The organism is Mycolicibacterium neoaurum (assembly GCF_036946495.1).
In the GTDB taxonomy this organism is placed as follows: domain Bacteria; phylum Actinomycetota; class Actinomycetes; order Mycobacteriales; family Mycobacteriaceae; genus Mycobacterium; species Mycobacterium neoaurum_B.
Genome location: NZ_JAQIIX010000001.1, coordinates 743,301 through 1,177,799, shown reverse-complemented (window position 1 = coordinate 1,177,799; position 434,499 = coordinate 743,301). Strand labels below are relative to the sequence as shown.

Annotated in this window: 402 protein-coding genes, 5 tRNA genes, 3 rRNA genes and 1 other RNA gene (1 of these 411 cut by a window edge); 257 read left to right on the top strand and 154 right to left on the bottom strand. The window is 66.9% G+C overall.

The window, feature by feature from the left end; genetic code table 11:
- Nucleotides 1-684: 684 nt before the first annotated feature.
- The 10 genes from PGN27_RS05485 to PGN27_RS05440 all read left to right on the top strand — a co-directional run bounded on the left by PGN27_RS05485 (nt 685) and on the right by PGN27_RS05440 (nt 9,456).
- Nucleotides 685-1,959, top strand: a complete 1,275-nt coding sequence (locus tag PGN27_RS05485; RefSeq protein ID WP_335325175.1) for a hypothetical protein — start codon at nt 685-687, stop codon at nt 1,957-1,959.
- An 84-nt stretch (nt 1,960-2,043) separates the two neighbouring features.
- The gene (locus PGN27_RS05480; RefSeq protein WP_141866930.1) at nt 2,044-2,325 is read left to right on the top strand and encodes a phage fiber-tail adaptor protein; all 282 of its coding nucleotides are present in this window, start codon (nt 2,044-2,046) and stop codon (nt 2,323-2,325) included.
- Nucleotides 2,326-2,340: 15 nt separating this feature from the next.
- A complete protein-coding gene (locus tag PGN27_RS05475; protein WP_335325174.1) occupies nt 2,341-2,712 on the top strand; it encodes a phage tail fiber protein in 372 nt (123 codons plus the stop codon).
- Nucleotides 2,712-3,503, top strand: a complete 792-nt coding sequence (locus PGN27_RS05470; RefSeq protein WP_335325173.1) for a hypothetical protein — start codon at nt 2,712-2,714, stop codon at nt 3,501-3,503. Before PGN27_RS05475 ends, PGN27_RS05470 begins: the two co-directional genes overlap by 1 nt.
- A gap of 304 nt (nt 3,504-3,807) precedes the next feature.
- Entirely contained in the window at nt 3,808-6,204 is a 2,397-nt protein-coding gene (locus PGN27_RS05465) for a hypothetical protein (RefSeq protein WP_335325172.1), read from the top strand.
- Nucleotides 6,204-6,383, top strand: a complete 180-nt coding sequence (locus PGN27_RS05460) for a hypothetical protein (RefSeq protein WP_335325171.1) — start codon at nt 6,204-6,206, stop codon at nt 6,381-6,383. Before PGN27_RS05465 ends, PGN27_RS05460 begins: the two co-directional genes overlap by 1 nt.
- Before the next feature lie 33 nt (nt 6,384-6,416).
- Nucleotides 6,417-8,072 (top strand): peptidoglycan-binding protein, encoded by a 1,656-nt coding sequence (locus PGN27_RS05455; protein WP_335325170.1) that lies wholly within the window; start codon nt 6,417-6,419, stop codon nt 8,070-8,072.
- A 3-nt stretch (nt 8,073-8,075) separates the two neighbouring features.
- Nucleotides 8,076-8,582 (top strand): hypothetical protein, encoded by a 507-nt coding sequence (locus PGN27_RS05450; RefSeq protein WP_335325169.1) that lies wholly within the window; start codon nt 8,076-8,078, stop codon nt 8,580-8,582.
- 65 nt (nt 8,583-8,647) lie between these two features.
- Nucleotides 8,648-9,001 carry a hypothetical protein gene (locus PGN27_RS05445; protein WP_335325168.1) on the top strand — a complete coding sequence of 118 codons (354 nt, stop codon included), beginning with the start codon at nt 8,648-8,650 and terminating at the stop codon, nt 8,999-9,001.
- Nucleotides 8,998-9,456: a hypothetical protein gene (locus PGN27_RS05440; RefSeq protein ID WP_335325167.1), complete on the top strand. Its 459-nt coding sequence runs from the start codon at nt 8,998-9,000 to the stop codon at nt 9,454-9,456. Before PGN27_RS05445 ends, PGN27_RS05440 begins: the two co-directional genes overlap by 4 nt.
- Nucleotides 9,457-9,485: 29 nt before the next feature.
- Here the strand turns inward: PGN27_RS05440 and PGN27_RS05435 are convergent, their stop codons facing one another.
- The 3 genes from PGN27_RS05435 to PGN27_RS25700 all read right to left on the bottom strand — a co-directional run bounded on the left by PGN27_RS05435 (nt 9,486) and on the right by PGN27_RS25700 (nt 11,181).
- Complete coding sequence (locus PGN27_RS05435; RefSeq protein ID WP_335325166.1) at nt 9,486-9,890, bottom strand: Rv1352/Rv1906c domain-containing protein; 405 nt, start codon at nt 9,888-9,890, stop codon at nt 9,486-9,488.
- Between the two features lie 127 nt (nt 9,891-10,017).
- Nucleotides 10,018-10,326 (bottom strand): hypothetical protein, encoded by a 309-nt coding sequence (locus PGN27_RS05430; RefSeq protein WP_335325165.1) that lies wholly within the window; start codon nt 10,324-10,326, stop codon nt 10,018-10,020.
- Nucleotides 10,327-10,386: 60 nt separating this feature from the next.
- Nucleotides 10,387-11,181, bottom strand: a complete 795-nt coding sequence (locus PGN27_RS25700) for a tyrosine-type recombinase/integrase (protein ID WP_418888554.1) — start codon at nt 11,179-11,181, stop codon at nt 10,387-10,389.
- 347 nt (nt 11,182-11,528) lie between these two features.
- Between PGN27_RS25700 and PGN27_RS05425 the strand changes: the two genes are divergently transcribed.
- Nucleotides 11,529-12,077, top strand: coding sequence for an LppP/LprE family lipoprotein (locus tag PGN27_RS05425; protein ID WP_335325164.1), 549 nt, complete (start codon nt 11,529-11,531; stop codon nt 12,075-12,077).
- Nucleotides 12,078-12,110: 33 nt separating this feature from the next.
- Here PGN27_RS05425 and PGN27_RS05420 read toward each other — a convergent pair whose 3' ends face one another.
- Nucleotides 12,111-14,081, bottom strand: a complete 1,971-nt coding sequence (locus PGN27_RS05420; RefSeq protein ID WP_335325163.1) for an acyl-CoA dehydrogenase family protein — start codon at nt 14,079-14,081, stop codon at nt 12,111-12,113.
- 80 nt (nt 14,082-14,161) lie between these two features.
- Between PGN27_RS05420 and PGN27_RS05415 the strand changes: the two genes are divergently transcribed.
- On the top strand, nt 14,162-14,884 hold the full coding sequence (locus PGN27_RS05415; RefSeq protein WP_335325162.1) for a VIT1/CCC1 transporter family protein: 723 nt from the start codon (nt 14,162-14,164) through the stop codon (nt 14,882-14,884).
- A 25-nt stretch (nt 14,885-14,909) separates the two neighbouring features.
- On the opposite strand, the gene PGN27_RS05410 is transcribed toward PGN27_RS05415, so the two are convergent.
- Both PGN27_RS05410 and PGN27_RS05405 read right to left on the bottom strand, forming a co-directional pair.
- Nucleotides 14,910-16,115 (bottom strand): MFS transporter, encoded by a 1,206-nt coding sequence (locus tag PGN27_RS05410; protein WP_335325161.1) that lies wholly within the window; start codon nt 16,113-16,115, stop codon nt 14,910-14,912.
- A gap of 13 nt (nt 16,116-16,128) precedes the next feature.
- Complete coding sequence (locus PGN27_RS05405) at nt 16,129-16,578, bottom strand: MarR family winged helix-turn-helix transcriptional regulator (protein WP_335325160.1); 450 nt, start codon at nt 16,576-16,578, stop codon at nt 16,129-16,131.
- Between the two features lie 106 nt (nt 16,579-16,684).
- Here PGN27_RS05405 and PGN27_RS05400 point away from each other — a divergent pair, with 106 nt between their 5' ends.
- From PGN27_RS05400 to PGN27_RS05365, 8 genes are all read left to right on the top strand, one after another.
- Nucleotides 16,685-18,703: an ABC transporter ATP-binding protein gene (locus PGN27_RS05400; protein ID WP_036460963.1), complete on the top strand. Its 2,019-nt coding sequence runs from the start codon at nt 16,685-16,687 to the stop codon at nt 18,701-18,703.
- A 22-nt stretch (nt 18,704-18,725) separates the two neighbouring features.
- On the top strand, nt 18,726-19,547 hold the full coding sequence (locus PGN27_RS05395) for a CbiQ family ECF transporter T component (RefSeq protein ID WP_213449442.1): 822 nt from the start codon (nt 18,726-18,728) through the stop codon (nt 19,545-19,547).
- A gap of 9 nt (nt 19,548-19,556) precedes the next feature.
- Complete coding sequence (locus tag PGN27_RS05390) at nt 19,557-21,080, top strand: PucR family transcriptional regulator (RefSeq protein ID WP_335325159.1); 1,524 nt, start codon at nt 19,557-19,559, stop codon at nt 21,078-21,080.
- A 149-nt stretch (nt 21,081-21,229) separates the two neighbouring features.
- Nucleotides 21,230-22,483 carry an NAD(P)/FAD-dependent oxidoreductase gene (locus tag PGN27_RS05385; RefSeq protein WP_335325246.1) on the top strand — a complete coding sequence of 418 codons (1,254 nt, stop codon included), beginning with the start codon at nt 21,230-21,232 and terminating at the stop codon, nt 22,481-22,483.
- Between the two features lie 77 nt (nt 22,484-22,560).
- Nucleotides 22,561-23,037 (top strand): GreA/GreB family elongation factor, encoded by a 477-nt coding sequence (locus PGN27_RS05380; protein WP_335325158.1) that lies wholly within the window; start codon nt 22,561-22,563, stop codon nt 23,035-23,037.
- 25 nt (nt 23,038-23,062) lie between these two features.
- Nucleotides 23,063-24,580, top strand: coding sequence for a TldD/PmbA family protein (locus tag PGN27_RS05375; RefSeq protein WP_335325157.1), 1,518 nt, complete (start codon nt 23,063-23,065; stop codon nt 24,578-24,580).
- Nucleotides 24,577-25,959 carry a metallopeptidase TldD-related protein gene (locus PGN27_RS05370; protein ID WP_335325156.1) on the top strand — a complete coding sequence of 461 codons (1,383 nt, stop codon included), beginning with the start codon at nt 24,577-24,579 and terminating at the stop codon, nt 25,957-25,959. Before PGN27_RS05375 ends, PGN27_RS05370 begins: the two co-directional genes overlap by 4 nt.
- Nucleotides 25,960-26,648: 689 nt before the next feature.
- Nucleotides 26,649-27,029, top strand: coding sequence for an STAS domain-containing protein (locus PGN27_RS05365; RefSeq protein WP_335325155.1), 381 nt, complete (start codon nt 26,649-26,651; stop codon nt 27,027-27,029).
- A gap of 87 nt (nt 27,030-27,116) precedes the next feature.
- On the opposite strand, the gene PGN27_RS05360 is transcribed toward PGN27_RS05365, so the two are convergent.
- From PGN27_RS05360 to PGN27_RS05325, 8 genes are read right to left on the bottom strand one after another with little or no spacing between them, the layout of a single operon-like run.
- Nucleotides 27,117-28,085: a sugar kinase gene (locus PGN27_RS05360; protein ID WP_335325154.1), complete on the bottom strand. Its 969-nt coding sequence runs from the start codon at nt 28,083-28,085 to the stop codon at nt 27,117-27,119.
- Nucleotides 28,082-28,729: a bifunctional 4-hydroxy-2-oxoglutarate aldolase/2-dehydro-3-deoxy-phosphogluconate aldolase gene (gene eda, locus PGN27_RS05355; protein ID WP_335325153.1), complete on the bottom strand. Its 648-nt coding sequence runs from the start codon at nt 28,727-28,729 to the stop codon at nt 28,082-28,084. The genes PGN27_RS05360 and eda overlap by 4 nt, the downstream gene beginning before the upstream one ends.
- Nucleotides 28,726-29,862, bottom strand: coding sequence for a mandelate racemase/muconate lactonizing enzyme family protein (locus PGN27_RS05350; RefSeq protein ID WP_335325152.1), 1,137 nt, complete (start codon nt 29,860-29,862; stop codon nt 28,726-28,728). Before PGN27_RS05350 ends, eda begins: the two co-directional genes overlap by 4 nt.
- A gap of 60 nt (nt 29,863-29,922) precedes the next feature.
- Nucleotides 29,923-31,521: an N-acyl-D-amino-acid deacylase family protein gene (locus tag PGN27_RS05345; RefSeq protein WP_335325151.1), complete on the bottom strand. Its 1,599-nt coding sequence runs from the start codon at nt 31,519-31,521 to the stop codon at nt 29,923-29,925.
- 5 nt (nt 31,522-31,526) lie between these two features.
- Nucleotides 31,527-32,267, bottom strand: a complete 741-nt coding sequence (locus PGN27_RS05340; protein ID WP_335325150.1) for an amino acid ABC transporter ATP-binding protein — start codon at nt 32,265-32,267, stop codon at nt 31,527-31,529.
- Nucleotides 32,264-32,968 carry an amino acid ABC transporter permease gene (locus PGN27_RS05335; protein WP_335325149.1) on the bottom strand — a complete coding sequence of 235 codons (705 nt, stop codon included), beginning with the start codon at nt 32,966-32,968 and terminating at the stop codon, nt 32,264-32,266. The genes PGN27_RS05340 and PGN27_RS05335 overlap by 4 nt, the downstream gene beginning before the upstream one ends.
- A complete protein-coding gene (locus tag PGN27_RS05330; protein WP_335325148.1) occupies nt 32,968-33,630 on the bottom strand; it encodes an amino acid ABC transporter permease in 663 nt (220 codons plus the stop codon). The genes PGN27_RS05335 and PGN27_RS05330 overlap by 1 nt, the downstream gene beginning before the upstream one ends.
- Before the next feature lie 9 nt (nt 33,631-33,639).
- Nucleotides 33,640-34,461 (bottom strand): transporter substrate-binding domain-containing protein, encoded by an 822-nt coding sequence (locus tag PGN27_RS05325; RefSeq protein ID WP_335325147.1) that lies wholly within the window; start codon nt 34,459-34,461, stop codon nt 33,640-33,642.
- A 167-nt stretch (nt 34,462-34,628) separates the two neighbouring features.
- Here PGN27_RS05325 and PGN27_RS05320 point away from each other — a divergent pair, with 167 nt between their 5' ends.
- Complete coding sequence (locus tag PGN27_RS05320; RefSeq protein WP_335325146.1) at nt 34,629-35,333, top strand: GntR family transcriptional regulator; 705 nt, start codon at nt 34,629-34,631, stop codon at nt 35,331-35,333.
- On the opposite strand, the gene PGN27_RS05315 is transcribed toward PGN27_RS05320, so the two are convergent.
- A complete protein-coding gene (locus tag PGN27_RS05315; protein ID WP_335325145.1) occupies nt 35,308-35,688 on the bottom strand; it encodes a phage holin family protein in 381 nt (126 codons plus the stop codon). The genes PGN27_RS05320 and PGN27_RS05315 overlap by 26 nt on opposite strands.
- Before the next feature lie 69 nt (nt 35,689-35,757).
- Here PGN27_RS05315 and PGN27_RS05310 point away from each other — a divergent pair.
- Nucleotides 35,758-35,831: transfer RNA gene (locus PGN27_RS05310), tRNA-Ile, on the top strand.
- 65 nt (nt 35,832-35,896) lie between these two features.
- On the opposite strand, the gene PGN27_RS05305 is transcribed toward PGN27_RS05310, so the two are convergent.
- Nucleotides 35,897-36,652 (bottom strand): nucleotidyl transferase AbiEii/AbiGii toxin family protein, encoded by a 756-nt coding sequence (locus PGN27_RS05305; RefSeq protein ID WP_335325144.1) that lies wholly within the window; start codon nt 36,650-36,652, stop codon nt 35,897-35,899.
- The gene (locus tag PGN27_RS05300) at nt 36,642-37,295 is read right to left on the bottom strand and encodes a type IV toxin-antitoxin system AbiEi family antitoxin domain-containing protein (RefSeq protein ID WP_335325143.1); all 654 of its coding nucleotides are present in this window, start codon (nt 37,293-37,295) and stop codon (nt 36,642-36,644) included. Before PGN27_RS05300 ends, PGN27_RS05305 begins: the two co-directional genes overlap by 11 nt.
- A gap of 417 nt (nt 37,296-37,712) precedes the next feature.
- Here PGN27_RS05300 and PGN27_RS05295 point away from each other — a divergent pair, with 417 nt between their 5' ends.
- The 3 genes from PGN27_RS05295 to PGN27_RS05285 all read left to right on the top strand — a co-directional run bounded on the left by PGN27_RS05295 (nt 37,713) and on the right by PGN27_RS05285 (nt 41,997).
- Nucleotides 37,713-38,459 (top strand): SAM-dependent methyltransferase, encoded by a 747-nt coding sequence (locus tag PGN27_RS05295; protein WP_335325142.1) that lies wholly within the window; start codon nt 37,713-37,715, stop codon nt 38,457-38,459.
- 227 nt (nt 38,460-38,686) lie between these two features.
- Nucleotides 38,687-39,133 (top strand): MmpS family transport accessory protein, encoded by a 447-nt coding sequence (locus PGN27_RS05290; RefSeq protein ID WP_335325141.1) that lies wholly within the window; start codon nt 38,687-38,689, stop codon nt 39,131-39,133.
- Nucleotides 39,130-41,997, top strand: coding sequence for an MMPL/RND family transporter (locus PGN27_RS05285; protein ID WP_335325140.1), 2,868 nt, complete (start codon nt 39,130-39,132; stop codon nt 41,995-41,997). Before PGN27_RS05290 ends, PGN27_RS05285 begins: the two co-directional genes overlap by 4 nt.
- Here the strand turns inward: PGN27_RS05285 and PGN27_RS05280 are convergent.
- The 3 genes from PGN27_RS05280 to PGN27_RS05270 all read right to left on the bottom strand — a co-directional run bounded on the left by PGN27_RS05280 (nt 41,987) and on the right by PGN27_RS05270 (nt 46,534).
- Entirely contained in the window at nt 41,987-42,418 is a 432-nt protein-coding gene (locus tag PGN27_RS05280) for a hypothetical protein (protein ID WP_335325139.1), read from the bottom strand. The genes PGN27_RS05285 and PGN27_RS05280 overlap by 11 nt on opposite strands.
- Before the next feature lie 70 nt (nt 42,419-42,488).
- Nucleotides 42,489-45,632: a bifunctional cytochrome P450/NADPH--P450 reductase gene (locus PGN27_RS05275; protein ID WP_335325138.1), complete on the bottom strand. Its 3,144-nt coding sequence runs from the start codon at nt 45,630-45,632 to the stop codon at nt 42,489-42,491.
- Nucleotides 45,633-45,685: 53 nt separating this feature from the next.
- Nucleotides 45,686-46,534, bottom strand: coding sequence for an SDR family NAD(P)-dependent oxidoreductase (locus tag PGN27_RS05270; protein WP_335325137.1), 849 nt, complete (start codon nt 46,532-46,534; stop codon nt 45,686-45,688).
- Between the two features lie 113 nt (nt 46,535-46,647).
- Between PGN27_RS05270 and PGN27_RS05265 the strand changes: the two genes are divergently transcribed.
- Nucleotides 46,648-47,913 carry an HNH endonuclease signature motif containing protein gene (locus tag PGN27_RS05265; protein ID WP_335325136.1) on the top strand — a complete coding sequence of 422 codons (1,266 nt, stop codon included), beginning with the start codon at nt 46,648-46,650 and terminating at the stop codon, nt 47,911-47,913.
- A 25-nt stretch (nt 47,914-47,938) separates the two neighbouring features.
- Here the strand turns inward: PGN27_RS05265 and PGN27_RS05260 are convergent, their stop codons facing one another.
- The 3 genes from PGN27_RS05260 to PGN27_RS05250 form a co-directional block, all read right to left on the bottom strand.
- Nucleotides 47,939-48,316 (bottom strand): DUF6319 family protein, encoded by a 378-nt coding sequence (locus tag PGN27_RS05260; protein WP_335325135.1) that lies wholly within the window; start codon nt 48,314-48,316, stop codon nt 47,939-47,941.
- A 121-nt stretch (nt 48,317-48,437) separates the two neighbouring features.
- A complete protein-coding gene (locus PGN27_RS05255) occupies nt 48,438-49,484 on the bottom strand; it encodes a GGDEF domain-containing protein (protein ID WP_335325134.1) in 1,047 nt (348 codons plus the stop codon).
- Between the two features lie 228 nt (nt 49,485-49,712).
- Nucleotides 49,713-52,583, bottom strand: coding sequence for an MMPL/RND family transporter (locus PGN27_RS05250; RefSeq protein ID WP_335325133.1), 2,871 nt, complete (start codon nt 52,581-52,583; stop codon nt 49,713-49,715).
- A gap of 221 nt (nt 52,584-52,804) precedes the next feature.
- On the opposite strand from PGN27_RS05250, the gene PGN27_RS05245 reads away from it, so the two are divergent.
- The gene (locus PGN27_RS05245; RefSeq protein WP_335325132.1) at nt 52,805-53,779 is read left to right on the top strand and encodes a beta-propeller fold lactonase family protein; all 975 of its coding nucleotides are present in this window, start codon (nt 52,805-52,807) and stop codon (nt 53,777-53,779) included.
- On the opposite strand, the gene PGN27_RS05240 is transcribed toward PGN27_RS05245, so the two are convergent.
- Genes PGN27_RS05240 through PGN27_RS05225 form a run of 4 tightly spaced genes read right to left on the bottom strand, consistent with a single transcriptional unit; the run spans nt 53,758 to nt 59,052 of the window.
- Nucleotides 53,758-54,561: a transglutaminase-like domain-containing protein gene (locus PGN27_RS05240; protein ID WP_335325131.1), complete on the bottom strand. Its 804-nt coding sequence runs from the start codon at nt 54,559-54,561 to the stop codon at nt 53,758-53,760. The genes PGN27_RS05245 and PGN27_RS05240 overlap by 22 nt on opposite strands.
- Nucleotides 54,562-54,609: 48 nt before the next feature.
- Nucleotides 54,610-55,314, bottom strand: coding sequence for a TVP38/TMEM64 family protein (locus tag PGN27_RS05235; protein WP_335325130.1), 705 nt, complete (start codon nt 55,312-55,314; stop codon nt 54,610-54,612).
- Nucleotides 55,311-56,723: an NCS2 family permease gene (locus tag PGN27_RS05230; RefSeq protein ID WP_335325129.1), complete on the bottom strand. Its 1,413-nt coding sequence runs from the start codon at nt 56,721-56,723 to the stop codon at nt 55,311-55,313. The genes PGN27_RS05235 and PGN27_RS05230 overlap by 4 nt, the downstream gene beginning before the upstream one ends.
- A gap of 10 nt (nt 56,724-56,733) precedes the next feature.
- Nucleotides 56,734-59,052 carry an AAA family ATPase gene (locus PGN27_RS05225; RefSeq protein ID WP_335325245.1) on the bottom strand — a complete coding sequence of 773 codons (2,319 nt, stop codon included), beginning with the start codon at nt 59,050-59,052 and terminating at the stop codon, nt 56,734-56,736.
- A gap of 369 nt (nt 59,053-59,421) precedes the next feature.
- Between PGN27_RS05225 and PGN27_RS05220 the strand changes: the two genes are divergently transcribed.
- Nucleotides 59,422-61,155 carry a hypothetical protein gene (locus tag PGN27_RS05220; RefSeq protein WP_335325128.1) on the top strand — a complete coding sequence of 578 codons (1,734 nt, stop codon included), beginning with the start codon at nt 59,422-59,424 and terminating at the stop codon, nt 61,153-61,155.
- Nucleotides 61,156-61,203: 48 nt separating this feature from the next.
- Here PGN27_RS05220 and PGN27_RS05215 read toward each other — a convergent pair whose 3' ends face one another.
- From PGN27_RS05215 to PGN27_RS05205, 3 genes are all read right to left on the bottom strand, one after another.
- A complete protein-coding gene (locus PGN27_RS05215) occupies nt 61,204-62,463 on the bottom strand; it encodes an IS30 family transposase (protein WP_418888537.1) in 1,260 nt (419 codons plus the stop codon).
- Between the two features lie 82 nt (nt 62,464-62,545).
- Nucleotides 62,546-62,953 (bottom strand): hypothetical protein, encoded by a 408-nt coding sequence (locus PGN27_RS05210; protein ID WP_335325126.1) that lies wholly within the window; start codon nt 62,951-62,953, stop codon nt 62,546-62,548.
- The gene (locus tag PGN27_RS05205) at nt 62,953-63,693 is read right to left on the bottom strand and encodes an SDR family NAD(P)-dependent oxidoreductase (protein WP_335325125.1); all 741 of its coding nucleotides are present in this window, start codon (nt 63,691-63,693) and stop codon (nt 62,953-62,955) included. Before PGN27_RS05205 ends, PGN27_RS05210 begins: the two co-directional genes overlap by 1 nt.
- Nucleotides 63,694-63,757: 64 nt before the next feature.
- On the opposite strand from PGN27_RS05205, the gene PGN27_RS05200 reads away from it, so the two are divergent.
- The 3 genes from PGN27_RS05200 to PGN27_RS05190 are packed head-to-tail and all read left to right on the top strand — an operon-like array spanning nt 63,758 to nt 66,946.
- Entirely contained in the window at nt 63,758-64,300 is a 543-nt protein-coding gene (locus tag PGN27_RS05200; RefSeq protein ID WP_335325124.1) for a hypothetical protein, read from the top strand.
- Between the two features lie 10 nt (nt 64,301-64,310).
- Complete coding sequence (locus PGN27_RS05195; RefSeq protein ID WP_335325123.1) at nt 64,311-65,393, top strand: NAD(P)H-dependent amine dehydrogenase family protein; 1,083 nt, start codon at nt 64,311-64,313, stop codon at nt 65,391-65,393.
- Nucleotides 65,393-66,946, top strand: coding sequence for an acetolactate synthase large subunit (locus tag PGN27_RS05190; protein WP_335325122.1), 1,554 nt, complete (start codon nt 65,393-65,395; stop codon nt 66,944-66,946). The genes PGN27_RS05195 and PGN27_RS05190 overlap by 1 nt, the downstream gene beginning before the upstream one ends.
- Nucleotides 66,947-66,956: 10 nt before the next feature.
- Here PGN27_RS05190 and PGN27_RS05185 read toward each other — a convergent pair whose 3' ends face one another.
- Nucleotides 66,957-68,030 (bottom strand): class I SAM-dependent methyltransferase, encoded by a 1,074-nt coding sequence (locus tag PGN27_RS05185; protein WP_335325121.1) that lies wholly within the window; start codon nt 68,028-68,030, stop codon nt 66,957-66,959.
- Nucleotides 68,031-68,111: 81 nt separating this feature from the next.
- Here PGN27_RS05185 and PGN27_RS05180 point away from each other — a divergent pair, with 81 nt between their 5' ends.
- Nucleotides 68,112-68,840 carry an SHOCT domain-containing protein gene (locus PGN27_RS05180; RefSeq protein ID WP_335325120.1) on the top strand — a complete coding sequence of 243 codons (729 nt, stop codon included), beginning with the start codon at nt 68,112-68,114 and terminating at the stop codon, nt 68,838-68,840.
- Here the strand turns inward: PGN27_RS05180 and PGN27_RS05175 are convergent.
- The 6 genes from PGN27_RS05175 to PGN27_RS05150 all read right to left on the bottom strand — a co-directional run bounded on the left by PGN27_RS05175 (nt 68,829) and on the right by PGN27_RS05150 (nt 75,644).
- Complete coding sequence (locus tag PGN27_RS05175) at nt 68,829-70,190, bottom strand: styrene monooxygenase/indole monooxygenase family protein (RefSeq protein WP_335325119.1); 1,362 nt, start codon at nt 70,188-70,190, stop codon at nt 68,829-68,831. The genes PGN27_RS05180 and PGN27_RS05175 overlap by 12 nt on opposite strands.
- Before the next feature lie 84 nt (nt 70,191-70,274).
- Nucleotides 70,275-71,414, bottom strand: a complete 1,140-nt coding sequence (locus tag PGN27_RS05170; protein ID WP_335325118.1) for a beta-mannosidase — start codon at nt 71,412-71,414, stop codon at nt 70,275-70,277.
- Between the two features lie 177 nt (nt 71,415-71,591).
- A complete protein-coding gene (locus PGN27_RS05165; RefSeq protein ID WP_335325117.1) occupies nt 71,592-72,215 on the bottom strand; it encodes an MBL fold metallo-hydrolase in 624 nt (207 codons plus the stop codon).
- On the bottom strand, nt 72,215-73,300 hold the full coding sequence (locus PGN27_RS05160) for an S-(hydroxymethyl)mycothiol dehydrogenase (protein WP_335325116.1): 1,086 nt from the start codon (nt 73,298-73,300) through the stop codon (nt 72,215-72,217). Before PGN27_RS05160 ends, PGN27_RS05165 begins: the two co-directional genes overlap by 1 nt.
- A 9-nt stretch (nt 73,301-73,309) precedes the next feature.
- On the bottom strand, nt 73,310-74,800 hold the full coding sequence (locus tag PGN27_RS05155; protein WP_418888536.1) for a flavin-containing monooxygenase: 1,491 nt from the start codon (nt 74,798-74,800) through the stop codon (nt 73,310-73,312).
- Nucleotides 74,801-74,828: 28 nt separating this feature from the next.
- A complete protein-coding gene (locus tag PGN27_RS05150; RefSeq protein WP_335325114.1) occupies nt 74,829-75,644 on the bottom strand; it encodes an SDR family oxidoreductase in 816 nt (271 codons plus the stop codon).
- Between the two features lie 76 nt (nt 75,645-75,720).
- Between PGN27_RS05150 and PGN27_RS05145 the strand changes: the two genes are divergently transcribed.
- The 4 genes from PGN27_RS05145 (at nt 75,721) to PGN27_RS05130 (ending at nt 78,270) form a co-directional block, all read left to right on the top strand.
- Nucleotides 75,721-76,323, top strand: a complete 603-nt coding sequence (locus PGN27_RS05145; RefSeq protein WP_335325113.1) for a TetR/AcrR family transcriptional regulator — start codon at nt 75,721-75,723, stop codon at nt 76,321-76,323.
- 57 nt (nt 76,324-76,380) lie between these two features.
- Nucleotides 76,381-77,205 carry a serine hydrolase domain-containing protein gene (locus PGN27_RS05140; RefSeq protein WP_335325112.1) on the top strand — a complete coding sequence of 275 codons (825 nt, stop codon included), beginning with the start codon at nt 76,381-76,383 and terminating at the stop codon, nt 77,203-77,205.
- Between the two features lie 110 nt (nt 77,206-77,315).
- Complete coding sequence (locus tag PGN27_RS05135; RefSeq protein WP_023986000.1) at nt 77,316-77,828, top strand: DUF3145 domain-containing protein; 513 nt, start codon at nt 77,316-77,318, stop codon at nt 77,826-77,828.
- Nucleotides 77,829-77,949: 121 nt separating this feature from the next.
- On the top strand, nt 77,950-78,270 hold the full coding sequence (locus PGN27_RS05130) for a PASTA domain-containing protein (RefSeq protein WP_335325111.1): 321 nt from the start codon (nt 77,950-77,952) through the stop codon (nt 78,268-78,270).
- Between the two features lie 26 nt (nt 78,271-78,296).
- Here PGN27_RS05130 and PGN27_RS05125 read toward each other — a convergent pair whose 3' ends face one another.
- Complete coding sequence (locus PGN27_RS05125) at nt 78,297-79,184, bottom strand: diacylglycerol kinase (protein ID WP_335325244.1); 888 nt, start codon at nt 79,182-79,184, stop codon at nt 78,297-78,299.
- On the bottom strand, nt 79,184-80,752 hold the full coding sequence (locus PGN27_RS05120; protein WP_335325243.1) for an FAD-binding oxidoreductase: 1,569 nt from the start codon (nt 80,750-80,752) through the stop codon (nt 79,184-79,186). Before PGN27_RS05120 ends, PGN27_RS05125 begins: the two co-directional genes overlap by 1 nt.
- A gap of 50 nt (nt 80,753-80,802) precedes the next feature.
- Here PGN27_RS05120 and PGN27_RS05115 point away from each other — a divergent pair, with 50 nt between their 5' ends.
- Nucleotides 80,803-81,378: a TetR/AcrR family transcriptional regulator gene (locus tag PGN27_RS05115; protein ID WP_335325110.1), complete on the top strand. Its 576-nt coding sequence runs from the start codon at nt 80,803-80,805 to the stop codon at nt 81,376-81,378.
- Nucleotides 81,375-82,904, top strand: a complete 1,530-nt coding sequence (locus tag PGN27_RS05110; protein ID WP_335325109.1) for a glycerol-3-phosphate dehydrogenase/oxidase — start codon at nt 81,375-81,377, stop codon at nt 82,902-82,904. The genes PGN27_RS05115 and PGN27_RS05110 overlap by 4 nt, the downstream gene beginning before the upstream one ends.
- Before the next feature lies 1 nt (nt 82,905).
- On the opposite strand, the gene PGN27_RS05105 is transcribed toward PGN27_RS05110, so the two are convergent.
- Nucleotides 82,906-83,775: a LysR family transcriptional regulator gene (locus PGN27_RS05105; RefSeq protein ID WP_335325108.1), complete on the bottom strand. Its 870-nt coding sequence runs from the start codon at nt 83,773-83,775 to the stop codon at nt 82,906-82,908.
- 83 nt (nt 83,776-83,858) lie between these two features.
- On the opposite strand from PGN27_RS05105, the gene PGN27_RS05100 reads away from it, so the two are divergent.
- The gene (locus tag PGN27_RS05100; RefSeq protein ID WP_335325107.1) at nt 83,859-84,608 is read left to right on the top strand and encodes an SDR family oxidoreductase; all 750 of its coding nucleotides are present in this window, start codon (nt 83,859-83,861) and stop codon (nt 84,606-84,608) included.
- A gap of 81 nt (nt 84,609-84,689) precedes the next feature.
- Nucleotides 84,690-85,949, top strand: a complete 1,260-nt coding sequence (locus tag PGN27_RS05095; protein WP_418888535.1) for an IS30 family transposase — start codon at nt 84,690-84,692, stop codon at nt 85,947-85,949.
- Nucleotides 85,950-86,002: 53 nt separating this feature from the next.
- Here the strand turns inward: PGN27_RS05095 and PGN27_RS05090 are convergent, their stop codons facing one another.
- The 7 genes from PGN27_RS05090 to aceE all read right to left on the bottom strand — a co-directional run bounded on the left by PGN27_RS05090 (nt 86,003) and on the right by aceE (nt 95,615).
- Nucleotides 86,003-87,424 (bottom strand): acyl-CoA carboxylase subunit beta, encoded by a 1,422-nt coding sequence (locus PGN27_RS05090; RefSeq protein ID WP_335325105.1) that lies wholly within the window; start codon nt 87,422-87,424, stop codon nt 86,003-86,005.
- Nucleotides 87,425-87,479: 55 nt separating this feature from the next.
- Entirely contained in the window at nt 87,480-88,733 is a 1,254-nt protein-coding gene (kasB, locus tag PGN27_RS05085; RefSeq protein WP_335325104.1) for a 3-oxoacyl-ACP synthase KasB, read from the bottom strand.
- A 69-nt stretch (nt 88,734-88,802) separates the two neighbouring features.
- Nucleotides 88,803-90,053 carry a 3-oxoacyl-ACP synthase KasA gene (gene kasA, locus PGN27_RS05080; protein ID WP_335325103.1) on the bottom strand — a complete coding sequence of 417 codons (1,251 nt, stop codon included), beginning with the start codon at nt 90,051-90,053 and terminating at the stop codon, nt 88,803-88,805.
- Nucleotides 90,050-90,346, bottom strand: a complete 297-nt coding sequence (acpM, locus tag PGN27_RS05075) for a meromycolate extension acyl carrier protein AcpM (protein WP_030136494.1) — start codon at nt 90,344-90,346, stop codon at nt 90,050-90,052. The genes kasA and acpM overlap by 4 nt, the downstream gene beginning before the upstream one ends.
- A gap of 72 nt (nt 90,347-90,418) precedes the next feature.
- Nucleotides 90,419-91,339: an ACP S-malonyltransferase gene (locus PGN27_RS05070; protein WP_335325102.1), complete on the bottom strand. Its 921-nt coding sequence runs from the start codon at nt 91,337-91,339 to the stop codon at nt 90,419-90,421.
- Nucleotides 91,340-91,470: 131 nt separating this feature from the next.
- Nucleotides 91,471-92,754 (bottom strand): PucR family transcriptional regulator, encoded by a 1,284-nt coding sequence (locus tag PGN27_RS05065; protein ID WP_335325101.1) that lies wholly within the window; start codon nt 92,752-92,754, stop codon nt 91,471-91,473.
- Between the two features lie 71 nt (nt 92,755-92,825).
- On the bottom strand, nt 92,826-95,615 hold the full coding sequence (aceE, locus tag PGN27_RS05060) for a pyruvate dehydrogenase (acetyl-transferring), homodimeric type (protein WP_030136491.1): 2,790 nt from the start codon (nt 95,613-95,615) through the stop codon (nt 92,826-92,828).
- Nucleotides 95,616-95,767: 152 nt separating this feature from the next.
- Here aceE and PGN27_RS05055 point away from each other — a divergent pair, with 152 nt between their 5' ends.
- From PGN27_RS05055 to PGN27_RS05015, 9 genes are all read left to right on the top strand, one after another.
- Nucleotides 95,768-96,319 (top strand): Rv2240c family protein, encoded by a 552-nt coding sequence (locus PGN27_RS05055; RefSeq protein WP_335325242.1) that lies wholly within the window; start codon nt 95,768-95,770, stop codon nt 96,317-96,319.
- 131 nt (nt 96,320-96,450) lie between these two features.
- Nucleotides 96,451-96,882 (top strand): DUF3052 domain-containing protein, encoded by a 432-nt coding sequence (locus PGN27_RS05050; protein WP_335325100.1) that lies wholly within the window; start codon nt 96,451-96,453, stop codon nt 96,880-96,882.
- Nucleotides 96,883-96,951: 69 nt separating this feature from the next.
- Nucleotides 96,952-97,341: a redoxin domain-containing protein gene (locus PGN27_RS05045; protein ID WP_418888534.1), complete on the top strand. Its 390-nt coding sequence runs from the start codon at nt 96,952-96,954 to the stop codon at nt 97,339-97,341.
- A 59-nt stretch (nt 97,342-97,400) separates the two neighbouring features.
- Nucleotides 97,401-97,475: transfer RNA gene (locus PGN27_RS05040), tRNA-Val, on the top strand.
- Nucleotides 97,476-97,499: 24 nt separating this feature from the next.
- Nucleotides 97,500-98,762, top strand: coding sequence for a PucR family transcriptional regulator (locus PGN27_RS05035; protein ID WP_418888533.1), 1,263 nt, complete (start codon nt 97,500-97,502; stop codon nt 98,760-98,762).
- A 126-nt stretch (nt 98,763-98,888) separates the two neighbouring features.
- Nucleotides 98,889-100,358 (top strand): class I adenylate-forming enzyme family protein, encoded by a 1,470-nt coding sequence (locus PGN27_RS05030; RefSeq protein WP_335325099.1) that lies wholly within the window; start codon nt 98,889-98,891, stop codon nt 100,356-100,358.
- Nucleotides 100,359-100,365: 7 nt separating this feature from the next.
- Complete coding sequence (locus PGN27_RS05025; protein ID WP_335325098.1) at nt 100,366-102,126, top strand: DUF3556 domain-containing protein; 1,761 nt, start codon at nt 100,366-100,368, stop codon at nt 102,124-102,126.
- A complete protein-coding gene (locus PGN27_RS05020; RefSeq protein WP_335325097.1) occupies nt 102,123-103,544 on the top strand; it encodes a phytoene desaturase family protein in 1,422 nt (473 codons plus the stop codon). The genes PGN27_RS05025 and PGN27_RS05020 overlap by 4 nt, the downstream gene beginning before the upstream one ends.
- The gene (locus tag PGN27_RS05015) at nt 103,541-104,053 is read left to right on the top strand and encodes a hypothetical protein (protein ID WP_335325096.1); all 513 of its coding nucleotides are present in this window, start codon (nt 103,541-103,543) and stop codon (nt 104,051-104,053) included. Before PGN27_RS05020 ends, PGN27_RS05015 begins: the two co-directional genes overlap by 4 nt.
- On the opposite strand, the gene PGN27_RS05010 is transcribed toward PGN27_RS05015, so the two are convergent.
- Both PGN27_RS05010 and PGN27_RS05005 read right to left on the bottom strand, forming a co-directional pair.
- On the bottom strand, nt 103,987-104,556 hold the full coding sequence (locus tag PGN27_RS05010) for an SOUL family heme-binding protein (protein ID WP_335325095.1): 570 nt from the start codon (nt 104,554-104,556) through the stop codon (nt 103,987-103,989). The genes PGN27_RS05015 and PGN27_RS05010 overlap by 67 nt on opposite strands.
- A gap of 17 nt (nt 104,557-104,573) precedes the next feature.
- Nucleotides 104,574-104,855 (bottom strand): hypothetical protein, encoded by a 282-nt coding sequence (locus PGN27_RS05005; RefSeq protein WP_335325093.1) that lies wholly within the window; start codon nt 104,853-104,855, stop codon nt 104,574-104,576.
- A 247-nt stretch (nt 104,856-105,102) separates the two neighbouring features.
- On the opposite strand from PGN27_RS05005, the gene PGN27_RS05000 reads away from it, so the two are divergent.
- Nucleotides 105,103-106,080, top strand: a complete 978-nt coding sequence (locus PGN27_RS05000; protein WP_335325092.1) for a cobalamin biosynthesis protein — start codon at nt 105,103-105,105, stop codon at nt 106,078-106,080.
- Here the strand turns inward: PGN27_RS05000 and PGN27_RS04995 are convergent.
- Genes PGN27_RS04995 through PGN27_RS04985 form a run of 3 tightly spaced genes read right to left on the bottom strand, consistent with a single transcriptional unit; the run spans nt 106,013 to nt 108,064 of the window.
- Nucleotides 106,013-106,900: an SURF1 family cytochrome oxidase biogenesis protein gene (locus tag PGN27_RS04995; protein ID WP_335325091.1), complete on the bottom strand. Its 888-nt coding sequence runs from the start codon at nt 106,898-106,900 to the stop codon at nt 106,013-106,015. The two genes, PGN27_RS05000 and PGN27_RS04995, sit on opposite strands and share 68 nt — an antisense overlap.
- Nucleotides 106,897-107,385 carry a low molecular weight protein-tyrosine-phosphatase gene (locus tag PGN27_RS04990; RefSeq protein WP_335325090.1) on the bottom strand — a complete coding sequence of 163 codons (489 nt, stop codon included), beginning with the start codon at nt 107,383-107,385 and terminating at the stop codon, nt 106,897-106,899. The genes PGN27_RS04995 and PGN27_RS04990 overlap by 4 nt, the downstream gene beginning before the upstream one ends.
- On the bottom strand, nt 107,378-108,064 hold the full coding sequence (locus PGN27_RS04985) for an HAD-IA family hydrolase (RefSeq protein ID WP_335325089.1): 687 nt from the start codon (nt 108,062-108,064) through the stop codon (nt 107,378-107,380). Before PGN27_RS04985 ends, PGN27_RS04990 begins: the two co-directional genes overlap by 8 nt.
- A gap of 47 nt (nt 108,065-108,111) precedes the next feature.
- Between PGN27_RS04985 and cobC the strand changes: the two genes are divergently transcribed.
- The 4 genes from cobC to PGN27_RS04965 are packed head-to-tail and all read left to right on the top strand — an operon-like array spanning nt 108,112 to nt 112,035.
- Entirely contained in the window at nt 108,112-109,128 is a 1,017-nt protein-coding gene (gene cobC / locus PGN27_RS04980; RefSeq protein WP_335325088.1) for an Rv2231c family histidinol phosphate aminotransferase CobC, read from the top strand.
- A complete protein-coding gene (locus PGN27_RS04975) occupies nt 109,125-110,255 on the top strand; it encodes a Nif3-like dinuclear metal center hexameric protein (RefSeq protein ID WP_335325087.1) in 1,131 nt (376 codons plus the stop codon). Before cobC ends, PGN27_RS04975 begins: the two co-directional genes overlap by 4 nt.
- A complete protein-coding gene (locus PGN27_RS04970; RefSeq protein WP_335325086.1) occupies nt 110,252-110,980 on the top strand; it encodes a zinc ribbon domain-containing protein in 729 nt (242 codons plus the stop codon). The genes PGN27_RS04975 and PGN27_RS04970 overlap by 4 nt, the downstream gene beginning before the upstream one ends.
- Nucleotides 110,977-112,035, top strand: a complete 1,059-nt coding sequence (locus tag PGN27_RS04965) for a bifunctional RNase H/acid phosphatase (RefSeq protein WP_335325085.1) — start codon at nt 110,977-110,979, stop codon at nt 112,033-112,035. Before PGN27_RS04970 ends, PGN27_RS04965 begins: the two co-directional genes overlap by 4 nt.
- 4 nt (nt 112,036-112,039) lie before the next feature.
- Here PGN27_RS04965 and PGN27_RS04960 read toward each other — a convergent pair whose 3' ends face one another.
- A complete protein-coding gene (locus PGN27_RS04960; protein WP_019513363.1) occupies nt 112,040-112,609 on the bottom strand; it encodes a helix-turn-helix domain-containing protein in 570 nt (189 codons plus the stop codon).
- An 11-nt stretch (nt 112,610-112,620) separates the two neighbouring features.
- Between PGN27_RS04960 and PGN27_RS04955 the strand changes: the two genes are divergently transcribed.
- The 3 genes from PGN27_RS04955 (at nt 112,621) to rnpB (ending at nt 116,401) form a co-directional block, all read left to right on the top strand.
- Complete coding sequence (locus tag PGN27_RS04955; RefSeq protein ID WP_335325084.1) at nt 112,621-114,174, top strand: FAD-dependent oxidoreductase; 1,554 nt, start codon at nt 112,621-112,623, stop codon at nt 114,172-114,174.
- 155 nt (nt 114,175-114,329) lie between these two features.
- Nucleotides 114,330-115,931: an HNH endonuclease signature motif containing protein gene (locus PGN27_RS04950; protein WP_335325083.1), complete on the top strand. Its 1,602-nt coding sequence runs from the start codon at nt 114,330-114,332 to the stop codon at nt 115,929-115,931.
- A 71-nt stretch (nt 115,932-116,002) separates the two neighbouring features.
- Nucleotides 116,003-116,401, top strand: an RNA gene (gene rnpB / locus PGN27_RS04945) — RNase P RNA component class A.
- A gap of 16 nt (nt 116,402-116,417) precedes the next feature.
- Here the strand turns inward: rnpB and PGN27_RS04940 are convergent.
- The gene (locus PGN27_RS04940) at nt 116,418-117,884 is read right to left on the bottom strand and encodes a CYTH and CHAD domain-containing protein (RefSeq protein ID WP_335325082.1); all 1,467 of its coding nucleotides are present in this window, start codon (nt 117,882-117,884) and stop codon (nt 116,418-116,420) included.
- 143 nt (nt 117,885-118,027) lie between these two features.
- Here PGN27_RS04940 and PGN27_RS04935 point away from each other — a divergent pair, with 143 nt between their 5' ends.
- Nucleotides 118,028-118,807, top strand: a complete 780-nt coding sequence (locus tag PGN27_RS04935; protein ID WP_335325081.1) for an enoyl-CoA hydratase/isomerase family protein — start codon at nt 118,028-118,030, stop codon at nt 118,805-118,807.
- A 20-nt stretch (nt 118,808-118,827) separates the two neighbouring features.
- Here the strand turns inward: PGN27_RS04935 and panB are convergent, their stop codons facing one another.
- Nucleotides 118,828-119,658: a 3-methyl-2-oxobutanoate hydroxymethyltransferase gene (panB, locus tag PGN27_RS04930; protein WP_335325080.1), complete on the bottom strand. Its 831-nt coding sequence runs from the start codon at nt 119,656-119,658 to the stop codon at nt 118,828-118,830.
- A 160-nt stretch (nt 119,659-119,818) separates the two neighbouring features.
- On the opposite strand from panB, the gene PGN27_RS04925 reads away from it, so the two are divergent.
- The 6 genes from PGN27_RS04925 to PGN27_RS04900 all read left to right on the top strand — a co-directional run bounded on the left by PGN27_RS04925 (nt 119,819) and on the right by PGN27_RS04900 (nt 129,331).
- Nucleotides 119,819-121,213 carry a WS/DGAT/MGAT family O-acyltransferase gene (locus PGN27_RS04925; RefSeq protein ID WP_335325079.1) on the top strand — a complete coding sequence of 465 codons (1,395 nt, stop codon included), beginning with the start codon at nt 119,819-119,821 and terminating at the stop codon, nt 121,211-121,213.
- 48 nt (nt 121,214-121,261) lie between these two features.
- Entirely contained in the window at nt 121,262-122,773 is a 1,512-nt protein-coding gene (locus PGN27_RS04920) for an alpha/beta hydrolase (protein WP_335325078.1), read from the top strand.
- Between the two features lie 84 nt (nt 122,774-122,857).
- The gene (locus PGN27_RS04915) at nt 122,858-124,324 is read left to right on the top strand and encodes an alpha/beta hydrolase (protein WP_418888553.1); all 1,467 of its coding nucleotides are present in this window, start codon (nt 122,858-122,860) and stop codon (nt 124,322-124,324) included.
- Nucleotides 124,325-124,395: 71 nt separating this feature from the next.
- A complete protein-coding gene (locus PGN27_RS04910; RefSeq protein WP_036462379.1) occupies nt 124,396-125,733 on the top strand; it encodes a glutamine synthetase family protein in 1,338 nt (445 codons plus the stop codon).
- A 9-nt stretch (nt 125,734-125,742) separates the two neighbouring features.
- A complete protein-coding gene (locus PGN27_RS04905) occupies nt 125,743-128,703 on the top strand; it encodes a bifunctional [glutamine synthetase] adenylyltransferase/[glutamine synthetase]-adenylyl-L-tyrosine phosphorylase (RefSeq protein ID WP_335325077.1) in 2,961 nt (986 codons plus the stop codon).
- 1 nt (nt 128,704) lies between these two features.
- Nucleotides 128,705-129,331, top strand: a complete 627-nt coding sequence (locus tag PGN27_RS04900; RefSeq protein ID WP_335325076.1) for a PaaI family thioesterase — start codon at nt 128,705-128,707, stop codon at nt 129,329-129,331.
- Here PGN27_RS04900 and PGN27_RS04895 read toward each other — a convergent pair.
- From PGN27_RS04895 to glnA, 4 genes are all read right to left on the bottom strand, one after another.
- Nucleotides 129,328-129,750 (bottom strand): DoxX family protein, encoded by a 423-nt coding sequence (locus PGN27_RS04895; protein ID WP_335325075.1) that lies wholly within the window; start codon nt 129,748-129,750, stop codon nt 129,328-129,330. The genes PGN27_RS04900 and PGN27_RS04895 overlap by 4 nt on opposite strands.
- A 34-nt stretch (nt 129,751-129,784) precedes the next feature.
- On the bottom strand, nt 129,785-130,210 hold the full coding sequence (locus PGN27_RS04890; RefSeq protein WP_335325074.1) for a DoxX family protein: 426 nt from the start codon (nt 130,208-130,210) through the stop codon (nt 129,785-129,787).
- Nucleotides 130,211-130,221: 11 nt separating this feature from the next.
- Nucleotides 130,222-130,920 carry a HEAT repeat domain-containing protein gene (locus PGN27_RS04885; RefSeq protein WP_335325073.1) on the bottom strand — a complete coding sequence of 233 codons (699 nt, stop codon included), beginning with the start codon at nt 130,918-130,920 and terminating at the stop codon, nt 130,222-130,224.
- Between the two features lie 123 nt (nt 130,921-131,043).
- Nucleotides 131,044-132,480, bottom strand: a complete 1,437-nt coding sequence (gene glnA / locus PGN27_RS04880; protein WP_030136459.1) for a type I glutamate--ammonia ligase — start codon at nt 132,478-132,480, stop codon at nt 131,044-131,046.
- Between the two features lie 126 nt (nt 132,481-132,606).
- Between glnA and PGN27_RS04875 the strand changes: the two genes are divergently transcribed.
- Nucleotides 132,607-133,089 carry an RDD family protein gene (locus PGN27_RS04875; protein ID WP_335325072.1) on the top strand — a complete coding sequence of 161 codons (483 nt, stop codon included), beginning with the start codon at nt 132,607-132,609 and terminating at the stop codon, nt 133,087-133,089.
- A gap of 75 nt (nt 133,090-133,164) precedes the next feature.
- Here the strand turns inward: PGN27_RS04875 and PGN27_RS04870 are convergent, their stop codons facing one another.
- The 6 genes from PGN27_RS04870 to sucB form a co-directional block, all read right to left on the bottom strand.
- Nucleotides 133,165-134,988, bottom strand: coding sequence for an amidohydrolase (locus tag PGN27_RS04870; protein ID WP_335325071.1), 1,824 nt, complete (start codon nt 134,986-134,988; stop codon nt 133,165-133,167).
- Between the two features lie 92 nt (nt 134,989-135,080).
- Nucleotides 135,081-135,833, bottom strand: a complete 753-nt coding sequence (locus PGN27_RS04865; protein WP_335325070.1) for a DUF4191 domain-containing protein — start codon at nt 135,831-135,833, stop codon at nt 135,081-135,083.
- Between the two features lie 9 nt (nt 135,834-135,842).
- Nucleotides 135,843-136,781 carry a lipoyl synthase gene (lipA, locus tag PGN27_RS04860; RefSeq protein WP_335325069.1) on the bottom strand — a complete coding sequence of 313 codons (939 nt, stop codon included), beginning with the start codon at nt 136,779-136,781 and terminating at the stop codon, nt 135,843-135,845.
- On the bottom strand, nt 136,778-137,449 hold the full coding sequence (lipB, locus tag PGN27_RS04855) for a lipoyl(octanoyl) transferase LipB (RefSeq protein ID WP_335325068.1): 672 nt from the start codon (nt 137,447-137,449) through the stop codon (nt 136,778-136,780). Before lipB ends, lipA begins: the two co-directional genes overlap by 4 nt.
- A gap of 47 nt (nt 137,450-137,496) precedes the next feature.
- Nucleotides 137,497-138,408, bottom strand: coding sequence for a TIGR01777 family oxidoreductase (locus PGN27_RS04850; protein ID WP_335325067.1), 912 nt, complete (start codon nt 138,406-138,408; stop codon nt 137,497-137,499).
- Between the two features lie 3 nt (nt 138,409-138,411).
- The gene (gene sucB / locus PGN27_RS04845; RefSeq protein WP_335325066.1) at nt 138,412-140,163 is read right to left on the bottom strand and encodes a 2-oxoglutarate dehydrogenase, E2 component, dihydrolipoamide succinyltransferase; all 1,752 of its coding nucleotides are present in this window, start codon (nt 140,161-140,163) and stop codon (nt 138,412-138,414) included.
- Nucleotides 140,164-140,307: 144 nt separating this feature from the next.
- Here sucB and PGN27_RS04840 point away from each other — a divergent pair, with 144 nt between their 5' ends.
- The 3 genes from PGN27_RS04840 to PGN27_RS04830 all read left to right on the top strand — a co-directional run bounded on the left by PGN27_RS04840 (nt 140,308) and on the right by PGN27_RS04830 (nt 143,798).
- On the top strand, nt 140,308-140,664 hold the full coding sequence (locus tag PGN27_RS04840; RefSeq protein ID WP_335325239.1) for an oxidoreductase: 357 nt from the start codon (nt 140,308-140,310) through the stop codon (nt 140,662-140,664).
- A gap of 2 nt (nt 140,665-140,666) precedes the next feature.
- Nucleotides 140,667-142,442, top strand: coding sequence for an SDR family oxidoreductase (locus PGN27_RS04835; protein ID WP_335325065.1), 1,776 nt, complete (start codon nt 140,667-140,669; stop codon nt 142,440-142,442).
- Nucleotides 142,443-142,538: 96 nt separating this feature from the next.
- The gene (locus tag PGN27_RS04830) at nt 142,539-143,798 is read left to right on the top strand and encodes an IS30 family transposase (RefSeq protein WP_418888532.1); all 1,260 of its coding nucleotides are present in this window, start codon (nt 142,539-142,541) and stop codon (nt 143,796-143,798) included.
- 46 nt (nt 143,799-143,844) lie between these two features.
- Here PGN27_RS04830 and PGN27_RS04825 read toward each other — a convergent pair whose 3' ends face one another.
- Together PGN27_RS04825 and PGN27_RS04820 are read right to left on the bottom strand one after the other, a co-directional pair.
- A complete protein-coding gene (locus PGN27_RS04825; RefSeq protein WP_335325063.1) occupies nt 143,845-145,359 on the bottom strand; it encodes a leucyl aminopeptidase in 1,515 nt (504 codons plus the stop codon).
- Between the two features lie 10 nt (nt 145,360-145,369).
- Nucleotides 145,370-146,452 (bottom strand): adenylate/guanylate cyclase domain-containing protein, encoded by a 1,083-nt coding sequence (locus PGN27_RS04820; RefSeq protein WP_335325062.1) that lies wholly within the window; start codon nt 146,450-146,452, stop codon nt 145,370-145,372.
- Nucleotides 146,453-146,495: 43 nt separating this feature from the next.
- Here PGN27_RS04820 and gcvT point away from each other — a divergent pair, with 43 nt between their 5' ends.
- Together gcvT and PGN27_RS04810 are read left to right on the top strand one after the other, a co-directional pair.
- Nucleotides 146,496-147,593: a glycine cleavage system aminomethyltransferase GcvT gene (gene gcvT / locus PGN27_RS04815; protein ID WP_335325061.1), complete on the top strand. Its 1,098-nt coding sequence runs from the start codon at nt 146,496-146,498 to the stop codon at nt 147,591-147,593.
- 51 nt (nt 147,594-147,644) lie between these two features.
- Complete coding sequence (locus PGN27_RS04810; RefSeq protein ID WP_335325060.1) at nt 147,645-148,751, top strand: branched-chain amino acid aminotransferase; 1,107 nt, start codon at nt 147,645-147,647, stop codon at nt 148,749-148,751.
- Between the two features lie 72 nt (nt 148,752-148,823).
- Here the strand turns inward: PGN27_RS04810 and PGN27_RS04805 are convergent, their stop codons facing one another.
- The 6 genes from PGN27_RS04805 to PGN27_RS04780 all read right to left on the bottom strand — a co-directional run bounded on the left by PGN27_RS04805 (nt 148,824) and on the right by PGN27_RS04780 (nt 155,462).
- On the bottom strand, nt 148,824-150,632 hold the full coding sequence (locus PGN27_RS04805; RefSeq protein ID WP_335325059.1) for a regulatory protein RecX: 1,809 nt from the start codon (nt 150,630-150,632) through the stop codon (nt 148,824-148,826).
- A 364-nt stretch (nt 150,633-150,996) separates the two neighbouring features.
- Nucleotides 150,997-152,406 carry a protein adenylyltransferase SelO gene (locus PGN27_RS04800; RefSeq protein WP_335325057.1) on the bottom strand — a complete coding sequence of 470 codons (1,410 nt, stop codon included), beginning with the start codon at nt 152,404-152,406 and terminating at the stop codon, nt 150,997-150,999.
- 10 nt (nt 152,407-152,416) lie between these two features.
- Nucleotides 152,417-153,139 (bottom strand): adenosylcobinamide-GDP ribazoletransferase, encoded by a 723-nt coding sequence (locus tag PGN27_RS04795; RefSeq protein ID WP_335325056.1) that lies wholly within the window; start codon nt 153,137-153,139, stop codon nt 152,417-152,419.
- Entirely contained in the window at nt 153,136-154,218 is a 1,083-nt protein-coding gene (gene cobT / locus PGN27_RS04790; RefSeq protein ID WP_335325055.1) for a nicotinate-nucleotide--dimethylbenzimidazole phosphoribosyltransferase, read from the bottom strand. The genes PGN27_RS04795 and cobT overlap by 4 nt, the downstream gene beginning before the upstream one ends.
- Nucleotides 154,219-154,220: 2 nt before the next feature.
- Entirely contained in the window at nt 154,221-154,736 is a 516-nt protein-coding gene (locus tag PGN27_RS04785; RefSeq protein ID WP_030136442.1) for a bifunctional adenosylcobinamide kinase/adenosylcobinamide-phosphate guanylyltransferase, read from the bottom strand.
- A 36-nt stretch (nt 154,737-154,772) separates the two neighbouring features.
- Nucleotides 154,773-155,462: a DUF3043 domain-containing protein gene (locus tag PGN27_RS04780; protein WP_335325054.1), complete on the bottom strand. Its 690-nt coding sequence runs from the start codon at nt 155,460-155,462 to the stop codon at nt 154,773-154,775.
- A 72-nt stretch (nt 155,463-155,534) separates the two neighbouring features.
- On the opposite strand from PGN27_RS04780, the gene PGN27_RS04775 reads away from it, so the two are divergent.
- Both PGN27_RS04775 and PGN27_RS04770 read left to right on the top strand, forming a co-directional pair.
- Nucleotides 155,535-156,614: a glycerate kinase family protein gene (locus PGN27_RS04775; protein ID WP_335325053.1), complete on the top strand. Its 1,080-nt coding sequence runs from the start codon at nt 155,535-155,537 to the stop codon at nt 156,612-156,614.
- Between the two features lie 39 nt (nt 156,615-156,653).
- Nucleotides 156,654-157,010 carry a HesB/IscA family protein gene (locus tag PGN27_RS04770; protein WP_335325052.1) on the top strand — a complete coding sequence of 119 codons (357 nt, stop codon included), beginning with the start codon at nt 156,654-156,656 and terminating at the stop codon, nt 157,008-157,010.
- Between the two features lie 70 nt (nt 157,011-157,080).
- Here PGN27_RS04770 and PGN27_RS04765 read toward each other — a convergent pair whose 3' ends face one another.
- Complete coding sequence (locus PGN27_RS04765; RefSeq protein WP_335325051.1) at nt 157,081-157,689, bottom strand: Rv0361 family membrane protein; 609 nt, start codon at nt 157,687-157,689, stop codon at nt 157,081-157,083.
- A 148-nt stretch (nt 157,690-157,837) separates the two neighbouring features.
- On the opposite strand from PGN27_RS04765, the gene PGN27_RS04760 reads away from it, so the two are divergent.
- On the top strand, nt 157,838-158,818 hold the full coding sequence (locus tag PGN27_RS04760) for a carbohydrate kinase family protein (RefSeq protein ID WP_335325050.1): 981 nt from the start codon (nt 157,838-157,840) through the stop codon (nt 158,816-158,818).
- Here PGN27_RS04760 and asnB read toward each other — a convergent pair.
- Complete coding sequence (gene asnB, locus PGN27_RS04755) at nt 158,815-160,746, bottom strand: asparagine synthase (glutamine-hydrolyzing) (protein ID WP_335325049.1); 1,932 nt, start codon at nt 160,744-160,746, stop codon at nt 158,815-158,817. The two genes, PGN27_RS04760 and asnB, sit on opposite strands and share 4 nt — an antisense overlap.
- A gap of 126 nt (nt 160,747-160,872) precedes the next feature.
- Here asnB and ctaC point away from each other — a divergent pair, with 126 nt between their 5' ends.
- From ctaC to PGN27_RS04735, 4 genes are all read left to right on the top strand, one after another.
- Nucleotides 160,873-161,913, top strand: coding sequence for an aa3-type cytochrome oxidase subunit II (gene ctaC / locus PGN27_RS04750; protein ID WP_335325048.1), 1,041 nt, complete (start codon nt 160,873-160,875; stop codon nt 161,911-161,913).
- Between the two features lie 12 nt (nt 161,914-161,925).
- Nucleotides 161,926-162,345 carry a cytochrome c oxidase subunit 4 gene (locus PGN27_RS04745; RefSeq protein ID WP_030136435.1) on the top strand — a complete coding sequence of 140 codons (420 nt, stop codon included), beginning with the start codon at nt 161,926-161,928 and terminating at the stop codon, nt 162,343-162,345.
- Nucleotides 162,346-162,477: 132 nt separating this feature from the next.
- On the top strand, nt 162,478-163,299 hold the full coding sequence (locus tag PGN27_RS04740; RefSeq protein ID WP_335325047.1) for an MmpS family transport accessory protein: 822 nt from the start codon (nt 162,478-162,480) through the stop codon (nt 163,297-163,299).
- Nucleotides 163,299-163,964, top strand: coding sequence for a DUF2561 family protein (locus tag PGN27_RS04735; RefSeq protein ID WP_335325046.1), 666 nt, complete (start codon nt 163,299-163,301; stop codon nt 163,962-163,964). Before PGN27_RS04740 ends, PGN27_RS04735 begins: the two co-directional genes overlap by 1 nt.
- Nucleotides 163,965-164,114: 150 nt before the next feature.
- Here the strand turns inward: PGN27_RS04735 and PGN27_RS04730 are convergent, their stop codons facing one another.
- The 5 genes from PGN27_RS04730 to ctaE all read right to left on the bottom strand — a co-directional run bounded on the left by PGN27_RS04730 (nt 164,115) and on the right by ctaE (nt 169,076).
- Complete coding sequence (locus tag PGN27_RS04730; RefSeq protein ID WP_335325045.1) at nt 164,115-164,678, bottom strand: mycothiol transferase; 564 nt, start codon at nt 164,676-164,678, stop codon at nt 164,115-164,117.
- Nucleotides 164,679-164,765: 87 nt separating this feature from the next.
- Nucleotides 164,766-166,412, bottom strand: a complete 1,647-nt coding sequence (gene qcrB, locus PGN27_RS04725) for a cytochrome bc1 complex cytochrome b subunit (protein WP_335325044.1) — start codon at nt 166,410-166,412, stop codon at nt 164,766-164,768.
- The gene (gene qcrA / locus PGN27_RS04720; RefSeq protein WP_335325043.1) at nt 166,409-167,605 is read right to left on the bottom strand and encodes a cytochrome bc1 complex Rieske iron-sulfur subunit; all 1,197 of its coding nucleotides are present in this window, start codon (nt 167,603-167,605) and stop codon (nt 166,409-166,411) included. Before qcrA ends, qcrB begins: the two co-directional genes overlap by 4 nt.
- Entirely contained in the window at nt 167,602-168,432 is an 831-nt protein-coding gene (gene qcrC, locus PGN27_RS04715; RefSeq protein WP_031601586.1) for a cytochrome bc1 complex diheme cytochrome c subunit, read from the bottom strand. The genes qcrA and qcrC overlap by 4 nt, the downstream gene beginning before the upstream one ends.
- A gap of 32 nt (nt 168,433-168,464) precedes the next feature.
- Complete coding sequence (ctaE, locus tag PGN27_RS04710; RefSeq protein WP_081843494.1) at nt 168,465-169,076, bottom strand: aa3-type cytochrome oxidase subunit III; 612 nt, start codon at nt 169,074-169,076, stop codon at nt 168,465-168,467.
- A 126-nt stretch (nt 169,077-169,202) separates the two neighbouring features.
- On the opposite strand from ctaE, the gene trpD reads away from it, so the two are divergent.
- The gene (gene trpD, locus PGN27_RS04705; RefSeq protein ID WP_335325042.1) at nt 169,203-170,288 is read left to right on the top strand and encodes an anthranilate phosphoribosyltransferase; all 1,086 of its coding nucleotides are present in this window, start codon (nt 169,203-169,205) and stop codon (nt 170,286-170,288) included.
- Here the strand turns inward: trpD and PGN27_RS04700 are convergent.
- Nucleotides 170,266-172,077: a DEDD exonuclease domain-containing protein gene (locus PGN27_RS04700; RefSeq protein ID WP_418888531.1), complete on the bottom strand. Its 1,812-nt coding sequence runs from the start codon at nt 172,075-172,077 to the stop codon at nt 170,266-170,268. The genes trpD and PGN27_RS04700 overlap by 23 nt on opposite strands.
- 132 nt (nt 172,078-172,209) lie before the next feature.
- Here PGN27_RS04700 and PGN27_RS04695 point away from each other — a divergent pair, with 132 nt between their 5' ends.
- The 4 genes from PGN27_RS04695 to PGN27_RS04680 all read left to right on the top strand — a co-directional run bounded on the left by PGN27_RS04695 (nt 172,210) and on the right by PGN27_RS04680 (nt 175,755).
- Nucleotides 172,210-172,485, top strand: a complete 276-nt coding sequence (locus tag PGN27_RS04695) for a hypothetical protein (RefSeq protein WP_418888530.1) — start codon at nt 172,210-172,212, stop codon at nt 172,483-172,485.
- Between the two features lie 154 nt (nt 172,486-172,639).
- On the top strand, nt 172,640-173,773 hold the full coding sequence (gene ripC, locus PGN27_RS04690; RefSeq protein WP_335325040.1) for a peptidoglycan hydrolase RipC: 1,134 nt from the start codon (nt 172,640-172,642) through the stop codon (nt 173,771-173,773).
- Nucleotides 173,697-174,605 carry a peptidase gene (locus PGN27_RS04685; RefSeq protein WP_418888529.1) on the top strand — a complete coding sequence of 303 codons (909 nt, stop codon included), beginning with the start codon at nt 173,697-173,699 and terminating at the stop codon, nt 174,603-174,605. The genes ripC and PGN27_RS04685 overlap by 77 nt, the downstream gene beginning before the upstream one ends.
- Before the next feature lie 10 nt (nt 174,606-174,615).
- Nucleotides 174,616-175,755 carry a glycosyltransferase family 4 protein gene (locus PGN27_RS04680; RefSeq protein ID WP_335325039.1) on the top strand — a complete coding sequence of 380 codons (1,140 nt, stop codon included), beginning with the start codon at nt 174,616-174,618 and terminating at the stop codon, nt 175,753-175,755.
- Nucleotides 175,756-175,768: 13 nt separating this feature from the next.
- Here PGN27_RS04680 and PGN27_RS04675 read toward each other — a convergent pair whose 3' ends face one another.
- Entirely contained in the window at nt 175,769-177,568 is a 1,800-nt protein-coding gene (locus tag PGN27_RS04675) for an AMP-dependent synthetase/ligase (RefSeq protein ID WP_335325236.1), read from the bottom strand.
- A 100-nt stretch (nt 177,569-177,668) separates the two neighbouring features.
- Here PGN27_RS04675 and PGN27_RS04670 point away from each other — a divergent pair, with 100 nt between their 5' ends.
- The 5 genes from PGN27_RS04670 to PGN27_RS04650 all read left to right on the top strand — a co-directional run bounded on the left by PGN27_RS04670 (nt 177,669) and on the right by PGN27_RS04650 (nt 180,983).
- The gene (locus tag PGN27_RS04670) at nt 177,669-178,058 is read left to right on the top strand and encodes a polyketide cyclase / dehydrase and lipid transport (RefSeq protein ID WP_335325235.1); all 390 of its coding nucleotides are present in this window, start codon (nt 177,669-177,671) and stop codon (nt 178,056-178,058) included.
- 41 nt (nt 178,059-178,099) lie between these two features.
- Nucleotides 178,100-178,543: an SRPBCC family protein gene (locus PGN27_RS04665; RefSeq protein ID WP_335325038.1), complete on the top strand. Its 444-nt coding sequence runs from the start codon at nt 178,100-178,102 to the stop codon at nt 178,541-178,543.
- Entirely contained in the window at nt 178,540-179,811 is a 1,272-nt protein-coding gene (locus PGN27_RS04660) for an ArsA family ATPase (protein ID WP_335325234.1), read from the top strand. The genes PGN27_RS04665 and PGN27_RS04660 overlap by 4 nt, the downstream gene beginning before the upstream one ends.
- The gene (locus tag PGN27_RS04655) at nt 179,808-180,161 is read left to right on the top strand and encodes a hypothetical protein (RefSeq protein ID WP_335325037.1); all 354 of its coding nucleotides are present in this window, start codon (nt 179,808-179,810) and stop codon (nt 180,159-180,161) included. Before PGN27_RS04660 ends, PGN27_RS04655 begins: the two co-directional genes overlap by 4 nt.
- A gap of 99 nt (nt 180,162-180,260) precedes the next feature.
- Complete coding sequence (locus PGN27_RS04650) at nt 180,261-180,983, top strand: lysophospholipid acyltransferase family protein (RefSeq protein WP_335325036.1); 723 nt, start codon at nt 180,261-180,263, stop codon at nt 180,981-180,983.
- 8 nt (nt 180,984-180,991) lie between these two features.
- Here PGN27_RS04650 and PGN27_RS04645 read toward each other — a convergent pair whose 3' ends face one another.
- Nucleotides 180,992-182,293 (bottom strand): glycosyltransferase 87 family protein, encoded by a 1,302-nt coding sequence (locus PGN27_RS04645; RefSeq protein WP_335325035.1) that lies wholly within the window; start codon nt 182,291-182,293, stop codon nt 180,992-180,994.
- Between the two features lie 96 nt (nt 182,294-182,389).
- Between PGN27_RS04645 and PGN27_RS04640 the strand changes: the two genes are divergently transcribed.
- The 3 genes from PGN27_RS04640 (at nt 182,390) to PGN27_RS04630 (ending at nt 185,244) form a co-directional block, all read left to right on the top strand.
- The gene (locus tag PGN27_RS04640; RefSeq protein WP_335325034.1) at nt 182,390-183,247 is read left to right on the top strand and encodes a hypothetical protein; all 858 of its coding nucleotides are present in this window, start codon (nt 182,390-182,392) and stop codon (nt 183,245-183,247) included.
- 1 nt (nt 183,248) lies between these two features.
- The gene (locus PGN27_RS04635) at nt 183,249-183,755 is read left to right on the top strand and encodes a polyadenylate-specific 3'-exoribonuclease AS (protein ID WP_019510966.1); all 507 of its coding nucleotides are present in this window, start codon (nt 183,249-183,251) and stop codon (nt 183,753-183,755) included.
- Between the two features lie 79 nt (nt 183,756-183,834).
- A complete protein-coding gene (locus PGN27_RS04630; RefSeq protein ID WP_335325033.1) occupies nt 183,835-185,244 on the top strand; it encodes a class II 3-deoxy-7-phosphoheptulonate synthase in 1,410 nt (469 codons plus the stop codon).
- A gap of 4 nt (nt 185,245-185,248) precedes the next feature.
- On the opposite strand, the gene PGN27_RS04625 is transcribed toward PGN27_RS04630, so the two are convergent.
- Entirely contained in the window at nt 185,249-186,499 is a 1,251-nt protein-coding gene (locus tag PGN27_RS04625; protein WP_335325032.1) for a protein kinase domain-containing protein, read from the bottom strand.
- Nucleotides 186,500-186,566: 67 nt separating this feature from the next.
- On the opposite strand from PGN27_RS04625, the gene PGN27_RS04620 reads away from it, so the two are divergent.
- Nucleotides 186,567-186,968 carry an Rv2175c family DNA-binding protein gene (locus PGN27_RS04620; protein ID WP_335325031.1) on the top strand — a complete coding sequence of 134 codons (402 nt, stop codon included), beginning with the start codon at nt 186,567-186,569 and terminating at the stop codon, nt 186,966-186,968.
- A gap of 34 nt (nt 186,969-187,002) precedes the next feature.
- On the opposite strand, the gene PGN27_RS04615 is transcribed toward PGN27_RS04620, so the two are convergent.
- The 4 genes from PGN27_RS04615 to PGN27_RS04600 all read right to left on the bottom strand — a co-directional run bounded on the left by PGN27_RS04615 (nt 187,003) and on the right by PGN27_RS04600 (nt 191,071).
- Entirely contained in the window at nt 187,003-188,502 is a 1,500-nt protein-coding gene (locus PGN27_RS04615) for an alpha-(1->6)-mannopyranosyltransferase A (RefSeq protein ID WP_335325030.1), read from the bottom strand.
- 4 nt (nt 188,503-188,506) lie between these two features.
- Nucleotides 188,507-189,598, bottom strand: a complete 1,092-nt coding sequence (gene idsA2 / locus PGN27_RS04610; protein ID WP_335325233.1) for a bifunctional (2E,6E)-farnesyl/geranyl diphosphate synthase — start codon at nt 189,596-189,598, stop codon at nt 188,507-188,509.
- Nucleotides 189,599-189,746: 148 nt separating this feature from the next.
- Nucleotides 189,747-190,430 (bottom strand): LppM family (lipo)protein, encoded by a 684-nt coding sequence (locus PGN27_RS04605; protein WP_335325029.1) that lies wholly within the window; start codon nt 190,428-190,430, stop codon nt 189,747-189,749.
- 26 nt (nt 190,431-190,456) lie between these two features.
- Entirely contained in the window at nt 190,457-191,071 is a 615-nt protein-coding gene (locus tag PGN27_RS04600) for a GNAT family N-acetyltransferase (protein ID WP_335325028.1), read from the bottom strand.
- A gap of 250 nt (nt 191,072-191,321) precedes the next feature.
- Between PGN27_RS04600 and PGN27_RS04595 the strand changes: the two genes are divergently transcribed.
- The 20 genes from PGN27_RS04595 (at nt 191,322) to PGN27_RS04500 (ending at nt 213,082) form a co-directional block, all read left to right on the top strand.
- Nucleotides 191,322-191,732: an SCO2097 family morphological protein gene (locus PGN27_RS04595; RefSeq protein ID WP_335325027.1), complete on the top strand. Its 411-nt coding sequence runs from the start codon at nt 191,322-191,324 to the stop codon at nt 191,730-191,732.
- Between the two features lie 417 nt (nt 191,733-192,149).
- Nucleotides 192,150-192,581: a division/cell wall cluster transcriptional repressor MraZ gene (gene mraZ / locus PGN27_RS04590; protein ID WP_019512748.1), complete on the top strand. Its 432-nt coding sequence runs from the start codon at nt 192,150-192,152 to the stop codon at nt 192,579-192,581.
- Nucleotides 192,556-193,713 carry a 16S rRNA (cytosine(1402)-N(4))-methyltransferase RsmH gene (gene rsmH, locus PGN27_RS04585; protein WP_335325026.1) on the top strand — a complete coding sequence of 386 codons (1,158 nt, stop codon included), beginning with the start codon at nt 192,556-192,558 and terminating at the stop codon, nt 193,711-193,713. The genes mraZ and rsmH overlap by 26 nt, the downstream gene beginning before the upstream one ends.
- Complete coding sequence (ftsL, locus tag PGN27_RS04580) at nt 193,710-194,831, top strand: cell division protein FtsL (protein ID WP_335325025.1); 1,122 nt, start codon at nt 193,710-193,712, stop codon at nt 194,829-194,831. Before rsmH ends, ftsL begins: the two co-directional genes overlap by 4 nt.
- Entirely contained in the window at nt 194,828-196,717 is a 1,890-nt protein-coding gene (locus PGN27_RS04575; RefSeq protein WP_335325024.1) for a peptidoglycan D,D-transpeptidase FtsI family protein, read from the top strand. Before ftsL ends, PGN27_RS04575 begins: the two co-directional genes overlap by 4 nt.
- Nucleotides 196,718-196,748: 31 nt before the next feature.
- A complete protein-coding gene (locus PGN27_RS04570) occupies nt 196,749-198,263 on the top strand; it encodes a UDP-N-acetylmuramoyl-L-alanyl-D-glutamate--2,6-diaminopimelate ligase (protein ID WP_335325023.1) in 1,515 nt (504 codons plus the stop codon).
- Nucleotides 198,260-199,759 carry a UDP-N-acetylmuramoyl-tripeptide--D-alanyl-D-alanine ligase gene (locus tag PGN27_RS04565; protein ID WP_335325022.1) on the top strand — a complete coding sequence of 500 codons (1,500 nt, stop codon included), beginning with the start codon at nt 198,260-198,262 and terminating at the stop codon, nt 199,757-199,759. The genes PGN27_RS04570 and PGN27_RS04565 overlap by 4 nt, the downstream gene beginning before the upstream one ends.
- A complete protein-coding gene (gene mraY, locus PGN27_RS04560) occupies nt 199,756-200,835 on the top strand; it encodes a phospho-N-acetylmuramoyl-pentapeptide-transferase (protein ID WP_335325021.1) in 1,080 nt (359 codons plus the stop codon). Before PGN27_RS04565 ends, mraY begins: the two co-directional genes overlap by 4 nt.
- A gap of 366 nt (nt 200,836-201,201) precedes the next feature.
- Nucleotides 201,202-202,716: a putative lipid II flippase FtsW gene (gene ftsW, locus PGN27_RS04555; RefSeq protein WP_418888552.1), complete on the top strand. Its 1,515-nt coding sequence runs from the start codon at nt 201,202-201,204 to the stop codon at nt 202,714-202,716.
- A gap of 56 nt (nt 202,717-202,772) precedes the next feature.
- Nucleotides 202,773-203,837: an undecaprenyldiphospho-muramoylpentapeptide beta-N-acetylglucosaminyltransferase gene (murG, locus tag PGN27_RS04550; RefSeq protein ID WP_418888551.1), complete on the top strand. Its 1,065-nt coding sequence runs from the start codon at nt 202,773-202,775 to the stop codon at nt 203,835-203,837.
- A gap of 32 nt (nt 203,838-203,869) precedes the next feature.
- Entirely contained in the window at nt 203,870-205,264 is a 1,395-nt protein-coding gene (gene murC, locus PGN27_RS04545) for a UDP-N-acetylmuramate--L-alanine ligase (protein WP_335325230.1), read from the top strand.
- Nucleotides 205,261-206,223 (top strand): cell division protein FtsQ/DivIB, encoded by a 963-nt coding sequence (locus tag PGN27_RS04540; protein ID WP_335325020.1) that lies wholly within the window; start codon nt 205,261-205,263, stop codon nt 206,221-206,223. The genes murC and PGN27_RS04540 overlap by 4 nt, the downstream gene beginning before the upstream one ends.
- 194 nt (nt 206,224-206,417) lie before the next feature.
- Complete coding sequence (gene ftsZ / locus PGN27_RS04535; protein WP_023985968.1) at nt 206,418-207,569, top strand: cell division protein FtsZ; 1,152 nt, start codon at nt 206,418-206,420, stop codon at nt 207,567-207,569.
- Complete coding sequence (gene pgeF / locus PGN27_RS04530; protein ID WP_418888528.1) at nt 207,532-208,284, top strand: peptidoglycan editing factor PgeF; 753 nt, start codon at nt 207,532-207,534, stop codon at nt 208,282-208,284. Before ftsZ ends, pgeF begins: the two co-directional genes overlap by 38 nt.
- Nucleotides 208,281-209,021, top strand: coding sequence for a YggS family pyridoxal phosphate-dependent enzyme (locus PGN27_RS04525; protein ID WP_335325018.1), 741 nt, complete (start codon nt 208,281-208,283; stop codon nt 209,019-209,021). The genes pgeF and PGN27_RS04525 overlap by 4 nt, the downstream gene beginning before the upstream one ends.
- A gap of 64 nt (nt 209,022-209,085) precedes the next feature.
- Complete coding sequence (locus tag PGN27_RS04520) at nt 209,086-209,757, top strand: cell division protein SepF (RefSeq protein WP_335325017.1); 672 nt, start codon at nt 209,086-209,088, stop codon at nt 209,755-209,757.
- A gap of 142 nt (nt 209,758-209,899) precedes the next feature.
- Nucleotides 209,900-210,199, top strand: coding sequence for a YggT family protein (locus PGN27_RS04515; RefSeq protein ID WP_023985967.1), 300 nt, complete (start codon nt 209,900-209,902; stop codon nt 210,197-210,199).
- A 167-nt stretch (nt 210,200-210,366) separates the two neighbouring features.
- Complete coding sequence (gene wag31 / locus PGN27_RS04510; RefSeq protein ID WP_030136393.1) at nt 210,367-211,188, top strand: DivIVA-like cell division protein Wag31; 822 nt, start codon at nt 210,367-210,369, stop codon at nt 211,186-211,188.
- 28 nt (nt 211,189-211,216) lie between these two features.
- A complete protein-coding gene (locus PGN27_RS04505) occupies nt 211,217-211,654 on the top strand; it encodes a hypothetical protein (RefSeq protein ID WP_335325016.1) in 438 nt (145 codons plus the stop codon).
- Nucleotides 211,655-211,732: 78 nt separating this feature from the next.
- Nucleotides 211,733-213,082: a TIGR01777 family oxidoreductase gene (locus PGN27_RS04500; protein WP_335325015.1), complete on the top strand. Its 1,350-nt coding sequence runs from the start codon at nt 211,733-211,735 to the stop codon at nt 213,080-213,082.
- Here PGN27_RS04500 and PGN27_RS04495 read toward each other — a convergent pair.
- From PGN27_RS04495 to PGN27_RS04485, 3 genes are read right to left on the bottom strand one after another with little or no spacing between them, the layout of a single operon-like run.
- Nucleotides 213,061-213,789 carry a type 1 glutamine amidotransferase gene (locus PGN27_RS04495; RefSeq protein WP_335325014.1) on the bottom strand — a complete coding sequence of 243 codons (729 nt, stop codon included), beginning with the start codon at nt 213,787-213,789 and terminating at the stop codon, nt 213,061-213,063. The two genes, PGN27_RS04500 and PGN27_RS04495, sit on opposite strands and share 22 nt — an antisense overlap.
- A gap of 16 nt (nt 213,790-213,805) precedes the next feature.
- Nucleotides 213,806-214,474: a response regulator gene (locus PGN27_RS04490; protein WP_335325013.1), complete on the bottom strand. Its 669-nt coding sequence runs from the start codon at nt 214,472-214,474 to the stop codon at nt 213,806-213,808.
- Complete coding sequence (locus PGN27_RS04485; protein ID WP_335325012.1) at nt 214,467-216,149, bottom strand: sensor histidine kinase; 1,683 nt, start codon at nt 216,147-216,149, stop codon at nt 214,467-214,469. Before PGN27_RS04485 ends, PGN27_RS04490 begins: the two co-directional genes overlap by 8 nt.
- A 64-nt stretch (nt 216,150-216,213) precedes the next feature.
- Between PGN27_RS04485 and PGN27_RS04480 the strand changes: the two genes are divergently transcribed.
- From PGN27_RS04480 to PGN27_RS04465, 4 genes are read left to right on the top strand one after another with little or no spacing between them, the layout of a single operon-like run.
- Nucleotides 216,214-217,209 carry a Bug family tripartite tricarboxylate transporter substrate binding protein gene (locus PGN27_RS04480; RefSeq protein ID WP_335325011.1) on the top strand — a complete coding sequence of 332 codons (996 nt, stop codon included), beginning with the start codon at nt 216,214-216,216 and terminating at the stop codon, nt 217,207-217,209.
- Nucleotides 217,206-217,718, top strand: a complete 513-nt coding sequence (locus tag PGN27_RS04475) for a tripartite tricarboxylate transporter TctB family protein (protein WP_335325010.1) — start codon at nt 217,206-217,208, stop codon at nt 217,716-217,718. The genes PGN27_RS04480 and PGN27_RS04475 overlap by 4 nt, the downstream gene beginning before the upstream one ends.
- Entirely contained in the window at nt 217,719-219,260 is a 1,542-nt protein-coding gene (locus tag PGN27_RS04470; protein ID WP_335325009.1) for a tripartite tricarboxylate transporter permease, read from the top strand.
- Complete coding sequence (locus PGN27_RS04465; protein WP_335325008.1) at nt 219,257-219,646, top strand: universal stress protein; 390 nt, start codon at nt 219,257-219,259, stop codon at nt 219,644-219,646. The genes PGN27_RS04470 and PGN27_RS04465 overlap by 4 nt, the downstream gene beginning before the upstream one ends.
- A gap of 8 nt (nt 219,647-219,654) precedes the next feature.
- Here PGN27_RS04465 and PGN27_RS04460 read toward each other — a convergent pair whose 3' ends face one another.
- Entirely contained in the window at nt 219,655-221,268 is a 1,614-nt protein-coding gene (locus PGN27_RS04460; protein WP_335325007.1) for an HNH endonuclease signature motif containing protein, read from the bottom strand.
- A gap of 206 nt (nt 221,269-221,474) precedes the next feature.
- Here PGN27_RS04460 and PGN27_RS04455 point away from each other — a divergent pair, with 206 nt between their 5' ends.
- From PGN27_RS04455 to PGN27_RS04425, 7 genes are all read left to right on the top strand, one after another.
- Nucleotides 221,475-222,233, top strand: coding sequence for an SCO6745 family protein (locus PGN27_RS04455; protein ID WP_335325006.1), 759 nt, complete (start codon nt 221,475-221,477; stop codon nt 222,231-222,233).
- Nucleotides 222,234-222,259: 26 nt separating this feature from the next.
- Complete coding sequence (locus PGN27_RS04450) at nt 222,260-223,510, top strand: cation:proton antiporter domain-containing protein (RefSeq protein ID WP_335325005.1); 1,251 nt, start codon at nt 222,260-222,262, stop codon at nt 223,508-223,510.
- A 37-nt stretch (nt 223,511-223,547) separates the two neighbouring features.
- Nucleotides 223,548-225,311, top strand: a complete 1,764-nt coding sequence (locus PGN27_RS04445; RefSeq protein WP_335325004.1) for an NAD(P)/FAD-dependent oxidoreductase — start codon at nt 223,548-223,550, stop codon at nt 225,309-225,311.
- A gap of 100 nt (nt 225,312-225,411) precedes the next feature.
- Nucleotides 225,412-226,524, top strand: a complete 1,113-nt coding sequence (locus PGN27_RS04440; protein WP_335325003.1) for a beta-ketoacyl [acyl carrier protein] synthase domain-containing protein — start codon at nt 225,412-225,414, stop codon at nt 226,522-226,524.
- Nucleotides 226,407-230,894 carry an acyltransferase domain-containing protein gene (locus PGN27_RS04435; RefSeq protein ID WP_335325002.1) on the top strand — a complete coding sequence of 1,496 codons (4,488 nt, stop codon included), beginning with the start codon at nt 226,407-226,409 and terminating at the stop codon, nt 230,892-230,894. Before PGN27_RS04440 ends, PGN27_RS04435 begins: the two co-directional genes overlap by 118 nt.
- 17 nt (nt 230,895-230,911) lie before the next feature.
- Entirely contained in the window at nt 230,912-231,742 is an 831-nt protein-coding gene (locus tag PGN27_RS04430) for an ABC transporter ATP-binding protein (RefSeq protein WP_335325229.1), read from the top strand.
- Nucleotides 231,739-232,557: an ABC transporter permease gene (locus PGN27_RS04425; RefSeq protein WP_335325001.1), complete on the top strand. Its 819-nt coding sequence runs from the start codon at nt 231,739-231,741 to the stop codon at nt 232,555-232,557. The genes PGN27_RS04430 and PGN27_RS04425 overlap by 4 nt, the downstream gene beginning before the upstream one ends.
- 6 nt (nt 232,558-232,563) lie before the next feature.
- Here the strand turns inward: PGN27_RS04425 and PGN27_RS04420 are convergent, their stop codons facing one another.
- Nucleotides 232,564-233,445: a LysR family transcriptional regulator gene (locus PGN27_RS04420; protein ID WP_335325000.1), complete on the bottom strand. Its 882-nt coding sequence runs from the start codon at nt 233,443-233,445 to the stop codon at nt 232,564-232,566.
- A gap of 65 nt (nt 233,446-233,510) precedes the next feature.
- Between PGN27_RS04420 and PGN27_RS04415 the strand changes: the two genes are divergently transcribed.
- The 7 genes from PGN27_RS04415 (at nt 233,511) to PGN27_RS04385 (ending at nt 244,173) form a co-directional block, all read left to right on the top strand.
- Nucleotides 233,511-234,875 (top strand): malate:quinone oxidoreductase, encoded by a 1,365-nt coding sequence (locus PGN27_RS04415; protein WP_335324999.1) that lies wholly within the window; start codon nt 233,511-233,513, stop codon nt 234,873-234,875.
- Nucleotides 234,876-234,879: 4 nt separating this feature from the next.
- Nucleotides 234,880-235,305: an NINE protein gene (locus tag PGN27_RS04410; protein ID WP_335324998.1), complete on the top strand. Its 426-nt coding sequence runs from the start codon at nt 234,880-234,882 to the stop codon at nt 235,303-235,305.
- On the top strand, nt 235,295-235,699 hold the full coding sequence (locus tag PGN27_RS04405; protein WP_335324997.1) for a DUF2752 domain-containing protein: 405 nt from the start codon (nt 235,295-235,297) through the stop codon (nt 235,697-235,699). Before PGN27_RS04410 ends, PGN27_RS04405 begins: the two co-directional genes overlap by 11 nt.
- A 78-nt stretch (nt 235,700-235,777) precedes the next feature.
- Entirely contained in the window at nt 235,778-240,319 is a 4,542-nt protein-coding gene (gene gltB, locus PGN27_RS04400; protein WP_335324996.1) for a glutamate synthase large subunit, read from the top strand.
- A complete protein-coding gene (locus PGN27_RS04395) occupies nt 240,312-241,814 on the top strand; it encodes a glutamate synthase subunit beta (protein ID WP_335324995.1) in 1,503 nt (500 codons plus the stop codon). Before gltB ends, PGN27_RS04395 begins: the two co-directional genes overlap by 8 nt.
- Nucleotides 241,815-241,878: 64 nt before the next feature.
- Nucleotides 241,879-243,297, top strand: coding sequence for a pyruvate kinase (gene pyk / locus PGN27_RS04390; protein ID WP_030136370.1), 1,419 nt, complete (start codon nt 241,879-241,881; stop codon nt 243,295-243,297).
- A 9-nt stretch (nt 243,298-243,306) separates the two neighbouring features.
- Nucleotides 243,307-244,173: an acyl-CoA thioesterase II gene (locus PGN27_RS04385; protein ID WP_335324994.1), complete on the top strand. Its 867-nt coding sequence runs from the start codon at nt 243,307-243,309 to the stop codon at nt 244,171-244,173.
- Here the strand turns inward: PGN27_RS04385 and PGN27_RS04380 are convergent.
- The 6 genes from PGN27_RS04380 to PGN27_RS04355 all read right to left on the bottom strand — a co-directional run bounded on the left by PGN27_RS04380 (nt 244,170) and on the right by PGN27_RS04355 (nt 251,037).
- The gene (locus PGN27_RS04380) at nt 244,170-244,616 is read right to left on the bottom strand and encodes a DUF4190 domain-containing protein (protein WP_335324993.1); all 447 of its coding nucleotides are present in this window, start codon (nt 244,614-244,616) and stop codon (nt 244,170-244,172) included. The genes PGN27_RS04385 and PGN27_RS04380 overlap by 4 nt on opposite strands.
- Before the next feature lie 11 nt (nt 244,617-244,627).
- Entirely contained in the window at nt 244,628-246,142 is a 1,515-nt protein-coding gene (locus PGN27_RS04375) for an ATP-binding cassette domain-containing protein (protein ID WP_335324992.1), read from the bottom strand.
- Complete coding sequence (gene cydD, locus PGN27_RS04370; protein WP_335325228.1) at nt 246,120-247,724, bottom strand: thiol reductant ABC exporter subunit CydD; 1,605 nt, start codon at nt 247,722-247,724, stop codon at nt 246,120-246,122. Before cydD ends, PGN27_RS04375 begins: the two co-directional genes overlap by 23 nt.
- Nucleotides 247,725-247,774: 50 nt before the next feature.
- The gene (cydB, locus tag PGN27_RS04365; RefSeq protein WP_335324991.1) at nt 247,775-248,824 is read right to left on the bottom strand and encodes a cytochrome d ubiquinol oxidase subunit II; all 1,050 of its coding nucleotides are present in this window, start codon (nt 248,822-248,824) and stop codon (nt 247,775-247,777) included.
- A gap of 10 nt (nt 248,825-248,834) precedes the next feature.
- Nucleotides 248,835-250,283, bottom strand: a complete 1,449-nt coding sequence (locus PGN27_RS04360) for a cytochrome ubiquinol oxidase subunit I (RefSeq protein ID WP_335324990.1) — start codon at nt 250,281-250,283, stop codon at nt 248,835-248,837.
- A 100-nt stretch (nt 250,284-250,383) separates the two neighbouring features.
- Entirely contained in the window at nt 250,384-251,037 is a 654-nt protein-coding gene (locus PGN27_RS04355) for an HdeD family acid-resistance protein (protein ID WP_335324989.1), read from the bottom strand.
- Between the two features lie 246 nt (nt 251,038-251,283).
- On the opposite strand from PGN27_RS04355, the gene PGN27_RS04350 reads away from it, so the two are divergent.
- The 7 genes from PGN27_RS04350 to PGN27_RS04320 are packed head-to-tail and all read left to right on the top strand — an operon-like array spanning nt 251,284 to nt 258,150.
- Entirely contained in the window at nt 251,284-252,201 is a 918-nt protein-coding gene (locus PGN27_RS04350) for an ABC transporter substrate-binding protein (RefSeq protein ID WP_335324988.1), read from the top strand.
- 30 nt (nt 252,202-252,231) lie between these two features.
- Complete coding sequence (locus PGN27_RS04345) at nt 252,232-253,158, top strand: amino acid ABC transporter permease (RefSeq protein WP_335324987.1); 927 nt, start codon at nt 252,232-252,234, stop codon at nt 253,156-253,158.
- Nucleotides 253,159-253,202: 44 nt separating this feature from the next.
- Entirely contained in the window at nt 253,203-253,955 is a 753-nt protein-coding gene (locus PGN27_RS04340) for an amino acid ABC transporter ATP-binding protein (RefSeq protein ID WP_335325227.1), read from the top strand.
- Nucleotides 253,956-253,960: 5 nt separating this feature from the next.
- Nucleotides 253,961-255,109 carry a MacS family sensor histidine kinase gene (gene macS / locus PGN27_RS04335; protein ID WP_335324986.1) on the top strand — a complete coding sequence of 383 codons (1,149 nt, stop codon included), beginning with the start codon at nt 253,961-253,963 and terminating at the stop codon, nt 255,107-255,109.
- The gene (locus tag PGN27_RS04330) at nt 255,109-255,759 is read left to right on the top strand and encodes a LuxR C-terminal-related transcriptional regulator (RefSeq protein WP_335324985.1); all 651 of its coding nucleotides are present in this window, start codon (nt 255,109-255,111) and stop codon (nt 255,757-255,759) included. The genes macS and PGN27_RS04330 overlap by 1 nt, the downstream gene beginning before the upstream one ends.
- A 53-nt stretch (nt 255,760-255,812) precedes the next feature.
- Nucleotides 255,813-257,633 carry a DUF2339 domain-containing protein gene (locus PGN27_RS04325; protein ID WP_335324984.1) on the top strand — a complete coding sequence of 607 codons (1,821 nt, stop codon included), beginning with the start codon at nt 255,813-255,815 and terminating at the stop codon, nt 257,631-257,633.
- Nucleotides 257,634-257,661: 28 nt separating this feature from the next.
- Complete coding sequence (locus PGN27_RS04320) at nt 257,662-258,150, top strand: Dps family protein (RefSeq protein ID WP_335324983.1); 489 nt, start codon at nt 257,662-257,664, stop codon at nt 258,148-258,150.
- Here the strand turns inward: PGN27_RS04320 and PGN27_RS04315 are convergent.
- Nucleotides 258,122-259,423: an adenylate/guanylate cyclase domain-containing protein gene (locus PGN27_RS04315; protein WP_335324982.1), complete on the bottom strand. Its 1,302-nt coding sequence runs from the start codon at nt 259,421-259,423 to the stop codon at nt 258,122-258,124. The two genes, PGN27_RS04320 and PGN27_RS04315, sit on opposite strands and share 29 nt — an antisense overlap.
- A 623-nt stretch (nt 259,424-260,046) precedes the next feature.
- On the opposite strand from PGN27_RS04315, the gene PGN27_RS04310 reads away from it, so the two are divergent.
- On the top strand, nt 260,047-261,906 hold the full coding sequence (locus tag PGN27_RS04310; RefSeq protein ID WP_335324981.1) for a cellulase family glycosylhydrolase: 1,860 nt from the start codon (nt 260,047-260,049) through the stop codon (nt 261,904-261,906).
- 91 nt (nt 261,907-261,997) lie between these two features.
- Here PGN27_RS04310 and PGN27_RS04305 read toward each other — a convergent pair whose 3' ends face one another.
- Nucleotides 261,998-262,663 (bottom strand): trimeric intracellular cation channel family protein, encoded by a 666-nt coding sequence (locus PGN27_RS04305; RefSeq protein ID WP_335324980.1) that lies wholly within the window; start codon nt 262,661-262,663, stop codon nt 261,998-262,000.
- A gap of 204 nt (nt 262,664-262,867) precedes the next feature.
- On the opposite strand from PGN27_RS04305, the gene PGN27_RS04300 reads away from it, so the two are divergent.
- The 4 genes from PGN27_RS04300 (at nt 262,868) to PGN27_RS04285 (ending at nt 264,462) form a co-directional block, all read left to right on the top strand.
- Complete coding sequence (locus PGN27_RS04300; RefSeq protein ID WP_335324979.1) at nt 262,868-263,158, top strand: hypothetical protein; 291 nt, start codon at nt 262,868-262,870, stop codon at nt 263,156-263,158.
- A 97-nt stretch (nt 263,159-263,255) separates the two neighbouring features.
- Complete coding sequence (locus tag PGN27_RS04295; protein ID WP_335324978.1) at nt 263,256-263,702, top strand: hypothetical protein; 447 nt, start codon at nt 263,256-263,258, stop codon at nt 263,700-263,702.
- Between the two features lie 12 nt (nt 263,703-263,714).
- Entirely contained in the window at nt 263,715-264,248 is a 534-nt protein-coding gene (locus tag PGN27_RS04290; protein WP_335324977.1) for a hypothetical protein, read from the top strand.
- Nucleotides 264,249-264,273: 25 nt separating this feature from the next.
- The gene (locus PGN27_RS04285) at nt 264,274-264,462 is read left to right on the top strand and encodes a hypothetical protein (protein ID WP_335324976.1); all 189 of its coding nucleotides are present in this window, start codon (nt 264,274-264,276) and stop codon (nt 264,460-264,462) included.
- 5 nt (nt 264,463-264,467) lie between these two features.
- Here PGN27_RS04285 and PGN27_RS04280 read toward each other — a convergent pair whose 3' ends face one another.
- The 14 genes from PGN27_RS04280 to PGN27_RS04220 all read right to left on the bottom strand — a co-directional run bounded on the left by PGN27_RS04280 (nt 264,468) and on the right by PGN27_RS04220 (nt 275,929).
- A complete protein-coding gene (locus PGN27_RS04280; RefSeq protein WP_335324975.1) occupies nt 264,468-264,734 on the bottom strand; it encodes a hypothetical protein in 267 nt (88 codons plus the stop codon).
- Nucleotides 264,718-265,218, bottom strand: a complete 501-nt coding sequence (locus tag PGN27_RS04275; RefSeq protein WP_335324974.1) for a hypothetical protein — start codon at nt 265,216-265,218, stop codon at nt 264,718-264,720. The genes PGN27_RS04280 and PGN27_RS04275 overlap by 17 nt, the downstream gene beginning before the upstream one ends.
- 251 nt (nt 265,219-265,469) lie before the next feature.
- Nucleotides 265,470-265,946, bottom strand: a complete 477-nt coding sequence (locus PGN27_RS04270; protein ID WP_335324973.1) for a hypothetical protein — start codon at nt 265,944-265,946, stop codon at nt 265,470-265,472.
- A gap of 13 nt (nt 265,947-265,959) precedes the next feature.
- A complete protein-coding gene (locus tag PGN27_RS04265) occupies nt 265,960-269,403 on the bottom strand; it encodes a hypothetical protein (protein ID WP_335324972.1) in 3,444 nt (1,147 codons plus the stop codon).
- A 100-nt stretch (nt 269,404-269,503) separates the two neighbouring features.
- Nucleotides 269,504-270,985, bottom strand: coding sequence for a phage major capsid protein (locus PGN27_RS04260; RefSeq protein WP_335324971.1), 1,482 nt, complete (start codon nt 270,983-270,985; stop codon nt 269,504-269,506).
- 7 nt (nt 270,986-270,992) lie between these two features.
- A complete protein-coding gene (locus PGN27_RS04255; RefSeq protein ID WP_335324970.1) occupies nt 270,993-271,658 on the bottom strand; it encodes an HK97 family phage prohead protease in 666 nt (221 codons plus the stop codon).
- Nucleotides 271,655-272,059, bottom strand: coding sequence for an HK97 family phage prohead protease (locus PGN27_RS04250; RefSeq protein ID WP_335324969.1), 405 nt, complete (start codon nt 272,057-272,059; stop codon nt 271,655-271,657). Before PGN27_RS04250 ends, PGN27_RS04255 begins: the two co-directional genes overlap by 4 nt.
- A gap of 200 nt (nt 272,060-272,259) precedes the next feature.
- The gene (locus tag PGN27_RS04245; protein WP_335324968.1) at nt 272,260-272,751 is read right to left on the bottom strand and encodes a hypothetical protein; all 492 of its coding nucleotides are present in this window, start codon (nt 272,749-272,751) and stop codon (nt 272,260-272,262) included.
- A gap of 34 nt (nt 272,752-272,785) precedes the next feature.
- Nucleotides 272,786-273,091: a hypothetical protein gene (locus PGN27_RS04240; RefSeq protein WP_335324967.1), complete on the bottom strand. Its 306-nt coding sequence runs from the start codon at nt 273,089-273,091 to the stop codon at nt 272,786-272,788.
- A gap of 230 nt (nt 273,092-273,321) precedes the next feature.
- Entirely contained in the window at nt 273,322-273,630 is a 309-nt protein-coding gene (locus tag PGN27_RS04235; RefSeq protein WP_335324966.1) for a hypothetical protein, read from the bottom strand.
- Between the two features lie 14 nt (nt 273,631-273,644).
- Nucleotides 273,645-274,100 (bottom strand): hypothetical protein, encoded by a 456-nt coding sequence (locus PGN27_RS04230; protein WP_335324965.1) that lies wholly within the window; start codon nt 274,098-274,100, stop codon nt 273,645-273,647.
- A gap of 283 nt (nt 274,101-274,383) precedes the next feature.
- Nucleotides 274,384-274,587: a hypothetical protein gene (locus tag PGN27_RS04225; RefSeq protein ID WP_335324964.1), complete on the bottom strand. Its 204-nt coding sequence runs from the start codon at nt 274,585-274,587 to the stop codon at nt 274,384-274,386.
- The gene (locus PGN27_RS25695) at nt 274,584-275,375 is read right to left on the bottom strand and encodes a helix-turn-helix domain-containing protein (protein WP_418888527.1); all 792 of its coding nucleotides are present in this window, start codon (nt 275,373-275,375) and stop codon (nt 274,584-274,586) included. Before PGN27_RS25695 ends, PGN27_RS04225 begins: the two co-directional genes overlap by 4 nt.
- A gap of 8 nt (nt 275,376-275,383) precedes the next feature.
- Nucleotides 275,384-275,929 carry a hypothetical protein gene (locus tag PGN27_RS04220; protein WP_335324963.1) on the bottom strand — a complete coding sequence of 182 codons (546 nt, stop codon included), beginning with the start codon at nt 275,927-275,929 and terminating at the stop codon, nt 275,384-275,386.
- 472 nt (nt 275,930-276,401) lie between these two features.
- On the opposite strand from PGN27_RS04220, the gene PGN27_RS04210 reads away from it, so the two are divergent.
- Together PGN27_RS04210 and PGN27_RS04205 are read left to right on the top strand one after the other, a co-directional pair.
- A complete protein-coding gene (locus PGN27_RS04210; RefSeq protein WP_335324962.1) occupies nt 276,402-277,079 on the top strand; it encodes a helix-turn-helix domain-containing protein in 678 nt (225 codons plus the stop codon).
- The gene (locus PGN27_RS04205) at nt 277,066-278,181 is read left to right on the top strand and encodes a site-specific integrase (RefSeq protein WP_335324961.1); all 1,116 of its coding nucleotides are present in this window, start codon (nt 277,066-277,068) and stop codon (nt 278,179-278,181) included. Before PGN27_RS04210 ends, PGN27_RS04205 begins: the two co-directional genes overlap by 14 nt.
- A 45-nt stretch (nt 278,182-278,226) precedes the next feature.
- On the opposite strand, the gene PGN27_RS04200 is transcribed toward PGN27_RS04205, so the two are convergent.
- Nucleotides 278,227-278,303 (bottom strand) — tRNA-Leu (locus PGN27_RS04200).
- 120 nt (nt 278,304-278,423) lie between these two features.
- Here PGN27_RS04200 and PGN27_RS04195 point away from each other — a divergent pair.
- The 6 genes from PGN27_RS04195 (at nt 278,424) to PGN27_RS04170 (ending at nt 284,313) form a co-directional block, all read left to right on the top strand.
- On the top strand, nt 278,424-279,053 hold the full coding sequence (locus PGN27_RS04195) for a two-component system response regulator PdtaR (protein WP_418888525.1): 630 nt from the start codon (nt 278,424-278,426) through the stop codon (nt 279,051-279,053).
- Between the two features lie 205 nt (nt 279,054-279,258).
- Nucleotides 279,259-280,470 (top strand): branched-chain amino acid ABC transporter substrate-binding protein, encoded by a 1,212-nt coding sequence (locus tag PGN27_RS04190; RefSeq protein ID WP_335324959.1) that lies wholly within the window; start codon nt 279,259-279,261, stop codon nt 280,468-280,470.
- 100 nt (nt 280,471-280,570) lie between these two features.
- A complete protein-coding gene (locus tag PGN27_RS04185) occupies nt 280,571-281,581 on the top strand; it encodes a branched-chain amino acid ABC transporter permease (RefSeq protein WP_335324958.1) in 1,011 nt (336 codons plus the stop codon).
- The gene (locus tag PGN27_RS04180) at nt 281,578-282,732 is read left to right on the top strand and encodes a branched-chain amino acid ABC transporter permease (protein WP_335324957.1); all 1,155 of its coding nucleotides are present in this window, start codon (nt 281,578-281,580) and stop codon (nt 282,730-282,732) included. Before PGN27_RS04185 ends, PGN27_RS04180 begins: the two co-directional genes overlap by 4 nt.
- Complete coding sequence (locus tag PGN27_RS04175; protein ID WP_335324956.1) at nt 282,729-283,580, top strand: ABC transporter ATP-binding protein; 852 nt, start codon at nt 282,729-282,731, stop codon at nt 283,578-283,580. Before PGN27_RS04180 ends, PGN27_RS04175 begins: the two co-directional genes overlap by 4 nt.
- The gene (locus PGN27_RS04170; RefSeq protein ID WP_335324955.1) at nt 283,564-284,313 is read left to right on the top strand and encodes an ABC transporter ATP-binding protein; all 750 of its coding nucleotides are present in this window, start codon (nt 283,564-283,566) and stop codon (nt 284,311-284,313) included. Before PGN27_RS04175 ends, PGN27_RS04170 begins: the two co-directional genes overlap by 17 nt.
- Before the next feature lie 11 nt (nt 284,314-284,324).
- Here the strand turns inward: PGN27_RS04170 and PGN27_RS04165 are convergent, their stop codons facing one another.
- The 5 genes from PGN27_RS04165 to PGN27_RS04145 are packed head-to-tail and all read right to left on the bottom strand — an operon-like array spanning nt 284,325 to nt 288,129.
- Nucleotides 284,325-284,552 (bottom strand): DUF167 domain-containing protein, encoded by a 228-nt coding sequence (locus PGN27_RS04165; RefSeq protein WP_335324954.1) that lies wholly within the window; start codon nt 284,550-284,552, stop codon nt 284,325-284,327.
- A 55-nt stretch (nt 284,553-284,607) separates the two neighbouring features.
- A complete protein-coding gene (locus PGN27_RS04160; protein ID WP_335324953.1) occupies nt 284,608-285,807 on the bottom strand; it encodes a lipid-transfer protein in 1,200 nt (399 codons plus the stop codon).
- Nucleotides 285,807-286,247, bottom strand: coding sequence for a Zn-ribbon domain-containing OB-fold protein (locus PGN27_RS04155; protein WP_335324952.1), 441 nt, complete (start codon nt 286,245-286,247; stop codon nt 285,807-285,809). Before PGN27_RS04155 ends, PGN27_RS04160 begins: the two co-directional genes overlap by 1 nt.
- A 50-nt stretch (nt 286,248-286,297) precedes the next feature.
- The gene (locus PGN27_RS04150) at nt 286,298-286,969 is read right to left on the bottom strand and encodes an alpha/beta fold hydrolase (protein WP_335324951.1); all 672 of its coding nucleotides are present in this window, start codon (nt 286,967-286,969) and stop codon (nt 286,298-286,300) included.
- A complete protein-coding gene (locus PGN27_RS04145) occupies nt 286,969-288,129 on the bottom strand; it encodes an FAD-dependent monooxygenase (RefSeq protein ID WP_335324950.1) in 1,161 nt (386 codons plus the stop codon). The genes PGN27_RS04150 and PGN27_RS04145 overlap by 1 nt, the downstream gene beginning before the upstream one ends.
- 46 nt (nt 288,130-288,175) lie before the next feature.
- Between PGN27_RS04145 and PGN27_RS04140 the strand changes: the two genes are divergently transcribed.
- Genes PGN27_RS04140 through PGN27_RS04130 form a run of 3 tightly spaced genes read left to right on the top strand, consistent with a single transcriptional unit; the run spans nt 288,176 to nt 293,108 of the window.
- Nucleotides 288,176-289,057: a LysR family transcriptional regulator gene (locus tag PGN27_RS04140; RefSeq protein WP_335324949.1), complete on the top strand. Its 882-nt coding sequence runs from the start codon at nt 288,176-288,178 to the stop codon at nt 289,055-289,057.
- A 40-nt stretch (nt 289,058-289,097) separates the two neighbouring features.
- The gene (polA, locus tag PGN27_RS04135) at nt 289,098-291,836 is read left to right on the top strand and encodes a DNA polymerase I (protein ID WP_418888524.1); all 2,739 of its coding nucleotides are present in this window, start codon (nt 289,098-289,100) and stop codon (nt 291,834-291,836) included.
- 27 nt (nt 291,837-291,863) lie between these two features.
- The gene (locus PGN27_RS04130; protein ID WP_335325224.1) at nt 291,864-293,108 is read left to right on the top strand and encodes a threonine/serine exporter family protein; all 1,245 of its coding nucleotides are present in this window, start codon (nt 291,864-291,866) and stop codon (nt 293,106-293,108) included.
- Here PGN27_RS04130 and PGN27_RS04125 read toward each other — a convergent pair.
- A complete protein-coding gene (locus PGN27_RS04125) occupies nt 293,087-294,241 on the bottom strand; it encodes a PrsW family intramembrane metalloprotease (RefSeq protein ID WP_335324948.1) in 1,155 nt (384 codons plus the stop codon). The two genes, PGN27_RS04130 and PGN27_RS04125, sit on opposite strands and share 22 nt — an antisense overlap.
- A 235-nt stretch (nt 294,242-294,476) precedes the next feature.
- Between PGN27_RS04125 and rpsA the strand changes: the two genes are divergently transcribed.
- Together rpsA and coaE are read left to right on the top strand one after the other, a co-directional pair.
- Nucleotides 294,477-295,922, top strand: a complete 1,446-nt coding sequence (rpsA, locus tag PGN27_RS04120) for a 30S ribosomal protein S1 (protein ID WP_019511500.1) — start codon at nt 294,477-294,479, stop codon at nt 295,920-295,922.
- A 145-nt stretch (nt 295,923-296,067) separates the two neighbouring features.
- A complete protein-coding gene (gene coaE, locus PGN27_RS04115; protein ID WP_335324947.1) occupies nt 296,068-297,243 on the top strand; it encodes a dephospho-CoA kinase in 1,176 nt (391 codons plus the stop codon).
- 4 nt (nt 297,244-297,247) lie between these two features.
- Here coaE and PGN27_RS04110 read toward each other — a convergent pair whose 3' ends face one another.
- Genes PGN27_RS04110 through PGN27_RS04100 form a run of 3 tightly spaced genes read right to left on the bottom strand, consistent with a single transcriptional unit; the run spans nt 297,248 to nt 298,623 of the window.
- Nucleotides 297,248-297,805, bottom strand: coding sequence for a hypothetical protein (locus tag PGN27_RS04110; protein ID WP_335324946.1), 558 nt, complete (start codon nt 297,803-297,805; stop codon nt 297,248-297,250).
- A gap of 10 nt (nt 297,806-297,815) precedes the next feature.
- The gene (locus PGN27_RS04105) at nt 297,816-298,319 is read right to left on the bottom strand and encodes a ribonuclease FAU-1 family protein (RefSeq protein ID WP_335324945.1); all 504 of its coding nucleotides are present in this window, start codon (nt 298,317-298,319) and stop codon (nt 297,816-297,818) included.
- Nucleotide 298,320: 1 nt separating this feature from the next.
- A complete protein-coding gene (locus PGN27_RS04100) occupies nt 298,321-298,623 on the bottom strand; it encodes a hypothetical protein (protein WP_335324944.1) in 303 nt (100 codons plus the stop codon).
- Between the two features lie 71 nt (nt 298,624-298,694).
- On the opposite strand from PGN27_RS04100, the gene uvrB reads away from it, so the two are divergent.
- From uvrB to PGN27_RS04070, 6 genes are all read left to right on the top strand, one after another.
- Nucleotides 298,695-300,866, top strand: a complete 2,172-nt coding sequence (uvrB, locus tag PGN27_RS04095) for an excinuclease ABC subunit UvrB (protein WP_335324943.1) — start codon at nt 298,695-298,697, stop codon at nt 300,864-300,866.
- 62 nt (nt 300,867-300,928) lie between these two features.
- Nucleotides 300,929-302,401: an MFS transporter gene (locus PGN27_RS04090; protein WP_335324942.1), complete on the top strand. Its 1,473-nt coding sequence runs from the start codon at nt 300,929-300,931 to the stop codon at nt 302,399-302,401.
- Nucleotides 302,402-302,937: 536 nt separating this feature from the next.
- Nucleotides 302,938-304,953, top strand: a complete 2,016-nt coding sequence (locus PGN27_RS04085; RefSeq protein ID WP_335324941.1) for a cellulase family glycosylhydrolase — start codon at nt 302,938-302,940, stop codon at nt 304,951-304,953.
- 8 nt (nt 304,954-304,961) lie between these two features.
- Nucleotides 304,962-305,032 (top strand) — tRNA-Cys (locus PGN27_RS04080).
- Nucleotides 305,033-305,168: 136 nt separating this feature from the next.
- The gene (locus PGN27_RS04075) at nt 305,169-306,077 is read left to right on the top strand and encodes a hypothetical protein (protein ID WP_335324940.1); all 909 of its coding nucleotides are present in this window, start codon (nt 305,169-305,171) and stop codon (nt 306,075-306,077) included.
- A complete protein-coding gene (locus PGN27_RS04070) occupies nt 306,074-306,226 on the top strand; it encodes a hypothetical protein (RefSeq protein WP_335324939.1) in 153 nt (50 codons plus the stop codon). Before PGN27_RS04075 ends, PGN27_RS04070 begins: the two co-directional genes overlap by 4 nt.
- 322 nt (nt 306,227-306,548) lie before the next feature.
- Here PGN27_RS04070 and PGN27_RS04065 read toward each other — a convergent pair whose 3' ends face one another.
- The 7 genes from PGN27_RS04065 to PGN27_RS04035 form a co-directional block, all read right to left on the bottom strand.
- Nucleotides 306,549-307,112, bottom strand: coding sequence for a hypothetical protein (locus PGN27_RS04065; protein WP_335324938.1), 564 nt, complete (start codon nt 307,110-307,112; stop codon nt 306,549-306,551).
- A 119-nt stretch (nt 307,113-307,231) separates the two neighbouring features.
- Entirely contained in the window at nt 307,232-307,735 is a 504-nt protein-coding gene (locus tag PGN27_RS04060) for a hypothetical protein (protein ID WP_335324937.1), read from the bottom strand.
- Between the two features lie 2 nt (nt 307,736-307,737).
- Entirely contained in the window at nt 307,738-308,214 is a 477-nt protein-coding gene (locus PGN27_RS04055; protein WP_335324936.1) for a hypothetical protein, read from the bottom strand.
- Nucleotides 308,215-308,267: 53 nt separating this feature from the next.
- Nucleotides 308,268-308,507, bottom strand: coding sequence for a hypothetical protein (locus PGN27_RS04050; RefSeq protein ID WP_335324935.1), 240 nt, complete (start codon nt 308,505-308,507; stop codon nt 308,268-308,270).
- A gap of 293 nt (nt 308,508-308,800) precedes the next feature.
- Nucleotides 308,801-309,217, bottom strand: a complete 417-nt coding sequence (locus PGN27_RS04045; RefSeq protein WP_335324934.1) for an arsenate reductase ArsC — start codon at nt 309,215-309,217, stop codon at nt 308,801-308,803.
- On the bottom strand, nt 309,214-310,302 hold the full coding sequence (gene arsB / locus PGN27_RS04040; RefSeq protein ID WP_335324933.1) for an ACR3 family arsenite efflux transporter: 1,089 nt from the start codon (nt 310,300-310,302) through the stop codon (nt 309,214-309,216). The genes PGN27_RS04045 and arsB overlap by 4 nt, the downstream gene beginning before the upstream one ends.
- Nucleotides 310,299-310,754 (bottom strand): ArsI/CadI family heavy metal resistance metalloenzyme, encoded by a 456-nt coding sequence (locus PGN27_RS04035; RefSeq protein WP_335324932.1) that lies wholly within the window; start codon nt 310,752-310,754, stop codon nt 310,299-310,301. The genes arsB and PGN27_RS04035 overlap by 4 nt, the downstream gene beginning before the upstream one ends.
- 97 nt (nt 310,755-310,851) lie before the next feature.
- Here PGN27_RS04035 and PGN27_RS04030 point away from each other — a divergent pair, with 97 nt between their 5' ends.
- A complete protein-coding gene (locus PGN27_RS04030) occupies nt 310,852-311,211 on the top strand; it encodes an Rv2640c family ArsR-like transcriptional regulator (protein WP_335324931.1) in 360 nt (119 codons plus the stop codon).
- Nucleotides 311,212-311,256: 45 nt separating this feature from the next.
- Here the strand turns inward: PGN27_RS04030 and PGN27_RS04025 are convergent, their stop codons facing one another.
- Together PGN27_RS04025 and PGN27_RS04020 are read right to left on the bottom strand one after the other, a co-directional pair.
- Nucleotides 311,257-311,769, bottom strand: coding sequence for a hypothetical protein (locus PGN27_RS04025; protein WP_335324930.1), 513 nt, complete (start codon nt 311,767-311,769; stop codon nt 311,257-311,259).
- Between the two features lie 53 nt (nt 311,770-311,822).
- Nucleotides 311,823-312,386: an RNA polymerase sigma factor gene (locus PGN27_RS04020; protein WP_335324929.1), complete on the bottom strand. Its 564-nt coding sequence runs from the start codon at nt 312,384-312,386 to the stop codon at nt 311,823-311,825.
- Between the two features lie 127 nt (nt 312,387-312,513).
- Between PGN27_RS04020 and PGN27_RS04015 the strand changes: the two genes are divergently transcribed.
- From PGN27_RS04015 to PGN27_RS03985, 7 genes are all read left to right on the top strand, one after another.
- Nucleotides 312,514-312,990 (top strand): Asp23/Gls24 family envelope stress response protein, encoded by a 477-nt coding sequence (locus PGN27_RS04015; RefSeq protein ID WP_335324928.1) that lies wholly within the window; start codon nt 312,514-312,516, stop codon nt 312,988-312,990.
- A complete protein-coding gene (locus PGN27_RS04010) occupies nt 312,987-313,262 on the top strand; it encodes a hypothetical protein (RefSeq protein WP_335324927.1) in 276 nt (91 codons plus the stop codon). Before PGN27_RS04015 ends, PGN27_RS04010 begins: the two co-directional genes overlap by 4 nt.
- 37 nt (nt 313,263-313,299) lie before the next feature.
- On the top strand, nt 313,300-313,482 hold the full coding sequence (locus tag PGN27_RS04005) for a DUF2273 domain-containing protein (protein ID WP_023985938.1): 183 nt from the start codon (nt 313,300-313,302) through the stop codon (nt 313,480-313,482).
- Between the two features lie 2 nt (nt 313,483-313,484).
- Nucleotides 313,485-314,237 carry an Asp23/Gls24 family envelope stress response protein gene (locus PGN27_RS04000; protein WP_335324926.1) on the top strand — a complete coding sequence of 251 codons (753 nt, stop codon included), beginning with the start codon at nt 313,485-313,487 and terminating at the stop codon, nt 314,235-314,237.
- The gene (locus tag PGN27_RS03995; protein WP_335324925.1) at nt 314,234-314,767 is read left to right on the top strand and encodes a hypothetical protein; all 534 of its coding nucleotides are present in this window, start codon (nt 314,234-314,236) and stop codon (nt 314,765-314,767) included. The genes PGN27_RS04000 and PGN27_RS03995 overlap by 4 nt, the downstream gene beginning before the upstream one ends.
- 48 nt (nt 314,768-314,815) lie before the next feature.
- A complete protein-coding gene (locus PGN27_RS03990; protein ID WP_019511519.1) occupies nt 314,816-315,025 on the top strand; it encodes a CsbD family protein in 210 nt (69 codons plus the stop codon).
- A 378-nt stretch (nt 315,026-315,403) separates the two neighbouring features.
- A complete protein-coding gene (locus PGN27_RS03985) occupies nt 315,404-315,847 on the top strand; it encodes a universal stress protein (protein WP_335324924.1) in 444 nt (147 codons plus the stop codon).
- Between the two features lie 87 nt (nt 315,848-315,934).
- Here PGN27_RS03985 and PGN27_RS03980 read toward each other — a convergent pair whose 3' ends face one another.
- Together PGN27_RS03980 and PGN27_RS03975 are read right to left on the bottom strand one after the other, a co-directional pair.
- Nucleotides 315,935-316,429, bottom strand: a complete 495-nt coding sequence (locus tag PGN27_RS03980; RefSeq protein ID WP_335324923.1) for a DUF427 domain-containing protein — start codon at nt 316,427-316,429, stop codon at nt 315,935-315,937.
- Entirely contained in the window at nt 316,426-317,112 is a 687-nt protein-coding gene (locus PGN27_RS03975; RefSeq protein ID WP_335324922.1) for an MBL fold metallo-hydrolase, read from the bottom strand. Before PGN27_RS03975 ends, PGN27_RS03980 begins: the two co-directional genes overlap by 4 nt.
- 85 nt (nt 317,113-317,197) lie before the next feature.
- Here PGN27_RS03975 and uvrA point away from each other — a divergent pair, with 85 nt between their 5' ends.
- Nucleotides 317,198-320,116, top strand: coding sequence for an excinuclease ABC subunit UvrA (gene uvrA, locus PGN27_RS03970; RefSeq protein ID WP_335324921.1), 2,919 nt, complete (start codon nt 317,198-317,200; stop codon nt 320,114-320,116).
- Between the two features lie 128 nt (nt 320,117-320,244).
- On the opposite strand, the gene PGN27_RS03965 is transcribed toward uvrA, so the two are convergent.
- A complete protein-coding gene (locus tag PGN27_RS03965) occupies nt 320,245-321,402 on the bottom strand; it encodes a winged helix DNA-binding domain-containing protein (protein WP_335325223.1) in 1,158 nt (385 codons plus the stop codon).
- Nucleotides 321,403-321,414: 12 nt separating this feature from the next.
- Nucleotides 321,415-321,714 carry a hypothetical protein gene (locus tag PGN27_RS03960; protein WP_335324920.1) on the bottom strand — a complete coding sequence of 100 codons (300 nt, stop codon included), beginning with the start codon at nt 321,712-321,714 and terminating at the stop codon, nt 321,415-321,417.
- A gap of 107 nt (nt 321,715-321,821) precedes the next feature.
- Between PGN27_RS03960 and PGN27_RS03955 the strand changes: the two genes are divergently transcribed.
- The 3 genes from PGN27_RS03955 (at nt 321,822) to PGN27_RS03945 (ending at nt 325,482) form a co-directional block, all read left to right on the top strand.
- Complete coding sequence (locus PGN27_RS03955) at nt 321,822-322,319, top strand: lipoprotein LpqH (protein WP_335324919.1); 498 nt, start codon at nt 321,822-321,824, stop codon at nt 322,317-322,319.
- Between the two features lie 65 nt (nt 322,320-322,384).
- Nucleotides 322,385-324,082, top strand: coding sequence for a hypothetical protein (locus PGN27_RS03950; RefSeq protein WP_335324918.1), 1,698 nt, complete (start codon nt 322,385-322,387; stop codon nt 324,080-324,082).
- Nucleotides 324,073-325,482, top strand: coding sequence for a CHAT domain-containing protein (locus tag PGN27_RS03945; RefSeq protein WP_335324917.1), 1,410 nt, complete (start codon nt 324,073-324,075; stop codon nt 325,480-325,482). Before PGN27_RS03950 ends, PGN27_RS03945 begins: the two co-directional genes overlap by 10 nt.
- Here the strand turns inward: PGN27_RS03945 and PGN27_RS03940 are convergent.
- Entirely contained in the window at nt 325,431-326,069 is a 639-nt protein-coding gene (locus PGN27_RS03940) for a hypothetical protein (RefSeq protein ID WP_335324916.1), read from the bottom strand. The genes PGN27_RS03945 and PGN27_RS03940 overlap by 52 nt on opposite strands.
- A gap of 67 nt (nt 326,070-326,136) precedes the next feature.
- On the opposite strand from PGN27_RS03940, the gene PGN27_RS03935 reads away from it, so the two are divergent.
- Together PGN27_RS03935 and PGN27_RS03930 are read left to right on the top strand one after the other, a co-directional pair.
- Nucleotides 326,137-327,465 carry a hypothetical protein gene (locus PGN27_RS03935; protein WP_335324915.1) on the top strand — a complete coding sequence of 443 codons (1,329 nt, stop codon included), beginning with the start codon at nt 326,137-326,139 and terminating at the stop codon, nt 327,463-327,465.
- The gene (locus PGN27_RS03930; RefSeq protein ID WP_335324914.1) at nt 327,462-328,520 is read left to right on the top strand and encodes a carbohydrate-binding protein; all 1,059 of its coding nucleotides are present in this window, start codon (nt 327,462-327,464) and stop codon (nt 328,518-328,520) included. The genes PGN27_RS03935 and PGN27_RS03930 overlap by 4 nt, the downstream gene beginning before the upstream one ends.
- On the opposite strand, the gene PGN27_RS03925 is transcribed toward PGN27_RS03930, so the two are convergent.
- From PGN27_RS03925 to PGN27_RS03915, 3 genes are all read right to left on the bottom strand, one after another.
- On the bottom strand, nt 328,514-329,968 hold the full coding sequence (locus PGN27_RS03925; RefSeq protein WP_418888550.1) for an alpha/beta hydrolase: 1,455 nt from the start codon (nt 329,966-329,968) through the stop codon (nt 328,514-328,516). The two genes, PGN27_RS03930 and PGN27_RS03925, sit on opposite strands and share 7 nt — an antisense overlap.
- Nucleotides 329,969-330,030: 62 nt before the next feature.
- The gene (lysX, locus tag PGN27_RS03920) at nt 330,031-333,375 is read right to left on the bottom strand and encodes a bifunctional lysylphosphatidylglycerol synthetase/lysine--tRNA ligase LysX (protein WP_335324911.1); all 3,345 of its coding nucleotides are present in this window, start codon (nt 333,373-333,375) and stop codon (nt 330,031-330,033) included.
- Between the two features lie 73 nt (nt 333,376-333,448).
- Nucleotides 333,449-333,808, bottom strand: coding sequence for a DUF1844 domain-containing protein (locus PGN27_RS03915; protein WP_335324910.1), 360 nt, complete (start codon nt 333,806-333,808; stop codon nt 333,449-333,451).
- Nucleotides 333,809-334,004: 196 nt separating this feature from the next.
- Between PGN27_RS03915 and infC the strand changes: the two genes are divergently transcribed.
- The 4 genes from infC to PGN27_RS03895 are packed head-to-tail and all read left to right on the top strand — an operon-like array spanning nt 334,005 to nt 336,143.
- Complete coding sequence (gene infC, locus PGN27_RS03910; RefSeq protein ID WP_335324909.1) at nt 334,005-334,691, top strand: translation initiation factor IF-3; 687 nt, start codon at nt 334,005-334,007, stop codon at nt 334,689-334,691.
- Nucleotides 334,692-334,715: 24 nt separating this feature from the next.
- Nucleotides 334,716-334,910, top strand: coding sequence for a 50S ribosomal protein L35 (gene rpmI, locus PGN27_RS03905; protein ID WP_019511535.1), 195 nt, complete (start codon nt 334,716-334,718; stop codon nt 334,908-334,910).
- 49 nt (nt 334,911-334,959) lie between these two features.
- Nucleotides 334,960-335,349, top strand: a complete 390-nt coding sequence (gene rplT, locus PGN27_RS03900; protein ID WP_011560372.1) for a 50S ribosomal protein L20 — start codon at nt 334,960-334,962, stop codon at nt 335,347-335,349.
- An 11-nt stretch (nt 335,350-335,360) separates the two neighbouring features.
- Complete coding sequence (locus PGN27_RS03895) at nt 335,361-336,143, top strand: TrmH family RNA methyltransferase (protein WP_335324908.1); 783 nt, start codon at nt 335,361-335,363, stop codon at nt 336,141-336,143.
- 151 nt (nt 336,144-336,294) lie between these two features.
- Here the strand turns inward: PGN27_RS03895 and PGN27_RS03890 are convergent, their stop codons facing one another.
- Together PGN27_RS03890 and PGN27_RS03885 are read right to left on the bottom strand one after the other, a co-directional pair.
- Entirely contained in the window at nt 336,295-337,533 is a 1,239-nt protein-coding gene (locus PGN27_RS03890; protein ID WP_335324907.1) for an acyl-CoA dehydrogenase family protein, read from the bottom strand.
- Between the two features lie 4 nt (nt 337,534-337,537).
- Nucleotides 337,538-338,575 carry an oxygenase MpaB family protein gene (locus PGN27_RS03885; protein ID WP_335324906.1) on the bottom strand — a complete coding sequence of 346 codons (1,038 nt, stop codon included), beginning with the start codon at nt 338,573-338,575 and terminating at the stop codon, nt 337,538-337,540.
- 222 nt (nt 338,576-338,797) lie between these two features.
- Here PGN27_RS03885 and PGN27_RS03880 point away from each other — a divergent pair, with 222 nt between their 5' ends.
- The 14 genes from PGN27_RS03880 to PGN27_RS03815 all read left to right on the top strand — a co-directional run bounded on the left by PGN27_RS03880 (nt 338,798) and on the right by PGN27_RS03815 (nt 353,361).
- Nucleotides 338,798-339,700, top strand: a complete 903-nt coding sequence (locus tag PGN27_RS03880; protein WP_418888523.1) for an adenylate/guanylate cyclase domain-containing protein — start codon at nt 338,798-338,800, stop codon at nt 339,698-339,700.
- A gap of 36 nt (nt 339,701-339,736) precedes the next feature.
- Entirely contained in the window at nt 339,737-340,768 is a 1,032-nt protein-coding gene (gene pheS, locus PGN27_RS03875; RefSeq protein ID WP_335324905.1) for a phenylalanine--tRNA ligase subunit alpha, read from the top strand.
- Complete coding sequence (gene pheT / locus PGN27_RS03870) at nt 340,768-343,254, top strand: phenylalanine--tRNA ligase subunit beta (protein ID WP_335324904.1); 2,487 nt, start codon at nt 340,768-340,770, stop codon at nt 343,252-343,254. The genes pheS and pheT overlap by 1 nt, the downstream gene beginning before the upstream one ends.
- A gap of 56 nt (nt 343,255-343,310) precedes the next feature.
- Nucleotides 343,311-344,342, top strand: coding sequence for an N-acetyl-gamma-glutamyl-phosphate reductase (gene argC, locus PGN27_RS03865; RefSeq protein ID WP_335324903.1), 1,032 nt, complete (start codon nt 343,311-343,313; stop codon nt 344,340-344,342).
- 8 nt (nt 344,343-344,350) lie between these two features.
- Nucleotides 344,351-345,544, top strand: a complete 1,194-nt coding sequence (gene argJ / locus PGN27_RS03860) for a bifunctional glutamate N-acetyltransferase/amino-acid acetyltransferase ArgJ (protein ID WP_418888549.1) — start codon at nt 344,351-344,353, stop codon at nt 345,542-345,544.
- The gene (argB, locus tag PGN27_RS03855; protein WP_335324901.1) at nt 345,541-346,410 is read left to right on the top strand and encodes an acetylglutamate kinase; all 870 of its coding nucleotides are present in this window, start codon (nt 345,541-345,543) and stop codon (nt 346,408-346,410) included. Before argJ ends, argB begins: the two co-directional genes overlap by 4 nt.
- Nucleotides 346,407-347,606, top strand: a complete 1,200-nt coding sequence (locus tag PGN27_RS03850) for an acetylornithine transaminase (RefSeq protein ID WP_335324900.1) — start codon at nt 346,407-346,409, stop codon at nt 347,604-347,606. The genes argB and PGN27_RS03850 overlap by 4 nt, the downstream gene beginning before the upstream one ends.
- Nucleotides 347,607-347,609: 3 nt before the next feature.
- On the top strand, nt 347,610-348,536 hold the full coding sequence (argF, locus tag PGN27_RS03845) for an ornithine carbamoyltransferase (protein ID WP_335324899.1): 927 nt from the start codon (nt 347,610-347,612) through the stop codon (nt 348,534-348,536).
- Nucleotides 348,512-349,009, top strand: a complete 498-nt coding sequence (locus PGN27_RS03840) for an arginine repressor (RefSeq protein WP_335325221.1) — start codon at nt 348,512-348,514, stop codon at nt 349,007-349,009. Before argF ends, PGN27_RS03840 begins: the two co-directional genes overlap by 25 nt.
- Nucleotides 349,010-349,036: 27 nt before the next feature.
- Nucleotides 349,037-350,236, top strand: coding sequence for an argininosuccinate synthase (locus PGN27_RS03835; protein ID WP_335324898.1), 1,200 nt, complete (start codon nt 349,037-349,039; stop codon nt 350,234-350,236).
- Between the two features lie 85 nt (nt 350,237-350,321).
- Nucleotides 350,322-351,731: an argininosuccinate lyase gene (gene argH, locus PGN27_RS03830; protein ID WP_335324896.1), complete on the top strand. Its 1,410-nt coding sequence runs from the start codon at nt 350,322-350,324 to the stop codon at nt 351,729-351,731.
- A gap of 15 nt (nt 351,732-351,746) precedes the next feature.
- Complete coding sequence (locus tag PGN27_RS03825) at nt 351,747-352,352, top strand: hypothetical protein (protein WP_335324895.1); 606 nt, start codon at nt 351,747-351,749, stop codon at nt 352,350-352,352.
- Nucleotides 352,349-352,915, top strand: coding sequence for a hypothetical protein (locus PGN27_RS03820; protein ID WP_335324894.1), 567 nt, complete (start codon nt 352,349-352,351; stop codon nt 352,913-352,915). Before PGN27_RS03825 ends, PGN27_RS03820 begins: the two co-directional genes overlap by 4 nt.
- Nucleotides 352,912-353,361 carry a hypothetical protein gene (locus PGN27_RS03815; RefSeq protein ID WP_335324893.1) on the top strand — a complete coding sequence of 150 codons (450 nt, stop codon included), beginning with the start codon at nt 352,912-352,914 and terminating at the stop codon, nt 353,359-353,361. The genes PGN27_RS03820 and PGN27_RS03815 overlap by 4 nt, the downstream gene beginning before the upstream one ends.
- Here PGN27_RS03815 and PGN27_RS03810 read toward each other — a convergent pair.
- Both PGN27_RS03810 and PGN27_RS03805 read right to left on the bottom strand, forming a co-directional pair.
- Nucleotides 353,318-354,631: a hypothetical protein gene (locus PGN27_RS03810; RefSeq protein WP_418888522.1), complete on the bottom strand. Its 1,314-nt coding sequence runs from the start codon at nt 354,629-354,631 to the stop codon at nt 353,318-353,320. The genes PGN27_RS03815 and PGN27_RS03810 overlap by 44 nt on opposite strands.
- A 30-nt stretch (nt 354,632-354,661) precedes the next feature.
- The gene (locus tag PGN27_RS03805; protein WP_335324891.1) at nt 354,662-356,449 is read right to left on the bottom strand and encodes an ABC-F family ATP-binding cassette domain-containing protein; all 1,788 of its coding nucleotides are present in this window, start codon (nt 356,447-356,449) and stop codon (nt 354,662-354,664) included.
- Nucleotides 356,450-356,573: 124 nt separating this feature from the next.
- On the opposite strand from PGN27_RS03805, the gene PGN27_RS03800 reads away from it, so the two are divergent.
- From PGN27_RS03800 to recN, 14 genes are all read left to right on the top strand, one after another.
- Complete coding sequence (locus PGN27_RS03800) at nt 356,574-359,546, top strand: acyl-CoA synthetase (RefSeq protein WP_335324890.1); 2,973 nt, start codon at nt 356,574-356,576, stop codon at nt 359,544-359,546.
- A gap of 52 nt (nt 359,547-359,598) precedes the next feature.
- Entirely contained in the window at nt 359,599-360,033 is a 435-nt protein-coding gene (locus PGN27_RS03795) for a hypothetical protein (RefSeq protein ID WP_335324889.1), read from the top strand.
- Nucleotides 360,033-360,254, top strand: a complete 222-nt coding sequence (locus tag PGN27_RS03790; protein WP_335325220.1) for a Trm112 family protein — start codon at nt 360,033-360,035, stop codon at nt 360,252-360,254. The genes PGN27_RS03795 and PGN27_RS03790 overlap by 1 nt, the downstream gene beginning before the upstream one ends.
- 47 nt (nt 360,255-360,301) lie before the next feature.
- On the top strand, nt 360,302-360,913 hold the full coding sequence (locus PGN27_RS03785; protein WP_335324888.1) for a DNA-3-methyladenine glycosylase: 612 nt from the start codon (nt 360,302-360,304) through the stop codon (nt 360,911-360,913).
- 17 nt (nt 360,914-360,930) lie between these two features.
- Nucleotides 360,931-362,223 carry a tyrosine--tRNA ligase gene (tyrS, locus tag PGN27_RS03780; RefSeq protein WP_335324887.1) on the top strand — a complete coding sequence of 431 codons (1,293 nt, stop codon included), beginning with the start codon at nt 360,931-360,933 and terminating at the stop codon, nt 362,221-362,223.
- A gap of 409 nt (nt 362,224-362,632) precedes the next feature.
- Nucleotides 362,633-364,150, top strand: a 16S ribosomal RNA gene (locus PGN27_RS03775).
- 430 nt (nt 364,151-364,580) lie between these two features.
- Nucleotides 364,581-367,696: ribosomal RNA gene (locus PGN27_RS03770) — 23S ribosomal RNA — on the top strand.
- A 194-nt stretch (nt 367,697-367,890) separates the two neighbouring features.
- Nucleotides 367,891-368,003, top strand: a 5S ribosomal RNA gene (rrf, locus tag PGN27_RS03765).
- The 16S, 23S and 5S rRNA genes sit together here, the layout of an rRNA operon.
- 187 nt (nt 368,004-368,190) lie before the next feature.
- The gene (locus PGN27_RS03760) at nt 368,191-369,072 is read left to right on the top strand and encodes a tetratricopeptide repeat protein (protein WP_335324886.1); all 882 of its coding nucleotides are present in this window, start codon (nt 368,191-368,193) and stop codon (nt 369,070-369,072) included.
- Nucleotides 369,073-370,068, top strand: coding sequence for an HAD-IIA family hydrolase (locus PGN27_RS03755; protein ID WP_335324885.1), 996 nt, complete (start codon nt 369,073-369,075; stop codon nt 370,066-370,068).
- Nucleotides 370,069-370,094: 26 nt separating this feature from the next.
- Entirely contained in the window at nt 370,095-370,286 is a 192-nt protein-coding gene (locus tag PGN27_RS03750) for a hypothetical protein (RefSeq protein WP_335324884.1), read from the top strand.
- A gap of 19 nt (nt 370,287-370,305) precedes the next feature.
- On the top strand, nt 370,306-371,112 hold the full coding sequence (locus tag PGN27_RS03745; protein WP_335324883.1) for a TlyA family RNA methyltransferase: 807 nt from the start codon (nt 370,306-370,308) through the stop codon (nt 371,110-371,112).
- The gene (locus PGN27_RS03740) at nt 371,109-372,047 is read left to right on the top strand and encodes an NAD kinase (protein WP_030137488.1); all 939 of its coding nucleotides are present in this window, start codon (nt 371,109-371,111) and stop codon (nt 372,045-372,047) included. Before PGN27_RS03745 ends, PGN27_RS03740 begins: the two co-directional genes overlap by 4 nt.
- Nucleotides 372,047-373,801, top strand: a complete 1,755-nt coding sequence (gene recN, locus PGN27_RS03735; protein ID WP_335325219.1) for a DNA repair protein RecN — start codon at nt 372,047-372,049, stop codon at nt 373,799-373,801. The genes PGN27_RS03740 and recN overlap by 1 nt, the downstream gene beginning before the upstream one ends.
- 1 nt (nt 373,802) lies before the next feature.
- Here recN and PGN27_RS03730 read toward each other — a convergent pair whose 3' ends face one another.
- Both PGN27_RS03730 and PGN27_RS03725 read right to left on the bottom strand, forming a co-directional pair.
- Nucleotides 373,803-374,684, bottom strand: coding sequence for a pyridoxamine 5'-phosphate oxidase family protein (locus tag PGN27_RS03730; protein ID WP_335324882.1), 882 nt, complete (start codon nt 374,682-374,684; stop codon nt 373,803-373,805).
- A 7-nt stretch (nt 374,685-374,691) separates the two neighbouring features.
- Entirely contained in the window at nt 374,692-375,144 is a 453-nt protein-coding gene (locus PGN27_RS03725; RefSeq protein ID WP_335324881.1) for a VOC family protein, read from the bottom strand.
- 106 nt (nt 375,145-375,250) lie between these two features.
- On the opposite strand from PGN27_RS03725, the gene PGN27_RS03720 reads away from it, so the two are divergent.
- The 14 genes from PGN27_RS03720 to PGN27_RS03655 all read left to right on the top strand — a co-directional run bounded on the left by PGN27_RS03720 (nt 375,251) and on the right by PGN27_RS03655 (nt 388,930).
- Nucleotides 375,251-375,772, top strand: a complete 522-nt coding sequence (locus tag PGN27_RS03720; protein WP_335324880.1) for a CGNR zinc finger domain-containing protein — start codon at nt 375,251-375,253, stop codon at nt 375,770-375,772.
- A gap of 101 nt (nt 375,773-375,873) precedes the next feature.
- Nucleotides 375,874-377,058 carry a putative cytokinetic ring protein SteA gene (gene steA / locus PGN27_RS03715; RefSeq protein WP_335324879.1) on the top strand — a complete coding sequence of 395 codons (1,185 nt, stop codon included), beginning with the start codon at nt 375,874-375,876 and terminating at the stop codon, nt 377,056-377,058.
- A 26-nt stretch (nt 377,059-377,084) separates the two neighbouring features.
- Nucleotides 377,085-378,014: a copper transporter gene (locus PGN27_RS03710; RefSeq protein WP_335324878.1), complete on the top strand. Its 930-nt coding sequence runs from the start codon at nt 377,085-377,087 to the stop codon at nt 378,012-378,014.
- A 140-nt stretch (nt 378,015-378,154) separates the two neighbouring features.
- Nucleotides 378,155-379,927 carry a CTP synthase gene (locus tag PGN27_RS03705; RefSeq protein WP_335324877.1) on the top strand — a complete coding sequence of 591 codons (1,773 nt, stop codon included), beginning with the start codon at nt 378,155-378,157 and terminating at the stop codon, nt 379,925-379,927.
- Complete coding sequence (locus tag PGN27_RS03700) at nt 379,920-380,540, top strand: NUDIX domain-containing protein (protein ID WP_335324876.1); 621 nt, start codon at nt 379,920-379,922, stop codon at nt 380,538-380,540. The genes PGN27_RS03705 and PGN27_RS03700 overlap by 8 nt, the downstream gene beginning before the upstream one ends.
- Nucleotides 380,537-381,484, top strand: a complete 948-nt coding sequence (gene xerD / locus PGN27_RS03695) for a site-specific tyrosine recombinase XerD (protein ID WP_335324875.1) — start codon at nt 380,537-380,539, stop codon at nt 381,482-381,484. Before PGN27_RS03700 ends, xerD begins: the two co-directional genes overlap by 4 nt.
- A 110-nt stretch (nt 381,485-381,594) precedes the next feature.
- Nucleotides 381,595-382,488: a ParA family protein gene (locus PGN27_RS03690; RefSeq protein WP_418888521.1), complete on the top strand. Its 894-nt coding sequence runs from the start codon at nt 381,595-381,597 to the stop codon at nt 382,486-382,488.
- Complete coding sequence (locus PGN27_RS03685) at nt 382,485-383,321, top strand: segregation/condensation protein A (protein WP_335324874.1); 837 nt, start codon at nt 382,485-382,487, stop codon at nt 383,319-383,321. Before PGN27_RS03690 ends, PGN27_RS03685 begins: the two co-directional genes overlap by 4 nt.
- Nucleotides 383,321-384,049, top strand: coding sequence for an SMC-Scp complex subunit ScpB (gene scpB / locus PGN27_RS03680; RefSeq protein WP_335324873.1), 729 nt, complete (start codon nt 383,321-383,323; stop codon nt 384,047-384,049). The genes PGN27_RS03685 and scpB overlap by 1 nt, the downstream gene beginning before the upstream one ends.
- A 1-nt stretch (nt 384,050) precedes the next feature.
- The gene (locus PGN27_RS03675) at nt 384,051-384,794 is read left to right on the top strand and encodes a pseudouridine synthase (protein WP_335324872.1); all 744 of its coding nucleotides are present in this window, start codon (nt 384,051-384,053) and stop codon (nt 384,792-384,794) included.
- A complete protein-coding gene (cmk, locus tag PGN27_RS03670; RefSeq protein WP_335324871.1) occupies nt 384,791-385,477 on the top strand; it encodes a (d)CMP kinase in 687 nt (228 codons plus the stop codon). Before PGN27_RS03675 ends, cmk begins: the two co-directional genes overlap by 4 nt.
- Nucleotides 385,474-386,892 carry a ribosome biogenesis GTPase Der gene (gene der, locus PGN27_RS03665; protein WP_335324870.1) on the top strand — a complete coding sequence of 473 codons (1,419 nt, stop codon included), beginning with the start codon at nt 385,474-385,476 and terminating at the stop codon, nt 386,890-386,892. The genes cmk and der overlap by 4 nt, the downstream gene beginning before the upstream one ends.
- A gap of 135 nt (nt 386,893-387,027) precedes the next feature.
- A complete protein-coding gene (locus PGN27_RS03660; RefSeq protein ID WP_335325217.1) occupies nt 387,028-387,795 on the top strand; it encodes a sulfite exporter TauE/SafE family protein in 768 nt (255 codons plus the stop codon).
- 208 nt (nt 387,796-388,003) lie between these two features.
- Nucleotides 388,004-388,930, top strand: coding sequence for a sulfite exporter TauE/SafE family protein (locus PGN27_RS03655; RefSeq protein WP_335324869.1), 927 nt, complete (start codon nt 388,004-388,006; stop codon nt 388,928-388,930).
- Here the strand turns inward: PGN27_RS03655 and PGN27_RS03650 are convergent.
- Nucleotides 388,910-390,403 (bottom strand): cryptochrome/photolyase family protein, encoded by a 1,494-nt coding sequence (locus PGN27_RS03650; protein ID WP_335324868.1) that lies wholly within the window; start codon nt 390,401-390,403, stop codon nt 388,910-388,912. The two genes, PGN27_RS03655 and PGN27_RS03650, sit on opposite strands and share 21 nt — an antisense overlap.
- Nucleotides 390,404-390,501: 98 nt before the next feature.
- On the opposite strand from PGN27_RS03650, the gene PGN27_RS03645 reads away from it, so the two are divergent.
- Nucleotides 390,502-390,578, top strand: a tRNA-Pro gene (locus PGN27_RS03645).
- Between the two features lie 447 nt (nt 390,579-391,025).
- Here PGN27_RS03645 and PGN27_RS03640 read toward each other — a convergent pair.
- Nucleotides 391,026-393,710, bottom strand: coding sequence for a DUF4236 domain-containing protein (locus PGN27_RS03640; protein WP_335324867.1), 2,685 nt, complete (start codon nt 393,708-393,710; stop codon nt 391,026-391,028).
- 229 nt (nt 393,711-393,939) lie between these two features.
- Here PGN27_RS03640 and PGN27_RS03635 point away from each other — a divergent pair, with 229 nt between their 5' ends.
- The 9 genes from PGN27_RS03635 (at nt 393,940) to PGN27_RS03595 (ending at nt 401,642) form a co-directional block, all read left to right on the top strand.
- Nucleotides 393,940-394,221: a type II toxin-antitoxin system RelE/ParE family toxin gene (locus tag PGN27_RS03635; protein ID WP_335324866.1), complete on the top strand. Its 282-nt coding sequence runs from the start codon at nt 393,940-393,942 to the stop codon at nt 394,219-394,221.
- 12 nt (nt 394,222-394,233) lie between these two features.
- Complete coding sequence (locus PGN27_RS03630; protein WP_213446916.1) at nt 394,234-394,530, top strand: HigA family addiction module antitoxin; 297 nt, start codon at nt 394,234-394,236, stop codon at nt 394,528-394,530.
- A gap of 197 nt (nt 394,531-394,727) precedes the next feature.
- On the top strand, nt 394,728-395,498 hold the full coding sequence (locus tag PGN27_RS03625; protein ID WP_335324865.1) for an SDR family NAD(P)-dependent oxidoreductase: 771 nt from the start codon (nt 394,728-394,730) through the stop codon (nt 395,496-395,498).
- 231 nt (nt 395,499-395,729) lie between these two features.
- The gene (locus PGN27_RS03620) at nt 395,730-396,161 is read left to right on the top strand and encodes an MmpS family transport accessory protein (RefSeq protein WP_335324864.1); all 432 of its coding nucleotides are present in this window, start codon (nt 395,730-395,732) and stop codon (nt 396,159-396,161) included.
- A complete protein-coding gene (locus tag PGN27_RS03615) occupies nt 396,158-399,037 on the top strand; it encodes an MMPL/RND family transporter (RefSeq protein ID WP_335324863.1) in 2,880 nt (959 codons plus the stop codon). Before PGN27_RS03620 ends, PGN27_RS03615 begins: the two co-directional genes overlap by 4 nt.
- Nucleotides 399,038-399,087: 50 nt before the next feature.
- Entirely contained in the window at nt 399,088-399,411 is a 324-nt protein-coding gene (locus tag PGN27_RS03610; protein ID WP_335324862.1) for a DUF732 domain-containing protein, read from the top strand.
- A gap of 38 nt (nt 399,412-399,449) precedes the next feature.
- The gene (locus PGN27_RS03605) at nt 399,450-399,884 is read left to right on the top strand and encodes a DUF5078 domain-containing protein (RefSeq protein ID WP_472850849.1); all 435 of its coding nucleotides are present in this window, start codon (nt 399,450-399,452) and stop codon (nt 399,882-399,884) included.
- A gap of 33 nt (nt 399,885-399,917) precedes the next feature.
- Nucleotides 399,918-400,559, top strand: coding sequence for a TetR/AcrR family transcriptional regulator (locus PGN27_RS03600; RefSeq protein WP_335325215.1), 642 nt, complete (start codon nt 399,918-399,920; stop codon nt 400,557-400,559).
- Between the two features lie 87 nt (nt 400,560-400,646).
- Nucleotides 400,647-401,642 carry a MaoC family dehydratase gene (locus tag PGN27_RS03595; protein ID WP_335324861.1) on the top strand — a complete coding sequence of 332 codons (996 nt, stop codon included), beginning with the start codon at nt 400,647-400,649 and terminating at the stop codon, nt 401,640-401,642.
- 7 nt (nt 401,643-401,649) lie between these two features.
- Here the strand turns inward: PGN27_RS03595 and PGN27_RS03590 are convergent, their stop codons facing one another.
- On the bottom strand, nt 401,650-402,108 hold the full coding sequence (locus PGN27_RS03590) for a nuclear transport factor 2 family protein (RefSeq protein WP_335324860.1): 459 nt from the start codon (nt 402,106-402,108) through the stop codon (nt 401,650-401,652).
- An 888-nt stretch (nt 402,109-402,996) separates the two neighbouring features.
- Between PGN27_RS03590 and PGN27_RS03585 the strand changes: the two genes are divergently transcribed.
- From PGN27_RS03585 to PGN27_RS03550, 8 genes are read left to right on the top strand one after another with little or no spacing between them, the layout of a single operon-like run.
- On the top strand, nt 402,997-403,701 hold the full coding sequence (locus PGN27_RS03585) for an MlaE family ABC transporter permease (RefSeq protein WP_019509829.1): 705 nt from the start codon (nt 402,997-402,999) through the stop codon (nt 403,699-403,701).
- Nucleotides 403,698-404,555: an ABC transporter permease gene (locus PGN27_RS03580; protein WP_335324859.1), complete on the top strand. Its 858-nt coding sequence runs from the start codon at nt 403,698-403,700 to the stop codon at nt 404,553-404,555. The genes PGN27_RS03585 and PGN27_RS03580 overlap by 4 nt, the downstream gene beginning before the upstream one ends.
- A 3-nt stretch (nt 404,556-404,558) precedes the next feature.
- Nucleotides 404,559-405,923, top strand: coding sequence for an MCE family protein (locus PGN27_RS03575; RefSeq protein WP_335324858.1), 1,365 nt, complete (start codon nt 404,559-404,561; stop codon nt 405,921-405,923).
- Between the two features lie 44 nt (nt 405,924-405,967).
- Complete coding sequence (locus tag PGN27_RS03570; RefSeq protein ID WP_335324857.1) at nt 405,968-406,996, top strand: MCE family protein; 1,029 nt, start codon at nt 405,968-405,970, stop codon at nt 406,994-406,996.
- Nucleotides 406,993-408,360, top strand: a complete 1,368-nt coding sequence (locus tag PGN27_RS03565) for an MCE family protein (RefSeq protein ID WP_036462042.1) — start codon at nt 406,993-406,995, stop codon at nt 408,358-408,360. Before PGN27_RS03570 ends, PGN27_RS03565 begins: the two co-directional genes overlap by 4 nt.
- Nucleotides 408,357-409,676: an MCE family protein gene (locus PGN27_RS03560; protein ID WP_036462043.1), complete on the top strand. Its 1,320-nt coding sequence runs from the start codon at nt 408,357-408,359 to the stop codon at nt 409,674-409,676. The genes PGN27_RS03565 and PGN27_RS03560 overlap by 4 nt, the downstream gene beginning before the upstream one ends.
- Nucleotides 409,673-410,812 (top strand): MCE family protein, encoded by a 1,140-nt coding sequence (locus tag PGN27_RS03555; protein WP_335324856.1) that lies wholly within the window; start codon nt 409,673-409,675, stop codon nt 410,810-410,812. Before PGN27_RS03560 ends, PGN27_RS03555 begins: the two co-directional genes overlap by 4 nt.
- Nucleotides 410,813-412,273, top strand: coding sequence for an MCE family protein (locus PGN27_RS03550; RefSeq protein WP_335324855.1), 1,461 nt, complete (start codon nt 410,813-410,815; stop codon nt 412,271-412,273).
- A gap of 69 nt (nt 412,274-412,342) precedes the next feature.
- Here the strand turns inward: PGN27_RS03550 and PGN27_RS03545 are convergent, their stop codons facing one another.
- Nucleotides 412,343-413,140, bottom strand: a complete 798-nt coding sequence (locus PGN27_RS03545; protein ID WP_335324854.1) for an SDR family NAD(P)-dependent oxidoreductase — start codon at nt 413,138-413,140, stop codon at nt 412,343-412,345.
- Nucleotides 413,141-413,251: 111 nt separating this feature from the next.
- Between PGN27_RS03545 and fabG the strand changes: the two genes are divergently transcribed.
- The 13 genes from fabG (at nt 413,252) to PGN27_RS03480 (ending at nt 426,569) form a co-directional block, all read left to right on the top strand.
- Nucleotides 413,252-413,998: a 3-oxoacyl-ACP reductase FabG gene (gene fabG, locus PGN27_RS03540; protein WP_335324853.1), complete on the top strand. Its 747-nt coding sequence runs from the start codon at nt 413,252-413,254 to the stop codon at nt 413,996-413,998.
- Nucleotides 413,999-414,048: 50 nt separating this feature from the next.
- Nucleotides 414,049-414,807, top strand: coding sequence for an enoyl-CoA hydratase/isomerase family protein (locus PGN27_RS03535; RefSeq protein WP_335325214.1), 759 nt, complete (start codon nt 414,049-414,051; stop codon nt 414,805-414,807).
- Complete coding sequence (locus tag PGN27_RS03530; RefSeq protein ID WP_236436495.1) at nt 414,804-415,607, top strand: enoyl-CoA hydratase/isomerase family protein; 804 nt, start codon at nt 414,804-414,806, stop codon at nt 415,605-415,607. The genes PGN27_RS03535 and PGN27_RS03530 overlap by 4 nt, the downstream gene beginning before the upstream one ends.
- On the top strand, nt 415,604-416,389 hold the full coding sequence (locus tag PGN27_RS03525; protein WP_335324852.1) for an enoyl-CoA hydratase/isomerase family protein: 786 nt from the start codon (nt 415,604-415,606) through the stop codon (nt 416,387-416,389). The genes PGN27_RS03530 and PGN27_RS03525 overlap by 4 nt, the downstream gene beginning before the upstream one ends.
- Entirely contained in the window at nt 416,386-417,666 is a 1,281-nt protein-coding gene (locus PGN27_RS03520) for an aromatic ring-hydroxylating oxygenase subunit alpha (RefSeq protein ID WP_302777228.1), read from the top strand. The genes PGN27_RS03525 and PGN27_RS03520 overlap by 4 nt, the downstream gene beginning before the upstream one ends.
- Nucleotides 417,667-417,680: 14 nt before the next feature.
- Complete coding sequence (locus tag PGN27_RS03515) at nt 417,681-418,202, top strand: aromatic-ring-hydroxylating dioxygenase subunit beta (protein WP_335325213.1); 522 nt, start codon at nt 417,681-417,683, stop codon at nt 418,200-418,202.
- Nucleotides 418,203-418,210: 8 nt separating this feature from the next.
- Nucleotides 418,211-418,465 (top strand): hypothetical protein, encoded by a 255-nt coding sequence (locus tag PGN27_RS03510; RefSeq protein WP_019509844.1) that lies wholly within the window; start codon nt 418,211-418,213, stop codon nt 418,463-418,465.
- A complete protein-coding gene (locus PGN27_RS03505) occupies nt 418,462-419,670 on the top strand; it encodes an acetyl-CoA C-acetyltransferase (RefSeq protein ID WP_335324851.1) in 1,209 nt (402 codons plus the stop codon). The genes PGN27_RS03510 and PGN27_RS03505 overlap by 4 nt, the downstream gene beginning before the upstream one ends.
- Nucleotides 419,667-421,022: an OB-fold domain-containing protein gene (locus tag PGN27_RS03500; RefSeq protein WP_335324850.1), complete on the top strand. Its 1,356-nt coding sequence runs from the start codon at nt 419,667-419,669 to the stop codon at nt 421,020-421,022. Before PGN27_RS03505 ends, PGN27_RS03500 begins: the two co-directional genes overlap by 4 nt.
- Complete coding sequence (locus tag PGN27_RS03495; protein WP_335324849.1) at nt 421,012-422,217, top strand: acetyl-CoA acetyltransferase; 1,206 nt, start codon at nt 421,012-421,014, stop codon at nt 422,215-422,217. Before PGN27_RS03500 ends, PGN27_RS03495 begins: the two co-directional genes overlap by 11 nt.
- Nucleotides 422,218-422,306: 89 nt before the next feature.
- Nucleotides 422,307-423,167: an SDR family NAD(P)-dependent oxidoreductase gene (locus PGN27_RS03490; protein WP_335324848.1), complete on the top strand. Its 861-nt coding sequence runs from the start codon at nt 422,307-422,309 to the stop codon at nt 423,165-423,167.
- A 7-nt stretch (nt 423,168-423,174) separates the two neighbouring features.
- Nucleotides 423,175-424,818, top strand: coding sequence for a class I adenylate-forming enzyme family protein (locus PGN27_RS03485; protein ID WP_335324847.1), 1,644 nt, complete (start codon nt 423,175-423,177; stop codon nt 424,816-424,818).
- Complete coding sequence (locus PGN27_RS03480; protein ID WP_335324846.1) at nt 424,815-426,569, top strand: class I adenylate-forming enzyme family protein; 1,755 nt, start codon at nt 424,815-424,817, stop codon at nt 426,567-426,569. The genes PGN27_RS03485 and PGN27_RS03480 overlap by 4 nt, the downstream gene beginning before the upstream one ends.
- On the opposite strand, the gene PGN27_RS03475 is transcribed toward PGN27_RS03480, so the two are convergent.
- On the bottom strand, nt 426,536-427,576 hold the full coding sequence (locus tag PGN27_RS03475) for an MBL fold metallo-hydrolase (RefSeq protein ID WP_335324845.1): 1,041 nt from the start codon (nt 427,574-427,576) through the stop codon (nt 426,536-426,538). The two genes, PGN27_RS03480 and PGN27_RS03475, sit on opposite strands and share 34 nt — an antisense overlap.
- Before the next feature lie 141 nt (nt 427,577-427,717).
- Between PGN27_RS03475 and PGN27_RS03470 the strand changes: the two genes are divergently transcribed.
- Genes PGN27_RS03470 through PGN27_RS03445 form a run of 6 tightly spaced genes read left to right on the top strand, consistent with a single transcriptional unit; the run spans nt 427,718 to nt 433,755 of the window.
- Nucleotides 427,718-428,740 (top strand): DUF7064 domain-containing protein, encoded by a 1,023-nt coding sequence (locus tag PGN27_RS03470; protein ID WP_335324844.1) that lies wholly within the window; start codon nt 427,718-427,720, stop codon nt 428,738-428,740.
- Nucleotides 428,741-428,758: 18 nt separating this feature from the next.
- The gene (locus PGN27_RS03465; RefSeq protein WP_335324843.1) at nt 428,759-429,211 is read left to right on the top strand and encodes a MaoC family dehydratase; all 453 of its coding nucleotides are present in this window, start codon (nt 428,759-428,761) and stop codon (nt 429,209-429,211) included.
- A complete protein-coding gene (locus PGN27_RS03460) occupies nt 429,201-430,412 on the top strand; it encodes an enoyl-CoA hydratase-related protein (RefSeq protein ID WP_335324842.1) in 1,212 nt (403 codons plus the stop codon). The genes PGN27_RS03465 and PGN27_RS03460 overlap by 11 nt, the downstream gene beginning before the upstream one ends.
- 1 nt (nt 430,413) lies before the next feature.
- The gene (locus tag PGN27_RS03455; RefSeq protein WP_335324841.1) at nt 430,414-431,574 is read left to right on the top strand and encodes an acyl-CoA dehydrogenase family protein; all 1,161 of its coding nucleotides are present in this window, start codon (nt 430,414-430,416) and stop codon (nt 431,572-431,574) included.
- A 46-nt stretch (nt 431,575-431,620) separates the two neighbouring features.
- On the top strand, nt 431,621-432,943 hold the full coding sequence (locus tag PGN27_RS03450) for a phytoene desaturase family protein (RefSeq protein ID WP_335324840.1): 1,323 nt from the start codon (nt 431,621-431,623) through the stop codon (nt 432,941-432,943).
- Nucleotides 432,940-433,755, top strand: a complete 816-nt coding sequence (locus PGN27_RS03445) for an HpcH/HpaI aldolase/citrate lyase family protein (protein ID WP_418888548.1) — start codon at nt 432,940-432,942, stop codon at nt 433,753-433,755. The genes PGN27_RS03450 and PGN27_RS03445 overlap by 4 nt, the downstream gene beginning before the upstream one ends.
- Nucleotides 433,756-433,774: 19 nt before the next feature.
- Here the strand turns inward: PGN27_RS03445 and PGN27_RS03440 are convergent, their stop codons facing one another.
- Nucleotides 433,775-434,499, bottom strand: partial view of a protoporphyrinogen/coproporphyrinogen oxidase gene (locus PGN27_RS03440; protein ID WP_335324838.1) — the 3' portion only. Its footprint extends 595 nt past the window's final position; the window shows 725 of its 1,320 coding nt (coding positions 596-1,320); the start codon falls outside the window, past its right edge — the gene reads right to left on this strand; its stop codon occupies nt 433,775-433,777.

Below are 434,499 nucleotides of genomic sequence, written 5' to 3'. Positions count from 1 at the left end.
AACCCAACATCGTCGAGATCCTCAAATCCTCGAAATTCCCGGACACCTCACCATGGAAGAACCCCAACGGCATACTCGCCGCCGGCTGGGGCACGGTGCTATCCGCCATCAGCGGAGCAGCCACCAATGCCGTCAACGCGATCACCCAAATCGCCAACTTCATCGTCCACGTCGGAGCCACCACCATCGAGGGCGTCGGCGACTTCCTCAACCACGCCGCCGCCCAAGCCCAAACCGCCATCACCAACGCCGCCCTCACCCTGGCCAACCTCCAAGCCACATGGAACGCCGCCATCCGCGGATGGTCCGGCGTCCCAGACGCGGTCGGCTCGGCCGACGACATGGAAGTCATCTTCGGGGCCACCCGCCAACTGCAGTTCGGACAAATCACCCTGGCCGACCTGCAAAACGCACCGGACAACGCACCGTTCTGGGAGTCCCCCAACCCTTTCGAAGACGTGTCGTTCATCCGTCGAGACCTCAAACCGGTGGTGACCTACACCGCGAGCACAGCCTCGATGTCCGCGTCCGGCACAACGCTGGGCACCCACCACCGAAAGCGGAATCAACGCCGTCTGGCGGCCGGCACTGAACAACCACGGGCACCTGATCACCCTCACTCCTGTCCTCAACAAGCCGGTCTTCACCATCCCCGCCGGCACCCTGGCCCTGTCGGTCATCCGCGTGAAAAAAGACCGCATCGCCAACATGGTCCGCTTCATGGCCGGCGGCGACACACCCACCGGACCCGTCCTGGTCGGCCTCTACCTGATCGATCCGCTCACCGGAAACCAAACGCTGGTCTACGACTTCGGCGACGTCTCCGCCGAAGTGGACACCGGGCCACTGGTCTACGAATGCGCGCTGGAGATGGCCGAAGACATGCTCGTCGAGGCCGGCGCCCTCTACGCGGTCGGCATCCTGCCACTGGGGGGATCGTTCACCGTCGCAGCTATCCTGCGACAACGGTCAGTGCCCGACCCGATCATCTACCCCCAAGGCGCCACCGAGCTGCTCGCCGGACAAACCGAACTCCCCGCCACGATCGCCGAGACAAGTCTCAATCACGATGCCACCCATTGCATCTGGGTCTCGGTCGGCCAAACCGTTCCCACCACCATCACACCCGTCACGCTCATCGCCGACTTCGACGCCTACTCCAACAACGGCAACTGGGTCTCCCCGGCTTTCAAAAACTTCGGCACCGGTGTGTGGGAGATCGTCGACGGCGCACTGACCGCCGGCGGGCCACCAGCGCTGTTCGCCACCGAGTACAAAAAGGCGTTCGTCCCACTCACCCGATGCGCCACCGACAACATGTTCGCCGAGGTCGTCATCGGATCCGGCTGGAGCGCGGAGTGGAACGGCGCCGTCGTGCGCGCCGGCGTCCGGTGCAACGCCGAAGGCACCGCCGCGGTCGTGATGGCCATCCACCAACAGGGCACTGGCCCCGCCACCGTCACCATCGAATCGGCCACCAACATCACCGAGGCTGGCACTCCCCGCGCCACCAGCACCGCCACATTCCAGGCGCTACCCAGCGACCGCTTCCGGATCGAAGCAGTGCACGACCCCGAACTCGACTACACGACCTACACGTGCCTGCGCAACGGCGAACCCATCGCCGGTGCGCAGTGGCCCGACATCGACAACCTCTCGCCGCGAGGCGTCGCCTGGCGGCGGGCCATGGCGGAGCGAACGCGGCGACCTGGAACTTCGCGCTCCAGCGGGCCGCCGCGATCGACCTCTTCCGTGCCGGCGACCTGTCCACCTGAGACGACCACCCCACCACTACGACACTTGGGAGGACCTGCCCGATATGTACCCCGTGAAATCCCTGAAATGGGATCCGGTCAGCGGAGCGTTCGCCATCCGGACCCAGCTCCCCGACACCCCGCAGTTCGCCAACATGGCGTGGTTGATCGGGACATCAAATGTGGGCGCTCGCAGCGCCTCTGAAGCCGAAGTCTCCGACTGGATCGACATACCCATCGACGTGCTGACCGCGCTGGCCGAGTCCGCGCAAGACGAAGGGGGGCAGTAGTGGCCACGATTACCGACCGGGCCGAAAAGGACCCCGACGATGTGTGCCCGTTCACCGTCGACTGGTCGGACTGGCTCGCCGTAACCGAGGACCTCATCCTCGACTGCGACGTGTTCGCTGACGGCCTCGACATACACGACTGCTGGTTCACCGGCCAAGACACCACCGCCAAGCTCGGCGGCGGATCCGACAACGCCGAGTACGAAGTGACATTCCGGATCTACACCGAAGCCGAGGACGTCTACGACTACTCGATCATCGTTCGCTGCGAAAGCCATTAAGGGAGGCCAATACTCATGGGATCAAACGGATTCACCCTGTACGGCGAGACGAAGATGCTGACTCATCTTCTCAAGTCCGGTGCGGTGTACGGGAAACTGCACACCGCCGACGCCGGAGACGGCACGATGAATGCCTCGGTGCACACCGCACGCCAGCCCGTCACCTTCGGAGACCCGGACTCCAACGGCGTGTTTGAACTCGCCGCACCGGTCACCTGGGGCGTGCTCAGTGCAACGGAGCAGCTGTGGGGCGTCAGCCTGTGGGACGCCAGCACCGCGGGCCACTGCGTGATCATCCACGAGTTCGCCAAGCCGAAAAACGTCTTCAACGGCGACAACCTCAAACTGTCCACGCTGAAAGTCGCCCTGCCGGTGGTCGGTCTGTAATGGCGGTCTTCTTCGACGCGATCGGGCAAGGCGGAAACGACGGGCACCCGTTCTACGACTCGCAGCGCACCGAGCACAAGCACGTCGCCAACGGCGGCGACATCGCCGTCCTGGCCGGAATCTCCTACTCCGTAACCGATCTCGCACTCGGACCATGGATCATCTGGGACAGCACCCTGGGCGACCTCACCCGCAAAGTCAGCTACGGCGGGGTCGATATGCAGCCCATCGGCGTGATCCAGTGGGGCGGGACCGCCCCCGGTGCCGTCGACGCCTGGACCGAGGTCTTCGCGCTCGCCGGCGTGCCCGCCGGCGAAGCGCAAGTCGTTGCCGCGGTATGGGGCGGAATGAACTCCCAACGCGCTCTGCGCTGCCAAACCGTCTCCTACACCGGTGTCCACTCCATCGGCACACCGATCATCGCCTCCGGCGTCGGCAACAGCGCCGTGACCGCCACCGCCACCGCCACGGCCGCCGGCCGCATCGTCGGGGTATTCGGCACCCGCAGCGGCATGTCCGGATACAACGGCTCGCAACGATTCCTGAGCAACGACGGCGTCGGCCTGCTCATGGGCGACGCCCCCGGCACCGGCTCCCCGCAAGGTCAGACCGTGACCCGGCAGAACGACGGCCCCTGGGCTGGACTGGTCGTCCCGTTGCAGGCCGCCGACACCGTGGCCACCTGCGAACCGCTGATCGTCGAACCGACCATCAGCTCCCGAGTGCACCGCGCACCGCGCACCGGCGGTCTGCGGCGAAAAGTCTTCAAAGTCCCAGCGGATTTCCAGTAGGAAAGGCGGGAAACAGCCGTGGCGCTTCCCAATTTCACGATCGACACCACCACCAAGCTCTACGCCATCCTCGGCAGCGCCAGCGCGGGTGTCCTCGCCCCGGCCGTCCTGGCCAAGACCAGGGTCGTGTTCAGCAGCAACATCCCCGTCGACGGACTATTCACCTTCGAGGGCAACATGTACCGCGCCGCGACGAAGGTTTACGCCGACGTCGGCGAAGACGGCTCCATTCTGCAAGACGGTTTCGCCGTCCGGTTGCTGGCCAACGACGACGCCCCTGAGCATCAGCAACATCCAATGGACTGTGACGATCCTCGCGCCCACCCCGGCCGGCGCGCAAGAGATCCTGCCGTGGACCTTCGACGCCCCCGGCAACGGCGCGGTCGTCGACCTGTCCGAGACCGTCGCGGTGACCGCCGTCGAGGCCGTGGGGGTGATGCGCGGCCCAAAAGGTGATCCCGTCGACGACTTCACAGTCATCGACGGGTGGCTGCAGTTCTACGTCAAAGGCACACCGGTAGGCGCCCCGAAGAAACTCGAATTCGGATCCGCCGAATGGTCCACCATCCTCGGCAAGCCCGATGTGATCGCCACCGGTGACACCGAAGCCGAGGCCCGGGCCGCCATCGACGCCGTCAGTGGCCAAGAGATGGCCGATGCACTGGCCACCACTGCCGCTGCTTTGCAGCCGCGGGACGCCGATCTCACCGCGCTCGCGGCGCTGCCCACGGTGGCCAACCGGCTGCCGTATGCCACCGGCCCGTCGGCGTGGTCGCTGACCGAGTTCAGCCCGTTCGGGCGCTCCGTCGCCGCCCTGGCCGACGCTCCCGCGATGCGCGTGCTCGCGGGTCTGCGCATCGGAACTGACGTCCAGGCGTACAACGCGCAGCTCGCCGAGATCGCCGCACTCAGCATCCCGGCCGGATCGATGTTCTTCCGGCACGGAAATGGGACGCTGCAGTCCGTCGGCACCGCCGCGTTCGGCCGTTCACTGCTCGGGGGTACCGACGCTGCGGCCACCAGGACGCTGATCGGTGCGCTCGCGGCGTCCCTGGTGGGTGCGGCCAACGGTGTCGCACCGCTCGACGCTAACTCGTTGATCCCGGCGACTTACCTGCCGTCTTACGTCGACGACGTCCTCGAGTTCGCCACCCTGTCTGCGTTTCCCGCGGTCGGTGAAACCGGCAAGATCTACACCGCCCTCAACGCCGGCACCGCGGCCGACCCGTCGAAGATCTACCGGTGGTCCGGCTCGACCTACTGGGAGATCAGCCCGTCACCCGGATCTACCGACGCGGTCCCCGAGGGCGCGGCCAACCTGTACTTCACCAACGCCCGCGCCGATGCCCGCATCGCAGCCGCGGCCGCCACCGGCACCGGCAACATCGTGCGCGCCAACGCCCCCACGTTCACCGGCACCGTCTCGGGCATCACGAAGGCCATGGTGGGACTCGGCAACGCCGACAACACCAAAGACGTCGACAAGCCGGTCAGCACCGCCCAGCAGACCGCCCTGGATGCCAAGCAGCGCAAGGTCATCGACGGCACCACCGCCAACGGTGCATCGGCGACCACCAAGGCCGTCACATCCACCATCACCCCGGCCGCCGGCGACATCGTCTCGGTCACCTTCACCAACGGCAACACCGCCGGCGGGGTCGCCCTGAACTTCAACACCACCACCGCCTACCCCGTCGCGTTAGCGGGCAGCACCTCCGTCAACGCCGCTTCGCTGCGCATCGGCACCGGCGGCATCGTGCTCTTCCAGTTCACCGGATCGCAGTTCCAAATGCTCGGGGCCAACGCCCACCTGTCAGTGATGACGCAAACCGAGCTCGATGCCGGATCGGGGACGACCGGGCAGCTGGTCACCCCGGCACTGATCAAAGCCAACCTGGACACCAAGCAGCCCAAGGCCACCGGCACCACGGACGGATCGAAGTTCCTGCGCGACGACAACACCTGGGCGGCGCCGCCCAGCGGTGGCGGCGGCGGTGGCGGCTATGACACCTACGCCAACATGCCCGCGGCCAACACCGTCCCCAGCGGCTACCTCTACAGGTGCTCCGACATCGACTCGACCTACCGATCCAACGGCACCGCATGGGTCCAAACCGATTGCGGTGGAGGCCCGGTCATCGGCGAACCACCCGCGTCGGGCTGGACATCGGTCAACCTCGGCACCGCGACCGTCACCAACGACAAAGGCACCCTGCTCTTGACGGCCCCAGCCGTCAACGGCACCACCGACACCCTGCGCGCGGTCAGCCGGCCCATCTCCGGCAACCCGACCATCACCGCCAAACTCGACTTCCACCTCACCCAATCCAACGGACCCGGGGTGTACTTCGGGTTCACCGACGGCACCAAGTTCAAGCTATGGGCATTCCAGATGCAGAACTACAAAAACCTGGTGGTACTGCGGCAGAACTGGAACCACGCCACCTCCATCAACGGAACGAACAACCTCTGCGACGGACAAGCCGCCGTGTTCCTCGCACAGTGCAAATGGTGGAGGCTCACCGACAACGGCACCAGCCACGTTTTCTCGTTGTCCACCAACGGAATTGACTGGCAGGTCATAGACACCATCTCGCGCACGGACTTCATCGCCTCCCCAACCGCGTTCTGCCTCGGCATCAACACCTACGGCAGCGGCTACACCGCCTCGACGCGGCTGCGCCAACTGGCGATCGCCTGATGGCCGGCCGCCGGTTTCTGCACCGCCTCGACGCCTACGGCACCGACGACCCCGATTTCAACGAGGGCCACCCCGAGGACCGCTGCCCAAAGTGCGAGGACGCGGTCATCGACCACCCCACCTGGCGACACCGCCTCTATGCGCTGTGGCCAGTGCTGCGCCACGCGCTGCACCGCTAGACATCCCACGATCTCAGGAAAGCGAGCTTGCCCATGCCCGTATACCGAGCACACGTCGAGCAGACCAAACAGTTCATGCGTGCCCGCGATGACACCAACGCCCCCTACGTATTCGGTGGTGCGCTGTCGACCAGCGTGCGGCAAGGCACCGACTGCTCGGAGATCTGGCAGACCGCCCTGGAGATGGCCCTCGGCCGTTGGGTGCCCGGCCGGCAAGCCGAAGGCGCGACGACCGAGTCCTACCGCGGCATGAAGATCGGCGGCCCACCGGGACCGTTCGGCACCATCCGCGTCGGACACTGGCGCGACATCCCCGCCGACGCGGTGGCCAAGCTGGCCTTCCACCACGGCCCCAACGGCGGGGCGAACAGTCACATGTGGGGCGAGCTCGACGGACTGCGCATCGAATCCCGCGGCGGCGACGGTGTCGTCACCGGCAGCAAGGCCCGCCCCCTGGAGGACGGCTACGGCCACTTCTGGGTGTACCTGCCCGGACCCATCGTCAACGACGGCACACCGATCCCGCCGGCACCACCCGAGGTCATCATGCTCGGCCGCCGGTACGAGGCCGGCGGCGATCGCGTCAAGGCCCTGCAGCTGGCCCTCAACCGGACGATCGGCGCCGGCCTGGACCCCGACGGCGAGTTCGGCCCCATGACCGAGAACGCCGTCATCGCCTTCCAACGAAGCCGGAACCTGGAGGCAGACGGCATCGCCGGCCCCGTCACGCTGCGGGCCCTGGGCCTGTCCTTCGCGACCACCACCCCCGACACCGCCCCGTCATCGGCGATCGCGCTACTGCGCCGCGTCATGACCCCCACCGACATCACCAACGCCATGCTCGGCGACTACATGCCGCACCTGGCCGAGGCCACCCGCGCCGCCGAAATCACCACCGTCAAGCGTGCCGCCGCCTGGTATGCCACCCTCGGCCACGAATCGGCCGGCCTGCGCTACATGGCCGAGATCCAGACCAACGGCGCCGGCTGGTCAGACGACCGACGCATCTACCGCGGCCGCGGACCCATCCAACTGACATGGTCCTCGAACTACCGAAAGTTCGGGCAGTGGTGCAAGACAAAGGGATACATCACCGACTCGGAGATGTTCGTCAAACAACCCACGCTCGTCGAGCAGCCGCGATGGGGCTTCCTGGCCGCATCGTGGTACTGGCTGCACGCCGGACCACGTCCCGGCCAGATCAACGCATTCGCCGACGCCGGCGACATCGTCGCCGTATCCCGCTGCGTCAACGGCTGGATTGACGGCGTCGACCCGGTCGGCATGCCTGACCGGCGCACCCGATACCTCAACTGCCTGGCGCTCGGCGACCAACTGCTCACCCTCACAACACCATCCACACCCACCGACCCGATCGAGGAGCTCCTGATGTCCAACGAACCGCGACCGTCCCAATCGCACTACCGCGCCGACAACAAGCCCGTCCTGACACCCATGGACGCGCTGTACCAGGCCAACGCGATGAAACACGAGGAAATGGTCGAGGCCGCCGCGCTGCGCGGCGAGATCTGGGCCATCCAGGACCTCGCCAAGCTCGCCGCCGGCGCCATCCCCGGCGCCCACGACCCCGACGGCCCATTCTGGCGGACCCGAGCCGCAGGCCTGCTCAACACCATCCAGGCAACCCGCCCGGAACTCATCACCGCTGCAAACCCCGGAAAGGCATAACCCATGAGCGACCAAACCAAAATCCAGACCGCCGGCCCCGCAGACCCCGACGCCAAACGGCGCGAGCTCGTCAACTACATCGGCTTCCTGCTCACCGGCATCCTGGGCCTCGCTCTCATCTTCGGCGCGATCAACCAGGGCACCGCCGACCACCTCGAACTACTCATCGGAGGTGTCCTGGGCCTCGCCGGCGGCGGCAACCAGCTCCGCACCGCACTCAAGATCCGCCAACAGGTCAACAACGGGACCTTCGACCCGGCACCCGCGGTGTCCGTGCAGGACGCATTCCACAGCATCAACGCCATCAAGACTCACGTCGACGACGTCGTCGAGCAAGTCCAGGCCAAGGTCAGCGAAGGCGTGTCCGCAATCCAAGGTGCGGCCTCGCTCATCCCCGGCGGGACGGTGGCCACCACCGCGGTGCTCTCCGGTCCCGTCGGCGACCTGGTCCAGGCATACGCTGACCGTGCCGCGGCCGCACATGAGGGCTCCACCCCGACGATTCTGTGAGGTGGTGGCTAAGGCGCGACAGCGCATGGATCCCGACCGTTCCACCCCGGCAACGGTTTTGGATCGTGCAGCTGTTGTTCGCCACGCCGTTCGTGGCCGGCGTCGACTTCCTGATGGGCGAGAACACCGAAAGCCTGTCTCTCGTCGAGAGGTCGATGCCGGCCCCGGCATGGGGAGCGCTACTGCTCTGCGCGGGTATCGCTATGGTCGTCGGATACGCGGACCGCCGGCCCAAGCTGTGCATCGGCGGCCTACACCTGGCCGGCGCGCTGTTCCTGACCATCGCGGTCGGCATCGGCCTGAACACCATCGACGCGCACGGCAGCTTCCGAGGCCCGTGGATCTACGCGATGGTCGGCGGCTGCCTGTGGATCAAGGCGGTCGGCTACGCCCAGCAGATCCGCCAGGTGCCCAGATGACCGGGCCCCTGATGGCCACCGATTGGATGAACCCGCACGACCCGCCCGCCGGCATTCATCCGCTGATCTGGCTGGCCATCGTGCTGATCTTCGGGCCGCCGGCCGTCATCTCCCAAACCGCGGCCAAACTCCCCAGCATCCTCGGGGCCACCGCCCGATGGTGGCAACGCCGCCAGCAAGCCGCCGCCGACAAGTCGGCCCGGCAGGACTGCTCACCGTCCTACCAGGTGTCCCAGCAAGAGATCGTCCGCATGCGCGAGGACTACGGACGGCTGCGCGAAGACTACGACCAACTGATCGAGCGAATGGACCGGCTGGAAGTCGAGCTGACCGACGAGAAACGACGGTCGTGGGCCGCGATCGCCTACATCCGACGCCTCATCGACTCGCATTCACGCCACGCCCCGGGCATCGAGATACCGCCACCGCCAGAAGTGTTACGCGACATCGTCTAGCCGTCGACTTGTGGTCCCGGGCAGTCTGGTCAGTCGATTCGTTCCCACGGTTGGCAGCTCTGCGTTTCGAAAGCTGTGTCGCTGGGTTCGATGGTGACGATTGTTTGACCGGGCTGGTTGTCGATGGCGATGGTGGATTCCATTGACCCCGTGAAATCACTCAAGCGTTTCCAGGTGCAGAACGGATATCCATTGCGCATCGTCGGTGCTGATCGGTACGTGCCGGGTTGTATGTCCTTGCCGACGACGTACAAGCCGTCAGTGTTCATGACGGTTGCGTCGGCCGCGGGCGGCGGCGTAGCGGCGGAAATGGCGTCCGATTGTCGTTCGGTCACGGTGACGGTCGTTGTCTTCGTCGCGATAGTTGTCGGCTGCTGTGCTGAACAACCGACCAGGCTGATGCTGGCAGCTGCGAGGACCGTGACTGTGCGCATGGTCCGCGATAGTACGGCGCACATCGCGCTGGCCCCGGCTAAAGCGGGACTTTGGGGTGAATCAGAAAGTTGAGATCGCCCCAAAGTCCCAGCTCAAAGTGCCCCAGTTTGGATCGGTGGCAGGCGGTCAGGCGTCGTCGCCCAGCCGCACCACGCGCAGGTGCGACGGCCTGACGGGTGGTGCCAGTGCCTCACGTGTCCGAGCCTGATTTACGGCACGGGCGATGTGGTCGGCCAGTCCTGCAAGGTAGTCGTCGGTGACATAGACCTTGGCCGCTTGGCGGCCTATGCGCATACGCTCAGCGACCAGGTCGACGTGACTGGAGACATCCTCTCGTGCCACGTCCTCGCTGATCTGCAATCCGTGATGCTCGTCGAGCAAGCGGACGAGCAGCTGGGCGCGGTCATCCATCCATGGGGATCGGCGGGCAGCCATTCGGCGACGGTAGCCGAAGTGCAACGCCCTATGGGGTAAAAGTCGGGTCCGTACGACGCCCTACCCGATAGCCGCGACCGGTCGCCGAGCAGCTACGGCCTCGGTTACTGCTCGCATTTCCGACGTTGCTGATGCTGTGTAGCGGATTGTCGTAGCAGGCGATGCGTGGCCCAGCGATTTTTGGACAGCCAGCAGGTCTTTTGTGCCAGCGAAGCCTAGTGAGGCGAATCGATGTCGCAACTTGTGGCCAGACCACCCCGGACCAAGCAGTCGGCTGAGCAGGACCCCAACATGCCCCTCGGACAGGTGACCGTCTTCTTTGTCGGGGAACAGGTATCCACGGTCGTGGCCGGACCAACGGCCAGGTCCGCGTTGGACCTCCTCGGCCAGGTCGTCGAGCATAGGCAACTCACGTTGCCGTAGGCCCTTGCCGTGGACCATGAGCGCGTAGCCGTCACCGTTCCAGAAGACATCGTCGGTGTGCACCTGGGCGACCTCCGCGCGTCGGAGTCCGAGCTCGCACGCGAGACGCGCCATTAGCAGTTCGCGAGGCCCAGCCTTGCGAACGACCTCGTCCCATAGCCAATCAGGTACAGGCCTCGGTCGCGGTTTCGATTCGGGGACCTGCGGTAACTCGTGCGCCGGATTGGCCCTGGCGTGCCCATGAGCGACCGCCCAGTCGTAGAAGAGAATGAGTGAGGTCCGCAGGCCGCGGCGGTGGTCGTTCGACCACTTCTGTTTGGCGGCGAGTGTCACCAGGTCAGTGGTGGTCACTTCGGCCGGTGTACCTGCGCCCAGCGTGCGGGCCACGGCGCGTACGTGCCCTCGGCGTGTCTTGATGCTGGTCCGGGCCATGCCCGCGGCTACCAACCACGCGCACCACTGTGAGATCGCGTTTTCCCAGCTAGAGGGCAGTAGATACATCTGGGCATGCATATCCTGTGAGCTTCCTTTTGACGTGCTGATAAATTTCGACGACGCGCGTGGGGGGAATATTGGCACAACAAGTCAGGCGACTTGGCCGGATTGCGAAACCTTCTGGCAAATTCACCTGTGAGCCGCCTCACTTTTAAAAGGTATGTGGCGGAACAACTTTCATCGATGTAACTCGATTACGCGGCCTCCGCAGCAACCATCAATCGGGCGGTTATTGGTTCGAGTCCAATCGGGGGAGCTTTTCATCTCGGTCGTAAGCTCGTCTCATGTCACTGACGAGCCCGCACCCGCCGACAGCGACGCAATGGTCGCGATCGCGCCGAATCCACCGCCTTAGCGTCGCTTTCGCGGCGGTGTCATTGGCGGCGCTGGCAGTGCCGGCACTGGCCTCGTGTGGCTGGAGTCCGAAGAACTCCGCCCCGCAGACGTCCGCGGATTGCCCCGCCCAGGACACCCCGACCACCGAGACCGTGCGCACCGCCATCCAAGGTGTGGGCGAGCGCTGGACGGAGACCTCGCGCGGCCACACCGGTGACTGCCGACTGCACTGGGTGGTGATCGGTACGGGCGACAAGGCCCCCGATGCGGCCGTGCAGGTGCTCTTCTTCGACAAGAACACGCCACTCGGTCCGCCCACCCCGCGGCCACGGCCGTACACCACGGTGGTGGCGATGGGTGACACCACCGCGGCGGTGCAGTATCAGTGGCTGCAGGGCGAAGACAAGCCGTGCTGCCCGACCGGAATCGGTCAGGTGCGCTTCCAGATCGGCGAGGATGGATCGCTCAAGGCGCTGGATCCGATCCCCGGCCCGTGAGGCGCTCGCCGCGCCGGGGATCGGGCACCCGTGCTACTTCGGTTCGATCGTCCCGGAGCTGACGGCGTCCTTCTCCTCGTGCTCGTCGGCGTCCGGGATGTGTTCGGGATGCAGCATTTCGGCGTAGCGCAGTTGCTCGGGGATACCGAACCCGTCTACCAGGAGCTCGGCGTGCGGGCGCAACCGGCGGCAGCGGTCGTTGATACCGCGGGTGACGGCCTTGGCCCGCTCGGTCGACAGGAAGCGGTGTTCGACGAACCAGGCCTTGTCCTCTTCGATCACCGACAGTGCGTACAGGTCGCAGACCATGCCGAGGATCTCGCGGGCCTGCTCGTCCTCGCAGGCGTCGATACCGGCGACGAACGCCTCGAGGATGATGCGGTCGATATGCGCCTGCGCAGTGTGCAGCACATGGTCCTGCACCGAGTTGAACGCCTCGAACGGTGACATTTCCTTGGCCTTGCTCTGCAGCCGGCGCGCCACCGAGGCCAGCATGTACTCCTCGCGGTCCTCGAACATCTTGACCTGGGTGCCGCGATTGAACAACGAGCCCTCTTCCTCGTTGTCCTCGCGGCTGTCGACGATGGTCTGCATGATCGTCTGGGCCGCGGTGCGCTTGAGCACCCGCTCGCCGGCGAAGTTGGCCGCGAACCGCACCCACTCCACCGGGCTCATGCCCTTGATGTCGTCGGCGTAGGAGGTCAGCAGCTCCTTGGCCACCAGCTGGGTCAGGACGTGGTTGTCACCCTCGAAGGTGGTGAACACGTCGGTGTCGGCCTTCAGGGCGATCAACCGGTTCTCGGCGAGATAGCCTGCGCCGCCGCATGCTTCACGCGCCTCCTGGATGGCCCGGGTGGCATGCCAGGTGTTGGCAGCCTTCAACCCGGCGGCGCGGGACTCCAGCTCGCGCTGCTCCTCGGCGTCGGGATTCTCGGCGGTCTGCAGTTCGTGGCACTTGGCGACCAACTCGTTCTGCGCGAACTGCAGGGCGTAGGACTTGGCGATCAGCGGGAACAACCGGCGCTGATGCACCAGGTAGTCCATGATCAGCACCTCGTTCTCCGAACCGGGTGCCTCGAACTGCCTGCGCTGCAGTGCGTATCGGGTGGCGATGTCGAGTGCCACCCGTGCCGCCGCGCCGGCGCTGCCGCCGACGGTCACCCGACCGCGGATCAGCGTGCCCAGCATGGTGAAGAAGCGGCGGCCCTTGTTCTCGATGGGCGAGCTGTAGGTGCCGTCCTCGGACACATCGGCGTATTTGTTGAGCAGATTCTCGCGGGGAATGCGGACCTGGTCGAACTGGATGCGCCCGTTGTCGACACCGGGCAGCCCGCCCTTGTAGTGACAGTCCGAGGTGGTCACGCCCGGCAGATCGTTACCGGCGTCATCGCGGATGGGCACCACGAAGCAGTGCACGCCATGGCCCTCGCCCTTGGTGATCAGCTGCGCGAACACCGCTGCCACCCGTGCTGTCTCCGCCGCACCGCCGATGTAGTCCTTGCGGGAGGACGGCGTGGGGGAGTCGATGACGAACTCCTGGGTCTGCGGATCGTAGGTGGCCGTCGTCTCCAGGGACTGCACGTCACTGCCGTGGCCGGTCTCGGTCATCGCGAAGCACCCGAGCAGCTCGAGATCGATCAGCTTGCGGACGTAGGCGTCGTGGTGGCGTTCGGTGCCCAGATTCTCGATCGCGCCGCCGAACAGTCCCCACTGCACACCGGCTTTCACCATCAGCGACAGATCGCTCATGGCGAGCATCTCGATCTGGGTGACGGCGGCGCCGACGTCACCGTTGCCGCCGTGCTCCTTCTTGAAACCGTCCTCGGCGGCCCCGCGCGCGGCCATGATCTTGAGCTGTTCGGCGACCTTGGTCCGGGCGATGACGGTGTTCGGCGTGTAGTGCGGGCGGAACACCTCGCTCGAGAGCTCGGCGCGGACCTGGTTTTTCACGTCGCGCCAGCGGCCGTCGAGGGCGTTGCGGAGGTGATCAGCGGTAGTGGTCATAGCAGACGGTAACGTGCCCGTTCTCTCGGCAAGGCAAACCTGAGTAAGACCTCAGGAAATGCCAAGCGTTGAATGACGCCATGTCCGATCCTCAGTCGCCGACGGGTCTCCCGCATGTGCCCGACCACAAGCATGCCGATGTCACCGGCGGGTGGCTGCGCGCGGCCACCTTCGGTGCGATGGACGGTCTGGTCAGCAACACCGCACTGATCGCCGGCGTCGCGGCCGGCGCGAACCCGCAGACGGTGGTGCTGGCGGGTATCGCCGGCCTGCTGGCCGGCGCGTTCTCCATGGCGCTGGGGGAGTTCACCTCGGTGACGACGGCCAATGAGCAGATCGACTCGGAGGTGAGGGTCGAACGCCGCTCGTTCCTCAACCAGCCGGAGGCCGAGCGCGATGAGCTCACCGCGATGCTCGTCGAGATGGGCATGACACCGCAGACCGCGGCGGCCGCGACCGAGGAGATCCACCGTGACGAGAATCGTGCGCTGAACTTCCACCTCGTCCAGGAACTCGGCGTGGACCCGCGTGAGAAGCCCTCACCGTGGGTGGCGGCCATCTCGTCGTTCGTGATGTTCACCATCGGCGCCATCGTGCCGCTGATCCCGTACCTGCTCGGATTTGCTTCGCTGTGGGCCGGGTTGGCTTGCGGCGGGCTGGGTTTGGCGATCACCGGTGTGTTGGCCTCGAAGTTCACCCGCACCCCACCGCTGTTCTCGTCGCTGCGGCTGCTGCTGTTGGGCGGGGCTGCGATCGCGGCCACCTATCTGGTGGGTTCCGTGGTGGGGGTCGCCGTCAGCTAGTGCGCGGTCGGTTGGTGCAGCTGACTCAGTTGCCGACGGTGACCGCGGTGGCCTCGTCGGTCAATTCCTCGAGCTCTTCCTCGTGGGCGTCGACGCCGGTCAGGTGCCCGCGTGCGGCGAACAGCAGCGCGGCACCGACGGCCACCGCGCCGGCACCCACCCAGTACGGCAGGTGGATGCTGACATGCTCGCCGAGCGTGCCCGCCAGCCACGGCGCCACCGCCGCCCCGCCGAAGCGCAAGAAGCTGTAGGCCGCCGATGCCACGCCTCGCTCGACCGGGGCGGCCTTCATCACGGTCTCGGTGATCAGCGTGTTGTTGATGCCGATGAACAGGCCGGCCACCACCACGCAGGTCGCCAGCACCGCCTTGTCGGCGGTTCCGATGGCCATCACGGCCAGCGTGACCGTCAGCGCGAGCAGGTTGACCACCAGCGTCGGGATGGTGCCGAAGCGATGCTGTAGCCGCGGTGCCGCCACCACCGAGGTGAACGCCAGCGCGACACCCCAGCCGAAGAAGATCAGCCCGATCTGCTGGGCGTTCATGTCCAGCGGGAACGGGGTGAACGCCAGCAGCGTGAAGAAGCCGAAGTTGTAGAACAGGGCGGTCAGCGAGACGGCCAGCAGGCCGCGGTGCCGCAATGCCCGGAACGGGTCGACAATGCTGGTGGCGCGCGCCGGACGCGGGGTGGACGGCAGCAGGAACACGGTCACCACCAGCGCCACGGCCATCAGCGCCGACACCCCGAAGAACGGTCCGCGCCAGGAGATGGAGCCGAGCACGCCGCCGACCAGCGGACCGATCGCGATACCGAGGCCGAGGGCGGCCTCGTAGAGGATGATCGCCTGTGCCACCGATCCGCAGGCGGCGTTGACGATGGTGGCCAGTGCGGTCGCGATGAACAAGGCGTTGCCGAGCCCCCACAGCGCCCGCCAGCCGACGATCTCCATAACCGTCTCGCTCATCCCCGCCAGCCCGGCCCCGGCGATGATGATCACCAGGCCGATCAGCAGGGTGTTTTTCGGGCCGATCCGGCTGGACACCACGCCGGTGATCAGCATGGCGACACCCATCACCGCCATGTAGCTGGTGAACAGCAGGGAGACCTGCGAAGGGGTGGCGTTCAGGTTGTCTGCGATGGGTTTGAGGATGGGGTCGACCAGGCCGATGCCCATGAAGGCGACGACGGAGGCGAAGGCAACAGCCCAGACGGCTTTCGGTTGACGCCACATGGCGTGAAACTCCTTACTTCGGTCGGCGGTCCTGCTGGGCGTCGTCGAGCAGCCCACGCAGCACCTGTATCGCGTCGACGAGCGCACCACGCTGCGCGTCGTCGAGATGTTCCAGATAGGGATTGATCGCGGCACTGCGATCGGCGCGCACCCGGTTCAACATGGCCCGGCCGGCGTCGGTGATCTCGATCAGCACGACCCGTGCGTCGGCGGAGTCCTCCGCCCGCGAGACCAACCCGGCGTCTTCGAGCCTGCGCACCTGGGTGGTCATCGTCGGTTGTGAGCAGTGGTCGATGGCGGCCAGGTCGGAGATCCGGGCTCGGCCCTGGTCCTCGATGGTGGCCAGCAGCCTTGCCTGAGCGAACGGCAGCGGCAGCTCGATCCGCTGGTTTGCCAGTCGGTTGATGCGCGCGACGACGGCCAGCAGGTCGGCGCCGAGGGCGGCGGGGTCTTGGCGATCCACTCGACCAAGGTTACATAGATTTACTATGCATCGGCAAATCTGTCGGCGTGGTCACCGTCACAGTCCGTGGCACCGGGGCGCCGCTGTCAACTGGCAGAATCGGGTGATGCCCCCAGGTCCGCCGCGCCCCCGTCGGGCCGGTTCATTGCTTCCGGGGGAGTTGGCACAAGCCTCCGTCATGGCCGCGCTGTCCGCGGCCATCGCGATCATTGCCGTCGTGGTCCCGTTCGCCGCCGGGTTGTCCCTGCTGGCCACCGTGCCCATGGGGCTGCTCGCATACCGCTACCGGTTGCGGGTGCTGGTGGCCGCGACCGTCGCAGGCGCGTTGGTGGCCTTCATCATCGCGGGTATCGGCGGCCTGATGACGGTGCTCAACTGCGCGTATGTCGGCGGGCTCGTCGGCTTCGTCAAACGCCGCGGTCGCGGTCTACCCACCGTGCTCGTGGTCTCCGCGGCCGCCGGCGCGCTGTTCGGCGCGGCCGTTGTGCTGGTGCTGCTGGTGGCCACCCGCATGCGCGAGCTGGTCTTTGCCGCGATGACCGCCAACGTGGACGGCACCGTCGCGATCCTGAGCTACGTCCCCGACCTGCAACCGCTCGCCGACAAGGTGCGCGAGATCTTCGGCTTCCTGCTCGATCACTGGCCGATTCTCATCTTCTCCTACGGTCTGATCGCCATCGTTTTCGTCGGGCTGGTGGGGTGGTGGGCATTGTCCCGGGTGCTCAGCCGGTTGGCGGGTGTTCCCGATGTGCACAAGCTGGAATCCCTGGACGAGTCCGATCCGGTCGCACCGACACCGCTGCACCTGCGCGATGTCGTGTTCCGGTACCCGGGTACCGACCGCGATGCGCTCGGACCGGTGTCGATGAGTGTGCAGTCCGGCGAGCACATCGCGGTCACCGGCGCCAACGGCTCCGGGAAGACCACCCTGATGCTGGTGCTCTGCGGCCGCCCACCGACCGAGGGTGTTGTCGAGCGCCCCGGCGCCGTCGGGCTCGGGGCACCCGGCGGAACCGCGGTGATCATGCAGCACCCCGAAAGTCAGATCCTCGGCACCCGGGTGGCCGACGATGTCGTCTGGGGACTGCCCGCCGGGACGACCGTCGACGTGCCGGCCCTACTGGCCGAGGTCGGCCTGGACGGACTCGACGAGCGCGACACCGGCAGCCTGTCCGGCGGCGAACTGCAGCGCCTCGCGGTGGCCGCGGCGCTGGCGCGTAAACCCGCGCTGTTGATCGCCGACGAGGTGACCAGCATGGTCGACCAGGAGGGCCGCGACGGGCTGATGTCGATGCTGGCCGAGCTGACCCGCCGCCGGAACATGGCCCTGGTGCACATCACCCACTACAACGGCGAGGCCGAGGCCGCCGAACGGGTGGTCAACCTCACCGGCGGATCGGCGATGGTGGAGTCCGCGGATCCGCCGGAGCCGACCGGCGAGCGTCCCAGCGACGTCCCGGTCCTCGAACTCTCCGGGGTGGGTCACAGCTACGGCGACGGGACCCCGTGGGCCACCACGGCGCTGCGCGATATCGACCTGACCGTCTACGAGGGCGACGGTGTGCTGATCCACGGGCTCAACGGCTCGGGCAAGTCGACGCTCGCCTGGATCCTGGCGGGACTGACCGAGCCCACCACCGGCACCTGCCTGCTCGACGGGCGGCCGGTGGCCGAGCAGGTGGGCGCGGTGGCGTTGTCGTTCCAGGCCGCCCGACTGCAGCTGATGCGCAGTCACGTGTTCCGCGAGATCGCCTCGGCCGCCGGCTTTTCCGCGCGGGACCGCGGCAAGGTCAACGCCGCGCTGGCCACCGTCGGCCTGGAACCCGAACTGGCCGACCGGCGCATCGATCAGCTCTCGGGCGGGCAGATGCGCCGAGTGGTGCTGGCCGGTCTGCTGGCCCGTGCGCCGCGGGCCATCGTGCTCGACGAACCGCTGGCCGGACTGGATGCGACCAGTGCCCGCGGGTTGTTGCGGCTGCTGGAGGAGCTGCGCCGTGGCGGGCTGACGATCATCGTGATCTCCCACGATTTCGCGGGTCTGGAAGAGCTGTGCCCGCGCACCCTGCACCTGCGCGACGGCGTGTTGGTGCCGGTACCCGCGAGCACATCGGGGACGCCGTCATGAGCGAAGCTTGCGAGCGAACAACATGAGCGAACAGAAGCGGCCGCTGGTCCTGCTCCGTCCGGTGCCTGGCGACACGGTCATCCACCGGCTCTGGGCCGGCACGAAACTCATCGGCGTCGTCGCGCTGGCGGTGTTGATGGTGCTCTACCCGGGCTGGATCCCCATCGCGATGATCACGGCTCTGCTGGCCGTCGCGATCCTGCTGGCGCGAGTGCCGCGCGGTGCGCTGCCGAGCATCCCTGGGTGGATCTGGCTGCTCATCCTGCTCGGCGGGGTGACCGCAGCGTTCGCCGGTGGCACCCCGATCGTCACGCTGGGCGGGTTGGAGCTCGAGCTGGGCGGGCTGCTGAAGTTCCTGCGCGTGACAGCGGTGTCGATCGTCCTGCTGGGCATGGGCCTGCTGGTCTCGTGGACCACCAACGTCGCCGAGATCGCCCCCGCGGTGTCGACGCTCGGCCGACCGTTGCGCTGGCTGCGGCTACCGATCGACGACTGGGCCGCCACCGTGGCGCTGTCGCTGCGTGCCTTCCCGATGCTCATCGACGAATTCCGCATCCTCTACGCCGCGCGGCGGCTGCGTCCGCGGGAACTGCCCGACGGCCGCCGCGAGCGCATGAAGGCGCAGGTGTCCGATCTGATCGACCTGCTGGCCGCCACGGTGACGGTGTCGCTGCGGCGCGCCGATGAGATGGGTGATGCCATCACCGCGCGCGGGGGTGCCGGCCAGCTCTCTGCGCACCCGTCACGGCTGCACACCGCCGATGTGGTCGCCCTGATCGTCTTGGCGCTGGTGTGCGGGGTCGCGGGTTATATCGAGGGGTTCACCTTTCTGGCCACCACCTAGGCTGCGATCGTGATCACCTTGGATCGCCTGGTCAATGTGCTGGGCGGGTATGGCGTGGTGACGCGGTTGTGCGCGGTGCCGCGCAGCACCGAACTGCGCAGCGTGGTGCTGCCCGAGACCGCTGGTGGCGAGCCGGTGCTCGGTGACGTGCTGCTGGCCATCGGCGCTGACTCGGTGGATCAGGCGTTGGCCTGGGCGGTCTCGGCGCATGCGGCCGTGGTCCTGGTCCGGGGCGCCGATGACGAGGTTCCCGCGTCGCTTCCCGATGGCGTCGCGGTGCTGTTGGTGGACGCCGCGCTGCCGTGGAGCGAGCTGGCGGCCGTGGCATACGGGCTGGTGCTGGAGGGCCGGGAGACCGAATCGGGCCGCGGTCCCACCGATCTGTTCGCGCTTGCGGACAGCCTGGCGGCGGCGATCGGCGGCGCGGTCATCATCGAGGATCGGCACGCGCAGATGCTGGCCTATTCGCGATTGCAGCAGACGGCCGATGCGGCGCGCGTGGAGACCATCCTGCGGCGCGAGCAACCCGCGCGGGTTCGTGATGAGCTGACCCGCCGCGGTGTCTTCGCGCATCTGGGCTCCTCCGATGAGCCGATCTTCGTCGATCCGGACCCGCAGCTCGGACTGACCGGACGGATGGTGGTCGCCGCCCGGGTCGGCCGCGAGCTGTTGGGCTCGGTGTGGGTGGCCTGTTCCGAGCCGTTGCAGGGGACGGGGCTGACCGCGCTGCGCACCGGGGTGCGCACCGTCGCGCTGCATCTGCTGCGCTCGCGGGCCAGTGCCGACCTGGAGCGCCAGGTGGAATCGGAATCTGTGCAGCGTCTGCTCGAGGGTGCCGCCGATGCGGTCGCGGTGGCCAGCCGGGTGGGGTTGCCGCTGGGGCCGCTGCGGGTCATCGCATTGCGCGCCCGGCTGGAACCCGACCGGCACACCGCGCTGCTGGTGACCTTCGAGAAGGCCACGGCCGGCTTCGGGTGGTCGCGTCCCGGGCGCAGCGCGTTGGCGGAGAACACCGTGTACACGGTGTTGCCGGGGGAGAGCGCCGACACCGCCCGGGCGTGGCTGGACGAACTGCGCGCGGTCCTGCCGGGGCAGGCGACGCTGATGGCCGGTATCAGCGGGGCCGCCGAGGCGGGCGAGCTGGCCGCCGCTCGCTGGGAGGCCGACGAATGTCTGGCCCTGCACGAGGCCGGAGCGCCGGATCTACCCCCGCCGGCCTATGACGAATCCTGGGACGACCTGGTCCTGCAGCGGCTGCGCACCGCCGTGGACAACGGCCGCGGCCCGAGCCGTGGACCGGTGATCGATCTGCACCGGCACGACCGCGAACACGGCACTCCGTATGTGCGGACCCTGCGGGTGTGGCTGGAATGCCAGGGTGATCCCGTGCGCACCGGGGCGGTTCTCGGCGTGCACGAGAACACCGTGCGCTACCGGTTGCGCAAGATGGCCGAGGTCGCCGCGGTGCAGGTCGACGATCCGCGCAAGCGGCTGGCCATGATGATCGAACTGGCAATCCTCGACCGCACCTGATTGTCGAATCCTCACAAACCGCGCAGGTTCAACTGTCGGATACCGCAACGCGATGCCCTCCCGTCCGCCGCATGATGGCCCAGTACGGCGTCGGACGACGACGCCGTACCGAAGCATCGGAGTCAGGAGGGCACGCCATGGGCGAGGGGATGGCCGGGGTCGATCGTATCGACGGCGGACCACGGCAGGTCGTGGTGGTGGGTGCCGGCATCGTCGGACTGTCCACCGCGTGGTTCCTGCAGGAACGTGGTGTGCAGGTCACCGTCATCGACCGGACCGGGGTGGCGGCCGGCGCGTCGTGGGGTAATGCCGGCTGGCTCTCGCCTGCGCTGACCATTCCCCTCAACCAGCCCGCGGTGCTGCGATACGGACTGAAATCGTTGTTCAATCCGTCTGCGCCACTGCATATTCCGTTGCGCGCCGATCTCGGCCTCGCGCGTTTCCTCGCCACCTTCGCCCGCCACTGCACCACGGCCTCGGCCGAGCGCGCGGTGCGGGCCAATCAGCCTTTCAACGCCGAATGCCTGGAGGCCTTCGATGTGCTGTCGGGTAACGGGGTGGACGTGCCGGTCACCGAATCGGCGATCACCGCGCTGTTCGAGACCGACGCCCAAGCCGGTGAATTACGGCACGAGATCGCGATGCTGGAGCGGGCGGGCCTGACCGTGGAGGTGAACGAGCTTCGCGGTGCCGGCCTGCGCGAGGCCGTGCCGCTGACCTCGGGCGTGGCCACCGTCGCCGTCGCCGTCGATCGGCAGCGCTATATCGACCCCGGCCGGTTCGTGACCGCCCTCGGACAGGCGGTGGCCGAACGCGGCGCGGACATGCCTGTCGACCAGGTCATCGGCGTGAGCCCGCAGGGCAGCCGCGTCCTCGTGCGCGGCGCAGGGGGCACCGACTACACCGCCGACGCCGTCGTCGTCGCCACCGGGGCATGGCTGAACGAACTCACCCAGCCGTGGGTGCGGGTCCCGGTCCGGGCGGGTCGCGGGTACTCGTTCACCGTGCCGATCGACCGTCCGATGCCGGGCCCGATCTACCTGCCCACCGAACGGGTGGCCTGCACGCCCTACCAGGGCGCGATGCGCGTGGCGGGCACCATGGAATTCCGGGAACCGCAGGCGCCGATCGCGCCGGCCCGGGTCCGCTCGATCGTCAGGTCGGCCGCCCGCCTGCTCGACGGTGTCCGATGGGACGAGGCCAAGGATGTGTGGGTCGGGCCGCGGCCCGTCAGCGCCGACGGTCTGCCGGTGATCGGTCAGGTCGGTCCCAGCGTCTACGTGGCGGGCGGGCACGGCATGTGGGGACTGGCCCACGGCCCGGTGACCGGCCGGTTGCTGACCGAACAGATCACCACCGGCAAGCAACCTGAGGCGCTGCGTGCGTTCGACCCGCTGCGCTGACCCGACTTTCACCCTGTCGTCAGGGGCGGAGGGATATCCCCGCCCCTGACGACCTTCCATCGATACGAGGAGTTTCCATGACCACCGCGACGCCTGTCTGGCTCACCCCGGACGCCCATGCCCGATTGCTCGAGGAGTTGGAGGTGCTGCGGACCTGGTCGATCACCGGCGTCGACGGTGACGACAGCGACGCCGCCGACAGCAACGCCGTGGCCGTGCGGCGCGCGCAGCAGGGCCGCATCCAGCAGATCCACGACATGCTGGCCGCCGCGGTCGTCGGCGAGGACCCGCCCAACGACGGTGTCGCCGAACTCGGCATGGTGTTGACCGTGCGCTTCGAGGACGGTTCGCCCACCCCGGAAACCGAGACCTTCCTGCTCGGGGTGCGTGGCGCGGACTACGGCGATATCGAGGTCTTTTCGGTGAATTCGCCTCTCGGCGAGGCGATCTGCGGCGCGCGCGCCGGTGAGAGGCGCGAGTATCGACTGCCGACGGGTCGGCTCCAGGCGGTGACGCTGGTCTCGGCCGTGCCCTACGGGATGCACACACGCTGACCGACGGCCCGCTACGGTGGGGGCCGTGACTGCCCACTCGGTCGATGCCGATTTTCTCGCGTTACCCCGCCGGGCACTGGCCGACGCCGCCCTCTCGGCGGCGTTGGCGGCCGGCGCCAGCTATGCCGACCTGCGGATCCACCGACTGACCACCGAGATCATCCAGCTGCGTGACGGCAGCCTGGAAACCGCCGATATCAACCATGAGATCGGGTTGGCGGTACGGGTCATCGTCGACGACACCTGGGGTTTCGCCGCGCACGCCGAGTTGGCCCCGGACGTGGCCGCCGAGACCGCTCGCCGTGCCGTCCGGGTGGCCACCACGCTGGCACCGCTGAACGCCGAGCGCATCGAATTGGCCGAAGAACCGGTCTATGACGATCTGCGCTGGGTGTCGAGCTACCGGATCGACCCGTTCACGATCGCGACGGCCGACAAGATCGCGGTGCTCGGCGACTATTCGGAGCGACTGCTCGCTGCCGACGGGGTGGATCACGTGTCGGCCAGTCTGCAGGCGGTCAAGGAACAGACCTACTACGCCGACAGTTTCGGCACCTCCACCACCCAGCAGCGGGTGCGGGTGCAACCACTGCTGGATGCGGTCAGCGTCGACGCGTCGGCGGGGTCGTTCGAGACGATGCGGACGCTGGCACCTCCGATGGGACGTGGCTGGGAAGCCGTCGTCGACGACGATGTGTGGAACTGGAGCGCCGAACTGGCCGAGTTGCCCGCGCTGCTCGCCGAGAAGGTGAAGGCACCCAGCGTCACCGCCGGGCCGTGCGACCTGGTGATCGACCCGACCAATCTGTGGCTGACCATCCACGAATCCATCGGGCACGCCACCGAATACGACCGGGCGATCGGTTACGAGGCGGCCTATGCCGGTACGTCGTTCGCGACACCGGACAAGCTGAACAGCATGCGGTACGGATCGCCGGTGATGAACGTGACCGCCGACCGGACCGTCGAACACGGCCTGGCCACCGTCGGCTTCGACGACGAAGGGGTACGCGCCCAGAGCTGGGACCTGGTGCGCGACGGCGTTTTCGTCGGCTATCAGCTGGATCGGGTGTTTGCGCCGCGGCTCGGGGTGAGCAGGTCCAACGGATGCTCCTACGCCGATTCGGCGCAGCACGTGCCGATCCAGCGGATGGCCAATGTGTCGCTGCAGCCCGGAACCGAGGACCTCACCACCGCCGACCTGATCTCCCGGGTGTCCGACGGCATCTACATCGTCGGCGACAAATCCTGGTCGATCGATATGCAGCGCTACAACTTTCAGTTCACCGGGCAGCGGTTCTTCCGGATCCGCGACGGTCGGCTGGACGGTCAGCTGCGTGATGTCGCCTACCAGGCCACCACCACCGACTTCTGGGGTTCCATGGAGGCCGTCGGCGGACCGTCGACATGGCGCCTCGGTGGCGCGTTCAACTGCGGCAAGGCCCAGCCCGGTCAGGTCGCCCCGGTCAGCCACGGCTGCCCGTCGGCGCTGTTCCGCGGTATCAATGTCCTGAACACCCAAGCAGAATCGGGTCGCGCATGATCGCGCCACAGCAAGTCGTCGACCAGGCCCTCGCCGAGGCCGCCCGGCTCGGCCGTGCCGAGGAGACCATCGTCATCGTGACCGACCGCGCGGACGCGTCGCTGCGCTGGGCCGGTAACTCGATGACCACCAACGGTGAAACCGTCGGACGCAGTACGACGGTCATCTCGGTGATCCGGCGCGGTGAGCAGGCGCATGTCGGATCGGTGAGCAGCACCGAGGTCGATCCCGGCGCGATCACCGCGCTGGTCGCTGCCTCCCAGGATGCGGCTGCCGCGGCCCCTGCGGCCGGTGATGCCGCGCCGGCCCTGCCCGCCGACGCCGGTCCCGCCGATTGGTATGCCGCGGTGCCCAGTACCGGTGTCGATGTGTTCAGCGATGTGGCAACGGGTTTGGTGCGCGGTTTCCGTACGGCCCGGGGCGCCGGGGATCAGCTCTACGGGTACGCCCGTCATGTCCTGGAGACCACGTTCGTGGCCACTTCGACCGGTCTGCGGCGGCGTTACACGCAGCCGACCGGTTCGGTGGAGATCAATGCCAAACGCGGCGGCGCCAGCGCGTGGGCGGGTGTCGGTACACCCGATTTCGCCGATGTGTCCACTGATGCATTGCTGGCCGATCTGTCCTTGCGTCTGGGGTGGGCGGAACGCATTGTCGAGCTGCCCGCCGGCCGCTACGAGACCCTGATGCCACCCTCGACCGTCGCCGACATGCTCATCTATCTGGCGTGGAGCATGGACGGTCGCGGGGCGCAGGAAGGCCGGTCGGCGCTGTCGGCGCCTGGTGGGACCAGGGTGGGGGAGAAGCTCACCGACCTCGGGTTGACCATGTACTCCGATCCTGTTGCGCCGGGCCAGGAATGCCGGCCATTCGTCGCGGTGCCGACGTCCTCGGACCAGGCGTCGGTGTTCGACAACGGGATGGATATCGGCCGGGTGGACTGGATTCGCGACGGTGTCATCAACGCGCTGGCCTATCCCCGTGCGGCGGCCGCGGAATTCGCTGCGCCGGTGGCGGTTCCGGCTGACAACCTGTTGGTCACCGGTGGCAGCGCGGAGCTGGCGGACATGATCGCCTCGACCGAGCGCGGGCTGCTGCTGACCACGCTGTGGTATATCCGCACCGTCGATCCGACGGTGTTGTTGTTGACAGGGCTGACCCGCGACGGGGTCTATCTGATCGAAGACGGCGAAGTGACCGCCGCGGTGAACAACTTCCGGTTCAACGAGAGCCCGCTGGATCTGTTGCGCCGGGCCACCGAGGCCGGGGTCAGTGAACCGACACTGCCGCGGGAATGGGGTGATTGGGCCACCCGGGCGACCATGCCGTCGCTGCGGATCCCCGACTTCCACATGTCCTCGGTCAGTCAGGCGCAATAGCTACGGACCCCTTCCCCGCGAGCGGGCGTGTCCGAGGCCGGATGCACCGTCTTTCGGGCCGTAGGAAGAGTTGATCGAATGATCTTTTCGGCCCCCATGTCTCCCGGCGCCAGAAAGAGTACTCGGCCACATTGAGTTGACACGGCAGTCAGTTATATGCGATTGTGGCCTTATTCGCGGCTGAACTGTGGTAATGGGGTACCTGGCCGTGTGTAGCAAACGGGGGTTTGTTGCGTGGTCGTCATTTTGGGTTTTGTGGGGCGACGCCGCCGGGTGGTGCGGGTATGTGCGGTTGTCACGGGTGCGGCCACGCGGGGTGCGCGGGTAACTGGTGTGACGCCGGATCGGCGGACGCTGTCCGGCGCCGATGACGGGTTGGATTTCAGAATCGGCGCCCGCGAACCCATTTCACTGTCGGTCGGGCAGTCCTACCGTGTTGTGGGCACGGCGTTCCGGGTGCCGAAGGAAATGTCCAAGCCGGGATCGGTGTTATGTGACATCGGCGACCGGATGGCCGGCGCAGAGATGATCGCCGAAACACCCTGTGGGACAGTGCTGATCGTCCGTGGTGCAGGGTTCGTGGCGCCCCGCGGCGTCAGGAAGGCTCAGCTGCGTCTGCGGTGCGGAGCGGGACGGCTCTGAATCCTGCTTGCGCTGATCGGGGTGTCGGCGAAGAACTGGAGATCACAATGTCGGATGACGTTGAACAACAGCAACATAACGGGATCGCGGTGAGCACCGTGGCTGCCGGAAACGGCATGGTGGTCCGGGTGGCGGGCATCGTGGACATGCTGACCGCACGCACCCTGGTCGAGCACCTCGATCAGGCGCTGGCGAGGGGTCCGTCCACGTTGATCATCGACCTCACCGAAGTCGAATTCCTGGCATCGGCAGGTATCACGGCTCTGATAAATGCGCACCGGATCGCAGGACGCGCCTGCACCGTAGCGGTGGTGGCCGCCAATTATGCGACCAGCCGACCCATCACGTTGACGAAAGCCGACCGAGAAGTCACCCTGTGCGCATCGATGCGCGACGCACTTACGCTGCTTGACAGGGCTGCGGGTTGAGTGGTCAGGCTCGCCGGCCCAGGCCATCGGCCGCCCTCCACTCGCCCCCATTTGACCGGACTCGACGGGTGGGGAGTGTTCGACACCTCATCGACTGACCGGATCAGCGGGTTGGCGCTCCAGCTGTGCCAGATCCGCGCGGGTGGGGTTGGCCTCCCAGTCACCGCGGGCGGTACAAGCCAGCGCGCCGCAGGCGACTGCGGTGGCCAGCCGCGCCCGCAGGCCGGCACCGCTGGCCTGTTCGGCCAGCCACCCGGCGACAAATGCGTCGCCGGCGCCGACGGTGTCGACGATCGGTACCTCGACGGCCGGCATCGACTCGTAGTCGCCGTCACGGGTTGCCGCAACTGCGCCCCGGTGACCGCGTTTGACGATGGCCTGGTGCGCGCCCCATTCCAGCAGGGTGTCCAGTTGCGCTCGTAGATCGTGGCTTTCGGTGACCAACGCCGCTTCGTCGTCACCGGAGAACACGATATCGGCACGCTGGGCAAGGCTCCGGTATGTCTTCACCGCGAGATCCTCGTCCGCCCAGAGGGAGCCACGATGGTTGACATCGAATGACACCAGCGTGCCAGACGCCCTGGCCTCTTCGATCGCGCGGTGAATCGCCCCCAGCGGGCCGGGCCCCAGCGCCGCCGAGATGCCGGTGACATGAAGGATCTTCGCCGTGGCCACCACACCGTGGGGCACGTCATCTGCCGTCAGCCGGCTGCCCGCCTGCACCTGCCGGTAGTAGCGCACTCGGCTGGACCCGGGCACCGGTAGCTCTTTGAGCATGATCGCGGTCGCCGCCACCGGATCGATGGTGGCATGCGGCTGAACGGATTCGGCGCGCAACTCCCGCAGGATCACCTCGCCGACGGCGTCGGCGCCGAGGCGGCCGATCCAGCCCGCCGTACCCCCGAGCCTCGCGACACCGATGGCGACATTGCTCTCGGCACCGCCGAAGGTCAGTCGCATCCGGCTTCCGTGCCGCAGTGCCCCCGCTTCCTCGCTGCTGAGCAGGCCGAGACTTTCGCCGATGGTGACGACGTCGAGTATGCGGGGCTCGGTCACCTGGGTAGACCCGCAGTCGGACACGCAGCGAGGGCAGTGCGGGCGGCCTCGGTCACGGCCGCCGCCCCCGCCGCCCCCGCCGCGGCCGCCGCCGTGATCCAACTGCCGCTGACGGCGAATACCGATGGCAGGCGTGCGAACTCACCGATATTGTGCTGGTTCACGCCCGAGGACGGCATGAATCGGATGTCGGGGAAGACATCGGCATAGGCGCCGAGCATCACACGGGCGTCGACGGCCGATGCGGGAAACAGTTTGAGGTGCGTGAGGCCGAGCCGCGCGGCGGCCGCCACTTCGGTGGGGCTGAGCACCCCGGGTATCACCGGGCAGCCCGCGGCGGTCACCCGCTGCACGACCTCGATGTCCAGACCCGGTGCCACGATGAATCCGGCACCTGCGTCCAGCGCCTCGGCGGCCTGCTCGCTGGTCAGCACCGTTCCGGCGCCGACCAGCAGATCGCCGCGCGCCGCGAGGCGTCGAATGGCAGTCATGCCGTGCGGTCCGCGCAACGCCACCTCGACCACCGGCAGGTCCGCGGCGACGAGACCGTCACCGATGGCATCGATATGTTCTTCGGCGCGCACCGTCGCCAGGGGGATGACGGGATGATCGAGCAGCGGATGTCCGGCCAGCGTTGGCATCATGCCGCCGCCGCGAATGTGGGGTTGGTCCCGTAGCGGTTCAGCGCTTCGGGGCACAAAGCGATACCGAGGCCCGGCCCGTCCGGCACCGCGAGCATGCCGTCGGTGTCCAGTTCCCAGCCACCGATGACGAGTTCGTCGATGTAGGCCGCTCCGGTCTTGTATTCCACCAGATCGGTGCCCGACAGCGCCGAGGCCAGGTGCAGGTCGGCGGCCAGTCCGACGGCGGTGTTCCAGCCGTGCGGCACCAGGCGGATCCCGCGATCCTGTGCGGCCCAACCGATTCGTCGTGATTCGCTGAGCCCACCGCCCTTGGTCGTGTCTGGTTGGACGATATCGAAGGCGCCGGCGGCGAGATAGGGCGCGAATGCCTGTCGACGGGTGAGCACCTCGCCGCCGCTGATGGGTACGCGGGAGTGTGCCCGCAGCGCCACGAATCCGTCGATGTCATCAGGATCGAGAGCTTCCTCGAACCAGGCGATCTCGTAGTCGGCGAGCATATCGGCGGTGCGTTTCGCCCAGGACAGTGTCCCGGGGAAGAAAGCCTCCGAACCGCCGGCATCCACGGCCAGTAACCGGTCGCCCACCGCGGCCCTGGCGGCCGCGACCGTGCGTTCGTCGGTCGAGAAATCCACCCGGCCGAACTTCCACCAGCCGATCTTGAATGCCGAGAAGCCGTGTTCTACAAGCTCGGTGAGGTTCTCCGACATCACCGGTGCCTCATCCATCAGCACCGACGCGTACGGGCGTACCCGGTCGCGGTAACGCCCGCCGAGCAGGCGGCCGACAGGTTGTCCGAGTGCCTGTCCGGCGAGATCCCACAGGGCGATGTCGATGGCGCTCGTCGCGTGGGTCAGGGTGCCGCCGCGGCCCATCCAGAATGCGCTCTGGTGCAGGGTTTCGGTGAGCCGTTCGACCTCCAGCGCGCTCTGCCCGATCACTTGGGGGGCCAACAGGTCCAACGCGGCACGGATCAAGCCCTCCGAGGTGAAGGCGCTGCCGATCCCGACGTGGCCGGTGTCGGTGTGGACGGCGACCAGCGTGTGGACCACGTCGTCGGGTTGCAGTTCGTTCGACCATCCCCCCTCCGGGGTGGCGCCGCGCAGGCCGCAGGTGTCGATTCGGGTGATCTTCATGGGTAAACGTGCTCCTCTTCATCGTCCGCGTCGGCGGACGTCGTGTGATGGTGCGGGGAATCAGGTATGCCGTGCCAACAGCTGTCCGGGACGGCTGCGGGTGTGTACGGCGTCGGTGACCACCGCGACTCCGTTGACCCAGACATGGCGGGCCGCATCGGCGTAACCGTCGGGCAGAGACCAGGTGTCGGTGCGGGCGAGAATGCCGGGATCGATCAGCACCAGGTCGGCGTAGTGCCCCGCGGTGATGCGACCGCGTCCGGTGATCCCGAAGTGGTCGGCGACCTTTCCGGTCATCCGGTGAACGGCATCCTCCAACGTCAGCGTTCCGGCCGGGACGTGGTGGGCCAGATAGTGGGTGTGGCCGTAATAGAACAGCGGATGTCGGGTGCGGGCGGCCAGCGGTCCGGTGCATCGGGCGCTGAAGGCGTCGACGCCGAGGAGGAAATGGTCGTGTCCGATCGCCTCGGCAAGGTGATCCTCGGTGAAGAGCTCACCGAGGAGCTGGACGGATCCGAGATCCGGTCCGGCGGCGGACAGGATGTCGAAAAGGCAATCCCATTCGTCTTTTCCGTGCAGCTCGGCGATGCGCGGGAAGCTCAGGCCCTCCCACTCGGGGTGCGTCGCGCTCACTCCGAGCCGGACCCGATCCCACTGCCCGCGGTGGATGAAACGCCAGTAACGATCGGAGTCCGCGCGCACCCGTCGACGGATGTCGGAGTCGCCCAGCAATTCGGCGATGTCGGTGGCCGGTCTGTCCGCCAGCCATGGCGGCAACAGGCCTGCCGCCATGCCGATACCGTCGGGGTACGGGGTCATGTCCGCCAGCACTGCGCATCCGCGTTCACGTTCTGTGATCACGCGCTCGACGGCCTCCTGCCAGGCGCCCTCGGAGGCACCGGTTCCGTGCCGCACGTTCAGGTGTGAGATCTGCGCTCGCACGCCGCCGCGGTGCACGACGTCGAAGAACTCGTCCACCGCCGCGCCCAGTCCGGTATCGCGGTTGCGGATATGGCTGGTGTACATGCCGTTCCGCTTACCGCAGACCGATGCCAACTCAGCCAACTCGTCGGTATCGGCGAAGCGCCCGGATCCGTACTCCAAACCGCTGGAGAATCCGATGGCACCGGCCTCCAAGGCCTCCTCCAGCAGGCGGATCAGCTCGCTGCGTCGGTCGACACCGTCGTGGGCGGCGCGGGATGCCGCCGCGGTGCGCAACGCGGTGTGGCCGACGAACCAGAGCAGGTTCTGGGTGGTACCCGCGCCGTGCACGGTGTCGAGCAGTTCGCCGAAGGTACGCCAGCCGATCTTCTCGGCGTACCCGAGGGAAGCAAGTGCACTCTGTGCCGCGGGCACGTCGGCATCATGCAGTGGTGCGTAGGTGACGCCGCAGTTTCCGACCACCTCGGTGGTGACGCCCTGCCGGATGGTGCTGTGCGCCTCCGGATTACCGAGCACCGACCAGTCGGTGTGGCTGTGCGGATCGATGAAACCCGGTGTCAGGAGCATGCCATCGGCATTGACGGTGACGGTCGCCTCGTAGTGCGGGGACGTCCCGACATGGACGATACGGTCATCGACGATGCCGACATCGCACAACCGACCGGGCGCACCGGTACCGTCGATGACCCGTGCTCCTGTGATGAGGGTGTCGAGCATCGATATCAGAGCACCTTGCTCAGGAATTCGCGCGTGCGGTTCATCTGCGGCGCACCGAACAGATCCTGGGGAGCGCCGGTTTCGACGACTCTGCCGTCGTCCATGTAGATGACGCGATCGGCCACCTCGCGGGCGAAGCCCATCTCGTGGGTCACGACGACCATGGTCATGCCGTCCTGGGCGAGGCCCTTCATGACCGCGAGCACCTCACCCACGATCTCCGGATCGAGTGCTGAGGTGGGTTCGTCGAACAGCATGACTTTCGGTTGCATTGCCAGGGCTCGGGCGATGGCCACGCGCTGTGCCTGCCCGCCGGACAGCGAATCGGGGTACGAATCGGCCTTGCCTGCCAATCCGACCCGCTCCAGCAGCGTGTGCGCGCGCTGGGTTGCCTCTTTCCGATCACAGCCCAGGACACGCTGGGGTGCCAACGCGATGTTCTGCGCGGCCGTCATGTGCGGAAAGAGATTGAAATGCTGGAAGACCATCCCGACATCGCGACGGACGACCGCGAGATCAGTCCGCTTGTCCTGCGGGCCCAGTGCGTGCCCGTTGACGACCACACTGCCGTGCGTCGGGCGTTCCAGCCCGTTCATGCAGCGCAGCAGGGTGCTCTTGCCGGAACCGGAGGCACCGATGATGCAGATGACCTCACGAGGCGCGACGCTGCACGATACGCCGTGGAGAACCTCGTGATCACCGTAACTCAGTCTCAGGTCGCTGATCTCGATCATGTCGGCGGTCATGAGTGTGCTCCTGTCGGGGTGAGGGCATCGGTGACTCCAGGGGGCTGCACCCGTATGCCGAGGCGTCGTTCGTAGCGGCGGCCGGCGGCCGAGAGGGCGTAGCAGATGACGAAATAGCAGGCGCCGACGATGAGATAGGTCGCGATGGGTTCTGCCGTCAGTGAGCTGACGATATTGCCGGCGCGAGTGAGTTCGACAAGGCCGATCACCGCCACCAGCGAGCTGTCCTTGACCAGGATGACCAGGAATCCCACGCCCGGTGGCACCATGATGCGGGCCGCCTGGGGAAGAATGACCCAGCGCATCCGGGCCGGGTAGGACAGTCCGAGTGCGTGTGCCGCCTCGAACTGCCCGCGCGGGATCGCCTGGATGCTGCCGCGGACCAGTTCGGCGATATAGGCCGAGGCGAAGACCGACAGGGCGATGACGCCGGCCCAGTAGTCGGGCAGGCTGGCCCCCGGAACCAGCAGGGGGACGCCGAAATAGACGAAGAAGATGATCAGCAGAACGGGTATGCCACGGATCAGCGCGACGTAGACGGTACTGACAATCCGCAACACCTTGATGCTGCCCGTCGACATCAGGCCGAGTAGTAGTCCCAGGATAGATCCGAAAAGCAATGATAATAGGCAGATTTGGATGGTTACGACAGCGCCGTTGAGGATCAACGACAGATGCTGTAGGCCGAGTCCTTCGAACATCACGCCACCTTCCACTTGATGAATCGGGTCTCGATGAGCCGAGAAGAGCTCGCGATCAGCAGGGCGACGGCGAAGTACATCAGGCCACCCACGGTGAACGTCTCGATGGTGCGGAAGGTCGTCGACGTGATGCCCAGCATGGCGTGCATGAGGTCGGGAAGGGCCACCACCGACGTGATCGACGAGGCGAGGAACAACAGGATTGTCTGGTTGGTGATGGCGGGCAGCACGTTTCGCATGGCCGGTGCCAGCTGCACCTTCCAGAAGGTGTCCCGTCGGCTCAGGCCCAGGGCGGCGCCGGCCTCGGCAAGGCCCGCGGGCACCGATTCGAATCCGGCCCGGTAGATCTCGGCCATATAGGCGGCATTGTTGAGGGAGAGCGCCAAGACTCCGGCCGCCACCGGGTCGAGGTTGACGCCCGCCTGGGGGAGGGCGAAGTAGATGAGGTAGAGCTGCAACAGCAATGGGGTGTTGCGGATGATCTCGATATAGGTGGCCGCCGCGGCGCGCAGGGCCCGGACCGTGGATGACCGACCCGCGTAGAGCACCAACGCGAGGCCGCCGCCGCCGACCACCGCGGCCGCACTGACCGCGATGCTGATCAGCAGGCCGAGCAACAGGGGATGCAGATAGGGGATGAGGTCGCCGTAGTAGAGCTGCATGGCGGTCGGCTACTTGATCAGGTCCGGCACATCGACCCCGAGCCAACGTTTGTAGGAGTCGTTGGCGGACTTGCTGATGTTGTAGTTCATGATGAAGTTGTTGAGGTAGTTCAGCCACAGCTGATCACCCATCTTCGCTCCGAATGACACCAGCGACGGCGAGAGCGCCGGCGCGTCGAGTACTCGGACGGCGTCGCCCTGGCTGCGGCGGATATCGGCGACGACGGCCGTGCTCTCCATGAGGGCGTCGACCTTGTTGCTCCGCAGCGCCTGGATGGAGTCGGCCACGGCTTCGAAGAGACTTGCGCGCGCTTGCGGGAACTGGGTCTCCAGAATGGTGGCCGGGACGCTACCGCGGGTGGCGGCGACGGCACGACCGTCGAGATCGTCGTACGAGCGGATATCGCTGTCGGCCGGCACGACCACCAGCTGACCCTCCGACGCGTAGGGGCGGGTGAGCGCGACGACCTGCGCACGCTCGTCGAGATTGGTCAGGGCGGCGATGATGACGTCGACCTTTTGGGTCTCCAGCATGGGGATGCGACTGGCGTTGGTGGTGCTCACGTATTCGATTTCGGCGCCCAGTGATTCGGCCAGTGCGGTGGCCTTGTCGATGTCGAACCCCTCGTACTGACCCGAGCTGTTGAGCACCGAGTACGGGGGAGCGTCGGCGAAGACACCGATCGAGATCTTCTTGGAGGTAAGGACTTTCGTCAGTGTGCTCTCGCCGGCCTGGGCGGGTCCGTGCTGGCCGGACGAGGTGCATCCCGCAGCGGTCAGCGTGAGGGTGGTGGCGAGAACGGTGATCGCGACCCGAATGCGACGACGCATGACTCTCCTCTGATGGGTGTCGGATGGGAAGGCGACGGCCTGTGATCGGCAGCACGTCTTGGAACAGATTGGAGATTATCTATAATCTGTGATCGCCGCAACCCTGCGGTGAGCGGATTAGGATCTGAGTGCGCGGGACGACGGCCCGCGGAGCGGAGTGACGTCTAGTGATCGAGGCTGTGCAATCGTTGGCCGTAGCGGCGCCGGTGGTGTCATCGCGTCGTCACCAGGTGGCCGACTGGCTGCGTGAACAGATCGTCAAGGGCGCGCTGGCGCCGGGGGCCCAGCTCAAGCAGGATGTGTTGGCTGCCCATCTGGGGGCCAGTCCCGGACCGGTGCGAGAAGCGTTGCGGCAGTTGGAGAGCGAAGGGCTGGTCCATCACATCCCGAATCGGGGCGCCTTTGTTGCCTCGGTGAGCCCGGCGGAGTTGCTCGGCGTGCTGCTGCCGGTGCGGCTGGCGATCGAATCGTTCGCGGTCGAGGCAGCCAGCGCTGATCCCGATGTCGTGGCCGAGCTGGAGCGTGTGGTCGCCGCCATGGCAGAGGCGGCCGCAGCAGGCGATCTCGATGCGCTCAACGAATTGGATGTGGCCTTCCATGAGGCGATCGTGCGCAGCGCTCGGTCAGAGCATGCGATGCAACTCTGGGCCAGCGTGCAACCGCGGATCAGGATGCAGATTCACCGATTGGCCAAACGGCACACGACGCCCTTTGCGATCTTGGAGGAGCATCGGGTGCTACTGGACGCCATCACGAGCGCGGACGCGGCGGGACGTGTCGCGGCGTTGGACACCCATATCGTGGCCAGCGCCCGTGACCTGTTGGCGCGCGAGGAGGCCGACGGTGTCAGCTCGGTGTCGTCGTCTTCTTGAGAAGTAACGCCGGCAGGACGACCGTCGCCACCGCGGTGACCAGCCAGACGACCACGGTGGCCGCGATCCACGAGCCGATGCCGCTGATACTGATGCCGCTGGAGAACAGCGAGGCCAGGAACAGTGCGGCGAAGGTGGAGACCAGCCCGATTCCGCCGAGGAAGGCCGACGCGTAGCGGTTGGCCATCTTGAGGAAGAACGGGGACAGGATCGCCTGGGCGACGGTGAAGATCACCACCGCGGTCAGGAACCCGAGCGGTCGCAGTGTCACGCCGGAGACCAGCCAGGATGCCACCAACAACCCGATGGCCGACGAGCCCAGGAAGATGGCGATGCGCAGCAGGAATCTGACCACGTGCTGAGCCTAACCGCGGTGGGAGCGTTCCGCGGGCGCTGTGCGAACATAGGTGCCGCGCAGTGCGCCGGGGCGGTAGCTCAGTTGGTTAGAGCCGGGGACTCATAATCCCTTGGTCGCGGGTTCGAGCCCCGCCCGCCCCACTTCAATGGGTGCTGTTCAAGATCGAATCTCGGAACTCAGCGCTTACTCATCCTTCTATGACGGTCTACTCAGGTCGTACGGCCTGCCGCCATGCCTTACGCACCGCGATGAGCGCTTCGGTTACTGAGACAGTTAGGCGGGTCTGCCCGGCCAGTTGCGCCTGCCACTCGGCGTCCGTCGGGGCTCGGTCGAACATGTGCTGAGTCGGTGTCTTATTGGTCGGTCCGTACCGCCGAAACAGGGCGGCGGCGTCTGCGTCGATGGCGCCGAGTCGGCTCAGCGCCCACAGGTCCCAGAGGTCGCGGGCCGCGTGTCGGTCCGTCCATGTTGCCGTCTTCGACGCCGCGAACGCGGTGAGCGTGGGCACAAGTAGTTCAGCCGCGGGTGCATCGGCATAGCGCTGAAACAGATCGCGGCGTTCCGTCGGCCAGACCACCCGGTCGCGCGCCGATAGCAGTTGAAGGCGAACCGCGCGCCCGTCCGAGGGGCGCAACAGCACTGGCAGGGTGTCTGCGGTAGCACTGAGTGCGGGTTCCACGGTCAGCCTGCCGTGGGTGCGCGCGACGGCGCGCGGGAGTGCGGAGTCGAGCTCGTTGGCCAGCTCCTTGCGCCTGCCGACGGCGATGAGGTCGATGTCCTCACTCAGCCGTCCGTCGGGGAGGAAGGTGCGGGCCAGGGCGGTGCCGCCGATGAAATGGACTCGGTCACCGAACTCACGGCTGAGGAACGCGAGGATATGGGAGATGAGGTGGTCTCGCTCGACCTGCTCGGCGGATACGCCGAACTGCGTTGCTATCAAGTCGCGTTCGTCAGGATCCATGATCAACTCGCGCCCAATCCTCCGCCCGGCGCAGGGAGGCAAGGCGGCGTTGTTCGGTGGCGAGCTGACGCAAACGGTGTGGATCCGCTCGTGCGTAGAGAACTTCGACGGCGGCCGGTACCTCGGCTGCGCTGTCGCCGAGGGTGGGACGGTGCGCGAGATCCAGGATTGTCTGTTCGGGGGTCGTCGTCAGTGTGGGGCCCAGGTCAGTGCGGATGCGTTCGACGTCCAGCGCTGCGGTGTTGCGTTGGACGAACCGAACGACCGCCGGCCGGTCGGTGAGCCTGATCGGGCGGTGTTGGCGGGGTACCGCCACGATGGCGGTTGCCAAAGCGCGGGGGATAGCGCCGTGTAGACGTGCGGCGCTGAGTCCCATGACGGCGATGTCGTCATGGCCGTAGATCGTGGTGGCGATCCCGGCAGCGGCGGCTTCCAGATCAGGAATCCATCTGCGGCCCAGCATTTCTTGGGGGATGACGACGTAGTAGCCGTTGGCGAGGCGATGGAGCAGGCCGTGTTCGTGGAGCCGCGCGATCTCGGGACCTGGGTACGCGTAGGTGTCCTCGGCCTGCCCGGTGCGGAAGGTGCGCAGTGGGCGCGCGGCGAGCACGGTGGGAACCGCCGTGCTGTGTTGCCTTGCCATATTTCACCTCCTCCAGTATGCGAATCATAGGCTGATAGCCTACAAAATGCATATTCAGAAGCTTGACCGCACGCAGGCTGCGCGCTCAGCGACAATCACGCGCGGCATTTCAAATCCGCGCAGGGCATCGTTGCCGACTTCATCGCGGTGAGCCGCGCCATTTCCTGCCTCGGGGGCGCAGGGAACAGAAATCGCGTCGGCCTGCCGGCGGGCATACCCGCGACGACCCCTGCCCGCCAGATCGATGACCCCGGTCAAATTCGGTGGACACGTCCTACCCGGGTGGTTACCTTCGTCGCTCGAAGACACGTATGTCCGAGCGAGGTGAATCGATGACGGTCCGAGGAACGGCAGCCGACGCAGGTCGGCCGTCCCGCGCACGCACCCAGACCGAATCAATCGCAAGGAGTACCCCTCGTGGACCTTCCACGTATCTTCACCATTCGCGAAAGCAGCCACCGCATCCACAACCCGTTCACCGCTGACAAGCTCGCCGCCTTGGGGCAGGCGCTGCGTCTGACGCCAGAGACGCGCGTGCTCGACCTCGCCAGCGGGTCGGGTGAAATGCTTTGCACATGGGCGCGCGATCACCGCGTCACGGGGACCGGCGTCGACATCAGCACGGTGTTCACCGAGCAGGCCCGGGCCCGTGCCGCTGAACTCGACGTCACCGACCGGGTCACGTTCGTGCGCTCCGACGCCTCCGGCTTCGTGTCGCCGAAGTCGGTTGATCTTGCCGCCTGCGTCGGCGCCACTTGGATCGGAGGTGGCGTGGACGGCACCGTCGAGCTGCTGAACCGCAGTCTTCGTCCCGGCGGTGTGATGCTGATCGGTGAGCCGTACTGGCGTCATGAGGTGCCCAGCACGCACATCGCCACGGCATGCGGTGCGGGTGGCCCGGGCGACTTCCTGGTCTTGCCGGAGCTGATCGAGCGGTTCGGCGGTCTCGGATTCGACGTCGTGGAAATGGTGTTGGCCGATCAGGACAGCTGGGACAGGTACCAGGCGGCGCAGTGGCTCAACCTCCGCCGTTGGCTCGATGACAATCCACGCGACGAACTGGCCGCCGAGGTACGCGCTGAGCTGTCCACCGACCCGGCCCGCTACACGCGGTATCAGCGTGAACATCTCGGGTGGGGAGTCTTCGCACTGATGGCGCGCTGACGCCGCCACAGGCGCGGGTCCGAGCCGCCTACGGCCGGACCCGCGCTCTTCCCGCCCCGCACCAATCCTGTGGATCAGCTGCTAAATCCCTGTGAGCGAGGCTCTTTCGGGCGCGGCGATATCTGTTGTGGACTCCGACCCCATACCGTAGTGTCAACTAAGTTTATTAGCGTTCCTAACGGGATTGCCGCTGCCGGCATCGGTCGACGCTGATGAAAGGGTAACGGATGCAAAGGGTTTCCCTCGGAAGCCACTTGATGCGGCGATGGCCGTACGTCACGGCGGTCGTCGTCATCGCGATCGCAGGATTCGCCGTCTACCGCCTACATGGCGTCTTCGCATCGCAGGATGTCGTCTCCACACCCAACGGTGCTGCGGACCAGATCGTCCCGTTCAACCCCAAGCACGTGGTGTTGGAGGTATACGGCCCGCCCGGAGCCGCGGCCACCATCACCTATCTCGATGTCGACGCCCAGCCGCAGCGCGCCGACGACGTCGGCCTGCCGTGGGCCTACGACGCGACGACAACCCAACCCGCCGTCTTCGTCAACATCACTGCCCAGGGCACCGGCGACTGGATCGGCTGCCGCATCACCATCGACGACGAAGTCAAAGACCAGCGAACCGCCGACAACGTCAACGCCTTCACCTATTGCTTGGACAAGTCCGGATGAGCAGCAATCGCATTCCCGATTTCCTCCGCCGGTACTCCGTGCTCATCGCGCTGTTCTGGCTCGCCCTGGCCGTCGTCACCAACGTTTTCGTCCCACAGCTGGAGACCGTCGCCGAACAACACAACGTCTCGCTGAGCCCCAAGGACGCACCCTCGCTGCAAGCCAGCAAGCAGATCGGCAAGGTCTTCCAGGAGTTCGACTCCGACAGTTCGGCGATGATCGTCCTGGAGGGCGACCAACCGCTGGGCGCCGAGGCGCACCACTACTACGACGACCTGGTCGCCAAGCTCTCGGCCGACACCACACACGTCCAGCACATCGACAACTTCTGGGGTGACCCGCTGACCGCGGCCGGCTCCCAGAGCTCCGACGGTAAGGCCGCGCTGGTCCAGCTCTACCTGGCCGGCAACCAGGGGGAGTCGCTGGCCAACGAATCCGTCGACGCGGTGCGCGATATCGTCGCCGACAGCCCGCCGCCGGAGGGCCTGCGGGTGTACGTCACCGGCGCGGCACCACTGGTCACCGATCAATTCGAGGTCGGCCGGCATGGCACGCTGAAGACCACCATCATCACGCTCTTGGTCATCGCGGTCATGCTGTTCTGGCTCTACCGCCGCCTCACGACGGTGTTCCTGGTGATCTTCACGGTGATGATCGAGCTCACTGCCTCACGCGGCGTGGTCGCGGTGCTCGCCAACGCCGGGATCATCGAGTTGTCGACGTACTCCACCAACCTGCTCACCCTGCTGGTCATCGCCGCGGGCACCGACTACGCGATCTTTCTGCTCGGCCGATTCCACGAGGCGCGCTACGCCGGTCAGGATCGTGTACAGGCGTTCAACACCATGTACCACGGCACCGCACACATCATCTTGGGCTCGGGCCTGACGATCGCCGGGGCCGTGCTGTGTCTGACCTTCACCCGGCTGCCGTACTTCCAAAGCCTGGGTGTCCCGGCCGGAACCGGTGTGCTGGTCGCCGTCGTGGCCGCATTGACCCTGGCGCCCGCACTGCTGTCCATCGGCAGGCATTTCGGGCTTTTCGAACCGGCCCGCCCGATGCAGACCCGCGGGTGGCGGCGGATCGGCACGGCGATCGTCCGGTGGCCCGGGCCGATCCTGGCCGCCACCGTCGCCATCGCGCTCATCGGTCTGCTTGCACTCCCGCAGTACAAGACAAGCTACGACGCCAAGCCTTACCTGCCGGCGAGCGCTCCCGCCAATGTCGGCTACACGGCCGCGGCGCAACACTTTTCGCAAGCCAGACTCAATCCCGAACTGCTGATGATCGACACCGACCACGATCTGCGCAATTCCACCGACATGATCCTGCTGGAACGGGTGGCCAAGGCGGTCTTCCACACCGACGGCATCGCCCAGGTCCAGTCGATCACCCGACCGCTGGGCACGCCGCTGGATCACACCTCGATCCCGTTCCAGATCAGCGCGAGCAGCGCATCACAGATCAACAATCTGCCGTTCCAACAGGCCCGTGGCCAAGATCTGCTCAAACAAGTCGATGTGATCAATAATTCGATCGACATCCTGCGCCAGCAGTACGCGCTGCAACAACAGTCCAGCGCCGTCACCGACGCCCAGTCCAAGGCCTTCGAGCAGACCGTCCAGACCGCCGAGGATCTGCGTGACAAGATCGCCAACTTCGACGACCAGTTCCGGCCGCTGCGCAACTACTTCTATTGGGAACCGCACTGTTTCGACATCCCGATGTGCGCGGCGATCCGCTCACTGTTCGACGCCCTGGACGGTGTCGACGCCCTCACCGACCAGCTGAACAACGTCTCGGGCAGTATCGCCCAGCTCGACGCGCTCCAACCCAAGCTGTTGGCCCTCATCCCGCCGCAGATTCAGAGTCAGGAAACCAACCGCGATCTGACGATGACCAATTACGCCACCACCTCGGGGCTCAACGATCAGGCCGCGGCCGCACTCGAGAACGCCACGGCACTGGGCAAGGCGTATGACGCATCCAAGACCGACGACTCGTTCTACCTGCCGCCAGAAGCCTTCACCAATCCCGAATTCGTCCGCGGCATGAAGCTGTTCATGTCACCGGACGGCAAAGCGGCCCGCATGATCATCACCCACGATGGCGATCCCGCCACGCCCGAAGGCATTTCGCATATCGACGCGATCCGGCACGCTGCGCAAGAGGCCGTGAAGGGCACCCCGCTGGCCGGTTCGAAGATCTATCTGGCCGGTACCGCCGCCACCTACAAGGATATTCAGGACGGCGCCAAGTACGACCTGATGATCGCGGCAATCGCGGCACTGTCGTTGATTCTGCTGGTGATGGTGTTCATCACCAGGAGCATCGTCGCCGCACTGGTCATCGTCGGCACGGTGGCGCTGTCACTGGGCGCATCGTTCGGTCTGTCGGTGTTGATCTGGCAGGACATCCTGGGCACCGAATTGTTCTGGATCGTGTTGGCGCTGGCCATCATTCTGTTGCTCGCGGTCGGCTCGGACTACAACCTGCTGCTGATATCGCGGTTCAAGGAGGAGATCGACGCCGGCTTGAACACCGGCATCATCCGCGCGATGGGCGGATCGGGAGCGGTGGTGACGGCCGCCGGTCTGGTGTTCGCGGCCACCATGGCGTCCTTCGTGTTCGCCGATCTGAAAATCCTGGGACAGATCGGTACGACGATCGCGCTGGGATTGTTGTTCGACACGCTGATCGTGCGGTCGTTCATGACGCCGGCCATCGCCGCGCTGCTGGGCCGGTGGTTCTGGTGGCCGCTGCGGGTGCGGCAGCGCCCGGCCAGCGCGACGGTCCGGCCGCGTTCATCGGTGCAGCAGCTGCCGCTCTGGGAGGACGGCGATCCGGTGGTGTCTAGGACGTGACGGTGATGCCGTCGAGCGTGCGCTTCAACCGCGCGACGCGGCGCAACTGAGCCGCCATGTTCATCGATGTGAGCATGGGGATACCGCCGATGAAGGTACGGAACGACGGATTGCCGCCATGCACGTGAAGCTCATACAGGCAGCCGACCACATAGAAGAAGCCCATGCAGAACAGCGTCGCGGGGATCGCCAGCGCCAGGGGAGAGCGTGCGTCGGCGACCAATTCGCGCGCGTAGTCGTATTCGTCCCGGGTGATCGGCTCGCGCTTGCGCACCTTGGCCAGGACCGCCTTATGGGCACCGACCTGTTCACCCATCGGGTGCGGTGTCCGGTTCTCCAGGCGGGTGATGTAGACGAAGACGCAGGCGGCGAACACCGCCGCCATGATGCCGTCGAGGATTGTCAGCTCGCCCCAGATCATCGGTAGCCCCTCCTACAGTCCGAGATGTAGAAGGTTACCTTAGCTAACTGTGTAATCCCTGCGAGTGCGATCACCCAGCCCATACGTCCTCGACGTAATGGTCGGAGGCCACCATCGCCTCCAGCCAGTCGCGTGCCCCGTCGTCATCGGCACCGGTGCGGGCCCGGTAGATACCCCGAAACGCCTCGCGCACAGCCGGAGCCATCTTCGCGCCGTCACCACACACGAAGACGTGGGTGTCTTTGGCGGGATCACCGATGAGGTCCCAGACATCGTCGGCATCGGCGGCAATCCGATCCTGCACATAACGCACACCGGCCTGGGGAGCCCGTGAGAACGCCGGCCGCATCGCGACGATGCCCTGCCGTTCGGCATCCTCGAACAAATCGCGGAAGATGTAGTCGACGTCGGGATCGCGGACGCCGAAGAAGCACAGCGCCGGCGAGAAGGGGGCGCCACTCTGCTTGGCCGCCAGCCGATCCCCGAGAAAACCGCAGAACGGTGCCACCCCGGTGCCCGCACTCACCAGAATCACGTTCTTCTGCGGGTCCGCCCCGGCGCGAAACGCCTGTCGGGCAGGGTCGACACGGGCACGGATGCACGAGCCAGGGGGGATATCAGCCAGATGGTTGGACGCAACCCCCTTGAAGAGTCCGCGACCGGATCGTGCCGGGGCATCCAGCACGCTGACGATCAGCGCCACCTCCTTCGGAGACAGCCGTGACGATGACGCGATGGAGTAATGGCGCGGGGTCATGGGTTCCAGCATCTCGAGCAGCTCGGCTCCGGTCAGCGCGCACGCGGGGAACTCCTGCAGACACTCGATCGGGCTGAGCGGGCAGGGCTCGTCGGACTCGGCCAGTTCCTGGAGGCGTTCCTGCTCGGGGCGACATGGGTTGGCGGCAGCGAGTTTTCGCAACTGGCTGCGAGTGGCCGGCTTACGTAACTCGACGAAGTGGGTGAGCAGTTCACGGACGCTGACTTCACGGTCGAGTGCGATCAATCGCCGCGACGTGCGACGCGGGTTGATCGACAGCCGGAGCTGCGGGTCGATGCCGAGCAGGTTGATCGCCGCTTCTACCGCCTCGGGGGGATTATCGGCCAGTACGGTCAGATGATCGCCGGTGGAGTAGTCGATGTCGTCGGGAAGTGTCACACGGACATATCGTTTGCCCTGGCCCAGCGAGTTGTCATCGCTGACAAGTTCGTCGTTGAGTACGACGGTCATCGGGGTCACCGCAAAGCGGGCGTCGATCGCGGAGGTGATCGGTCCGGTGATGAGGGTCAGGTCGTACAGCGGTTCGTTGCCGTCGGTCAGCGGTGCGGCATCCGGATCACCGAATAGTTCGGACATTGCCGACCACAGTGACGACGTGAACTCCTCCAGCACACCGGTCAGGTCACCCGAGGTGTCTGCCGCGCCGCGGGGAACCAACGCCTGGCCGCCGAGCTCGGTCAGCCTTTCGTCGATGGCGATCGGCACCGCCTGGTAGGTCTCGGTCCAGTTGTGGTCTCCGACGCCGAGGACGGCGAAGCGGGTGCTGTCAGACACGGTCGCCTGGTCACCGAACAGCCAGGTGGTGAATTCCTTGGCATCGTCGGTGGGTTGCCCGTTGTATGACGACGCGACGATGAGGATGACATCGGCGTCGGGCAGTCCGTGTGCCGCATCGTCCAGCGGTCCCACCGTTGTGGTGCAACCGATATCGGCCGCTTCCTCGGCGAGCTGGGCGGCCAGGGCCCGACACGTGCCGAGGTTGGACCCGTGCAGCACGGCCAGTGTCGTGCCGGCCCGAACCGGCGAGGACGCGCCGTCGGATGGCGTCGGTATCGTCACCGCAGCCACACTCGGGGTGCGCTCGGCGGCGGTCCGCCGGACCAGATCGACCTCGAAGCCGACCGGTCGTCGACTCAGCGAGCTTTCCCATTGCAGGACATAGTGTTGCGAGTCCACCAGGCGATACCGGTGCACCAACCGCGCGATCAGCATGGTCGCCTCGTGGAGGGCGAACTGCCGCCCGATACAGGAGCGTGCTCCGGTGCCGAATGGTTTGAACAACGCCGCCGACCGGCCGGCTGCCCGATCCGGATCGAACCGGTCGGGATCGAACAGCTCGACGTTGTCTCCCCACTGCGGCTGGCGGTGCAGTGCGCCGACCAGTACGGTGGCGGCTTCGCCGGCCTTGATCGGGTACTTTCCGCCGATGACGGTGTCCGCCAGAGCCATCCGGTCGAAGGTCAGAACCGGTGGAGACAACCGCAACGTCTCGCTGATGGCCTGCCGCAGGTAGCCGAGCTTGCCGATATCGTCGTAACTGGGTAGATGGTCATCAGCGGCTCCGAACACCGCGTCGACTTCGCGGCGCACGCGGTCCAGCACCGCCGGGTGGTGGATCAGGTTGTAGACGGTGTTGGGCATGAGCTCGGACGTGGTGAGTTGCCCAGCGATCAGGAACGTCATGATCTGATTGCGAATGTTCGCGGTGTCGAGCGTCGGTCCGCCATCGTGTTCCAGCATGACGTAGAGCAGGTCCGCACCGGTTCCGGTGGCGCGGTGCCCGGCGATCAGCTCGTCGAAGTAGTTGTGCAACCGTGTTCGGCCGGTGATGAATTCTGCTGTCTCACCGTGGTTTACCGCCTCGGTCAGCGAAGACATGAAGCACTGGGGGATCGGCGCCAGCCCGTCGTGGTCGAATGAGTCGAACCGGGCGCCGAAACCGGCCAGTGCCACGGTATCCATCGCCAGCTTCTGCAAGTCGTCGGAGACGTTCACCCGGCTCTGACCCACTCGGGCGTCCCACCGGCTGATCAGCTCGGCGTTGATGTCCAGCATCGCCTCGTGGTAGTTACGCAATCCGGCGTAGCTGAACCCCGGAAGGAGGACATCGTGCGCCTTCTGCCAGTTCGGTTCCCCGTGATACGCGGTGAACAGTCCGTCGCCGGCCAAGGGGCGCACGCGGTCCAGGGTCTGGGTGATGTTCTTGGCGAATCTCGCCTCGTCGCAGACCTCGTCGACGAGATCCATCGAGCAGACATAGAGCTTGCGGAAACCGTTGAAGTCGGCATAGAAGATGGGCCCGTAGCGCTCGCCCAGCAGGTCGATCGGCAGCGCGTACGGCCGCCCGGCCAGCTCGGCCCCGGCGGGCAACGGGTGTCCCTCGGCGGAGGCGATGCCGGCCAAAGTCGGCGGCAGCGACGGCACGAATTCGGTCATTCACGCAGCGTAAATCCTCATCCTGACCTTGCCGTCAATAATCGGCAATCAGCTCAGTCGTGCTTGCCGAGACCCTTCGCCATGAAGTCCCCGATCGAGAGCACCGCCCGCCGACGCGACATCAGCCGGGTCTGGACCAGCAGGAACAACCGGTTCGGCAGGCTCGGCACGATCATGTGCTTGCGGCCGACCGCAGCGAACACCCGACGGACCACATCCCGCGGCTCGGAGATGAGCCACTGCGGATACCGGTCGAACATGTCGCCCTGGGTGTTCATCAGCCCACCGATCATCACCAGGACATCGACACCGGTGCCGCGCAGCTCGTACCACAATGCCTCACCGAGGCCGATCTGGAAGGCCTTATTGGCGCCGTAGGCGCCGGTGAACGGGCTTGACGTGAGGCCCACCCCGGAGGCCACCAGGATGATCGATCCGCCTCCGCGGCGGCGCATCTGGTTGCCGAACACATGCACCAGGTCGGTGTAACCCCGGGAGTTGATATCGATCATCCGGCGGTGGGTGTCCAACGGCATGTCCAGGATCCTTGGCGTCTCCGGAGGGGTGAACATGTGATTGCACACAAGCACATCGACATCGATGCCGTCGGCCGCGCGCTCGATGCGGGAGATGGCAGCCGGGTCGGCTATATCGCACGCCACCACCACAACGTCGACGCCGAACTCGCCGCGTAACTCGGCAGCGCGTGCGGACAGCTCATCGGCGAGGATGTCCACCAGGATCAGATTGAGACCCTCGGCGGCCAACTGTCGCGAAAAGGCATATCCCAGGCCCACATCGCGGGCCGCACCGGTCACCAGCGCCCAGCCGCCGCGGTAGGCGCTGATACGTGATCGGCGCAGCGGTTTCAGACGTCTCCGGTGTGCCGGTGCGCGTACCATCTGACTCTCCTCGGGTGGCCTGTGCCGTCGAAGACACAGTGTCCGTGACACGCGAGCCGTGGGGTGCGGTTTCGCCGATGCTACTTGTCGGACCCTGTCTTTAGGATCGTGGTATGCCTCCTCCGACAACGCCTTACGCCGCTGAGGTGGTGAATTCGGTGTCTGATCGGTTGTCGGCGCTCTATGACGAGGCTGCTGAGTTGGTGGGTCAGCGTAATGCTCTTGATGGTCGGTTGGTGGAGATTGTCGCCGAGATCGATGGTGGTGATGGGCCGTCGTTGTGGGGTCATACGGGGTGTCGGTCGCTGGTGGAGTTGGTGGCGTGGCGGTTGGGGATGTCACCGCGCAACGCTCAGGTGATGGTGGCGATTGCCCAACGCCTGGAGGTGTTTCCGCGGTTGGCGGCCACTTTGCGCCAGGGGCAGATGTCGCTGGATCAGTTCGGGGTGATCGCCGAGCATGCCGCGGATGGTTCTGATGATCATTACGCCGAGTTGGCCGAGACCGCGACGGTGACGCAGTTGCGCACGGCGGTCAAGCAGGAGCCGCGCCCGAAGCCGCAGCCGCGGGATGGTGCGGTGCGGTCGTTCAGTAGGCATGAACACGATGGGTGTACGACGTATCGGATTCGGTTGCCGAAGTTGGAGGCGGCGAGGTTCGATGCGGCGTTGGGTGCGCACAAGGAGGGGTTGGTCGCCGACTGGCGACGCGACCACGATGATCCTGACAGTCGGGATGGTGTGGAGGTGCCGCCGTTCCCGGACATGGTGGATGCGTTGATGAGTGTGGTCGAGTCCGGCTGGGATGTCGAAGCGGCGGCGCGTCCGCATGGGGCGAGTACCACGGTGGTGGTGCATTACGACGTGGAGAAGGGGTCGGCGGCGCTGCATCTGGGGCCGGTACTCGCGGAGTGGGAGCGCCAGTTCCTGTTGTGTGATGCCAGTTGTGAGGTGTGGTTGGAGCGTCATGGCACGCCGATGGGTGCGGGGCGTAGTACGCGGACGATCAGTCGTCGGTTGCGGCGGGCGTTGGAGCATCGCGATGGGATGTGTGCGGTGCCTGGGTGTGGGGCGACGCGGGGTTTGCATGCTCATCATTTGGTGCATTGGGAGCATGGCGGTGCCACCGAACTGGACAATCTGGTGTTGTTGTGTCCGTTTCATCATCGGTTGCATCACAAGGGGGAGATCACGATTGTCGGTCCGGCGGATCGGCTGGTGGTCACCGATTGTGATGGTCGCCGGTTGACCGGGGCGTCGCTGGCCCGCCCACCGACCGGGCCGCCGCCGGATGTGCCCCCGTGCCGCGGCCCGTCGGGGGAGCGGGCCCAATGGATGTGGTACACCCCCTTCGAACCCCCTCCGGCGCAGGACAATTAGCCGGGCGCGAGGTCGATAGGCGCGGTCAGTCCAGGCCGGCCAACGCGGCCCGGGCGGCCTCCAGCTCGGCTTCCAGTGCCGCGACGCGGGCAGCCTGCTGCGTGCGCGCCTCTTCGATGACGGCGTCGATGGGCGTCGATAGATCCTCGTGCAATTCGCGCGCTGCGCGCGACACCGCCGCCGCGGCAACGGCCAGGCCGCGTGTCAGGTAGGTACTGCCCTGTTTGAGTTCGGCGTGCCACTCACCATCGGCGGTGCCGGTGACCGTCAGCGTCAACTCCAGCGTCTTGGCCTTCCTGCCGGCCCGCTTGACCGGCGCCTTCTTGGGCGCCTCGGTGCCGACCTCGTCGGCGGGGGAGGCCAGATCGGACGGCATATCGGTGGTGACGGTGTCGAAAGTCATTGCTAAGGTGAATCCCTCCCGGTTGTCGCCCGCGGGACGGCGGGCCGGTTGCACCACCGATTAGAACACACGTTCGACCTCTCTGGTGGCAAGGGGCGCCCGCCACGCCGAGGAGGGTGATTCAGGCGGGTCGCGCCCGCTTCTCGGCATACATGAGCTCGTCGGCGGAGGCCAGCCACTCGTCGAGGGATCGGTCGACGCCGAAGGGAACCCGGATCGGGCCGATGCTCGCCGAGACCAGATACGACCGCTTCCCGGAATCGTTGAATCTGGCTATCGCCGCAGCCATCCTTGCCCTCAGGGCCGCCGGGTCACTCTCGGAACCGGTTGTCAGCACACAGAACTCGTCGCCGCCCATCCGTGCGAGGATGTCGGATTCGCCCAGCGTCGTACGTAGCACCGTGGCGAGATCGGCGAGCAGGGCGTCGCCTGCGATGTGGCCCAGGGTGTCGTTTACGAGCTTGAGTCCATCGGCATCGATGAATCCCAGGGTGCAATCCAGCCCGTCGCGCCGCGCGGCGCGCAGTGTCGGTTCCGCCAGCAGGTAGAACCCGCGCCTGTTGGTCACGCCCGTCAGGTCGTCGGTGTGCGACAGGTGCAGAATCGCGTCATTGGCGCGCTCCAGGTCCGCCGTTCGGTCCCGGACGCGTTGTTCCAACTGTTCATACATCTGCACGTTCTCCATCGCCACCGAGGTTGCATCGGCCAACGACTGCAGCAGCCATACCTCGTGCTCGGTCGGGAGTCGTTCCGCCGCCCAGTAGTTCCCGATCGCGCCGACCGGGTTCAGTCGGCGTATCGGCACCATCGCCAGACTCGTGACGAAGGTAGGCAGGTACGCGGCGTGCGGGATGCGGTCATCGGAGTAGATGTTCTGGATGACCGCCGGCTGCCGGTGGGTCATCACCCACCCACTGATGCAGTTCTCCAGCGGGAACCGGCCGCCCTTCCGCAGCGGCGTGATGGCATCCTCATCCGCGTAGTGACACATGTCCCCGTCCCTGAGGACGAAGGTGGCGCCGTCGCAACCCGTCAACTCCCGGGCGGCGGCCTGAACGATCCGCTGGATATCGGTCAGACTTCGCGCCAGCGATAGTTCCTGCACCGCCTGCAGCAGTCGCTCCACCGCATGCGTGTCACCGAGGCGACGGTCGTCGGGTGCGCTCATCCTGCCTCCATCCGGACCCCCATCCGTGAAGTGGCGCACACCTGCGGGTCGTTTCAAGATCGTACTCCGCGCGGCCGGGTTTCCGTCATTTGCTGGACACTTCGCTGAACCGGCACGGAAGGGCCGACTCCGAGGTAAGTGTGCATTTAATGGCGGTATTCGGGCTCCACCACTCTGGTAAAAATCCTTTGCTGACCGGGTTTTCGGCGCGCCGGGTGCACGCTCGGCTCAGACGGAGACGGTTTCCTGTGGTGCCGCCGGGGGAGAAGTCCGCGCGGGACGCCGGATCAGCTGGGGCCACCAGAACCACTTGCCGAGTAGCGCGGCGATCGCCGGTGTCATGAACGAGCGGATCACCAGGGTGTCGAACAACAAACCCAGGCCGATCGTCGTGCCGACCTGTGCCGCCACCACCATCTCGCTGACGAACATCGACATCATCGTGAACGCGAAGACCAGCCCGGCCGCGGTCACCACCGATCCGGTGCCGCCCATCGCCCGGATGATCCCGGTGTTCAGTCCGGCGTGCACCTCTTCCTTCATGCGTGCGACCAACAGCAGGTTGTAATCCGCGCCGACGGCCAGCAGCACGATCACCGCCATCGCCATCACCATGAAGTACAGCTCGATGCCCAGGATGTGCTGCCAGATCAGGATCGACAGGCCGAACGACGCCCCCAGCGAGATCACCACGGTGCCGACGATCACCGCCGAGGCCACCAGACTGCGCGTGATCAGCAGCATGATGATGAAGATCAGGCTCAGCGCCGCGACCCCGGCGATGATGAGGTCGTAGTTATTGCCCTCCTGCATGTCCTTGAAGGCCGAGGCGGTGCCGGCCATGTAGATCTTGGACCCCTCCAGCGGCGTGCCCTTGATCGACTCCTTGGCCGCGGTTTTGATCTGGTCGATCAGCTTGATGCCGTCCGGGGTCAGCGGGTCATCGGCGTGAGAGATGATGAACCGCACCGATTTTCCGTCGGGGGAGATGAAGCTCTTCATACCGCGCTTGAAATCCTCGTTGTTGAAGATGTCCGGCGGCAGGTAGAAGGTGTCGTCGTTCTTGGCGTCGTTGAACGCCTCACCCATGGCGCTCTGGTTCTCCGACATCTCCATGCCCTGATCCTGGATGCCCTTCTGGGTCTGGTACATCCGCAGCATCATGTCCCGCGAGGACTCCATCGACTGGATCTGTGCGGGCATGACCTCCAGCATCTGCGGCATCAGTGCGGCCATCTGATTCAGGTCGGGCAGGACCTCCTCGAACTGCGTCGTCAACCGGTCGGTGCCGTCCAGGGCGTCGAACACCGATCGCATAGACCAGCAGATCGGGATGTTGTAGCAGTGCGGTTCCCAGTAGAAGTAGTTACGGATCGGCCGGAAGAAATCGTCGAAATTGGAGATGTTGTCCCGCAACTCGGCGATGTCGACGGCCATTTCGTTGGACTTGGTCACCATGCTCTGCGTGGTGGCGCTCATCTCCGTCATCAGCGCCATCATGCTTTTCATCGTGTCGACGCTGGACTGCATATCGTCGGCCTGGGCCAGCATGTTGGCGAACATGTTCTCCATGTACGCCTTGTTCATCTGCTGGCTGGCGCCGCTCATGCTCATCTGCGCCGGGATGGTGCTGAACTCCAGCGGCTCACCCTGCGGTCGGGTGATGGCCTGCACGTTGCCCACGCCCGGCACCGCGAAGATGCCCTTGGCGATCTTGTCGATCACCAGGAAGTCCGCCGGATTGCGAAGGTCGCGATCGGTCTCGACGAGCAGCACCTCGGGGTTCATCCTGGCCACCGAGAAGTGTCGTTCGGCCGCGGCGAAACCCTCCTGGGCGGGCAAGTTGTCGGGCAGGTAATTGCGGTCGTTGTAGTTGGTGCGGTAGCCCGGCAGCGCCACCAGGCCGATGAGGCACAGTGCGATGGTCGCGAACAGGACCGCGCCCGGCCACCGCACGACACCGGCGGCGATGCGTCGCCAGGTGCGGATGCGCATGGCGCGCTTGGGCTCGAGCACATTGCGGAAGCGGCTGGCGACGCTGATGATCGCGGGCCCCAGCGTCAGCGCCGTGAGCACGACGGTCGCCATGCCGAACGCCATCGGTATACCCAAGGTCTGGAAGTACGGCAGTCGGGTGAAATGCAGGCACAGCATGGCGCCGGCGATCGTCATACCCGATCCGAGCACCACATGCGCGGTGCCGTGGAACATCGTGTAGTAGGCCGATTCTCGGTCCTCGCCGACCGACCGGGCTTCCTGATATCGGCCTATCAGGAAGATGGCATAGTCGGTGGCCGATGCGACCGCCAGCGTCACCAGCATCTGGGTGGCGAACGTCGAGAGTCCGATCAGTTCGTGGTAACCGAGGACAGCGACCACGCCGCGGGCCGAGGACAGGCTCAGCACCACCATCACCAGCACCAGCAGTGTGGTCACGATGGAGCGATAGACCAGCAGCAGCATTGTGATGATGACGACGAAGATGACGCTCTCGATCACCTTGACGCTGCGGTCGCCGGCGATCTGCTGATCGGCCACCAGCGCCGACCCGCCGGTGACGTAGACCTTGATCCCGGCCGGCGGCGGCACCGCGTCGACGATCTGTTTTGCCGCCTCGACCGATTCGTTCGACAGCGCCTCACCCATGTTGCCGGCCAGGAACACCTGGACGTAGGCGGCCTTACCGTCGGCGCTCTGGGCGCCGGCCTCGGTGAGCGGATCACCCCAGAAGTCCTGGACATGCTCGATGTGGCGGGTGTCGGCCTCCAGGCGGTCGACCAGATCGTTGTAGAAGTAGTGCGCGTCGGCGCCGAGCTTCTCCTCGCCCTCCAACACGATCATGATCTGGCTGTCCGAGCGGTACTCGTCGAAGACCTGACCGATGCGCTTGCTAGCGATCACCGACGGCGCGTACTCGGGGCTCATCGACACCGAGCGCATCTGTCCGACGGTCTCCAACGGCGGCACGGTGGCGCTGATGACGCCGACCACGGCGATCCAGCCGATGATGACCAGCACGGCGTACTTGCGGATGAACTTGGCGATGCCGCCGCGGTTTTGCTGGGGAGTGACGACCGTCGCCGCCGAAGAGTCGGGCACGTCCGGTCTCTCCTCCTGACATGTTAGAGGTGCTTCGTTCTTACCAGATTTGGCCGCGATTCGGCAGGACAGGCTGCCCTAACCGGTGGTGCTGTGACGGCAATCTCGTCTTCGCGCGGCGGCGGAAACAAGTACCCCGCTACTCACCACCGGGAACCGCGACGGCGGCAGAGTCGATGCCGTGGCGCCCTGCAGCGCCACGGTAGGCCGGAAGGGGTTCCATGTACAGCCGCTCCATGTACAGCGTGGTGACCACCATCCCGGTCGGCAGTCATCCCCGAGATCTGGTGATCGCGCCCGACGGGAACACCATCTACGTGGCGAACGTCAACAGCTCCGATGTATCGGTGGTGTCCAGGGCCGAGGACACCATGCTGCGCACGGTCACCCTGAACTCGGATCCGGTGTCGATCGTCGTACACCCCGATGGCGACCGGGTCTACCTGGCGCGCCCCGGTGACGGGTTCATCTCGGTGATCGACACCGTCTCCGGCACCGTCGTCGCCGATATCGCCCAGGACCCGCAACCGGTGTCGCTGGCGATCGCCCCCGGCGGAGAGTGGCTCTACGCGGTCTGTGACTCCGTCGGCGCGATCAAGGTGTACCGGACCGATTCGATGACCGTGTCGGCGACGATCGCCGTCGGGGCCGCGCCGCGCAAGGCGGTCGTGAGCCCGGCCGGTGACAGCCTGTGGGTGGCCAACAGCGGCTACTCCCACCGCTGCAACGGCACGGTGTCGGTGATCGACGTGCGCGCGGGCGCGGTGACCGCGACCATCCCGGTCGGCAACGAGCCCGCAGCGGTGGCCATCAGCCCCGACGGAGCGACCGTCTACGCCGGAGCGGGGTCGCCGGGCCGGGCAACCGTGGCCGTCATCGATGCGCGATCGCGCACCGTCACCGATATGGTTGCGGTCGGTTCGGGGCCCACCGAGATCGCCGTCGGCCCGGACGGTGCGACGGTGTTCGTCGCCAACCGTGGCGATGGCACGGTATCGCTGCTCGACGCGGCCACCAGGACCGTCATCCGCACCATGAAGGTTGGTGGAAACCCGTCGGCCATCTCCGTGCACCCCGACGGCGATGTGGTCTACGTGGCGACGGGAAGCAGCAACAGCATCGCGGTGCTGGCCGAACTGAGCGCCGAAACCTATGGCGTCGAGCACTTCTGGCGTCAGCGCAGGGTGGCCAGCTGATCGATCTGATCGGTCGGCAGCACGCCGTCGGTGATGGCGCGCACCGAGAGCAAACTCAGGTTGATCGCTCCGCTGTGGTTGTCCAGGAACGCGGTGTCGGCGGCATCGCGGCCGGTGGCGATCCGGACCAGACTCTCCCTGGGCGCCAACAGGGTGGCGTCGACCACCCGCCACTGACCGTCCACGAATGCCTCGGCGACGGCGTGGAAGTCCATGGGATACAGACCCGGTGCGTACACCGAGACCAGCCTCGCGGGCACCTTGACCGCACGCAGCAACGCCACCACCAGATGCGCATAGTCGCGGCACACGCCGGCGCCGGCCAGCATGGTGTCCACCGCACCGTCGATCGGGTCGCTGGAACCCGGGACGTACTGCAGGCGGCGGCCGACCCAGCCGGCAATGCGCTCCAAAAGCTCGGCGGGCTCGGCCTGATCGCCGAATTCGGTACCGGCGAAACCGAACAGCTTGTCCGCCTCGGCATATCGGCTGGGGCGCAGATACACCGAGAGGTCGTGATCGGTGACCGGCGGCGGATCGGCGTAGCCGATGACGGTGGCCGAATAGTCGACCCGTAGATGACCGGTGCCCACGTCGAATTTGTGGATGCGGTTGCCGTGGGTTCCGGTGATCTCCTGGGCCTGGATCGGTTGTCCGTCCAGAGCGAAGCTCAGCGACTCGTAGACCTCGGCGCCCGGGTGCGGCGCCACCGCGATCTGGAATTCCAGCGTGGTGGGGGCGGTGATGTCGACCTCGAGCTCGGCACCGACATCGCGCTTCATGGACCGATCATGCGGCAGAAGCGGCCATTGTGCGAATCGAGGACCGAATCATTCGTTTTCGGAGTTGTCGCCGCGCGTTCGCGACGCCCGCCAGCCGCGCAGACCGCGATGAGCGGCAAAAGCGCCGATGACCGCGGTGACACACCAGACCCCGATGGCGGCGTAGACCAGCGGCGAGGACAGATCGCCGACGGAGGCCCCGAGCGCGGTGTAGACGAAGGCACGCGGCGCCGAGCCGATGAACGAGCCGATCACCATCTGCCACAACGGAACCCCGAAGGCGCCGAAGGTGTAGGAGGCGGCGGCATCGGAGATGCCGGGGACGAAGCGTTGGCCCACCACGGCCCACAGTCCGCCGCGGGAGATCAGCGCGTCCATCCGGTCGGCCCGTTCGGAGCCAAGTAGCGCCCGGGTGCTGTCCCGGCCTGCCCGCCGACCGGCGATGCTGGCGATGGTCGCGGTGCCGACGGTGGCGCCGAGGGTCACAAAGACACCGACCAGGGGTCCGAACAGCACCCCGCTGCCCGCCGCCAGCAGTGGACCGGGCACGAACAGGCTGCCCAGCACCGCCGAGACGATGACATAGACCAGCGGGGCGGCGGGCCCGGTGGCCGCGACACCGGCGCGGATCTCCTCCAAGTCGACGACACCCTTGATGCCGATCAGGTACCACAGGCCGAGCAAAAACGCGGCCAGCAGCGCCAGCCGGATGAGATGCGTTCGACGGGTTGACTTTTCGACGTCGACGGTCATACCCCGATCAGCGAATCGATCCACCCGCGCGCGAAGTACAGCAGGAACCCGGCGGCGACGACCCACAGCAGTGGGCTGATCTCGCGACCCTTGCCTGCCGCGGTCCGCACGATCACCCAGGAGATGAAGCCCACGCCGATACCGTTGGCGATCGAGTAGCTCAGCGGCATCACCGCCACCGTCAGCACGACCGGCAGCGCGATCGAGAAATCGGCGAGGTCGATATCGCGCAGGTGCGAGGCCATCATCGCGCCGACGATCACCAGCGCCGCCGCGGCCACCTCGGTGGGCACGATCGCGGCCAGCGGCGTCAGGAACATCGCGGCCAGGAACAGCGTGCCGGTGACCAGGCTGGCCAATCCCGTGCGGGCACCCTCGCCGATACCGGCCCCGGACTCGATGAACACCGTGTTCGACGACGCCGATGCCGCGCCACCGACCACCGCGCCGGCACCCTCGACGACGAGCGCGGACTGCAGGCGGGGGAAGTTGCCCTTGTCATCGGCGACGCCGGCCTGTTTGGACAATCCGGTGAAGGTGCCCATGGCGTCGAAGAAGTTGGTGAAGACCAGCGTGAACACCAGCATGACGGCGGCCAGGATGCCGATCCGGCCGACGCTGTCGAGGCTGAACTCGCCGACCAGCGACAGATCCGGCACCGCGAACGGTGAACCGCTCAGCGTCGGCACCGAAAGGCCCCAGCCCCCGGGTTTCTCGGTGGCCGACCCCAGATGCCAGATGGCCTCGATGGCGACGGCGACGACGGTGCCGGTGATGAGACCGATGAGGATGCCACCGCGGATCTTGCGGGCCACCAGGATGCCGGTCAGTAGCAGGGTGAACACGAAGACCACGGTGGGGATGCTGCTGATCGATCCCGCGCCTCCGCTGCCGAGGCCGACCGGCGGTGACGGGCCGCCGGTGGAGGCGACGAAACCGGCGTCGACGAGCCCGATGAACAGGATGAACAGCCCGATGCCCGCGGTGATGGCCAGCTTCAGCTGGATGGGCACCGCATCGAAGATCAGCCTGCGCAACCCGGTGACCGCCAGCAGCACGATGATGATGCCGTTGATGACCACCAGGCCCATCGCCTCGGCCCAGGTGAGCTCGCCGACCACCGAGGAGGCCAGGAACGAGTTGATGCCCAGGCCGGCGGCGAATGCGAACGGCAACCGCGCGATGAGACCGAACAGGATGGTCATCACCCCGGCGGCCAGCGAGGTGACCGCGGATACCTGGGTGAAGCCCAGCTGGTTGCCGGTGACGTCGGGCGCCCCGGACAGGATGATCGGGTTCAGCACGATGATGTAGGCCATCGCGATGAACGTGACGACGCCGCCGCGCAGCTCCGAGGAGATCGTCGAGCCGCGAGCGGTGATTTCGAAGAAGCGGTCCAGCCGGTTCACGGGTTCGACCTTAAGGTGTGCGCGGCGATGACGGGCGGTGGCGGGCCCATCGCAGGAAGTCCTGCGCGGTGAACACGGGTTTGCCGAGTTCGTGAGCCTTGCGGGCCTTACCGGACTGGCTGCCGGGTTCGGCGGTCACCACCACCTCGCAGCGGGTCTTGGTGACGGTCTTCACCGGGGCCAGGCCGGCCTGCTCGGCGATGCGCATCATCTCCTCCCGCGATAGCTCCCGGCCGGCATCGTCGAGTGCGGTCCCGGTGAAACACACCCGGGCGCCCGGTTGCAGGACCGCCTCGATATCGGGGCCGGCTGCGTGTGATCGCAGCGCCGGGTCGAGGATCTCGACGCCGAGCAGTTCCTCGGCGTCGTGCAGGCGCTGCCACACCTGTTCGGTGGGCTGGATCCGGCCGGCGGCGGCGCGCAACTGCGCGGCTACCGAGTGGCGGGCCGCGTGGGTCCACGGCGTGTCCGGGGGAGGCGTCGCGGACGACGGCAGGCCGAGCAGCGCCGGCCCGACATACCTGCTGACATCGAGCAGCGCCGAGAGCGCGGGCAGCCGGGCCGAGACCGGCGTCGCGGCCGGATCGCGGGTCAACAGATGGCCGGTCAGTGATTCCGGTGGATCGCCGAACGGCGTCGAACCGGTTGGCGTGACACCGGTTTCGCTGAACGATGTCAGCGCATCGGTGGCACGCCGCAGGGCGGTGCCACCGGTGGGGCTGGCCCGGGGCGCCTCGGCCCCGAGCGGCATCACCACCGTCTGCCCGAGACGTTTGAGCTCGAAGTCGATCAATCCGAGCGTCTCGTCGATACCCGGCCCGACGGGGGTGCAACCGCTGAGCATCGGGGCGATGACACCCCATGCCTCGGCCAGCGTCGGGGCAAGCAGGATGTCGGCGACGCTGATCCCGTATGCCGACCGCGCGTCGGCCAGATCGCGTTGCGGATTGATCAGCGTGCTCACCGCGGTGCCGTCGTCGAAGGCCACGGCCAGCTCGACCGGCCTCGGCCGCGACATCCTGCCCTCCTCGCCGACGGTGACGATCCCGATACCGCAGTAGCGTCGGGCGCTGCCGTCGTCGGGCTCGGCGCTGCGCAGGAACCGGGCGATCCGGCGGTCGGTCTTCAGATCCTTGGGAAGCACCGGCCGTTTGAGCACCAGGCCGCTCATCGAGGTGCAGCGGCTCAGTGCGACATAGAGCTGGCCGTAGGAGAACATCCCGCCGGTGAGGTCGACGACCAACCGGTCCAGGGTCTGGCCCTGGCTCTTGTGGATGGTGATCGCCCAGGCCAGTGCGAACGGCAGCTGGGTGAAGGTGCCGCACACCTCGTGCTGCAGCGAGCCGCTGTCGACGACGGGCCGGGTCGCCTCCCAGGTGAAGGGGGTGACCTCGGCGCGGCTGCCGTCGGTGAACTCGACGACCACGCCGGTTCCGTCGCTCACCTGCGCGATGATCCTGCCGAGGGTGCCGTTGACCCAGCGGTCGGCGGGATCGTTGGCCAGCATCATGATCTGGGCGCCGACCTTGAAGCGCAGGGTCTCATCGGCAGGCGGGTCGAACAGGCTCAGATCGCCGGTGTGGCGGGCGTGGTGGGTGATCTCGTCGCCGGGCAGCAGCTCCAGCTGCCGCCGGTTGCGGGCCGATACCAGCCGGTTCGTCGGCGCCAGGGTCAACCAGAACTCGTCGGCGGGCGGAACGAACTCCGGGTCGGTGCGGGTGTTCAGCTCGGCCAGCGCGTGCCCGAGCAGCACCCCTTCGCGGATCTCGTTGAGGATGGCGGTCATTCGGTCGTCGCCGAGCTGCCGGAACACGGTGGTGAGTGAGACCATCGGGAACGCGTCGCGGTCGAAGGCGTCCGCGGAGAAGAAGTACGGGGTGGCGTAGCGATCGGTGAAGAAGTCGGTTTCGGCCTCGGTGACCACCGGCGGCAGCTGGTACAGATCACCGACCAGGACCAGCTGGACACCGCCGAACGGGGCGCCGGGATCGGGTCCGTACCGTTGCAGTGCGGCGGCCATCTTGTCGAAGAGGTCGGCACGGACCATCGAGGCCTCGTCGATGATGAGGGTGTCCAGGCCCTTGACCGTGCGGGCGAACCGGCCGGGGTAGTAGCTGCCGGTTTTGATATCGGCCAGGCTGGTGGTGGGGGTGAAGCCGAACAGCCGATGGATGGTGTAGCCGCCGACGTTCAGCGCGGCGATCCCGGTCGGGGCGGCCACCACGACGGTGCGGTCGGTCTGTGACATGAACCGCCGGATCAGCGTCGACTTGCCGGTGCCCGCCTTGCCGGTCAGGAACAGATGCCTGCCGCCGGCGAGCAGTTCCATGGCGTCGCGGAATTCGTCGGTCAGGACGAACTCGCGGGGCGTCACCCGACGATGGTGTCAGATGCCGCGGTGCGTCGGCTCCGACCACCGCGTGATCTACCTGGCTTCCGTCTCACCGGTGTCTTGGTGCCGACGGCTGAACTCCGGTAGCTCTCCGGCGGGCGGGACGTACCTGGCTTCAGTTCTGTGTGACGCATCGCGTCAGGGGCTGAAATCAGGTAGACGCCGGATGTAACGCTGGGGCGTCCACAGCGATGAACCATGCGAGACAGCTGCTGGGCCGTACGGCCGGTGTCGGGGGAGATGACTGCGAACCGCAGTAGTGGCTGAGAATTGCCCTGCTCCTGATCTTCGAGGAGTCGATGCACCATGAGTGCCGCACGTGACGAGTTCCTGCGACGCGGCCTGGTGGCCGGCGTGGCATCCACCGTGGTGATGTCCTTGACCGCGCTGACCGTCGGGGTGACGCCCGCGCTGGCCGAGCCGGGTTCCGGTGAGACCGCGGTCGTGGAGACGACGGTCGTCGAGGAACCCTCGCCTGCCGGTGGTGGCGCCGAGGCCGGCTCAGGCGGTCGCTCCGAGGCCGAGCCCGCTGTCACCGCCGAGGCTCCCGCCCCGGCCGCCACGACCGTTGTCGCACCCGTGCCGACCCAGGCTCCGGTCCCGACCCAGGCTCCGGCCACTACCCAGGCTCCGGTGCCGACGCGCGCGGTCGAGCCGACCCGGGCACCCGCAACGGCGCCTGTGCCGGAAACGGTTGCCCCGCAGCCCACCCGGGCACCCGAGACGACCACCACCCGTTCGAGCGCCCAGGTGACGACCACGTCGGTCACGCCGCCGTCCACCAGCGCTGTGCCGTCCACAAGCGCTGTGCCCGGCACCCGGGAGCCCGCGACCCAGGAGCCCGCCACCCGCGGGGCGCGCACCGAGACCCCGCCGCCGTCGAGCACCGACGCCTCGGCAACTCCCACCACCGAGAAGCCGGCCGAGTCGACCACCGACGCCCCGGCAACTCCCAGCACCGAGAAGCCCACCGAATCGACCGGGTCGACCGAGCCGACCGCGGAAACCGAGCAGCCCACCGACACCGAACGAGTCGAGCCGATGGCCCGCGTCATCGAGACCGTGAAGCCCGCCGTGCTGGAGGCCCCCGCCGATGATGTCGTGCTGGCCAGCAAGGCCGCGCCGGTCGAGGTCAAGCCGGAGCCGGCCAAGGTCGAGGACCTGGCTGCGCTGTCATCGCTGGTCGGTCTGGCTGAGGAGCGCGATCGGCTGGCACAGGAGCGCCGTGAGCTGCGCGAGGACCAGCTCCAACTCCGCGAGGATCAGCGCCAGCTGCGTGCGGACCAGCGTGAGCTGCGCGCCGACCAGCGCGACTGGGACAACCGGGTGCGGCAGTGGAGCCCGGACTGGGTCCAGTACGACGAGTTCTACCGGCCGATGATCGTCAACCCCTATCGCGACCCGGTGCGCATCGTCTACGAGTACGAGAATCAGCCGCGCGTGGTGACGATCCCGCCGCTGCAGCGGATGGTCATGTATGTGGCCGACCTCGCGGCGTACAGCTTCACCGCGGTGGTGCTCAACACCGTCAACACCGTGGTCAGCACCGCGGTCGGGGTGGCCGTGGGCAGCTTCTTCGGCGGCGGGTTCATCCCGACGATCGCCAATATCGGGGCCATCGCGCCGCCGCCCCCGCCGCCGCTGTTCCGCTACGACAATGTGCCGGTGCAGGTCCGCTACTCCGACGCGGTGTACGAACCCTTCCGCGTGCAGCGCGTCGTCGATATCGGCGATGACGCCCGCTACGGGGAACGCCGGGTGTTGCTCGACGGTGCGACGCCGGCCTGGGGTGTGTGGAAGCAGAGCGCGGGCGGCGAGCGGATGTTCGAGGTGCACCGGACTCAGCAGTACCCGGGTCTCGACGCACCGCGGGAAGGTCCGCTGCCCGGTGACTATCGGCTGCGGCTGGCCGCCGAGGAGGCTCCGGCCACCGGGGGGAGCAACCAGACGCTGTTGATCACCGCGGCGGTGGCGTGCGCGGTGCTGAGCCTCGGTGCCGTCGGCGGTGCCGCCCTGCTGGGTCGGCGGCGGAGGATCTAGTAGCAACCTGTCGAGCGGCCAGTTATGACACGCCAAGGAGCGGCGGTTTCAAGGGGTGGTTGCAACAGTGGGTGAATCGGTCGGGTTGCAGAGTAGTTCGTGGAGTGCTTCGGCTGGTGTTTTCCAGCCCAGTGTCTGGCGGGGTCGGTTGTTGAGTTTGGTGGCGACGTAGTCGAGGTAGTCGGGGGGAAACACCGATAGGTCAGTGCCTTTGGCAAACCATTGGCGCAGCAGACCGTTGGTGTTTTCGTTGGTTCCGCGCTGCCATGGTGAGTGCGGGTCGCAGAAATAGATGTCGAGATCTGTCGCCTCAGCGATGGCCAGATGGTTGGCCAATTCGCTGCCCTGATCCCAGGTCAATGATTTACCCAGCAGCGCCGGCAACTGGCCCATCTTGGCCACGATCGCCTCTTGCACGGTCGCCGCGGTGTGATCACCGGGCAGGTGCAACAAGAGGGTGAACCGGGTGCTGCGTTCCACCAGAGTGCCGATCGCCGACCCGGAGGCGGTGCTTCCGATGATCAGATCCCCCTCCCAGTGCCCGGGGATGGCGCGGTCCTCGACCTCGGCAGGCCGTTCACTGATGCTGACCATGCCAGGGATACGTGCGCGGCGCTGCCCGGGTCGTCTGCGCGGGTGGCGTATCGCACGCCCGGTCCGCAGGTAGGTGTGCAGATCGCGCCGCAGATTGCCTTTGCCTTGGACGTATATTGCCTGGTAGATCGCTTCGTGTGACACCCACATCTCCGCAATATCAGGGAAGTCCAGCCGCAACCGGGCAGCGATCTGGGCCGGACTGTGAAACTCGTCGGTGAGTCGAGTCTGCACCACCTCACGCAGGGTCGTGCACAGATCCAGCTTGCGCGGCTTCGGTCGTGCGGCGCGGGTGACGCTGCGGTCGTGCGCGACAGTGGCCTTGTAGCGGGGACGCGGATCGTGCCCACCGCGCCATGACGCACCGAAGCGATATCGGGACCGATAGCCCGTACGACCTCGGCATCCGCCGTTGACAGCGATCTCCCGCGAGATCGTCGACGGCGCCCGGCCAAGGCGTTGAGCGATACACCGAATTGATTCTTTGGCCGCCACTCCTAACGCGATTTCCTCGCGCTCTTCAAAGGACAGTCGCGGCCGCCGGCGAGGTTGACCATCGGGTAACTGAGGTCTCACCCCGCCAGCATCGGCAAACCACCGCGAACCCGAGTTCAGCGACACGCCGACTGCCACAGCGGCTTCACTCACGATCAACCCGCTACGGATTTCCTCCCAGAACCGACGACGAAGACGAGACGATTTGGACGGGCGCACAACAGCTCCTCACAGGGACCTGTTGCAACCACCCCTTGAAACCGCCAGCCAATGGTGTGCCATAACTGGCCACTCGGCATCCTCAGGCGTGCACGTCGCGCAGACCGACCGCGCCGCGCAGGCCCGAGCAGTTCACGCAGCCGATACAACCGACGCAGTCGACGCAGCCGGCACAGGCCACACACGCCGCACATTTGCGGCAGGCCACGCATGCGATGCAGGCGACGCAGCCGACCAGCGCCGCGCACAACACCGAGAAGGCGGTGCCGACGACGGCGAATCCGCCGGCCACCCCGGCACTTCCACCGGTCGCGATCGAACCCGCGACACCCGCACTGTTGACCGTGGCGATGGACCCGGCGATCCCGGCGCTGCCGACGGTGCCGATCGAGCCGACGACAGCGGTGCTGCCGACTGTGCCGATGGAACCCTGCACCTCGGTGCTGCCGACGGTGCCGACCGATTGTGTGCCGGTATCGATCTCACTCATCAGTCGGCGCCCTTTCCGTTGTCGACCCGGTAGACCGCGCCATGGATGGCGGCGGCGTCGTCACTGGCCAGGAAGGCGATGGTCTTGGCGACGTCGACGGGATCCATCATTCCGCGCGGTGCGGCGATCCGCATGATCAGCTCCCAGTCGGCATCCTCGGGTGCGGAGAAGTCGGTGACCTGCGCGGTGAGCATCCCGCCGGGACAGACCGCGTTGACGCGCAGCGTCTCTCTGGTGAACTCCACGGCCATCGCCCTGGTCAACCCGATGAGCCCGTGCTTGGCCGCGCAGTACCCCGCCGAGTACACCTCGCCCTCCACACCGGCCACCGATGCGACGTTGACGATATTGCCGCCGGCGGCGAGCAGGTGGGGCAGTGCCGCGCGGCTGAGATAGAACGGCCCATTGAGATTGACCGCGAGATCGGTTGCCCAGTCGGCATCGGTCACGTCAGCGGTGCGCCGCATCTGGTGGAAACCGGCCACATTGGCCAGCACGTCGATGCGCCCGAACGCCTCGACGCAGTCGGCCACCGCCTGCGCACAGGCCTCGGCGGAGGAGATGTCATAGGAGCCGAACCGGCCGACCGGCACGTTGCCGAACACCTCGGCCATCCGGTCGGTGTCCCTTGCCACGCCGTATACCGTGGCCCCGCGCTCGGCGAAAAGGGTGGCCGTTGCGGCGCCGAGTCCGGCCGACGCCCCGGTGATCAATGCGACTTTTCCGTCCAATGAGGTCATACCCGGCACCCTCTCACGGGGCAAACGCCGGACGGGCCAGAAGCGCCCTGCAATACTGCGACGTGTGAACATACTTCGCGGATTGTTCAGTGCCGTGTTGCTGGCCGCTGGTGTGGCGATGATCGGTTCGGCCGCACCGGCCGGGGCGAACCCCCAACAGCAGGTGCTGGAGGGGGTCTACACCTTCAAACAGGAGGGCCTGCCCGACGCGGCGTGGTCGATCTACCCGGTCTGCGTGCCCGTCGTCGGCGACCTGCGCGTCGAGATCCGCGACCCGGTCGCCTGCCAGCTGACCATCAGTTCGACACCCAACAGCGTCGCCAAGGGTGGCATCGCGAAACTGGTGGGTGGGCAGTGGAGCTACAACATCAACTCGGTGGACGGGCTGACCTGTCCGGACGGCAGCACCCAGGCGCTGTTCGAGACGTTCGCGTTCAACACCATCACGATGACCGGCATGCGCACCGTGTCCCACAACCAGGTGTGTGGGCTGAACGCCACCATGCAGAAGTTCCCGTTCACCCTGACCTATGCGCATCCGCTGCCGATCCCGATCACCCAGTACCCGCTGATCTGCGAGCCGGGCGGCCTGCGCCGGTGCTTCTAGGGCTGCCGCGATGAGCGCGTCGCCCAAGCGGGTGGTGGTGTGGGGTACCGGTTTCGTCGGGTCGATGGTGATCGGCGAGATCGTCACCCACCCGAACTTCGAACTCGTCGGGGTAGGGGTGAGCAATCCGGCGAAGGCCGGCCGCGATGTCGGTGACCTCTGCGCGCTGGGCCGCCAACTCGGGATCATCGCCACCGATGACGTCGATGCCCTCATCGCGTTGCGGCCCGATGCGCTGGTGCACTACGGGCCGACCGCCGCGCAGGCCGATGCGAACATCGACCTGATCGGTCACTTCCTGCGCGCGGGAATCGATGTCGTCTCCACGGCCATGACCCCGTGGGTCTGGCCCGCGATGCATCTGAACCCGCCCAACTGGATCCAACCGATCACCGACGCCTGCGCGGCCGGGGGAGCATCCTGTTTCACCACCGGGATCGATCCCGGATTCGCCAACGATCTGTTCCCGCTGACGTTGATGGGGCTGTGCTCGGAAGTCAGGACCGTACGGGCCTCCGAACTGCTCGACTACACCAACTACACCGGTGATTACGAGTTCGAGATGGGTATCGGGCGCCCGCCGCAGTACCGTCCGCTGCTGGAGAGCCCGGAGATCCTGATCATGGCCTGGGGCGCAACGGTTCCGATGATTGCTCATGCCGCAGGGATCACCCTCGACGAGATCACCACGACCTGGGACAAATGGGTGACCCCGACCGACCGTCCGTCGGCCAAGGGGGTCATCGAGGCGGGCAACGTCGCCGCGGTCCGGTTCACCATCAACGGACGCTATCGGGGTGCCACCCGCATCCAGCTCGAGCATGTCAACCGGATCGGCCTGGACGCGGCCCCGGACTGGCCGACCGGCAACGACAATGATGTGTACCGCGTCGATATCGAGGGCACACCGAGCATCTCGCAGGAGACCGCGTTCCGGTTCACCGACGGTTCCGGCCGGGACGCCGCCGCGGCGGGGTGCCTGGCGACAGGACTGCGGGCGCTCAACGCCGTGCCGGCCGTCAACGATCTCCCGCCCGGCTGGGTGACCGCACTGGATCTTCCCCTCATCCCGGGCGCCGGTACCATTCGCTGATGGCTTCCGGCGCGGATACCGTCCTGCAACGACTGCTGGGCGGCGGGGTGGACGTGTGCTTCGCGAACCCGGGCACCTCGGAGATGCATTTCGTTGCCGCACTGGACAATACACCGCAGATGCGGGCCGTGCTCTGCCTGTTCGAAGGGGTGGCCACCGGCGCAGCGGACGGTTATGCGCGCATCGCCGGGCACCCGGCCGCCACCCTGTTGCACCTCGGACCGGGGTTGGCCAACGGGCTGGCCAACCTGCACAACGCGCGGCGCGCCCACACCCCGGTGGTCAACATCGTCGGCGACCACGCCACCCATCACGTCGAATTCGACGCCCCGCTGCAGTCCGATATCGAGGCGCTGGCCGGCTGGCCGGACGGAGTGGTGTTCCGCCCGGAATCGGCCGCGCAACTGGCCCCGGCCGTCGACGCCGCCATCGCCGCCGCGGCCGGACCACCAGGACGCATCGCGACGGTCGTTCTGCCCGCCGACTACTCGTGGGGCACCGCCCAGAGCCCCGGCGAACTCGTCACGCCCACCGCGGCGGCGGGCAACGACGCGCGCTCCGGTGCCGAGGCGGCCCTGGAGGCGTTGCGCGCGCACGGCCCCGAGACGGTCCTGCTACTCGGTGGTGCCGCGACAACGGAGGCCGGGCTGGCCACCGCGGCCCGCATCGCCGCCGCCACCGGCGCTCGCATGTTGGTGGAAACCTTCCCGGCCCGCCTCCGCCGCGGCCAGGGGATACCTGCGGTCGAACGGCTCGGTTATCTGGCCGAGCAGGCCGAACAGCAACTGTCCGGCGCCTCGCACCTGGTGCTGGTCGGGGCGCGGGCGCCGGTGGCGTTCTTCGCCTATCCCGGCAAGCCGAGCGGCCTGGTTCCGATCGGCGTGCAGACCCATGTGATGGCGCCTGACGAACTGGCCGAGCTGGCCGATCAACTCGGTGCCGGACCACTGTCGCTGCCCGATGCGCCCCGGCCGGAGCTGCCGAAAGGACCGCTGACGGTGGCGAATTGGGCGCAGGTCATCGGTGCGCTGCTGCCGCCGGACGCCATCATCTCCGATGAGGCCAACACCAGCGGGATGCTGGTGCCGGCGTCCACCGCCGGTGCGCCGGCCCACGATGTGCTGACGCTGACCGGCGGCGCGATAGGGCAGGGACTGCCGGTGGCCGTCGGCGCCGCGGTGGCCGCCCCGGACCGGCCGGTGATCGCGCTGCAGGCCGACGGCAGTGCGCTGTACACGATTTCGGCGTTGTGGACGATGGCGCGCGAGAACCTCGATATCACCGTGGTCATCCTGAACAACCACGCCTACGCGATCCTGCAGATGGAGCTGGCCAGGGTGGGGGCAGGCAGCGGCGACCAGGGCGCCGGTGCGAAGGCCCGATCCCTGCTGAACATCGGCAACCCCGATATCGACTTCGTCGCCATCGCAGCAGGTTTCGGGGTGCCGGCCACGCGTGCCACCACCGCCGAGGAGCTGGCGGCACAGTTCAGCGCGGCGCTGGCCGAGCCGGGACCGCATCTGATCGACGCGGCCGTCCCCGCCTTCATGTGATCTGGCGGGGCTAGCCGCGCGGCTTCTTGTGCAGGACGATCTGGGCCATCGGGATCTGGGTCTCCTGAGGTTCGGCCGCCATCCTGGCCGCCACCCCCGACTGCAGCGCCGCGCCGAACGCCGATCGGCGTTCGGCGGCGACGAAACCGGTCAACACCGGGATCACCGCGGCCTGGAGGAAATCACCCCACTGCGCCCCGAAAGCCACTGCATCCCCGTCCTTCTGGTACTGGCGCCAGAACCGGTCCTCGGCATCGAACACCTCGAGGTGCTCGATCGTGAGCTGTTCCAGCCGTCCTGACGGGGCGAACGGGGTGGTGAAATCGGCCGTGCGACGACCGGCGATCGGCAGCGACATCTGCCTGAGTTCGTCGGCGGTGATCACCGCGCGGGCCACCAGTTCGCTGAGTTCGGCCATCAGCGCCTCGAACAGCGCTCGGTATCCGAACTCGCCGTCGGCGGAGATGGCCATCGTCATCACCACCACGCGCCCGCCAGGACACAATTCCCGGCCGCGATAGGCGACGAACTCGTGCCAGTCCCTGGCCGCCAACCGCTCATGCGCCAGTCGTGCGGTGTCATCGGTGCTGAGCGAGGCATGGATGTGGTCGGTCACCACGGCGGGAATGCTGCTCAGCCACAGGATCGACCAGGCCGACCAGCCGAGGTTGACGGTGTTGGCCGGCAGGATCTGGCTGTAGAACGACCGTCCGACCGCGGACGAGAAGGTCGCGGGATCACGACGCAGATAGCTGTCCGGGTCCGCGCGCAGCACCCGGAACAGCGCGCTGAAATCGTTCTCCGGCACATCGGTGTGCGTCACCAGAATCGAGTGCTCGGGCCGGGTCCGCCCGCGCAGCGTGGTGATCGCCGCATTGAGCGGCAACAGCGAGTTGTGGCCGTTGGCCGCGCCGTAGTCGGCGATGACGATGGGCAGCGGCGGCTGCGGAATCGGTACCGCCGCGGCGGCGTCCTCGAACAGCCGCATCGCCTGCTTGAGCCCGGCCGCCTGCAACCGAGAGCTGGCACTGTAGTCACCGCTGCCGACCGGGATCGGCCGCACCACGACACTGGACTCGGGCATTCTCGTGAGGTTAGTACCGTCGGCCGCGGTGCGCCGCCGATGTCCGGCAGCGGTGCTGGCAGGCGTGCCACACTTTCCGCCATGCGTCCCGCCACCGCGCCACGGCTGCTCACCTTCGTCGCCGTGCTGATCATGGTGGCCGCCGGGATCGGCTTCGTCACCACCCTGATCCTCAACGCCTTCGTGCTGGACAGGTACGACGCCTACGGTGAGGTGCCGATCCCCGGCCGGGCCGAGCTGCACCTGCCGTCGGGTGAGGTGAACATCAGCTTCCACACACAGATTATCGGCAGTGCCGGCGGCGCGGGTCTGCCGATCCCGGACATGCGGATGGCCATCGATCCGCCGGCCGGGGTGCCGGAGCCGGAGGTGGTCGAAAACATCGGTGGCACAACGACGGTCAACAACGATGCCAGGGTCCGGGTCTGGGTGGCGAGGGTTGCCGAGGCGGGCACCTACACCGTGCGCACCGATGGTGACGTCAGCGCCTTTGTCAGGCCGCGGTTGGCCTTCGGGCATGGCAGTCCGCTGGGCCACGCGCCGTGGTGGTGTGCCGCGGTGTTCGGGATCGGACTGGTCGACCTGGTCATCGCGAGGGTGTGGGCCGCGCGGTGGCGCGCGAGATCGCGGCCGATTGCGCCGACCTTCACCCTCGGCGAGGCGGCTGCCTCCTATGTCCCCGAAGCCTATGTCCCCACCGATGACGGGATCCGCCTCGAAAGCCTCAAGACGCTGGCGGCGCTGCGCGACTCCGGCGCCCTCACCGAGGCCGAATTCGAATCCGAGAAACGTCGGCTGCTAGGCGGCTGATGACAGCAGCTGCGATCGCTCGAACCGACCCGCGGGCCGGAACCGGGCCACCACCTCGTCGGCGGGTTCGCCGGCGAGCTCCGTGATGAGCGCCTTGGCCGCGTCCGCGGAGGTCACCGACTCGAAGGGGGTCGGGTCGTCGAGCAGGCTGACCAACTTCCCGGCGAAGCGCGGGCTGGCGCTCGCGGCGGCGAAGAACAGGCTGCCGTAGTCGGCGAAGGCGGGGTCGGACAGGAACAGCCGGGTGACGCGCTGGGCGGCGCGGCCGCGGTGGCGGTAGAAATCCTCGAATGATGCCGTCAGCCATTCGGTGTCGAACGGACCGTCATGGGATGCGACCCTGTGCACCAGACCGGCGGTCTGGATGAGGCCGCCCTGGGCGCCCTGTCCGGCGATCGGGTCATAGGAGATCGCGGTGTCACCGAGGGCCAACACGGGATGGCCGGAGGCCGTGCTGCCCACCGCCTTACGGACCACCTGGGTGACCGCCCCGGTCAGCCACGAGTGCGGATCCTCGTCGATGACCCGAAACTGGTTGACCTCCGGCAGGTCCCAGTCGATGTAATCGTGATGCAGTCCGGTGGCGACCTGCAGTGCCGAGACCGCGTCGGTCACGGTGGCAAAACGCCGATCCCAGTCGCTGCCGGGATGTGCCCAACCGAGAAAGGCCCAGCTCGGGCCCGCGTCCTTGTGCAGATACGGCCCCCAGAACGATTCGCCCTGCCCGGCCACGACGGTGAACGCGTGGTGGCTCCCGCCGCCGACACCCCGGTGGGCGAAGACATCGGGACCATGCCCCAGACCGGTGACCGAGAACGCCAGCAGTGAGCGCTGCGGCCGGTCGTAGGCGGTGCGGGTGCCATCGACGGGAAACAGCGCCGAGAGCCCGCCGCGGCCGGTGGCGACCAACGTCAGGTCCGCGCGGGCGGCGATGGTGTCGAGTCGTTGCGGATCCACCGACTCGACCACGAAATGGCCGCCGCGACGGCCGAAGAGGGTCAGCCGGTCGTCGGCCTTGAGCCGGGTGTCGACCGCGACACCGCGGGCACCGTCGAACCAGCCGTCGAATGCGATCGCCTCGGCATCGTCGGCGACGACGCGGACGCTCTGCCCGGTCGAGGTGGGCGCGGTGGCCAGATAGGTGTTCAGTCCCAGGCTTTCCTCGGCCTGCTGGGCCTTGCCGAAGATCAGCGCGGTCCCGGTGGCGGGCACATCGTTGCGCAGCGCATGCTGCTCGCGGTCGCTGTAGAGGGTGACGTCGAATCCGTTGTCCAGCAGCCCGAGCGCGGCTGTCACGCCGGTCTGGCCGGCACCGATGATGGCCGCGGAGCGTCCGTTGGAAGTCGTCATGGCCACCACTATCGGTGCCGAGGCGCAGGATCGACAGCAACAGGCTCAGCCTGATCGCAAAAGGCGGGCTTGTCTGGTGGGGACCTATGTGGTGCTGCCGACGAGCCGCATCAGCGGGTCGGCGGGGCCGATGTCCAACGTGCACTCGCCGGGTCGCGGGTCGGGGACATAGGACCAGAACATCACCCCGGCCGCACCCTGATCGCGCATCTCGCCGAAGGCCTCCCGCAGGACCTGCTCACGATCGCCGACCGAACCGCACGATCCGGCTTCCATGCCGACCTCGGTGATCACCAGCGGCTTGTCGAGCGCCCGGGCCTGCTGCATACGACGGGCCAGCCCGTCGTACTGGTTTCCCGGCAGCGAGTCGGTGGACTCGTAGAAGTGATACTCCAGGACATCAATGCCCGGCGAGGCACTCACGTATTCGAACGAGTCGCCGGCCGACCCGCATTGGCCACCGCCGGCATGCCCGCTGAACACGGTGGTGCCCGGGTCGAGTTCGTGGATGCGGGCACCGGTCGCGTCGTAGAACTGGCGCAGCACCTGCGCCGAATCGGGCGGGCACGACCGTGCCTGCCAGGTGCATCCGTCATCGGTGCACAGCGACGGTTCCGGTTCGCCGACGGCGGTCCAGCCGGCCACCGCGGGTGAGGCCGCCCATCGCGTCACTGCAGTGTCGAGCCACTGCGCGAAGGTCATCGTCGTGCCCGGTGACCGGTGGGTGTTCCAGCCGTCGACATACCAGCCGTACTCCTTGAACGTGTCGTCCTCGCAGCTGCCCTCGTTGCTGGAGAGCACGGCGATCAGCATCTGACCGTGCCGCTCGGCGGCGCGCACCACAGCGTCCAGTGCGGTGAAGTCGAGCATCCCGGTGTACTTGTTGACGGCCAGGCTGGAGAAGGCGTTGAACCGGGTGAGCGAGTGCGGTGGGAGCCGGCTGAAATAGGTGTCGAGGTCGACCTGTGCACCGCACCCGGCGTTGATGGACCAGTCGGTGCCCAGCTGATAGGCGTTCAGGCCGATGGGCCACCACGGTTTTCCGTTGAGGGTGAGCGTGGTTCCCTCGACCCCGAGGGTGGCCGTCGTCGACGTGGTGGCGGCCAGCGGCTGGGGCGCGCCCGAGCTGGTGGGGATCGGCTGCTGGGGTGACTGCACCGAGCACGCAGCGGTCAGCGCCACGGCGATGCACGCCGTGAGGGTACGCAACCACGGGCGAGCCATGAGCTGACTTTAACCCCGCCGAACACCCGCTTCGGGCAACAAGTCAGCTACTGCAGATTTAGCAACTCGGCACCAGGGAAAATGCGCGTCAATTTGGCGAAATGTCGCACGGGCTTGCAATCTCAGCAAACAAAAATTCGTCCGCCCGCAAATCCCCTGCGGCGGGTCGCCGGGGCCCTAGTGGCCCCGCTTGACCCACTCGTCGTAGTTCACGAGCTCACCCCCGATGGTGGTGGTGTCACCGTGGCCGGTGTATACGACCGTCTCGTCGGGCAAGGTGCCCAACCGCTGGGAGATCGATTCCAGGATGGTCGGGAAGTCCGAATAGGACCGGCCGGTGGCGCCCGGGCCGCCCTGGAACAGGGTGTCGCCGGAGACGACGGCGTTCAATGCCGGCGCCGACCAGCACACCGATCCGGGGGAGTGTCCGGGCGTGTGCATGGCGTGCAGTTCGATCCCGCCGGCGGTGAGCACCAGCCCGTCGTCGACAGTGCGGAACGCTGCTTCGGGGTGCACGGCGCGCCACAACATCTCGTCGGCCGGGTGCAGGAACACTGGAGCGTCGAGGGCCTTGGCAAGTTCGGGTGCGACGGTGATGTGGTCGTTGTGGCCGTGCGTGCAGACCACCGCGACGACATTGCGGCCGCCGACCGCCTCGATGATCGGGTCGGCGGTGTGCGCGGCGTCGAAGACGATGACGTCTTCATCGTCGCCTATCAACCAGATGTTGTTGTCGACATCCCAACTGCCGCCGTCGAGTTCGAAGGTGCCGCTGGTCACCACCCGCTGGATGTCGCCCATCAGAAGACCACCACCGAGCGCAGCACCTCACCGGCGTGCATCTTGTGGAAGGCCTCTTCGACCTGATCGAGGCCGATGCGCTCGGAGACGAACTTCTCCAGCGGCAGCCGCCCCTGCAGATAGAGGCTGATGAGCGTCGGGAAATCGCGCTCGGGCAGGCAGTCGCCGTACCAGCTCGACTTCAGCGAGCCCCCGCGGGAGAAGAAGTCGACCAGCGGCATCTCCAGCTTCATGTCCGGGGTGGGCACCCCGACCAGGACCACGGTGCCGGCCAAATCGCGGGCGTAGAAGGCCTGCTTCCAGGTTTCGGGCCTGCCGACGGCGTCGATGACGACATCGGCGCCGAACCCGTCGGTCAGGTCCTGGATCGTCTCGATGGCGTCGAGATCCTTGGCGTTGATGGTGTGGGTGGCGCCGAACTCGCGGGCGGTGTGCAGCTTGCGATCGTCGACGTCGACGGCGATGATCCGCCGCGCACCGACCAGGGCGGCCCCGGCGATGGCGGCATCACCCACGCCACCGCAGCCGATGACGGCCACGGTGTCGTCGCGGTTGACCGCTCCGGTGTTGATCGCCGCGCCGATACCGGCCATGACGCCACAACCCAGCAGGCCGGCCACGGCCGGGTCCGCGGTGGAATCGACCTTGGTGCACTGGCCCTGATGGACCAGGGTCTTGTCGGCGAAGGCGCCGATGCCCAGCGCGGGGGACAGCTCCGTGCCGTCGGTCAACGTCATCTTCTGGGTGGCGTTGAAGGTGTCGAAGCACAGGTGCGGGCGGCCACGCTTACATGCCCGGCACTCACCGCAGACCGCACGCCAGTTCAACACCACGAAATCGCCGACCTCGACATGGGTGACGCCCTCGCCGATGCTCTCGACGATCCCGGCGGCCTCGTGGCCGAGCAGGAACGGATAGTCGTCGTTGATTCCGCCTTCGCGGTAGGTCAGATCGGTATGGCAGACACCGCAGGCCTGGATCGCGACCACGACCTCACCCGGACCGGGATCGGGGATGACGATGTCGACCAACTCGACGGGCTGACCTTTGGACCGGGAAATCACACCGCGCACTGTCTGACTCATGCCTATAACCTAATACGCGGCACCCGCCCTCGCCGGACAGGTGTCCAGTTTCCGGATGTCGTAGTGGCCGTCCTCGGGCTCGGACAGCATCGCCGTCAGCGTCTTGCGGTCCCACGGCCACAGGTCGATGGTGCCGTCCTCGGTGCGGTACCAGGAGTGGCACCCGGTGTTCCACACGGTCGGGCCCATGGCTTCGGCGACCGCGTCGTTGAATTCGTCGGTGGCTGCCTTGGTTACCTCCACCTCGTCGAACTCACCCGCGCGAAACCGGTTGAGCCAGGCCACGATGTAGCGCGCGGTCAGTTCGGCGGAATACTGCAGTGGGATCGAACCGGTCGGAGAGTTCGGTCCCAGCACGGTGAACAAGTTCGGGAACCCCGGGATCGCGGTCATCCGATACGCACGCGGACCCTTCGCCCACGCCTCGTCGATGGTGATGCCGTCGCGACCGATCACCGACATCGGCCGCATGTAGTTGTGCGCGTGGAACCCGGTGGCCAGGACGATGACGTCGACGTCGTGGTGTCGGCCGTCGGCGGTGCGGATACCCGTCGGCGTCACCTCGCTGATCGGGTCGGTGACCAGGCGGGTGTTCGGTGCGGAGATGGCGCGGTAGTAACTGCCTGAAACGACCTGCCGTTTGCACAGCGGCTCGTAATCCGGCGTCAGGTCCGCACGCAGTCGCTGGTCCCGGATCAGCACGCGCAGACCGGTCCGCGCGTAGGCCTGCACCAGCCGCCGGCGCCAGGACGGTGTGGTGACGATGTCGGCCAGGATGTTCGACGCCCACTGCAAGCCGTCGAAGGCGGCATCCAACAGTGCCGGCCAACGCCGCAAGGCGGCAGTCAACACCTGCGGCTGTGGCAGCGTCATCGGCGCCCAGAGCACCCACTGCGCCGATCGGGCGAAGTGCGCCACCTCCGCGCTGTCGGGCTGCAAGGCCGAGACCACCTGCACGCCGGTGGATCCGGTGCCGATGACAGCGACCTGCCGACCCTCGGTCTGGACGTCTGGATCCCAGCGGGCGGTGTGTATGACGGGACCGTCGAAGTCGTCGATTCCCGGGATGTCCGGGATGAGCGGATGATGCAGGACGCCGGTGGCGCAGATGACGAAGTCGGCGGTGATGGTGTCCCCGGCGCGGGTCGTCAGCGTCCAGGTGCCCGCGTCGTAGCGGGCCTCGGTCACCTCGGTGTTCAAGCGCAGGTGCCTGTCGAGTCCGAAACGGTCGACGATATCGCGGTGGTAGTCGCGGATCTCGTCTCCGCCGGCCCACAGCTTGCTCCAGTCCGACTTCGGGGCGAACCCGAACTGGTAGATCTGAGACGGGACGTCACAGGTGAGACCGGGGTAGCGGTTCCAATGCCATACGCCACCGACCCCGGACCCCTTCTCCAGGATGATGAAGTCGGTGAACCCGTTGCGTTGCAACGTGTATGCGGTGGCGATACCGGCCATCCCGGCGCCGATGACGATGACGCGCGGTTGTCTGGCGATCACGCGGCCGCGCCGATCACCAGCGCTGTGCTCATGAGCGTGCCGCCGCATGGTCGGCCGACTGCCGTTGCAGTCGTTGGATGTACCCGGCTCGGCCGGCAGAGTCGACCGAATGCAGAGCGCGTCGGTCGTCGATATGGTCGCGAACTGCCCGCTGAACTGACTCCGGAACGACGGCATCGGTGAGTGCCCAGAGTGGACCCACCCAGCGGGGTACCGAGGTGCGGGCCGCGCGGGTGCGCACGGTGCGCAGGATCGCGCGAGCGACATCGTCGGGTTCGACGGTCGGGAGGCCCGCGCCCAGGCGCACCCCGGATGCGAGCTCGGTGCGCACGGCCGACGGCAGTACCGCCGATATCGTGATGCCGGTGCCGGCGTACTCGCGGCGGGCGGCGAGCGACGCGCCCAGCGCGGCGAATTTGCTGGCGTTATAGCTCACCATGCCGGGGATCGGGATCATGCCGGCCATCGATGCGACGTTGACGATATGTCCGGTTCCGGCGTGCCGCATGGCGGGAAGTACCGCGCGCATACCGTTGATGACCCCGCGAACGTTGACATCGAGCACCAGGTCGGTGGTGTGGTCGTCCTCGGTATCGAACGCACCCAGCGGCATGACCCCGGCATTGTTGACCAGGATGTCGATGCGGCCATGAGTGTCGAGCACATCGGCGATGAATCGCCGCCAAGATGCGGTGTCTGTGACGTTGAGGTAGCGCTCCGGAGTGTCGATATCGCCGACGCAGACGATGGCGTTGTGGTCGGTGAACAGTTGCGCGGTTCGGGCGCCGATACCTCGTGCTGCGCCAGTGATGATGACGACCTTGCCGTCAATGGATGGTTTCACGAGACCTCGCTTTCGAATACCGACGGTATCCGAATACTTATAGTTCAATCAATACCCGCGGTCTATCATTTGGCCCATGCCGCGTCTGACCAGGGCCGAACGCCAAGAGCAGACACGCGCCGAACTGCTACAGGCCGCCAAGGCGCGGTTCCTGGAGCGGGGCTACGCCGCCACCAGCCTCGAGGACATCGCCGAGGACGCCGGGTTTTCCAAAGGTGCGGTGTACTCCAACTTCGGGAGTAAACCTGCGCTGTGCCGGGAAGTGCTTGCCCTGATCCACCACGAGAAGCTCGGTGAGATGTCCCGGCTGGCCGCCACCGATGCAGATCTTTCGGTCCGGATCGGTGCGATCAATGATTGGCTGGAGCGCACAGCCGGCGATGTCGGCTGGACCATGTTGGAGTTGGAGTTCGTCGTCCTCTCGCGGCACAACCCCGAACTCGGCGAGATGATCACCGCCCTACGTGACGAAGCTGCGCAGATGGTCGTCGCGGTGCTGCGGTCATTGGCCGAGGATCTGGATCCGACCGCTTTGGATGACTTCGGAAACCTCTTGCTGAGCGCGGGGATCGGCCTGGGCATCCAGCGCGCCATCGACCCGTCATTGTCGACGCGCCCGGTGGCCGATGCGATCACCCGGACCATGAATCTGCTGGAAACGCTCGGCGCGAAGAGCTGATGTCCCGCCGGATCAGCCGGACGCGCCTCCGGGTTCGGCGTCGGTAGCATCCTGCGGGTGGGTGCCCTCGAACTTCTCGACGATTGGCCGGTGTCGACGGTCGCTGCCGCGGTGGTCGGACCGGACGGCGTGCTCGCCGGCCGCGGGGACACCGCTCATCGGTTCCGGTTGGCCTCGGTCACCAAGCCATTGGTGGCCCGCGCCGCGCAGGTCGCCGTCGAAGAGGGTGCGTTCGATCTGGACACCCCGGCCGGTCCATCCGGTGCGACGGTGCGACACCTGCTGGCGCACACCTCGGGGGTGAGCATGCAGGGCCCCGATCAACTGGCCGCACCCGGCACCCGGCGGATCTACTCCAATTACGGGTTCGCGTTGTTGGCCAATGCTCTGCAGGACGCGACGGGGATCGAATTCTCCGACTACCTGCGCGAAGCGGTGTTCGAACCGCTCGGCATGGCGGGATCGGCCTTGGCGGGTGGGGCGGACGCCGCCGGCCATGGTGGCCAGTCCTGCGTCGACGATCTGGCGCATTTCGCCGGTGATCTGCTTCGGCCGGTGCTCGTGACACCGGAACTGCACGCCGAGGCGACGACCGTGCAGTTTCCCGGTCTCAACGGCGTGCTGCCCGGGTTCGGCTCGCAACGTCCCAACGACTGGGGGTTGGGATTCGAGCTGCGCTCGCACAAGTCGCCGCATTGGACCGGCTCGGCGAACTCGCCGGCGACCTTCGGGCATTTCGGCCAGTCAGGGACGTTTTTGTGGGTCGATCCGATCGCTGAGGTGGCCCTGGTGGTGCTCACCGATCGCGACTTCGGGGACTGGGCGTATGAGCTGTGGCCCGCGATCTCTGATGGAGTCCTGAGAGAATTCGGCGCACACTAGCGCAACACGCGTCTCACAAGGCACAATAGACACGCACGAAACAACTGCACATTTCGGTAACGCCAGGTCGTTGGGGAAGACGTCCCTCGTGGAGCCGAAGGAGCAAAAGTATGCGTGCGTCGAACCAGTTCGCCGAGGCGACAACTGGCGTGGTTTACGTTCACGCCTCGCCCGCGGCGGTATGCCCACATGTGGAGTGGGCTCTTTCGTCGACCCTGTCGGCGCGGGCGAACCTCAAGTGGACGCCCCAACCTGCCATGCCCGGACAGCTGCGTGCCGTCACCAACTGGGTGGGCCCGGTGGGTACCGGTGCGCAGTTGGCGAACGCCCTGCGGTCGTGGTCGGTGCTGCGCTTCGAGGTCACCGAGGACCCCAGCGAGGGCGTCGACGGGCATCGCTGGTGCCACACGCCTCAGCTCGGGCTGTGGAGCGGAGCGATGAGTGCCAACGGTGACGTCATGGTCGGCGAGCAACGGTTGCGCGCACTGATGGCCTCCGGGGCCGACGCGCTGGCCGCCGATCTGGATTCCGTGCTGGGCACCGCATGGGACGAATCGCTGGAGCCCTACCGTGGTGGCGGCGACACCGGCGAAGTCACCTGGCTCAACCGGGGAGTGGGCTGAGTCACACCAGGAGGCCGATTTCTGGTCGATTCGGGTTGTCCGGAAACGGGTTTCGCGCCTTACAGCAGAGTCACGCCTGGGATCCAGCTTCCTTACAGAATCGCTGGCTACTCTTCGCGCTATGAATTCGAAGACAGCGTTCGCCGCGGCCGGTGCCGCCCTGGTTGTCCTGTCCGCTGCCGGAATGCCCACTGCGGCAGCCGAACCCACCTGGACCATGCCCTCGCTGCAGGGCATGAACCTGGAGAAGGCGCAGGCCCTGTACAACGAGGCGGTCGGCGGCAACGGGCCCACCCTCAAGTACGTCAACAAGCAGGTCGCCTCGTGGAAGATCGTGGCGCCGGCGATGTGGGATGTCTGCTCGCAGTCGCCCGACCCGGGCAGCGAGATCGCCCCGCACACGGTCCCGCGGGTGTCGGTCAACGAACACGGCGAGTGCTGATCGGCTGATCCCCGGGACGTTCCGCGTCAGGGGCGCAGCACCGCAAGCGCACCCGGCACCGCAGACACCTCGACGGGCAGCGGGCAGACGAACTCCCCGTCGGCGTAGGCGTTGATTCCCGGGCAGTCGACCGTGATCACTCGCGCTCGCCGGGTCTGTACCTCGTCGAGATCGACATGGGTGCCCCGAAAGACAGTGGGGAACAAGCGGATGAGCCGCGTTCGGGATGCTGAGGCGACCATGGTGACGTCGAGCAATCCGTCGGTCGGGTCGGCGCCAGGACAGATCCGCATACCCCCGCCGTAGCTTCGGGTGTTGCCGAAGGCCGCCAACGTCAGGTCTGTCTGCACCTCGACACCGTCGAAGGTCAGCCGGAACGGCAGCAGTCGCAGCGCGGAGATCTCCGCGACCATCGCGAGGTTGTATCGCATCCGCCCGTGCGGCCACCGCATCCGGTTGGTTCGGTCGGTCACCAGCGAGTCGAATCCGGCGGCCATGACGGTACCGAACCAGCGCCGGGTTCCGTCGGCGCCGACGATGCGTCCCAGATCCACCGTCGCGGCCCGACCGTCGACGACGATATCGGCCGCGGCTTCGGGATCCTTTGTCGGAATACCGAACTCGCGGGCATGGTCGTTACCGGTGCCCGCCGGGATGATTCCGAGCGGGATGCCGGTCGTGGCGAGAACCTGCAATGCCAGCGAGATGATCCCGTCACCGCCCACCACGACCAGCGCGTCCATCCCGCGCTCCAGGGCACCCTCGACGAGTTGGCGGGCATGAGCCGGATCACGGCCCGCGATGGCGACCACGTCGACCCCGCGCCGGTGTAATTGTGCGACGGCCCGTTCGGCGGCATGTGGTGCGCTGCCGTGTCCCGACGCCGGGTTGGTCAGGACGGTGACCCGCTTGATCACGGGATCAGCTTGCCCGGGTTCATGATTCCGGCCGGGTCCAGCACCGACTTCACCGCCCGCAACACGTCAACGCCGAGGTCGCCCACCTCGGCCCGCATCCACGGGCGGTGATCTGCGCCGACGGCATGATGATGGGTGATGGTCGCCCCGGTGCGCACCATCGCCTCGGAAGCGGCGATCTTGGCGCGCTGCCATTGTTCGATCGGGTCACCCTGCTGGCCGGCGACGACTGTGAAGTAGAGCGACGCTCCGGTGGGATACACATGCGAAATATGGCACATCACCAGCGTCCGACCCAGAGAATCGGTGAGCGCGTCGGTGACGGCGGCCTTCAGCGCGGGGATATTCGACCAATTGGTCGCGGTTTCCAGCGTCTCGCACAACGCTCCGGCCGACAGCAGGGAATCACGCAGATACGGGGCATTGAATCGACCGTGTTCCCAGGCTCGGGCCGCGCCGTCGCCGAGCGAGGTGCCACCGTGTGCGCGCAGGACGGCGGCGGTTTCGGCGTGGCGACTCTCGGTATGTGCCGCGGACCCCTCGAACGCGGTGATGGCCAGACAGCCCCCGGTGATGGTCTGCTCACCGATGCTCTCGGTGGTTGCCAGATTGACGCCGGTCTCGGCTTCGTCGGACAGTCTGATGACCGTCGGCCCGGTGCCAATCTGGACAACCGCCCGTAGCGCCGCGGCGCCGGTGGCGAAGTCGGGGAACGACCACGCCTCGTAGCGGGTGGTCTCGGGGGCCGGATGCACCCGTACCCGGACCCGGGTGATGATGCCGAAGACGCCCTCCGAGCCGACGATCAGCTGCCGCAGGTCGGGGCCAGCCGCCGATGCCGGGGCTCGCCCGAGGTCGAGCACGCCGGCCGGGGTGGCCACGGTCAGCCCGCGCACCATATCGTCGAATCGGCCGTAGCCCGCAGAATCCTGACCGGAGGACCGGGTGGCGGCGAAGCCGCCGATGGTGGCGAACTGGAAGCTCTGCGGGAAGTGACCGAGTGAGAAACCTCGTGCGCCAAGCAGTTCCTCGGCCTGCGGGCCGGTGACGCCGGCGCCGAGTTCGGCCTCCCCGGAGATCGGGTCGAGATGGTGCAGTGCGTCGAGCCGGCGCAGGTCCACCGACACCACGGCGGTGAACTCACCGCGGTCAGGGTCGAGGCCGCCGACCACGCTGGTGCCACCGCCGAACGGAACGACGGCGATACCCCGCTCGCTGCAGACCTTGAGCACCTCGATCACGGCGGCCTCATCGGCGGGCAGCAGGACGGCATCGGGCGCGTCTTGTTCGCCGGTGCTCTTGCGGCGCAGCAGATCCGGTGTCGACTTGCCGCCGGCGCGCAGCAGCCGGCTCTGGTGATCGGTGCGGACGTGCTCGGCGCCGAGGATGGCCTGCAGGGCGTCGCGGTCGGCATCGCGCAGAGCCGACGGCCGCAGTCGCACGTCATCGGCGGCCAGGTCCGGATCGGCCGGTCCGTCGATGCCGAGAGCCTGCTTGAGCAGACCGCGAATACCGTCGGACAGCGGCTTGGCGGCCCGCGGATCTCCCCAGGCGTTCCACTTCATCGGGGGCAGCAGGTCGGTATGGGCTTGCATCATGCGTTACAGTATTACACATGGTGTCAATCAGTAACGACGATTCGGTGGGGGATCGAATTCTCGACGCGGCCGCAGAATGCGTGCTCGCCTATGGAGTGGATCGGGTGACACTTGCCGAGATCGCGCGGCGCGCCGGTATCAGTCGTCCGACGGTGTACCGCCGTTTCCCGGACACCCAGTCGATCCTGGCCGCGCTGCTGACCGCCCGCGTGGTGCGCGTGCTCGACGACGCGGGGGACAGCGAGACCGGGCGTCGCGCGCTGGTGGCGCGCATCGTCGGGGTGGCACGCCGGCTGCGCGAGGATCAGATCGTGATGTCGGTGCTGCACGACGCACCCGAGCTGGCCATCGTGTACATCGCCGAGCGGCTCGGCACCAGCCAGCAGATCCTCATCGACGCCGTCGCCGGGCAACTCAAACTGGCTCAGGAGAACGGCAGCGTCCGCGCCGGCGATCCGCGCCGGCTGGCCGCCATGTGCCTGCTGATCACCCAGTCCACCGTGCAGTCCGCCCAGATGGTCGAACCGATCCTGGACGCCGACGCGCTCGCCGACGAACTCGCCCACGCCCTGAACGGATACCTGACGCCATGAGCTCGATACGCGACAGCGCTCTCAACCGGACCCGCCGCACCGCCGAGCTGACCGCACTCGGCGACGGTGGCGTCGTCGACCTGGTGGTCATCGGCGGGGGCATCACCGGCACCGGGATCGCCCTTGACGCGGCATCCCGCGGCCTGCGCGTGGTGCTGGCCGAAAAGCACGACCTGGCGTTCGGGACCAGCCGCTGGAGCTCCAAACTGGTCCACGGTGGATTGCGGTACCTGGCGTCGGGCAATATCGGCATCGCCCGCCGCAGCGCCGTCGAACGCGGAATCCTGATGACGCGCACGGCACCTCACCTGGTGAATGCCATGCCGCAACTGGTGCCGCTGTTGCCTGCGATGGGACGCCCGGCGCGCGCTCTGGTCCGCACGGGATTCCTCGCCGGCGACGGACTGCGCAGGCTGGCGGGCACGCCCGCGTCGGTATTGCCACGCTCGCGGCGTGTCACGGCGGCCACGGCCGTCGACCTGGCTCCGACCGTGCGCCGCAACGGTCTGGACGGCGCATTCCTGGCCTATGACGGTCAGCTCATCGACGATGCACGCCTGGTCACGGCGGTGGCGCGCACCGCGGCCCAGCACGGCGCGATCATCCTGACCCGAGTGAATGCGACAGCCGCGCAGGGTGATTCGATCACACTGACCGACGAGTTGACTGGGCAGACCATGGCGCTGCGGTCGCGTGCCGTCGTCAACGCCACCGGGGTGTGGGCGGGGGAGGTCGACCCGACCATCCGCCTGCGACCCAGCCGCGGCACGCATCTGGTGTTCGACGCGGCCGCCTTCGGTCATCCCACCGCCGCCCTCACGATCCCGATTCCCGGTGCCCTGAACCGATTTGTCTTTGCGATGCCCGAACAGCTCGGCAGGGTGTACCTGGGCCTCACCGACGAGGATGCCCCCGGGCCGATACCCGATGTGCCCGAACCCACCCCGGCAGAAGTGCGGTTCCTGCTCGATACGGTCAACACGGCGCTGGACACCGCGCTGACCGAACACGACGTACGCGGCGCCTACGCCGGGCTGCGCCCGCTGATCGAGAGCGAGGGCGAGACTGCCGACCTGTCGCGTGATCACGCCGTGACGGAGTCCCCCGATGGTGTCATCAGCGTGGTCGGTGGCAAGCTGACCGAATACCGCTACATGGCAGAGGATGTGGTGAACCAGGCCATCACCCGGCGCGGGCTGACCGCGGGACCCTGCCGAACCCGTGAGCTGCCGCTGGTCGGCGCACCCGCAAACCCGATCACCGCTTCACCGGCATCGACGGCCATGCCCGCGTCCCTGGTGGCCCGTTACGGCGCGGAGGCGTCGAATGTCCTCGCCGCGGCGGGTTGTGACCGGCCCGCCGAGCAGGTGGTCGACGGAATAGACGTGCTACGTGCCGAATTCGAGTATGCGGTGACCCACGAGGGGGCCCTGGCCGTCGACGACATCCTTGACCGGCGAACCCGGATCGGTCTGGTCGCCGCCGATCGGGAGCGCGCCGAGGCGGCGGCGGCCGAATTCGTCTGAATCAGCTGCCCGCCACGACGGCGTCGCGGAATGCCGACCGGGTGTGCCGCTGCCACAGCGCCTGCACGCCGACGAGCAGGTCGGGTTGGAGGTCGATGACCCTGACCCGCCCATCCATCGCCGTCCCGGCTTGGGTAGTGACGAAGGCCGGAGCGCCGGTGGTCAGCGGCGCGGCGACGGTCGCCGAACCCTGGACGCGACTGACGACGAAATCGGGCTCGAAACCCGCTCGCCGGCATGCGCCCATCAGGAAGTCGCTGTAGTACGACGCGCCGGGCGGTGCCCACAGCGCGATCTGTTCGCCGGCCAGTTCGCGGATATCGACAACGTTGGCGTCGGCCAGTCGGTGCTCAGCAGGCACGGCGACCCGCACCCGGTCGTAACCGATGATGGCCGAGGATAATTCGGCGCTGGGTGCGACGCCGCGGCGTAGCCCCAGGTGCACGGTGCCATCGAGGATCTCGCGCAGCAGCTCGGCGGGATACATCTGCCGACAGGTGACCGACAGGTGCTCGAAACTGTCGATTGCCGGCTCGAGCCGGGTGTACACCTCTGCGCTGCTCAGCGCGGGGGTGTGCCCGACGACGAACACCTCGGGGCTGTCCTCGGCGGTGCGCGACACCCGGTTGGCCACGGTATCGGCGGCGGCCAGCAGCACCCGTCCCTCGATCAGCAGTTGGGCGCCGGCGGCGGTCGGGGTGATGCGACGCCCAGACCGGGTGAAAAGTTCTGCGCCGAGGTCCTTTTCGAGCAACTGGACCGATTGACTCAGCGCCTGTTGGGTGATGTGCAGGGTGGCTGCCGCGGCGGTGAAGCTACCGGCCTCGGCCACGGCGACGAAATGCCCGAGTCGCCGGAGGTCGAGAGTCATCCGATCAATCTACAAGCACTACTTGTCGAAATGCAGTTTATATCTGTTTTCCAATTGTTTGAGCCGGCGATAGCGTGCACAGCATGAGTGAAATCAAGGGAAAGTCAGCAGTCGTCGCCGCCGGCGCAAAGAACCTCGGGGGTCTGATCAGCCGGGGTCTGGCGCAGCGCGGTGCCAACGTCGCGGTGCACTACAACAGCGCGGCGACGGAGTCCGATGCCGATGCCACCGTCGCCGAGGCGGAGCGGGCGGGGGTCAGGGCCATCAAGGTGCAGGGCGATCTGACCGTGCCCGCGAACGTCGAGAGGTTGTTCGACACCGCGGTCGATGCCTTCGGGCAGGTCGACATCGCGATCAACACCGTGGGCAAGGTTCTGCGCAAGCCCATCGTGGAGACCACCGAGGCCGAATACGACGCGATGTTCGACATCAACGCCAAGGCGGCCTATTTCTTCCTGCAACAGGCCGGGCGTCGCCTCGCCGACGACGGTTCGGTCATCACCATCGTCACCGCCCTGCTGGCCGCGTTCACCGACGGCTACTCCACCTACGCAGGTGCCAAGAGCCCGGTGGAGCACTTCACCCGCGCGGCGGCCAAGGAGTTCGCGGCGCGCGGAATCAACGTCAACAGCATCGGCCCCGGCCCGATGGACACCCCGTTCTTCTACGGTCAGGAGACGCCCGAGCGCGTGGAGTTCCACAAGTCCCAGGGCATGGGTGGGCGTCTGACGCGCATCGAGGACATCGCCCCGCTGGTGCTGTTCCTGGCCGGGGAGGGGCACTGGATCACCGGGCAGACCGTCTTCGCCAACGGCGGCTACACCACCCGCTAGAACGGCGAATGGCCAGTTATGGCACGGCTTTCCGGGGCGGTTTCAAGGGGTGGTTGCAACAGGTCCCTGTGAGGAGCTGTTGTGCGCCCGTCCAAATCGTCTCGTCTTCGTCGTCGGTTCTGGGAGGAAATCCGTAGCGGGTTGATCGTGAGTGAAGCCGCTGTGGCAGTCGGCGTGTCGCTGAACTCGGGTTCGCGGTGGTTTGCCGATGCTGGCGGGGTGAGACCTCAGTTACCCGATGGTCAACCTCGCCGGCGGCCGCGACTGTCCTTTGAAGAGCGCGAGGAAATCGCGTTAGGAGTGGCGGCCAAAGAATCAATTCGGTGTATCGCTCAACGCCTTGGCCGGGCGCCGTCGACGATCTCGCGGGAGATCGCTGTCAACGGCGGATGCCGAGGTCGTACGGGCTATCGGTCCCGATATCGCTTCGGTGCGCCATGGCGCGGTGGGCATGATCCGCGTCCCCGCTACAAGGCCACTGTCGCGCACGACCGCAGCGTCACCCGCGCCGCACGACCGAAGCCGCGCAAGCTGGATCTGTGCACGACCCTGCGTGAGGTGGTGCAGACTCGACTCACCGACGAGTTTCACAGTCCGGCCCAGATCGCTGCCCGGTTGCGGCTGGACTTCCCTGATATTGCGGAGATGTGGGTGTCACACGAAGCGATCTACCAGGCAATATACGTCCAAGGCAAAGGCAATCTGCGGCGCGATCTGCACACCTACCTGCGGACCGGGCGTGCGATACGCCACCCGCGCAGACGACCCGGGCAGCGCCGCGCACGTATCCCTGGCATGGTCAGCATCAGTGAACGGCCTGCCGAGGTCGAGGACCGCGCCATCCCCGGGCACTGGGAGGGGGATCTGATCATCGGAAGCACCGCCTCCGGGTCGGCGATCGGCACTCTGGTGGAACGCAGCACCCGGTTCACCCTCTTGTTGCACCTGCCCGGTGATCACACCGCGGCGACCGTGCAAGAGGCGATCGTGGCCAAGATGGGCCAGTTGCCGGCGCTGCTGGGTAAATCATTGACCTGGGATCAGGGCAGCGAATTGGCCAACCATCTGGCCATCGCTGAGGCGACAGATCTCGACATCTATTTCTGCGACCCGCACTCACCATGGCAGCGCGGAACCAACGAAAACACCAACGGTCTGCTGCGCCAATGGTTTGCCAAAGGCACTGACCTATCGGTGTTTCCCCCCGACTACCTCGACTACGTCGCCACCAAACTCAACAACCGACCCCGCCAGACACTGGGCTGGAAAACACCAGCCGAAGCACTCCACGAACTACTCTGCAACCCGACCGATTCACCCACTGTTGCAACGACCCCTTGAATCCGCCCGGGGAGAGCGTGTCATAACTGGCCATTGGGCCCAGCCGAAGAAGGTTACAGCGGGATGTTCTTGTGTCGACCGCGCCGGGCGGGAGCCTCGGCCAGCGCCTGGGTGATGACACTGCGGGTGTGCGCGGGATCGATCTTGGCGTCCACCACGCCGATCTCGATGGCACTGTCCACGCCACCGGCGATCCGCTCGTGCTCGGCGGCCAATTCCTCGTGCAGCGCATCGCGTTCGTGATCCGCGGCGGCGGCGAGCTTGCGCTTGTGCAGGATGCCGACGGCGGCCTTGGCGCCCATGACGGCGACCTCGGCGTCCGGCCAGGCGAACACCTTGGTGGCGCCCAGCGAGCGGGAGTTCATCGCGATGTAGGCGCCGCCGTAGATCTTGCGGGTCACCAGCGTGACCCGCGGGACGGTGGCCTCACCGAAGGCGTGCAGCAGCTTGGCGCCGCGCCGGACCACGCCACCCCACTCCTGATCGACGCCGGGCAGGTAACCGGGCACGTCCACCACGACCACCAGCGGAATGCCGAACGCATCGCACAACCGCACGAAACGCGCCGACTTCTCGGCACTTTCGGAGTTCAGGCAGCCGCCGAGGCGCAGCGGGTTGTTGGCGATCACACCGACCGAGCGGCCGGCCAGTCGGCCGAGGCCGACCACGATCGACGGGGCCCAGCGGGACTGGAACTCCTCGAACGGGGCGTCGGTGTCCAACAGCGCCTCGACGATCGGGTGCACGTCGTAGGCACGGCGGGCCGACTCGGGCATGAGGGCCTTGAGGTCGACATCACCGGACTCGGCCTTGCTCCGGTCGAAATGCCCCTGCTGGCAGAACAATCCGACGAGGCGGCGGCCGCGCTCGTAGGCGTCGAGCTCGTCGTCGGCCACGATGTGGCACACGCCGGACTTCTTGTGATGGGCCTCCGGGCCACCGAGGGACACCATGTCGACGTCCTCGCCGGTCACGCTGCGCACCACGTCCGGACCGGTCACGAAGACCTTGCTGTCCGGGGCCATGATGATGACGTCGGTCAGGGCGGGTCCGTAGGCGGCGCCGCCGGCGGCGAAACCGACGACCACCGAGATCTGCGGGATGTAGCCCGAGGCCCGGATCATCGCCTCGAAGACCAGACCGACCGCGTGCAGGGCCTTGACGCCTTCGGCTAGTCGCGCACCGCCGGAGTGCCAGATGCCCACGATCGGGCTCTGCTCCTCGATGGCGGTGTCGTAGGCGTCGACGATGTGCGCACATCCCTCGATGCCCATGGCGCCGCCCATCACGGTGCCGTCGGTGCAGAACGCGATGGTCTTCACACCGTTGACCGTGCCGGATGCGGCGAGCACACCGGACTTGTCGCGCTCGTGCAGCAGCGAGACGCTGCCGTCGTCGAAGAACGTGCTCAGCCGCAGCAGCGGATCACGTGGGTCGAGCGACTCGGCGGCCGCTTCGGGAGCCATGATGGTCATCCAGTCCTCCTCTTACGCGTCGGATGGTGACCGGCGCCCTCGGGTTTTACCTTGTTCAGTACTTTCCGAAGGTGAGCGCCACATTGTGCCCACCGAATCCGAACGAGTTGTTGATCGCGTATTGGTAGTTGCCGGTGCGCGGCTCGCCAGCCACCACGTCCAGGTCGATCTCGGGATCCAGATTCTTCAGGTTCAGCGTGGGCGGGATGACCCCGTCACGCAAGGCGAGCACGGTGAGAATCGACTCCACCGCACCGACCGCACCGACCGAATGGCCCAGCGCGGACTTGGGCGCGTACACCGCGGGCCGGTGGCCCTTCATGGCGTTGTTGATCGCCACACCTTCGGCGACGTCACCGACGGAGGTGCCGGTGGCGTGCGCGTTGACATGATCGATATCCGAGGGCTGCAGGCCCGCCAACTCGATGGCCCGGCTCATCGCGTAGCCGGCTTGCTCGCCGTTGGGGTCCGGCGCCACGATGTGGAAGCCGTCGGAGGTGACGCTGGCGCCCATGATGCGAGCCAGGATGTTGGCCCCGCGCGCCTTGGCGTGTTCCTCGGTCTCGATGACCATCATCGCGCCGCCCTCGCCGAAGACGAACCCGTTGCGGTCGACGTCGAACGGCCGACAGGCACCCGGCGGGTCGTCGTTGGTGTTCGACAGCACGATGCGCATCTGGGCGAACCCGGCGATCGGCACCGCCTCGATCTTGGTCTCCACGCCACCGCAGATGGCGATATCGGCCTCACCGAAGACGATGTTGCGCCACGCGTTGGCGATACCTTCCGATCCCGACGCGCAGGCCGAGATGACGGTGTTGACACCGGCTTTGGCCTTGCGCTCCAGTCCGACGGCAGCGGCCGCACCGTTGGGCATGTACATCTGGACGACCAGTGGGGAAACGGCCCGCAGACCCTTGGCCCGCATACCGTCGTAGGCGAAGATCAGTTCCTCCGCCGAGCCGAGGCCTGTTCCGATGGAGACCATCAACCGCTTGGGGTCGACGTCGGGGGACCCGGCGTTCTCCCAGACCCGTCGCCCGATGACGGTCGCCATCTTCTGCAGGTAGGACAGCCGTCGCTTCTCGACGCGGTTGAGCTCGTCCTCGAAATCCTCCAGCAGGTGACCACCGATGCGGACCGGCAGGTCGTATTCCTCGACGAACGGGTCGTCGAGCCGGCGGATGCCACTCTCACCGGCAAGCAGTTTCTTCCATGTCGTTTCGGCATCGGTGGCCAACGCGGTCGTCATGGCGATGCCAGTGACGACCACGTTGGGCAAACCGTTCCCCGTAGACAGCTTGTTCAAGCCGTTCCCCACCTCATGTACTGCGATCTTCGAAAGGCCTGTCTTCTGAAGCCTCAGTAACGCTCTGTCTCAGTACCGCCCGAAGGCCAGAGCCACATTGTGGCCACCGAAACCGAACGAGTTGTTGATGGCGTACTGGTAGTCGCCATAACGAGGCTCACCCGCGACAACATCGAGATCGATCTCAGGATCGGGGGTCTCGTAGTTGAGCGTGGGCGGAATGACACCGTCACGCAGCGCCAGCACGGTCAGGATCGACTCGAGGGCGCCGACGGCACCGATCGAGTGGCCCAGCGCCGACTTCGGCGCGTACACCGCGGCGTGCTCCACACCGGCGACCCGGATGGCATTCGCCTCGGCGACGTCGCCGATCGAGGTGGACGTCGCGTGCGCGTTGACGTGCGAGATGTCCTTGGCAGTCAACCCGGCGGTCTCCATGGCGCGCTTCATGGCCTGGCCGGCGCGCGCGCCGTCCGCGGCCGGAGCCACCATGTGGAACGCATCGGAGGTGATACCGGCACCCATCAGACGGGCCAGCGGCTTGGCGCCACGGGCCAGGGCGTGCTCCTCGGTCTCGATGACCATGAGCGCACCGGCCTCACCGAAGACGAAACCGTCACGATCCTTGTCGAACGGACGGGAAGCCGCCTCGGGATCGTCATTGCGGGTCGACATCGCACGCATCATCGAGAACGCCGCGATCGGCAGCGCCTCGATGGCACCCTCGACGCCACCACAGACGGCGATGTCCGCGTCACCCATGACGATCTGACGCCATGCGTGGGCGATGCCCTCCGAGCCCGACGAACACGCCGAGACCGGGGTGATGACGCCGGCACGGGCCCCGAGTTCGAGGCCGACGACGGCGGCAGCACCGTTGGGCATGATCATCTGAACGGCGAGCGGGGACACCTTGCGGGGCCCGCCTTCGTTCATCGCGTCATAGGTTTCGACGATCTTCTCGCCGCCACCGAGGCCGGTGCCGATCACGACCGAGAAACGGTCGGGATCGACCTCCGGCTTGCCCGCGGTCTCCCAGAGCTGGTTGCCGAGGTACTTGGCCATCCGCTGCACGTAGGACATCCGTCGCATTTCCAGACGTGACATCAGCGGATCGAGCGGCTCCTTGAGGTGCCCGCCGATCTTGGCTGCCAGGTCCCACTTCTCGACGAAGTCGTCCTCGAGCTTGCGGATGCCGCTCTCGCCGGCCAGCAAGCCCTTCCACGTGCTCTCGATGTCCGGTGCCAGCGACGTGGTCGCCGTGACGGCGGTTACCACGACATTCGGGAACCCGCCGTTAGCAGTGGAAGGTTTGGTCATTCCGAGCCAAACTTCTCGCGCAGGGCGGCAGCGGCCTCGGGGTTCTCGGCCTCGAGCTTCTGGATGTAGGCGACGACGTCACCCACGGTGCGCAGACCGGCGAGGTCCTCGTCGGGGATCTTCACGCCGTACTTGTCTTCGGTCTGGACGGCGATCTCGACCATTGACAGCGAGTCGATGTCCAGGTCGTCGACGAAGCTCTTCTCCGGGGTGACCTCGGAGGGCTCGATGCCGGTGACCTCTTCGATGATCTCGGCGAGACCGGCGATGATTTCTTCTTGACTGGCGGCCACGATGGCTCCTTCTGTGTTTTGCCATCCCGGCTGTCGGGATGGTTCGAGTCTGTGGTTCTTTCGTACTCCGGGTCAGAGCTCGGCGAGCCCGTCCAGGTCTTCGGGGGCCTTGATGGCCTTGGTCGGTGTGCCCTTGAGCTCGCGCTTGGCGATACCGACGAGTGTTCCGGCCGGCGGGAACTCGACCAGCGCCGACACCGCCATACCGCGCAGGGTCTCGTTGATCAGGTCCCAGCGCACCGGGCGGGTCATCTGGGCGACCAGCTTGGTCATGGCGTCGGCGGCATCGGCCACGGGCTTGCCGTCGGCATTGGACAGCAGAGTCCGGGTCGGCTCGGCGGTCGCCACCTCACCCGCGGCGGCCGCGTATCCCTCGGCGGCGGGTGCCATGTAATGGGTGTGGAACGCGCCAGCGGTGGCCAGCACCCGCACCCGCGCCTTGGCCGGGGGATCCTCGGCCAGCTTCTCCAGTGCGGCGACGGCACCGGCGGCGACGATCTGGCCGGCGGCGTTGCGGTTGGCGGGGATCAGATCGAGGGATTCCAGCCGCGCCAGAACCTCGGACTCGTCGCCACCGAGTACGGCGGCCATACCGGTGGGCTCCAGCGCGCAGGCCTTGGCCATCTCGGCGCCGCGGGTGGCCGCGAGCTTGACCGCGTCATCGGCGGAGATGACGCCGGCGATGGCGTAGGCGGCGATCTCACCGACGGAGTGTCCTGCGACCACCGTGCCATTTTCGGCGGACTCACCGTCCAGTACTTCACGCTTGGTGAGCTCTTCGTAGGCCAGCAGCGTGGCGGCCACGACCAGAGGCTGGGTCACCGCGGTGTCGGCGATCTCCTCGGCGGTGGCGGTGGTTCCCAGGCGTACGAGGTCCAGTCCGCTGATCTCCGACCAGGTGGTCAGACGGTCGACGGCGCCGGGCAGCTCGACCCACGGGGTGAGCATGCCGGGCGTCTGGGATCCCTGGCCGGGAGCAAGCAAAGCAAGCACGGGATTAAGAAAACACTGTGAGCCGCTCATAGCGCCGTGTAAGAGAATATGAACCTTGTCTTATTCTTTTGTGGAGTTTCTACAAAACAGCACGTGAAGCGACCGGGACGTGACCTCGGCGCGATATCCATTTACCGCATAGGTCCCGACCAACGGTTCCCCAGCGGCCCCACGGGGCTCGTTGTACTGCCATTTGTCGTGCTGAAGTGGCCCAGGTCACGTTGTAGCCGACCGACCGTGGTGGCGACGCGCAGGACGTAGGCATCGCGCGGGACGGTGGGATCGCGCCCGGTGAAGTCGGCGATCCGTTTCAGTCGATAGCGCACGGTGTTTGGATGAACGAACAATTTGCGCGCGCACGCTTCTATGGCACCACCCGAATCGAGATAGGTGTCCAGCGTCTCGGTCAGCGCCGGACCGGCATCGGCGAGGGGGCGCATCACCTCGGATTCCAGCGCGGACAGCGCGTTCTCGTCACCCAGCAGCGCGCGTTCGGGTAGCAGTTCGCGGGCTGATACCGGCCGCGGAGCGCCACTCCAACCCGCGACGGCATGCATGCCGGCGATGGCCTCCGCGGCGCTGCGGTGCAGTCCGGACAGGCTCATCGCGGTCGGCCCCACGACGACAGGCCCGTCGTCGAAGACGGAGAGTAGATCGGCAAGGAAGCGGTCGGTCAGCGACAGTGAACCGGCCACGATGGCAACCAGCCAGGTGCCGTGTACATCGGAGAGGGTGGCCCTGTCGTGCCGGTTGCCCGCGGCATGCACGTCACCGATGGCCAGATCTATGCGATCCGGACGCGGAGTGCCCACGATGACGGTGGCCGGGGCGGTCGCATCCCAGTTCAGCGCGGCCGCCTGTGACTGTAGCCCGCTGCCCGCATCGCCGCGCACGATGGCGTCAACGATATTGGCCTCCATCCGGGTGTCCCAGGCCCCGCGCGCCTCGGCCGCGTCGGCGTAGCTCGCCGCGGCGGCGAACGCCAGGTCGCGGCTGTAACGCAGGATGCCGATGGTCAGTGCGTTGGTCTGCTCCTCGTTGCGGCCGAGCATCGGCAGCAGTTCCTCGAGGAACTCGGTGGTCACACGGACCATGTCCACGGTCTGACGCAGCGCGACGTGACGGGTCAGATCCTGCGGCACCAGCGCGAAGGCCTCGGCGGTGTAGCCGAGGTCGCTGCCCGGGTCGTGCAGCCACTCGGCGAAGTTGACGACGGCGGTTTGGACGACAAGTTGCACGCTCGCGCGCTGAGAGGCCTCCAGGTCGGCGAAAAAGGGCAGCCGCTCCTGCATGGCCTGCACCGTCTCGGTGGCGAGCCGGCCCGAATACTGCTTCAGCCGACGCCGCAGCGACTCCGGAACACCCTCCAGGATGGTGAGCGGAGAACGCGGCTCGGGGAAAGAATTGTCGGGCACCTCTAAAATTTTACCGTCGCGTTTGTGGAGCCCCGCCCTTTTCGTTCGGGGCGGGGCTCCACACGCCACGTCTACGCGCTGCCGGTGTCCGCGTAGGAGACCTCGGCGGCCTGGACATCATCGATGCGGTATTCCTTGGCCGCGGCGATCGCCACAGACGGATCGATCTCGCCGTCGCGGGCCAGCGCCTCCAGCACGGCGACCACCACCGACTCGGCATCGGTGTTGAAATAGCGCCGCGCCGCAGGCCGGGTGTCGGAGAAACCGAATCCGTCGGTGCCCAGCGTCAGATAGGTGCCGGGCACCCAGGGCCGGATCTGCTCGGGCACCGCACGCATCCAGTCCGATACCGCCACCACCGGTCCGGTGGCATCGGCGAGCACCTTGGTGACATAGGCCGTCGGTGCCTCCCGGTCGGGGTGGCGCAGCCGCTGCTTCTCGGTCTGCACACCGTCGCGGTTGAGCTCGCCCCAGCTGGTCACCGACCACACGTCGGCGGCAACATCCCACTTGTCGGCCAGCATGTCCGCGGCCCTGATGGCCTCCGGCATCGACACGCCCGAGGCCAGGATCTGCGCGGTGCTGGTGCGCTTCTCCGGTGCACGCCGGAAGCGGTACATCCCGCGCAGCACGCCCTCGGGATCGAAGTTCTCCGGTTCGGCGGGCTGCACATAGGGCTCGTTGTAGATGGTGATGTAGAAGAAGACGTTGTCCGGGTTCTCCCCGTACATCCGCTTCAGGCCGCTTTCCACGATGTAGGCGATCTCGTAGGCGAACGCCGGGTCGTAGGTGACCGCCGCCGGATTGGTCGATGCCAGCAGCAGCGAATGGCCGTCGGCGTGCTGCAGACCCTCACCGGTCAGCGTGGTGCGTCCCGCGGTGGCGCCGAGGACGAACCCACGCGCCATCTGGTCGGCGGCGGCCCACAGCCCGTCACCGGTGCGCTGGAACCCGAACATCGAATAGAAGATGTAGATCGGGATCATCGGTTCGTTCTGGGTGGAGTAGGAGGTACCCACCGCGGTGAAGCTGGACGTCGAGCCCGCTTCGTTGATGCCCTCGTGCAGGATCTGGCCGACCTCGGATTCCTTGTAGGCCAGCATCAGTTCGGAGTCCACCGCGGTGTAGAGCTGCCCGTTGCGGTTGTAGATCTTCAAGGACGGGAACCACGAGTCCATCCCGAAGGTGCGCGCCTCGTCCGGGATGATCGGCACGATGCGCGGCCCGATGTTCTTGTCGCGCAACAATTCCTTGAAGGTGCGCACAGTCGCCATGGTGGTGGCCACCGGCTGCTTGCCGGAGCCCTTCTTCAGCGCCTTATAGGTGTCGGTGCCCGGCAGCGTCAGCGGCTTGGCCTTGGTGCGACGTTCGGGCAGGAACCCGCCGAGGGTGCGCCTGCGGTCCAGCAGGTAGCGGATCTCGGGAGCGTTGGGCCCGGGGTGGTAGTACGGCGGCAGGTAGGGATCCTTCTCCAGCTGCGCGTCGGTGATCGGCACCCGGGTCACATCGCGGAAGGTCTTGAGGTCTTCCAGCGCAAGCTTTTTCATCTGGTGGGTGGCGTTGCGGCCCTCGAAGTGCTGACCCAGCGTGTAGCCCTTGATGGTCTTGGCCAGGATGATGGTGGGCTGGCCCTTGTGCTCCATGGCCGCCCGGTAGGCCGCGTACACCTTGCGGTAATCGTGACCGCCGCGCTTGAGGTTCCAGATCTCCTGGTCGGTCATCGGCTCGACGAGCGCCTTGGTGCGCGGGTCGCGGCCGAAGAAGTGATCACGCACGTAGGCGCCGTCGTTGGCCTTGTAGGTCTGGTAGTCACCGTCAGGCGTCGTGTTCATCAGATTCACCAGCGCGCCGTCGCGGTCGGCATGCAGCAGGGCATCCCATTCGCGGCCCCACACCACCTTGATGACGTTCCAGCCGGCGCCCCGGAAGAAGGACTCCAGCTCCTGGATGATCTTGCCGTTACCGCGGACCGGGCCGTCGAGGCGCTGCAGGTTGCAGTTCACCACGAAGGTCAGGTTGTCCAGGCCCTCGTTGGCCGCGACCTGGATCAGGCCGCGGGACTCCGGCTCGTCCATCTCGCCGTCGCCGAGGAATGCCCACACGTGCTGATCGGAGGTGTCCTTGATGCCGCGGTCGTGCAGGTAGTGGTTGAACCGGGCCTGGTAGATGGCGTTCATCGGGCCGAGGCCCATCGACACCGTCGGGAATTCCCAGAAGTCGGGCATCAACCGGGGATGCGGGTAGGACGGCAGCCCGCCGCCGGTATGCGAGTGCTCCTGGCGGAAACCGTCGAGTTGGTCGGTGGTGAGGCGGCCCTCGAGGAAGGCGCGGGCGTAGACGCCGGGGGAGGCGTGACCCTGGATGAAGATCTGGTCGCCACCGCCGGGGTGGGCCTTCCCGCGGAAGAAGTGGTTGAAGCCGACCTCGTAGAGCGAGGCCGACGAGGCGTAGGTCGAAATATGGCCGCCCACACCGACTCCCGGACGCTGCGCGCGGTGCACCATGATGGCCGCGTTCCACCGGATCCAGGCGCGGTAGCGTCGTTCGACGTCCTCGTCGCCGGGGAACCAGGGCTCCAGCTCGGTCGGGATGGTGTTCACGTAATCGGTGGAGGTCAGCGCCGGGATGGCGACACGCTGCTCGCTCGCGCGTTCCAGCAACCGCAACATCAGGTAGCGCGCACGGGCGGGGCCGGACCGCTCGACCAACTGGTCGAACGACTCCAGCCACTCGGCGGTTTCGTCGGAATCGATATCGGGCAGATAGGAGGCGACGCCCTCACGGATCACGCGGACCCGATCGGTTTCGCCTGCAGTGCCAGAGTTTTGGGCCAGGTCTTGGCGCGCGAACTCGGTGGTCAACTACGGCTCCTCGGTAGAAGGTGCTTTCAAGGGGTGGATCTGGTGCTTGTGGCAGCTCATATCCTCCCCCTATCGTGCCCGACGTCACCGTGCGGGGTGGCCTCGTCGAATGATCCGGCGATCCGGTGGGCGACGCGGTAGGTTCGACGGTGATGCTGAGGAGTTGGCGGGGTGGCCTGGCGACAATCTGCGCGCTGGGTGCCGCGGTCGCGATGGTGGGTTGCAGTAGCACCGTCGGAGGTACTGCCACGGTCGACACCGCGGATGCGCCGGTCTATCAAGCCTCGGTATCGGCGTCGGCCGCGGAATCATCTGCGGTGTCCAGTTCCAAGGAGGCCTCCCGGCAGTCGTCGATCACTCGCGAGGCCGTGCATACCTCGTGCGAGGCGGTCAGTTCCAGCAGTGCCGATGCCATCACGTCGGTCAACGCCTATGTCGATGCCCGAAATGCCAACGCCGATGTCGCGGCCTCGGCCCGGCCCGCGATCGCCGCGCTGAACACCAGCGCCGACGTGGTGGCCGGCAGTATCACCGACCCGCTGCGCCCGGACCTGCGCGATGCGCTGCTGGGCTGGGCGGATGCGGCGCGCGCGGTGTCCGCGGCGATCGCCGACGATATCGGGCCCAGTCCGTTCAACGACGCGATCAACCGGCTGAACGATTCGCGAACGCTGGTGCTGGACCTCTGCGATGCCGCATATTGACAGCCATCAAGACGAAGTTGACCAAAAGTTGACCCGAAGTTGCGCCCAGGAGGGCGGCTGACGGGATACGACGTGCGACGATAGGCGTCACGCGCTTGTGCAGAAGAACAAACATCAGGAGGAGGACAAAGGTGGTCGCGGCGGGGAAGGAATCTGACCCCAATTACGCCCGCAGTCTGGGCATCCAGAAGGGCCAGGTTGTCCAGGAGTTGGGGTGGGACGAGGACACCGACGACGACATCCGGGCCGATATCGAGGACGCCAGCGGTGGTGAACTGCTCGACGAGGACGCCGACGAGGTGGTCGATGTGGTGCTGCTGTGGTGGCGCGATGACGACGGAGACCTGGTCGACCGGCTGATGGACGCCATCGCGCCGCTGGCCGACGACGGAGTCATCTGGGTGGTGACGCCCAAGACCGGTAAGCCCGGCCATGTGCAGCCCGCCGAGATCGCGGAGTCCGCGCCTACCGCGGGCCTGATGCAGACCTCGTCGGCGAACCTGGGTGGTTGGATCGCCAGCCGGCTGGTGCAGCCAAAGTCCAAGGCCGCCGGCAGGCGGTAACCGTGCTCCAGGTCGGGACCCCCCGCACCGGACTTCACGCTCAAGGACCACAACGGCCGTCCCGTCACGTTGTCCGCGCTGCGGCCCCGTGCGGTTCTGCTGGTCTTCTTCCCGCTGGCCTTCACCCCGATCTGTCAGGGTGAACTCGGCGAGATCCAGCAGCGGTTGGCGGAGTACCAGAATGACGACCGCGCGGTGCTCGCTCTCTCGGTCGGACCACCCCCGACCCACAAGACCTGGGCGAACGAGAACGGGTTCACCTTCCCAGTGCTGGCCGATTTCTGGCCGCACGGCGCCGTCGCGCAGGCCTACGGGGTGTTCAACCCCGACACCGGCTATCCCAACCGAGGGACCTTCGCCGTCGACTCGGCCGGTGTGATCCGGTTCGCCGAGTGCAAGGAACCCGGCGTCGCGCGCGATCAGGCCGATTGGCGGCGGGCGCTGGCGGCGCTGGGTTAGGGAATCTGCCGCCCGGGATTTCTCCGCACGCGGGCACGGCGTGTAAGTTGCCTGCGACGGGGCGCGTAGCTCAGTGGTAGAGCTCTGGTTTTACACACCAGCGGTCGGCGGTTCGATACCGTCCGCGCCCACCATCACGGCTGAGCGGAGGTGTCGGCGTGACGGACACCGCCTCGGCCGTCGTGTCCCGAGTGGCCCAGCAGATGAATGTTCGCCGCGACGGCTTCATCGACGCCCTGGTGCAGGTCACGCGCGCCGAGATCCAGCCGCTGGACAACGACTCGCGCATGGTCGACCTGCTCAACGCAAGCATCACCGAGAACGTGATCGCGGCCATCCACTACCTGGAACACGGGACGAACGACCCGACCGCCGCCGAGATCGAAGCCTCGGCCGCGGCATTGGCCTATGCACGGGCTCTGGCCCAGCGCGATGTCGCACTCTCGGCGCTCATCCGCGCCTACCGAATCGGGCACGGCCGTTTCGTCGACGAGGCGATGGCGCTGCTGGCGACCCAGGCGTCCGCCGACCTGTCGCTGCCGGCGGCCCGGGAACTGGTGCATCGCGCGGCCGCCTGGATCGACCGGATCTGCGACCAAGTGGGGATGGCCTACGAGACCGAGCGTGATCGGTGGGTCAGCAGCCGTAGCGGCCTGCGTCAGCACTGGGTCGCCGAATTGCTCTCCGGTGCCGCGGTCGATATCGGCAAGGTCGAAGAGGCCCTCGACTACCGGCTCGACCGCCACCACCTGGCCGCTGTCATGTGGCCCGATGACACCGTGCCCACCCGCGACGTGGCTGACCTGTTCGACCGGACGCGCGCGGTGCTCGGTGCGGCGGCCGGAGCCGACGGTCCGTCGCTGATGGTGCCCACCGACGAGCGCGAGGCGCGCCTGTGGTGGCCGGTCATTGCCGATTCGGTCGACATCACCTCGTTGGCCGGGGTGCTTGCCGACGCCCCGATATGGGTGGCGACCGGGGACCTGGGCTTCGGGGTCGACGGCTTCCGCCGCTCGCTGCGGGAAGCCGAGCAGAGCAAGGTCGTGGCCCTGGCCGCCGGGCCTGCGGTGAGCCGGGTGGTGTGCCACGCGCGGGTCGCCCCGGTCGCACTGATGGCGGCCCACCAGGGCGACCTGCGTACCTTCGTGCAGCGCACTCTCGGCGACCTCGCGGTCGATGACGACCGCCGGAATGCTCTTCGAGAAACGTTGTGCGAGTTCCTGATTCGCAATCGCAGCTACGCTGCCGCCGCGGACGCGCTGTTCCTGCACCGCAATACCATCCAGTACCGCGTCGGCAACGCCATGCAGGCCTGCGGAGCGTCCTTCGACGACCCCGAGGCCCTGATGCACGTTCAGATTGCCCTGCTGGCGTGCCGCTGGATGGGTAAGACGCTGTTGGTCTCCTCGACGCGCCACTGACCCAGCCTTGGTGCGCTGAGCACAAAACGCCTCATATGGTTCATGGGGCGCGCATATGGCGCCGGTCACACGATCGCTCCTACTGTGAATCAATCCTTCGTCTCACATGGTATTTCAGGAGTGTTGATGCGACTCGTCGAGCTGTTCGACCGCAGATCTGCCCACGCCGCCGACCAACCGGCATTGGCTGACGAGCACAACGGCGTGTTGTCCAACGCCGACACCGCCGCACGTATCGACGCGCTGCGGGTCCGGTTCACCGCCGCGGGAGTCCGGCCGGGTGATGTCGTGGCCGTCAAACTGCCCAATCGAGTCGAGTTCGTTCTCGCGATGTTCGCCGCATGGCGGCTGGGCGCGGCGGTCACGCCGGTCAACCCGTCACTCACCGTCACCGAGGTCGAACACCAACTCGGTGACTCGGCCGCCCGGGTTCTGCTCACCGACGACGACACCGCGTGGTCGGTACCGGTGCTCGACATCGACACACCGACCGAGTCTCGCGCCGAAAGCCCCAGCGCTCCAGTCGCTGTCGCGGGTTCGGATCTGGCGCTGCTGGTCTACACCAGCGGCACCACCGGCCGACCCAAGGGGGTCGAACTGACCCACGACAACGTGCAGGTCATGGCCGAATCCATCGGCACGGCCATGGGCAGCGGCCCGGACACCCACTCGCTGCTGATCCTGCCGCTGTTCCACGTCAACGGCATCGTGGTCAGTGTGCTCTCCCCGCTGCTGTTCGGCGGCCGAGCCACCATCGCCGGCCGTTTCGATCCCCGCACGTTCTTCGGCCTGGTCGAAAAGTACCGGCCCACCTACTTTTCGGCGGTCCCCACCATCTACGCGATGCTCGCCGGTCTGCCGGCCGATGTGGTCCCCGACGTCAGCTCGCTACAGTTCGCCATCTGTGGAGCCGCCCCGATGCCTGCTCCGCTCATCACCACTTTCGAGACTCGCTACGGGGTCCCGATCGTCGAGGGGTATGGGCTGTCCGAGGGCACCTGTGCCTCGACCACCAACCCGCGCAACGGTCTTCGCAAACCGGGCACGGTCGGCCGTGCATTACCGGGCCAGCAGATCGCCATCGTCGGTCCCGACGGTGCGCCGGTGCCGGCGGGCGTCCCCGGCGAGGTGCGGATCAAGGGACCGACCGTCATGCGCGGTTATCTCAACCGACCGCAGGAAACCGCGGAGACCATCATCGACGGCTGGCTGCGTACCGGCGATATCGGTGTGCTCGACGACGACGGCTACCTGACGCTGGTGGACCGGGCCAAGGACATGATCATCCGCGGCGGGGAGAACATCTACCCCAAGGAGATCGAATCCGTGCTCTACCAACACGAGGCGATCGCCGAGGCCGCGGTAGTGGGACGTCCGGACCCGGTCTACGGGCAGGTTCCCGTCGCGTTCGTCACCGTGAAACCCGGTGCGCAGCTGAGTTCCCAGGATCTGGGGGAGCACCTGGCCGGATCGCTCGCCAAGTACAAGCGTCCTGAACTGACATTCGTGGAATCGATTCCCAAGAACCCGGTCGGGAAGATCGACAAACCGGCGCTGCGTCGCGAATTCGCCACGCCGGTGAGCAACGCGAAGTAGGTAGACGATGACGTTCACCAAGCCCACGCTGCCCGCGGATATCGACCCGGCCACTTGGCCCCGGCTGCCACGCTGGCAGCGGCTGCAGATCATGACCCGGCACTGGACCGACAACGGTTTCGGTACCCCCCACGGCGTGTATGTGCTCTACGTCGTCAAGATCGCCGCTTATCTCGTGGGCGCGGCGGCCGTCATCTCCCTGACGCCCGGCCTGGGCGGTCTCGGTGAGTTGACCAGCTGGTGGACCCAACCCATCGTGTACCAGAAGCTGGTGGTGTTCACCCTGCTGTTCGAGGTGCTCGGGTTGGGCTGCGGCTCGGGGCCGCTGACACTGCGCTTCGTGCCCCCGCTCGGCGGATTCCTGTACTGGTTACGTCCCGGCACCATCCGGCTGCCACCCTGGCCGGACAGGATTCCGCTGACCCGTGGCGACACCCGCACCGTGGCCGATGTCGCGTTGTACGCCGTGGTGCTCTGCTCCCTGGTGTGGACGCTGCTGGCGCCTGGCGTGGGCGGACCGGTCACCGCTCGTGGCGATGTCGGGTTGCTCGACCCGATGCTCGTCGTGCCGACACTGGCGGCCCTGGTGCTGCTGGGGCTGCGGGACAAGACCGTGTTCCTTGCCGCCCGCGCCGAGCACTACGCACTGACACTGATCGTGTTCTTCTTCCCGATCACCGACCAGATCGCGGCGTTCAAACTCATTCTGCTGGCGCTGTGGTGGGGCGCGGCCACCTCCAAGCTCAACCACCATTTCCCCTATGTGATGGCGGTGATGATGAGCAACAACCCCGTGCTCATCCCGGCCAAGTGGGCGAAGCGGCTCATGTGGCGCGACGCGACGCACGACCTGCGCCCGTCGGCGCTGCCGCGACTGTTGGCCCATGTCGGTGGCACCCTCTCGGAGTTCGTGGTGCCCTTCTACCTGGTGTTCTTCGCCCCGTCGGAGGGTCCGCTGCTGTGGGCCGCGGTGCTCTACATGGTGGCCTTCCACCTCACCATCGCCTCCACCATCCCGATGGGTGTGCCGCTGGAGTGGAACGCCTTCTTCATCGTGTCGCTGTTCTACCTATACGGCGGCTATGGCGACTACCGCGTCAGCGATATGGATTCCCCGCTGCTGCTGGCCATCCTGGCCGTCTCTCTGGTGGCGGTGCCGGTGGTGGGAAACCTGTTGCCGGACAAGGTGTCCTTCCTGCCGGCGATGCGGTACTACGCGGGCAACTGGGCGGCCAGTGCATGGTGTCTGCGCCCCGGCGTGGAGGACCGGATCGAGGCCAACGTCACCAAGTGCTCCGCACTGGCCAACCGGCAGTTGGCCACGCTGTACGGCCCACAGATCGCCGAGGTGATGCTCGACAAGATGATGGCCTGGCGTTCCATGCACACCCACGGCCGTGCGCTCAACGGTCTGGTCGCCCGTGCGGTCGACGACGAGACCGGGTATGTGGTGCGCGACGGCGAGTACATGGCCGGGCCGCTGATCGGCTGGAACTTCGGTGAGGGACACCTACACAACGAACAGTTGATCGAGGCCCTGCAGCGGCGCTGCGATTTCGCCGAGGGCGATGTGCGTGTGGTGTTGCTGGAGGGGCAGCCCATCCACCGCAGCTGGCAGGCCTACCGCATCGTCGACGCGAAAACCGGCGTCGTCGAACGCGGTTACGTCGAGGTGGCCGATATGATCGCTCGCCAACCCTGGCCGGAGCCCGGGGACGTCTTCCCGGTGCGCCTGCAGGGCACCGAACGCACCGTAGGGGCCCGTTGAGCACCGCGGTGGTCGTCGGGTCCGGACCCAACGGCCTTGCCGCGGCCATCACTTTGGCCGAGCGGGGTGTCGAGGTCACCGTGGTGGAGGCCGCCGACACGCTGGGCGGTGGTACCCGTACCAGTGAGCTGACTCTGCCTGGACTACTGCACGACGACTGCTCGGCCATCCACACCATGACCGCAGCCTCACCGTTCATCCAACGCCAGCCCCTCGCCGAGCACGGGCTGGTCTGGCGGTATCCCGAGATCGACATGGCGCACCCGTTCGACGACGGCGCCGCGGCCGTGCTGCACACCTCCATCGGTGACACCGCAGCACAATTCGCCGGTCGCGACCAACGGGCCTGGCGGGCCGTCTTCGGACCGCTTACCCGCAACTTCGACGCGTTGCGCGAGGATGTGTTCCGACCCATCCTGCATGTGCCACGACACCCGTTGGCGCTCGGCTCATTCGGAGCGGGCGCGCTGCTCCCGGCCACGGCGCTGGCACGGTTGTGGCGCACCGAGCAGGCCCGGGCGCTGTTCATGGGAGTGGCCGCGCACGTCTACTACCCGCTGACCCGACCCGCGAGTTCCTCGGTGGGACTGATGATCACCGCCGCGGGGCATCGGTACGGCTGGCCGGTCGCCGAGGGGGGATCGGGGGCGATCGCCAAGGCGCTCATCGCACGGCTGAGGCAGTTGGGTGGTACGACCGAGACCGGGATCCGCGTGCGTGCGCTGGCCGAGTTGCCCCGTGCCGATATCGTGATGTTCGATCTGGCGCCGGGTGCGGTGGCCGATATCACCGGCGACCGATTGCCGACGCGGGTCGCCCGCGCCTACCGCCGCTATCGGCACGGGGCCGCGGCCTACAAGATCGACATCGCCCTCGAGGGTGACATTCCTTGGGCCAACCCCGATTGCGCGCGGGCAGGCACCGTGCACGTTGCGGGCAGCACCGCCGAGATCGTGGCCGCAGAGCGCGCGGTGGGTGCCGGCCGGATGCCGACGCGTCCGTTCGTGCTGGTGTGCCAGCAGTACCTGGCCGATCCGAGCCGAAGCGAGGGTGGCCGCAACCCGATTTGGGCCTACGCGCATGTCCCGCATGGGTATCGAGGTGATGCAACCGAGGCGATCTTGGACCAGATCGAGCGCTTCGCGCCGGGGGTGCGGGCCCGCATCCTGGCGATCCACCGACGCGGGCCCGTCGCACTTGCTGAACACAACCCCAACTATGTCGGCGGCGATATCGCGACCGGTCGCAACGACCCGTGGCAGATTCTGGTCCGCCCGCGGCCGGCCATTGATCCCTACGCCACCGGGATACCGGGTATGTACCTCTGCTCGGCGGCGTCCCCACCGGGGGTCGGTGCGCACGGCATGTGCGGGTTCAACGCCGCCCGGTCCGCGCTACGCGATCTGCGCATCGCATGAGCCGCTCGCAGCACCGGCCGAGCCGGCACACACATGCCGCGCCGCGTCCGTTCTCGGACTGGGTCGGTACCGCGGTGTTGGACCAGGACGTGACGCTCGGACCCCGGCTGGAGGCCGTTGCCGGACTGGACCGGCAACGATGGTGCGTCGTGGCGATCACGGTGGAGGCGGCGTGCACGCCCGGTGTGGCCGACAGTGTCTGGGTGGACGCCGTCGACCTCGGTGCCATCGACGTCGAGGATGGCGGCGGCTTTTTCGAGATCTTGAAGCTGGCCGCGGTCTACGGGTCGGTGCCGGTGACGCGCTTGCATCTCGACGGGGCCACCGCCGGCGACATCCTGGCTCTGATGACCGGTTGTCGCTTCCAGGTGCAGTTGGCCGGGCTGGACGCCGAGCTCAACGTTGTCAGCCACGAGAACGTCAGCCACGAGAACGTCAAGCCTCACGACACGAGGCGCACCGCCACCTCGTTACGCCGGAGGAATGGCACCGTCCACGGCGGGTCGTAGAACCACGCGATGGGCTCGCCGTCGGGGCTGACCTCGCTGCCCTCGAGTTCGGCGAGCAGCTCGGCGGACTTGGCGGCAATGACCGCCGGGCTGCGATCACCGGTGAAGCTCAGCACGGCATAGCGTTCGCCGGGGATCTCGACGACGGTGACCGATCCGTCCTCGGGTTCGGGCAGAGTGTCCAGCGACCACTTGGACGGCATGTAGAAGCGGATCATGGACCCGCCGTCGGCGGCGGACTGGGCGACCGGGGCGGTCATGGCGATCGTGTCGGATCGATCGTTGCCGCCGAGGATGTAGCCGGCCAGCCGCCGGAATCCGGTGCTGCGGGCGTCCTGCCCGTCGCCGGACACGGCGGTCTGAGCAGCGATGCGCGGCCCATAGCGCCGGATCTCGGCGCGGCCGACACGACCTTCGACCAGGTAGAACGGCTCCTCGGTGCCTGATCTGATGCCGACGATGCCGCCGACACCCTCGGCGAGCTGGATGATCCTGTTGAACATGTCGGGCGGATACCCACTCAGCGGTTGTCGTATCCCAGCGGGCAGTTGACGTGGACGTACACGGATTTCACCGAGGCGCCGAGACTCTTGCGCTCACGTATCGAACTGACCGAGCAATTGGCCAGCGATCCGCCGCGGCCTGCGCCGTTGACCTGGACGCTGTAGCCCTGGGCGCGCAGGTCGTCGACCGTCTGCGCGACGCTCGATCCGGACGGTGCGGCGACGGCGCTGGCCGCCAACGGTATTGCCGGGGTCAGTGCAACGGCGATGGTGGCGGCGGTGAAGGCGAACGTGTTCATGACTTCTCCTGTAGCGGTGGGGAACTGGCTTACGACTCTCACCGTATGGCCACCGCGACTGTTGGACCACGGACGCATAGAATTCTCAAATACGTTGACATCGAACCGATTACGACAATCTATGGGTCGGATATGAAGATCGTGACGGCGCCACGGCGTCCGCGTTAACCTGTGCAGAGAAGCCCGTTCGAGCCGCGGTCACCGGCCCGTGTGCACGGACGCCGCGAGGGTGTGAGACGCTGCCGATGTGAGTGCGCACCGAGGTCCCGCCCGTGCCGCTGGTCTGGCCGTCGGATACCTGGCCGACCTGATCTTCACCGATCCGCAACGCGGCCATCCGGTCGCGGTGTTCGGCACGGCCGCCGCGGCACTGGAGCGACGCACCTATGCGGACAACCGCGCCGCGGGCGCCGTGCACACCGCCACCCTGCTCGCGGTGCTGGGGGCATTGGGTGTCGTCGTCGAGCGGGCCGCCGCTCGTCGCGGTCCGATCTGGACGGTGACGGCCACCGCCGCCGCGACCTACGTCGTGCTCGGTGGCACCTCGTTGGCGCGCACCGGTGGTCGGCTCGCGGATCTGCTCGATGCCGACGATATCGACGGTGCCCGCGGCTTGTTGCCGTCGCTGTGCGGCCGTGACCCGGCCGCGCTGGACGCCGACGGGCTGGCCCGCGCCGCACTGGAATCGGTGGCGGAGAACACCTCCGACGCCCAGGTCGCCCCCATCCTGTGGGGCGCGGTGGCCGGGGTGCCCGGACTGCTGGTGTACCGCGGCGCCAACACCCTCGATGCGATGATCGGGCACAAGTCTCCGCGATACCTGCGCTTCGGTTGGGCGGCAGCCCGATTCGACGACGCGATGAACTATCTGGGTGCGCGGGCGACCGGACTGATCACCGTCGCGGTGTCCGGAGCACCCGCACGCGCGTGGCGGGCGTGGCAGCGTGATGCCGACAAGCATCCCAGCCCCAATGCCGGTGTCGCGGAGGCATCCTTTGCCGGTGCGCTCGGCGTGACGCTGGGCGGGCCGACCCAGTACGCGCACCGCCTCGAGATGCGCCCGGCGCTCGGTGACGGGCCGGCGCCGGAGGCGGCGGACCTGCGCCGGGCGGGCAGGCTGTCCAAGAGGGTGCAGGCCGGCGCGACGGCGCTGGCGGTCAGCGTCGCTTACCGTACCGGTCGGCGAGTTTCTGCTCGGTGGTCAGCGCGGGCTTTGTCTCGGTAGGTTTCCCGGTGTCCTCGTCGGGGCCTGCGGGCTCGGCAGATGGGTCAGTGGGCGCGGCCTCCCTGGCCGCGGCGGCAGCCTTCTCCTGGCGCCGGATACGCACCTCGGACATCACGAAGTAGCCCACCCCGATCGGGGCGATGATGCCGAACGCGATCCACTGGATCCCGTAGGACAGGAACGGGCCGGCATCAAGAATCGGCAACGGTATCGTTCCGAGCCCGCCCGGCTGGTTCTCCACCAGTTGGAGATACGAACCGGCCAGCGGCACCCCGGTCAGCTCGGAGATCTGCCCCGGATTGATCGTGTACACCTGCCGGGCGCCCTCGGCGAACAGCGGATCCTTGCCCGGCACCACACCTTCGGGGTCACGCAGGCGCGCGGTGATATCGACCCGTCCGGTCGGTGCATCGGCGATCGGCGGCACCGCGGTGCCCTGCTCCGGTTTCACGTAGCCGCGGTTCACCAGCACGGTGGGACCGCCGTCGACCACGAACGGAACCAGCACCTCGTAGGCCGGTGCGCCGTCCACCGACCGCAACCGGGCCAGCACCTGGGCTTCGGGTAGATAATGGCCGGTGGCGGTCACCCGCTGCCACTGATGCTCATGCGCCGACGAATCCTGCTGCGGCAGAAGCGAGGTCACCGGCACCGGGTCGGTGTTCAGTGAGGCGGCGATCTGGGCGTTCTCCCGCGAGGTGGTGGTGTTCTTGCCGAGCTGCCAGGGTGCCAGCACCGTGAAACACAACCAGGCGAAGGCCGCGACCACGACATAGAGCGCCAGCCACTGTGGCCGGAACAGGAAGGCCCACCGCTTCATCGCGCCGCCAGCCGCTCGTCGACCCACTGGTGTAATCCGGGCAGCGCGGACTCGATGACGGTGAAGACGGCCTCGAAATCCTCCGGGCCGCCGTAGTAGGGATCCTCGACATCGAGCGGATGCGCGCCCGAGCGCGGGTCGAAGGCCCGCATCATCCGCAGCCGTTCCGGCGGCACACCCATATCGGCGAGGAACCGAGCGTGGTTGCGCCCCATCGCCACCACCATATCGGCAGCGAGGTGGTCGTCGGCCAGTTGCGCGGCACGGTGCGTTGTCGGGTAACCATGCGCGCGTAGCACCGCGTTGGTGCGGCGATCGGCACCGTCGCCGGCATGCCAACCGCCCGTCCCGGCGCTGGTGACGCGCACCCGGTCGGCCAGCCCGCGTCCCTCGATCTGGTGGGCGAACATCTTCTCGGCCATCGGGGAGCGGCAGATGTTGCCCGAACAGACGAACGTCACATGCAGCGGCACGGACTCAGACACCCAGCACCTCCCGTAGCTCGGCCATCGTCGCCACCCGCCGCAGCGGCGCCGGCGCATCCGGACCGTCGAAGTCGCCGCGGCCGTATCCCCAGTCGACCACCACCGTCTCGATACCGTGCACCGCAGCACCCTCCACGTCATGGGATCGGTCGCCGACCATCAGCACCCGCTCGGGCAACGGGGTCAGCTGTTCCAAGGCAAAGGCGACGACCTCGTGCTTGGCCGCACGGCTGCCGTCCGGGCTCGCCCCCGCGATGACCTCGAAGCTGTCATCGAGGCCGAAATGGGCGAGGATGCGCTGGGCGGTCGGCTGTGCCTTGGAGGTGGCCACCGCCAGCCGGACCCCGGCCCGTTGCAGGTCGGCAAGCAGCTCTGGGATGCCGTCGAACACGCGGTTCATCGACCAGCCGCGGGTGGTGTAGTCGGCCCGGTAGGCGGTCATCGCCTCCTCGGCGCGCGTCCCGAGCCCCATCTCGTTCAGCGTGTGATGCATCGGCGGGCCGACGATGCGGCCGGCCAGGTCACCCTCGGGAACGGTCGCCCCGACCGCGGTCAACGCGTGCCGGAAACTGGCGACGATGCCCTCGGCGGAGTCGGTCAGGGTGCCGTCGAGATCGAACAGCACCAGCTGCGGACTGCTGGTCACGGTTTCAGGCACGGTCTCGGTCACGCATCCCATTGTCGCCGATGTACCTGTGCACCTGGGCGGCGCACTAGGGTCGTGCTGTGGCAGACGAGGTCCGGCAGGCGGCGCGGTACCACGGCGATGAGGCCGTGGCCCCCGGCATGCTGGACTTCGCGGTCAACGTGCGGGCCGGCGGGCCGCCGCCGTGGCTGGTCGAGCGGCTGGCCTCCCGGCTGACCGACCTGGGCCGCTATCCCACGGCGACAGATGCGCACCGCGCCGTCGACGCGGTCGCGGCCCGGCACGGCCGGCCGCGCGACCAGGTGCTGTTGCTGGCCGGCGGAGCTGAGGGGTTCGCCCTGCTGCCGAACCTGCAACCCCGGTCGGCCGCGCTGATCGCGCCGTCGTTCACCGAGCCCGAGGCCGTGCTGGCCGCGGCCGGGGTGCCGTTCACCCATGTCGTGCTGGACCCGCCGTTCGCGTTGGGTGCGGTGCCCGATGAGGCCGATCTGGTGGTGCTGGGTAATCCGACGAACCCCACGTCGGTGCTGCACCCGGCCGAGGCCATTCTCGGGTTGCGGCGCCCGGGGCGCATCATCGTCGTCGACGAGGCCTTCGCCGATGCTGTGCCGGGTGAGCCCGAGTCGCTGGCGAGCCGGTCGCTGCCCGACGTGCTGGTGCTGCGCAGCCTGACCAAGACCTGGTCGCTGGCCGGCCTGCGGGTGGGTTACGTGCTCGGCGCCCCGGATGTGCTGGCCCGGCTGTCCGCGCGCCGCGCGCACTGGCCGCTGGGCACGTTGCAGTTGGAGGCGGTGACGGCCTGTTGTGCGCCGGCCGCGGTCGCCGAGGCCGAGGCCGACGCGGTGCGGCTCGCGCAGCTGCGCACCGAGATGGTGTACGGGTTGCAGGCGGCCGGTATCGACGTACTCGACGGCCGGGCGCCCTTCGTCCTGGTGCGCGTCGCGGATGCCGAGTTGGTGCGAAAGCACCTCGATGAGAAAGGGATTGCGGTGCGCCGGTGTGACACGTTCGTCGGCCTCGAGGGCGGTTACCTGCGCGTGGCGGTTCGTCCGGAGTGGCCGCAGCTGGTGCGGGCACTGCAGGAGGTGCTCGGATGAGCGTGCCGCTGTCGGAGGTGATCGCTGTTCTGGACGCCGCCTATCCGCCTGAGCTGGCTCATGATTGGGATTCGGTCGGGCTGGTATGCGGTGATCCCGACGAGCCGGTGACCTCGGTGACGATCGCCGTCGATGCCACCGATGCGGTGGCCGCCGAGGTGCCCGGAGGCGGACTGCTGCTGGCGCACCACCCGCTGCTGTTGCGCGGTGTGGACACCGTCGCCACGTCCACGGCCAAGGGCGCGTTGCTCCATCGGCTGATCCGGACCGGACGCTCGCTGTTCACCGCGCACACCAATGCCGATTCGGCCACTCCCGGGGTCTCGGACGCACTGGCCGAGACGTTGGGTCTGGTGGTCGAGGAAGTGCTCTCGCCGGCGTTGTCGGGTCCCGACCTGGACAAGTGGGTGGTGTTCGTCCCCGCCGATCACGCCGGGGCCTTGCGGGATTCGTTGTTCGCCGCCGGTGCCGGTCAGATCGGTGACTACTCCTGCTGCAGCTGGAGTGTCTCGGGAACGGGCCAGTTCCTGCCCCATGAGGGTGCGACGCCGACGATCGGCGAGGTGGGCACCATCGAGCAGGTGACCGAGGATCGCGTCGAGGTGATCGCACCGGCGCGGTTGCGGGCTCGCGTGCACGCCGCGCTGCGGGCCGGCCACCCCTACGAGGAGCCCGCCTTCGACGTGTTCGCCCTGGCGCCGTTGCCCGCCGATGTCGGAATCGGGCGGATCTGCTCGCTGCCGACGCCGGAAACGTTGTCGGCCTTCGTCGCCCGGGTGTCCGGTGCGCTGCCGTCGACCACCTGGGGTGTGCGCGCCGCCGGGGATGCCGATGCCGTGGTGTCCCGGGTGGCCGTCTGCGGGGGTGCCGGTGACTCGCTGCTGGGCACCGTGGCCCGCGCCGGTGTGCAGGCCTATGTGACCGCTGATCTGCGTCATCACCCCGCCGATGAGCACGGCAGGGTCTCCGATGTGGCATTGGTCGACGTCGCCCACTGGGCCAGCGAATACCCGTGGTGTCACCAGGCCGCGGCCCTGTTGACCGGGCATTTCGGGACAGATCTACCGGTGCGGGTGAGCTCCGTGCGCACCGATCCATGGAATATCGATGGAGGACGTCAATCATGAAAGCCGCAGTCACCCAGCAGCGCTCGCTGCTGGATCTGGTGGAGCTCGATGCCGAGATGCGTCGCGTGGAGCATCGGGCGAAGAATCTCGCCGAGCAACAGGAGTTCGACCGGATTCACGCCGAGCACCAGACCGCCAATGACCAACTGGCCGTGGTGGCCATCGCGTTGGAGGATCTCGAAGGCCAGATCGGCAAGCTGGAGAGCGAGATCGATTCGGTGCGTCAGCGTGAGGATCGCGACCGTGCGCTGCTGGCCGACGGCACGGTGAACGCCAAGCAGCTCAGCGAGTTACAGCACGAGCTGGAGACCCTCGAGCGCAGGCAATCCTCGTTGGAGGATTCGCTGCTGGAGGTCATGGAACGTCGGGAAGAGGTGCAGCGCAAGCAGTCCGAGGAGCTGGCCCGTATCGACACCCTGCAGAATGCGTTGTCGGCCGCGCAGCTGGCCAGAGATGCTGCGTTGGTCGATCTCGACAATATCCGCCAGGTCTCGGGAACGCGCCGCGCGGAATTGGTGTCTCAGCTCGATCCCGATCTGGTGGCGCTCTATGAGAAGGTGCGCGCCGGCGGCGGTGCCGGCGCCGGATTGCTCCAGGGCAGGCGTTGTGGGGCATGCCGCATCGAGATCGATCGCGGTGAGATCGCCCGGATCACCGCGGCCGCCGATGACGATGTCGTGCGCTGCCCGGAATGCGGGGCAATCCTGTTGCGGTTCCGTCAGTGAGGGTTGTCGTCGAGGCCGACGGTGGGTCGCGCGGTAATCCGGGTCCGGCCGGTTACGGCGCGGTGGTGTTCAACGCAGACCGCTCGGCGGTGCTGGCCGAGCGTCGTCAGTCCATCGGGCGGGCCACCAACAACGTCGCTGAATACCGCGGATTGATCGCCGGTCTGGAGGCGGCGGCCGAACTCGATGCCACCGAGGTCGCGGTGTACATGGACTCCAAGCTCGTCGTCGAGCAGATGTCGGGCCGCTGGCGCGTCAAACACCCGGATCTGTTGGAGTTGCATCGCGAAGCCACCCAGGCGGCACGGCGCTTCGCCGACGTCGAGTACTCGTGGATTCCGCGGGAGAAGAATTCGCATGCCGACCGGTTGGCCAACGAGGCCATGGACGGCGCGGATTCGGCGCCGGTGCCGAACTCCTCGCCGGGGTGGAGCGGTGCGCGCGGCGAGCCCACGCAGATGTTGCTCTTGCGCCATGGACAGACCGAATTATCGGTGGAGCGCCGGTATTCGGGGCGGGGTAATCCGCCGCTGACCGAGTTGGGCCGAACCCAGGCCGATGCCGCTGCCCGCTATCTGGGTGCTCAGGGCCCGGTGGCGGCGGTGCTGTCCTCTCCGTTGGAACGCGCGCAGGAAACGGCCGCGGCGGCCGCGAAGGTGCTGGGCCTGGATGTGACGGTCGATGACGGACTGATCGAAACCGACTTCGGTTCTTGGGAGGGGCTGACCTTCAGCGAAGCCGCACAACAGGATCCAGATCTGCACCGCCGATGGTTACGCGACACCAGCGTGACCCCGCCCCGGGGTGAGAGCTTCGATTCTGTCGCAGAGCGGGTGCGGGATGCGCGTAACCGCATCATCGCCCAGTACGCCGGTGCCACAGTGCTGGTGGTATCGCATGTGACGCCCATCAAGACCCTGCTGCGCCTGGCGCTCGACGGTGGCTCGGGAATCCTGTACCGGCTGCATCTGGATCTGGCATCGCTGAGCATCGCCGAGTTCTACCCGGACGGACTGGCATCGGTGCGGCTGGTGAACCAGACGTCGTACCTTTAGGCACTCAATCCGAATGCAGGTGCAGGCGTTCACCGTGGACGTCGAAGATCATGATCGCCTCCACCGGACCGTCCACGGTACCGAACCAGTGTGGCGTCCAGGTCGAGAACTGCACGGCCTCACCGGGTTTGATGATGAAGTCGCGTTCGCCAAGGACCAGTCGCAGTCGGCCGGAGAGGATGTACATCCATTCCTGGCCCTCGTGGGTCGGCAGCTCGGTGGGGGGCGTGCTGCGTCGGGTGCTGATCCGCACCTTGAAGGTGTGTCTGCCGCCGACGGCACCCTCGCGGGTCAGCGGCCAATACGTGACGCCGTGGCGGGTGTGCGAGCTGCCACGGACGCGCGGGTCTTCCGATTCCGGTTCGCGCAGCAGTTCGTCGGTGCTGACGGCCAGCGCCGTGGCCAGCCGTGGCAGGTGATCCAGCGCGAGGCGGCGCTTGCCGGATTCCAGCCGGCTCAATGTCGAGACGTCGATGTTCGCGCGGCCTGCGACATCCTGCAGGGTCAAACCCTGTCGGGTGCGTAGATCCTTGAGCCGACGGCGGACCGTCTCATCGACGCTGTTTGCCTCCATGGCAAACCAGCTTGGCATTCTGGGCTGATGTCGGCAAGCTCGATGCCATGGACAACGTGTGGGATTGTGTGGTCGTCGGCGGGGGAGCGGCGGGGTTGAGTGGGGCACTGGTGCTCGGCCGGGCTCGCCGCGCCACCCTGGTGGTGGACGAGGGTGAGCAGAGCAACCTGGCCGCCCACGGTATCGGTGGTCTGCTCGGCCAGGACGGGCGTCCGCCCGCCGAGCTCTACGCCGACGGTCGTCGTGAGCTGGAGAAGTACTCGAGCGTGCAGTTCCGGCAGGGACGTGTCGTCGGCGCGACTGCCCACGACGGACACTTCGTCGTCGAATTGGCCGACGGCGGCAGGGAACGCGCCCGTCGCATCCTGTTGGCGACCGGTATGGAGTACCGGCCGCCTCAGATCGCCGGATTGGACGCGCTGTGGGGTGGCTCCGCCTTCCACTGCCCGTTCTGTCACGGCTGGGAGATGCGCGATAAGCCGCTGGCGGTGCTTGCCGACGGTGATCGGGCAGTGCACATGGCGCTGATGCTGCGTGGTTGGAGTGACGATATCGTCCTGCTGACCAATGGCGGGACGGCGCCCGCCACCGAAGGCATCGAGGTGGACGACCGGGTGGTGACCGAATTCCGTTCGGAGAACGGCGAACTGACCGAAATCGTGTTCGCCGACGGTGAGCCGCTGGCCCGCCGCGGTGTGTTGGTGGCGGCGACGTTGCACCAGCGCTCGTCGCTGGCGGCGCACCTGGGGGTTGCGTTCGCGCCGCCCACGCCGGTGTCCGCCGATGCCATCGTGGTCGACCAGTTCCAACGCACCACCGTGCCCGGTGTATTCGCGGCGGGCGATGTCAGTGTGCAGATGCCCCAGGTGGCCGCGGCCGTGGCGAGCGGATCCATGGCGGCAACGGCCGTCGTGCAGAGCCTGCTCGCCGATGACGTCGGACTTCCCGTGCCACCGTGGCCGGTTCCGGATACCCAGCAGCATTGGGATCAGCATTACGGCCAGCGTGACCGGATCTGGAGCGGCCGGGTGAACGTCCGGATGTCCGAGATCGCCGCCGAACTCACACCAGGGCGCGCACTTGATCTGGGCTGCGGCGAGGGTGCCGATGCCATGTGGCTGGCCTCGCGCGGCTGGTCGGTGGTGGCCACCGACGTCTCGGATGTCGCACTGCAGCGCGCCCGCCAGGATGCGGGGGAACTCCTGAGCCACATCGATTTTCAGCATCACGATCTGGAAGTCAGCTTCCCCGAAGGGCAGTTCGACCTGGTATCGGCCCAGTTTCTGCATTCGAAGCTGCCGATGGACCGGGTCCGGGTGTTACGGCGGGCGGCCGAGGCGGTGGCGCCCGGTGGCGTGCTGCTGATCGTCGACCACGGTGACGCGCCGCCATGGTCGAACCACCAGCACGTCGAGTTCCCGTCGGCCGAGGAGGTGCTGGCCGGCCTGGAACTGGGGGAGGACTGGGAGCGGGTGCGCGTCGAGGCGGTGGCCCGCGACGCCGTGGGGCCGGACGGGCAACCGGGGCACCTGACCGACAATGTAATGGTGTTGCGCCGACGCTGATGCGCGCACTTTCGGTGAGTCAACGACCCGCGCAGACGACCGGGAAATTGCTTGTTCTGTTCGCCGTTTTTATCTTCTGAACAGCGCTTACATAGTTATCCACAGAGGTGACGATCGGCCTTGTCTCGTCGGTGGGCGCGGGTAGAATCGCTCATATGTTCGAACAGTCGGGGTTGTCGGGGATGAGCGATGAGGCGCTCATCGCCGCGGTCACCGACGCCACCCGTGCCGAAGCTACGGCGGCGGCCCGGCGGCTTGCGTTGGTGGCTGAGGTGACGGCCCGGCACTGTGAGGACGAGGACGAGTCCTCGGCGTTGAAGTTGATCGACGGATGGGCGCTGGCGAAGGCCGAGATCAGCGCGGCGTGCACTCTCGGGCCGCGCGCCGCGAGCGCGCAGATGCGCATCGCGATGGCCCTGCGTGACCGGTTGCCCCGCACCGCTGAGGTGTTCGCGAAGGGAATGATCTCGGCCAAGGTGATCGCGGCGATCACCTGGCGCACCCAACTCGTCACCGACGACGACGCATTGGCGTTGATCGATGCCGGGATCGCCGGCAGCGCCCACCAATACGGCGCGCTGTCGGAGAACGCACTGATCGCGGCGGTCGACTTCTGGGTCCACAAGTTCGACCCGATCGCGGTCATCCGATCCAAGACCGCGGCCAAAGACCGCTACATCGACTTCGGCGACAGCGATGATCCTGATGGGGTCGTGTCGTTCTGGGGACGGATGCGCGCCACCGACGCCACGATCAGCGATGCCCGCCTCAACGACCTCGCCCACGGTGTCTGTGATGGTGATCCGCGGACCGTGGCCCAACGCCGCGCCGACGCCCTCGCCGCCGTCCTGGCCGGAGCCGACCAGCTAACCTGCCTCTGCGGTGACCGCGACTGCGTGGGGTCGGGGAAAGACCCTCGGGCGGGTGCGGTGACCGTTTACGTGCTCACTGGACAAGAACCCGACAGCGGGCACGGAGCCAAGCCCGCCTCGGGGCCCACACCCGATGGCAGCGGTACGCAGGACCCGCGGACCGATAAGGACGAAACACAGCCGGTGGCCGAGCCGCTGGCCGAGGAGCCCGCCGCGCACGATGGCAGCGCCGAACCCAAGCCCACCGCACCCGCTGCCCCGGCCGCCAGCACTCAGTCGAGCCTGGGCGCCGGGATCACCCTGGACGGGGCGATCGTCCCCGACCACCTGCTCGCCGAACTCATCGCCACCGGTGCGAAAGTCCGCCCCCTGAACAACACGACCGAGCTGGTTTCCGAGGCTCGGTACCGACCGTCGGCGAAACTGGCCGCCTACGTCCGCATGACCGCGATGACGTGCTGCTTCCCCGGCTGCGGAAAGCCCGCCCAGCGCTGCGACCTCGACCACCTCACCCCGTGGCCGGCCGGAGCCACCCATCCGGGCAACCTGCGCCCGCTCTGCCGCGAACACCACCTACTCAAAACCCTGAAAACCGGCTGGACGCCCAAAGCACACCCCGACGGCACCACCGAATGGACCGCCCCGAACGGGCACACCTACACGACGATGCCGCTCGCACCGATCCTGCTCCCGCACAACACCATCGACACCCCGATCCCCAGGGCGCGACACATCACCCTGATCGGCGAGCGGGACCGCGAGCCCGACATCCCACGGCGCCAACGCACCCGACAACACGACCGCGACTACCGCATCAACGCCGAACGCACCCGCAACGCAGCAGAGCTCGCCCTCGAAAACGCCCGCGGACAACCGGACTTTTAGATGCGGCAGGCGCCGTTAGGCCCGACAATGGTGGGCCAGCGGTGATGTGGTGCTACCGTTGCGCGCGCGGACGAGTTGGCCGGGCGGCCGCGGGCCACGGGGCGACCCGAGGTTCGAGGAAAGTCCGGACTTCACAGAGCAGGGTGATTGCTAACGGCAATCCGGGGCAACCCGCGGGAAAGTGCCACAGAAAACAGACCGCCGCCCGCAAGGGCGGTAAGGGTGAAACGGTGCGGTAAGAGCGCACCAGCATCCCGGGTGACCGGGATGGCTAGGCAAACCCCACCCGAAGCAAGGCCAAGAAGGCCGCAACCTGGTTGCGGTCGCGCGAGCGTTCGAGGGCTGCTCGCCCGAGCTTGCGGGTAGGCCGCTTGAGGCACCCGGCGACGGTGTGTCCAGATGGATGGTCGCCTATCGGTCCTCCGTCAGGAGGGCCGGTACAGAATCCGGCTTACAGGCCAACTCGTCCGCCCGCTCCTTGAAGATCTATTTCTTGACGGCCTTCTTCAGCGACACCAACGCCTCGTCGATACCGGCCTCGGCCTCCAGGGCCACCTCGACCTCCTTCTGATACAGCACCCCGTAGGTGAAGGTGTCCTCACCGGCGGCGTGCGCGGCATCGGCCTCGTGCAACAGGTGGGTCCGGCTCACCACGCTGTCCTGGTGGTCACCGAGCAGACTCTGGATGGTCTTGGCCTTGGTCTCCACCGCGGTGTCGCCGATTGCCGACGCGGTATAACGAAGTCGCTTGGCGCGCTTGCGAATCCGGTGTAATGACTCGTCGGTACCCGCCTCGGCGGCCGCCTTCGCCGCCTTGTGCACCTTCTTGTAGGCCGCCGAGACGCTCGCCGCGGCCGACTCCGACCCGGACTTCTTGGCAGTCTCCGACGGCGCGGCCACCAACTCGTCCAGACCGTCGAGCAACCGGAAGTACCGCTCCGAGCGCATCGCCAGCAGCGACCGGCGCCACCCGCCCGCATACCGGGCCTTGGCACCGTCGACCAATCGGGCCCGCACCGGGCCCCGCACCAACTCCGGGGCCAACGAGTCGATCGCCTTCTCGTACTTCTCCGCGAGCACCTCGGCATCGCGGGCCACCCCGAGGATGCCCGCCAGCAGCTTCAGCTCATCCAGGATCCAGGAATCCTTGGGTAACCCGAACGACTCGTCGGCCAGCAGGCTGCGGATCTTGCGGGTGGTGACGCGCATCTGGTGCACCGAATCCCACGCGTCGGCGCGCACCGCCCGATCCCACACCAACAGCTCGGCGACGTTCTCGGCCACCGCCCGGCGCACCGGATCGGATGCATCGACCGCGGCGGCCGGCGACGGCTCGCCGGTGGCCAGCACGCGCGCCAGCTTCGACCCGTGCCCGGCCGGTACCGCACCCGCGTCCAGCAGTCGGTTGGACAGCCGGTCCAGTAGGTCGCCGGCCTTGCGCGGCGCGCCGATCAGCTCCAGCTCCCACTCCCGCCAGGTCTGCGGCTCACTGTCGGGTCGTAACGCCGCCGCGTTGACCTGGTCATCGCAGAACTCGGCCAGCGGCGAGTCATCGGTGCCGAACAGCAGCGAGACCGTCCGGTTGGTGGTGATGCGCGCAACGGCCGACAGCGGACGGTCCCGCACGATCGCGGCGACGACATCACGGATGTCCTCGGGCACCGAGTCGGCCAATGGGGCCCGCACCTCGGTCCGCGCATCCGGTCCGGCGGGCAATTTCACATGCCAGCCCTCATCGGTGCCCCCGGTGCGGCGGCGCAGGGTGATCTTGTTGGCGGCCAGATCATGCGACGGTGTGTCGTAATACACCGCTTCCAGCAGTTGGGTCGGCGCGTGCTGAACCCTCGACACCAAAGCCAGCCCGTCGAATGATGGCGAGACCGTGCTCTCGACGACGTCGAACTTTCGCTCAACCTCGGTGTGGCGCGACGTCTTTGGTTTGTCGGCAGGCATGTTCACCCTTGTTCGATGTGGCACCCGGATCGTGTTGTGAACAGCGTGCCACATCCAGGTGAACGACCCGCCGGGCGCGTGAGCGGGCCGAAACCCGGGGCGGGTGAGTCGTCTGGCAACGGCGACGTAATACCGTGAGCGCCATGACCGCTTTCGAGACGCTGAAGTTCACCAGGGACGGGTCCGTCGTCACCATCGTCCTGGACCGGCCCGAGGCAGCCAACGGCATGAACGCGGAGATGACGCGCGAGCTGGCCGCCGCCGCCACGCTTTGCGATACCGCGGAGACCAAGGTGGTCACCCTGACCGGCGCCGGCCGGTTCTTCTGCGCGGGCGGCGATCTGAAGGCGATGGCTGCCGCCGACGATCCGGGCGCCTTCGTCAAGGGCATGGCCGACGACCTGCACCGCGCCATGTCGACGTTCGCCAGAATGGATGCCGTCCTGATCACCGCGGTCAACGGGGTCGCCGCCGGAGCAGGTTTCTCCCTCGGCGTCTCCGGAGACCTCGTGCTGGCCGCCGAATCGGCATCGTTCACCATGGCGTACACCAAGGCCGGCTTGAGCCCGGACGGCGGAGCAAGTTACGTGCTGCCGCGGCTGATCGGCCTGCGCCGCACCCAGGAGCTGATGATCACCAACCGGGTCGTCAAGGCCGCCGACGCGCTGGACTGGGGATTGGTCACCACCGTCGTTCCCGACGCCGAGCTTCCCGACACGCTGACCGAGCTTGCCGAGCAGATCGCCGCGGGCGCGCGCGGCTCCAATTCGGCGGTCAAACAGCTGCTGCTCTCCACCTACTCGAGCGGATACGAGGCGCAGCTGGAAAACGAGGCGCGCCATATCGCCACGAACGCCTCCTCCGCCGATGGCAGAGAAGGCGTTGCGGCATTCGTGGGTAAACGGGCACCTGCCTTCGGCTGAGCCGAGGAACAGGCCAACAGCTAGTAGGAGTGCTCCTCGGCCGGGAACACGCCGCCGGCCACCTCGTCGGCGTACTGCCGTGCCGCACGTCCCAGCTCGGTGCCGATCTCGGCGAACCGCTTGACGAACTTCGCGGTCTTGCCCGACGTCAGCCCCGCCATGTCCTGCCACACCAACACCTGGGCGTCGCAGTTCGGCCCGGCGCCGATACCGATGGTCGGGATGGTCAGCTTGCCGGTGATCTGGGTGGCCAGCTCGGCGGGCACCATCTCCAGCACGACGGCCACCGCACCGGCCTCGGCCACCGCGATCGCATCGTGGATGGTCTGATCACCGTTGTCGCCGCGCCCCTGCACCCGGTACCCACCGAGGCCGTTGACGCTCTGCGGGGTGAACCCGATATGCGCGATCACCGGGATGCCTGCCTGCGTCAGCGCCGCGATCTGCGCTGCCACCCGCTCGCCGCCCTCCAGCTTCACCGCGTGCGCGCCGGTCTCCTTCATGAACCGGGTCGCGGTCTCCAGCGCCTGGTCGACGCTGCGCTCGTAACTGCCGAAGGGCAGGTCGGCGACCACCAGCGCGTGCTGCGCGCCGCGAACGACCGCGCTCACCAACGGGATCAGCTCGTCGATGGTGACGCGAACGGTGGTGTCGTAGCCGTACACCACGTTCGCCGCGGAATCACCGACCAGGAGGACTGGGATCCCCGCGTCGTCGAAGATCCGGGCGGTGGAGTAGTCGTATGCGGTCAGCATGGACCACTTATGGCCCTCGGCCTTCCACTTCTGCAGGTGATGGGTGCGAACCTTCACGGGCGTATTGCCGGCACCATAAACGGACTGCTCAGACATCTTTGTCCTTCGATGTGTGTTGTCGGGTAGTCCTCGAGGCCCATCCGGGTCCCCGGGTCTTCTGACGCCGACAAGTCTGCCACCTCCGGTCATGTCGGGTGAACAGCGTGCTCGAGTGGATTTGCTCACACCGGTCACCGGCGGCCCTACCATCGGCAGCATGCAACGACTCAGTGGGCTCGACGCCAGCTTCCTCTATCTGGAGACGGCCGCCCAGCCGTTGCACGTCTGTTCCATCCTCGAACTCGACACCTCCACGATGCCCGGCGGCTACACCTTCGACCGGTTGCGCGACGAACTCGCCATGCGGGTCAAGGCGATGCCCGAGTTCCGGGAGAAGCTCGCCGACAGCCGACTCAACCTCGACCACCCCGTGTGGGTCGAGGACCCCGACTTCGATGTGCAGCGCCACCTGCACCGAATCGGCCTGCCCGCACCCGGTGGTCGCGCCGAGTTGTCGGAGATCTGCGGTCACATCGCCTCCCTGCCGCTGGACCGTAGCCGTCCGCTGTGGGAGATGTGGGTCATCGAGAACGTGGCGGGCACCGACGCGCACGACGGCGGCCGGCTGGCGTTGTTGACCAAGGTTCACCACGCCGCGGTCGACGGTGTCACCGGTGCCAACCTGATGTCGACGTTGTGCACCACCGAGCCCGACGCGCCGCCGCCCGACCCGGTGGACGGCCCCGGCACGGCCACCGAACTGGAGATCGCGATCAACGGTGCCCTTCGGTTCGTCACCCGTCCGCTGAAGCTGGCGAACGTGCTGCCCTCGACGATGTCCACCGTCGTCGACACCGCACGGCGGGCCACGAAGGGGCTGACCATGGCGGCTCCGTTCGCGGCGCCGAAGACCCCGTTCAACGCGAATGTGACCGGACACCGCAACATCTCGTTCGCCGAGATGGACCTCGCCGATATCAAGACCGTCAAGGACCGCTTCGGGGTGAAGGTCAACGATGTGGTGATGGCGCTGGTCTCCGGCGTCCTGCGGCGGTATCTGCTCGACCGTGACGAGCTGCCGGAGTCCTCGTTGGTGGCCATGATCCCGGTTTCCGTGCACGACAAGTCCGACCGGCCCGGTCGCAATCAGGTCTCGGGCATGTTCTCCTCGCTGCACACCAACATCGCCGACCCTGTCGAGCGCCTCAAGGCCATCGCCGAGGCCAACTCGGTGGCCAAACAACACAGCTCGGCCATCGGGGCCACCCTGCTACAGGACTGGACGCAGTTCGCCGCCCCAGCGGTGTTCGGCATCGCCATGCGCGTCTACGCCCGCAGCAAGCTCTCGGCCGCGGCGCCGGTGCACAACCTGGTGGTCTCGAACGTGCCGGGACCGCAGGTCCCGCTGTACCTGCTGGGCTGTGAGGTCAACGCGATGTACCCACTGGGCCCGATCTTCCACGGCTCGGGGCTCAACATCACCGTGATGTCGCTGCGCGGCAAGCTCGATGTGGGCATCATCTCGTGTCCCGAACTGCTGCCCGACCTGTGGGAGATGGCCGACGACTTCACCGTCGAGTTGGCGGACCTGCTGGCCGCGGCGCGCGCCTGACCTCGCCCTCACCAGCTGTGATGTCGGCGCATGGCAGCATGGTCAGCCATGAACCTCACGCGCGGGATTCTCGCCGCCTCGATGACGCTGCTGCTGGTATCCGGATGCAGCAACGCCATCGAAGGTCGCGCCGTGCTCTCCGCCCCGCGGCCCGGCACACCCGTGCAGTGGGCGCCGTGCGAGGCGGGTGCGGGGGAGTCGCAGATCCCCACCGGCGCCGAATGCGGGCTGCTGTCCGTGCCCGTCGACTACGACAAACCCGACGGTGACGTCGCCCAGATAGCGATGATCCGCATCAAGGCCACCGGCACCAAGATCGGCACTCTGTTCATCAATCCCGGCGGTCCCGGTGAATCCGGTGTGAAAGCGGCCGCCTCGCTGGTGGGCAGCCTGCCCCAGCCGGTGCGGGAACGTTTCGACCTGGTCGGCTTCGACCCGCGTGGGGTGGGCGCGTCCAAGCCCGCACTGTGGTGCAACTCCGATGAGGACAACGATCGCCAACGCGCCGACCCGACGGTGGAATACGACGACGCGGGCGTTGCCCATATCGAGGCCGAGACCAAGGCCTTCGTGGACCGCTGTGTGCAGAAGATGGGTGACGAGTTTTTGGCGAACATCGGAACCCAAAGCGTGGCAAAGGATCTGGATGCCATGCGGCAGGCCGTCGGTGACGAGAAGCTGACCTATCTCGGCTACTCCTACGGCACCAGGATCGGCGCCACCTACGCCGAGCTGTTCGGTGGCGACAAGGTGCGCGCGATGATCCTCGACGGCGCGGTCGATCCCAACGCCGACCCGCTGGAGGCCGATCTGCGTCAGGCCAAGGCCTTCCAGACCGCGTTCGACGATTACGCCGCCGACTGCGCCAAGGATCCGGAATGCCCGCTGGGCACCGATCCGGCCAAGGCCACCGAGGTGTACAAGTCGCTGGTCGATCCGCTGGTCGACAGCCCGGCCCGGACCCGCGATCCGCGCGGGCTCGGCTACAGCGACGCGGTCGTGGGCACGATCCTGCCGCTGTACTCGCCGAGCCTGTGGCGCCACCTGACCGACGCGCTGACCGAGCTGCGCGCCGGTCGCGGTGACACCATGCTTGCGCTGTCGGACCTCTACATGGGTCGAGATGCCGACGGCCACTACAACAATTCGACCGATGTCCGGGTCGCCGTCAACTGCGTCGACGAACCCCCGATCACCGATCGCGATGTCGTCATCGAGCAGGACCGCAAGCTCCGCGAGCTCGCGCCGTTCATGAGTTATGGCGAGTTCACCGGTAACGCCCCGATGGGAACCTGCTCGTTCTGGCCGGTGCCGCCGACGTCGGAACAGCACGAGCTGCGGGTGCAGAACATGCCGCCGACCCTGGTGGTGTCGACCACCAACGATCCGGCGACGCCGTACCAGGCCGGTGTCGACCTGGCCCGCCAGCTCGGCGGGACGCTGCTCACCTACGACGGCACCCAGCACACCGTGGTGTTCCAGGGCGACCGCTGCGTCGACGACATCTCCAGCAAGTACCTCGTCGATCTCCAGGTCCCGCCGGTAGGCACCCGCTGCTGACCGGCGGCCGGCAGGTCACGGCTGCGTCACCGTCTGATCTCCGTGGCGGTGCGTCGGCGGGCGAGCGCGGCGGCCCGTGCGAGCATGGCCGGCATGTGGCTGGCGGGCAGGCTTTTCGCGATGCTGCTGGCCCCACTGGTGCTGGCCGGCGCGCTCGTCGTGCCCGCGCAGGCCGCCGTCGCCTGGGGCGGTTGCGCACAGCTGCTGGGTGACCGGCCGGTCATCGCGACCGCCCAATGCGGCACCGTCGCGGTCGACGGGGCGGAGCTGGCGGTCATCAGGGTGCCCGCATCGGGGGACCGGATCGGGATCCTGATGGTCAATCCGGGCGGTCCCGGTGCCTCGGCGGTGGACACCGTCGCCGATATGGGAACGGCCCTGGCGGACACCGAGATCGGTCGCCGATTCGATCTCGTCGGCTTCGATCCGCGTGGGATCGGTTACTCGACACCGCAGCTGCGCTGCCGCACCGACGCCGAGATGGACGCCTACCGGCGCGAGCCGATGGTCGACTACAGCCCTACCGGGATCGCCCATATCGAAGAGGTCTACCGCTGGTTCGGGCAACGTTGCCTCGACCAACTGGGTGCGTCGTTCCTGGCGGGCCTGGGCACCGACACCGCCGCCGACGACATGGACATTGTCCGCGCAGCCCTCGGTGAGGAGCAGCTCAGCTATCTCGGCTTCTCCTATGGCACCGCACTGGGTACCGCCTACGCCGAGCGCTATCCGGATCGGGTGCGCGCCATGGTGCTCGACGGTGCGCTGGATCCGGCGGTCGGTCCGATCGAGCGGAACATCGCGCAACTCGCGGGATTCCAGGGTGTTTTCGACGAGTACGCCGCCGACTGCGCCCGCTCGCCGGCCTGCCCACTGGGCACCGACCCCGCCGCCTTCGTCAGCCGCTACCACGAGCTGATCGACCCGCTGGTCCAGCGGCCGGGCGCCACGTCCGACCCGCGCGGGCTGAGCTACTCCGACGCCATCACCGGTACCGCCAACGCGCTGTACTCGAAGCGGTACTGGCCCTATCTGACCAGTGGTCTGCTCGGGCTGGCCCACGGCACCGATGCCGGCGACCTGCTGATGCTCGCCGACAACTACCTGGGTCGTGATGCGGGTGGCCGCTACAGCAGCCAGCAGGATGCCTTCACCGCGATCCGCTGTGCCGATGCCCGCTTCTCACCGGATCCGGCGGTGTGGGTGGACGCCGACCGGCGCACCCGGGCGGCGGCTCCCTTCCTGGAGTACGGCAGCTTCACCGGTTACGCACCGCGCGATATCTGCGCGCTGTGGCCGGTGTCGTCCACCCGCGAGCCACACCCGGCCGTCTCGCCGGGGCCGGGCAAGGTGATCGTCGTGTCCACCACGCGTGATCCGGCGACCCCGTACCAGGCCGGGGTGAACTTGGCCCAGCAGTTGCAGGCGCCGCTGGTGACCTTCGAGGGCAGCCAGCACACGGTGGTGTTCAACGGTGACGCCTGCGTCGACACGTCGGTGCTGGCATTCCTGACCGATCTGACCCAGCCGCCGGCCGGGTTGCGGTGCTGAGTCCGACGATTCGTCGCCGCCGGACTCGGCCGCGTAACACAGATTTAACAGCCGGTACCTAGGCTTCGCCTATGGACCGCCAGAAGGAATTCGTGCTGCGCACGCTGGAGGAACGCGATATCCGTTTCGTCCGGTTGTGGTTCACCGACGTGCTCGGCTACCTCAAGTCGGTGGCGATCGCGCCCGCCGAGCTCGAGGGTGCCTTCGAGGAGGGCATCGGCTTCGACGGCTCCTCGATCGAGGGTTTCGCCCGGGTGTCGGAGGCCGATATGGTCGCCCGCCCCGATCCGTCCACCTTCCAGGTGTTGCCGTGGTCTGACAGCGCGGGCAGGCACCACTCGGCGCGGATGTTCTGCGATATCACCATGCCCGACGGCTCCCCGTCGTGGGCGGACTCGCGGCATGTGCTGCGCCGCCAGCTCGCCAAGGCCAGCGATCTCGGTTTCTCCTGCTACGTGCATCCGGAGATCGAGTTCTTCCTGCTCAAGCCCGGCAATGACGAAGACCCGCCGGTACCGGCCGACAACGGCGGCTACTTCGACCAGGCCGTGCACGATTCGGCGCCCAACTTCCGTCGCCACGCCATCGATGCGCTGGAGCAGATGGGCATCTCGGTGGAGTTCAGCCACCACGAGGGTGCGCCCGGCCAGCAGGAGATCGACCTGCGCTACGCCGACGCCCTGTCCATGGCCGACAACGTGATGACCTTCCGCTACCTGGTCAAAGAGGTGGCTCTCAGCGATGGCGTGCGGGCCTCCTTCATGCCCAAGCCGTTCTCCGAGCATCCCGGTTCGGCGATGCACACCCATATGAGCCTGTTCGAGGGTGAGACCAACGCCTTCCACAGCCCCGACGATCCGCTGCAGCTCTCCGATGTCGCGAAGTCGTTCATCGCGGGAATCCTGGAGCACGCCAGCGAGATCAGTGCCGTCACCAACCAATGGGTGAACTCCTACAAGCGGCTGGTGCACGGCGGCGAGGCCCCGACCGCGGCGTCGTGGGGCGCGGCCAACCGCTCGGCGCTGGTGCGGGTGCCGATGTACACCCCGCGCAAGGCCTCCTCGCGGCGCATCGAGGTGCGCAGCCCGGACTCGGCCTGCAACCCGTACCTGACGTATGCGGTATTGCTGGCGGCCGGCCTGCGCGGAGTCGAGAAGAACTACGTGCTGGGCCCGCAGGCCGAGGACAACGTGTGGAGCCTGACGCCCGAGGAACGCCGCGCCATGGGCTACAAGGAACTGCCGGGCAGCCTCGGCGTGGCATTGGCCGAGATGGAGAGCTCCGAGCTGGTGGCGGAAGCTCTGGGAGAGCACGTGTTCGACTACTTCTTGCGCAACAAGCGCACGGAGTGGGAGAACTACCGCAGCACCGTCACCCCGTTCGAGTTGAAGAACTACCTGTCGCTGTAGCTTGGGTGGGTGTCCAAACCCGTCACTCAGCGTCCCAAGCTGCCCGGTGTCGGGCGACTGGGCCTGGTCGAGCTGACCGCCAAGGCGGACCTGGATCGGCTCGGCTGGAACACCGACGACCATGTCGAGCTGCTGTGGTCGCTCTCGCGTGCGCCCGACGCCGATGCCGCGCTGCGCGCGATGGTGCGCCTGGCCGACGCCCTCGGCGACGACTGGGACGAGCTGAACGCCGCGCTGCTGAAAGACAAGTCACTGCGCGGGAGACTGTTCGCGGTCCTCGGCGGTTCGCTGGCCCTCGGTGATCACCTCGTCGCGCGGCCGCAGTCCTGGCGGCTGTTGGCCGGCGCGGTGCGGCTGCCGGACCGGGATGCGTTGGCCGAGCAGTTCGTCGCCGCCGCGCACGAGGTCACCGACACCCGATTGGCCAGTCTGCCGCTGCAGACGCTCTACCGGGACCGGCTGCTGGTGCTGGCTGGTCTGGACCTGGCGCCGACCGTCGAGAACGAGCCCGTGCTGCAGTTCAGCACGGTCGGCGAACACCTTTCCGACCTCGCCGATGCCGCGCTGGCGGCGGCCCTGGTGATCGCGGTCAAGACGGTCTGCGACGATCCGGGGAAGGCGCCGGTCATCTCGGTCATCGCGATGGGCAAATGCGGTGCGCGCGAACTGAACTACGTCAGCGACGTGGATGTCATCTTCGTTGCGGAGAACGCCGATGCGATCAGCACTCGGGTCGCCGGGGAGATGATGCGGTTCGCCGGGGATACCTTCTTCGAGGTCGACGCGGCGCTGCGCCCGGAGGGCAAGCAGGGCCAGCTGGTGCGGACGCTGGAATCCCATATCGCCTACTACGAACGATGGGCCAAGACCTGGGAGTTCCAGGCGCTGCTCAAGGCCCGCCCGGCCGCCGGGGATCCCGAACTGGGCGCGCGCTATATCGAGGCGCTGATGCCGATGGTCTGGACCGCCTGCGAGCGTGAGGATTTCGTCCCCGACGTGCAGGCCATGCGTCGCCGTGTGGTCGAGCTGGTGCCGGCCGGGGTGCGTGACCGGGAGCTCAAGCTGGGCACCGGTGGCCTGCGCGATGTCGAGTTCGCGGTGCAGCTGCTGCAATTGGTACACGGTCGCACCGACGACACGTTGCATGTCGCGTCGACCGTCGATGCGCTGGCCGCGCTGGGCAGCGGTGGTTACGTCGGCCGCGATGATGCCGCCAATCTGACTGCGTCCTACGAGTTCCTACGATTGCTCGAACATCGGCTGCAGTTGCAGCGGCTCAAGCGCACGCACATGTTGCCCGAACCCGATGACGAGGAGGCGCTGCGCTGGCTGGCGCGCGCGGCGCATGTCCGGCCCGACGGCCAGCACGACGCCCTCGGCGTGCTGCGCAACGAACTCAAACGGCAGAGCCACCGGGTATCGCGGTTGCACGCCAAGCTGTTCTATCAGCCGCTGCTGGAGTCGGTCGGTAAGCCGGGCATCCATGAGGTGATGTCCACCGAGTCGGCCGAACGACAGCTGGCCGCACTGGGTTACGAGGGTCCGAGCAGTGCGTTGACCCACCTCGCGGCGCTGACCGGTGAGGGCGGCCGCCGTGGGCGGGTGCAGCAGGTGTTGTTGCCCACGCTGTTGGACTGGTTGTCCGACACCCCCGATCCCGACGCCGGGCTGTTGGCCTACCGGCGCATCAGCGAGGAACTCGGTGATCTGCGCTGGTATCTGTCCACGCTGCGTGACGAGGGGGCGGTCGCCAAACGTCTGATGCGGGTGCTGGGCACCTCGGCCTACGTCCCCGATCTGTTGATGCGCGCTCCGGAGGTGATCCAGCTCTACGCCGACGGACCGTCGGGTCCGAAACTCCTTGATGCCGACCCGGATACCGTCGGTCGGGCGTTGGTCGCCTCGGCCGCGAGGCATCAGGATCCGGCCCGCGCGATCGCCGCGGCGCGCACCCTGCGCCGCCGCGAGCTGGCCCGCATCGCCTCGGCCGACCTGTTGGGCATGCTCGAGGTCACCGATGTGTGCCGGGCGCTGACCTCGATCTGGGTGGCGGTGCTGCAGGCCGCGCTGGACGTGGTGATCCGGGACAAGACCCCCGCGGGGGGAGCGCCGGCACGCATCGCGGTGATCGGGATGGGTCGGCTCGGTGGCGGCGAACTGGGGTACGGCTCCGATGCCGATGTCATGTTCGTCTGCGAGCCCGACAACGGCGCCGAGGAGTCGGTCGCGGTCAAGTGGTCGGTGACGATCGCCGAACAGGTGCGCGCCCTGCTCGGAACCCCCAGTGCCGACCCGCCATTGGAGGTCGACACCGGTCTGCGGCCGGAGGGCCGCAACGGTCCGCTGGTGCGCACGTTGGCCTCTTACGAGGCGTACTACTCCCAGTGGGCGCAGCCGTGGGAGATCCAGGCCTTGTTGCGGGCGCATCGGGTGGCCGGTGATCTGGAGTTGGGGGAGCGGTTCCTGCATCTCGTCGACAAGACCCGTTATCCGGCGGGCGGGGTGTCGGCCGAGGCGGTTCAGGAGATCCGTCGGGTCAAGGCGCGCGTGGATGCCGAGCGGTTGCCGCGCGGTGCCGATCCCAACACCCACACCAAGTTGGGCCGCGGTGGATTGGCCGATATCGAATGGACCGTCCAGCTGCTGCAGTTGCGCTACGCCCATGAGATACCGGCGCTGCACAACACCTCGACCTTGGCGACCCTGGATGCGATCGGCGCCGCGGAGTTGCTCGCCGAAGGCGATGTCGCACAACTGCGGGAGGCGTGGCTGACGGCGACCCGGGCGCGCAACGCCCTGGTGCTGGTGCGCGGCAAGGCGACCGATCAACTGCCGGGCCCGGGTCGGCAACTGAACGCGGTCGCCGCGGCGGCGGGATGGCCTGGCGGTGACGGCGGGGAGTTTCTCGACAACTATCTGCGCGTCACCCGACGGGCGAAAAACGTGGTACGCAACGTGTTCGGAGTCTGAGATGCAGCCCTTCCCGGAGATCAGCGGCGATGAGCATGACCGTCAGCGCGATCTCTACGGTCCGCTCACGGCGGCGATCCGCAGGCTCGTCGACGCCGGCATCCGCACCGGCGCCGACGCAGAGACGGTGCGCGCGGCGCAGTCGGCCATCGAGGCGGCCGCCGAGGCGCTGGAGGGCCGAGAACACGATGCGCCGCGGACCATGCGGCATGCCGAAACCGGGCGTCCCGTCACCTGGGCCGATCCGGCCATCGGTCTGCGTAATGCCATCGCACCGCCGCTGCACATCGAGCACGGCGAAGACGGCCGGTGCTGGTCGGAGTTCCGCCTCGGGACGCCGTACGAGGGCCCGCCGGGACGGGTGCACGGCGGGATCTGTGCGCTGGTTCTCGACCACATCCTGGGCGAGGTGGCCAGCGAAGGTCTGGTGAAGCCGCGGTTCACCGGGACCCTGACCCTGCGGTACCGACGCGGGACACCGTTGGGCGCGCTGCGGGCCGAGGCGTGGGTGGACCGCATCGACGGCGCGAAAGCCTTTGCCCGCGGCCACATCCTGGATGCCGAAGGGCCCACGGTGGAAGCCGAGGGCATCTTCGTCATGCCGGCGTGGGCGCGCCCTGCGATCTAAGCCGAGCGCGTTTTCCGCAGGACGCTGTCCAGCGCGATGGAGCCGCCGCCGATGAAGACCAGCAGCAGGAACCCGAAGCAGTAGAGCACGGCAGCCTCGCCGCCGTTGTCGATCGGCCACAGTGCCGTCGGCTGGTGTGCGGTGAAGTAGGCGTAGGCCATCTCGCCGGAGGCGATGAACGCGGCGATCCGGGTGAACAAGCCGGTCAGGATCAGCAGGCCGAGGACGAGCTCGATCACACCGGCGTACCAGTAGGGCCAGGTGCCGACGGGCACGGTGCCGCTTTCCATGGCGGTGGGGAAGCCGAAGAGCTTCTGGGTGCCGTGCACGGTGAACAGCAGTCCGAACACGATACGGAAGGCCGACAGTGCGAGCGGGGTGAACGGGGCGAGCTTGGAGTCCAGACCTGTAGATGACATGGATCTGATAATAGGACCGCAGTCCGTTTAGGATCTAGTCCGCCGGCGTGCGACTTCTCACGCGATCCAGGGAATACGCGCCGCCCCCGGTGAACACCAACAGCAGGAACACGAAACAGAACAGGATGGCGTCCAGGCCGCCGTTACCGCCGTACTCGGGGCTCACGATCGGCCACAACCCCAGCGGCTGGTGTTGCCAGAAGTAGGCCACCGCCATCGATCCCGACGCGATGAACGCCGCGACGCGGGTGAACAGGCCGACCATGATGAGTACCCCGGCGACCAGCTCGATGAGACCGGCGTACCAGACCGGCCATGACCCGATTGGCATCTCCATCGCGATGGGCCAGCCGAAGATCTTCGAGGTGCCGAACAGGGTGAACAGGAACCCGACGACGACCCGGACCAGACTGAGTACCGCCGGGGCCGCCGCGTTGAGGCGATCGGACAGATTGATCATGTCGTCTGACCCTACCCACCGGCGGTGAGGATCCGCATGAGTCGCCGCTTCTTCATGTTCTGCTCGATCACCCAGGCGACGTCCGGATCGCTGTCATCCAGCGACGAGAAGACCGGCAGACCCGAGTCCGGTGCCGCGGCCACCGCGACGCTCCAGCAATAACCCAGGGTCTGGCGCAGTGTGCGCAGCGCGGGGTCCCGGCGCGCATCGGAAGGCCACCCGGTGAGCACAGCCGTTGCGGCGGTGCATGTATCGATGGCACACGCCGCAACGGCTGGGGTGCCCAGCAGCCTTGGCTCGCAGATGGCGGCCACCGCCGCGCGCACCACCAGCGGGTCCGGGTCGCGGGCCCACCGCGTGACCAGCTTCTGCATGGTGCCGATATCGCTGTCCGCCAACAACTGCAGGCCGAGGACCACCCCCTCGCGGACTCGCCAGCGTGGATCGCGGGCCGATGAGTGGGCCCGCGCCTGCGACGCGGTGTCTGTGGCGCGGGCGCCCAGCGCGACGGCCGCGCACATGGCGCGGTACTCGTCGGTGCTGTCGACCAGCCGGTCGATATCGTCCGGATCGGCCAGTGCGCCGAAGGCCAGCGCCAGCTCGGTGTTGGCCCGGGGGCCGGGCAGCCCGGAATGCTCGTCGAGGTAGCGCGGCCACCGGGCTCGCGGGAGGGAACGGAGTTCGGCGGTCCACTGCGTCCGCGGTGTCATGGCACAGAGCTTAGGGCGGACCGAAGGCCGCGCGCGAAAGCAGAAGTGCCCCAGGTCGGCTGGACCTGGGGCACTTCTGTTGACTGTCTGTTTAGACGTCGCCGGTTTTAGACGTCGCCGGTTTTAGACGTCGTAGTACAGGCTGAACTCGTACGGGTGAGGACGGATCTGGATCGGCATGATCTCGTTCTCCCGCTTGTAGGAGATCCAGGTCTCGATCAGATCCTCGGTGAACACGCCGCCCTCGGTGAGGTATTCGTGATCCTCTTCGAGCTTGTCGATCACCGCGGCCAGCGAGGTCGGGGCCTGCGGGATGTTGGCGGCCTCGTCCGGGGGCAGCTCGTAGAGATCCTTGTCGACCGGGGCCAGCGGCTCGATCTTCTTCTTGATGCCGTCGATACCGGCCATCAGCATGGCCGCGAACGCCAGGTACGGGTTACCCGAGCTGTCCGGGCAACGGAACTCAAGACGCTTGGCCTTGGGGTTGTTGCCGGTGATCGGGATGCGCACGCATGCCGAGCGGTTGCGCTGGCTGTAGACCAGGTTGATCGGGGCCTCGTAACCCGGCACCAGACGCTTGTAGGAGTTCACCGTCGGGTTGGTGAAGGCCAGCAGCGACGGGGCGTGGTGCAGGATGCCGCCGATGTAGTGGCGCGCGATGTCCGACAGGCCGGCGTACCCGGACTCGTCGTGGAACAACGGCTTGCCGTCCTTCCACAGCGACTGGTGGGCGTGCATGCCCGAACCGTTGTCACCGAAGAGGGGCTTGGGCATGAAGGTGACGGTCTTGCCGTTCTGCCATGCGGTGTTCTTGATGATGTACTTGAACAGCAGCACATCGTCGGCGGCGGCCAGCAGGGTGTCGAACTTGTAGTTGATCTCGGCCTGGCCTGCGGTGCCCACCTCGTGGTGACCGCGCTCGAGCACGAAGCCGGCGTTGGTCAGGTTGGTGGCCATCTCATCGCGCAGATCCACGTAGTGGTCGTACGGCGCGACGGGGAAGTAGCCGCCCTTGGGGCGCACCTTGTAGCCGCGGTTGGGGGAGCCGTCGGCCTCGTAGGGCTCGCCGCTGTTCCACCAGCCGGACTCGGAGTCCACCTCGTAGAAGGTGCCGTTCATCTTCGAGTCGAAGCTCACCGAGTCGAAGATGTAGAACTCGGCCTCGGCACCGAAGTAACAGGTATCGGCGATACCGGTGCTGACGAGGTAGTTCTCCGCCTTGCGGGCGACGTTGCGCGGGTCGCGCGAGTAGGCCTCACGGGTGAAGGGATCGTGCACGAAGAAGTTCAGGTTCAGCGTCTTGGCCGCCCGGAACGGGTCGATGCGCGCGGTGTTGGGGTCGGGCAGCAGCATCATGTCCGACTCGTGGATCGACTGGAAGCCGCGCACCGAAGAGCCGTCGAAGGCCAGTCCGTCCTCGAAGACGCTCTCGTCGAACGCCGAGGCCGGGATAGAGAAGTGCTGGACGACACCGGGCAGATCGCAGAACCGAATGTCGACGTACTCGACGTTCTCGTCCTTGATCAGCTTGAAGATGTCATCGGAGGTCTTTTCTGCCACTACGAATTCTCCTTTTCTGGTGACCCGCGCGTTGACGCTATGGACACCATGTTGCACGGTCATCAACCGTATGTTGCGTAGACGTTACGCAATGGCCCCTCGGGGCCGGGAACCTATGCTTGGGGCATGGCCCGTGAGATCTCATCCTGGTTGTCCGGACCGGAGCCCTTCGATTCGGCCGCAGGCGCCCCCGGACAGGACCGTGGGGACTACCCCGGGCACCGGCTGGGATTACCGCAGCATGGATCGGGCTCGATCGCCGGCTTCGGCAGGCGTGCGGCCGCACTGCTGATCGACTGGCTGATCGCCTACGGCCTCACCGCGCTGGGCATGTCCTTCGGACTGGTCTCGTTGACCGCGATGTCCACGGTGGTCCTGGTGGTGTGGTTCGTTCTCGGCGCGGTATCGGTGCGACTGTTCGGCTTCACCCCCGGCCAGCTCGCACTTGGGCTGATGGTGGTGTCGGTGGACAACCGTCAGCACGTCGGTCTGGGCCGGGCGGCGGTGCGCGGCTTGTTGGCCGCGCTGGTGATCCCGGCTCTGTTCACCGACTCCGACCAGCGCAGCCTGCACGATCTGGCCACCAAGACCGCCGTTGTCCGGCGCTAGGCCCCGACTTCGGTTGACTCTGCGCACAGGGCGCGAAAGTTCGAGTGGCGTGCACCCTCACCGCAGAGTCAGCGACTAACTTTCGTGCCGGACCTGTCCGTTCATCATCGTCATCGTCACCGTGGCGGTATGGATATCGTGCGGGTCGATATCGAAGATGTTGCGGTCCAGCACGATCAGATCGGCCAGCTTGCCGACCTCCACCGAGCCCACCTTGTCCGCCAGCCGGATCTGATACGCCGCACCGAGGGTGTTGGCGTGTACGGCCTGCTCGACGGTCAGCTTCTGGTCGGCCGGGGCAAGCACCGCGGCGTCCGGATTGCCGATGAGCTGACGGGTGACGCCGATCTGGATGGAATCCAGCGGCTTGTAGGTGGAGAAATAGCCCGCCGCAGGCCAGTCGGTGCCGAGCGAGATACGCCCGCCTGAACCGAGCACGGCCTGCGGCCGGTAGAGCAGGTCCTTGCGCGGTGCACCGTAGCGAGCGCCCATGTTCTCGATGGTGTCCGGGTCGGCCGACATCCAGTTCGCCGAGAACTGGGCCGTGACGCCCAACTGTGCGAAACGTGGTGCGTCGGAGTCCTCGACGTAGACCAGGTGCGCGATGGTGTGCCGCCGGTCCCGCGGCGGATTGGCCGCGGCGGCGCGCTCGACGGCGTCCAGGCCCACCCGCGCCGTGCGCTCACCACAGGCGTGGATGTGCACGTCGTAGCCGGCCGCGTCGACATCGCCGACCAGTCGGTGCCACTGTTCTTCGGTGAAGGGGGAGGCGCCGGTGGAATCGGGTTTGTCGGCGTAGGGCTCGATGAGCCAGGCGGTGTACCCGCCCTGGGTGCCGTCGCCGACGATCTTCACCACGCCGACCGTCACCAGCTCGCTGGAGACCGCGTCACGCACCGCGGTGAACTTCTCGACGGTGCCTTCGATCGGGGCACCCCGCACCGAGTACGAGGCCACCACGCGAAACGGCAATTCGTTGCGCTGCTCGATATCGGTGTAGATCCGCAGGATCGCCGCCTGATCGTCGCCGATGGGCGGCACGCCGGCATCGAAGACCGATGTGATACCGGCCGCCGAGGCCTTGGGCAGCCAGCCACGCACCAGCGTGGCCATGGTGTCCGGGGAGATCGGCTCGACGGCGTCGACGAGGCCGAGCACCGCGTTGACCTCGAGGACGTACCCGGTGGGCTCGCCGTTCTCGTCGCGCGCGTAATAGCTGAAGCCGGGGATCGGGTCCGGGGTGTCGCGGCTGACGCCGGCCAACTCCAGGGCCTTGCTGTTGGCCCACAGGCTGTGCCCGTCGATGGCGAAGAAGAAGCCGGGACGGTCGGGCAGCACCCGGTCGAGATCGGCGCGGGTGGGTCCCTGCGGGCCGAACATGTCGACGCGCCAACCGAATCCGCGCACCGGGCCGGTCGGATTGGCCTTGGCGTAGGTGGCGATGGCATCGAGGGCCTCGGTCAGCGTCGGCACCTGCAGGTCGACACCGGAGGTCAGGAACGCACCCAGGAACGGGTGGGTGTGCCCCTCGACGAAACCGGGCATCAGCAGCTTGCCGCCCAGATCGATCACCCGGGTATCCGGCCCGGCCAGCGCCATGGCGCCGGCGTCATCGCCGACGTAGGTGATGGTGTTCCCGGTGACCGCGACCGCCTGGGCCCATGGCGCGGGGCCGGCGACGGTGTACACCCGCCCGTTGCGGAAGACGGTGGTCGCCGAGGCACCCGAACCGGGGCTCGGGTCCGCGCCCGTGGTCGGCGCCGGCGTGGAATCGGGGGCGCATGCGGCGAGCGTGCCCACGGCGGCGGTCGCCGCGACGATGGTCGCCGCGCGCAGCACGGTGCGCCGGTTGGCGGTCAGTGCGGAGAAGTGCGGAGCCCATTCACATGCGGTGCACATGCACCCGCCCGGCTGTCATGGGTGTATCTAAGCAACCGGGGTGGTCCGGTGACGGCGACTCGCCGAAAATTGCGGCCGCGCCGCATACGCCCTTACTTGCGGCGGACGGTGCGTCCGACGCCGCGCATCTTGGCCTGGTTGGGCAACGGGCCCTTGGGCATGGCGGCCGGGCCGATCTTGGAGCCCAGCGCCACCAGCTTCGACTCCAGCGAGTCCATCTGCTTGGTCGTGATGTTGGCGGGCAGCTTGCCCAGGTGGCGCTCCAGCTTGGCCAACGGCACCTCGCCCTCGCCGTTGCCCACCACGATGTCGTAGATCGGGACGTCGCCGACCAACCGTGCGGTCTTCTTCTTCTCCTGCGCCAGAAGGGGTTTCACGCGGCTGGGCGAACCCTCGCCGACCAGGATGACACCCGGGCGGCCGATCACACGGTGCACGGCGTCGAAATGCCCGGTGGCCGCGACCCCGGGGGTGACGCGCCAGCGGCCGCGCAGATTGTCCAGTGCCCAGGCCGCCGCACCGGTCTGCCCCTCTGCCTTGCGGTACACCGACTTCTGGGCGCGGCGACCGAAGATGATGAAGGCGACCAACGCACCGAGGATGATGCCCAGCGGGATCATCATGTACATGGTGAAACCGCCGGCCAGCACGCCGAGCGCGATGGAGACGCCCACGATCAGCACGAACGCGCCGATCATGTACGGCAGCAGCCGGGTGTCCTCTTTGCGCTGGATCTGGAAGGCCTGCCACAGCTGACTGCGGCGCTGCTTGGACGCAGCCTTGCGGGCGGCCTTCGCCTCGGCCTTGGCAGCCTTGGTCTGGGCGGGATTACGCGATTTCGCCATTCGACAAGTTTACGATGCGCCGGCGGCTGCTCTGACCCGCGCAGCCTCGGCGTACAACTTGCCCGCCCGGTAGGACGAGCGGACCAGCGGTCCGGCCAGCACACCGGTGAATCCGATGCTCTTGGCGTAGTCGGAATGCTCGACGAATTCCTCGGGCCGCACCCAGCGCTCGACCGGATGATGACGCGGCGAGGGGCGCAGGTACTGGGTGATGGTGACGATGTCGCAGCCCGCTTCGTGCAGATCGACCAGCGCGGTGCGTACCTCCTCGGGGGTTTCGCCCATTCCGAGGATGAGGTTGCTCTTGGTCACCAGCCCGAAATCGCGGGCGGCGGTGATGACATCGAGGCTGCGCTGGTACCGGAACGCGGGACGGATGCGCTTGAAGATGCGCGGCACGGTCTCGACATTGTGGGCGAACACCTCAGGGCGGGACTCGAAGACCTCGGCGAGCTGTTCGGGTATGGCGTTGAAATCCGGGGCGAGCAGCTCGACACCGGTGTTCGGGTTGAGCTGGTGGATCTGGCGGACGGTCTCGGCATAGAGCCAGGCACCGCCGTCGGGCAGATCGTCACGGGCCACCCCGGTGACCGTCGAATAGCGCAGGCCCATGGCTTGGACGCTTTCGGCGACCCGGCGCGGTTCGTCCCGGTCGAGCTCGTCGGGCTTGCCGGTGTCGATCTGGCAGAAATCGCAGCGACGGGTGCACTGTTCACCACCGATGAGGAAGGTGGCCTCGCGGTCCTCCCAGCACTCGTAGATGTTGGGGCAGCCGGCCTCTTCGCACACGGTGTGCAGGCCCTCGCGGCGCACCAGGCTCTTGAGTTCGGTGTACTCCGGGCCGGTGCGCAGTTTGGTCTTGATCCACGGCGGTTTGCGCTCGATGGGGGTCTCGGCATTGCGCACCTCGAGGCGCAACAGCTTACGGCCTTCGGGTACGACACTCACGACGACAATGCTACGCGGATATGTCCGTCCAAAGTGCCCGAGACGGCCTCTGCCACCACGTCGGTGACATCTTTCACTCGCACGTGCCTGCCGAGTTCGGCGGTCAGTGAGGTGACCCCGGCATCGGCGATACCGCACGGGATGATCCCGCCGAACGCCCCGAGGTCGCAGTCGCAGTTGAGCGCGAACCCGTGCAGGGTGACCCCGCGGGCCACCCGGATGCCGATGGCGCCGACCTTGCGTGCGGGACCCGCAGGCCCGGCGGGCACCCAGACCCCCGACCGGCCGTCGACCCGCGTCGTCTGCAGACCGAGGTCAGCGCACACCGTGATGAGCGCCTCCTCAAGGCGCCGAACGAAATTCACGACGTCCAGTGGTTCGGTAAGCCCGATGATCGGATACCCGACGAGCTGGCCGGGTCCGTGCCAGGTGATCTTGCCGCCGCGGTCGGTGTCGACGACGGGGGTGCCGTCCACCGGCCGCTCGTGGACCTCGGTGCGCTTGCCCGCCGTGTAGACCGGCGGATGCTCGAGTAGCAGCAGGGTGTCCGGTCCGCCGGCCACCCGCGTGTCGGCGATCTCCCGTTGCAGCTGCCAGGCCTGCACGTAGTCCAGGCTGCCCAGCACGCGGACCTGTAGCGGTTCGGCGGAGGAGCGGATGGAGGTCACGCTTAGACGCTACGCCGACCTACGCCGGTGGGACACCGGCCAGATACCTACGCCGGTGGGACACCGGCGGTCACATAGCTCAGCGCCGCACCGACGGTGTTGTGGTGGAAGACGAAACCGGCCCGCTCCAGCGCCGCCGGGATGGCCCGCTGGCCGGCCAGCAGACCCTCGTCGGCGAACTCGCCGAGGGCCGCGCGCAACGCGAAGCCGGGGACGATCATCGGGGTGGGACGGTTGAGGGCGCGGCCGAGCGCGGCGGTGAACTCGCCGTTGGTCACCGGTGCCGGGCCGGTGAGGTTGACCGGGCCGGCCAGTTGTTCATCGGTCAGTGCGAACCGGATCGCGCGGATTTCGTCCTCCAGACTGATCCAGGGGAAATACTGCCGCCCATTGCCCAGCCGGGCGCCGAGGCCGAGACCGAAGATGGGCCGCAACCGGTTGAGCATGCCGCCGGACGGGGAGAGCACCAGACCCGTGCGCAGCAGCACGACCCTGGCGCCGGCCTCCTCGGCGGCAGCGGTCGAGGCCTCCCAGTCGGCGCAGAGCTGGGCCAGGAATCCCGCGCCGCACGGCGCGGTCTCGTCGACCACCCGGCCCCGGGTGTCCCCGTAGTAGCCGACCGCACTCGCGTTGACCAGCACCGGGATACCCGCGTCGGCCACCGCCTCGGCGAGCACCTCGGTCGGGCCGATCCGGCTGTCCCGCAGGCTCTGCTTGAACGAGCCCGACCAACGTTTGTCGCCGACACCGACACCGCACAGGTTGACGACCGCATCGACGCCGACCAAGGCATCGATGTCGAGCTGGCCGGAGGCCGGATTCCAGAACACCTCGTCGGGACCCGACGGCGACGTGCGCACCAGGCGCAGCACCCGTTGATCGGAGGTGCGCAACGCGGTCGTCAGGGCTGAACCGATCAGCCCCGACGACCCCGCGACAGCGATGACCTGCCCGGCCATCGGCTACAACCCCAGATCGGCCTCGAACGCGCCTTCTTCGAGCCGGCGCTTGACCGTGGTCAGGAAGCGGCCGGCATCGGCACCGTCGATGAGGCGGTGATCGTAGGTGAGCGGCAGGTAGGCCACCGACCGCACGCCGATCGACTCATTGCCGAATTCGTCGGAGATGACGCGGGGGCGTTTGACGATCGCACCGGTGCCCAGCATCGCCGCCTGCGGCGGGACCAGGATCGGGGTGTCGAACAGCGCGCCCTGGCTGCCGATGTTGGTGATGGTGAAGGTGCCGCCGGACAGCTCGTCGGGCTTGAGGTTGCCCGACCGGGCGCGTGCGGCGATATCGGCGATGGCTCTGGCCAGACCGCCGAGGGAGAGATCACCGGCGTTGTGGACGACGGGGGAGAGCAGACCCTGCTCGGTGTCCACCGCGAAACCGAGGTGCTCGGCGTCGTAGTAGGTGATCTCCTTGGTGTCCTCGTTGTAGCTGGCGTTGATGTTCGGGTGCGCCTTGAGGGCGTCGACGACGGCGACCGCGAAGAACGGCAGGAACGTCAGGTTGACGCCCTCACGCTCGGAGAAGCTCTTCTTCGCCTTGGCCCGCAGCGCCACGATCTTGGTCAGGTCGACCTCGTGCACCTGGGTCAGCTGCGCGGTGGTCTGCAGGGACTCGCGGGTCTTCTTCGCGGTGATCTGCCGGATGCGGTTCGCCTTCTGCGTGCTGCCACGCAGATGTGCCAGCGACGGGGCCGCGGCGGCTTCCTTCTTCTGGCCGGCGGCCGGGGCGGCAGCCTGCTTGTCCTGGCCGGTCGCGGGTGCCTTCGCCGCCTCCGCGGCCGCGAGCACATCCTGCTTGCGGATGCGCCCGCCCACGCCGGTGCCCTTCACCGAGGACAGGTCGACGTTGTTCTCCGCGGCGAGCTTGCGCACCAGCGGTGTGACATACGGATTGGCGTCGGACTCACTGCCCGCCGCGGCGGGGGCGGGTGCGGCCTTGGGTTCAGGCTTGGGTTCGGGCTTCGGCTCGGGCTTGGGCTCGGGCTTGGCTTCCTGCTTGGGCTCTTCCTTGGGTTCCGGCTCGGGTTCGGGTTCCGGCTCGGGCTCGGGTTCCGGCTCGGCGGCACCCTCGGCCCCGGCGTCACCGATCTTGGCCAGCTCGCCACCCACGGCGACCACATCGTCCTCTTCGGCGCTGATCGACAGCAGCGTGCCCGCGACCGGCGACGGGATCTCGGTGTCGACCTTGTCGGTGGACACCTCGACCAGAGCCTCGTCGACGGCGACCTCGTCGCCGACCTTCTTCAGCCAGCGGGTGACGGTGCCCTCGGTGACCGACTCGCCCAGCTCGGGCATCTTCACCGACGTGGCGTCACCGCCGCCGGATGCCGCAGGCTTGGCGGGCTTGGACTCCTGCGGCTCGGACTTTTCGGGCTCGGCTTCCTCGGCGGCGGGCTCGGGCTCGGGTTCGGCCTCCGGCTCGGCCTCTTCGGCGGGAGTGGAATCGCCGGTCGGGGCGGACTCGCCCTCCTCGCCGATCAGGGCAAGATCGCCACCGACCTCGACGACATCGTCCTCGGCCGCGATGATCTTGGTGAGCACGCCGGCGGCCGGTGACGGGATCTCGGTGTCGACCTTGTCGGTGGATACCTCGAGCAGCGGCTCGTCGACGGCGACGGTGTCACCCTCTTGCTTGAGCCATCGTGTGACGGTCCCCTCTGTGACGCTCTCACCGAGTGCGGGCATCTGGACTGAGATTGCCATGGGTTTTGACTCCTCGAAAGTCATCGTCACGTGTCGAATGCGGTGCCCTTCCATCCTGTCATGTCCACCGGTCGCGGTCGTCGCGGACCGCCGACTCGATGCTCTGGCACCATCGAATCAAGGGCCGGAGAGGAGAACCCGCAGTTGGGACTGTTGGACAAGTGGCGTCGGCCGCGCGGTGGCACGCGAGGCCTGGCCCGTAAACAGGCATCGGCCGACCTGGACTATCTGCGTCACTGGGTCGCGACACACACCGGGGTCGAGGCATTCGTCGAACCCCAGACCACGGTCACCGAGGTCACCGTCGTACTGGTGGCCGTCGACGGTGAATGGACCCGCAGGCGCACCGGCGGGGAGGCCGGAGCCAAACGGCTCAGCAGGCAACTCGACATCCCGGTCTACGACGTGCAGAAGGTCGGCTATCCGCAGCGGATGCGCGACTACGATGCCCGACGCCGGATCGAACGTGACCGGGAACGCCGCCGTGAACTAGAGGGGTAGCCATGTCTGCAGTCGCCGAACGGTTCGTCACCAGCGCCGACGGGACCCGCATCGCCGTCTACGAGGAAGGCGGGAGCGACGAGCAGGCCGCCCCGACCATCGTGCTGGTGCACGGTTGGCCCGACTCACACGTGCTGTGGAACGGTGTGGCGCCGCTGCTGACCGGACGATTCCGGGTGGTGCGCTACGACAACCGCGGCGTCGGCAAGTCCGATGTGCCCAGCGACACCGCCGCCTACACCATGGCCCGCTTCGCCGACGATTTCGCCGCGGTGGCCGCCGCCGTCAGCCCGCAACGCCCGGTGCACGTGCTGGCCCACGACTGGGGCTCGGTGGGGGTGTGGGAATACCTGGGCAGACCGGACGCGCCGTCGGTGGTGGCCTCGTTCACCTCGGTGTCCGGACCCAGCGCGCGACACCTGAACCGCTATATCAAGGACGGGCTGCGCAGGCCCTACCTGCCGCGCCGGTTCGCCCGCGGAGCCGCCCAGCTGGCCCGGTTGTCCTATATGGGCGCGTTCTCGGTTCCGGTGCTGGCTCCGGCGGCCGTGCGGTGGGCGTTCTCCCGCGGCGCCATGGATCGCCGGCTGCGGCGCGACGGCGTCGACCCGCAGAGCATCCATCACTCCCCGGCGCTGGCCGCCGACGCCGCCCGCAGCATGAAGGTGTACCGGGCCAACTACTTCCGCACGTTGGGCCAACCCCGCGCCGAGCATGCGGTGAACGTGCCGGTGCAGCTGATCGTCAACCGGCGCGACCCCTATGTGCGTCCCTACGCCTACGACGACATCGCCAGATGGGTGCCCCGGCTGTGGCGCCGCGATCTGCACGCCGGACATTGGGCACCGATGTCGCATCCGGTCCAGCTGGCCGCCGCCGTCGGTGAGCTGGTCGACCATCTGCAGGGCGCACCGGCGGCGCGCACCCTGGCCAGGGCCGCCGTCGGAGTGTCCCGGCCACCGTTCGGGGATCAGCTGGTGTCGATCACCGGCGCGGGCAGCGGTATCGGGCGCGCCACCGCGCTGGCCTTCGCCGAACGCGGAGCCGAGATCGTCGTCAGCGATATCGACGAGGATGCCGCCACCGAGACCGCCGCGCAGATCCGTGCGGCGGGCGGCACCGCGCACGCCTACCGTTTGGACGTCGCGGACGCCGATGCGGTGGAGCGCTTCGCCGAGCAGGTGTGTGACACCCACGGCGTGCCCGACATCGTGGTCAACAACGCCGGAGTCGGACATGCCGGGTTCTTCCTGGACACCCCGGCCGCGAACTTCGACCGCGTCATGGACATCAACTTCGGCGGAGTGGTCAACTGCTGCCGGGCCTTTGCCGCGCGGATGGTCGACCGCGGCCTGGGCGGTCACGTGGTCAATGTCGCCTCGATGGCCGCCTATGCCCCGACCCAGTCGATGAACGCCTACGCCACCAGCAAGGCCGCGGTGTTCATGTTCTCCGACTGCTTACGCGCAGAACTGGATTCGGCCGGCATCGGCCTGACCACGGTCTGCCCCGGCGTCATCGACACCAATATCGTGAGCACCACGCAGTTCGATATGCCCTCGGCCGGTGATTCCGCAGTGGAGGCGATGCGGGCCCAGATCGTCAAGGGATTCAAACTGCGCCGCTACGGACCGGAGAAGGTCGCCAAGGCCATCGTCGCGGCGGTGCAGAACAACACCCCGGTGCGGCCGGTGACCCCGGAGGCCTATCTGGTCTACGGGGCGGCACATGCGCTACCGCAGGTGATGCGCAGCACCGCGCGCGTCAAGCTCGGCTGAGGGCAGGCGCGACTACCCGCCGAGTGGCCACTTGTGACACGGCTTCTCGTGGCGGTTTCAAGGGGTGGTTGCAACAGGTCCCTGTGAGGAGCTGTTGTGCGCCCGTCCAAATCGTCTCGTCTTCGTCGTCGGTTCTGGGAGGAAATCCGTAGCGGGTTGACCGTGAGTGAAGCCGCTGTGGCAGTCGGCGTGTCGCTGAACTCGGGTTCGCGGTGGTTTGCCGATGCTGGCGGGGTGAGACCTCAGTTACCCGATGGTCAACCTCGCCGGCGGCCGCGACTGTCCTTTGAAGAGCGCGAGGAAATCGCGTTAGGAGTGGCGGCCAAAGAATCAATTCGGTGTATCGCTCAACGCCTTGGCCGGGCGCCGTCGACGATCTCGCGGGAGATCGCCGTCAACGGCGGATGCCGAGGTCGTACGGGCTATCGGTCCCGATATCGCTTCGGTGCGCCATGGCGCGGTGGGCATGATCCGCGTCCCCGCTACAAGGCCACTGTCGCGCACGACCGCAGCGTCACCCGCGCCGCACGACCCAAGCCGCGCAAGCTGGATCTGTGCACGACCCTGCGTGAGGTGGTGCAGACTCGACTCACCGACGAGTTTCACAGTCCGGCCCAGATCGCTGCCCGGTTGCGGCTGGACTTCCCTGATATTGCGGAGATGTGGGTGTCACACGAAGCGATCTACCAGGCAATATACGTCCAAGGCAAAGGCAATCTGCGGCGCGATCTGCACACCTACCTGCGGACCGGGCGTGCGATACGCCACCCGCGCAGACGACCCGGGCAGCGCCGCACACGTATCCCCGGCATGGTCAGCATCAGTGAACGGCCTGCCGAGGTCGAGGACCGCGCCATCCCCGGGCACTGGGAGGGGGATCTGATCATCGGAAGCACCGCCTCCGGGTCGGCGATCGGCACTCTGGTGGAACGCAGCACCCGGTTCACCCTCTTGTTGCACCTGCCCGGTGATCACACCGCGGCGACCGTGCAAGAGGCGATCGTGGCCAAGATGGGCCAGTTGCCGGCGCTGCTGGGTAAATCATTGACCTGGGATCAGGGCAGCGAATTGGCCAACCATCTGGCCATCGCTGAGGCGACAGATCTCGACATCTATTTCTGCGACCCGCACTCACCATGGCAGCGCGGAACCAACGAAAACACCAACGGTCTGCTGCGCCAATGGTTTGCCAAAGGCACTGACCTATCGGTGTTTCCCCCCGACTACCTCGACTACGTCGCCACCAAACTCAACAACCGACCCCGCCAGACACTGGGCTGGAAAACACCAGCCGAAGCACTCCACGAACTACTCTGCAACCCGACCGATTCACCCACTGTTGCAACCACCCCTTGAAACCGCCCGTGAAATGCGTGCGATAACTGGCCACTCGGCGGGGAGGTCAGCCGTTGGCGGCGATGTCTTCCAGGACCGCGAACATGGTCCGGGTCGGCACCCCGGTGCCACCCTTGGGGGTGTAACCCCACGGCCCGCCGGTGTTGTAGGCGGGGGCGGCGATGTCGATATGTGCCCACTCGACACCCTCGGCGACGAACTCCCGCAGGTACACCCCGGCCACCAGCATCCCGGCATAACGGGATGAGCTGACATTGGCCAGGTCGGCCACCTGGGACTTCAGATCATCCTTGAGCTCCTCGGGCAGCGGCATGGCCCAACCGTTCTCGCCGACGGCTTGCGACAGCTCGGCGACCCGGTCGCGGAAGTCGTCACTGCCCATCACGCCCGGGGTGCGTGCACCCAACGCCACCGTCTGGGCGCCGGTCAGGGTGGACGTCTCGATCAGATAGTCGGGGCCGTCCTCGCAGGCCTGCACGATGGCGTCGGCGAGCACCAGGCGCCCCTCGGCGTCGGTGTTGAGCACCTCGACGGTGGTCCCCCCGTACTGGGTCAGCACATCGCCGGGGCGCTGCGCGGTCGCCGAGGGCATGTTCTCGGCCATCGGGACGTAGGCGATGACGTCGATGGGCAGCTTCTGCTTGGCGGCCAGCACGACGGTGGCGACCACGGCCGCCGCCCCGCCCATATCGGAGGTCATGTGGTGCATGTTGGCCGCCGGCTTGATCGAGATGCCGCCGGTGTCGAAGGTGATGCCCTTGCCGACCAGCGCCACCTTCTTGGCCCGCCGGCCGCCGCCGGAGTGAGCGAGGCGCACCAGGCGCGGCGGTCGCGAGGAGCCCTTTCCGACGCCGATGATCCCGCCGTAACCGCCCTTGGTCAGCGCCTTGTCATCGAGCACCTCGACGGACAAACCGGCGGCCTCACCCAAAGCCTTTGCCTGCTTGGCAAATTCGTCGGGGTAGAGGTGGCTGGGCGGAGTGTTCACGAAATCTCGGGCGGTGGCCACCGAGGTGGCGATGTCGACCGCGCGCTGCACCGCCGCCTTGGTGGCGGCTTTCGTGTCGGCGGTCAACGCGACGATCTTCTTCAGGCCGGCGTCCTTGGGTGCGGTCTTGGAGCTGCGGAAATCGGTGAACCGGTACGCGCCGAGGATCAAACCCTCGACCGTGGCGCCCAGATCCAACGCGGCCAGCGCGGCGACCACGGTGCCGACCTTGTCCAGCGAGCGGGCGGCCGTGCCGGCAGCCCGGCGGATGGTGTCGGACGCCCACTCCTCGGATGCATCGCCGAGGCCGACGGTCAGCACGCTGGCCACCGGCAGCCCTGCGATCACGAGCCGGTGCAGCTGGCCCTCGCCACCGGTCGCATTGAGTGCCGCCAGCGCCGATTCGATGGCGTCGACCGCATCCGCACCGAGGTGGGTCTGGTCCTCGGCCACCGTGGGACCGTCGTCTCCGGTGACCACACCGACCAGCAGGACGGCGTCGGAGACACCCCTGCCGGGCAGGGACGAGCTGACGGTGACGGTGGGGGCCTGGTATCCGGGTGCGCTGCTCACCCGGTCAACCCTAATCAGGAATCAGCGTGTACGCGGTGACCGGCTCGGCGAAGCCCTTCAACGTCAGTGCGGCCGGTGTGCTCACCGCGACACCGGGCAACAGCTGGTGCAGCGTCGCCGATATCAGGATCTGCCCGGGTTCGGCGGCGGCCACCAGCCGGGCCGCCCGGTTCACCGGACTGCCGAAGTAGTCGCCGCCGGTGGCCAGCACGGTGCCGAAATCCAGACCGGCGCGGATGGGCAGACCGGCCTCGGCGGCCTTGGGGTGGCCGACCAAATCCACGGCAACCTTGGCCAACTGCGGCGGGCTGGGCGCCACCCACATCACCTCGTCGCCGATGAACTTGACCAGCCGGCCGCCGGCGGCATGGATGACATCGGCTGCGGCACCGCTGAATTCGTTGAGCAACGCGGCCAGCTCCAGCGTCTCCAGGGTCTGGGTCAGCGCGGTGAACCCGGACAGGTCGGCGAACCCCACACCGCACACCACCGTCGCGGAATCCTCGTGCGCCACCAACTCCAGATAGCGGCGGGTGTTCTGCAGGTGGTGCCGGTGCACGGCATCGATCAACGCGCCGAGGCGTGGCACGAACGCCGAGGCCTCGCGGTAGGCGCGGGCGGTGACGAGTTCGTCGTGGGATTGCTCGATCTGGATGGCGGGGTTGGCATGGCGGATGGTGGACGCGACCGCCTCCGACAGCCGGGCCAGCACCGAACCGATGACCCGCAGCAGGCCGGTGGCCGCTTCGTCGCCCATCGCCCGTCGCATCTCCGCCCACAGCGCCAGACCGTCCACATCGGGCCGGCTCAGCACGATCTCGTCGGGCCCGGCCACGGTGAGCCCGAGCGCGGCCCAGGCATGGTCGACCTCGGCGACCGTCAGGCCCAGTGCCGCGGCGGCGGTCCGCATGCTGTGCACCGGCGGACCGGACTGCTGCAGCGCATCCCCGGCAAGACCGAACAGCCGTCCCCGCCGTTCGGCGTCGATCATCTGATCGGCGGTGAAGCCGAGGCCGTCGAGGTAGTCGATCAGCGGCGCGCGCTCGCGCGCATCGGCGATTCCGCCGGCGACCAGCGCGTCGAAATCCACCACCGGGCAAGTGTGCCAGCAGCGGGTGCCGCATTAGGGTGAGTTCGTGAGTGATGACCTGCTGCACGGCCCGCTGGAAGAACAACACCGCGCCCTGGGCGCCAGCTTCGCCGAGTTCGGCGGTTGGCTGATGCCGGTGGCCTATGCCGGCACCGTGGCCGAGCACACCGCCACCCGGGAGACCGTCGGTCTGTTCGACGTCAGCCACCTCGGCAAGGCCCTGGTGAAGGGTCCCGGCGCGGCGGCCTATGTCAACAGCGCGTTCACCAACGACCTGGCGCGGATCGGTCCGGGCAAGGCGCAATACACGCTGTGCTGCAATGAGTCCGGGGGAGTGATCGACGATCTGATCGCCTACTACGTCGCCGACGACGAGATCTTCCTGGTGCCCAACGCCGCCAACACCGCCGCCGTGGTCGCCGAGCTGCAGCGGCACGCGCCTGCCGGACTGACCATCACCGACGAGCACCGCTCGTATGCGGTCCTGGCGGTACAGGGACCGAAATCGGCCGAGATCGTCGGCGGCCTGGGGCTACCCACCTCGATGGACTACATGGGTTACGCCGACGCCGAGTATGACGGTGTGCCGGTGCGGGTGTGCCGCACCGGCTACACCGGCGAACAGGGTTTCGAGCTGCTGCCCGAATGGGAGCGCGCCGGCATCGTCTTCGATGCCTTGGCCGCGGCCGTACAGGCCGCCGGCGGGCAACCGGCCGGCCTCGGTGCCCGCGACACCCTGCGCACCGAGATGGGCTACCCGCTACACGGGCATGAACTGTCGCTGGAGATATCGCCGCTGCAGGCGCGCACCGGCTGGGCCGTCGGATGGAAGAAGGACGCGTTCTGGGGCCGCGACGCGCTGCTGGCCGAGAAGCAGGCCGGGCCCACCCGCACGCTGCGCGGGCTGAAGGCGTTGGGCCGCGGCGTGCTGCGCGCGGATCTGACCGTCCTCGACGGTGAGACGGTGGTGGGCACGACGACATCGGGAACGTTCTCGCCGTCGCTGAAGGTCGGTATCGCGCTGGCGCTCATCGACACCGCGGCCGGTATCGAGGACGGCCAGACCGTCACCGTCGACGTGCGAGGCCGGGCGCTGGAGTGTGAGGTCGTCAAGCCACCGTTCGTTTCCGCCCGCACCAGATAGCCCCCGCTGGCACACGCAAAACCGCTAGCCAACGGGTTATACAATCGGTCCATGACTGACGGCCCCCTCGAATTCTCGCTTGCCCGCAACAGCTCACCGGCAAGCGACGAGGTAAGGGACGCCATCCTGGCCGACCCCGGGTTCGGCCGTTTCCACACCGACCACATGGTCTCGCTGAGCTACACCCGCGCCGACGGCTGGCATGACGCGCAGGTGCTGCCCTACGGACCGATCGAACTCGATCCGTCGGCCATCGTGCTGCACTACGCGCAGGAGATCTTCGAGGGGCTCAAGGCCTATCGCTGGGCCGACGGTTCGATCGTGTCGTTCCGGCCCGAGGCCAATGCCGCCCGGTTGCAGGCCTCGGCCAACCGGCTGGCCATCCCGGAGCTGCCCACCGAGGTGTTCCTGGAATCGCTGCGTCAGCTGATCGCCGTCGACGAGAAGTGGGTGCCCGCCGCCGGTGGTGAGGCCTCGTTGTATCTGCGCCCGTTCGTCATCGCGACCGAACCCGGACTCGGGGTGCGGCCCTCCGACCAATACCGCTACCTGGTCATCGGCTCGCCGGCCGGCGCCTACTTCAAGGGTGGGATCAAGCCGGTCAGCGTGTGGCTGTCCAACGAGTACGTGCGTGCCTCGCCCGGCGGTACCGGCGCGGCCAAGTTCGGCGGCAATTACGCCGCCTCGCTGTTGGCCCAGGCCCAGGCCGCCGAGCACGGTTGCGATCAGGTGGTGTGGCTGGACGCGCTGGAGCGTCGCTATGTCGAAGAGATGGGCGGGATGAACCTGTTCTTCGTGTTCGGCAGCGGCGGGTCGGCACGCCTGGTCACCCCGGAGCTGTCCGGTTCGCTGCTGCCGGGGATCACCCGGGATTCGTTGTTGCAGTTGGCGACCGACGCCGGGTTCGCCATCGAGGAACGCAAGATCGATGTCGACGAATGGCAGAAGAAGGCAACCGCGGGGGAGATCACCGAGGTGTTCGCCTGCGGCACCGCCGCCGTCATCACCCCGGTGTCGCATGTCAAGCATCGCGACGGTGAGTTCACCATCGCCGACGGCCAGCCCGGTGAGATCACCATGGCGCTGCGTGACACGTTGACCGGTATCCAGCGCGGCACCTTCGCCGATACGCACGGCTGGATGTCGCGGCTCAACTGATCGCAGATGCGATAGGGCGGGTGCGCCGGCGGTGGCCGGCACACCCGCCCCTTTCGTCAGGGCGATCGGTCGCTAGGCGGCCAACTCCCAGACCAGCTGCTGGGCAACCGGATTCGGGTTGGTGGCCGTGATCAGCTCATAGCCACTCGCCGCCCATGCCCACATGAACGTGGCCAGCGGGACCGCCATGCCCTGTCCCACGGGTTCCGGCAAACCGCTGTCGTTGACGTACACGACGGCGTAGGTGTCGCCGGGCCTGTTCGGGTTGGGTACCTGGAGGTTGATGCCGATGACCGAGAGCGCGTGGTTGGCGTTGACCATGGTGCTGTCGAAACCGAGGCCGAGTGCGCTCCACATGCTGTTCGCGTTGATCATGGCGATGGTGCCCTTACCCTCCACCAGCGCCTCCTTGAGCTGGCCGAGCGCATCCTGACCGTCGCGGAAGTTGGCGTCACCCTCGGTGTACTCGCTCATGCGGTAGGTCTCGACCTCCAGACCCTTGACCCGCAGCAGCTGGGCGGTGTCCTCGGTGGTCAGGCCATTGGTGCCCTCGTCGATCCACATCATGCCGGGGTGGGAGACGCTGGGGGTTTGCTTGGCCAATTCCAGGAACTCCTGCTCGGTGGTGGCGGTCGGCCGGGTACCGGTGAGTTGTCCCCAGACCGAGGCGACCGCCATGACGGCGCAATCGTCGTCGTTCTGGTGCACGTAGTATTCCCGACCGACGAGTGGGGTGCCGTACTGTCCGGTGCCGCCGAACTCGATCAGGATTTCCATCCGGGTGGTGCTCGGCCGGGACAGACCGAAGGCGACGGCCAGCGAGTGCAGGACGTGCTGGGCAAGTCCCGCGAGGCCGGGCAACCGCGCCGCGGTGCCGTTGTCGGCCTCGATGACGAAGTAGTCGATGGTTCCCGGTGCCTGCAGGATGGGCTTGGCGGTGTAGATGTACTTCCCGGTGACGGGGTCAACGGTCACGGTCCCGTAGGTGGCCTGCTCGGCGACGCGGTAGGTGAGGTCGAAGCCGTTGTTGCTCTGCCCGATCACGGTGCCCTCCACGCCGCTGCCGGGCACCTGCACGACCTTACCGTTCTCCAAGGTCGGGGCGGCATTGTTGAAGATGAACCGCAGATGCCGAACAATGTTGTCCCACAGCGAGTTCGACTCGATCGCCGGTTCGGCCGACGGTGCCGGTTGGGCGTTCTGGGTGGCAGTGTTCGACGAGCCGGTGGACGGTCCGGCCCGCGGGGTCGCCGCGGACTCCTCGGTGCCGGGGGTGCCGTTCTGGCCCTCCGGGGCAGTGGTCTCGGTTTCGGGGATGATGGCCTCATCCGTGCCGGAATCGGCGGGGGTGCCCGGCGGCGCAGACAGATCGGCCAGCGGGGTCGCGTCGTCGACGGTATCGGCGACGGCCGCCGTCGATGCGGTCTCGCGCAGCTCGGTCTGGGCGGCGCGAAGTTCCGCCCGCTGCAGCGCCGAGGTGGCGGAGTCGGAACCGCGGTCTTCGGTGCGGGTGTCGGTCCGGCCGGTGCCCGAGGTGTTGTCTTCGGATCGGGTGTCATCGGTCGCGTTGCCGCCGGAACCGAGGGTGGCGGGGGTCGGGTCGCTCGGACCGGCGCCGATGCTTCCGTTGTCCTCGGTGGTCGCCGAGGAGCCCGAGCTCGTGCTCGCCGCACTGCTGGAGCTGGACTCCGAGCCGGCGGAATCCGTGTCGGCCGCGGCCGCGGCGGCGCCGGTGAACATCGCCGCGCCCAGTCCCACTGCGAGCGCGCCGGTGGCCACCCAGGCCGTGAGCCGGCGGGTGATCGGCGCGGCCGGGGAATCGGGTCGACGGGTGGCTGGTTCGGTGGGTATGCGGCGGCGCCTTCGGCGACTTGGGTCCACGAGGTTGTTCCTTTCCCGACCGGCGCGATCCCTGCTGGATCCTGTCCCGGTGCTACGGCACGTTAGGTGCTGTACCTGAGGCGCACAGCAACTTCGCAGAAATTATCAGAACCGTAAATTGAATGTGCGTTTGCAATCACATTCGGGCGGGTACAGCGCCGGTGGGCGGGGTGTGACGGTGGCCGCAATCGACCGGTGCGCAACCGGCTGGAAGCGCATATCGCTGCTCAGGGGCACTTCTGGCAAACGTCGCAATCGTTGCTGAAATCCCGACCCAGCGGCGATCGCTTCGCGACGGTCCGGATCTGCCGGTCGCCGTGTACGCCGGCCACGCTGACCGGTCAGCTAACGGTGCCGAGGGTGGTCAGGTGCCGCAGAAGGTGCGGTACCCGGCCGCGAATTCCTGGTCGGCCTGCGCCGCGTAGCGCTCCAGTCCGGGTCGTTCCGTGTAGGGGTCACTTATCGCATCCAACAACCGGTGCACCGGCCCGAGGTCCCCGCCGGTGGCCGCCGCCAACGCCTCCTCGACCAGGTGATTACGCGGTATGTAGACGGGATTGACGCGGTTCATGCCGGCGGTGTCGGGAGCGTGCGCCCGCCAGCGCGTCACCCAGTCCATGAATCCCAGTGGCACATCGCCGCGGGCGAGGCCGCGGAAGAAGGACGTGTGATCGATGGCGTGCTCAGTCAGCAGCCCTGGCAGCTCGTCGATCAACGCATCATCCGAATATTCTTGTCCGAGGCCAAGTTTGGCCCGCATGCCGGATCGCCATGCGGCCTGGTAGCGCGGCGCGAACTCGCCGAGGGTGGCGGTGGCGAGCTCGATCGCGGCGTCGGTGTTGCCGGCAGACTCGGCCAACAGTGGCAGCAACGTCTCGGCGAAACGGGCCAGATTCCAGCCGGTGATCGCCGGCTGATTGCCATAGGCATAGCGGCCCCAGCTGTCGATCGAGCTATATACCGTCGCCGGGTCGAACGTATCCAGGAAGGCGCACGGCCCGTAATCGATGGTCTCCCCGGAGACCAGGACGTTGTCGGTGTTCATCACCCCGTGGATGAAGCCCACCAGCATCCACCGCGCGACCAGCTCGGCCTGCACGGTGATCACGGCGTCGAACAGGGCCAGATACTTATCGGGCGCATCGGCGCATTCCGGATGGTGCCTGGCGATGGCGTGATCGGCCAATCGACGCAACAACCCGGCGTCCCCGGTGCTCGCGGCGTAGACGAAACTACCCACCCGCAGATGGCTGGCGGCAACGCGAGCCAATACCGCGCCGGGTAACACGGTCTCCCGGTGGACCGGCGCACCGGTGGCCACCACCGACAGCGAACGCGTGGTGGGGACCCCGAGTGCGTGCATACCCTCGCTGACGATGTACTCGCGCAACATCGGGCCGAGCGCGGCCAGCCCGTCCCCGCCGCGGGACAACGGAGTCGGCCCGGAACCCTTCAGATGGAGATCGCGACCGTCGGGGAATTCACCGAGCAGCAATGCGCGGCCGTCACCGAGGCGCGGTTGCAGCCCGCCGAACTGGTGCCCGGCGTAAACCTGGGCCACGGGCGATGCGGCGGACGGCAAGCGCGTCCCGGTGAGCAGTCCGATGCCCTCACCGGACCGTAACCACTGCGGGTCGAGACCGAGCTCGGCGGCCAGCGGCTCGTTGAGGACGGCCAGGGTGGGCTGCGGTGGGGTCGCGGCCTGCCAGCTGATGGCCAGTTCGGGCAGTTCCCTGGCAAAGCGGTTGTCCAGCGCGACGGTCGACGCGGTCATCCCTCCGACGCTAGCCGACCGCCAGCCCCAGTGCCGTCAGCGTCGTCGTGACCTCCACCGAGGCCCCCAGCACGTCGCCGGTCACACCGCCGAAGCGGCGCACACAATGACCCACCAGCAGCGCGCAGAGCGTCAGCGCCACCAGCACCACCAGCGGGCCCTGCCATGGTCGCCCGGTCACGAACGCGGCGGCGACGGCCAGTGCGGTTGCCCATGCCGCCACGACCCAGCGCGGTTGGGAGCCCGCGACCAGACTGCCGAGGGTGCTGCCCGATGCGGCCGGTACCGAACGGCGGCAGGTCAGCACCACCGCGACCCTGCCCGCCGCGACCGCGACGATGATCGCCGCCGGGCCCAGCACACCGAAGGTGAGTCCCTGCACCACGATCGCCACGACGATGGCGGCCACACCGAACGGGCCTGCGGTCCCGTCGCGCATCACCGCCAGCGCACGCTCGGGCGCGCCGTAACAACCCAGCCCGTCCACGGTGTCCGAGAGCCCGTCGATGTGCAGACCGCGGGTGCACAACAGCAGCACCGCGACGGCCAGCACACCCGCCAGCGGGCCCGGACCCCACAACGCCGACGCACCGACGCCGACCAGGGCGGCCACCCCGCCCAGCGTCACGCCGACCACCGGGAGCGCGGTCAGCGCGCCGCGGCCGAACGGGTGTCCCGTCCGGACCGGCAGCACCGTGCCGAAGGCGAAAGCCGATGCCAGCGGACCGATCATGGGGTCGCGTCGGGTGCGCCGGTGACGGCGGCCTCGTCGAAGGTGGCCATCGAGGCCAGGGTGGCGACCGCGGCACGCAGTACCGGCAGGGCCACCGCGGCGCCGCTGCCCTCACCCAGTCGCATGCCGAGGTCGACGATCGGTTCGAGCTCGAGGTGCTGCAGCGCCAACGTGTGGGCCGGCTCGGTGGACCGGTGCCCGGCCTGCCACCAGGCGCGTGCTCCCGGCGCGAGTTCTTCGGCCACCAGCGCCGCCGCGGTCACGACCACACCGTCCAGCAGGACCGGCGTCCGGCGGATCGCGGCCTGGGCCAGGAACCCGGCCATGGCCGCCAGGTCGGCGCCGCCGCACACCCGCAACAGGCCGACCGGATCGGCCACCACGGCGCGGGCACGGTAGAGCGCATCGCGAATGGCCGAGGCCTTGCGCGCCCAGCCCGCGTCATCGATCCCGGTGCCGCGCCCGATCACCGCGACCGGCTCCGAGCGGGTCAGGGCGGCGATCAAGGTGGTTGCCGGTGTGGTGTTCCCGATCCCCATGTCACCGGCGATCAGCAGATCCGCACCGCCGTCGACCTCTTCGTCGGCGATCGCGCGCCCGGCGGCGATCGCCGCGTCGGTCTGCTCGGCGGTCAGCGCGTCCTCGACGGCGATATTGCCGCTGGCGCGCCGGATCCGGTGGCGTGCGACGCTGTCGTCGGCCTGTTCGGCGTCCACCGCGATATCGGCGACCCGGACACCGGCCCCGGCGAGTTCGGCGAGCACGTTGATGGCGGCACCGCCGGCGGCGAAGTTGGCGACCATCTGCGCGGTCACCTCCGGGGGAAACGCCGACACGCCGGCCTTGGCCACGCCGTGGTCACCGGCGAACACCACGACCCTGGCGCGCTCGAACTGCCGCGGCGGGCACAGGCCCTGGCAGGCCGATACCCATACCGACAGCGACTCGAGGCGGCCGAGCGAGCGGGGCGGTTTGGTCAGCGTGAGCTGGCGGAGCAACGCGGCCTGTCCGGCATCGACGTCGGGGGTGAGCACGGTGGGGAACACACCGGGGGATTCAGTGGGGAACTCTGCGGTCATGACTACTCCTTCACGGCCAGCGGTTGGCCGGCGACGACGAGCACCACCCGGTCACACACCGCGGCAAGCCGCTGGTTGAGCGTGCCGAGCTCATCGGTGAACAACCGGCCTGCGGGTGTCGCCGAGACGACCGTCAGCCCGACCTCCGGGCTGACCAGCACCAACGGCCCGGTGACGGTGTCGACCGCCGCGCACAGGTCATCGATATCGGCACCGATCGACCCGCCGGTCCATGCGTCGCGGCGGTCCATCACCGCGGTGAGCCAGCCGCCGATATCGTCCACCAGCGTCGGTGTCATCGGATCGGCTCGCAGATGCGTTGCCACATCGGCAGATTCGACGGTGTGCCAATGGGGCGGCCGTCGGTCGCGGTGGGCGGCGACCCGTACCGACCAACTGTCCGCACCGACGGGCGCCGGTCCGGTGGCCAGATAACGAACGGTCGGCGACGCGGCGAGCAGGCCCTCGGCGTGACGTGATTTACCCGAACGGATGCCGCCGAGGACGAGCGCACGCACCCCGGGACGGGCCGGGAGAGTGGGCACGGGCCCGGCTCAGACGTCGTCGCCGCGGTTGACCTGCGGGCGCGGCGCGCGCATCCGGCGCAGCTGCGAGGCCCGGCTGGCGGCGTAGAAGCCCAGCTTGAACCCGGTCTCGGTGTTATCGGAGAACTTCTCGTCGACCTTGCGGTTGACGTAGCGACCCACGATCACCCCGTCGATGACCATCACGACCAGCAGTACCGGCATCGCGAACGACAACGGCTGCTGCACGGCGGGAGACGGGACCGACAGGGTCACCAGGATCAGGCCGAGGGCGATCGGCATGAACAGTCCGAGCAGATTGCGGCGGGCGTCGACCAGGTCACGCACATAGCGGCGCACCGGGCCCTTGTCGCGCGGCAGCAGGTAGGCGTCCTCGCCGGCCATCATGCGTTCCCGGCGGTCGGCCATATCGGCGCGCCGGGTCAGCTTCTGGGCCCTGCGCTCCTCCTTGGACAATTTCGGGCCGGCAACGGCCTTGCGGCGCTTACGGGCCTCGGCCGTCGTCATGGGCGCCGGCGCCACCGGACCGCGCTTGCGGGCCGCCTCGCTGCGTTTGGGGGTCGGTCGGCCCTTCGGCGCGGTCCCCGTGTTCGCCCCCGACTTCCTGGCCTCGGCAACCTCGGCCGCCGAGCCCGACGCTCCGGCGGATTCCGCGTCCTCCGGTTCGGGATTGTCCTTGTTTCGGCCGAGCAGCTTCACGTCCGCAAGGTTACTTGGCTGGGCCTCGCGGCCCGGCATGCACCTGCCGATGCCACCCTCTACGCTGCTGGCATGACGGGGCTGGCGGTACTGATCGCGCCGGATTGCTTCGGCGACACCCTCACCGCGGTGCAGGCCGCCGAGGCGATCGCCGCGGGATGGGCCGCGGCCCGCCCGACCGACACCCTGACCCTGGCCCCGCAGTCGGATGGCGGCCCGGGTTTCGTCGAGGTGCTGGCCAGCCGGCTCGGCGGGTTACAGGCGGTCACCGTGCACGGGCCGCTGGGCGGCTGGGTGGACGCGCACTGGGTGCGCCACGGTGAGACCGCCTATATCGAGTGCGCGCAGGCGTGTGGTCTGGCCCTGCTCGGACGCCGTCCCGACCCGGAGACCGCCGTCACCGCCGACACCCGCGGGGTCGGGGAACTCGTGGCGGCGGCCGTCGGGTCGGGCGCCCGGCGGATCGTCGTCGGTCTCGGCGGCAGCGCGACCACCGACGGCGGACGGGGCCTGGTCGAAGCGCTGGGCGGCCTGCCCGCGGCCCGCGAGCGGCTGGCCGGAATCGAACTGATCGCGGCAAGTGATGTCGAACACCCGTTGCTGGGACCGATGGGCGCCGCGGCGGTGTTCGGGCCGCAGAAGGGTGCCGACGCCGCGACCGTCGCGCTGCTCGAAGAGCGGCTGACCGAATGGGCGGGCCACCTCGGCCCGGGTATCGCCGAACAGGCAGGGGCAGGCGCCGCAGGGGGGCTCGGCGCTGCGTTGCTGGCGCTCGGGGGCCGCCGCGAACCCGGGGCCGCCGTCATCGCTGAGCACACCCGGCTCGCCGACGATCTGGCCGCCGCGGACCTCGTCATCACCGGTGAGGGCCGGTTCGACGACCAGTCGCTGCACGGGAAGGTGGTCAGTGCGCTGGCCGGCGGCGCGCGCGAGCGCGATGTGCCGGTGCTGGTGCTGGCGGGCCAAGTCACCCTTGACCCGGAGGCGCTGGCCGAGGCGGGGATCGCAGCGGCCCACTCGGTGACCGATTTCGCGGGTTCGGTACAGCTGGCCATGGACGATGCGCAGGCCCAGCTGACCGGACTGGCCCGGCGCACCGCGGCCGACTGGCCCACACGGCTCGGGAATAGTGACCGAGCAAGGTACCGTTGAAGATATCGCGATTGCACCGGCACTTCTTCAGGAGATGCAATGACTGTTCAGGACGACACCACCACCGAAACCCATGGTGCGGTGCTGACCGACGCCGCGGCGGCCAAGGCCAAGGCGCTGCTTGACCAGGAAGGCCGCGACGATCTGGCGCTGCGCATCGCCGTGCAGCCGGGCGGATGCGCCGGATTGCGCTACAACCTGTTCTTCGATGACCGCACCCTCGACGGCGACCTGACCACCGAGTTCGGTGGGGTATCGCTGACCGTGGACCGGATGAGCGCTCCGTACATCCAGGGCGCGACCATCGACTTCGTCGACACCATCGAGAAGCAGGGGTTCACGATCGACAACCCCAACGCCACCGGGTCCTGCGCCTGCGGCGACTCGTTCAACTGATCTGACACAGAGCTCATACGGACCGGCTGAGTCATTCAGCCGGTCCGTTGTGCTTTGTCAGCGCACCGGGTCAGCCCGTGCGTTGCACGTAAGAACACACCAGGATCTCGTCGTCGAACTGCAACAGCTGGCCGACGGCCTGCATATCTGTGCCGACCGGCACCGCGCCGCGACTCCGTCCGGACTCGGTGACCCGCATGGTGAACAACGCCTGGGCCTGATTGGTCGACCACGGCACCAGCTTGTCGATCGAGGTGACCTCGACGCGACCGTACTGCTTTTCGAATCCGTCGGCGTTCAGCTCGGCCAGCGCCAGATCGGACTTGCGGTCGGCGACCTCGTCGTACAGCCCGCACAGCGTGTGCCGGGCGATCGCCTCGACATCCCCGTCAGCCAGCGCGTCCAGGAAACCCTGGATGGCCGGCTGCACGGTCTGGGCCGTCATCGGCTGCTGACCGGCATCGCCGCCGCGCAGCACCACCGCGGCGCCGGCGACGACCGCGACCACAGCGACGGCAACCGCACCGACGACCAGGTTTCGCCGCCGATTGTTCCGCGGATAGGGCACCGGTGGGGGCAGCGCGCCCGGATAGCCGAACTGCCCGGGCCCCTGCGGCCCGATCGGCGGCGGAAACCCTTGTGGGGGAGGGGAATCGGGGTAGGGCGCGGGGCCGGACATGTGGTGCTTTCCGCAGTCTGGGATGGAGATCGGACTCACAAGCAGGCTAGCGCACCCCGGACCTACGCCCTCGGCGCCGAAGCGCCGGTGCCCCCGCGTCTGTAAGGTGCGCCTAGCCAACTTGATGACTTTCGAAGGGCGTTTTTTCGTGACCATTGCGGTGACCGGATCCATTGCGACCGACCATCTGATGAAGTTTCCCGGCAAGTTCTCCGAGCAGCTGCTGCCGGATCACCTGCAGAAGGTGTCGCTGAGTTTCCTGGTCGACGACCTGGTCATGCACCGCGGCGGTGTCGCGGGCAACATGGCCTTCGCGATCGGCGTGCTCGGCGGTGACGTCGCCCTCGTCGGCGCGGCGGGCCAGGATTTCGGTGAGTACCGTCAGTGGCTCGACGACCACGGCGTCAACACCGAGAACGTGCTGATCTCGGAGAACGCGTACACCGCGCGGTTCGTCTGCACCACCGACGAGGCGATGGCCCAGATCGCGTCGTTCTACCCGGGTGCGATGTCCGAGGCCCGCAACATCGACCTGGCCGAACTCGTCGAGCGCAGCGGTGCGCCGGAACTGGTGATCGTCGGCGCCAACGACCCGGACGCCATGTTCCGCCACACCGACCAGTGCCGCGAATTGGGTCTGCCGTTCGCCGCCGACCCCTCCCAGCAGCTGGCCCGCCTCGACGGTGAGCAGATCCGTCGCCTGATCGACGGTGCGACCTACCTGTTCACCAACGACTACGAGTGGGATCTGCTGCTGCAGAAGTCGGGACTGTCCGAGGCCCAGGTCATGGGGCAGATCAAGATGCGCGTCACGACCCTGGGGGACAAGGGTGTCGACATCGTCGGCAGCGACGGCACGTTCGTGCACGTCGGTATCGTCCCGGAAACCCACCAGGCCGACCCGACCGGCATCGGCGACGCATTCCGTGCCGGGTTCCTGACCGGCCGTTCCGCCGGGCTGAGCCTGGAACGGTCGGCGCAGCTGGCCTCGCTGGTGGCCACGCTGGTACTGGAAGCCACCGGCCCGCAGGAGTGGACCTGGGACCGCGACTCCGCGGTGGCCCGCATCTCCGAGGCCTACGGAGCCGAGGCCGCCGCCGAGATCGGTGCCGCGATCGGCGTCGCCTAGAGCTGCACCGGGTAGGTCGGCTCGCTGATCTGTGGTGACACCGTGCCCTCGACGAAGATGGCGTGCCACAGCATGAAGATCAGCACCGTCCACAACCGGCGGCTGTGATCGCCGGATCCGGCGCGATGATCGTCGAGCATGGTGCGCACCGCCGCCAGATCGACCAGATCGCCTGCCTGCGATGTCTCGATGGTGTGCTGGGCCCAGTCCAGCAGCGGTCCGGTCTTGAGCCAGTGCCGGATCGGCACCGGGAAACCCAGCTTGGGCCGGTTGAGCACATGTGCGGGCACGATCGGCTCCAGCGCGCGGCGTAGCGCGTACTTGGTGGTGGTGCGGGTGATCTTTTGGTCGTAGGGCAGCCGGGAGGCCACCTTGAACACCTCGGGGTCCAGGAACGGAACCCGGAGCTCCAATGAGTTGGCCATGGTCATCTTGTCGGCCTTGACCAGGATGTCGCCGCGCAACCAGGTGAACAGGTCGATGTGCTGCATGCGCGCCACCGGATCCCAGCCCGCCGATTCGGCGTACAGCTGCGCGGTCACGTCGGTGTGGGTCCAGTCGGGCCGGAACCCGGGCAGGGTGGCGCGCAACTGCTCATCGGAGAAGCTGCGGGCGTTGCCGTAGTAGCGCTGCTCCAGCGTCATCGAACCCCGGTGCAGCAGGCTCTTGCCCCGCATGCCCTCCGGCAGCGGCCGGGACGCCTTGCCCAGCGACCGCCGCAACGGCCGCGGGATGTAATCGAACGCCTTGAGCGACAACGGCTCCCGGTAGATGGTATAGCCGCCGAAGAGCTCGTCGGCGCCCTCGCCGGAGAGCACCACCTTCACATGCTTGCGGGCCTCGCGGGCGATGAAGAACAGCGGTATCAGCGCGGGATCGGCCACCGGCTCGTCGAGGTACCAGACGATCTCGGGCAATGCGGCGACGAACTCCTCGGCGCTGACCACCTTGGTCACGTGGCGTGCCCCGATCGCCTTCGCCGACTCGACGGCGACGTCGACCTCGGAGAACCCCTCGCGCTCGAAACCGGTGGTGAAGGTGATCAGCCGCGGGTTGTGCCGCATCGCCAGCGCCGCGATGGCCGTCGAATCGATACCGCCGGACAGGAAGGCGCCGACCGTCACATCGGCGCGCATGTGCTTGGCGACGGAGTCCTCCAGGACCGCGGTGATCTCGTCGTAGCGGGCCTGCTCGGCGCCCTCGACGAAGGGCACCGCGGCGAACCGCGGACGGAAGTAGCGGCTGACCACCGGAGCCCGCCCCGGCCGGATGACGGCGTAGCTGCCCGACTCCAGCCGGCGGATCCCGCGGTGCAGCGTCTCGGGCTCGGGAACGTACTGCAGCACCGTGTAGTGTTGCACGGCCCGCTCGTCGATATCGAGATCCAGCCCGGCGGTGGGGGCGAGATCGATCAGGCACTTCTTCTCGCTGCCGACCACCGTTCCACCCGGCCCGGTCGCCATGTAGAGCGGTTTGATGCCGAAGGGATCCCGTGCGCACAGCAACTCGGCGGTCTGGGTGTCCCAGAGCGCGAAGGCGAACATGCCGCGCAGCCGATTCAGAACGTCGGTGCCCCAGTGATGGAAACCGGCGACGATCGCCTCGCCGTCACCATCGGTGTGGAAGACCGCGCCGAACTCCTCGCGCAGCGCCTCCCGCAACTCCAGGTAGTTGTAGATCTCGCCGTTGAACACCAGCGCGTAGCGATCCGGGGCCTCTGCGGGCCCCCAGCGCAGTGGCTGATGACTGTGCGCGATATCGATGATCGACAGCCGGTTGAAACCCAACACGACATCCTCGTCGGACCATGTTCCTGGTTCGTCGGGGCCACGGTGACGCATCAGATGCGAGGCCCCCGAAACCGCCTCGACCAGCATCGGAGTGGTCTGAACGGTCGGGTCGGTCAGATACGCCAGCAGTCCGCACACCGCGCCAGTATGCCGAATCGTGCAGTCGCTTCGCTCGACCCGGCAGGCGTGGTCTACGCTGCGTAGTATTCGCCAAGTTTGACCGACCGCGCTGCGGTTCACCGACTTCATCTAGGAGGCGCCAACGTGACCGCTCGCGGGGCCCGTTTGGTGGCGTTGTCATTGGTTTTGGGTGGTACGGCCATCCTGCTGAGCGGCTGCAGCTACCAGGAGATCTTCGGACTCGGCTGGCCGCAGGGCATCACCCCGGAGGCGCGGTTGAACCGCGACCTGTGGGTGTGGTCGGTCATCGCCTCGTTCGTCGTCGGCGGCATCGTGTGGGCGCTGATCTTCTGGACCAGCGTCTTCCACCGGAAGAAGGCGACCGATACCGAGCTGCCCCGTCAGTTCGGCTACAACATGCCGTTGGAGCTCGTGCTCACCGTGGTGCCGTTCCTGATCATCTCGGTGCTCTTCTACTTCACCGTCGTGGTGCAGGAGCGGATGCTGCACAAGGATCCCAACCCCGAGGTCGTCGTCGACGTCACCGCCTTCCAGTGGAACTGGAAGTTCGGCTACCAGAAGGTCGACTTCGCCGACGGCACCATGGATTACGACGGCGTCGACAATGCGCGCAAGGAAGCCATGCGGTCGGTGCCCGAGGGTGTCGACGAGCACGGTATCGAGCGTGTCGGTCCGTTGGCAGGCAAGAACAGCGAAGACCGCAGCTACCTGAACTTCAACAAGATCGAGACCATCGGTACCAGCACCGAGATCCCGGTCCTGGTGTTGCCCAAGGGCAAGCGCATCGAGTTCATCATCTCTTCGGCCGACGTGATCCACGGCTTCTGGGTGCCCGAGTTCCTGTTCAAGCGGGACGTGCTGCCCAACCCCAAGGAGAACAACTCCGACAACGTGTTCCAGGTCAGCGAGATCGAGCAGACCGGAGCCTTCGTCGGACGGTGCACCGAGATGTGCGGCACCTACCACGCGATGATGAACTTCGAGGTTCGTGTCGTGGAGCCCAACGACTTCAAGGCCTACCTGGAGTATCGGGAGGCCAATCCGGAGGCCACCAACGCCCAGGCGTTGCAGGCCATCGGTCAGGATCCGCTGGCCACCACCACCTTCCCGTTCGACACCCGCCGCGGTGAGCAGGTCGGTGCACCCGCGCAGGCGAGCAAGTAAGGACGACGACGCATGCATATCGAAGCCCGGCTGTTCGAATTCCTGACCGGATTCTTCGTGCTCGCCTCGGTGGTGTACGCAGTGCTGACCGCGCTGTTCGCCACCGGCGGCATCGAGTGGGCCGGTACCACCGCGCTGGTGCTGTCCACCGGTCTGACACTCATCACCGGCACGTTCTTCCGCTTCGTGGCACGTCGCCTGGACACCCGGCCCGAGGATTACGAGGACGCCGAAATCAGTGACGGTGCCGGCGAGTTGGGCTTCTACAGCCCGCACAGCTGGTGGCCGATCCTGATCGCGCTGTCCTTCTCCACCGCCGCCGTCGGTGCCGCACTGTGGCTGCCGTGGCTGATCGTCGCAGGCATCTGCTTCGTGCTGGCCTCGGCCGCCGGCCTGGTCTTCGAGTACTACACCGGTCCCGAGAAGCACTGACCCACCTTCGGCCAGGTCACAACCGTGCGTCAGTTCGTCGGCGTGCCGTGTCGGCCCGGTCCGCACGGCCACGGTGTTGGGTAATCTTGCCGAGGCAGCAGTCGAGAAGGATAGGCCGAGGTTTAGTTGCAGATGAGCGGGCCGTCAGGACCGGAGTCTTCGGGCGGGGACAGGGATAAGACGTCCCGGTCCGACGAGACCGATATCCATTCGCGTGCGTATTCCGCCCCCGAATCCGAGCAGTTCGTCAGCGCTCCGTACGTTCCGCCGGATCCCGCGCTCTACGACTACGACAACTATGCGCCACTGGATCCCGAGGATGACCGGCCGCCGCGGTGGCCCTGGGTGGTGGGCGTCGTCGCGATCGTCGCTGCCATCTCCCTCGTCGCCTCCGTCGCCCTGTTGGTGACCCGTACCGACAGCGACAACATGGCGAACCCGACGACGTCCACCACGACGGCGCCGCCGGTGCAGGATGCGATCACCACGACCACGCCTCCGCCGCCACCCCCACCACCACCGCCGACCACCGAGGCCCCACCACCCCCGCCGCCGGAGACCGTGACGGTGACCCAGGAGCCGCCGCCCCCGCCCCCTCCGCCGCCGGCCGAGGAGCCCGCGCCCCCGCCGGCCACCAGCGAGGCGCCGCCCCCGCCGCCACCGACGACGACGCGCCCCGCCGGACCGCGGCAAGTCACCTATTCGGTGACCGGCACCAAGGCACCCGGTGACATCATCACCGTCACCTACATCGACGCGTCCGGGCGCAGTCGCACCCAGCGCAATGTCTATATTCCCTGGTCACTCACGGTGACCCCGATATCGCAATCGGAGGTGGGCTCGGTGCAAGCGTCCAGCCTGTTCCTGGTGAGCCGGCTGAACTGCTCCATCACCACCAGTGACGGGACGGTCCTGTCCTCCAATACCGGCAACGCCGCGCAGACGAGCTGCTGATGCCGGATATCACGACACCGAGGACGTCTCGGACGCTGTCGGGTCCGCCCGATCTGGACCGCATCCTGGTCGGGGTGTGCGCCGCAGTGTGGCTGGCCGCCCTCGGCGTGTCCGTCGCGGCGGTGGTGCGGCTGGTCGACCTCGGCAGTGGGCGCGGCACCGTACGCGCCGGGCTCGCCGAGGCCTCCGGTTCGGAGACGCCGTGGGTGCTCTACACCGTCATCGGCGTGTCCGCCGTGGTCATCGCGGTGGCGATCCCGCTGTTGATCCGGGCCCGTAAACAGAGCAGTGAGCGACCGGTGCGCAGCTTCACCCCCGCCGGAGGTTCGGTGTCCGAGGACATCGCCGCGATCACACCCCGGCCGGGCCGGCGCCGCGCCGCCGAGACGCCGATCGGCGGTACCGAGACCGCCGTGCGCGCCGGCGCGCTGCCCGCGGTGGTGGAACAGGTGTACCTGCGCTGCACGGCGGGAGTGCTCGCCGCGGTGGGCGCGGGCACGCTGGCGGTGGCCGTCGCGACCTACCTGCTTGCCGGCGACAACGAGACCGGGGCGATCGCGCTCTTCATCATTGCCGGACTGGTCACCCTGGCCATGCCGGCGCTGCCGTGGTTCTTCCTGCGCGAACTGCGCGCGGTGCTGGGGCTGGGTACACCCGCGGCCTGAGGTTTCCGGGTCCACGCGCGTATCCCTGGCTTCAGTCGTGCCGGCCGGTCAGCTGCCGAAGCTGAACTGGGGTAGGGGATTCGGCCGTCAGAGCTACCTGAATGCAGCGTGGCCGCGGTCGGTGCTGTTCCGACTGAACACACGTAGGTCCTAACCGATACCCGGGCGCCAACCCGGCGGTGGATCCTCGCCGACCAGGCCGTCGACGGCCTCACGCAGCAGATCGGCATGCCCGGTATGTCTGCCGTACTCCTCGACCAGATCGCACACGCTGCGGCGCAGGCTCGCCCGGCGGCCGTCGGACCAGACGATGCTCACCGGCTGATCCAGGCCACCGTCGGCCAGCGCCGCCGTGAGCCTGGTCCGGGACCGTTCGACGGTATCGTCCCACAGCGCATACAGCCGGGCCGGAGAGTCCTGCGCGGCGGAGGTGAAATCCCAGTCCAGGTCGGCATCCCAATCGGCGCTATCCCAGGGCTCTCCCATGGCCGAATCGTCCAGACCCGGGCCGAACCGCTGGGCCTCGGCGCGGGCCAGGTGCTTGAGCAACCCGCCGAGGGTGAGCGTCGATGCCCCGATTCGGGTGTTCAGCCCGGCGGCGTCCAGGCCGTCGGCCTTCCACCGGAACGTGTACCGCAGCCGGTCCAGTGCGCCCAGAAGATGTTGTTCCTCTGAGCCGGACAGGGGTGGCTCCCACGGCGGGTCGATGGACATGAGGCTCAGATTAGCCGCGGGGTAGGGGAGTGGGGACACGAAAAAGGCCCGCGCAGCCAGACTGCGCGGGCCTTTCTCGGTCAACTGCTAGTGGTGCCCGTTCGAGCCGTTCCCGTTCGAGCCGTTGGTGCCCTGGCTCTTGCTGAGCACCGCGAGCGCCCGGTGCTCGGCGGCGTGGGCCGCCTCGGTCAGGGCTTCGTGCTCCTCGATCGGGTCTGCCTTTAGGAAGCTGCCGGTGCCCGGCGAGCCCGCGGACCCGAGCTTGTTCATCCGCTTCGGCAGCGCGGCACCCTGGTACTCCAGCGGAATCGGGTGTCCGTGCTCGTCGACCGGGCCGAGCGGCTGGTGCAGCTCGATGTAGGCGCCGTGCGGGAGGCGGGTGATGATGCCCGTCTCGATACCGTGCTCAAGCACCGCACGGTCACTGCGCTGCAAGCTGATCGCCCACCGGTAGGTGATGTAGTAGACGATCATCGGCAGCACGACCATGCCGATACGGCCGATCCACGTCGTCGCGTTCAGCGAGATGTGGAACTTCAGCGCGATGATGTCGTTCATGCACATGAAGGTCAGCAGGATGTAGAAGGAGATCGCCGCGGCACCCACAGCGGTCCGTGTCGGAGCGTCACGCGGACGCTGCAACAGGTTGTGGTGCGCATCGTCGCCGGTGAGCTTCTTCTCGATGAACGGGTAGGCCATCAGCAGCACGAACACCAGGCCCATGCCCATGGCGACCCACACCGACTGCGGGATGGTGTAGTTGCCGATGTAGAACTCCCACGCCGGCCAGGTACGGGCCAGACCGTCGGTCCACATCATGTAGAAGTCCGGCTGGCTACCCGCCGAGATCTGCGAGGGCTTGTACGGGCCGAGCACCCAGATCGGGTTGATCTGCAGCAGACCGCCCATCAGGCCCAGCAGGCCGGTGATCATCGCGAAGAACGCACCGGACTTGACCGCGAACACCGGCATGACGCGCACGCCGACGACGTTCTTCTCGGTGCGGCCGGGGCCGGGGAACTGGGTGTGCTTCTGGAACCACACCAGCGCCATGTGCACGCCGATGAGCGCGAGCATGATGCCCGGGATCAGCAGGATGTGCAGGGCGTACAGGCGCGGGATGATGATCTCGCCGGGGAAGTCGCCGCCGAACAGCGCCCAGTGCAGCCAGGTTCCGATGACCGGCATACCCAGGGTGATCGAGGAGAAGGCGGCGCGCAGGCCGGTGCCGGACAGCAGGTCGTCGGGCAGCGAGTAGCCGAAGTAACCCTCGAACATCGCCAGGATCAGCAGCAGCGAGCCGATGACCCAGTTCGCCTCGCGTGGCCTGCGGAACGCACCGGTGAAGAAGATGCGTGCCAGGTGCACCATGATCGACGCCGCGAACAGCAGTGCCGCCCAGTGGTGGACCTGCCGGACGAACAGGCCGCCGCGGACCTCGAAGCTGATCTCCAGCGCCGACTCGTAGGCCCGCGACATCTGGATACCGCGCAACGGCTGGTAGACGCCGTCGTAGGTGACGTGTGCCATCGACGGATCGAAGAACAGCGTCAGCCACACACCGGTGATCAGCAGGATGATGAAGCTGTACAGCGCGATCTCACCCAGCAGGAAGGACCAGTGGGTGGGGAAGACCTTGTTCAGGACTCCGCGCCGCACCGCCTCCGAGGGGTGATAGCGGGAATCGATCGCATCACCTTGTGCGGCTGCGATATCAGCGAGCTTGGGACTCATGATTTCCGCTCCCAGAATGCCGGTCCGACGGGTTCGATGAAGTCGCCGTTGGCGACCAGATAGCCGTCCTTGTCGATGGTAATAGGAAGCTGCGCCAAGGCTCGGGCAGCGGGGCCGAAGATCGGGCGCGCGAAGTGCAAGGCGTCGAACTGCGACTGGTGGCACGGGCACAGGATCCGGTAGGTCTGCTGCTCGTACAGCGACGACGGGCAGCCCAGGTGCGAGCAGACCTTCGTGTAGGCGAACAGCTCACCGAAGTTGAAGCTCTCCTGGCCCTGCCGCTTGACCACGCGCGGCATGTCCTGCGGCTTGATGCGGATGAGCATCACCGGGTTGCGGACGCCCATGGCGATCTCGAACAGGTGGTGAGCCGATTCGACGGTGGTGCCGTCGCCGTCGGACTCACGCCACGGGAACACGGTCTCCATGCCGCCGGCGTCGATGTCCTCGGGACGCATCTTGACGAACGCCGACTCGCCGGGGAGACCGGTCGCGCGGGCCACGTAGATGGTCTCGCCCTCGTAGCGCGGGGTCCAGCCGGAGGTCCACAGCACGGCCTTCTTACCCTCGGCGGTCGGCACGACCGGCTTCCACGGGTTCTTGATCAGGCCGCCCATGAAGGCCACCAGGGTGCCGAGACCGAACGCGCCGAGGCCGATACCGGCCGACAGGCCGATCAGCTTGCGACGCTTGATCGTCGAGCCCTCGAGTGCATCGGTCAGGTTCGCGACGATGGTCTTGCGATGAATCTCTGCCGAGGCACCGTCGTGACGGTCCTGGATGGTGATCTCTTCGGGGATGAACTTCTTTTGGAAGAGCACCGCGCCGACTCCGATGGCCAGGATCGACAGACCGAAGGTCAGGCCGTAGAGCGGAGTGGCCAGCGTGTAGAGGCGTTCGCCCTCGCCGCCGTAGGGGACGTACTCCCACGGCCAGAACAGGAAGACCAACAGCAGGGCCAGGCCGGAAAAGCCACCGAGCAACAACCAGTAGGCGACGGTGCGGGAGGCCCGCTTCTCGGCCTTGGTGCCCTCGACCGGCCAGCGCGGCTCCTTGTAGACGATCTCGACACCGTCGAGCTTGCCGCCCAGTTCGAGCAGCTCCTCGCGGGACATCTTCGCCAGTTCCTCGTCACTCGGCTGGCCGGGAACGGGCCCGCCGGAGGTGTCACTACCTTTGATGTTCGCGCTCATGCACGAGCTCCGATCCACATCGTGATGCCGACTGCGGCCACGATCCCGATGATCCAGATGGCCATGCCTTCAGTGGTGGGGCCGAAGCCGCCGAGACCGTAGCCGCCCGGATCCGGGGTGTTGGCCGCCTCGACCACGTACGTGACGATGTCGGCCTTTTCCTCGGGGGTGAGCTGACGATCCGAGAACTTCGGCATGTTCTGGGGTCCGGTGAGCATCGCGGTGTACACCTGCGCGGGGACCTTCGCGGCCTCACCGAGGTCGGGGGCGTACTTACCGGAGGACAGGGCTCCGCCCTTGCCGGTGAAGTTGTGGCAGGAGGCGCAGTTCAACCGGAACAGGTCGCCACCGCGGGCGACATCGCCGGCCAGCAGGGACTCGTCGGCGATCTGGCCGTTGGCCTCGCGCGGGACGATGGGTCCGCCGCCGTTGGCCTGGACGTAGGCGCCCAGGGCGTCGATCTGATGCTCGTCGAAGACCGGGTCCTTGCGCGGGGCCTGCGCCTCGCCACGCATCGCGGGCATGCGGCCGGTGGAGACCTGGAAGTACACGGCCGCCTCACCGGTGCCGATCAGGCTGGGTCCGCGGTCGGTGACACCCTGCAGGTTCGCGCCGTGGCAGCTGATGCACGAGGTGTCGAACAGCTGCTTACCGGTGCGCAGCAGCGCCGACTGCGATTCGTCGGCCACCGCCACCTGAGGTGTCGGCGTCAGCGTTGCGGCGACTACACCGGCTGCCGACAGCCCGAGCAGCAGCAGCAACGCTGCCGATACGCGGCGTCGGAACCGACGGCGGGACTTGGTGGACGACATCGATCCCCTTCTCATCTTTGAGGTCAACGGACGCATCGGCGAGCCGGTCACCGTACGAAGTAGATGACTGCGAACAGCGCGATCCACACGATGTCGACGAAGTGCCAGTAGTACGACACGACGATCGCGGCGGTGGCCTGTGCGGGTGTGAACTTGCTCATCCGGGTACGGATCAGCAGGAAGACGAAGGCGACCAGACCGCCGATGACGTGCAGGCCGTGGAAGCCGGTGGCTAGGTAGAACACCGACCCGTAGGCACTGCCCGGGATCGTGGTGCCGTGCTCCACCAGGTGGATGTACTCGTAGCCCTGGCCGAGCACGAAGAACAGGCCCATCAGGAAGGTGATGACGTACCAGCGGCGCAGGCCGAAGACGTCACCGCGCTCGGCGGCGAACACACCCATCTGGCAGGTGAAGGAGGAGGCGACCAGCACTGCGGTGACCGGTACGGCCAACCACAGATTCAGCTCGGTCGGCTCGGGCGGCCATGCACCCTGTGCCTGAGCCCGCGCGGTGAAATACATCGCGAACAGCCCAGCAAAGAACATCAGCTCACTGGAAAGCCACACGATGGTGCCGACACTGACCATATTCGGCCTGTTCAGCGAATGTACGCGGGAGGTAATCGCGGTCCCCGAGGTCCCAACAGCGCTCGTCACAGGTGCAAGTATGACGCTTTGTAGTTGACGAACACCAGCCGGGTTCACAATTGGCCTCAAACCCGAGGCGGTGCACCACTGGTGACGGCCGGATAACGGTGCATGCACGGGCGATAACATCACGGCGTGTCATCCGCTGAGAACGTCTCCGACAACCCGACCTGGCCGCTGATCCTGGGTCGGCTCACCACTCATCAGGATCTGCTGCGCGGCCAGTCGGCGTGGGCCATGGATCAGATCATGACGGGCTCGGCCACCCCGGCACAGATCTCCGGCTTCGCGGTCGCGATGCGGATGAAGCGGCCGACGTCGGCGGAGGTGACCGAGCTGGCCGACACCATGCTCAAGCACGCCCGGCGCATCCCGGCCGGGCTGATCGGCGACCGGGCGGCCGACGCCGTGGACATCGTCGGCACCGGCGGCGACGGCGCCAACACGGTGAATCTGTCGACGATGGCGTCCATCGTCACCGCGGCCTCCGGCATCCCGGTGGTCAAACACGGCAACCGCGCGGCCTCGTCGCTGTCCGGTGGTGCCGACACCCTCGAGGCGCTGGGCGTGCGCATCGATCTGGGACCCGACGAGGTGGCCCGCAGCGTCGCCGAGGTCGGTATCGCCTTCGCCTTCGCGCCGCAGTTCCATCCGTCCTATCGGCACGCCTCGGTGGTCCGACGTGAGATCGGCGTACCGACGGTCTTCAATCTGCTCGGTCCGTTGACCAACCCGGCCGCGCCGCGCGCCGGACTGTTCGGCTGCGCATGGGGTGATCTGGCCGAGGTGATGGCCGGCGTCTTCGCCGCCCGTGGCGCCAGCGCACTGGTGGTGCACGGCGACGACGGTCTCGACGAGCTGACCACGACGACCACCAGCACCATCTGGCGGGTACAGGCGGGCACGGTCGACCGGCTGACGCTGGACCCCGCTGCATTCGGTTTCCAGCGGGCTGATCTCAGCGAGCTCGTCGGCGGTGATGCCGAGGCCAACGCCGCGTCGGTGCGTGCGGTGCTCGGCGGTGCTCAGGGTCCGGTGCGCGATGCGGTGATCCTCAACGCTGCCGGTGCGATGGTCGCCCATGCCGGACTGACCAGCGATGCGCAGTGGACACCGTCGTGGGAGTCCGCGCTGGCCCGGGCCGCCGAGTCCATCGACTCCGGGGCGGCCGAGCGGCTGCTGGCCAACTGGGTGCGGTTCACCCAGAAGGCCGCAGGCTAGCCCGGTCCGCACGGCGCGGCGGATGCACGCCGTAGCGATCGTCGAGCAGATCGGTGTCGGGTCTGCTCGCCGCCAGCTGCGCGGTGCGCGCCCGGGCTGCCCATCCGGCCCAGTGTGAGGCGGATCCGATCGGTGAGGCGTAGCCGGGTTCGGCGGTCACGATGCGCACACCCGGGGTGGTCAGCCAGCGGGCGATCAGCCCCGTCTCTTCGACCAACGCCCCGCCCAGCGGAGCGTCCTCGCGCAGGATCGTCTGGGCGGCAGCGGTGATGGCCTCGACCACCGGCATCGGCGGAATACCGCGGGGGGCGCACCCGGCCGAGGCGAGCTGGCCGTGCCGGATCACCGCGAGATGCCAGCCGCCCTGGCCGTCCGGTTGTGCCGCCACGATCTGATCGACGTCGGCAAGCGCGCGCAATTGTTGTCCGCGAGCGATCTTCTCGACCGCGGTCGCGGTGTGATCGCGCAACCGGGCCGCGGTTTCATAGCGGTGTTGGCCGGCCAGCTCCTCGATCAGATCGATGACATGGGCGATGACGCTGTGGTCGGCGCCGTCTATCAGATCGGCCGCCCGGCGCGCGGCGTCTGCGTAGCCGGCCATGTCCACGCCGGGCGCGGCGGGGCAGGGGGCGAGCTCGCGTTCGGCGCAGGTGTGCGGCGCGCTGCGGGACAGGCGGGCCGTGCAGGTGCGCAGACCGGCCCCGCGGGCCAGCACCTCGGCGGTGTCGACGGCATCGGCCCGGGCGGTGAACGGACCCAGGGCGCGGGGACCGCGCGGGCGGCGGACCACCGACAACCGGGGGAAGGCCTCGTCGGTCAGGGTGATCCACCACCATTTGCGCGGGAATTTCGACCGCCGGTTGTAGGGCGGGGCATGGGCTGCCAGCAGCCGCAGTTCGCGCACGCCCGCCTCCAGCTGGTGCGCGCACTCCACATGGTCGACGCGGGTGGCCAGCGCCACCATCTCCTTCATCCGGGTGCGCGGATCGGCACCGGTGAAGTACTGACCGACGCGACGGCGGAGGTTGACCGCGGTGCCCACGTAGAGCACCTCATCGGCGGGCCCGCGGAACAGATAGACCCCCGGGGTGCTCGGAATCCCTTGGGCCAGATGGCGTTTGCGGCGTTGCGGTGCACTCTTGTCGGGTAGGTAACCGCGCAGTTCGGCGTAGGTGTGCACACCCTGGTTGCCGACGCGCTCGATCAGGCCGTGCAGCACGTCGACCGTGGCCCTGGCATCGTCGAGGGCCCGGTGGGTCGGGGTGGTCGAGGCGCCGAACAGCCGCGCCAGCGCGGAGAGCTTCACGCTGGGCGCCTCGTCGCGGGTCAGCACGCGGCGGGCGAGTTTCACCGTGCACAGCACCTGCGGCCGCGGCCAGGTCAGTCCCTGGCGTTGCGCGGCGGCCCGCAGGAAACCGATATCGAAACCGGCGTTGTGGGCGACCAGGACCGCGCCGCGGGAGAATTCCAGGAAGGCCGGGAGCACCGTGTGGATCGTCGGGGCGTCGCGCACCATCGCGGTGGTGATTCCGGTCAGCTCGACGATCTGCGGCGGGATGGCACGGCCGGGGTCGACGAGCGTGGCCAGCTCCCCGAGCACGGCACCGCCGCGAATCTTGACCGCACCGATCTCGGTGATGGCGTCGTTGTCGCGGCTGCCGCCGGTGGTCTCCAGGTCGACCACCACGAAGGTCGTGTCGGCCAGTGCGATACCGGCTTCCGGATCGGCGAGCGGGTCGGCCCAACCGTCGGCCGAACCGTCGAGGTCGGCGAAGCTCAGCTGCGGCACAACGGTGACGGTAACCGTGGGCGGTGACATCCGAGCCCGGTGTGAACGCTCGGTCGGCGGGGCGTGTCGGTACCCGTCGTTACGGTGCGGGGGAATCGCCGGACGGCCCGGCGCAGATAAGGACGGACCGCCATGACACACCCGATGGGTGAGGATTTCGAGGAATTCACCGGTGCTGCACAGATGCCTGCGGACGGCTCGGTGACCATCGACTGCGATGACTGCGCCGTGCGCGGGCCGGGGTGCCGGGACTGCGTGGTCAGCGTGTTGCTCGGAGTTCCGGAAACTTTGCTGGATGACGAACGTCAGGCGCTGGAGGTGTTGGCCGATGTCGGTTTGGCACCGCGGCTGCGGCTGGTTCCGATCCGTCGCCCCGGTGCCCCGGATGGTAGAACTGGTGTGGCGTGATGACACGTGATGAACCACGGGAAGCAAAAAGTTAATCCCGTGAGCCTGTTGAATTCACGCCCTCCGTTGGACAAGCCCGATGCCGTTTCGTAACCTGTTCGAGACCTAACAGTAGTTCGTCGCGGCTGACTCGCAGTTGTAAGGACGCAATACCTTGAGGCCTGATTTCTCGGACCGGCGTAAGCGTGGCGTAAAGCGAGCCCTCATCGGTGCGTTGACGGGCCTGACCATCCTCGGTGGATCGCTGGCGACCGGCGTGCATGCCGACCCCGCCGAGGACGCGCTGGCAAAGCTGAACGAGTTGTCTCATCAGGCCGAGATCGCCACCGAGAACATGCATGCCGCGCAGCTCGATCTCGACGAGAAGCTGGCGGCGCAGGCCGCCGCCGAAGAAAAGCACAACGCCGACCTCGCCGCCGCCGATGCCGCGAAGGCCGACCTGGCAAAGTTCCAGACCTCGGTCAACAACATTGCTGCCGCGCAGTACATGGGTGGCCGCACCGATGGGCTGGACGCCATGCTGACGGCGAGCTCGCCGCAGGTGCTCATCGACCAGCTCGCCGTGCAGCGAGTGATGGCCACCGAGATGTCGGCCCAGATGCAGAACTTCAAGCAGACCAGCGCGCTGGCCGCACAGGCCGAATCCGCCTCGGCGCGCTCGGCAGCCGATGCCAAGACCGCCGCCGAGCAGGCTGCCGCGGTGCGCGCCGATCTGCAATCCAAGCAAAGCAAGCTGCAGGTCGAGATCGCCATCGTCAAGTCGCAGTACGAGCGGCTCACCCCCGCCCAGCGCGAGACCCTGGCCGCGATCCCACCGGTCCCCGAGGGTGTCGTGCCTCCCGCCCCGGCACCGTTGCCCGCAGACGATCCCGGTGTGCTGGCAGCACCGCCCGCGGGTATCCCGCCAGGTGATATCGCCCCGCCGGCCGCCGCGCCGGGTTCCGGCGGTGGCTCGGTCGCCGTGCAGGCCGCCTTGACGCGGATCGGTTCGCCGTATTCGTGGGGTGCCGAGGGCCCCGGAGCCTTCGACTGCTCCGGTCTGGTCAAGTGGGCCTTCGGTCAGGCGGGTATATCGCTGCCGCACTCCAGCTACGCCCTGGCCGCCGGTGGTCAACCGGTGTCCACCGATCAGATGCAGCCCGGTGACGTCGTCTCCTACTACTCCGACGCCTCGCATGTCGGGATCTACATCGGCAACGGCATGATGGTGCATGCCTCCACCTTCGGCCAGCCCGTCGTGGTTGCCCCGGTCAACAACGCCCCCATCTACAACGTGCGCCGGTACTGATCAGCTGAAGCTCGTTCGTCGCGGCGCCCCCGCTACTCGCCTTGCCATCGTTGCCGTTGCCGGCGCGGTGCTGCTCGCCGGTTGCCAGACTGCGTCGCCACCGGCACCGGTCGGTTCTGACGCCACCGTCTCGACCATTGCTACGTCGGCGGCGACAGCCGGTACGACGTCGATTGCGTTGCCTGACGGCCGCACCGGCGCGCTACGCGGAGTCGGTGGTCCGCGCAGTCAGCCGCTGATCGATCGGATCGCGGTGGAGTTGCCCGGCGCGGTGGATGCCGTCACCGCATTCTGGGGACCGGACTGGCCCCGCGAGATCGTCGTCGTGGTGACCGAATCGGATGAGCAGTTCCGGGTGCTCGCCCACGGCAGCGGAGATGTCGCCGCCGCCACCACCGCCGAGGGCATGGTGTTCGCTCCCGGCGCCGCCGATATGGGCGCCACTGCGCTGCGCATCGTGGTCCGCCACGAGCTGTTCCACTATGCGGCGCGTGCACAGACGGTCGCCAGTGCTCCACTGTGGTTGACCGAGGGGGTCGCGGACTACGTCGGTCGCCCGGCCCAACCGCCACCGCCAGGTGGCGCGCGACTGGCGCAGCTGCCCACGGATGCCGACCTGCAGACCGCCGGGCCTGCGCGTTCGGACGCCTACGACCGGGCCTGGTGGTTCAGCCGGTTCGTCGCCGAGCGGTACGGTGCCCCGGCGCTCAAAGCGCTCTACCTGCGGGCCTGCGGGGCCGGGCATCCCGACGCAGCGACCGCCGTGCGGGAGACCCTTGGCGCCGATCTGGATGAGGTGGTGGCGCAGTGGCGTGCCTGGTTGACCCGATAACGTGGGCCCGATGACCCGGGTCCTGTTGCTGACCAACGACTTTCCGCCGCGCCGCGGTGGTATCCAGTCCTACCTGGAGGCGTTCGTCGGCGAACTGCTCCACGCCGGGACACATGACCTCACGGTGTATGCGCCGACGTGGAAGGACTGCGCCGAATACGACCGGCGGGCGGCCGATGCCGGATACCGCGTCGTACGCCACCGCAGCACGCTGATGCTGCCCGAGCCGACGGTGGCCGGCCGGATGCGCGATCTGATCGACGAACACGCCATCGACACGGTGTGGTTCGGTGCGGCGGCCCCACTGGCACTGCTGGGACCGTTGGCCCGCCGGGCCGGAGCGGGTCGCATCGTGGCCAGCACCCATGGCCACGAGGTGGGGTGGTCGATGCTCCCGGTGGCGCGTTCGGCTCTGCGCCGCATCGGGGAGGACGCCGACGTGGTGACCTACGTCAGCGACTACACCCGCGCCCGATTCGCCGCCGCGTTCGGTCCTCGCGCGTGTCTGGAGCGGTTGTCCCCGGGTGTGGACATCGATCGGTTCGCCCCCGACAGCGTCGCGCGCGCCGAACTGCGGGCCCGGTACGGATTGGGTGGTCGGCCCGTGGTGCTGTGCCTGTCGCGGCTGGTACCGCGCAAGGGGCAGGACATGCTGATCCGCGCATTCGACCAGATCCGCCGTCGGGTTCCCGGCGCGGCGCTGGTGATCGTCGGCGGCGGTCCGTATCGCGCGGACCTGGAGAAGTTGGCGCGTCGGGTCGGCGTGACCGAGGACGTGATCTTCACCGGCGGGGTGCCGGCGGCTGAACTGGCGGCCCATCATGCGATGGCCGATGTCTTCGCCATGCCGTGCCGCACCCGCGGCGCCGGTCTGGATGTCGAGGGGCTCGGCATCGTCTACCTCGAGGCCTCCGCCAGCGGGGTGCCGGTGGTGGCCGGGCGGTCCGGCGGTGCCCCCGAGACGGTCCGCGACGGTGAGACCGGCTGGGTCGTCGACGGCACCGATGTGGACGCCATCGCCACCGCGGTCGGGGATCTACTGGCCGACCCGAGGACCGCGGCCCGGATGGGTGCGGCCGGGCGTGACTGGGTGGTGGCCAACTGGCAGTGGCACACCCAGGGCGCCCGGCTCACCCGGTTCCTCGGCTGACGCCGCGCCTGGCTCAGCTGTAGATCGCCGCGATCTGTGCGGCGAACTTCTCGACGACCACCTTGCGCTTGACCTTCAGCGTGGGCGTCAGCTCGCCGGTGTCCTCGGTGAAGTCGACCGGCAGGATGCGGAAGGTCCGGATGGCCTCCGCCTTGGAGACCACCTGGTTGGCATCCTTGACCGCCAACTCCACCTCGGCGATCAGGTCCGGGTCCTCGGTCAGGTCGGCGACGGTGGCCGACGCACCCTTGCCATTGCGGTCCTTCCACCCCTCGAAGGCCTCGGGATCGATGGTGATCAACGCGGCGATGAACGGCTGGGCGTCGCCGACGGCCATGGCCTGGCTGATCAGCGGGTGCGCCCGCAGCCGGTCCTCCAGCACCGCGGGAGCCACGTTCTTACCGCCTGCGGTGACGATGATCTCCTTCTTGCGGCCGATGATCGTCAGGAATCCGTTGGCGTCGATGGCGCCCAGATCGCCGGTGTGGAACCAGCCGTCGGTGAACGCGTCCGCGGTGGCCTGCTCGTTGTTCCAGTAGCCGCTGAAGACCACACCGCCTTTGAGCAGCAGCTCGTCATCGTCGGCCAGACGCATGCTGTTGCCGGGCAACAGCTTTCCGACCGAACCGACCAACATGTCGCCGACCTGGTTGGCGGTGACGGCGGCGCTGCTCTCGGTGAGGCCGTAACCCTCGTAGATGGTCAATCCGACGCCACGGTAGAAGTGTCCGAGCCGGGCGCCCAGCGGTGCCCCGCCGGAGATGGCGGCATGACAGTTGCCGCCGAGCGCGGCGCGCAGCTTGCCGTAGACCAGCTTGTCGAACACCGCGTGCTTGAGCCGCAGCACCAACCCGGGGCCGCCGCTGCTGTCCTGGGCCTTGCTGTACTCGATGGCGGTATCGGCGGCGATCTCGAAGATGCGGCCCTTGCCGTCGTTGCGCGCGTTCTGCTCGGCGGTGTTGTAGACCTTCTCGAACACCCGCGGGACCGACACCACCAGGGTCGGCTTGAACACCCCGAACATCGGCACCAGATTCTTGATATCGCTGGTGAAGCCGAGGGTCACCTTGTTGGCGAACGCGGCGATGGTGATGGCGCGGGCCAGCACGTGCGCCAGTGGCAGGAACACCAACAGGCGTTCGCCCTTGCGCAGCAGTGTCGGGAAGGCGGCCTTGGCGCCGCGGATCTCGTAGAGCAGGTTGGAATGCGTCAGCTGGCAACCCTTGGGCAGACCGGTGGTGCCCGAGGTGTAGATCAGCGTGGCGGGATCGCTGGATTTGACGGCGGCGACGCGGGCGTCGAGCAGACCGGGGTCGACATCCTTTCCGGCCTCGGCGAGGACCTGCAGGGCCGGGGCATCGGGATTGTCGATGCGCAGCACCGCGCGTACCCCGGGAAGCTCGTCGGCCTGGTGCTCCACGCGCTCGGCGTGCGCCGCCGTCTCGGCGAACACCAGCACCGCACCCGAATCCTTGAGCACGTGCTTGATCTGCTCGGGGGAGGAGGTCTCATAGATCGGGACGGTGACCGCACCGACGGACAGGATCGCGAAGTCGATGATCGCCCATTCGTAACGGGTGGCCGACAGGATGGCCACCCGGTCGCCCGGGGCGACATCATGGGCGATCAGGCCGAGAGCCACCGACCGGATCTGCTTCGCGGCCTGGGCGCAGGTGACGTCGGTCCAGGCGCCGTCGACCTGTCGTTGCAGGATGACGTGGTCGGGATCGTCGCGTTCATGGGTGTAGACCGAGCTGACGACGCTGTCGTATTCGGCGATCTCGAACGAAGCCGGAACGGAGAACTCACGCACGATTCTGGGCACCTCGGGTCCTGGGATGGGTGGTTACTAGCCGGTAAGCCTAGTCGCCTGTGTCACACCTGCGGCAGGGCGTATGTGAAGCTAGGTGGCCATGAACAGCGTCCAGATCGCCGATGAGACCTTTGTGTGTGCCGATCCCGCCGAGGTCGGTCGCGCCGTCGCCGATGCGTCCAGCTGGCGGCGGTGGTGGCCGGATCTCGTACTCACCGTGGTCGAGGACCGCGGCCCCGCAGGTCAGCGCTGGACGGTCGCCGGCGCGTTGACCGGCACCATGGAGGTGTGGCTGGAGCCCATGATGGACGGCGTTCTGCTGCACTACTTCCTGCATGCCGAGCCCACCGGTGTCACCGGCCACGACCTGGCCCGGATGAATCTCGCTGCGCTGAACCATGCGCGCCGGGTGGCGGGCAAGAAGATGTCCTTCGAGGTCAAGGCTCGGCTGGAGGCCGACCGGCCGGTGGGAGTGTCGCGGCTGGCCTGAGGGGTGAGCCGCCCTATGTGGGTGAGGGTAGATTTCTGGTCGTGGCGGAGAAGACGGCGCAGACCATCCATATCGCGGCCGATCCCTCGACGGTGATGGACGTCATCGCGGATATCAGCTCGTACCCGGAGTGGGTTGCCGAGTACAAGGAAGCCGAGGTGCTCGAGCGCGACGACGCCGGCAACCCGAAGACGGCCCGGCTGATGCTCGACGCCGCGGTGCTCAAGGACACCATGGTGCTGACCTATCAGTGGCCCGCCGATCGCAAATCCGTCACCTGGACGCTGGTGTCCAGTTCGTTGTTGCGTGCGCTGGAAGGCGCATATCGATTGGCGCCCAAGGGTTCTGGTACCGACGTGACCTATGAGCTCTCCGTTGACCTGATGATCCCCATGATCGGACTGCTCAAACGCAAGGCCGAGCGGCGGCTCACCGACACTGCGCTCAAGGACCTCAAGAAGCGAGTCGAGGTGGCAGTGAACTGAGTGCAGATGGCACCGCCGAACCCGCCCGGATCTGCCTGTTCGTCGGCAAGGGAGGGGTAGGCAAATCGACGTTGGCCACGGCCACCGCGGTGCGTGCTGCCCGGAGCGGGGCGCGGGTGTTGATCGTGTCCACCGATCAGGCGCACTCGACCGGTGATGTGCTCGGAGTTGCCGTCGAACCGACCGGCACGCGCACAACCACCCGCGTCCTGACCGATCTGGATGCCGGGCCCACCGATGTGGGCGGCTCCCTCGATGCGCTGGCCTTGGACACCCTGTCCCTGCTTGAGGCGCGGTGGCGAGAGATCGCCGGCGTGCTGGCCGGTAGGTTCCCGCATTCCGATCTGGGAAGCGTTGCCCCGGAAGAACTTTCCGCCCTGCCGGGGATCCAGGAGGTGCTCGGTCTGCACGAGGTCGCCGAACTGGCCGACTCCGGACACTGGGACGAGGTGGTGGTCGACTGTGCCTCCACCGCTGACGCGTTGCGGATGCTGACCCTGCCCGCGACGTTCAACCTCTATCTTGAGCGCAGCTGGCCACGGCACCGCAGGCTGTCGCTGTCACCTGCGGACCTGGGTTCGGCGGCGATGCTGATGCTGGTGGAGCGGATTGCCGAGGGGACCGAACGGCTGTCGACGCTGCTCGCCGACAATGCCCGGGTTGGTGCGCACCTGGTGCTGACCGCGGAGCGGGTCGTGGCCGCCGAGGCGGCCCGAACCCTCGGATCGCTGGCATTGATGGGTGTCAAGGTCACCGAACTGCTGGTGAATCAAGTTCTGCTGCAGGATGATTCCTACGAGTATCAGAACCTGCCCGCGCACCCGGCCTTCGATTGGTACACCGAGCGCATCGCCGAGCAGCGCGGCGTGCTCGACGAACTGGAACGTTCGATCGGCGATGTGGCGCTGGTGCTGGTGCCACATCTGGCCGGTGAGCCGATCGGTCCCAAGGCGCTCGGCGAGCTGCTCGACGCGGCACGTCGCCGTGATGGCTCGGCGCCGCCGGGACCGCTGCGACCGGTCGTCGATCGCGAGTCGGGGTCCGGCTTGGAGGCCGTCTATCGGATGCGGTTAGAGTTGCCGCAGGTCGATCCCGGCTCGCTGCGGCTGGGGCGGGTCGACGACGACCTTGTGATCGGCTCCGGGGGTATGCGGCGTCGGGTGCGGCTGGCATCGGTGTTGCGGCGCTGCATCGTGATCGATGCGAATCTGCGGGCCGGCGTGCTGACCGTGCGTTTTCGACCCAATCCGGAGGTGTGGCCGACATGAGCCCCACCCATTCGGACATTCCGCCAGAACTGCGCCAACTGGCCCAGGCCATCCTGGACAAACTCGATCCCGCGGTGCGGATCATGGCCGCACGAGCCGCCGCCGAGGGTGCCGGTGCTGGAGCGTGTCAGCAGGTGTGGTGCCCCGTGTGTGCGCTGGCCGCGCTGATCAACGGCGAGCAGCACCCGCTGCTGTCGGTGATCGCCGATCACAGCGTCGCCCTGCTCACGGTGATCCGTGCGATGGTCGCCGAAACCGGGCCACCCACCGATGTACCCCCACCGACGCCCGAACCGGCGCAACCGACGAACGGGCGTTACGAGCAGATCCCTGTCACGCTCGACGACTGAATGGGGTGCTGCGACTCTAGTGTGGTCGCACTCACGTCCGCTGGGTAGAGTTGGTCCGATCCGGCCCCGTCCTGGTGGGGCGCCGCTGCAGGAGGGCTCATGTGGTTCTGGTTCTACAAGTACATCTTGATGGGCCCGTTGCTGTCCTTTTTGGGGCGTCCCAAAGTGCAAGGGCTGGAATACGTTCCGGACTCCGGCGCGGTGATCCTGGCCAGTAACCACCTGGCCGTGGCCGACAGCTTCTATTTGCCTCTGGTGGTCAAGCGACGCATCACCTTCCTGGCAAAGGCCGAGTACTTCACCGGCACCGGACTCAAGGGCAAGCTGACCAAGTTCTTCTACTCCTCGACCAACCAGGTACCCATCGACCGCACCGATGCCGACTCCGCGCAGGCCGCGCTGACGACCGCGCAGCGCATACTCGGTGAAGGCAAGCTGCTGGGCATGTATCCCGAGGGCACCCGCTCCCCGGACGGCCGGCTCTACAAGGGCAAGACCGGACTGGCCAGGGTCGCTCTCGAAAGCGGCATCCCCGTCATCCCGGTGGCGATGGTCGGAACCAATGTGGTCAATCCGCCCGGATCCAAGATGTGGCATTTCGGCCGCGTCGAGGTCCGGTTCGGCAAGCCGATGGATTTCAGCCGTTTCGAGGGGCTTGCCGGTAACCGTTTCATCGAGCGGGCCGTCATCGACGAGGTGATGTACGAGCTCATGCGTCTCGGTGGCCAGGAGTACGTCGATCTCTACGCTGCAGATGTCAAGGAGCAGGCCGAGTCGGTCGACGTGCAGACCAAGCCCGCGGTGACCCGCAAAGCCGGATAGCCGCCTCGTCAGCTCGCCGTGGCGATCTCTGCCTCGGCGGGTGCGGCGGACGACTCGCTGCGCCGGGACAGCCGCGGGGCCACCGCACCGATCACCACGATCACCGCCAGCGCCCACCACAGGTAGGACCCGCCGACGACCCGCAGCCACGGCGAGACCGAGGTCTCGTTGTGTGCGGGCATCAGCGTGATCGGGGTCCACACCGTCAACGCGACACCGATTGCCGAGACGAAGAGCAGCGCGAGGGTGCGGGTACGATAGCCGACGACGGCAGTCACCAGCACCGTGGGCAGAACCCAGACCCAGTGGTGCGACCACGACACCGGCGAAACCGCCAAGCCGAACATCGCCACGCAGAGAAGTCCCAGCACTGCGGTATCGCCGTTCGGGTCTGCCCGCACTGCGCGGTGGGTCGCCCAGACCGTCAAGCCCAGCACCACGAAGCACAATCCGACCCACAGCAGGAATCGGGTGTCCTCGCCGACACCGAACCGGGCCAACATCCCGGAGATGTTCTGGTTGGTGTTCAGCGTCGCCGAGCCGATGCGGTCGGTATCGCGCAGTGTCTCGAACCAGTACACCCAGGAATCCCGCCAGGCCAGCGCGAATCCCAGCAGCGTCGCGGCGACCGCCGAGGCCGTCGTCACCAGCACCGCGCGGATGTCCCGGCGCAACAGGAAGTACAACAGGAAGACCGCGGGGGTGAGCTTCACCGCGATGGCCAGCCCGAGCAGCAACCCGCGCGGCCACGGGGTCCGGCGCGGTACGCAATCGGCGATCACCAGCGTCATGAGCACCACGTTGATCTGACCGAACTCCAGATTTGCCCGCAGCGGCTCGGCGAACACCACCGCGGGCGCGACAAGTGCTCCGGCCAGCCAGGCTCGGCGATGCCAGCTGTCACCGACGCGCAGCCGGGTCAGCACGATCGTCGTCGAGACCACCAGCAGCACCATGGTGGTCACCGTGATGGCGGCGCTCGCCGCGGGCAATGACAACCAGGCGAACGGGGCGAACGCGACGGCCGACAGCGGTGGATAGGTGAACGGGAGGTCGATCCCGGCCTGGGTCTGGAACTCGGTGCTGTCGGCATAGAGCGGCACGCCGTCCAGCCAGGCCCGTCCGCCGAGGCGGTAGACGTCGATATCGATGCGGTAACTGGACTCGCCGAGCAGGCGCCAGCCGACCCAACCCAGCGCGGCCAACGTCACGAGCTGAAACAGCCGCCATGCCCACACGCCGGTGAGGGCCCGGCCGACTCCGGCCCGCCCGAGCACACTGCCCCCATCGGGCGACCGCTGAATCCTCATGTCGCCGCCAAGCCTATCGGTGCGCGGCGACGCGCTGGACCCGACAGGTCCGCCGATACCCCGCAAATTCGCTGGATCGGCGTAAATTCGAACGCCGTGCCCCCGAATCTGCAGCTGGACTTCATCCCTGCCGACCGACTTCCGCTGCTGTGCTGCCTGATCGCCTTCATCATGACGTTCGTGCTGACCCGCCTGGTGGTGCGCTATATCAGGAGCCACCCGAGCACCGATGGGCCGCGCAAATGGTGGCAGCCGCGCAACCTTTCCGTCGGCGGCGGTGTGCACCTGCATCACGTGGTGATCGGCATCATCCTGGTGATGGTCTCCGGAGTGGCCATGGTGACCCTCGCCGTGAACGGGGGTGTGGCGGAGTTCACCGTCGCGGCAGTCTTTTTCGGTATCGGCGCAGCCCTGGTGCTCGACGAGTTCGCCCTGATCCTGCACCTGCAGGACGTGTATTGGTCCGAGGACGGCCGGACCTCGGTGGACGCGGTGTTCGTGGCCATCGCGGTCGCCGGTCTGCTGGTCCTCGGGTTCAGTCCGCTGTCCTTCTTCGATATCGACATCTGGCAGTCCGATGATTCGATCGAGGCGCGGATCGCGGTGATCATCGCGGCCGTGCTGACGCTGGCGCTGGCGGTGGTGGTGCTGCTCAAGGGCAAGGTCTGGACCGGTCTGGTCGGCATGTTCATCACCCCGCTGCTGTTCGTCGGGGCGATCCGGCTGTCGCGCCCGCATGCGCCGTGGGCGCGCTGGCGCTACACGAAAAGGCCGCGCAAGATGCACAAGGCATTGGAACGGGAACGACGCCTGCGCAGGCCCGTGGTGCAGGCCAAACTGTGGGTGCAGCACGTGGTGGCCGGCGAGCCGCATTTCCCCGACGACGCGTTGGTCAACGAGGAACTGGACCGCGAGATCCACGCCGCTCCGGCACCCAGCCAGGGAGCGGCCTGAGATGCGCTACTTCTACGACACCGAGTTCATCGACGACGGCCGCACCATCGAACTGATCTCGATCGGGGTTGCCGCCGAGGATGGTCGTGAGTATTACGCGATATCAACCGAATTCGATCCCGACCGGGCCGGCAGCTGGGTGCGCAAGAACGTGTTGCCCAAGCTGCCGTCACCGTCGTCGAAGCTGTGGCGCTCGCGCCGCCAGATCCGCAGCGAGCTGGAAGACTTCTTCGATATCGACGGCGACGAACCCATCGAACTGTGGGCCTGGGTGGGGGCCTATGACCATGTGGTGCTGTGCCAACTGTGGGGCCCGATGACCGACCTGCCGCCGGCGATCCCGCGATTCACCAGGGAACTGCGCCAGTTCTGGGAGGAGCGGGGCTCCCCGCGGATGCCACCGCGGCCGCGCGATGCCCACGATGCGCTGGTCGACGCGCGGCACAACCTGCGGCGCTATGAGCTGATGACCGACGACGGGGCCTGGGCGGCGCGCTCGGGCGGCTAGCCGCGCCCGCCGGCGGGAGCCGCCTGAGCTGCAGGTATGGCCGGTCCGAACGGATTTCGGTCACCGCTACCATGGAGCGGTGAACTGGACCGTCGACGTGCCCATCGATCAGCTGCCGGACCTCCCACCGCTGCCGGGGGACCTGCGGCAACGGCTCGACGCCGCGCTGGCCAAGCCGGCACTGCAGCAGCCGAGCTGGGATGCCGGCCAGGCCAAGGCCATGCGCACCGTGCTGGAGAGCGTGCCGCCGATCACGGTGCCCACCGAGGTCGAGAAGCTCAAGAGCCAACTGGCCGCGGTCGCCCGCGGAGAGGCCTTCCTGCTGCAGGGCGGGGACTGTGCGGAGACCTTCGTCGACAACACCGAACCGCATATCCGGGCCAATATCCGCACGCTGCTGCAGATGGCCGTGGTGCTGACCTATGGCGCCAGCATGCCGGTCGTGAAGGTCGCCCGCATCGCCGGGCAGTACGCCAAACCGCGGTCCTCGGACACCGACGCACTGGGGCTGAAGTCCTACCGCGGCGACATGATCAACGGATTCGCCCCCGACGATGCGATCCGCCAGCACGATGCCTCCCGGCTGGTCCGCGCCTACGCCAACGCCAGTGCCGCGATGAACCTGGTGCGTGCCCTGACCTCCTCGGGGATGGCCTCTCTGCAGGCCGTGCACGACTGGAATCGCGAGTTCGTGCGCACCTCACCGGCGGGAGCGCGCTATGAGGCGCTGGCCGGGGAGATCGACCGCGGTCTGCGATTCATGAGCGCGTGCGGCGTCAACGACCGCAACCTGGACACCGCCGAGATCTACGCCAGCCACGAGGCGCTGGTGCTGGACTATGAACGGGCCATGCTGCGGATGGACACCGCCGATCCGGCCGAGCCGGTGGCCGAGCCGTCGGCACCCAAGCTCTACGACCTGTCCGCGCACTACCTGTGGATCGGGGAGCGCACCCGCCAGATCGACGGCGCGCACGTCGCACTGGCCGAGGTGATCGCCAACCCCATCGGGATCAAGATCGGACCGACCACGTCCCCGGAGCTGGCGGTCGAATACGTCGAACGCCTCGACCCGCGCAACGAGGCCGGCAGGCTGACCCTGATCAGTCGGATGGGTAATCAGAAGGTCCGCGATGTGCTGCCCGCGATCATCGAGAAGGTCCACGCCACCGGTCATCAGGTGATCTGGCAGTGCGATCCGATGCACGGCAACACCCACGAATCCTCGACCGGATACAAGACCCGGCATTTCGATCGCATCGTCGACGAGGTGCAGGGCTTCTTCGAGGTGCACCGCGCGTTGGGTACCCACCCCGGCGGTATCCACGTCGAGATCACCGGTGAGAACGTCACCGAATGTCTCGGTGGGGCGCAGGATATCTCCGACCACGATCTGGCGGGCCGGTACGAGACCGCGTGCGACCCGCGGCTGAACACCCAGCAGAGCCTGGAGCTGGCATTCCTGGTCGCGGAGATGTTGCGCGACTAGGGATTCAGATCAGGCTGGCCAGGTTGTTGCCGAGCGTCCAAGCGCCGGCGGCCAGCAATCCGGCCAGCGTCAGGATCACCAGCACCCAGCCCAGTAGCACCCGTTTGGCGCGCTGCCGCGCCCAGTGGAACTCCTCGAGCTCGACACCGGCGAATTGTCCTGTGATCGGCCGGTATTCGGCGTCCTGGTAATCGTCATGCTGGTCGTCGGCGGGACGGTGGGCGTCGGTCGGATCCTCGGCTCCGACGGCGGGCAGCTGACGGGTCGGTCGGTATGGGGCCGGCGGGCGGGCAGCGGCACGGCTCTCGTGGCCGCCTGCGCTCTGCGCCGCGGTGGCGGCGCGGTGCTGGGCCGACTGGCGCGGGGCCGGAACTCGGAACGGCGGCAGGCCCAGGTCGTCGACCACATCGGCCAGGGCCTCACCGAGTTCGCCGGCATCGGCGAAACGGGCGTGCGGGTCGCGAGCGGTCGCCCGCGCGACCAGCGCGTCGAACTGTGCGGGTACCCCGGCGATCGCCGCACTCGGCGGCGGAACGTCGTTGTCCATCCGCTGGTAGGCCACCGACAGCGCGGTGTCCCCGGTGAACGGGGTTCGGCCCGTGAGTAATTCGTAGGCGAGCACGCCGACGGCATACACATCGCTGCTCGGCGCGCTGTCACCGGTGGCGACCTGTTCTGGGGACAGGTACGCCGCGGTGCCCAGGATGACACTGGTGGAGGTGATGCCCGCCTCGGCCACCGCCCGAACCAGGCCGAAGTCGGCGATCTTGACCTCACCGTCATCGGAGATCAGCACGTTCTCGGGTTTGACGTCGCGGTGCACCAACCCGGCCGCGTGCGCCACCGCCAGTCCGCGACAGATCGGGCCGAGCACGGCGGCCGCGGCATGCGGTGGCATCGGCCCGCGCTCGCGCAACAACTCACGCAACGTGCCGCCGTCGACCAATTCCATCACCAGATACGGCGCGGGACCGTCCGGTCCGCCGCCGCCCTGGTCGTAGACGGCGACCAGGCCGTCGCCCTTGAGCCGCGCCACGGTGCGGGCCTCGCGCTGGAACCGGACCAGGAACGCCTCATCGCGGGAGTACCGGGAATCCATCACCTTCACCGCGACGGGACGGTCCAACCGGGTGTCCACGCCGCGGTACACGGTCGACATCCCGCCGGCGGCGATGGTGGTCTCGATCAGATAGCGCCCCTCCAGCAGGCTTCCGACGAGGGGGTCGGTGCGCTGGTAGGTGTCCACCGCAGACATGGTACGGATCCGGTCTCCATCGACCTTCCACCTCCGGGCGAGGGCCGGGGCCCTTAGACTCTGTCCGGTGAGCATCCCGGCGTCCGCTGACATCCTCGATCCCGACGAAGCCGTACTCGACCTGTCCGAAGTGTCGAAACTGCTCGGCGTCTCGGTCAGCAAGGTCAACCAGCACCTGCGCGACGGTCACCTCGTCGGTGTGCGCCGCGACGGTGCCGTGGTCGTGCCCAAGGTGTTCTTCGATGAGAACGGCCGGGTCGTCAAGCCGCTGCCCGGCCTGTTGGTGGTGCTACGTGACGGCGGGTTCGACGTCACCGAATCGATGCGCTGGTTGTTCACCCCGGACCCCTCGCTGACCCTGAGTCGTGACGGCAGTACCGAGAAGCAGGCCAATGCGCGGCCGGTCGACGCGTTGCGCTCACATCAGGCGCGCGAGGTCATCCGCCGAGCACAGGCAATGGCCTACTGACGGCTCGGCCGTCGTGGCCTACTGACGGCTCGGCCTACTGACGAGCCGGTTCTTCCGGCGCCCGCGACAGTAGGTACCAGGCCAGCACCGCACATCCGGTCGCCAGCGCGACCTGCAGCAGCGAGTACATGCCGTGCGAACCGTCGGGCTTGAAGATCACCATGATCCAGGTGGAGAATCCGGCGATCAGCGCGACCGCGGTCCGGCTCTGCCACAGCGTCGACAGCGTCGCCAGCGGCCAGGTGTAGTACCAGGGCAGCGCGGCCGGGACGAACAGCACCACGACGCCCATCGCCAGCGTGGTGCCGACCAGCGCTTCCCGGTCGGTGTGTCGGAACCGCCACCACAGCAGCGGAAGCGCGATCGCGATGATCGCGATGCCGATGATCCGGGTGATCTCGAGGACCGCATAGAAGTTCACCGGCATGACCATGCCGACGAGGGCATTGATCATGTTCGCGAAGGCCGTCGGCAGGGTCAGCCAGTTGATGATCTTCACCGAACCGGCCAGTGCGGTCAGCCAGCCGAGTCCGACCCCGGCCAGCAGCGACAGCACCGCGAACACGGCGCCGAAGATCACCACCGACGCCGCGGTGGCGAAGGCGAAGGCAGGGATGGGGCGGTAGCCCCGGGTGTCGCGCAGCCTGCGCATCCACACCCAGACCATGAACGGCAGCGCGATGCCTGCCGTCGCCTTCACAGCGACCGCGGTGGCGATGAAACCGACCCCGAGGATCGGTCGGCCGCCGAAGGTCAGCGCGATCGCCGCCATCATCAGGCCGACCATCAGCATCTCGTTGTGCACGCCGCCCATGAGGTGGATGATCACCAACGGATTCAGTACGCAGATCCACAGTGCGGCAGCGGGGTTGGCGCCCAGATGCCGCGCCACCCGTGGGGTGGCCCAGATCAGCAAGGCCAGGCCGGGCAACATGCACAGACGCAGCAGCATGGTGCCGCCGACGACGTTGTTCCCGACGATCATCGTGACGAACTTGGCCACCAGGATGAACGCGGGACCGTACGGCGCCGTGGTCGTCGTCCAGATCGGACTGACGTTGTCCAACAACGAGTTCACGTTCTCCACCGGCCCGACCACATAGGGGTCGAACCCGTCGCGCAGCAGCGCGCCCTGGGCGAGGTAGGAGTAGGTGTCGCGGCTGAACACCGGCGCGCTGAGCAGCAGGGGAGCCAGCCAGAACCCGGTGGTGGCCAGCATCGTGTACTGCGTCGCAGTGCGGTCGACCACGCGGCGCCCCAGCCACAGCCAGGCCAGCAACATGACGGCCACCCCGCCCCACAGCAGGATCGAGGACAGCACCAGTCCATGCCCGAAACGCAGCCAGGACATGTGCAGCGATTCCAGCAGCGGATCGTGCAGCCGGGTGCTGCCCGCGCCGAGCCCGCCTGCGGCGATCAGTATCGCGCCGATAAACCCCAATCGGGCCGGCCGCGCCTCGACCGAGATGGCGAACGCCCACAGCCGAGCGAGGTGTCCGCGCGTCTCCGGCGCGTCCGATACCGATGCGGTCATGTCCTCAGGCGGACCGATTCGACGCCAGGCCGGCCAGCTCGGCGAGGCCGATCTTGGCCTGCGGATCGATATCGGCGGCGTTCAACGCATCGAGGGCCCGTCGGTGCAGTTGCTCGATACGGTCCTCGACGGCTGCCAGCGCGCCGACGGACTCGATGGCCGAACACACCTCCTTGACCGCGACATCGGTCAGTTCGGTACCGATCGACTCGCCGATCAGCTTGGCCGCGGCGGGATCGGTGCGTTGGGCCAGTTCGACAGCCTCGGCGAGCAGCACGGTCCGTTTACCCGAGCGCAGGTCGTCACCGGAGGGCTTACCGGTGACCGCGGGATCGCCGAACACGCCGAGCACATCGTCGCGCAGCTGGAAGGCCACCCCGAGATCATTGCCGATCTGGTGGAAGATCTGCTGGATCTCCGGTCGGTCTGCGGCGGCCGCAGCACCGAGCTGCAGCGGGCGCGAGACCGTGTAGGAGGCGGTTTTGTAGGTGTTGACGTTCATCGCCGATGCCACGGTGTCGGCACCGCTGGCCTCGGCCACGATGTCGAGGTACTGACCACCGAGCACCTCGGTGCGGATATCGGCCCACACCTTGTGCACCCGCAGGTGCGCGTCGGCGGGCAGATCGGCGGTGGCCACGATGTCATCGGCCCACACCAGCGACAGGTCGCCGAGCAGGATGGCGGCCGACAGTCCGAACTGCTCGGGCGAACCGTGCCAGTTGTTGGCGCGATGCCGGTCGGCGAAGTGGCGGTGCACGGTGGGCAGGCCGCGACGGGTGGCCGATGCGTCGATCACGTCGTCGTGGGCCAGCGCGCACGCGTGCAGCAGCTCCAGCGCGGAGAACAACCGCAGGGCCTGGGTGTCGGAGGACCGGTTCGTCCCGGCGACCGCGCGCCAGCCCCAGTAGGCGAACGCGGGGCGCAGGCGTTTGCCCCCGCGCAGCACGAACTCCTCGAGCGCGGCGGTCAGCTCGGCGTACTCGGGACCGATATACGCGGACTCGCGACGGCGTTCGTCGAGGTACTGTCGCAGTTCCTCGACGACGGCATTGACCAGTTCGACGGCTGTCGGTGCCGCTGTATCGACGCTCAGCGGACGCCCCTTTCTGATGTCGGTTTCTCGACCCCCGACGTCTCAAGCCTAGAGCGTCCCGGCCGGTGATCGACGGACAGGCGCGCTCGCGACCACGTCATTATGCTTTCCCGGCGCCGGATCGCGCGCGATGACGAGTCGGCACGGTCTAGGCCCCTTCGCCGACCTTCGGTGACCGGTCCCGACTCGCCCAGGCCAGCCAGCCGAGCACGCCGGCGACGACGAAGGAGCCCACGGTCAGCCAGATCGCCGCGGTGGTGAACGATCGCGCGCTGGGGTCGGTGTAGCGCGCCTGGGCGTTCATGGTGGTGACGATGCCGGGTTTGAGCTTCCATTCGACAACCTCGCCGGATACCTGGTCACCGTTGGTGGAGGTGACCTCCCCGGGGAACGCGACGCTGAGCGTGACGTCGGCCTCGGGATCGTTGAGGGTGGTCAGATCGACGCGGCCTTCCAGGATGACCAGATCACCGGCGCGGCGCAGCGAGATGTCCACGCCGGCGGCATCGCTGTTCATGTTCGCCAGCTGCGGGAGTTCGGCGAAGGTCAGGTCGGAGAACACCGCTTGGGATCCCACGTAGTCGCCGCGTTCGTAGCGCGAGACGGCGACCTTGTTGCTGAACGGCAGCGAGTTCAGCAGCTGCGGACCCTTGTCCTCGCCGTCACGCGCCTTGCTGGCCGCCACGATCTGGCCGGAGACGCGATCGTCGGGAGAGACCGTGATCGACGCGCGGACCCGCACGCAACCCACGGCCAACGGAACCAGGATCAGCAGCAGCAGGACCAACGCGGCGAGCCGACGGCGCCGTGGACGGTGTGAGCGGGCGAACACCCGCTAATCGTGCCAGACCCGCGTGCTCAACCGGTGCCGGGCGCCTGGTCAAGGGGTAATCGTCGGCCCAGGATGGCGAAGGGGCGTGGGTCGCCGGCGAAATGGTAGTCCCGGATGACATCGCCGAACCCGAGCCTGCGGTACAGCCGCCAGGCGCGGTTGGCCTCGTCGTCGATCTCGGGGGTGGACAGCAACACATGGGCTTCGCTGCGTCCGGCCAGCAGTCGGCGGGCCAGCGCCTCGCCGAGTCCCTGACCCTGAGCGTGCGGGTGAATATGCAGTTCGGTCAGCTCGAAATAGTCCGCGAGCAGCGGTTCGGCCGAGGCCACTTCGGCGCCCCGTCGGCGCAGCCCGTGCACCACCTGTTGCTGCCACCACTGATCGGGGGCACCGCGGTAGCCGTAGGCGATACCCAACATCTGGGCGGAATCGAGGACGGCGGGGGAGTCCATGTCGGTGGCGTCGGTGCGCAGTGCGGCCACGGCCTTCCAGCCCTGGCGGCGGGTGTGCTCGAGCCACATCGAGGCGCGCTGTTCCTCGGTGCCGCGCGGATAGTTCATCGCCTGGACGTACACCGTCAGCGCTTCTCGGAGCCGTTGGCGCATGAGCTCCGCCGACAGATCCACCAGGAATGTCGCCAACGGGTGTCCTTCGGTTCGGTCGCTGCGGACGGGTCATCCTCATTATCGGTGTCCAGTCGCCCTGCAGCTGCGCCAGGTATCACCGGGGCGGACCGCTCCTGGTGGCAGACGTCATACAATCGTGCGTGAAGTAGGTGGTACGGCTCAGAATGACCTCGTATCATGGGAACAGCCACCCGTAAAACGCGGGCGGCGGCCCTATTTGAGAATTCGGCTCTCCGGAGCCCACGGCGCGGACCAGGAGGGACGGATGCCACTCTCCGATCACGAGCAGCGCATGCTCGACCAGATCGAAAGCGCGCTGTACGCGGAAGACCCCAAGTTCGCTTCGAGTGTGCGGGGCGGCAATCTGCGTGCCCCGTCTGCCCGGCGCCGCTTGCAGGGCATCGCGCTCTTCGTGGCGGGCCTGGCGATGCTGGTGTGTGGCGTCGCCATCAAGGCCACCATGATCGGTAGCTTCCCGATTCTCTCGGTGATCGGCTTCATCGTGATGTTCGGTGGTGTGGTCTTCGCGATCACCGGCCCGCGCGTGGCGGGCCCGGTCGACAAGAGCGTCTCCGGTTCCGGTCCCGCTCGACCCGGTAAGCGCGGTAAGCCCGCGAACGGTGGCTCCTTCACGAGTCGGATGGAGGATCGGTTCCGCCGTCGTTTCGACGAGTGATACCTCCCGGCTGATCCCCACCGATCCCCACCCCAGGGCGGCTCCCTAGCGGAGCCGCCCTTTTGCTTGGTGTTTTCCTGCCGCAGAGCGCTGTCCGACACCGCAAACACCTCGGCGTGTCGGGTACCGCAGGGCCGTCGCCCCACTTTCTCCCCACCGCGCCCCATATGGGCTCGTCCGTCGACCCCTGGTGCCTCTAGCTGCGGTTTTCGTTCATGCTCGCGCGATGGCGAGTCTGTTGCGTCAGCGCGCGGACGCCACGAATCGCAGGGTGGTGGCGCGTGGGGGGAACTCGGTGGCAGCAAATGGAGCTAAGTGGGGGAATGTGGGGTAAAGTGGCGGACAGCGGAGGAACCGGAACTCCGCGCAGCGGGCAGAAGCGACTCGGAATCCAACCGAGTGGTGGGAGGTGGCGGGATGTTTCTCGGCACCTACACGCCCAAGCTCGACGACAAAGGGCGGCTGACGCTGCCCGCCAAGTTCCGCGACGCACTGGCAGGAGGGTTGATGGTCACCAAGAGCCAAGATCACAGCCTGGCCGTGTACCCGCGGGCGGAGTTCGAGAAGCTGGCCGAGAAGGCGATGCAGGCATCGCGAAGCGATCCGCAGGCCCGTGCCTACGTCCGCAACCTCGCCGCGGGTGCTGACGAACAGCATCCGGACGCGCAAGGCCGGATCACCTTGAGCGCCGAACACCGCCGCTACGCCAACCTGTCCAAGGAATGCGTGGTGACCGGTTCGCTGGGGCACCTGGAGATCTGGGACGCCCAAGCGTGGCAGCAATACCAGGAGACACACGAAGAGACCTTCTCCGCGGCCAGCGATGACACTCTTCGCGACATCATCTGACCAACAAGCCCGTGCAACGAGGCCTCTGTCCGAACCGGCCCTGACGTACTTCCCCGACGCCAGGTCCGCCTCGGACAGGGACCTCGTTGCAGGGGCGCCCCTTCTCGACAGGGGAGTCTCTGTGCCTCATTCCGACGATTCGCCGCCCTCCGTGAACTCGCCCAGGTCCGGCGAGCACGGCCACGTTCCCGTCCTGCTCGATCGATGCGTCGAACTCCTGACCCCGGCGCTCACCCGCCACCACGCCGACGGCTCTGGTGCCGTCCTCGTCGATGCCACCCTCGGCGCCGGTGGTCACACCGAGCGTTTCCTGACCGATCTGCCAGGACTTCGCGTCGTCGGCCTGGACCGCGACCCGAACGCACTGCGCATCGCCGGCGACCGGCTGGCCCGCTTCGGTGACCGCGTCCGGTTCGAACGCACCCGCTATGACGGCTACTGGGACGACCGGCAGGAGCCCGTCGTCGACGGCGTGCTGTTCGACCTCGGGGTGTCCTCGATGCAGCTGGACCTGATCGATCGGGGCTTCTCCTACGCCCAGGACGCGCCGCTGGACATGCGGATGGATCCCGATGCGCCGCTCACCGCCGCCGAGATCCTCAACACCTATGACGAGCGGACGCTGACGCGGCTGCTGCGCGAGTACGGCGACGAGCGATTCGCCAACCGGATCGCCGCGCGGGTGGTCCGGCGGCGGGCGACCAAGCCGTTCGTGAGCACCGGGGAACTCGTCGAGGTCCTCTACGAGGCCATCCCGGCCGCGACCCGGCGCACCGGCGGCCATCCGGCCAAACGCACCTTCCAGGCCCTGCGCATCGCGGTCAACGGTGAGCTCGACTCGCTGCGCGACGCGCTGCCCGCGGCCCTGGCCGCACTCTCCGGCGGCGGACGCATCGTGGTGATGGCGTACCAGTCGCTCGAGGACAAGATCGTCAAGAGCCTGTTCGCCTCGGCGACGGCGTCGCGCACCCCGCCCGGCCTACCCGTCGAATTACCTGGCTACGAGGCCGAATTCGCAGCACTGACCCGTGGTGCCGAACAGGCCGACGCCGCGGAGATCGAACGGAACCCGCGCAGCGCCCCGGTGCGGCTGCGGGCATTGGAGAAGATCGCCGGAAAGGAAGACTCATGAAGGGAAAGCGGTCCACACCGGAGCGCAGCACCGACGAGCGCCGGCGTAAGACTCCGCCCAAGGGCAGGCCCACGGCACGTCGTCAATCCGAGGCGCCTGCGCGCAAACGCCGCAGCGCGCCCGAACAACGTCCGTCCCGTTCGGCCCCGCAGACCTCACCGGTGCGCAGGCCGGTCGACACACCGGCACGGCCCAAGAACGCCAGCCAGGCCAAGGCGCGCGCCAAGGCACGGAAGGCCAAGGCGCCCAAGATCGTCAAACCGCCGCTGCGGGAACGTCTGCTGACCCGGCTGGCGACCATTGATTTCAATCCGCGGACGTTGGCCGCACGGGTGCCGTTCGTGGTGCTTGTCATCGCCGCACTCGGTGTCGGCTTGGGTGTCACCCTGTGGTTGTCCACCGATGCTGCCAGCCGCTCATATCAGCTGGGCCACGCTCGTCAGCTGAATCAGGCTCTGCTGCAACAGAAAGAGGCGCTGGAGCGCGATGTGCTCGAGGCGCAGGCTCCGCCCGCGCTTGCCGAGGCAGCCCGCGGTCTGGGCATGATCCCGTCACGGGACACCGCCCACCTGGTGCAGGATGCGACCGGGGCCTGGGTGGTGGTCGGCACCCCGAAACCGGCCGAGGGCGCGCCCCCGCCACCGCTGAACACACCGCTGCCCGACGAGCGACCTGCCGCGCCCGCGCCGGCACGGCCGGCCGCCGGAGGACCCCCCGCTCCGCGGGTCGTCGATCCGCGTGAGGTCGTGGTCCGGGTTCCACCGCGGGCCACGGCCGCACCGGGTGCGCCACTGACCGCGCCGGCAGCACCGCAGGCTGGGCAGGCACCGCTGACCGCGCCACTGCCCGCCGCCCCGGTGGACCCGGCCCAGCTGCCTGCCGCCCCGCCGGCGGACCAGATCCCGGCTGGCGCGGCGCCGCTGGTCGTCCCGCTTCCCGGCGTGCCCGCACCGGTGCCCGCCGAGGGTCTGCCGCATCTGGGAACCCCCGAGCTGCCCGCCCAGCCCGGGCCGGCGGTCAATCCCGAGCACCTTCCCGCACCCCCGGCCGCAGGCCCGAATCCCGATGTGCCGGCTGAAGTCCCGGTCGAGGTTCCCGCCCCGGGTGTGCCGGCATGAGCCGCGGCCAACGCGGTCAGGAGCATTCGGCCACCGATCGGCGGATCCGCCGCCCCGCACAGGCTCCGGCGACCGGGCTGCGCAGCTCGTCGTTCGTCTTCCGCCACCGCGCCGGCAATGTCGTCATCTTCATGGTGCTGGTGGTCGCCGCTGCACAGCTTTTCAACCTGCAGATCTCCAATGCCGCCGGGTTGCGGGCCGAAGCCGCAGGCCAGCTCAAGGTGACCGACGTCCAGCAGGCGGTGCGCGGCAGCATCGTCGATCGCAACAACGACAAGCTCGCATTCACCATCGAAGCCAGGGCGCTGACCTTCCAACCGGTGCGCATCCGCAAGCAGTTGGAGGAGGAGCACGCCAAGAATCCCGACTACGCGCCCGAGCCCGATGCGCGGTTGCGGGAGATCGCCAAGGACATCGCCACCCGGCTCAACAACAAGCCCGACGCGAAGACCTTGTTGACCAAGCTCACCAGCAAGGACACCTTCGCCTACCTCGCCAGGGCGGTCGACCCGGCGATCGCCGACGCGATCACCACGAAGTTCCCCGAGGTCGGTTCCGAACGTCAGGACATCCGCCAGTACCCCGGCGGCTCGTTGGCGGCCAATATCGTCGGCGGTATCGACTGGGACGGCCACGGACTGCTCGGCCTCGAGGATTCCCTCGACGCGAAACTCGCCGGAACGGACGGATCGGTCACCTACGACCGTGGGTCCGATGGCGTGATGATTCCCGGCAGCATGCGCAACCGGCACGAGGCCGTCGACGGCCAGACCGTGCAGCTGACCCTGGACGACGATATCCAGTTCTATGTGCAGCAGCAGGTCCAACAGGCCAAGGACAAATCCGGTGCCGCCAACGTGTCCGCGGTCGTGCTGGACGCCAAAACCGGTGAGGTGCTGGCGATGTCGAACGACAACACCTTCGACCCCTCGCAGGACATCGGCAGGCAGGGCAACAGGCAGATGGGCAATCCGGCGGTGTCATCACCGTTCGAGCCGGGGTCGGTGAACAAGATCGTGACCGCCGCCACCGCCATCGAGCTGGGTCTGACCAACCCCGACGAGGTGCTCTCGGTGCCCGGGTCCATCGATATGGGTGGGGTCACCGTCAAGGACGCGTGGAACCACGGTGTCGACCGGTACACCAGCACCGGCGTCTTCGGGAAGTCCTCCAACGTCGGCACCCTGATGCTGGCCCAGCGCTTCGGTCCGGAGAAGTTCGCCGAGATGCTGGCGAAGTTCGGCCTCGGTGAGCGCACCGGGATCGAATTACCGGGCGAGAGCGCAGGCCTGGTCCCGCCCATGGATCAGTGGTCGGGCAGCTCCTTTGCCAACCTGCCCATCGGACAGGGTCTTTCGATGACGCTGCTGCAGATGACGGGGATGTACCAGACCATCGCCAACGACGGTGTCCGGATTCCGCCCCGCATCATCAAGTCGATCATCGAGGCCGATGGCAGGGAGAACGTCGAGCCCGCGGCGGAGGGCGTCCGGGTCGTGTCACCGGAAACCGCTGCCACCGTGCGCAACATGCTGCGCGCGACCATCCAGCGCGACCCGCGCGGTGTGCAGCAGGGGACCGGCTGGCAGGCCGCGGTCGAGGGCTATCAGATCGCCGGCAAGACCGGTACGGCCCAGCAGATCAACCCGAACTGCGGCTGCTACTACGACGATCACTACTGGATCACCTTCGCCGGGATCGCTCCTGCGGACAATCCGCGCTATGTCGTCGGCATCATGGCCGACAACCCCGCCCGTACCGCCGACGGAGCGCCGGGCACCACGATGGCGCCGCTGTTCCATCACATCGCCTCGTGGTTGCTGCAGCGGGAGAATGTGCCGCTGTCCGCCGACCCGGGACCGCCGCTGACGCTGCAGGCGGAGTGATCCGGAGCCACCCCGGTACTGTGGCAAGGCCATGACACTGCGTCCCTCCGATCCCGCCGGTACCCACCTGGGTCTGTTGGCGCAGCGCATCGGTGTGGCCGCGGAGTCCGATCCGGACGTCCGGGTCACCGGGGTGACGCTGCGCAGTCAGGATGTGCGCCAGGGTGACCTGTTCGCCGCCCTGCCGGGACAACGCGCACACGGTGCCCGATTCGCCGCCGATGCCGTCGCCGCCGGCGCGGTCGCGGTGCTCACCGACCCGGCCGGCATCGCCGAGTTCGGACCGATCCCCGCGCCGGTGCTGATCCATCCCGACCCGCGCACCGTGCTGGGCGGGGTGGCCGCGCAGGTATACGGAGACCCGTCCGCGGCGTTGCGTGTCATCGGTGTCACCGGCACGTCGGGCAAGACGACCACTACCTACCTGATCGAGGCGGGCCTGCGGGCAGCCGGTCGGGTCGCCGGTCTGATCGGCACCGTCGGCATCCGCATCGACGGCCACGACGAGCCCAGCTCGCTGACCACCCCCGAGGCGCCGGACCTGCAGGCCCTGCTCGCGGTCATGGTTGAGCGCGGTGTCGACACCGTCGTGATGGAGGTGTCCAGCCACGCGCTGACACTGGGCCGGGTGGACGGCACATCGTTCGCCGCCGGCGGTTTCACCAACCTGTCCCGCGATCACCTCGATTTTCACCCCACCATGGCCGACTACCTGAACGCCAAGGCCCGTCTGTTCGAACCGGATTCGCCCAACTGCGCCGAGCGGGCCGTGGTGTGTGTCGATGACGAGGCCGGGCGCGAGATCGCATCGCGTGCCGCCGGGGCCGTGCGCGTCGCGACCACCGCCGTCGACGCCGACTGGCGCATCGAATCGGTGTCGACGCTCGCCCGCGGCAGCCAGGAGTTCGTCGCCGTCGACCCGGCCGGGGTACATCACCGGCTACGGATAGGCCTGCCGGGCCGGTACAACATCGCCAATGCGCTGCTGGCCATCGCGCTGCTCGATACCGTCGATGTCTCGCCCGAACAGGCCGCACCGGGGCTGAGCTCGGCCGCGGTGCCGGGGCGGCTGGAGACGATCGACGCCGGACAGGACTTCCTGGCCCTGGTGGACTACGCACACAAACCGGGCGCGCTGCAGGCGGTGCTGGCCACCCTGCGCGAGCAGAACTCCGACGGTCGGCTCGCGGTGGTGTTCGGCGCGGGCGGTAACCGCGATGCCGGCAAGCGCGAACCGATGGGTCGGATCGCCGCCGAACTGGCGGACCTGGTCGTCATCACCGACGACAATCCGCGCAACGAGGACCCGCAGCTGATCCGGTCGGCGATCCGGGCCGGTGCCCAGGGGTCGGCCGCCGAGGTGGTCGAGATCGGTGATCGACGCGCGGCCATCGAGCACGCGGTGGGCTGGGCTCGTCCGGGTGACGTGGTGCTCATCGCGGGCAAGGGCCACGAGTCCGGGCAGACCGCGAACGGGTCAACCCGCCCCTTCGACGACCGGGTCGAACTGACCGCCGCGCTGAATGCATTGAGGCAGAACCGATGATCGAGATGACCGTGGCCCAGGTGGCCGACATCGTTGGTGGCGAACTTGCCGATATCAGCGCCGCCGAGGCCGCGGCCAGCCGTATCACCGGAACCGTCGAATTCGATTCGCGCGCGGTGACTTCCGGCGGACTGTTCCTGGCGTTGCCGGGAGCGCGTTCGGACGGGCACGACTTCGCCGCCGGGGCCGTCGCGGCCGGAGCGGTGGCGGTGCTGGCCGCCCGACCGGTCGGGGTGCCCGCCATCGTGGTTCCCCCCGCGGTGGCCGGCGATGCCGGGTCCGGCGCGGTGGAGCATGACGATGCCGCGGGCTCGGGTGCCGCGGTGCTGGCCGCGCTGGCCAAGCTGGCCGCGGCCGTCGCCACCGAACTGAGCGCGGGCGGCCTGCGGATCATCGGCGTCACCGGATCCTCGGGTAAGACGTCGACCAAGGATCTGCTGGCCGCGGTGCTCACACCGCTGGGCGAGGTGGTGGCCCCGCCCGGGTCGTTCAACAACGAACTGGGCCATCCGTGGACGGTGCTGCGCGCCACCACCGACACCGACTTCCTGATCCTGGAGATGTCGGCACGGCATCCGGGGAACATCGCCGCGCTGGCGGCGATCGCCACCCCGTCGGTGGGTGTCGTGCTCAACGTCGGGACGGCGCATCTGGGCGAATTCGGTTCACGCGAGGCGATTGCGGCCACCAAATCCGAACTTCCGCAGTCGGTTCCGGCATCCGGTGTGGTGATCCTCAACGCCGACGACTCTGCGGTGGCCGCCATGGCCGCCAAGACCGCGGCACGCGTGGTGCGGGTGTCGCGCGCTCCAGGAGCCGATATCTGGTCGTCCGACGAGCATCTCGACGAGCTGGCCCGTCCCCGATTCACCCTGCACACCGCGGCCGGTGCGGTGGATATCGCGTTGGCCGTGCACGGCGAGCATCAGGTGTCCAACGCGCTTGCCGCGGCGGCGGTCGCGGTGGAGTGCGGTGCGAGCCTGGAGCAGGTGGCGACGGCACTGGCCGGGGCCGGTCCGGTCTCGGCGCGCCGGATGAACGTCAGCACCCGCGCCGACGGCGTCACCATCGTCAACGATGCCTACAACGCGAACCCGGATTCGATGGCGGCGGGCTTGAAGGCGCTGGCCTGGATGGCGCGGTCCGGCGGACAGGACGGCAAACGTCGTAGCTGGGCGGTGCTCGGCGAGATGGCCGAGCTCGGCGAGGACGCGATAGCCGAACACGATCGCATCGGCCGGTTGGCCGTGCGCTTAGATGTCTCTCGATTGATAGTCGTGGGAACCGGGAGATCGATGAGCGCCATGCATCAGGGGGCGGTGATGGAAGGGTCGTGGGGCAGTGAGTCTGTCCTGGTGCCCGACGCCGACGCCGCGCTGGCCCTGCTGCAGGCCGAGTTGAGCCCCGGTGACGTGGTGTTGGTGAAGGCGTCCAACGCCGCCGGGCTGGGCACGCTTGCCGATCGTCTCGCCGAGCAGGGGAGCGAGCAGGGATGAAGCAGATCCTGGCAGCGGTCGCGATCGCGCTTGCGGTGTCGATCGTGCTGACACCCGTGCTGATCCGGCTGTTCACCAAGCAGGGGTTCGGGCAAGAGATCCGTGAGGACGGCCCGGCCAGCCATCAGAAGAAGCGCGGCACGCCGTCGATGGGCGGGGTGGCCATCATGGCCGGCATCTGGGCCGGCTACCTGGGCACGCACCTGTTCGGCCTGCCGTTCGGCGGTGAGGGCCCCTCGGCATCGGGTCTGCTGGTGTTGGGACTGGCGACCGCACTGGCGATCGTCGGGTTCATCGACGATCTGATCAAGATCAGACGGTCCCGCAACTTGGGCCTGAACAAGCGGGCCAAGACCATCGGACAGTTGACCGCCGCGGTGCTCTTCGGGGTGCTGGTGCTGCAGTTCAGCAATGCCGAGGGACTGACCCCGGGCAGTGCGCAGCTGTCCTATGTGCGCGAGATCGCCACCGTGACGCTGGCGCCGCTGGTGTTCGTCGTCTTCGTGGTGGTGCTGGTCAGCGCCTGGTCGAATGCGGTCAACCTGACCGACGGTCTGGACGGGCTCGCCGCGGGAGCGATGGCCATGGTCAGCGCCGCCTACGTGTTGATCACGTTCTGGCAGTACCGCAACGACTGTGCGGCCAGCCCGAGCCTGGGCTGTTACAACGTCCGGGATCCGCTGGACCTCGCGCTGGTGGCGGCGGCGACGGCGGGGGCCTGTATCGGTTTCCTGTGGTGGAACGCCGCGCCGGCGAAGATCTTCATGGGTGATACGGGTTCGCTGGCGCTCGGCGGCATCATCGCCGGGCTGTCGGTGACCAGCCGGACCGAGATCCTGGCCGTGGTGCTCGGTGCGCTGTTCGTGGCCGAGGTGACCTCGGTGGTGGTGCAGATCCTGGCGTTCCGTACCACGGGCCGGCGGGTGTTCCGGATGGCGCCGTTCCACCATCACTTCGAGCTGGTCGGGTGGGCCGAGACGACGGTGATCATCCGGTTCTGGCTGCTGACGGCGATCGCCTGTGGTCTGGGAGTGGCGCTGTTCTACGGCGAATGGCTGTCGATCGTCGGCGCGTAGCCGCCGCGCGCGGGCCCCGTCGGCGCGTAGTTTTTGCCGCCGAGAGTGACGCTAAGGCTGCCCGACGGCCCAGGATGACGACCTTTGCGTCACTCTCGACGCGCAACCTCGTTAGCTGAAAACGTCGGCCGCTGCGACACACCCGCCGGATATCCGCGACGTCCGGTGCGCGGCGGGGGAGGATTCTGGGGTGCAAGAGACTAATGAGGCTGGCGTTACGCCTGTGACTCTTGCGGGTGTCAGGTGAAGAATCCACTCGCAGGGGTGCGAGCGAGGTTGAAGGGTGATCGGTCCACCGACGGCGCGCCGGGACAGACCGTCGGGAAGAGCCTGGCCACCAGCCCGGCGACCAAGGCGGCCACCCCGATGCCGCGGACCCGGTTCGGCCAGTGGCTCGGCCGGCCGATGACCTCGTTCCACCTGATCATCGCGGTCGCGGCCATTCTGGTGACACTCGGCCTGATCATGGTGCTCTCGGCCTCCGGGGTGTACTCCTATGACTCCGGTGGGTCGCCATGGACGGTCTTCGCCAAACAGTCGCTGTGGACCGGCGTCGGGCTGATCGCGTTCTACCTGGCGCTGCGGATGCCCGTCTCGCTCATGCGCCGGTTGGCGTTCCCGGCCTTCATCTTCACCATCATCTTGCTGGTCCTAGTGCTCATCCCCGGTATCGGCAAGGTGGCCAACGGTTCTCGCGGCTGGTTCGTCATCGGCGGCTTCAGCATGCAGCCCTCCGAACTGGCCAAGATCGCGTTCGCCATCTGGGGCGCGCATTTGCTCGCGGCGCGGCGCCTTGAGCAAGCGTCGATGCGCGAGATGCTGATCCCGCTGGTCCCTGCCGCCGGTCTGGCGCTGACGTTGATCGTCCTGCAGCCCGACCTCGGGCAGACCGTGACGTTGAGCATCATCCTGCTCGGCCTGCTCTGGTACGCAGGTCTGCCGCTGCGGGTGTTCGCCAGCTCACTCGGGGCGATGGTGGTCGCCGCCGGCGTGCTGGCGGTTTCGGCCGGTTACCGCTCCGACCGCGTGCAGTCCTGGCTCAACCCGGGGGCCGACCCCGGCGGTGCGGGATATCAGGCCAGGCAGGCCCGTTTCGCGCTGGCCAACGGTGGCGTGTTCGGCAACGGACTCGGTCAGGGCACGGCCAAGTACAACTATCTGCCCAACGCGCACAACGACTTCATCTTCGCCATCATCGGCGAGGAACTCGGCTATGTCGGCGCCGCCGGTCTGCTGTGCCTGTTCGGTCTTTTCGCCTACACCGGAATGCGCATCGCACGCCGCTCGGCCGACCCGTTCCTGCGGCTGCTGACGGCCACCGTCACGCTGTGGGTGATCGGTCAGGCCTTCATCAACGTCGGCTACGTCGTCGGACTGCTCCCGGTGACGGGACTGCAGCTGCCGCTGATCTCCGCGGGTGGCACATCGACGGCCACGACGATGCTGATCCTCGGCGTCATCACCAATGCCGCTCGGCACGAACCCGAGGCAGTGGCGGCGTTGCGCGCCGGCCGCGACGATCGGGTCACCCGATTGCTGCGACTCCCGCTGCCCGAACCGTATGTGCCCAGCCGCCTCGAGGTCGCCCGCGACCGGCTGCGCACCAGGGGTAAGCCGGGCAAACCGGGCAAGACCCCCGCCAAGCAGAAGCCGCCCGCCAAGAGCAAGAGCAAGACGGTGGCCAGGAAGCCGCGCCAGACGCCCGCGGTCGATGCCAGGCGTGCGAGCCGTCGCGAGGGCCATCCGGCCGATCGAGCGGCACGGAGCACAGGGCATCATGGAGACGGCCGGCGCGCCTCCCAACGGGGCCGCGCCGAGCCGCGGCAGGCGCGAGGTCAACAGGGCCGAGCCCGCTCATTGGAAGGTCAGCGTTACGGGTGAGCACGTTATCGGTCGTCTTGGCCGGCGGGGGAACGGCAGGTCATGTGGAACCTGCGATGGCCGTGGCCGATGCGTTGACCGAGCTGGACCCGCAGGTCCGGATCACCGCGCTGGGCACCCAACGTGGCCTGGAGACCCGGTTGGTCCCCGAGCGGGGCTATGACCTGGAGCTCATCACCCCGGTGCCGCTGCCGCGCAAACCCTCCGCCGACCTGATGCGGCTGCCGTTGCGGGTGCGCACCGCGGTCCGGCAGACCCGCAGCGTGTTCGACGCCGTCGGGGTCGACGTGGTGATCGGCTTCGGTGGCTATGTCTCGGTGCCTGCCTATCTGGCTGCGCGGCGCGGTCTGCGCCGTCCGTCGGTCCCGGTGGTGATCCACGAGGCCAACGCCAGCGCCGGCTGGGCCAACAAGCTGGGTGCCCGCTCGGCCCGCCGGGTGCTCTCGGCGGTGCCCGACCCTGGCCTCGGCCCCGTGGAGGTGGTGGGCGTCCCGGTCCGGGCCAGCATCACCGCGCTGGACCGTGCGGCCCTGCGCGCGCAGGCCCGCGCCGCCTTCGGTTTCGCCGAGGATTCGCACGTGCTGCTGGTGTTCGGTGGCTCCCAGGGCGCACAGTCCATCAACCGCGCCGTCTCCGGTGCCGCGACCGAGCTTGCGGCCAAGGGCATTTCGGTGCTGCACGCGCATGGTCCGAAGAACACCCTCGATCTGCCGGAGCCGTCCGGGCCGCCCTATGTGGCGGTGCCCTATCTCGATCGGATGGATCTGGCCTATGCCGCTGCCGATCTGGCGATCTGCCGGTCGGGGGCGATGACGGTCGCCGAGGTCAGCGCCGTCGGGTTGCCGGCGGTGTACGTACCGTTGCCGATCGGCAACGGTGAGCAGCGGCTCAACGCCCTTCCGGTGGTCCAGGCCGGTGGTGGGTTGCTCATCGACGATGCCGACCTGTCCCCGCAACTGATCGCCGAGACGGTCATCGGTGTGCTCGGCGACGCATCGCGCCTGCAGCAGATGACCGCCGCCGCCGCGCTGGCCGGCCATCGCGATGCCGCGCGCCGGGTGGCCGAGGTCGCGATCGAGGTGGCCCGGCGCCACCGCTCAGACCGAAAGTCGTTGCGGTGAAGGGCCTGCCGCCGGAGCTGGCCCGGGTGCACATGGTGGGCATCGGCGGTGCCGGGATGTCGGGAATCGCGCGCATCCTGCTCGACCTAGGGGGACAGGTCAGCGGTTCCGATGCCAAGGAATCTCGCGGGATCGCGGCACTGCGGGCCAGGGGAGCGCAGATCCAGATCGGTCACGACGCTGCCGCGCTGGACATGTTGCCCGGCGGGCCCACCGCGGTCGTCACCACCCATGCGGCCATCCCGAAGACCAACCCCGAGCTCGTGGCGGCGCGCCGGCGTGGCATCCCGGTGATCCTGCGGCCGGTGGTCCTTGCCAAGTTGATGGCCGGTGACCGGACCCTGATGGTCGCCGGGACCGCGGGTAAGACCACCACGACCTCGATGCTGATCGTCGCGTTACAGCACAGCGGTTTTGATCCGTCGTTCGCCGTCGGTGGCGATCTGGGCGCGGCGGGCACCAACGCCCACCACGGCAGTGGGCCGTATTTCGTGGCCGAGGCCGATGAGAGCGACGGCTCACTGGTGCAGTACCGGCCCGATATCGCGGTGGTCACCAATATCGAGGCTGACCACCTCGATTTCTTCGGCACCGAGCAGGCCTATGTCGACGTGTTCGACGCGTTCATCGAGCGGCTGCAGCCGGGCGGGGCGCTGGTGGTGTGCGTCGACGATCCCGGTGCTGCGGCGCTCGCGGAACGCACCGAAGCGCTCGGGATCCGGGTGCTGCGCTACGGCAGCTCCGGTGCGGATCTCGCGGGTGCGTTGATCGACTGGGAGCAGCGCGGAACCCGGGCGGTGGCCACCGTGCAGCTGAAGGGGGAAACGGCCCCGCGCACGATGCGGCTGGCCGTGCCCGGCAGGCATATGGCACTCAATGCTCTGGCGGCCTTGCTGGCCGCCGTCGAGGCGGGCGCACCCCCGGATGCGGTGTTGGAGGCATTGGCCGATTTCGAGGGTGTGCGCCGCCGCTTCGAGCTGGTCGGTGTGATGGCCGGCGTCCGGGTTTTCGACGACTATGCCCATCACCCGACGAAGGTGACGGCCGCGCTGACGGCGGTACGCACATTGGCCGCCGAATCCCACGGCCGCGCGATCGTCGTCTTCCAACCCCATCTGTATTCGCGCACACAGACATTCGCCAGAGAGTTCGGTGCGGCCCTGAGCCTGGCCGACGAGGCGTTCGTGCTCGACGTCTATGCCGCCCGCGAGCAGCCGATACCCGGGATCAGCGGGCGCAGCATCGTCGAGCACGTCACGGTTCCGGTGCATTACGTGCCCGATTTCTCCGCGGTGGCCCGTCGGGTCGCCGAGACCGCCCGGCCCGGTGACGTGGTGGTGACCATGGGCGCCGGTGATGTCACCCTGCTGGGCCGCGAGATCCTCGATGCGGTGGGTGGGCGCGCCGATCGGGCGGCGGATCGATGACGGTCCCACCCGAGCCGGGTCCGACCGGAGCGGATCCCGATCCCGATCCGGTACCCGAGCCGACCGCTGAACGGCCTTCGGAGCCCAGTGGGGCCGAGGTGCCCACGACCGAACCCGCTGCCGATCAGGCCGCCGAGCCGGATCTGGAGGGGCCGCGTCGGCGGGCGCGGCGGGAACGCGAGGAACGCCGCGCGGCGCAGGCCAGGGCGATGGCCATCGAGCAGGCCCGCCGGGAGGCCAAACGTCGTGCCCAGGGCCGGACCGAGGAGAAGCCGAAGCAGGCGCCGCGCGGGGTGATCCGAGGTCTGAAGGTGTTGATGTGGACCGCGGTGCTAGCGGTCCTGGTGGTCGGCGTGGGCTTGCTGCTGTACTTCACGCCGATCATGTCCGCGCGCGAGACGGTGGTGACCGGATTGACCGCGCTCAGCGAGGACGAGGTGCGGCAGGTGGCCGCCGTCGGCGAGGGGACACCCTTGCTGCAGATCGACACCGACGCGGTGGCCGAACGGGTGGCCTCGATCCGGCGGGTGGCCAGCGCCCGGGTTCAGCGCGAGTATCCGTCCACGCTGCGCATCACCGTGGAAGAGCGCGTGCCGTTGGTGGTCAAGGACTATCCGGACGGCCCACATCTGTTCGACCGCGACGGTGTGGATTTCGTGACCGCGCCGCCGCCACCGGGGTTGCCCTATATCGACACCGAGACCCCTGGTCCGCGCGATCCGGCCACCCTGGCCGGCCTCGAGGTGCTGACCTCATTGCCTCCGGAGGTGTCCGGGCAGGTCAGCCGGGTGGAGGCACCGTCGGTGGCGGCCATCACGCTGGTTTTGTTCGACGGCCGAAAAGTCGTGTGGGGCACCACCGATCGCACCCAGGAGAAGGCTCTCAAGCTGGCGGCGCTGCTGACCCAGCCGGGCCAGACCTATGACGTGTCCAGCCCGGACCTGCCGACCGTCAAGTAGGTCTGCACCAAATTCGATCGTGTCGCTTCGGCGCGCCTGCGGCCCTACGGTGCCGCGTGACCCTACCGTTCTGTTTGCACGGAACTACTTGACATAACTATAAACCTATGGTTGAGGTTTAGGGTTTCGGGCAGAGCGGCAACACCGAAGACATACTCCAACGGGCAGGCTCCAATGGGCAGGAAAGGCGACCGATGACCCCCCCGCATAACTACCTCGCCGTTATCAAGGTGGTCGGCATCGGCGGCGGCGGCGTCAACGCCGTCAACCGGATGATCGAGCACGGACTCAAGGGCGTTGAGTTCATCGCCATCAACACCGATGCGCAGGCATTGTTGATGAGCGACGCCGACGTCAAACTCGATGTCGGTCGCGACTCCACCCGCGGTCTCGGCGCGGGCGCCGACCCCGAGGTGGGCCGCAAGGCCGCCGAGGACGCCAAGGACGATATCGAGGAACTGCTGCGCGGCGCCGATATGGTGTTCGTGACCGCGGGCGAGGGTGGTGGCACCGGTACCGGCGGCGCCCCCGTCGTGGCGACCATCGCGCGCAAACTCGGTGCGCTGACCGTCGGTGTGGTGACCCGCCCGTTCTCCTTCGAGGGCAAGCGCCGGTCCAACCAGGCCGAGAACGGCATCAACGCGCTGCGCGAGAGCTGCGACACGCTGATCGTCATTCCGAACGACCGGCTGCTGCAGATGGGCGATGCCGCCGTCTCGCTGATGGACGCCTTCCGCAGCGCCGACGAGGTGCTGCTCAACGGTGTTCAGGGCATCACCGATCTGATCACCACCCCCGGCCTGATCAACGTCGACTTCGCCGACGTGAAGGGCGTGATGAGCGGTGCGGGCACCGCGTTGATGGGCATCGGCTCGGCGCGCGGTGACGGCCGCGCGCTCAAGGCCGCCGAGATCGCCATCAATTCGCCGCTGCTGGAAGCCTCCATGGAGGGAGCCCAGGGTGTGCTCCTGTCGGTCGCCGGCGGTAGCGATCTGGGTCTGTTCGAGATCAACGAGGCCGCCTCGCTGGTGCAGGAGGCCGCCCATGCCGAGGCCAACATCATCTTCGGCACCGTCATCGACGATTCGCTCGGTGACGAGGTGCGCGTGACGGTCATTGCGGCCGGTTTCGACAGCACCGGTCCGAGCCGCAAACCCGTTGTCGGCGAAGGTACCTCGGGCGTGGCATCCGGCACGGCCGGCAAGGTCCGCTCCAGCATCTTCGAGCCGGCCGACGCGATGTCGGTGCCGGCGCACACCAACGGCGCGACGGTGAAGATCGGTGGCCCCGATGACGGTGGCATCTCCGATGACGACGTCGACGTGCCGCCGTTCATGCGCCACTGACACCGACGTGCCCGTCCGGGTCCGGCGCGTCACCACCACCCGCGCGGGTGGGGTGTCGAAGCCGCCATTCGACACGTTCAATCTCGGCGACCATGTCGGCGATGATCCGGCCGCGGTGGCGGCCAACCGACGCAGGCTTGCCGATGCACTCGGCCTCGCCGCGGATGCGGTGGTGTGGATGAACCAGGTCCACTCCGATCGTGTCGCCGTGGTGGACGGTCCACAAGGTGCCGCGCTACCCGACACCGACGCGATGGTGACCACCACCCGCGGCTTGGCGTTGGCCGTGATCACTGCCGACTGCGTCCCGGTCCTGCTGGCCGACGCCCGCGCAGGCGTGATCGGCGCGGCCCATGCCGGCCGGGTCGGTGCTCAGCTCGGCATCGTCGAGCGCACCGTGGAGAAGATGGTCGAGCTGGGCGCGCAGGTCGCCGATGTGTCCGTGCTGTTGGGACCGGCGGTCAGCGGCCGCCGATACGAGGTACCCGAGCAGATGGCGGCTGACGTGGAGAAGACGCTGCCGGGCAGCCGGTGCCGGACCGCCCGCGGCACGCCGGGGCTCGATATCAGGGCGGGCCTGGTGGGCCAGCTCCAGCGCCTCGGTGTGACATCGATCGACGTGGATCCGCGCTGCACGGTGGAGGACCGGGCGTTGTTCAGTCATCGCCGCGGCGCCCCGACCGGTCGGCTGGCCTCGCTGGTGTGGATGGAATGAGCGAGCACCGCGATTCGGAGTTGGCCGGCTCACTGGCGGCGGTGCGGGCGCGGTTGGCCCGGGCGGCCGAGGCGGCGGGACGGGGAGTTCACGACGTCGAACTGCTGCCGGTCACCAAGTTCTTCCCGGCCTCCGATGTGGCCATCCTGCATAGGTTGGGGTGTGCCGATTTCGGCGAGTCCCGCGAACAGGAGGCCTCGCGCAAGGTCGCCGATGTGGCCACACAGTTCCCCGGTGAGCAGATTCGTTGGCACATGATCGGTCACATCCAGCGAAACAAGGCCCGCGCGATCGCCCGGTGGGCGCACACCGTGCACTCGGTGGGCAGTGCCCGGGTGATCGCCGCGCTGGGTGGTGGTGCCGAACAGGCGTTGGCCGACGGTCACCGCGCGGCACCGCTGCGGGTCTATCTGCAGGTGAGTCTGGACGGTGACCCCGATCGCGGTGGTGTGGACATCGGCAACCCCGATCTGGTCGACGAGCTCTGTGCCGCAATACATGCCATCGATGCCCTCGAGTTCGCCGGGTTGATGGGGATCCCGCCGCTGGACTGGGATGTCGAGGACGCCTTCGTGAGATTGGCCGCCGAACACGAGCGTGTGCAGCGGTCCTATCGGCACACCTTGGGGCTGTCGGCCGGGATGTCCGGCGATATGGAGATTGCTGTGCGACACGGATCCACGTGTGTGCGTGTCGGAACCGCGTTGATGGGGCAACGTCCTCTAACGTCACCCTGAGTAGTCACTCCAGTCACATCTTCATCACAGACAACACAGACACAAGTCGTTAAAGGGGCAGGCGATGAGCACTCTGCACAAGGTCAAGGCCTACTTCGGTATGGCGCCGATGGATGATTATGACGACGAGTACTACGACGACGAGCGCCCCGCCCGCGGCGGATACCCGCGTCGCGCCGCCGAGGATCGTTTCGACGAGGACGGCTACGGCCGGGAGGGTCGCGACCCGCGTGACGCCCGCGGCTTCGATGACCGCGTCCCGGCCCGCGAGTACGACGACATCCCGGGCGTCTACCGCGGCGGTTACGGTGACGCACCGCGCTTCGAGGGCCGTCTGCGGGCTCCGCGCCCCGAATTCGACCGTCCCGCACCGCGGTTCGCCGCACCGACCCGGGGTGCGAGCGCCCTGGCCATGGAGCCGCGCCGGATGGCCGCGCTCTTCGAGGAAGGCAGTCCGCTGGCCAAGATCACCACGCTGCGTCCGAAGGATTACAGCGAGGCCCGCACCATCGGTGAGCGCTTCCGGGACGGCACCCCGGTGATCATGGACCTGGTGTCGATGGACAACGCCGATGCCAAGCGGCTCGTCGACTTCGCCGCCGGCCTCGCCTTCGCGCTGCGCGGTTCCTTCGACAAGGTGGCGACGAAGGTCTTCCTGCTCTCGCCGGCCGATATCGACGTCAGCGCCGAAGAACGCCGGCGCATCGCCGAGGCGGGGTTCTACGCCTACCAGTAGGACGGGCGCCGGCCCGGCCACTGGGGGCCAGAACCCCAGCCGCAGCGGCAGGTAGGCTGACGTCGAGGGCATGGAGTCCGCTTCTTTGCCCGAATGTCGCTCTACCTGCCCTGCTCATCCGCCGTAGTGAGGTTCGGCTCCCTTGTCGATGGTCTTTCAAATCCTTGGTTTCGCCCTGTTCGTCTTTTGGCTGTTGCTGATCGCGCGGGTCGTGGTGGAGTTCATCCGGTCCTTCAGCCGGGATTGGCATCCGCGCGGTGCGACGGTGGTGATCCTGGAACTCATCCTGACCGTGACCGATCCACCGGTGAAACTGCTGCGCCGGCTCATCCCGCAACTGACGATCGGAGCCGTGCGCTTCGATCTCTCGATCATGGTGTTGTTGCTGGTCGCGTTCATCGGGATGCAGCTGGCCTTCGGGGCGGCGGCCGGCACCGCCTGACCTGTACGGCGGTCATCGGCTGCGGCGTGGGAGATTGAAATTCGCTCTTAATTATGAGGCTCCTGTGCAACCGCCGGGTCAGCTGTGACAGGATGGACGCCAGTTACTTCTACCGACGCTTTACACTTTGAAACCGGTTGACGGTCCAGACTTCAAGGGGGCAGAGAATGCCGCTCACTCCAGCCGACGTTCACAACGTCGCGTTCAGTAAGCCGCCCATCGGCAAACGTGGTTACAACGAGGACGAGGTAGACGCCTTCCTCGATCTGGTCGAGAACGAGCTGACCAGGCTCATCGAGGAGAACGCCGACCTGCGTCAGCGCGTCTCCGAACTCGACTCCGAGCTGGCCGGCGCGCGCGCCGGCGGAGGCGTGGCCGCCACTCAGACGCTGCCGCCCTACCAGGCTCCGCAGCCCGAGCCCGAGCCCGAGCCGGTCTACGAGGCGCCCGCCGCACCGCAGCCGGTGGCGCAGGCCGCCCCGGTGTCGGAGGACCACCACGTCCGCGCGGCCAAGGTGCTCAGCCTGGCCCAGGACACCGCCGATCGCCTCACGAGCACTGCGAAGGCGGAGTCGGACAAGTTGCTCGCCGATGCGCGGGCCCAGGCCGACGCACTGGTCAGCGAGGCGCGCCAGACCGCGGAGACCACGGTCGCCGACGCGCGCGCCAAGGCCGACGCGTTGCTGTCCGATGCGCAGAACCGTTCCGAGACGCAGTTGCGCCAGGCTCAGGAGAAGGCCGACGCCCTGCAGGCCGATGCCGAGCGCAAGCACTCCGAGATCATGGGCACCATCAACCAGCAACGCACCGTGCTGGAAGGTCGCCTCGAGCAGCTGCGCACCTTCGAACGCGAGTACCGGACCCGCCTCAAGACCTACCTGGAATCCCAGCTCGAAGAGCTCGGCCAGCGTGGTTCGGCCGCACCGGTCGATTCCGCGGCCGGCAACGAGGGCGGCGGTTTCAACCAGTTCAATCGCGGCGCGAACTGACCTGGTCGGCACCCACTAGGCTTCGTCGATGCTGATCATTGCGCTGGTTCTGGCTCTTGTCGGCCTCGCGGCCCTGGTGGCCGCGGTCGTCACGAGCAACGAGCTGATCGCCTGGGTGTGTATCGGCGCCAGCGTCATCGGTGTGCTGCTGCTGATCGCCGACGCGTTGCGCGCGCGGCGCGGCGGTACCGATGACGGCGCCGATCACTCCGATGGCGCAGATGATCAGGACACCGTCGTGGCCGGCGAGCCGGTGCCCGATCATGTCGAGGATTACCCGGAAGACGAGGCCACCGTGACCGAGCCAGAGTCCGATCCCGCGGCCGAGTCCGATCCCGAGATCGCCGGTGTCACCGACACCGACGCGACGGGCGACACCGACTCGAAGAAGGACACGGATACCGACGACGACGCCGGCGGCGCGGTCGACATCTCGCCCGATCCGGAGGCTTCTTCCAAGGGCTGACCGGCGGGGCCGGCGGGTTTACTCGCGATCCCCACCGGGTACCCACACGCCCGTGATGTCAACGGACGGGCACATCCTGTGAGCATCGAGTTCGACAGTGTCGTCCCGCATCGGATCGACGACGTCTTCGCGTGGCACGCCCGCCCCGGTGCGATGCGGCGGCTGGTTCCGCCGTGGCAACCGATGACCGTTGTCGCCGAGACCGAGTCGCTTGCCGACGGCAAGGCCGTATTGGGTCTGCCCGGCGGGCTGCGCTGGGTGGCTCAGCATCAGGCCGACGACTACGACCCGCCGCGCCGGTTCGTCGATGTATTGTCCAGCGACGGTCCGATCACGTGGCCGGTACGCGCCGTCGGAACGTGGCGCCACACCCACGATTTCGTCGAAGAAGGCTCCGGTACCCGGGTCTGCGATCACGTCGAGACGGTGGTTCCCGCCGCCGCGCTGCGCCCCATGTTCGTCTACCGGCACACCCAGCTGGCCGAGGATCTGGCCGCCCACCGGGATGCCGCCGCGGCCGGGCTGACACCGCTGACCATTGCCGTCACGGGTTCCTCCGGGCTGGTCGGTACGGCGTTGAGCGCCTTTCTGAGCAGCGGTGGACATCGCATCATCCGGTTGGTGCGCGGAGCTGCCGCCAATGCCGATGAACGACAGTGGAACCCGGACCAGCCGGCGGCGGATCTGCTGGCCGGCGTCGACGCGGTCATCCACCTGGCGGGCGCCTCGATCGCCGGCCGTTTCACCGATGCGCACCGTCGCGCCATCCGGGACAGCCGCATCGGCCCGACCCGCGCGCTGGCCCAGTTGGCCGCCGCGACCGAGAACGGACCACGAACGCTGGTGAGCGCATCGGCCGTCGGTTTCTACGGTTATGAGCGCGGGGACTCGCTGTTGACCGAGGACGCTTCCCGCGGTGACGGTTTCCTGGCCGATGTGGTGGCCGACTGGGAGGCCGCGACCGCACCGGCCGCCGACGCAGGCATCAGGGTCGTCAACGTGCGCACCGGGGTGGTGCAATCGGCCAACGGCGGCACGCTGCGGCTGATGCGGCCGCTGTTCGCGGCGGGTCTGGGCGGGCGACTGGGCAGCGGGAGGCAGTGGTTGGCTTGGATCGGGCTGGATGACCTGCTCGACATTTACCACCGCGCGCTGTACGACGCAGAACTCAGCGGCCCCGTGAACGCGGTGGCACCGGATCCGGTGCGCAACAACGAATACACCGCTGCACTCGGCCGGGTTCTGCATCGGCCGACCCTGCTGCCGGTGCCCTCGTTCGGACCCAAGCTACTACTGGGCGCGCAGGGCGCCCGCGAACTCGCCGAGGCCGATCAGCGGGTGGTGCCCGCCAAGCTGGAGGCACGTGGACATCGGTTCCGCCGGCCCACCGTGGACGCCGCGCTGGCTCACGAACTGGGGCACGGCTGACGCGCGGTATAGGCCAGGAACCCGTTCACCAGGTGTTGGAGGCGTCGAGCCGCGTCCTCGTGCATATCCCTGGTGCGCGCGCGTAATTCGTCATGACTCACGCCGAGCTGTCCGGCCTCACCGGCATCGCGGTCATCGTCGAGCCAGACCTCCAGCAGCTGCGGGTCCAGCTCGGGGTGGAACTGCAGCCCGACGGTGCGTCCCAGCGCGAACGCCTGCAATGTCGTTGCGGTTCTGGCGATCTCGACCGCGCCGGGCGGTAACGTGAATCGGTCGAAATGCCACTCGAACCATGGGCCGGGCGGGATCAGCTCGGGACGAGCCGAATCGACGTCATACCAACCGATCTCGGGTAATGCCGAGCGCTCGACCGTGCCGCCGAAGGCCTGGGCGAGCAACTGCCCGCCGAAGCAGACACCCAGCGTCGGGATCCCCGCCGCGGCCGCGGTGCGCACCAGCTCGGTCTGCGCGCCGACCCAGGTGGACTTGAGCGCGTCGTCGTATACCGGCCATCGCGCACCGAGGGGAACGATGACGTCATAGTGGGTCGGGTCGGGGAAGGTGACATCGATCGCGGGGGAGTCGGCCCGGTCGGCGGGCACGACCGTAAAGGTCGACACATCGAATCCGGCGTCGGCGAAGGCGTTTCCCAGCATCGCCTCGGTGGCGATGGGATCGTTGTAGAGGAAGAGGACGGTGGGTGCCACACCGAGAATCTACTCGTCATCGTGTCATTCGGTAGCGCCGCTCAGGCCGTCCCGACCCGTACTGCAGGCGTAGTTCCACCACACCGGTACTCAAATAGTGCTCCAGGTAACGCCGTGCACTCACCCGGGAGATTCCGACCAGGTCGGCACACTCGGCAGCAGACACCTCGCCGGCACCACGCACGGCGTCGAGCACCAGCCGTCCGGTCTCGGCGCCCAGACCCTTCGGCAGCACGTCGGGCGCCTCCGCCGCAGCGGTGCCGCCGAACAGTGCGTCGACCATGTTCTGGTCCACGCCACCGTCGGCGGCCAGTGCATCGGCACGGGCCGCGAAGGCCATCAGCTTGGCGCGCAGCTGATCGAACTCGAAGGGTTTGATCAGATAGTCGGCGGCGCCGCCATCGAGCGCGCCGCGCACGGTGTCCAGTTCCCTGGCGGCGGTGATCATGATGACCCCGACGTGATCACCGTCGGCCCGCAGCCGGCTCAACACCTCCAGCCCGGTCATATCCGGCAGGTAGACGTCCAGCAGGATCAGCGCCGGGTGCAGCTCGGCCGCCATCGTCAGCGCCTCGGCACCGCTGCTGGCCACCGCGACGGGGCGGTACCCGTCGATGCGTTCGACGAACCGGCGGTGGATATCGGCGACCATGAAATCGTCGTCGACGATCAGCACGTCACGCACCGGGCACTCCCGTCGCTTCGCTTGCCTGTGTCTTCTTCCCCGTCGCTTCGCTTGCCTGTGCCGGCAGGCGCACCACGAACGACGCGCCACCACCCTCGGCATCACCGATCTCGGCGTGCCCGCCGTGCTGGGCGGTCACCAGTCGCACCAAAGCCAGCCCGATACCGCGCTGCTCGGCCGGTCCGCCCGCGGTCTTGGAGGTGACTCCGCGGGCGAAGATCTCTTCCCGAAGCGCCTGCGGCACACCGGGACCGGTATCGCTGACGCTGATGACCAGCCCATCGCGGTCCTCGATCCGCACGGTGACCCTGGCGGGATCCGACCCCACCGACGCCTCGACGGCATTGTCGATCAGGTTGCCGAGGACCGTGATGACATCGGTGGCCAATGCCGGTGTGAGCGCGCCGAGGCGGCTGGCGGGATCGAGGTGCAGCAGCACCCCGCTCTCGGCGGCCAAGGACGTCTTCGCGATCAGCAGGGCTGCCACCGCGGGATCGGAAACCCGCTGTGTCACGGCGTCGTTGATCTCGGCTCGGCGGCGGGTCAGCGTGCCGACCAGATCGTGCACGGCATCGAACTCGCCCAGTTGGACCAGGCCGGAAATGGTGTGGAGTTGGTTGGCGAACTCGTGGGTCTGAGCCCGCAGGGTGTCGGTGACGCTGCGGTGTGAGGACAACTGCGCCTGCAGGGCAGCCAGTTCGGTGCTGTCACGCATGGTGGTGACCGTACCCAGGCTGCGCCCCTGGCTCAGGGCGGTGCTGCGATTGAGAGCCAGGATGCGGCTGCCGGTCGCGATCACCACGTCATGTTCGTCGGCGTGTTCGCCGGAGCCGGACAGCAGGAATTCCACCACCGCCGGTTCCAGGCCCCCCTCGTCAGCGCGCCTGCCGACCGCGTCGGGGCCGATACCGAGCAGTCGTTGAGCGCTGTCGTTGACGACGGTGATGATGCCGTCGGTGTTGACCGCCACCACCCCCTCACGAATGCTGTGCAGCAGGGCTTCCCGGTGGTCGGCCAGCCCGGCGATCTCGGCGATCTCCAACCCGCGGGTGTGCCGCTTGATCCGCCGGGACAGCAGCCAGGACGCGGCAAGGCCCAATGCTGCGCCCAGACCCAGGTAGATGAGCAACCGTTCGCCCGCACCGCTGAGCAGTTCCCATGTCGACGGGTACCCCTCGCTGACCGATGCCACGGCCAGCACCTCGCCATCGGTGGACAGGATGGGCACCTGCCCGACCAGACTGTGTGCGCCCCCGACATTCTCGTCGCCGAACCAGGCGCGCCCCTCGTCGGCGCGGCTTGGTCCCAGGTCGGTGGGTGCGCCGATCCGCGACGGGTCCGAGGACACCCGCACGGTGCCGTCCGGCCCGAGGATCTCGGCGAGGTCGGCCCCGGAGAGGGCGACCGCCCGGTCCACCTCCGGCGCCAGGATGCGTGCGGCGAACGGATCGTCATAACGTTCGCGGACGATCGGGGTCGATGCCATGTTCTCGGCCACCGCGATCATTCGCTGACCTCGCACCTCGCGGAACTCGCTGGTCGACTGCGCGACCGAGACCGCGGCCACGGCGACGAGGACGACAGCCACGACGACAAGTTGAAATGCCAGGAACTGACCACCGAGGCTGCGTCCCCAACTCGTGTTCTTAATGACCACAACTTCCTTTGCGTTCATATGAGTGACCTGAGTCACCAGCACGGTCCAGTATTGCTGAGCATCACAATTGATTGGGGTCGATATGTACGTAGGGCAGTCGGGTGGCCGGCGGATCACGGTCTCGTTGGTCATCGCACTGGTCGCCGCGCTTGTGCTCTCGGCCTGCGGGGTCACCCGCGGCGATGAGTCCGGGTTGCATCGGTTGCGGATGATGGTGCCGAACAGTCCCGGTGGCGGTTACGACCTGACGGCGCGTACCGCGGTCAAGATCATGGAAGACGACAAGATCACCGGCCGGGTCGAGGTGTTCAACGTGATCGGTGCCGGTGGCACCGTCGCGATGGCACGGCTGATGAACGAACGCGGCAACGGCGATCTGATGATGATGATGGGCCTCGGAGTGGTCGGTGCGGTGTTCACCAACGGATCCACCGCCCGCGCCTCGGATGCCACGGCGCTGGCGAAGGTCGTCGAGGAGCAGGAGGGCATCCTGGTCCCTGCCGATTCCCCGTACCGCACCGTGCAGGATTTCGTCGACGCCTGGAAGGCCGATCCGGCCAAGGTCACCGTCGGTGGTGGGTCCAACCCCGGTGGTCCCGACCACCTGTTCCCGATGGAGACCGCGAAGGCCGTCGGTGTCGACCCGACCAAGGTGAACTTCATCTCCTACGACGGCGGTGGCGATCTGCTGACTGCCCTGCTGGGCAACAAGATTGCGGCGGGCACCTCGGGTCTCGGCGAATACGTCGACCAGATCGAAGCCGGCCAGGTCCGGGTTCTTGCGGTATCCGGCAGTGAGCGCGTCGAGGGTATCGACGCTCCGACGCTGCAGGAGTCCGGTATCGATCTGACGTTCACCAACTGGCGCGGAATCCTTGCCCCGCCGGGGATCTCGGATGAGGACCGCGACGCAATGGTGAAGGTTCTGGAAGAGCTGCACGCAACCGATGCATGGAAGGAAGCGCTGGTGAAGAACGGATGGACGGATGCGTTCCTGACCGGTCCGGCATTCGAGGAGTTCCTCGCCGAACAGGATCGTCGGGTCGAGACGACACTGACCGATCTGGGGCTGGTGTGAGTACCGAGGTGCGGGTCGAGAAGGTGCGGCCGGATTACGCGCAGTACGTCGTCTGTGCGGTGATGGTCGCCGTCGGCGCCTTCCTCATCTACGACGCGCTGTCCATGCCCGGAGGCTATGCCGAGGTCGATCCCATCGGACCGCGGTTCTTCCCGATCCTGATCGGCGCCGGTCTGTTGGTGATGGCCGTCGTCCTGGCCATCGCGATCCCGCGCGGGTCGCGCGGTGAGGCCGATGCCGGCGAGGACATCGATCCGGACATGCCGAGTGACTGGCGCACCGTGGGACTGCTCATCGGGCTGTTCATCATGCTGATCGTCCTGGTCAACCCGCTGGGCTGGGCGATCACCAGCGCGCTGTTCTTCGCAGGCTGCGCCACCGTGCTGGGCAGCCGCCACTACGTCCGCAATATCGCAATCGGCGTCGTGCTGGCGCTGGTGAGTTTCTATGCGTTCTACTCCGGGCTCGGAATCCCGCTGCCCGCAGGCATATTGGATGGGATCCTGTAGATGGAGAATTTCAACTGGCTCCTGCAGGGGTTCGCCGAGGCGGCCACCCCGATGAATCTGCTGTACGCCGCGATCGGCGTGCTGCTGGGCACCGCGGTCGGCGTGCTGCCGGGTATCGGTCCGGCAATGACGGTGGCCCTGCTGCTGCCGATCACCTATAACGTCAGTCCCAGTGCGGCTTTCATCATGTTCGCCGGCATCTTTTATGGCGGCATGTACGGCGGGTCGACGACGTCCATCCTGCTGAACACCCCCGGTGAATCCTCGTCGGTGATCACCGCGATCGAGGGCAACAAGATGGCCAAGGCCGGCCGTGCCGCACAAGCGCTGGCCACCGCCGCCATCGGGTCATTCGTGGCCGGTGCGATCGGCACCGTGCTGCTGGCCGCCTTCGCGCCCGTGGTGTCCCGGTTCGCCGTCACCCTCGGTGCGCCCTCGTATCTGGCGATCATGTTGTTCGCACTCGTCGCGGTCACCGCGGTGCTGGGCTCATCGAAACTGCGCGGTCTGATCTCGCTGCTGCTCGGTCTTGCGATCGGCATCGTCGGTATCGACTCGCTGACCGGGCAGAACCGGGCCACGTTCGGAGTGCCGCTGCTGGCCGATGGTATCGACATCGTCGTCATCGCCGTCGCGGTCTTCGCTGTCGGCGAGGCGCTCTGGGTGTGTGCCCATCTTCGCCGGCGGCCGGCGGATGTCATTCCGGTCGGGCGGCCCTGGATGGGTAAGAGCGACTGGAAGCGGTCCTGGAAGCCGTGGCTGCGCGGTACCGCGTACGGTTTCCCCTTCGGTGCGCTGCCCGCCGGTGGTGCGGAACTACCGACCTTCCTGAGCTACATCACCGAGAAGAAGCTGAGCAAGCATCCCGAGGAGTTCGGCAAGGGGGCCATCGAGGGTGTCGCCGGTCCGGAAGCGGCCAACAACGCCTCTGCCGCAGGCACTCTGGTGCCGATGCTGTCGCTGGGCCTGCCGACCAATGCCACCGCCGCCGTCATGCTGACCGCCTTTGTCTCCTACGGTATCCAGCCCGGTCCGACGCTGTTCGACAAGGAACCGCTGCTGATCTGGACGCTGATCGCCAGCCTGTTCATCGGCAACCTCATGCTGCTGGCGCTGAACCTTCCGTTGGCGCCGCTGTGGGCCAAGCTGCTGCGCACCCCGCGTCCCTACCTGTACGCAGGCATCCTGTTCTTCGCTGCGCTCGGCGCCTTCGCGGTGAACCTGCAGCCGCTGGATCTGTTGCTGCTGCTGATCTTCGGGATGATGGGCCTGATGATGCGTCGATTCGGACTTCCGGTGCTGCCGTTGATCATCGGTGTGATCCTCGGCCCGCGGATCGAGCGACAGCTGCGGCAGAGCCTTCAGCTCGGTGGCGGAGACTGGAGCAGCCTGTTCACCGAGCCGGTCGCGATCGTCACCTACGTCCTGATGGCGTTGCTGCTGCTGGCTCCGCTGGTGCTACGGCTGTTCAACCGGAGCGAGGAGAGCCTGTTGATCGTCGAGGATGACAAGGACCAGAAGACCAAGGCGGGCCAGCTGTGATAGTCATCGGTTACACCGCAGATCCCTTCGGGCACGCGGCGCTGGAGCAGGGTATCGCCGAGGCGAACCTGCGCAAGACCAGCCTATTGGTGATCAACTCGACATCGGGTGAATCCTATGTGGATTCGCGATTCGCCGGCGGCGCCGAGGTGCGCGATGTCCAGGCCCGACTCGCCGAATGTGGTGTGGAATACGAGCTGCGCCAGCCCGTCGGGGTGGACGCGGTCGACGAGCTGCTGACCGCGATGGATGCCCCGGACGCCGAATTACTGGTCGTCGGGATCCGGCATCGCAGCCCGGTGGGCAAGTTGCTGCTCGGCAGCGTCGCCCAGAAGCTCATCCTGGAGTGCCCGAAACCGGTGCTGGCGGTCAAGCCCGCGGAGTGACGCGTCGGTCATCCCGAATCATCTTGCTGCCCAGGTTGTTCTGGCCGTTCTTCCGGGTGGCTGAGGAGTTCTTCGGGGTGGAAGTGGTGGTTGATGGTGTCTTGGCCGGTGTCCAGTAGTGGTGGTGGGTGCCAGTGGACGCGGCCGGTGGTGGGGTCGATTTTTGTGGTCCAGCCCAGTTCGGCGAGGCGGTTGTCCGGTGGGCAGCCCAGACCGAGGGTGGGGGCGTCGGTGTGTCCGCCGCGGGCCCAGCTGGGTTCGGCGTGATGTGCTTGGCAGCGGTTGGCGCAGTGGGTGCAGCCGGGGCGGGTGCAGCCGCGGTCGCGGTTGTAGAGCAGTAGGCGTTGGGCTTTGGTGGCTAGGCGTTTGGTGCGGCCCAGGTAGAGCGGTTCGGCGGTGTGGTGGCGGTAGATCACCAGGTAGTGGTGGGCGTGTTCGGCCAGTCGAATCAGGTCGGGCATGGGCATGAGGGTGCCGGTGCCGGTGACCGCGATGCCGGCGGCGGTTTCGAGTTCGGCCAGGGTGGTCGAGACCACGACGGTGACCGGTAGCCCGTTGTGCTGGCCGAGCCTCTTGGACATCAGGGTGTCGCGCAGGATGGCTTTGAGGGCGTCGTGTTGGCGTTGGGCAGCGGTGCGGGTGTCGCGGACAGCTGTCGGGTCGGTCGGCGGCGGCAGGGTCGGTGCCGGGGTGGCCGCGGCCGCGGTGGCGGATTCGACGGCGGTGATGCGGTCGGCGAGTTCGTCCAGAGTGGTGGGCAGCGGCGGTTGTTCCCACAGCGCGGACTGATCCTGCGGCGGCGTCGCCGAGTCGGGCTGGGCGGCAGCATCTTTGGTCTTCGAATCGGATCCCGCCTGCGGCGAGGCATCTCGGTCGGGGTTGGTCGGTGATTCGGGGTCTTCGGGATTGTTCATTCCTGGCCGGGCCCACGCATCGAAGGCGGTCCCCAGATAGGCGGCCAGCTCGGGATCGACCCAACCGCTGATATGGGTGAGCCCGTCGGCATCTTGCTTGCCGACGGTGATGCCGCGTTTGTGGCGGGCGATATCAGGGCCCAGACCGTCCTGGTTCATGACATAGAGGGCTCGTATCGCGGCCTCGTGCACGGTCTCGGGTGCGCTGACCCTGGCCACCGGGACCAGGATCTCCTCCAGCTTCGCGCACCGGGCGGCATCGACCAATTTGGCAGCCATCCGCACCGCGTCGGCGATCACCGCTACATGGCCTTCGCCGATGTCGCCGTCGGCCAGGGCCTGGGCGCACAGCGGCAGCGCGGGATCGAGCAGTACCCCGGTCACACACTGCCTGGGGGCCAGTTGTTCGGCGCGGCGCACCCGGGTCGCGGCCTCGCGGGCCGACAGGCGCATCCGGGTGACCAGGACATCGGCCCAGGATTTTGCGCCGATCTCATGTGCGGTGCTGCGTCGCATGAGCGCCGCCTGGATGCGGGCATCGATCACGGCATCGGCGCGGGCGCGTTGTTCGCGTTCGGACTGCAACGCCAACAACTCCGCGGTGTCGAACACCGAGAAATCGGCATCCAACAGCGCTTTGACCGACGCGGCGCGATCGGAGAGGGCGTGCTGCACCGACTCCCGACTGGCCGCCGCATCCGATCTCATGACTCGAACATACGTTCGGCCACCGACAAAACGGGTCGTGAAGTGACACCAGAGACAGAAGTGAGCAAAGAAAATTCTGAGGTCTGAGGGCCCGGCCAAACGTGCTGTTGGAGACCCTTTGTCCGCAACCGCGGTAAACGCGGCCGCCTCTTATCGACCACCGTCTACTGTTCGAGCGGATACCGACGCACCGAAAGGCCCGAAGGATGACTGACACCGATCTGGTCGGGCACGTCGCCGCGGCCGGTGCCTCCGTGGAACAGGCGGTTGCCGCGTTCATGCTGCACCCGCAGACCTACGCCGAGAGCGTCGTGGCGGGCTATCAGAATCCGCTCGCCGGGTACGTCGCCGGCCGCGGGGGAGTTCTCGGGGACGCCACCGGAGCGACCGTCGCTGCGGCCTTCGCCGTGTTCGAACCCACCGGCTTGGCCGCCCTGTGGGAGCAGGGCATCGCCGTGCGTGGTGCCGCCGGCGCGGCCGAGGTGTACTGGCAACAGGCCGCCGAGTTCGGCCGCCGATATCTGGCCGCAGCGCAGGGGCTCGACCGTATCGCCGATCTGGGGGAGCGGCTGATCGCCGTCGCGCCCACCTCCTCGGTCCCGCTGTTCGCCGGCTGGAAGGCCATGCCGCTGGCCGACGACGCACCCGCCCGTGCGCTCCAGGTCATGTTCGTGCTGCGAGAACTGCGAGCCGGACTGCACTTCAACGCCCTCAGCCTGTCCGGGATCAGTCCCATCGAGGCGCACATGCTGAACAAGGGGCCGCGATACGCGGCAATGTTCGGCTGGCCCGAACCGTTCGCCGACGGTGCCGACAAGAAGGACCGTTATATCGAGGTCGAGAATGCGACCAATCGCCGGATGGCCGAACTCGTCGGTATCGCATGGGAATCGGCGGAGATCGCTGATTTCGCCACGCTGACTGCGGCCGCGTTGACCACGCTCAAGCAGAACGCGCCGCGGTGACACTCTTCGGCTGGCTAACCTGACGTATGCCCGCGGACATCGCGATCCAGTTCTTTCTGCAACTCGCCGTCATCCTGGCCGCCTGCCGGGTGGCCGGAATCGTCGCCGGACGATTGGGTCAGCCGCCCGTCGTCGGTGAGATGATCGCCGGCGTGGTCCTCGGGCCGTCTCTGCTCGGCCGCATCGCCCCCGACCTGCAGGCCGGACTGTTCCCCTCGGGGACGTCGAACATCGTGCTGTACACCACCGCGCAGGTCGGCCTGGTGCTCTACATGTTTGTCATCGGCATGAACTTCGATGTCGATCACGTCCGGCAACGGGCCGGTACCGCCGCGGCGGTCTCGGCCACCGGGACCATCGCACCGCTGATCATCGGCGCGCTTGCGGCGATCCCGCTGCTCGGCGGCGGCGAGTTCTTCGGCGAAGGCGTGAACCTGGGCATGGCGATGATGTTCCTCGGCGCCTCCATCGCCATCACCGCCTTCCCCATGCTCGCCCGGATCATCTTCGAAAAGGGTTTGACCGGAACCTCTTTGGGCACGCTTGCACTGGCCTGCGGCGCCACCTCCGATGCCATCTCCTGGTGCATCCTGGCCGTCGTACTGGCTGTCTACAAGAACAGTCCGATGCTCGCCGTCGTCGCCATCGGCGGTGGCGTGCTCTACACCGTGGTGGTGCTGACCATCGGCAAGCGCGCCCTCGTCCCGATGGGCGTCAAGGCCGAGCAGCAGCAGGCCATCAGCGGATCGATGCTCAGTACGGTCCTGATCCTGCTGATGGCATCCGCCTGGCTCACCGACACCATCGGCATCTACGCGATATTCGGTGCCTTCATCCTGGGGATCGCGATGCCGTCCGGATACTTCGCCGGCCGGCTCACCGACAAGATCGAACCCCTGACCACCAAGCTGCTGTTGCCGCTGTTCTTCGTCTATTCCGGGCTCAACACCCAGATCGGGCTGGTCAACACGCCCCGGCTCTGGGCCATCACCGCGGGACTGCTCGTCGTCGCCATCGTCGGCAAGGGAGTCGCGTGCGCGGTCGCGGCGCGGCTCAGCCGCGTGCCGATACGGGAATCGGTGGCGCTGGGGGCCCTGATGAACGCCCGCGGGCTGATCGAACTCATCCTGCTCAACATCGGTCTCCAAGCCGGCATCATCACGCCCACTCTGTTCACCATCCTCGTCATGGTCGCGGTCATCACCACGTTGATGACCTCCCCGATCTTCGAGCGCGTCTACGGACGACACCGACAGGCGGCCGAGATTTCCCAGTAACCGTCGAGTCCCGGGCGCGATGGGTATGTTGAAATTCATGCGCCCTGAACTGGCCCACCTCGACGCGCGGACGCGAGCAGCTCTTGCGCGCAAGATCAAAAACCAGCTACCCGCGGCCAACGGCCCCTCGGCCGAGCATGACCACGATGTCGTCATCATCGGCGGCGGTGTCGCCGCGATGGGTCTGGCCCTGCAGTTGCGGGACAAACGTCCCGACATCCGAGTGCTCATCATCGAGCCGAAGAGCTATCCGCTGGCCGAGATCACCCATACCGTCGGGGAATCCACCGTGGAGATCTCGGCGCACTATCTGCGCGAGACACTCGGCCTCGGCGATCACCTGAGCTCGGCCCAGCTGCGCAAGATGGGCCTGCGGATGTTCTTCTCCGATGGTGCCAACACCGATATCGCGAGCCGGATGGAGCTCGGCGGTTCCTCCTTCGTGCCGCAGGTGACCTATCAGATCGACCGTGGGCGGTTGGAGAACGAACTACACCGCCGGTGTCTGGCGGCAGGTGTCGAAATACGCTGTGGGCGAGTGCGTTCCGTCGAGCTTGCGGCCGACCCCAGTATCGTCGGCTATCAGACCGAGACCGCCGCGGAAGAGGTCACCGCCCGCTGGGTGATCGACGGCTCCGGGCGCAACCGCACGTTGCCGCGGCAGCTGGACCTCAAGCTCACCAACGAGCACCATTGCAACGCCGCATGGTTGCGGGTCGCCACCGAGATCGATATCAACACCTGGAGTGACGACCCGGGCTACCACTCTCGACTCGTCGAGGGTGACCGTGCCATGTCCACCAACCACCTTATGGGGGAAGGCTATTGGGTGTGGCTGATCCGACTGGGATCCGGCGCGACCAGCGTCGGGATTGTCGCCGACCCGGCGCTGCACCCTTTCGACGGGTTCAACACCCTGGCCAAAGCCAAGGCATGGCTCAGTGAGCACGAACCCCAGTGTGCGGCGGTGCTCGCCGAGCACGACGATCAGATCATGGACTTCCGGGTGATGAAGAAGTACAGCCACGGGGTCAGCAAGGTCTATGACGGCGCGCAGCGCTGGGGACTGACCGGTGATGCGGGCATCTTTCTCGACCCGCTGTACTCCTCGGGCCTCGACCTCGTCGCCATCGGCAACGGGCTGATCACCGACCTGATCCATCGCGAAATGGCCGGTGAGGACGTCACGGCCCGGGCGACGGTCAGCGACACGTTGTTCCGGTCGCTGACCGAAATGTGGCTGGCGATCTACCAGGATCAGTACGCGGTGATGGGCACCCCGGCCGTGATGTCGGCGAAGGTGATCTGGGATATCGGGTTCTACTGGGGATTCATCGGCCTGCTCTACATGAACGATCGCTATGTGCGATTGACCGACGATCCGGAATTCGTCCCGCAGCTCGACGGATTGATCGCCCTGAGCAACCGCATGCAGCAGTTCTTCCGGGAGTGGTCAGCGGTGGAGGATTCCGGGCCGACGGTGCCGTTCCTGGACCTGTATGCGCCGCTGAACTTCATGGTGACGCTGCACCACGCGATGATGGAAGCGCGCCCGGATTTCGACACCCAATTCACGACCAACGCCCGCCTGCTGCGCCAGATCGCCGGACAACTCGTGGAGACGGTGCTCGCGGCCAAGTCGACCGCGTTCGACGACGACCGGGTGATGCGCCAAGTCCAGGAGTGGCAGCGCGACGGGCTTTTACGCGAGCTCCGCAACATCTATCGCCGCGAGCAGGGCACCGATCCGATCATCGGTGAGTGGATCCTCACTCGCTCGCCGGCCCTGCAGGCAGGCTGATCACCATGGACGCCGGTACCTGAAAGGAAACGGGGTACCCATCCAACCCCGTCGCGGCTACGAATGCAGTCAAGCCGTGTAGCGCCGCGAGAAAGTGCCGATGTCCGTGACCGAAATGCCCACCCACCGTGAACCCCTGGCGATTGTGGGGATCGGCTGCCGTTTCCCCGGCGACGCCGACACCGCGAACAGGTTCTGGCGCCTGCTGCTCGACGAGGTCGACGCCACGGGTGATGTTCCGGCAACGCGGTGGAACGCCCAGCGATACCACGATCCCAATCCGGCGAAGATGGGCAAGGTGGTGACCCGCCGTGGTGGGTTCCTCTCCGAGATCGACCAGTTCGACCCCCAGTTCTTCGGCATCTCGCCGCGTGAGGCGCATTCGCTGGACCCGCAGCAGCGGCTCCTCCTCGAGGTCACCTGGGAGGCCTTCGAAGACGGCGGTATCCCCGTCGACCGGCTTGCCGGCACCGATGTGGGCGTCTTCATCGGCGGGTTCACCCTCGACTATCAGCTGATACAGAACCAGGGGCGGACCAGCCGATATCGGTTCAAGCCGCACTCGGCCACCGGCATGATGATGACGATGCTGGCCAATCGGCTGTCGCATGCCTTCGATTTCCGCGGCCCGAGCATGACCGTCGACACGGCGTGTTCGAGCTCGCTGGTCGCCGCACACCTGGCGGCCCAGAGCATCTGGAACGGTGAGTGCGATCTGGCCGTCGCCGGCGGAGTCAACATCATGGTGGGCCCGAACACCGCGATCGCCGAATCCCGCAGCGGTTTTCTCAGCCCGCAGGGGCGCAGCCGCGCGTTCGACGACGCCGCCGACGGCTATGCCCGCGGTGAGGGCGGCGCCGTGGTGATCATCAAACCGCTGCAGCAGGCACTGCGCGATGGTGACGACATCTACGCCCAGATCCTCGGCACGGCGGTCTCCCAGGATGGGCACACCGATGGCATCACGGTGCCCCGTGAGGATGCCCAGCGGGTGGCGATCAAGGCCGCCCTGCAGCGCGCCGAGCTGGATCCGGACCAGATCGGCTATGTCGAGGCGCACGGAACCGGTACCCCCCCGTCGGCGATCCGATCGAGATGCGGGCGTTGGCGCAGGCGCTCACCACGGACCGCCCGGCGAGCAGACCGCTGGTCATCGGTTCGGTCAAGACGAATATCGGCCACCTGGAGGCCGGGGCCGGTGTCGCCGGGTTGATCAAGGCCGCCATGGTGGTCAAACACGGATTCATCCCGGCCAATCTGCACCTGCAGAATCCGACCTCACACGTATCGCTCGCCGAGCTCAAGCTCGACATCCCGCCGACGGGCCGGCCCTTTCCGCCGGCGGCGCGCCGCATCGCTGGGGTGAACTCCTTCGGTTTCGGCGGCACCAATGCCCACGTCGTACTGGCCGAACCGCCGGCGCCGAGGACAACGTCCGCGGCGGTGAATCCGCTTCCATTGGCGGCGATCCCGATCTCGGCCCGCAGCGCCGATGCCCTTGCCGCCACCGCGGGCCGGTTGGCCGACCACCTGGAGGCGCACCCTGATATCGCGCTGGCCGATCTTGGCCACACGTTGGCCCGCCGACGCACCCATCTGAGCCACCGGCACACCGTCATCGCCGGCGATCTCGACGACGTCCGCGAGCAGTTGCGGGCGCTGGCCGACGGTGGTCACGTGGAGGCCGATCGGATCGGTTCGGACACCGCGAAACTGGCGTTCGTCTGCACCGGAATGGGGCCGCAGTGGTGGCGGATGTGCCGGGGGCTTCTCGACGTGGCTCCGGCGTTCACCGAGAGCATCCGCCGTACCGATCGTGAGCTGTCCCGGTACGCCGACTGGTCGCTGATCGAGGAACTGTGTCGTGACGAATCCGAGTCCCGGATGGCAGATACCGAGATCGCCCAGCCCGCCAACTTCGCCATCCAGGTGGCCCTTGCCGCGCAACTCGCCGAGTTCGGGATCGTTCCCGATGCCGTGATCGGCCACAGCGCAGGGGAAGTGGCCGCCCACCATCTGGCCGGACTGCTCACCTTCGAGCAGGCCGTCCGGGTGATCTATCACCGCAGCCGGCTGCAACAGCGCACCAGCGGGCAGGGGCGGATGCTCGCAGTGGGCTTGGATGCCGCAACCCTGATGACGACCATCGACCAGAAGATCGCCAACGAATTCGGCCATCGGGTGTCGATCGCGGCGATCAACAGTCCGACGGCGGTCACCGTCGCCGGCGACGTGGATGTACTGGAAGACATCGCCAGGCAACTCGATGAGGCCGATATCTTCAACAGGTATCTGGCCGTGCAGGTTCCGTACCATACCCACTATATGGACGCGGTGCGTGCCGATCTGCTCGATTCGCTGGCGGGACTGTCGGCCGGTCCGGCTCGCCTCCCGTTGTATTCCACGGTCACCGGCGAGCAGCTCGACGGATACGACGCCGGTGCCGCCTACTGGTGGCAGAACACCAGGGCGACGGTGCTTTTCGAGCCCGCGCTGCGGCGGATGCTCGATGATGGCTACACCCATTTCGTGGAACTCGGACCGCATCCGGTGCTGGCCGCCTCGATCCTGGAAACGGCCGGTGCGCAACGTATTTCGGTGACATCGACGCAACGCCGTGACCATGACGACATCCGCACCCTGCTGACCTGCCTCGGTGCGCTGCACAACGCCGGACACGAGGTGGCCTGGGATCGGGTCTATCCCGGCAGCCGATCCCCAGTGGTCGGCCTGCCGCACTATCCGTGGCAGAAGAAGCGGTACTGGTATGACAATTACGAGGTCGACGAGGCATTGTTCTATGCCCCGGTACACCCACTGCTCGGCCAGCCGGTACGCGGTGTGCACCCGAGCTGGGAGGTCGAGATCAGCACGGCCGAACACGGGTTCCTCGACGGACACCGCATCCAGGGCAGTGTGGTGGTGCCCGGCGCCGTGTACGTCGAGATGGCGCTGGCTGCGGGCAGGCAGACCTATGGATCCGAGCACAGCGTCGAGAATCTGGTGCTGCACCGCGCGGTGCTGCTGGATGACCGATGCGACCCCATCATCCGCACCACACTCAATCAGGACGACGGCACCATCGAATTCGCCTCGTTCACGGCCACCGGGGACGGCGATCTCAAGTGGGCGATCACCGCGACGGCCGAACTCGGCACGTGTCCCACGGCCACGTCCGCCCGCCCAGCCGGGGCCGGTCCGTCCAGCTCGATGGATGGCGAGGAGTTCTACCTTGGTACCCAGGCGATCGGTTTCGACTACGGCGGCGCCTTCCGCTCGGTGACCGCCGTTCGGGCCGGACATGATTGGGCCACCGCACAGTTGCGAGTCCCCGACGAGATCGCCGGAGAACTCGATGACTACCGATTCCATCCCGCCCTGATCGATGGGGCATTCCAGACCCTGTTCGGGGCGCCGTTTTCCGGCCAGGAGGAGAACGAGGACCCCTACTTGCCCACCCGGATACGGCACTGCGCCGTGTATGGGCCACCCACACCCAGCATGACCGTGCAGGTGCACGTCGTTTCGGCGACCAGGGATGCCGTCGAATGCGATATCACCATCACCGATGCCCACGATCGGGTACTCGCGGTCTTCGATGGATTCACCGTGCAATCGCTGAGTTCTTCATCGCGGATGTCGGTCGACCACATCGACAAGGGGCTCTATGAGCTGCACTGGTCGCCGGCTGACGATACGGAGGAGTCCGCACCCGCGGCGGCCGACGACGCGTGCTGGTTGGTGCTGGCCGACGGCGCGGGTGTAGGGGAGCGGGTCGCCGAGGCGCTGCGCTCGCACGGTCGTCGGGTGCGCTTGCTGCACCACGCGCCCGACGGAATCGACTGGGCGCCAATCCTCGACGAACACGTCTCCGACCTCGCCGGCATCGTCGATTGCTGGCCCATGGACATGGCCGACGGGGCACCGGACAATCTGGACGTCGGGCCGCTCAGCATCCTGCGGCTGGTCAAGACGCTGGCCGACCGCCCGATGCTCAAGCCGAAGATCTTCCTGGTCACCGCCAATGCTCAGGCGACCCCGGATACCGCGGTGTCCAACCTCGATCAGGCGAGCATCTGGGGTCTCGGCCGTGTCATCGGACATCAGGAGTTCCCGGATATCTGGGGCGGGCTCATCGATATCGACGCCGCCGATGACGCCGCGCAGACCGGGGCCCGGATAGCCGAGCATGTGCTCGGAAGCGCGACGGAGGACCAGATCGCGTTCCGCGGTACCACCACACTTGTTCTGCGCCTGCGGTTGTGCGCCGCGCTGACCAAACCGTTCCCGATGAAACTCTCCGCCGACGCGACCTACGTCGTCACCGGTGGTGCGGGTGCGCTCGGAAGGGTCGTCGCCGGATTCCTGGCCGAACGCGGTGCGCGGCACATCACCCTGATCGGACGGACCGCCCTACCGCCCCGGGATGAGTGGTCGGAACTGGCCGAAGACCATCCGCAGATCAAGGCCGTCAACGCATTCCGGCTGATCGAGCGCCTCGGCGCCCACATCGAGACTGTCAGTGCCGATATCACCGATGCCGACGAGATGAGCCGGTGGCTGGTCGGACATCTGCGCGGCGGCGGCCGGCCGGTGCGCGGCATCGTGCATGCAGCCGGGGTGGTGAATGACCAACTCATCGTCAACATGGGTGAGGACGACTACGCGCGGGTGCTGGCTCCGAAACTGACCGGCACCAGGGTGTTGCACGAGGTGTTCGCCGGGCACGAGCTGGATTTCTTCGTACTTTTCGGCTCGGCCGGATCGACCATCGCCGCGCCAGGGCAGGCCAATTATGCGGCCGCCAATGCCTTCCTCGACGCGTTCGCTCACCATCGGCGAGCCCAGGGCCTGCCTGCGCTGACCATCGGGTGGGGGCCATGGTCGGTGGGGATGGTCGAAGAACTCAAGCTGGAGAAGATCTATGCCCAGCGGGGGATCGAGCTGATCACTCCGGCGGTGGGTGCGCGGATCCTGGGGCGGCTGATCAGCCAGCGCATCCCCAGCGTGGTCGCCATCACCGCCGATTGGGATCGTGCCAGGCAGGCCGGCATGGGCGGGCGGTTGCCCACGATGTTCGCCGAGCTTGAATCGGCAGGCTCGGCCGTGGCCACCGATGGGGCGGGCTCGTCGATCCTCGACGTCCTCGCCGCTACTCCGGAGGCGCAGCGACGCAGCCTGATCGCCGAACAGGTACAGCGCGTGGTTGCCGACGTATTCGACTGTGCAATCACCGATATCCTTCCCGATGACATGCTCGACGACATGGGTCTGGACTCGATGATGGCCATGGACTTCCGGGTGCGCATCAATGCCGTGTTCTCCATCGACGTCCCGGTGCTGGAGATCCTTCGCGGCGTCAGCGTGAATTCGTTGTCCGACCGGATACTCGATGAGCTGCATGCGATCCACGGCGCGGTTCCGGTGGCCGAAAGCGATGCCGTCGAAACCGAAGCCGCCGAAGGCGAAAACACCGATGTGGACGATCTACTTGCCGACCTCTCCGACGAGGAGTTGCGCACCCTGCTGGCCGAGCTCGAAGCGGACGGGGAGTTGTCCGACGGAGAGGCGACCGCTCCGTGACCGTGGAGGTCCCCGATATGGCAGTGCATGTGCGTGGGCTGTCCAAGAGATACGGCGATCGGTGTGCGGTGCGGGATCTACAACTCGACGTGGAGTACGGCGAGGTGTTCGCGATCCTGGGCCCCAATGGTGCGGGCAAATCGACGACCATCGAGATCCTGGAGGGGAACCGGCGCCGCGATGCGGGGCAGGTGCTCGTCCTCGGTGAGGATCCCGGCACCGCAGGTCGGCACTGGCGGGCGCGCATCGGCATCGTGCTCCAGGAGGTCAGCGACGCCGGGATGCTGACGGTCGGTGAGACCGTCCGGATGTTCGCCAGTTGTTACGGTGCGGCGCGCCGGCCGCGGGATGTGCTCGGCCTCGTGGGCCTCGACGGTGCCGCCGATGCCAAGGTGAGAACGCTGTCGGGCGGGCAGCGGCGTCGACTCGATGTAGCACTGGGGATCGTCGGGTCACCGGAGCTGCTGTTCCTGGACGAACCGACCACCGGATTCGATCCGGAAGCACGCCAACAGTTCTGGGAGTTGATCAGACTGCTGTCCGCGGACGGGACGACGATCCTGATGACCACGCACTATCTGGAGGAGGCCGCGGCGCTCGCCGACAGGGTCGCGGTGGTGGCCGCGGGAACGGTCGTGGCGGTGGATTCGCCGACCCGCTTGACCGAACATGTCGATACCGCGGCGACGGTCCGCTGGTTCGACGGTGACATCGAGCGCATCGAGCGGACCGCGACGCCGACGGAGTTGATCGGCAGACTCGGTGCCGATGGGCGTGAGCTGACCGGCCTGACGGTGTCGCGGCCGACGCTGGAGGAGGCCTATCTGCAGTTGATCGGTCATTCATGAGCGCCGGCGTGCGGGCCCACCCGGTTCCCTCGGTGGCGCGCATCGGGTTCTCCCGGGTGCTGCCCGAGCTGAAGATGTTCTACCGCAGGCCCGAACAGCTGGTCCTGACGTTCTCGATGCCCGCGGTGATCTGTCTGCTGCTCGGGTCCATCTTCTCGGAGAAGCTGCCGGTCGGCGGCGTCAGCACGGGCTCGGTGATCGCGGCCAGCATGCTCGCCTACGGGATCCTGTCCACATCGTTCGTCAACCTGGGCATCAGCATCGCCGCCGACCGCGATACCGGCGCACTGCGGCGGCTCCGCGGCACACCGACCACGGCCACGTCGTATTTCATCGGCAAGATCATGCTGGTCCTCGTGGTCAGCCTGGCCGAGGCGATCCTGCTGCTCCTGGTGGGGGTGCTGGCCTTCGGGCTCAGGCTGCCCGCCGACCTGTTCGGCTGGTTCACGCTGGCCTGGGTGTTCCTGCTCGGGGTCATCAGTTGTTCGCTGCTCGGGGTGCTCATCAGCAATATCGCCGGCAATGCGGTCTCGGCTGCGGCGCTGACCAACGGGCCCGCCGTCGGCCTGCAGTTCGTGTCCGGCACCTACGTCCCGATCATGGCGCTGCCCACCTGGATGCTGGTCATCGGTTCGTTGTTTCCGGTGAAGTGGATGGCGCAGGGGTTTCGATCGGTGCTCCTGCCGCCAGAGCTCGCCGCGGTCGAGCCCGCCGGCAGCTGGGAACACTGGCGGATCTTCTTCGTCCTGACCGCGTGGTGTATCGGCGGTCTGATCGGTTGCCTGGCGGTGTTCCGATGGTCGGATCGAGGCTGACCGGCTTCAGAAGTGCTCGCGCATGAAGCCGAGGAACCGTCGGCCTGCCGGGGTCGCGGCGGTCGGCGACCACGCCAGCGCGATCTCGCGTTGATAGGTGGCGGGGCTCAGGGCGATCTCGGTGGTGCCCGGCGCAACCCGGCCGTCATGGGGTAGCAGGGCGATCCCGAGCCCGCGACCGATGAGCTCGCGCATGGTGGCGAACTCGGTGATCTCCAACGCCATTCGTGGCGTGAATCCGGCCGCCTGACACCAGTTCTCGGTCAGCTTGCGCAGGTTGTAGCTGGTGGGGTTGACGATGAATGTCTCGTCGCGAAGTTCGGAGAGCCGGATCCGACGCCGGTTGGCAAGCCGGTGGTCGGCCGGAAGCACGGCGTGAATCGGTTGTATGCCGATCACCGTGTGCTGCAAACGGTCCGGTGCCGGGATGAGCACGGCGGCATCGAGTTCTCCGGCACGGATGTCGGCCGCCAGCGCCGCACCGTGCGCCTGTTTGAGCTGTAGGCGGATTGCGGGCGCCCTGCGATGGAACTCGGCGATCAACGTGGGCAACCGACCCGATCCCATGGTCAGCGGAAACCCGAACCGGACGGTTCCGTGTTCGGCGTCCGCGTTGCCGATGACGGACTCGATCCCCGATTCCATGGCACGCAGCGGATCGCGGATTCGGTCCGCCAGCCGTATCGCGGCCGGGGTCAGCCGCACCGTCCGGCCATCCTGGATGACCAGGGGCACACCGAGTGACTTCTGCAATGCGTGAATCCGCCTGCTCATCGACGACTGTGGGATACCCAGTCGTTCGGCTGCGCGAGTCATGTGCCCGTCGCAGGCCACCAGCTCGTCGAGCGCCCGCAGGTGCGGTGCCAGCAGCCCCGACAATTGATCCATATACGGATGATATTGATCAGAACACTCATTGGACGGATCAATGCTTCCGGGACGATTCTCAGGTCATGACGACCGATGGCCATTGCACTCCAGTCGATGTCGCGCTCATCGGCGGCGGGATCATGTCCGCCACGCTGGGTGCGATGTTGGCGCTGTTACAACCGCACTGGCGGGTGACGGTGATCGAACGTGCCGACGCTCTCGCCACCGAGAGCAGTCATCCCTGGAACAACGCGGGCACCGGACACTCGGGATACTGCGAGCTCAACTACATGCCCGATCCCGCCGACGGCGCCACCCCGGCCGCCGTCGCCGCGCAGTTCGCGCTCTCCCGGCGATGGTGGGCTCACCTCGTCGAGACTGGTCTGCTCGATCCGGGTTTTGTCACCACCACCCCACACATGGATGTGGTCTTCGGTGACCGCGATATCGCCTATCTACGGCGTCGGTTCGACACACTGCGAGCGGTTCCGGCCTTCGCCGGTATGCGGTACTCGCAGGATCCCACGGTCATCGCCGGGTGGGCGCCGCTGGTCATGGCCGGCCGCGATCCTTCGCAGCGGGTGGCCGCCACCTGGCATCCCGCGGGCACCGATATCGATTTCGGAGTGCTCACCCGCCAACTGACGCGGCTGATCACCGGTGACACCTTGCTCGGCCATGAGGCCCGCACCGTGACACGGACGCCGAACGGCGGCTGGCGGATCGCCGGGCGGTGTGGCCGACAGCGATTCGAACTGGACGCCGACCGAGTGTTCATCGGTGCCGGCGGTCACACATTGACGCTGTTGCAACGCGCCGGACTACCCGAGATCCGCGGATACGGCGTGCTTCCGGTCGGCGCTGCCTTCCTGCGGTGCTCCGATCAGGAGATCGCGGCGCAGCACCATGCCAAGGTCTATGGTCAGGCGTCCCTCGGCGCACCGCCGATGTCGGTGCCACACCTCGATCGTCGGGTCGTCGACGGGGACGCCCACCTCATGTTCGGTCCGTACGCCACCTTCAGCACCCGACTGCTCACCAACGGTCGGGTCACCGACTTCTTCGGCACCGTCCGCCCGCACAACGCACGCGCACTGATCCGTGCGATCTCCGGTAATCGTGATCTCCTCGGATATCTGATCGGTCAGCTGCTGGCGTCGCGCGGACGCCGCTTCGAACAGCTGCGTCGCTACTATCCGCACGCCGATCCACGGGATTGGGAATGGATCACCGCCGGCCAGCGCGCCCAACTGATCGCACCGAACGGCGAGCTGCGCACCGGGACCGAACTGGTCGTCTCCGCCGACGGCACCATCGCGGGTCTCCTCGGCGCCTCGCCGGGGGCGTCGACAGCGGTGCCCATCATGATCGACCTGCTGCGACGGTGGTTTCCCGCGGAATGGAGCTCGTGGCGTCACCGCGCTGAGTTCGGGCTTCTGGCATCCTGAGGGAATGACGGATCCGCAGTCCTATCCGCAGTCGTCCGACCCCGGGAACTTCGGCCCGCCGCCGGGCTACCAGCCGCCCCAGTACCAGCCGAGCCAGTTCCCGCCGCCGTACCCCGGCGGATACCTGGGGCCGGGCGGCATGCCCGGCTACGATCCATCGGCTCCGTTCGGCAGGCACCCGGTCACCGGTGAACCGTTCTCGGACAAGTCCAAGACCATCGCCGGTCTGCTGCAGTTGCTCGGACTCTTCGGCCTGGTCGGGATCGGCCGCATCTACCTCGGGCAGACGGGCTTCGGCATCGCCCAGCTGATCGTCGGATTGGCGACCTGCGGTATCGGCGCCGTCATCTGGGGTCTCATCGACGCCATCTTGATCCTCACCGACAAGGTGCGCGATCCACACGGCCGACCCCTGCGTGATGGCACCTAGCACGGTCACCCTCGGGCGGGCGGGCGTCCTCGCCGCCGGACTCGGACTGGCCGGTGCGCTGACCTATATCGGCCTCGGCGACCCGCACCGGCCCGGTTTCTTCCCCGCCTGCCCGTTCAAGACGCTGACCGGTTTCCAATGCCCGGCGTGCGGTGGTCTGCGGATGACCCACGATGTCCTGCACGGTGATCTTGCCGCCGCCGTGGTCGACAACGTCTTCATGCTCGCCGGGATCCCGATGCTGCTGCTGTGGTTGGCGGTGCGCTGGCGGCAGGGACGCAGACTGATGCCACCCGCCGCGACGATCACCGTCGTGCTGGCCCTTGTTGCCTGGACGGTGGTGCGGAACTGGCCCGGCTTTCCGCTGGTACCGACGGTTTCCACCGGGTGGTGAACCCGCCGCGCTGATACACTGCCGATGCGGGCCGATGCAGTCCCTTCGATACGCCATGAAGACTGCGGAGGCATCCGGTTGCTGTTCTCAGCGCTCCCACCAGCTCAGGGTCTCTATGACCCGGACAACGAATCCGATTCCTGCGGCGTCGCCATGCTCGTCGACGTCGAGGGTCGTCGCTCCCACGAGATCGTCTCCGACGGGCTCACCGCCCTGGCGCACCTCGAGCACAGGGGTGCGGCCGGCGCCGAACCCAACAGTGGGGACGGCGCCGGGATCCTGATCCAGCTCCCGGTCGAATTACTCAGGGAGGTCGTCGATTTCGAGCTGCCCGGCGAGACGGCCGACGGGGCCAACAGCTTCGCCGCAGGCATCTGCTTCCTGCCGCGGGACCCAGCCCAACGCGCCGCGTCGCAGGGCCGCATCGAGCAGATCGCCGACGAGGAGGGTCTGCAGGTTCTCGGTTGGCGCACCGTCCCGATCGATCCCGACGGTGCCCAGATCGGCGCCACCGCACTCGGCTGCATGCCGCACATGGCACAGCTTTTCGTGGCGGCGCCCGCACGCTGCGGCGGTATCGACCTCGACCGGATGGTGTACCCGCTGCGCAAACGGTCCGAATCCGAGGATCTGGGCGTGTATTTCGCTTCACTGTCGAGCCGGACCATGGCCTACAAGGGCATGCTCACCACGATGCAGCTTCCGCTGTTCTTCCCGGACCTGCGTGACGAACGCTGTACGAGCGCCATCGCCATTGTGCACAGCCGGTTTTCGACCAACACGTTCCCGTCCTGGCCACTGGCACACCCCTTCCGGTTCGTGGCCCACAACGGTGAGATCAACACGGTGCGGGGAAATCGCAACCGCATGCATGCCCGCGAAGCGAAGCTCGGTGGCACCCTGATTCCCGGTGATCTGGACCGGCTTTCGCCCATCTGCACACCCGAGGCATCGGACTCGGCGTCCTTCGACCAAGTCCTCGAACTTCTGCATCTCGGTGGGCGCAGCCTGCCCCATGCGGTGCTGATGATGATCCCGGAGGCGTGGGAGAACAACACCGGGATGGATCCGGCGCGACGGGCCTTCTGGCAATACCACGCCTCGCTGATGGAGCCATGGGACGGACCGGCGTGCGTTACGTTCACCGACGGCACCGTCGTGGGCGCGGTGCTCGACCGCAACGGGCTGCGTCCCGGCCGGTGGTGGCGCACGATCGACAACCGGATCATCCTGGCCAGCGAGAGCGGTGTACTCGACATCCCCAGCGCGCGGGTGGTGGCCAAGGGCCGCCTGGAGCCGGGAAAGATGTTCCTCGTCGACACGGCACGGGGCGCCATCGTCACCGATGACGAGATCAAGGACGAGCTCGCCGCCGCGGAGGCGTACGACGAGTGGCTGCATGCCGGGCTGCTGGATATCAACACGCTGCCGAGCCGGGTGCGGGTCCAGCCCAACCACGATTCGGTGGTCCGCCGCCAGGTGGCGTTCGGCTACACCGAGGAGGAGCTGCGGCTGCTGCTCACCCCGATGGCCGCCACCGGCGCAGAACCTTTGGGCTCCATGGGCACCGACACCCCGCTGGCCGTGCTGTCCCAACGCTCGAAACTGCTCTACGACTATTTCGTCGAGCTTTTCGCCCAGGTGACCAACCCGCCGCTGGATGCCATCCGGGAGTCGGTGGTGACCTCCATGCGCCGCGTGATGGGCCCGGAACAGAATCTGCTCGAACCGACGGCCGCCTCATGTCGGCAGATCGCCTTGAGTTGGCCGGTGCTGGACAACGACGATCTGAACAGGATCGTGCACATCAACGATGACGGCGAACACCCCGGTCTGCGCACCGCAGTTCTGCGCGCTCTCTACGACGTCGAGCGCGGCGGTGAGGCGATGGCCGAGGCGCTCGACGAACTGCGCGCGCGTGCCTGCGATGCCATCGCCAAAGGCGCACGCACGCTGGTGCTGTCCGACCGCGATTCCGACCACACCCGGGCGCCGATCCCGTCGCTGCTGGCCGTCGCCGCGGTCCACCACCATCTGGTGCGCACCAAACAACGCACCAGTGTCGCCCTGGTGGTCGAGAGCGGTGATGCCAGGGAGGTCCACCACATCGCGTTGCTGATCGGTTTCGGAGCGGCCGCGGTCAACCCCTACCTGGCCTTCGAAACGATCGAAGACCTGATCCGCGAGGGCGAACTGACCGGTATCGACCCGGCCGCCGCGGTGCGCAACTACCTGACCGCGCTCGGCAAGGGTGTCATGAAGGTGATGAGCAAGATGGGCATCTCGACGGTGTCCTCCTACACCGGTGCCCAGGCCTTCGAGGCCATCGGGCTGGACCGTACCGTCATCGACGAGTACTTCACGGGCACACCGATGCAACTCGGCGGGGTCGGACTCGACGTGCTGGCCGAGGAGGTCAGATTCCGGCATCGCCGGGCGTACCCGGAGAATCCGACCGAGCGGGCGCACCGCAGACTGTCCGTCGGCGGTGAGTACCAGTTCCGGCGCGACGGCGAACTGCACCTTTTCACCCCGGAAGTCGTCTTCCTGCTTCAGCATTCGACCCGAACCGGCAGGCGCGACGTCTTCACCAGGTATTCCGAGGAGGTGAACCGGCTGGCCCGCGAGGGTGGTGCCCTGCGCGGCCTGTTCGAGTTCCGCCGCGGGAATCCGCTGCCGCTCGACGAGGTCGAACCCGTTGCCGATATCGTCGCCCGTTTCAACACCGGTGCTATGAGCTACGGCTCCATCTCCGCCGAGGCGCACGAGACGATGGCCGTGGCGATGAACACCCTCGGCGGTCGGTCGAATTCCGGTGAGGGCGGCGAGGATGTCGACCGGCTCTACGATCCAGCACGGCGCAGTGCGGTCAAACAGGTGGCCTCCGGTCGATTCGGGGTCACCAGCGACTACCTGGTGAATGCTACCGATATCCAGATCAAGATGGCCCAGGGGGCCAAACCCGGTGAGGGCGGCCAGCTTCCCGGCTACAAGGTGTACCCGAACATCGCCAAGACCCGGCACTCCACGCCGGGCGTCGGCCTGATCTCGCCTCCGCCGCATCACGACATCTACTCGATCGAGGATCTGGCCCAGCTCATCCACGATCTCAAGAACGCCAACGACACCGCCCGCATCCACGTCAAGCTTGTCAGCTCCGTCGGTGTCGGCACCGTGGCCGCCGGGGTGTCCAAGGCGCATGCCGACGTTGTGCTGATCTCCGGCTACGACGGCGGCACCGGTGCGGCCCCGCTCACCAGTCTCAAACACGCCGGCGCCCCGTGGGAGATCGGGCTGGCCGACACCCAGCAAACGCTGATACTCAACGGTTTACGTGACCGGATCACGGTCCAGTGCGACGGCGGCATGCGGACCGCACGCGATGTCATGGTGGCCGCGCTGCTCGGTGCCGAGGAGTACGGTTTCGCCACCGCGCCGCTGGTGGTTGCGGGTTGCATCATGATGCGGGTGTGCCATCTGGACACCTGCCCGGTGGGAGTGGCCACCCAGAACCCGGAGTTGCGTGCGCGATTCACCGGCAAACCGGAGTTCGTGCAGAACTTCTTCGAGTTCATCGCCGAGGACCTCCGGATGATGCTGGCCGAACTCGGTTTCCGCAGTCTCGACGAGGCGATCGGACGGGTCGATATGCTCGATACCGCGACCGGCGTCGCGCACTGGAAGAGTGCCGGACTGGACCTGAGCCCGATCTTCGCCGCCCCGGCCGACACCAACGGGGCCACCACCGCCCGGCGCAGGCTGCGCGACCAAGATCACGGGCTGGACAAGGCGCTGGATCAGACCCTCATCCAATTGGCCGAGGGCGCACTGGAGGATGCCCATCCGGTACGGCTGGAACTGCCGGTCCGCAATGTCAATCGCACGGTGGGCACGATGCTCGGCGCGGAGGTCACCCGCCGCTACGGTGCAACCGGTCTGCCCGATGACACCATCAAGGTCACGCTGACGGGGTCGGCCGGCCAGTCGCTGGGCGCGTTTCTGCCGCCCGGTATCACCATCGACCTCATCGGTGACGCGAACGATTATGTGGGCAAGGGGCTTTCGGGTGGAAAGGTCGTCGTGCGACCACCCGATGACGTGCTGTTCCTGCCCGAGGACAACGTCATCGCCGGCAACACGCTGCTGTTCGGCGCCACCTCGGGTGAGGTGTTCCTGCGCGGACGGGCGGGCGAGCGGTTCTGTGCGCGCAACTCCGGGGCGCTGGCCGTCGTCGAGGGTGTCGGTGACCATGCATGCGAATACATGACCGGCGGCCGCGTGGTCGTGCTCGGCGGCACCGGCCGCAACATGGCCGCCGGGATGTCCGGTGGTATCGCATACGTCCTGGGACTGGATCCGGCCAAGGTCAACACCGAGATGGTGGCGTTGCAGACGCTGGAGGCCGAAGATTTGAGCTGGCTACACGATGTGGTGAGCAGGCACGCGCTGGCCACCGGTTCCACGGTGGCTGGTTCGCTGCTGGCCGACTGGCCTCGGCGCAGCACCGGATTCACCAAGATCATGCCGATCGATTACGAGCGGGTGCTGCATGCCACCCGGCTGGCCCGTGCCGAGGGCCGTGATGTGGAAACCGCGATCATGGAGGCGAGCCGTGGCTGATCCCACCGGGTTTCTGCGCGTCGGGAAACACGAGGCCGTCAAGCGCCCCGTCGACGAACGAGTGGGGGACTGGCGTGAGGTCTACGAGAGCCGACCGCCGGCGGAACGGGCAGCCGAGGTGTCCCAACAGGCCCGGCGCTGTATGGATTGCGGTATCCCGTTCTGCCACTCGGGAACCGCGGGCTGCCCGCTGGGCAACCTGATCCCCGAGTGGAACGACCTGGTCCGGCGCGGACGCTGGGACGCGGCCAGCGACCGGCTGCACGCCACCAACAACTTCCCCGAGTTCACCGGTCGGCTGTGCCCCGCACCGTGCGAGGCGGCCTGCGTGTTGTCCATCGCCGAGACCGCCACCGGCGGCAGCGTCACCATCAAGCGCATCGAACAGACCATCGCCGATCACGCCTGGCTGACCGGTGCCGTGGTGCCGCAGCCTGCTGCCATATCCACCGGACGCAGTGTGGCCGTGGTCGGCTCGGGTCCGGCAGGTCTGGCGGCCGCCCAACAGCTGACCCGGGCCGGACACGAGGTGACCGTCTACGAACGCGATGACCGCATCGGCGGACTGATGCGCTACGGCATCCCCGAGTACAAGCTGGAGAAATCCGGTCTCGACCAGCGATTGGCCCAGATGCGCGCGGAGGGAACCAGATTCGTGACCGACTGTGAGGTCGGTGTCGATCTGTCGGTCGAGGCGTTGCGGGCACAGCACGACGCGATCGTGCTGGCGGTCGGTGCGCTGCAGGCCCGCGATACCGACGTGGCCGGCCGCGATCTCGCCGGGGTTCACCTGGCCATGGAGCATCTGGTCGCGGCGAACAAGGAGTGTGAGGGGGACCGAGCCGCCGAACCGACGGCCGCCGGCAAGCGTGTGGTCATCATCGGCGGCGGTGACACCGGCGCGGACTGTCTGGGTACCGCGCACCGGCAGGGTGCGGTCTCGGTGACCCAGCTCGACTACAACCCCGAACCGCCGCGGACCCGTGACGAGGATCGCTCGCCGTGGCCGACCTGGCCGCTGGTGCTGCGGACCTCGCCCGCGCACGCCGAGGGTGGGGAACGCCGGTTCGAGGTCGCTGTGCAGCGTTTTGTCGGTGACGAGCAGGGGGCGCTGCGCGCGGTGCAGATCGCCGAGGTGCGGGTGCAACGTGACGGCGACGGTCGCCGCCACATCGTCCCGGTAGGCGATCCGTTCGAGATCCCCTGTGAGCTGGCGCTGCTGGCCATCGGTTTCGAGGGTGTCGAGCAGATGCCGCTGTTGGCGGGTCTCGGGCTCACCACGAACGGGCGCGGCGCGCTGCCCTGCGGATCGGACTGGCAGACCGAGGAGCCCGGGGTGTTCGTCTGCGGCGACGCCCACCGCGGCGCCTCGCTGATCGTGTGGGCCATCGCCGAGGGGCGTAGCGCCGCGCGCGCGGTCGACCTGTACCTGATGGGCGAGTCCGAGTTGCCCGCACCGGTGCGGCCCGGGTCACTGCCGCTGGCCGCCGTCTGACACTCCGGTCTGACACTCCGGTCTGAATGGTCATCTGAATCGATCAACGAGTAAGCTCCCCAGCGTGAATAGACGCGGAAAAATCGTCTGTACCCTCGGCCCCGCCACCGCCACCGACGAGTCCGTGCGTGACCTCGTAGAGGCAGGCATGGATGTGGCGCGGCTGAATTTCAGCCATGGTGACCACGCCGACCACGAAGAGTCCTACCGCCGGGTCCGGGCCGCCTCCGACTACACCGGACGCGCCGTCGGCATCCTGGCCGACCTGCAGGGACCCAAGATCCGGCTGGGGCGGTTCGCCACCGGCGCCACGTTGTGGCAGGCCGGCGAGACGGTGCGCATCACCGTCGACGACTTCATGGGCACCCATGACCGGGTGTCCACCACCTACAAGCAACTGGCCGTGGATGCGGCACCCGGCGACCGCTTGCTCGTCGACGACGGCAACGTCGGACTGGTCGTCGAGCACATCGACGGGAACGACGTGGTCTGCCAGGTGACCGAAGGCGGTCGGGTCAGCAACAACAAGGGCCTCTCGCTGCCCGGCATGAACGTCTCGGTGCCTGCGCTCTCGGAGAAGGACATCGCCGACCTGGAGTTCGCGCTGCGCCTCGGTGTCGACCTGGTGGCGCTGTCGTTCGTGCGCTCACCGGCCGATATCGAGTTGGTGCACGAGGTGATGGACCGAGTCGGTCGCCGGGTGCCCGTCATCGCCAAGCTCGAGAAGCCCGAGGCCATCGAGAACCTCGAGGCGATCGTGCTGGCCTTCGACGCCATCATGGTGGCCCGTGGTGACCTCGGTGTCGAATTGCCCCTGGAAGAGGTCCCGCTGGTGCAGAAGCGGGCCATCCAGATGGCCCGCGAGAACGCCAAGCCCGTCATCGTCGCCACCCAGATGCTGGAGTCGATGATCGAGAACTCCCGGCCCACCCGGGCCGAGGCCTCCGACGTCGCCAACGCGGTGCTCGACGGCGCCGACGCGGTGATGCTCTCCGGTGAGACCTCCGTCGGCAAATACGCCCTTGAGGCGGTGCGCACGATGGCGCGCATCGTGAAGGCCGTCGAGTCGAACTCCACCGAGGCGCCGCCGCTGACCCACGTGCCGCGCACCAAGCGCGGTGTCATCTCCTACGCCGCCCGCGATATCGGCGAGCGGCTGGAGGCCAAGGCGCTGGTGGCGTTCACCCAGTCCGGTGACACCGTCCGCAGGCTCGCCCGGCTGCACACGCCGCTGCCGCTGCTCGCCTTCACCGCGCTGCCAGAGGTGCGCAGCCAGCTGGCGCTGACCTGGGGGACCGAGACCTTCATCGTCCCGCACATGCAGACCACCGATGGCATGATCCGTCAGGTCGACCAGGCGCTGCTGGACCTGGGCCGCTACAAGCGTGGCGACCTGGTGGTCATCGTCGCGGGTGCTCCTCCGGGCACAGTAGGCTCGACCAACCTGATCCACGTGCACCGGATCGGTGAGGACGACCACTAGGGGAGCGACTTGTCGGCGGAACATCTCGAGGAACTGCTGACGGTTCTGACGCTCCGCCCGGATGGTGAGGATGCGTTCACAGGAACGCACCCGAGCCGCAACCCGATCCGGACGTTCGGCGGGCAGATGATGGCCCAGGCCTTCGTCGCCGCCTGCCGCACGGTGTCGCCGAAGCTGCCGCCCAGCACGCTGTCGATGCATTTCATCGCAGGCGGTGATCCCACGAAAGACCTGCATTTCCAGGTTGTTCGGCTACGCGACGAGCGCCGGTTCGCCAACCGGCGTGTCGATGTCACCCAGGACGGCGTGCTCCTCGGTACCGCGTTGGTCTCACATCTGGCGGGCGGACGCGGGCTTGAGCACAACGTGCCCGTTCCACAGGTGCCACATCCCGACGGATTACCGACCATCGAGGAACTGCTCGTCGGTTACGAAGAAACCGTGCCGTTGTTCGTCGAGGCGCTCAAGCCCATCCAATGGCGTTACACCAACGACCCGGCCTGGGTGATGCGGGACAAGGGCGGACGGCTGGAGCACAACCGGGTCTGGATGACCGCCGACGCTCCGATGCCCGAGGACCCGGTGCTGCACGCCGCGGCGCTGGTCTACTCCTCGGACACCACGGTGCTGGACTCGATCATCACCACCCACGGTCTGTCGTGGGGTTTCGACCGGATCTTCGCCGTCACGATGAATCATTCGGTGTGGTTCCACCGGCCGATCAGCTTCGACGACTGGGTGCTCTATGCCACATCGTCACCGGTGGCGGCAGACTCCCGCGGCCTGAGCACCGGACACTTCTTCGACACGGACGGACGGGTACTGGCGACCGTCGTGCAGGAGGGCATCGTCAAGCATTTCCCCGGCACGGGTTAGCCGCCGGCCGTTCCCAGGCCGGAGATGTGCTCGATGCGGTCCTGAAACTCGTTCTCGCACTTCTGTTGTGCGGCCGGGTCCAGCGATGTGCCCGATTGGCCGATCGCCTTCTCCATGCAGCTGAGGTAATCGCCGACCCCGGCGTCGCCGAGAAATCCCGACCATACCGGGACGGCCGCGATGCCGACGACCACCGCGAGCGCGCCCAGAGCCATCCCCGCGGTGGCGATGGGGCCGTTGTCGGCCTCGCCACGACGCGCGCGGCCGCGGCCGGTGATGCCGAGGACCGCCGCGATGATGCCGCCGATCACCCCGCCGATGACACTCCACGAGAACACCAGTGCGGCCACCGCCACCACCAGCGCCCCGGTGCCCGCCCCGTTGCGGGGTCCGGCAGGCGGGGCCGGGTACGGCGGCGGTGCCGCAGCGGGCTGGTAGCTCATGGACGGCAACGTTACCCGGCAGGTTGCGGCATCCGGATCGTCGGGCAGGCGAGGTGCTCGGGAAGGTGATGGGTGGCCACCACGACGGCGCGACGCGCGGCGAACATGCCGTCGGGGGTGAGGATCTCGGTGAGGAGGCGGTCACTGTCGGCGGCGTCGAGATGTTCGGTGGGTTCGTCGAGCAGAACGATCGGAAAATCGGTGATCAGCGCCCGCGCCAGCAGCAGGCGCCGGCGTTGGCCTGCCGATACCGCAGCCGCACCTCCGGTCAGGATGGTGTCCAGCCCATCCGGCAACCCGGCCAGCCAGTGCCCGAGCCCGACCTCGCCGAGGGCAGCGGTCAGGTCGGCATCGGTGGCATCACCGCGGCCGACCAGTAGGTTGTCGCGCACGGTGGTGTCGAACAGGTGCGCGTCCTCGGCGAAGAATGCTGCGGTGACCGGGCTTTCGGGATAGTTCGCGGCGATCGCCATGAGCATGGTGGTCTTGCCGCTACCACTGGGGCCGACGACGGCGATCCGCTCACCGGGTGCCGGCGCGATGGCCGGGACGGCGGGCCGGACCCGGCCGGTGGGATCGACAGCGGTCAGCTCGGCCAGCTGCCGTGCGGCCAGTGTGGAGCGCACCCATTGCGCGGCGGCCGCCGGCAGTGCGCTGGTGGCCTCGAATGCCGAGAGCGGGAGCAACATCAGGACGGCCAGTGCCGTCGGTGCGGTGTGGTCGGCGAGCAGGATGCCGATGATCACCGACCCGACTACCGACACGCCGATCGCTGCGGTGGACATCGCGGCCGCGGCCGCTGCCGGTGTGGCCGCGGCGTCGGTGGCGGCACCGAAGTCTCGGTGTGCGCGTTCGGATTCGGTGATGACCCCGGCCAGTCGGCCCGCCACGCGGAGCTCGTCGGCGTGCTCGAGGGCGACCAGGGTGGCGGTGTCGCGCGTGCCGTGATGCCTCGCGGCCAACAGCTCGGTCGCCGCGGCCGCCCGCCCGGCCAGTACGGGTGCCAGCACGCCTGCGACGAGCAGGCAGGCGGCCAGTATCAGCGCCGCTGCCGGAGAGATCGCCGCGATGACGCCCACGGCGGCCACAGACAGCACGGCGGCCACGCATATCGGCAGTACCGACCGCACCAGCACATCGGCCAGTTCGTCGACCGAGTTACCGACCCTGGCCACCAGCTCGCCGCCGGCCATCCGCAGTGCCGATTCCGGTGGTGCGGCGACCAGGCGGCGGTACAGGCCGACCCTGGCATTGCCCGCGGCGCGCAGCGCGGCGTCGTGGATGGCCAGCCGTTCGCAATAGCTGAAGATCCCGCGCGAGATTCCCAGCGCGCGGACGGCCACCACGGCCACGGTCAGATCCAGTACCGGCGGCATCTGCCAGGCCCGTGTGATCAACCAGGCGGCCACGGCGGCAAGGGCCAGTGCGCTGCCCAGCGCCAGCGTGCCGAACAGCACCGCCAACACCAGCCGGGGGAGCCTGGGACGCAGCAGCGCGATGACCTCACGGATGGACACCGACGGCACCTCCCAACGGTACGATCCGGTCGGCGATGCCCAGCACCGGAGCGCGGTGACCCACCACCACGACGGTGCATCCGGCCTGTGCCCTGGTCCGAATGGATTCCAGGACAATCATTTCGGCGTCGGCGTCCAGATGTGCGGTCGGCTCGTCGAGCAGCAGCACCGGGGCGCAGGAGCCCAGCGCGCGCGCCAGCCCCAGCCGTTGTCGCTGCCCGAGCGACAATCCTGCGCCGTCCCTGCCGATCACGGTGTCGAGTCCGTCGGGGAGTGTCGCCAGCACCGAATCGAAATCCGATGCTCGGCATGCGGCGTCGAGGTCGACGAGCGGTCCGAACAGTTCCAGGTTGGCCCGGATGGTGCCGGGTAGCAAGGCGGGTCGTTGCGGTAGCCAGGCCACGCGGGTCCACCACTGTTCCCGATCGATCTCGGCCAGATCGGTGCCGTCGATGAGAATCTGTCCGGCGTCGGGTTCCAACAGACCCAGGATCGCCTGCAGGGTGGTGCTTTTGCCGGCGCCGTTGGGTCCGGTGAGCACGGTGACCGCACCGGGCCGCAGCGATTCGGACAGGCCGTCCGGGGCGGCACCGTCGCGACCGCGCACCGTCAGACCGCGCAGGTCGATCTCGATGTGTTCCCCGGTGACATGCTGTGTTCCGTTCGGCCTGCTCGAGTGTGTCTGGAGCAGGTTCAGCGCGGCATCGGCGGCGGTCTTGCCGTCCTGGGCGGCGTGGAACTGCACTCCGACGCGGCGCAGCGGCCAGAAGACCTCGGGGGCCAGCAGCAGCGCGGTCAGCGCCGCCACCAATGTCATATCACCGAACACCAGGCGCAGGCCCACATTGACGGCCACCAGTGCGACCCCAAGGGTGGCGATGAGTTCCAGCACGGCCGCCGACAGGAAGGCGATGCGCAGCGTCTGCATCGCCGAGCGCCGGTGCGCGGCGGCCAGGGTGGCGATACGGTCGGCGGGTCCACCGGCGCGGCCCAGGGCGCGCAGGGTGGGAATGCCGGCGACCAGGTCCAGCAATCGTGATTGCAGTGTCGTCATCGCGGCCAGGGCGGCCGCCGAGCGATCGGCGGTGAGCTTACCGATGAGCACCATGAACAGCGGGATGAGCGGCAGGGCGATCGCCACCACCGCGGCGGCCTGCCAGTCCGCGACGGCGATGACGATAACCGTTGCGGGGGTGAGGATTCCGGCGAGCGCCACGGTGGGTAGGTAGCCGGTGAAGTACGGCCGCAGACCGTCTAGGCCGCGGGTCACCACCACGGTCGCCTCGTCGAGCACCTGCTGCCTGCGCTGCGGGTTCATCTCGGTCACCGTGTGCAGCACCCGCGCCGACAGGTCGCCGATCGCCGTCGTGGCGGCGCGCTGGCTCAGCCGCGCCTGCAGCCATTGGGCCAGCACCCGGATCACCCAGACGGCGGCCAGTGCCCCCAACTGCAGGCGCCAGTGCGCCAGGCTGCGGGTGGCCGGTTCGGTGATGACACCGGCCACGAGGTGGGCCAGGATCCAGGCGGCGGCGATGGTGGCCGCCGCGATCACCGTGCCGTAGGCCACCATTGCCGCGATGTAGCGGCGCATGCCCGAGTTGGTCGACCACAGCGCCGCGGGCAGGCCCGGTGCGGTCGAACTCACGGTATGCGCGGCGAGAGCCCGGCCGGGTCGGGAATCCGCTCAGCCGAGATGCGTTGCCGGAAGACCCAATACGTCCAGCCCTGATAGATCAGCACGAGCGGGGTCACCAACACCGCCGCCCAGGTCATGATGGTCAGGGTGTACGGCGAGGACGATGCGTTCTCGATGGTCAGGCTCCACGCCGGATCCAGCGTCGACGGGATCAGGTTGGGGAACAGGCTGCCGAAGATCAACACCACCACGGCCATCACCACGGCGGTGGTCAATGCGAACGACCAGCCGTCGCCGCCGTCGCTGAGCACCAGCATCACCACGCTGAGCTGACAGACCACCGCGGCGCCGAGCACCAACCAGGTCCAGTCGGTGCCGTAGGACAGCTGAGTCCACAACCCGAAGGTGGCCAGTACCACCGTGACCGGGATGGCCAACCTGGCAGCGAAACGCCGGGCGTCCGCCCGCACCGCGCCCTCGGTCTTCAGGGTGATGAACACCGCCCCGTGCAGCAGGAACAGCCCGCAGGTCGATAACCCGCCGAGCAGGGTGTAGGGGTTGAGGATATCGGCGAAGCCCAGGTCGATCTGGTGGTCGGCATCGACCGGCAGGCCGCGCACCAGTGCCGCGAAGGCGACACCCCATAGCACGGCGGGCACCCAGGAACCGACGGCGATCCCGATATCGGCCCAGCGTCGCCACTGCGGATCGTCGACCTTGCCCCGCCATTCGATGGCGCAGATGCGCACGATCATCGAGAGCAGGATGGCCAGCAGCGGCAGGTAGAGCCCGGAGAACATGGTCGCGTACATCCCCGGGAAGGCCGCGAACATCGCACCGCCCGCGGTGATCAGCCATACCTCGTTACCGTCCCAGACCGGGCCGATGGTGTTCAGTACCGCGCGACGATGTTTGTCGGGGTCGCCACCGACCCGTCGCGCACTACGTCCCAGCGGCGCCATCAGCATGCCGACGCCGAAGTCGAAGCCCTCCAGCACCAGGAAACCTGTGAAAAGGACTGCCAGAGTGATGAACCAGAAGATCTGAAGGTCCATGGCCCGCCTCCTAATACGCGAACGAGAGTGGCTTGACCTCGTCCTCGCCGGGTGGTGTCGGCGGGATGGGTTCGGTGTCGTGTTCCAATGGCCCCTCGACGACATAGCGGCGGATCAGCCAGAACCAGATCACCGCGAGCACCGCATAGATCGCCGTGAAGACGATCAGCGAGGTCAGTACGGTGGCCACCGAATGGTGTGAGACCCCCTGCGACACGGTCAGTCGCAATACCGGATCACCGGTCGGATTGGGCGCGACCACCCACGGCTGTCGACCCATCTCGGTGAAGATCCACCCGGCGCTGTTGGCCAGGAACGGAGTGGGCAGGGTGAGCAATGCGAACGTGCCGAACCAGCGTTGCCGGGGGACCCGTCCGCTACGGGTGAGCCACAACGCGGTGAGCGCAAACAGCATCGGGACCGCGAGGAAACCGATCATGGCGCGGAAGGACCAGTAGGTGACGAACAGATTGGGCCGGTAGTCACCGGGTCCGAACTTCTGCTCGTAGGAAGCCTGCAGATCCTGCACGCCCTGCAGTTCCACGCCGCTGAACTTGCCCTCGGCGAGGAACGGAAGGACGTAGGGCACCTCGATCAGGTGGACGACGCTGTCACAGTTGTTGTGGGTCCCGACGGTGAGGACGGAGAAGTTCGGGTCGGTTTCGGTGTGGCACAACGATTCCGCCGAGGCCATCTTCATGGGTTGCTGCTGGAACATCAACTTGCCCTGGACATCACCGGTGTAGGTGAGCGCGGCCGCGGAGGCGAATGCGATCAGGCAGCCCAGGATCGCGGCGGGGCGATGCATGGTTCGTGCGTCGGGGCCGTCGGGATCACGCACCATCCACCAGGCGCACACCCCCGCGACGAAGGTGCCTGCGACCAGGAACGCACCGGCGACGGCGTGCGGGAACGCCGCGAGCGCGGTGTTGTTGGTGAACAGCTCGGTGATGCTGGTCAGTTCGGCGCGGCCGGTCTCGGGGTTGTAGCGCGCCCCGACCGGATGCTGCATGAACGAGTTCGCGGCGATGATGAAGTAGGCGGAGGCATTGACCGCGAAGGCGACGATCCAGATGCACGCCAGGTGCACGAGCTTGGGCAGTCTGGTCCAGCCGAAGATCCACAGTCCCAGGAACGTCGATTCGAAGAAGAAGGCGACCAGCCCCTCCATCGCCAGCGGGGCGCCGAAGACGTCACCGACGAATCGGGAGTACTCGCTCCAGTTCATCCCGAACTGGAATTCCTGGACGATGCCGGTGGCCACGCCGAGGGCGAAGTTGATCAGGAAGAGCTTGCCGAAGAATCGGGTGAGTCGATACCACGCGGTGTTGTCGGTGAGCACCCAGATGGTCTGGAACACCGCGATCAGCGGCGCAAGGCCGATGGTGAGCGGCACGAAGATGAAGTGATAGACGGTGGTGATCCCGAACTGCCACCGTGCGACGTCGAGCGCTTCCATGGGCACCAACTTCTCGGCTGTGGGTCGAGCTCCCTTGCTCGACTACGACAGAGTGTAGTAGGCCGGTGGTCCCACCGCGCATAATCGTGGCGCGGATTACTCAGCTGGTCGGTGGATCCGTCGGTGCGGCCGGCGCTGTCGGTTCGACGGCTGCAGTCTCGGGGGCCGATGCGGTCGCGGCCGGTGCGCCCTCGGTGGAGTTCCGCTTGCTCCACGCCGAGCGGATGCCCAGTGCGGTCACCACCTCCATCACGCCGATGACGATCAGCCAGATGCCGGTGACCAGGGCCAGTGTGCCGATCGACTCGAACGGTGCGGCCAGCACCACGATGCCGGCGATCAGGCTGATCACGCCGAGGAAGATGTTCCAGCCACGTGCGGGCAGGGTGGGATCGCTGATCGCCGAGACCGCGGTCGCCACGCCACGGAAGATGAAACCGATACCGATCCAGATGGCCAGCAGCAGCACCGCACTGCCCAACTGCCGGAACGCGAGCACCGCGAGCACGACCGAGGCCGCGCCGCTGATGAACAGCAGCACCCGCCCACCGGCCGATACGTCGAGGCTGAACGCGAATACGACCTGCGCGATACCGGTCACCAGCAGGTACGCGCCGAAGAAGATGGCGGCGATCAGGACCGAGATCCCGGGCCAGGCCACCACCGCGATACCGAGTCCGGCCGCCAACACACCCGAGATGAGCGTCGACTTCCACAGGTGCTGCAACAGGCTTGGGGGAGCAGTGGTTTGCATGTGGTGAGTGTCCCACACGCGAGGAACGCGTCGCCCGGCATTCTTGCCAGGCAGTCGGCTTTTTCGGGCAGCTCGCCCGGGCCGCCGGCGCGAGCCAGATCGGCGTTCGCCCGACTCTCACGTTACGGCTCCACTACTGTTCCGTTACCGGCGCTGCGCGCCGGATCATCGGTCGTTAACGTCTTCGGCTGGAGCTGTCGACGGACCAGACCGTGACGGCTCGGCAACAGAAAGTAGAGGCACACCGTGTTGGGTGGAATCCAAGACCGCCGCACCAGGCTCTGGCGCTACGCCGCCGTGTTCGCTGCGACCGGCGCCCTGGCGCTGTCGGGTTGTTCGAGCTCGGAACCGAGTGGCGGGCAAGAGTCCCCGACGGCGGCCGCTCCGGCTGAGAAGGTGGAGGCGATCGCCAACACCGTCCCCGAGGCCATCAAGGCTTCCGGAAAGCTGATCGTCGGCGTCAACATTCCGTACGCGCCGAACGAGTTCAAGGACGAATCCGGCAAGATCGTCGGCTTCGACGTGGACCTGATGAACGCCGTCGCCGGCACGCTCGGGCTGCAGCCCGAGTACCGCGAGGCCGATTTCGCGAAGATCATCCCGTCGATCCAGGGCGGGACGTTCAACGTCGGCATGTCCTCGTTCACCGACAGCAAGGAGCGCGAGCAGCAGGTCGACTTCGTGACCTACTTCTCGGCGGGCACCCTGTGGGCCCAGCCCGCCGGCGGCTCGATCAACCCGGAGGACGCCTGCGGTAAGAAGGTCGCCGTCCAGGCGACCACCGTCCAGGAGACCGACGAGTTGCCCGCCCGCAGCAAGAAGTGCACCGACGAGGGCAAGCCGGCCATCGACATCATCCCGTTCGACAGCCAGGACGCCGCCACCAACGCGGTCGTGCTCGGCCAGGCCGACGCCATGTCGGCGGACTCGCCGGTGACGCTGTACGCGATCAAGCAGACCAACGGCAAGCTGGTGCAGGCAGGCGAGACCTTCGATTCGGCGCCCTACGGGTGGCCGGTGGAGAAGGGTTCGCCGTTGGCGCAGTCGCTGCTGCAGGCCCTCGAGCACCTCATCGAGAACGGTAAGTACAAGGAGATCGCCGCGAACTGGGGTCTCGAGGAGGGGATGATCGACAAGCCGGTCATCAACGGCGCGGTCTCGTAGCGATATCGACATACAGGGTTATCGACACACATGAGTGATGCCGGCTCGCCGCCACCGTCCAGCTCGCCCGAAGCGATCGACGCCGTACCGCTGCGTCATCCGTGGCGGTGGGTGGCGGCGGCCGTCATCATCGTCGTGGTCGGCCTGTTCCTCTACGGCGCGGCCACCAACCCTGCCTACGGGTGGTCGACGTTCGCGAAGTACCTCTTCAACGAACGGATCCTGCTGGGTGTCGTCAACACCCTGCAGCTGACCGTCTACTCGATGGTGATCGGCATCGTGCTCGGCGTGATCCTGACGATCATGCGGTTGTCCGACAACGCCGTGCTCAGTGCGGTTGCCTGGGTTTTCCTCTGGGTCTTCCGAGGCACACCGGTCTACGTGCAGCTGGCGTTCTGGGGGCTGATGCCCACGATCTACCAGAAGATCCAGCTCGGGGTGCCGTTCGGCCCGACCTTCTTCCACATCGACCTGCAGAACCTGTCGTTCCCGTTCGCATTGGCCGTGATCGGTCTTGCCCTCAACGAGGCGGCCTATATGGCCGAGATCGTTCGCGCCGGTATCACCTCGGTGCCCGAGGGGCAGTTGGAAGCGTCGACAGCGCTGGGGATGTCGTGGGGTCTGGCGATGCGGCGCACCGTGTTGCCGCAGGCGATGCGGGTCATCATCCCGCCGACCGGTAATGAGGTCATCAGCCTGCTCAAGACGACATCGCTGGTGACCGCCGTGCCATACGCCTTCGACCTCTACAGCATCGCGACCCGCGAGATCGCCGCGCGGATCTTCGAACCGGTGCCGCTGCTGTTGGTCGCCGCGACCTGGTATCTGATCATCACCAGCATCCTGATGGTCGGCCAGTTCTACCTGGAGCGCTACTTCTCCAGAGGCGCGTCACGCAAGCTGAGTCCCAAACAACTCGAGGCGCTGGCCAAGGCGCAGATGGGCACGGGTGCCTGACAGTGTCTTCCTCGACGTCGTCTGTGAACGACACAGCGCAGCCCATGGTCAAGGCCGAACTCGTCTGCAAGGACTTCGGCGCTCTCAAGGTGCTCAAGGGCATCACCCTGGAGGTGCAGAAGGGCCAGGTGCTGGTGCTCGTCGGGCCGTCGGGCTCCGGTAAGTCGACGTTCCTGCGCTGCATCAACCACCTGGAGACCGTCAGCGCAGGCAGGCTCTACGTCGACGGTGCCCTGGTCGGTTACCACGAGCGCGGGGGCAAGCTGCACGAGATGAAACCTCGCGAGGTGGCCCGCCAGCGTCGTGATGTCGGCATGGTGTTCCAGCATTTCAACCTGTTTCCGCACCGCACCGCGTTGGGCAATGTGATCGAGGCGCCCACGCAGGTCAAGGGACAGAACAAAAAGCAGGCGACCGAGCGGGCGATGGATCTGCTCAACCAGGTGGGCCTGGCCGATAAGGCGGGCGCCTATCCGGCTCAGCTCTCCGGCGGCCAGCAGCAACGGGTGGCGATCGCCCGTGCCCTGGCCATGAGCCCGAAGCTGATGCTCTTCGACGAGCCCACCTCGGCGCTGGACCCCGAACTGGTCGGCGAGGTGCTGGCGGTGATGAAGAAGCTTGCCGCCGAGGGGATGACCATGCTGGTGGTGACCCATGAGATGGGCTTCGCCAGGGAGGTCGCCGACGAGCTGGTCTTCATGGACGCCGGTGTGGTCGTCGAGCGCGGCAAGCCGACCGAGGTGATGAGCAACCCGCAGCACGAACGCACGAAGGCCTTTCTGTCCAAGGTGATGTAACCCCGATGATCGCGGCGACGGTGGACCCGGTCGCCCCGCTGTGGCGGGCCGCGCAGGTGTTCCGCCTGCTCAGCTGGAGCTATGCGCTGTACTTCCAGGTCTCCAAGAACCACGAACTGGAACGGCCGGGGTTGAGCTGGGTGCTGTTCGGGTTGCTGACGGCGTGGACCATCGCGTGCGGTGCGGCCTATCTGGGCGGATTCGGTAGGCGCCGCGGCTGGGTCATCGGCGAGGCCGCGGTGGTGATCGCTTTCATGGCGTCCACCCTGCTCGTCGCCTCCGAGCAGTGGGTGTTGGACAACCAGTCCTGGCCGACCACGCTGTGGGCCACCAATGCGGTGGTGTCGGCGGCGATCCTGGCCGGGCCGGCCGCGGGCATGGTGATGGGTCTGGCCGTGATGGGTACCGCTGCGATGCTCAAGGGGGCCATCGCGGTGGATCTGGTGCGCAGCCCGACCATCTTGATCGAGCTGGCGGTGGGGTTGGCCGTCGGGATGGCAGCCTCCACCGCGCGCCGGGCACATGCCGAGTTGGAGCGGGCCGCCCGGCTCAGCGCGGCGCTGGCCGAGCGGGAGCGGCTGTCCAGGCATGTGCATGATGGGGTGATGCAGGTACTGGCCATGGTTGCCCGCCGCGGTCGCGAAATCGGCGGTGAGACAGCCGAACTGGCGGAGGTGGCGGGGGAGCAGGAGCGCGCGCTGCGCCGGTTGCTCAGCACCGAGGACACCCTTGCCGTCGAGGCCCCGGCGTCGACGAGTGATCTCGGTGGCCTGTTGCGCAGGCACGGTGCCGACCGGGTGTCGGTCAGTGTGCCTGCCGCGCCGGTGTATCTGGACAGTGCGGTGGCCGCGGAGGTCGAGGCCGCCGCGGTCAACGCGCTGACCAATGTGGAACGACATGCCGGGCCGCAGGCGCGAGCCTTTGTGCTGCTGGAGGATCTGGGCGACGAGGTGGTGGTCAGCATCCGCGATGACGGGCCCGGCATACCCGAAGGACGGCTGGCCGCTGCCGTGGCGGAGGGGCGTATCGGAGTGAGCAAGTCCATTCAGGGCAGGATGGCCGCACTCGGCGGCCGGGCGGATCTGACCACGCCGCCCAGTGGCGGTACCGAGTGGGAACTGACAGTGCCCCGATCGGGCAAGGGAGGACACTGATGCCGACGGTGATGGTGGTCGACGATCACCCGATCTGGCGTGACGCGGTGGCACGCGATCTGGCCGATGACGGTTTCGAGGTGGTCGCGACCGCCGACGGGGTTGCCTCGGCGCGGCGCCGGGCCGAGGTGGTGCTTCCCGAGGTGGTGGTGATGGACATGCGGCTGGCCGATGGCACCGGTGCCCAGGCCTGCGCCGAGGTGCTCGCGGTGTCGCCGGCCTCGCGGATCCTGGTGTTGTCGGCCTCCGACGAACGCGCCGACGTGCTGGAGGCGGTGAAGGCCGGGGCCACCGGGTACCTGGTCAAGAGTGCTTCGAAAACTGAACTGGGCGAAGCGGTTCGGGCCACCGCGGCGGGCCGTGCGGTGTTCACACCGGGGCTGGCCGGTCTGGTGCTCGGCGAGTACCGGCGCATCGCGGCCGAACCGGGCAGCGATGAGGCCGGTCCCGCGGTGCCCAGCCTCACTGATCGCGAGACCGAGATCCTGCGTCATGTCGCGAAGGGGCTGACGGCCAAGCAGATCGCCGAGCGACTGTCGCTGAGCCATCGGACCGTCGAGAACCATGTGCAGGCGACGTTCCGCAAGCTGCAGGTCGCCAATCGGGTCGAGCTGGCCCGCTACGCGATCGAACACGGACTCGACGAATGATCGAGTAGTCCTACTCATCTCAGCCGGTGAGTTCATGGGTGACGATGTCTGACATGACCGAACCGCAGCAGGTGCTCACCCGACTGTCCGCCGAGTTCGTGGCCATGTCACACCAGTTGGCCCGGGCGTCGGCCGAACTGACGCAATTGTCCGGAGCGCTCGGTCAATCCGCGCCCGCCGCCCCGCTGCAGGCCGGGTGGGGCTACCCGAACTATCCGCAGTACGCGCAGCCGGTCCCGCCGCACCCCGGGTATCCCGCGCCGAGCGCACCCGCGGTACCGGCGCCGGTCGCGCCCACCGTCGACACACCGCCCGTGCGTCCGCAGAACTGGATCGGGAAGGTGCTTGCGGCGGCCGGTGTGGCGGTGACGCTCATCGGCGTCGTGCTGCTGGTGGTGCTCGCCGCCCAGGCCGGTCTGCTGGCTCCGCCGGTGCGGGTTGCGGCCGGGGCCCTGCTGGCCGGTGGTTTGGTCGCCGGGGCATTCTGGCTGAACACCCGATCGGGCGGTCGGGTCGGCGCGATCGCGTTGGCCGCCACGGGTATTGCGACCGCGTACATCGACGTGGTGGCGGTCACCACGATCTATGGATGGGTGGCGCCGGTCATCGGGTTGGTGCTGTCCGCGGCGATCACAGGTGGCGGCCTCGCCCTGGCGCGGCGATGGAACTCCGAGCAGCTCGCGCTGCTGGTGCTCATCCCGCTGACCGTGCTGGCGCCGGTGGTGGTCGGCCATGTCGATCTGCTGCTCATCGGATTCCTGCTGGCGATGTCGGCGGCCACGCTGCCGGTGCAGCTCGGCCGCGACTGGACCTGGATGTACGTGGCCCGCACGGCGGCAGGCAGTGGGCCGGTTTTCCTGGCGCTGATCGGCGCGGCCTTCGGTTCGCACGACCGTCCCTGGCTGGCCGGCGGGGCGGCCATCGCCGCGGTGCTGGCCATCGGATCGGCTCTGATCCTGTTGTCCCACAGCACGCATCGCACCTCGATGACGGTGGCGTCGACGGTCGGCGCTGCGCCGCTGCTGTTGGTGTCGGTCGCGGTGGACGGGCGGATTGCCGCGCTGATGATCGCGGCGCTGTCACTGTGCCTGCTGGCGGTCGTCCTGCTCGGTGATCGCATTCCCGGGATGGCCGGATCCGTCCGTCAGGTGTGGTCGGCACTGTCGGTGGTCGCCGGACTGGTTGCCGTCGCAGTCGCGTTCGACGGCCGCGCCGCTGGCCCCCTGCTGTTGGCGTTGGCGGTGGTGGTGGCCGTGGCCGGGCGGCACACCACCGGTGCGCAGATCGCCGCGCTGGTGTTCGGCGCGGTCGGCGGTCTGTACTACCTCGACCTGGCGGGCCCGGACACCATCACGACGGCCACCGAGCGGTCCGGCGCCGAGGCGGTGTCGGTGTTGATCTCGAGTCTGCTGGTGGTGCTCTATGGCGCGGCGCAGACGTGGTCTCTGACGCGACGCCACCGCGACGCCGACACCGGGCGGCTGCTGCTGGCCGGGGCGGCCGTGCTGAGCGCCTACGCGGTCACCGTGTTCACCGTGACCACCGGTGTGCTGATCGGTGGAACGGACGGCGGATTCCTGGCCGGGCACATGGCGGCGACCATCTGCTGGATCGTGCTGGCGGCCGGTCTGCTCTGGTACGCCGTGCGCCTGGACCGGGCGGACCGTTCGGTGCCCCTCGGCGGCGGTATGGCGCTGGTGACCGCGGCCATGGCCAAGCTGTTCCTGTTCGATCTGGGGACCCTCGACGGCATCTTCCGGGTCGTGGTGTTCATCGTCACCGGATTGGTGCTGCTCGGTATGGGTGCGGGCTACGCACGATTGCTGTCGCAGCAGGATCAGCAGCGTGCCGAGGGCCCACAAATTCTGGAATGATTCCAGAAAGTCCCGCGTTGCCCTCAATATGACGACAACACGGCGCACCGAAACCGATATCGAGGGCTTCCGAGCCTCACCCGAACTGCAGGCCAGCCTGCAACAGGTTCTGGTCGACATGATCGAACTGCACCTGCAGGGCAAGCAGGCGCACTGGAATGTGGTCGGTACCAACTTCCGGGATCTGCATCTACAGCTCGACGAGTTGGTCGACTTCGCCCGCGAGGGCAGCGACACCATCGCCGAACGCATGCGCACGCTCTACGGGGTCGCCGACGGCCGGTCGGACACCGTGGCGGCCACCACCACGCTGCCCGCGTTCCCGCCCTACGAGCACAACACCACCGAGGTGGTCGACCTGATCGGCACGCGCATCTACGCGACCGTCGACACCTTGCGTGGCGTACATGACGGTGTCGACGCCGAGGACCCGACCACTGCAGACATCCTGCATCAGCTCATCGATGGCTTGGAGAAGCTCGCCTGGCTCATCCGGTCGGAGAATCACAAGGTGTAGGACCACCGGAGAGCGCGGCGGGGCCGGACCCGGCGAGATCGTGAGCGGGTCGCCGGCCCACCAGGTACCAGGTGTGCATCCAGCCCTTGCCCTTCACGGCGACCTCGCCGCGCTCTTCGAACACATACGAGCCGTTGATGCGCTCATAGACGTCCTGGGGCACCTGGATGCGGCCCTCCTCATCGGTGCTCTCCATCCGGGAGGCCACGTTGACCGCATCACCCCAGACGTCATAGAAGAACTTGCGTGAGCCCACCACCCCGGCGACCACCGGGCCGGCGGCGATCCCGATGCGCAGCGGCACCTCTCGGTCCTGCGCGTCGCGCAGCCCGTCGACCGCATGGGCCATGTCCAGCGCCAGGCACGCCAGCGACTCCAGGTGATCCGCGCGCGGGGTCGGCACACCGGCGACGACCATGTAGGAATCACCGCTGGTCTTGATCTTCTCCAGACCGTGTCGATCGACCAGGGCGTCGAAATCGGTGTACAGGCGGTTGAGGAACAACACCAGGTCGGCGGGGTCGGTGTCGCTGGCGCGCTGGGTGTATCCGGCGATGTCGGCGAACAGGATGGATGCGTCGGCGAATCCGTCGGCGATCATTGTGTCGCGCCGGTCCTTGAGGCGCTTGGCGATGGTGGCGGGGAGGATATTGGCGAGCAGCGCCTCGGATTTGTCGAATTCGGCCTGCAGCGCACTTTCGGCACGGTCGATCCGACGCATCGCCGAGGCCACGACGACGATCACCATGAGGCTTGCTGTGCACGCCGTGAGGACGAAGTTGGCACGCATCGCGCCCTCGGAGAAGACCCCGGTGTTACCGGGCACCAGCCACTCCAGTGCGATCGCAAGGATCGGCCCCGACGCGGCCAGTGCCGAGGCGATCACGAGGTGGTCGGTGCCGATCATCAGGATGATCAGCGCTGCGCCCACGAAGAAATAGAACTGCAGACCGGTATCGGTGCCGAGCTGGCTGCACATATATGCGGTGCTGGCATAGGCGACGATGACGAAGGCGGCCAGCGCCGCCAGCGAGCCGCTGCGGTACAGCAGCGGAATGGCCAGGAAAAGCGCAGCGCTCGCCAGGTTTACCAGGCCGATATGCGGTACTTCGGGTACCAGGATCAACTCGGCAAAGCCGTAGATCCCGACGATCGCGGCCGCAATCCGCGTGCTGACCGTCAGGGTCGCCAGTCGCCGACTGGCCGCATCTTCGTAGTGCCGGCTGCCGTCCGGGAGGTCGGGGAGGCACCGGCCGGGCACCCTCGCTGCCACGATCGGAGCGTACTCCCCGCGCACAGCCTCCAAGCCCTTGTTTCGACGGATCTGCGACCGCGCCTGGCAAACCTTGTCCAAATCTGTGGCTCGGGTGCATGTCCCCCAATCGGGGGACAGGGTGGCATATTAGCTGACATCGTCGTCAATATTCGCTGACACGCCGGGCGCATCAAGATCGAATCACTCGTGCGTCACGAAAAGCTAACGGACGTGGGCAAACAACTGTGACCCGGGTCACAGGTTGATTACAGCTCGAATGCGATCTTGAAACGCGAATTCTTTGCCATCTTTTGCGCCGGCGAGGCGAATTGAGATTCTGCAGAGTCTGTCACGAGTTTGCTAGAAATGGCGAATTCGGATTAACAATCTGCACTTCAAGGCGACTTTTTACTTATTTGGCAATTTGCTGCCGGGTGGGTTAATTTCATGCGGAGTGCGTAGGCAACGCCGAACGACCAGGTCCGAGAACGGGAGTCGCCATGTGGGTCAAGATGCCCAAGGCTGTCCACAGAGTTGCCATCAGAGGAGCGATAGCCCTAATAGCCGCATCGCTATTCGCGGCAACGTCGAGTTACTTTGTCTTGCCAGCGAGCAAACACAAGTCGTATGACGTGGCGCCCGTGGCCGCCATCGTGGAGTCTCCTTCGACCATTGGCATCGCCGATTCCGAGATCTACATGTCGGCGAGCATCGAGGAGATCAACGAACGCCTCGACATGATGCAGTCGCTCGGGGTGACCAACGTCCGGATCATGGTTCCGTGGGCCGGTGTGCAGCCCCTGCACCCCGACACCCCGTTCGGCCTGGGCAATCCCCGCTGGGAGCAGCTCGACAAGGTGGTCAATGCCGCTGCGGCTCGCGGCATGGGCATCCTGGGCGTGCTGAACTCGACCCCGATGTGGGCGTCGTCCACCACACCGCTCAACGGTGAGCCGGCCAACTTCGACCAGTTCGCCGCCTTCGCCAAGTCCGTCGCGCTGCGCTACGGCGACAAGATCTCGGCCTATGAGGTGTGGAACGAGCCCAACTCGATCCAGTTTTGGAACACCCTGGACCCCGCGGCCTACACCGCGATGCTGAAGAAGACCTACACCGCGCTCAAGGAGGCTGCAGCTCAGGTCGGCACCGATATCACGGTCATCGGCGGTGTCATCGGCGCAGGTAAGACGTGGCCCGGGCTGACCTTGAACCCGATCGACTTCGTCAAGGGCATGTACGACGCCGGCGCGCACGGCTACTTCGATGCGCTGTCCTTCCACCCGTACAACTTCGAATGGAAGTTCTCGGTCGGTGAGGACCTGGCGTGGAAAGAGGGCATGCCGCTCTACCAGCTCAACAAGATCCGCGAACTGATGGATTCGCACCTGCAGGCGGGTGAGGAGCAGATCAAGATCTGGATCACCGAGTACGGCATCCCCACCAACCGGGTCGACGAGGCCACCCAGGCCGCCTTCGTCCGCGACATCATCGAGTTCTGGCAGACCATGCAGGGCGCGGGTCCGATGTTCCTGTACACCATCAAGGACTGGCTGAACCCGCCGAGCGACAATGATGAGGCCAACCTGGGCATCTTCCGTCCGGACGGCACCATGAAGCCTGTCGGTCAGGTCATCAAGGAACTCATCGAGTACCTGGGCAACCCGAACAACCCGGGACCGGGCACCAATCCGGGCCCCGGCGCAGGCGCCGAGCCGTTCAACCCGATCGCGGCGTTCCTGCAGGCCATCCAGCAGGCGTTCACCAGCTTCTTCAACTTCGGCGGACTGTTCAGCTCCATCGGGGCGATGGTGTCGAACTTCTTCAACAGCATCTTCGGCATCCGGCCCACCGCCGCCGCGGAACCGGAATCGGCGATGCGGATGGCAGCGGTCGCAGAATCCGACGCACCGGCCGAAACCGACAAGGCCGGCACCGAGGCGGCCACCCCGGCGCTGTCCGAGCGTGGTGTGCAGCCGGATGCGGTGACCGAGTCGGCGACGGCTTCCGAGCAGGTCGAGGCGCCGGTCACCGAGGCCCCGGTCACCGAGGTTCCGATGGAGGAGACCCCGGTCGTCGAGGTTCCGGTGGAGGAGACCCCGGTTGCCGAGGTTCCCGTCGAGGAGACCCCGGTCGTCGAGGCTCCGGTGAAGGAGGCCCCGGTCGACGAGGTCGTGGTCGACGAGACCGCCACCCCGAAGGCTCCCGAGAAGGAGGACACCACGACGTCGGTGAAGGAATCCGATAAGGAGACCAAGGGGCAGGAGAGCGACCTCAAGTCCGACCTCAAGTCCGGCAAGGAGTCCGAGGGCAGCCGGGACGCCAAGTTCTCGGTGCGACCCGACGACGCGGACGCGGTGCGACCGAACCTGAAGGCCCGCGACGAGATCAGTGTCCGGACCCCGAAGGGGCCGCGCAGCGAGCCGGGTACCGAGGTGCGTACCAGCACCGAGGCGAGCGAGCGTCCGCGCGAGAGCGCTTCGGCCGCAACGTCTTCCGAGTGACAGCGAGGAGCGACTCTCGATAGGCGAGGGGAATGCCGCTGCAGGGTTTCATCACCTGCAGCGGCATCTTCGCGTTCGGGGTCGGCCGGTATCAGTCGCTGTCACGCCCGCGCGCCTGCGGGGCACGCCATTGGAAGTGCAGAGCCAGCGCCCGGAAGACGAACACCGAAGCGGCGACGGCGCCACCGGTGAGCGCGTTGAAATGCCCGTACCCGATGAGCAAGGCCGTGATGGCGGCGCCGAAAAGCGCTGGTATCGCGTAGATCTCCTGATCCGGGCGCAGAATGCTGGGGGTCCGACCGGCGAGCACATCGCGAATCACCCCTCCACCGACGGCCGTGACCACACCGAGCAACGCCGAGGATGCCGGCCCGAGGCCATGGTTGGCCGCGGTGACCGTACCGGTCACACAGAAGGCGCCGAGCCCCAGTGCGTCGGCAAGGTCGAGTGGGCGGCCCAACAGTCGCCCCGGCGGCGACCACACGAAGACCACCAGCGCGCTCAGGACGGCGACAGCCAGATAGCGCAGATCCACGAACGCGGTGGGCGGCGTCTTGCCGATGATGAGATCGCGGATCACGCCGCCGCCGCAGGCCGTCATGGCGGCCAGGGTGAGTGCGCCGACGATGTCGAAATCGCGGCGGATCGCCAGTAATGCTCCCGATATGGCGAACGCCGCGGTGCCGATCAGATCGCCTGCGTTGCGCGTCCACAGGGCCGCGGAGTCCCAGTCCGTCGCGTAGACCAGTGTGTTCATCGATCCGCCGGGGACGAGAAGGGGTTCATAAGGCGTTCCTGGAGGTGTTACTGGTGCCCTCGGTGAGATTCGAACTGTTTTTTCGTGCCAGTTCAGCGGGATGCACGGTCTTTCACCAGCAACTTTAGGTATTCAGACATACCGTCAGATATCTGTAACTGCGGGCAAATTGTGGGCATATTGTGGTCAGGAAGGTTACACCAAGTGGACGAGTGGACAGTGCGGCGAGATCGCGGATCTCTGCTGGTCATCGCGAACAACACCGGGCATGCGGTTACCCGCGTAGAGATGCGTCTGAAGGGCGCGGCGGTCGGCGGGACCATCGCCCGTCGTGACTGGTCCGCAAAGCGGGCTGAAATGCAGCAAGGCGACTACGTGGCTGCGCCGTTCAAAGTGGCCATGGGCGCACGGTCAAACCCGCCCAGGATCGAGATCACGTGGACCGATCACCTCGGGGGCGAGCGCGGGACTGCGCTGACTGACTTGCCACTGTAGCGACATGGGCTGACGGCATGATGAGTATGTCGGCCGATCGGGTGAGACCGCCGTTGGTTTGGCTTGCACGTCGGTGGCTGCCAGTAGCGTCGCAGGCATGATGCGTGAGACGTGGGAGAGCCGCGACCTGCCGGTGTTGAAAGCGGTCGTGGAGATCTTCATCGAGTCGGGCGAGACCAGCATCGATGCTGGGAGCATTTACCGGCGAACCGGCATGGACAAGAACGACGTCCAACGGGCGTTGCGCGCACTCTATGCCGAGCCCTACCTCGATGAGAAGGGCAAGATGGCGGCTGCCAGTGGTGAGCTTTGGTACGTCGGTGCACCGACCGGTGCCGCACTTCGGGTGGCAGGCGCATGGCCGACCCCTGAGGCACTCCTCGACCGGCTCGTGTGCGCGTTGGAAACGGCTGGCGCAGACGAGCACCGAGACGAAGAGGAGCGGAGCAAGTTCAAACGAGCTGCGTTATGGCTCGGTGGATTCGGCTCGCAGGTGGCTATCACCGCTCTCGGTGGTGCCGGGGGCACCATCATCAGTAGTTGAAAGGTAGGGGATATGAGCGAGATTGATGACGTCCTGGACAGCGAATACAGGGCGTTTGTTCGCCAGCTGCATGAGAGGACGATTGGGGTCGTTGCGGAGATTGACCGGTACTGGATGCGGGAGCTCTTCAGGGAGGTCACACTGTTCGCCTCCAGCGTGTTCGACCGCGAGTTCACCGACGAGCAGCAGAAGGAGAGCTGGAACCGAGCGATGGAGCTGCAGGACAAGCTGCAGAAAGAGATCGAGCCGAACCTCAACTGGCTTGCTTACGGGCACCCTGATCCTGATGTCCGCCGCGCGGCGAACGTAGTCCAACAACGAATGGCCAACGTCATCATGTATCGCGACGCGATGCATGCCAAACGAGACGAAGGCCGGCACGCCACTACTGCAGTCCAATTGGTGCATAGCGGCATGAAAGACCTACGTCGCGTGGCGTACCACGCACCGTTCCGAGTCAGGCGACCCGAGCCTGAGTATGACGGCATCGGCGTGGTCGAAGCGGTGCCGAGCCGGCTAACAGACATCCCTCGCGACGAGTACTGACTCTAATTATCAAGGAGATCAAACGTTGAGCAACACGGCCAACCACGCCCGTCAAGCGGGCGCGAAAGCCAGGCAGGCCATGCAATCGTCAGGCGACCCAGCGGTGATTGCGCTAGCCGAGGGGATGGAAAGCCTTGCGCGCGCAATCGAGGAACTCGACCGTGAAGACGGCAACCTGGCCCAGGTGATAAGGCAGATCAAGCGGGGCTTCTGAACGCATCATGCGGGGTGGTAGCGGTCGAAGTACTGGCGCAGCGTGGCGGCGGCGTTGGGGACCTGGGCGCGAGCCGCGGGGGTGTCCATGATCTGCGCGTTCAGCCGGATGTGTGCCCAGTCGTTGCAGTCGATGATTCTGCCGGCGAGCTGGCGCAGCGTGCCGGCCAGCACGGGGCCATCGTCGACGAGCTCGAACGCCTGGTCGCCGCCGGCGAGCGGCACCAGCGGATCCAGGCCGGCCGCGGCCCGGCGTCTACTGTGCTTGCCCATGGCCATCAACGTTAGGTGCGCCGTCCGTGCCGCGGGTCATCTTGCGAACAGCTGCGAGCTTGCCGGTTTTCCGATCGGAGCCCTTACGTAGACGTTCGATGATCTCGACAAGGCGGCCTGTGGCGGCGGGGTGCTGCGCGATCGCGCGTGGGTTGTCCAGGAGGCGGGCCATCGCGATCGCTGCAGCAACTTCGCCGCGGCGTGTGGTGGTGGCGGAAAGCTCGGCCAGCTGGGCGCGGACTTCGGCCTCGACGGACCATTCGCCGGGCTCTGGCGGGTCCGGTGTGGGCTCGCCGGGAATGTGCACTTTTGTGTGCACATCGGGTTGCACATTTTTGACCACGGCCAGCCGCTTCGGTTTCCGTTCAGCAACTTCGCCGTTCTTCTGCATGCGGCGTTGCTTGCGGTAGTCGGAGTTCGCCTGTACGCACACGTCACAGCGGCAACCTTGGTTGTAGGTCGTGCGATTATGAGCCTTCGCCATACCGCATCAGCAACCAATCCAGCAAACACGTAGCAAACCGTTGACGCCCCAAGTGGGAGTGCACATGTGCAGGTCAGCGACTCTCCGCGAAAGACGACTGCCCCCGACGGGTCTTGCCGCCTGGGCGTTTCCCACGATCTTTGAGGTACCCCCCGGGCGGGCGGCCCGCTCCAGCAAACTCCGGGTGTGCATCAGCAAACTAGTGCGGGGGTGTCCGTTCGGCGGACACCCCGGTTGCCGGGGGCTTGAGCTCATCGGTCTGGGGACTCGCTGGATAGAGCGGCTGCCATTTGCGCCAGGGTGGCTCGCCCTTTCGGGGCATGCAGTTCTGGCATGAGCGCCAGGTAGCACTGCGCGGTGGTCAGGACGAGTTCGTCGAGACGGCCAGCCGCTGCTGCGTCGGCGATGTGGCCGAGGAAGTGGGCGTGCTCGAACTGGAATCGGCAGGCGATGATGCCGCCCGCACGCCGGTGATCTGGCGATTCGTCCTGTTCTACCCAGGCTTGGACCATGGATACCGCGGCTTCGATGCCTGTGTCGGTGCGCAGTGCCGCCATCAGTTTGCCGCCGGTGTCGGCGATGGCTGCGAGTAGCGCTGTGTGCCTGCCGTCGGCCGCGGATTGGTTGACGATGAATGCGGCGCCTTGCTGATCGGCCGATGCAAGGTGTGAGAGCAGTGCGGATGCCCGCTGCTCGTCGACGGGTGAAGTGGTCACGGGGTCTGTCATGAGATCGATTGCCTTACATTCCGGGGGCGGCTGCGGCCGCGGTGGTGTGGTACTCGAAGTCGCGCATGAGTCCTCCGGAATCCCTTGCGGCAGCGTCGATTTTGACGTCGTAGTTGTTGTTCGTCTCGTTCGGTGCGTTCTGGTCGCTTTGCGCGGGTTGGCCGCCCAGCTGGCCGGCGGACTTCCCGCCGGCGGTGTTCGGCAGTGCTGGGCCCATGCCTGCTAGCCCGCCGAGGAGCTTGGTGGCCCAGTTGTTGTTGGCCAGCTCCGATCCGCCGGTGGGCAGCAGGGTTTCCATGACGCCGCTGACACCGATGCTGCCGGCTTGGGATCCGAACTCGATGGCGCGAGAGCCGAGCTTGATTGCGGTTTGCGCAGCCTGTCCGGCGCCTGGCGCCATGACGTCGAGGGCCATACCGCCGGCCTGCATGCCGAGACCGATCGCGCCGCCGCCGGTGAGTCCGACCGCGCCGCCACCGCCGGAGCCCCCGGGCGGGGCGAGCCCACCGATCGGTGTGGCACCCGCGCCAGGGCCTCCCGGGCCGCCGAAGAACGCAGCCTGCGGCATTCCGGTGCTGAATGGGCCGCCGCTGCTGGGCACCGACCCGAGTGGCGGCAGGACCGCCGGGGTGAGGGCGGGGTTGGTCAGCGAGGGGTCGCTGTTGAGCGCGGCCGAGGACGGCACACCGCTGGTGGACAGTGACGGGCTCGGCGCCAACGACGGGCTGGTAGTCAGTGACGGCACGCCGCCGGTGGCCGGCCGGTAGTAGTGCGACGTGAACGACGGGTCGTATGCACCGGTACCGCCGACACCACCGCGGGCCGCTGCCTCCTTCGACCCCCAGTTGAAGGGCGTTCCGCCGGGCAGTGTTGCCTGCATGTGGTCGGGGTTGAACCCGACACGCATGTCACCCGGTCCGCCCATACCGGGCCGGAACCCGCGGGACTGCAGCCACTCGTGAGCGTTGTGCGTCGTCATCGACGCCCCACCGGTGGGCCGCCCGTCCAGCATGTTGACGAGGTCTTCGACGGCGCTGGAGCAGTCGGCCAGACCCTGGGTGAGATCGCCGCGTTCTTCCTGGGTGTAGCGGCCGGACGGCACGTTGGCCAGCAGCGCGGCGTCCCCGGGGTAGGCCCCGTATCCCATGCCGCCGCCGAGCGCGGCCGGGCCGATCCCCGACGGCCCGTATCCGCCGTACATGCGCTGGGGGTCGATGCCGGTGAATCGATCGCCGAACGCGCCCTGGGCACCGAGGACCCCCATTGCGCCGTAGCCACCCTGGGACGGGGAGGCGGCCGCGATGGCGCCGAGCTGTGCCATCGGGCCAGCGGCAGCAAGATTGGCGACGAACTTGATCAGGTTCTCCGCAAGCCCAGGCAGACCACGCGACAGGCCGAAGTCCTGGTCCAGTTTCGCGCCGATATCGCCCAGCTGGTTGGCAGCGGAGTTGAGCTGGTTGATTCCCGCGCGGGTGGCCGACAGTCGTGCTTCGTTCAATCGCAGCTGAGCTTCGTGCTCGTCTTCTTCTGCCTTGGCCACGTCGTTGCGGGCGTCCTGGATGTCGCTGTCTGTCGCGGTGTTGGTGGACTGGAGCTGGGTGAGTCGGGCGCGCTTCTCCTCGAGGTCGTGGCGGGCGTCGTAGACGGCGTTCTCGGCGGAGAACAGCGCCGCGGTGGGCGCGGTGCTGCGATTGGCTGTGTAGGGCAGCACGGGCGCGTCGGGCAGTCGCGGGCCGCTGTTGGTGCCCGTGGGTACTGGCACGTCGAACAGCGGTGTCTCGGGGGCGTTGTGCGGGCGTCCGTTGGTCAGGCCAGTCCCGAAGGGTGCACGCCCGGGGTGGGGTTGGAACTGGTCGGCGCCGGGTCCGAAGCTGCCGCCGGTGCGGTTGAGGCCTGGGTCATACGCAGTGCCGGGCAGGTAGGGGCGCCCCTGGTCGTCATATTGGACTGCGGGCAGCCCGACCTCGCCAGGGGTGCGGACGTCGGAGTTCAGGCCCACACCGGCCAGCGGAGCCCATTTGCCGATCGTCAGCAGCCAGGGCGGCATCTTGATCTTGGCCAGTGCGGCGGTGATCCCGCCAGCGCCCTTGCCGGCGGCGGCGGGCAGGCCGGTGCTGAGCAGGGTGCTGATGGTCTGTAGTGACGAGGTCAGTGCGGCGACGCCCTGGATGGTCTTCCATGCTGTGAACGCGCCGACCACGCCCCAGATCAGGTTGGGGTGTTCGCGCAGCAGCTTCGACACGGAGTCCAGACCGTCGACCAGGACGGGCAGCACCTCACGGGCGGCCGGCCCCAGGGAGACGAATGCGTTGCCCACCGCGATGATGGCTCTGCCGATCTCCTTGGCCACGGCCAACGCGTCAGCCATGTGTTGTTTCAGCTCGCCGGTGCGCATCCCTTCGCTGATGAACGCGGCGAACTTCTGCGCGGCGGCGCTGACCGCGTCGGCCATGCCGGGCAGGAACTCCGAGCCGACGCTCATGATGTCGGTCATGGCTGCGGTGAAAGGGGCCGCGGCCGGTGCCAGCTTGTCGAACGCGCTCACCACGTTATCGGCGAGGTTGTCCAGCGAAGCGAAGGTATCCGGGGACATCAGCTGACTGGTGACGCCCATGAAAATCTCATTGAACGCACCCGCGACGCCGACGGTGACACGCTGCACGGTCGGCATCAATGATGTTGACAGTGACTGGATTTGGCCCGATATCCCATCGAACAGGGCGTCCTGAGTCGTGTTCTTCAGCGAGTCGAAGGCGGGCATCAACGATCGGATCGACAGCGCTGCTTGCTGGGCATTCGGGGACAGCGACTGCAGTGACTCGGCGAACTTCTCCGGGTCGCGCAGGTTGCTCATCGCGTCGCCGAACCCGAGGGTGGCGATCTTGAGGGCCCCGAACGCGGCGACAGCCCCGCCGATCGCACCGGGCAGCAGCGCTATTGCACCGGCGGCGGTGGCCGCGGCACCAGCTGCGACGGCGAGCGTGGGGGCCAGCGCACCGATGGCCAGCGCACCGCTACCCTTGCCCATCAAGCTCAGGCTGGTGTTGAGGGTGGCCATGCGTGAGACGGTGCGGTCAGATTCCTCGTTGGAACGCATCATGGCACGGGTTGCATCGCGCACCGCGGCGGCGTGCGCCCGCTGGGCCCGAGCCAGGGCTTCCGACTGCTGGATCTTCTGTCGGTCAGTCGCGGTCGATTTCTTCTGCAGCTCCGCATATTTCGCCATCTCGACATTGACCCGGCCCATCGAGTCGGCCACCTTGTCGGTGGCCTTCTCCATCCGGGCTGCCGATCGTTCGACTCGCGGGCCGGAGCGTTCGATGCCCGCGGAAAGGTTCTCCCCGAAGTTCTTACCGGCACGCTCGCCCGCGCTATCGAACTCATCGACAAGGGCCCTGGCGTCCTGGCGCACCCGCCGCTCGTTGAGCCGGGTGAAGACGTCCACATGGATCGCCAAGATCGCTACCTTCTATCGGCTCGATGGCTGACAAGTCACTCGGTGCCCTGTCGGTGGGGGTGCGCCAGACGCACCCCCACCGTGACACCCGTTGCGGCCGTTAGCAGTCCAGGACGCGGAAGGCTGCGTCGTTCACGCTGTCCGCGCCGCTGCGGAACCAGGCGTGCCAGCCGGCCTTGCCGTTGGGTCGCCCGTTGGGGCCGAACAGGTGGGGGATGTAGGACATGGTGGCGCCCAAACGATCCGCGATGACGTAGTTGCGGAAGTTTCCGAACACCAACATGTGGTTGGTCTGGCCGGCGGCGATGGTGCTCTTCATCGCTTCGGCGATGTAGTTGGGTCGGCCGAGCAGCTCGGACTTGCGGCCGTCGGCGAGCTGGCCCCACAGTGCGTTGCCGCCGCCCTGATCGAACTGGCGCAAGGCGTTGTAGGTCTTGCGGTGCGCCAGCCAGGAACCGTTGGCGGCATAGCGCTGCGGCAGCGCGCTATCGAGGTCGTACACATCCTTAGCGGACAGGGTGTCGGCCGTGATGGCCGGCCTCACCGAGGCGGTTCCGGCCAGCGCGGTGATGATGCCGGTCGGCTGGCCCACGCCTGTCCCGGTGACGTGCGCGATGGATTCCTTGGTGTCCTTGTCGTCGGCCAGCATTCGGGCGATGTCGTCGGCCAGCCCGGGGGCGTCCATCTGCAGCTCATGCGAAAGCGGCACGAACGCCTGGTACTTGTGCACCGGGATCGCGGGCTGTTCCAGCGTCGGGGAATCGTCGGAGACCTCTTCGCCTTCACCGTCCCACGAGCCGAACACCCCAGTGGAGGAGAGGCCATGCCAGACGTCGCCTGTGGCTTGGACCACGCGAGCGATCTCACGGACCTGATTCACCGAACCGTCGGCGGTCAGGATGACCGACGGGTCGAGCTGGAACGGCACGGCGAAGCCGCCATTGAGGTCGACCAGCGACATCGCGCGGGCCAGCATCTCCTGGTCTTCGGCACGCAGCGCTGCCATGTTGCCCTTGGCGCGGATGATCTTGATGAACGACCGCATGTACTGCGGGCTGGTGGTGGCCAGCACCAGCTGTGCTGTCGGACTGCCGAGGTCGGGGTCGTCGCGCTCGATGAACCGGGTTGCCGCTTCCCGGACCTTGTCGGTGGCCTGGGGCATGTCCTCGACAGCGTCGAGGGCACGTTCGTGCAGCTCCTTGCCGATCGATTCCTCGTCGCGGCCGAACACACCCATGCGCGTCAGGTGGCTGGTGTCCCAGGGGTCGCGGTGTCGGCGGCGTGCACCACCTGCTCGGCCACGCTGGTCACCGTCGTCTCGGGTGCTGTCCCCGCCGCCGGTGCTGCCGGGGAAGAAGCGCAGGTCGCTCGCAGCGTCGCGGATGGCGGCGAAGTTGCGATCGATGCCCTCCAGTTGACGGTTTCCAGCCTCGATGAGCTCGGTGAGTTCGTCGAAGCGTTCGGCCTCGGCGCCGGTGAGGTCGGCACCGCCGGCGCGGTCGAGCAGCGTGCGGGCTTCCTTGCGGGCGTCGGCGATCTGTCGTTCCAGAGCGTCGGGGCGGGTCTCGAGGCGGATGGTCATGGTGGAGTCAGTTCCTTTCCAGGGAGAGCAGTTTGAGGCGGCGTCGGGCCGTGGAGCTGGTGATGGTGCTGCCGGATTGGTGTGTGCGCAGCGTGGCGCTGGTGCTGCTGTAGGCCGGCCAGACGACCGGGCCGACTTCAGTCACGCGGACCTCTTTGAGGGTGCGTAGCAGGGGTGCGCGTTCGGGCTGTTCGCCGTAGAACAGGATCCGCTTGACGTCTTCGGGCTGGACGAGCTTGCCGCGGGTGTCGCGCCACTCCTCCCGGATCACGGAGAACCGGAAACTCATGCCGTCGACGGCACCGGAGGCGATGGCCTCGCGCAGCGATTCCCACAGCGTGGCCGCGGCCATCCGCGCTGCGACGTACAGGCCGCGTTCGTCTTCGTGAATGTCGGTGATCACCCCGCAGGGCAGTGAGCCGAACAGTGGGTGCCGGCCGTGGTCGAACTGGAATTTCGGGGCCACCTCGCGCAGCGACTTGCGGAACGCGCCGGGCGCGATCTGCTCGTCGAATCTGCCCTCTCCCCAGGAATCGATCCGGGTCGGGGTGTTGAACATGGCCCCAAAGCCCTGGAAGTTGCGGCCATCGTCGGCGTCGGTGTCGGCGGCCCCGTCGCGGACCGCGGTGAACGGCAGCGACCGACAAAGGTTGTCGCGCACCAAGGTTCTCATGCGCGCTCCAGGTCTAACAGGGCCAACCGGCGGCGGGCGGTATCAGCGGAGATCCGGCGTTCGGTAGTGCTCGCGGCTGGTTGCGAGCGGGCCGGCGACTGACCGGGGAGCCCCAGGCGCACATCGATCAGCTTGAACTCGCTGGCGCCGACGCGTTGGGTGCGGACCGTGACCGGCCAGTCGGTGGCCATGTCGAGGGCCGCGGAAAGCTCCTCGGGCACAGCGAACGTCGCATGCAGGCCTTCGTCAGTCTCCCGCAGCTGGGCGCCTTCACCGAGCACGACGGGACGGGCCTTGCCGAGGTCGGCCAGTAGCCGAACCTTGGCCGCCCGCTCAGCGATCGTGCGGGCAAAGCAACCGCGGGTGGCGGTGTCTCCGTAGGAGACGAGGAGACCGCTCACGGTGCGGCCTTCGCCGACTGTGAGAACAGCTGAATACGTGAGTGTTTCGCTCAAAGGATCACCAGACCGTGAACAGGCGGATACGCGCTGACGGGTGCATGGTGACCGGGAGCTGTCCAGGTGGGCCGTTTCTGCGGGGCCTGGCGTGCTGCGGATACCGAGCTGTCACAACGATAGCCGATCCTGCGGAGCATGTTCAATCACGCGCCGGCGGCGGTGTCGCCGCGACCGATGATTCGGGCCGTCCACTGCGCCAGGTGCGCTGTCGCGTGCGGCGTGGCCAGCTCGGGCAGGATCGCCGAATAGATGCCCACCACAGACGCCAGCAGTTCGAAGGGCCGGCCGACTTCGTTGGCCTCCAACAGGACGGCATTGAATGCGTCGGTGTCGGTGTCGCGGCGCGCCACGATAGCCGTGGCCGCGCGGCGGGCGTCACCGTTGTCGGGACGGCGGCGTGTCTCCTGCTCGATCAGCTGCCACACCGCCATGAGCGCGCCCGGGGTGCGCAGCTCGTCAGTGACGATGCGGTAGCAGTCGATGGTGGCCAGGAGCAGCTGCGCGGTGCGGCGCTCGCCGGCTGCCTGGTCGACGACGAACTGCATGCCGGCGGCCGAGCCGTTGGCCTCGTGGCCGATCAGCGCGGCGGCACGCTGGTAGTCGATGGTGTTCAGCGCTCGCGGGTCGTGCGGCATGCGGGGCTCCTTCGTGGGGGGGATTTGGTGCTGCTTAATCGCGCAGTAGGCCTGCGACGACGCCGCTGGGCTGCTGGCTGGCGGGTAGGGAGTTCAGCCACACGCGGCAGGCGTCGAGTGCGGGGCACCGACTGCACAGGCCCAGAGCTTGCGTCTGGCGCTGGCGGGCGACCTCGGTGTTCTCGTCGGGGTGTCGTTCGTCGAATAGGTGGGCGCGGCCACGGCATCGGGCTCCGGGCAGAGCTGGTGTCCGGGTGGCAGATATCAGTGCGGCGAGCACCGGGTCGTTCAGTTTCTCGACAGGCATCGTGCGCATCGGCTTCCGCGGTGTCGGATTCATGCGGCGCCGTTTCCTCCGTTCCCGGGCGGCTGCGGCTACGTCTGACCTACACAGGTCGCATCGGCAGTTCCAGGGCTGTTGATACCTGGAGTGCCCGTGCGGTGGTGGTTCTTTGGTGCGTGCCATCTTTCGGGTCTGCCCTCTTCTGCCTGCATGGGGGTTCGGGTTGAGGCGTTCTGTCTGCACATCGGCTCGGGTTGACCGGTGTCTACCTGCACTCCTGTTCTGGTTCAGTACCAGCTGTAACGCGGTACAGATGACGGTGGGATGGGAAGTGTCAGACGGTATTCCGCCATCTGTCGCCGCCGAGGGTTCGCTCTGGAGGTCTGTTCGAGCAGCTCCAGTCGCCGGCCAGCGGCCAGCGCGCCGTCCACCGCGCGGCTGCCGACTCGGCACAATCGGGCCAACGCCTGCGTTCCAGGTCTCGCGTTCGCACCCAGATCGTCCGTGCAGGCCCACAGCGCGATCAGGACGAGTTTTTGAGTCGCGGTCAGGTCACAGTGCCCGAGAACGCGTTCCAGCCACTCGTAGCGGTCCACAGAGACGATTCGACTCACGTCCGCTGTGGACCCTCGCTGGAGGTCAGGCGCCGCGCGCTGAGCTCATCGAGCGTGAGCACATCGAACACCCCTGGGCCGCCGACGACCCGGACATGGTGCCCGCCGCCGCTGGTGAACTGTTCGCGGTGAGGCTGATTCGTCTCGTGGGTGACGTCGGGGTGCCAGATGTGGGTGTGTCGAATGCCGTGGTCCTCGATGCGATCGACGACTGTCTGAACGGCGCGGCCGTCGGAGTATCGCTGCGCCGACGGTGGAAGGTGCGCGTCATCGGCGTGCGCTGCCAGCGACTCCCGGATCCTCCCTTGGACCAGCTCAAGCATCGTTTGCATATCCTCAGCGGCTGGCGGCATGTCGATCAGGCCGAGCCGATCGATCGCGTAGTCGAGGAGATCTGCACTGATGGCGGCCAGGTAGCGCAGGTCATCGAGCGGGGTTCGGTTCGTGCTCATGGTCAGGTCCCTTGATCGTCGTTGCGTGCGTGGCGGGGTTCGGCGAAGTCCACGGCGGGCACAGGCCCCTGATCGTCAATGGCGACCAGCGACGGCTGAATCCGGTGCAAGCACGGGATCCGGCGAACGTGAACCCCGCCGTAATCGTCGGTGCGGGTGCAGTACTCACCAGCAGCTGCCTTGCACTGCCCGCAGGGTTCACCGAGAGCGCCGGCGTAGGCACGCTCGCATATTTTGCGCGACGGTACCGGGCGTCGGCCCTGCCTAGCGCCGCGATTGGTCGTCATCCGACATCCTCGATGGACAGCGCCACGCTGGGGTCACGTGCCGGTTGCCGAGCCCAGCTCTCGTAGTTGTCGCTGCGAAGCCAGCGCCGAGACGCCACCCGGCAGTGCAGGTGCCCCCGCCCTTCGATGATCGGCCAGCCACAGAAGTCGCAGAGCCAGAACAGCGGCAGCTGGAGGTCGGATCGTGGGTGACGCTTCATGCCGACCTCGCAGCATTGTGGTGCTGGACGATCGGATCCACGGGGGTGCGACCGTCTGGGCCGAGAAGTTCCCCGTATTCGTTGCACAGCGTGCAGGCCGCGATCGCGGCCGATCTGGCGGCACCGGCCGCGGCCCTATCTCGCTGACAGGCTTCTCGGTGTGACTTGCAATCCGAGCACCATCCCTCGCCTCGGATCTTCTTGCATCGTTTGCAGGGAGGGGCTTGTTGGGGCCTCGGGCGCAGTCCGTATGCGGCTGGGTTGTCGAGCTCTGGTGACGGGCGCCGCGCGCGGTCTTCTTCTAATTCACTTCTTCTAACTACTTCCCCCGAACCCCCGTTCGGGGTTTCGGGACTCTGTGTTCGGGGTTTAGGAGCTTCTGTGTTCGGGGTTTCTGATGCCAAACCCCGAACTGGGGTTCGGGGTTTTTGGTCCACAAACCCCGAACCCGCGTTCGGGGTTTGTGGCACCATGAGTCGCCACCGATTTGTTTGCCCGCGACCACCCTTGCTCGCGTGAATACACACGATCAAGCCTCTTTTTGTGAGCGCTTTCAACGCGACCTGAACACCTTTTTGGGTCATCTCGCAGTTCTCGGCGATAGTCGGTATCGAAGGCCAAACCTCGGGCTTATCCGGCCCGGCGAACTCGCACAATTCCACCGCTACGCGGAACTGGCCGGGGGTCAGACCGATGTTCCGAAGGCTTCTCCGGAACTCTCGCGGGTTGAAAGCCGCGGCATCGTCGAGAGGTACCGACGTCTGTTCTCCGACACCCACGGCAGGCATTCCTCGGCTCATTGGCGCGGGATGCTCTTCTCTGCCCCGTCCAGGCTGAGGCCGCCGGAAACCGCGGCCGATTCGGCCTGTTTTAGCCGCTCCAGTTCAGCGGCTGCCTCGATGAGCGTTTCGGCCAACTTGACGGCGTCGGGTGTACTGATCTGTGTGCCGTCAAGCCCGTACACGGAAAGGTGCGGACCATCGACAGCGCCCGTCTCGTCTTGATATCCGTCGATATCAACGCTGCAATAGCCCAGTTCACGTGCGGCCCACTGGATCACTCGGTATCGGAGGCCGGATGCCTTATCGACGCTGTCCCAACTGAAAATGGCGCTGGCACCACGGGGCGGTTGGATACGGGCAGTCAGCTCGGCAATCACCGCGTTCTCGGTGATGTAGTCTCGCGCCTCCCCAATGAGCCACTCGCGTTGCGCGGCGTCCGCGCTGGTGTCGCCGGCCTGCTTCTCGAAGCACTCAAGCTCCAATACCTGCGTTTCGGTAAGCCGATCAGCGAGATCGCGCCAAGACACGGCGTCATTTTCGGGGTGTGTCATGATGGTCATGCCTTTCTGTTCTCACGGGTGGATTGGTCGCTACGGCCCTCGCCCGGTGCGTCAACACCGGGAACCGCGGGGGTCGTTCGCATGTCAGGGGTGCGGTCATCGTCAACCAGACCCAAATCGGCGTGATGCTCCTGAGGCCACATCAGGCGGCGCCCCGTGGCCCGTCGGTTCGAGTGACGGTGTTGGCTTCGAGGAAATCGCGGACATCTGACCAGCGGTACAGGACCCGCCTGCCGACCTTGCAGAATTTAGGCCCAGTACCTCGATAGCGCATCGTGGCAAGTCGCTGTTCTGTCGTTTTCAACGCGTCGGCAACCTCTTTCGGTAGGGCGGTGTCGATATCGGGCGGTCGCTTGGGAGCGGTCAAGACAAGCAATCCTCTCGTGATACGTGATTATCAGTGACGTGTGACGAGGATGCATCATTCGCTATCCGGAGTCAAGTCACGTGAAACTCAGATATCGTCCGTTATGTGGTGGAAGAAACGTTGACTCTTGCCGAAGTGATCGGTCGCAACTGCAAGGCGATTCGACAGGATTCCGGACTTACTCAGGATGAGCTGGCGCGATCCGCTCGCCGGCTCGGTCTGCGCTGGACGGCCTCGTCTGTCGGCGATTTTGAGGCCGCTAGATCATCGCCGGGTTTCGTAACTCTGCTCGTGTTGGCGATGGCCCTCCAGCATGCGACCGGTTCGGTGGTCACCATCTCTGACCTGGTTTTGCATCAAGGGGTCATAGAGCTCAATGACTCGCTGCGGATGACGGGGCTCGACCTAGCGGAGTTCCTTGAACGCGGCGTCATGAGCTTTGTTGACTCGGAAAGTGCTGCAAGGGAATCTGATTCGGGTAGCTCGGGTGTGGGGGAGGGGCGGTCTCAGGCGCTGGTCGAATTCGAATCTCGAATGGGTGTAACAATGCGGGATCTGACGGACTTGTTGCATCGAAGCGGAGTCGCCGAGCGGCGACTAGCTAAGCAGCTCGGCGTGGATCTTCAACAACTGTCTCTGGCGTCATTTAGGCTGTGGGGCAACACCTTTAGTGAAGAGCGCGACCAGCAGGCTGGTTCGGATGCTAATCAGCAGAAGAGGGGGCGCGTATCGCGCCGGCTTCGCGAAGAACTGCGTGGGGAGCTAGAAAATGGCAAGGGTTGAACCCTACGAAACCAAGTCAGGTCGGAGATGGCGGGTCAGGTATCGAACCCCCGACCGACGTCAGACGGATAGGCGCGGCTTCAAGACAAAGCGCGACGCGGAGGCCTTCGCGGCCGAGGTTGAGGTGTCCAAGCGGCGCGGCGAATACATCGCACCGACCCTCGGCCGCGTCACGATAGGGGAGCTGGGCCCGTCCTGGATGCAGCGGCAGCAAGGCCACATGAAGCCCAGCGGCTACCGCTCCTACGAGTCAGCGTGGCGCGTCCACGTCGAGCCGCGGTGGCGCCAGGCGCGGGTATCGGACATCCGCTACACCGACGTGCAGGCGTGGGTCACCGAGCTGACCGAGAAGCTGAGCCCGTCGATGGTGGCCACCGTCTACTCGGTGCTCGCGCGGATCCTCGACGACGCGGTCCGCGATCGCATTCTGGCCGCCAACCCGGCCCGCGGTGTGAAGCTCCCAGCACGCGGCAAGCGCCGAAACCTGTACCTGAACGTCGAGCAGCTGCACCGGCTAGCGACGGAGTCCGGCCGCTACGGATCACTGATCCTCCTCTTGGGTACCGCTGGCCTCCGATGGGGTGAGGCCGCTGCGCTCACCGTGGGTGATATCGACTTCCTGCGCCGGCGGATCGTGCTGCACCAGAACGCTGTCGCGGTCGGCGGCAAGACACATGTGGGCACGCTGAAGTCCGGGCATCACCGCACGGTGGCGCTGTCCGGTTTCGTCGTCGACGAGCTGGCGGTGACGTGCGCAGGCAAGGCGCGTGACGAGCTGATCTGGCCGGCACGCGACGGCGGATACCTCGGCCCGCCGTCATCGGTGCGTTCCTGGCTTGCTGGTGCTGTCGGCCGCTGCCAGGCCGCCGACCCCGAGTTCCCGAGGGTCACAGCGCACGCACTGCGACACACCGCGGCGTCGTTGGCGATCTCGTCGGGCGCCAACGTGAAGGTGGTTCAGCGGATGCTGGGGCACGCGTCAGCGGCGATGACGCTGGACGTTTACGCCGATTTGTTCGATGACGACCTCGCTGGCGTGGCCGACCGCCTTGATGCGAGTGTGGGCAAATTGTGGGCAAAAGCCGCGAATCCAGCGGGTTGACCCGCCGGTAAACAACCTGTACCAGCGGCGATGCCGATTACTGCTTGGTGCCCTCGGTGAGATTCGAACTCACACTGCACGGGTTTTGAATCCGTTTCCTCTGCCAGTTGGGATACGAGGGCGAGTGTTCCTGCGGTCTTCCACCTTAAGGGATGCGTGCGGGTGCCTTGACCGCAGGGACCGGCTGGGCCTTGTTCACCCCGCGGTCGCCCGATGTCGGCAATCGCGACACAATGTCAGCCATGATGGCATCCATGACCGAAGCCTCCGCCGCGCGCCGCGTGCTGATCGCCGAAGACGAAGCGTTGATCCGGATGGACCTCGCCGAGATGCTGCGTGACGAAGGTTATGAGGTGGTGGGCCAGGCCGGCGACGGTCAGGAGGCCGTCGACCTCGCCGAGAGCCTGACCCCGGACCTGGTGATCATGGATGTGAAGATGCCGCGTCGCGACGGTATCGACGCCGCCTCCGAGATCGCCGCCAAACGGATTGCGCCGATCGTCATCCTGACGGCCTTCTCCCAGCGCGAGCTTGTCGAACGGGCCCGCGACGCGGGCGCGATGGCCTATCTGGTCAAGCCGTTCTCCATCACCGACCTGATCCCGGCGATCGAACTGGCCGTCAGCCGGTTCAGTGAGATCTCGGCGCTGGAGAACGAGGTGGCCACGCTCTCGGAGCGACTGGAGACGCGCAAGCTCGTCGAACGCGCCAAGGGGCTGTTGCAGGCCAACCAGGGGATGACCGAGCCCGAGGCCTTCAAATGGATCCAGCGGGCCGCCATGGATCGGCGAACCACCATGAAACGCGTGGCCGAGGTGGTGCTGGAGACGCTGGGCGCCCCCGGCGAGGAATCCGCCGAACCCCAGAAGTGACGCCTCCGCGCGACACCATCGGTTAAGACTGCGTTTCCGACCCCGCTCTTTGGGCTTCTCGCCGAGCCGATCCGCGCCACACGTCGCCGAACAGCACGCGATACGGCGATGTAGTGGATAAGGTCGTCGGCGAAGCATCGCCAGATCCGGCTGTTCCGGCCGGTCCGAAGATGCCTGACGGAGAACAGGGAACCGGAGGTGAGACGTGCGCGGTCACGTGGCACGCAAGGCATTTGCGCTCGGCGGGGCGGGTCTGATGGCGCTGGCTATTGCCGGCTGCAGTCAGAGCACACCCGAAGAGGAGGCGGCTCAGACGAATCTCAAGATCGTCGAGAAGGTCCAGATCGATGAGAACGGCGGTGAAGTCGCGGCCGCAGCCGGCGCAACCCCAGCCGATCCCGCCGGGGACGGCAAGGCGACCTGCCCGCCGGTGTCGCTCGCGATGGCCGGTGCGCTCAACGGTCCGGACGCTGCGCTGGGCATCAATATCCGCAACGGTGTCCAGCTCGCCGTCGACAAGCACAACGCCGCCAACCCCGGTTGCCAGGTCCAGCTGAAGACCTTCGACACCGAGGGCGATCCGCAGAAGGCGTCGAACATCGCCCCGCGCATCATCGAGGACCAGTACACGATCGGTCTGATCGGGCCGGCCTTCTCCGGGGAGACCAAGGCCACCGGCGGCGTCTTCGACCAGGCGGGTCTGGCCGCGGTCACCGCATCGGCCACCAACGTCACGCTTTCGGAGAACGGCTGGAAGACCTTCTTCCGCGGCCTGGCCAACGACGGCGTCCAGGGCCCCTCGGTGGCCAACTACCTGAAGAACACGCTGGGCCACAAGAAGGTCTGCGTCGTCGACGACAGCACCGACTACGGCCTGGGCCTGGCCACCGCGGTGCGCGACACGCTGGGCCCGGTCGCCGATCCGGCCTGCAACATCTCGGTCAAGAAGGGCGATAAGGACTTCTCGGCCGCGGTGACCCAGATCAACGGTGCGGCACCGGATTCGGTGTTCTTCGGAGGGTACTACGCGGAGGCCGCGCCGCTGGTGCAGCAGCTGCGTGACAGCGGCTTCGGTGGCACCTTCGCCAGTGCCGACGGCAGCAAGGACAACGAGTTCGTCAAGCAGGCAGGCGAGTCGTCCAAGGGCGCGCTGCTGGCCTGCCCGTGCGGCCCGGCCACCGGCAGCTTCGCCCAGGAGTACACCGACAAGTTCGGGCAGGAGCCCGGTACGTACAGCACCGAGGGTTATGACCTGGGCACCATCATGCTCAAGGGCATCGACTCCGGTGCCATCACCAGGCCGGCCCTGCTGGACTATGTGCGCAACTACAAGGGCCAGGGTGTCGCCCGCGAATACCAGTGGACGCCGGTGGGTGAGCTCACCACCACGCTGATCTGGGTGTACGACGTCCAGTAATCGTCGACGCGAAGCGCGTCCGGGAGCGCATGCCCTCGGACGCGCTTCGTTCGTCTCGGACCATCCCGAGCCCACGACACACTGAGGAGCCCAGTCCCGGATGAATCAGGCCGCCAACATCAATTTCAACGTCGGTGCGCTGGTCGACAGCTTCTGGCAGTTGACGGTCGACGGCCTGTCGTGGGGCGCGATCTATGCGCTGGTCGCCGTCGGCTACACGCTCGTCTTCGGCGTTCTGCGACTGATCAACTTCGCGCATTCCGAGATCTTCATGCTGGGGATGTTCGGGGCCTACTTCGCCCTGGACGTCATCCTGGGTTTCACCCCCAGCGGTAATGCCTACAACAAGGGCATCGCGCTGACGATCCTGTACCTGGGCGTGGCCATGCTGTTCGCCATGCTGGTCTCCGGCGGCGCGGCGGTGGGGTTGGAGTTCATCGCCTACCGTCCACTGCGCAAGCGCAACGCCCGCGCACTGACCTTCCTCATCACCGCCATCGGCATGTCGTTCGTCCTGCAGCAGTTCGTGCTGTTCATCCTGCCCACGTTGATCCCCGGCTATGGCGGCCCCAATGCCCAACAGCCGATTGTGTTGGTGCAGCCGAGAACTCAGTTCGAGATCTTCGGGGTGGCGATCTCCAACACCACGATCGTCATCATCGGTGCGGCGCTGGTGTTGGCGCTGCTCACCGATCTGGCGCTGAATCGGACCAAGCTGGGACGCGGGGTGCGCGCCGTCGCGCAGGATCCCAATACCGCCACCCTGATGGGGGTTTCGCGGGAGCGGGTCATCATGACGACCTTCCTGATCGGTGGCCTGCTCGCCGGCGCCGCGGCCTTGCTGTACACGTTGAAGGTGCCCCAAGGCATCATCTACTCCGGCGGATTCCTGCTGGGCATCAAGGCCTTCTCGGCGGCGGTGCTCGGCGGTATCGGTAATCTGCGCGGCGCGCTGCTCGGCGGGCTGTTGCTCGGGGTGATGGAGAACTACGGGCAGGCCGTCTTCGGTACCCAGTGGCGCGATGTGGTGGCCTTCGTGCTGCTCGTGCTGGTGTTGTTGGTCAGACCGACCGGCATCCTGGGGGAGAGCCTCGGAAAGGCACGCGTATGAGCGTCTGGGCGAAGGTCATGGACTGGTGGGACGGTCTGAACCGCCCGCAGAAGTGGGTATTCGGCGCCGTGCTGTTCACGGGGTTGGCGCTCTCACCGCTGTTCACACCGGGTTTCATCGACACACCCGGCATCAGCTTCGGTGGCACGATGGCGCAGTTCGCGATGATCGCCATCATTGCCATCGGGCTCAACGTGGTGGTCGGCCAGGCGGGGCTGCTGGATCTCGGTTACGTCGGCTTCTACGCCGTGGGCGCGTACACGGTGGCGCTGCTGACCAGTCCGGAGAGCCCGTGGAACCAGATGAGCGCGTCGGGTTTCTTCAGCACGCCGTGGGCCTGGGTGTCCTGCCTGCCCATCGCCATGGCGATCACCGCGCTGAGCGGACTGATCCTGGGCACCCCGACGCTGCGCCTGCGCGGCGACTACCTGGCCATCGTCACCCTCGGTTTCGGCGAGATCATCCGGCTGCTCGCCGACAACCTCTCCGACATCACCAACGGCCCGCGCGGGCTCAACGAGGTGGCCTTCCCACACTTCCTGGAGACCGAACAGCACCCCGAGGGCGTGTTCTCGGTGTCGAACTCCGGCGGCGACACCAACTACGGGACCTGGTGGTTCTGGTTGGGCCTGGTGCTCGTCGTCATCATCTTGCTGCTCGTCGGGAACCTGGAGCGCAGCCGCGTCGGCCGCGCGTGGATCGCGGTCCGCGAAGACGAGGACGCCGCCGAGGTGATGGGCGTCAACGCATTCAAGTTCAAGCTCTGGGCGTTCACCATCGGTGCGGCCATCGGCGGACTGTCCGGCGCGCTCTACGCGGGCCAGGTTCAATACGTCGCCCCCCCGACGTTCAACATCATCAACTCGATGCTGTTCCTGTGTGCCGTCGTGCTCGGCGGGCAGGGCAACAAACTCGGTGTCATCCTCGGCGCGTTCATCATCGTCTACCTGCCGAACCGACTGCTCGGCGTGCACTTCCTCGGCATCGACATGGGAAACCTCAAGTATTTGTTCTTCGGACTGGCGCTGGTGGTGCTGATGATCTTCCGTCCGCAGGGACTTTTCCCGGCCCGTCAGCACCTGCTGACGTATGGGAAGGCGGCACGAAAACTGTTACGCGCCAACCCGACCGACACGGAGCCGGCCAAATGAGCGGGCCGGAGAACTTCGAGGACAACGTCGCCGAGATCGCCGGCGTGCACCGTGAGATCCAGGCAGATCGGGGTGACATCCTCCTGCAGACCGATGACCTCACGGTCAAGTTCGGTGGCCTGACCGCCCTGGACGCGGTGACGTTCAACATCAAGCGCGGTGAGATCCTGGGCCTCATCGGGCCCAACGGTGCGGGAAAGACCACCTGCTTCAACGCCATCACCGGGGTATACCGGCCCAGTTCGGGCTCGGTGACCTTCGACGGCTCACCGATCGGGCGTGTCAAACGCCACCAGATCACCCGCCTCGGCATCGCCCGCACGTTCCAGAACATCCGGCTGTTCGGTGAGATGACGGCGCTGGAGAACGTCATGGTGGGCACCGATGCGCGTCACCACACCTCGGTCCCCGGTGCTCTGTTCCGGTCCAATCGGCATCGCCGCGAAGAGAAGTCGGCCATCGAACGCTCGGCGGCGCTGCTGCATTTCGTCGGTATCGCCCATCGCGGTGAGGAGAAGGCGAAGAACCTGCCCTACGGCGATCAGCGTCGCCTGGAGATCGCCAGGGCGCTGGCCACCGAACCGAAGCTGCTGTGCCTCGACGAACCCGCGGCCGGATTCAACCCCAGCGAGAAGTCGGCCCTGATCGAGCTGATCCGCAAGATCCGCGATGACGGGTACACCGTGTTGTTGATAGAACACGATATGCGGCTGGTGATGGGGGTGACCGACCGCATCGTGGTGCTGGAGTTCGGTCGCAAGATCGCCGACGGCCTGCCCGCCGAAATCCGCGAGGACCCCGCGGTCATCGCCGCCTACCTGGGAGTGCCCGATGACGAACTCGCATGAGGTCGATACCCGCAAGGTCCTGCTCGAGGTGCGCGATATCGTCGTGCATTACGGCCGGATCCGAGCCCTCAACGGTGTGTCGCTCACCGTCCACGAAGGCGAGTTGGTGACCCTACTGGGCTCCAACGGCGCGGGCAAGACCACCATGATGCGGGCCATCTCGGGTCTGCTCTCGTTGACCTCGGGATCTGTCTGGTTCGACGGTGCGGACGTCAGCAAGGTCAAGGCGCACAAGCGAGTTGCCGACGGACTCATCCAGGCTCCCGAGGGTCGCGGGGTGTTCCCTGGCATGACCATCATCGAGAACCTCGAGATGGGTTGCTACGGGCGCAAATTCCCCTCGAAGGCCGAACACGACGAGAAGCTCGATTGGGTGCTGACGACGTTCCCGCGGCTGGCCGAACGGCGCACGCAGGTCGGTGGCACGCTCTCCGGTGGGGAGCAGCAGATGCTGGCCATCGGCCGGGCGCTGATGGCGCGGCCCAAGGTGCTCCTTCTCGACGAGCCGTCGATGGGGTTGGCGCCCATGGTGATATCGCAGATCTTCAAGATCATCTCCGAGATCAACAGTCAGGGCACCACGGTGCTGCTGGTCGAGCAGAACGCGCAGCAGGCGCTCAGCCGTTCGGACCGCGCCTACATCCTGGAGACCGGTGAGGTGACCCGCACCGGGGTCGCCCGCGACCTGCTGCACGACGACAGCATCCGCGCCGCCTACCTCGGCGTCGCCTAGGTGCCTTCACGTCAGGCGATGCGGTATCGCTTCACCCGCGCGGTTGCCCCGGACACCAGCTCCAGCCGACTGCGCGGTACCCCCAGATGGGCGGCGAGCAGCTTGGTGACGGCCTCGTTGGCCTTTCCGTCCACCGCACGCTCGGGCACATAGACGGTCAGCTCCCCGTCGTCACCGACCTCGACGAGCGGACCCTTGCGGCTACCGGGTTTGACACGCACGACGACGCTTTCGCTCACCACACCATCATCGCGCGAGTGTGCGTGCAGTGGTGTCGGGGCCCGGGGTGGGGTGTTACATGGCGATGATGACCGAGGAGCCGTGGCCGAAGAGGCCTTGGTTGGCGGTGATGCCGACGGTGGCGCCTTGGACTTGGCGGCCGGTGGCTTGGCCTTTGAGTTGCCAGGTGAGTTCGCAGATTTGGGCGATGGCTTGGGCGGGGATGGCTTCGCCGAAGGAGGCCAGGCCGCCGGAGGCGTTGACCGGGATGCGGCCGCCGATGGTGGTGGCTCCGGTGCGCAGCAGGTGTTCGGCTTCGCCGCGTGGGCAGAGTCCGAGGTGTTCGTACCAGTCGAGTTCTAGTGCGGTGGACAGGTCGTAGACCTCGGCCAGGGAGAGGTCCTCGGGGCCGATGCCGGCTTCGGTGTAGGCGGCGTCGAGGATTTGGTCTTTGAAGACGCGGTCGGGTCCGGGGACCACGGCGGTGGAGTCGGTGGCGATGTCGGGTAGTTCGGGTAGGTGTTGGGGGTATTGGGGGGATTGCAGGCTGACCGCGCGTACTGAGGGGACCCCGGCGGTGGTGCCGAGGTGTTTTTCGGTGAATTTTTTGGAGGCGACGATGAGGGCGGCGGCGCCGTCGCTGGTGGCGCAGATGTCGAGCAGTCGCAGTGGGTCGGAGACGACCGGGGAGGCCAGGACGTCGTCGACGGTGGCTTCTTTGCGGTAGCGGGCGTTGGGGTTGTTCAGGCCGTGGCGGGCGTTTTTGACCTTGACGCCTGCGAAGTCTTCGACGGTGGCGCCGTAGAGGTCCATGCGGCGTCGGGCGAGTAGGGCGAAGTAGACGGTGTTGGTGGCGCCGATGAGGTGGAAGCGTTGCCAGTCGGGGTCGTTTTTGCGTTCGCCGCCGACGGGGGCGAAGAAGCCTTTGGGGGTGGTGTCGGCGCCGATGACCAGGGCGACGTCGCAGAGGCCGGCCAGGATGTGGGCGCGGGCGGATTGCAGGGCTTGGGATCCGGAGGCGCAGGCGGCGTAGCTGGAGGTGATGGGGATGCCGTTCCAGCCGAGTTTTTGGGTGAAGGTGGCCCCGGCGACGAAGCCGGGGTAGCCGTTGCGGATGGTGTCCGCGCCGGCGACGAGTTGGATGTGTTGCCAGTCCAGGCCGGCTTCGGCGAGGGCGGCGCGGGCGGCGATGACGCCGTATTCGGTGAAGTCGCGTCCCCATTTGCCCCAGGGGTGCATGCCTGCGCCGAGGATGTAGACCGGTTCCGGTGCCATTATCGAGCGATCCTCCAGGCGTGGGTGGTGCGTTGTGTGCCGTCGTCGTCGGTGTAGAGGGTCATGGTGGTCAGTTCCATTTCCATTCCGACGTTCAGGTCGGCGGCCAGGGTGCCTTCGACGACTTTGCCGAGCACGATGAGGCCTTCGTCGGCGAGTTCGACTGCGGCGACGGCGAAGGGTTCGAACGGGTCGGGGCAGGGATAGGGCGGCGGTGGTGCGTAGCGGTTTTCGGTGTAGCTCCATACGGTGCCGCGCCGGGACAACGGCACCAGGTCCAGGGTGTCGCTGTCGCAGCCGGGGTTGGGGCAGTTGTTTTCCCGGGGTGGGAAGACATAGGTGGCACACGCGGTGCACTTACCGCCGATCAGATGCGTGGCCCCGGACTCATCGGTGGCGAACCACCCTTCCACCGCGGGAGCTGTCGATGCTGCTGGCACGGACGTCAGAATACCCAGATCGAGCCCAAAACTGAAACGTGTTGCAGTTCTCAGTTCGAGCTCAGCAGGATGCGTAGCAGATCGTCGGGATTGTCGCGCATGAGGTTGTGTTTGCCGTCGAGTTCGTGGACTACCCAGCTCGGATCGTCGCGCACCCGTTCGTAGGAGGGCCGCAACGGCGAATCACCAGGCCAGCCCAACGCGTACACGAACACCCGCCGACGAAACCGGTTCAGATCACCGTCGAGTCGCAGCGGCTGCAGGACGGTGGCCAACGGGTGCGCGGTCGCGCGGTTGTCGAAGAACGGCATCGGTGGGACCCCGAAACCGGTGGCATCGACGCCGACGTACCACCGACGTTCCTCCTCGTTGACCAGATCCCAGCAGGATTCACCGTCGTGGGGGACCACCGCGTCGACGAACACCAGCGATGCCACCCGGTGTGGGATGCGGTCGGCGACGCCGGTGATCACCATCCCGCCATAGCTGTGCCCGACCAGGACGAGTTCGTCATCTCCGCAGGCATCCGCATCGATGGCACCGACGACGTCGAGGATGTGGGTGTCCAGGTTGACCCCGCCCGGCAACAGGTGGGCTCGTTCGGCGACACCGGTCAGCGTCACCGCCAGCACACGGTGGCCGTCGGCGCGCAGTGTCGCTGCCAGATCGTCGAAACACCAGGCGCCGTGGCACATTCCGGGAATCATCACGTAGGTGGACATCAGTGGTTACTCCTTGCCGTGTCGTGGCGATATGTGGCGGTGATGCGGCGAAGATCGGCCGTGGTGTGGCCCAGCGCGCGATGCATATCGCGGTTGGCGACGATCACCGCGGCGGTCTCGCGGAGTCGCTGCTCGGCGTAGCGGCGCAGCCCGGGGATCCCGTTCGCGGCATACTCGTCGGCCAGCACCCGGGCGTCGACGATGGACTGGGATCCGCCGTTGGCGCCGACCGGATACATCGGGTGGGCCGCGTCTCCGAGTAGTGTCACCCGTCCGGTTCCCCAGTGCGGCAACGGTTCCCGGTCGACCATGGGGTACTGGTAGATCTGCCGGGTTGCTTCGATCAGCGCCACCGGGTCCAGCTGATTCAGTCGCCAGCTCGCGACATGCCTGCGCACCTGCGTTACGTCGATCGCCGAATTCCACTGTGTGTCAACGTCGAGCATGCCCGGAGATCCGGTGGGCACCTGCAGAACCCAATTCACCAACCGCTCGCCGATCGGATAGGCCACCAGATCGACTCCGCCATCGCCCTTGACGATCGCCATGGTCTGGCCATCGAGAAATGCCGGTATGTCGGCGGCCCCGCGAAACATCGTGATACCCGACCACATCAGGGGGTCGGCGCCGGGATGAACGGCGCGGCGTACCGCCGAGTTGATTCCGTCCGCGCCGATCAGCGCTGCGCCGCAGATGTTTCCGTTCGTGGTGCGCACCTCGACGCCGTCGGCGCTCTGGGCGAACCCGGTGACTGTGGTTCCGGGCCGGACCGCGCCATCGCCGATGCGCTCGGTGACGGTATCGAGCAGCAGCTTCTGCAGCATCCCGCGATGAACCGACAGTTGCGGGTGGCTGTCCCCGGCGGCCAGCCCGCGCGGTTCGCGGAACAGCAGCTCGCCGGAGGAGGCGTAGAACTCGATCGAATGCGGTGCGATCGCGATATTCCGTACCGCGGCGGCCAGCCCGAGTTCGTCCAGCTCCCGGACCGCGTGGGGGAGCAGATTGATCCCCACGCCGAGTGGGCGCAACGTCCGCACGCGTTCCAGGTTGACGGTCCGGACGCCGCGCGCGTGCAGGGCCAACGCGGCGGTCAGGCCGCCGATCCCGGCCCCGGCTATCACCATATCGATATTCATGTCACCACCCTGCGTGGCAAGCATGAATAACTCCAATACATGTTTGCTCTGGTATCTATAATCAGCGCTTATGGAACTGCGCCAACTGGAGTACTTCGTCGCGGTGGCCGAGGAGCGCAGTTTCACCAGGGCCGCCGAGCGGGAGCGGGTGGCGCAACCGGCGGTGAGCGCGCAGATCCGGCGGTTGGAGCGCCAGATGGGCCAGACCCTGCTGATCCGCTCAAGCCGGGATGTCCGGCTGACCCAGGCCGGTATCGCACTGCTCCCGCACGCGCGCGCGGCACTGGCCGCCGTGCGCGCGGCCCGGCGCGCGGTCGACGAGGTCGCCGGCCTGATCCGGGGAGCGGTTGCGATCGGCACGGTGACACTGCATCCGGTGGATATCGCGGGACTGATCGCGGACTTCTACGCGCAGTACCCGGCGGTCGAAATCACCTTGGCAACCGACAATTCCGATGCGCTGTTGGACAAGCTCGCCGACGGGCGGCTCGATCTGGCCATCGTCTCCCTGGGCCTCGACGAGCATCCGCCCGGGTTGGATGTCCACACGGTGACCGACGAGGCCGTCGTCGCGGCGGTGGCCGCGCACCATCCGCTGGCCGGTCGCGCGACGTTGCCGGTGGCTGAGCTGTCCGACCACCGGCTGATCTCCCTGCCGGTGGGGACGGGATTGCGCACGCGTCTCGACAATGCTTGTGCCGACGCGGGAATCACCGCGAATGTGGCATTCGAGGCGACCAGTCCGCTCGAACTCGCCGACCTGGGCGCGCACGGTCTGGGCGTCGCGATCCTGCCCGAGTCGATGGCCCGCAACCGCCCCGGCCTGCACGCCGTGGATCTCGATCCGGCGCTGCGCGGGCGACTGGTGTGGGCGTGGCGGCGAGACATGAGCGGTCCGGCCGCGCGTCTGCTGCGGGATCGAGCGACCGCAGCCCGGGACCGCTCCGGGTAGCGGTGCGAGACTGTCGGAGCGGGTGCCTAGAGTTGGGTGCGTGAGCCCCGCGAAGACCGAGAGCACCGCCAAAAAACCGACCGGCGACGCGACGACCGATGGTCAGAAGCCAACCCTGATGTTGTTGGACGGCAACTCGCTGGCCTTTCGGGCCTTCTACGCGCTGCCCGCCGAGAACTTCAAGACCCAGGGCGGCCTGACCACCAATGCGGTCTACGGGTTCACCGCGATGCTGATCAACCTGCTCCGTGACGAGCAACCCAGCCATATCGCCGCCGCCTTCGACGTCTCGCGGCAGACCTTCCGCAAGGAGAAGTACCCCGAGTACAAGGAGGGCCGCTCGGCCACCCCTGACGAGTTCCGCGGGCAGATCGACATCACCAAGGAGGTGCTCGGCGCGCTGGGCATCACGGTGCTGGCCGAGCCTGGATTCGAGGCCGACGACATCATCGCCACGTTGGCCACGCAGGCCCAGGACGCCGGTTACCAGGTGCTGGTGGTCACCGGCGACCGGGACTCACTGCAGTTGGTGAGCGATGATGTCACCGTCCTGTACCCGGTCAAGGGTGTCAGTGAACTGACCCGGTTCACCCCGGAAGCGGTGGCCGCGAAGTACGGCCTCACTCCCGCGCAGTACCCGGATTTCGCCGCGCTGCGCGGGGATCCGAGCGACAACCTGCCCGGCATCCCGGGCGTGGGGGAGAAGACCGCCACCAAGTGGATCGTCGAGCACGGCTCGCTGCAGGGCCTGGTCGACAACGTGGACAAGGTCAAGGGCAAGGTCGGCGATGCGCTGCGTGCCAACCTGTCCTCGGTGGTGCTCAACCGTGAGCTCACCGAGCTGGTCAAAAACGTGCCGCTGCCGCACACCCCGGACACCCTACGGATGCTGCCCTGGGACCGCGACCAGATCCACCGGTTGTTCGACGACCTGGAGTTCCGGGTGCTGCGTGATCGGCTCTTCGACACGCTGGCTTCCGCGGACCCCGAGGTCGACCAGGGTTTCGACGTGCGCGGCGGGGCATTGGCGCCCGGTGAGTTGGCGGCCTGGCTGGCCGAGCACAGCCTGGGCAACCGGTTCGGTGTTGCCGTGGTGGGAACGCATTTGGCCTTCGACAGTGATGCCACCGCGCTGGCGATTGTCGCCAACGACGGCGACGGGCGCTATATCGACACCGCCACGATCCATCCCGACGACGAGGCGGCCCTGGCGGCCTGGTTGGCCGACCCGGGCCCGCCGAAGGCACTGCACGAGGCCAAGCTCGCCATGCACGACCTGGAAGGTCGTGGCTGGAAGCTGGCCGGTGTCACCTCCGATACCGCGCTGGCGGCGTACCTGGTGCGGCCCGGGCAACGCAGCTTCGCGCTCGACGATCTGTCGCTGCGCTATCTCAAGCGTGAGCTGCGTGCCGAAAACCCCGAGCAACAACAGCTTTCACTGCTCGATGACAATGAGGGCGTCGACGAGCAGGCAGTACAGGCACTGCTGCTGCGGGCCGCGGCGGTGATGGACCTGGCCGATGCTCTCGACGAAGAGCTGGCCCGTATCGACTCCTCCTCGCTGCTGGAACGCATGGAGCTGCCGGTGCAGCGGGTGCTCGCCGAACTGGAGAGCACCGGGATCGCGGTCGACGTGGACTTCCTGCGCGGGCTGCAGAGCGAGTTCGCCGACTACATCCGCGACGCGGCCGAGGCGGCCTACGCGGTGATCGGCAAGCAGATCAACCTGGGATCGCCCAAACAGCTGCAGGTCGTGCTGTTCGACGAGCTCGAGATGCCCAAGACGAAGAAGACCAAGACCGGCTACACCACCGATGCCGATGCGCTGCAAGGGCTTTTCGACAAGACCGGGCATCCGTTCCTGCAGCACCTGCTGGCCCATCGGGATGCCACCCGGCTCAAGGTCACCGTCGATGGACTGCTGGCGTCGACGGCCTCGGATGGCCGGATTCACACCACGTTCAACCAGACCATCGCGGCCACCGGCCGGCTCTCGTCGACCGAGCCGAACCTGCAGAACATCCCGATCCGCACCGAGGCCGGCCGCCGTATCCGCGACGGGTTTGTCGTGGGCAACGGTTACGCCGAACTGATGACGGCCGACTACAGCCAAATCGAGATGCGCATCATGGCGCACCTGTCCCGGGACGAGGGCCTGATCGAAGCCTTCAACACCGGTGAGGACCTGCACTCGTTCGTCGCCTCACGCGCGTTCGATGTGCCGATCGACGAGGTCACCCCGGAGCTGCGCCGCCGAGTCAAGGCGATGTCCTACGGTTTGGCCTACGGGCTGAGCGCCTACGGGCTTTCGGCACAACTGAAGATCAGCACCGAAGAGGCCAAAGAGCAGATGGACCAGTACTTCGACCGGTTCGGCGGCATCCGCGACTACCTGCGTGATGTGGTCGACCAGGCCCGCAAGGACGGTTACACCTCGACGGTGCTGGGCCGACGCCGGTACCTGCCCGAACTGGACAGCAGCAACCGCAACGTCCGCGAGGCGGCCGAGCGGGCCGCGCTGAACGCCCCGATCCAGGGCAGCGCCGCCGACATCATCAAGGTGGCCATGATCAACGTCGACCAGGCCATCAAATCCGCCGGACTGGCATCCCGGATGCTGCTACAGGTCCACGACGAGCTGCTGTTCGAGGTTGCCGAGGGCGAGCGCGACACGCTCGAGAAGCTGGTGCGCGAACACATGGGCAACGCCTATCCGCTCGACGTGCCACTGGAGGTTTCGGTCGGCTTCGGACGCAGCTGGGACGCCGCGGCGCACTAGCGCCGGGCAGGCGGCGGCCCCGTGCCGATGAACTCCGACGGCGATCAGCAGATTCGCTTCCTCGCCCGGCTGGGTGCGGCCATGTGCGCTGCGAACTACCCGGTGACGCTGGTGCGTCAGACCCTCGACCGCACCGCGGCCCGGTTCGGGGTGCGCAACGACGGCATCGCGCTGCCCAACCATGTCCAGGTGGTGGGTCCGGACGGCGCAGGCGGGACGGCGGTGCACGGCGCCCGCGTCGACGCCGACCTGCGTTTCGACCAGATCTTTCCGCTGGCCCGCCTGGTATCGGATGCACTTTCCGGCCGGGTGACCGCCGAGCAGGGGCAAAGCCGACTGGACGCCATCGGCGCGGCCGCCCGACGTTACCCGGCCTGGGTGACCGTCATCGGCTACGGGATCCAGAGCGCCGGTTTGTCGCTGGTACTGGAGCCCACCTTTCTCAACGTGCTGGCCGCGCTGGCCCTCGGTGCGATGGTCGGCGGGCTGCTGGTCGCCGGTCAGCGTGTGCCGATACTGGCCCAATTGGTACCCGCGATCAGCGCTTTCGCGGTCGCGTCGATCTGCATCGTGGCGGCATTGCGGTTGGACCTCGACCATGTCGGGCTGCGCGCACTGATACCGCCGCTGGCGGTGTTCCTGCCGGGCGCGGCGATCACACTCGCGGTGATCGAGCTGACCTCACGCGATGTCGTCGCCGGTACGAGCAGACTGATCGCGGGGTTCGTGCAGATCATCCAGCTGGCGTTCGGCATCCTCATCGCCACCCAGTTGTTGGGCATGCGCGAGGACCAGCTGAGTTCCGAAGCGGTCAACCACATCGGCCCATGGGCCCCCTGGCTCGGCGTCGCCGTCTACAGCCTGGGCGTGCTGCTGTTCCTGGCGCCACCGCTGTCGTTCCTGCCCTGGTTGCTGCTCATCACCTACACCGCCTTCGCCGCGCAGTACGCCGGCGACCTGCTGCTCGGCAGCTACGCCAGCGGCTTCTGCGGCGGTCTGGCGCTGACGCTGGTGGCGCTGGCGGTGTCGCGACGGCGCGCCGCGCCGCCCGCGATCACCATGATCCTGCCCGGGTTCTGGTTGTTGGTTCCCGGCTCGATGGGGTTGATCGGTGTCACCGAGCTGTTCGGTGCCGACGGCGATTCGGCACTACCGGCGACCTTGATATCGATGATCTCGGTGGCCTTCGGTCTGCAGGCCGGGTTGGTGTGCTGGCAGGTGATCCGGAGGGGCCGCCGCGGCGGCCTGCGTCAGAGGCCGGGTATCCGGTAGGCGGCCAGATGCTGCAGCTCCGGGGTGGCGGCCCGCGCAGCATGCACGCGATGAGCTTCCTCGGTGAGCATCGCGTGCACGCGGGCGTCACCGAATCCGCGGTCGATCCGGTCCCGTACGAAGGCCAACTCCACGACCTGGGAGGCGAAACCCTTTACCGCCTTGCCGGCGGCCTTGCCGCCATGCCTGGTGACCTCGGCGACGGCCAGCTTGCGGGTGCGGATCGACCGTAACCAGCTGGCCTCGTTGGCGGTCACCAGCCCGGCGGCCACCATGTTCGGCAGCTTCGCGGCCACCACCTGCTGCTCACGGTGCCTGCTCTTGACCGCCAGCCAGATCGCCAGCACGAATACCGGCATCATCCAGAACACGTACACCAGGAAGTACGCCTCGATGCTGATCACCGACGACCCGTTCCACATCGCGTGCAACACCACCGCGCCGGCATAACCGGCCACGATGCAGCCCAGCTTGGCCAACGGGTTGCGCCGGTGCAGTGCGAAGTAGACACCGACGGCCAGCGCCGAGACGAACAGTGAATGGGCGAACGGCGCCATGATCAGCCGCAGCGCCGCGGTCACCAGCGAACCGGCCAACGATTCGCTGTTGGCGATGTAGAGGATGTCCTCGAACCAGGCGAAGCCCGCTCCGACCAGGCCGGCGTACACCAGGCAGTCGGTCAGCGAGTTCAGTTCGTGGCGGCGTCGGCCGGTCATCATGATCAGCAGGAACAGCCCCTTGGCGGCTTCCTCGATGATCGGCGCGCGCAACGCGGTCGACTCGAAACCCTCCGGCAGGCCCGGGGTCGGAATGAACACGGCGTCGGCCCACAGCTCAAGGACCAGGGACAGGATGATCGCGACCGAGGCGCCCCACAGAAAGGCCAGGATCAGCAGCCGCGGCGGCTCGGGCTCCCAGCGGTCCAGCCACAGATAACACAGCACCACCACGGTGATCGCGATGCTGGACAGTACAAACCCGATGGCGGTGCCCACCGGGTTGGTCGCGGTGAGCAGGATCATCAGCAACCCGACGATGACGCTCAGGCCGATGATCACCGCGAGCGGGGCGCCGACCTTGCGGACGGTCGGCGGCCAGATCGGCAGGTGCGAAGGTGGCGTCAGCGCGGGCACGTGAGGAGACTAACCACACCCGGCCGCGGGGGTCGGGTTTGTCCAGCGTGTACCGCCTCTAGTACCCTCGAACAGTACCTGTGCGTTCCGTCATGTCTGGGGCCCGCGGGAACACCGCATCATCGCCGAGTCTGGTGTCGAATCTGCCGCCCGGCCCGCGATCGTGCAGCACGACCACAAAGCAACACCCAACTCAATGTCCCTACGATTGAACCTGTCCGGAGCAACCCACCACATGCCAAGTCCCTCCGTCACTTCCCCGCAGGTAGCCGTCAACGACATCGGCTCCGCGGAAGACTTCCTCGCCGCTATCGACAAGACCATCAAGTACTTCAACGATGGCGACATCGTCGAAGGGACCATCGTCAAGGTGGACCGCGACGAGGTCCTGCTCGATATCGGCTACAAGACCGAAGGTGTCATTCCTTCCCGCGAACTGTCCATCAAGCACGACGTCGACCCCAACGAGGTCGTTTCCGTGGGCGATGAGGTCGAAGCCCTGGTCCTCACCAAGGAGGACAAGGAAGGCCGTCTGATCCTGTCCAAGAAGCGCGCTCAGTACGAGCGTGCCTGGGGCACCATCGAAGAGCTCAAGGAGAAGGACGAGGCCGTCAAGGGCACCGTCATCGAGGTTGTCAAGGGCGGCCTGATCCTCGATATCGGCCTGCGCGGCTTCCTGCCCGCCTCGCTGGTGGAGATGCGTCGCGTCCGCGATCTGCAGCCGTACATCGGCAAGGAGATCGAGGCCAAGATCATCGAGCTCGACAAGAACCGCAACAACGTGGTTCTGAGCCGTCGCGCCTGGCTGGAGCAGACGCAAAGCGAAGTTCGTAGTGAATTCTTGAACCAGCTCACCAAGGGTGCCATCCGCAAGGGTGTCGTGTCCTCGATCGTCAACTTCGGCGCCTTCGTCGATCTCGGCGGCGTCGACGGCCTGGTGCACGTCTCCGAGCTGTCTTGGAAGCACATCGACCACCCGTCCGAGGTCGTCACCGTGGGCGACGAGGTCACCGTCGAGGTGCTCGACGTCGACATGGATCGCGAGCGGGTTTCGCTGTCGCTCAAGGCGACTCAGGAAGATCCGTGGCGCCACTTCGCCCGCACCCACGCCATCGGGCAGATCGTGCCGGGCAAGGTCACCAAGCTGGTGCCCTTCGGTGCGTTCGTCCGCGTCGAAGAGGGCATCGAGGGCCTGGTGCACATCTCGGAGCTCTCCGAGCGCCACGTCGAGGTCCCGGACCAGGTGGTCCAGGTCGGCGACGACGCCATGGTCAAGGTCATCGACATCGACCTGGAGCGCCGCCGCATCTCGCTGAGCCTCAAGCAGGCCAACGAGGACTACACCGAGGAGTTCGATCCCTCGAAGTACGGCATGGCCGACAGCTACGACGATGCGGGGAACTACATCTTCCCCGAGGGCTTCGATGCCGACACCAACGAGTGGCTCGAGGGCTTCGACAAGCAGCGCACCGAATGGGAGGCCCGGTACGCCGAGGCCGAGCGTCGGCACAAGATGCACACAGCGCAGATGGAGAAGTTCGCCGCTGCCGAGGCCGAAGAGGCTGCCCGCCCGTCGTCCTCCAGCAGCTCGTCGCGCTCCGAGGGTGAGTCGGCCGGCGGTTCGCTGGCCAGCGACGCCCAGCTGGCCGCTCTGCGGGAGAAGCTTGCAGGCAACGCCTAGCAGTTGACAGTACGGACGCCCCGGCCCCTTGGGTCGGGGCGTTCGTCGTCTCCGGTCACCGTGGCGAGCAGACGCAGAACTGCTCACATCGCCCATATTTCGGCACTTTTGCGTCTGCTCGCGGCGCCCTGACAGACTGTCGGGCGTGCTTCGAATCGGACTGACCGGCGGTATCGGCGCCGGCAAATCGACGGTGTCCTCCACCTTCAGCGAGTTGGGCGCGATCATCGTCGACGGCGACGTCATCGCCCGAGAGGTCGTGGAACCCGGCACCGAAGGTCTGGCCGCGCTGGTCGATGCGTTCGGCCACGAAATTCTGCACGCCGAGGGCCCCGATGCCGGCGCGCTGAATCGCCCCGCGCTGGCCGCCGTCGCGTTCAGCGACGAGGACAAGCGTCAGACGCTCAACGGCATCGTGCATCCGTTGGTGGCGCACCGACGTTCGGAGTTGATCGCCGCGGCCTCCGAGGATGCCGTCATCGTCGAGGACATCCCGCTGCTCGTCGAGTCGCAGATGGCACCGCTGTTCCCGCTGGTCATCATCGTCAACGCCGATGTCGAACTGCGGGTCGCCCGGCTCATCGAGTATCGCGGCTTCAGCGAGGCCGACGCCCGGGCACGCATCGCGGCCCAGGCAACCGAGGATCAGCGCCGCAGGGTGGCCGATATCTGGCTGGACAACTCCGGTTCACCGGGCGCGCTCGTCGAGCAGGCCCGCGCCCTGTGGCATGAGCGCATCCTGCCGTTCGCGCACAATCTGCAGGCCGGGCACCCCGCACGGCGCGATGCGGCGGTCGTGCCCTACGACCCGAGCTGGCCGGACCAGGCGCAGCGCATTGTCGCCCGGCTGAACACGGCGTGCGGACATCGCGCGACGCGTATCGATCACATCGGTTCGACCGCGGTCCCGGGAATGGACGCCAAGGACGTCATCGACGTCCAGGTGACGGTGCCGTCATTGGAGGTCGCCGACGAACTGGCCGACGCGTTGCGCACGGCCGGTTACCCGAGAGTGGCCGGCGTCGACGCAGACACCGTGCACGGCGACGACCAGTCGATGTGGCGCAAGCGGTTTCACGCCTCGGCCGATCCGGGTCGTGCCACCAATGTGCACCTTCGGGTGCAGGGTTGGCCCAATCAGCAGTTCGCGCTGCTGTTCGTCGACTGGTTGCGCGCCAACCCCGGTGTCCGCCAGGACTATCTGGCCGCCAAGCGGCGGGCACTGACGGCACCGGACTACGCCGAGGCCAAGGAGCCGTGGTTCCTGGACGCCTACCACCGCGCCGCCGAGTGGGCGAAGACCACCGGTTGGAGCAGCTGAGCTCTCAGGCAGGCGGCGGGGGTGCGGCGGGCTGTCCGGGGTAGCCCGGCAGCGCCGGCACACCGAGGGCCGCGGCACCCGAGGCCGGATCGTTCAGCGGTGCACCGCATTGGATCGTTCCGTAGAGCGGATCGTCTTTGGGCCGGAAGAGCCGCGGGGCGATGAACTGGTCGGCCTGGGCGACGATCTGATCGTCGACCAGGATCTCGCAGTGCAGGTTCGACCCGTAGGGCCATTCGATGGACAGTTCCAGACCCGCCAGTTTCGGGTCGGTCATCACGGTGTTGACCTCGAAGGTCTGGCCAGGCAGCAGGGTCGGCTGCTCGCTGTTGACGTTCTGATCATCGGCCTTGTAGGCCACGATCGCGCCGCGCGACGTGCCGTCGGCCCGCGCGCGGTAGGTGATGTTGTGCAACAGCGGCACCGGGGCGGAGTCGGTGGCCGCCGGCTGGGGCTGTCCGGTGTCGGGCTCGGCGACCGCCGAGGCCGGGAGGAGCTGCCCTGCCAGCATCAGCCCCGCTGCCGTGGCGGCCAGCACCGCTGCGTGCCTGCGAACACTCATGACGGTGACTTTACGCCCGCCACGTCAGCACCACACCGTGCCCGGCCAGCCAGCGGTCCAGGTCATAGCCGTTGCGGGCCAATCCGTCGATGGTCGTGGTGGCGGCGGTGATCGCGTGCTCGGCGACCGCCGGGGTCACCAGCTGCTCACACACCGCGGCGATGAGCTCGTCGGTGTCGGTGAGGACGACCTCGCGACCGGTGCGCACGATCAGGTCGAGATAGTGGTCTTCGGCCGACCAACCGTCCGCACCGGCGGTGTAGTCGCCGATATCGAGGTAGAAGTCCTGGTCGCGTTCGTGGCCGGGGTTGAAATGGAAGACCGTGGCGCGCAGGTTCAGCGCGGGCAGCAGCCATGACTCCAGGTAGTGGAACTGGTCCCGGCCGGGGGCCGGCCGGGCCATGTACAAACCCCAGGGGTGCACATCGAACACGTCGACATCGCGCACGATGCCCTTCGGATCGGTGTTGGTGCCGGCGCGCAGGTCGAAGTACTCGCGTTTGGGCGGGTGCATATCAGCGTCCTCGACGCAGACGGCGCAGGTCGAGCACGAGCGGCCCGCGTCCGGGCGGCCGGGTGACGATGCGCAACACGACCCCGATGACGATCGCCAGCCCGCAGCCGGTCCACAACAGGTCGGCGGCCTCCAGCCAACTGCACCGGTGCGACGGGCCGAGACCGCCGTCACCGCAGGTCGAGCCGAGCCGAGCGGCGATCTCACCGGGACCCGGCCACACCAGCAGGACCGCGCAGACAACCCCCACCACCAGCAGAATCAGTCCCAGGAGTCGCAGGGCGACGCGCGCGGGTTCGGACACCGCGTCACGGTAGCGCGGCCGGGCTGCCCGCGGGGAATGAACTTGTCGGTACCCGCGCTTAATCTGGAGCTATGGCATTCGCTACCGAACATCCTGTGTTGGCGCAGTCGGAATACCGGCCTGCCGCCGACGCGGTCGACGGCATCGTCCGGTCGGGCGGCAAGTTCGAGGTGGTCAGCGAGTACGAACCCGCCGGTGATCAGCCCGCGGCCATCGACGATCTGGAACGCCGGGTCCGCGCAGGCGAGCGCGACATCGTGCTGCTCGGCGCCACCGGCACCGGCAAGTCGGCCACCACCGCCTGGCTGATCGAGCGGCTGCAGCGGCCCACGCTGGTGATGGCGCCCAACAAGACGTTGGCCGCCCAGCTGGCCAACGAGCTGCGGGAAATGTTGCCGCACAACGCCGTCGAGTACTTCGTCTCGTACTACGACTACTACCAGCCCGAGGCGTACATCGCTCAGACCGACACCTATATCGAGAAGGACAGCTCGATCAACGACGATGTCGAGCGGCTGCGGCACTCGGCGACGTCGAGCCTGTTGTCGCGCCGCGATGTCGTGGTGGTGGCATCGGTGTCGTGCATCTACGGTTTGGGCACCCCGCAGTCCTATCTGGACCGCTCGGTCGAGCTCAAGGTCGGCGATGACGTGCCCCGCGACGGACTGCTGCGGCTGCTGGTCGACGTGCAGTACGACCGCAACGACATCGCATTCACCCGGGGCAGCTTCCGGGTGCGCGGTGACACCGTCGAGATCATCCCCGCGTACGAAGAGTTGGCGATCCGCATCGAGTTCTTCGGCGACGAGGTGGAGGCGCTGTACTACCTGCACCCGCTGACCGGTGACGTGGTGCGCAAGGTCGACTCGGTGCGGATCTTCCCCGCCACCCACTACGTCGCGGGACCGGACCGGATGGCCGTGGCGATCTCCAGCATCGAGGCAGAGCTCGAGGAGCGGCTGGCCGAGCTGGAAGGCCAGGGCAAGCTGTTGGAGGCGCAGCGGCTCCGGATGCGCACCAACTACGACCTGGAGATGATGAAGCAGGTCGGGTTCTGTTCCGGTATCGAGAACTATTCGCGACATATCGACGGCCGAGGTCCCGGCACCGCGCCGGCCACCCTCATCGACTATTTCCCGGAAGACTTCCTGCTCGTCATCGACGAGTCCCATGTCACGGTGCCGCAGATCGGCGGCATGTACGAGGGCGATATGTCGCGCAAGCGCAATCTCGTCGATTTCGGGTTCCGGTTGCCCTCGGCGGTGGACAACCGCCCGCTGACCTGGGAGGAGTTCGCCCAGCGCATAGGGCAGACGGTCTATCTGTCGGCCACCCCGGGCAATTACGAGATGGCCCAGGCCGGTGGTGAGTTCGTTGAGCAGGTCATCCGCCCGACCGGGCTTGTCGATCCGCAGGTGCACGTCAAGCCGACCAAGGGCCAGATCGACGATCTGATCGGCGAGATCCGGCTGCGCACCGAGCGCGACGAGCGCGTGCTGGTCACGACGCTGACCAAGAAGATGGCCGAAGACCTCACCGACTACCTGTTGGAGATGGGTATCCGGGTGCGGTATCTGCACTCCGAGGTCGACACCCTGCGTCGGGTGGAGCTGCTGCGGCAGTTGCGGCTCGGTGAGTACGACGTGCTTGTCGGTATCAACCTGCTTCGAGAGGGCCTGGACCTGCCCGAGGTGTCGCTGGTGGCGATCCTCGACGCGGACAAGGAGGGTTTCCTGCGGTCGCCGCGCAGCCTCATCCAGACGATCGGTCGCGCCGCGCGCAACGTGTCCGGCGAGGTGCACATGTACGCCGACAAGATCACCGACTCGATGAAAGAGGCGATCGACGAGACCGAGCGTCGCCGCGCCAAGCAGATCGCCTATAACGAGGCCCACGGCATTGATCCGCAGCCGCTGCGCAAGAAGATCGCCGACATCCTCGACCAGGTGTACCGCGAGGCCGACGATACCGAGAACGTCGAGGTCGGCGGGTCGGGCCGCAACGCCTCGCGCGGCAGGCGCGCGCAGGGTGAACCTGGGCGCGCCGTCAGTGCCGGCATCGTGGAGGGCCGTGATACGGCGAACATGCCGCGCGCCGAGCTCGCCGATCTGATCAAGGATCTGACCGAGCAGATGATGACCGCCGCGCGAGATCTGCAGTTCGAGCTGGCAGCGCGTATCCGCGACGAGATCCAGGACCTGAAGAAGGAGTTGCGCGGCATGGATGCCGCCGGGTTGAAGTAGGGGAGTGGCGCCCCGAGGTGGCGACTTGAACTCAACCGCGGTTGAGCTTCTAGGTTGGCGTGGTGACCGACACCCACATCTCGACCGATAGCGGCTGGCGTGCGTTGCTGGGCCCGAAACACCTTGGCGTCTCGACGGTTCTGGCGGGCGGGGTGGCGCTGTACGCCACCAACGAGTTCCTGACCATCAGCCTGATGCCCAGCGCGGTCGCCGAGATCGGCGGGCAGCGCTTCTACGCGTGGGTGATGACGGTGTACCTCGTCGCCTCGGTGGCGGCCGCGACGACCGTCAGCGCGGTGCTGGCGCGACTCGGCCCCCGGTCGGCGTATCTCGGTGCATTGACGGTCTTCGGGCTGGCGGGTATCGCCTGTGCGCTGGCGCCGACGATGGAACTGCTGTTGGTGGGCCGCACCGTCCAGGGCGGGGCCGGCGGCCTACTGGCGGGGCTGGGCTACGCGGTGATCAACACCGCGTTACCGCAGGCGTTGTGGACGCGCGCCTCGGCGCTGGTATCGGCGATGTGGGGGGTGGGCACGCTACTGGGCCCGGCGGCCGGTGGGATGTTCGCCCAGTTCGCTTCGTGGCGTTGGGCTTTCGGCGCTCTGGTGATACTGACCGCGGTGATCGCCGCGCTGGTGCCGATATCACTGCCCAAACGCAGCGGTGGTGATCGGGTCGCGCCAAGCAAGATTCCGGTTCGGTCCCTGGTGCTGTTGGGTTCCGCGGCCCTGCTGGTCAGCGTCGCAGGTCTGGCGTCCGACCTGCTCATGACCGGTCTGATCCTCGCGTCGAGTGTGGCGCTGATCGGTGCGTTCATCATCGTCGATCGCCGGGCGGCGCGGGCGGTGGACAACCAGACCACCGGCAAATCTGTCCTGCCGCGCACGGCTTTCCGGCGCGGGCCGCTGAAGTGGATGTACGTGACCCTCGGTCTGCTGATGGCCTCGACCATGGTGGACATGTATGTCCCGCTGTTCGGTCAGCGGCTCGCGCAGCTGGCGCCGCTGGCGGCGGGTTTTCTGGGTGTGGCGCTGGCTGTGGGCTGGACCATCAGCGAGATCCTGAGCGCCTCGGCCGATCGGCGGGCAGTCGTGGTGCGGATCGTGGTCGCCTCCCCACTGGTGATGATCGCCGGGCTGGTGGGTTCGGCCGTGGTGGTCGAGCATGCGATGACGGGTTGGTCGGTCGGGTTGTGGGTGGCGGCGCTGGTGGTCACCGGAACGGGGATCGGGATGGCCTGGCCGCACCTGTCGGCATGGGCGATGGGCGGTGTCGACGATCCTGCGGAGGGTCCTGTCGCGGCCGCGGCCATCAACACCGTCCAGTTGATCTGCGGTGCGTTCGGGGCCGGTCTGGCGGGCGTCGTCGTCAACCACTCGGCGGCCGACGATGTGCACGCCGCCCGGGTGCTGTTCATCGTGTTCGCGGTGCTGGCGTGCGCGGCCGTCATCGCGGCGTGGCGCGCCACCCGACGGGACGGACGCATCCGTGATTCAGACGGCATCTCACATCGCAAGACAGGTGTCGAGAAGTGACAGCGTGTCCGGCATCGGCACTCGTTGTCCAGGCCGCGGGTCAGACTTTGCCCCGTTCACACGCCCGGCGGTATCGGACTTAGCTGGACGGTTGATCTTGGTACGGCTGAGTTCTGCTGTGGCGGCGGTCAACCGTTGATGTTCGTGAGAAGCCTGCTCCCAGCTGGACTGTTGCGTCTGCTGTGGCCCGGGCGGCACCGCGCCGCGCGCATGACCGAGATTTTGTGCTATTTGCCAGAATCGCAAATTGGGTAGTTTCTTTGGAAATTACCGACCTGCTAATTATTTGCTGTTGAATGGTCCAGTTATGGAACGCTGAGGAATGCTGACATTACTTTTGAGTAAGTTGCGCGAAAGGTGGGCCGGTCCGCTAATTTCCCTGCATTGTCGATCCCTGCAGGTTCGACGCCATTACTGGAGAGCTGGGTGGTCACATGTGGGGTCGCGGTGTTCGGGTGGTACGCACTTTTACCAACCGAATCGTTATCGGCGTCGCAACCGTTGCGCTCGTTGCGGCCACGGGTAGCCACTTTGCTATGCCCCCCACCCCTCGCGTGGTTGCTCACGAGGTCGTCAATGTCGCTGCGATCGTGGAATCACCGTCGACCGTCGGCATGGCGGACTCGAACATCTACTTCACCGACAGCCTCGAGCAAGTGATCGAGCATCTCGATCTGATCGAGTCGCTCGGCGTGAAGAACGTCCGGCTGCTGGTGCCGTGGATTTTCGTCCAACCCACCGACCCCATGGGCGCTCCGGTCGACTGGGAGGCCGACCTCGACTGGGCCAAGCTCGATCAGATCGTCTACGAGGCGGACCGTCGGGGAATGGGCATCCTCGGTGTCCTGCAATGGTCGCCCGACTGGGCGACCGATGGCCCGACCGGCAGCGGGCATCCGTCCGATGTGCAGGACTTCGCCGACTTCGCGGCCGCCGTCGCTGATCGGTATCGCGACAAGATCACCGCCTACGAGGTGTGGAATGAGCCGAACGCCTCGTTCTTCTGGAATCCCATCGACCCGGTCGAGTACACCCGGCTGTTGCAGGCGACCTACACCTCGCTCAAGTCGGTCAGTCCGGATATCACCGTGGTCGGCGCCGTCGTGAGCGCCACCCTCACCTGGGGCGATGCCACGATGAACGCCGTCGACTTCGTGGAGGCGATGTACGCCGCCGGCGCCGACGGGTTCTTCGACGCGATCTCGATCCACCCGTACAACTTCGACACCAAGTTCTCCGAGCAGGACGATTTGGACTGGCGCGAATTGATGCCGCTGTTCCAGATCCAGAAGATCCGCGAGTTGATGGATCAGCATCAGCAACCGGGCGAGGAACAACTCAAGATCTGGATCAGTGAATACGGTCTGCCGACCAGCGTCGTCACCCCGGAGAAGCAGCTGGCGTTCATCACCGATCTGCTGAATGCGTGGCAATCGTTCTCCGGCGGCGGTCCGATCTTCATGTACACGACCAAAGACGATATGAACGCCATCGGCGACGAACGTTTCTTCGGCTTGTTCGACGAATACGGGAACTTCAAGGGCAGCCCCGAGGCGCTGCGTGACTTCCAGCGGCTGATCGATTGCCTGGACGGGTGCTCGCCCGGCAATCCGGGTAACCCGTCGAATCCGTTGGGCTCGTTGCTGGAACTCATCCAGCACGTCGTGACCCAGGTGCTGAGCTTCGTGCCGAACCTGGTGGCCGGTGTGGTGTCGGCGGTGACCAACCTGTTGGGGTCGATCCTCGGCGGGCTCTCCGGTGCGAGCACCGCGACCGAACCGGTCGGTGTGGGCGCGGGCATGCGGGCCATGGCGGCCGAGCAGGCCGGGACGGACGCAGTGGCGGAGGTCGATGGACCGGAGGCCCTCGCCGCCGCACCGTCGCTCGGCGGGGCGGTCACCGAACCGCTGGGTGACGCAGTGGCGGACGAATTGCCCGTCGCCGGTGAGGAAACCGTTGGTGGGGTGGGTGTCGAACCGGTGACCGATTCGTTGTCGGCGGATCCCGTTGTCGGCGAACCTGTTCTGGAACCCGTTGTCGAAGCGCCTGTCCAGGAAGCCCCGGAAGTGGATGAGCCCGCAGTGGACGTGCCTGTTGTGGACGAGCCGGTGGTCGACGTGCCTGCGGTGGACGAGTCCGTGGTGGAGGAGCCCGTCATCGAGGTGCCGGTGGTGGAGGAGCCCGTCATCGAAACCCCGTCGCTGGAACCGGTTCTCGAACCGGCCGATGATCCGTCGGAGTCCACCGTCACCGAGGAGACCACCCCGACGCGCGCCGAGTCGGAGCAATCCGAGGCATCGATCCGGGTTGAGCTCACCAGGCCCTCGAGTCGGTCGTCGACGGACGACAGCTTCGAGGACAAGACCGACCGCCCGACGGTGGGCCGGGAGCCGAGTCGCACCGAGGCCAGCGCCGTCGAACCGGGGATGCGGTCCTCGGAGCGTCCGGTGGGGCGGGAGAACGACGGTGCGACCGGAGTGACGGGAGATAAGGGAAGTAACGATCACGCCGAGCACAACTCTGGGACATCGTCGCCGTCGGTGGCAGATTGAGCGGTGCTGCGGGTGTGGCTGAGTGGCTAGGCACCGGCCTGCAAAGCCGTTTACACGGGTTCGAATCCCGTCACTCGCTCGTATGTATACGCAGGTAGGCACCGTTCTCACGGCGCCTACCTTGCGTTCGGTACGCACGGTTTCCCTTGACTTTCCCTTGGACTATTTCGCGACGCTCAGCGGCCCGCGACGAGAGCCCAACGCGGACTTGCGCCGTGCGCGCCGGGCCATCGCACCGAGCGGACGCCGTCGAGCTGTACAACGCTGAGAAGGACGTGCTGACTGGTCTGCTCACGTACCGCCTGACGAACGCGGCCGACGCGATGCCGCAGAGCCTCGAATCGCAGACGATGGAGCTGGCGTCCGAAAATGGTGTGTCGGTGGCGATTCGCCCCGAAGCGCCGCACGACATCCTCGGCTACACGTTCCGCGACTACGACATCACCTCGCGGCTCACCCGGTTCTTCGTGCGCGATGCGTCGGCCGAACAGATCCGCGCCGCCGTGACGCGGATGCTCGAAGCCGACCGCACGACCATTCAATCTGTTGTGCTGCAGTGCATTTTCTCAGCGGCAGAGGGCCGCAACGAGTTCGCGCATCAGTGCCTCGGTGCGTACGACGGCACGAGCAACAGCAACCCATCGTCGTTCATGGGCAAGACGTTCAGCAGCGGCCACAGTCACCTGATCCCAACCGGCAGCGTGGATCTCGACAGCGAGGATCTCGAACTTGCCGCCAAGCACGTGACCGAGCACGGCTACGGGCTCGGTGGCGGTCGCGGCCAGCTCGTCGCGATGTTCAACCCGGAGGATGTCGAGGACTCAGCCCTGACGAGCTGGCGCGCCGGGGTCACCAATGCCAACTCGAAGAAGCCCAAGTACGACTTCATCCCGTCCGGGCAGGCACCGGCGTTCCTGACCGCCGAGCACCGTGTCGGCGCGGCACCGCCCGACGACATCGACGGCGTACCAGTTCTCGGCAGCTACGGCAAGGCGTATGTCGTTGAGAGCAAACTGATTCCGGCCGGGTACTTCGCCATCCGAGCACGCACGGCACGGATCATCAGGACAATGCGATTGGTTTTCGCGAACATCCCAGCGAAGAATGGCAGGGTTTCCGCATGATCGAGGGCAACATCGACCGCGAGCACCCGATCATCGAGTCGTTCGGTATGCGTTCGTTCGGTGTCGGCGTTCGCCGCCGTGGCGCGTTCGTCGTCTGCCTGCTCACAGCTTTCGGAAGCTACACCGCACCAACGTCCTTCGCGCTGTAGGCCGACGTGACGCAACCACAGCAGCAGCCCTACATGCCGCCGCTGCCACGTGACCCGCACCGCCCCGGCGATGACCCGTCAGAGCTAGGTATACGCGGTCATCAGGAACGGTTGGCGCGGAAGCGTATTGCGCCCGGTGACGGTGGACCGTACCGGGCGAAGGCACCGGCGATGAACCCGGACGGCCCGCAGCATCAGAGCGGGCATCCGGGGCGGCGACTCGCCCGATAGACGTAGCGGCGGCGCTGGCGCAGGTAGGCAATCCGCCCGAATTCTAGCCGGTGCCAGTGCTGCCGCTATCCGGCTGGTGCCGGCTGGGTGGTTAGGGGCGGAATGGCCTCGCCAGGAGCTTCTGTTTCGGCTCACCAACATCCTTGGCAATTATCTGCGCAAATACTCCTGCCCGGTGGTCGATCTTCCCCAGCAGTTCCGCAAACCGTTCCCAATCGCCTTGGTGCCAAATGCCCCTGTCGCGGACGAGCTTTTGCAGTTCCTTCTCAGTCACCGCGATGTAGAGGTGCCTGCATTCCGACGCTGACTCCGTGACACCTAAGATTGTCAGCGTCGTGCTGGCTGACAGGATGACCTCGCTTGCGGCAATGACTCGTTGAAGTATCCCGGTTGCATCGTCTGTGGAGCTTTCGTAGTCGAGCATTCTTCGATACTGCTCAGTTGCAGCGACCGTTCCGCTCATCGCTTCGGTTGCGAGTCGCAAGAGAGTGTCGCGTCGCCAGGACGCGCGGTCACGTTCATGTGCGGCTTCGCGGTCCGCTAGAGCACGGACCATCGCCGCGTCGCGGTCATCGTTGGCACGTTGCTGGGCCGACGTCCGGTCTGCCTCTGCTCGCCTATCTGCTGACCGCACGGTGAAGAAGAGCGTGACCATGGATGCCACGAAGAGCAACGCCGACCCGGCGAACGCCAGCCAAGCGGTCCAGCCTGTTCCAGAATTGACCGCGACCTCTACCGGCCACGGGATGTAGCAATAGTTTCCCCAACACTCCATCAGGTGACCTCCGGCGCGTCATTGTCGAACCACTCGCGCTGGATTCTGTTGATCTCAAGTCCCAAGATGTACACCGCATCGTAAGTGCACTGCTGGATGCCGGTGGCGTTGCGGTATGTCTGAACTCCGGGGTCGATTGGATCTAGGTATAGCCGCAGGCTTTCGAACCACTCTGTGCCCACAATGTTCGGTTCATCTGGGTTTAGGAAGGCACGTGATCCCTCCGGTTCATTCTGAAGGCCCTGAAGAAATCGCTCGGTTGCCTCGTAGGACGCCGCCAGTCCTTGCCTCCATTGTGTGATCTGCGCCCGCCTGACCGCTCTATCCTCCATTGTGAGCTCGTGCATGCGCTCCGCGTCCCGCAGGTCAATTTCGTGTGCGCGCTGGTCTTTCGCTTCTTCCCGCTGGGACCGGTTGTTTACAACCGCCAGGACGATAGCCACAACACCACTGATACCGGCACCGGCGAAACCGCCAATGAATGCTGCCGTACCTGCGTCCACGGCTAGCCCCACTCACAAAACAGGCCGCTGTTGAGCTCCATGAATACTGGCTTGCGGTTGCCGTTAACTTCCTCGACTACAAGGGCCAGAATCTCGTGGCCTTCCTGCGGGTGGGGCCCACGCACCGCAGCGATGATCTTCACTTTGCCTGTGTCGATTGGGTCATCGATCGTCATGCCGGCCCATTTCCACAGGTCGGTAGCCGCGACATACACAGGTTCGCGGCCGTCACTGACAGCCGTTAGGCGATGCACAAGGTTTCCGGGCGACTCGTCCTTTGAGCCCTCGTGGTCAATCGCCGAGATGTGGAATGTGATCCGAATGCGCAGATTCGGCTCGTCGTCGACCACCTCAGTAATTGTTGCCCGGTGATACTCCACCGACCCAGCCCCATTGACCTGGACGGGTATCGCGATCTCATCCCCGCTTTGCAGCAGACAAACGAGTGTGGGCCTGCTCAATGCGACAAGGTCTGCCATGCGTCGAATTTTCCCAGGCGTCACCGACAGGTTCTCGACAGACGCGCCGTTTGTCAGCCGATTAGAGGACCAATTCGCCGTGAAAACGCGGCGTGGACCCGCGCCAGGGCGGCGGGCGAGCGGTCCGCGAAGGCGTAGCGGTACAGGGCCGCCAGGGTGTCGTCATCAAGACCGGTGCACGTGACGATGCCGTCGCCTGCGTCGGCCCCCGCGATGCACCATTGTAGCGCGGCGCGCAGCTCGGCAACGTGCTCATCGCGGGTGAGCTGCCCCGTTGCGGCAACTACCGACATGGCGGACCTCCTACGACCTGTGTACGCCTGCGCGCGGACACCTGCGCGGTTCCCTTGAACTGCCCTCATCGCGGCCTGTAGCTCGGCCGTTTGTAGTCGCCGGTGGAGGTGACCGGCCGACCCGATTAGCCCTGATAGGGCTATCCCTGAGCGGGTTATTGCGGTCGGTCCGCAGAGGCAGGCGAGTTGCCGATGCGGGGGAGCACCGGCCTGCAAAGCCGTTTACACGGGTTCGAATCCCGTCACTCGCTCGTAGCCTTGTCAACGGCTATCGGTCTCCGGCCGCCGCCGGATCAGATCCGCCGGCGGAGACCGAGCTCGTCCAGAAGCACCCGAACGCGGCGTTCGATATCGTCTCGGATGGGACGGACCGCGTCGATGTCTCGGTCGGCCGGATCGGCGAGTTCCCAGTTCTCGTAACGCTTGCCGGGAATGTAGGGGCATTCGTCCCCGCAGCCCATGGACACCACGACATCCACCGCTTCGACGATGTCGTGGGTCCACCGCTGCGGCTGCCGACCGGAAATGTCGATGTTCTTTTCGGCCATCGCGGCCACGGCGGCAGGGTTCAGAGCGGCGGCCGGCTCTGATCCACCCGAGTACACGTCCGCCCTGTTCTCGGCGAGGTGGCGGAAGAAACCCACGGCCATCTGGGAACGTCCGGCATTGTGGGTGCAGAGAAACAGCACTGCAGGTCTGGTGTCGCTCATGTCGTCGGTGCTTGCGTCTGAGGCCAGAAGCGCTTGCGCAGGAACAGGGATACGTAGACGAGGGCGACCAGGACCGGCACTTCGATCAGCGGGCCGACCACCCCGGCGAGTGCCTGGCCGGAACTGGCTCCGTAGGTGGCGATGGCCACGGCGATGGCGAGCTCGAAATTGTTGCCGGCCGCGGTGAACGCGAGCGTGGTGGTGCGCTCGTAGCCCAGCCCGAGCGCGGCCCCGAGCAGATATCCACCACCCCACATGACGGCGAAGTAGATCAGCAGCGGAACGGCGATGCGCAGCACGTCGAGTGGGCGGCTGGTGATCTGCTCGCCTTGCAGCGCAAAGAGAATGACGATGGTGAACAGCAGGCCGTAGAGCGCCCACGGCCCGATCCTGGGCAGGTATCGGGTTTCGTACCAGGTGCGGCCTTTGGCTTTCTCGCCCAGTCGCCGGGACAGGTAACCCGCCAGCAGCGGGATACCCAGAAAGATCAGCACCGATTGGGCGATCTGCCAGGGGGAGGCGCTGATGAACGCGGTGTCCCAGCCCAGCCAGCCCGGCAATACCGAGAGGTAGAACCAGCCCAGTGCGGCGGACATGACAACCTGGAACAGCGAGTTGAGCGCGACCAGCACGGCGGCTGCCTCCCGGTCGCCACAGGCCAGGTCGTTCCAGATGATGACCATGGCGATGCAGCGCGCCAGGCCGACGATGATCAGCCCGGTGCGGTATTCGGGCAGATCGGGCACCAGCAGCCAGGCCAGCGCGAACATCAGCGCGGGACCGATCAACCAGTTCAGGACAAGCGAACTCAGCAACAGCTTGCGGTCGCCGGTGACGGTATCCAGCCGGTCGTAACGGACCTTCGCCAGGACGGGATACATCATGATCAGTAGGCCGAGGGCAATCGGGACCGAAATGCCCTGCACCTGAACACTGTTGAGCGCGGTGTCGATGCCGGGAACCAGCCGGCCCAGAAGTAGACCGGCGACCATGGCCACACCGATCCAGACCGGGAGGAATCGATCGAGCGTCGAGAGTTTCCCGACGACGGCGGATCCGCTCTGGGCATCGGTCTGGTGTGTCATGCCGAAGCGGGCGTGCTGTCAGCGGTGCAGCACGTTCCCGTGGCGCTGCCATCGGTGCCCAGGGCTGTGGAGCTGGTGCCGAACGTGTCGGAATCGGCCAGCACGGTGTAGACCTCCCATTTTTCACCCGCCGGGCCGGTCACCCAGACCTTGTCCTGGGTGGCGAAACAGCAGGTGGTGCCGATTTCCTCTTCGGTGAACATGCCTTCGTCGGTCAGGCGGGCAATCTCGGCGTGGACAGCCTGGCTGGATTCGACTTCGACACCGAGGTGATTGATGGTTCCGCCGTGGCCGGGATTCTCGATGAGCACGAGTTTCAGCGAGGGTTCGGTGACCGCGAAGTTGGCGTATCCCGGTTTCACTTTCGCCGGGGAGGTGTTGAACAGCTTGGAGTAGAACGTGATGGCAAGGTCGAGGTCATCGACATTGAGGGCGAGTTGGGCGCGGGACATGACCGCCTCCTACCTTTGTGGCTTATATCGAACTACTGGCAGCGCCGATCCTGCCACCTCTTCGATATTTGTCAATAAGGTATGGCAGGATGGATTCATGCCGAAAGCGCTGCCGACCATCGATGTCTCCGCGCCGGTCTGCTGCACGCCGGTCGCCGCCGGCCCGGTCGGAGACGATGCCGCGTTGGAGATTGCCTTGCGCCTCAAAGCGTTGGCTGATCCGGTGCGGGTCAAATTGATGTCATTGTTGTTCAGCAGCAGCGAAGGCGAGGTGTGTGGTTGCGACCTGGCGGCGGCGGTGGAGCTGTCGGAATCGACTGTCAGCCATCACCTGTCACAGCTGCGGCGGGCGGGCTTCGTCGAGTCGGAGCGGCGCGGAATGAATGTCTACCATCGCGCTCGCCACGAGTCCCTGATCGCCCTGTGTTCGGTGCTCGACCCTAACTGTTGCCGTTAGCTCACCGGGGCCGTCGCCGGTGCGGGGATGCGAACTCAGCGGATCTCACCGACCGGTGACGACCACGTCATCCCAGGTCGCGGTGATCTCGGCGGTGTCGACACCGATCGTCTCGCGCAGCACGACCGCCGCGTCACGGCGCAGTGAATCACCGTCCTGCAGATAGGTGTGTCGGCGCTGCTCGGCGCCGATGCCGATGAGATGAATATGGACCGCGGTGAGGACATCGTCCTGAACGCTGAGCTCGACATCGGCGACGGCCGCGGCGACCTCGGCCGCCGGCTCGGCCAGCGCCCAGGTGAGCAGCTTGGCCAATGCAATATGCGTGACGCCGATCCCCTTGCGTGCGGTGCGGATCAGCTTGCCGCGCCGCGGTAAGGCCGAGATGCGTTGGGCGATACCGCTTCGTAGCTCGGTGAGCGCAGAACCGGTTTCGGCCCAACGGTTGTCGCTCTCGACTTCGGATTCGTGCAAACCGACAAATCGGCGGGTGGCGTCGGCGATCCAGGCCGCCGCCTCGGCGGTGGCTTCGTAATCATCGCGCGCTGCCGTGCTCATATGGTCTCCAGTCTTGCGCACCGGGGCACCGCTGTAAAACCGGCCGGTCGTCCTCATGGTCGGAACTCCTCCAGGGTGGTGGCGAGACGTTTCCGGGTGCGCTGCAACAATCCACGGACCGAACCCTCGGTCGTATGCAGCACTGTCGCGATTTCGGCCACCGGCAGGTCGTACACCTCCCGGAGCCACCAGGCGGCGCGCGCGGGATAGGGAAGCTTGGCCAGTTCGCGGTTGAGGGCGGTTAAAAACGCGGCGTGTTCGGCCCGCTGGCCTGGGCCCGGTCGGAAGTCGGGGGTCTCCGGGGCCGAGTCCAGGTCGGTCTGCGGTCGCCGGCGGCGCATCGCATCGATGGTCTTGCGGGACGCCAAGGAGTACAGCCACGTTCGGAACGCGGAGCGGAATGCGAAGTTGGGCAGCGCCTTCCACGCGGCGATGAAGGTTTCCTGCACGATATCGTCGCAGTCGCCGGACTCTGGATACGTTTGCCTGACAAATTTCAGCAACGCCGATGCGTGGCGCGTGACCAACACGTCGAACGCTGCCGTATCACCCCGCTGAGCGCGTCGGGCGAGCGTCTCATCGGGCAGCGAGTCGAGCACTCCGGTCTTGTTGTCCACTTAGCGCACATTTCAAACCCGCTGTGTTCTACATCTCTCGCGCGTGCGCTCCGTGCCCGCACCCCCGACTAACCATGTGAGCCGGACAAAACGTTCCGAGCTGGAATAACTCGTGAAGGAGACTCGCATGACCACCGCAGCACCGTCCCGTGAGGTCAGCTCCGCAGCCAAGACGGAAAGCGCAGGCAAGGAGTTGGAGAAGCTGGCTTCCGACCATGGCGTCACCACCATCGCCGACGTCGTCGTGTCCAAGATCGCCGGTATCGCGACCCGCGAGGTCGACGGCGTCTACGACCTCGGGGGCCAGGCCGCGCGAGTGGTGGGGAAACTGCGGGAGACTTTGCCCGGCACCCAGAACCTCACTCAGGGCGTCAACGTCGAAGTCGGCGAGCGCCAGGCGGCCGTCGATATCGGCATCGTCGCCGAGTACGGGGTGGCCATCCACGATCTCGCCGACGGCATCCGCAACAACGTCATCTCCGCGGTCGAGAACATGACCGGCCTCGAGGTGACCGAGGTCAACATCACCGTGCACGACGTGCACTTCGCCGATGACGACAACGGCGAGGAGACCGCGACCGACGCGCAACCCCGCGTCCAGTGAGCGCCGCGAGCGAGCGGGTCGATCGCGTCGTCGCGGCGGTGACCGCCGTCGACGGCGTGGTCGGCCTGCACTCGGGCCCCGGCGTCCCGACCACATATCTGCCCGGCCGCACGGTCGGGGGAATCAGGTTGGGCTCCCAGGACGGCAAGGTCCACGTCGTCCTTGCACTCCGGGGAAACCTGCTCGACACCGCCACCCAGGTACAGCAGGTCGCAAGCTCTGCCGCCGGGGTGCCGGTGGACGTGGTGGTGGGAGATGTGGCGGCCCCGTGATGGAGCCGACGGAAGCTTTACCCAAGAGGAGAAGACAATGACTGAGAAGTACGTGATACCAGGGCTTTTCGCGGGCCTGCTGGTGGCCATCGCGGCGGTAACCGGTGGGCTGATCGGCTTCCTGCTGGCCTTGGTGCTCGGTGCCGCGGGCGCGGCCATCGGTGCCCACCTCGACGGCACCATCGATCTGACCGCGCTCGGTCGCAGGTCGGGGAGCTGACCATGACCAGCGAGGCGGTGACGCGATTGGCGGAGCCGACCACCCGTGGGCGCACGCAGATCGACGACCGGGTGCGCGAACGAGTGATCGAACGCGCCGTCCTGGCCACGCCCGGTGTGGTCGCACATCGGACGATGGTTCCTGGGCGGACATTGCCCTCGGTCAGTATCGCCGATCACACGGCGGGTGTGGACGTTCAGATCGCCGCGGCGTGGCCGCTCGACAGCGCCACGGTGCTGGCTTCGGCGCGCTCGGCAGTGGTGCGTGAACTCGCCACCACCCTCGGCGAGCATCCTGATCGGGTCGAAGTGACCATCGCCCGCGTCGAGTCTGATCGGACACCCGCCCAGGTCGCTGATGCCTACTCGGATGCTGAGGCACCGCCGCCCGAGGCGGTCGGTATCGCGCCCCGCCGCTTCGCTCCGCGCCGGATCGCCGGCGCCACCTACTGCGGTGTGATCGTCGCAGTCCTGCTGATGGCGCTCGGCGCGATGGCCATCCGGGACGCATTGACACCCGAGGATCCGTGGATCGCGCCCGCGCTCTCGGCGCTGGCCGGTGTCCGTTGGCAATGGTGGACCTCGCCGGCGGCCGTCATGGCAGCGCTGATCGGTGCGCTCCTGCTGATCACCGCTGTCAAACCGCGCAAGCGCACCCACGAACCCGTCGACGACCTCGTCTGGGTTCGGCGCGGCCGGCAACGGCAATGGATCGACGAACAGAACTTCGCCGATGACGGGGGGAGTGTGCGATGAGCACGTCACTGCGCGTATTCGACCGCGTACTCACGGGTTTATTGGCCGTGCTGATACTCACCGGAGCGGCATGGGTCATCGGCTACGGCGCCGATGTCGCCGTGGCCAGGGATACCGCGGCGCGTATCGACGCGGCAGCGTTGGGACGGGCGAGCGAATGGCACCTGTGGTCGCTTACCCTCGGCGCCGCTGGGGCAGTTCTGCTGCTGATCGGTGCCTGGCTGGTCCTGCTGCATCTGCGGCCGCGGTCGGTGCGCGAGGTGACCACCGACCACGTCGGAGCTGTCGATCTGGCCCGGTTGGCCGATGCGGCTGCCGAAGATCTGGGTAACCATCCCGCGGTGTCGTCGGCGAAGGCGGTCACCCGCACCGTGGCCGGACGGCCGGTGGTTCGCATCAGCGCCGTCTTCCCGGCGCCTACCGATCGCGCCCGGATCCGCCAACTCGCGCACCGGTGCGCGCACGATCTCCGCCGCGCCGCCGACACCGAACTCGAATTCCAACTGCTGGCCGAACAGGCAGCGGGATAAGCCGAGGCCGCAGATTCCTGCGGGCTCAGACACGAAAGGGAGAGAAGAATGGGAATCGCCGACAACGCCAAGAACAAGGCCGAGGATCTCAAGGGCCAGGCCAAGGAGAAGGTCGGTTCGGCCACCGGCAACTCCGATCTGGAGTCCGAAGGCCAGGTCGATCAGGCCGTCGCCGCGGTCAAGGACCACCTCACCAATGCCGCCGACAAGGTCAAGGATGGTGTGGAGGCCGTCAAGGACAAGCTCACCGGTAAGTGAGATCGCCTGACACACAGGTAAATCGATACACGGGCGGTACCGGGAAGCGTCCCGGTACCGCCCGTGCTCGGTCGTGGCCGGATCGTGTCACCCCGCTGCCAGCAAACGCGACATCCCCGCATCGCGTGCTGTGCATCATGGTGTCGGACATCACCGGAGCGGGGGTGCTGCGATACGGGAGATCGGGCTGCTGGCCTGGTCATCTCGGTCACGGGACGGTTTGCGCAGGGCTCGTGGGGGCTACGATTCGGTGAGACGAACACCGCCGAGGTGTCGCCTGCCGCGGGTCGTGTGGCCAATTGCGCCCGTGCCCGTCGGGCAAGGCGTTAGGGTCTCGGTGGCTAGCTATCGATTTGACATCGAACTTGGAGGGCATGAATGAGCGCCTATCGGACCGTCGTGGTCGGCACGGACGGATCGGACTCGTCGTTGCGTGCGGTGGATCGTGCGGGCGAGATCGCCGCGGGGTCTGGAGCGAAAGTGGTTATCGCCACCGCATACTTCCCGCAGAGCGAGGACCATCACGCCGCCGACGTGTTGAAGGACGAGGGCTACAAAACCACCGGCAACGCGCCGATCTACGCAATCCTGCGTGAAGCCACCGACCGGGCCAAGGCCGCCGGTGCCAAAGAGGTCGAGGAGAAGGCCATCGTCGGTGCGCCCGTCGATGCGCTGGTCGACCTCGCCGAACAGGTCAAGGCCGACCTGCTGGTCGTCGGCAACGTGGGCCTGAGCACCATTGCCGGTCGCCTGCTCGGATCGGTGCCCGCCAATGTCGCGCGCCGATCCAAGGTGGACGTGCTGATCGTGCACACGTCCTGATCGCTTTCGTTGCCCGAGGCCCGGTGTCCACCACAGTATGGGCGCCGGGCTTTCTGCTGTCCGGTCGGTGTTCGGTTCGTGTACTGGTCACCAGCCCATCGACCCGGGGATGCCTTTGAACGGCCCCCGGACCCAACTGGTGATCCATCCGCCGTAAAAGCCGCCCGGCTGGGGCAGCACGGTCTCGCCGTTGACCGTGCACCGGTCCACCGCGGCGGCCATCACCGCGATCGCACCGGCGATGGGTTCGAAACCACGGGTCGGCCTCGGGTAGGTCCAGGCCGCGCGCTCACTGACGGAATCCCCCGACACCAGGTCGAAGTAGCTCGCTTGCCCCTTCCACTCGCACCAGGACGAGCCGTTGGCCGCGCGCAGGGCACCGGGCCGAAACGCCTCTGCCGGCAGGTAATACGTCGGCGGATGACTGGTTTCCAGCACGCGCCAACCGCGCTCGGTCGTGGCGATCTCGGTCCCGCCGAGCTCGACGGTGATCGAGCCCCGGAACTCCTCGAGCCGCGGCGGGCGGGGGTAATTCCACACCGACTCCTGACCCGGGCCGGGCTTCTCAGGAACCGGTTTCACCAGCCGCGCTCCTTCCACTCCGCCAGGTGGGGGCGTTCGGCACCGAGGGTGGTGTCGTCACCGTGTCCGGGGTAGACCACGGTCGAATCCGGGTACACGGCGAACAACTTGTCGGATACGTCGCCGAGCAACCGGTCGAAGTCACCGTCCTTCCAGGTCTTGCCGACCCCGCCGGGGAACAGGCAGTCCCCGGTGAACAGGTGGGTCGTTTCGCCGTCGGCGCCCGTCAAGGCGAGGGCAACCGAGCCCTCGGTATGGCCCTGGAGGTGGATCACGATGAAGGTGAGCTTTCCGACGGTCACGGTGTCGCCGTCGGCAAGGATGCGGTCGGGGGTGACCGGTAATGGTTCGGCATCCAGCGCATGTGCCGCGGTCGGCGCCGCGGTGGCCTTCGCCACCCGCTCCAGGGCCTGCCAATGGTCGTAGTGCTGGTGGGTGGTCACGATCAGGGCGACGTCCGGGGCCTGCTCGGCGATCAGTGTGAGCAGAGCATCGCCGTCGTTCGCGGCGTCGATGAGCAGTGTCTTGCCCGTCGAGGAACAGGTCACCAGGTAGGCGTTGTTGTCCATGGGGCCGACGGAGGCCTTGATGATCGTCGCCGCGGGCAGGGTGCGCCGAGCGGCGGTGCCACTGTCGACGTGGCCGGTGTAGGACTCGCTGAGCGGGATCTGAGGGCTGGTCACACCCCCACGCTATCCGGCTCGACTCGGGCTTGTCGGTGGGTGCACTTAGCATGGGCCGTGAATTCTGTCTTGGGAGGAAAACCCGTTGTCTGACCGTCTGATCGTCAAGGGCGCGCGCGAGCACAACCTGCGCGGAGTCGATCTTGATCTACCCCGCGACGCCCTGATCGTGTTCACCGGCCTGTCAGGTTCGGGGAAGTCCTCGCTGGCCTTCGACACCATCTTCGCCGAGGGGCAGCGCCGCTATGTCGAGTCGTTGTCGGCCTATGCCCGCCAGTTCCTCGGTCAGATGGACAAGCCCGATGTCGACTTCATCGAGGGCCTGTCGCCGGCGGTCTCCATCGACCAGAAGTCGACCAACCGCAACCCGCGGTCCACCGTCGGCACCATCACCGAGGTCTACGACTACCTGCGCCTGCTCTACGCCAGGGCCGGGACGCCGCACTGCCCGGTCTGCGGCGAGCGCATCGCCCGACAGACCCCGCAGCAGATCGTCGACCAGGTGCTCGCGATGGAGGACGGCACCAAGTTCCAGGTTCTCGCACCGGTGGTGCGCACCCGCAAGGGTGAGTTCGTCGACCTGTTCGACAAGCTCAACAGCCAGGGTTACAGCCGGGTCCGTGTCGACGGCGTCGTCTATCCGCTGGCCGAGCCGCCCAAGCTCAAGAAACAGGAGAAGCACGATATCGAGGTGGTCGTCGACCGCCTGACCGTGAAGGCATCGTCGAAGCAGCGGCTCACGGACTCGGTGGAGACGGCGCTGGGCCTGGCCGACGGCATCGTGGTGCTCGACTTCGTCGACCGCGAGGAGGATCACCCGCATCGCGAGCAGCGGTTCTCCGAGAAGCTCGCCTGCCCGAACGGCCACCCGTTGGCCGTCGACGACCTCGAACCGCGGTCGTTCTCGTTCAACTCCCCGTACGGCGCCTGCCCGGAGTGCACCGGTCTGGGCATCAAGAAGGAAGTCGATCCCGATCTCGTCGTGCCCGATCCGGATCTGACGCTCGCCGAGGGTGCCGTCGCGCCGTGGTCGATGGGGCACACCTCCGAGTACTTCACCCGGATGATGTCGGGCCTCGGTGAGGAGCTGGGATTCGACGTCAACACCCCGTGGAAGAAGCTGCCCGCCAAGGCGCGCAAGGCCATCCTCGAGGGCTCCGACCATCAGGTGCACGTCCGGTACAAGAACCGGTACGGACGAACCAGGTCGTACTACGCCGATTTCGAAGGTGTACTGGCGTTTCTGCAGCGCCGGATGGAGCAGACCGACTCCGAGCAGATGAAGGAGCGCTATGAGGGCTTCATGCGCGATATCCCCTGCCCGGAATGTCAAGGGACCCGGCTCAAGCCGGAGATCCTTGCGGTGTCGTTGTCGGCTGGGGCGCACGGTGCCAAGTCGATCGCGGAGGTCGCCGAGCTCTCCATCGCTGACTGTGCCGAGTTCCTCAATGCACTGACCCTCGGTACCCGTGAGGCCGCGATCGCCGGGCAGGTGCTCAAGGAGATCCAGTCCCGGCTCGGCTTCCTGCTCGACGTCGGCCTGGAATACCTGTCCCTTTCCCGTGCGGCGGCCACGCTGTCCGGCGGTGAGGCCCAACGTATCCGGCTGGCCACCCAGATCGGCTCGGGTCTGGTTGGCGTGCTCTACGTGCTCGACGAGCCGTCCATCGGCCTGCACCAGCGTGACAACCGCAAGCTGATAGACACCCTGGTCCGGCTCCGGAATCTGGGTAACACGCTGATCGTCGTCGAGCATGACCTCGACACCATCGCGCACGCCGACTGGGTAGTCGATATCGGCCCGGCGGCGGGCGAGCACGGCGGCCGGATCGTGCACAGCGGTTCCTACAAGGATCTGCTGCGCAATCCCGAATCACTCACCGGCGCCTACCTTTCCGGCAAGGAGAGCATCGAAGTGCCGGCCATCCGGCGGCCCGTGGATCGCAAGCGCCAACTCACCGTGGTCGGTGCCCGCGAACACAACCTCAAAGAGGTTGACGTCGCATTCCCGCTCGGGGTGCTCACCTCGGTCACCGGGGTCTCCGGTTCGGGTAAGTCGACGCTGGTCAACGACATCCTGGCCACCGTGCTTGCCAACAAGCTCAACGGGGCCCGGCAGGTGCCCGGCCGGCACACCCGGATCAACGGTATCGATCAGCTCGACAAGCTGGTGCGCGTCGATCAGTCGCCGATCGGGCGGACGCCCCGGTCCAACCCGGCCACCTACACCGGGGTGTTCGACAAGATCCGTACGCTTTTCGCCGCCACCACCGAGGCGAAGGTCCGCGGCTACCAGCCGGGCCGGTTCTCGTTCAACGTCAAGGGCGGCCGGTGTGAGGCGTGTTCGGGTGACGGCACGTTGAAGATCGAGATGAACTTCCTGCCCGATGTCTACGTGCCCTGCGAGGTGTGCCACGGCGCGCGGTACAACCGCGAGACCCTCGAGGTGCACTACAAGGGCAAGACCATCTCCGAGGTGCTCGACATGCCCATCGAGGAGGCCACCGAGTTCTTCGAACCGATCTCCTCGATCCACCGTTATCTCAAGACACTCGTTGATGTCGGACTCGGTTACGTCCGGCTGGGCCAGCCCGCCCCGACGCTGTCCGGCGGGGAGGCCCAACGGGTGAAGTTGGCCGCCGAGCTGCAGAAGCGTTCGACCGGCCGTACGGTGTACATCCTCGACGAGCCGACCACCGGCCTGCACTTCGAGGACATCCGAAAGTTGCTCAAGGTGATCAACGGTCTTGTGGACAAGGGCAATACGGTCATCGTGATCGAGCACAACCTCGATGTCGTCAAGACCTCGGACTGGATCATCGACATGGGACCCGAAGGCGGTGCCGGCGGCGGAACCGTCGTTGCCCAGGGGACTCCGGAAGATGTCGCGGCCACGCCCGAGAGCTACACCGGTCAGTTCCTGGTGGAGATGCTCGATCCGGCACCTGCCGCGGAGACGCCTGCGCCCAAGACCCGACGGCGCCGCAGCAAGGTCAGCGCCTGATCGGACCGCCCGGCCACAGTGCACTTCCAGACGTGGTACTACCGGCAGTATCACCCGCAGCAGTAGTACTGCCGGTAGTACCACTGTTGCGGCGGCACCATCACCCGCGCGGCGGGATCGGTGGGTGGTCAGGCCTTCGTCAGCGGTGAGGGGAAGCGCGGTTTGATCCGTGTCCCGTCGAGCCACGCTGTCAGCTGATCAGCTTTGTGTTGCAACGCCTTCCGAGCATCGCGGCCGACGTCGGCGATGACCCGGATCTCCACCGTGGCGTCCTGGTTCTGACGCCAACCGCCGACCACCCGTCCATCGACCCATGCCGTCGGGCCGGCATTGCCGCGTGTGTCGAAAACCTGCGCACCCAGGTCGTGCAGATACCAGTCCCGTCCGGTCCATCCCATCGTCGTGACGTCCAGGCCCGGTAGCAATGCCACCCAAGGCTCCGGCTCCGGTTCGATCTCCAGATCGTCGGGCAACGCCACACCCGGCGAGCCGTGCAGGTCCACCCCCACCGCGCCGATATCGACAAGTGCCCGGCGCGCCCAGCCGAGGGTCTGTCCGAACCACCACGTGATATCCGCTACCGCGGCAGGGCCGAAGGCGCGCAACCAGTTTCGCACCATATCGGCGGCCGCGGCATCCGGCTCGGCCGCCGGTACGGCACCGAGCCAGTCGGTGGTGGAGGACCACAAGGGACGGGAGGATGTCCAGCCGCCCTGGTTACGTCCACGCATGATGTCGCCGCGCACATCGAGTACGGTCAACACTCGCGGGGCCAGGGGAGTCGTACCGCCCCAAGGCTTTCCGGGTGCCGGATCCCAGGTCCCGGCCAGCTCGGGCAGCGCCAGCCGCAGGTCGGCCGCGCCCGTGGGACCGTTGTCGTCGAGGTGGTGGAGCACGGCGGAGCGGGCCCTGTCGAGCCACGCCGATCCGTCCGCGGCGACCCCGGCCTTCTCCACATCGGCGATCAGCTTGCGGGTCTCGGTGTCGGCGACCCGGTTACTGGAGGCCACCTGCACGTCCGGCAACCGGCCGGTCGGCACCATCCACAGCGTCCGCCGCATCGCCACCTGCCGCACCAGCCGCCGATCGTCGTAGAGCGCGGTGCTCAGGTCGTCGCGTTCGAATCCCGGCACCCGGGCCCACAACGACAGATATGGCGTTGTCGGGTCGGTGGCATGAAGGCCCACCAACGCAGCCGTCACCTCGTCCACCGATGCGCCGGGACAGGCGAGGAAGTGTCGTCGCCCCAGTCGGGCGCGCCGCTCGGCGACGGTGAAAGTCCGCACCGCCACGCCGCGTCAGTCCTGGTCGGACTTCATTGATTCGCGGATTTGCGCCAGCCGATCCGCGGCGGCGCGCTGGCGCGCCTCGTACTGCTCGGCGATCGTCCGGCCCTCCGGTGTCTCATCGGCCAGCTCCGCCCCACCGATCGCGGTGCCGAGGCGGGTCTCGATCTTCTCGCGCACCGCATCGAATGTCGGCACACCCGCCTCGGTGTAACCGGTATCGGCAGGAACCGGCGGCGGCGGCGACGGATCGACCGGCACAACGTCGACGTCGAGCGGCTCATCGGCATAAGACTGCTGCTCATCGGCCATGTCGTCACCGTACCCGCACCGAAGTTTGGGATCGGTAGCAATCGGCGGTGGATGTACTGATCCCACGACGGCGCCACCGGGGCGACGGGCGAATGAAGGGGACACACATGACGAAGAATCGCGTTCTGGCCGCCGGCATCGGAGTGCTCGCCGCAACGACCATCCTGGTCGGCTGCTCCGATGACAAGGGCAGTGAGCCGGCCGCGTCGTCGAGCGCGGGCAACAGCACCGCGCAGGTCGCCACCGGCGGTGACACCGAGGTCAAGGTGGAGGGTCAAGATCTGGCCGGGTTGGACCTGAAGTCGGTGACCTGTGTGAAGGCGGGCGGGAAGATCAACGTCGCCAGCGGCGCCGTGGGTGGGCAGCAGGGCCTCGGTGTGGTGATGACCGACGAGGCCACCCCCAAGGTCGAGTCGGTGGGCCTGGTGGTCGACGGTAACGCGCTTGCCGTTGCCGCCATGGGCGGTGCGAGCACCGGCTCGGCCGAGGTCAAGGTCGACGGCAGCACGTACACCATCACGGGTGAGGCCACCGGCGCGGACCTCAAGAATCCGATGGCCGGCATGATCACCAAGAAGTTCGAGATCAAGGTCAGCTGCAACTGACCAGGAAAGACCGGCGGCGGACGCAGATCTGCGTCCGCCGCCGGCTGTCGTCCTATGATGACGCCGTGTCGATCACCGATGCCCTCGGCGGGGCCCGGCGGCTGGCGTGGGCATCCGACGAGTCGGCAGCCAAGGATCTGCTGCTCACGCAGCTCGCGCTGATCGAGGAAGCCGACCGCGACGATCTTGCGCTGGAAGTGTTCGCCCAGCTCGGCGAGATCTACCTGGTGCGGACCGCCTATGACGGTGTCGTCGAGTGCATCACCCGCATCCGGGACTGCCTGGCCGCCTACCGTTCTCAACCCGTTCGCAGTGCCGAGACCGAACACATGATGTGCCGCTACGGCCGTCGGGCCGATTTCCTGCAGACCGGTCTGCACGCCGCCCGCGGTGAGCATGAACAGGCCGCCGCCGTGCTGGCCACCCTGGCCGCGTCATCCGGGCCCGCCGATCTGGCGGCCGAGCAACGATTTCTGGTGGCCTGCTCGCGGATCCTGTGCGCCCAGGCGCTCGCCGATGACGATCTGCACCACCTCGCCGCCCCGCTCTGGGACCAGGTGCTCGAGGGTCTGGACCTCTCCGCCGATTCCGGAGGTCATCACGATCGGCTGCTGGTGCTGGCTGGAATCGGCTACGGCGGCTTCTGCGTGCAGACCGGCCGGCTGGCCGAGGCCGAACCGTGGCTGCGCCGCGCGGGAGCCCGCGCCGCGCTGAATGGATGGGAACTGGACACCGCCAGGACGCAATTGGAACGTGCGGTCGGCAACTGGTCGCGCGGCGACCACACCTCGGTCGAGGAGTTGATCAACGACGCCTACCCCGTCATCGCGCGCTACGCCCGCGCCCACGACGTGTCCCGCTGCTGGTTTCACCTCGGTCTGACCAAACTTGCCGCCGGTGCCCTGTCCGACGCCGATCAATGCTGGGAGCACGCCGAGCGGCATTGGCGTGAACTCGGTAAACCACTGCACATCCATCGGATCCTGCTGCAGCGCAGTTGGATACCGATCTTCTTCGGTAGATTCGGCGCGGCCGTCGAACTCATCGCGCAGGCGCGAGCCCTGCTCGACGACTGGCCGCGCAGCACCTGGTTGCAGTACGCGCGGTGTGACGATCAACTGGGCACCGTGTGGCGTGCAGATGCACTGGCAGATCTGGGATTCGACGGCTCCGGTGACCCCGATGACAGCTGGGACGAGGTCGAGGCCAAACATGCCGCATCGCTGGGCACCACGAACGCCCAGACCGGCAGCCCGGGCTTCGTCCGCGCCATGACGAAACTGGAGCAGGCGGCTCTGCTCAAGGTCCCCGCCGCGCTGGCGGTGGACTCGGTGCGCCACACCATCACCGACGCCGATGCCCGCGCGCACTGGGCGGCCCGGGTGTCGGCCCCGATGCTGGCCGGTGCGTTCGCCGTGGCCTGGGAGTGGGAGAACACGGCGCTGGTCGCCGAACTCATCGAATATCACAGCGCCCGAGGTAGTTTCAGCACCTCAAGCGGTCAGGAGACCGAAGCTCCGCCATGGGCCGGGCCGCAAGCGGTGCTGGTGAACAGTGACCTCGAACTTGCGGAGCCTGACCTGGCCGATGTCGCGTCCGGATCGGTCACCGGGGGACCATCGCTGACCAGGCTCGGGCCGCTACCGCCACTACAGATGGATCCCGACGCCGAACCCATCCTCGCCCAGTACCGGCAGCTGGCCCTGCAGCGGTACCGCAGGCGCATCACCGCTGATGAACCCCCCTGGCCGACATGGACGTGAGCCACCGCCCGACGCTGATACTCCGGTACGCCGACGTCGGAATCGCCACCTATGCCAGCCTCCGCGTCGTCGGACACCCCGAACGCACCGCCACCTGGGTGGTCGAGGAGACCATCTTGCTGGCTGCGCTCGAGGAGATTGCGGGCGCGCTTCCGGATCCTCGCGGCTCCGAATCGCCGGTCGACGCGCTGGAAAGGGCACTGACCCGCGGCGCGTTCACCGATCCGGAGTCCGAGCTGATGCTCGCCTACCGGCTCGGTGTGCTGCTCATCGGACCCGAAGCCTGGCAGCTGCTCGACGCGTATGCCGATCAGGCCCCGGTGTTGCACATCGCGCCGAGCGCACGGCTGGGGCGCATCCCATGGGGTCTGTTGGCGCGACCGTCACTGCGCCCCGACGTCACCGCGATGCTGCAGGCGCGCCAGGACGCCATCACCCCGGACGGCCCACAACCCGCGGTCATTCCCTGGCCGGGCGGCGCGCTCAGCGCACTCAGCTCCGGCATACGGCTGATGGAGCTCGCCGACGTACTGATGGCGGTTCCGGCCAACATCGCCCGGATCCGTCGGGTCAATCAGCCTCGGCCGCAGGGGGTTCCACTGCTGATACTCGACCCCCGGGTGCCAGGTCAGCGCCCCGACTCCGCGCTCGGATCGGTCCTTGGACGACCTTCGGCCGACACCGTGTTATCGCGGCACTATGCCGAACTGATGAAGAGTCGGACGGTTCTGCCGCGGGTCGACTCCGCCGTCGAGTTGTTCCGCAGAACCGATACCGACCGGGACTGGCTGGCCGTGACGCTGGCGCAGCGGCCGGGCAGACTCGTCTTCGTCGGACATGCCAGTGTGGGCGACAGTGCGCAGCACGCCGATGCCGGCGTCGGGCATGCCGAACGCGCGGCGCTGCATCTTGCCTGCCGGTCATCGGTGCCCGGCTTTGCGAACCCGATCGGCGATCATCGCCCGCTGACCGCTGCCGATCTGCTCGTCGCTGATCTGACCTTCCCGACTCGGGTCGCTCTGCTGGCGTGTGCCTCCGGAGGTGACTACCGGTTCGACGAGGCGACCGGTCTGGTGGCGGCCATGGTCCTTGGCGGCGCGGAGCTGGTGACGGCGACGCTGTGGTCGCTGCCGACAAGCGCCGGATACCGTCGCTTCACCGATGGCGCGCATTCAGACCCGATGGGTTCCGTGATCGCCGCGGTGGACACGGCCCACCAGGAGATCGCCGACTTCGATGCCGCATGTGCGGTGAACCGTTGGCAACGCACACAATTGCAGCGCTGGCGGACCGGCGACCGACTGGCCGCCCCGGTGTACTGGGCGGCGTTGGCCACCTTTGCCGTCGGTCAGGCGGGCGGGATGCACACCGCCACCGAGGATTCGTCGTCTCGCAGATAGTAGGCATCGATCACGGCGCCAGGGAACACCCGGCGCAACGCGCTCGCGGGGATCAGGGCCGTCTCGTGTGCGGGGAACTGGCCGCCCTCGGGCCTGCGGACCATCAGGTCCAGCACGACCTCGCAATGATCCTCTCGCCCGGTACCGGTCGGCCGGGCCGCCGTCACCACGCCGGTGCCGCGCACCCCATGCCGGATCAGGTCCACCTGCGATTCGGTGACAAGGCCCTTGCCGATCAACATCCGGTCGAACGCGGCCCGGATGGCCGCGATATCGTCGGGCAGCGAAAGATCCTCGCGTGCATCGGGATCGAACGCCACCAACAACACCACACCGGGCCGGATGCCCGCTGCCATCGGGTCATCCGGTACCAGCAGCCGTCCCGTGAATGTGCCCGCGCACACGCTGTGTACCTCCACGGTGATGGCGTCGCTGCCCGGCGGCACGGATGCCACCGTGCCGATACCCACCGCTGTCTCCGACTGCGCCGCAGGGCACTGCGGGCGTCGACGGCCGGTGGCGACGAGCAGGGCCAGACCGACAGACACGACGATGGCGAGCGGGGCGAGGAGCGGGTGCGCGGACATGGGGTCCAGGTTCACCCTGTGGTGCGGCTACCGAACCCAACTTTTCATCGGTGCCTATCCTGATCGGGTGAGCACCGTGCCCGAGACGACCTTGCGGGTCGCCGATGCCGTGCCCGCGCATCCGCGGCGGGCCGTCATCGATCGCGCCTGGCGGGCGATCGGACCCGGTGTCGAGGTGCTCAGTACCGCAGATGGCGGACCGCTGAGTCGCACCGTCAAACGCGTTCTCGATCCGCTGGTGTTGCGCTTGCGGGCCAATCCGCAGTTCTCCGCGCCGGTGGTCTCCGGCGAAGTGGCCGAACAGATGCACCGGGCGATACTGGACCATTCGGCTGCGCTGTGCGCCGCCGCGCAGTGGTTCACCGTGCTCAAGACGCACCGGCGGAAGCTGAAACTGACCACCGGTAACGCCCAGGAGTTGTACTTCCCGGTGTGTTTCGAGCTTGCCGTGACCAAAGGGGCTCCGGTTCAAGGTGATTCAGACACCCCGGTGCGTGTGTTGCGCGACGTACACGATGATCGCGACCGCAATGCGATCGAGGTGCTCAATCGCCACATCGCCGACGAGTCGACCGTCCGGGCGCTGGCGGCCCAGGCTGAGCGCAGTTGGGCCGATGTCGCGCCGACGCCGGCCATCACCGACCCGTTCCTGGCCGGGTTGGTCACGGTGCTCGGCGATGCCGTGACGCATGGCGAATGTGCTGCCAGGCAACGTGTCTGGACGGCCTTGGTGGCCGACGCGACCCCCTACAATCTGGGGGCGCGGGCGCACTACGCCGAGCCGGACCTGCCGTGGTCGCTCATCACGATCGGCCTGAGTTCGGCGGTGCCGCAGCCGCCCCCGCCGATCACCGGCGGAAGCGAAACGGACCGACCGCTGAACCGCAGTGTGCTGGATCGGGTGCGGGCCACGCTGCGGCGGGCGATGGATCGCGACGAGCTTCCGGATGTGCCGCTGCTGCTCGCCGAAGAGGTCGATCGGGCGTGTGCCCCATGGGGTCTGCTCGCCGAGGACATCCAAGCCGCGTTGGTCGCCGGCATCGAGGTGGCCGTGGAGCTGGCCCCGCTGCGGGAGACGGCGATGCCGCGCTACCCGTTGGCGGCCCGGATCCAGGCGCGGCTGCGCAAGGAGGCCTACGTGTTGCACGCACGTCGCTACCTGGCCGCCGGCGAGGTGTTACACCCGCGCCAGCAACAGGTCACCGAGGACCTTGCCACCTTCGCCCGGCCCTACCTGAGCAGGTTGTGGGCCCGGTTGCACGGCCGAGATGTGTGGCAGGAGAGCTGCCGGGATGTCGAAGAGATGTGTGCGCTCCTGCAGGGGGTGGCCCGGTCGGTCAGTCTTGATCATCGCCAGCGCATCAAGTCGATGCTGGAACTGGAGGCCATGCGGTGAAGCTGACGGCTCAGGATGGTCTGTGGACCACCGGCGGTGCGCTTGCCGAGCCGCCCGTGGTGGCGGTGCTCGAGGTCGCCGGCGCCGTGCTGGCGTGGACGGTCGATGATCCCGCCGCACCCGTACACCTCACCTTCACCGATATCGCTGCGGCCGATTGGCTGTGGCGGGTGGTCGGTGAGCCCGGGCACGTCGCACTGGTCGCCGCGATCGGCGACGCGATGCCCGAGCCGTCCGCGGTCATCGACGTTCCTGGGGTGGAGCTGGCTGCCGGGCCATTGGCCCCGCTGCGGCGGCTGGCAATGGGGCATTGGCTGCGTCGATGGTGGCCGGCGAGCATGCGCGATGCGATCGCCGAACTCGATGTTGCGGTGCTGGATGCGGAGATCGCGGTCCTGACGGCGGCCGCCCAGGATTACTTTGTCGACGACACGTTCGACAGCGATGTCGAGGAGCTATTGCGTCCGCATAGGGACATACTGGCCGGCCTCGGCAGTTCGGCCGACCCACGCATCGCCGAACTGCTGGAAGCCTGCGCCGATCTGGTGGATCTGCCGGACCCGGTGGATGTATCTGCATCGCGGCGTCGCGACGATTATGCGCTGGCGGCAGGCGGAGCAGACTCGGCGACGCAGCCGTCGATCGCGCGGGGGACCGCATCGATCAGCTGGGGTGCGGTGCGGCCCGCGGTGTTCGATGCGGCAGAGGACACCGTCGACTGGACGGTGCGCGTCGACGCCGCGGGTCGGGTCCTCTTGACCGTGCGGACTGCGGTGCGGGCTCCTGCCGAGGGTATCCCCGTGTGGTTCCGCGGTGGCGGGATCGCCGCCGATGCGGTGCTGGCCGCCGACGGCACTACCACCGCCGAGCTGCCGATCACCGAATCTGCTGCGTGGAACCATGATTGGAGTGCCGTGTCGCTCACCGTGGGTGGGCCGGCCACCGAAGGTCGCGACGCGAGAGAACGGATTCGCGCGTTCGTGCGCAACCGGTCACGGGGTGGTGCGGATGATGCCTTTCTCGCCGAGGTGCTGGCCGCCGAGAGCGACTACTGAGTGGCTCGATGGTTGGCCACCGGCTGCACCACCGGAACCGCCGGTGCGGTGTGCATCGGCACCGCAGGTAGCGGTGCGGGCGGACCGGGTGGTGGCGGTGGGACCGGTGCCGCGGGTGCGGCCGGTGCCGCTGGGGCGGGCCCGCCGGGAGCCGCGGCAGGGGCCGGAGAACCGGTCGGTATCGCGGTCGGAGCCACCTCGGGAGTGTGCAGCTTGGCCGCCAGCCATGGCATCGCCTCGGCCAGCGCCGAGCCGGCATAGGCCCAGTCGTGGTTTCCGGGTCGAGTGACGATGCCGCACTCGATACCGTGTGCGGTGGCCACGTCGCACAAGGTCTTGGCGGCCGCGGCCTGCGGGGGAGGTGGGGAGACGCCCGCACCGTTGATCGCGAACCAACCGGATACCCCCGAATACTGTCCGTGCCGGGTCATCACGGTGACCGGGTCGAACTCGTCATAGGCAGCGGCGTTGCCGCCGAAGAGACGATCGATGGTCTGCTCCCGGTTGCCGGTGTTCGGCGCGAGGTCACCGGCGATGTCCACGAAGCTGGAGAAGTGATCGGGGTGCATGGTGACGAGGTTCACCGCGCAGGTGCCGCCCATCGAGAACCCGGCGACACCCCAGTTCGCCGGGTCGGCGCTCACCCCGAACTTCGAGATCACGAACGGCACAACATCCTTGGTGAGGTGGTCGGCGACGTTTCCGCGCACACCGTTGACACACTCGGTGTCATTGCTGAACGCGCCTGCCACATCGGCGAACACCAGTACCGGAGCGTTCCCGTGGTGCTGGGCGGCGAAGTTGTCGGCCGTCTGCACCGCCGCGCCGGCGCGTGCCCAGTCCTCGGGCGTGTTCAGCTCGCCACCGATCATCATCACGGCGGGCAACCGCGGCGGCGGATTCGAGGCGAACCAGGCCGGCGGCAGATAGACCAGCTCACCCCGATGTTTGAAACCTGAGTTCGCATTGCCGGTGTCGACGGCGATCAGAGATCCCTTGGGCGGCAGGGAATGTCCGATGTGGTAAGCGGTGAGCGTTGCCAGGTCGGTCTGGTCGGGCAACGGTTCGTCGGTCAGTTGGCCCCACGCCGAACCGACGGTGGGGAAGTAGCCAGTCCAGACGTTGACGGCCAGTGCCACACAGATGGCGCTGAGCGGGACGGCACTGAACATCGCGGCCCGGCGCAGGAACCGGGCGCCACGCCAGCCGGCAAGCAGTGCGCAGCAGGCGAATCCGGTCGTCCCCACCCAGATCCACAGCGCCGGTGGCGCGGGTTCGTCGGCCAGGCCCTGGCTGTTGATGTACCAGTTGGTCGCGAGGATCGCGGCGAGGCCGACGGCGGCGGCGGCGATCAGTACGCGCGGGCGCTGCTTGCGGAGCGCGATCAACACGATGGTGCCGGTGACGATCTGGATCGTCGTCGGCACCGAACCGTGGGTGAGCGACATCAGCGTCGGATGAGTCACGCCATCTATGTTGACGGGCTTCCCTGGGAAGTGGCTGTGACCCCTCAGCGCGGCTTGGCCAGCGGGAACGGCAAGGTTTCTCGGATGCTGCGCCCAGTGATCAGCATCACCACTCGGTCGACACCCACACCGAGGCCGCCGGTCGGCGGCATCGCGTATTCGAGGGCCTGGAGGAAGTCCTCGTCGAGTTCCATCGCCTCGGGATCTCCGCCGGCGGCCAACAGCGACTGCTCCTGCAGGCGGCGCCGCTGTTCGACCGGGTCGGTGAGTTCGCTGTAGGCGGTGCCCAACTCGACCCCCCAGGCCACCAGATCCCACCGTTCGGCCACCCCGGGGATGCTGCGGTGCGGCCGCGTCAGCGGGGACACCGAGGTCGGGAAATCCTTGTAGAAGGTCGGGTGCTCGGTCTGCCCTTCGACCAGTCGTTCGTAGAGTTCCAGCACCACCGCGCCGGCGTCCCAGTGCGTCAGGTAGGGCACCCCGGCGCCGTCGCACAGATGGCGCAGCGTCTGTAGGTCGGTCTCCGGGTCGATGGTGGTGCCCAGGGCCTCCGACACCGCGCCGTGGACAGTTTTGACCGGCCAGTCCCCGGAGATGTCCACCGCTTCCAGGGCGCCGTCGGCGCCGGGGCGCATCACCACCTGGGACCCGTTGGCGGCTTGGGCGGCGTTCTGGATCAGTTCACGGCAGCCGTGCATCCAGACGTTGTAGTCGGCATGCGCCTGATAGGCCTCCAACAGCGTGAATTCGGGGTTGTGGCTGAAGTCCACCCCTTCGTTACGGAAAGCGCGGCCCAGCTCGAAGACGCGCTCGACACCACCGACGCACAACCGTTTGAGGTACAACTCCGGCGCGATCCGCAGATACAGGTCCAGATCGTAGGCATTGATGTGGGTGATGAACGGGCGGGCGTTCGCGCCGCCGTGGATTTGCTGCAGGATGGGCGTCTCCACCTCGAGGAAACCCTTGCCCACCAAGGTCTCCCGGATGGCGTGCAGGATCCGGCTGCGGGCGGTGATCAGGTCCCGCGCATCGGTGTTGATGGCCAGGTCGACGTAGCGGGTGCGGACCCGGGCCTCCGGGTCGGTCAGGCCCTTCCACTTGTCGGGCAGCGGGCGCAGGCATTTGCCGATCAGGCGCCATCTGGTCACCAAAAGCGACGGTGTCCCGTTGCGGCTGTGGCCCATGGTTCCGGTGACCTCGATCAGATCGCCGAGGTCGATCGCAGCCGTGAAATCGGAGTTGCGCCCCTGGGTCAACCGCGAATCATCCAGCAGCAACTGCACTTCGGCCGACCAGTCTCGCAGCTGGACGAACAGTACCCCGCCGTAATCGCGGAGTCGCAGGATCCGGCCCGCCACCGTGACGGTCTCGTCAGGGGCGGTGGTCGCCAACGCCTGGTCCACCGTGTGGCTGGGCGCCTCGCCGACCGGATAGGCATCGATCCCGCTGTCCTGCAAGGATTTCAGCTTGGCCATCCGGACCCGGACCTGCTCGGGCAACCGGTTTTCCTGCGCGCCGGGCAGATCGTGGGCCATCGAGCTGGCATCGGGTGCGGTGCCGTCTTCGTGCAGCACGCCGCTGTCCACCAGAGCCTTGGGGGCCGCGACATGTTCGCCGGTGTGTTCCTTGCGCCGCGAGAAGGGCAGGATCAGGAAACCCTCGGCGATCACCGATGCCACTCCGACACGCGGGATCTCGCGTGTCTCTTCGTAACAGGCGTAGCGCGGCACCCACTCGGGCTGATACTTCATGTTGGACCGGTACAGCGTCTCCAGCTGCCACCAGCGGGAGAAGAACACCAGCAACGCCCGCCAGAGCCGGGCCACCGGCCCGGCGCCCAGCTGGGCACCCTGCTCGAACGCCGATCGGAACATCGCAAAGTTCAGCGAGATCCGCGTGACCCCGAGATCCTCAGCCTGCAGGCACAACTCGCTGACCATCAGCTCGATGGTGCCGTTGGGGGACTGCGGGGACCGACGCATGACGTCCAGTGACACGCCGTTGGAGCCCCAGGGCACCAACGACAGCATCGCCACGACCTGATCCTCGGAGCCGTCCGCCGAGCCCTCGGACACCGCCTCGACCAGCAGGCAGTCGCCATCGGCCGGATCGCCGAGCCGTCCGAGCGCCATCGAGAAGCCACGCTCGGTTTCGGTGTCCCGCCATTCGTCGGCTCTGGCGATCACCATGGCCATGGCATCGGCGGTGAGATCGCGGTGCCTGCGGATGCGCACCGTCAGCCCGGCCCGGCGCGCGCGGGTCACGGCCTGGCGCACGGGTTTCATGTCCGGTCCCGAGAGTTTGAACCGGTCGGGATGCAGAATCGCCTCGTCGCCGAGTTCCACGGCGTTGAGTCCCGCCTCGCGGAACGCCTCGGCCGCGGTCGTGCTGGCACCCATCACACCGGGCGCCCAACCGTAGGTCTCGCACAGCTTGAGCCAGGCTCCGATGGCCGCGGGCCAGGCCCGCGGATCGCCCACGGGGTCACCGCTGGCCAGGCAGACCCCCACCTCGACCCGATAGGTGATGGCGGCGCGGCCGTTGGGCGCAAAGATCACCGACTTGTCGCGTCGTGTCGCGAAGTATCCGAGCGAGTCGTTCTTGCCGTACAGCTCCAGCAGGCCTCGGATCGCCGACTCGTCCTCGCCGGTCAGCGCATTGGTCGCGCGCTGGGAGCGGAACAGCACGATGGCCGCGACCATCAGTGCCAGTGCGCCGAAGAGGCCGAGCAATGCTCGGACGAGAACTCCAGGGTGCTGGCCGTCGAAGACCTCTGCGTCGACGCCCGAGAACGCGACCACCCGGTTGGCGGCGTAACCGAGTCGGTAGTCGGGCTCCAGGGAACCGGGGAACAATTCGAGCAGGCCCCAGCCGATCAGGATGCCCACCGTCATCCCGGCCACCAGCGTGCCCACCGCCTTGATCAGCGCGCCGCGGCGCACCTTGGCCCAGAACTCGTGACGCGCCAGCACCAGGAATCCGATGGATGCCAGATGGAACACCAGGCCGATGATCTCGCCGATGTCCTCCATGACGGTCTCGTCGCCGGTCACCAGGTCGGCGACGTTCAGCGCGGCGGCGCTGACCATGTAGAACACCAGGATCCACCACGCGATGCTCTTGCGGGCGGCCAGCGCAGCAGCCAGCAACGCCAGCACGAAGGCCCACGCGAAGCTGGTGTCGGGGAAGTTGAAGATGTAGTCGTTGACGAACTCGCGCGGAATCCGGATCACGGCGCGGACGAACGGCGAGATGCTCGCCACCAACGACAGCGTGGCGATGACCCCGACGATCCAGCCCGCCGCGGTGGGAACCCAGGCGAAACCCGATGGCCGACGGGGTGTCGCCGCAGGATGGGGCGAGGGCACAGCTGAGGTGGCCGTCATGGGCGCGAGAATATGCGCTAACCGGACGGGACGGGTGATTCTCGGGGCCCCGGGTGGTGTGTCGGGGTGGCGATCACCAGACCGGGCCGGTGTACTTCTCACCGGGACCGTGTCCCGGCTCCTCGGGTGCGGCACTGGCCTCGCGGAACGCCAGCTGCAGGCTCTTGAGCCCATCGCGCAGCGGACCGGCGTGCAACCCGAGGAACTCCGCGGAGGCGGTCACCAGGCCCGCCAGCGCGGTGATCAGACGGCGCGCTTCGTCGAGGTCGCGGTGCGGGCTTTCGTCGGGATCCTCGGACGCCAGGCCCAGCTTTTCGGCGGCCGCGCTCATCAACATCACCGCCGAACGGGTGATCACCTCGACCGCCGGGATTTCCGCGAGCTCTCTCACCTGCGGGTCTTCGGCGGACTGAGTTTTCTGATCGTCGGTCATGCCTGATAGAGTGGCATGATCGACCGTCCCGGCGAACGCCAGGGACAGTAAGTGGAGTCCCGCTCCCACCGCTGACCGTACCGGTCCAGCGGTCCGGTCACAGGCATCCGCGGATGCTCTGTTCTGCGTTTACGCAGACGGCGAGAGCCGTGATCGGTCGGCATCGGGCCCTGCTATATGCAGGGCCTTTCTGCTGATGGCGTGGTGTTGCTCCGCTACTGACCCGGTATTCCACACGGTCGTGGCACGAGAAGACAACGTAGGAGGCCCCATCAGCACTGAGACCCGCATCAACGAGCGTATCCGCGTACCTGAAGTCCGCCTGATCGGACCCAATGGCGAACAGGTAGGCATCGTTCGCATCGAAGATGCACTCCGCGTTGCCGCGGATGCCGATCTCGACCTTGTCGAAGTAGCCCCGAACGCCAGGCCTCCGGTCTGCAAGATCATGGACTACGGCAAGTTCAAGTACGAGACGGCACTCAAGGAGCGCGAGTCTCGCAAGAACCAGCAGCAGACCGTCGTCAAGGAACAGAAGCTGCGACCGAAGATCGACGACCACGACTACGAGACGAAGAAGGGGCACGTCGTCCGCTTCCTCGAAGCCGGGTCCAAGGTCAAGGTCACCATCATGTTCCGCGGTCGCGAGCAGTCCCGGCCCGAGTTGGGCTACCGACTGCTGCAGCGCCTCGGCGCCGACGTCGCCGATTACGGCTTCGTCGAGACCTCGGCCAAGCAGGACGGCCGCAACATGACGATGGTGCTGGCGCCGCACCGCGGTGCGAAGACTCGTGCCAAGGCGGCGCACGACGCAGATACGCCGGCGCGCCGCCCAGCTTCTGAGGCGGCCCCCGCCGACACCGCAGAGCCCACGCAGAACTGATTCACCACACGAACTGAGGACAACATGCCCAAGGCAAAGACCCACAGCGGCGCATCCAAGCGCTTCCGCGTCACCGGAAGCGGCAAGGTTGTCCGCCAGAAGGCCGGTAAGCGCCACCTGCTCGAGCACAAGCCGAGCAAGCAGACCCGTCGCCTCGACGGCCGCACCGTGGTGGCCGCCAATGACACCAAGCGCGTCAAGAAGCTGCTGAACGGCTAATCACCGCTTCACCGACCAACTTTCACCCCGTTAGACAAGGAACACTCTCATGGCACGCGTGAAGCGCGCAGTCAACGCTCAGAAGAAGCGGCGCACAGTACTCAAGGCGTCCAAGGGCTATCGCGGACAGCGTTCGCGGCTCTACCGCAAGGCCAAGGAGCAGCAGCTCCACTCGCTCACCTACGCCTACCGCGACCGCCGCGCGCGCAAGGGTGAGTTCCGCAAGCTGTGGATCTCGCGCATCAACGCCGCCGCCCGCGCCAACGACATCACCTACAACCGCCTGATCCAGGGCCTCAAGGCCGCCGGCGTCGAGGTGGATCGCAAGAACCTGGCCGAGATCGCCGTCAGCGACGCGGCCGCGTTCACCGCTCTGGTCGAGGTCGCCAAGGCGGCCCTGCCCGAGGATGTCAACGCGCCGTCGGGCGAAGCCGCCTGAGACACCGCTGAATGAGTGGCTTCTCCACGCCGCTCACCGAGCGCGCAGATCGGGTAGCCGCAGCGATCAAGCTGCAGCGACCTGTCGAACGTCGCCGCGCCGCACGCTTTCTCGCCGAGGGACCCAACCTCGTCGAGGCGGCGTTGCGGCGCGGAGTCGTTTCCGAGGTGTTCGTCACCGAAGATGCAGCGGTTCGCTTCGCATCCCTGCTGGCCGACACCCCGGCCCACATCGTGACCGACAAGGCCGCAAAGGCGCTGTCGGACACCGTGACTCCCGTCGGACTGGTGGCGGTCTGCCGCATTCCCGAGGTGTCGCTGCCGGACCTACTCTCCGGCGATCCGCGCCTGGTGGCGGTCGCCGTGGAGACCTCCGATCCTGGTAACGCCGGGACCCTGATCCGTCTCGCCGACGCGATGGGTGCCGATGCGCTGATCCTGGCAGGCAACAGCGTCGACCCCTACAACGCGAAATGCCTACGCGCATCGGCGGGCAGCATCTTCTCGGTGCCGGTGGTGTCCGCGGCCGACACCTTGGCACTGATATCGGAGCTCGTCCATGCCGGCCTGGTGGTGATGGCCACCACGTTGGACGGTGAGGCCTCGCTGGCGACCCTCAGACTCGACGTGCCGACGGCATGGCTGTTCGGCTCGGAGGCCCACGGACTGCCCAGCGATGTGGCCGCGGCCGCCGATGTACGGGTGCAGATCCCGATGAAGGGCGGCGCGGAGAGTCTCAATGTGGCTGCCGCCGCCGCGATCTGCCTCTACGAGAGTTCCCGGGCGCTGTCCTGACTACCTGAGTTCAGTCATGACGGGCCAGGTGTTTGTCCGGCTGCGCTGGTGTAGGTCAGATGGGCCGAACGTCTACCTGAGTTCAGTCATGACGAGGCGAGTCGCGTTATCGCTGAGGCCAAGGAGGTCAGGTTGTCATGGCGGCCCGAAGTCAGGCGAGCAAACCCTTGGCGACATGGGTGATCTGCACCTCGTTGGATCCCGCATAGATCATCAGCGACTTCGCATCGCGGGCCAGCTGCTCCACGCGGTACTCCGTCATGTATCCGTTGCCGCCGAACAGCTGAACGGCCTCCATGGCGACATCGGTGGCGGCCTGCGAGCAATACCACTTGATGGCCGAGGCTTCGGCCAACGAGATGGGGGAGCCCTTCTGAGCGGACTCGATCACCCGGAACAGCATGTTGCGCACGTTCATCCGAGCCACCTCCATATTGGCCAGCTTGAGCTGGATCAACTGGAACTGTCCGATCTCCTTGCCCCACAGGAACCGCGTCTTCGCATAATCCACCGACAGCCGCAGGCACTCCTCGATCACCCCGAGTGCCATCGCCGCCACGCCGATCCGTTCGGCCGAGAAGTTGGAGCGGGCACTGTCCCTGCCGTCACCTGCGGCGGTGTTCTCGGTCTCGCCGAGGAGCCGGTCGCGTCCCAGCCGCACATTGTTGAAGAACAACTCACCGGTGCGGGAGGAATGAATACCCATCTTCTGGAACGGTTTCGACTGCACAAAACCCTCCATGCCGCGATCCAGCACGAAGGTGAGGACCTTACGGTCACGCCGGCCCGTCCCATCGCCGGAGTCGAGCTTGGCGTACACCACCACCACATCGGCATCGGGGCCGTTGGTGATGAACGTCTTCTGCCCGTTGAGGATGTAATCGTCACCGTCGCGCACGACATAGGACTTCATGCCACCGAAGGCATCGGAACCCGAATCGGGCTCGGTGATCGCCCACGCGCCGATCTTCTCGTAGGTGACCAGCCCGGGCAGCCAGCGTTCCTGCTGGGCCAGGGTGCCCCGACTCTGGATGGTCGGCACCGTCAGCCCGAGGCTGACGCCGAGCCCGGTGACGAGCCCCATCGACACCCGACAGAGCTCGCTGATGAGCACAAAACCCATGCCCGCCTGGTCGGCACCGCCACCGAACATGCCGCTAGAGGCTTTCGGCTGGCCACCCGATCCGCCATCGCGCAGCCGGGACAGCCTGCGCTCCAACGATTCCCGTGCCATCGCATCGATGCCGAAGGTGGCGAACAGTTTACGGACGATGGGATAGGGCTCCATATCGCCGCTTTCGAGCGCGTCGATGTGGGGCCGTATCTCCTTGTCGACGAACTCGCGCACCGCATCACGCACGGCGATATCGACATCAGACCATTCCAGCATCGAGTCAGGCAGCCTTCCGTTTGGCGGCCGGACGCAAACCGGCCAGCGAGAATGTGGTGTGCAGCAGTGAGCCCGCACGGTCGAGCAGTGACTTGTGCGGGGGTTGGTAGTGCATCGGCAGACCTCGACGATCGGGCGGGGGAGCCATGAAGCCCGGCGCCTCCACCAGCGGGGCATCGGCGGCGATGCGCCCGCCGGCCCGCCGGTAGGCCGACACCGCCCGCGGATGCAGCCGGATCTCGTCGGGGACCGCGACGAACGCGAGTTCGACGGCCTTGCCGAGCAGTCGCAGGATGATCTCGTCGCCGGCGGTCCAGCGCATCCCGGCCCTCTCGCGAAGGGCCGGGTCGAACACCCCGGCGGCCACCCAGCGTTGGGCGCCGACGAGCGGCCTGAAGAGCTGATCCCACACCGGGGTCGGTATCAACACGAACCAGGGCTTGGGAATCCGGATCGAGAAGATGTCCAGGGTGGCCTTGTTGATCTCAAGTTCCTCGCGGCACTTGTGATCCCAGTACTCGCAGAACTCCTCCCAGGAGCCCGGCACGGGGCGCATGCTCATGCCGTACATCCGGTACCACTGGACATGCTCGTCGAAGAGTTGACGCTTCTCCGCCTCGGTGAGTCCTCCGCAGAAGTACTCGGCGGTCTTGATGATCAGCATGAAGAAGGTCGCGTGGGCCCAATAGAAGGTCTCGGGATTCAGAGCGTGATAGCGGCGCCCCTGGCCGTCCACACCCTTGATGTCGTGGTGGAAACTCTTGATCTGCGCGCCGGTGTCCGCCGCGCGGTCACCGTCGTAGACGACACCCATGATCGGGTACACGGAACGGGCGACGCGCTGCAACGGCTCGCGCAGCAGGATCGAATGATCTTCCACGCCCGCGCCGAGCTCGGGGTACATGTTCTGGATCGCGCCGATCCACACGCCGAGCAGCCCGGTGCGCAGGTCGCCGAAATACCTCCAGGTCAACGAGTCGGGGCCGAGCGGTATCGGCTTGGGAACAGCGGTCCGGTCGGTACCGGCGGATGCAGCGGTCATGGGCGTCCTCGTCGAGCCTCGAAAACCACGGTGTCCGGCCACGATATGCCTGACAACACGCGTTGTCCATGACACTGCGCGCAGGTGTGCCGCGTCGTTACCGGTCGGCGATACCGTTGCCACACCGCCGTGACCAGGACATTCCCTGGGCATGGCGCGATGTGAGCAAGCTCGTTGCGCAACGTCGTTGCCGGTACCGGCGGTGCCACCTAGGGTGGCGCTGTGGCTGCCGAATCGTTCGAGGAACGGTCAGCGCACACCCCGGCGGTGTCGCCGCCGGAGATACCGCGCCCTCCCGGTCCGTTCGGATGGCTGTCGGCGACCAATCACCACCCCGGTGTGGTGGCGATGATCAGGCGTGCGCGGCGCGCACTGCCCGGTGATCCTGAGTTCGGCGACCCGCTGTCGGCCGCCGGCGAGGGTGGCCCGCGCGCCGCCGCCCGGGCCGCCGACCGACTGCTCGAGCGCGAGGCCGTCTCCCGGGAGATCAGCCTCGGCGCACTGCAGGTCTGGCAGGCGCTCACCGAGCGCGTCTCGGGCAAGCCGGCCAACCGGGAGATGACGTTGGTCTTCACGGATCTGGTCGGGTTCTCGGCATGGTCCTTGCGCGCCGGCGACGACGCCACCCTGCGACTGCTGCGCCGCGTCGCACAGGTCACCGAGCCGCCGCTGCTGGTCCAGGGCGGACACATCGTCAAACGCATGGGCGACGGCGCGATGATCGTTTTCACCGATCCGAGCACCGCGGTCCGTGCGGTGCTCGCGGCCCTGGACGCCGTGCAGTCCGTCGAGGTCGACGGGTACACGCCGCGCATGCGGGCCGGCATCCACACCGGCCACCCACACCGCATCGGGTCGGACTGGCTGGGTGTGGACGTCAACATCGCCGCACGGGTGATGGAGCGGGCGACCCGCGGCGGACTCGTCATCTCGCACACCACGGTGGACGCGGTCGGTGGTGTCGAGGCCCTGGCCGCGCTCGGGATCTCGGTCAAACGGGTGCGTAAGCAGTTGTTCGCCACCAAGCCCAGCGGGGTGCCCGAGGACCTGGTCATGTACTGGGTCAAGCCGTTGTCGAAGTCGGCGGCCGCCGAAACCGCCCCGGACGGTGGAGAGGGTGCGTGACGTCGCTCTCAACGGGCCATCACCTATGATCGCCGGGTGACGGAGCTCTCAGAAGATGCCCTGATCAGCGCAGTTGCTGCGGCCCGGCAGGCCTTCGACGCCGCCGCGGACCTCGACGCGCTGGCCAGAGCGAAGACCGAACATCTCGGGGACCGTTCCCCGATCGCCATGGCCCGTCAGGCGCTGGGCGCCCTGCCCAAGACCGAACGCGCCGACGCGGGCAAGCGGGTCAACATCGCGCGCACCGAGGCGCAGCAGAGCTTCGACGAGCGGCTGGCCGCATTGCGTGCCGAGCGCGATGCCGCGGTGCTCGTCGCCGAACGCATCGACGTGACGTTGCCATCGACCCGACGCCCGGTCGGCGCGCGACACCCCATCACGCTGCTCACCGAGCGGATCGCCGACACCTTCGTGGCGATGGGCTGGGAGCTGGCCGAGGGACCGGAGGTCGAGACCGAGCAGTTCAACTTCGACGCGCTGAACTTCCCGCCCGACCATCCGGCGCGAAGCGAGCAGGACACCTTCCAGATCGCACCCGAGGGATCGCGTCAGGTGCTGCGCACACACACGTCGCCGGTGCAGATTCGTGCGCTGCTGGAACGCGAACTGCCGGTCTACATCATCTCGCTGGGGCGCACGTTTCGGACCGACGAGCTCGACGCCACCCACACCCCGGTCTTCCATCAGGTCGAGGGTCTGGCCGTCGACAAGGGCCTGACGATGGCCAATCTGCGCGGCACCCTGGACGCGCTGGCGCGCGCCGAGTTCGGCCCGGCCGGGCGGACGAGGTTCCGGCCGCATTTCTTCCCGTTCACCGAGCCGTCGGCCGAGGTGGACGTGTGGTTCGAGAACAAGAAGGGCGGCCCGGGCTGGGTCGAGTGGGGTGGCTGCGGCATGGTGAACCCGAATGTGCTGCGCGCCTGCGGTATCGACCCGGCCGAATACTCCGGCTTCGCCTTCGGTATGGGATTGGAGCGAACTCTGCAGTTCCGCAACGGTATTCCGGACATGCGTGACATGGTCGAAGGTGACGTGCGGTTCTCGCTGCCGTTCGGGGTGGGTGCCTGATGCGCGTTCCCTACAGCTGGCTGCGCGATACCGTCCGGCTCGGCAACCCCGGCTGGGACGTCTCGGTCGAGGAGCTCGAGGACCTCCTGGTCCGGATCGGCCACGAAGTGGAGGAGATCATCCCGGTCGGCCCGGTCACCGGACCGCTGACCGTCGGCCGCGTCACCGAGATCGAGGAACTCACCGAGTTCAAGAAGCCCATCCGCGCCTGCAAGGTTGATGTGGGTGAGGCCGAACCCCGCGATATCGTCTGTGGCGCAAGAAATTTCGCGGTCGGTGACCTGGTGGTCGTTGCATTGCCCGGCACGGTTCTGCCCGGCGATTTCGCGATCGCCAAGCGCAAGACCTACGGCCGCACGTCCGACGGCATGATCTGCTCGGCATCGGAGCTGAACCTCGGTGGCGACCACTCCGGGATCCTGGTCCTGCCCGCCGGTACCGCCGAGCCCGGAGCGTCGGCCATCGAGGTCGTCGGTCTCGACGATGTGGTGTTCCATCTGGCGATCACCCCGGACCGGGGTTACTGCCTGTCGATGCGTGGGCTGGCGCGCGATATCGCCTGCGCCGCCGATCTGGAATTCGTCGATCCGGCGGACGTACCCCCGCTGCCCGCGCAGGGCGAGGCGTGGCCGCTGACCGTCCAGCCGGGCACGGGTGTGCAGCGCTTCGGTCTGCGGCCGGTCACCGGTATCGACCCCGCGGCGGTGTCACCGTGGTGGCTGCAGCGACGGCTTCTGCTCTCGGGCATCCGGGCCATTTCACCGGCCGTGGACGTGACCAACTACGTGATGCTCGAACTCGGCCATCCGATGCATGCCCATGACCGGTCGTTGATCACCGGCGGCTTCGACGTCCGGTTCGCCACCGCGGGCGAGCAGGTCACCACCCTCGACGATGTCACTCGCACCCTGAACGACACCGATGTCCTGATCGTCGACGATATCGCCACCGCGGCGATCGGCGGCGTGATGGGCGCGGGCACCACCGAGGTGCGATCGTCGACGACGGACGTGCTGCTGGAGGCCGCCGTCTGGGATCCGGCCGCGGTATCGCGTACCCAGCGCAGGCTCCGTCTGGTCAGCGAGGCCGGCCGCCGTTACGAGCGCACGGTCGACCCGGCCATCTCGGTGGCCGCGCTGGATCGTTGCGCCACGCTGCTCGCCGAGATCGCCGGCGGCACCGTCGATCCGACTCTGACCGACTGGCGTGGTGACCCGCCGCGCGACAACTGGTCACCGGCGCCGGTGAGCATGCCCGCCGACCTGCCCGACCGGGTCGCCGGAGTGACGTATCCCGCCGGGGTGTCCGCGCGCCGGCTCACCCAGATCGGCGCCACGGTCACCGAGTCCGACGGTGTGTTGACCGCGGTACCGCCGAGCTGGCGGCCCGACCTGCGTGAGCCTGCCGACCTGGTCGAAGAGGTGCTGCGGTTGGAGGGGCTGGATGCCATTCCCTCGGTGCTGCCGCTGGCACCGCCCGGACGGGGCCTGACCCCGGTCCAACGCCGTCGCCGGGCCATCGGGAAGTCGTTGGCGCTGGAGGGTTTCGTCGAGGTGCTGCCGACACCGTTCCTGCCGGCCGGGGTGTTCGATGCCTGGGGGCTCGCTGCGGACGACCCCCGGCGTTCGGTGGTCAGACTGCTCAATCCGTTGGAGGCCGATCGGCCCCAGCTGGCCAGCACGCTGCTGCCCGGCCTGCTGGAAGCGTTGACGCGCAACGTGTCCCGCGGTGCCGTGGACACGTCGTTGTTCGCGATCTCGCATGTCGCCGTGCAGACGACCGAAACCCGTGCGGTGCAACGGATCCCCACCGATCGCAGGCCCACCGACGAGGAGATCGCCGGACTGGATCGCTCGTTGCCCAGCCAGCCCGAGCATGTGGGCATCGTGATGGCCGGGCTGCGTGAACCCGCCGGGCCGTGGGGCCCAGGTCGCAAGGTCGAGGCCGCCGATGCCTTCGAGGCGGTACGGGTCATCGGTCGGGCGGTCGGGGTCGAGCTGACCCTGCGTGCCGACGCGCAGTTGCCGTGGCACCCGGGCCGGTGTGCGGCGGTGCTCGTCGGGGGCGTCGTCGTCGGCCATGCCGGACAGTTGCACCCGGCCGTCATCGAGCGGGTGGGATTGCCCGCGGGCACCTGCGCGGTCGAGATCGATCTCGATGACATCCCGATCGTCGACCGGCTGCCCGCACCCTCGGTGTCGCCGTTCCCCGCGGTGTTCCAGGACATCAGCCTGATCGTGGCCGATGAGGTGGCCGCGCAGTCGGTGATCGACGCCGTCCGCGGCGGTGCCGGTGAGCTGTTGGAGGACGTCCGCTTGTTCGATGTCTACACCGGCCCGCAGATCGGGGAGGGGCGCAAGTCGCTCACCCTGGCGCTGCGGTTCCGGGCGGCGGACCGGACGTTGACCGAGGACGAGGCCAGCGCGGCCAGGGACGCCGCGGTTGCCGCCGCGGCCGAGCGGGTCGGCGCCGTGCAGCGCGCCTGACGGCGATGTTGTAATGGGTTTGCATTCGTCTGCATAACAATGCAAGGATCGGGCTCATGACATCCGTAGCTGTCGCCGGCGCCAGCGGATACGCCGGTGGCGAGATCCTGCGCCTACTGCTGGGCCACCCCGCCTACGCGGACGGTCGGCTGACCATCGGTGCGCTCACGGCCGCCGCCAGCGCGGGCAGCACCCTTGCCGAGCATCACCCACACCTGCTGCCGCTGGCCGATCGGGTGCTGGAGGCTACCGACGCCGCCCTGCTCGCCGAGCATGACGTGGTCTTCCTGGGCCTGCCGCACGGTCACTCGGCCGCGCTGGCAGAACAACTCGGCGGCACCGTCATCATCGACTGCGGTGCCGACTTCCGGCTGACCGACGCCGCGGACTGGGAGAAGTTCTACGGCAGCGCGCACGCCGGCACCTGGCCCTACGGGCTGCCCGAATTGCCCGGAGGTCGAGACGCGCTCAAAGGCGCCACCCGCATCGCGGTGCCGGGCTGTTACCCGACCTCGGCCCTGCTGGCGCTGCTGCCCGGCATCGGGGCCGGTTTGGCGGAACCGAACGTGACCGTCGTCGCGGTCAGCGGCACCTCCGGCGCGGGCAAGTCCGCCAAGGTCGACCTGCTCGGCGCCGAGGTGATCGGATCGGCGCGGGCCTACAACATCGGCGGGAAACATCGGCACACCCCCGAGATCGCCCAGGGTTTGCGCAAGGTCACCGACAAGCCGGTGACGGTGTCGTTCACCCCTGTGCTCATCCCGACCTCGCGTGGCATCCTGGCCACCTGCACCGCGCCGACGCAGGCATCCGAGTCCGAGATCCGGGCCGCTTACGAGAAGGCCTATGCCGACGAACCATTCATCCATCTGCTGCCCGAGGGGCAGCTACCCAAGACCGGATCGGTGATCGGCAGCAACGCCGCCCAGATCGCTGTCGCCGTCGACGCCGATGCCGGCATGCTGGTGGCCGTCTGCGCCATCGACAACCTCACCAAGGGCACCGGCGGCGCTGCGGTGCAGTCGATGAATCTGGCACTGGGATGGCCCGAGACCGAAGGACTGTCGACCGTGGGAGTGGCACCGTGAACCGGGCAGTGGGCAAGCTGGTACGTACTCAGGGCGTCACCGCGCCGGCCGGGTTCCGGGCCACCGGTATCTCGGCCGGTATCAAGGCCTCGGGTGCGCTCGATCTGGCGCTGGTACTCAACGAGGGTCCCGACCATCACGCGGCGGGCGTGTTCACCCGCAACCAGATCAAGGCCGCCCCGGTGCAGTGGTCGCAGCAGGTACTGACGACCGGCAGGCTGCGCGCGGTCATCCTGAACTCCGGAGGCGCCAACGCCTGCACCGGTCCCGGCGGATTCCAGGACACCCATGCCACCGCCGAGGCGGTCGCCGCGGCACTGAGCGACTGGGGCACCGAGACCGGGGCCATCGAGGTCGCGGTGTGCTCGACCGGCCTGATCGGTGACCGGCTCCCGATGGACAAGGTGCTGGCCGGAGTGACGGAGATCGTGCACGAGATGGCCGGTGGCTTGACCGGTGGCGAGGAAGCCGCCCGGGCCATCATGACCACCGACACGGTGCCCAAACAGGTTGCGCTGCATGCTGACAACTGGACCGTCGGCGGGATGGCCAAGGGTGCCGGCATGCTCGCCCCGTCGCTGGCCACCATGCTGGTCGTGATCACCACCGACGCGGTGGCCGGTCCGCAGGCGTTGGACACCGCGTTGCGGCGGGCCACGGCGCGAACCTTCGACCGCCTCGACGTCGACGGCAGCTGCTCGACCAACGACAGCGTGCTCCTGCTGGCCTCCGGCGCCAGCGAGGTCACCCCCAGCCAGGACGACCTGGACGCGGCCGTCTTCGCCGTCTGCGACGATCTGTGTGCGCAGTTGCAGGCCGATGCCGAGGGCGTCACCAAACGCATCACGATCACCGTCGGCGGTGCCGCCTCCGAGGATGACGCGCTGGTGGCCGCCCGCGCCATCGCCCGCGACAGCCTGGTCAAGACCGCACTGTTCGGCTCCGACCCCAACTGGGGCCGCGTGCTGGCCGCCGTCGGTATCGCGCCGGTGACGCTCGATCCGCATCAGATCAGCGTGTCGTTCAACGGGTCTCCGGTGTGTGTCGACGGTGCCGGTGCCCCCGGCGCCCGCGAGGTCGACCTCTCCGGCGACGAGATCGAGGTGCTGGTCGACCTGGCCTCCGGTGACGCGTCGGCGTCGATCCGCACCACCGACCTGTCGCATGCCTACGTCGAAGAGAACTCGGCCTACAGCTCATGAGCGAAACTGCCACCAAAGCCGCCGTGCTGGCCGAGGCGTTGCCCTGGCTCAAGCAACTGCACGGCAAGATCGTCGTGGTCAAGTACGGCGGCAACGCCATGACCGATGACGCGCTCAAGGCTGCCTTCGCCGCCGATATGGTGTTCCTGCGCAACTGCGGGATCCGGCCGGTCGTCGTGCACGGCGGCGGCCCGCAGATCAGCGCGATGCTCTCCAAGCTCGGCATCGCAGGCGATTTCAAGGGCGGGTTCCGGGTCACCACCCCCGAGGTGCTCGACGTCGCCAGGATGGTGCTGTTCGGTCAGGTGGGCCGCGAGCTCGTCGGCCTGATCAACGCCCATGGCCCCTACGCGGTCGGCGTCACCGGTGAGGACGCCCAACTGTTCACCGCGGTACGGCGCAGTGTGACCGTCGACGGCGTGCCCACCGATATCGGGCTGGTCGGCGACGTCGAACACGTCAATGCCGGCTCGCTGCTGGATCTCATTGCCGCAGGGCGCATCCCGGTGGTCTCCACCATCGCACCCGATATCGACGGCGTGGTGCACAACATCAACGCCGACACTGCGGCTGCGGCACTGGCCGAGGCGCTCGGTGCCGAGAAGCTGCTGATGCTCACCGACGTCGAAGGCCTCTACACCGACTGGCCGGACCGGACCTCGCTGGTCAGCGAGATCGACAGTGCGGCGCTGACGCAACTGTTGCCGAAACTCGAATCGGGCATGGTGCCCAAGATCGAGGCGTGCTTGCGCGCTGTCGGCGGCGGTGTGCCCAGCGCGCACGTCATCGACGGCCGCGTCGAACACTGTGTGCTGGTCGAGCTTTTCACCGACGAAGGAACCGGAACGAAAGTGATACCCGCATGACTCTCACCAGCCGCTGGGAAGCGGTCATGATGAACAACTACGGCACCCCGCCGCTGGCGCTCGTCGCCGGGGACGGCGCCGTCGTCACCGACGAATCCGGCAAGCGCTATCTGGACATGCTCGGCGGTATCGCGGTCAACCTGCTCGGCCACCGTCATCCGGCCGTGATCGAGGCCGTCACCGCCCAGCTCAACACGCTGGGGCACACTTCGAATCTGTATGCCACCGAGCCAGGTATCGCCCTGGCGGAGCGGCTCGTCGATCACCTCGGAGCGTCGGGGGCGAGCGAAGCGACGGGGGATGTCACAGCGCGAGCATTCTTCTGCAACTCCGGCACCGAGGCCAACGAGGTCGCGTTCAAGATCACCCGGCTCACCGGACGGACCAAAGTCGTTGCCGCTGAGGCCGGTTTCCACGGTCGCACGATGGGATCGCTGGCGCTGACCGGCCAGCCCGCCAAGCGCGCACCCTTCGAACCGCTGCCCGGACAGGTCAGCTTCGTGCCCTACGGCGATATCGACGCGCTGCGCAGCGCCGTCGACGACCAGACGGCCGCGGTGTTCCTGGAGCCGATCATGGGGGAGAGCGGCGTGGTCGTCCCGCCGCCCGGCTATCTGGTTGCGGCCCGGGAGATCACCGCCGCCCACGGCGCCCTGCTCGTCCTCGACGAGGTGCAGACCGGTGTCGGGCGCACCGGCGCGTTCTATGCCCATCAGCACGACGGCATCACCCCCGATATCGTCACCCTGGCCAAGGGGCTCGGCGGCGGACTGCCGATCGGCGCGTGCCTGGCCATCGGCGCGACGGCCGACCTGTTGACCCCGGGCCTGCACGGCAGCACGTTCGGTGGCAACCCGGTGAGCACCGCGGCCGCCCTTGCGGTACTGCAGACGCTGGCCGCCGAGGACCTGATCAATCGGGCAGACGCGGCCGGCAAGACCATCAGCCACGGTGTCGAGGAGATCGGCCATCCACTGGTCGACCACGTCCGCGGCAAGGGTCTGCTCATCGGCATCGTGCTCACCCAGGACAAGGCCAAGGCCGTCGAGGCGGCGGCCCGCGAGGCGGGCTTCCTGGTCAACGCCGCCGCGGCCGACGTGATCCGATTGGCCCCGCCGCTGATCATCACCGATGCCCAGATCGACGAGTTCCTCACCGCGCTGCCCGCGGTACTCGACCACGGAGCCAAGGGGTAAAGCATGACCCGCCATTTCCTGCGTGATGACGACCTGACGCCCGACGAGCAGGCCGAGGTGCTCGCGCTGGCCGCCGAACTCAAGGCGGCGCCGTTCTCCCGGCGCCCGCTGGAGGGGCCGCGCGGCGTCGCCGTCATCTTCGAGAAGAACTCCACCCGCACCCGGTTCTCTTTCGAGATGGGCATCGCCCAGCTCGGCGGGCACGCCGTCGTCGTCGACGGTCGCAGCACCCAGCTCGGTCGCGAGGAGACCCTGGAAGACACCGGCGCGGTGCTCTCGCGCTATGTCGACGCCATCGTGTGGCGGACCTTCGCCCAGGAACGCCTGAGCGCCATGGCCTCGGGGGCGACCGTCCCGATCGTCAACGCGCTCTCCGACGAGTTCCACCCGTGCCAGGTGCTCGCCGATCTGCAGACCCTCGCCGAGCGCAAGGGCGCGCTGCACGGACTGACCATGACCTACCTGGGCGACGGCGCCAACAACATGGCGCATTCGCTGATGCTGGGCGGGGTCACCGCCGGGATCAACGTCACCATCGCCGCGCCGGCGGGTTTCGAGCCGCATCCGCAGTTCGTTGACGCGGCCCGCCGCCGCGCCAGCGAAACGGGAGCGACGGTGTCCGTCAGCGCCGACCCGAGGTCCGCCGTGGACGGTGTCGATGTCCTGGTCACCGACACCTGGACCTCGATGGGTCAGGAGAACGACGGACTGGACCGGGTCCGTCCGTTCCGCCCGTTCCAGGTCAACGCCGATCTGCTGAAACTGGCCGATCCCGATGCCGTTGTCCTGCACTGCCTTCCGGCGCACCGCGGACACGAGATCACCGATGATGTCATCGACGGCCCGCAGAGCGCGGTCTTCGACGAGGCCGAGAACCGGCTGCACGCCCAGAAGGCGCTGCTGGCCTGGCTGCTCGAACGGCGGTCGTGAGCACTCCGACCCGAGCCGGCCGCCAGGCCCGCATCGTCACGCTGCTGTCGTCGAATGCGATCAGCAGCCAGACCGAGCTGGCCGCCCTGCTCGCCGCCGAGGGTATCGAGGTCACCCAGGCCACCCTGTCCCGGGACCTGGAGGAGCTCGGTGCGGTGAAGCTGCGCGGGGCCGACGGCGGGGTAGGGGTGTACGTGGTGCCCGAGGACGGCAGCCCGGTACGGGGTGTCTCCGGGGGAACCGAGCGGGTCACGAAGCTGCTCGGCGAACTGCTGGTCTCCACCGATTCCAGCGCCAACCTGGCCGTGCTGCGCACCCCGCCAGGGGCCGCGCACTACCTGGCCAGCGCCATCGACCGGGCATCGTTGCCCCAGGTTGTCGGCACCGTCGCCGGTGATGACACCATCTTCGTGATAGCCCGCGAGCCGATGACCGGCGCAGAGCTCGCGAGCATGTTCGAAAACTTGAAGTAACAGTTCACAAAAAAGGGAGATCAACCAATGTCCGAGCGCGTCATCCTGGCGTATTCCGGCGGTCTGGACACCTCGGTGGCCATCAGCTGGATCGGCAAGGAAACCGGCAAGGAGGTCGTCGCCGTCGCCATCGACCTCGGCCAAGGCGGCGAGGACATGGATGTCGTGCGTCAGCGCGCCCTGGACTGCGGCGCCGTGGAGGCCGTCGTCGTCGACGCCCGCGACGAGTTCGCCGACGAGTACTGCCTGCCGACCATCCAGTCCAACGCGCTCTACATGGACCGCTACCCGCTGGTGTCGGCCATCAGCAGGCCGCTGATCGTCAAGCATCTGGTCAAGGCGGCGCGCGAGCACGGCGGCGGCATCGTGGCCCACGGCTGCACCGGCAAGGGCAACGACCAGGTCCGTTTCGAGGTCGGATTCGCCTCGCTGGCACCGGATCTGGAAGTTCTGGCCCCGGTGCGCGACTACGCATGGACCCGCGAGAAGGCCATCGCCTTCGCCGAAGAGAACGATATCCCGATCAACGTCACCAAGCGTTCCCCGTTCTCGATCGACCAGAACGTCTGGGGCCGCGCGGTGGAGACCGGGTTCCTCGAGCATCTGTGGAACGCCCCCACCAAGGACGTCTACGACTACACCGAGGACCCCACCCTCAACTGGAGCACGCCGGACGAGGTGATCGTCGGGTTCGAGAAGGGTGTGCCGGTCTCCATCGACGGGCGGCCCGTCACCGTGCTACAGGCCATCGAGGAGCTCAACCGGCGCGCCGGCGCCCAGGGCGTCGGCCGGCTCGACGTCGTCGAGGACCGGTTGGTCGGCATCAAGAGCCGCGAGATCTACGAGGCGCCCGGGGCCATGGTGCTGATCACCGCGCACACCGAGTTGGAGCACGTCACCCTCGAGCGCGAGCTGGGCCGCTACAAGCGCGGCACCGACCAGAAGTGGGGTGAGCTGGTCTATGACGGCCTCTGGTACTCGCCGCTCAAGCGCGCGCTGGAGTCGTTCGTCGCCCATACCCAGGAGCACGTCACCGGCGAGATCCGGCTGGTCCTGCACGGCGGGCACATCGCCGTCAACGGCCGCCGCAGCCCGACCTCGCTGTACGACTTCAACCTTGCCACCTACGACGAGGGCGACAGCTTCGACCAGTCCAGCGCCAAGGGTTTCGTGCACGTCCACGGGTTGAGCAGCAAGATCTCGGCCAAGCGCGACCTGGGCCTGTGACCCCACTCCTCCGCGAGCGTGCGCGTCTGCGGGCGACACGCCGCTGCCAGACCGGAGTTCACGCACGCTCGCGGAAGGAATCTGCATGAGTACCAACGAAGGATCGCTGTGGGGCGGCCGGTTCGCCGACGGACCGTCCGACGCGCTGGCCGCGCTGAGCAAGTCGACCCACTTCGACTGGGCGTTGGCCCCCTATGACGTCACCGCCTCCAAGGCGCATGCGAGGGTCCTGCACCGCGCGGGCCTGCTCACCGACGACCAGCGTGATGGCCTGTTGGCCGGTCTGGACAGTTTGGGCGCCGATGTGGCCGACGGCAGCTTCGGGCCGCTGCCCAGCGACGAGGATGTGCACGGAGCGCTGGAGCGCGGCCTGATCGACCGGGTCGGCCCGGAACTCGGTGGTCGGCTGCGCGCAGGCCGCTCGCGGAACGATCAGGTGGCCACCCTGTTCCGGATGTGGCTGCGTGACGCGGTGAAGGCCGTCGGCGATGGGGTACTCGACGTGGTCGCGGCGCTGGCCACCCAGGCCGCCGCGCATCCGACGGCGATCATGCCGGGCAAGACACATCTGCAGTCCGCGCAGCCGGTGTTGCTGGCCCATCATCTGTTGGCCCACGCGCACCCGCTGTTGCGGGACGCCGAACGCCTTGTCGACCTGGACAAGCGGACCGCGGTGTCGCCCTACGGCTCCGGCGCGTTGGCCGGATCGTCGCTGGGGCTCGATCCCGATGCGATCGCCGCCGAGCTGGGCTTCGATGCCGCGTCCGAAAACTCCATCGACGCAACTGCGGCAAGGGATTTCGCGGCCGAGGCGGCCTTCGTGTTCGCGATGATCGCGGTGGATCTCTCCCGGTTGGCCGAGGACATCATCCTGTGGAGCACCACCGAATTCGGGTATGTGAAGCTGCACGACGCCTGGTCGACGGGTTCCTCGATCATGCCGCAGAAGAAGAACCCGGATATCGCCGAACTGGCCCGCGGAAAGTCCGGGCGGCTGATCGGCAACCTGACCGGTCTGCTGGCGACGCTCAAGGCACAACCGCTGGCCTACAACCGGGATCTGCAGGAGGACAAGGAACCCGTCTTCGACTCGGTAGCGCAGCTGCGACTGCTGCTGCCGGCCATGGCCGGATTGGTCGCCACCCTCACCTTCGACACCGACCGGTTGGCCGAATTGGCGCCGCTGGGCTTCACGCTGGCCACCGATATCGCCGAATGGATGGTGCGTCAAGGCATTCCGTTCCGTGTTGCACACGAGGCGGCCGGCGCAGCAGTCAAGGCGGCCGAGGCACGCAACGTCGGACTCGAAGAACTCGCCGACGATGAACTGGCCGGTATCCACCCGGGACTGACGGCCGAAGTGCGCACGGTGCTGACCATCGCGGGGTCGGTCGACTCGCGTGATGCGCGCGGCGGCACGGCACCGATTCAGGTGGCGCGTCAGCTCACCGTGGTGCGCGACACCGCCGACCGGCTACGGACCGCCTTGCGCTAGGTAGGATCTGCAGCCATGGAACCGGCTCGGGGGAGCGCCGCGTCCGGGCGTATCCGGCGGTGGCTGGCGGGGTGGGGACTCAAGGAGTGGCGTCGCGCGGGGTTGGTGGCGATCCTGGTCGCCACCGCCGCGTTCGGCGGGCTGGACACCGTCGACAAGAGGATCACCGACATCAAGGTCGGCGAACGGTTCGACACCGGACGGTTCGAGATGACGGTGCTGCGCGCCACCCTCGTCGACGAGGTCCGCGCCGGTGAGCGCCGCATTTTCGGGCCGAAGCCGGGCCGCCGCTATCTCGGTCTTGTGACGAAGGTGCACAACACCAGCACCCTGCCGGGGCCGGTGGCGCAACCGGTGGAACTGGTCGGGCTGACCGGTGCCGTGAACCTGGCGGCCATCCGGCTGGCCGACGGCACTTTGTCGATAACCCTCGGGCCGGGTCTCACCGATGACGTGGTGCTGATGTGGGATGTTCCCGCCGATGCGGTGGCGGTCGGAGCGGCATTACCGGTGCGGATCAGCAAGGAGGTCCGCAAGATCAACGCGACCGTCGGTCAGGGCTGGGTGTCCAGTCTGACCGACTACGCACAGCTCAGCGTCCCGGTCGGCGGCACACGGTGAGGCGCTCGCTGACCGCCTTGTCGACCGCCGCGGTCATCGCGGCCGGGGCCTGGACGTGGCACAGCCTGCCGATCCCCGACGATGTGTTCGCCCCCTTCGATGTCGAGGTCGCGATGGGACAGCAGGCCACCGGCGCGGCGATCACCGCACAGGTCGACGCCGTCCGGATCGGCCCACGGGTCAAGAAGACCCAGTACCCGCCGGGCATCGTCGACGCGGTCGGTGTCTGGGTCGCTGTCGATGGTGCAGCCATGACGACACGAAGCGACCAGGTGCCCTCGGTCGAACTGATCGTCGGGCCCAACACCTATGTCCCGACCAGCCGGCTCGGGATCATCCCGGTCACCGGGTCACTGGCCCCCGGGATCCGGGCCAGCGGTTCGTGGGTGTTCGACGTACCACCAGATCTCGTGGCGCCCGACCGCGGCCGGATCGCGATGCGAATCTGGGTCGGGGACTGGCGGTTGAATTCCCGGCTGGTCGTCGATATCGATCTGTCCGATCCGCTCGTGCACCGCACCGATCTGATCGATATCGGCCAGGGAAAACAGGTCGGAACATGAAGCTCTGGCAGCGCAATCTGATCGGCACCGCCGTCGCCGCCGCGACGGCGGTCACCGCCACCGTGTTCATCCTGGAACCGGAGTGGACCGACTACCGGCGCACCGTCGTGCCCGCCCACACCGCCGCGCCGCGGCAGTCCATCGAGGTCGATGGACAGACATGGTCGGTCCGCAATGTCAGCCGCACGACGACCAAATACGGGTCGGCCCTGCCCGAGGGCACGGTCCAGCTGAACGTGCTGATCGAGCGAACCGGCACGGCCGCCGAGGAATTCGGCTGCACCGGCTACCTGATCGAGGGGGAGCGTTCGTGGCGTGGCAGCGGCCCGCCGTGCGGTACTGAGATGTCGCTACCGTGGACGTTCCTGGTGCCGTCGAGCGCGGAGCCGACTGCCGTGGACGTCAGGCGACCGGACGGCTCGATTCTGCTCCGGCTGGAGCTGTAGCCGCGGCAGAGCGCTGCACGCACCAGGCCAGTGCGCAGGCCACCAGACAGATCCGCAGCGGCTCGATGATCGAATGCGAGATCAAGGCCATCACGTCCCAGGTGGCGAACCAGAATCCGATGTCGTGCGGTCCGATCAGCCAGGCCATGCCGCGGAAGAGATAGCCCGGGCCCAGCTGCGCCCGATAGAAGCTGCCTGCCATGTCCAGCCACGCCAGGCCGAGGTAGCCGAGCACATACATCGACAGTGCGAGCACGCCGCCGGCGGCGATGACGTGGGCTGAGTCGGTGATCGGTTTGAACTTGCCGATCTGCCCGGTCAGCTGATTGCGCACCTCGGTGCGCACCTTGCCGGGGACGCGTTTCCAGCCGGTGCTCAACCGGGTGCGTCTCGTCTCGGCGCGCTGCATCCACCGGTCGATCCGGGCGCCACCGATTCGTTGAGCCTCGGCCCGCCAGTCGGCCTTGGCGGTGGCGCCGTAGACGATGCACGCGACGGCCAGCCAGATCAGCGGGACCGCCGCGCCACCGAAGACGGTGCTGATGGCCCAAATCACGGCATCCCATATCTTCTGGAGGAACTGCACATGAGAGAACAGACTCTCGCGAGTGTCGTTGAACCACACGATGATCCGTCGCTCGGCAATCCAGGCCGACGGGTTGATCAGAATCGTGAGACCCTGGCTGGCCGAGTAGGTCAGCACCAGGAACACCCACAGCGTGTCCAGGTAGACCTGAACCGGCAGCAACCAGGTCGGTGTGCGGTCCTTAAGCCGGCCGAGGGCGAACCGGGCCACCAGCGCCAGGCCGATGATGACGAGGGTGACGGTGCCAACCGGCAGCATGCTCGGATGAAGTGTGGGCGAGGAATCCGGCGACATCATCGCCGCGCCCGCGCGGTACTCCATGGCGCGATACTCGAAGGACAGCCAGTCCTCCCGAAACATCTGCCAGGCCAGATAGATTGCGAAGAACGGCACTATGATGGTAGCGAAGATGTCGATGTGACGGGCAGGTCGCCGCGCCAGTCCGGCCAGCGCGGGAATGCCCGGCCGTATCACCAGGAACATCGCCACATAGGACCCGAGCCGCGCCATACCGGCCAGCGGCATGATCAGCGAGGCCCACACGTAGTTGTCATAGCCGGCCCAGGCGGCCCATTCGATGGCGCCCATCCGGCCGAGATACCCGACGAGATAACAGGCCACCAACTGCGGGAAATAGCGCACGCACAGCGTCACCGGCGCCAGCACGTATCGCACGGCATTCATCCTAAGTGGCCCCCCGACCGAATTTTCCGGTCAGCCTACGGTGTCGGACAACTCGAGCCAGCGCTCCTCCAGCGCGGCAACCTCGGATTCCAGCTCCCGCAGCCCACCGCTGAGCCGTTGCAGCCCTTCGTAATCGTCCTGATCGTGTTCGGCGAGCCGGACGTGGGCGGCGTCGATCTGGGCGGCGAGCTTCTCCAGCTTGCGTTCGATCGCCGAGATCTCCTTCTGCGCGGTGCGCAGGTCGGCGCCCGACAACCCCTCCTGGACAGGCTGTTTCGCGGCCGCTGGACCGGTCTGCGACGCATGCGCAGCCCGCAATCGTAGATACTCATCGACCCCGCCGGGCAGATGCCGCAGATGCCCACCGAGGATGCCGTACTGCTGGTCGGTGACGCGCTCCAGGAAATAGCGGTCGTGGCTGACCACGATCAGCGTGCCCGGCCACGAGTCGAGCAGGTCTTCCATCGCCGCCAACATGTCGGTGTCCAGATCGTTGGTCGGCTCGTCGAGGATCAGCACATTGGGCTGCTCGAGCAGGATCAGCAGCAGCTGCAGACGACGCTGCTGACCACCGGACAGATCCTTCACCGGAGTCGACAGCTGTGCGCTGCCGAACCCGAGCCGCTCGAGGAGCTGGCTCGGGGTGAGCTCCTGGGCCTTGGAACCGGCCCCGAATGTGTAGGTGGTGGCCAACCGGCTCAGCACCACCCGGACCGGTTCGTCGAGATGGTCGGCCAGCCGATCGGCGCCCTGGGTGAGAGTGGCGATGTGGACGGTCTTGCCGGTTTTGACGCGTCCCTCGGTCGGCTGCACGGAACCGTCGACGAGACCGAGCAGGGTTGATTTGCCCGCCCCGTTCACCCCGAGGATGCCGGTGCGTTCACCCGGTGCGATGCGCCATTCGACATCGCGTAGCACGGTCTTCTCGCCATAGCTGACCGAGACGTCCAACAGATCGACCACCTGCTTGCCCAACCGGGTGACGGCCAGAGACTGCAGCGCGACCTTGTCCCGGATCTCGGGTACGTCGGCGATCAACGCGTTGGCGGCGTCGATGCGGAATTTCGGTTTGGAGGTGCGCGCCGGTGCGCCGCGTCGCAGCCAGGCGAGTTCCTTGCGGGCCAGGTTCTGCCGGCGCGCCTCGATCGTGGCGGCCTGTCGATCACGCTCCACGCGCTGCAGGATGTAGGCGGCATAGCCGCCGTCGAACGGCTCGACGATCCGGTCGTGCACCTCCCAGGTGGTGGTGCACACCTCGTCGAGGAACCAGCGGTCGTGCGTGACGACCAGCAGCCCACCCGCGGACGCTGACCAGCGTCGCTTGAGATGTTCGGCCAGCCAGGTGATGGCCTCCACGTCGAGGTGGTTGGTCGGCTCGTCGAGGGCGAGCACGTCGTGGTCGCCGGCCAGCAGTCGGGCCAGCGCGACCCGCCGCCGCTGACCGCCCGACAGCGTGCCGAGGACCGCATCCCAGCTCAGGTCGCCGAGCAACCCGGCGATGACGTCACGTCCGCGCGGATCACCGGCCCACACATGTTCGGGCACGTCGCCGACGACGGCATGCCCGATGGTGTCGTCGGAATCGAGGGTGTCGGCCTGATCGAGCACGCCGACCCGCACCCCGCCGCGCACCGTCACGCGGCCCGAATCGGGTCGCACCCTGCCTGCCAGCATGGCCAACAGGCTGGACTTTCCGTCGCCGTTGCGTCCGACGATGCCGATCCGGTCACCCTCGTTTACCCCGAGGGAGACCGAGTCGAAGACCACCTTGGTGGGATATTCCAGATGTAGGGCCTCGGCCCCGAGAAGATGCGCCATGTCGCGTCCAGGTTAGGCGGGGCCGCGCTGTACATTCGCGGCGGCCGACCACTGGTGCTGTGCCATGATGTCGGGGCAATCGGGGGATTGGCGCTGGTGTCGACGCATACGGTAGGGGAGCACTGTGGTGGATTTCTCACTGGTTACCGGTCCGGTGAGCCGACTGCTGGCCACCGCTCAGAACGGCATCGAGGTGCTGCGCTACGGCGGTCTGGAGACCGGGGCGGTGCCCTCGCCGTACCAGATCATCGAGAGCGTGCCGATGTACCGGTTGCGACGCTATTTCCCGCCGGATACCCGACCCGGCGCCGCGCCGGCCGGCCCGCCGGTGCTGATGGTGCACCCGATGATGATGTCGGCCGATATGTGGGATGTCACCCGTGCGGACGGTGCGGTCGGCATCCTGCACTCCGCGGGCATCGACCCGTGGGTGATCGATTTCGGTTCACCCGATCAGGTCGAGGGCGGGATGCAACGCAACCTGGCCGACCACGTGGTGGCGCTCAGCGAGGCCATCGACACCGTGAAGCGGGTGACCGGCAGTGACGTGCACCTGGCCGGGTACTCCCAAGGCGGCATGTTCTGCTACCAGACGGCGGCGTATCGCAGGTCCAAGGATCTGGCGAGCATCATCGGGTTCGGGTCCCCGGTCGACACCCTGGCAGCGTTGCCGATGGGTATCCCGCCCAACGTCGGTGCGGTCGCCGCCAGCTTCATGGCCGACCATGTCTTCTCCCGCATCGACATCCCGGGGTGGTTGGCGCGCACCGGGTTCCAGATGCTCGATCCGATCAAGACGACGCAGGCCCGGTTGGACTTCCTGCGCCAACTCCACGACCGTGAGGCGCTGCTCCCGCGTGAGCAGCAGCGCCGGTTCCTGGACTCGGAGGGCTGGATCGCCTGGTCGGGGCCTGCCATCTCGGAGCTTCTCAAGCAGTTCATCGCACACAACCGGATGATGTCGGGCGGGTTCAACATCCGCGGTGAGCTGGTGACGCTCGCCGATATCAAGTGCCCGGTGCTTGCCGTGGTCGGCGAGGTCGACGATATCGGCCAGCCCGCAGCGGTACGCGGGATCAAGACTGCCGCACCGCAGGCCGATACCTACGAATATCTGATCCGCGCAGGGCATTTCGGGTTGGTCGTCGGATCCAAGGCGGCCACCCAGACCTGGCCGACGGTGGCCTCCTGGGTCAAGTGGCGCAGCGGTGACGGTGAGTTGCCCGAGGCCGTCGTCCCCATGGGGGAGCAACCCGACGAGTCCACCGACAGCGGGGTGGCGCTGGCCTCTCGCGTCGCGCACGGCGCGGCAGCCGCTTCCGAGCTGGCCTTCGAGCTGGCCCGCTCGGCCGCTGATGCAGTTGTCGCGACCAACAAGTCGGCGCGCACGCTCCTCGTCGAGACCGCGCGCACCCTGCCCCGGCTGGCCCGGCTCGGCCAGATCAACGACCACACCCGGATCTCGCTGGGCCGGATCATGACCGAACAGGCGCTGGGTCACCCCGACGGCGAGTTCCTGCTGTTCGACGGTCGTGTGCACACCTACGAGGCGGTCGACCGCCGCGTCAACAACGTCGTGCGCGGGTTGATCGACGTCGGCGTCCGCCAGGGCGTGCGGGTCGGTGTGCTGATGCAGACCCGACCCAGCGCCCTGGTCGCCATCGCCGCACTGTCCCGGCTGGGAGCGGTGGCGGTGCTGATGCCCCCGGATGCCGATCTGGCCCTGGCGGCCCGACTCGGCGGTGTGGTCGAGATCCTCACCGATCCGGCGAACCTGGAGGCAGCGCGCACGCTGGACCGCCGGGTACTGGTGCTGGGCGGCGGCGAGACGCGTGAGTTGCAGCTGCCCGAACCGGGCAGTGGTTCCGCCGAGGTCATCGACATGGAGCGCATCGACCCGGACCGTGTCGAATTGCCCGGTTGGTACCGCCCGAATCCCGGTTTCGCCCGCGATGTCGCCTATATCGCCTTCGCGACGGTCAACGGGGAACTGGTGGCCCGCCAGATCACCAACTATCGCTGGGCGCTCTCGGCGTTCGGCACGGCGTCGGCCGCCAACCTCGGCAACCGCGACACCGTGTACTGCCTCACCCCGCTACATCACCCTTCCGGGCTGTTGGTGAGCCTCGGTGGCGCGGTCGTCGGCGGCGCCCGGATCGCCTTGTCGCGAGGGCTGGCCCCCGACCGGTTCCTGCATGAGATCCGTCAATACGGCGTCACCGTGGTGTCCTACACGTGGGCGATGCTGCGTGAGGTCATCGACGATCCCTCGTTCGTCCTCAACGGCACACTGTCGGTGCGCCTGTTCATCGGAGCCGGCATGCCCACCGGGCTGTGGCGTCGGGTCAGCGAGGTGTTCGCCCCGGCCCACGTCGTCGAGTTCTTCGCGACCACCGACGGGCAGGCGGTGATGGCCAACGTCGCCGACGTGAAGCCCGGATGCAAGGGCCGGCCGCTGCCGGGCGGCCCGTTCGTCGAGCTCGCGGCCTATGACGTCGACGAAGATCTGATCCTGGAGGACGAGCGCGGTTTCGTGCTGCGGGCTCAACCCGGTGAGGTCGGGCTGTTGCTCGCACGCCCCCGGGGTCCCATCGATCCGACCGCGTCGGTCAAGCGGGGCGTCTTCGCGCCCGCGGACACCTGGGTGTCCACCGAGCAGCTTTTCCGTCGTGATGACGACGGTGACTACTGGCTGGTCGACAGCCGCAGCGCGGTGATCCGCACCCCGGCTGGCGTGGTGTTCACCGCCGCGGTCAACGATGCGGTCGGCCGCATCGGCGCGGTCGATCTGGCGGTCACCTACTGCGTGGACGGTGCCGACGGTCCGCTGGTACTGACGGCGGTGGCGTTGCGTCCCGGTGGCAGCGTTCCCAGCGCGGAGGTCACCGAGGCGCTGGCCGCCCTGCCGGTCGGCCGCGCCCCGGATGTGGTCTATGCGGCACCGGAGATGACCCTCGGTGCCTCGTACCGGCCGGAGGTGGGTCCGCTGCGTTCCGCGGGCATCCCGAAGTCCACCCGTAACGCCTGGTACTTCGACGGCGATACGTTGCAGTACAAGCGCATGACCGCTGCGGTGCGTGCCGAGCTGGGTCTGTGAGACCGAGCCCGGCGCGCGGTGCGCTGTTAGGCTCCCGGCTAGGAGGATCGTGATGACATCATTCACTCGGCGTTCGCTGGCGGCAGCCATGATCGCCGCCGGATTGCTGACCGGCGGCACCACCGCGACCGCGCATGCCGACATCTTGGACAGCCTCGCGGATATCTACGCCTCCGGCGCGTCCGGCGGTCAGGTGTCCAAGCTCCTCGAGTCGGCCATCACGCTCCGAAATCGAGGCATTCCGCCGTCACCGGGTAACCAGGCTGCACTGCGGGCCGCGCTGGACCAGCGTCCCAACCTCGTGCCGCTGACCGAGGCGCTGCAGGCCACCGTCGCCCAGCAACGCCAGGCGCTGCAGCGCGCGGCGGCAGGCAAGGCGAGCCCGGCGCCGGTCGGCCCGGCCGCCCCGTGGGTGCCGCCGGACCCCGACAACGACCAGCCGCTGGCGCCTCCGGGGTGGGGCAGCAGCATCGCCCCGTTCGGCTGATCGTGACACTCGACGCCAAGCTTCTGGAGATCCTGGTCTGCCCCGAGGACCGCGGACCGCTCCATCATGTCGCCGGTGAGTGTCTGTACAACCCTCGGCTGCGCCGCGCGTACCGCATCGACGCCGGTATCCCGGTGTTGTTGATCGACGAGGCGGTGACCATCACCGACGACGCCGAGCACGCCCGCCTGATCGGCGCGGCCCAGGCGGATCCGCGCTGACCCAGCGCGGTTGGTGACCGAGGGTCGAGCGCGGGCACAATCGGTGCGTGGGTGCAGCGGAGTTGTCGGCGGACCCGGTGGACTCGGCACGTCGGCTGGTGGGTGCGCGGCTTTTCGGCCGCGGGGTCAGCGCCACCATCGTCGAGGTCGAGGCCTATGGCGGACCGTCCGATGGTCCGTGGCCAGACCCTTCCGCACACTCGTTTCGTGGCATGCGGCCGCGTAACGCGGTGATGTTCGGCCCCGCTGGTCGGCTCTACACCTATCGCAGCCACGGGATCCATGTGTGCGCCAACGTGTCCTGCGGACCCGACGGGGTCGCGGCCGCAGTGCTGCTGCGTGCAGCGGTGATCGACGACGGTGAGCCCGTGGCCCGATCCCGGCGCGGTCTCGGCGCACCCGATCACGGTCTTGCCCGAGGTCCGGGAAATCTGTGCTCGGCCCTGGGAATCAATATGGAAGACAACGGAATCGACCTTTTTGCACCGACCTCCGCGGTGCGTCTTGAGTTGGCTGATCCGGTCGCCGCGGTCGAGGGGCCGCGGGTAGGGGTCAGCACCGCCGCGGACCGGGCATGGCGGTTCTGGTTGCCAGGATGTCGGGAGGTGTCGGTTTACCGGCGCAGTCCACGGGCACCCGCGCCGGGTGCCAGCGACTGATACAGGAAGATGGCAGCGTGAGTACGGGCATCCTGGATGAGCTGGAATGGCGCGGACTGATCGCGCAGTCGACCGACCTGGAGGCGCTGGCCGATGCGCTGGCCGATGGCCCGCTGACGCTGTACTCGGGTTTCGATCCGACGGCGCCGAGCCTGCACGCCGGGCATCTCGTGCCGCTGCTGACATTGCGCCGGTTCCAGCAGTTCGGGCACCGACCCATCGTGCTGGCCGGCGGGGCGACCGGATTGATCGGCGACCCGCGTGACAGCGGTGAACGCACCATGCAGACCAGCGACACCGTCTCCGCCTGGGCTGATCGCATCCGTGGGCAGCTGGAACGGTTCGTCGAGTTCGATGATTCGGAGACCGGCGCGGTGGTCGAGAACAACCTGTCCTGGACTGGACCGATGTCGGCCATCGAGTTCCTGCGTGACGTGGGCAAGTACTTCTCGGTCAACGTCATGCTCGACCGCGACACGGTTCGTCGCCGCTTGGAGGGCGACGGGATGTCCTACACCGAGTTCAGCTACATGCTGCTGCAGGCCAACGACTTCGTGCAGTTGCACGACCGGTACGGATGCGCGCTGCAGATCGGCGGATCCGATCAGTGGGGCAACATCGTCGCCGGCGTACGCCTGGTGCGCCAACAGCGCGGGGCCACCGCCCATGCGCTGACCACACCGCTGGTCACCGACTCGACAGGCAAGAAGTTCGGCAAATCGACCGGCGGCGGGAACCTCTGGCTGGATCCGGAGTTGACCAGCCCGTATGCCTGGTACCAGTACTTCGTCAACACCGCGGACGCCGATGTCGTGCCCTACCTGCGCTGGTTCACCTTCCTGAGCCGCGGCGAGATAGACGAGTTGGCCGAGGCCACCGCATCACGTCCGCACGAGCGCGCTGCCCAACGCCGGCTGGCGCGCGAGCTCACCACGCTCGTGCACGGTCAGGCCGCGACCGATTCCGTCGAGCTGGCCAGTCAGGCCCTGTTCGGCCGGGCCGAATTGGCCGATCTCGACGAGTCGACCTTGGGTGCGGCGTTGAAGGAGGCCGGCGACGGCGCGGTGGCCGAGCTCCCTGCCGGCGGAGCCGACGGCATTCTCGACCTCCTGGTGGCCAGTGGATTGGTGGCCAGCCGTGGTGCGGCGAAGCGCACCCTCGCCGAGGGCGGGGTCTACGTGAACAACGTGCGAATCGAAAGCGACGAGTGGATACCACAAGCATCGGACTTTTTGCACCACCGTTGGCTGGTGTTGCGACGTGGCAAGCGCAACATTGCCGGGGTTGTGCGAGCGACTGCCGGTTCGTAACGCGACTGGCGCTCTGACCAGCGAAGATGTCGAGCTGACCAGGCGATTTGACTCGCTGTTAGCCCTGCCGTAACTTATTCCAGGTCAGAGCGACACGGCCTCAAGCCGGAGAGCGAAGACAAATCCGAGAGAGAAACCCTTAACGGGGGAGTACCTCACTGCCCGCACTACGGACCGCGGCTTTTAGCCGCGGACTTGTTGCGCGGTCAGGATCGGGCGTGTTGTTTGAGAACTCAATAGTGTGTTTGGTGGTTTTTGTTTGTTGTTTTTTGCCATCTTGGTGGGGGACTCCCCGTCTTCCTGCCACGTAAGATGGTTTTTTTTTGATGCCAGTTTTTGGTGTCTTTTGTTTGTGATCGGATTTTTCTGATTCGAATTCTGCCTGCGCCTTTTTGGGTGTGGGGGTTTTTGTTTGGAGAGTTTGATCCTGGCTCAGGACGAACGCTGGCGGCGTGCTTAACACATGCAAGTCGAACGGAAAGGCCCTTCGGGGTGCTCGAGTGGCGAACGGGTGAGTAACACGTGGGTGATCTGCCCTGCACTTTGGGATAAGCCTGGGAAACTGGGTCTAATACCGAATATGATCATCGGCTTCATGGTCGGTGGTGGAAAGCTTTTGCGGTGTGGGATGGGCCCGCGGCCTATCAGCTTGTTGGTGGGGTAATGGCCTACCAAGGCGACGACGGGTAGCCGGCCTGAGAGGGTGACCGGCCACACTGGGACTGAGATACGGCCCAGACTCCTACGGGAGGCAGCAGTGGGGAATATTGCACAATGGGCGCAAGCCTGATGCAGCGACGCCGCGTGAGGGATGACGGCCTTCGGGTTGTAAACCTCTTTCAGCACAGACGAAGCGCAAGTGACGGTATGTGCAGAAGAAGGACCGGCCAACTACGTGCCAGCAGCCGCGGTAATACGTAGGGTCCGAGCGTTGTCCGGAATTACTGGGCGTAAAGAGCTCGTAGGTGGTTTGTCGCGTTGTTCGTGAAAACTCACAGCTTAACTGTGGGCGTGCGGGCGATACGGGCAGACTAGAGTACTGCAGGGGAGACTGGAATTCCTGGTGTAGCGGTGGAATGCGCAGATATCAGGAGGAACACCGGTGGCGAAGGCGGGTCTCTGGGCAGTAACTGACGCTGAGGAGCGAAAGCGTGGGGAGCGAACAGGATTAGATACCCTGGTAGTCCACGCCGTAAACGGTGGGTACTAGGTGTGGGTTTCCTTCCTTGGGATCCGTGCCGTAGCTAACGCATTAAGTACCCCGCCTGGGGAGTACGGCCGCAAGGCTAAAACTCAAAGGAATTGACGGGGGCCCGCACAAGCGGCGGAGCATGTGGATTAATTCGATGCAACGCGAAGAACCTTACCTGGGTTTGACATGCACAGGACGACTGCAGAGATGTGGTTTCCCTTGTGGCCTGTGTGCAGGTGGTGCATGGCTGTCGTCAGCTCGTGTCGTGAGATGTTGGGTTAAGTCCCGCAACGAGCGCAACCCTTGTCCTATGTTGCCAGCGGGTTATGCCGGGGACTCGTAGGAGACTGCCGGGGTCAACTCGGAGGAAGGTGGGGATGACGTCAAGTCATCATGCCCCTTATGTCCAGGGCTTCACACATGCTACAATGGCCGGTACAAAGGGCTGCGATGCCGTGAGGTGGAGCGAATCCTTTCAAAGCCGGTCTCAGTTCGGATCGGGGTCTGCAACTCGACCCCGTGAAGTCGGAGTCGCTAGTAATCGCAGATCAGCAACGCTGCGGTGAATACGTTCCCGGGCCTTGTACACACCGCCCGTCACGTCATGAAAGTCGGTAACACCCGAAGCCGGTGGCCTAACCCTTGTGGAGGGAGCCGTCGAAGGTGGGATCGGCGATTGGGACGAAGTCGTAACAAGGTAGCCGTACCGGAAGGTGCGGCTGGATCACCTCCTTTCTAAGGAGCACCACGAGACCTCGGCCCGCCCACATCGTGTGGGGGTTCGGTGTTCGAGGCGATTCGTTGGATGGCTCGACCTCTGTAGTGGAGGCGGGTCTGGTGCACGACAACAAACATTTTTGGTCTTTTGGGACTGGCTGCCAGGCACACTATTGGGCTTTGAGACAACAGGCCCTGCGATCGCATGCTCGGTGGAGTGTGTGGGTCGGCCGCGAGGGATCAGGCGTTGGTCTGGTGTTCGGACGGTGTTTGTTGTTGCCCTGCTTTGGTGGTGGGGTGTGGTGTTTGATTTGTGGATAGTGGTTGCGAGCATCTAGCACGCAAGAAGGCTCTGACTGGGGCGCTGGCTTTCGGGTTGGTGTTGTTGGTTGGGGTGTTGTTGTGTGTGTTTGATGTGCAATTTCTTTTTTTGATCTGGTTTTTTGTGTTGTAAGTGTTTAAGGGCGCATGGTGGATGCCTTGGCATTAGGAGCCGATGAAGGACGTGGGAGGCTGCGATATGCCTCGGGGAGCTGCCAACCGAGCGTGGATCCGAGGATGTCCGAATGGGGAAACCCAGCACGAGTGATGTCGTGTTACCTGCATCTGAATATATAGGGTGCAGGGGGGAACGCGGGGAAGTGAAACATCTCAGTACCCGTAGGAAGAGAAAACAATTGTGATTCCGTGAGTAGTGGCGAGCGAAAGCGGAGGATGGCTAAACCGTATGCATGTGATACCCGGCGGGGGTTGTGTGTGCGGGGTTGTGGGGCGTTTCTTCTCAGCACCGCCGTGCTGGGCGACAGTGAGAAAAGTGTGTGTTAGTCGAAGGGCCTGGGATGGTCTGTCGTAGAGGGTGAGAGTCCCGTAGGCGAAAACATGCACTCTGTTGTGAGACTGTTCCCCGAGTAGCAGCGGGCCCGTGAAATCTGCTGTGAATCTGCCGGGACCACCCGGTAAGCCTGAATACTTCCTAATGACCGATAGCGGATTAGTACCGTGAGGGAATGGTGAAAAGTACCCCGGGAGGGGAGTGAAATAGTACCTGAAACCGTGTGCCTACAATCCGTCAGAGCCCTCCTTTGGTGGGGTGATGGCGTGCCTTTTGAAGAATGAGCCTGCGAGTCAGGGACATGTCGCGAGGTTAACCCGTGTGGGGTAGCCGCAGCGAAAGCGAGTCTGAATAGGGCGTATCCAATCCAGAGGGGTTGGTGTAGTGGTGTGTTCTGGACCCGAAGCGGAGTGATCTACCCATGGCCAGGGTGAAGCAGCAGTAAGATGTTGTGGAGGCCCGAACCCACTTAGGTTGAAGACTGAGGGGATGAGTTGTGGGTAGGGGTGAAAGGCCAATCAAACTCCGTGATAGCTGGTTCTCCCCGAAATGCATTTAGGTGCAGCGTTGCGTGTTTCTTACTGGAGGTAGAGCTACTGGATGGCCGATGGGCCTCACAAGGTTACTGACGTCAGCCAAACTCCGAATGCCGGTAAGTGAAAGCGTGGCAGTGAGACGGCGGGGGATAAGCTCCGTGCGTCGAGAGGGAAACAGCCCAGATCGCCGGCTAAGGCCCCTAAGCGTGTGCTAAGTGGAAAAGGATGTGCAGTCGCGAAGACAACCAGGAGGTTGGCTTAGAAGCAGCCACCCTTGAAAGAGTGCGTAATAGCTCACTGGTCAAGTGATTGTGCGCCGATAATGTAGCGGGGCTCAAGCACACCGCCGAAGCCGCGGCATCAACTTTTGTTGATGGGTAGGGGAGCGTCCTGCACCCAGTGAAGCAGCCTGGTAATGGAGCTGTGGAGGGTGTGGGAGTGAGAATGCAGGCATGAGTAGCGATAAGGCAAGTGAGAACCTTGCCCGCCGAAAGACCAAGGGTTCCTGGGGCAGGCCAGTCCGCCCAGGGTGAGTCGGGACCTAAGGCGAGGCCGACAGGCGTAGTCGATGGACAACGGGTTGATATTCCCGTACCCGTGTGTGCGCGCCCATGATGAATCAGAGGTACTAACCGCCCAAATGGTGGCCTATCCAATCCTTCGGGAGCGGAAAGTTGCCGGCTGCGCGGGACCTTCTCTGGTAGTAGTCAAGCGATGGGGTGACGCAGGAAGGTAGCCGTACCAGTCAGTGGTAATACTGGGGCAAGCCTGTAGGACGAGACATAGGCAAATCCGTGTCTCATATGTCTGAGAGGTGATGCATAGCCGAGTGAGGCGAATTCGGTGATCCTATGCTGCCGAGAAAAGCCTCTAGCGAGCTCACACACGGCCCGTACCCCAAACCAACACAGGTGGTCAGGTAGAGAATACTAAGGCGTACGAGTTAACTATGGTTAAGGAACTCGGCAAAATGCCCCCGTAACTTCGGGAGAAGGGGGACCTCCATACCGTCAACACCCTTGCGGTGGGTAGCGGGAGGGGGTGGCACAAACCAGTGAGAAGCGACTGTTTACTAAAAACACAGGTCCGTGCGAAGTCGCAAGACGATGTATACGGACTGACGCCTGCCCGGTGCTGGAAGGTTAAGAGGACCCGTTAATCCTTCGGGGTGAAGCGGAGAATTTAAGCCCCAGTAAACGGCGGTGGTAACTATAACCATCCTAAGGTAGCGAAATTCCTTGTCGGGTAAGTTCCGACCTGCACGAATGGCGTAACGACTTCTCAACTGTCTCAACCATAGACTCGGCGAAATTGCACTACGAGTAAAGATGCTCGTTACGCGCGGCAGGACGAAAAGACCCCGGGACCTTCACTACAACTTGGTATTGGTGCTCGATACGGTTTGTGTAGGATAGGTGGGAGACTGTGAAGCATGCACGCCAGTGTGTGTGGAGTCGTTGTTGAAATACCACTCTGATCGTATTGGGCCTCTAACTTCGAACCGTATATCCGGTTCAGGGACAGTGCCTGGTGGGTAGTTTAACTGGGGCGGTTGCCTCCTAAAATGTAACGGAGGCGCCCAAAGGTTCCCTCAACCTGGACGGCAATCAGGTGTTGAGTGTAAGTGCACAAGGGAGCTTGACTGCGAGACGTACATGTCGAGCAGGGACGAAAGTCGGGACTAGTGATCCGGCACCTCTGAGTGGAAGGGGTGTCGCTCAACGGATAAAAGGTACCCCGGGGATAACAGGCTGATCTTCCCCAAGAGTCCATATCGACGGGATGGTTTGGCACCTCGATGTCGGCTCGTCGCATCCTGGGGCTGGAGCAGGTCCCAAGGGTTGGGCTGTTCGCCCATTAAAGCGGCACGCGAGCTGGGTTTAGAACGTCGTGAGACAGTTCGGTCTCTATCCGCCGCGCGCGTCAGAAGCTTGAGGAAACCTGTCCCTAGTACGAGAGGACCGGGACGGACGAACCTCTGGTCTACCAGTTGTCCCACCAGGGGCACTGCTGGATAGCTACGTTCGGACAGGATAACCGCTGAAAGCATCTAAGCGGGAAACCTCTTCCAAGACCAGGCTTCTCACCCTTTTAGAGGGATAAGGCCCCCCGCAGACCACGGGATCGATAGACCAGACCTAGAAGACCAGCAATGGTCGCAGGGAACTGGCACTAACCGGCCGAAAACTTACACACACCCACCCCTGGTGGGTAACAAAATCAACCATGTGTAAGAAACAAGATGACGCACACAAACGTGACGCCCGCAACCACACACATCCACATTGGACACGCACAAACCAGAAATGGTTTTGACGCACCCCACCACCAAAACACAAAGATTTCCCACAACCAATACAGTGGGACGCCCAGAAAAGGGTGAATAAAGTTACGGCGGCCATAGCGGCAGGGAAACGCCCGGTCCCATCCCGAACCCGGAAGCTAAGCCTACCAGCGCCAATGATACTACCCAACAGGGTGGAAAAGTAGGACACCGCCGAACACACATTAAACCTCGGCCCTCCAACACAGTTGGAGGGCCGAGGCATTTGTGCATCTCTGAGCGTTTATCAACCATTTCTATTTGCAGAATTGATTGACAATGAATGGTCGTATTCACTGCAACTGTCGTATTTAGCCGACTCCCGGCTATCCTTCTGCGAGACGGTTGATCAATCAGGAAGGCGACTGTGGCCGAGGACAGACAAGGCAACAGCGACGATCGGCGACACCGCCGGGCCACGGGCGACAATCCGCGTTCCGGAGGGAACAGCGGTCAACGCTCGAGCGCCGACGGCGCACAGCGTTCCGGTAGTGGCGGTTACGCCCGCCGGGGTGGACGCGACCGGCCGAAGCCGCCGCGATCGGATGGTCCGCGGCGAGACTTTCGGGGCGGTAGCGAGAACATCACCACCGGACCGCGGATTCCCAACGAGATCGAAGCCAAGCAACTGGCCCCGGAGATCCGCAGCGAGCTCATCACCCTCGACAAATCGACAGCCGATGTGGTCGCCCGTCACCTGGTCGCCGCCGGCGAACTGCTCGAGGAGGATCCCGCCGCGGCGCTGGAGCATGCGCGGGCCGCGCGGGCCCGTTCGGGGCGGATCGCCGCGGTGCGTGAGGCCGTCGGGATCGCGGCGTACTACTGCGGTGACTGGGCCCAGGCGCTGGCCGAGCTTCGCGCGGCGCGCAGGATGGGGAGCAAGTCCGCGCTGCTGCCGTTGATTGCCGATTGTGAGCGCGGGGTGGGCCGCCCAGAACGGGCGATCGAATTGGCGCGCGGTCCCGAAGCCGACGAGCTGACCGGTGACGACGCCGAGGAGTTGCGGATGGTCGTGGCCGGGGCACGCTCCGATCTGGGCCAGCACGAGCAGGCCCTCGCCATCCTTTCGAGCCCGCCGCTGGATCCCTCGCGACCCGGGACCACCAATGCCCGGTTGTTCTATGCCACGGCCGAGACTCTGCTGGCCCTCGGCCGGGAGGACGAGGCGGTCCAGGCGTTCATCAATGCCGCGGCGGCCGATGTCGAGGGCGTCACCGACGCCGAAGAACGACTCGCCGAGCTCACCTAGATGGCCTCCCTGGCGCAGCAGCACGATTGCCTGCTCCTGGATCTGGACGGCACCGTCTTTCGTGGGCACGAACCCACACTGGGGGCCGTGGACAGCCTGGCCGCCGTGCAGTCCCGGACACTCTTCGTCACCAACAACGCGTCCCGATCGGCATCCCAGGTCGCCGAGCATCTCGGCGAGCTCGGGTTCACCGCGCGCGATGAGGATGTCGTCACCAGCGCCCAGAGTGCGGCACGGTTGGTCGCCGACCAGGTGCCCGCCGGTTCGGCGGTCTTGATCGTCGGAACGGATGCGCTGGCGGCCGAGATCACCGCCGTCGGTCTCGAACCCGTCCGTACCTTCGCCGCCGATCCGGTCGCTGTGGTCCAGGGCCACAATCCGGATACCGGATGGTCCATTCTGGCCGAGGCGGCCCTGGCCATCCGGGCGGGTGCGCTCTGGGTGGCCGCGAACGTCGACCGCACCTTGCCCTCCGAGCGCGGGCTCCTGCCCGGCAACGGTTCGATGGTCGCCGCGTTGCGCACCGCCACCGACAGCGAACCCCAGGTCGCGGGGAAGCCGGCGCCGAGCCTGATGAAGGATGCACTGGCACGTGGAGACTTCGGCACGCCGCTGGTGGTCGGAGACCGCCTAGACACCGATATCGAGGGCGCCAATGCCGCGGGTCTGCCCAGCCTGATGGTCCTGACCGGGGTCAACGACGCCGCCGACATGGTCCGCGCGGCAGCCGGTAGCCGACCGGACTTCCTCGCCGAAGATCTGCGCTCGCTGCACACCGCAGCCGACGACCTGCGTATCGCGGGACATCCGGCCTGGCGGATCGATATCGACGGCTCCGCTGCGACGGTACGGTCCACCGGCATCGAGACGGCCGACGAGCTCAGTATCGTGCGGGCCACCGCCCACGCCGTGTGGTCTGCCGCGGACGCCCTCGTCATCGAGGCCGGCGATGACACCGCACGGTCGGCGCTGCACCGCTGGTCGCTGCTGGGCTGATCGCATCGGCTAGCGTGATCAGCGATATGAGTACCGAACCCGAGCAGATCCGCGCCGGTATTGCGGCGCTGCTGGCCGATCTGCCGGATCTCGAATCCGGGGGCCTGGAAGACGCCGATATCGACGCGGTGGCCGTACGCCTCGAAGAGGCGCATGACCTCTTGGTACGTGCCCTGGAATCCGTGGAGGGCCGAGGCGACGCGAATCGGGGGCTGTGATTCCGATGACGGCGATCCGATGACACGGCGTGCACGGGTGGATGCCGAGCTGGTCCGTCGGGGGTTGGCGCGTTCGCGCCAACAGGCGGCCGAACTGATCTCCGCCGGCCGGGTCCAGATCGACGGAATGCCTGCGGCCAAGCCGGCCACCACGGTCTCCGTCGACGCCAAACTGACCGTCGCCGCCGACGAGCGGGTATGGGTCTCGCGCGGTGCGCACAAACTGATCGGGGCGCTCGACGCGTTCGGGGTGTCCGTGACCGGGCGACGCTGCCTGGACGCCGGTGCCTCCACCGGCGGATTCACCGAGGTGCTCCTGGACCGTGGCGCCACCGAGGTCGTGGCGGCCGATGTCGGATACGGCCAGCTGGCCTGGTCGCTGCGTTCCGATGACCGGGTCCAGGTGCTCGAACGCACCAACGTCCGTTCATTGACACCGGACCTGATCGGCGGGCCGGTCGACCTGATCGTCGCCGATCTGTCCTTCATCTCACTGGCCACCGTGCTGCCCGCGCTGACCGCCTGCGCTTCCCCACAGGCCGATATCGTTCCCATGGTGAAGCCGCAGTTCGAGGTCGGCAAAGACCGGGTGGGTGCCGGTGGGGTGGTCTCCGATCCCGCCCTGCGTGCCGAGGCGGTTCTGGCCGTCGCGCAGCGGGCCGCGCAATTGCATTGGCACGCAGTGGCTGTCACTGCGAGCCCACTTCCGGGGCCATCCGGCAACGTGGAGTTCTTCCTCCGTCTGCGTACCGGCGACGACGCCGCACTGACCGGTGCCGATCTCGAACGAACCATCCAGCAAGCGATCGACGAAGGGCCGCAATGACCTCCCAGGAATCGAGCCCGGGTCGCACCATCCTGTTGGTGGTGCATACCGGGCGCGAAGAGGCCACCGAGACCGCCCGCCGGGTGGAGAAGGTGCTCGGTGAGCACGGCATCGCGCTGCGGGTGCTGACGGCCGAAGCCGTCGACCGTGGTTCGTTGCACTTGGCGCCGGGGGAGATGCGCGCCCTCGGCGTGGACATCGACGTCGTCGATGCCGACGAGCAGGCCGCCGAGGGGTGCGAGCTGGTCCTCGCCCTCGGCGGTGACGGTACTTTCCTGCGCGCGGCCGAGCTTGCCCGCAATGTCGAGATCCCGGTGCTGGGAATCAATCTCGGCCGGATCGGTTTCCTGGCCGAGGCGGAGGCCGACGCAATCGACAAGGTGCTCGATCACGTCATCGCCAAGGATTACCGCGTCGAGCAGCGTATGACGCTGGACGTCGCGGTCCGCCAGGACGGTGCGGTGCGTGATCGCGGGTGGGCCCTCAACGAGGCCAGCCTGGAGAAGGGTCCGCGCCTGGGTGTGTTGGGCGTGGTGCTCGAGGTCGACGGCCGCCCGGTATCGCAGTTCGGCTGTGACGGCGTGCTGGTTTCGACGCCGACGGGTTCGACGGCCTACGCGTTCTCCGCGGGCGGGCCCATTCTGTGGCCGGATCTGGAGTCGATCCTGGTAGTGCCCAACAACGCCCATGCGCTGTTCGCCCGCCCGATGGTGACCAGTCCGGATGCGTCGATCGCCATCGAGGTCGAAGCCGGCGGTAATGATGCGATTGCCTACTGCGACGGGAGACGCAAGATGGTGGTGCCCGCCGGGGCACGTCTGGAGGTGACCCGCTGCGGTACGTCGTTGAAGTGGGTCCGCTTGGACAGCGCGCCGTTCACCGATCGGCTGGTGCGTAAGTTCCGGCTGCCGGTCAAGGGATGGCGCGGCCAGTAGTGCTTTCCGAGATCCGAATCGAGTCGCTGGGTGCGATCAGCTCGGCGACCGCAGAGTTCGACCGCGGTCTGACGGTGCTGACCGGTGAGACCGGAGCCGGTAAGACCATGGTGGTGACGGGCTTGCATCTGCTGGGCGGCGCCCGCGCAGATGCCAGCAGGGTGCGCACCGGCGCCGCGCGGGCGGTGGTGGAGGGCCGGTTCAGCACCAGCGAACTCGGTGCCGATGTGGCGGCGCGGATCGACGAGATCCTGGAATCGTCCGGCGCCGAGCGCGATGACGACGACAGCGTGATCGCCGCGCGATCGGTCAACCGAGACGGGCCTTCGCGGGCATATCTCGGCGGGCGCAGCGTGCCGGCCAAGTCGCTGAGCACCTTCACCAACGAACTGCTGGCCCTGCACGGTCAAAACGACCAACTCCGCTTGATGCGCCCCGACGAGCAGCGTGGCGCACTGGATCGTTATGCCGATGTGAGTGCGCCGCTGCGGCGCTATCGCGCGGCGCGGGAGCAGTGGTTGGCCGCCCGCCGGGACCTGACCGACCGCACCGATCGCGCCCGCGAACTGGCGATGGAGTCGGACCGTCTGACCTTCGGGCTCAACGAGATCGACGCCGTCGATCCGTCGCCGGGTGAGGACGAGGCACTGGTCGCCGATATTCGCCGACTTTCCGAACTCGATGCGCTGCGCGATGCCGCGGCGGTGGCGCGGGGGTGGTTGGCGGGTCCGATCGACGATGTCGGTGCCGAATCGGCATCGGCCGCCAACGGTGTGGCTCAGGCGCGAGCCGCGTTGAGCGCTACTGACGACGCCGCGTTGCAGGCGTTGGGGGAGCGGCTTGTCGAGGCCATCGCGGTGATCAGCGACGTCTCCGGTGAACTAGGCGACTTCCTGGCCGAATTACCCAGTGACGCCAGCACTCTCGAATCCAAGCTGGCCCGTCAGGCCGAGCTGCGCGGGCTCACCCGTAAGTACGCCCCGGATATCGATGGCGTGCTGGCCTGGGCGGCGGAGTCGCGGACCAGGCTGGCCCAACTCGATGTCTCCGAGGAGGCACTCGCGGGATTACGGGCCCGCGTGGACGAACTGCATGCCGCCGTTGTCGCCGCGGCCGCCGACCTGACCAAGGCGCGCACCAAAGCCGCCAAGGGCCTGGCCAAGGCGGTATCCGCGGAGCTGTCCGGGCTCGCGATGACCGGGGCCGATTTCGGCATCTCGGTCTCTGCGCTGCCCGCTCGCACCGATGATTCGGCCCCGCTGACCTTGACCGACGGTACGGCCGCGCACGCGGGCCACGACGGGGTGGACGCGGTCGAGTTCGGCTTCGCCGCACACAAGGGTACCGAGCTGCTGCCGCTGGCCAAGAGCGCTTCCGGCGGTGAGCTGTCCCGGGTGATGCTCGCCCTGGAAGTGGTGCTTTCGGCCTCCGACGAAGGCACCACCATGGTGTTCGACGAGGTCGACGCCGGTGTGGGCGGGCGCGCCGCCGTGCAGATCGGCCGCCGTCTCGCCAGGTTGGCCCGGAGCCATCAGGTCATCGTGGTCACCCACCTGCCTCAGGTGGCTGCCTATGCCGACACCCATCTGGTCGTCGAGAGCGGACCCAAGTCCAGCAGGGTCGTTCGGCTGGACGACGAGGAACGGGTGGCCGAGCTGGCGCGCATGCTGGCTGGCCTGGGCGATACCGACAGCGGTCGCGCACATGCCCGCGAGCTGTGGGAGTCCGCCCAGCGCGACCGCAACGAGGCCTGAGTCAGCCCGGGTTGGCCGGGGACAGTTCGGCGGTGCTCCAATGCAGCGGGCTCACCTCGGAGATCTCGACCGCCTCGGCGATCTCGAACTCCACGAAACACTGGGCGCCCTCGGCGGTTTCCCACACGATCTGGGCTGCCCCGGTCAATTGCAGTGTGCCACCGGTGTTCCAGTTCGGGATCAGCAGACCGATATTGCGGTTGGTGGCGATATTGCCCAAAGTCATGAACATCGAGTTGCCCCGATAGTCGGGCCAGCGCAGCAGGGTGGGGGAGAGCACCTCAAGAAAGCCGGGATTCCCGCCGCGGTGTGATGCGTCGGCATTGCCGTCGGGGTCGGCGGATCCGATGAAGAACGTGTCTGCTTCGGTGATCCGGCGTCGCATGCCGTCATCGAGGACATCCGTCCCGCGTAGCTCTCGCCGTGCGGGCGGGACGGATACCGCTTCGATATGCCTGCGCGAGATGTATTTCGGGCAATTCGAGTACACCTGATCCGGATGGATGGTCAATGCGGTGTCGGTGATGGTGGCGATGCCATTGATACGCATCCGGTGCCGGCTCTGGGGTTCGATCGCGATCATGCCGACCCGGCGCGCGCGGCCGTTCAGCACATCGTGCAGGGGATCGCCGGGGACGGGCAGCGCCTCGATGGTGACGACGCCGTCGTCAGCGTGCATGAATCCGACCGGGCCGGTGACCAGGCCCGCCCAGACCCGGCCCGCGTCGTCGGTGGCCGCGAGGACCGCCATCGGTAGCTCGGTCAGGAAATCCGCTGCTGCCGCGGGTATCTCGTCGCGCACCATCCTGCTGAGGCGGCGGGCGATATCGCTCTGGCCCAGGCGGCGCTGCACCGCCAGCTCACCCGCGTGATAGACGGTCATGGCGGGCTCAGAAGAAACCGCAGGTGGGCGACTCGCCGTGGGGTGCAGGCTCGTTGTGCACGCCGTCTTTCGTGTAGACCTCGAGCCGAATCCCGTCGGGATCGGTGAAGAAGATCCCGCCCGACGATGTGCCCGCACCGTGTGCGACCACGCCCTCGTGGGTGAAGGTCACGCCGAGGTCCTTGAGCCTCGCCTGCACGGTGCGGACATCATCGATGCTGTCGACCAAGAACGCCAGGTGGTGCAGACCGGGAGTGCGGGTGGAGAACGCGCCGGAGCTCTGTTGCCACAGGGTCACGCGCAGTTCGCCGTCGAGGGCGAGGAAGGCGAACTTGCGGTCGCCATCGTCGTCGATGTGTAACGACTCGAAGCCCAGTGCGCGCCGGTAGAAGTCGATGGACCGACTGAGGTCGGTGACGTTGATGCCGACGTGGCCGGGGGCGAGTTGTGCCGTGGTCATACCAAACCTCCATTAACCGGTGAAATCCATTTCAAAGGTTAGGTCTTGATGGAGCTGCGGTCAACCATCAAAATTGGTTTTACCGGTTATCGCGCTAGAATGCGGTATGCGCGATCCGCGTCCGCTCCTCGGTGAACCACTTGCGCTGGATCTGCTGAACACCACCTGGATGTCGGCGGGCGAGTTGCGCGACCTTCTCGCCGATCTGGATGGCCTACGCTGCTGGCTCGCCACCAATGGGCTCGAAAAGCGCTGTCCGGCCGATGAGAAGGCGCGTATTGCACTGGTGTGCGCCCGGGAGGCGGTGCTTCATGCCGTCGCCCACGGCGAGATCGACGATCTGAACGCCGTGCTCGATCACGGTCGCCTCCGCCGCACTCTCACCAAGGCCGGACCGCACGACGAACCGGAGGTCGACAGCGCGGAGTGGTTGTCGGCGTGGCTGGCCGCCGACGATCTGCTGCGATTGCTCACCCGGGCCCCGGATCGAATCAAGCAGTGCGCTCATGAGCACTGTGTCCTGTGGTTTCACGACACCTCGAAGAACGGCACCCGCCGCTGGTGCTCGATGGCCGCCTGCGGCAACCGGGCGAAGGTCGCCCGGCACTATTCGGCGAAGCGAGACTGACATCGTTCCGGTGTTGCAGTTGTGACAAAAGAAAACTACTGGGGCTGATGTTACGGCGCGCCTCCACCTCAACTTGAGGGTTCGAGTCCAGAATCGGCTGCATGAAGATGTCAGCGTTGCTATCGCGTAATGCCAGCTCAAAGCCGGGCGTCATCGGTACGGCCCGCGTTGATCGCGACATCGATCGATTGCTTCGCCGAATCGGCCCGGGAGACATCGCCGTCCTCGACGCGCAGGACCTCGACCGCATCACTGCCGATGCGCTCGTCGAAGCTGAGGTCGCCGGTGTGGTGAACGCCTCGCCGTCGATTTCCGGGCGCTATCCCAATCTTGGTCCCGAGGTGTTGGTCGCCAACGGCATCGTCCTCATCGATGAGGCCGGCCCGGAGATCTTCAAGAAGATCAAGGACGGCGCCAAGATCCGGCTCAACAACGGTGGCGTCTACTCCGGTGACCGCCGCATCGGTCTGGGTTCCGAGCGCACCGATCTGGAGATCCACGAGCTGATGGTCGAGGCCAAGAGCGGTTTGGTCGCGCACCTGGAGGCCTTCGCGGGCAACACCATCGAGTTCATCCGCAGCGAGAGCCCACTGTTGATCGACGGCATGGGTATCCCCGACATCGACGTCGACATGGACCGTCGCCATGTCGTCGTCGTGGCCGAGGGCGATTCTGCCGCCGACGATCTCAAGGCGCTCAAACCGTTCATCAAGGAGTACCAGCCGGTGCTCGTGGGTGTCGGTGCAGGCGCTGACCTGCTGCGCAAGGCCGGTTACCGCCCGGCGCTCATCGTCGGCGATCCCAGCTCCATCAGCACCGACGCGCTGCGCTGCGGCGCCCAGGTCGTGCTGCCTGCCGACGCCGACGGGCACGCGCCCGGTCTGGAACGCATCCAGGATCTCGGTGTCGGCGCCATGACCTTCCCGGCGGCCGGTTCGGCTGCCGATCTGGCGCTGCTGCTGTGCCACCACCACGGCGCCTCGCTGATCGTCACCGCCGGGCACAGCGCGACCATCGAGGAGTTCTTCGACCGCTCGCGCCAGCAGAGCAATCCGTCGACGTTTTTGACCAGGCTCAAGGTCGGCGAAAAGCTCGTCGATGCCAAGGCGGTCTCCACCCTGTACCGCAGCCGGGTTTCCGGCGGCGCGATCGCGCTGCTGGTGTTGGCGATGCTGCTGGCGGTCATCGTGGCGCTGTGGGTGACGCAGGCCGACGCGGCGGTCATCGACTGGGTTGTCGACTACTGGAACCGTTTCCTGCTGTGGGTGCAGGGTCTGGTTTCCTAGCCATCCGCAGCTGACGGGAGCAGATCGTGATTTCTCTTCGCTCACATGCCATCTCGCTGGCCGCCGTGTTCCTGGCGTTGGCGGTCGGGGTGGTCCTGGGATCGGGCCTGTTCGCCGACACCGTGCTCTCGGGGCTGCGCAACGACAAGGCCGAGCTGCGGACCGAAATCGAGACGCTCACCGACGAGAAGAATGAACTCAACGAAAAGCTGAGTGCGGCTGGTGAATTCGATGCGCTGATGGCTCCCAGGATGCTGCGCGACACCTTGCGTGGCACCTCGGTGATGATGTTCCGCACCCCGGATGCCGCGGATGACGATGTCGAGGCGGTCAACCGGATGCTCGCCCAGGGCGGTGGAAGGGTCGCCGGAACCATCACCCTGACACCGCAATTCGTGGACGCCAACTCCTCGGAGAAGCTGCTGTCGGTGGTCAACTCACCGATCGTCCCCGTCGGTCGGCAGCTCGCCACCACCTCCGTCGACCAGGGTTCGCAGGCCGGCGACCTGTTGGGTATCGCGGTGTTGTCCGGCAAGGACCCCGCCGTGCCCGACGACCAGCGCGACGTCGTATTGCAGACCCTGCGCGACACCGGATTCATCACCTATGACGGACAGATCGGCGCCGCCGACACCGCGGTCATCATCACCGGCGGTTCACTCGGCGACGATGCGGGCAATCGGGGCGCCACGGTCGCGCGGTTCGCCGCGGCGCTGGCACCACATGGCGGGGGGACGGTGCTGGCCGGCCGCGATGGCTCGGCGACCGGGACCGCGGCGGTCGCGGTCGTCCGATCGGATGCGGCCCTGTCCAACGCGGTGACGACTGTCGACGATATCGGCGCAGAATCCGGGCGGATCACCGCGGCGCTGGCCCTCAGTGATCTTTTGCGCGGAAGTCAGCCGGGCCGGTACGGCATCGGCCAGGGTGCGACGTCGGTCACGGTGCCGCAATAGCGGCGGGTTACATCTCCACTCGCCCGGGTTACGGCGCGTCAGTATCAGCATGTCCGCGCTGGTGTTAAGGTGAGATTCCGTGGGTCGGCAGGCCCTGAATAGGCCGAAACCTATTCGCCCCATCGCCACGGAGGTTGCACTTGCCCGGCCAGGCCAAACCGTTACGCAAACACCCGCAGACTGCGACCAAGCACCTTTTCGTCAGCGGTGGTGTCGCGTCGTCGCTGGGTAAGGGCCTCACTGCCAGTAGCCTCGGCCAGCTGCTCACCGCACGCGGTCTGCAGGTGACGATGCAGAAGCTCGATCCCTACCTCAACGTCGATCCCGGCACCATGAACCCGTTCCAGCACGGTGAGGTGTTCGTCACCGAGGACGGCGCCGAGACCGACCTGGACGTCGGCCATTACGAGCGTTTCCTGGACCGGGATCTGTCCGGTTCGGCCAACGTCACCACCGGGCAGGTCTACTCCACGGTCATCGCCAAGGAACGCCGCGGCGAGTACCTCGGCGACACGGTTCAGGTCATCCCGCACATCACCGACGAGATCAAGCGCCGCATCCTGGAGATGGCCGAGCCGGACGCCCAGGGCAACCGGCCCGATATCGTCATCACCGAGATCGGTGGCACCGTCGGCGATATCGAGTCGCTGCCGTTCCTGGAGGCGGCCCGTCAGGTCCGCCACGAGGTCGGTCGCGACAACTGCTTCTTCCTGCACGTCTCGCTGGTGCCGTATCTGGCACCCTCGGGCGAGCTCAAGACCAAGCCCACCCAGCATTCGGTGGCCGCGCTGCGCAGCATCGGTATCACCCCCGATGCGTTGATCCTGCGCTGCGACCGCGATGTCCCCGAGGGCCTGAAGAACAAGATCGCCTTGATGTGCGATGTGGACATCGACGGTGTCATCTCGACCCCGGACGCCCCGTCGATCTACGACATCCCCAAGGTGCTGCACCGCGAAGAACTCGACGCCTACGTGGTCCGCAAGCTGAACCTGCCCTTCCGGGATGTCGATTGGACGCAGTGGAACGACCTGCTGCAACGTGTCCACGAGCCCCGTGAGACGGTGCGGATTGCGTTGGTGGGCAAGTACATCGACCTCTCCGACGCGTACCTCTCCGTCGCCGAGGCGCTGCGCGCGGGTGGTTTCAAGCATTACGCGAAGGTGCAGATCGACTGGATCGCCTCCGATGACTGCGAGCTCGACGCCGGCGCGATCGCCGCGCTCGACGGTGTGCACGGTGTGCTGATTCCCGGTGGTTTCGGCATCCGCGGTATCGACGGCAAGATCGGTGCCATCCGGTACGCCCGCAAGCGTGGGGTGCCGGTGCTCGGCCTGTGCCTGGGGCTGCAGTGCATCGTCATCGAGGCCGCCCGATCGGTCGGTCTGACCGAGGCCAGTTCCGCCGAGTTCGACCCGGACACTCCGGATCCGGTGATCGCCACCATGGCCGATCAGCTCGATGCGGTCGCCGGTGACGCCGACCTCGGCGGCACCATGCGGCTGGGAGCCTATCCGGCGGTGCTGCAGCCGGACTCGATCGTGGCGGCCGCCTACGGCGCCACCGAGGTCTCCGAGCGGCACCGGCACCGCTATGAGGTCAACAACACCTACCGCGACCGCATCGCCGAGAGCGGATTGAAGTTCTCCGGGACCTCGCCCGACGGACACCTTGTCGAGTTCGTCGAGTACGGCGCCGACGTGCACCCGTTCCTGGTCGGCACGCAGGCCCATCCCGAACTCAAGAGCCGGCCGACCCGGCCCCATCCGTTGTTCGCGGCGTTCATCGGCGCGGCCTTGGATTACAAGGCGGCCGAACGACTTCCGTTGGAGGACGTCGAGCGCGGCAGCAACGGTGTCGAGCACGGTGAGGATGCGGATCAGCCCTCACCCGAGCCGGCGCAGCGTGGCTGAGCACCAGTTCGTCACCCGCGCGAGCGAGACCGCGCATGTGGGCAAGATCCTCGCGCTGCGCATCGACGATGTGCAGATGCCCGGGGGACACAGCGCCCGCCGCGAGGTGGTCGAACACTTCGGTGCGGTCGCCGTCGTCGCCGTGGACGACGAGGACCGCATCGCGATGGTCTACCAGTACCGCCATCCCGTCGGGCGCCGGTTGTGGGAACTGCCGGCCGGGCTGCTGGACATGGGTGGCGAGCCGCCCGCGTCGACGGCGGCCCGCGAACTGCACGAGGAAGCCGGCCTGGCTGCCGAAAACTGGTCGGTACTGGTCGATATCGTGACCTCTCCAGGCTTCAGCGATGAGAGCGTGCGGGTGTTCCTGGCCACCGGGTTGTCCGAGATCGGCCGTCCCGAGGCCGCCGACGAAGAAGCCGACCTGCGGCTGGAGTGGGTGCCGCTGGCCGATGCGGTGCACCGCGTCCTCAGCGGTGAGATCGTCAATTCGATTGCCGTTGCCGGGATTCTGGCCGTCCACGCGGCACCCGACCGATCGGTGCTGCGTCCGGTCGATGCGCCGTGGTTGGACCGGCCCACTGCTTTCGCGGCCAGGCAGGACCACCGGTGACCACCGCGACCGGCGCGCTCGACGATCAGGTGCAGGGCTACCTGGACCACCTGGCCATCGAGCGTGGGGTCGCGGCCAACACCATCAGTTCCTACCGGCGCGATCTGCGCCGTTACGCCGAGTATCTGCAGGGGCGCGGCATCGCCGACCTCCGCTCGGTCGGTGAGAACGATGTCAGCGACTTTCTCGTCGCGCTGCGCAAGGGCGATCCCGACCTCGGTGCGGCGCCACTGTCGGCGGTCTCGGCGGCCAGAGCGCTGGTCGCCGTCCGCGGTCTGCACCGGTTTCTCGCCGTCGAGGGCGTCGTCGAGGTCGATGTCGCGCGCGCGGTGAAGCCGCCCACCCCCTCGCGGCGCCTTCCCAAAAGTTTGTCGGTCGACGAGGTGCTGGCGCTTCTGGAAGCTGCCGGCGGTGACCGGGATGCCGACGGGCCGCTCAGTCTGCGCAACCGGGCGCTGCTGGAGCTGCTCTATTCGACGGGTGCACGCATCTCCGAAGCCGTCGGCCTGGACGTCGACGATGTCGACACCGAATACCGGTCGGTGCTGCTGCGCGGAAAGGGCGGCAAGGATCGGCTCGTTCCGGTGGGCCGTCCGGCCGTCAGCGCCCTGGATGCGTACCTGGTGCGGGGCCGCCCGGAGCTGGCCCGGCGCGGCAAGGGCACCCCGGCGATCTTCCTGAACGCCCGCGGCGGCCGGCTGTCCCGGCAGAGCGCCTGGCAGGTGCTGCAGGACGCCGCCGCGGCCGCCGGGATCGCGTCGGCGGTGTCCCCGCACACCATGCGGCACTCTTTCGCCACCCACCTGCTCGAAGGCGGCGCCGACGTACGCGTCGTTCAGGAACTGCTGGGTCATGCCTCGGTGACCACCACCCAGATCTACACACTGGTCACGGTCAGTGCGCTGCGCGAGGTGTGGGCCGGGGCGCACCCTCGGGCCCGCTGAAGTCGCGGGACCGTAGCCAGCGGGTCTGCCGTCACGGCGGGTTGTGCACAGCTAGACTCTGCTGCGATGTTCGCCATGGATGAGTGCCGCCTGACCTCGGTGGCTGCGCCGTGAGCGACGACGTCGGCGGCGGTGGTGGCCTGAACCTCGGCATCGAGCCACAGGTCGAGCTGGGCCTCACCGGACGGCCCGTCCGCGATATCCCGGAACCAGAACCGCGCACCAGCCACGGTCCGGCCAAGGTCATCGCCATGTGCAATCAGAAGGGCGGCGTCGGCAAGACGACGTCGACCATCAATCTGGGTGCCAGCCTGGCCGAATACGGTCGCCGCGTGCTGCTGGTCGACCTGGACCCGCAGGGTGCGCTGTCGGCAGGGCTGGGGGTTCCGCACTACGAGCTGGAACACACCGTCCACAACCTGCTGATCGAGCCGCGCGTGTCCATCGACCAGGTGCTGATCAAGACCCGTGTCAGCGGCTTGGACCTGGTGCCCAGCAATATCGACCTGTCCGCGGCCGAGATCCAGTTGGTCAACGAGGTCGGCCGCGAGCAATCGCTCGCGCGGGCGCTCTACCCGGTGCTCGACCGCTACGACTACGTGCTGATCGACTGCCAGCCGTCGCTGGGTCTGCTCACCGTCAACGGCCTGGCCTGCGCCGACGGCGTGATCATCCCGACCGAGTGCGAGTACTTCTCGCTGCGCGGCCTGGCGCTGCTCACCGACACCGTGGACAAGGTCCGCGACCGGCTCAACCCCAAACTGGACATCAGCGGCATCCTGGTGACCCGCTACGACCCGCGCACCGTGAACGCCCGCGAAGTGATGGCGCGGGTGGTCGAGCGCTTCGGCGATCTGGTGTTCGACACCGTCATCACCCGTACCGTGCGGTTCCCGGAGACCAGCGTCGCCGGTGAGCCGATCACCACGTGGGCGCCGAAATCCACTGGGGCAGTGGCGTACCGGTCGTTGGCCCGCGAGGTCATCGCCCGGTTCGGTTCGTGAGCGAGGACACAGCTCCCACGACCGCCGAGGCGTCCGAAACCAGCGAGGCCAAAGCGGGCTTCCAGGTTCGGTTGAGCAACTTCGAGGGCCCCTTCGACCTGCTGTTGCAGTTGATTTTCGGTCACCGCCTCGACGTCACCGAGGTGGCGCTGCATCAGGTCACCGATGAGTTCATCGCCTATACCAAGGAGATCGGCCGTCAGCTCGAACTCGAGGAGACCACGGCCTTTCTGGTGATTGCGGCCACACTTCTGGATCTGAAGGCGGCGCGGTTGCTGCCTGCCGGCGAAGTGCATGACGAGGAAGACCTCGCACTGCTGGAGGTCCGCGATCTCCTGTTCGCCAGACTGCTGCAGTACCGCGCGTTCAAACATGTCGCGTTGATGTTCGCCGAGCTGGAGGCTGCGGCACTGCGCAGCTACCCCCGTTCGGTATCCCTGGAGCCGCGCTTCGAGGAGCTGTTACCCGAGGTCATGATCGGCGTGGACGCCGATCGCTTCGCCCAGATCGCGGCCGCGGCGTTCACGCCGCGACCGGTGCCCAGCGTGCGCCTGGACCACCTGCACGTGCAGCCGGTCTCGGTGCCCGAGCAGGCCATGCGCTTGATGGGCCTGCTCGAACAGCGTGGGATCGGCGGCTGGGCGTCCTTCGGCGATCTGGTCGACGGATGTGACGTGATGCAGATCGTGGGCAGCTTCCTGGCGCTATTGGAGCTCTACCGGGCCAGGGCGGTAACATTCGAGCAAGTAGAACCGCTTGGTGTGCTCCAGGTTTCGTGGACCGGGGATCGGCCAACCAACGAACACCTGGCAGCCGCAGTGGAAGAAGACTGATGACCGACAATGTGACCGACACCGAGTTGGATGCCGCCGATATCGGCGGGCTCGATCCAGTCGACGGCACCGATGCCGAGTCGGAGCACGAAACCCTCGATGATGCCGAACTGAGGTCGGTGTTGGAGGCGCTGCTGCTGGTGGTCGACACCCCCGCGTCGCTGGAGGCGCTGGCCTCGGCCACCAGTGAGCCGACCGACCGGATCGCCACCACACTGACCCAGCTGGCCGCCGAACTCACCGAGCGGGACAGCGGTATCGACCTACGAGAGGCCGGCGGTGGCTGGCGGATGTACACCCGTGCCCGGTACGCGCCCTATGTGGAGCGGCTACTGCTGGACGGGGCGCGCTCGAAACTGACCCGCGCGGCGTTGGAGACCCTTGCGGTGGTTGCTTACCGACAGCCGGTCACCCGTGCCCGGGTCAGCGCGGTCCGTGGCGTCAATGTCGATGCCGTGATGCGAACGCTGTTGGCGCGCGGTCTGATCACCGAGGCGGGTACCGATTCCGACAGCGGCGCAGTCGCTTTCGCGACCACCGAACTGTTCCTGGAGCGGCTGGGTCTGTCCTCGTTGGCAGATCTGCCCGATATCGCACCGCTGTTGCCCGATGTCGATGTGATCGACGATCTGAGCGAGAACCTGAACGACGAGCCGCGCTTCGCCAAACTCGGTGGCGCGGCTGCCGTACCCGAGCCGCCCGCCGGCATCGATGTGGACAAGGACTGACATGAACGAGCCGGACGGTGTCCGCTTACAGAAGGTATTGTCGCAGGCCGGGGTTGCCTCTCGGCGGGTGGCCGAACGGATGATCCTCGATGGTCGCGTCGAGGTGGACGGCCGGATCGTCACCGAGCTCGGCACTCGGGTCGACCCCGACAACGCCGATATCCGGGTCGACGGCACCCGCGTCATCGTCAACGAGGATCTCGTTTACCTGGCCATCAATAAGGAGCGCGGCATGCACTCCACGATGTCCGATGACCGGGGCCGGCCCTGCGTCGGCGACCTGGTGGAACACCGGGTGCGCGGTAACAAGAACCTTTTCCATGTCGGCCGCCTCGACGCCGATACCGAGGGGCTGCTGATCCTGACCAATGACGGTGAGCTCGCGCACCGGCTGATGCACCCGTCCTACGAAGTGCCCAAAACCTATGTCGCCACCGTGACCGGACGCGTCCCCCGTGGTCTGGGCAAGAAACTGCGCGAGGGTGTCGAACTCGATGACGGCCCGGTCACCCTGGACGATTTCGCCGTCGTGGACACCCTGCCCGGCAAGACGCTGGTGAAGGTGACCCTGCACGAGGGACGCAAACGCATCGTCCGCCGGACGCTGGCTGCGGTGGGCTTCCCGGTGGAAGCGTTGGTGCGCACCGATATCGGCACGGTGAACCTGGGGGACATGCGCCCCGGCAGCATCCGGGTGTTGACCCGCAAGGAGATCGGCGAGTTGTACAAGGCGGTGGGAATGTGAGCACGGGACCGACGATCGCGCTGGACGGACCGGCCGGCACCGGTAAGTCCTCGGTGTCGCGCGGTTTGGCTCGCGCGATGGGGATGCGCTACCTCAACACCGGAGCGATGTACCGCATCGTGACGCTGGCCGTGTTGCGTGCCGGGGTCGATCTCGACGATGCCGAGCAGGTGGCCGCGGTCGCAGCCGATGTCGACCTTGCGGTCAGCTATGACCCCGACCACGACGAGGCATTCCTGGGCGGTGAAAACGTGTCGCAGGAGATCCGCGGCGACGAGGTCACCGGTGCGGTGTCGGCCGTCTCGGCGGTACCCGCCGTGCGTGCCCATCTGGTTCGGCTGCAGCGAGAGCTGGCCGCCGGTGACGGTGGCGTGGTGGTCGAAGGACGCGATATCGGGACCGTGGTGCTCACCGATGCGGACGTGAAGATCTTCCTGACCGCCTCGGCCGAGGAACGCGCGCGCCGCCGCAACATCCAGAACATCGCGGCCGGGCTCGGTGACGACTACGAGGCCGTGTTGGCCGATGTGCAGCGCCGTGATCATCTGGATTCGACGCGGGCGGTGTCACCGCTGCGTCCCGCCGAGGATGCCGTGATCGTGGACACCAGCGATATGGACGAGGCCGCCGTGGTGGCCCACCTGCAGGAGCTTGTGGAACAACGGGTGGGAGCGCACCGATGACCGAGGACGGTACGTGGAACGACGAAAGCGACTGGGATTCGGTCGTTTTCGAAGAAGGCGCGGACGAAGACGAATCGGCGCCGCCCCCGGTGGTGGCCGTGGTGGGCCGGCCCAACGTGGGTAAGTCCACGCTGGTCAACCGGATCCTCGGTCGCCGCGAGGCCGTCGTGCAGGACATCCCCGGGGTGACCCGTGACCGGGTGTCCTACGACGCGAGTTGGTCGGGGCGACGGTTTGTGGTGCAGGACACCGGCGGCTGGGAGCCCGACGCCAAGGGGCTACAGCAGAAGGTCGCCGAGCAGGCCGCGATCGCGATGCAGACCGCCGACGCCATCATCATGGTCGTCGACACGACCACCGGGGCCACCTCGGCCGATGAGGCCGCGGCCAAGAGGCTGCAGCGTTCGGGCAAGCCGGTGTACCTGGCCGCCAACAAGGTCGACAACGAGCGCGGCGAGGCCGATGCGGCCGCGTTGTGGTCGATGGGTCTGGGGGAGCCGCACCCGATCAGCGCGATGCACGGTCGCGGTGTGGCCGATCTGTTGGATGCGGTGTTGGCCGAGCTGCCCGAGGTGTCCGAGGTGAGCGGCGGCGGTCCGGGTGGGCCGCGGCGTGTCGCACTGGTGGGCAAGCCCAACGTGGGCAAGAGCTCGCTGCTGAACCGGCTGGCCGGTGATGAGCGTTCGGTGGTCCACGATGTTGCGGGCACCACCGTCGACCCGGTGGACTCGTTGATCGAATTGGACGGAAAGCCTTGGCGTTTCGTCGACACCGCCGGGTTGCGGCGCAAGGTCGGTCAGGCCAGCGGGCACGAGTTCTATGCCTCGGTGCGCACCCATAGCGCGATCGACTCCGCCGAGGTGGCCATCGTGCTGGTCGACGGATCGGTGCCGCTGACCGAACAGGATCTGCGGGTGCTGACCATGGTGATCGAGGCCGGCCGGGCGCTGGTGCTCGTCTTCAACAAATGGGATCTGGTCGATGAAGACCGGCGTTACCTGCTGGACAAGGAGATCGACCGGGAACTGGTACAGGTCCAGTGGGCGCCACGGGTCAACATTTCGGCCAAGACCGGCCGCGCCGTGCAGAAGTTGGTGCCTGCCCTGGAGACGGCGCTGCGGTCCTGGGACACCCGTATCCCGACCGGCCGGCTCAACACGTTCTTCAAGGAGATCGTGGCCGCAACGCCGCCGCCCGTGCGCGGTGGTAAGCAGCCGCGCATCCTGTTCGCCACGCAGGCGGCCTCCCGACCGCCGACCTTCGTCTTGTTCACCAGCGGATTCCTGGAGGCCGGTTATCGCCGGTTCCTGGAGCGCAAGCTGCGCGAGACGTTCGGGTTCGAGGGCAGCCCGATCCGGATCAACGTGCGGGTGCGGGAGAAGCGCGGAGCCAAGGCCGGCGGAGCGAGGCGCTAGCCGAGCGACCCAACAGCACGGAGCGAAGCGCTAGCGGAGCGACCCGGGAGCACGGAGCGAGGCGTTAGCCGAGCGACGCGTCGGGAATCGGCGCCGGCGCACCTGAGTAGGGTGGCCGAAGTGTCGACGACCCACATGATCCTCATTGCCCTGGCCGGAGTGGGAGCCGGCGCCATCAACGCGATCGTCGGTTCCGGCACGTTGATCACCTTCCCCACACTGGTGGCGCTGGGCTTTCCACCGGTGACCGCGACCATGTCCAACGCCGTCGGCCTCGTCGCCGGCGGGGTGTCGGGCACCTGGGGGTATCGCCGCGAGCTGCGCGGACAGTGGAACCGCTTGCGCTGGCAGATCCCGGCCTCACTGGTGGGTGCCGGTTGTGGGGCGTGGTTGCTGCTGCACCTGCCGGAGAAGGTGTTCCAACAGGTCGTGCCGGTGCTGTTGGTGTTGGCGCTGGTGCTGGTGGTCATCGGCCCGCGGATTCAGGCCTGGGCGCGCCGCCGTGCCGAGGCCCAGGGGCAGTCGGTGCACGACATCAGCGTGGGCCGGATGGCGGCGCTGATCACCGGGACCTTCATCGTCGGGATCTACGGCGGCTACTTCACCGCCGCCCAGGGCATCCTGCTGATCGCGGTGATGGGTGCGCTGCTGCCCGAGGACATGCAGCGCATGAACGCCGCCAAGAATCTGTTGTCCCTGCTGGTCAATATCGTCGCGGCGGTTGCCTACACGGTGGTCGCCTTCGACCGGATCAGCTGGGCCGCGGCCGGGCTTATCGCCATCGGGTCGCTGATCGGCGGTTTTCTGGGTGCGCACTATGGCCGTCGGCTGTCTCCGGGTGCGTTGCGGGCGGTGATCGTGGTGGTGGGATTGATCGGGCTGTATCGATTGTTGACCGTGTAGGCTGACTCCGGTTTACGGCTCACGAAGGGACTGTTCAGATGGCTGATCGCGTGTTCATCACGCCGTCGCCGTCCGACGCGTGCGCCCTCGAGCCGTTTTGGCCTTCCCGCCGGTTGATGGCGTTCGACGAATGGTGTTGTCCGCGTCCCTGACGCGTCCCATTCGTCACGGTCCCCGTGTGCGGTGACCACCATCCCTGAGAGCAGCCATGCGTTCGCTTCTGATCTTCACCCTTGTCGGTGCCGGTGCCCAACTCGTCGACGGCGCGTTGGGGATGGCTTTCGGCGTCACCGCTACCACGTTGTTGGTGCTTTCCGGGGTGGGCGCGGCTCAGGCCAGCGCCGCGGTGCACCTGGCCGAGGTGGGCACGACCTTCGCCTCGGGTCTGTCGCACTGGAAGTTCAAGAACATCGACTGGAAACTGGTCGGCAAGCTCGGCGGGCCCGGCGCGGTGGGCGCCTTCCTGGGGGCGACCGTGCTGTCCTCGTTGTCGACCGAGCATGCGGCCCCGCTGATGGCGGCCATCCTGGTGGGTATCGGGGTGTACGTGTTGTTGCGGTTCTCGCTGCGCACACCGCTGAGCTTCGGTGCCAAGGGCACCAGTCACAGCGTCAAGTTCCTTGCCCCGCTTGGGCTTTTCGGTGGGTTCATCGATGCCTCCGGCGGCGGTGGCTGGGGTCCGGTGACCACCAGCACGCTGCTCTCGCAGGGTAAGACCGCGCCGCGCACCGTTATCGGTTCGGTCAGCGCCTCGGAGTTCCTGGTCGCGGTCTCAGCGTCGCTCGGCTTTCTGATCGGTTTGCGTCAGGAATTCCTGGAGAACTGGCCGGTGGTGGTCGGCCTGATGGTCGGCGGTGTCATCGCCGCGCCGTTCGCGGCGTGGTTGGTCACCAAAGTCAGCCCGGCTCTGCTGGGCACCGCCGTGGGTGGCGTCATCGTGCTGACAAACAGCCAGAAGTTGGTGCACTTCTTCGACGTCCAGTGGCCGTGGTCGACGGCGATCTATTCGGTGATCGTGGTGGCCTGGGCGTCGCTGGTGTTCTACGCGTGGCGGGTGTCGCGCGCACCCAGGTTCGCCCCGGCCGAGGCCGACGAGGTTGCTTCGGACGTCGCGTCAGAAACGGTCCCGCGCTGACTCCTGCTCCAACACCGCCTCGAGGTCGCCGAGTCGATCCATCGACGACACCGCCCGCCGGGTCCGCATGTTCTTGGCCAGCCGCTCGCGGTGTCGGTGGGTGAAGGCCCAGTAGCCGGCCGTGAAGGGGCAGGCGTCCTCGCCGACGCGTTTCTTCGGGTCGTAGGCGCAGTCGCCGCAATGATCGCTCATCTTGTTGATGTACGCGCCGCCGGAGGTGTAGGGCTTGGTCGCCAGCAGGCCGGCGTCGGCGTGCTGGCTCATGCCGATGACGTTGGTGGGCATCACCCAGCGGAAGCCGTCGACGTAGGCGGTGGCGAACCAGTCGGTGAGTTCGTCGGGCCGGTATCCGCGTTGCAGCGCGTGGCTGCCCAGGATCATCAGCCGCTGAATGTGATGGTTCCAGCCGCGGTCGCGCAGCCCTTCCAGCGCGGAGTGCAGGCAGGCAGCAGTGACGGCGTCGGCATCCAGGTCGGCCCACCAGTCGGGTAACCGGGTGTGGGCCTCGAGTTCGTTGTGGGCGGTGTAGTCCGGGCCGAAGTGCCAATACAGATGCCACATGTATTCACGCCAGCCCAGGATCTGGCGGATGAAGCCCTCGACGGCGGCCAGCGGTGCGTCACCGTCGCGGTAGGCCCGTTCGGCAGCATCGACGGCATCCAGGGGGTGCAGCACACCGAGATTGAGGGGAACCGATAGCAGCGAATGCGACATTGCCCAGTCCTGGCTCATCATGGCGTCCTCGTAGCGGCCGAAGGCCGGCAGCCGGTGGTCGATGAATCTCTTCAGCGCGCGTCGCGCCTCTGCCGGGGTCACGGCGAACAGGCGCGGACCGTCGTTGCCGATCGTGTCGAGGTCGAGGGCATCGAGGTCGCGGCGGACCTGGGCGTCGATAGCGTCCTCACGCGGCTTGTAGGGCGCTGGGACGTCGAGGGTGCGCTGTTTTTTCGGCGGCGACTCGCGGTTGTCCTCGTCGTAGTTCCACCGGCTACCGACGGGGTCCTTGCCCTCCATCAGGACGTCGAAGCGGCGACGTTGGTCGCGGTAGAAGTCCTCCATGCGGAAGCGGGTGCGCTCACCGGCCCAGCTCTGGAAGTCCTTGCGCGGCAGCGCGAAGGTCGGCGTCGGCAGGACCTCGGTGACCAGGCCTTGCTTCTGCAGTCGGTGGACGAACTTCTCGGCGGCATGCGAGGTGGGTTCGTGGACCAGGACGGGCTTGTTGAAGTTCTTCAGGGCCTCGGTGTAGCTGTCGGCCTGGATGAGGGTGGCGCGATCACCGAGGTCGTGGGCGGCATGGCGCAGCGCCGAGAGCACCAGGTGCAGCTTCTGGCGGTGGTAGCGGCGCTTGCCCAAGGCCGCGGTGGACTCGATGAGCAGCACCTCGCGGTGGGCGTGCTCACCGCCGTAGACGGCCGGCCCGAGCTGGTCGGCGAACAGCCACAGGGGAGTGTCGTCACGGGTGTCTGGCACCACTGATCAGTACCCAGATCCGTGAGGGATGACGCGGTTGGGATTTGGGTGGGGGCCTGAGGTAGAGTTTCGCTCGCCTACCGGCGATCCCGGAAGGCACTCGGGCTGTGGCGCAGCTTGGTAGCGCACTTGACTGGGGGTCAAGTGGTCGCAGGTTCAAATCCTGTCAGCCCGACCAAGAAAACCCGCTCTGACCTCGGTCGGAGCGGGTTTCGTGGTTTCGGCGAGATTTGAGATTGTGCCCGGCGTTCCAACAGTGTCCCAAGCGCATCTCAGTGGGCGGAGGGTCAGCCGAATAGGGCGGCGCCGGCGGCGCGCAGGTCGTCTCGTTGAGCGCCGGAGTAGAGATAGATGGAGATATGGCGGCGTCGTGCCCGTGCTACACGGCAACCACGTGGACCGGCAAACCGCCGGCGAGCATCAGGCTGACGCTGGTGTGGCGGAGACCCCTGGGGCGGAGACGACGCAGGCCGGCTCGGGCACGCAGTCGCTCAAACTCTTCGGAGTACCACTCGTGGCGGATGAGGGGTCCGTCTGTCCAGATCAGGGCTCGCTCGACATCCTTCCGCCCGATCTGCTGGAGACTGCCGTGAGCTGGGCCTAGTCTTTGGTTCCGCGAAGTCATTCACTCGTACCAGGGGTGTGGTTCTGGGTCGCGGTCGAGTTCGGTGGGTCGCCAGGTTGGTCGCCAGTAGGCGTCAGCTTCCTCAGCTCGCTGTTGGCGTAGTGCGGCGTGGCGGTCAAGTTCGCGTTGTCGTTCGTAGGCTTTGAGTTCGGCTTCTCGGATGGCGTCGTCCAAGCGCGTGGCGCCTTCGGCGGGGGTGATGATCGGGATCCCGAGTTTTCGCGCTGTGGTATGCCGGGAATCGGTGGCCTCGGGGGTGGTGCTGACCATCCATTGGACGGTCTTGGTGACATTGACAGCGAGTCTGGCGCCATAACTTTCGGCGCGCTCTCGCAAGTCGACGACTTCGCTGTGGTCACCAACGATCGCAACGCGAAGACTCTTCAGATAGCGCGCTTCCGGTGGGGGAGAAGGTTCGGCGCACTGCTGAATGACGCCGTCTATCTGGGTGCTCAGCTCGGACAGACCGAGTGCGTCAGCGAGCAAGTACATTTCGCGGCGCTGCGTAGGTGACAAGCGATGCCAATCGTCAACCTTGCTGTCGGGATAGGTCTCGTTCCATGCCGTGTAGTGCAGTGATTTGAGCTGTGGGCCGGTCAGACGTGTCGCTCGAGCCTGGCGGGTGAGCGCCTCGGCTTCTTCGTAGGTCAGTCTCCCGTCTTCAACGGCATCGGTGAGCAGGGCGACGTACTGCTGCGCTTGTGCGGGATCGCCGGAGCGCGGATGGGGCGATTGGGGAAATGAGTTGAGCAGTTCGGCGACGGAGCCACGTGCCAACGGTACGGGCCGGCAGCTGATGGGGCATTCGGTGAATGGTGTTGCTTGTGGGGCGGCGGGACTGGCGGTGAGGTAGAGCGCGGTCGGGGAGTTGTTGAGTAGCCACAGCAGGACTTCCCGGACTGCGCGTGCGTCGCCGAGCGCTGTGTGCTTTTGGTCGGACCAGCCTCCGGTGGCTGTCTTGTACATCGCGGTGAGGCTGAAGGCTCGGCCGTCGAGTTGTCGCCGTGAGGCCTGAAGTGTGCACAGGGTAACGATTTTGGGCTTTGTGATCTTGGCGCGGCGTGCGGCGGCGGCTAGGAATCCCTCTTCGAACTCGCAGTTGTGCGCGACCAGAATGGTCCCGTCGATGAATGCCAGCATTTCGGGAAGGGCTTGTCCGATCGATGGTGCGCGTGCAAGATCGGCGTCGTCGATCTGATGGATCGCGCGGGCCTCGGGGTCCGACCCGGGGCTGTTGATCAGGGTGGCGAATTCGTCGAGGATAGTGCCGTCAGCGCGGAACTTGACCAGCCCGATTTCAACAATCCGGTCCTTTCCCGGATCAAGGCCTGTGGTTTCGAGGTCAATGGCGGTGAAGGTCGCCTCGGACGCGGGGTAGGCGGTCGCACGGCGGGTGAGCACAGCGCGAGTGATCGGTGTGCTCTTGGATCGAGGGGTAGGGGCGACAGCTGGCGCAGCGGTCACGCGTGCGACATGTTCCGACGGGGTGGGAGTGCGCTTTGCGGGTCCTGCCGAATATTGCACGGCGGCAGTCGGTGTCGGACCTTGGAGCGGGGGCGCGGCCGTGATGGCGCGGGCGACCGGGGCGGTGGCGTCGGCACGGGAGATCTGGAGTTGCCATTGCAGGCCGTGCGCGCTTGTGAGGTCGAGGGTGCCGTATCGCATGATCGGCAGCACGCGGTTGTTCTTGTAGCGGCGGTCGGGGCCGCCCTTCACGTTGACGTACTGCCAGGTTTGATCGACTTGGACAGCATCGCATGGGGTGGCGTTGCTTTCGATGAAGCGGGTGTCGCCCGATCGGACGTTGAGGTGGGCGTAGCTGATGTCGCTGAAGCGGTTAGCGTCGCGCACGAGGACGCGGTCGGGAAGAAAGTACAGGGCCGCCTTACCGGCGGTGATCGACGGGACGGCGATGTTGGTCGAAAGAGCCTTCGGGCCGGTGGTCGTCGCGGCTCCGTCGACGCGGTTGATGATGCGGCCGGCGCCTGAGTTCGTTTTGAATTGATGGGTGGTTGTTACGTTGCCTGCCTGCAGGACTCGCCACAGTTTCTGTGATTCGCTGAGCCAGGGCCACATGCCCACGAGGGTGTCGAACCAGGTGAAGTGCTCGTCTTCGACGTCGTAGAACAGGATGACGGTCTTGCGGGCACGGTCGTTGAGCACCATCCAGATGCACAGCGGTGCGAGTAGTGCCCAGACGATCAGTCCCCACGGAAGGCTGATCAGGCCGAGTAAGACCGTGGCGGCGGTGACCCACCATCCCCACGGGGTGCGGGCGGCGGCAGTGTTGAGTTGTTCGACGATGTCGCCGCCACCGGTGGGGGCGAGTTCGACGGCGGTGGCGCCGCTGACATCTTCCATCAGGATGCCGCTGGGCTGGAATGTCGCCCGCGTCGGCGTCGGCGGCGGTGCCGTAGCCGGGGCTGTCGGTCCGTTCAACGTGGTGCGGTAATAGATGCCGCCGCGACCCATGTGGACGTAGTTGCCCCGCGGTCCGGTGCCGACTCGGAATCCTGGCACGCCGACGCTGACCCCGACACCGGACTTGCTGAGATTGAACCGGAACGGCCCGGCACTCAAACTCTTGCGGATGTAAAAACCCACTGAATCCCCCTGCGAAATAACTTCGGCAGCATTGTGCCATAGCCGTTCGACCGAGGACGTCAGATTCTTCGCAGAAGTCAATATTGTTTGCTGGCTGGCTCCTGATGAGCCCAGTCGAGAGACTATTTCAGGCGCGATCGCGAACCCGGAGTCCTATAAGCGTGTGAACGTGGGCGTTCCCCTGGCCTACCTCGCCGGATCTTCGTCATGTCGAAGCGCCCAGTCCAAGGTCGCCAGGCCATTGGCTGCGCGAAAGACTATCGCGCACTCCCGATTGACGTTACTAACGGGTGGCGTTAGCATTGTGGATGTGATCCGGTCGTTCAGGGACGGCGACACCCAGAAGGTCTGGGAGCTGCGCCGTCCCAAGGGGATCAGCGTGGAACTTGCCAAGGCTGCGCGGCGCAAGATGCAGATTCTCGATGCCGCGGAGAACATCAGCGACCTACGTGTCCCGCCGGGGAACCGGCTGGAAAAGCTACTGCCACCCCGCGAGGGGCAGCACAGCATCCGCGTCAACGACCAGTTCCGCATCTGCTTCACCTGGCGCGACGGCGGCGCTGATGACGTCGAGCTGACCGACTACCACTGAGAAAGGAACACCATGGCCGACTTCGCCCCAACCCACCCCGGCGAGATCCTCGCCGAAGAGTTCCTCGTACCGATGGGCATCAGCGCCTACCGGCTGGCTCAGGAAATACACGTACCGCAGACCCGGTTGAGCGAGATCATCCGGGGGCGGCGAGCCATCACCGCCGACACTGGCCTGCGGCTCTCGCGCGCGCTGGGGCTGTCGGACATGTTCTGGATCAACTTGCAGGCGCGCTATGACGCCGACGTGGCTCGCGCCGAGCGGGGGGACGAGCTGGACCGCATCCGCCCGCTTGCCGCGGCAGGCTGAGGACACCACTCGACGGAGCCCTCCGTGGCGTTCTAGGAAGATGGACCACGCTGTGCGGTGCAGTCGTAGCATCACAACTCGTGCAAGGCTTGGTCGTAACCCCAAAAGCGTTCCGCATCATCGAAACTGCGGCGTGAGAGCAACCGTGCTGACAGTCAGAGGCTACAACCTCTAACTCTCCCGAATTGAGGATCTCTATGCCGACCGACGATCCGGTTGCGGTCATCACGGGCGCCGGCAGCGCTGAGGGCATCGGTTTCGCGTCGGCCCGCCTGCTCGGTGAATCCCACCACGTGCTGATCGCCGCCACCTCCGAACGCATCCACGACCGGGTGGCGCAGTTACAGGACGTCGGGATCGACGCTGCCGGGTTCGTGGGCGACCTCAGTGACTCGGCTGTCGCCAACGATCTGGTGGCCTCGGCACGTGACCGGTGGGGCCGGGTCGACGTTCTGGTCAACAACGCCGGCATGGTCGCGACCACCGGCGCCGAGGAGCAACTACCCGCCGACGCCACGCCGGACGACCAGTGGCGAGCGGCGTTGGCGCGCAACCTGGATACCAACTTCTTCGTCACCCGTGCCGCCCTGAAAAGCATGACCGATCGCCGTTACGGCCGCATCGTGAGCGTCGGCTCGGTGTCCGGGCCGGTGATGGCCTACCGCGGCGATGCCTCTTACCACGCGGCCAAGGCCGCGATCGTCGGATTGACCCGATCGGTGGCTCTCGACTACGGGCACCTCGGCATCACCGCCAATGTCGTGGCACCGGGATGGATCGACACCGGCTCGGCCACTCAGCACGAGCGCGAGATGGGAGCGGCCACGCCATTGCGTCGTTCCGGGCGGCCCGAGGAGGTCGCGTCGGTCGTGGCTTTTCTTGCTTCCCCGGGCGCCTCGTATGTCAGCGGTCAGGTCGTCGTCGTCGATGGCGCCAACTCCGTCGCCGAGGAACGTGGCCCGCACTAGCGTCGCGGGTCGTGCGGTGGCGACGGCAGTCGCGGCCGCAGCTCGGTCGGCAGAGTAGATCGCTCACCGCGTCGCCGCAGGAAACGCCGGCGCGCCCCTCCGCTGAAGCTTGTTAGGCGAAGTAACTAAATATGCGCTACAGTTCCCCTCGTCCATCACACGGAACTTGAGTTCCGCTGAAGGATCCGGGCAGCGCTGCCCGCCAATTGGTGCTCGGCATAGGGAGATTCGGTGGTCCGGTTGCTCAAGAGGTCGTGGATACCTCTGCTGCTGGTTGTCGTCGTCGCATTGGGCGTTTTCGTCATCGGTCGTATTCGAGAGTCGGCCTACGCGCCCGCGCCGGTGGCTGGCGAAGGTTCGGGCATCACCGCGAACTTCAATCCGAAGCACATCACCTACGAGGTCACCGGTTCGGGGGGTTCGGTGACCGTGAACTATCTCGATGAGAACGGCCAGCCGAACCTGGTCGAGAACGCGCCGCTGCCCTGGTCACACACGATCGTCACGACGCTGCCATCGATGTCGGCCAACATCATGGCCCAGGGTGACACCGCGGTCAGCGATCTGGCCTGCCGCGTCTCCGTCGACGGCGACGTGCGTGATGACCGGACGAGCTCGGACTCCATCAAACCGTTCATCTACTGCTTGGTGAAATCCGTATGAGCAACGCGCATTCAGCACCGCACCGTCCCGTCATCGCCCGTCTCATCCGGGTGCTGGCGTTGCCGATCATCCTGGTGTGGGTGGCCATCGCGGTGCTCCTGGGAATGTTCGTGCCGTCTCTCGACGACATCGCGGCGACGCGATCGGTACCGCTGAGCCCGACAAGCGCGCCGTCGTACCAAGCGATGCTCAACATCGGCAAGGTGTTCCAGCAGTACGACTCCGATTCCACCGCCATGGTGGTCTTGGAGGGTGACGACCAACTGGGGGACAGCGCCCACGCGTACTACAACGACATCGTCGCCAAGCTCAAGGCCGACCACGATCACGTCCAGAACGTGCAGGATTTCTGGAGCGACCCACTGACCGCTGCCGGATCCCAGAGCGTGGACGGCAAGTCCGCCTACGTTCAGATCTTCCTCAACGGCTCCCAAGGCACCACGCTCAGTCACGAATCTGTCGCAGCGGTGCGCCAGATCGTCGATTCAGTCCCGGCCCCGCCGGGCATCAAAGCCCACGTAGCCGGAAACACGGTGCTCAACGCCGATACCAGCATCGCCGGACACCAGAGCATGGCTGTGATGGAGCTGGTCTCGGTCGGCGTGATCATCGCCATGCTACTCATCATCTATCGGTCGATCGTCACCATGCTGATCTCGATGGTCATCATCGGACTCGAACTCTTTGCTGCCCAGGGGGTTACCGCAGCCGCAGGATACCTGAACCTGATCGGCCTGACACCGTATGCGGTCAGCATGGTGACCATGCTGGCCCTGGCCGCGGGTACCGACTACGTGATCTTCCTGTGGGGCCGCTATCACGAGGAACGGTCTAAGGGCCTGAGTCCCGAGGATGCCTATTACGTCTCTTATCACGGTGTTTCGCATGTGATCCTGGGTTCGGGGCTCACCATCGCCGGTGCCTGCCTCTGCCTCACCATGACCACGCTGCCGTACTTCCGGACGATGTCCATCCCGTGTGCGTTGTCGATCCTGGTGATCATCTTCGCTGCCCTCACGCTCGCCCCCGCGGTGCTGACCGTCGCCTCCAAATTCGGTCTGCTGGAACCCAAACGGGAGCTGTCCGCCAAGGGGTGGCGCAAGGTGGGCACGGCGGTCGTGCGTTGGCCCGGTCCGATCATCGTGGTCACCACGCTGATCGCAGTGCTCGGTTTCGTCAGCCTGACCACCTATGTCCCGCAGTACAACGACCAGAAGTTCACCCCGGAGGACATGCCGGCCAACCTGGCCATGGCGGTCGCCGACCGGCACTTCTCCCAGGCGCGGATGAACCCCGAACTGCTCATGCTGGAAGCCGATCACGACCTGCGCAACCCGGCGGACATGCTGGTGATCGACAGGGTCGCCAAGAGCGTGGTGCACATGCGCGGTATCGAGCGGGTCCAGACCATCACCCGCCCGCTCGGTGCGCCGATCGAGCACAGTTCCATCCCGTTCATGCTGGGCGCCCAGAACGCCGGGACACTGCAGGCCGCGAAGTTCAACAATGACAACTCGGCTCAGATGCTGCAGCAAGCGGATGAACTGAGCTCGACGATCGCCAACATGGAGCGCATGTACTCCATCATGACCGAGCTCACCGACACCACTCACAGCATGGTGGAGAAGACCCACGACATGGTCGCCACCACCAACGAATTACGGGATCACATCGCCGATTTCGACGACTTCTTCCGACCGTTGCGCAACTACTTCTATTGGGAACCGCACTGCTACGACATTCCGATCTGCCATGCGTTGCGGTCGATCTTCGACTCGTTGGACGGTATCGACAAGCTCGCGGATCAGATCGGCAGTCTGAGCACAGATCTGGACAAGCTGGACACACTGATGCCGCAGATGCAGGCAACCTTGCTGCCCACCATCGATTCGATGCGCACCATGCGGGACTTCATGCTCGCCACCCACAGCGTGATGGCCGGAACTCAGGCCCAGCAACAGGAACTCGCCCGCGGCGCGACCGAAATCGGTCTGTTCTTCGATCAGGCGAAGAACGACGACTTCTTCTACCTGCCGCCGGACGTCTTCCAGAATCCGGACTTCAAGCGTGGTCTGGACATGTTCGTCTCCCCGGATGGTAAAGCGGTCCGGTTCATCATCACCCACCAGGGTGACCCCGCCTCCGTCGAGGGCATCGAGCACGTCCGAGACATGAAGGATGTGGTTGCCGACGCGGTGAAGGGCACCCCACTGGCCAACGCGAAGGTGTCCCTCGCTGGCACGGCATCGCTGTACAACGACATGCAAAGTGGTGTGAAGACCGACGTGATGATTGCGATCATCGCCTCGATGATCCTGATCTTCGCGATCATGCTGATCATCACGCGCAGCGTGGTCGCCGCGTTGGTGATCGTGGGGACGGTTGCTGCGTCGCTCGGGACGGCCTGCGGTCTATCGGTGCTGCTCTGGCAGGAAGTCCTGGGCATCGGCGTGCAGTGGATCGTGATCCCGCTGTCCATGGTCATCCTGCTGGCTGTCGGCTCGGACTACAACCTCCTGGTGGTTTCGCGGCTGAAGGAGGAGATCCACGCCGGTCTCAACACCGGGATGATCCGCGGGATGGGGGCGACCGGTCGGGTCGTCACCGCCGCGGGCCTGGTCTTCGCGTTCACCATGGCCTCGATGATCGTCAGTGACCTGCGCGTGGTCGGACAACTCGGCATGACGATCGGGATCGGACTCATTGTCGACACCTTGATCGTGCGTGCCTTCATGACGCCGTCCATCGCCTCTGCGTTGGGTCGCTGGTTCTGGTGGCCGTTGAACACGTACAAGATCACGCATCCACCCAAACCTGCGGCAGGTCCCGAACCCGAGGAACCGCATACCGCACCAATCCCGCAGGTCACCTCATGAGAGGCCAGCGCATGAACCGGAGAGTGCAGGTGAGAAATCGCCTTCTGGCCATGGCTTCAGCCGTGCTCGCCGTGATGAGCATCGGCTGGGCGACTCCGGCGCATGCCGATGTCGACACCGATTTCGCGAATACCCTGCACGGCTTCGGCATCTATGGCCAGCGGGACTACAACGCGTGGCTGGCAAAGATTGCCTGCCGACGGCTCACCACCGGTGTCGATGCGAATGCCTCGGAGTCTGCGGTGTTCCTGTCCCGCAACCTTGCCCGCACCTTGAGCACCGAGCAGGTGTGGCAGTTCCTGGGTACGGCCATTCCGCGTTATTGTCCGCAGCACCATGCCGCACTGGCAGAGATGAGTGGTGATCGCAGATGAACGTCCGCACATTTCGGCTGATGGTGCGTGCCGGTGTGATGATCACCGCGGCCGCCTGCACCGCAGGCGTGCTCGCGCCACCGCAGGCGTCCGCCGACGCGACCGACGACTACCCGATTCCGCATCGGCAGATCGAAACGCGCTGTGACGCCGAGCAGTATCTGGCGGCCGCGCGTGATACCTCCCCGATCTACTTCGAGCGGTACATGATCGACAAGGCCAACCGACCGCCGGATGTTCAGCGGATGGCCGTGGACCGGATCCACTGGTTCTACTCCCTGGATGCGCCCGCGCGGCGGCAGTATTCCGAAGACACCGCCACCAACATCTACTACGAGCAGGTCGCGACCCGGTGGGGTAACTGGGCCAAGGTGTTCTTCAACAACAAGGGCGTGGTCGCCAAGGCCACCGACGTGTGTGCCGGCTACCCGGCCGCGGATATGTCGGTGTGGAACTGGCCGGCGCCGCGGTAGGGGCCGGTCGGCGCTGTGGGTGAATCGGTGACAATGGCAGGTATGGAGCCCAAGCTTCGCCAGCGCACCACCGGTCGACTCGACCGTTCCCGCGACCCCGCGATCCTGAATGCCGCATTGGCCGCGCTGACCGAGAACGGCTACAACGACACCAACATGAACGATATCGCCGCCCGTGCGGGCGTCGGTAAAGCCGCGATCTATCGGCGGTGGGCGTCGAAAGCGGCGCTGATCACCGATGCGCTTGTCTACTGGCGGCCCGACCTGCTGGCCGACGATATCCCTGACACCGGCAGCTTGGAAGGCGACTTCGACGTGATCGTCGAACGGGTCGCGCGCAACGACGACGAGCTGATCTCCAACGATCTGGTGCTGCGGGTGGCGCTGGAGTCCAGCCGTGACCCAGAGTTGGCGGCCGCACTGGACGATCTGATGCTGCGCCGCGGGCGACGCGTGGTGGCCGCGATTCTGCAGCACGCCGTCGAGCGCGGTGATATCGCGGATAGGGACTGGTCGCTGGTAGCCGACGTGCTGGTGGCCATGGGGCTGCTGCGGGTGGTCGGCGGCCAGAGCGTCGATTCCGGCTTCGTGCGCCGGGTCGTCGACAGCTTGGTCCTGCCTGCGGTCCGTGGCGCCGCCCCCGTTGTCACCGAACCCGACAACGATGCGAATTGATAGGCGCAATATTTTAGTCTAACTTCAAAAATGCGGCGACGGTCACGAATGCCGGCCCAGTATCGACGTGGATCTGAAAGGGATGCGATGCCGACACCGAATTCAGTTGTGGGGCCGTACTTCGATGAGCTCACCATCGGACAGGTCTTCGACAGTGCGCCCCGGATGACCCTGACCGAAGGTGCGGCCGCAGTGCACCAGGCGATCCTGGGGGACCGGCTGCGGCTGGCACTCGACATCGAGCTGGCCGAGGCGGTAACCGGAACGCGCGGTCTGTTGGCGCATCCGGGCTTGGTCACCGATGTCGCCATCGGCCAGAGCACGTTGGTGACCGGCCGTGTCAAGGCGAACCTCTTCTACCGCGGCTTGGTATTCCACAGCTATCCCAAGCTGGGGGACACGTTGTCCACCACGACCCGGGTGGTCGGGCTTCGTCAGAATGCCGTCCGGGAAGGCAGGGCGCCCACCGGCCTTGCCGCGCTGCGGATGACGACGACCGACCAGCATGACCGGCTGGTTCTCGACTTTCATCGGTGCGCGATGCTCCCGATGGCACCCGGGGTTGTCGACACCGGACGCCACGATGACCTGACCACGATCGGGGCCGACGAGGTGGCCACCGACCCGGCCGGATCTTGGGACGGCGTGGCATTCCGTGCGCGCGTGCCCGGCCCGCACTTCGACTCGGAGCTGGCGGGCCGCGACTACCGCAGCTCGGCCGATGTCGTGAGTTCGGCCCCCGAACTCGCCCGTATGAGCCTCAACATCGCTGCTACGCATCATGATCGGCGAGTCGGTGGACGGCGCCTGGTGTACGGCGGGCACACCATCGGGCTGGCCCTGGCGCAGGCCACCCGTGTCCTGCCGAACCTGGCAACCGTCACGGGCTGGCAGTCCTGCGACCACACCGGCCCGGTGTACGAGGGCGATACGGTCTACAGCGACCTGCACATCGAACGGGTATCACCGCTGCCGGCGGGTGGTGGTGTCCTCGATATCCGCTCGCTGGTCTTCGCCGTCGGCGAAGAGGGGACCGATGATCGCCAGGTGTTGGACTGGCGATTCAGCGCTTTGATGTTCTGACCGGCGACTACTGGGTGCTTCGGGGAACCAGCGTGTCGCCGAGCTGGTCGACGAGCAAGCCGACATCCCAGAAGTCGCGGTGGCTGGTCAGCAGTCCCTGGTTGTCATAGCGGCAGGCGGCGATGCCGGTCGCCGAAAACTGTTTTCCTGCCGCGTCGATCGAGGCGCCGTTCGGCAAGCGAAGAGGCCCGGTGATGGACCCGCTCCAGGTCCACTCGAAGTAGGCGAGCCCGTCGGCCACGGCGGGTTGGGTGAAGACGATCAACGAATCGGGCGAGAATGTCAGCATCCAGCGATGAAAACGCTGGATGCCGTTGCGCCCCTGATACGTTCCGCGCATCGCGACGTCGGTGTAGGTGCCGTCGGCGGTGAAGAAGGTGCACAGCAGTTCGGGATCATGGGTCCAGGCGCGGCCGTACGCGTCGGCGTAGTCGGCGTCGGTGGGGTGGGGCAGTGCTGATGTCATGTCTTATCACCAATTCGAGTGTCGACGGGGTGTGCTGTAGTCGATGTGCCACTGGGCATCGCCCTGGGCTGTCACGTCACCTGGTCACCGGCGACGGCCGTAGGGGCGGAATCGACATTACCCGGACGCAGCTGGAATTTATCAAGTATTCAAAAGTGTGACGGCGACACCTGGAGCGCCAGTTGCGGGGTCAACCCCATTCGCCTGATGGCCGATCGCGCCGCCGAGCGTCATCGGAGCCGGCTTCTTTGCCACGGATTCTGGCTCAGCAACTCAGGATCAGGGGTCCGCGCGTTGCCTGATGTCGCATGACCGAATCATTGGTGCGGACCGGTGGGATCGGACATGTCCTGAGAATTTACGAACGATTCGAAGCCATGCATCATCTGGTCCGTTTGACGGTACCGTCAAAAGTATCCACGTCACGGATGGTCTGCAGGTGGGGCGTGCATCTCTGCGCTCTGTCGATATCGGGTGTTGATCGCTGTACTTAATCATGATTAGATTTGTGGGCCGCGTCACGTCGCGGCATGTGGGCGCGTGTTCGGCGATGTGTCCGTGACATCGGCGCCTGGGGCGGTTGGCAAATGCTCGGCCACCCGATTGACATATTGACTAGGCGGAGCGTTTAGACGTAGTGTCTAGCACGTTTGTGACCCTGCTCATATCGGAGGGCCGGCGGTAGTGCCTGCCACAACAGAGGACGACAGCTATGTGGCGACACCACGACTCGAAATGCGCAGCCGCGATGGGTGAAGCGTGGGTGGCCGGTGTGCGACCGACGGCCGGCGTGCGGCGTATTGCGCGGACCGGGGGCCGCTCTTGATACTCAAGACGCTGGCATCGTCTCGGCCGTTGCGCGGGATCGGGGGCTTCTTCGCTTTCTCGATGGACACGGCACTGGCCGTGTTCAGCCCCCCGTTCGCCTGGCGTGAGTTCGTGCTGCAGACCTGGTTTGTGGCGCGGGTGTCGTTGTTGCCCACGCTGATGCTGTCGATCCCGTTCACGGTGCTGACCGTGTTCACCTTCAACGTTCTGCTCGCCGAGTTCGGTGCCGCGGACTTCTCCGGGACCGGCGCCGCCTTGGGAGCCGTCACCCAGATCGGCCCGATCGTCACGGTGCTGGTCGTCGCCGGTGCGGGCGCGACCGCAATGTGTGCAGATCTGGGAGCGCGCACCATCAGAGAGGAATTGGACGCCCAGCGTGTCATGGGCATCAACCCCATTCAGGCGCTTGTGGTTCCGCGTGTTCTGGCCGCGACCGTGGTCGCCCTGCTGCTGGCCTCGTTGGTGATCCTGGTCGGTCTGGCGGGTGGCTTCGTCTTCTCGGTGTTCTTCCAAAACGTCACGCCCGGAGCCTTTGTCGCGGGCCTGACCCTGGTCACCGGCGTGGGTGACGTGGTGGTGTCGCTGATCAAGGCAACCCTGTTCGGGATGACGGCGGGCTTGATCGCCTGCTACATGGGTACGACCGTCAGCGGCGGCCCGGCCGGTGTCGGCAACGCCGTCAATGAGACCGTCGTGTTCTCCTTTCTTGCGCTCTTCCTGATCAACATCTTCATGACCGCGGTGGGAATCAAGGTGAATCTATGAGCATCAGAGTTTCTGTGCGTCAGCAGTTTCCGCGATTGGCGCGGTCATCGAAGAACTGGCATGCCGGGTGGACCCGAATCGGCGAGCAGACCCAGTTCTATGGTCGGACACTCGCCTCTGCTGTGGACGTCCTGGTGCATTACAAGACCGAGCTGGTCCGGCTGATCGCCGCGATGAGTCTGGGTACCGGCGCGCTTGCCGTCATCGGTGGCACGGTCGTCATCGTCGGATTCCTGACCATCTCCACCGGTGCGCTGGTCGCGGTGCAGGGTTACAACCAGTTCGCGCAGGTCGGTGTGGAGGCACTCACCGGGTTCGCTTCCGCGTACTTCAATGTCCGGCTCATAGCGCCGCTCACCGCGGCGATCGCCATGGCGGCCACCATCGGCGCCGGCGCCACCGCCCAGCTCGGTGCAATGCGCATCAACGAAGAGATCGACGCCCTGGAGGTCATGGGTGTCCGCTCGCTGGCCTACCTGGCGTCCAGTCGCGTGCTGGCCGGCGTCATCGTCGTCATCCCGCTGTACTGTGTCGCGGTCATCATGTCGTTCCTGGCAGCACGATTCGGAACGACGGTCATCTATGGGCAGTCCACCGGCGTGTACGACCACTACTTCCGGACATTCCTGATTCCCACCGACCTCATCTGGTCGTTCGTCCAGGCGGTGGTGACCGCGGTGGTCATCATGTTGGTGCACACCTATTACGGCTTCACCGCCGGCGGCGGACCCGCCGGTGTGGGAGAGGCGGTCGGACGCGCAACACGCACCTCGCTGGTCGTCGCAGTGTGCGTCACGCTCTTGGTCACGCTGTCCATCTACGGGCAGTCCGGCAACTTCAACCTGGCGGGCTGAGCGATGGCGCGAAAGGCAGGCGAACCGCTCATCCACCCGGATTGGTGGACCGCGATCCTCATCGTCTTCGTCATCGCGTCGGTGGCCCTCACGGGTGTGCTGTTCACCGGTTCGCTCAAAAGCTATGTGCCGGTGACGCTCAGCTCGGACCGCGCCGGTCTGGTGATGGAGGTCGGGGCCAAGGTCAAACTGCGCGGGGTGCAGGTCGGTCATGTCGGTGCGGTCACCGGTGGCAGCGATCCGGTCAGCCTGAAACTCGAGCTCGATCCCGACAAGATCGCTTACCTCCCGTCCAACGTGGAGGCCCGGATCGCCTCGACCACCGTGTTCGGCGCCAAGTACGTCGACCTCATCTACCCGCAGGAGCCCTCGGGGCAGACGCTGGCAGCCGGCGCCGTCCTGCAGTCTCAGAACGTCAGCACCGAGGTGAACACGGTGTTCCAGAACCTCGTCGGTGTCATACACAAGATCGATCCCGCGAAGCTCAACACGGTGTTCTCGGCGATCGCCGAAGGCGTTCGCGGCCAGGGGCCCCGCATGGGCGAGGCGACGACGGCGGCCAACGAGGTGCTGATCGCGCTCAACCAGCGCACCGAGACCATCGGGCAGGACTGGCGGGCGTTCAAGAACTTCAACGACGCCTACGCGGCGGCCGCGCCGGACATCCTGCGTGTGCTCGATGCCGCAAGTACGACAAGTGAGACGATCGCCGACCGCGCTCGCGAACTGGATTCGTTGTTGCTCAACGTGATCGGCCTCTCGCAGAGCGGAACCGCGGTGTTGGGTCCGAACAAGGACAATCTGGTGCGGGCGATCAACACGCTGCGGCCGACGGCGTCGCTGTTCAACAAGTACAACCCGTCGCTGACCTGCCTTCTCGTCGGCGGCAAGAAGGCCATCGATTTCGGCCAGGCCGATTACACCGGCGGGGCGAACGGCAAATCGTTGATCGTGGACGCGGCGCTGCTGCTCGGTGACGATCCCTATCGGTATCCGCAGAATCTGCCGATCAACGGTGCCAAGGGCGGACCCGGCGGCAAGCCGGGCTGCGGATCGCTGCCCGATGTGGCCAAGAACTGGCCCGTGCGCACCCTGATCGCCAACACCGGTTGGGGCACCGGACTGGACAACCGGCCCAACCCGGGCATCGGATTCCCCGGCTGGGCCAACTACTTCCCGGTGACCCGTGCGGTGCCGGAACCGCCCAGCATCCGCTACCCGGGTGGCCCCGCGCCGGGACCGATTCCATATCCCGGTGCTCCGCCCTACGGCGCCCCGCAGTACGGCCCCGGAGGTACGCCGCTCTATCCCGGCGTCCCACCCGCACCCATACCGCCTGGGATCGCCGGGCCGCCGCCGGCACCGTGAACCAGCCCGACCTTGACACGACCTAGTATCGAGAGGCAGACGAGATGAAGGACAACTTGTCAGGCGCCGCCTGGCGGCTTGCCGTGTTCATCGTGGTCGCGCTGTTCGGAATGTTCGCGCTGCTGACCGTTTTCGCCCAGTTTCGGTTCGGTGACGCCCGGTCCTTCCGTGCGGTGTTCACCAACGTGACGGGCTTGGAGACCGGAAACTTCGTCCGGATCGCCGGTGTCGAAGTGGGCAAGATCGGTGACATCCGGCTCAACCGCGACAGCACCGTCACGGTGGAGTTCAGCGCCGACGACTCGGTGGTGCTGACCGAAGGCAGCCGGGCGGCCATCCGCTACGACAATGTCATCGGCGGCCGGTATCTCGCGTTGGAGGAGGGCGCCGGCTCGGTGCAGCGGCTGGCGCCCGGTGCCACCATCCCGGTGTCGCGCACCACACCGGCCCTGGACCTGGACGCCCTCATCGGTGGATTCCGGCCGCTGTTCCGGGCTTTGGACCCCGACCAGGTGAACGCGCTGAGCGGTCAGCTGCTCTCGGCGCTGCAGGGCCAGGGCGCGACGGTCGCCTCGTTCCTCTCCAACACCGCTGCGTTGACCAATACCCTCGCCGATCGTGATGAGCTCGTCGGACAGGTCATCACCAATCTCAACACCGTGCTCGGTTCGCTCGGCGACCAGAAGGACAAGTTCGGTACCGCCGTCGACTCACTGTCGGAGATCGTGCACACCCTCAAAGAACGCAAGGGCGACCTGAGTGCGGCGGTGGCCTATACCAACGAGTCCGCGGCCAGTATCGCCGATCTGCTGGCACAGGCCCGGCCGCCGCTGAAGGAGACGGTCGCGCAGACCGACCGCGCCGCGGGCATCGTGGTCGCCGACCACGACTACGTGGACAATCTGCTCGCCACGCTGCCGCAGTCCTACCGGATCCTGGGTCGGCAGGGGCTCAACGGCGATTACTTCTCCTTCTACATCTGCGATCTCGTACTGAAACTCAACGGTAAGGGCGGTCAACCGGTGTATGTGAAACTGGCAGGCCAAGACACCGGCAGGTGCACGCCGAAATGAAACCCTTCCAAGAGCGCAACCCCGCGGTCATCGGGTTGATCGGCGTCGTGACCGTCGGCGCGATCAGTCTGGGCGTGCTCAACTACGACAAGTTGCCGCTGGTGTCCTCGCAGAAGACCTACGGGGCGTACTTCGCCGAGGCCGGCGGCTTGACAAGTGGTGCTGCGGTGCAGGTTTCGGGCTATCAGGTCGGCAAGGTGCAGAGCATCTCGCTGGACGGGCCTCGCGTGCTCGTGCGGTTCAGCGTGGACGACGACGTGCAGCTCGGTGATCGCACCGAAGCCGCGGTCAAGACCAAGAGCCTGCTGGGGTCCAAGATCCTCGACATCACCCCGCGCGGGGACGGTGACCAGGACGGTGTCATCCCGTTGGAGCGCACCACATCGGCCTATCAGCTGCCCGACGCGATCGGGGACATCACCGCTCAGATCAGCGGCCTGAACACCGATCAGCTGTCGACCTCGTTGTCGACCCTGGCCGAGACCTTCCGGGACACCCCGGATGATCTGCGGGTAGCCGTCGACGGTGTCGCGCGGTTCTCCGACACCCTCAACCGTCGCGACGAACAACTTCGCCGGTTGCTGGCCAACGCGAACAAGGCCACCACCGTTCTCGGTGAGCGCAGCGACAAGATCGTCCAGCTCGTCCGCGACTCGAACGAGCTGCTGGTTGCGCTCGGCGAACAGAGTGCCGCGCTGGACCAGATCTCGAACAACATCACCGCTTTGTCTGCACAGATAAACGGTTTCGTCGCCGACAACACCGACACGCTCAAGCCGGCGCTGGACAAGCTCAATGGTGCGCTGGCGATCGTGGAGAACCGGAAGTCGGAAGTCCAGCAATCCATCAAAGGGCTGACCACCTACGTCTTCTCGCTGGGTGAGTCGGTGTCCTCGGGGCCCTTCTTCAAGGCCTACTTGTCCAATCTTCTTCCCGGTCAGTATCTTCAGCCGTTCATCAATGCCGCTTTCTCCGACCTCGGTCTGGATCCGAACGTGCTCGCACCGTCGCAGCGCACGGATCCACAGGTCGGCCAGCCCGGCCTGCCCGCACTGCCCGTGCCGTTCCCGCGCACCGGTCAGGGTGGCGAGCCGCGCCTGACGATTCCCGATGCCATCACCGGTAATCCCGGCGACAGCCAGTGCGGACCACCGGGTATCCCACTACCCGGGCCGGGCTGCTATCCCTACCGGGATCCCGGACCGCAACCGGCGCCCGGTGGGCCGCCGCCCGGCCCGCCGGCGCCGGGTCCGGCGGCCCAACAGTCCGTTCCCGAACCGACCCCATCGCCCGTTTTGGAGCGCGCACCCGGCGAGGTCGCACCCGACGGTTCCCCGGCCGAGCCAGGAGGTAACGGACAGTGACGCGGCCGCGTATACGAATCTGGTTGGCGTTGCTGCTGGCCGTGGTATTGACGGTCGGGGTCGTCGCGATCGTGCGGACGACCACCAACATCGCCAGGACCGCTTTCACCGCATATTTCGACAACACCAACGGTTTGTTCGTCGGTGACGAGATCCGCATCCTCGGCGTGCCGGTCGGCGAGATCGAGCGCATCGATGCCGAGCCCGACCGGGCCAGGGTGAGCTTCTGGATCGACGACCATTACTCGGTGCCCGCCGATGCCAAGGCGGTCATCCTGGCGCCGTCGCTGGTGACCGCTCGCGCCATCCAGCTGACGCCTGCCTACACCGGCGGTCCCACCCTGCCCGCGGACGCCGTGATCCCGATGGAGCGCACCGCGGTGCCGGTCGAGTGGGACGAGGTGCGGGTCCAGTTGCAGCGGTTCACCGAGATGTTGCAGCCCACCGAACCCGGGGGAGTGAGCACGCTCGGTTCGCTGGTCAACACGGCCGCCGACAATCTCCGCGGACAGGGCAAAAACATCCGTGACACGTTGATCAAGCTGTCCAAGGCGACTTCGGCATTGGGTGATCACAGCACCGACCTGTTCAGCACCCTGCGCAATCTGTCGCTGCTGGTGTCGGCGCTGCAGGACAGCTCGGATGTCATGTCGCAGCTCAACCGCAATCTCGCTTCGGTGACATGGGCGCTGGCCGATGATCCGGACGAGATCAGCTCTGCTGCAGCCAGTGTCAGCGAGGTGTCCAAGACGGTGGCGACATTCGTGGCTGCCAACAAGGAGACCCTGGGCACCACCTCGGACAAGCTGGCCTCGGTATCGCAGGCGCTGACCGACAGCGTCGACGACATCAAGCAACTGCTGCACATGTCGCCGACGGTGCTGCAGAACTTCATCAACATCTACCAACCGGCTCAGGGCACGCTCAGCGGCGCCCTGTCGACCAACAACTTCAGCGATCCGATCAGCTTCCTGTGCGGAGCCATCCAGGCGGCCTCCCGGTTGGGCGCCGAGCAGTCCTCGAAGCTGTGCGTGCAGTACCTGGCACCGATTGTGAAGAACCGCCAGATGAACTTCTTCCCGATCGGCGGCAACCCCTTGGTCGGCGCTGTCGCGCGCCCGAACGAGGTGACCTACAGCGAGGATTGGATGCGACCCGATTACGTGCCACCGGCTCCCGCGCCGGCTCCGGCGCCGGCCGCAGGTGCGCCCGCCCCGGCCGCGAGTGCGACACCGCCGCTGCCCGCCGAGGCCCAGCAGACCGATCCCGCGGCCGGCCTCACCGGGATGATGTTGCCGCCGGGAGCGGGTTCATGACCGGCCGCCGACGTGCGCTGGTGTTGGTCGGTTGCGCGGTGACTGCCATGGCGTTGCTGACCGGTTGCAGCGACTGGCGCGGTCTGAACTCATTGCCGATGCCCGGCACCGCGGGTGACGGTCCGGGATCGTTCACCATCCGTGCGGAGCTGCCGGATGTGAACAACGTCCAGCAGAACTCGCGGGTGCGCGTCGGTGACGTCAACGTCGGCACGGTGACCAAGATCGAGCGCCAGGACTGGCACGCGGTGCTCACCATGACGCTCGACGGCAATGTCGTGCTGCCGGCCAATGCGACGGCAACCATCGGGCAGACCAGCCTGTTGGGGTCACTGCACATCGAGCTCGCTCCACCGGTCAACGAGGCCCCCGAGGGCCGACTGCACGATGGCTCGGTGATCCAATTGGCCTCCGGTGGCGCGTATCCGTCGACCGAGCAGACGCTGGCGGCGGTGTCGTTGTTGCTCAACGGAGGGGGCGTCGGTCAGATCCAGGACATCACCACAGCGTTGAGCACCGCCTTCGCCGGGCGCGAGAACGACCTCCGTAGCCTCATCACCGAGGTGGACAGGTTCATCGCCAATACCGACCGCCAAACAGACGAGATCATCAGCGCCACCGATAGTCTCAACAACCTTGTCGGTGACTTCGCCGCACAGGACTCGGTGGTCGACCGGGCGCTGGACACCATCCCCGAGGCGCTCAGCGTTCTGCGGGATGAGCGGGATACCCTCACCGAGGCACTCGATCAGCTGGGCAAGTTCAGCGCCCTTGCCGCCGATTCCAGCAACCAGACCAAAGAGGCGCTGGTGGCAGAGCTCAAAGATCTTGCCCCGGTGGTGAAATCACTTGCCGATTCCGGACCCGCGCTCACCCGGTCGTTGAGCTTCTTCTCGGTGTATCCGTTCGCCCAGGAGACGCTGGACAAATGGTTCCGCGGCGATTACGCGAACCTGACCGCGATCATCGATCTGACGCTGAGTCGTATCGACTCGTCGTTCTTCACCGGCACCCGATTCGAGGGCGAGCTCACCGAACTGGAGATGCAGTGGGGGCGCACGATCGGTCAGCTGCCCAGCCCGTACACCGCGGTCAATCCGTTGGTCATCCCGTACCACCTGAATCAGGGGCCCTAGATGGTACTCAGCAGAAGAGTCATCACCCAGCTCGCGTTCTTCGCGGTGATCACCCTCGTCGGTGGCGCCGTGATGATCTTCAACTACATGGGCCTGCCTAACCTGCTGTTCGGGTACAACCACTACAAGGTGACCGTCCAGTTGCCGGTCGCCGCGGGACTCTACGAGAACGCCAACGTCACCTACCGCGGAACCAACGTGGGCCGGGTGGCACGGGTGGACCTCACCCAGTCCGGTGTGGTGGCAGAACTGTCGCTCAAATCCGATGTCGACATCCCCGGCGACGTCACGGCGGAGGTGCACAGCGCGTCGTCCATCGGCGAGCAGTACGTCTCGTTGATTCCCGCCAGCGACAACGGTCGCCTCGCCGAGGGGGCGGTGATACCGCAGGACCGCACCTCGGTGCCCCCGGATATCAGTGATCTGCTGGCCGCGACGAACAAGGGGCTAGAGGTCATCCCCGGTGACAACCTTCAAACGGTGGTCGACGAATCGGCTACGGCAGTGGGAGGTTTGGGCCCCGACCTGGCCCGCCTGGTCAAGGGATCCACCACGCTGGCCATCGACGCTCGTAAAATTCTCGACGCGCTGACCAACCTGATCGACAACTCTAAACCCATCCTGGATTCCCAGTCGGTCACCGCTGATTCGATCGAGGCGTGGGCCTCCAACATGGCTTCGGTGACCGAACAGCTCAAGCGTGAGGACAAGTCGGTCACCGGCATCCTGGACGTGGGGCCGCGTGCCGCCGACGAGGTCCGTCAGCTCTTCGACCGCGTCCAGCCGACCCTGCCGGTGGTGCTGGCGAATCTGGTCACCCTCGGTGATGTCGCTGTCACCTATCAGCCGCACCTGGAACAGCTGCTGGTGCTGGCGCCGTCGGCGGTCGAAGTGGTTCAGGGCGCCGGTGTCACCAATCGCGATACCAAACCCGATTACAAGGGCGCGTTTCTGAGCTTCAACCTCAACCTCAACCTCCCACCACCATGCCTGACCGGTTACCTACCGCCCAATCAGGCACGGCCGACAAGCCTGACCGACTACCCGGACCGCCCCGCGGGCGACCTGTACTGCCGCATCCCGCAGGACTCCATGTTCAACGTGCGCGGTGCGCGCAACCTGCCGTGTGCGACACGGCCGGGCAAGCGGGCGCCGACGGTCAAGATGTGCGAGAGCGACGAGAACTACGTTCCTCTCAACGACGGGTTCAACTGGAAGGGCGATCCCAACGCCACGTTGTCCGGCCAGCCGATCCCGCAGATTCGGCCCGGTGAGAGCGCGCCGCCGGCTGCTCCCGCGGCCGCGCCGCCGACGGTGGCGCCGCCCATCGCGGTAGCCGAGTACGACCCGGCGACGGGCAGCTATCTCGGGCCGGACGGTAAGCGGTACACCCAGGCCAATCTGGCGGGTGGCGGGAAGCCGGAGTCGTGGCAGTCGATGTTGGTGCCACCGACACGGTGATCCGTACCGGCGAGGGCGATGCCGGGCGCCGCTGAGATCAGCGGCGCCCGGCCGCTCGCCTGCCGGTGGTCACGGCATCGTGTATCCGCCGCTGACCGAGATCATCTGACCGGTGACCTGGCGGGCGGCGGTGGGAGAGGCGAACCACAGCACCGCGCGCGCGACGTCTTCGGCTGTGGTGAGTTGGCGCATCGGGGTGTCCTTGAGCATGAAGTCGATCTGCTTGGGGTTGAACACCTCGTCCTGGCCGACCGCCCAGAGGCTGGCGGCCCCGACCGCCTCAGGGCCCTCCGGCATCACCAGGCCCGGACAGACGATGTTCGAGCGGATTCCGTGGCGGCCGTGTTCACGCGCCGTGGTGCGCGCGAAGGCGACCATGGCCGCTTTCGACGCGCCGTAGATGCCTTGGCGGATCTGGCCGAAGGCGGCGTCGCTGGAGATGAAGACAATCGAACCGCCTCCGGCATCCTTCATGGCCGCGATGGCGGCCTGGGTGGCGGCCACGGCGCTGAAGAAGTTGATCTCGATGGTGCGCTGCCATTTTTGCCGGTCGGTATCGCTGGCCACGAACCCGGGCACACTCCACCCGGCATTGTTGACCAGGACGTCGACGCCGCCCCATCGCGAGACCGCGGCTTCGACGGTGCGTTCGGCGGCACCGTCGACTGTCAGGTCTTCGATGGCGAGCTCTACTTCGGCGGCACCGCGTGCCAGCGCTTCGGCCCGGACCTTGTCAGCCTGCGGTGCGTCGATGTCATTGAGCACGATGCGTGCACCCTCGGCGGCGAATTCGTGAACGATGCCGCGCCCGATGTTGGACGCGCCTCCGGTGATGACGACGCGAGCCCCCGACAGTCCCAGATCCATGTCGATCCCTTCTCGGTGGCCCCATGGTTGAAACCGTCCGACCAATTGATTTAACCTAGATTAGAAATTTCGGTTAGATTTGTCTATGCCTCGTGCGATGGGAGATTCCGGGTGGAAAGTCTGCTCCAGGACAAGGTCGCCGTGGTGACCGGTGCCGCGCAGGGTATCGGGTTGGAGATCGGGCGAACGTTGTACGAGCACGGTGCCCGGGTGGTGTTCGCCGACCTCGACGAGACCGCGGCCGCGCGGGCGGTCACCGAGGTGGCGGGACCTGCCGGCGACTGCCGCGGCGTCGCCTGCGATGTCACCTCCGAGGATGCCGTGCGCGACCTGGTGTCCGGCACGGTCGACCACTACGGCCGACTCGACATCTTCGTCAACAACGCCGGGATAACCCGTGATGCCTCGCTGAAGAAGATGCAGGTGTCCGACTTCGACGCCGTCATCACCGTGCACCTGCGCGGCACCTGGCTCGGTATCCGGGAAGCCTCGGCGGTGATGCGGGAACAGAAGTCCGGCAGCATCGTCAACATCTCCTCGCTGTCCGGGAAATCGGGAAATCCTGGACAGACCAACTACAGCGCCGCGAAGGCGGGCATCGTCGGTCTGACCAAAGCCGCGGCCAAGGAGGTTGCCCACCACAACGTGCGGGTCAACGCCATCCAACCCGGGCTCATCCGTACGCCCATGACCGCGGCCATGCCACCGGAGGTGTTCGCCCAGCGCGAGGCCGACGTCCCGATGAAACGGGCCGGCGAACCCGGTGAGGTGGCCGGGGCGGTGGTCTTCCTCGGCTCAAGCCTGTCCAGCTACATCACCGGCACGGTGATCGAGGTCGGCGGCGGGAGATACATGTGAACGCATACGGTGCTGCCGAAGTAGACGATCCCGACGTGAACGATGCCGAGGTGCTCGTCGAGGTCCGCGAGCACATCGGCTGGATCACGCTGAACCGCCCCGACCGGATGAACGCCGTCAACGTGGCCTTGGCACGGGCGCTGGGCGCCGCGTTGACCAGTCTGGGGCAGCGCACGGATGTGCACGCCGTGATCATTCGTGGCTCGGGTGGAAATTTCTGCGCTGGAGGCGATTTCGACGAGGTGCAGCGGCTTAGGGCAGACGGGCCCGAAGCGTTGCGCACGCTGTTCACCACGTTCAAGGATGCCTGCGATGTCATCGCCGGACTGCCGGTCCCGGTGGTGGCCGCGGTGGACGGTGTCGCGATGGCCGGCGGATTCGAACTGATGCAGGCCGCCGATATCGTGCTGGTCTGCGAGCAGGCGCGGATCGCGGACAACCACGTCAACTTCGGCATGATCCCCGGCGGGGGCAGCACTGCACGGCTGCCGCGCATCCTCGGTCGACAGCAGGCCCTGGGATTGCTGCTCTCCGGTGACAAGTTCAGCGGGACCGATGCGGTGCGGATCGGGCTCGCCTACCGGGCATTCGCACCCGAGGTGTTCCACGATTCGGTGCAGGCCTTCGCCGCCCGGCTCGCGGGCCGAGACCGCTCGGCCCTGACCGCCATCAAGGAACTCGTCGTGGCGGGGTTGGACACCGATCTCGCCGCCGCCAATCGCCTCGAAACTGATGCCGTCGTCGCACGACTGAGCGGATCGGCCGGACAGGCCGGTGTGTCGGCGTTCAAGAACAGGGAGACCACATGAGCGAGACCAGTACTGCCCCGGTGTTGCGGGAGGTGGGCGCCGACGGTATCGCCCGGCTACGACTCAACAGCCCGCACATCGCCAACGGCCTGAACGTCGACACACTCAAGGCACTGCACGCCGAGGTGCTGGCCTGCCATGCCGATCCGGCCGTCAAGGTGGTGCTGCTCTCGGGTGCGGGACGCAACTTCTGCGCCGGTGGTGACGTGCACACCTTCGAGTCCAAGGGGGAGGGGCTGCCGGATTACCTGCGCGAGGCGACGGCCTGGTTGCAGCTGGCCACCGCCGCCCTGTTCCAGCTCCGGGTACCGGTGGTCACCGCGGTACAGGGATTCGCCGCCGGAGGTGGCGGCCTCGGGCTGGTGTGCGCATCCGATATTGTCGTCGCCGCTCGCTCGGCGAAGTTCTTCTCCGGTGCGGTGCGGGTCGGTATGGCCCCCGACGGCGGTTCGTCGGTCACGCTGGCTCAACTGGTCGGGTTGCGCCAGGCCCTGCGCATCCTGTTGACGAATCCGACGCTGAGCGCCCAGGAAGCCGCCGATATCGGTCTGATCACCGAGGTGGTTCCCGACGACGAGTTGGTCACCCGCACCGACGCGATCGCCGCCGAGCTGGCCGCGATGCCCACCCTCGCGCTCTCTGCCACCAAGCGCCTCGTGTGGTCGGGGGTGGGCGCCTCCATCGAGGAGCGTCTTCCCGAGGAATCACGCACCGTGTCCGAATTGTCAGGGACCGCGGACGCTCTTGAGGGGCTACGCGCCGTGATCGAGCGCCGCACACCGAAGTTCGTCGGACGATGAACGTCCTCGTCGAAGACGACGGCGCCGTGCGCGTCCTGACCCTCAACAGGCCCGAGGTGCGCAACGCCATCGACATTCCGTTGCGCCTGGAGCTCGCCGACGCGCTGGAGGCCGCCGATGCCGACCCGCAGGTGCGGGTCATCGTGTTGACTGGTGCGGGCAGCACATTCTGCTCCGGCGGTGATATCTCCACGATGAAGCTCATGTCCGAGACCGAGGCCATGGAGCGGGCTCAGATGGCCCAACGTGTCATCCGGGCGATCTGGAACACACCCAAACCCGTCATCGCCGCGGTGGAGGGTGCCGCCTTCGGTGCCGGTGCGGCGCTGGCGGCCGCATGCGACCGGGTGATCGCCGCCCGCGATGCGCGATTTGCCACCACCTTCACCAATGTCGGGTTGGCCGGCGACATGGGCGCCTATGCCTCGCTACCGCGCCGGGTCGGTGTCGCCCGCGCCCGCCAGATGCTGCTGATGCCCGAGCCGGTGACCGCGGAGACCGCCCAGCCCTGGGGCTTGGTCGATGCCCTCACCGATCCCGGCGCGGCGCTGGCCGTCGCGCGCGCGGACGCGCAACGGTTGGCCGCCGGTCCCGCGCAGGCCTACGGCGTGATCAAGGAACTGCTGGCCGTCGCGCCCACCCTGCCGCCTGTCGAGGTCCTCGACCATGAGGCCGCACACCAGGCAAAGCTTTTCGGCAGTGCGGATTTCGCAGAAGGTATCACCGCGTTCGCGCAGAAGCGGCGCCCATCGTTCGGATCTCGGCAAGGAGCCCACCAATGACACCTCCCACGACTTCTGTCGTCGACGCCGGCGCGGGGACAGCCAGCCGGTACGAGCGCCTGATCCGGCCGGAGAAGGTGCACGGCAGCCTCTACACCGATCCGTCGATCTTCGCCGAGGAGTTGGAGAAGATCTGGTATCGGACATGGGTTTTCGTCGGTCACGAGAGCGAAGTGGCACAACCCAACGACTATGTGCGCAAGAAGCTCGGTCCGCAGGATGTCATCATGACCCGCGACCGCGATGGCCAGATCCATCTGCTGCTCAACCGGTGTGCGCACCGCGGCAACCAGGTGTGTGACGATGCCAAAGGCAACTCGAGCACCTTCCGGTGCCCGTACCACGGCTGGACGTTCCGCAATGACGGCGATCTGATCGGATTCCCGTTCTTCAAGGGCTACGGTGGCCGCAAGCTCGACCTGGCCATGGGTCGGGTTCCCCGGGTGGACTCCTATGGTGGCTTCGTCTTCGGCAGCTTCGCGCCCGACGGCCCGTCCCTGGTCGAACACCTCGGAGCCGCCGCCGGTGAGATCGACCGGCTGACCCGGTTGTCTCCACAGGGCCGCGTCGAGCTGACCGCCGGCTGGCTGCAGCACAAGGCGCGTGCCAATTGGAAGTTGCTCGCCGAGAACGAAACCGACGGCTACCACCCGCAGTTCGTGCACGGGTCCATCTTCGGGGTGACCGGCAGCACCATCGGTCCGCTCTACAGCGATTCGTCGACCGCGGTGACACGCGATCTCGGCAACGGGCACAGCGAGAACGACCTGCGCCCGGAGTTCCGCAAGTATGCCCAGCCCATGCGGTGGTTCGGCACCACGGAGTCACGGGTGCCCGACTACGTCGCGGCGATGCGGGCCACCCACGGTGCGGATGCCGAACGGATCCTGATCGAGGGTGCGCCGCACGTGATGATCTTCCCGAACCTGTTCATTGCCGAGATCCAGGTATTCAACATCCAGCCCGTCTCCGTCGACGAATGTGTCCAGTACGCCACCGCGGTCCAGTTGGCCGGCGCACCGGAACTGAACCGGCGCATGGTGTCCCAGTGCATCGGATCCGTCGGGCCGGCAGGCATGCTGCTGGCCGACGATACCGAGATGTACGAACGCAATCAGGAGGGCATCGCGGCGCTGAGTCCGGAGTGGCTCGACGTGCGGCGGGGAATGAACCGGGAGCGGGTCGACGAGAACGGCTTCACCATCGGCACCAACACCGACGAAACCGGTATGCGCGGTTTCTGGTCGCATTACAAGACGTTGATGGAGAGGAACTAGCCGTGACGACGTCCGTGAATCAGGGCAAGGACTTGCTGGCGGTGCCCGACGGCTTCGACCGTGCCGAGGTCGAGCAGTTCATCTACCGCGAGGCCCGGCACGCCGACGAGAACGACTACGACGCGTGGGAAGCCCTGTGGACCGACGATGCGCTGTACTGGGTGCCCGCCGATACCGTGGCCGGCGACCCATCCCGGCAGATGTCGATCATTTTCGACAATCGCAGCCGGATCTCGACCCGGCTCAAGCAGGTTCGCACCGGACGTCGCTATGCCCAGGCCCCACCGTCGCATCTGCGTCGTCTGATCTCCAACATCGAACTGCTCGGTGGCCGGGCCAATGCGCATGGCGGTGTCGATCTCGAGGTCGGTGCCAACTTCCTGGTCGTGGAGTCCCGGCCGCGCGGTAATCACATCTGGGGCGGCCGGACCACCTATCGACTGCGCCGTGACGGCGCGGAACTGAAGTTGTCCTACAAGCTGGTCCAGCTCGTCGACGCCGACAAGCCGATCCCCACCCTGAGCTTTCTGATCTGAGGAACAGCATGAGTATTGAGTTCGATCCGACGGCACCCGTGCACGTCGAGGGTGCCGGTGCGGTGGTCGGAAGCGAGTTCGCACAGGTCGCGGTCAGTATCGACGACACCGCCAACTCGCCGCGGCTGCGGGTGCAGGACCTGCGCACCGGCCGGGTGCGTTTCCTAGATGCCCTGGAACTGGAGACCATCGTCTGGTTGCCCGACGAGCGGCTCAACAGCCTGTTGGATCCGTCCGCCGACCGTTGGCGCGGTGACCAGTGAGGCGCGCCGCCATCGTCGCCCCGGTGCGGACCCCGGTCGGCACCTTCGGGGGGAGTCTGCGCCCGATGCGAGCCGAAGACCTTGCCGCACAGGTGATCAAGGCCGCCGTGGACCGCAGTGGGGTCGATCCCGAACGCATCGAGGATGTCGTGTTCGCGCAGTCCTATGCCAACTCCGAGGCACCGTGTATCGGCAGGTGGGCGGCGTTGCACGCCGGCCTCCCGATCGGGGTGTCCGGCCTGCAGATCGACCGGCGCTGTGGCGGTGGGCTGCAGGCTGTCATCACCGCCGCGATGACGGTGCAGACCGGTGCCGCGGACGTGGTGCTCGCCGGTGGGGTCGAATCGATGAGCAATATCGAGCACTACACCACGTCGGCACGCTGGGGATCGCGCGCAGGCAACCAGATGCTCTACGACCGTCTCGACCGCGGTCGTGAACGTTCGCAGCCGGAATGGCGATTCGGCGCCATCAGCGGGATGATCGAGACCGCGGAGAACCTCGCCACGGATTACCGGATCACCCGCGAGCAGGCCGACGCGTTTGCCGCCCGCAGCCATCAGCGCGCCGCCGCGGCCCACAAGGACGGGTTGTTCGACGCGGAGACGGTCGCGATCGAGGTGCCTGCCCGCCGCGGTGAACCGCAGCTGTTCGCCGCGGACGAGGGCATCCGACCCGATACCACGGTCGAAACCCTCGCCCGGCTGCGCACCATCACCCCCGGTGGCACCGTCACCGCAGGCAATTCCAGTCAGCAGAACGATGCCGCCGCGGCCTGTCTGGTCGTCGCCGAGGACCGGCTCGACGAACTCGGGCTGCAGCCGCTGGGATATCTGCGTGGCTGGGCCGCCGTGGGGTGTGAGCCCTCCCGGATGGGGATCGGGCCGGTAGGCGCCACCGAGAAGCTGTTCGCCAGGACGGGTCTGTCATTCGACGATCTGGCCTTGATCGAGATCAACGAGGCCTTCGCCGTGCAGGTGCTCGCGGTGCTGGCCGGGTGGGGCGTGAGCCCGGCCGATGTCGAGGATCGCTTGAACGTCAACGGTTCCGGGATATCGCTCGGTCATCCGATCGGAGCCACCGGGGTCCGGATCATGACCACGATGCTGCATGAACTGGGCAGGCGCGGGGGCGGCCTCGGGTTGGAGACGATGTGTATCGGTGGCGGCCAGGGCCTGGCGGCGGTATTCGAGGGTGTCTCGTGACGATCGGGCTGTGCGGGTACGCGAGCTACCTTCCGCACCATCGGCTGGCGGGTTCGTCCATCGGACTGCGCCGTGGTGACCGCGTCGTGGCGTCCTACGACGAGGATTCGACGACCATGGCCGTCGCCGCGGCCGCTCGGGCGTTGCCCTCCGACGTCGTGCCGGACGCGCTGTACCTGGCCACCAGCACCCCCGCCTATGCAGACAAGACCAACGCCACCGCCGTCCATGCGGCACTGGGCCTTCCCGCCGAGGTGTTCACCGCCGACCTGTGCGGGACCGCGCGCAGCGCGATGGCCGGTCTGCGCGCGGCAGCCCGCGAGGGCGGCCTGGTGGTCGCCGCCGATGTCCGGGTGGGCAAGCCGGGCTCGGCCGACGAGAAGTCCGGCGGAGACGGTGCTGCGGCCCTGTGGTTCGGTGGCCACGATCCGATTGCCGAGGTGTTGGCGATCCGTTCGAGCACGGCGGAATTCCTGGATCGGTGGCGCAGCCCCGACGAGGTCACCGGTCAGCTCTGGGAGGAGCGGTTCGGCGCCGAGCTCTATGCGGAGTTGATCCGCGACACCGCGAGTGCGGCCCTGGCGGCCGCGGGGTGTGCCGATATCGACCATGTGGTCCTCACCTGCCCGAACACCGCGGTCCTCAAGCGGGCAGCCACGTTGATCAAGGGCCAGAAGTCGGTGTCGAGCTCGCCGATCGGTCACAGTGGTGCCGCCGACCCGTTCATCGCTCTGGCCGGGGTACTCGACATCGCCGAGGCGGGGGACACCATCATGGTCGTCTCCGCCGCCGACGGGTGTGATGCCGTGGTGTTCGCGGCCACCACCGCACTCGGCCGGCACCGCCAGTCGCGACCGCTGAGTGCGCAGCGTGCAGCCGGTTCGGCCGTCGAGTACCTGACCTACCTGTCGTGGCGCGGTCTGGTCGAGCGGGAGGCCCCGCGTCGGCCGGAACCGGATCGCCCGGCGGCGCCGCCCGCCGGCCGGGCTCGGCAATGGAAGTTCGGACTCGTCGGATCATGTTGCAATGAATGCGGTTTCGTTCACCTTCCGCCGCAGCGGGTGTGCAGGCAGTGTCAGGTCACCGACGAGATGGCCGAGGTGGCCGTCCGTGATCTGGCCGGGACCGTGGTGACCTACACGGTGGACCGGCTGGCGTTCTCGCCGTCGCCTCCGATGGTGCAGGCCGTCATCGACATCGACGGCGGCGGCCGCTGCACGCTGGAGGTCGCCGATGCGCGTCCCGATGAGTTGGCCGTCGGCACGCGGGTGCGGTTCACCTTCCGCAGGCTGTTCACCGCCGGTGGAGTACACGATTACTTCTGGAAGGCGGTGCAGGTCGATGCCCAGTAACGGGATCTCCGGCAAGGTTGCGGTGGTGGCCATGGGGTGCAGCAGCTTCGGTGAGCGCTGGGACTGTTCCACCGAGGATCTGATCCTGGAGGCCTACCAGGAATGCCTCTCGGGTCTGCCCGGCGTGGCGCGCGAGGATGTGGACGCCTACTGGCTCGGCACGTTGAGTTCCGGCCTCGGCGGGCTGACGCTGAGTCGGGCGATCGGCAGTGACGACAAGCCCGTGACCAGGGTGGAGAACTTCTGTGCCACCGGCTCGGAGGCGTTTCGCAACGCCGCCTACGCCGTCGCGGCGGGTGCCTACGACATCGTGATGGCGGTGGGCGTCGAAAAGCTCAAGGATTCGGGATACTCCGGGCTGCTGCGCCAAGATCCGCCAGGTGACGGCACGGCGCCGGAGATCTCGATGACGGCTCCGGCGGCCTTTTCGCTGCTCGACCCCGCCTATTGCGATCGCTACGGTGTGCATCCCGACGAGATGCGTGCCGCCATGACCCACGTCGCCTGGAAGAACCACGACAACGGTACCCGTAATCCCAAGGCGCAGTTCCGGTCTCCGGTTGCGCGCGAGACCATCGAGAATGCGCCGAAGGTGGCGGGCCGGCTCGGCGTGTTCGATTGCTCGGGCGTATCCGATGGTGCCGCGTGTGCGCTGTTGGTGCCTGCGGATCGCGCGCACGAATTCACCGACCGGCCGATGTACATCGAGGGATTGTCCCTGGTGGCGGGATCGGTGCGGGGCTATGTGGATCCGGCCTATGACTACACCACATTTCCCGAGGTGGTGAAGGCGGCCAAAGATGCTTATGCCCAAGCCGGTATCGACCGACCTGCGCAGCAGTTGTCGCTGGCCGAGGTGCACGACTGCTTTACCCCGACCGAGCTGGTGTTGATGGAGGATCTCGGCTTCTCCGAGACCGGTCACGCGTGGAAGGACGCGCTGGGCGGTGATTTCGATGCCGGTGGCCGACTGCCGGTCAACCCCGACGGTGGGCTGAAGTCGTTCGGGCATCCGGTGGGCGCCAGTGGACTACGCATGCTCTACGAGGCGTGGCTGCAGTTCCGTGGTGAGGCGGGCCAGCGCCAACTCGACGATCCGCACACCGCTCTGACCCATAATCTCGGGGGCCGACCCGGCGGTTGTGTGTCGTTCGTGTCCATCGTGTCGGACCAGCCCGGGCGCCACCGGAGCTGAGCGCGGCGATCCCGGTACCTGAGGCACCTTGACCCTCGGTCAATTTTTAACGTAGATTCGAGAAAATGAAACGTACTGGAGGAGTTCACGTGTCGGGTGTTGAAGACAAGGTTGTCGTCGTCACGGGTGCCGGTGGCGGGTTGGGGCGTTCCTACGCCCGATTCCTGGCCGCCAACGGCGCACTGGTGGTGGTCAACGACCTCGGCGGCGCTCGCGACGGCTCCGGCGCCGGCACCGCGGCCGCCGACACCGTGGTCTCCGAGATTCGCGCCGCCGGTGGTCGCGCGGTCGCCAACTACGACTCGGTCGCCGACGAGCAGGGTGCCGCGGCCATCATCGAGACGGCGTTGAACGAGTTCGGCGCCGTGCACGGCGTGATCAGCAACGCAGGAATCCTGCGTGACGGCGCGTTCCACAAGATGTCCGGCGAAAGCTGGGATGCGGTCCAAAAGGTGCATCTCTACGGTGGATTCAACGTCATCCGGGCCGCCTGGCCGCATTTCCGCGAGCAGCAGTTCGGCCGCATCGTGGTGGCGACCTCGACCAGTGGCCTGTACGGGAACTTCGGTCAGGCCAATTACGGTGCCGCCAAGGCCGGCCTGGTCGGACTCATCAACACGCTGGCCATCGAGGGTGCCAAATACTCGATCACGGCCAACGCGATCGCGCCGTTGGCCGCTACCCGGATGACCGAGGACATTGCGCCGCAGGAGCTTCTGGACAAGCTGAATCCCGAATTGGTGGCTCCCGCGGTCGGCTACCTGGTCTCGCAGGAGAACACCGATACCGGTTCGGTGTTCGTGGTCGGCGGCGGCCTGGTGCAGCGAGTGGCGCAGTTCCAGAATCCCGGAGTCACCTTCTCCGCACCGCCCAGCCTGGCCGAGATCGCCGCACAGTGGTCACAGATCAGCGATATGTCCGAGGCCACGCTCGGTCGCAACCCCGTCTGATCGACACATGGCCGAGCCATCCGATGTCATCGCCGGCCCCCTGAGCGGTCGGTCACCGGCCTTTCGGGCCGGTGACCGTGACGCTCCGTTGGTCGACCTGACGGTGGGTGAGTTGTTGACCGTGCGCGCCGGTGAGTACCCCCTCACCGAGGCGCTGGTGGGCACTCGGCACGGCCGCGATGACACGGTCCGGCTCAGCTATGGCGATATGCTGCGAGAGGCGCGCCAGGTGGCGGCGGCGCTACGCGTGCTCGTCGACCCGGGTGATTACGTCGCGCTCTGGGCGCCGAACACTGTGGAATGGACCATTGTTCAGTACGGTGCCGCGCTCGCCGACGTGATCCTGGTGGCGGTCAACCCGGTACTGCGTGATGGTGATCTGGACTATGCGTTGCGGCACAGTCGTGCGCGGGTGCTGATCCATGCCGACCGCAGCCGGGACTACGACATGGCCGCGGTGGCACAGCGTGTGTGCGCCGACATCCCGGGGATCCGCCGTATCTCGCTGTCGCAATGGGTGCAGTGGTTGCCAACGGCACCGGTTGGTGAACTGGTGGTCAGTACAGCTCGCGCGGACTCCGCGGTGATGCTGCAGTACACATCGGGAACCACCGGTCGTCCCAAAGGGGTGCTGCTGACCCACCGGGCACTGGTCAACGTCGCCCGGTTGACCATGCAGGCGTGCGGTGTCGAGGCGGGTTCGGTGTGTTTCAACCCGTTACCGCTGTTCCATACGGCGGGGTGTGTGATCGCCACCCTGGGGCCGGCCTGGCTGGGCGGCACCGCGGTGCTGTGCGAACGGTTCGACCCGGCCGACGCGCTGGCAGCGTTGGCCCGCGAGAACGTCACGGTGCTCTTCTACGTGCCGGCGGTGCTGCATGCACTGCTGGCCGCGCAGCGCGCGAGCAGCGCACCGGCACCGGCGCTTCGGGTCATCATGGGGGGAGCGGCGGCGGTATCCGGCGAGCTGATCGACGGTGCCGCCGCGGTGTTCGGTGCCGAGGTCTACAACCTCTACGGTCAGACCGAACTCGCCCCGGTGCTGTCACTGACACGTCCGGGAGACACCCGCGAGGACAAGTTGACCACTGTGGGTCGGCAACTGCCGCATGTGGACTGCAAGGTGATCGATCCTGACACCGGTGCCACGCTGAACACCGGCGAGGTCGGCGAGATCTGCGCGCGCGGTTACCAGCAGTTCATCGAGTACCTGCACGACCCGGCGGCGACGGCGCGCGCACTGGACCCGGATGGGTTCGTGCGCACCGGAGATCTGGGCTCAATCGACGACCGCGGCTACCTACGGGTCACGGGCCGGCTCAAGGAACTGATCATTCGCGGTGGCGAGAACATTTCACCCGCTGAGGTCGAAACGGTCATCGCCGAGCACGACGATGTACTCGATGTCGTGGCGGTGGCGCTTCCCGACGAACGGCTCGGTGAGGTCGTGGCGGTGGCCTGCCGCATCGACACCGCCGAGCCCGAAGGTCTGCGCGAGGCGCTGATTGCGCACGCACGGGCGCGGATGCCCGCTTACAAGATTCCCGCCCGCTGGTTCGTGACCAGCGAGTTTCCCATCACGCCGACGGGCAAGGTGCAGCGTTTCGCGCTGCGTGAGGCCATGCTGGCCGATGAACTGGCCGAGCTGTGAGCGCTACCGTCGCGGTGGGCCGGCGTCGCACCGCACTGGCCGAGCGGTTCCCGGTCTGGCAACCCGTGACGCTGGCCCAATGGCTGGATCGCTGCGCCGACCGGTATCCGGATCGGCCGTTCGTCCTCACCGATTCGGTCATGCTGACATATCGCGATGTCGCCGAACAGTCCCGTGCGCTGGCGGCGGGGCTGATGGCCCTCGGTGTGGGCGTCGGCGATCGGGTCGGGATGGTGATGGCCAACTTCCCGGAATTCGTCACGGTGAAGTTCGCGATCGCCCGAGCCGGCGCCGTCGCGGTGCCGTTCAACTATCTCTACCGGCAATCCGAACTCGGTTTCGTCCTTGCCGATTCCGGCTGTCGGGTGCTGGTCACCATGACGCAGTTCGGTGCCCTGGACTACCAGGAGATGCTCGACGGCATCGTCCCGGGATGGGATGAGACCGGCTTCGCCGCGCGCGAAGACCGCCCCGACACGGTACCGACGCTGCGCCAGGTGGTCGTGCTCGACACCGGTGGTCTCGTTCGTCCGACGGCGATGACGGTCGCGGATCTGGCCGCATGTGCCCGGGCGGCGCAGTCGGCGTCGACGCCGGAGGTGGCACCTGGCGATCCCGGCGACATGCTCTACACATCGGGCACGACGGGGTCACCCAAGGGAGTGGTGGTTTCCCATGACGCCGTCCTGCGCACCGCGTACGCGTCGGCATTGACCCGCGCCTATGAGGACGGACGTCGGATTCTCTACTCGCTGCCCTGCTATCACATGTTCGGTTACGTCGAGGGCCTGTTGTCGGCCATGTTCGTCGGCGGGGCGGTCATCCTGCTGCCGTCGTTCACCGCCGAAGGCTACTTCGCCGGGATCGAGCGGCACCGGGCCACCGACATGCTGTGCGTTCCCACCATGGCGGTGGCGATGGTGGAAAGCCCTGTGCGCCAACGCTTCGACCTGTCGTCGCTGCGCGCACTACTGTGCGGATCCGCTCCGGCACCGATCTGGCTGTGGCACCAGGTCCGCGAACTGTTCGGTATCGACGAGATCGTCACCGGCTACGGGATGACCGAATGCGGCGGCGCCATGACGCTCACCCGGCCCGAGGACGATCTCGTGCTGACCTCGGAGACCGTCGGCAGGCCGAAGATGGCCGGAGCCGCTGGGCTTTCCGGGTCAGCCGAACTGGTCGTGTACCGGGTGGTCGACCCGGATACCGGGCGCGATGTGCCGGCCGGCGTCGACGGAGAGCTGCTCTCGGCGGGGCCGACGGTGATGCTCGAGTACTGGAATCGCCCGGTGGAGACCGCCGCGACACTGCGTTCGGGGTGGCTGCATTCCGGCGATCTCGGCCATATCCGTCCCGACGGCTACCTGCGGGTCACCGGTCGTAGTAAGGAGCTGTACAAGAGCGGTGGCGAATTGGTGATGCCCAAAGAGATCGAGGACGTGCTGGCGGCTCATCCCGGAATCAGCCAGGCCTTCGCCATCGGTCTCACCGATGACCGATGGGGTGAGATCGGTTGCGCCGTCGTCGTCACCGCACCCGGTCACGAGCTCACCGAGCAGGATGTCCTCCAGCTGTGCCGGACCTCGCTGGCGCGCTTCAAGGTGCCCAAGCGCGTCGTGTTCTGTTCCGCCGACGAGCTACCGACGACGCCGACAGGCAAGATTCAGAAGTTCCGCCTTGTGCAAGAGGTCATGGCGCGCATCGGCGCCGAAGATCACGGCAGCGAGAAGAATCGAACTCCGTCCTGATCGCGCGCATTCAGCTCGTCCCGGACGGCCAGTACGTCGAGGTGTGCCGCGACCTCCAGCACCGCGGTCATTTGGTGCACGACGTCCAACTCCACCAGCCGCCGTCCGTGCCGGGTCCAACGCATCTGCTCGGCGACCTCCAGGCCCGTGCCGTATCCCGCACAGACCAGTTCGGATACCCGGTCCAGACGTTGCCGATGGTGGTCGATCAGCTCCTGAGCGCGCGGCCGGGTCCGGCCGGCTGTGTGACCGTGGGCGGGCAGCATGCGCGCGTCGGGCAGATTCAGCATCAGGGTCAGCGAGTCGAGGTAGGACCGCAACGGCAACGGTTCGGGGTCGCGCTCGAAAGCGATCGAGGGGGTGATTCGTGGCAGGAGGTGATCGCCGGAGAACACGAGTTGTTGTTCGGCATCCTCGAACACCACATGCCCGCGCGTGTGCCCGGGAGTTTCCCGGACCACCAGCGTGACGTCGCCGTGGGCCAGCACTTCGCCGTCGTGCAGCCAGCGATCCGGCGCGTCGAAGGCTACGCCGAGCTCGTGGGGCTCCCACGTGAGCGCGGCGATCCGGCGGGCCAGGTCCGGTGCCCCGGCCCTGGCAAGCATGCCGACCTGGGCGGGGTGCACGCTGTCGGGCTGCCGTGCGAAGGCCTGCAGGCTGTGCCGCTCACCGGAGCCGAGCAGCAGTTCCATGCCATAGCGGTTACGCCAGCGGACCCCGAGCGAATAGTGGTCCCAGTGCTGATGGGTGACGATGATCCGGCGGACGTCGGTCACGGCGTATCCGAGCTGGAGCAGGGCCTCGGTGAGCGCGGCCTCGGCCGGTGGGTAGGCCCAGCCGGGATCGACGAGGGTGAGTCCGTCAGCACCGAGCACGACGTAGCTGTTGACCACCTGGAGGTCGGGCAGGGGCAGCGGTAATGCGATGCAGACGACGGTCGGGGTGATGTGCAGCGGCACCCCGATCACCGGGGGTGCCGCAGCGGCGGCTGGTGCGGTGTCGGACATGGGCATGCTGCTCATCTCTGGAAACTCCCGTCGTCAGAAAAAATCTAACAGAAACTAGAAAAATGTGTTAGCGTCGTGAACACACGTGCTCGTGGGCTATTTACGGCCCGCCATCGCGATTCGAAATATTCAACCCGCCATGTGAAGGGGGCGAGCGGCGCCAACTCGGCTGCCGCGGCCGAAGCCATGCTGACTCTGGACGACGACTACACCCACGCGGTCACTTCCGACTCGGATTTCAACGAGTCGATGTACTTCGAATTCCACGACCCCGAGTCCGGCATCGCCGGCTTCCTGCGGCTGGCCAACCGGCCCAACGAGGGCCGTGGCGAACGGACGATCTGCCTGTACCTGCCCGACGGTCGGCTCGCGTTCGGCTACGCGCGCCCGCAGGTCACCTCGAACGAGGCGATGAACGCCGGTGGGCTGTCCGTCGAGGTGGTCACACCATTGCGTGATGTCCGCGTGCGCTACGACGGTGACATCCGGCTGGTCGCGGATCCAGCAGCGATGAGCGACCCTTCGGCGGCATTGAACTCCAGCCCGCAGGCGGACTGTCGAATCACCCTGCAATTCCTGGCTCTGGCGCCGGCCCACGAGCAGACGTTCGAGGCGCAGGGGCAGTCGTTTGCTCCCCATCACTACGAACAGCTCGCCGTGGTCACCGGAGAGGTGGTGATCGGGACTCAGCGTTGGCCGGTCCGCGGGCACGGCCTGCGAGATCACTCCTGGGGACCGCGGTCTTGGCAGGCGCCATGGTTCTATCGCTGGCTGCACGGAAGTGCAGACCGATTCGGCTTCATGGCAGCATATTTCGGCGATACCGACGGGTCGTCACGAGTCGGCGGCTTCGTCTTCGACGGCGCCGAGGTGCACTCCTGCGATGAGGTGGAGATCACCACGCAGCGCGACGACAACGGCTTTCAGGAACGCATCCAGCTGACCATTGCCGCGGGTGGGCGGCGCTGGCGTTTCGAGGGCGACGCACTGTCCAGCGTGCCGTTGCGACATCGCAGCGCCGACGGCGAGGTCAGTACCCGCATCGTCGAGGCCGCCATCCGCTGGTCGGTCACCGATGGCGATGCGCCTGCCGCGCCCATCCACGGGATGGCCGAGTACCTCGATCAGATCAAAGCGGGTCAACCGGTGGGAATCCGGGTTTAGGGAAGGAATGCGTTCACGATGAAGACTTTTGGCAATCTGGCGGAGTTCGAAAACGCGTCGGGCACCGAATTGGGTCCCACCGAGTGGCTGGTCGTCGACCAGGATCGGGTGAACAACTTCGCCCAGGCGACCGATGATCACCAGTGGATCCACGTCGACCCGGAGCGGGCGGCCTCCGGCCCGTTCGGTGGCACCATCGCGCACGGGTTGCTGACCCTGTCGCTGCTGCCCAAGTTCATGCACGAGCTCTACCGGGTCGACAACATCGCGATGGCCATCAACTACGGCTTCAACAAGGTGCGGTTCATCACGCCGGTGCCGGTCGGCGCCAAGGTGCGGGCTTCTTCGGTGATCACGGAGGTGGACAAGCTCGACGGCGCGGTGCAGGCCACCCTGGTCACCACCATCGAGGTGGACGGAGCGGCCAAGCCGGCCGCGGTGATCGAATCGATCGTGCGCTATGTCGGTTGATACCGCTCAGGATTCCCGTATCGCCGCTGTCGAGGCGCTCTACGATGCGCTCGCCCGGGGTGACGCTGAGAGCGTCGACCGGCTGCTGTCGCCGGAATTTGTCGGGCACGTCACCGAAGGGATGCCGTTGGAGATGGGCGGCACCCATCAGGGTGCCGAGGCCATGCGTGCACAGGTCTGGTGGCGCATCGGTGCGCATTATCGGGCTCGGGCCGTTGCCGAGGATCACCGGCTCAACAACGACGGTGGGCTGACGGTCATCGGCACCTACCGGGGCAGCGGTCGTCGTTCCGGGGCCGAGTTGGACGCCGCCTTCGTGCACGTGCTCTCGTTCGACAACGACGGCCGGATCACCGAGCTGCGTCAACTCACCGATACGGCCGCCTGGCGTGCCGCGCTCGAGGGCAACGGCGCGCTGCAGACAATCGACTACCGCGTCGAGAACGGGCTGGCCACCGTGTGCCTGAACCGGCCCGATCAACGCAACGCCATCAATTTGCGGATGGGGCAGGAAACCCTTGAGGTCGCGCGCCGCATCCAGTCGGATCGCTCGGTGCGTGCGGTCCTGATCTGTGGCAACGGGCCGGCGCTGACGGTCGGTGGCGACATCTCGTATTTCCTGGAGAGCAACGGTGCCGGGTACGACACGTTGTTCGAGAAGATGATCCGGCCCTATCACGAGGGCTTCGACATCTTGAGCCGGGTCGAGGCGCCGATCGTGGCCGCCGCGCACGGTCCGGTGGCGGGCGGCGGTCTGGGCTTCGTCTACGCCGCCGATATCGTGCTGGCCGCCGAGGACAGCAGGTTCGTGGTCGCCTTCGCCGGGATCGGACTCTCCGGTGACGGCGGCGGCACCTATCACCTGCCCCGGCTGATCGGTCCGCGTCGCGCCGCGCAGGCCTACCTGCGCAACACACCCATCAGCGCCGTTGAAGCGTTGCAGTGGGGTTTGGTCAACGAGATCGTCCCCGCCGCCGAACTGCGTTCGCGGGCAACCCAGGTCGCCACGGAACTGGCAGCGGGACCGACCGTGGCCTTCGCGACGATGCGTGCGTTGCTGCGCGACAGCTGGCACAACGACCTACGGACGCAGCTGACCGCAGAGCTGCAGGGGACCAAGGACACCGGTCGCAGTGATGACGCAGCGGCAGCCATCGCCGCGTTTGCGGCCAAGACGACACCGACATTCCAAGGACGATGACATGAGTGGTTTGATCACCGATACCGAAGAACACCGCGCCATCCGGGAGACCGTCGCGGGCATCGCCGAACGCTATGGCTCGCAATACTTCTTGGAGCGCGGGCGTAAGGGCGAGGACATCGGGGAACTGTGGAAAGATCTCGGCGCGGCCGGTCTGCTCGGCGTGCACCTGCCCGAGGAGTACGGCGGCGGCGGGGGTGGTATGGCCGAGGCCGTGGTGGTGGTCGAGGAACTGGCCGCGCACGGTATGCCGATGCTGATCTGGGTCATCTCGCCCGCGATCTGTGGGTCCATCCTGGCCCACCACGGTTCGGATGATATGAAGCGGCGCTGGTTGCCCGGCATCGCCGACGGCAGTCAGAAGATGGCCTTCGGCCTGACCGAACCCGATGCCGGCTCCAACAGCCACAACGTCAAGACCACGGCCCGCAAAACGGCCGACGGTTGGGTGATCTCCGGTGCGAAGTACTACATCTCCGCGGTCGACCAGTGCGAGGCGGTCCTGCTGGTGGCGCGCGATGCCGATCACTCGACACCGGAGAAGTCCAAGCTGTCACTGTTCGTCGTGCCCACCGACGCCAAGGGCTTCAGCATCCAGCAGATCGACACCTCGATCGTGTCTCCGGACAAGCAGTTCACCGTCTTCCTCGACGAGGTGGAGGTGGGCGAGGACGCATTGATCGGTCAGGCCGGCAACGGTCTGCGGCAGGTGTTCGACGGCCTCAATCCCGAGCGGATCCTGGTCGGCGCGATCTGTGGCGGCGTCGGTCGGTATGCGATCGACAAGGCGGTGGCCTACGCGAAGGAACGCAACGTGTGGTCGACACCGATCGGTGCACACCAGGGCGTGGCCCACCCGTTGGCCGATAGTCACATCGCCGTCGAGCTGAGCCGGCTGGCCACGGCGCTGAGCGCACAGCAATTCGACGCCGGCTTGCCGGCTGGCGAGGCATCCAACATCGCGAAGTACTCGGCATCCGAGGCCGCCCTGAAGGCACTGGACCAGGCGATCCAAACCCACGGCGGTAACGGGCTGTCCCACGAGTACGGCCTCTCGGAGCTGTGGTTCGTCACCCGGCTTATGCGCACCGCACCGGTCAGTCGCGAGATGGTGCTCAACTACGTTGCCCAGACCTCGCTGGGACTGCCGCGTTCGTACTGACCCGGCCACCATCGCAGCAACACAACGACTTTCAAGGAGTAGGACCATGACGACTTCGGGCGAGACATACGATGCCGTGGTGATCGGCGCCGGCGCAGGCGGCCTGTTCACCGCCGCGCGCCTGACCAAACTCGGCTACCGCACGCTGGTCGTCGAACGGCTCGACAAGGTGGGTGGCCGGGCCTCCACCGACGATATCGACGGCTTCAAGGTGAACAACGGGGCCATCGTGATCGAGGTGGGCGGCATCACCGAGGAAACCTGCCGAGAGGTGGGCGCCCGGTTCGACATCCGGGAGCCCTCGCCGCCGATCCTGTACCGCATCGCGGGCAAGGACGTCGATGTCACCGGTGGCGGCTGGGGTTTCCTGCTGGGCAAACTCACCCGCCAAGGGGCCAAACTGGTCAAGGGAATCGGTGCCGCGCGCAATGATTCCGGTCTGCCCGAAGATGAACTGTCGACCGCGGACTGGGTGGCCAAGTACACCAAGAACGAAGGCGTGCATGGCATCTTCCGCAACATGTGTGCCTCGGTCTTCGCTGTCGGCTCCGAAGATCTGCCCGCCCGGGTGTTCCTGACCTACTTCACCCGCAAGAGTGCCTTCAAGCGCTTCGGCTTCCATCCCGACGGCACCATCGGCATCTGGCGTGCACTGGCCGACGCGGTGGTCGACAATGGTGGGCAGATCTGGCTGTCGACACCGGTGACGAAGATCCACACCGCCGATGGCGGCACCGTCACCGGGATCGAGGTGAGTCGTGACGGGCAGTCGGTGCGCATCGATGCGCCGATCGTGGTCAGCGATATCGGGCCCGCGGGCACCGTCGCCCTGTTGGGCGAGGAGAACGTGCCGCCGGACTACCAGGATCTGGTGAAGAAGGCCGACCGGCCCACGTCGATGATCACGGTCAACTTCGCCAGTCAGGAACGCCTGGTCGATGTCCCCGGCATGCTGAGCTTCGCCAAATCGCGCAGACTGGCCTACGTCTCCAACTTCACCGATGTCTGCCCCGAGATGGCTCCGCCGGGGTGGAATCTGTACGCCGGGACCGCGGTGCCCAAGAATCCGACCGGTGACTTCGACGAGGCAGCCGAAACCGAGCTCCTGCTGCAGGACTTGCGGGACAACATCGAGGATTTCGACAACCGGGCCCGCATCCTCAACATCGCCGTCACCCGCGACGACTGGCCGCCGCAGCGCGCCGTTGCCGGTTACGACCTGACACATGAGACCCCGTTGACCGGACTGTGGAATGTCGGCGACGGCGTCAAGGAGTACGCCAACGGCGGGACCACGGCATGTGCCGAGACGGCAAAGATCGTCGTGGACAAGATCGTGGCCGCACACCGACCGGCGGTGCTGAGCTGACCGATCTCGCCGAGCGGATCGGTCACGCGCGCAGTGCGCTGTTCGTTCCCGGAGACCGCCCCGCCAGATTCGCCAAGGCACTCGACAGCGGCGCCGACCTGGTGATACTCGATCTCGAGGACGCCGTCGCCGTCGAGGCCAAGGAATCGGCGCGGGTGGCCGTGTCGGCCTTCCTGGACAGTAGCGCCGAGGTGGTGGTCCGGGTCAACGGCACCGACACCTCTTGGTGCGCAGATGATCTGGCGGCGCTGGCGCAGCGGCGCTGCGCGGTCATGGTTCCCAAGGCGCACAGCGTCGACCAGCTGAACAGGGTGTCCGCCGTATTGCCTGCCGGCACTGCCCTGATCCCGTTGATCGAGACCGGGCGGGGAGTTGCGGGTGCGGCGGCCCTGTGCGGTGCCGATTCGGTGGTTCGCGCCGCCTTCGGCAGTGTCGACCTCGGTGCCGAACTCGGGGTCGACCCCGACAGCCACACGGCATTGCAGTACGCGCGTAGCGCGGTGGTGCTCGCGTCGGCTGTCGCCGGATGCGCGGCGCCGCTGGACGGGGTGACCACCGATCTGACCGAAGGGGACAGGCTGGCTGCCGATCTGGAACACGCGGCCATCCTGGGTTTCACCGGAAAGATGTGTATTCACCCGGCGCAGGTCCACGCCGTCAATCGGCGCTTCACGCCGACAGATTCCGAGCTGCGCTGGGCCGAACGGGTGGTTACTGCCGCGGCGGCCGGTGGCGCGTGTGCGGTGGACGGAAAGATGGTCGACAAGCCGGTCGTGGACCGCGCGCGGGGTCTGCTGGCCCGCGCTCGCTGACGTCGGTGTGGGGTATGGCTCAGTCGGCCCCGAGCGAACCCAGGATCTCGCGGGCGGCGCGTTCACCGGCGATGTAGGCTCCCTCGATTCCGGACTGCGTCAGGTAGTCCCCGGCGATCTGGACATCGTGCGGTAGCCGGGCCAGCAGGGCCAGCATCCGCCGGTAGTGACCCGGAGCCGCGGTCGACAAACCGTATGCGCGGCGGTAGATCTCGGTGATATCGGGTTCGGCGGGACCGTGCACCTCGGTCACGATGCGTCGTGCCTCGGTGAGCAGTTCCCGGTCGCCGAGCTCTGCTGAGCGCGGGCCATCGAAGTAGACGCTGACCACCTGGCCCCCCTCGGGCGCCGAGCCCGGTCGGCGTCGTTGGCCCAGCAGGACCCCGATATCGGAGTGCTGGCCGGGACCGACCGGCACGACCAGGTCGGGGCCGGCATCCGGCCAGGGATCGGTGCGAAAGCCGAATGCCACGTGGTGCAACGGAATTGCCTGCACCCGTCGGAGGGCATCGAGCTCTGCCGCGCCGAGCACATCGGTGCACAGCTCGGCGGCGGTGTGTGCGTCGGTGGCGACGATCACCGCGCGGGCAGTGAGAACTCCGTCCGCCGTGTGCACCGCCAAACCGGCAGACTCACGGCGCACGCTCTCGACATGAACGTTCAACCGGACGTCGACATCGTCGAGTTGCCAGCTGGTGACCCGATCCAATCCGTCCTCGGGCACTGTCAGCCGGGTGCGGTGTG

Coding starts and splice junctions, on each gene's coding strand:
- PGN27_RS03985 (WP_335324924.1), top strand. CDS start 315,404: ATGAGCGCCTATCGGACCGTCGTGGTCGGCACGGACGGATCGGACTCG.
- PGN27_RS05115 (WP_335325110.1), top strand. CDS start 80,803: ATGGTGTCAATCAGTAACGACGATTCGGTGGGGGATCGAATTCTCGAC.
- PGN27_RS04970 (WP_335325086.1), top strand. CDS start 110,252: ATGAAAGCCGCAGTCACCCAGCAGCGCTCGCTGCTGGATCTGGTGGAG.
- cydB (WP_335324991.1), bottom strand. CDS start 248,824: ATGGACCTTCAGATCTTCTGGTTCATCACTCTGGCAGTCCTTTTCACA.
- PGN27_RS04220 (WP_335324963.1), bottom strand. CDS start 275,929: ATGACCATCATGACACACCCCGAAAATGACGCCGTGTCTTGGCGCGAT.
- PGN27_RS04405 (WP_335324997.1), top strand. CDS start 235,295: ATGGCACCTAGCACGGTCACCCTCGGGCGGGCGGGCGTCCTCGCCGCC.
- PGN27_RS04460 (WP_335325007.1), bottom strand. CDS start 221,268: ATGAGATCGGATGCGGCGGCCAGTCGGGAGTCGGTGCAGCACGCCCTC.
- PGN27_RS03570 (WP_335324857.1), top strand. CDS start 405,968: ATGAAGGACAACTTGTCAGGCGCCGCCTGGCGGCTTGCCGTGTTCATC.
- PGN27_RS03835 (WP_335324898.1), top strand. CDS start 349,037: ATGTCCGAGCGCGTCATCCTGGCGTATTCCGGCGGTCTGGACACCTCG.
- PGN27_RS04505 (WP_335325016.1), top strand. CDS start 211,217: ATGCTGATCATTGCGCTGGTTCTGGCTCTTGTCGGCCTCGCGGCCCTG.
- PGN27_RS05235 (WP_335325130.1), bottom strand. CDS start 55,314: ATGACCGTCGACGTCGAAAAGTCAACCCGTCGAACGCATCTCATCCGG.
- PGN27_RS04420 (WP_335325000.1), bottom strand. CDS start 233,445: ATGGATCAATTGTCGGGGCTGCTGGCACCGCACCTGCGGGCGCTCGAC.
- PGN27_RS04025 (WP_335324930.1), bottom strand. CDS start 311,769: ATGAGCACGGCAGCGCGCGATGATTACGAAGCCACCGCCGAGGCGGCG.
- PGN27_RS04275 (WP_335324974.1), bottom strand. CDS start 265,218: ATGGCGAAGGCTCATAATCGCACGACCTACAACCAAGGTTGCCGCTGT.
- PGN27_RS05185 (WP_335325121.1), bottom strand. CDS start 68,030: ATGCCCGAGTCCAGTGTCGTGGTGCGGCCGATCCCGGTCGGCAGCGGT.
- PGN27_RS04170 (WP_335324955.1), top strand. CDS start 283,564: ATGACGAACTCGCATGAGGTCGATACCCGCAAGGTCCTGCTCGAGGTG.
- PGN27_RS04525 (WP_335325018.1), top strand. CDS start 208,281: ATGAGCGAGCACCGCGATTCGGAGTTGGCCGGCTCACTGGCGGCGGTG.
- PGN27_RS04175 (WP_335324956.1), top strand. CDS start 282,729: ATGAGCGGGCCGGAGAACTTCGAGGACAACGTCGCCGAGATCGCCGGC.
- PGN27_RS04770 (WP_335325052.1), top strand. CDS start 156,654: ATGACTGTTCAGGACGACACCACCACCGAAACCCATGGTGCGGTGCTG.
- PGN27_RS03550 (WP_335324855.1), top strand. CDS start 410,813: ATGGTACTCAGCAGAAGAGTCATCACCCAGCTCGCGTTCTTCGCGGTG.
- PGN27_RS03455 (WP_335324841.1), top strand. CDS start 430,414: ATGAGTGGTTTGATCACCGATACCGAAGAACACCGCGCCATCCGGGAG.
- PGN27_RS04445 (WP_335325004.1), top strand. CDS start 223,548: ATGCGCCCTGAACTGGCCCACCTCGACGCGCGGACGCGAGCAGCTCTT.
- PGN27_RS05210 (WP_335325126.1), bottom strand. CDS start 62,953: ATGAGTGAGATCGATACCGGCACACAATCGGTCGGCACCGTCGGCAGC.
- PGN27_RS04455 (WP_335325006.1), top strand. CDS start 221,475: ATGACTGACACCGATCTGGTCGGGCACGTCGCCGCGGCCGGTGCCTCC.
- qcrB (WP_335325044.1), bottom strand. CDS start 166,412: ATGAGTCCCAAGCTCGCTGATATCGCAGCCGCACAAGGTGATGCGATC.
- PGN27_RS04195 (WP_418888525.1), top strand. CDS start 278,424: ATGATGGCATCCATGACCGAAGCCTCCGCCGCGCGCCGCGTGCTGATC.
- PGN27_RS04940 (WP_335325082.1), bottom strand. CDS start 117,884: ATGCCTGCCGACAAACCAAAGACGTCGCGCCACACCGAGGTTGAGCGA.
- PGN27_RS03750 (WP_335324884.1), top strand. CDS start 370,095: ATGAGTACCGAACCCGAGCAGATCCGCGCCGGTATTGCGGCGCTGCTG.
- PGN27_RS04150 (WP_335324951.1), bottom strand. CDS start 286,969: ATGTCCACCTACGTGATGATTCCCGGAATGTGCCACGGCGCCTGGTGT.
- PGN27_RS05330 (WP_335325148.1), bottom strand. CDS start 33,630: ATGCAGCTCTACTACGGCGACCTCATCCCCTATCTGCATCCCCTGTTG.
- PGN27_RS04325 (WP_335324984.1), top strand. CDS start 255,813: ATGACCGAACCGCAGCAGGTGCTCACCCGACTGTCCGCCGAGTTCGTG.
- PGN27_RS04430 (WP_335325229.1), top strand. CDS start 230,912: ATGGCAGTGCATGTGCGTGGGCTGTCCAAGAGATACGGCGATCGGTGT.
- PGN27_RS04185 (WP_335324958.1), top strand. CDS start 280,571: ATGAATCAGGCCGCCAACATCAATTTCAACGTCGGTGCGCTGGTCGAC.
- PGN27_RS03720 (WP_335324880.1), top strand. CDS start 375,251: ATGCGCGATCCGCGTCCGCTCCTCGGTGAACCACTTGCGCTGGATCTG.
- PGN27_RS03615 (WP_335324863.1), top strand. CDS start 396,158: ATGAGCAACGCGCATTCAGCACCGCACCGTCCCGTCATCGCCCGTCTC.
- PGN27_RS05130 (WP_335325111.1), top strand. CDS start 77,950: ATGAATTCGAAGACAGCGTTCGCCGCGGCCGGTGCCGCCCTGGTTGTC.
- PGN27_RS05385 (WP_335325246.1), top strand. CDS start 21,230: ATGGCCGGGGTCGATCGTATCGACGGCGGACCACGGCAGGTCGTGGTG.
- PGN27_RS05170 (WP_335325118.1), bottom strand. CDS start 71,414: ATGGCTCGCCCGTGGTTGCGTACCCTCACGGCGTGCATCGCCGTGGCG.
- PGN27_RS05110 (WP_335325109.1), top strand. CDS start 81,375: ATGAGCTCGATACGCGACAGCGCTCTCAACCGGACCCGCCGCACCGCC.
- PGN27_RS04050 (WP_335324935.1), bottom strand. CDS start 308,507: ATGTCGGTAGTTGCCGCAACGGGGCAGCTCACCCGCGATGAGCACGTT.
- PGN27_RS04875 (WP_335325072.1), top strand. CDS start 132,607: ATGGCCCGTGAGATCTCATCCTGGTTGTCCGGACCGGAGCCCTTCGAT.
- PGN27_RS04655 (WP_335325037.1), top strand. CDS start 179,808: ATGAGCCCCACCCATTCGGACATTCCGCCAGAACTGCGCCAACTGGCC.
- PGN27_RS04480 (WP_335325011.1), top strand. CDS start 216,214: ATGTACGTAGGGCAGTCGGGTGGCCGGCGGATCACGGTCTCGTTGGTC.
- PGN27_RS05300 (WP_335325143.1), bottom strand. CDS start 37,295: ATGGCAAGGCAACACAGCACGGCGGTTCCCACCGTGCTCGCCGCGCGC.
- PGN27_RS04900 (WP_335325076.1), top strand. CDS start 128,705: ATGCAGCCCTTCCCGGAGATCAGCGGCGATGAGCATGACCGTCAGCGC.
- uvrB (WP_335324943.1), top strand. CDS start 298,695: ATGGCATTCGCTACCGAACATCCTGTGTTGGCGCAGTCGGAATACCGG.
- PGN27_RS03595 (WP_335324861.1), top strand. CDS start 400,647: ATGCCGACACCGAATTCAGTTGTGGGGCCGTACTTCGATGAGCTCACC.
- PGN27_RS03805 (WP_335324891.1), bottom strand. CDS start 356,449: ATGGCGCATCTTCTCGGGGCCGAGGCCCTACATCTGGAATATCCCACC.
- PGN27_RS04015 (WP_335324928.1), top strand. CDS start 312,514: ATGACCACCGCAGCACCGTCCCGTGAGGTCAGCTCCGCAGCCAAGACG.
- PGN27_RS03850 (WP_335324900.1), top strand. CDS start 346,407: ATGACTCTCACCAGCCGCTGGGAAGCGGTCATGATGAACAACTACGGC.
- PGN27_RS03585 (WP_019509829.1), top strand. CDS start 402,997: ATGGACACGGCACTGGCCGTGTTCAGCCCCCCGTTCGCCTGGCGTGAG.
- mraY (WP_335325021.1), top strand. CDS start 199,756: ATGAAGCAGATCCTGGCAGCGGTCGCGATCGCGCTTGCGGTGTCGATC.
- PGN27_RS04260 (WP_335324971.1), bottom strand. CDS start 270,985: ATGACCATCCGCCTCGAGACCCGCCCCGACGCTCTGGAACGACAGATC.
- arsB (WP_335324933.1), bottom strand. CDS start 310,302: ATGACACACCAGACCGATGCCCAGAGCGGATCCGCCGTCGTCGGGAAA.
- PGN27_RS03755 (WP_335324885.1), top strand. CDS start 369,073: ATGGCCTCCCTGGCGCAGCAGCACGATTGCCTGCTCCTGGATCTGGAC.
- PGN27_RS05190 (WP_335325122.1), top strand. CDS start 65,393: ATGGCTTCCGGCGCGGATACCGTCCTGCAACGACTGCTGGGCGGCGGG.
- PGN27_RS05305 (WP_335325144.1), bottom strand. CDS start 36,652: ATGGATCCTGACGAACGCGACTTGATAGCAACGCAGTTCGGCGTATCC.
- PGN27_RS05440 (WP_335325167.1), top strand. CDS start 8,998: ATGACCGGGCCCCTGATGGCCACCGATTGGATGAACCCGCACGACCCG.
- PGN27_RS05365 (WP_335325155.1), top strand. CDS start 26,649: ATGTCGGATGACGTTGAACAACAGCAACATAACGGGATCGCGGTGAGC.
- qcrC (WP_031601586.1), bottom strand. CDS start 168,432: ATGAGAAGGGGATCGATGTCGTCCACCAAGTCCCGCCGTCGGTTCCGA.
- PGN27_RS05400 (WP_036460963.1), top strand. CDS start 16,685: ATGCCCCCAGGTCCGCCGCGCCCCCGTCGGGCCGGTTCATTGCTTCCG.
- PGN27_RS04470 (WP_335325009.1), top strand. CDS start 217,719: ATGGAGAATTTCAACTGGCTCCTGCAGGGGTTCGCCGAGGCGGCCACC.
- PGN27_RS05160 (WP_335325116.1), bottom strand. CDS start 73,300: ATGAGTCAGACAGTGCGCGGTGTGATTTCCCGGTCCAAAGGTCAGCCC.
- PGN27_RS04730 (WP_335325045.1), bottom strand. CDS start 164,678: ATGTCCATCGACCCGCCGTGGGAGCCACCCCTGTCCGGCTCAGAGGAA.
- PGN27_RS04330 (WP_335324985.1), top strand. CDS start 255,109: ATGCCGACGGTGATGGTGGTCGACGATCACCCGATCTGGCGTGACGCG.
- PGN27_RS03465 (WP_335324843.1), top strand. CDS start 428,759: ATGAAGACTTTTGGCAATCTGGCGGAGTTCGAAAACGCGTCGGGCACC.
- panB (WP_335325080.1), bottom strand. CDS start 119,658: ATGTCTGAGCAGTCCGTTTATGGTGCCGGCAATACGCCCGTGAAGGTT.
- PGN27_RS04695 (WP_418888530.1), top strand. CDS start 172,210: ATGACACACCCGATGGGTGAGGATTTCGAGGAATTCACCGGTGCTGCA.
- PGN27_RS04245 (WP_335324968.1), bottom strand. CDS start 272,751: ATGCCGCACGACCCGCGAGCGCTGAACACCATCGACTACCAGCGTGCC.
- infC (WP_335324909.1), top strand. CDS start 334,005: ATGGCGTGGTGTTGCTCCGCTACTGACCCGGTATTCCACACGGTCGTG.
- PGN27_RS05175 (WP_335325119.1), bottom strand. CDS start 70,190: ATGACGACTTCCAACGGACGCTCCGCGGCCATCATCGGTGCCGGCCAG.
- murG (WP_418888551.1), top strand. CDS start 202,773: ATGGCCGTGGCCGATGCGTTGACCGAGCTGGACCCGCAGGTCCGGATC.
- PGN27_RS05280 (WP_335325139.1), bottom strand. CDS start 42,418: ATGATCTGGGGCGAGCTGACAATCCTCGACGGCATCATGGCGGCGGTG.
- wag31 (WP_030136393.1), top strand. CDS start 210,367: ATGCCGCTCACTCCAGCCGACGTTCACAACGTCGCGTTCAGTAAGCCG.
- PGN27_RS03725 (WP_335324881.1), bottom strand. CDS start 375,144: ATGACCACGGCACAACTCGCCCCCGGCCACGTCGGCATCAACGTCACC.
- PGN27_RS05415 (WP_335325162.1), top strand. CDS start 14,162: ATGTCCGATCCTCAGTCGCCGACGGGTCTCCCGCATGTGCCCGACCAC.
- PGN27_RS04775 (WP_335325053.1), top strand. CDS start 155,535: ATGACGGGGCTGGCGGTACTGATCGCGCCGGATTGCTTCGGCGACACC.
- qcrA (WP_335325043.1), bottom strand. CDS start 167,605: ATGAGCGCGAACATCAAAGGTAGTGACACCTCCGGCGGGCCCGTTCCC.
- PGN27_RS04795 (WP_335325056.1), bottom strand. CDS start 153,139: ATGATCGGTCCGCTGGCATCGGCTTTCGCCTTCGGCACGGTGCTGCCG.
- PGN27_RS05220 (WP_335325128.1), top strand. CDS start 59,422: ATGAGTGCCGCACGTGACGAGTTCCTGCGACGCGGCCTGGTGGCCGGC.
- PGN27_RS03940 (WP_335324916.1), bottom strand. CDS start 326,069: ATGTCCGCGCACCCGCTCCTCGCCCCGCTCGCCATCGTCGTGTCTGTC.
- argH (WP_335324896.1), top strand. CDS start 350,322: ATGAGTACCAACGAAGGATCGCTGTGGGGCGGCCGGTTCGCCGACGGA.
- PGN27_RS04540 (WP_335325020.1), top strand. CDS start 205,261: ATGACGGTCCCACCCGAGCCGGGTCCGACCGGAGCGGATCCCGATCCC.
- PGN27_RS05380 (WP_335325158.1), top strand. CDS start 22,561: ATGACCACCGCGACGCCTGTCTGGCTCACCCCGGACGCCCATGCCCGA.
- PGN27_RS05135 (WP_023986000.1), top strand. CDS start 77,316: ATGCGTGCGTCGAACCAGTTCGCCGAGGCGACAACTGGCGTGGTTTAC.
- PGN27_RS04280 (WP_335324975.1), bottom strand. CDS start 264,734: ATGGGCAAGCACAGTAGACGCCGGGCCGCGGCCGGCCTGGATCCGCTG.
- kasA (WP_335325103.1), bottom strand. CDS start 90,053: ATGACCAAACCTTCCACTGCTAACGGCGGGTTCCCGAATGTCGTGGTA.
- PGN27_RS05340 (WP_335325150.1), bottom strand. CDS start 32,267: ATGACCGCCGACATGATCGAGATCAGCGACCTGAGACTGAGTTACGGT.
- PGN27_RS04625 (WP_335325032.1), bottom strand. CDS start 186,499: ATGTCTGCGGTGGACACCTACCAGCGCACCGACCCCCTCGTCGGAAGC.
- PGN27_RS03660 (WP_335325217.1), top strand. CDS start 387,028: ATGATCCTCATTGCCCTGGCCGGAGTGGGAGCCGGCGCCATCAACGCG.
- PGN27_RS05285 (WP_335325140.1), top strand. CDS start 39,130: ATGAGCAGCAATCGCATTCCCGATTTCCTCCGCCGGTACTCCGTGCTC.
- PGN27_RS04895 (WP_335325075.1), bottom strand. CDS start 129,750: ATGTCATCTACAGGTCTGGACTCCAAGCTCGCCCCGTTCACCCCGCTC.
- PGN27_RS04765 (WP_335325051.1), bottom strand. CDS start 157,689: ATGTCCGGCCCCGCGCCCTACCCCGATTCCCCTCCCCCACAAGGGTTT.
- PGN27_RS04645 (WP_335325035.1), bottom strand. CDS start 182,293: ATGAGGATTCAGCGGTCGCCCGATGGGGGCAGTGTGCTCGGGCGGGCC.
- PGN27_RS04885 (WP_335325073.1), bottom strand. CDS start 130,920: ATGACACCGCGGACGCAGTGGACCGCCGAACTCCGTTCCCTCCCGCGA.
- PGN27_RS05345 (WP_335325151.1), bottom strand. CDS start 31,521: ATGCTCGACACCCTCATCACAGGAGCACGGGTCATCGACGGTACCGGT.
- PGN27_RS05455 (WP_335325170.1), top strand. CDS start 6,417: ATGCCCGTATACCGAGCACACGTCGAGCAGACCAAACAGTTCATGCGT.
- PGN27_RS04575 (WP_335325024.1), top strand. CDS start 194,828: ATGAGCCGCGGCCAACGCGGTCAGGAGCATTCGGCCACCGATCGGCGG.
- PGN27_RS03450 (WP_335324840.1), top strand. CDS start 431,621: ATGACGACTTCGGGCGAGACATACGATGCCGTGGTGATCGGCGCCGGC.
- mraZ (WP_019512748.1), top strand. CDS start 192,150: ATGTTTCTCGGCACCTACACGCCCAAGCTCGACGACAAAGGGCGGCTG.
- PGN27_RS03510 (WP_019509844.1), top strand. CDS start 418,211: ATGAGTATTGAGTTCGATCCGACGGCACCCGTGCACGTCGAGGGTGCC.
- PGN27_RS05425 (WP_335325164.1), top strand. CDS start 11,529: ATGTCACTGACGAGCCCGCACCCGCCGACAGCGACGCAATGGTCGCGA.
- PGN27_RS03565 (WP_036462042.1), top strand. CDS start 406,993: ATGAAACCCTTCCAAGAGCGCAACCCCGCGGTCATCGGGTTGATCGGC.
- PGN27_RS03960 (WP_335324920.1), bottom strand. CDS start 321,714: ATGGCCGATGAGCAGCAGTCTTATGCCGATGAGCCGCTCGACGTCGAC.
- PGN27_RS04865 (WP_335325070.1), bottom strand. CDS start 135,833: ATGGCGAAATCGCGTAATCCCGCCCAGACCAAGGCTGCCAAGGCCGAG.
- PGN27_RS04110 (WP_335324946.1), bottom strand. CDS start 297,805: ATGAGTGTTCGCAGGCACGCAGCGGTGCTGGCCGCCACGGCAGCGGGG.
- PGN27_RS03525 (WP_335324852.1), top strand. CDS start 415,604: ATGAACGTCCTCGTCGAAGACGACGGCGCCGTGCGCGTCCTGACCCTC.
- PGN27_RS04345 (WP_335324987.1), top strand. CDS start 252,232: ATGAGTGATGCCGGCTCGCCGCCACCGTCCAGCTCGCCCGAAGCGATC.
- PGN27_RS04650 (WP_335325036.1), top strand. CDS start 180,261: ATGTGGTTCTGGTTCTACAAGTACATCTTGATGGGCCCGTTGCTGTCC.
- PGN27_RS03955 (WP_335324919.1), top strand. CDS start 321,822: ATGACGAAGAATCGCGTTCTGGCCGCCGGCATCGGAGTGCTCGCCGCA.
- PGN27_RS04450 (WP_335325005.1), top strand. CDS start 222,260: ATGCCCGCGGACATCGCGATCCAGTTCTTTCTGCAACTCGCCGTCATC.
- PGN27_RS03605 (WP_472850849.1), top strand. CDS start 399,450: ATGATCACCGCGGCCGCCTGCACCGCAGGCGTGCTCGCGCCACCGCAG.
- PGN27_RS05010 (WP_335325095.1), bottom strand. CDS start 104,556: ATGTTCAACAGGATCATCCAGCTCGCCGAGGGTGTCGGCGGCATCGTC.
- PGN27_RS03745 (WP_335324883.1), top strand. CDS start 370,306: ATGACACGGCGTGCACGGGTGGATGCCGAGCTGGTCCGTCGGGGGTTG.
- PGN27_RS03475 (WP_335324845.1), bottom strand. CDS start 427,576: ATGTCCGACACCGCACCAGCCGCCGCTGCGGCACCCCCGGTGATCGGG.
- PGN27_RS04925 (WP_335325079.1), top strand. CDS start 119,819: ATGCAACGACTCAGTGGGCTCGACGCCAGCTTCCTCTATCTGGAGACG.
- steA (WP_335324879.1), top strand. CDS start 375,874: ATGAAGATGTCAGCGTTGCTATCGCGTAATGCCAGCTCAAAGCCGGGC.
- PGN27_RS03600 (WP_335325215.1), top strand. CDS start 399,918: ATGGCAGGTATGGAGCCCAAGCTTCGCCAGCGCACCACCGGTCGACTC.
- PGN27_RS05105 (WP_335325108.1), bottom strand. CDS start 83,775: ATGACTCTCGACCTCCGGCGACTCGGGCATTTCGTCGCCGTGGCCGAG.
- PGN27_RS03990 (WP_019511519.1), top strand. CDS start 314,816: ATGGGAATCGCCGACAACGCCAAGAACAAGGCCGAGGATCTCAAGGGC.
- PGN27_RS03485 (WP_335324847.1), top strand. CDS start 423,175: ATGGCCGAGCCATCCGATGTCATCGCCGGCCCCCTGAGCGGTCGGTCA.
- PGN27_RS04735 (WP_335325046.1), top strand. CDS start 163,299: ATGCCGGATATCACGACACCGAGGACGTCTCGGACGCTGTCGGGTCCG.
- PGN27_RS04035 (WP_335324932.1), bottom strand. CDS start 310,754: ATGTCCCGCGCCCAACTCGCCCTCAATGTCGATGACCTCGACCTTGCC.
- pheT (WP_335324904.1), top strand. CDS start 340,768: ATGCGCGTTCCCTACAGCTGGCTGCGCGATACCGTCCGGCTCGGCAAC.
- PGN27_RS03545 (WP_335324854.1), bottom strand. CDS start 413,140: ATGGATCTGGGACTGTCGGGGGCTCGCGTCGTCATCACCGGAGGCGCG.
- PGN27_RS04485 (WP_335325012.1), bottom strand. CDS start 216,149: ATGAACGCAAAGGAAGTTGTGGTCATTAAGAACACGAGTTGGGGACGC.
- PGN27_RS05005 (WP_335325093.1), bottom strand. CDS start 104,855: ATGAACACGTTCGCCTTCACCGCCGCCACCATCGCCGTTGCACTGACC.
- PGN27_RS04005 (WP_023985938.1), top strand. CDS start 313,300: ATGACTGAGAAGTACGTGATACCAGGGCTTTTCGCGGGCCTGCTGGTG.
- ftsW (WP_418888552.1), top strand. CDS start 201,202: ATGCCGCGGACCCGGTTCGGCCAGTGGCTCGGCCGGCCGATGACCTCG.
- PGN27_RS04995 (WP_335325091.1), bottom strand. CDS start 106,900: ATGAAGCGGTGGGCCTTCCTGTTCCGGCCACAGTGGCTGGCGCTCTAT.
- PGN27_RS04520 (WP_335325017.1), top strand. CDS start 209,086: ATGAGCACTCTGCACAAGGTCAAGGCCTACTTCGGTATGGCGCCGATG.
- PGN27_RS04070 (WP_335324939.1), top strand. CDS start 306,074: ATGATCGAGGGCAACATCGACCGCGAGCACCCGATCATCGAGTCGTTC.
- PGN27_RS05350 (WP_335325152.1), bottom strand. CDS start 29,862: ATGAAGATCACCCGAATCGACACCTGCGGCCTGCGCGGCGCCACCCCG.
- PGN27_RS04410 (WP_335324998.1), top strand. CDS start 234,880: ATGACGGATCCGCAGTCCTATCCGCAGTCGTCCGACCCCGGGAACTTC.
- PGN27_RS03895 (WP_335324908.1), top strand. CDS start 335,361: ATGAGTGGCTTCTCCACGCCGCTCACCGAGCGCGCAGATCGGGTAGCC.
- PGN27_RS04800 (WP_335325057.1), bottom strand. CDS start 152,406: ATGACCGCGTCGACCGTCGCGCTGGACAACCGCTTTGCCAGGGAACTG.
- PGN27_RS03740 (WP_030137488.1), top strand. CDS start 371,109: ATGACCTCCCAGGAATCGAGCCCGGGTCGCACCATCCTGTTGGTGGTG.
- PGN27_RS04635 (WP_019510966.1), top strand. CDS start 183,249: ATGCGCTACTTCTACGACACCGAGTTCATCGACGACGGCCGCACCATC.
- rsmH (WP_335325026.1), top strand. CDS start 192,556: ATGACACTCTTCGCGACATCATCTGACCAACAAGCCCGTGCAACGAGG.
- PGN27_RS04225 (WP_335324964.1), bottom strand. CDS start 274,587: ATGAAGCGTCACCCACGATCCGACCTCCAGCTGCCGCTGTTCTGGCTC.
- PGN27_RS05470 (WP_335325173.1), top strand. CDS start 2,712: ATGGCGGTCTTCTTCGACGCGATCGGGCAAGGCGGAAACGACGGGCAC.
- PGN27_RS03815 (WP_335324893.1), top strand. CDS start 352,912: ATGAAGCTCTGGCAGCGCAATCTGATCGGCACCGCCGTCGCCGCCGCG.
- PGN27_RS05205 (WP_335325125.1), bottom strand. CDS start 63,693: ATGACCTCATTGGACGGAAAAGTCGCATTGATCACCGGGGCGTCGGCC.
- PGN27_RS04435 (WP_335325002.1), top strand. CDS start 226,407: ATGCGGGCGTTGGCGCAGGCGCTCACCACGGACCGCCCGGCGAGCAGA.
- eda (WP_335325153.1), bottom strand. CDS start 28,729: ATGATGCCAACGCTGGCCGGACATCCGCTGCTCGATCATCCCGTCATC.
- macS (WP_335324986.1), top strand. CDS start 253,961: ATGATCGCGGCGACGGTGGACCCGGTCGCCCCGCTGTGGCGGGCCGCG.
- PGN27_RS04850 (WP_335325067.1), bottom strand. CDS start 138,408: ATGGCCGGGCAGGTCATCGCTGTCGCGGGGTCGTCGGGGCTGATCGGT.
- PGN27_RS04270 (WP_335324973.1), bottom strand. CDS start 265,946: ATGACAGACCCCGTGACCACTTCACCCGTCGACGAGCAGCGGGCATCC.
- PGN27_RS04305 (WP_335324980.1), bottom strand. CDS start 262,663: ATGAACACACTGGTCTACGCGACGGACTGGGACTCCGCGGCCCTGTGG.
- PGN27_RS03520 (WP_302777228.1), top strand. CDS start 416,386: ATGACACCTCCCACGACTTCTGTCGTCGACGCCGGCGCGGGGACAGCC.
- PGN27_RS04670 (WP_335325235.1), top strand. CDS start 177,669: ATGAACAGCGTCCAGATCGCCGATGAGACCTTTGTGTGTGCCGATCCC.
- PGN27_RS04680 (WP_335325039.1), top strand. CDS start 174,616: ATGACCCGGGTCCTGTTGCTGACCAACGACTTTCCGCCGCGCCGCGGT.
- PGN27_RS03810 (WP_418888522.1), bottom strand. CDS start 354,631: ATGAATGCCGTGCGATACGTGCTGGCGCCGGTGACGCTGTGCGTGCGC.
- PGN27_RS03610 (WP_335324862.1), top strand. CDS start 399,088: ATGGCTTCAGCCGTGCTCGCCGTGATGAGCATCGGCTGGGCGACTCCG.
- PGN27_RS05055 (WP_335325242.1), top strand. CDS start 95,768: ATGCTGAGGAGTTGGCGGGGTGGCCTGGCGACAATCTGCGCGCTGGGT.
- PGN27_RS03580 (WP_335324859.1), top strand. CDS start 403,698: ATGAGCATCAGAGTTTCTGTGCGTCAGCAGTTTCCGCGATTGGCGCGG.
- PGN27_RS03575 (WP_335324858.1), top strand. CDS start 404,559: ATGGCGCGAAAGGCAGGCGAACCGCTCATCCACCCGGATTGGTGGACC.
- PGN27_RS05335 (WP_335325149.1), bottom strand. CDS start 32,968: ATGTTCGAAGGACTCGGCCTACAGCATCTGTCGTTGATCCTCAACGGC.
- PGN27_RS05100 (WP_335325107.1), top strand. CDS start 83,859: ATGAGTGAAATCAAGGGAAAGTCAGCAGTCGTCGCCGCCGGCGCAAAG.
- PGN27_RS05410 (WP_335325161.1), bottom strand. CDS start 16,115: ATGTGGCGTCAACCGAAAGCCGTCTGGGCTGTTGCCTTCGCCTCCGTC.
- PGN27_RS03885 (WP_335324906.1), bottom strand. CDS start 338,575: ATGACCGCTGCATCCGCCGGTACCGACCGGACCGCTGTTCCCAAGCCG.
- PGN27_RS03630 (WP_213446916.1), top strand. CDS start 394,234: ATGGCCGACTTCGCCCCAACCCACCCCGGCGAGATCCTCGCCGAAGAG.
- argB (WP_335324901.1), top strand. CDS start 345,541: ATGAGCGAAACTGCCACCAAAGCCGCCGTGCTGGCCGAGGCGTTGCCC.
- PGN27_RS04340 (WP_335325227.1), top strand. CDS start 253,203: ATGGTCAAGGCCGAACTCGTCTGCAAGGACTTCGGCGCTCTCAAGGTG.
- PGN27_RS04000 (WP_335324926.1), top strand. CDS start 313,485: ATGACCAGCGAGGCGGTGACGCGATTGGCGGAGCCGACCACCCGTGGG.
- PGN27_RS05195 (WP_335325123.1), top strand. CDS start 64,311: ATGAGCGCGTCGCCCAAGCGGGTGGTGGTGTGGGGTACCGGTTTCGTC.
- rpsA (WP_019511500.1), top strand. CDS start 294,477: ATGCCAAGTCCCTCCGTCACTTCCCCGCAGGTAGCCGTCAACGACATC.
- PGN27_RS05015 (WP_335325096.1), top strand. CDS start 103,541: ATGAGCCGCTCGCAGCACCGGCCGAGCCGGCACACACATGCCGCGCCG.
- PGN27_RS05025 (WP_335325098.1), top strand. CDS start 100,366: ATGACGTTCACCAAGCCCACGCTGCCCGCGGATATCGACCCGGCCACT.
- PGN27_RS04065 (WP_335324938.1), bottom strand. CDS start 307,112: ATGGTCACGCTCTTCTTCACCGTGCGGTCAGCAGATAGGCGAGCAGAG.
- PGN27_RS04960 (WP_019513363.1), bottom strand. CDS start 112,609: ATGGAGGCAAACAGCGTCGATGAGACGGTCCGCCGTCGGCTCAAGGAT.
- PGN27_RS03915 (WP_335324910.1), bottom strand. CDS start 333,808: ATGACCGACGATCAGAAAACTCAGTCCGCCGAAGACCCGCAGGTGAGA.
- PGN27_RS05240 (WP_335325131.1), bottom strand. CDS start 54,561: ATGAAGCGCGATGTCGGTGCCGAGCTCGAGGTCGACATCACCGCCCCC.
- PGN27_RS04415 (WP_335324999.1), top strand. CDS start 233,511: ATGACGACCGATGGCCATTGCACTCCAGTCGATGTCGCGCTCATCGGC.
- PGN27_RS05030 (WP_335325099.1), top strand. CDS start 98,889: ATGCGACTCGTCGAGCTGTTCGACCGCAGATCTGCCCACGCCGCCGAC.
- PGN27_RS05275 (WP_335325138.1), bottom strand. CDS start 45,632: ATGACCGAATTCGTGCCGTCGCTGCCGCCGACTTTGGCCGGCATCGCC.
- PGN27_RS03925 (WP_418888550.1), bottom strand. CDS start 329,968: ATGTCGCTCACCCACGGTTCGGTGCCGACGACGATCCAGATCGTCACC.
- PGN27_RS04130 (WP_335325224.1), top strand. CDS start 291,864: ATGAACTCCGACGGCGATCAGCAGATTCGCTTCCTCGCCCGGCTGGGT.
- PGN27_RS05120 (WP_335325243.1), bottom strand. CDS start 80,752: ATGAAGTGGAACGCCTGGGGAGATCCGCGGGCCGCCAAGCCGCTGTCC.
- PGN27_RS04950 (WP_335325083.1), top strand. CDS start 114,330: ATGTTCGAACAGTCGGGGTTGTCGGGGATGAGCGATGAGGCGCTCATC.
- PGN27_RS04240 (WP_335324967.1), bottom strand. CDS start 273,091: ATGAATCCGACACCGCGGAAGCCGATGCGCACGATGCCTGTCGAGAAA.
- PGN27_RS05265 (WP_335325136.1), top strand. CDS start 46,648: ATGCCTCCTCCGACAACGCCTTACGCCGCTGAGGTGGTGAATTCGGTG.
- PGN27_RS04290 (WP_335324977.1), top strand. CDS start 263,715: ATGAGCGAGATTGATGACGTCCTGGACAGCGAATACAGGGCGTTTGTT.
- cobT (WP_335325055.1), bottom strand. CDS start 154,218: ATGACCGCAGAGTTCCCCACTGAATCCCCCGGTGTGTTCCCCACCGTG.
- PGN27_RS04915 (WP_418888553.1), top strand. CDS start 122,858: ATGGCCGGCATGTGGCTGGCGGGCAGGCTTTTCGCGATGCTGCTGGCC.
- PGN27_RS03495 (WP_335324849.1), top strand. CDS start 421,012: ATGCCCAGTAACGGGATCTCCGGCAAGGTTGCGGTGGTGGCCATGGGG.
- cydD (WP_335325228.1), bottom strand. CDS start 247,724: ATGCGCCGCTACATCGCGGCAATGGTGGCCTACGGCACGGTGATCGCG.
- PGN27_RS04570 (WP_335325023.1), top strand. CDS start 196,749: ATGACACTGCGTCCCTCCGATCCCGCCGGTACCCACCTGGGTCTGTTG.
- PGN27_RS05420 (WP_335325163.1), bottom strand. CDS start 14,081: ATGACCACTACCGCTGATCACCTCCGCAACGCCCTCGACGGCCGCTGG.
- PGN27_RS03795 (WP_335324889.1), top strand. CDS start 359,599: ATGACATCATTCACTCGGCGTTCGCTGGCGGCAGCCATGATCGCCGCC.
- sucB (WP_335325066.1), bottom strand. CDS start 140,163: ATGGCAATCTCAGTCCAGATGCCCGCACTCGGTGAGAGCGTCACAGAG.
- PGN27_RS03825 (WP_335324895.1), top strand. CDS start 351,747: ATGGAACCGGCTCGGGGGAGCGCCGCGTCCGGGCGTATCCGGCGGTGG.
- PGN27_RS25695 (WP_418888527.1), bottom strand. CDS start 275,375: ATGCCTGCCGTGGGTGTCGGAGAACAGACGTCGGTACCTCTCGACGAT.
- PGN27_RS25700 (WP_418888554.1), bottom strand. CDS start 11,181: ATGGCCCGGACCAGCATCAAGACACGCCGAGGGCACGTACGCGCCGTG.
- PGN27_RS04985 (WP_335325089.1), bottom strand. CDS start 108,064: ATGGGATGCGTGACCGAGACCGTGCCTGAAACCGTGACCAGCAGTCCG.
- PGN27_RS04030 (WP_335324931.1), top strand. CDS start 310,852: ATGCCGAAAGCGCTGCCGACCATCGATGTCTCCGCGCCGGTCTGCTGC.
- PGN27_RS04920 (WP_335325078.1), top strand. CDS start 121,262: ATGAACCTCACGCGCGGGATTCTCGCCGCCTCGATGACGCTGCTGCTG.
- PGN27_RS03590 (WP_335324860.1), bottom strand. CDS start 402,108: ATGACATCAGCACTGCCCCACCCCACCGACGCCGACTACGCCGACGCG.
- pgeF (WP_418888528.1), top strand. CDS start 207,532: ATGACGACGTCGACGTGCCGCCGTTCATGCGCCACTGACACCGACGTG.
- PGN27_RS04045 (WP_335324934.1), bottom strand. CDS start 309,217: ATGAGCGACACCAGACCTGCAGTGCTGTTTCTCTGCACCCACAATGCC.
- PGN27_RS04180 (WP_335324957.1), top strand. CDS start 281,578: ATGAGCGTCTGGGCGAAGGTCATGGACTGGTGGGACGGTCTGAACCGC.
- PGN27_RS04145 (WP_335324950.1), bottom strand. CDS start 288,129: ATGCTTGCCACGCAGGGTGGTGACATGAATATCGATATGGTGATAGCC.
- argF (WP_335324899.1), top strand. CDS start 347,610: ATGACCCGCCATTTCCTGCGTGATGACGACCTGACGCCCGACGAGCAG.
- PGN27_RS03530 (WP_236436495.1), top strand. CDS start 414,804: ATGAGCGAGACCAGTACTGCCCCGGTGTTGCGGGAGGTGGGCGCCGAC.
- PGN27_RS04055 (WP_335324936.1), bottom strand. CDS start 308,214: ATGGCAGACCTTGTCGCATTGAGCAGGCCCACACTCGTTTGTCTGCTG.
- PGN27_RS05475 (WP_335325174.1), top strand. CDS start 2,341: ATGGGATCAAACGGATTCACCCTGTACGGCGAGACGAAGATGCTGACT.
- PGN27_RS05090 (WP_335325105.1), bottom strand. CDS start 87,424: ATGACCATCATGGCTCCCGAAGCGGCCGCCGAGTCGCTCGACCCACGT.
- PGN27_RS04615 (WP_335325030.1), bottom strand. CDS start 188,502: ATGACCGCATCGGTATCGGACGCGCCGGAGACGCGCGGACACCTCGCT.
- lysX (WP_335324911.1), bottom strand. CDS start 333,375: ATGACGGCCACCTCAGCTGTGCCCTCGCCCCATCCTGCGGCGACACCC.
- PGN27_RS05225 (WP_335325245.1), bottom strand. CDS start 59,052: ATGGAACTGCTCGCCGGCGGCAGGCATCTGTTCCTGACCGGCAAGGCG.
- PGN27_RS04685 (WP_418888529.1), top strand. CDS start 173,697: ATGCCTCCACCTTCGGCCAGCCCGTCGTGGTTGCCCCGGTCAACAACG.
- PGN27_RS05460 (WP_335325171.1), top strand. CDS start 6,204: ATGGCCGGCCGCCGGTTTCTGCACCGCCTCGACGCCTACGGCACCGAC.
- PGN27_RS05260 (WP_335325135.1), bottom strand. CDS start 48,316: ATGACTTTCGACACCGTCACCACCGATATGCCGTCCGATCTGGCCTCC.
- PGN27_RS05435 (WP_335325166.1), bottom strand. CDS start 9,890: ATGCGCACAGTCACGGTCCTCGCAGCTGCCAGCATCAGCCTGGTCGGT.
- PGN27_RS04890 (WP_335325074.1), bottom strand. CDS start 130,210: ATGATCAATCTGTCCGATCGCCTCAACGCGGCGGCCCCGGCGGTACTC.
- PGN27_RS04380 (WP_335324993.1), bottom strand. CDS start 244,616: ATGAGCTACCAGCCCGCTGCGGCACCGCCGCCGTACCCGGCCCCGCCT.
- rplT (WP_011560372.1), top strand. CDS start 334,960: ATGGCACGCGTGAAGCGCGCAGTCAACGCTCAGAAGAAGCGGCGCACA.
- PGN27_RS04745 (WP_030136435.1), top strand. CDS start 161,926: ATGCATATCGAAGCCCGGCTGTTCGAATTCCTGACCGGATTCTTCGTG.
- PGN27_RS04910 (WP_036462379.1), top strand. CDS start 124,396: ATGGACCGCCAGAAGGAATTCGTGCTGCGCACGCTGGAGGAACGCGAT.
- argC (WP_335324903.1), top strand. CDS start 343,311: ATGACATCCGTAGCTGTCGCCGGCGCCAGCGGATACGCCGGTGGCGAG.
- PGN27_RS05290 (WP_335325141.1), top strand. CDS start 38,687: ATGCAAAGGGTTTCCCTCGGAAGCCACTTGATGCGGCGATGGCCGTAC.
- PGN27_RS04740 (WP_335325047.1), top strand. CDS start 162,478: ATGAGCGGGCCGTCAGGACCGGAGTCTTCGGGCGGGGACAGGGATAAG.
- PGN27_RS04230 (WP_335324965.1), bottom strand. CDS start 274,100: ATGAGCACGAACCGAACCCCGCTCGATGACCTGCGCTACCTGGCCGCC.
- ftsZ (WP_023985968.1), top strand. CDS start 206,418: ATGACCCCCCCGCATAACTACCTCGCCGTTATCAAGGTGGTCGGCATC.
- PGN27_RS04320 (WP_335324983.1), top strand. CDS start 257,662: ATGACGACAACACGGCGCACCGAAACCGATATCGAGGGCTTCCGAGCC.
- rpmI (WP_019511535.1), top strand. CDS start 334,716: ATGCCCAAGGCAAAGACCCACAGCGGCGCATCCAAGCGCTTCCGCGTC.
- PGN27_RS04355 (WP_335324989.1), bottom strand. CDS start 251,037: ATGCAAACCACTGCTCCCCCAAGCCTGTTGCAGCACCTGTGGAAGTCG.
- PGN27_RS03945 (WP_335324917.1), top strand. CDS start 324,073: ATGGACGTGAGCCACCGCCCGACGCTGATACTCCGGTACGCCGACGTC.
- PGN27_RS04425 (WP_335325001.1), top strand. CDS start 231,739: ATGAGCGCCGGCGTGCGGGCCCACCCGGTTCCCTCGGTGGCGCGCATC.
- PGN27_RS03460 (WP_335324842.1), top strand. CDS start 429,201: ATGTCGGTTGATACCGCTCAGGATTCCCGTATCGCCGCTGTCGAGGCG.
- scpB (WP_335324873.1), top strand. CDS start 383,321: ATGACCGACAATGTGACCGACACCGAGTTGGATGCCGCCGATATCGGC.
- PGN27_RS05370 (WP_335325156.1), top strand. CDS start 24,577: ATGATCGCGCCACAGCAAGTCGTCGACCAGGCCCTCGCCGAGGCCGCC.
- PGN27_RS05395 (WP_213449442.1), top strand. CDS start 18,726: ATGAGCGAACAGAAGCGGCCGCTGGTCCTGCTCCGTCCGGTGCCTGGC.
- PGN27_RS03555 (WP_335324856.1), top strand. CDS start 409,673: ATGACCGGCCGCCGACGTGCGCTGGTGTTGGTCGGTTGCGCGGTGACT.
- PGN27_RS05255 (WP_335325134.1), bottom strand. CDS start 49,484: ATGAGCGCACCCGACGACCGTCGCCTCGGTGACACGCATGCGGTGGAG.
- PGN27_RS03890 (WP_335324907.1), bottom strand. CDS start 337,533: ATGCTGGAATGGTCTGATGTCGATATCGCCGTGCGTGATGCGGTGCGC.
- PGN27_RS04935 (WP_335325081.1), top strand. CDS start 118,028: ATGACCGCTTTCGAGACGCTGAAGTTCACCAGGGACGGGTCCGTCGTC.
- PGN27_RS05270 (WP_335325137.1), bottom strand. CDS start 46,534: ATGGTACGCGCACCGGCACACCGGAGACGTCTGAAACCGCTGCGCCGA.
- PGN27_RS05145 (WP_335325113.1), top strand. CDS start 75,721: ATGCCGCGTCTGACCAGGGCCGAACGCCAAGAGCAGACACGCGCCGAA.
- PGN27_RS05245 (WP_335325132.1), top strand. CDS start 52,805: ATGTACAGCCGCTCCATGTACAGCGTGGTGACCACCATCCCGGTCGGC.
- PGN27_RS04565 (WP_335325022.1), top strand. CDS start 198,260: ATGATCGAGATGACCGTGGCCCAGGTGGCCGACATCGTTGGTGGCGAA.
- PGN27_RS03730 (WP_335324882.1), bottom strand. CDS start 374,684: ATGACCGTCTATCACGCGGGTGAGCTGGCGGTGCAGCGCCGCCTGGGC.
- PGN27_RS04595 (WP_335325027.1), top strand. CDS start 191,322: ATGCCACTCTCCGATCACGAGCAGCGCATGCTCGACCAGATCGAAAGC.
- PGN27_RS04160 (WP_335324953.1), bottom strand. CDS start 285,807: ATGGCACCGGAACCGGTCTACATCCTCGGCGCAGGCATGCACCCCTGG.
- PGN27_RS04440 (WP_335325003.1), top strand. CDS start 225,412: ATGTCCGTGACCGAAATGCCCACCCACCGTGAACCCCTGGCGATTGTG.
- PGN27_RS05430 (WP_335325165.1), bottom strand. CDS start 10,326: ATGGCTGCCCGCCGATCCCCATGGATGGATGACCGCGCCCAGCTGCTC.
- PGN27_RS03995 (WP_335324925.1), top strand. CDS start 314,234: ATGAGCACGTCACTGCGCGTATTCGACCGCGTACTCACGGGTTTATTG.
- PGN27_RS04975 (WP_335325087.1), top strand. CDS start 109,125: ATGAGCGTGCCGCTGTCGGAGGTGATCGCTGTTCTGGACGCCGCCTAT.
- PGN27_RS05180 (WP_335325120.1), top strand. CDS start 68,112: ATGCGTCCCGCCACCGCGCCACGGCTGCTCACCTTCGTCGCCGTGCTG.
- PGN27_RS04360 (WP_335324990.1), bottom strand. CDS start 250,283: ATGGAAGCGCTCGACGTCGCACGGTGGCAGTTCGGGATCACCACCGTC.
- PGN27_RS05325 (WP_335325147.1), bottom strand. CDS start 34,461: ATGCGTCGTCGCATTCGGGTCGCGATCACCGTTCTCGCCACCACCCTC.
- PGN27_RS04105 (WP_335324945.1), bottom strand. CDS start 298,319: ATGCACCCGCCCAAACGCGAGTACTTCGACCTGCGCGCCGGCACCAAC.
- PGN27_RS04870 (WP_335325071.1), bottom strand. CDS start 134,988: ATGTGCACCGCATGTGAATGGGCTCCGCACTTCTCCGCACTGACCGCC.
- PGN27_RS04810 (WP_335325060.1), top strand. CDS start 147,645: ATGACTGACGGCCCCCTCGAATTCTCGCTTGCCCGCAACAGCTCACCG.
- PGN27_RS04835 (WP_335325065.1), top strand. CDS start 140,667: ATGTCTGCAGTCGCCGAACGGTTCGTCACCAGCGCCGACGGGACCCGC.
- PGN27_RS05165 (WP_335325117.1), bottom strand. CDS start 72,215: ATGGGCGACATCCAGCGGGTGGTGACCAGCGGCACCTTCGAACTCGAC.
- PGN27_RS04085 (WP_335324941.1), top strand. CDS start 302,938: ATGCCCCCCACCCCTCGCGTGGTTGCTCACGAGGTCGTCAATGTCGCT.
- PGN27_RS04140 (WP_335324949.1), top strand. CDS start 288,176: ATGGAACTGCGCCAACTGGAGTACTTCGTCGCGGTGGCCGAGGAGCGC.
- PGN27_RS03655 (WP_335324869.1), top strand. CDS start 388,004: ATGCGTTCGCTTCTGATCTTCACCCTTGTCGGTGCCGGTGCCCAACTC.
- PGN27_RS05450 (WP_335325169.1), top strand. CDS start 8,076: ATGAGCGACCAAACCAAAATCCAGACCGCCGGCCCCGCAGACCCCGAC.
- PGN27_RS03625 (WP_335324865.1), top strand. CDS start 394,728: ATGCCGACCGACGATCCGGTTGCGGTCATCACGGGCGCCGGCAGCGCT.
- PGN27_RS03675 (WP_335324872.1), top strand. CDS start 384,051: ATGAACGAGCCGGACGGTGTCCGCTTACAGAAGGTATTGTCGCAGGCC.
- PGN27_RS04205 (WP_335324961.1), top strand. CDS start 277,066: ATGGCAAGGGTTGAACCCTACGAAACCAAGTCAGGTCGGAGATGGCGG.
- ftsL (WP_335325025.1), top strand. CDS start 193,710: ATGAAGGGAAAGCGGTCCACACCGGAGCGCAGCACCGACGAGCGCCGG.
- PGN27_RS04295 (WP_335324978.1), top strand. CDS start 263,256: ATGATGCGTGAGACGTGGGAGAGCCGCGACCTGCCGGTGTTGAAAGCG.
- murC (WP_335325230.1), top strand. CDS start 203,870: ATGGTGGGCATCGGCGGTGCCGGGATGTCGGGAATCGCGCGCATCCTG.
- PGN27_RS04255 (WP_335324970.1), bottom strand. CDS start 271,658: ATGAGAACCTTGGTGCGCGACAACCTTTGTCGGTCGCTGCCGTTCACC.
- der (WP_335324870.1), top strand. CDS start 385,474: ATGACCGAGGACGGTACGTGGAACGACGAAAGCGACTGGGATTCGGTC.